We start from the raw sequence: 452,785 nt of genomic DNA, 5'->3' as shown, positions 1-452,785 counted from the left end.
GATGACTGTCAATCGAGCCGGGGCGGCGAGCACTGCAGCGGCCGCCCGCAGGTTGACCCGGGGGACGGCAAAAGCGGGGTTTGCGTTGTTCATCGGAAATCCTCAGTGGTCGTGGTCGTGTGCGACGGGCAGCGCGTGGTCGCTGGCGTCGGTCAGCACCGGCGCGGTCAGCAGTTCGTGGCGGTCGACGAGCTTCTCGAGCGTCGCGACCCAGTGGTCGTAGTACTCCCATTGCCCGCGTTCGGATTCCGGGGTGCTCTCCCACTCGCCGATCGTCGCGATCAGCGTCTCCTGGAATTCACTCCACGGGTAGTGGCGGAACTCGGACAGTGCGAGCGCCAAGCCGAACGCCCTGCGCTGCCATTCGTGATCGAACTGCGGGGCGGCCTGGTCGGTGGTGCAGGTCTCGTGCCAGCTTCATGACGTCTGCCCCGCCAGCGCCACGCCGATCATCGACTCTGTTGTCACCAGATCCATCAACATCTCGTCTGTGAAATCTTCGGTGCCCGAGGGTCTTTCGGGAATCACGAACCACCGCGAGTGTCCACTGGAGTCCCACACCTTGATCTCGGTGTCGGCGGGCAGGTCCACACCGACTTCGGCGAGCACCTTGCGCGGCTCGCGGGCCGCGCGCGACCGGAACGTCGGGTCCTTGTACCAGTACGGCGGCAGCCCGAGTACCGGCCAGGGGAAACACGAGCACAATGTGCAGATCACCAGGTTGTGCACACCGGCGGTGTTGGCCACCGCCTGCAGGTGCTCGCCTTCAGCGCCGGCCATGCCGTCGGGGAAATCCATTTCGGCGATCGCTGCGGGCGTGTCGGTGACGATCTTCTCCGCGAATTCCGGGTCGGTCCAGGCCTTTACGACGATCTTCTTGCCGTTGAGCGGTGTCATCTCGGTCTCGAAATATGCGAGCACCTTGTCGACGGTCTGTGGTGTGATGACACCCTTCTCGATCAGCAATGACTCCAACGCGGCTGCCTTCGCCGCGCTGGCTTCCTCGCGGTCTGGCGGGTAAGCGAACTGGCCGGTCATGACTCCTCCTCGATCGGTTCCAAATAGGCCTCGAAAAGCTCGGCGTAGAGCATCAGTGGGCCGTCCTCCGCGCGCGGACCCCAGATTTCTGACGGCTCGAATTCGACGATGTAGATCGGCATCGGGTCGCCGATGCCGTCGCCGGTGTGGCAGAAGTAGGCGTAGTCACCTTCGAAGACGCGTTCCACGGTGCCGGTGCGTCCGCGCAGATAGCCCGGCAACCGGCTGTGCGCGTCGGCAGGCACATTGGTGATGCGCACGGTTGACCCGACGGCAAACTTCGGATGAGCGACGTCGCGGCGTGGGCTGTCACCCTCACGCAGATAGGCGATCACCTGGTCGTCGACCGCGGCCTCCCCCGAAACGTCTGGTGCTGAAGGGAGTTCGGCGGCGCGCGCGGTGAGCTCCTCTTCGGTCACGTAGCCCTTGTCGATGAAGAACTGGGTGATGCCGCCCAGCCACTTCTCGTAGTAGCGGTACTTGAAGTAGTCGAACGGGTTCATCGCCTCGGCGCCGGTACGCAGGTCGGCCCATGTCCATTCGTCCTTGAAGGCCGTCGGCACCTCGTCGATCGGATAGGCAGGCAGTGCGGAGCCGAGATGGTTCGACAACCCCATCATCGCGACGTGGATGCCGAAGATGCGTTTCTCCCACTCTTCAACGAAGACACGCTTTTCCATCGTCAGCGGTTCGGGCAGGCCTTCCAGGCCGCCGAGATAGTGCTGCAGTTTCATCAGGCAGGACTTCCTTCCGTTGGCGCGGTCCCGGTTGGCCTAACGCGGTCATCGGCCGTTTTCTTCGTCATCGCGGTGGCCAAATACTCCTGAAGCAGTCCGAAGGACGCCCCGAGCACGCACGCGACGGCGGCGACGAGTCCGGGGTGGGAGATGGTGGTGACGGTGATGTCGTTGCGGGTGCCTGCCACCGTCGACACGGTGGAGGCGAATCCGACGACGACGGCAGGCGTGGTCGACAACAGCGGTACCCACGACGCCTGCACCATCACCGCACTGCCAACGCCCACCGCGATCGCGGTGACCAGCAGGCTGCCGCCCATCAGGTAGGCGGCGTAGAGGCTCGCCGACGCGATGACCACGCCGACGAGGTTCGACGACACGGAGCGAATCCAGCCGACGGTCCCGCCGCCGACGAAGAAGAACGACGCCCACGCCAAGAACACCACCCAGATGGGCACAGTGATGACTTCTGCGGTCAGTGCGACCGCCAGTCCGCCTAGGACGCCGATGCTCAGCGTCGAGGCTGTCCGAGAATCCATGAAAGGAGCTTCAGCTCAGCAGGTTTCGCCGGTGTTACGCTTGGAATTCTCAGACCGTCAGGACCGGACACGATTCGCGCAAATCCGGACGTGCGGTCGGCAACGTCGTCGTAACACATGGCCGTTAGCTTGTGTGCACCTTTAGATGGGGGTGTGACGGTGCCCGACGAGAACAGGCCGCAGCGGCCGGGGAAGGCACACAAGACTGTCGTCTTCGCGTTGTACGACAAGGTGACGCTGCAGGACGTGGCCGCGCCGTTGGAAATCTTCGCCCGTGCCAACGACTTTGGCGCGCGATACGACGTGATCTTGGCCTCGCTGACCGGTGAAGCCGTCCAGACGACGTCATACGTCACGCTGAATGTCGACACGTCTCTCGCAGAGGTGCCCGACCGGATCGACACGCTGATCGTGCCGGGCGGTGTGCCCGCCGACTTCAAATTCACGCCGGGTGAGCACGACATCCCAGAGGAGCAGACGCCCGACGTCGTCGAGTCGGCGTTGCAGATGGTGCGCGAACTGGCGCCGCGGGCGCGCAGGGTGGCGTCGGTGTGCACAGGCGCGTTTGTGCTTGCCGCGCTCGGTTTGCTCGACGGGCGCCGCGCGACCACGCATTGGGCGCATTGTCAGGAGTTGGCGCGCGCCTATCCGCACGTCTCGGTGGACCCTGATTCGCTGTTCGTTCAGGACGGCGCGTTCATCACCGGTGCGGGCATCAGCGCCGGCATCGACCTCGGCCTGGCGCTGGTGGAAAGCGACTACGGCCCGGACGTGGCCAGGCGGGTGGCGCGGTGGATGGTGGTGTTTCTGCAGCGCCCGGGCGGTCAGGCGCAGTTCAGTGTGTGGACCGAGGCGGCGTTGCCGGTTTCGAGGGGACTGCGCGAGATCCTGGACTCCGTTGTCGCCGATCCCAGCGCTGACCATTCCATCGCGACCATGGCCGATCGCGCGGCCGTGAGCGAGCGGCATCTCGTGCGCATGTTCCGGGTCCAGGTCGGGATGACGCCGGCCCGGTTTGTCGAGCGGGCGCGACTGGAGGCGGCCAAGGTGCTGCTCGCCACCGGAGACAACAGCCAGGAAGCGGTTGCGCGGCGGGCTGGCTTCGGTTCGGCGGACACGATGCGACGCACCTTCCGCCGCGCGCTCGGCGTCTCCCCCAGCATGTATCGGAGTCGCTTCCGGACGACAGGTGTGCGGTCGACCGCGCCCGTCGGCTCACGTTGAGTCTCGAAATCTAGGTCGCGAACGGGCGACAATGGCGGTGATGCTCCGCCGCGACACCAAGACAGATTCGCTCCAGTTGCCCGACTACCGGGCAGAGGCTGGGGTACTGCCGTGACGGCGTGTCCATATTGCGGTACAGCTGTTGACAGCAGCGGAGTCTGTGAAAAGTGCGGCGCCCCAGGCAAAGACGTCGCCCTGACCGGTTGGCGTCCCGACCCGACGGCACGGCATGAAGGCCGGTACTACATCGCCGGACGCCCCACCAGGCGGGTACGCAACGGCAGGGCCCAGTCCGACGACCCCGATGGTGGCGCCATGCTGCCCGACTACGTCGATGTGCCCGCGCGCGGCAGGACCAGTATCCGGTCAACCTGGCTGGGCACCGGCGCGGCGGCCGTCGTCATCGTCACGGCGGCCCTGGTGTTTTGGGCGCTGCACGTTCCCGAACGCCGTCATTCGCCGCCGCCGGAGGACGTCTACCTGTCCACGTTGCACGATGCCGGGCTGGCCGGCCAGTTCAACTCCGATGCCAACGCGGTTGCGCACGGCAAGCAGGTCTGCCGGCAACTCGACGACGGCGGGCCGCAGCAGGGTCAGACCGCCGACAAGATCGCCGTCGATATTTTCTGTCCGCGGTTCGCCACCGGCTTCCGTGTTCTCGAAAATGCCACTGTGACAGGGACATTCGTGCTGACCGGTGGTGGACCAGAGGCGGTTGTCAGTTCGATCGCAGCAGACAATGGGGCATGCCACGGAGTCAACGGCTACTCCGATATCACCCCCGCCACGCAGGTCGTCGTCCGTAACGGCAAAGGCGAGATCCTGACCTCAACATCACTAGGTGAGGGCAAGGGCGACGAAACGACCTGCACGTTCCTGTTCACCTTCCCCATCACGGAGGGCCAGGACCGATACGTCGTTTCCGTGAGCCACCGCGGGGACTTCATCTACACCTTCGACCAGCTCGCCAGTCACGGGATCCATATCCGCCTCGGCAACCCGTAGTCGCCACCCACCCCAGGTGTGCCGCAGACATAACCCCGGAATACTCAGTTTCGTTGCCGTCACGCGGCGCCTTTGTACCGCAGCCGATACCACGTGGGAGCGGCCTTCCGCAGTGGTCGCGGCATGCCCTCGGTCGATGCGACGTCCGTCTCGGTGACATCCCAACCGGGGAAGGACTTTTCGATGGTCGACCGGTTCGCGCCGCGAGGCAGCGGCCTGGGCAACCTGTCCGGCTGGAACGCCAGCAACAGCAATGTGGCACCCGGAGCGGCGAGCGCGGTGACACTACGCCCCATTGCGGTCCGCTGGTGCGGGCTGAGCCCGTGGTAGCAGCCGATGTCGAGGAAGAAGTCGTATCCGGCACCGACATCGTCCGCGCCGAGGTCAGTGACATCGGCCTGCATCGCCGAAGCGGGCAGCCGCTGTTCGGCGAGGCGGCGTTTGGCTCGGGTGACGGCCCGGGCATTCGAATCGACCCCGGTGACCGTCCATCCGCGGGCGGCCAACTCGAGGGTGTGCATGCCGGTGCCGCAGCCGAGGTCGAGCGCCTTGCCAGGCGCCGCGCGTTCGGCCTCTTCGCGGGCGAACAAGCGCTTCAACGTGGCTCGGTCGGCTTCACCGGCGGCCTCCCACGGCGTGAAACCGACCGCGTAGGCGACTGAGTAGAACAGGCTCATCGTTTCCTCAATTCATTCGAGTCATACTAGAATTAATTGTGAGTAGGATGCCCCACTGTGGCCGGAGATGTCAACACGCGACGGTATGACGCGACGCGTCGCCGCGCCGCCGCCACGGAGCGACGCGTTCGCATCGTGAAGACCGCGGCCGAGTTGTTCCTGTCCGGCGGTTATCTCCAGACGAGAATGGCCGAAATCGCCACGGCGTCAGGCGTTTCGAACGACCTCATTTTCCGGCTGTTCGGCAACAAGCGCGGTGTGCTCAAAGAGGTGATGGACTACGTCGTCGGCGGGGACGACGAGGACATCCCCTTTCTCGAGCGCGAGGGACCTCAGACCGTCCGGCAAAGCAGAGACCAACGAGAGCAGTTGCACCGCTTCGCCGTTGGTATCACCGCACAGTTACGCCGCGTCGGCCCCTACAACGCGCTGCTGCGTGACGCGGCCGCTGTCGAACCCGAAATCGCCTCGCTACGTGACGATCTGAACTTGCGGCAGCGGCGGGAGGCGATGACGACCGTCGCAGAATGGGTCGCGGCCAACGGTCCGTTGCGGGACTCGATGAGCGTCGAGGACGCGGCGGCCGTCCTGTGGACGCTCACGAGCAGCGAGGTGTACGCCATGTTCACCCAGCAGTGGCAGTGGAGCAGCGACCAGTATCAGGACTGGCTGCGGCATACCCTCCAGGCGACGCTGCTGAGGCAGGGCTAGGCATCCACTGCTGACCATCCCAATAGCGTTGTCCAGAAACGCCGCTCGGATCCGGATACCAACCAGCCTGCGGCGTGGCCGGCGTACCCGTTCGTGGTGAGAGTCGTTGAGGTGCAATGAGTCCCCCTCTAGCGTCGCGGTTCTCGACCGACGCCGCCAGCGCGCGAACGCCTAGGGCGGCCAACCCGTAGATGATGATGCTGTTAACGCCAAGAGCCAATGCTTCGGCAACACCGAAGTCCGGCAACGACGCTTCGAACAAGGAACCCAGCACGACGAGAACCATGAACACCAGCAGTGCGTAGTACAGCACCCGCAGAGCTTTGGCCGTTCGACGCCGCAGCGGGTACGCCAATAGCAGTCTTCTCGTCACCGACGCGTAGGTATCCGGCACGTCCGGCACCGGGGTGGCCGGCGCGATCAGAGAAGTGGCCTGTTGCAGCCACGCTTCGGCCGTCGCGCGTGCGTCTTGGTCGTCCGGGGAGCAACCGAGAGCCTGCTTGGCTTTCCACCATTCTGCTGCGAAATTCACCTGGCGCGTCGCGATATCCATCGCATACTTCTGGCGACCGATCTCCGAACGCCGGTCGTAGAGATCGCGTGTCACAATTCCAATAGCGCCTACAGCCGCGCCGACAACAGGGACCAGCAGCGGGAGATAATCCGGGTCAGCCACGATGGTCTTCCTTCCATCACTCGGGCCGCCGCTTACGGCCCCTCCGGCAACTCGAGAATGCCGCCAAGCTGAGCGGTGGGCGTGAGTAGTGCGGTACTCGTTCTTCGCCGGCGGGCTTGCGCGAGCGTGGTCCATGTCACAGCGCGTTTGGCGTTAGCTCCTACCCGCGTAATGGGTAGCCGCATGGGTGAGTGCGGAAAGCACAAGCAAACACACCACTTGAGGGGGCTTATCCACCATGTCTGCAACAGACACCGACACCAGGCTGCTCGCGCAGCTGCGCTCCATGCTTGATCTCACCCACACCGAGATCCAGGTCGCGGAAACACGCGTCGCGCAGGCCCGCACCGAGGCGGTGCGCAATGAGCTGTCACAGAATGCGAACAATGGCCGCATCCGCGCCGAGGCCATTCAGAAGGCGATCAGGGACCTGGGCGGTTTTCCCGACACGATCGGCCCGTTCCTCGGCCGCGCCGCGGCTGCGGTCAAGGCGCTGACCGAGCAGGCTCAGCCGTTCGACGAGGCGCTGCTCGGCGACCTCGCACTGGAGGACCAGCTGCTCGATCGTGCCCGTTACATCAAGGCGCTGGCGGTAGCCGGTAAGCACACCGACGTGCAAGAGCTCGCGGACCGGCTGATCACCGCGCATTCGGCCACGGTCAATTGGCTGACGACGGTGCTGGCCGAGGACGCGCTCGGTGGCCCCGCCGCGTTGCGGCGCACGCCGCTGCAGGCCACCGCAGGCACCGCGATCAAGCTGTTCAACCTGCCGGCGACGTGGTCGGCGCAGTCGGTCGACCGGGCGGTCGAAGTACTGCGTTCGACCGGGCCTGCGGTCGAGGAGCTGCGGCGCCGCGCCCAGCGGGCCAGTGAAGTGACGCTCAAGGCACTGGGTGCTTCGCGTGATGCGGCGCTCCAACGTGCCGAAGAGGTCGTCCGCGGCGAAGGCGCAGGCAAGGCCGCCGACGCGCTGCACTCCGCACGTGCGGCCGGCGGCGTGCTCGACGCCTCGGAGTTGCCGATTGCGGACTACGACGAACTGACGGTCGCCGACGCGGTCGCGGAGGTCAAGGAGCTCACCGATCCGAGCGACATCCGCGCGATCGTGGCCTACGAGGAGGCGCACAAGAATCGTGCGCGCGTCGTGTCGGCTGCCCAAACAAGGCTTGCTGATATCGCTCAAGAAGTGGTCGGTATCAGCACCTAACCGCCCGATGCCCGCCTGTGAGCGACTGTCGCTTGCAGGCGGGCATTTTCATGCCCATCCAACGGCGTCGCTGCTTCGAATCCCTCTAGATCATGGGTCCGAAGGGAGACGAGTTGGCCAACGCAACGAACATCGAGCCGAGAGCAATGGTGAGGTGGCGATGGATCGCTGCGGTGCTGGCGCTGAGCCAGTTGGCCGCGCCGTTCGTCGCCGAAGCGATCGCCGGTAATTTCCTCGAGTCGGGCGCCACGAACGAGGCGCTGATCACGCCAGCCGGGTACGCGTTCGGCCTGTGGGGTTTGATCACTGCGCTGAGTGCGGCGACGGCGGTGGCGATTCTGCGCTACGGCCTGGGCGCGTGGTGGGAGACGAGCCTGCTCATCGACACCTGCGTGGTGTTCGTCGGATTCAGCGTGTGGCTGGTGGTGGCCGCGCAGGACTGGCTGTGGGTCAGCGTGGTGGTCTTCGCGGTGATGGTGTCGGCGTTGATCCACATCATGCGGCTACTGGTGCGACGGCCACACGATATGACGTGTCCGCGGTGGCTGGCTGTGTTGGCGACGGTGACGTTCGGCGTGTATCTGGGGTGGAGCAGCATCGCGGTGTTCGCGAATGTTGCGGCGGCACTGATCAATTCGGGCGTATCGGCGTCGGCGCCGTGGTGGCAGTTCGCGGTGTTGGTGACTGCCGCGGTGTTCGCGTTGGGGATGACGACGATGTTGCGCGGGTCTCCCGGATACGTGGCTGGCGCGTTATGGGCGCTGGTGGCGATCGCAATCGGCGCTGCGGGGCGGGACAGCGTCGTGTTGTCGGTGACGGCAGCCGTGGCGGCGGTCGTCGTGCTGGGCTCGGCGGTTGTGCTTCGCCGCCGATGAATTCATCGCTCCGGCCGCAGCTGCGCTGGCTCGGGTTCTGGCGTGAGGTTCGCGAGCGTGTCGGCAATCGTGTCGAAGGCATTCGTTTCGGCGATGTCGGCGGCCAGCGTGCGAGCGGCGGCGCGATAGCGCTCGTTCGAGAGGATGTCGTCGACGGCCGCGGTGATGTGCGACGGCGAAAGTCGTTTGGCGTCAAGGGTTATGGCGGCTCCGGCAGCGTGCACGCGCGCAGCCACCTCGGGCTTGTCGGCGCCCTCCCCCGCGATGATCAGCGGGATGCCGTGAGAAAGCGCCTCATGCACCCCGCCGTAGCCGCCGTTGGTGATCATCATGTCGACGTGGGGCAGCAGTTCGTTGTAGGGCAGATAGTCGGTGATGTAGGCATTCGGCGGGATCCGGCCGGGCACTGTCGTGCGCCCCGGCCGGCCGGTCGTCACTACGAGCAGCAAGTCGCTGCGATGCCCGAGTGCGTCAAGCGTCGGCCGAATCAGGTCAGCGGGATCGTCGTTGTTCCAGGTGCCTTGTGTCACGTGCACCACCGTTGCGGCGGCGCGGGCATCGGTGAGCCAAGCGCGCGTGGACTCGGTCGTCTGTGCACGAGGAAGGACAGGCCCGGTGAAGACCACGGAGCGTGGCAAATCGCTGCGCGGGAATTCAAGCGCGGGAATGGTCAGCTGCAGCAGCCGATCGGCGAGCATCGGCCAGTCTGTGAGAAACACCGGCGAGGGTGACGGCCCGAGTTCGCTTACGCAGCGGTTGAACTCGGCTTGAATGTCGGCGAACAGTACGCGTTGCACGAACCAGTGCATCCCGCCGTAATCCGTGTTTGGGCGTGGCTGCCAAGCCATGCCGAACGGCGGGGTATCGGCACTGGACAAGGTCAGCGGCCCCACGCCGCACACGAGGACAGGCGGACGCCGCAGCTCGCTCAAGATCAACGGCACGGCACCGGTGAACGCGACGTCGCACAACACCGCATCGACGTCTGCTGCGTGCACTGCGCCGAGTAGCGCGTGGTATTGCGCTGCCATGGGTTCGATGAAAACCGAGCGCATTTCGGCGCGTCCGGCCAACAACCGGTTCATCAGCGAGGGCAGCCACGCCCTGCCAACACTCCTACCGCGCTGCGCAGACGGCTGCCCGGCGAGTGGCAGACCGATCGCGTGAACGCCAGAGGTGCTGATCGAATCGTGGTAGCGCGCACCGGTGAGCATGGTTACGTGGTGGCCGCGGTCGTGCAGATCCGCGGCGATGCGCAGCATCGGCATTACATGACCGGCCAAGGGGCTTGCGGCTAGGAGATATCGGGCCATGGCGCCTTTCGTCGAATGGCTATCAGCTGCGCTGATGCCAAGCGTAGCCATCGATGCATGACCGATGCACACGCTGACAAACGTGTGGTTTAGGCGACGGCCTTTCACGGGTACCCTTGCAAAACCATCTCGGTTGATCCAACAGCCTGAGCCCGTTGTGGCGTCGCAAAATTTCCGCTTCAGCTTTGTTGATCAAGCCGCGGATGACGAGGCGTCACTGTCCCGGCCTGCGCTGTCGGATTAAGGATTGTCATGACGCTCCTCGATACGGCCGACGTCGCGCCCAGCACACGAACCACCACGCCACGGCCTGCACCTGTATCCCGACGGCACGACGTCGGCGAATACGACGACGTAGTCGAAAAGTTTCGACGGTTGGCGACTCTGCCGCCGGGCTCAACTGCCTGGAAGCACCAGCGCGAGGCCATCGTGGTTCGATGCCTCCCGTTGGCCGAACACATCGCGCGACGGTTCAACAACCGCGGCATGGAGTCCGATGACCTGGTGCAGGTGGCCCGTATCGGCCTAGTGGCGGCCGTGGATCGCTTCGACGTCGAGAATGGCGCGCACTTCGCGTCTTTTGCGATACCCACCATCACGGGCGAGCTGCGTCGACATTTCCGCGACCGGGGCTGGGCGGTGCGGGTGCCACGCCGCCTCAAGGACATGAACGTCGCTATGTCGTCGACCATCTCAACGCTTACTCACCAACTCGGGCGGGCGCCCGTCGCAACTGAATTAGCCGCCGAACTCGGTGTCGACCGGGAGGAGGTAGTGCAGGCGCTGATCGCACGGGACTGCTACCGCCCCACGTCTTTGGACGCCCCGCTGACCACCCGTGAGGGTAGAACTGAAACGCTCGGCGCCTCGATCGGCGAAGCGGAGCCTGATTACGAGCTCGTACTGAACCGAGAAGTGGTGCGCGCGTTGATTGCTCGCCTTGATGACCGCCAGCGCGCTGTGCTGAGAATGCGATTCTTTGAGTCGATGACACAGAGCCAGATCGCCGAGCAGCTAGGGGTGTCGCAGATGCATGTGTCGCGCATTCTCGCGCGCACACTGGCCGAAATGCGCGACGCACTGGGGTGAGTCGACAAGTTTTCGACCACAAGCCCCGTATCTGAGAGGAGTCCCCTATGAGCACAACCATCGCGTCAGTGGACGTGGATCGCCCCATCGAAATGGTCTACAACCAGTGGACCCAGTTCGAGTCGTTTCCGGATTTCATGGAAGGTGTCGAGCGCATCGAGCAGCGCGATGACACCCATTTGCATTGGGTCGTCAAGGTGGGTCCCGTGACCCGCGAATTCGACGCCACAGTCACCGAGCAACATCCCGACGAGCGGGTGGCCTGGAGATCCGATAGCGGCCCTGACCACGCAGGAGTGGTGACCTTCCACCGACTCGACGCCAACAAGACCCGTGTCACCACGCAGATGGATGTTGATCCCGACGGTTTCGTCGAGAACGTCGCAGACAAGCTGGGCATCCTCAAGACTCGCGTCAATGGCGATCTGCAGCGGTTCAAAAAGTTCATCGAAGACCGGCCGACGGAAACTGGGGCGTGGCGCGGGGACGTCTCGCAGCCGGACGCCTGACGCCGATGAGTTTCGGCCGGCGCGGTGGTCGTATTGAAGCAACGGCAACCCGACGGAACGGAACTTCACATGGCGCGCACCAACCTCTCGATGTCGATCTCGGCCGACGGCTACGTCGCCGGGCCGGACCAGAGCGAAGACCATCCGCTAGGGGTGGGCGGACTTGCTGTGCACGACTGGCATATCGGCCCCAACAGGGATCACCCGGTCAACCAGCAGGTGATGTCCGACATGCTCGACGGTATGGGCGCAACGATCATGGGGCGCAACATGTTCGGACCTATCCGCGGCGAATGGGGTGACTCGGATTGGCGGGGCTGGTGGGGCGACACCCCGCCGTATCACTGCCCTGTCTTCGTGCTCACCCACTACGCGCACGACCCGATCGAGATGGAGGGCGGGACCACGTTCCATTTCGTCACCGACGGCATCGAATCCGCCTACGCCCAGGCCGAGGCGGCCGCCGGCGGAAAGGACATCTCGATCGCCGGTGGGGCATCGTGCGGTCGCCAAGCGATCAAGGCCGGCCTAGTCGACGAGATCGACCTGCAAGTGTCGTCGGTGATCCTCGGCTCCGGTGAGCGCTTGTTCGACGGCTTCGAGCCCGGCGTGCCGAAGATGGAGCTGGTTCGCGTGCTCGAGGCTCCCGGCGTCGCACACCTCCGCTACCGCGTCCTGCGCTGAGCTTTTTGGTGTCATTCGGGGGTCTAACGTCGCGGTACGCTTGCAAGGTCAAGGAGTTTGCTGGCGAGGGGATCTGCGTTGTCGAGTCCGAGAGACCCGTTGAAGGTCGATCCGACAGAGCTGCACTTGACAGCCGACCAGCTCGACGGGCACGCAAGCGATTTCCTGGCAGCTCATCAGACTGCGCATTCGCGGGCGAGCCAGGCGAAACTCGGGTCGGGCTTGTCGGCCGCCGCGTTGCCGCAGATGCTCACGGCCTGGGAGGCCGACAGCGCCCGTTTCGGCGAGCATTTTGCAACGAATGCCCAAGGGCACCGCGAAGCCGCGGCCCAGTATGTGAAGACGGATACCTCGAGCGCTGACGGCATCGACGACGCGAGTGCCGCCCTGTGAGCTGAGCCCGTGCCGCTGAACTTGAGGGAGCTGCGCGAGTGGCCGCCCGAGATCGCGGATCTGGCCGGGTCCACCCGTCAGGCTGCCGCGAACCACACGAACTCCGCTGACTTCTACCGGTCGTTGGCGAAAGCTTCCACCTGGGAGGGGGACGGTGGCGACGCGGCCCGGGTGGCGATGGTGTCGAGCGCCGGTCAACACGAAGCGGTGGCCGAGAACCTGGGCAAGGCCGCCACCGGCATGGAGCACGCCCAGCACGACGCCGAGGGTGTTGCTCAGAAGATCAAGAGCATCCTCGATTACGCAGCGCAGCAGCCCGCGGTGCAGGTCAACGAAGCCACCAACCAAGTCATCCCGCCGGACACCAGCTATCTGGATGACGAGGCAGCGGCGAAAGTCGCAGCCAAGGTCACCGACCTACAGGCGCAGATCGCCGCCGTTCTCGCAGACGGCGAACGCGTGGATGGCGAATTGGCGGGCGCGATCGGAACCGCCACGGGGACAACACCTCCCGTGAAGAAGACGGCGTCCTCGCTGGAAGACCTGCTGATGCCTGGTAGCGGGGAACGGAAACCACCGCCGCGGCCCGATGACGGCACGAAGCAGCCGGACAGTCTGGACAGTGCACTGGATCAGCTGGCCGGAAAGCCCGGTGATCGACCACCCACCCCGGGTGGCCAGGCAGGGGCCGACCCTGCGACGGGGTCGGTCCCGCTGGACCCTAAGAAGGTAGAGCAGTTCAAAGCGCTTGCACGACAGACGATGCTGAACGACGGAGTGCCGCCGGATCAGATTGAGCAGCGACTCAATGCGATGGTCGCGGCAGCGCAAAAACCACAACCCGCCTACACGCCGCCAAAACCAGACAAGATGCCACCGCCGAGTTTCAAGGATGGTTTCGCCGACGGCTGGTTCGGCACCGAAGAAGGCATCCGTGACCTGGTCGGGGCGAACGGCTGGGACGACTTGAAAAAGTCCTGGACCGATATGGCCAAGGGCGCCTGGGACCGGATCACCAACCCCGTCGAGTCCTGGACCGAGGAAGTCGAGCACGCGACGAAATACCCGGCGCACTATTTCGGTGAGAAAGCCGGGGAAACAGCCCTCACGGCGCCGGGCGCCATGTTCGGCGGCGAGGGAGCGCTGGCCGCACGTGCCGGAGCACTCGATGACCTCACGCGCGTCGGGGCCATCCCTCATGGGCTCATCGATAACCCAACTGCAGCAGGCACATTCGAGCATCACACGCCGACGCCGCTCGGCGACCTACCGAGCCACCATGGTGCACCGACACTCGTACCCGATGCGCCGCCGTTGCCGCCAGATCACCCGATGTTCGACGGCTACGATCCAATACCCCCAGGTCCGGAATTCACGCACCCCGACGGCGGGCTGATCTACCCCGACGCAAGCTTGCCCACTAAGCCGTACGCGATACCCGGCACCGTCATCGACAACGCCCAAATACCGCAAGGCACCGTCATCGACCGCTTTGGCAGCCCATTCGGGTCATGGTTGTCGCCGGACGGAACGCCATTTCCGGAACGTGCGCTCCCTCCGGATAGCGCCACTAAGTCTTACTATCAGTACGCGGTTGACGACCCCACCAAACTTCCAGCGGGATTTCGAATCGAGCAATCTCAAGTGGCACCCTGGTTCCACCAGCCGGGCGGAGGTATTCAATACCGTATCATTGGGCCGGACGGAAATGATGCGTCGGTGAATGACTTACTTGACTCAGGATATCTGAAGGATCTGCATGAGTGACTCAATTGACTTCTCGCGACTATCAGAGGCGTGGCAGTATTGGGCGCCGCTAGCGGGTTTGACGAATGCGCAGACCTCGGATGCTCATCCTGGGCACGAAATTCGCTTCAAATCTGATGACTACTCGTTTCATCTGACATACAACGACGGCTGGTGGGTGATTGACACGATCGATGATCGGGGTCAGCTCCACAGCGGTGCCGCCAAGTTCACTACGTACGACCTTGTCGAGAAATACCTAATCTGGCAATGGTCGTCAACCTCTCGGAACGTGCTACGACTTCCCAGAATTGGTGCCAACTTGTACTCACTGGGCCACAATTCCGATGTTCAGTTCATACCTATCAAAGAAGGGATCTACGAACTCCGCATCCCAGAAGGGCGCGCGGTATTGATGGAACCGTCAGCGACAATTTTCAGTCATCTAATGCTGAAATCCGTGAAAGAAATCCAGGAGTTGGTCAAGCCATAAAGGAGGCTATGTGGGCCTATTTAAAAAGCAGAAGCAGCCCGAATCGGACGTTGCCACTAATGCCAAGGTCTACTACTCCACCCCTTTTGGCGACACGACAGACGGAAAACAAAAGCTGTTCTTGCTCGAGCGCGCGGGCATCTTGTACATGCCGGTGTTTCGTAGCGTGGAGTCGATGAAAGAGTTCTACGAACGAATGAATCGAGCCGCCTACATGATCCTCGAAGGGGACGTAGCGGGCGTGATGGACACCAACCGCTCAATTGATCAGATGAAACGGGTGGGGGTTGTCATTGAGCCTTTGAGCGAACACCCAGTTGAGATTTTGCCTGACGCCTGACTGATGCGGAGCGCTGTCGAACGCGTCACCAGGCGTTCGCGTGCAAGTAGTTTTCCCGAGGCATGAGCGGCGGGATGCCGATGGTTTCTGACGTCGCAGCGGTCTCATCGATGCGCTCGCAGTTACTGTCTCGACCATGGAAGGCGACAATTACGAGTTCAAACTTGTCGAGTGGGCGCACGAGTACGACGGCTACGCGCGGCTGGCCCGCACTCCAGAAAACCTGTGGGAAGTAATTCGGCCGGCGCGCGAAGTCTTCGAGCGGACGGGTGAGATTCCCGACTGGGCCGGCGTCGACTTGCTACGTGGCTGGGCTTTCTATCTCGTACGGGCACACCGACACGGTGGTGCCTACGAGCCTCTGCAAGAGGAGTATCCAGAGATTAGGTCAATCACTGAAGCCCTCAATCGCCACCCCAATGCGCGCACCGAAGATCGACCTCCGAGGCGTTGATAGACATCAATATTGAGATCCACCGCGTCGATCGGCCGGAGGAGTCACCACCGGTGCGCGTTACGACTGTCGCGCTTCTCCCGAGTGAGTCACCTCAAGCCAGCACGGTCGCCCGGAAGAGATCGGACAACCGCGCTTCCCATCCGCGGGCGACCCGCCCGGTGCGGGCGTGCTCTGCGATATGCGCACCCACGACAGCGTCAATGAGCGTGGCGGCATCGACGTCGGCCCGGAACGAGCCGTCGGCCTTGCCGGCGTTGATCATTGACTCCAATTCGGCGCGCTGCTTGGCGAGGATGCGGCGGAAGAGTTTGGTGAAGTCGGGATCTTCGTCGGTGAGCATGGCCGCGACGCCGCCGTAGCCGATGCCGACTTCGACGATGTTGACCGCTTCTGTGATGAGCCACCGGAGCCGGTCCGACGCATCGGCCTGCGCGGCAAGCGGTTCGGGTGCCGTTACCCGCAACAAAGCGGCGGACAGCATGTCGCGTCGGTCGCTGTAGCGGCGGTAGATCGTGGTCTTGGCGATGCCGGAGCGTGCCGCGACCGCCTCGACCGTCACCGATCGCGGTCCCTTGGTGCGCAGCAGCGCGAGGGTCGCATCGGCGATGGCGTCGTCGACGTCTTGTCGCTGCACCATTCGCGCCTCCTCCGTCCGGGAATACCAGTCGCCCGAAAAACGCTACACTAAGCGTAGCGATACGCTACACGTAGCGTATCGAGACCGACTAAAGATCGTAGAGAGGTGATAGAGGTGTTGAGGGCAATGCGGAGGGTTTCGATGACGAATGTCGCGTATGTGCTGTTCTTGCTGGTGTTCGTCGCGTTGGGCATGTTCGTCTACGCGCTGGCGACCGGAGGCCCGCTGGTCGGAATTATCGGGATCGGGCTGGTCGCGTTGATGGTCGCGTCTGTCGTGGGGTTCCGCATCGGTGCCCGCAAGCGAGCGGAGTCCAACAACAGCGGCATCGAGATCCCAGGTGAGAACATCTGGGCTCGCCCGCTGCGCCGCGAGCAGATCGACCGGTATCTGCGGAGCTACCGCGGTGCGCAAGACGACCACGATCAGATGGTGCACGCGGCCGCCGAGCCGACGAGACTGATCGATCGGCGCGCGGCCTGACCGAAGCTATACGTAGATTGCTGCTGTTCTCTTGAGCAAGAGCCGCGCTCTCGAGTGGTTGTGGTTGAAGAAGTGTCATCAATTGATGACGCTTTCAGATGCGACAGTTGGCCAAGGGTATCTGTGTGGCGTTCAACTCGCCCGAGTACATCGTGAATGCCGCCGCGGCGCCTAAGTAGAACCAAGCCCCGATCGGGCGAGATTGCAGTGGCAGGATACTGCGCTCGTCGCACGCCAAGGCAGCCACGATTTGCACTGTGGAGCGAAACATCTGACCCTGTGGCCGTCGTTTCGCCAGGACATCGCGGAAGGGACGATGATGGGTGGGGCAAGCACATCGGTCGCAAGCGACTTGGCGGCCCTGCGCCGGATCCGGGGTCCGCGTGACTTGCAGGGATTGTCGCGCGATGAGTTGACAGGACTCGCAGATGCGATCAGAGCATTCCTCATCGAAAAGGTGTCGGCGTCAGGAGGGCACCTCGGCCCTAACCTTGGTGTGGTCGAGTTGACCATTGCACTTCATCGTGTATTCGAATCACCTTGCGATGCACTGATTTTCGACACCGGTCATCAGGCCTACCCGCATAAAATTCTGACGGGTCGCCAAGATGGATTCGACCAGTTGCGCGCATCCGGCGGCCTGTCAGGGTATCCCTCGCGCGCAGAAAGCGAGCACGACTGGGTCGAGTCTTCGCATGCGTCGGCGGCGCTTTCCTACGCGGACGGGTTGGCGAAGGCATTCGAATTGGCCGGCAGTACAGATCGCCACGTGGTCGCGATCGTTGGTGACGGCGCCCTCACCGGCGGAATGTGTTGGGAGGCGATGAACAACATCGCTGCCGGCAAGAGCCGTCGTGTCATTGTCGTGGTCAACGACAACGGCAGGTCTTATGCACCGACGATCGGTGGGCTTGCCGAGCGTCTGACCAGCCTGCGGACGCGTCGGAAGTATGAGCGGCCCCTGGCGGCGAGTCCGGCGACCCTATTCGGAGATCTCGACATCGAGTATCTCGGCCCGGTCGACGGACACGATATCTTCGCACTCGAGATGGCCCTACGGGCGGCAAAGGACGCGGGCGGTCCGGTCATCGTCCACACGGTCACCCGCAAGGGAATGGGATACCGCCCAGCGGAGGAAGATCCGGTTGATCGCATGCATGCTTGCGGACCGTTCAATCCTCGAACCGGCAAACCGAAGGCCGGCGCCGATGTCACCCAGTGGACGGATGTCTTTGCCAGTGAGCTGCTCCGATGGGGCAGCCGCCGCGACGACGTCGTCGCGATCACCGCCGCGATGCCGGGGCCGACCGGTCTGGCGGCGTTCGGAAAGCGGTTTCCCCACAGGATGTTCGATGTAGGAATCGCCGAACAACACGCTGTTACATCCGCTGCGGGGCTCGCCCTCGGCGGCATGCATCCCGTGGTCGCCATCTATTCCACGTTCCTCAATCGGGCCTTCGACCAGATAATGATGGATGTCGCACTGCTGAGACTACCGGTGACATTCGTTCTGGACAGGGCAGGCATTACCGGGCCTGATGGGGCCAGCCACAACGGCGTGTGGGACTTGTCACTGCTAGGCCTGGTGCCTGGCATGCGAGTCGCCGCCCCACGCGATGCTGCGTCGCTCCGTGAACAACTCGGCGAGGCGCTCGAAGTCGATGACGGCCCTACCGCGATCCGGTTCCCGAAGGGATCAGTTGGCACTGACATATGCGCCGTAGAACGAATCGAGGGCGTGGATATGCTCTGCGGCCCGCATGATCCGGATGTTCTGCTGGTCGCGGTCGGGCCGCTCGCGACCATCGCGTTGTCGGCGGCTGCGACACTCGGGGAGCGTGGCGTGGTGGTCGCGGTAGTGGATCCGCGGTGGGTGCTGCCGGTGCCCGAGCAAGTGGTGAAGTTTGCCGGCAAGGCACAGCTCGTGGTGACTCTGGAAGACTCGGGGCTACACGGCGGGATCGGGTCGGCTGTGGCGGCCCGGATGCGCGAGGCCCGGATCGACACACCGGTGCGCAGTGTCGGTGTGCCGCAACGATTTCTCGCTCATGCGACGCGCAGCGCGATTCACGCCGACCTCGGCCTCACAGCCGTGGACTTGGTCACCAACATCAGTTTGTGGGTTGAGCGGGTGGCTGACCACGCGGAGCGGGGCGAGGGCGGCGAGCTGGAATTGCGTTGCGAGGGCCCGCATGGCGTCGGCGTCGCGGGGTCGCAGCCGTTCCAGGGCGCAGAAGGCTAGATGATCGGCGATCATCATGCGACGTACTTGCAACTCGGGCAGTTCGCCGGTCAGCGGTTCTTCCGGCAGTCCTTCGACGATCGCAAAGGTAGCGCCGACGATGAGCGGGCCCACCGAGGACGGCATCGAGCGCGGATCCCCAACGGCAAGGATGTCGGCCACACCCGATCGAACAGCAGGGCCGGCCTTCAAGGAAGGGTGGGGCGCCGCATCCAACAGACGCTGGATCGCCCTCTCGACGGACCACTGCACTCGCTTCAGCATCGTGGTCCAGTGAACAGTTGAGACGGCGGCCAGCACTGCCGCGGCCGGCCGTACCGCTCGCCGGTAGGGAGCGGGCGCATCGACGGCCGCGCACAAGAACGCGGTCGTCGAAATGGTCATATAGGCCATCGCCACCCGGGCGCCGCGACTGTCGATGCACGGGCCGAGCCGGGCCAGCAGTGCGATGCTGCCTAGCGCGGGGACCAGCAGGCGTTGCACTACCGCCCGGGTCAGTTCCTCGCGGTCACGGGCGCCGTACAGCGCCAGTTCGCCGTCTCGCAAGTCGTTGGCCAACTGTGCAGTGACACCGAGGCATCCGGCCAGCTCGCTCAAATCGGCCTCGGCGCAGGCATTTTCGGCGACCAGTGAGCATACGTATAGCATCACCCGTCCGAGCACGCCCTCGCCGTAGACGGTCCGCGGCAGCGGGCATTCCAGGTTTCGGGCCATCACCTGCCCGACATCGGTCAACAATCGGCCGATCCGTTTGCGGCCTTCGTAGGGCAGTTCCGACAGCAGCTCCCGCACGTCGCGGATGCGCTCGGCCAGCACCAGGTCGACCGCTTCGGCGTCTCCGACGGCGATCGCCGGCAGTGGCGGCGGCGTGTCGGTGTCGCCGTTCAGGTAGTCCACGGTGGTGACGACGGCGCCGGCCGCCAGCGGGCGGGCGCTCAGGTCTTCGTAGGCGTGGAGCACCCGACAGGCCAGCAGGGCGGTGGTGGCCTCGGATTGTCGGTCCGCGGGAAGGAAACCGGCTGCGATGCCGAGGTTTCGAGCCGCTGGGACAAGCGCCAGCCGGGCCAACTCGCCCGGTGACCGGGCCGCCCGCATCGCAGCCAAGTCTGGCGTGCTGTGCAGGTGCCACAGCCCGTCGGCCAGGGCGCCGAGTCGTCCCCCGCTCATCGGGACACCACCCGCACCGAGAGTTCGCGTAACTGCTCACGCGCTGGGGAGGGCGGAAATGCATCGATCGCCCGGCAGGCGCTCTGGGCGGCGCGCATAGCGACGGCACGGGCAGCCCGGGTGGCCCCGCTGCGCATCAGGTCGGCCTGCAGGTCGGCACTGGAAGTCAGCCTGGAGAGCCACATTTGACGAGACCCGGGCCGGCTGGCCAGCCATTCGATCACGGGCCAGGTCGGCACTCGTCGGTCGAGGTCGCCGGCGGCCGCCTTGCCCAGCGAGGGGCCGCCCTCGACGTCGCGGACGTCATCCATGATCTGAAAGGCCAGCGCGAGTTGGTCTGCGTATCGCATCAGGGCGCACAGCTGATTGTGGTCGAGGCCGCCGGCCGTGCCGCCGTACGAGCAGGCCAGCCGGAACAGCGTGCCGGTCTTCGCCCGGGCCACGAGTTCGTAATGTCTATGCATGGCGGCGTCGTCTACGGCAGGTGGCACGGTCTCGATGAGCTGTCCGAAAGACAGGTCTGAAATGCTGTCGAGGCAGGTGACGCCGGGGGCCTGACCGAGCCGCGCGAAGGTCGCCGGATTGTCGTCCAGCACTCGTGCGAGTACCTGTAAAGCGTTGCCTACCAGATGAAATCCCGCCCGAGCGGCGTTGCGGATACCGAACGCTGCCGCTACTGACGGCGCATCGCGTCGCAAGAGCGATCCGTCACAGATGTCGTCGTGAACGAGCGATGCCTCGTGGATCATCTCGATCGCGCACGCCACATCGACGGCGTCGCGCAACGGCACCGCGGCAGTCGAGGGCAACAGACGGGCACAGGCCAGCACCATCGCAGCTCGGACCCGTTTACCGGGGACGGCAAGGATGTGACGGTAGATTGCATCGAAACCGCCACCGTTGAGCAGGATTTCGCGCAATCGATCGGCGACCAGTGGCAACTGATCGGATGGGCCGGTCAGCGGACGGTTGTCGACGCTGAGGCCGTCGGATGCGACCAATGTGCTTGCCTCGATCATCATCATTCCCCTAGCGATGTTTCACCAGATAAATCGTCGCTGCCGTGTGGTGCAGGGAGCGCAGTAGTGCGCCACTTCTATCTCGCCAGATTTTGGCGCGGTACTACTTAAGCCCGCGCTAGACCGCTCAACCATGCGACTCAGTAGTACTGCGCCGAGACGCGCATTCGATTGCAGTAGGGCGCTACTGAGAGCCACCCCTCGAATCCGAGCGACGATCTCTATTGCAGTGGTCCCTTGCGTCGGATCTTCAGACGGCGCAAACGAGCGGAGGAGGCAGCGATGCATGCACTTGCACCGAGTACGCCTCGGGTGATGCCCGGACGCACGATTGACACCCTGGACTTGGCGCCAAGCGGTGGCGTTTCTCGCGGGTTCATCCGCGTGGATCTGCACGACCCGGTGTTCTTCGACCATCCGCTCGATCACGTGCCGGGAATGCTGCTGGTGGTGGCCGGTCTTGAACTGGCTGAGCACGCAGCGATGCTGCGGCCGGCCAATGTGAGCTTCCGCCTCACCTTCGCCAAATTCTGCGAGCTCGACGCCGCAATCGAGGTGAGTGCGACACGCGAAACCGGTGGAAACCCGTTCGAATTCATCCAATCAGGCCGCTGCATAGCGACGGGACTGCTGAGTCGACGCGAGGCCGCGCTGCCTGCGGAACTTGCCCCGGTGCCGGCATTTGGGAACGGCTCGATTCCGTGTGAACTGGTGCACCGCGCCGACCCCGGAAATATTGCAATCGGCCCGCTCACAGTCGATACCGGACGCGTCTGGGTCCGCGTACACGAGCAGGCTGCCATCGGCGGAATACCGCCGCGAGCCAGCGCGGTCGCCTCCATCATCGAGGCCGCGCGTCAGTTCGTCATCGCGATTCTTCACTTGTGGGGTCAGCAACCAATGGGGACGAAGATGATATTCGTCGGGCTCACCGCAGACGTGCCCACTGCGATGCCGCACAGTCACATGACGCTGGCGTTGTCGTGGCAGCCCACTCCGCCAGAACAGACGCGCAAAGTCCACATCGACGTGCACGCAATAGGCGATCGAGCGATCAAAGTCGGCTCGATCGTCATCGCGACCCGGTGCGTCGACGAAGTCGAGTATGCGCAATTGCGCGCAGGCTAGAGGCTGACTCGATGGAGGCTGGTAATGACTGATCGGGTCGCCATGTACATCCTTCGTACTCTGTTGGCACTGACCGCCATCGGGCTCACCATTGCGGTCGCGGCGCACCTTCTCGGCGGGCGCCCCGCTGCAGCGGCTTTCGTCGCCGCTTATCTGGTGTGGTTGCTCTCCGAAGCACGAATCACCGTCCGGGCACCCACACAATCGGCCGCTGAGAATCGCACCCTCGTTCCATACGCGGTAGCGCGAATCGCGACGGCACTTACGGCTGCGTACTCAGCGCCCGCGGTGCCCGACAAGTTCGGCGTTGTGCTCGCCGGGGTCTTCGTTGCTGGTGTGACGTTACGCGCGTGGGCGATTCACGAACTCGGCGTCCAATATTCGCACCGAGTGGTACGGATCTCCGACGGTGGCCTCGTTTCATCCGGGCCGTACAGGGTGCTGCGCCATCCTGCTTATGCCGGGATGCTGCTCGCCAACGTCGGTTTCGCCGTTTACTTTTCGAGCCCTGCGAGTATCACGGCATTGACTCTCCTTGTCGCCGCCGTTCTCTGGCGCATCAGGATCGAAGAAGACGTCCTCACTGAATTACCGCAATATCGGGCTTTCGCCAACACACGATCCCGGATTGTGCCGGGGGTGTGGTGATGATCAAGATCATTGACGCACCTGCGGAACTGGCCGACGCTACCGTGGTTGGGCACAAGTTCGCGCGCCAGCAACGCTTACGCGATGCCGGAGTTCCCGTCCCGCCGTTCTTCTGCGTCGTCAGAGAAACTCCGTGGACAGCCATCGCCGATGTGGTTGGCCCCTTTCCCGGTGTCAGCGCCAGTGTCGCGAAATTGACTGCCTGGGCCGAGGAGAGTCGCAGCGCCACCGCACACTTGCGACTCATGCCGGAGACAGAAACCGAGATCCGCGACAAGTATGCGGCCCTCTGCTCACCCGACGTCGCAGTCCGAGCGTGCGTTGTCGGCCGCCACGCACAGCCGGGCGAAGATGACGCTGCCGACCCGTTCGCGGGTCTCACAGATAGCTACCTGTACGTCGGTGCCGACGCGCTCATCGATGCCGTTTCAGCCTGTACCGCATCGCTTTTCAGTGTCAGATCGGTACTCTACCGCGCCCGGCGAGGAATCGACCCCCGAGTCCTCAGCATCTGCGTCGGAGTTCAGCAGATGTTGGACGGCGAGCGGTCGTTTGTCGCGTTCACCCACGATCCTGCTAGCGGTGCCGAAGAAACTGTGGTCGCTGCGGTCTACGGCATCGGAGAAGGTGCGGTAGCCGAACGTGCCGACATCGACCACTTTTTCGTACGCGCGGACGGGATCGGGCGGCTGATCTCTCACAAGACAAGAATGCTCCGCCGGGCTCCGAGCGGTGGTGTTGTCGAATATCGGGTGCCGGATCGGCTCGCCGACCTACCGGTATTCTCCGACGCGCAGATCAGTCAGATCGCAGCACTGGCGGAGACCACCGAGCAGCTGTTGTCCGGACCCCAGGACATCGAGGGCGTCGTCACGGCGGACTCAGCGATTCACCTGGTGCAGGCGCGGCCCGCCACGTCGCCCCAAACGCCGGCGACGACGATCGAATGGACCAATCACAATCTGACTGAGAGCTTTCCGGGCGTCACCACCGCGATGACGTACTCACACGCACGAGTCTTCTACCGCATGAGTTTCCGCGACTTCTATCGCATCGTCGGAGTTTCTGAGAGGCAACTGCGGAGTCGGGAACACCAACTTCGTCGCATGATCGGATACCTCGACGGCCGGGCGTATTACCGCCTGGACGCGTGGTACGCGCTGCACAGCCAGCTCCCCGGGTGGGACGCTCTTCGTCCGATGTGGGAGCGGTCCTTGGGGCTCGCAGAACGGAAACCCGACCCGGGCCAAGTGCTCGAACAGCATTCCATCACAGGCATCATCGGGCGTTCACCGCGACTGATATGGGCGGCCGTGAGTTTTCCCCGCAAATTGCGGAGATTCTTGTCCTGGTGGGATTCCCAGCACATGGTGGGGGCAGGACTGTCGGAAAAGCCGGTCGAAGAAGTAATCGCCACGTATCGCCGAGTCTGGTCAGAAGCCGAATCACGCTGGGGCATACCCATTCTCGCTGGTTACCTCGCTCTGGCCGCCTATGTCGCAGGGAGCGTGCTGGTACAGCGGTGGACCGACTCCCTCGAGGTGGACCTCACTGTCCTGTTGCCCGGAGGACCGCCGAACCGAACCTTGCAGTCGGTGCACTCCACGGTGGCGCTCGCCGAGCAGACAAACGCCAACCCCGCGTTGGCCGCCAGAGTGCTGACTGCCGACGCACGCGATACCTGGGACCGCATCGCACGAGGCGCCTACGGCGGCAAACTTCAGTCCGATGCCCTCACGCACCTCAGGGAATTCGGCGATCGCGCCATGCACGACCTCAAGATCGAGGAGCCGACGCCACGCCAGAGACCTGAGATGATCGTCGACGCCCTGCGGCCGTTCGTTGCGGCGGGAGTGACGATGCAGCAGACGCGTCTTCAGGAATCGACCGCGGCGACAGTCGCACTCGATGAACTACACCGCATCTGCCCGTCACGATGGAAACGCGTTATTCTTCGCGTCGCGGTGCGGGTGGGTCGGTTCCTGGTGAAAGCCCGCGAGGACACTCGGTTCTGCCGCACCCAGTTATACGGATTCTCGCGGGAGGTCATGCGGCGACTCGGGTCTGACCTGGCCGCCGCAGGCTGTCTGGACTCGCCCGAGGACTATGTCCATCTGGAGGTCGAGGAATTACTGGGAGCCTTCGACGGCACCTCCACACACCCCGACCTTCGCGTCCTGGCACGGAGCCGAAAAGACGCCTATCTACAATCGTGCGATCGGCCCGCCCTCGCAGCCATTCTCACAACCGCCCCGCCGCCGATCGCCGCCGCCGACCTTCGTCGCAGGGCTGCCACATCGGCGACCGCAAGTTCCAACACCGAACTCACCGGTCTCCCCTCCAGCGCCGGGATCGCTCGTGGTCGCGCCAAATTGGTACTGCGGCCGGATCTTCCGCCGAGTGAATGCGCTGGGATGATCCTGGTCGCCCGCGAAACCGATCCGGGATGGCTACCACTGATGCTCAACGCAATTGGACTCGTTGTCGAGCGCGGCAGCATGGTCTCGCACACCGCGATAACAGGACGGATGCTCGGAATCCCGACTGTAGTAGCGGTTTCTGGCGCGACCTCGAAGATATCTGACGGCGACGAGATCGAGATCGACGGTAGGTCCGGCATCGTCCGCGTACTCCGCCCCCACTCGCAGAGACCGCGGTGACATCATGCAATTACCGCTGGAGAGCTGTCCGCGCGCTTCGCTCCCGCAGCATCATGTCGATCTTTTTCGCGACGAACCGACACTCGACATCACGTTGGCTGACGGCACGGCGGCGATTGCCGTGACTCGTCAGTGCGACGTACGAACCGTATTGAGTGACAACCACTTCAGTCGGGCACATTTTCACGTGCCTACCGTTGGTGCGGGCGCCGACCTGCCTCTGGCACTGGTCACCTCGGATCCGCCAACCCACACACGTCGGCGCCGGGCCGTCCAAGGATGGTTTACGAAGCGGCGGGCCGAGAAGGCCCGGCCGCTCATCGGCCGCATCGCCGATCAACTTCTCGACGACCTGCTCGCGGCGGGGCCACCAGCGGACATCTTCGCCCAGTTCTGCCAGCCTTTTCCGAACCTCGTGCACATGACCCTGCTCGGGCTGGACACCGCCGATCTGCCCTTTCTCGTGCCGCGAATGACGGTCGCATGGTCAGCTGGTCACTACCACCCTGACGAGGTCACGAAAGCAAACCGCGAGTTGCACGACTACTTCGATAGTCGAGTCAGTCGATCGGGTAGCCAGACGACAGCGGGCGGGCTGATCGATGCCCTGGTACACGAAGAATCCTCAAACAGACTGACCCACGAAGAGATCGTCATGCTCGCCATGGGGCTGCTCATGTCCGGCGCAGAGACGACCGCCAGTCACCTCGCACTGAGTCTCATCGAGGTACTTCAGCATCCCGGACTGGTGGATTCGCTTCGCCGATATCCCGGGCAGATTCCTTCCGCTGTCGAAGAGCTGCTGCGCTGGGTCTGGTTCGGCGGCACGATGGGTGGTACCGCGGGGCGCCCGCACCTCGCAACGGCTGACGTGAAGCTTCACGACCGTGTGATTTCAAAAGGTCAAATCGTCGTTCCCGTACTCGATGTCGCCAACCGCGATCGCGATGTGTTCCCCGCCGCTGACGAGTTCTGCCCTCAGCGGAGTCCGAATCCGCACCTCGGATTCGGCCACGGTCGGCACCAGTGCATCGGAATGGCTTTCGCACGTCTCGAACTGCAAGTCGGCCTGCACACCGTGCTGTCCCGACTGAGCGGACTAGCTCTTGTGACTGCGTCCGAGATCGAGTGGCGCACCCAGATGTTCACCCGCGGGGTATGGAGCCTGCCGGTGACGTGGCAAGGAGGGGGAAAATGACTGCTGCGGTCGGTATCTCGAATTTCATTCTCACCAGGTATCCGCCGGTTCTTGCGACCGTGTACGTCTTGGCGTTCGGCGTGGGAGGAATCGGTCTATTCGCCGCGCTCGCCGGCGAACGGATTCCAGCCAGCGCGATACCGATGTTGGGGGTAGTCACCGTAACCCTGTTCGCCGACCTGCTGATCATGCGTGTCCTCGATGATGTCCGTGACAGCGACTACGACCGCATTGCGAACCCACAGCGCCCCGTGGCGTCCGGCGCAGTTGCGCGGCGGGACCTTTCGGCTCTGTGTGCCCTGTGCCTGATGGTCATCGTCGTCGCGAATCTGTTCTTCCCCAGTGGACTGTTGGTCCTCGCTGTCCAGCTTCTCTACACCGGTGCGCTGATGGCTGTCGGGCAGCGATTCCCGGCCACCCGCGGTGACAACCTCGTCCTGAACGTGCTCGTGAGCTTCCCTGTTCAACTACTGCTGTATGTGTACCTGCTCGCGGCCTCGGCCAAGATCCACGCCGACGCGCCGACCGCAGTCGGTGGTGGGCTGGGAATTCTGATCCTGACACTGTGCGCCGGCCAAGTCGAGTTCGGAAAGAAGCTTGTCCGCCAGCCTGCGCCAGGCGAACGGAGCTACGTCAATTCGATTGGCTATTACGGGACTTCGCTGCTCACAATCGGCACTGGGCCGCTGGCCGTCGCGCTGTTCGCCATCGCTGCGCCTGTCTCGCCGCTCTCCAAGGCATTCGTCGCGTTGCCTTCGATCGGTGTTGCCGCATTCGGCATCAAGTACCTCAGCCACAAAGACAACCGATGGCCTGCAGCGGTATCAACCCTCGGTCTACTGGGCACGCTGGTCGCCTTCGCCATCGTCGGAATGGTCGGTTAGACGCAGAACCAATCCCCTGCCGGTTCGATTGCCGCGTTCGACTCCGCGTGCCAATACTCGTGGAAAACCGAGCAGCGTCCGTCCGATCCGAATCGCATTGTGAGGCAGCCGGATACGGTCCGTGGTTCGTGCGTCGCGGGATCATGAAGAATGCACCAGAATTCCACCGCGGCGCGGTCCCCGCACTCGATCGCACTGCCAAACCAGATTCGCGGGTCGACCTGTCTGGACAAGGTCTCGACCCAATGCGCGCGGATCGCGTCGCGTCCACGATGCGGTTCACCAAACGGGCCGCGAATGTAGTACGCATCGTCAGTGAAGAGGTCGGCAATCGAACTCGGATCCCTTTGTCGCCAACACGACTCGAGTGCGCCGATCCACTCGTCGGCGCTCACGGGTCCTTTCCTCACCGGAGTTGAAACTGCGGAAAGTAGGAGACCGTCTCGTCGATGAGCCGCGCTAGCTCGCGGACACACTGCGGATCACCTCCGAGCGACGCAAGCGTGTGGCGAGCGGCACGGACGATGTGCTGGATGGTTTCCGCGTAGCTGGAAACGATGTCTGGCGCCAACATCGCGCGCTTCAGTTCGGCCCGCGCCTCCGCCGAAGTGCGTGCTTGCCGGTGAAGGCCAATCAATTCCGCACGGCGGGCACTTGACGCAGTGCCCAGGAGATGGACGAGCAGATAGGTCGCAGTGCCGTTTCGCAGATCCTCGTCGCGCTCGGTGACCAAGTCGCGCTGGTCGTTGACCAGTTGACGAAGCACTCCGAGCACCCTGCCGAACGATCGCCAGGCATCGACCCGGTCGGCATCGCGCTCCGCGAGCTGCGCGGCGAGCGCGGCGGACATCCCGTAGGGCGCGCCCGTCTTGCACTCGTAGTTGCGCAGCACATCGTCGAGAGTTGCGTTCTCCGCGTCGAGAACCAGGTCGGTCAGCTGCCCACTCAGTGCGTTGATACATCCGTTGCTGTACTCGGTGAGCAAGCGAAACCGAACGGCGTCCGAGACAGCCAGCTCGCCAACTATGTTGAGCGGCAGATAATTACCCACCGCAATTGCGGTCATCACACCGCGGTTGAATTCCGCGGGATCCGACCGGGCGAGTTGCGGATTGTCGATCATGTCGTCCAGATACCGCGCCGCCGCCCACCACAGTGTGTGCATGAGCGCCACGGGTGTCGCACGCATCGGCGCCCCGGTTTCGGCACCGAATACGAGCACGGGCAGCATGACGATGCCGTTGATACTGGGCGCGGAGCCGTCCAGAGGAATCATGGCGAAAAACGTGTCGACGAACGTCCCCATCGCGTGATCGCCGGCTGAATTGCTGGTCGACAGCCGTTCGGTCATCGCTGAAGCGTGTGCTGCGACCTCTGCCAGCGCGCGCTGCTGTGTAGTCATCTCGAACGCATCGCGTCGTAGCGCGGGCATGTCAATTCGCTGCTAATTGCGCCGTCAATTGGCGCACGGTCAGTTGATGCCGACGACGGGCCCCACTCACGAGCAAATGTGCGGGAGGCCGTCGCCAATGAGGCGCCCACCAATTCGCGCGACCCATCAACCTCATCGCGGCGGGCATGAGTATCGCACGAATGAGTGTGACGTCGAACAGGATTGCCAGCGTCAAGCCGACGCCTAGTAACTTGACGAACGACACCTGAGAAGTGGCCATCGCGATGAACACGACCGACATGATCACTGCCGCCGCAGTGACGACGGGGCCAACGCGTTGCAGCCCGCACATCACCGCGCGGTTGGTGTCGCCGTGCGCGCGATACTCCTCAGTGATGCGCGACAACAGGAACACTTCGTAGTCCATGGACAGCCCGAACGCGAGACAAATGATGAGGATCGGGGTCGGTGTAGCCAGTGTCCCGGTGACCGAGAAATCTCCCACCAGCCACTTGAGGTGGCCCTCCTGAAAGATGAACACCATCGCACCGAGAGTCGCTGACAAGCTGACTACGTTGAGCAGCAACGCCTTTATCGGCAGTACTACGCTTCGGGTGAACACGAACAGCACGCTGAACATCGCCAGGGCGAGCAGTGCCGCGGCCAACGGAACTCGGTCAAACAAAGCATCTTTGGTATCGATGTTCTCTGCGGTGAGTCCACCGACATGCACGGTATCGGGAGCTGGGGTTTGGCGCACCTGATCCAGCAGCACGTGGGCTGCGTCGCTGTAGGGATCGACGTCTGGGAGCACCCGTAGATAGGCGCCATTCGCGTCGGGCAGCGGCATTTCGCCAATCCGTTGCCCGCCAGCATAGCTTGTCGTTCCCAGCTTGACTGCCACGACATGGGGCAACTGTGACAGCGCCCTGGCATACCCGTCCAGCTGATCCGCGCTCGCGGAGCCTTCGACGATCACATCCATCGCGGCGGTCGCTGTCGCCGGGAATTCGGAGCGGATAACGTCTCCGACACTTCGGCTTTCAATTGTCGCGGGCAGCGACCGGTCATCCGAAGAGGTCAAACGGATGGCACCGAAAGGTGCCGCAAGCACAACAGCCAGGAGCAGAACCGCGCCCCCCATCAGGACCGGCCTACGCATGACCAATCGTGAACTGCGGAACCAGAACCCGTCTTCCTCGGCACGCGATTCGGCCGGTTCGTGACGTCCAAATACCTGTGGAACCAGCCTGCGCACGTTCAGCGAGTCGATTCGGGAGCCCAGCAAGCGCAACATGGCGGGCATGACAACGAGCGCGCACACCGTCGCGAGCAGTATCACACCGACACACGCGTAGGCGATCGAACGCAGGAACATCATCGGGAAGACAAGTAGCGCTAGCACCGACAGCCCCACCGCAGTCGCAGAGAATACGACCGTGCGCCCCGCGGTTCGAACAGACTCGAGGATCGCATCATCGAGGGACTGGGCGCGCATTCGCTCCTCGCGGTACCTGGTCAGCACCAGCAGGCTGTAGTCGATCGCCAGAGCCAGACCGAGGATCGTCGTCACGTTGAGCGCATAGTTGGACACCGGGGTGAGGGCCGCCAACAACGCGAGAAGGCCTAGTGAACCAACGATCGAAAGCACACCGATCACGACTGGCAAGCCGGCTGCGACGAGACTGCCGAACACCACTGTTATCAGCAGCAGGATTACCGGCATCGCGATTGCTTCACTGATCCCGAGGTCGTGGTTGAGCTGATCGGTCACATCGTCGTAACTGACTGCCTCACCGCCGATTTGGAGTTTCAGCGGACCGTGCTCAGTGCCGCGGTAGGTCGCGATGAGACGTCTGGCCGCCGCCGCGAACTCGCGCTCATCGCCTTCGACGTGAGCCACGATCAGGGCCTTCGTCCCGTCCTTGCTGCGGAACAATTCAGACTGGCCTGGTCCCCAGTACGAGCTCACCGTCGTGATACCAGGCGTGGCGGCAAGTTGTTGAGTCAGCGCCTCGCCGGCGGCAACCGCAGCGGGATCGTCGACGGACCCGCCGCCGGTATCGGTCGCGAGAATCACCACGTTTGGTTTGCCGACGTGGAAGCGCTGCTCGAGCGCGTCAGCGGCGCGCTGCGATTCGGAAGAACCGTTATAGAAGCCGCCACCTGACAGGCGCTCATTGATCCCGGACCCATATGCAAGTGCGGCCACCATGACTACCAAGGTCGCGGCGAGAACCGTCTTCGGCCGGGCCACTGCTAGTCGTGCAAGCCGGTCTAGCATGATTGCCTTCTCCTGCGTCGACGTCCGCCATGAATCATCAGTCGCGTTCGATGCGACGAGTGCAGTAGCACCCCACTGCAATCTCGCCCGGTTTCAATCCGCCACTACGTAGTCCCGATCTCGGGGCGCGGTCATCTGACGCGGACAGCGCAGCACAAAGGCATTTCTGTGCATTTGCTGTGGATGCGGCACTTTCTAGTGCACATAGCCCCCTGAGAGCTTCGTTATTCTGTTTACAACGCAAATGAAAGTCACTCGCGGGGGTTGAACGGTGTCAGATCTGCAGGTCACGGCGTCAGAGTTGGTTGCGGTGTCAGCCGAGCTCAACTCGCTCACCGAAAGTCTTCGCTCAGGCCTGGGCTCGCTCGACAGCGACGTGTCCGGGTTGTTGGGTTCGGGCTGGACCGGTTCGGCGGCGTCGTCGTACTCCGGCGTCTGGCAGGAGTGGCATCAGGGAGCGGCGCAGGTCGTCGAGGGTCTGTCGCGGATGTCCGGGCTGCTGCAGGAGGCCGCCGCCCAGTACTCATCGACGGATGCTGCGACGGCCGACGGCATCTCCGGAGCAGGGCTCTGATGGCCGCGTTCAGCGTCGACCCGGCCGCCCTGCTGGCAGTGATCGACCGCATGACGGCGTTCGACTCCGAACTCGAAGCGCAGCTGGCCCAGGCCGCCAACTCGGTCGCCCGGCTGGGGACCGCCTGGTACGGGGACGGCGGCGAAGCCGAGCGAGCGGCACAAGCCCGGTGGGACGAAGGCGCCCGCGAGATGCGGGAGGCACTCGTTCGATTACGCCAGATCGCGGAGGGCGCGCACGAAAACTATTCCTCGGCGGTGCAGGCGAACATGCGCATGTGGGGTTGATGTGTGACCTCACCGATTGCGGTTGATCCGTCGGCTCTCGCGGCTGCCGGGACGAGCGTCAGCAATGAGGGTGACGCGGTGGCCACCGCGACCCAGACGTTGTCGTCGGCGTTGTCAGGCGCCGGCGCGTTGTTCGGGCACGACTCGGCCGGGATCGTATTCGGGCAGGGCTACACCCACTCCGGGCAGGCATTGCTCGATGCGGCAGAGTCCGCCGTAAATGCCTGCCGCCGAGTGGGTTTCGGTGTGCAGATGTCGGCCTCGAACTACGGCAAGGCCAACGCCGCATCCACAGTGGGCGGTGGCGAGTCGCCGGTGCCGGTCCCGACGGAACCGCCGTGCTTTGGTGGACTGACGATGCCGCCTCCCATGGGTGGCGGGGTCGCGGCTCCCCTCGGCTGGTCGTTGGTGGAGCAGTTCGTCGGCGAGGTCTGGCCCGACGGCAATCCCGCGCAGATGCACGCCGCCGCGGCAGCGTGGCGCGGGTTCGCGGCGGCCATCGGCGCGGCGGCGGGCCCGATGTCGGCATCAGGAACGGCGTTGGGCGGCATGCAGATTCCCGAGTCGGGGAAGATGGTGGAGGCGGCCGGCAAGGTCGCGTCCGGCTTGAGCGATATCGCCGCGCAGGCGCAGGCATTGGCTTCAAATGTCGACGCGTTCGCAGACAACGTGCAGGCGACGCAGGACGCGGTGCGCGATCTGTTGCACCAACTCAGTCCAGGCGGGGTGCTGGAAACCATCGGCGGCATCTTCACTGGCCACAATCCGATGGACAAGATCAAGCAGGTCGCCGGCGAGATCAAGACCGTGCTCAACAACATGAAGCGCCAGGCTGACGCGTCGAGTCAGCTCTTCAGTCAAGGCATCAACGCTCTTGACTCGGCGACGGATTCGCTTGAAAGCTGGGCGAAGAAGGAGTTCATCTCGGCGTTCGGGCAGGACGTCGGCAATGTGCTGTCGTCCGACTTCAACGCGTTGGTGGATCTTCCCGAGGGCGGGCTGAAGTTCGTTGCCCAGACTGCGCACGGCCTCGATCAACTGGACCCGACCCGTTTCGCCTACGACCCGCAAGGGGCGTTGGATACTTGGAAAGGGTTGGCGAATACCGCTGAAACGCTGACCAATCCGGTGCATCTCGCGAGTGAGATCATTTCCGATCCCCAAGGCAGCCTGAACACCGTCAAGGGCCTGGTGGATTGGGAAGACGTCGAAAAGGGTCACCCGTTCCGTGCTCTCGGCTACGACGCCGCCCAGGTCGGCAGCTTCTTTATCCCGGGCGCCGGGGAGGCCGCGCCCGCGATCGATGGAGCCAGCGCGGCCACCCGGGTAGCAGCCGACTCTGCGGGAGTGGAGACGCGCGCGGCCGGGGCGGCGACGCGAGATGCCGGGGCGACGGCCGCTACCCGCGCGGCCGGGGCGACCGAAGGCATCACGACCAAGGCTGGGGAAATCAGCAGCAAGCTGGACAGCGTCAGTGTCCCCGAGGGTGCCACGCCCGGCTCGGTGCCCGGCGGACGCGCGCCCGTCGAAGCCCCTGTGCCGCAAGAGACTCCGCGGGTCGAGCCGGCGCCGCGGGCGCCGGATGTTCCGCACAGCGAGCCGTCCGTGACTGCCGAACCGCACACTCCTGCTGAGCCGCAACTGGCACCGCCGCACAATGGCGCGCCAGTCGTGCCCGAAGCGCCGCGAGCGCCTGAACCGGTGCCTCACTCTGCAGAGGCACCCAGCGCGCACGCGACAGAGCCGGCTGCGCCAGCCGCCACAGCACCCAGTGTTCCGCACATGGAGGCGCCCGCTCCGCCAAGCGCTCCCGAAATTCCTTCCGCAAGCGAGGGATTCGGTTCAGCCCAGCCTGCGACCGTACCGTCACAAGAACTTGCCTCTGTCGGCGCGGAAACCCGTGGCGCGGAATCATCTGTCGCGGCAGGCGATCACGCGCCCGGAAGCGTTGAGCATGGCTCTGGCGCTGGAGAATCGGGATCCGGGCACGGCGGTTCTGGCGAGGGCCATCGCGACGGCGGCGGGTTCGATAAGGAGCCGCACAATGACCAGCCGCACCAACCTGACGACGATCCAACTCAAACAAGCGATCACGAACATCACGCTGATACGAATGGCGACGCATCGCCCCAAGACCATCACGGCGAATCTGATCACCCGGGGAACATCGACGATAGCCATTCAGACACCAATGGTGTGCCCATTAGCAAGGAGCAGTTCGACGAAATTATCGCAACTGAAAAGGGCGAACGACCTGAGCCCGGCACATACCTTCCGCCAGAATACATCGCCGAACATCTGAAATCCTTTGACGACGGCGCTTCGCGCATCGTCCTTCGTGACGCATATGAGGACTACGGCATCGGGAAGCCTGACCCCGGGCGCACTGAATACGTCCTTACATCGGACAGTGCCAGAGAAATGATAGTGGACGCGGCCGGCGATCCAGTTCGCCTCGCCGAGAGACTGGGGATCCCAGAGGATCAGCTTTCAGGCACCAGCCTCGTAATGATCGAGTTCCATCCAACAGATGCTTATCAACCTATAATGCCCTCGGGAAATGAATGGGGCACCAACACACAATGGCTACCCGGCGGCAGATTGCCCCACGGGGATCTGGAGGCGGTAGTCAACACCGAAGGCCTAGTCAAGGGTATTGACTATACGGTGATCGACATAATTACGGGAGAGGTGTTGTGATACAGCTGAGAAAAGTAGCGATGAACCCCTACGACTTTACGCTCTATTCAGCGGAAGACGGGTCTCGGGTTATGAAAGTTATGTTCAGCGAGGGTGAATACAAGGTCGATATCGGACGATATTTTCTGATCACCGAAGACGAAGATGCTACCGACAGTTCCATTGATCAGCTAAAACTATTAGCGGATAGAATTCGCAACACATATCCCGAGCCAGGATTCACCGAGATAACGAAAGGTGATATAGCAATCATAAATTAGGTGTCGGCGCACCACCTGTGACAAGAGATCCCGATGACCTGTAGTGAGACGTGATCGTGTTGCCGTTATATGAATCGGCGGGTGAGAAGTCGACGAAGCTCCGATCACCATTTACAAAGACCCGCTTTTGCGCGAATCGCGAAACGACCAAAGAGCTTGCCTGCGTAGTAGGCTCTCGCTCCGAGATCGCACGCCGCCCGATCGGTGGATGCGCGGTGCTTCGCGAGGGCAGGGATCCCACCGAAAAGTCAGCGTCGCTCGATGAGCGCCAAGTTCGAGCACTTGCCCTACACTCTTGCACCCTTATGGCGGTCGTTCTGAGCTGCGGAACGCTTGCCGGGCATACCGTTTCGCCGCGGCATCGGCTGCCGGATGGCCCTATCGGGGTGGAGTTCGTCCATCCACCCGCTGTAGCCCGTGCAATCGGATTGATCGGCGACCGACACATGGGTTGGACCGGCTTGGTCAAACCTGACGAGTTGACAGACATACGAGTAGTGGAGAGTCGACGTGCCTAAGCGACTCGTGTTCCAGAAGCTGCTTACCGCGCCCATCGCCGCGGCCATCGTGGAATCCGGCTATGACCAGGTCGGTGGTTACGTCGCAGAAGCCTCGGCAGCAGCCAGCCTGAGGACTCCGGCGGACCTGTTAGCGGCATACGGAGTCGACGGTTCTCCACAGTTCATAGATGTAGCGCGCTTCTCGCAACCCTGGTTGGCAACACTGAGCATGCCGGGTGATCGACAACGGCCGTGGCCGACTTTCCCCAATGGATTCTTGCTCGGCGACTCACTGGCACAGGTGTGGACGTTGGGCCGTACTCGATACTCGTATGGCGCTGAGTACTGGCGAATCCGTGCCGACGGTGAGCAGAAGTGCCTGTCGCGCTATGAAGGTGCGGCCCGCGGGTGGGTTGGCGCGAAGCGTTGGCGTGCGCCAAGTCCGATGGTCGGCACGCTGGCACGATGGCAGGGTCGCGAGTTCTTCGCCGACGTTTTACCGGAAAGCGTTCTGCTGACCGCGATAAGCGACGACGGCCCAACGGGTTTTGAGCAGGTTCACCCGCGCGCTTGGTCTGCGACAGCACCGATATCTGAGTGTGAGGTGTTCGAAAGGGTTTTCACAGCCGAGTTGGACGGTGTGCCGGTGCGTCTGTTGCGCAGCATGGGACGAACCGCGGAAGTCCTCTTACGCTCCGACGAGCCCTCGGGCGCTGAACGGGTGGGCGCGGGTCTTGTCGAGCCTGGCATCTATGAAGTCATTGTCGATGCGGGCCGCCTGACAAACGTACAGGGCGTGGAGAATCAGCTCGCACCGACCAACGAATAAGGACAGCCAGGCACACAGCATCATTTGGTGGTTATCCGGCACACTGTTTCATGAGGTACCGATGAACGACATCTGCCTTTCCGAGGCCCGCGCCCTCGCAGCAGAAGCGATAGAAAGACTTGCGCAGGAAGAGCACCTGGGCGACGTCATGATCATCGATGATGCAGTCGTCGAAACTGCATCCGCATGGTACTTCCCTTACGATTCAGTAGCTTTCATCCTCCATGGCGACATCTCTGCGGCACTGGCAGGCAACTTGCCAGCGAGAGTAGCGAAAGATGATGCCAGCGTGACTTTTGCGGTGCCGCAATAGTCAATTACGAACCGCGATCGAACATCACCCGGCCGGCCACCGGATGTAGTGCATCAGATCAGCGCCCTGCGGACCGTAGACACCGCGATCGTCACCTTGAAGCACCCAGTTGTGTTGCTGGTCGGCACGTGCGGCCAACTCATTCATCTGGCGTGCCATGATCGCGCGACGACGGGCGTCAGCCCTCACGACCGCGCGGATCACGTAGAACAGCCCGACGAGAACCGCGGCGCCGATGATCCACCAGATGAACTTGATGATCAGGCCGACGATGAACAACAGACCAATCGCGCTGGCGAATCCGCCGCCACCCCCTGACGTGTTTCGGCGTCTACTCATCGCCGCATCGACCTCCCCCTGCATTCGTCCCCGGTGTGCAGATTGTGCGCGTCGGGTCCGACAAATCCGTTCGCGTCGCTAGCGGCGGCGAAACACCTCCGCCGGCCGCCCGCGAGTTCCCGAAGTCGCGGCCCCTGTTGCGACGAGGTGCGGTTCCATCGTGCGCCGGAACGTGTCGCGCTGCAGTTCGCGTCCGGCGACCGCCTCATGCGCGAGTCGCAGTTCTCGCAGCGTGAACTCCTCGCCCAGGAGCCGATCGGGATCAGGTTTGTCGGCGTAGTTCGCGCGGATGTGCTCGACAGCGAGTCTGATGATGTCGGCATGGTCATACGGCAGGCGGCCAGGAGAGTGAACCGGAACCAGCCTGGTGGTCTCGGGCAACCGCGAGGACAGCTGATCTGGCCGCACGACGTCGATATGCGCGACCGACAGCACCCATCCGCGATTGTCGCGACGCGGGTCGTCGAACACATGCAACTGCCGCGGACGCAGTCCGCGCACGTTCGCCTTTTCCCGCAGTGACCGATCCACGGCATCAGCCAGAGTCTCGCCTTCGTGCAGAAACGTCCCGGGCAGCGCCCACCCTGGGCCGCTGGGACGTCGCACTTCCAGCACCACAAGTCCGAGTTGTGTGTCGAGAGTGAGCAGCGCCGTGTCCACGGCCACCGACGGCCGCGGATAGTCAGCCAGGGTGCGCCCGCTGCTGTCTCGATGATCGCGCTCGCTCATGTCGGAGCCTCAGCGTACAGTGAAGCACAATTAGCGCAGAATTGCGCAAAATGCTCTCGAGAGGAGCGGTGATGACTTCATACCAGGATCGCGTCGAGGGTGTCCTTCTAGCAACCGCGGCCGGCGATGCGCTCGGCGCGCCCTACGAATTCGGACCGCCGCGTGGTCCAGAACTCGAGGTGGCGATGGTCGGTGGCGGCCCGTGGGAGCGTGGCGAGTGGACGGATGACACCGCGATGACGATCGCTGTGGCGGAGGTCGCCGCCACGGGCGCCGACCTTCGCGAGATCTCCGCTCTGGACACCGTCGTCAAGCGATGGCACGGGTGGTCGCGCCAAGCGAAAGACGTTGGCATACAGACGCGGTCGGTGCTCAACTCGGCATCCCGCGAGGGCACCATCACCGCGACCAGTGCGCGCGCCGAGTCGAGAAGGCTGCATGAGCATACTGGCCGCACAGCCGGAAACGGATCGCTGATGCGCACGGCACCGGTGGCACTTGCCTATCTCGACGACGACGAGGAGGCCATGGTGCAAGCTGCCCGCACGGTCAGCGAGCTCACCCACTTTGACCCCGACGCCGGCGACGCCTGCGTGTTGTGGTGCAGCGCCATCCGGCACGCGGTGCTCACCGGGCAGCTGGATGTGCGAATCGGCCTGCGCCACATCGACACTAACCGTCGCGAGCTGTGGTCGCAGCGGCTCGACGCGGCTGAATCGGGACGGCCATCGTCCTTCGCGAACAACGGCTGGGTGGTCGCCGCGTTGCAGGCGGCATGGTCGGCGATTGCCACCACCCCTGTGCCGGCGGACGACCCCGACGCTGAAGTGTTCCGTGCAGATCATCTTCGCCTCGCGCTCGACGCCGCCGTCCGGGCCGGAAACGACACCGATACGGTCGCGGCGATCGCGGGTGGGCTACTGGGAGCCGCATATGGCGCATCGGCCGTACCCCTTGACTGGCGAAGGCTGCTGCACGGCTGGCCAGGGATAACCGCCCACGGCCTGGTGGCGCTCGCGACGGCGATCGAGCGCAAGGGAAAACCAGATGAGTTCGATTTCTCCTATCCAGGGTCCCCAATCGACGTCTTCGCGCGCCACCCGTACGACGACGGTGTGCTCCTCGGCGGCATCGGTGTCCTACGAAACCGTCCGGCGAACTTCGACGCGGTGGTTTCGCTGTGCCGGGTTGCAGACGACGATGCGCGCACCGACGTGCCTCATGTGGAGGTGCGGTTGATCGATCGTCCCGAACACGACGAGAACCCGAATCTCGACTTCGTGCTCGTCGACACCGTGCGCGCCATCGAGGAATTCCGGCGCGAAGGTCGGACCGTGCTGGTGCATTGCGTCGGGGCGTACAGCCGCACACCAACCGTTGCGGCGCTGTACGGTGCGCGCCTTCGCAACGTCGACACCGAGAAGGCGCTGCGCGACGTCACGGCCGTCCTCCCAGGCGCGCATCCCAATCGAGCGTTCCGAGAAGCGTTGCGGCGCTTGCAAACGGGCCACACCGGCTAATGTCACGACGAGCGGATCGGAAAGGGTTGTCGTGGACATACTGACCACGCTGGTTGCGCCGTTCACCCAGGTGATCTTCGTGCTCGGCAACGACGAAGTCAGCTGGGCTGAACTACTGGGCTTCGTCACGGGCGGCGCGTGCGTCTTCCTAACCGTGCGGGCATCGGTCGCGAACTTTCCGGTCGGGATCGCAAACTCCACCTTCTTCCTGCTTCTCTTTCTGTCGACACGGCTGTGGGCCGACGCCGGACTGCAGGTCCTGTACATCGCACTGGGGTTCGCGGGTTGGTGGCAGTGGCTTTACGGCGGCGCCCAGCATCGCCGATTGGAGGTACGCAGCGCCGGCGTAGGGACGGTCATCGGATGCGCCGTGTTCGTCGGAGCGGCGACGATGGTTCTGTATCCGCTGCTGCACAGCATCAATGACAGCGCGCCGTTCTTGGATGCATTGACCACCGCCCTGTCGCTGGCGGCGCAATGGTTGTTGAACGGCAAGCGAATTCAGAATTGGTACTTCTGGATTGCCGCCGACATCATCTACGTACCGCTGTACGCCGGCAAGGGGTTGATGTTGACCGCAGTGGTCTATGTTCTGTTCCTTGCGCTGTGTATCGCCGGTCTACGTGCATGGCGCAGGCAGTGCGACGTCACAGCGGTCGACGTCGCGGAGCAGAAGAGCACCTCGAGCAGATGAGCGCGTTTGACCACGGGCTGCTGATCGGCAAGTTCTACCCGCCGCGCCTTGGACACCACACAGGCATTCGCGCCGCTGCCGCACGATGCCGCCGATTCACCGTCCTGGTGATGTCCGCTGCAGTCGAGTCAATCCCGCTGGAGCAGAGGGTGTCGTGGCTGCGTGAGGAGCACCGCGACGACGCGAATATCCGAGTCTTGGGGGTCCGCTGCGACGCGCCTTTAGATGTCACGGACGAGCACGTGTGGACCGCGCAGGTCGCCGTGATGCAGGCAGCGCTCCGGTGCGGATGTGCGCCTGCCGTGGATGCAGTGTTTTGCGGTGACGACTATGGCGACGAGCTGGCCAGCAGGTTCGGCGCCACCGCGGTCCGCCTGGACCGCTACGGAAGTAGCACCGCAGTGCGACGCGACTTGGCGTCGCATTGGGGTGAGCTGGCACCGGCCACCCGGGCAGGCTTGACCGCGCGAGTCGTTGTGTTGGGCGCCGAATCAACGGGGACGACCACCGTTACGCGCGAGCTGGCTGTGCACTACCAGGCGCGGGGTGGAGTGTGGACAGACACGCGCTGTGTGCGGGAGTACGGCCGCGAGTACACCGAGATCAAACATCGCCACCAAGGCGGCCAACTACGCGACTTGGTCTGGGAATGCGACGATTTCGATGTCATCGCCGCGGAGCAGACACGCCAAGAGGAGGAAGCGGCACGCGTCGGCTCCCCGCTCTTGGTCTGCGACACTGATGCATTCGCAACCGCGGTGTGGGAGCGGCGCTATCTCGGAGCGGCCGCCCGTACGGGTCAGATGTGGACGCGAGTTCCGCCGCGAGCGGTGTACCTGGTCACTGATCACCAAGGCGTGCCGTGGGAGGACGATGGCTGGCGCGAGGGTGACCTTGAGTTGCGGGCGGCGATGACCCAGTGGTTCATCGACGCTTTGACCCTGGCGGGACATTCCTGGGTGCTGCTGACCGGTGATCTCAGTCAGCGTATGGATCTGGCCATCCGCACGGTGGATCCCCTGTTGAATCTGAGGGCTAAGTTCGGAGAACCCTTGCACGGCCCGGGTTTCGAACGAAACTAGTCGGCTGGCGGCGTCACCACTGGTATGCACACGCCGCACAGGTCCAAGGCTCTGGGTTGACGCAGCATCCACGAATATTGCGCCATGGCGGGAGATACTGGGTCGAGGGCTCACCGAACAATCCTCGTTGTGTGCGCTGCGCACCACAGCGGGGGCATCTGGGATGCTGCGAAAAGCGGAAGTCGAGCAGGCCGTTGTGTCCATCGTTCTGCATGCGGACAACGCACCGCTCGCACAGCACCCCGGGCCAATCGGCGGGAAGCGTTGGTAGCAGCCAACTCTTAGGCGAGTATGGCCCGTCGATGTAGCTGGCACGGCCGTTGGCCGCTTGGATGAGCACCTCCGGCCCCTCGCGTCGTGGCGCGTCGACAGTGCGAATGTGCACAACATCACGGGCGTCTTCGCCCGTCATATCGATGGGGTCATCGCATCCGGTACATGTCCCCTGCGAATGCAGCAAGATCCGGGCTGCGGCCACCGTCGAATGCCCGTACCGCATCGAGGGATCACCGCGGTACCTGCATTCGTCCAACGCCAGCTCCATCTGTACCGCGGCGTCTCCGTGTAATTGCCACACGTCGCGAGGGTCCTGATCGTGGCTGAAGTCCATGACCGCGGTCAGCGTCGTCAAGTCGACCAAGGTGGGCGCGTGATCGGACCATTCGACTACCGCGCGGTCCATGCGACCGTCGATGCCGACTCTTCCGAGGGTCGTCAAGATGGAGGCTGGGTCGGTGTCCAGGACAATGGCCACCGCGTCGCCCACCTGAGCGCCGAAGCCATGTCGCCATGGGCGGTACGGGCTGCGAGAATCCAACAGCGCGATCACCGCGTCTTTCCACGGGCTGCCTTCGACGATGTGCAGGCGTTCGATCTTTGTTTGCGTCACCTACTAATTATTCCCGAGGGGTATGACAATTCAGGCTGCACAGCGTTTGCTGACGAGTTCAGCCGACGTTCAGTCGGCGCGCCAGATCGACATCCCTGATGAAGTTCGGATCGCCGCACACGACGAGTTGGTCGCGGGCCCGCGACAGGCCCACGTAGAGCCGTTCGCGGGAGCGGTCGAAAGCCGACTCCTCGTTGACGACGAGCACGACCGCGCGGCGTTCGAGCTCCTTGAAGCCGAGGACGTGGCTGTAGAACACTTGCTCGGCATCCCAGAAGTTGTCCCAGTAGGCGGCGTTGCCGGGCGGCTTGGCGTTCCTTCTGCTCCGGATGCCGCGTGCCGGTGGTCAACAACGCGACATCCTCTGGGCGCCAGCCTTCTTCGAGGAGAAGCTCGACTTCGTCGTCGCCGACGTCCATCGCATCTTCACGGGCGCAAGGAACGAACTTCACCGCCGGCCCTCCCCGCCGAGGAAGCGCATCGGGTGATCCACGAGCGGCTGGAACGCATTGGCGATCTGGCGGGTGTTGCGCAGATTGTGGTCGAGGACCAGCGGGACGAGCGGCACCGGCGGTGACCTGTGCCGACCAAACACCCGCTGCCCTTCGTCGGTGAACACCTAGCGGCCGCCAGTTTCATCGTCCTTGAGCCGGTATCTGCAGAGCTACCGCGGCGTGCCGGATGAGCATTGCCGGACCGCTTCGGCCGAGCTAACGCCGAAGGGATTGATCGAGCGGCGCGTGGCGTGATGGACTCTCACTGTCGTCTGGTGTGCCGGCATCCGGGCAGCGCAGTCTCGCGTCGAACTCGCTGCATCGTCCTGAGCCACGTCGATGCCACGCATCGCGAAGGTGTCATGCCGGAGCCGTCCATAGCCATCGGCCCCGTGCCTTCGCCCCAACTCTGGGCGACCCCGCCTGACGACTCGCCCGAGATTCGTTGGGAGCCGAGCTCACAGCTTGGTTTGCTATGCACTTACCGTGCGATTCGGGCCAGCGAGGGATCTTAGTTACGCAGGTGCCTGGATCGTCGAGCGTTGCAAGTGGCTGGTGGCTACGCCTGCATTCGACAGTGTGATACTTGGCGTAATCCTGTTCAACGCACTTATTTTGGGCTCAGAGACCTACGGCGACCTGCGGGATAACCTTGAGATCCAGTTCGACTTCCTGAATAACCTAATTCTAGGAATCTACGTCGTCGAATTGTTGATCCGGCTCACCGCGTGCCAGTGGCGCCCGAGCTCGTTCGTGCAAGATAAGTGGAACATCTTCGACTTTCTCGTCGTCACGGCTTCGTTCGCACCAGGATTACACCAGTACGCGATGGCGCTACGGCTAGTACGGGTGCTGCGGATCGTACGAATCGTCCGATTCCTGCCTGAATTACGCGTTGTCCTTCATGCGATCGGCCGGAGCATACCCGGTGTCGCCTCTTTGGCCGCGGCAACAATTTTGCTCATTTACATTTACGGCATGGTCGGCTGGGCTCTGTTCAACACGCAAGACCCACAACACTTCGGCGACGTCGGTCAAGCAATGTTGACGATGTTCGTCATGCTGACGTTCGCAAACCTCGAGGACACAATGTCGATGGGGTTGCATGTGTCCAACTGGACAATCTTGTTTTTCATCAGCTACGTAGTGATTGTCGGCTTTCTTCTCTTCAACTTGTTCGTCGGGATCGTGCTTAATGCGATGGGTGAGGCGAGATCCGCCGACCGCGCGACGCGCAACGCTGACGATCTGTCGGCGCGGCTACAGGCGGCGCGCGGTGCGCTCGATGAGGCTGAACGAGAGCTGCGAAAGCGCGTCGCACCGACCGATCGGCTTCCTGAAAAACCTTCTAGTAACAACACTTAATGCTTCGTACTGGCCGGGTCGGCCACAGACTAACCCTCGACAGCTCGACATTCTGGGGTCCTAGTTGGACGGGCCGTGCCCAGACGCTGTACCTACGCGGGCCCCTCCTCCGCCGGCCTCGATGCGATGAAGGTCTGGCCATCTCGCCACACCACGCGTACACCGTGGTGGTGGAAGAGCTCGATGATGCCGCGGACCGGGCGCCGAGGCACGAGGATAGTGCGATTGGTCGGGTTGATTATTTTCGCGTAATCGAGTATCTGACCCAACGCAAGGCGCATGGTGCTGCGCTCGACCGACGACTTCACTTCGATAAGGTCGTCGATTGTCTCGTCGTAAAGGTCTGTGTACAACGTTTGATCGTCGACGCAAATTTCGTGGCGACATGTCTTGTGACGCAGCGCGTTATTGAGGTAACGCTCGTATCGCTTTTGGAGTTTCGCTTCTTTGCGTGTGCGGTCTTTGCGGCTAAGCGCCTTGTACTCAGCAGCGAAATCTTCCGTGAGTTGTTCTTCGACCGGGATCCTCCGAACTACCGGGCCAGCTCCGTCGCTTTCGGTGCCGCTGTCAAGCTGGAGGTTTGTGAGAAGTGTACGCGTCTCTGGCGAATCGCCGATGATACTAACAATCGTCTGAATTGCGCGTATGGCGAAGTCGGTCTCACCAATGATGAGTCCGAATACGTTTTGTGTAAGACCTCCTTCAAGATTGAGTTCACGAGTGTGCTTGTAGGTCAGGCCAGCAGTGTTTGGCAACGTTAGGTCCCACCACAGCGGCGTCTCTTTGAGCGCAAACCATGGATTGCGTGGGTCAGGTCGACTCGCGGACATCTGAAACGGCTTTAGGACTGCGGTGAGCTCGCTACTCACGTCTTGGAAGCTGAACCGCCGTCGACCCGTCGTTAACGCTTGCCCAATCGCCCAGAGCAATACCACGTACTTATAAGGGACGTTGCGGCCCTCGTGAACATCGACCCTAATGTCGCGCAGGGCGGCGAGTATCGTCGCGGGACTAGCCGCATCGTCATTGAGATCGTCACTTGAATGCCCGTTCATTACTGCGCGAGCGACGCGGACTTTTGCACGCTCAGGTACGAGGTGGAGTTTGAACACGATGATGTCGCGCTCAGTTCCGGTGCTATCGACTCCTCGACGGATCGTGAAAGGCTCGATGTCGTCGATCTCGAGGCGTCCGACGTAACGTTGGACTACTTCGTTGCTGCCAGGCACGTTACCTGCGGCCTCGAACAGCCGGATCGCCTTGCCAGTCTTCTTGTGGTCTCGAACGGCGGCGTTGCCTGCACTGTCGAACGTCTGATTACCTCTCACACCTTCTCCGCAGTAGTAGAAGGTCTGGCGATCACGGTCCCAATGGTCTTCGTATCCGAATTGTCGACCGGCTTTAAGGTCGGAGTAGAGGAACACGTTCGGTGTTTGCGCTGACGGCGCAATGCCGCTGAACTTGCTGCCGCCGAAGCGCCGGGTACGTTCTTCGCGACTCAACGTGTTGCCGGGGTTGAGATCCCACTCGAAAGAGGCCACGATTGGAGATTAGAGCTTCGCCCCCACGTTGATGGCTAGTTGACAGTAAGCTATTTCCGCTTGATCAATCGGTGCCCGCGAAGCTCCAATCCGCAGCGTTCGAGTTCCGAGGCCCAACCGTCCTCCAAGCCGATTACCGTGGGGTTCTGATACAAACCCGCTTTCACCTCTGCCGACGTAAGGCGACGGTACTTCGCGGCCGAAGGGTCTTCAGGGTCTAGGAATTCTTCCTTCCGGTGCAGAAGCGGGCGGTTTGACCGATCGCCGAATCGTTGAAAGGTTCCCTCGAGAGTCGACATATCAACCGCATACGTCCAATCCAAGGTCGGATGGGGGTTCGTGTCGAACTCGGGATAGGACGACCATGACACTCGCCTACCGCGGTGCTCGAGCTTGAGGATGTTCCATCCTTCTGGGCGCCCTGCGGCGACGAAACCGCAGTACTCGTAGAGGCGGAGCACGACAGCCACCTTCGATACAGCCCGACGGTGAACGTACAGCGCGCTCGCCGTCATCTTTCCAGGAGAATTGCGCATAGCCCCTCGGATATAGGTGTCATCACGAATCTTGGCTAGCAGCCGATCGGCGCGTGCGCACGCTTCGCGGTAGCTCTTGAAGCAATGTCTGATGTCCGCCTGGACGTTAAGGGGAAGGTCGTTAAGTGCCACACGGCCGTTAAAGATCGACGTGCCGAGATAGAGCAGGACGTCCAGTGTTGTGCGCTTGAATCCGGCCGCGACACGTTCCGGTGATGCGCCTTGATTGACGATGTCGAGTATTGTTCGCCGAGAAAGTCTTCCGAGTAACGGAAGAAGGTTCGGGGGAATCTCTTCGAACAGCGGAGGCCGTCCACGTTCTTCAGCGAACGACACTAGCTCGGCGACGGCCGACGCGTAGTCTTGGCTCGCTGTCCACTCGAAGTCGGCAATCGCGCCGCGAGCAAGGTAGGCGAATCGATCTTCATCGCTTCGGAATACGTATACCACCCCGGGCGAAGGCGACACGCAGCGCTGACCCGTAACGTCCTCTACAAGCTTCCGAATCTCGCTCGGGCTATAGAAATGCTGAAATGTGTTGCGGCGAGTAACAATTCCGTCACCGGATTCAATGGCATTAACTGAGCCAAGTTCCCACTTCAGGCGACATGACACTACCAACGCGTGGGATGCGAGCTCCCACGCACTGTTTAGCGTTTCCCGTCTCTCAGCGCTGTCTTCGATGACATTCAGCACGTAGTTCAACAAGACTACATCGTGGGCGACGCGGGGAACGTCTGGCGCAAAGAACGGATCCCAACCCCGAGCGTTGAAACCCATTGACTTAAGCCTCGCCACGTCTTGCCCGCGCCCACAGCCGTAGTCGAAGACAGACGTTGTGGGCTTGACGATCTCGTCCCGAAGACTTAGTCGCACCGGCATGGAGAGGTCGCCTCGTCCTATCGCGGTCCGCTGCCTTGCGATAGTCCATTCCGTCATAGTCAACCTGCTCCAAAGATCAGACGACGGTTCACTTTTACGGACGCACTCGACCACATCTCAAATCGCTATTCCTCGAACGCGCGCCGGCCGCCTAGCAGCCGCTGAAGGTGGTCGTCATGATAATCTGCGGCTCGCGCCAATGCAGCGAGGCCAGTCATGAGTTCATTCTCCTGAAGGTGGTCACCCAGCAGGTCGTATTCGACGACAACCGATCGTAGTTTGTTGTAGAAGACCCAACGACCGTACTGTGAGGCCTCGTTTAGCCGGTTAATCTCCTTGACTGCAAGCTTCTTCGGCGCCTTGACGTCAGACAGGACATTGCTGCTAATTTGGATAAGCGTTTGCGTTCCCCAACTGCCGATCTCGATGGAGACCCCAGCACTCGCGAAGCGAAGGTACATTCCCCCGGTTGGCGTATCAGTCCACGTGAGTGAGTTCGCCTCCAGGATTGCACAAATCTGCTTGCGCACCCGCTGTTGGCTCATTCGACCACACCCATCTCAGTTGTCGCGAGCGAAACAACCTCCGAATGCCGGAACATGTTGTGCGAGTACCGTTCCGGCAGAAACTCCAGCAACCAGCGCAAGATCGTCTGCCACGACTGCTCAGCCTGATCCCGGTCGCGCCCCGTCACCCGACTCAACAACTCGCGCATCTCGCCGAACCGCCTAGGCATGCTTAAGAAATCATCAATTTGAGCAATTAGGGGCTGACTTCGGAGACGATGTCCGACTAGCGCGTCAAACTGCTGTCGATTCAGCCCAGGGGGCAGCTGAAGTACTGATAAGTCGGCAGCAGCTGCATCGGCTGACCGGGATGCAAGCGATAAAGTGCCGTACTCGTAGGCTGCGAACAGATCCGACGGCATCCGAAGCTGAGGAATCCAGCACACGGAATCTGTCAGTGGGATTGAGAGCTCGGCAATCTTGACTCCGGCTGGCAATAGTTCTGCGATTGCGTCGACCTCCTCAGCGATCTCGTCGGTCGCGACAGTTCCGTTCTCGGTTAGTTCCCGCTCCATCAGATCAATGTCGTTGTCCGATGACGCAACAAGTAACTCTAGGTTCGGGCTATGCGTCCAACCGAGCGCCGTCGCAGTCAGGTTCGCTGACCCGATCAGCGCGGTGCTCTCGTTTCGGTAGAACTTGGCGTGAAGCCGGTCGTGGAGGTACACGATACCTCCGCTTTTGCGGACAACAGCGAGTACCTGCGTATCCGAAACGCCAGCAGCCACCTCATCCGGTCGCCAGCGGGTAAACAAGACAATTCGAACTCCAGCCGGAACTGCGGAGAGGACGTCTGATACCACAGCGGCTTTCGCGAACGGCGCGCATAAGACGAGCTCGCATCTCGAAGCTGCCGCCAGTTCCAATAGGCTCACCCCAGGAGCCTTCATGAGTTGCGATCTCTTAGCACCTCGATCGCTCGCCGTCCCCAAAGAAGACGTGCGTCTTCCGTGGCGCGCTTCGCCGACCCTCCAGGTAACCCGTCCTCATACAAAGCCCAAGCACTGATCAGTACTTCACACAGTCTCTTGAAATCTCCTCCGTCGCCCGCACTCTCGAACGGAAACGGCAACTCAGCGAACAGCTCGTGCGTTGAATTGAGCGTGAGCGTAATCGTGTTGCCTGCAGACCGGACAGAGAAGAAAGCGTCAGAATCTAGTGGCCGACGGTTGATCGCGACTGTGAGTCCACTCGACATGGTGAACGCACGCAGCTCCTTCGGCGTTGCCGCTGTCATCATGTTCGATCTCGAATCAGGAGCATCTGCGGGATTGTCCTGCGCCCCACGATGCTTCGCGTTCGCTACGGTCCACTTTTGGCCAGGCTGCCAAACGAACTGTTCCGGGTTCTGCCAGAGGATCGCGTCGCACTCGCGAACATCACCGCCTACACGTGCGACGATTTCGTCGACGGCAAGTGGCTCAGCAGCCTCTCTCAGAGCGTGGCTTATATCGTCCGGGGTGACCATAAACGCACCTAGGTACGGCTTCCGAGAAAGCCCTCGGCCATGCGTCCCCAGTCGTGCCGAATGTTCTGAGTCACCCGCCGCTGGTCGTTAGGCTGCTCATCCTCATAGCGCGCCCAGGCGAATAGCATCATTTCCAGCCCGGACTGCGCGCTCTGGAGCCTTTCCTTTAGCTTGTCCGGATCATCCGGCAAGTCCTTTGGATCACGCGCTCCGAGAAGCAGGTTGTATGCAGGATGCTCCGTGTTAAGGGTCACGAGTAGGACTCCGCCCCTCGGTTGCACGGAAAAGAAGGCTCCACCCTCGAGGGACGCAACGTCGATGCGATACTTCAATCCTTTATCTATCGTTTCGGCCGCCATCGATTCGGCAGACTCACGTGAATAACCTTGATGCTCAAGCTGTTCCGCTACATCCGCCTTGCGCTCCTCGGGGGGCTTCGCTTCGTCCTCATCACTTCTACCGCGATGCCCCTCTTCTTGGCGCTTGCGGACCGCTTCTGTTGCCTGGGCCTCGACGCTTGATTCCGCATGCCGGGCACGCCGTTGCCGGCCCTCGGCCTGCGCCTTGATGATGTTGCGCATCTGCCGGATATTGGTCTGCACTCTGTTAACAATCTCAAGTAGCGGCTCTAAAGGGTCCTCTTCTTCGCGCAGCGCTGTCCGCGCCCTCTGAAGGGAGCCACCGTGCTCCTTTATGATTGCACTGGCATCAATCTTGGCGGCTTCAGCTAGGTTTCGCGCCGATTGTTTGTTATTCGAGACTCCGAAGAGCTCATCAAGTCCGGGCTCGAACGACACTTCAACGCCCCACCAGCGCTCGCGCGGCTCATAGGTAGTTGCCCAGCCAGGATCGAGTTCGAGCTCCCGTCCCGCTCGCACAACTGAGACCCCCAGGTTCCGACCTGCGTGCTGGCCAAAGGGCAAACTGCCGGTCGATTGGCCCCCCGCGCTGTCGCGCGCCTCTTCGGAGGCGATAGAGAATTTCACGGTGACTACGTGGTCTTCGCCTCGGAAGCGGACAGTGATCGGAACCACGTTCTCGCCCTCGGCTGGGAACGGTTTGAACATAGGTGTGTTATTGAACGGCGCGGGACAGCTCGTCTTGGCCATGAGATAGAGCGGATCGTTCGGCTTCGCGCGGCGCTCTTGCAGAATCTGCTCAGGCGTGTCATACAAGAAGTTCTTGAGGATGATCGAAACTCGGCCGTCGTCAATCCAATAGCGGTACATCCGCCCGATCAATTCCTCGGAGTTATCTATTAGCGCTTTCGACGTTCGCCACAGCACACGGTCCACGTCACTCCACACCACCAACGTGCCGGACGTCCCGAACGAATGTTTGCCAGCCGCCGTGAGCCAAACCTGCGGTATTGACTTACGCTGCGGCTCCGGAAGATAACGCATCTTCCCTGTATTGATCGCGGGTAGATCGATGTAGCTGTGTAGTGCATTTTCGATGCCGTCTGTCCAGCTCCATACGTCAACACTCTGGCACTGAGAGATCGACGCGCTCGGCAGGCCCATACCGAACCGGCCCATGCCATCTTGTTGCTCGGCAGCGAGATGTGTGCCGTTGCCAAACTGTAACGCAATCTGTAAAGTGTCCGCGTCCATACCGCAGCCGTTGTCGAGAACTGCCACCTCGTGCAAACGCTTCCGAACCCGCTGCTCAACATGCGATTCACGGTCCGCGCACAGCAGCTGCACTGTCGTTGCACCCGCTTGGATGGAGTTGTCCATCAACTCGGCAATCGCGTATGCCGCGTTCTTATACCCGTTGTCTCGCATGGCCTTTACGGCCAACGAAGTTGGAACGATATCGAACTCTCTGACTACGTCGGTCACCAGACGTCCTCCCAGTTGTCGAAAGCATCAGCCATGTTGCAGAACCCCGGTAATCGCGTGTCTACGACGGTCGCAACCTCTGCGCGCTTATTGCCGCCGGCCCTAACACCCCGTGTCGCTCGCCCAACCATCTGACTAAACAACACAAGACTCTTTGTCGGCCTCGCGATCACCGCGGCACTAGTCTGCGGCGCATCAAAGCCGGTCGTCAGCACGCCGTAGTTGACGATTACCCGGGGTTCATCGCTGGCAGTCTTGAACGCCGCGATAATGCCGGCACGGTCTTTCGTGGGTGTTCCACCCGTGACCGCGTAAGCCCAGCAGCCGCGCGCCCTTAGCACGGTAGCGAGAACCAGAGCGTGATCCTTCGTTGCGGCGAAGACAATGATGCGGTTGTGCGTCCGGCACATTGCTTCAGTACGGCTGAGGATCAGCATATTTCGCTGTTCGTCGGCAGCGAGACCTCTGACGATGCTCTGTGGGATGTCCAGAGCTTCTGTGAGCTGTTGCATTTCACTCGGAGAAAGCTCACCTTCAGCTGTGTACTCGAGTCGTACGAATTCAGTGTCGGCGAGGTAGCCCTCGTCGATCAGGAACTGAACCGGGTTGTCGTACCCCTCGATCTCCAGAGAAACCTTGTGACCGTGAAAGAAGTCGGCAAGTCGTTGGTCTTCGTCAATGTCGTTCCACGTCCGACCTGGGGTAGCGGTCAAACCGAGAAGGGGTGTCGGTCGACCGGACTGCGTGAGCACGTCGAGAATAAGGCTGTAGGTCGGCGCTACGGCCTGATGCGCTTCGTCCATCACAACAAGCCCGACGTGACCAGCCATCGCGCCAATGTCGGCAAGCGATCTTTGAGCGGATGCGTACGCCTTGCTAAGTCCCGCAACGATTATGCCGTCTCTAACGATCGGTTGGTTCAAGGTGTGGGGACCCCACCAGCGCTGCACGCTTACGGCACGGTTGCCCAATGAAGTCCACGCGTTCTTAAACTCCTCAACCGCTTGCTCGCACAGTTCTTCGGAGTGCGCAAGCCAGACAATTAATCTCGGCTCCCTCTCGTTGAGGAGGTCGCATACCACGGACATCGCGGTGCGGGTCTTGCCCGACCCGGTGGGCATATGCAGCATGACTCGCGGTGGATCACCTAGAAGGCGACCTAGTACCTTCCTGGCCGCCAAGCGCTGGTGCGCAAACAGGGGGTGCTTGGGAGCAACCATTTCGTGCGCAGAAAGGACGGCGTCCTCTTCGTGGTCATCCCTGACATCGAAGAAATCCAGTAAATCAGTAGCCCTCGAAGAGCCTCGACGCACGCTCATCGCTGTCAGGCCCTCGTAGGGATCTCCTTCAATACCTAAGCGGTGAGCGAGCAGTTCGGCGCTTGATCGAGGTAGTAAGAGGAGGAGTTCACTGCGAACGGTTTTGTCGAGAAGCATATCCGCAGGAGAGAGCAAGCCTAGCGCGATTTCACTCAGCCGTTCGGGCCGCGCCAACGACGGATCGAGGCCAGCTAGAATTTTAACGACTTCTTGACCAACCAAACCTTGGAGCAGCTGGTCCGACGCACGGTTGAGCAGGTCGTCAAAGGTGATCATGCTACTTTCGACCCATCGTTGACCGAGCGCGGCAACTCGATCGATACACTTCGCGTGACGCTGTCACGCACAGTCCACCACTACCCATTAGGCCCCACGATAAGCCTTCCACACCAGCCAGTTCATGCGGATCGGCTAATTTTTCGAGGACGCCCCGAGCTGATGCGACGGGCGCCCCGACGCCGCGTGCAGCAAATCACCGACAAGCCTACTCACAGCGCGCACACAGAACACTGCATTGAGTCGTCCTCATCATCGAGCGCGTCACTTAGAACGTCCCAAACTGGACGGTTCTTCTTGCGCTTCTTCGCCTGCTGCTGCGCTTCTTCATGTCGCTGAAGAATCTCTTCTCGTCGAGCAATCAGATCTGGGAGTGACTCTCCGCCCGACCACGTGTACTGACGGCCCTTCATTGCGTACTCACCAAATGATGCATCTCCGTCGGCACCAGCGTCCTGACGCACTTTGGCTTCGATCGCGATCGCTCGCTGAAGAAGATCCGGGTGCTTGTCCGCTAGCCCGACCCACTCGGCTTTGCGTTGGTAGAAGCAGAAGTAGCACCCCGAGCGCGTACGCCACTCGTAGTACTTGGGTAAGCCAATGCCTGCTTCATCCAAGATGCGGAGCACGCCATCGTGATCTATACCGTCTTCGACGAAGGGCAGCACCGTGCGGATGTTTGGCTTCGTACTGACATAACCCTTCCTGCCAGCCTCGTCGGCGCGGATCGCGACGTAAGAGACTGCATGATCTTGGCCAATCCATTCCTCCAGTGGCTCGATCTTCATCTTCTTTGTGCACCACCGCATCTGCGGAGAGGGCAGGGTACCGCGATACACCTCGAACCAGTGATCAAAGCCCTTCCTGGCGTTAAGTCGCGCGATCGGCTTGCCGAGAGATGTCTCGAGGCGGTCAAGATACTCGTACGTCTCGGGCAACTCGGCCCCCGTGTCGCAAAAGAAGTACTCCATCTCTGAGACCCGGTCTCGCATGTATACCGCCAAAGCACTGGAATCTTTGCCACCGCTAATTCCACAAATGTGCCGAATAGTTTCAGGCATATCGATGGTCCTCCTCCCCCCATATTTGCGTCTCGACGCTTGGATCTACGACTTGGTGCTCCAAAGCCAACCTTGCCATGAGCATCCGACATGCTGTCGACCTTGAGACGCCCCCATCGGTCAACTCGCGGATCATCCGCTCGAACGGTCCGTCAACCGATTCTTTCTCGCTGGTCGTAAGCGACAGAAGTTCTATCGATTCGGTTCCATCCGGACGCGTCAATGTCATCCTGCTGGTCGAATAGCCTTGCTTGACTCTGTCAGCTAACCGCTCATGAAGCAGCGCTGACGTTCGACGCAGAGCGCCACCGAGCTCAGCGACCTTGAGCGGAAACCCGCTTGCGATGTCGTCAGTCCATACCCGAGGCGCCTGCCCATCGGACACAACCATGGCGACATTTTCAAGCCAAACCTGGTCATCCAGGGGCCTGACCAGTGCTCCGACGAACGCTTTCAGCCTCGGTTCAAGCACGTGGCCTGCCAAGCGGGTCGCGTCGGCTTCCAGCACCTGCTTCAAATCGCCAAGGCTTCCGCTGGCTGCCGTTGCCATCGCGAGGTGGTCCTGGACTGTCCTCAGAAGATTCGGATATTGCTCGCGAAGCTCGCGCAGAGTGTCCGCCAGTGCTTCCGCGTAGCGGTCTGATGCGTCCGCCCTTATCTTGCCGTTGCCAGTGAACGGCGCGAAGCCGAGAATCTGCGGCAGAGATTCAAAGATGAGGACGTCCGGCTCTGCGGCTTGGTGGAAAGCATCCCTTACAGCGATTGCCTGTGGAGTCAAGTTCCGTCTAGTCCGCTGCGAGTAGGGCGGGAGAAGCCGCAACTCACGGAAGAGTGCGGTTGCGACGTTGAGGAACGTCGGCGTCCCACGACCCTTCGGGTTCCGGATATCTAGCCTCTCAACGAGGCTGGCAATGACAGCCGCTCGCCTTCCGCTCTTAGTCATTGTGTTCTTGATGGCGAAGTGACCAAGATTCTTCGTCAGGCGTTCAGCGACTGCATCGTCGATTTCCAGCACTAGACTGCCGTGTTCGTAGAGGGCGATCTCGTCGCTTCGGCGAACCAGGCCCGCGACGAGGACAAGCGGAATGATCCCGTTCTTCACTCCTACCGGCGGTAGCGCCAACTTCGTAGCGATTTCGGCGAGGTTTACTCGCGTTTCGGATGCCTCGTCGAATTCTGAATTCATAAGCGCCCATAGAGGCTTCCAGCTCGCATCGGTGGGATTGTGTAGTGCCCACTCCCCGGAACTCGTACGTCGATGAATCCCGGTCTTGCGGAAGACCGCCTCGTAGATCGCGCGATCGGGGCCGTAACCATCGATCCCAAATGCGTCGAGGTCTGATTTCTCTAGCAGCGCATCTGTTAGGAACCGACGGGCTTTGGCGCCCTGGCTCGTTAGTTCACGACGGGCGATCATCTCGTTGGCGATGTGGGGCGTGTCGGAATATGCCAGGTCCGCGACTTCGGATAGGAGTGCTGACAGTCCTTGAGTGGGGTTTAGAGCGGTACCCTCGCCACCCGCAAGGACCCACTCCGCATTGACGTCCCACGCTGCGCTCACAACAGTATGAAGGTCCTGCTGCGCACTGACAAGCCGTTCTGACAGCTCACGCTGGGCTACCCAATCCGCGCCCTCAGACTGGGCGCTCTGCAGCGCAGAATTTAGCGCAGCGGCTTCAATCGCGGCGTCACGTACCACTGAAACATCTTCCGGGACAACATAGACAACTGGTCGTCCGTCGTTAGAGCCAACAAGTGAGGCTGGGTCACTGACTCGTTCAGTGAGGTATCTGACTACCCCATCCCAGGACGGATCAAGATCGTCCGTGTCCGAAGTGCCCGCCGCGAAGAACTGTCTTCCGAACACGCGCAGTACGCCGTTAGTCTGGCTGTGCCTGCCCGCGACGAGTGGATCAAGCGCGAACGAGTCGCTAAGTAGCCCAAGCAAATTGGCATCAGCGAGGCCATGGCGGGCATTCTCTATTACACGCCGTAAGTCGTAATCCGATCCCTGCCAGATGCGATACTCATCCGCAAACTCGCGAAAGGTGATTAGCCCCTTCTCAATCAGCGACTCAAGCACCGTGTCGATGTCTTCGACACATGCAGCGCCGGCAAGCGCCAGGTTCAGCAAGCCCTTGGAAGCCCTGATGCGCCCACCACTGGAGACTAGATTGATCACGCCAATTGTTTTGAGGGCCTTTAGCTGTGGGTTAGTGAGACCGAAGGAATCGCGGATGCGGGTTTCGACTTCCATCCATCGACTTGCACCATCCGAGACACCGATCATGCTGCTAGACGATTCGAGAAAGTAGTCGTAGAGCACATCGAGGCCCGCCATCGGAATCGGTGCCCCTGGTCGCCAACTGTTGGCACGAAGGAACCGCGGCAGTGCACCAGGTTCGGACCCGGTTAGGAATGAAAAGAGTGTCCGCTCATTCTGGCCATAGCGGCTGCACAGATCGGGTAACACCGCCAGCGCCAGCGGATGAAGAGGCATTGCAGTTGACGCGTCTTCCGCGATATCACGTAGACCATGCTCTTCGAGAATCGGACGGACATCGGAGATCCAGGCGTCTGCAGCTGCTCGAAACTTTGGCGCCTGGCGAATGGCGGAGGCGATGAGCCGTCGAGATTGTGCTGCAGTTTCTACATACGGAATATCTTGGAATCGGCCCTGAACTTTCGCCCACTCGCGTCGACGCGTGGTCGAATTACCTTGCACATACTCGTCGAATGACAAGTGCTGCAAGGTGATCACCACCAGAGGTAGCGCATCTTCACCTTGTGTTAGCTCGGCGAGCTCTTGCAACAAGAATGGGTCGCCATGAGATCCAGACGTAGCGAAGTACTCAAGATTCTTGCCGAATTCATCGATAACCAGCAGCACCGGGTGCGCCTTCGTCAAACGCTGAACGACCGTCTTGACAGCGCCCGCGTCTGGTGCGCTTGCGGGCGTACCGAATTCCGCCGGCACCAACTCTTGACTTGCTCCGAGTTGTCGCGTGGCGCCCGAGTAAAGGGCGCGCGCGATGCTTGTCGCGACAGGCTCATTCGCCGCCGTCGCGAACGCACGAATGAAACCCGATGCACCGGCCTTGACCGCCTTCATTCCGGAGCGCAACCGGTCATCGACAGATGAATCGACAGCCTTAAGAACTGAATGCGCAGCCTTGAATTCCGGCGCCGACGATGCGGCGAGGAGGCTGTCCAGAAACACCATAAGCGACGACTTGCCGCCACCGTGTGGTCCAGTAATCGAAAAGGTGCGTCCAGCAGACGAATCCGCAAGACCACTCGCCACGCGCGAGATGACATCGACTGCCCGCCCCGTCGGTATGTATCCGTCGATTGCGCTATCGCCGTGGTCGCGCTCAACATTTGCCGATCTGCTGAACCGGCTACTCGTCGCCACGTAATGGTCGAGCGAATTCATGCTGCATCCCCCTTCCGCCGCTTCCGCCGACCTTCGGCTCGTCGGACCAGTTGGCCTATGTCGGACTCGCCGAGATATGACGCCGTGGCTGCAACTCCGGTGAGTTCAAGATCAGCCGGACCGTTTGGCGAGCGGGTTCGCCGAGCCTCGCCCCGCGCGGCGAGGACTTCGTAGGCAACCTGCCCCGGAGGGGCGCTAATAGCGAGCTGCGTGGAACCCGCGGGGCGGGTGAGTGTTAGGTGATCCGCAATGCGCGCCGACTCTTCGATCGCTTCTGCAATATCTTGTTCTGTCAGCTTCAAAATCCGGCCGGGCGCTCCTGGATCCGTCGCAAGCCTTGTCAAAGTCACGGTGGTACTTCCGTCGGAACTCCGACTCATGTAGTCGAGGCACGCATACGCAACAGCAGCCGCAGGGAGACTGGGCTTGGTGCCGCGAACTATGCGGTAGGTATTTTTCTTCCCAGCCACCGGCGAGGGACGAATGAGGCCGAGTTCCCGAAACGGCGAGTCGAGCATATCGTCGAGGCCCTGACGTCCAGGCACATCACGACGTGAGTACATGCGCAACATGCAGTCCACGTCCTTCTGCACACTACTTTTCATCGGTTGATTCCAAGTGGTCGCGGCGATCTCGTCGAGGCAGAACTGCAACAACTCCTCGTCCGTAAACTCAAGAGCCCCAAAGTCATTGAACGTCAGCCGCCATACGGGAAGGAGAGACCTGTCTGATATCGCGTGCCAATGAAGGATCCATAACGTCGCAAGGTCCTCGATGTACGGATCAAAACCAAACCGGTCATCGAGAAGTGCTCGACCAAGACGCGTCGGGCTGTAAACCGAAGTACGAGGACGGTCCGGATGTGGGCTGCGAGCGATGACCTTCGTTGCAAGCGCCCAGAACCGAATCGCCTCGACCATGTTCTTGCCAACGCCTAGGTCGACTGGCGCCGACTTCTCATTGAAGATGTTCGGATCCCGCGAGGCCGCCTCATAGCCCTTCTTAATCCATCCGAACCGGGGATGAAAGGTCTGATGGTTGGCGAACGTTGGCGTCGTGGACTGCTCAAATGTCATCGTGCTCCCTAGTCGGATGTCAGCGCTCGCACGCGGGATACAGCGTCAACAATCGAGTCGGCGGCTTCTTGAATTTCAAGCTCCGTAGTAGGCCTACCGAGCGATATCCGCAAACACTCCGAAGCGGCCGTGCCTCCCAGGCCCATGGCGAGAAGCACATGTGAGGGACTGGGAACGGCGGATTGACAAGCACTTCCAGCAGAGACAAGGACGTTGGGCATGGAGGCCATCACGGCTTCGGCATCCGCACCGACGAACCTCAAGTTGAGAGTGTTGGACAGGCGATCCGTGTTGGCACCGTTCAGCTCAACTTCAGCCAGGCCGTCGGTCAGTCGGCGAAGCAGAGTTATTGCTAGCCCCTCAATTCGCGCAATGTCGGATACCTGCTCCTTCATCGCCAGTTCAGCGGCTAGACCGAAACCTACGAGCGATGGAGTGTTCTGTGTACCGCCGCGAATCCCTCTTTCCTGGCCACCTCCTGATGCGATCGGGACGATGGCCTTCTGAACACGTCGATCCGCGATGAGTGCGCCGGCCCCCTTAGGCCCGTACATCTTGTGACTGCTGCAGACGAGGATGTCGCCTGCAGCAGTCACGCCGCCGAAGGCCGCCTTTCCGAGAAGTTGAGTGGCATCGATAAAACTTAGTGCTCCGCGATCTCGAGCGAGAGAGCCTACCGCCTCGACGGGGCCGAGTACGCCCGTCTCGTTGTTGGCGGCCATCACGGCGATCACTGCGACGGAGTCGTCGATCAAGCTAGCCAAGTGATTAAGATCCACAACGCCGTCCGCACCGACACGCGCGGTGCGAACTTCGCCGCCGCTAATGCGCGCGCCAATTTCTGCCGCGGCGATCACTGCTTTGTGCTCGGTACTCGACACTACGATGTTCGGGCGACCTTGTGCAGCCAGCATCACACCGACGACGGCAAGCACCGAAGCCTCGGTCGCCCCACTGGTGAATACAACGTCCTGCGCGGGTCGGTCTACGAACGTAGCAACTCGACTCCGCGCCTCCTCGACTAGCTCGGCCGCCTGTTGACCGGCAGCATGATGCAGGCTGGATGGATTGCCGAAAGCCTCTTGAGCCTCGGCAATGGCTGGGAAAATCCGCTGGTCAACCGGAGTAGACGCGTTGTAGTCGAGGTAGACCATTGCTCCGATCCTATTCGTACTGTGGCGAATTGATGGGCGCCACGCTGTAACTTCAGGTTCGCACTTAGGTACGACATGTTCGGCCCCGCAATCCCAGCATGTCGTTCGGGCAGCGCAACGTCCCGGCGGCAGTATGGGTGGCGGGGCGCCGCGAGCGCCGGGTAGCGTGCATCGCGAGTCCACATCATCTCGATCGACCTCGATCGCGTAACGGGACACAATCACGGTGCGATTAGACCAATGAAAAGGCACAGCGTGGCATCGTCAATCGAAGCAGAAGACATCTTTGAAGCAAGTTCCAAGAGTCTGCGTCAACTCCTAAGCGAGAACGGGTTGGGATTTTACATCCCGCCGTATCAACGACCGTATTCATGGAGTAGCGACAATGTTGACAAACTCTTAGACGACACTGTCGCGGGGCTGGGTTCGCTTGTTAAAAACCCTGAATCATTCACCTTTCTCGGGACAATAATTGTCGTCCACGACACGCAGTATGCGACTGTCCAGCCGATAGTTAAGGCCGAGGTGCCGAGCAAGGTCCTTATCGTGATCGATGGACAACAGCGACTGTCCACCATGATGCTAGTCTCGATCGCGCTCCATAATCATCTCCGCCTTGCTTTGACGCAGGTCCTCACCGATAAAGAGCTTCAGGGCCAAGACGAGATCACTTGGTTCGAGAATGAGGCGAAAAAAGCAATTAGCCAACTGGCTAATATGATCTACGAGAACCAAAATTATGGCGAGTCGCCGGTGTACCCGCGCTTGATACGCGCGTACTCGGATCAATGGTCGACTAATCCGTCAACAGCCAAGTACGATTCACCTATATCACATATCATTAGATCGTACGTCGATTCGATTCCCGACCTGCAGCAGCCGACTGCGGGAAAGGTTATCGATTTCCGGCCGAAACCACGTCAAGGCGTTCTTGAGGGGGAGGCAGCAGTTACGGATCGATATGCGTCTATTCGGAGGACGGTGCTCGCCATTAGCAAGGGTTCGAGCGACGAACGATTCGATTTATTTCCGGAGATTGGCGAATTGATCGACAATAGAGACCTGCAAGAATCACTTTTCGCGCACCAAATTCCGGAGGGAGCAATAGCACTCCTCGAGACGCAGAGCGCCTCACTTCAGAGCCTTACACGACTCCTAATGCTAACGTCCTATTTCAAAGACCGTGTGGCGGTTACGCGCGTAAAGGGAAAGGATGAAAATTACGCATTTGCGATATTCGAGTCGTTGAATACGACCGGCGAGCCGCTGACTGCATTTGAGACTTTCAAACCCCGAGCTGTGTTGGCAGAGGGCCTGAACGAGTACGGTGATTCGCTAACCCGTACTTTTGTGGACCAGATCTCAGAATACCTCGATACTTTCCGATTGGGTAACCCAGTACAGGAAGCGACCAAAGAATTGATCGTATCTTTCGCTTCTGCAGAAACCGGCGCGAAACTTTCGAAGAGATTACCGGAACAGCGCGCATATCTCCGAGATGAGTTCGACCGCCACAGCTCCGACCCATCTACCCGCGTCGAATTTGTGCGCCACTTCAGCGAATCGGCCAATTTGATGCGAGGAGCCTGGTCCATCAGAGAACAGTCCCCGCAATTAATCGGCTTCGATCCTGATGAAACCACCGACTCGATCAAGCTATGTTTCGATTTCTTACGCCAACTCAAACATTCGGTTACCCTGGCACCCCTAACTCGCTTCTACGCTGACGGCCTACGCAGGCGTCAGCTCGGCGAAAACGATCCCACTGAGACTTTCGGCCGCGCAATTCGTGCAATCACAGCCTTTTCCGTCATTTGGCGTGCGGCTCATCGTGGCACGGCGAACATCGACCGGGAGTACCGCGAAATCATGGTCGGCTCCAGTACAACGCCTCAGCTTGCGCGAATCGTGCGCCGCGGAGCAGGCGATGTGCCCACGCCGACAGTTGATATCGACATCCTCCGCGGGGAGCTCGCGAATCGCCTTCAGAGGCGCGGAATTGGTGACGTAAATGCTTTCGTGGATGCAGCGTCGAGAATACCGCTGTACAAATATCCCGTAATTGCCCGTTTCTTGCTGATGAGCGCTCATGACGACGCAGTAGCCGAGGGTACGACAGGGCTCGTCGAGCTGGGTAAGACGAAGGTAGCTCAAGCACTAACGTTCGCCAAGTGGCGCGATGAGGACTTTCTTAGCCTGGAGCATGTTGCACCGCAGGGCGGCGGACAAAATTGGCCTTCATCGCTTTACGAGGACGCGGAGACGGTGGATCGTATAGGAAATCTTGTTCTTGTTCCTGCCAAGGCAAATAGTTCACTGAGCAATCGCGAATGGGCGCACAAGCGAGTTCTCTACGGCGCTTTGGGCGCTGCGACGACCGACGCCGCTAGACAACGGTTAGAAGCCGCGGCTGAAGCAGGCATCACATTTGCTGATTCTACTAGCGACCTTGTCGCTTTATCGACCCACACACCGCAGCTGACTGCTCTCGGGCAACGAGATGGCGACTGGGACATCGCCTTCATCGAACAGCGTGGTCGCCGACTGCTGCAACTCGCGTGGACTCGTATTAGCCCGTGGATTGGCCTCGAGAAAGATATGGACTGAACCTAGTCGATCCGAATTCGCTGCCGCACGGTCACGAACTTAGACGCAGCCACATAACTCGATTCACGGGGCGGGCCAAAGCACACCCGGGCGCAGCGACACACCGCGTGGTCAGGGCCTCTCGTATTCCTCCGGCGGATCGAACCACGCACTGTCCTCGAGGTGCCCTATGTACACGAAATGCTCATAGTCATTCGATGCCACAGGTGCGAAGAGCTCGCATCGTTCGTTGATGTAGAAGCGGCCACCGTCAGATCCCTTGATGGCTCTAACTCGGGCTGCCGTGGCGCTTGCTGCGCTCGCACCGACTTCGTCCGACAGGTAGATATCGGTGACCCGATTGCCACTCTTCCGTTGGTAGCGAATGTCGCCACCACCCGCTTTCAAGACATACCGCACGCCTGGGTGCGGCCCCGGCCACTTCTCGCCTGGCCGCAGACCAGCCGGCGCCTCTGGGGTCAAATACCCGTCACCGAACGTGAACTTGAGTGTCCTTTCGTAGCAACCTGCCCAGTGACAAGTGCCTGCCTCTAGGCCGGGTACGAGCACGTCGCCAAACTCATTGATGTAGAACACCCCACCGGGTACGCCGTTCAGCTGCAGCTTGATGGCATTGACCATCTCTACGAGTTCTGGATGCTTCGCCGTCGTCAGCAATTCCTTCTCACGCGCATTGACGCGATAGGTAAGCCGGACTTCGCCGTGGGCAGTCACGGTGTACTTCGCGTCTTTCGCCACATTCGATGGAGTATGACCCGTGTACAGCTCTAACCTCATGAGTCATCCCCCTTTCGATCGGGCCACGCGAACCCCTCTTCAACCAACCCGAGAAACTGGCGGCCTGTTGAACTCTCATACCAGGCATGGCCGAGCGAGTTCACGAAAAACCGTGAGAACGACCGCTGCAGGTTCTCCCACGCAGCAAGGATTTCGCGGGCGTTTGCCTCTTGCTCACTTTGACCGGTGCCCGCGACTTGAGCGATCTCTGCTCCTCCACGCACCCTGCGTTCGATTAACCCGCCGCCGCGTTGACTCACCTTGAATGTTCCCCCGGCCTTGTCGCCCGGACCGTTGTACCTCGCTCCGACCTCAAACCGCTCGGCAGCTGCGGTCGTCGCGTCGACTTCGGGGACGACGCAAAACGGCTCTTTCAATTGACCAACGACAAAAAAGGTCGGTTGGTCGGATGTGGGTTGCCACACGAGGACGAGCCCAAACTCAGGCGTCACGCGAAAACGCCCACCCCGACGTCCTCGTACCCGCGCAACCATTTGCGCGACCTGTTGGGGGTTCGCGATCTGAGCTCCAAACGCGTTATGCACTGATCCGTTCGTCTTGACTGTGTACTCCTGCCCGACCGGCATGCCCGGCCACGGAACTGGGTCGTCCGCTATGCGGCGACCAAGTAGATCCCACGCTTGTTCCTCCGTTGGCCGCGGTGTCCTCGGAGGCGTATCGACGGAGTCAGGCTCGTTTGCCTCGTACTTCCACCTCCAGTACCGGTTAGCAGCGGCTCCTGTGAGATCGGTCCAGTCAGCCTTTGAGTAAATGAGGTCGTCGACAGTGTCGGCCACGTACAAAAGGTGCATCGTCGACACCTTCGACTCTCCAGCTTCGGTGATAGCTCGTCGTAAGACACGTCCAAGGGCCTGGACGCGTTGACGAACGGCGGAGGTCGACGCGACTGACATCCCAGTGTCAGCCTGAGGCACGTCAATGCCCTCAATCAAGGACTTGACCGACACGAGAATCGGCGCTGCCCCGCTGGCAAATGCGGCGAGAGCTGCCGTACGGCGACGATCCGGAAGCTTCGAGTGCTCGAGTTCGACGCGAATATTGGGAAGTGTCTGACTCAACAGGTCGAAGAGAGCTTCGGCCTCGTGTACTCGTTCGTGGAAAAGTAGTACGCGTGGTCGAGAACCGTCGCGAAACAACTGGGCCGTTAGGAGCTGGGCCACACGCTGACGCTCTTGAGCCCGGTACAGAAGATCTTTGCGCTGAGCGGTGAGTTGCACCCACAACCTAGCGGCATCGCCTGCTTCGTCTTTACGCCCTGCAATAGACCGTGCTCGGACCGGCTCTACGCCATGCGCCCGAAGGCTGTCGGCCGCGTCATCGACGCGACGGCTGATGGTGTCGTACTCGCGTCGCTCATCCGGAGCCAGCGCAATACCGTGGTGATGCAAACTGAACTCGGGAAGCCAACCCGCTCGCCGTGCGTCCTTCAGCGTGAACCGGTAGACGACTCCACCGAGCGATTGCCCGACCGCCTGCTCGTCATACGAGAGTGGTTCACCGCTCTCGTCGAGCTCCTCGCGATCCGGGGTAGCCGACAGTCCGAGCCGGAAGGGCGCGCGTGTGCGCAGCACTTCTCGGTACTTGGGAGCGCCAGCTCGGTGGCATTCGTCGACGATCAACATAAGAGGCTGACCACTAGCAGCTAAGGGAGGCAGCTTGGTCGAGGCCGTGTTTATCACTGCAACTATCGCTCGGCGATCCGTGAAAGTCGCCTTGCCGCCTGCACCAAGCAGACCCACTTCCTCCGGCTTCAAAGTCGTATGCAGAAGAAGGTTCTGCCGCCATTGCCGCGCAAGGGCTTCCGTCGGAACAACTATTGCGAGATGAAGGTCCTCAGCCTGCTCTGCAACCCGCGCGGCGCAAGCGAGCGCAATGAGTGTCTTTCCTCCACCAGTGACGATCTCCAGCGTGCCAGTGAACGGATGCGACTCGTAACCCTGCACCCACGCGTCGACGGCATCCTGTTGCCAGGGATGAAGCTCAAAGTCTCTCGTCCTGATAGTCATCCATCATCTCGCTGGCGCAAGAGTTCTTCCCGGACGGTCATTTGAATTTCACGCGCAAGCCAGTCACGCAGGGGCTGTTCAATCGCACGCATGACCTGATCTGTCAAACGGCCGACGAGATCGTCATCGCCCTGTCGCCTCGCATCCGATGAGGACGACTGGGGCCCGAGCCTCAACGCGTCCGTGTTGGCCGTAGCTCGACCGCCTGTATCGCGCCCTCCACCGTCATCAAGCTCGATCTGCTCCGCACGCGCGAGCAGCTCGGACGGCGTCATGTCGAGAGCGTCAGCAAGCGACTGGATCGCTCGTTGCGACGGATATTTGCCACCGTTCTCGATCTCCGAGATATAGGGATAACTCAGCCCAGATCGGTCCTTGAGCTGCATTCGCTTGAGGCCGCGCTCCGACCTTGCCGCGGCAAGCGCTCTACCAAAGAACTCGGCAGCTGCATCTCCGGCCACAAAAACCTTTCGCGAACCTCTTGACGGGTAGCAGAATTATGCATAATATTTCTGCTACCCGCGGAGAACCACGGCCCACAGCAGCAGATCGCTTCTCCTAGAAGGAATAGTACCCTATGAGCAGGCAGAACAGCACCGCGATGCGTAGTCATGTTGAACGCCGCCCCGTGGGCTCGCGTCCCCATGGACGACGTCACCTCAGTCGTTGCCCCGTCTCCAAGAAGGTCCGATTCCGAGACAAGCGCGAAGCGCTCGAGGCTGTGCACGCAGCCGGCACTAATCGCCGATTCGCCGAAGCCGACGGATTGAGCACGTCCCGACAGGAGCGCCGCACATACTTATGCCCAAGTTGCCGTGGTTGGCACCTCACGAGTCAGGAGTCTGGAGGAGGCGTGTCGCCTACCCAGTCACACATCACGCAACCCGCTCCGCGTACTCGGATCGATAAGGCGTCCGGGCCACGTCGAGTCTTCCTCGCGAGCCGCAGGACGGAGTTGGCAGACCACGCTACGAAGCACTTGGAGTCAGCCTTCACGGAGCCTCCGAGGCTCGAGTGCACTTGGCCATTGAGTTCCGCCATCCCGCAGAGTCCATTCGGGCGGAGCACAAGGATCACGCGATGAGAACAGACAACCACGCATATTGGGATGGCGCCGCCAATGCAGTTGTCGTCGAGCATCTGACGGTGTGCGACAAGGACGTAACTCGCGAAGCGAGCCGCTGGACCACCGGCGAACGAGGCCCCGTCGTCGAACACGAGATGCTAGTCGGCGCCGATCTTTCGGAGTTCGTCACCGAGGCCATAAAGATAGGCGCACATGCGTTGTCCGCCACTGGGCAGTCGCAAGACGCGCATGCCCTCGAGAGGATGTTAAAAGAGGTGGGAGAGAAGGCCTCCCACTCGACCAATAAGGCGGCCGAACACACTGAACGAGCAGTCAGGGATGCTACGGAGACCGTCGTCAAGGCCGCAGCCGACGCGAAAAGAGCGATCGTGGAGGCCGACGAGGCGAGTCGCAAAGAGTTCACCAAATCGGTAGCCGCGGCGAAGGCCGATCTGAACGAGGCGATCCGGTCGACGTTCGGCGGTGAGCACCCTGAACTGCTCGACCGCTTACAACCGCTTCTCGACGGGTTTAGCACCACGCTGGACGCCCGGAGCAAGTCCAGCATCGCCGAGGTAATGGAGAAAGCAGTCAAACAGTTCGATCCGAGCGACCCGACGTCGCCGATGGCTAAGCACACTGCCGGATTCGAGGCTCGTCAACAGCAGCTGGTTCAGCAGATCGACAAGAACCACGATGTCGTATTGCAGAAGATCGATGACCTCTCAACGGCCCTGAAAGTGCAAGAAGCGCGAACCACGCTCAGCAAGGTGACGCCGATCAAAGGGGACACCTACGAGAACGAGGTGAACAACGTACTGTCGTCGATCGCCGCGGGGCTCGGCGACGAATATATCGACACGCGCGCGATCGTCGGTGCGGTACCGCGGTCGAAGAAGGGCGACGGTCTCCTCACCATCGACGGCGGATCCGCGCGCGTCGTCGTCGAAATGACGGACTCGGCTCGCGTGGGGTGGGCCGAGTATCTCGAGGAAGCGGAGCGCAATCGCCACGCCGGCGCGGCACTCGGCCTCGTCCGCACCGTAGAGCAAAACGGAGGGTTTTCGATCCGGACGCTCGGAGCGCGTCGAATCGTCCTGGCCTACGATCCGACGTCCGATGATCCCGACCTGGTTCGGACGGTGGTGATGCTGCTACGCGCTGCCGCCCTGTCGTCCAACTCACGCCGCGGCGGCGAGCAGATCGTCACAGCCGAGGAGAAGATTTCAGAGGCTGTCGCGCAGCTCGATAAGATCGACGACATTAAGAAGGCCGCCGGGTCGATTCACAAGAATGCTGACAAGGTGGAAAGCGCCTGTACGGCAATCCATTCTGGCATCGAGCGGCTTCTTGCGGACGCACTGGCAGCGTTGACCCACGCAAGGGGCGGCGTCGCTGCGGATACTGCGGCGAATGCGGTCGCCTAACATGACCGACGATCGTGCGTCCGATTCTCTCCTCGCCGCGTTGGCGAGGACCCGTATTCCAGCCGAGAATCATGAGTTCATAAGGCGATTCACCACCGCGGTAGGCATCGTGAAGTACACCGCCGTAGTCAGATCCGGCAAGCCGTATGTAAAGGCCGTGAGGCGGGATGGGCGGCCGGATCTCCACATCTACTTTGGGTACACGACCGGATTCACCTCCGAGGAAGAGATTGTCCGTGTCGCCGGGGTCGGAGCCGGACGGGCGCCCAGTTCGCGCAAGGGAACTTGGTATGTAGAGCACCCGATCAATCGCGTCCGCCCCGGTGGTGAGCGCTCTCGCAGTGTCCGGCGCGGAGCAGATTACTGCTGCGTTTGCGGCATGCAGCTGCCGCTGACTGGTAAGTGCGGCTACTGCGACTAGAAGGCCATTGCACGTCGAACGTATTGGGAGACGAAGAGTAAATGAAGAATACAGCCGCCGACCGTGCGGGTCGCACCGACGACGAGTGGGATGAATTGGCTACCGCGGCGGCCGAGATATTGCTAGAACAGGGGCGACGTCCTGATCCCAGGATTACGTACTCGGACCTCAATCAGTCTCTAGGTGAGCGGACGGGCTTGACTCCGTTCCGACTCGATACTGAACAAGGACGGTGGGCAATTGGAGCGTTGCTCGCGGAGGTCAACGAGCGGACCCTCCCCGAGATCGAAGGGTTGTTGGGACGCAAAGCGCTGCTGAGTGCGCTCGTCTGGCTGAAGGGTGGGGGCGACCTTGGTGGCGGCTTTTACGACTACGCGTGGCAGAAAGGCATGCTCAAGTCCCGCACCTCTGACGCCAAGCTGGTGTTTGTTAGTCAGCAAATTCACCTCATCACTAATTACTGCAACCGTATGGGCTGAGTGTGCGCTATTCGTACCGACCGGCTGGTCGAACGCGTTGACACCCGGCGTCGCCGCTACCAAGGAACCAACTAGGCTTTCGCGGCGGATAACCGATCACTCAGAGCAATGCCGGTAGCGACGAAAGATGCAGAGCTAGGCATCACAAGCACACCTTTCACAGCGATAACAACCGCCGGGCAAATCGCGAAGCCCCCTGCCCACAACACTATTCGCTTTCGGCTGGCAAGTGCCTACCTGATGAAGATCCGCGCCGACACGACCGTTCTCGCGCCCAAGTTGTCGGCGTCGTGCCTTATGTTGAAGCCCCGGCACGGACGCATTGAATAGAGGAACGCAGGTGCACGATGACAACGCGGGGCTTTCGGCTACCGACCTGCTCGAGCTCAACCGCGACCTGCAGGGCTCCCGCGCAATACGCCTCCTCGCCACGACCAACCTCAGCCTCTACGCCACACTCATGGAGCGCCACCTCGCTGACGGCGCCGTCCCCGAGACCGAGCTCGTCGTCCGCCTTGAACGCGACCTGCAAGACCTCGACGACCCCCAGTCCGGCCTCGCGCTCATCAAGTCCTGGGCCGCCCAGGGCTGGCTGCACCGCATCGTCGACGAACGCCACGACACCAACGTCTGTTACTTGACCCAGGACGCCCGCCGCGCGCTCGATTTCCTAAGAACCATGCGTCGCCAGGACACCATCGCCACCGGCGGCTCCATCACCGGCATCGCCTCGCGCCTCAAGCAAGTCGCCGTCAAAGTCGACAACGACCCCGCCCGCATCCGCAAGCACATCGAAGCCGAAATCGCTTCTCTCCATGAGGAACTCGACCAACTCGACACCGGCCAACGCCCCCAACCCGACGTCACCGACTGCTACGACGAGGCCCGCGCCATCGCCCTGCAGATGGAACGCCTCATCACCGACATCGGCCAATACGGCACCATGATCGAGCAGGCCACCGCCGCGCTCGACGAGCCCATCGACACCAACACCGAGTACCGCGACCGCCAGCGCCAGATGTACACCGACTACCAGGCCGCCTGGGACTCCCAGGGCCGCGACTCCCACCGCGCCTTCCTGCGCATGATCAACGACCCCGACCAACGCGCCGAGTTCGAAGCCGACGTCGCCGCCGTCGCCGAAGCGCTGCCCGCCCTCGACCCTGCCCTACGCAAGGTCATGGCCGGCTTCTTCGAACTCGTCGGCCACCAGATCGACGAAGTCGAACGCATCCAGCAGCGCTGCGCCCAGCGCGTCAAACGCTTCACCGCCTTCGGCACCATGGAACAGAGCCGCGGCGTCGCCCGCCAACTCAACGACGCCATCGGCGCCGCCCGCGCCCTCCTCAAATCGAGCTTCACCGACTCCCGCCTCGACATCGACGTCCCGCTCGCCCGCCACGCCATCAGTTCCATTGGCGCCCTTGGCTTTAGGATCGGCGACCTGTCCAACCCCAAGCCCGCCAAGCCCGGCGACACCGAAGTCGACCTCACCAGCTTCGCCGCGCTGACCACCCAGGTCGACGCCCCCGCCATGTCCGACATGCTCAACCACGCCATCACCTCCGGGCCCGTGAGTCTGCCCGACGCCGTCGCGATGCTCGATACCGCCTATCTCGGCCACGTCATCGTGCTGTGGTCCTGGGCCCTGAAGCAGCCAAACGCCGACGCCGCCGAGGAAACCACTGTCCGCTTCCGCTCCCTCGACGGCCGCGACCGCGAAATCGCCGTTCCCCGTTTGACATTCACCGAACCCATCACCACCCTCGCCGGAGCAGCGACGTAACCCGGTCAGGTCCCGCGATCGATCGAGTCGAAAACCGTCAGCGACTGCTCGAACGGTTCGGACGTCACACCCAACTGGTTGCCGAACGGATGGTCGAGCCAGAACACGACGAAAAGCAGCAATCCGAGCAGTACCGCGACCGCGCTCAGCAGCCCCAGATGCGCCCGCGTGCTGCCCAGCCGCATGAAACCGCCGAGCCCCAGCAGCACGACACCGCCGAAGAGCAGCCCCGTCCACAGCAGCCCAGGTATTCGAGGTTTGGCGTCCAGGATTCGCTGATTGCGCTGCGACGCCAAGGTGCCCAGCTGGTCTAGAAACTTCTGGCTGATCGGGCTGCTCGCGACACTGGACTTCTCGCTGCCGAGCAGTCGGTACATGTCGTTGAGTGCGTCTCGCGCGCTTTCGGTTCCGGTGCGGGCGCGTATTGCGCTGGCCCATTCGGGCCCAGAGACCGCGTCTGCGTACTTGCGCAGCAGCACCCGCATCTGGGTCTGCTCCGGGACCGGCATGCCGACGGTCTGGCGGTACATCGTGATCAACGTCGACGCCTCGTTGGACACATTGGTCTCCGCGGACGAGAACTGCTCCCACGCCACCACGATGACGAATCCCAACAGTGCGCCATACACCAGGCCGACACACGTCAGGAACGGTGACAACGCTCCGTTGTGTCCCTCGCTCACCGGGTCTGGGAGCGTGCGGTTCGCCAGCCATACGGCCGCGGCCGCGACCGCCACCGCCGCGATAAGCGACAAGGCCAGCAGCACCCACAGACCCGCGATCCCGAAGTCGCCCACGGCTTACCCCCACATGTCAGAAGCATCTGGATACCCCCAGTACACGCTCGTTAGTCGCTCCGAGGCTGGCGAATCGGCCGTCTGCCCACGTAGCCGGTGGTAGGGAAGATGGATGGATCTTGCGAGTTGGAGCGTGGGCCTTGCGCTCATCGTGCTCACCATCGCGATCCATACCACCGCGGTGGTGGTGATGGCCTTCGGTCTGGAAGCCAGAATTCGGGTCCGTGCCGACAAGCCCACGGCCGAGCGGCTGCGCGCGGTCCCGACGATGATCGGCCACATAGGCGCTGTCGCGCTGATCTTGGCCGCACTGCACGGGGTCGAGGGTTTCCTGTGGGCCCTGGCGTATTGGGGCCTCGGCGCCCTGGACTCGGTGACGGATGCGTCCGTCTACGCGCTGGCCACCATGACGACGTTCGATGTACCGGGATTGGCGGTGCCCACCCGATTCCAGATGCTGAGTGCGCTCCAAGCGGTGAACGGTGTGCTGCTGTTCGGCATCAGCACGGCGTTCCTGTTCGCGGTGCTACAGGTCCAATGGCGGCTGCTGTCCCACCGCTACGAAATAGTGGCCAACCGCCAACCCAAACACTGAGCTGCTGGCAACATAGGCATCAGATTTCACAGCGGCACCACCAGCCGCCGAATGATCGCAATGCCTTGGGAGCGCGGACATTCCGCTGACGTCGGCAAACGCTGAGACCTCGAATTTCTGCGCCGACACGACCCCGTCCCGCGCCGGAGATGTCGGCGCCGTGGCCTATGTTGGGGCGTCCGACCAATTACAAAGCGAGGAACGCAGGTGACCACGACCGAGCAGGACGCCGACTTCGCTGCTTTCTCCGATCTTCCCCAGGTCGACCAGCACGCGCGCCCGCCGGTCCAGCGCCGCCCGCGCTTCGACGGCGACGTCTCCGAACTACCCGACCGCGCGTGCTGGGCCCTGCAGCATCTGCTCACCCGCCGCTACATCAGCGCCGAGGCCGACGCCGACGTCTACAGCTGGGTCCTCGAGTACCGCAAAGAGCTGTCCGTCCGGCTGTCCGAGCTCGACCTGCTGCTGCGCATCGTCGACGGCACCGACGTCGCGTTCGTCGAACAGGCCCGCTACGAATCCGCAAGGGGCATCAAGCTTTTGCGCCGCGAGCCGCTCGGCACCTACGACTCGATCCTCGCCCTGCACCTGGCCCAGATGATGCGCGCCAACGCCGGGCAGGCCGTCGTCATCAGCCGCGACGAGATGCACGGCCTGTTCTCCGGCGTGCTCAACGACACCGATCGCGATGCCGTCACTTTCGCCGCCCGCATCGACGGCGCCATCGCCCGCCTCACCGGCCTGGAGATCCTCCGCAAGACCCGCGACGACGAGGACAGCTACACCATCTCCCCCGTCATCACCGCCGTCATGACGGCCTCGGTCATCACCGAACTCCAGCAGCAGTTCGAACAACTCCTCAACGGCGGCGCGCCGGCAGAAGAAGAGGTCGAGGACCCGGACGACTGAGCCCCTGTGACAGCCTGGCAGCTGACTGACGAAAAGCTGTGAGAGAGGGCATGTTTCCGCTGTTCAAAATCCGGTACCGCCGGTACGCATAACTGGCATCAAACCCGGGTAGCCGACGGACACCGACACCGCCGTCACATCCGGGGAGAGTTCATGCCAGAAGTCCAGTTGCACCACGACGGGCATCCAATGTATCGCCGCATGGTCCGCTTCGACTGGTCGCAGACACCGCTGCACTGGGTGCCCGACGACCCGTTCACCACGCACATGATCAACGTCCTGCACCTCCTGCTTCCCGAGGGCGAACGCCACTTCATCAAAGCCGTTCTGGAGGCGTCGTCACTGGTCGAGGACCCAGAGCTGGAAGCGGCCATCAAACCGTTCGTCCAGCAGGAGTCCTGGCACGCCTGGGCGCACCAGGTCGTGCTGGACCATCTCGCCGAGCAGGGCATCGACACCAAGGCCTACACCGACCGCCTCGGACGCCACCTGTCGGCCATGCTCGGCGACCCGCCGAAGTTCTTCCCGCCACCGCTACGCCGGTGGTGGCTCTATCGCCGGCTGGCCGACGTGGCCGCCCTCGAGCACTTCACCGCGATGCTGGGGCAGTGGGTGCTGAAAAACCGCGCCCTTGAGGAGGCCGGTGCCGACCCGATGATGCTCGACCTGTTGCGCTGGCACGGCGCCGAGGAAGTCGAACACCGCTCGCTGGTCTACGACGTCTATCAACACGTCAGCGGCAACTACTTCATCCGCGCCTTCTCGATGCTGATGACCACGCCACTGTTCGTCGGCTGGTGGATTGCCGGGGCGCGCTACTTGATGGCCGCCGATACAAGCATCGACCAGAAGTGGCGCTGGCGTGACTGGACGCGGGCCGCGCGCAAGGGTCTGCTGCCCGGATGGTGGACGCTGCTGCTGTCCGCGCCGCTGCGCTACCTGCGGCCCGGCCACCATCCCAACCAGGAAGGCGACACCCAGATGGCCATCGACTACCTCGAGTACTCGCCGGCCGCCAAAGCGGCACGCGAACGCGCCAGCGCTCGGCAACGACCTCAGGGCGCGGAGATGACCAGCGGCCAGCAGATCGCCGATACGAAAGAGGTTGCAGCTCAATGAAAGTAGCAGTCGACCTTGATACCTGTGACGGCAACGGCGTCTGCATGAGCATCTGCCACGAAGTGTTCGATGTCCGCGAAGACGGCCTGCATGTGCTCGACGACCATCCGAGCGATGACCTGCGCCAACAGATCATCGGTGCGCAAGTGTCGTGTCCCACCCAGGCCATCACGGTGGAGGACTAGCCGTATGCCTACCGACCTTCGCGACATCGTCGTTGTCGGGGCGGGGATCGCGGGGATGCGCGCCGCGGAAACGCTGCGGAAGGAAGGCTACGACGATGCGCTGACCATCGTCGGCGACGAATGGCACGCCCCCTATCACCGTCCGCCACTGTCCAAGAAACTGCTCAGCGGGCAGATCCAACGGGCAGGCATTGACCTGGCTCCCCAGTTCGATCTCGACGCTCGCGTCCTGCGCGGTGCGTCGGCACGCAGACTGGATCCGTCGTCGCGCACCCTAGAACTCGACGACGCCGGCACGCCACTGTCGCTGCAGTACGACGGCCTCGTCATCGCCACGGGCGCCACCCCGCGCGCCTGGCCTGGTGGCGAGGTGCCCGACGGGGTGATGTTGTTACGCACCGTCGACGACTGCCTCGCCATCCGCGAGCGGCTCGCCGGCCGTGCCCGCGTGGCGGTGGTCGGCGGCGGGTTCATCGGCGCCGAGGTCGCCGCGACGTGCCGGATGCTCGGGCTCGACGTCGCACTGATCGAACGCAGCGACGGTCTTCTGTTCTCGGCGCTTGGCCCCGAAATGGCTTCGTGCTGGGCGCAATTGCACAAGATGCACGGCGTCGACGTGAGGATCGGCGCACACGTCGACACGTTCGCGGGTAACGGACGCGTCGAAGGCGTGCGACTCAAGGACGGTTCACAAATCGCGGCCGATCTCGTCATCGTCGGCTTGGGCGTCACCCCGGCGACCGAGTGGCTCGACGGGTCCGGACTGCCTATCGACGACGGCCTCGTCTGCGACGCGACTGGAATCGTCGAGGGTGGCAGCGGCGTCGTCGCCGCAGGTGACGTCGCGCGCTGGTGGCACCCGCGCTACGAGCGCCACCTGCGGGTCGAGCACTGGGACCACGCCGGGCGCCAAGGCGAGGCCGCGGCAAGAACCCTGCTTGCCGGTCCCGACAGCGCCGACACCTACGACGAGCTTCCGTATTTCTGGTCCGACCAATATGACGTCAAGCTCCAGATGCTCGGTGTGCCAACGGATTACGATTCGTTCACCGTAGTCGACGGACAGCCAGACGAGTGGAGGTTCACTGCCGCCTACGGCCGCGATGGCCGCACCATCGCGGTGCTGTCCACGATTCCAGGACGCGTGCTGGCCTATCGCAAGGCGATCAGTGACGGTGCAGCCTTTCCCCCTCGGGCAAACGGCGAAAGCCCAACTGAGACTGACGAAGACGACAACTGACCGTCTCAAAGATTCCTGCTTTGAAGCCAGGCGCGGATTGCCTGAACAAGCTCCGCCTTCCGTTCCAGTGGCAGCCAGTGTCCCGCGGGAAGACTCACCATGGTGAGGTCTGTGCAGGACGCGCGCATCGGATCACCTTGGCGATTGCCGGTGATGCTGCAGATGACATCCCATTCACCGTTGACGAACAGGACCGGGTGCGACAGGAGTCCGCCGTTGGGAGCGGTGGCCGCGTAGGCGACGTTGGCTTCGTCGTTCGTGTACCACGCGCAGGGTGGGCCAAAGCCATGAGTCTCATAAGCCTGCACCAGCGCGTCGAAGTCCGCTGGAGGCCACAGCGCTGGGTGGGGTTCAGTCGGCGGAGCGCGGTGCGCGGAACCGAAACGGCCTCCGTTGCGCGTGACCACCGCGGTGGGCGACGGAGTTCCGATGGCATCCGGGTCGCCCGGCCGATAGATCGAGGCAAGAGTTGCTGCGCGATCGGCGTCGAGGTCAGCGACAGCCGCGCCGAAATTCGTTGTGTAGTAACGGTAGTAGTCCCACTGGCCATCTGGATACTGGTCTGTCGGGTATATCGTTCGGTCGACTAGTGACACGAGCGTGGCCAGACTGTTCGCCCTTGGGAAGTATGCCCACGAAGTCAAGACGATGCCGCGGCAACGCTCGGGTTCGTGGGCGGCCATCGCGCCTACGACGATGCTGCCCCAGTCGTGGCCAACCCAGATCGCAGCCTCGCCGCCAAGGTGGTCATGGAGCTCTGCCATGTCGGTTACCGCTGACTCGATGGTGTAGGCAGAGTTGAGTGTTGGGACAGACGAGTCGCCGTAGCCGCGGAGATCGGGAGCGATGCAGCGCCATCCATCGGCCGCGAACGCATTCATCTGTGCGCGCCACGTCAAGCCGATTCCCGGCCAGCCGTGGAGGAAGATCATCAGCGGTCCGTCTGCCGGCCCGGACTCGAGGTAGTGGGTCGTGTGCCGAGGCGTTCCGAAATGGCGCGAAACCAATGTCGAGACAGCGTCCGGCCCACTGTCAGTTCCGCGCCGCGCTTGCACGGCGCCTGCAACCATCGCAACGACAACGAGAGTGACTTCCAACGCCCCGTATGTGACCGCTGTTGACTTCAGCCCGAATCGCCCTACCGCGAACCCGGCAGCGAGCGCCGGCACACTGAATGCGAGGTAGCTGACGATGTATGTCGTCGCAAAAACCTGCCCGCGCTGGGCGATCGGCGCTGCCTCGCCGAGCGCGTTGATGGCGTATTGGAATGCCGCGCCGAAGCCCAGCCCCGCGATGACCGATCCGACCACGTAGAGCGGCAGTGAGCTCATCAACATCGCTGCGACAGTGAGCAGGACACCCAGCATGAGACTTACGTAGCCGAACCACTGGCGCCGTTGCGTGGCAAGGACTGTCGAGACTGCGGCGCCCACTGTTCCCGCGGCGAAGAGAGCTCCTATCACGATGCCGACGACGAAATGGCTGCGCAGGTGAAAGACAGTGCCAAGTACGGACGAACCGAGCGACAGATACAGTCCCGCGAGCGCCCACGTCGCGGCGATTGACGGCACAAGGGCTAAGAAGAGCGGTCGCGTGCTGCGCGGAAGGGCGATGCTCGGCCGAAGTGATCGCCAGATCGACTCCCGCGATGTCGACTCAGGGCGAGACCGTTCGGGCATCAACCACACGAGCGCGGCGAGTAACAGATAGGCAATGGCGAGCACCCAGAACACGAGTTCGGTTGGCAACGGGGCGAATTCAACCAGAGCGCCGGAGAGGACCGCCCCGATCACGATTCCTAGCGAAGGGACCGCACTGCTGACGATCGAGCCCGCCCGCGGGTTTACTGCCGAATCGATGATCATGGCCGTGGTGGTCGCGGTCGCAGCGCCGACGGCGAAGCCCTGCACGATGCGCGCAACGATCAGGTCGACGGGACCGCCTGCGTTCGCGAACAGCAGCATTCCCAGCGTGAGAAGCACCAGGCTGCCCGAGGCGACAGGACGACGCCCAACCCGGTCGGACAGCGAGCCGACGGTAAGCAGCGCAGCGAGCAATGCGAAGACATAGACGGCGAAGATCAGCGTCAGCGTGAACGCGGAGAAGCCCCACATCTGCTGATAGACGGGGTAGAGCGGGGACGGCGCTGCGGCGGCGGTGAGTGTGGCGGCACCGGCGGTGCCGGCAACCAGAAACGACATTCGACGGCTGAGCACAACACTCCCCTAAAGAGAACTTCTTTGCTTTTAGCACAGTAGGGCGTCGGCCTTGCTTAAAGCAAATATTTTTGCTTATGATCTGTCGTGTCGCAGAGGTCAGCCGCGAGTCGTCCAGGAGGGCGCAGCAGTCGGGTGCTGACCGCGATCTACACGGCGGTCGGCGAGCTCGTCGGCGAAGGTGCCGACAAGATCAGCTTTCCCCTCATTGCGGAACGGGCCGGTGTCAATCCGACGACGTTGTACCGGCGTTGGGACGACGTCAACGCACTGCTCGAGGAGGTTGCGGTCGCTGCCCTGACGCGAAGCTCCGAGTCACCGCCCGACACCGGCTCTTTGAAAAGAGACTTGACGGAGTGGGCAGAGATCATCGCTCGCGACATCACCCGCCCGGAGCGCACCCGCTATCTGCGAGCGACGGTGTCGGCGCGCGTCGAGGTCGTGTCGCGTTGCCCCGTCATGGAGACGCGTCGTGAGCAGGCGTTGGAGATGGTGCAGCGCGCCCGCGAACGAGGCGAGAGCACCCCGACCGTCCCCCAGATCCTCGACCACGTCATTGCCCCGCTCTACCACCGCGTCGCGTTCGCGCTTGAAGTCGAACCCGGATACCCGCGGCAACTGGTCCGCGACGTGCTCGCCATGGCCCGTTGAGTCGGTTCCGACGATCCTCCTGAGCCTCATCAGCCTCGTGTTTCGCACTAGTTCAATCAGCTTACAGCGTCGCGCCAACAAGGCCCCGACACTCCCCCGTCGCACCCAAGATCTGTCGTCCCCGTGCCCTATGTTGGAGCGTCGATGAGAACCGAGGAAGCCTTTGATGACGACTGAGCAGTTTCACCTGTCCCGACTGCAGGTCATCAACTGGGGCGTCTTCGACGGCTACCACTCCATCCCGTTCAGCAGCGGCGGCGCCCTGATCGCCGGCGCCTCCGGCAGCGGCAAATCTTCACTGCTGGATGCCATTTCGCTCGGCTTCCTGCCGTTCAACCGCCGCAACTTCAACGCCTCCGGCGACAACACCGCCGCCGGGTCGAGCGCGGGCCGCCGCACCGTCGACAAGTACGTTCGCGGCGCCTGGGGCCAGCGGTCAGATGGCGGCACCAGCCGGGTGATGTATCTGCGCGGCGACGGCACCGCCTGGTCGGCGGTCGCGGTCACCTACGCCAGCGACTCCGGACGCACCGTCACCGGCCTGGTGCTCAAGTGGCTGACCGGTGAGTCTCGCAACGACTCCTCGAGCCGATTCGTGCTCGGCGACGGCGACCTCGACATCGAGGACGTCTGCAACCGCTGGGCCGCGGGCCGCTTCGACGCGGCCGTCTTCAAAGAGGACTGGCGGTTTTCCACGAAGGTCGAGTCGCAGTACCTCGCGCAGCTGTACGCCACCATCGGCATCCGCGCCTCCGACGCCGCCCAGCAGCTGCTCGGCAAAGCCAAGTCACTGAAAAGCGTTGGCGGACTTGAGCAATTCGTCCGCGAGTTCATGCTCGACGAACCCGACAGCCTGGCCCGGCTGCCCGAGGCACTCAAGCAGATCGACCCGCTGGTCGAGGCCCGCGAACTGCTGGCCGTCGCGCAGAAGAAGCGCAAGATCCTCGGCGACATCGAGACCATCCAGCAGCGCTACGCCTCCGAGTCGTCGGACCTCGGCATCATCGACCTCGTCGACGCGCCGATGGTGCGCGCGTATACCGATCACGTCCGGCTGGCGCAGTGCCCCGCCCAGATCGCGACGCTCGACGGCACCATCGACCAGCTCGAGAACGAGTACGAGGACGTCACGCGGTCACTGAATCTCGCTAAGGCAGAAGCGGATTCGCTCAACGCGCAGATCAGCGGCTCCAGCGCGAACATTGCTCCGCTGCAGTCCCAGGTGACGGCCGCCGAGACCGAGGCCGAGCAGGTCGAGCGCCGTCGCGCCGCCTACGAAGACCTGCTCAACGCGCATGACATCGAGGTCCCGGACACCGCCGACGAGTTCTGGAACCTGCGTGAGGACCTGCTCGCCCAGGCCACCGAGATGCTGGCCAAGGTCGAACGCAACCGCGAGGCGTCCACCGACGCGGAGTATGCGCAGAAGTCCGCCCGCATCGCCCGCGACGACGCTGCCAAGGAACTCAAGCGTGTCGAGCACGTCGGCTCCGCGCTGCCGGAGTTCGCGCTCGCGATGCGCGACCACATCTGCGCTGAGGTCGGTGCCGACGCCAGCGAGTTGCCCTACATCGCGGAACTGCTGGACCTCAAGTCCGACCAGACCCGCTGGCGCACAGCCGTCGAGAAGGTGTTGCGCGGCGCGGGCCTGCGCCTGCTCGTGCCCGACCAGCACTGGGAGAAGGTGCTGCGGTTCGTCAACGAGACCGACATGCGCGGGCGACTGCAGCTGCACCACGTGCGGGCGAAGCTCCTTGGCGCCGAGCCCGTCGAGCCCGAGCCGAATACGTTGGCGGGCAAGCTGTTTGCCGTCGATCCTTCGCATCCCTGCGCGGCCGAGGCCGTCGACGTCATCACCAACGCCGGTGACCACGTCTGCGTCGACACGCCCGATGTGTTCGACCGGTTCCGTCGCGCCGTGACCGACACCGGGCTGTACAAGGACTCCGACCGGCTGGCCATCAAGGACGACCGGCGCCCGGTCAAGCAGTCCGAATATCTGTACCAGGGCGATGTCACCGCGAAGATCAACGCGCTGACCGTCGAGCTGGCTGCCGCCGAGGAGGCCTACCAAAAGGCCCGACGGGTCGCCGACGACATCGCCGCGCAGCGCCAGCAGTGGCGCGACCGCGCGGCGGCGTGCAAGGCGATCTGCGAGCAGTACCCGCAGTGGAGCCAGATCGACACCGAGACCGCCGACGGGCACGCCGAGCGGCTGCGCGAGCAGTACGAGCTGCTGATGGCCGAGAACCCCGACCTCGACGCGCTCAACGCCCGCGCCGACGAATGTTGGTCGCAGATACAGAAATTCATGACGCGTCGCGGTGCGATCCAGACCCGACGTGACGCACTCGATGAGCGCCGCACCCGGCTGATGGAACTGGCCGAGCGGCTGTCACCGGCGTTCGTGTCCGAGCCGCTGACCGAGCTGCTGAACCGCTACGCCGCTGCGCTTCCCGTCTCGCTGGAGTTGCTCGATCCCGAACCGCACCGCGACGCGTTGTTCACCGCGATCAAGAAGGAACGCGAGCAACTGCGTGAGAGCCGGCGGCGCTCTTACGACGAACTGGCGCGCATTCTCAACACGTTTGACACGTCATTCCCCGACGCGATCCCGAACGACAGCGATGATTTCGATGAGCGCGTGCACGACTACGTCGCGCTGTGCAAGCACATCGATGAGCGCGAACTGCCCGAGGCCTACGAGCGGATGATGCGATTGGTCACCGAGCAGGCGCCCGACGCGATCCTGACGCTGCATCGCGTCGCCGAGCAGGAGGCGCGGCGGATCAGCGACCAGATCGACCGCGTGAACACGGGTTTGGGTGCGGTGGAGTTCAACCGGGGCACTCGGTTGACGTTGCGGGCGACGCCGCGGCATCTCCCGGCCGTGGCCGAGTTGACCGAGATTGTGCGGTCGATCTCGCGCCGCATCGCGGAGGTCGGGTTGGGCGACAAGCAGGCGATCCTCGACCAGTACGCCGACATTCTGCGGCTGCGCAACAGGCTGGCGTCGACGGCGCCGGAGGACAAGGCGTGGACGCGGGACGCGCTGGATGTGCGCAATCGGTTCACGTTCGACTGCGCGGAGTGGGACGTGGCCAACGACGAGTTGATCCGCACGCACAGCAATGCGGGCGACAACTCCGGTGGCGAACAGGAGAAGTTGATGGCGTTCTGCCTCGCGGGCGCGCTGAGCTTCAACCTGGCGAGTCCCGAAAGTACCGACAACAAACCAGTTTTCGCGCAGTTGATGCTCGATGAGGCGTTCAGCAAGTCGGATCCGCAGTTCGCGCAGCAGGCGCTGCAGGCGTTCCGCAAGTTCGGCTTCCAGCTGGTGATCGTCGCGACGGTGCAGAACGCCACGACGATTCAGCCCTACATCGACAGTGTGGTGATGGTGTCGAAGACCGAACCGACGGGCCGTAACGCTAGGCCGGTGGCGTCGGTGGCGACGAGGACGATCTCGGAGTTCACCTCGCTACGACAAGAGATGCGGGCGAAGGATCGGGTGCCTGCCGGGGTGTGACGCTCTGATCGTGGGTTCTAGTTCGAGTCTTGCACATAGGCTTCCAATTGCTTGAGCTTCTCCGGGTCGAGATAGAGAAACTCCCATTGGATGCCGTCGGGATCGGCGAAGTCGAACATGGAGCCCATACCCTGAGCGGTCCGGATTTCCGACCGTTTGACCTTCTGAAGGTCGAGCCAACGCGTCCACCGTTGAAGATCCTCCGACGACTGAGCAACTAGCGCGAGATGGTCTAAGCCGGTGGAGGTTGGGTCGAATTGGGCACCCCCGTTGCCGCTGTGCTCATAGAGATCGATTATCAGCGAACCGATTACCACGACAGCCATGCGGCCGGAAAACGCGGGACTGTCTCCGTCGTACGGGGTGCGCGCCAGTATTGCTCCGAGGACATCACAGTAGAAACTGATGCTGCGCTCGAGATTCGCCACTGACAGTCCAAGATGGCTCAGGCCCACTTGGTCCGGACGGTCGAGTGTGCTCTCCATGGAGTAGATGCTGCCACTCGGGCTACGGCGATCGAAGTTTTTGCAATGGGAATCGAGCTTGTCCTCTGTTGACTCATTGCTCTACCCAGCACTGCGACAAGCCGGATAGTAAACGTAGCGACGAAGTGGGGGGACCGGAGATGGCGCAACCCTCGGCATCTGAACTCAGCGTCCTGATCGTCGGTGGATCGGGCCTGGCCGGCGGGCGGGTCGCCTCCGCGCTGCTGGACAGCCCAGGCGTCTCCGTCGTGTTGGGCGCCCGCAGTGCAGCCCCGCTCCAGCGAGCCGCTGCGGAACTGGCATCCAAACACAACGCTGACCGCGTCTCCACGACCGTCGTCGATGCCACGGACCCGGCTAGCTTGGCGCGTGCCATCGACGGTTCACAAATCGTCGTAATAGCCGCCCACGTCAAGGAATTCGGTGCCATCGTCGCACGGGCAGCCATCACCGCCGGAGCCGACGTGGTATCCATCAACGCTTCGCGGACGCCTCATCCCATGGAACCGCTTCGGGCTGACGCCGAGAGGTCAGGACGCTGCCTCGTCACCGACGCCGGCATGTCACCAGGCCTGCCGGCATTCTTGATGCGCCTCGCCGGTGGTCGACTCGATCGAATGGAGACCGTCTTCGTCGGTGGCGCTGTGAGCAATCCAAACGGCTGGCCCCCTGACACGACAACAGAGATCGTCGAAGAACTCCCCCACCTCGAACCGCTCCTGTGGCGCGACGGTTCGTGGCAACGACGGCCCGTCGGCGGCGCCCTCGACGGACGATCCTTTGACCTCGGGCCGGCTTGGGGCCGCCGCCGCTGTTCCCTACTTTTCGCCGAAGAGCTGCGCGGCGTCCCGCCGCGTTTCCCGTCACTGCGTGAAGCCGCCAACTTCGGCTCAGTGAACGGCTTCGTTGATTTCGTTGCGTTGCCAACGGCGTTGATGACCATGAAGGTCGCGCCTAATAGGGTGCGTGACCCCGCGAGCCGGCTGCTCAGATGGGGCATGCGGCGTTTCGCCCGCCCACCGTTCGGCGCGATCTTGGTTGTCGAGGCCACCGGTGAGGTCGACGGCGCACCCGGCCGAATTCGTGTGAGCGTCAGCCACGGAGACGAGTACACGGCTACGGGGCTCGTAGTCGCCGCCTACATTTCGCAGTGGGCGGACCCACAGTGTCCTTCGGCGCGTACACCAGGCCTGCATCCAATGGGCCTGATTGTTGAGCCCGAATCATTCCTGCAACAACTTGCGAACCGGGGCTTTGGTATCGCCTAGAGGCTCGCCTGTTTCGAAACAGCCGTCAGTGCGGCTATGGCCTGATCTATCTGATCGCAGGCCGTGTCCGGTGTGGCAGGCAATCGATTGAGTTGCAAGTTGCTCGAAACTCGTTTAAACGGGACTATCGCCTTCAGCGCACCGCTTAACATTTCGGGGGCAATCTTGATCGGGGGGCCGATGCTCGAAATCGTCGACAGAGGGTCTTGCACTGACGCTCATCCGACGCCGCTGCTGTTTGTCCACGGTGCATGTCATGCAGCCTGGTGCTGGGACGAGCACTTCCTCGGCTTTTTCGCCGACAAGGGCTATCGTTCGGTCGCCCTGAGCCTGCGTGGCCACGGCGGAAGCTCTAACTCGAAACCGCTGCGCAACTGTTCAATTGCCGACTTTCTCAACGATCTGGTTTGTGTGGCCGACAGCCTTCCAGCGACACCCGTGGTGGTCGGTCATTCGCAGGGTGGCTTCGTGGTGCAGAAGTATTTGGAGTCACACCGTGCGCCTGCCGCCGTATTGCTCGCGTCCACCCCACCTCAGGGTGCAGCTGCAGGGCTCGCCCGATCTGTTGGAAGCCAGTTGCGCATGATGGCACAGCAGCCGTGGCCCAGTGCAAAAGCCGTAATGACCGGTAGAACGCCGCCTGCCGTGGAAGTCACCGATGCGCGGGTTCGCGATGTGTTCTTTTCGCCGGGAACGCCCGGCGCTCTCGTCACCCAATATATGGAGCGCCTCCAAGCGGAGATAAGCGCACGAGCACTTCTCGACATGATGTTTCTGAATCTGCCGAAGCCACAACGGGTAACGACGCCCATCCTTGTGCTCGGTGCACAACGCGATGGCAGCGTTACCGAACGTGAACTGCACGCCACCGCGCGCGCCTACGGCACACGGGCAGAAGTCTTCCCCGACATGGGGCACGACATGATGCTCGAGCCCGGATGGCAGTCAGTCGCCGAAAGAATCGACAGTTGGCTTGGCGGCCAAGGACTCTAGCGGCCGCGAAGTTTCGGCATGATGGCCGCCGGGCATATGAGGCGCATGGACAAGCTCGACCGACTTCGGCGTGCACAACGGCGGATCGTCAAAGTTCAGCGGCGCGTGTGGCTTGCGCAGGCGCTGATCTGGCCCACAGTCATTGCCGCTGTTTCCGCGGCCGGGGCTCTGCTCTACCTGCTGTGGCGGCGCCGGTCGCCTGATGGACGGCACGTGCTGCCGCAGACACCGGGGGATCACGAGACGGGCACGCTGCGCGTTGAGCCCGACGGCCGACTTTCGGCGGCTGAGGCATGAGACCACCGGCGGATGCCTAGCCGGAGAGCGACGACATCGGTTCGGCGGGCATCCCGCTCTCCCCAAAAGCACACCTCAGAGGCCTAGGCTGTTGTCAATGGCCGCAGCTTTTGATCTGCGTCGTTTGAATGTGCCGGTCGTTCAGGCCGGCATGGGTACCGTCGCGGGCCACGAGCTCGCGGCAGCAGTTTCGGAGGCGGGCGGTCTCGGAACGATCGCTGGCGCCCGCGCGGACATTGCAAAGGAAATTGCGGCCGCGCGCAGGCTCACCGGACGGCCGATCGCAGTGAACCTACTGCTGCCCTTCGTGCGGCCCGGTGATATTGAGGTCGCCGCTGGCGCCGACGTCATCGTGACTTTCTGGGGCGTTCCTCGCAGGCTGGACGCCACGACGTGGATCCATCAGTGCGGGTCCGTCGAAGAGGCCAAGGCGGCCGCCGCCGCGGGCGCGGACGCCGTGATCGCACAAGGCGTCGAAGCCGGTGGCCATGTCCGCGGGACCGTTCCGGCGCTTGCGCTACTCGAACAGATACGGGCCGCGGTGACGATACCTGTTCTGATGGCGGGCGGAATCGTAGATGCCGACGGTGTCGGAGAAGCGCTCGACGCCGGTGCCGTTGCCGCGGTAGTCGGTACTCGTTTCCTGTTGAGCGAAGAGTGTCACGCGCATCCTGAGTACAAGAAGCGGTGCATCGAAGCCAACGAAACGGTGCTGACCGAACTCTTCGGACTGGGCTGGCCCGACGCGCCGCACCGAGTGATCCCCAACGCTGCGACCCGCCGCTGGTTGGGGACCGACACACGAGGTCCGCGTTGGATTCGAACCGCGAATCGAGTCACCACGCGGCTGGCCAACCTAGTGCCGGAATCAGCCCAAAACCGTGTTGTCAGAGCGCAATTGCCCGGGCTTCCTTTTCTAATGGCGCAGCCGCCAACCGATGACGGTCCCGCCGCTCTTGTCGAGAACCGTCCGCTGTATGCCGGGACGAACGTCGGCCGCATCACCGATGTCCGCCCAGCCGCGGAACTCGTGCGCCTGCTCACTCCGTGACGCCACGCGATGGACTCGCGTAAGGCGGTGGCGCGTTCCGCCCGTGACCTACGATTGTCGGCGGCGAACTTGACCCGGGGGGCTGGCGATGCTCGAAGTGATTGACAAGGGATCCGCCACCGATTCACACCCGGTACCACTGCTTTTCGTTCATGGTGCGTGCATCGCGGCTTGGTGCTGGGATGAGCATTTTCTGGACTTCTTCGCCGCCAGGGGTTACCGGGCCGCGGCACTGAGTCTTCGCGGCCACGGTGCTAGCACTTTGTCCAAGCCACTCAATTCTTGCTCTGTCGCCGACTACGTGGACGATGTACGCGCCGTTGCTGCCACATTGGACGCCCCGCCAGTGCTCATCGGCCATTCCCTGGGCTGTTGGGTCGTACTGAAATACCTCACAACGCATGGCGCCGCCGCAGGAGTCCTCATGGCACCCGGCACACCGCAGGGACTACGACGATGGGCATTCCGCTCGATTCGCCGTCACCCGTGGAAGTTTCTGCGCGCCAATACTTTTGGCAGCGCGGTCGACCTATTCAACACGCCGGCCTTGGCGCGCGAATTCTGTTTCTCCCCACACACCCCCGACTCCGTTGTCACATCCTGTGCCGCGCGCCTGGAACTGGAGAGCTCAGGCGCCACCCGCGAGCTGATGAACCCACTTCCCGATCCCGACCTGGTGACAGCGCCGATGCTTGTACTCGGAGCAAAAGAAGACGGGTCGCGGATCGACGGTGACGCGCTCGCCGTGGCGCAGACGTACCAAGCAGACGTCGAGATCTTTCCCGACATGGGCCACGTCATGATGCTCGAACCCGGGTGGCGAGCGGTCGCGGAGAGAATCGACGGTTGGCTCCAGAACCAAGCCCTCTAGCTGACTCTCGGCGCGACGGCTACTGCCCGCGGCCCGTTTCCTTCTGCAGGCGATCGATCGCTTCGGAGGCCTCCGCTTTGGTCAGGCCGTCGGGCACCTCTTGCTTGGCCTCCTGCGCGAGCGTCTGAAGATAGCTGCGCTGTGGGCCGGTCATCGGCTCATCGCCAGTCACCCAGTCCGAGGTGTCTTTTTCGGGGTTCTGCAACTGCGCATCGTTACTCATGCGCGAGGAGTATCCATCGCACGCCTGTTCGAAACCCAGCACCCATGGCCCGCTTTGACCAGCGCTTTCCGGCCTGCCGAAAAATTTCGAAAAAACTTCTGGAAAAAAATGAGGAGACGGCTGGGCGTGGCTGCTCCTACCTGTGAACGCGGCACACGAGCCGCGACCAACCAACAGGAGAAACCAATGAACACCATCACCACCGTCCGCAACCGCATCACCGCCGCAGCCACCGTCGCCGTCGGCGCCGGCGCCGTCGCGATCGGCGCGCTGGCCCTCAGCGCTCCGGCCTCCGCGGTCACCAGCATCCAGCCGACCTGCGTGGAGCACCCCAACCTCTACGCCGACGGCGCCACCCTCGGTGTGTACAGCACGCAGAAGCACGGCTTCGACCGTGACCAGATCTGCAAGCTCTACGACCCCAGCTCCAAGCTGCTCGGTGTGTACACCACCACGGACTACGGCTACTACAAGATGGCCACCCCGGTCACCCCGCCGCCAGTCCTGTCTGCCCGCTGATACGCCGACTGAGCCGGCCGGACATCGTCCGGTCGGCCTCAAGTCGTTGCATGATCTTGTACAACCAGCAAAGATGACCTGCACGGGTCCGGCTTCCGGATCGCAGGGGGAGACATCATGACGGCTTCCACGTCCGTCCCGCCGTCGGAGTACGACGACGCCGACCTCGCTCGCGCAGCGGCAACAGGCGACCGCACCGCCCTGGGCGCGATATACGACCGCTACGCCGACCGACTACATGACTTCTGTGTGGGCATGCTGCGTGATCGTGAAGCAGCGGCGGACTGCGTCCAAGACGTGTTCGTCACCGCCGCAACGAAACTCGCTCAACTTCGGGAGGCCGACCGGCTTCGACCTTGGTTGTATGCGATCGCCCGCTCGGAGTGCCTCGCAAAAATCCGGGACCGCAAACGCGAACAACCGACCGAGGACATACCCGAAATGCACAGCCTCGATGAAAGCCCCGACACCATCGTCGCCCGCGCGGACCTCGTCGAGCTCATCCGCGACGTCAGCTGCGGACTCAGCGACCGCGACCGCGTCGTACTGGAACTCTCTTACCGACAAGGATTGACCGGGCCAGAGCTCGCCGACGCCCTGGGCGTCACCGGCAGAAACGCCTACAACCTTGTCGAGAGGCTCCGCGACACCGTAGGACGTTCCCTTGGCGCGCTGCTCATGTGCCGACGCGCGAAGGGCAACCCCGCAGCGTGCCCCGAATTGGCCGACATGCTCGCCGACTGGGATGGCGAGTTCACGGTGCTGACCCGCAAACGCGTCGCCCGCCACATCGACGACTGCGTCACGTGCGAGGGCCAGCGCGGCCAGATGGTCAACCCGGCCGCGCTGCTGGCCACGACACCGGTCGTTGCCCCAGCACCCGCATGGCTGCGTGAGCGCACGCTCGACCAAGCCATTCAGGCACTTCCTCCGACCACTCCCACTATCGGCCAGTCATGGTGGCCGCCAAGTGATTTCGATTTCAAAGACGTCGCCGAGCCGCCGGCTGACAAACCACGAGCCGACGGTCGCCGCGGGCGGGCCAGTCTTGGTGCGGTCCTGCTGCTGCTCGCCGGGGGCGGCGCGATTCTGCTCGCCGCACCGCCGCGCGACGTCGCCCCTGTCGATATGCCCACCAGTGATGTGTCGGACAGTTCGACGCTCACCACGGGATCGCCGACGACGGGCATTGCCAGTCGAACCGCGCCGAGCACCCCCACGCCGCTACCGCCGGCCGTCACGTCGAGGACGATCGATCCGACGTCGACGCCCGCCGGGGCTCCGCGCATTCAAAGCGACCCGCCCACCACTCGCCCGCAGCCGCCCGAGAGTCCGCCCGAAACCTCAACCAAAGTCACCAAACCCAGCGTCACTCACACCACGCCGCCGAAACCCTCACGCGTGGTGACCCAGCCATCCAACACTGCGCCGACGAACACTGCGACGAAGGTGAAGCCTTCGGTGCCGAAGGTTCAGCCGCCTGCCAAGTCGCCGACCGGCGGCGGTACCGGTGGCTCCGGACAAATCGGGTGACCGGCTTATTCAGCGGACTCCAGGATCGGCACCACGATCTCGTTCCGACGGCGAAACGGCAGGGTCCACGGCGGGTCGTATAACCACGTCGCCGGCTGCCCCGCCGCCTCGAAGCCGTAGGCCTGCAGTTCCTCCCGCAATTCGGCGGTGCGCTCAGCGACCGCGGCCGCGCTCGCAACGCCGTTGAACCGCAGCGCCGCAACCGATTCCGCGGGCACAGGAACCAGCCGGACCCGATCGTCGTCGGGCACCGGCAGCGACTCCATCGTGAAGTCCGCAGGCATATAGAACCGGATGACCCAGCCCGATGACGACGACGTACTGCTCACCGGTGCCGTCATCGCGATCTGTTGACCGACCGGAGCCGTCATGTCGATGTGAATACGGTCCCGGTTGCGTCCGAAGATGTAACCGGCCAGCCGGCGGAAGCCTTCGCTGCGCGCCGATACCTCGTCACCGCCCACGACCGTTTCTGCGGCGATCCGCGGACCGTACCGGCGGATCTGCACCTGCTTGGTCAACTGCTCTGAGCTGTGCGCCGGCTCCTCGACGGTACGGATGCCCACTACTGACACCGCCGACTCAGCCGCCTGAACAAGCGGTTTCGTCAATCTGTCTATCATCATTGATCCTTTCCGATCTGGCAGGCGTGCGCCACGCGACCCACACCGCAGCGCCACCGGCGGCTATCGCAAGCACGACGGCGGCGCTGTGCGTTGCGGTCAGAAACGCCTCGAGCGCCGCCTCCTGAATCCGTACACCGTTGGCTCCCAAGGCGTCCGCAATCTGCAGCGCCCCGCCTGGTGATTCGGTAACCGTCGCCCGCAGCGGCTCCGGAAGCAACGGCAGCCGCGATGTGACGACGTGCGTGTAGCGCTCCGCAAGCACCGAACCGGCGACGGCGATACCGATCGCGGCACCGATCTCGCGGGCCGCGTCGTTGACCGCGGATCCCAGCCCCTGCCGCTCGTCCCGCACCGCGCCCATGATCGCCGCGGTGGCCGACGCCGTGCACAACCCGATGCCCGACCCGATGACCAACACCGTCAACGCCAGCCGCAGGTACGGTGAATTTGTTTGGAGCAGCGTCATACTCGCGAAGCCAGCCGCAATCAGACCGAGGCCTGCGGCCAGTACCGACCGCAGGCCCAGGCGTGGCGCAAAGCGGAATGACAGCGCCGATAGTGCCACTACCGGCAGCGCGAACGGGGCAAACGCCAGCGCCGCCGTCAGCGCCGAATATCCCAACGACAATTGGGCGTACTGCATCGCCAGGTAGAAGAACGCGAACGTCGACGCGAACAGCGCCATCACCGTGGCCACCGCGGCGGAGAACCGTGCATCAGCGAATAATGCAATGTCCAGCAACGGCATAGCGCGCCTTCGCTCGACGATGACGAACAGCCAGCCCAATCCGAGGCCGGCCGCCAACCCTGCGATTGTCAGCGGATGATCCCAGCCGCGGTGCGGGGCGTCGAGAAGCGCCATCACCACCACCGCGATCGCAGCGGCGATCAGCGCAGAACCCGGCCAGTCGACCGGCGGCGCGTCGGGGTCACGCGACCGCGGCACCGAGCGCGCCATCACCGCGACCACGGCCGCCGCCACCCCGAGCGCCCAGCAGATGACACGCCAGTCCGAAAACTGCAGCAGCACAGCCGAACCCACCATGCCGACCACTCCTGCACACCCCGCGACGCCGGCCCACAGGCCGACGACCTTGGCGCGCTGGCGCGGCAATGCCTGCCCCATCAGCGCCAGCGTCGCAGGCATCACGAACGCCGCGCCCGCGCCGGCCACTACGCGCCACGCCACGATCGCCGCCGGACTGTCGACATACGCCGGAGCCACGGATGCGAGAGCGAAAACGGTGAGGCCGCCAAGCAGCGCGGCGCGCCGGCCGTAGCGGTCGCCGATCGCACCGGCAGGCAACAGCAGGCACGCCAGCGCTACCGTGTAGCCGTCCACGATCCACGTCAGCTGTGTCTGGGTGGCCGAGGTGGCGCGGGCGATGTCACCGAGTGCGGTGTTGAACGCCACCATCGAGCCGACCACAAGGGCCACGCCGGCGCAACCGGCCAGCAGCGTGGCCGCGGACTCGCGTCTCATTTCTTGTCGGCGGCAGCGTGTTTCGGTGTGCGCTTGGGTGTGGTCGGCTTGCTGTCAGTCGTGGAGCTGTCGGTGTCCGCCGTCTCCTTGGCGGTCGATTGGGGAGCCACCTTGTTGCCAGTCGTCGTCGTGGTCGGCGACTTGGCGTAGTGCAGCCCGATGTTGAATGCTCCGATGGTGTAGTCACCGGTGTTGAAGAAGCCGATGTTCCCGGTGCCAGTGTTTCCGATGCCGACGTTGAGCTTGCCGGAGTTGGCGATGCCGAAGTTGCGCACTCCGTCGTTCAGCGCGCCGACGTTGAAGTCGCCGCGGTTGCGGATGCCGATGTTGAAGTCGCCCTCGTTGGCCAAGCCGATGTTGAAGTCGCCGGTGTTGCGGACGCCGATGTTGAAGTTGCCCACATTGGATGCCCCCGTGTTGGCGACGCCCTGATTCGACAACCCGGTGTTGAAGACGCCGGTGTTGTTCGCACCGAGGTTGGGCGAGCCCGTCAGCAGACTCAGTTGAATGCCCGTATCCGCGGGCGCTGCGGCGACCGGCTGCGGGGCGGCGACCTTGTAATCCGTCACCGGCGCAGACACGGGGACTGCCGACACCACTGCCGGTGCCGTAGCGGCGGCCGGGGCGACGGCGGCTTGCACGTGCTGGGGCGCGTGCGGTGCTGCCGGCCCGGCTGCAATGACGGCTGCTCCCGCGACCGATAAGCCGGCCAGTAGATAGGTGCGCACACTGACGCGGGCGGGCAAGGCGTGGGCTTTAGGCGTGTTCATCTGCGGATTCCTCCTGGTGTGTGGTGGTGACCGGGGTGTACCCAGCTGAGAGTGATTCGATGCAGAATCGATGCAGGATGGGTCAGAAATTTTCACTTTCGTGAAAATGAGGACCTGCTCGGTACGCTAGGTGGCGAGGTTGAGTTGCCAGCCTTCTCTTACGGATCTCCGCGGAGCTGACGATTTTCGCTCCTCATCCGATTCCCGCACGGGAGAAGGTCGGTTTTTGTGTCGTTAACGCCCACTGGCAGCCACGCTCCTCTGCAGGTCAGCGCCGTTCGCACCCGTGAACAACTGGCCGAAGCGGTCACCGTCGACTTGAGCGGCTCGCTCAACGTCCGCCGCACCGCACTGAAGCTGATCGACTTGATCCAACCCGGGTTCGCCGACTGGGCGATGGTGGTCGTGCCCGACAGCACCTCCGGTGAACTCGTCATGGTGGGCGACGCCGAGCCCGGTGGGGTCGTCGTCACCCGCGCCCGCCTGGATGGGCTGCCACTGAGTCGCATCCTTGCCACCGGCCAGACCGAACAGATCGAGGGAAGTGAACTCTCGGGACTGGTCCCCGTCGATCCGTTCCTTCGATCAGCCATGGCGCTGGCGCCCGCTGAGGCCCTGGGTTTCGGGCTGACCGCGCGTGGCGCCACGTTCGGTGTGCTGGTGCTGCTGCGCCGGGCGAACTTCGGCTTCAACGCAGACGACATCGCCTTCGCCCAACGCATCGCCGCTCGGGCGTCGTTCGCGCTGGATTCCGCACGCCTCTACGAAGAACGAGCCGGTGTCGCGTCGACCCTGCAGCGCCATCTGCGACCGCCGGCACTGCCCGACATCGCAGGTGTCCGGCTGGCGGCCCGATACCGTCCGGCCGCCGAACATTTCGACATCGGTGGCGACTTCTATGACGTCACCGGCCGTGACGACGACTGGCTCGTCGCGCTCGGTGACGTCTGCGGTAAGGGTATCGAGGCAGCGGCAGTAACCGGCCAAGCCCGCCAAAGTATCTGCACTGCAGCATATTTCGACCACAATCCAGCCGCCGTGCTGAGCGCTTTGAACACCGTGCTGTATCGGTCGAGTTCGCCACAGTTCGTGACGGTGCTGTGCGCCCGGCTGCGTCCGCACCCCGACGGCACCCACGTCGACGTCGACCTCGCCACCGCCGGGCATCCCGCGCCGCTGGTGCTGCGCGCGAACGGCCGCGTGGAGCAGGTCGACGTCTACGGGATGGCTGTCGGCTTGGTGGCCGAAATGCGTTACGGCACCGCGACTCTGCGCCTTGACCGCGGCGACACCATGCTGATGTTCACCGACGGGATCGACGAAGCACGCGGCGCCACCGGCCAGTACGGCATGGACAGACTGCATTCACTGTTGCCCGCGTACGCGGGTGCCGCACCCGAGGCGGTATGCGAGGCGGTGGAACGCGACGTGATGGAATACCTCGACGGCCGCGCTCACGACGACATGGCGCTTCTCGCGGTCACATGCTCGAGCTAGCCGGTGTGCTGCAACGCTATGAGCAGGCGGTCGCTGACGGTGATCGGCAGGCCGTCGTCGCGCTGACCGAGGAACTGCTCGACAGCCAGTGCGAACCGCTCGACATCCTGATCGGAGTCGTCGCCGCGGCCCAACGCGCTATCGGCGAGCGATGGCAGCGGGGCGAATGGACAGTGGCGCAGGAGCATGCCGCCACCGCAATGGCAACGGCCGCAACGGAAATCGTCGCGGCCCGGATCGCCGAGACGCCTGTCACCCGCGGGCAGATCATCGTCACCTGCGCCGAGCGCGAATGGCATTGGCTGCCAGCCGCGATCATCGACTGTGCGCTGCGCGCCGACGGCTGGCAGACGACGGCGCTCGGACCCGCGACCTCGCCGCTGCGCCTCAGCCAGTACATCCACGACATCGGTCCCGATGCGGTAGCCGTGAGCTGTTCGGTGCTCGGCGCATTGCCGACGACGCGACGGTTCATCGAAGCCAGCGCCTCGGCCGGTGTCCCAACCGTCGTCGGCGGAGCGGCATTCGGAGTCGACGCCCTGCGCGCGCAAGCCCTGGGTGCCACAGCATGGGCGCCCGACGCTCGCAGCGCCGTCGAAGCCGCCGCCACTCTGCCCGTCGTGGTATCTGCGGTGGCTCCCCTGCCCGCGGATGTGGCCGGCGAACAGGCGGCACTGGAACTAGACCATCTGCGCCTGACCGATCAGGTTGCCCGCCAATGGATTGTGGGAGCGGAACCAGCGCTGCGTGCCGTCGCGCGCGATGCGGTGCCACACACGCTGCACGCCGTGTCGGCGGCCCTGCTCACCAACGATCCGCGCACCATCTCGGAGACGGCGGCATGGCTGGGCGCCCTGCTGGCCAACCGCGGCGTCGAATCACCTGTTGCCGTCGAGGACCTGAGCCGCGTGCTTCTCACCGCGCTGATCGACTTTCCGCTCAGCGTCGAGCTGGTTCGAAACCATTTCGCGCTGAACTAGTTTCGGGCGTCACCAAGCGGCCGTTGCTGCCTTCGGGCACGACGAACACCGGCTTGTCGGTGTGTGCGATCACCGCAGACGCCACGCTACCCTGCAGGTGCCCCAGCACCCCGCTGCGCCGGTGCGGCCCGAGCACGATCACGCTCGCGTCGAGGTCGTCGGCGGCAGCCACGATGCCCTTCCATGTCGGCGCCGCTTCCACCGCCATGCTCTGTGCCTCGAAGCCGGCGCGCTCTGCCAACGACGCCCCGTGGGCGGCCGTCCTCTCGGCGGCCTGCCGCACCTGCGTGGCCTTGTCGGCGTCGAAACGCGTCGAGTCGGTCGGGGTGAAGCCGACGTCGGCGGTCTGCCAGACACAGACGACGACCGCGCATCGGCCCGGTGCGAATTGATCCGCCGCGTGCTCGATGGCCCGCTGCGCGAGATCGGTTCCGTCGTAGGCGAATACCACCGGACCGGTAGACGTCGGCTGCAGCGCGGGCGGCGGTGCAACGCGACCAACCGGTACGGCTGCCGACGGCAGACCCCTGATTCGCGCCAGCAGCGGCGGCGAATACCAGGCAGGCGAATCGCCGTCGAGGAACTCGTCGAGGTCCGGTGTCTGAGGCCGTGCACCACTGAGCAGATAGATCATCACGCCGAACACCGCTCCACCGATCGCCAACCCGAAACCGATCCATAGCGTGACGCGCGTGCCCGCATTCAAGTCTCCCGGCAGCGCGTCGGCGATGTGGGCCAGGATCGGTGCCACCATGAATGCGGCCACCGCCCTGAGCAATTCGATGATCGCGAACACCCTCTGCAGGCTCGCCGACTGCAGCGAGAAGCCCGCAACGAACAGCGCAGGCGCCACCGTCGCCCCCAACGCCAGACCGGTCAAGCCCGAACCCAGCAGTGCGAGCGGCACATTCGCGGGAAGCGCGAACCAGAACACCACGATGCCCGCCGCCAGCAGCACCATGCCCACCAGCGGCAGATAGTGCATCGCGCGGCGGGTGATGACGAAGCCGAACACCACGGCCATCACGACGGCACCGCCGAGTTCGGGCAGATACAGCAGACCGACCTCGACCGGGCTGAAGCTCTGCAACAACACGTTGGCCGTCAGCGCAGTCGCGGCAATCGACGCCGCGGCCGCGAACAACGCCACCCCGACACCGGCGACAGGGATGGCACTCGTCACCATCGTGCGGATCGTCAGCAGCGGCCGCTGTGCCTTGAACTGGTAGACGATCAACACCACGATCAGCGCCAGACCACCGAGCATGGGCGCCGTCGCGGCGATGTCGTGTAGACCGTGTGTGGTGAGCTGTGCGGCGCCGACGAACGCCGCCGTACATCCGACCGTCGCCAACGCGATGGCCGTCAAGTCCGTCGGCGCATCGCGATCGGCGGGCGGCGCGTCCTCGAACGTCAACGCCGCCATGACCAACGCCAACAACGCGATCGCGGCGACGATCCAGAACAGCGGCCGCCACGCATGCGCTTCGGCCTGCGCACCCCCGATGAACGGACCGATCGCGACGGCCCCGAACACGCACATGTTCATGATCACCGCGGTGTTGCGCAGCTTGTCCCTCGGAAAGCCGATGGTCAGGGGCGGCGCAGCGGCGATCAGCAGCATGCTCGTCGCCAGTCCCTGCAGCACGTGACCGCCGATGAACATGCCGGCGCTCTGCGCAGACGCGGTCAACACCGATCCGATTACGAGCACCACCGCGTAGCCGAGCAGCATCCGTCGCTGCGGCAGGTGCTGGGCGAACTGGACCGCGAGCACCGTGCCCACTGCATACGTCGCGTTCCCCAACCCCGAGCTCAGGCTCATGGTCTGCGCCGTCATGTGCAGGTCCCTGCAGATGATCTGGACAAGCGGGTCGATCGCCGCCGACAGCGCCAGGTAAGGAATCAAGGCGAGCGTGACCATGGCGGCCACGGCGGGATATCGCCCCGCTAGCGGTCCCTGCCGCATCAGCGCTGCCCGAGGACGGCTGACGACAAGGACGCGGGGTTCGCTACTGGTCTGGGCACGTGCTCCGGAAACCCAGATGCGCGAGTTTCTATTCCCCGTCCAGCAGATTCACAGGAACGAATTACGGCGAGAGCGGGATCGTCGTCACCGGCGCCGAGCCGGAACCTCCACTGCCGCTTGATGATCCGCCACCGCTCGACGGCGCCTCGATCACCGGAGCAGGCGCCGGCTTCTCAATGACCGGAGCCGGTGCCGGTGCCGGCGCGGGTTCCGGTGCCACGGCCGGCGGAACGTACGCGGGCGCTGCCGGCGGGACGTATGCGGGCGCCTGCGACACCGGCGACTCGGGCTGCGGCGCAACCGTCACCGGTGGCGCGGTCTTCTCGATGACCGGAGGCGGCGCCTCCGACGACGTGGTGGTTGTCGTCGTCTGTGTGGTCGTGGTCGTCGGGGTCGTGGTGGTCGTCGTCGGTGTGGTCGTCGTTGTCGTCGGCGTCGTCGTGGTGGTCGTCGGCGTCGACGTCACCGTCGTCGTGAACGTCGGCGGCGGGAACGGGTTGAACGGCGGGAACGGGATCACCGGCGGAATCGGGACCACCGGCACCTCCGGCGCAGGACCCTCCGCGGGAGGCAGCGGTGGCTGCGGGGCCGGAGCCTCCGGCGCGACGCTGTTGGGGCCGCGGTTAATCCCCACGCTCGGCGCAGGGGCCGCAGGCGCAGGCGCAGGCGACACCACCGCGACCGGCAGCGCCACCGGATCCGGTTCGTGCGGCACCTGCGGCAGGAAGCGCCCCGGCACGGTCTCCGGCTGAATGGCCTGCACCGGCTGTGCCTGCACGTCTGCCGCAGGCCGGATCGTCACCGCGACCGAAACCGCCAGCGTCGCGAACGCCACCACCACGAACGCCAGGGCACTGCCCATCAGCACTGTTCTCGGCGGCGGAGGCGCGATCATCGCCGTATACGCCTCTTCGTCCTCCAGCTCCGGGACGAACTCCTCGAGCTGTTCAAAGGGCAGCTCGTACTCGCCGGGCTCCTCCTGTGAGTACGCCAGCTGCGGCCCAACCGCCGCGGAATCCGCCGACGGCGCCATCTGCGTAGCCTCCGCGGCCGCGGGCGCCATCAACGTCGCATCGCTGACCGCCGACGCCATCAACGTCGCCTCCGCGGCTGCCGGCGCCATCATCGTCGCGGCCCCCGCCGGATAGCCGGACTCCTGCGCCGTGTCCGCCGCACCCCGCGCGATCGCATAGCTCGCATCCGGCGGCACCTCCACCGGCGCCGTCGAACTCAGTTCTGCTGCAATGGAATTCAAGTCCAGCCGCTGACCGACCAGCATGATCCGGGTGACCTCGGGGCCAGGCACGCTCTGCAACACCGCCGCACATGCGACCGCGGCCCCCGCCGCGCCGATCGGCACCGACGCCAACACCGACGTCGACTCCTCGTCCTCGCCGACCGCGGTCAGCGACACGGTGTCGTCGTCAGCCAGCAACAACGCGGCGTCCGCGCCCATCTGCCGGGCCAGCGCCGCGGCCGCCTCGGCCTCGCCGACAGCTTCGACGTTCGGCACTCCCGCGCTCACGACGGTCTGTCGCAGCGTCTCGGCCGCCGCCGGGTCGGGCAGGCACAGTCGCGTCGCAGCCACCCGGTTCCCCGAGTCGGCCACCTCGCGATAGGTGCCGACGATGGTCTCGGCCAGGTCGGTCATCGCATCGTCGGGCAGGTCCAGCGCGTACTGGTCGAACACCTGACCACCTGCGCCGACCATCGCCAGGCGCGCCACCCGTCCGGTGACCGCTACCCCGACGACTACATCCACGACTCCACCCTTTCACAACGTTGCTTGTGCCCGAGAGCAAAAATGAGCACCCTAAGTGGCGACCCCTCGCGCCACTCAGAGAGGAAATCGCCACGTGAGCGACTCGCGTTACGACGCGCCGGCCACCGTCGCGGTGCCAACCACCGCCGCGCCCGCCGTCGCCCGGTCGCCCCGCGTCGGCTATGTGCCCGCCCGCACCAACATCATGCGCGACGGCATCGCGGTCGGCCTGCTCGTCCTGGCGCTGCTCCTGCCGTGGAGCCTCGTGTTCGGCCTCGGCGTCCCCGGCAGCGATGGCCTGCTCTTCGGCCTCGTCGTCGTGGTCACGCTGCTGGCACTGGCCGCTGCGCTGGCGCCACACTTCGGGCCGCTGCGGCTGAACGGCCCGCAGCCCGACGTTCGACGCACCAGCCTCATCCGGTTGCTGCTGAGCCTGCCCTACGCGATAGTCGCCATCTGCTTTGTGGGCTACCACCTTGTGCAGACGGTTCGCGACGGCGGAACCGGCTTGGTGCCGCCGGGTGTGGGGCCTGGTTTGATGGTCGGTATCGGCGGCGCGATGCTGGCCGCGCAGCCGCCGGTCACCAGTATCACTATCGAGGACAACCGTTTTCGGCGTTGGTACGCGGTCGCCCGGCTGCTGGGTGCGGTGTCGATCGCGCTCGCGACTCTCGCGGTTGCCTTCAACGTCTATTGGCGACTGCGCTACCTGTTCGTGACGGATGTCGACTTGGGCGGTCAGGATGCCGCCGTCATCATCACGACGCTGCTCTACGGCGCGGAGGCGATGATCGCGTTGGTCATCGCGTCACGCTGGCTCATCGAGAAATCCGCCGCCGCACGACTGTCCACAACCGCGCTTGGCGCTTCGGCTGCGTTCGCCGCAACTCTGGTGTGGATCCTGCCCGTTGGCCGCGATATCGACGCCTTCCACGGCATCGCGCAGAACACGTCGACGGCCGCCGTCGGCTACGAGGGCTGCCTGTTCTGGGCCGCGGCCGCGGCGATCGTCGCCCCGACGACGCTGTACGCCGTCTTCCTGATCAAGCCGCCGACCCTGGGCGCATACCGCTCTGCTGCGCAAAAATGTCTGACCCTCATCGCGTTCTGGGCATTCGCCGCGGCCGCATTGCGGGTCGTCGACTACCTGATCGCGTTATCGCTGGATCTGCCGCGCGCCCTGTTCGACAGCGCTGCGATGACCGCGTTCAACCTTGTCGCCGGCGTGATTGCGACGTGGCTGCATCGCCAACTCGGCAAGGGCGACCCGGCGCCGACCGTGATCGCGGCCTTCAGCGGGGTCTTGTTCGTTTTCACGGTCGCGAATCTGGCCATCGGTCTCGCGCTCGCCCCGCGTTACGCCGCGTCGGCGCCCGACGCGATCTACGGCAACAACCTGGCCCAGCAGATCACCAGCACGTTCGACGTGGTGATCTGTGCGCTGAGCCTGACCGTGCTGATCGCCATGCTGTTCACCGGTCCGCTGGCCGCGTATCTGGGGCGTCGACGCGAGACACCGGTCGCACCCGCACCGCTGCCTACACCTGAGCCGCCCACCGCTGAGCCGACCGCGCCGCCCACGATCGCGCGGCACCCACAAGCGTCGAGCATGCCGAGAATCGCTCGGATCAAAGAAGATTCGACGACCGTGCTCGAGGCGCCCGCGACGGAGCAGATCTCTCCTGCGACCGCCACGCTGCGGATCAAGCGCCGCGAACCGGAGAACTAGTCACTGCATTCGCAGTCGCACAGGCGCTCGACGAAGGTCGCTGGCCGCGACCTCAGCGTGAACCGGGAAGACGCCTTCTGCGACGCAGCGCGTTGGCGACTTACTACATTTGCGAGAAGCGCTCGATCTGCAAAGTCAGGACTCAACCGTGCCCACAGCTGCTGAACAACTTCGGAACGACCCCCACATCGAGACGATCAAGCGGTACTACCGTGCCTGCACCGCGGGCGACGTAGACGGTGTGGTCGCGTGCTGCACTGCTGATGTCACCCAGTACATGCTCGAGCCGGGAGCAGCCCCGGTGCATGGTGCCGAGCACCTTGGGCGGTTCTGGCGAAAGACCGTGCGCATCATCAGTGCCGAATGGAATGTCGAACACGCAATTGCCTGCGACGACGAGGCCGTCATCGAGTGGAGCATGCGCTGGACCTCGACCCAGGACGGCCAACGCTACATCGTGCACGGCGCGGAGTGGTACGTGTTCAAAGGTGGGTTGATCTCCGAGATTCGCGCTTACTACCGGCACCGTTCGCCCGAAGACACCGGGCTCGACGGCTTCCCATACGCCGAGCGAGGCTACAGCGTGATCAATCGAACTAGCTAACACGCGCTGCCCTCATCGAATCAGCCAAAAAGTCGCCTTCGCAGTCCGCGGCGTTCGGGCTATCCTTCGCCGCCGAGTTCGGATTCGTCCCGCTCGTTCTCGGCGGTGTCCTGAGCCACCGGGGCGTCATCAAGCCAGTCTCGGACGTCGACGCCGAGGCGGTCGGCTGACAGTTGGGCGAAGTCGACGGCCAGTACCGCCATCGCAGCCAAGACTTTCAAAGCCCTTCCGCTGCGGTGGATCTCGGACATCACCGCACTGAGTGCCTGATTGTCATCGGCCGATAGTGCCCTGAGGTATCGGCGAGCGTCGGCAAATTCACGGTCGACGTGGGCCGCTTTCCTGCGGAAGTCGTCCGGTGACGGCAGATCCTGGGGCGTCTCGGTCATGGTTGTTCTCTTCCGCCTAGCCGTTGGGGCAGGGCGCGGGAATCCACATCGCCCAGCACATGCCCGGAGGCGGAGGCAGCCCGGGAGGCGCGGGGGCCGGAGGAGCTTGAGGGGGCGGAGGATTGGGACCCTCATAGATGCCTTGGCCTTGGTTGGCGTCCTCGGGGGCGACATGCCAGTAGGTGTGGCACACGTTCATGTCCCAGGTCACCGGGTTGTAAATGTGATTCTGGGTCAAGTGGAAAAGGGAATCCCCTGGGCACCAGTGATTTGGGCCGTAGCACATGCCATTGACCCGCGTGGGCGGCGAACAATCGTCGTCTGCGTTGGCGATTCCCGCTCCAAGACCGACCAGCCCACCCGACACCAACAAAGCGGTTGCAAGCCCCACAGTTAGTCGCTTCATCGTTCTCCCTTTCACGATGCCGGCCGTCGCCGGTCACGCGGAGCCTGCGACTGACGCCTTGGCGAATTCTTGGTGCGCAGTTCAACCCCTATCCGGTAGCGCCGGGTGCGCGAACAACCATGTGCACACCGGGGAAATAGCCCGCCATCTCCGACCGCGCCTTGCGCAGCGCCGCAGTACCGTAACCGTGCTGTCGGTGCTCCGGATGAATCCACACCCGAACGTTCACCTCGCCGTCGACCAGCTCGCCGAACACCATTCCGACTGTCTGCGTTCCGTTTTCGGCGACCAGCCACACCGCGTCCTCGGCGTCGATCCGCCCCAGCGCCGAGCGGATCTCGTCATCGAGACTTCCGGCAGGGCTGCCGGAGCCGTCGCCCGCGGCACCGATATCGGTCGTCCGCGCCCCGAAGAGGTCGCGGTCCGTCTTGCTGGAGAACGGCCGCAGTATAAGGTGCTGGCCGGAGCTCTCCGGCCGCTCGATCAGCGTGAAGGTGAGCTGGCTGTTGAGGTCGTCGAGTTCGGCGGCGATCCGTTGACGCGAGTCCTTGGTCAGTCGATGCAGCGGCATACCCACCACCGCCTCGGCGCCCAACGGCGTGATGCCGAGCAACGTGGCAACCGCTTCCACGGCCGCGGCCCGGTTCTCGGCGTCCACGATCGCGTCGAGCACCTCATGGCGACGGTCAAGCGCGGCGATCAGGGCATCGGTGATCTCGCGGCGCGAGGCGGCGCGGTCGTGGTCGGCCATGGCGTCAAGCGTAGACCGGAGCGGTAAACCCCGTTGTGCTCGCGACATTTCCGGTCAGCTTGCAAACCTACGGACACGCCTGCGAAATGTCGGGTGGTAACAGGTGTTCGGGCCTTGTTGTTCCTGCGCGCCGATCCCGAGCAGGTTGCCGACCATCGACGTGTCATTGGGTGCGGCCGCGGTCATCATCGCCTCGTGGGCAAGATCGGAGTCGGTATACGGCGGTACCACCAGCAGAACAATCCTGCCACCGGTGAGGCCGAGTACTTCGATCGTGTTTGTCGGCTGCCGAAGGTATCCATCGAGCCGTACCAGTCGCCCGCCCGTGTCCAACTTCGGGGCGGAATCCGACCACTCATTGAGGTTGTAGAGCACGCGGTCAATGCGCCCGAGCCGAACCGACAGCACCGCCAGCAGATCTGGGAGCTCCGCGGCGAGATCGCCGCTGCGGGGCCACCATGCCCCGTCGACATGCCCACTGTGGGGCGCCTTGGGCTTCAGGCGCAGTCGTGGCGTGTGATCGGGCGGTGCGGATCGTTGTTCGGTCTCGGTGCGAACTTGTCTCAGCGTCATTGTGACGCTCCTGTCTTGACCGCGAACCGGCCAGATCCTTCAAATCGACGACGACACAACCTTGAACGGTCGCATGACGAAGTACCGGCGATCTGTCTTCAGTCTACCTTGGCTGTCCAGCTCTGCGCCGTAACAATCTAGATCGTTGGGACACAGCCGATTTCATCGACCGCCCGGTCCGTCGGCGCTGTTGACGACAAAGACCTCAATCGAGCGTGTACTGGGGGCCTACCAGCAGATATGAGACCTTGAATGCTTGTCATCCACATTGCCGACCGGGCGACGCGGTGAAGTCCCTCGTATCGCGGCTACTGCGAACGGATCTGTGGCCCGCCGCGAGTCGCGCGGCCGATGCCCGCCGGGCTGTCGCCCGTCATCTCCGCAAGCTGGCGTTCATCGATCGAGATCACGACACCAGGCTCGAACATCAGGCGCGAGCCGACTCGTCGGATCAATCTTAAGGACGAGCATGCTCAGCAACACAATCGTTTTGATACTTGTCACCGCATTGGCGGTGTTGGCACTCGCGGGCGTGCTCGTCTGGGTCACTTATAAGACGCGCCCGCCTGTAACGCCGACCGTAGACCTCTTATCGGTAAAACCGACCGACTAGCCGGCCTGGCGCCGGTGGCGAACTTGCGTTCCGACGCAGTTTCCGGTGCGTCGTCAGATGTAGCCCGCAGAAACTCGTCGGGCAGCGCGAGTTTGTGGATGGTTCGCAGCGTCAAAAGGTATTGGCGCGCAAGCGAACCGGTGGTGTAAGGCAGATCGTACTTGTCGCAAAGCGCCCGCACCCGCGCAGCGATCTCGGCGTAGCGGTTGCTCGGAAGGTCTGGGTACAGGTGGTGCTCGATCTGGTAGCACAAGTTGCCGCTCGAGAACGCCAGCAGCGGGCCGGCTTTGAAGTTCGCGGCACCGAGCATCTGCCGCAGGTACCACTCGGCTCGGCTTTCATTTTCGAGTACATCGGGAGTGAATTTCTCTGCGCCATCCGGGAAATGCCCGCAGAAGATCACCACGTACGCCCAGAGGTTCCGCAGAAGGTTGGCTGACGCGTTCGCGGCGAGGGTTCTGCGCCAGCGAGAACGGCTCAGCGCCGGGATCAGCACGTAGTCCTTGACCGCTTGGCGGGTGATCTTTCCCATCAGCGCCGCCCTCGCACTGGCCACCTTCTGGGCATCTTCGGCCGCCCGATCGCGCTCCGAATGGACACCGTGAAGCGCGATGCCCCACTCGAAAACAATTGCCAACAAAAGATTTCGAAGCGGCTGTATCAAGTGAGAAGCTTGCCACGGCTCGTCACGGGTCACGCGTATCACGCCGAAGCCGAGGTCATCGTCCACACCGACCACATTGCTGAACACGTGGTGGCGATAGTTGTGCGAATACCTCCACTGCGACGAGACCGCGACCATGTCCCACTCCCACGTACTCGAGTGAATCTCCGGGTCGTTCATCCAATCCCATTGGCCGTGGCTGACATTGTGGCCGATTTCCATGTTCTCGACGCTTTTGGCGAATGCCAGCGACGCGGTCCCCAGCAGCCAGCCAGCGCGTGTCTTGCTGCAGCCGATCAGCAGGCGCGCCGCGACGTCGAGGGTCCTTTGGAACCTGATGGTTCGCCGGATATAGGCCGCATCCCTTTCACCGAGTGACTCCTCGATGTCGCGGCGGATGGTATCCAGTTCGTACCCGAGGGCCGTAACATCCGCCTCACTTAGATGCGTGTACGCAGCGATGTCCGCAATTGCCAAGAGTGTCCGTCCGATGGTGATGGGTGGGCTCGTGTGAGAACCCGCGGATTGCGGACCACCGGCCGAGATCGAGACGACGGCAGCGCGTCGGCGTGTCTTTAGTGTACGTGCTGTCGACGCGGTAAACCAACGTTGTGCGCCAACATCAAATGGCAACCGAGTAACGTCAGGGTTATCGGGACCAACCAGGCCCCATGATCAAGGGGTCAGCGATGTCTGATAAATCTCCCCGACATGCCGAGAGCAAGAAGTCCGGAAAATCGTTGAAAGAGAAGAGAGCCGCCAAGCACGCCAAGCTGCTGGCTCGGACCTCGGCGACCGAGGCATTGCTTCATGCCAAGAAGCGCTGAGGCGCAATCGCTTTCGGTAGGCGTGTTAGCTCGTTCGCGTAAGCCGGACGAGCGGAGACTGCCGATTCACCCGGCTCATTTCGTCAGGATCGACGAGCAGGTTCGGCAGCAGATCTTCCTCGAGCACGGCTATGGCGCGGAGTTCGGCGCCACGGATGACGCGCTGGCCGGACTGGTCGGCGGCATCAGGACGCGGGAACAACTCATCGCCGACTGCGACGTCATTCTGTTGCCCAAGGTCCAGGCCGAGGACTTGGCAGAACTCAATGTGGGACAAATCGTCTGGGGCTGGCCGCACTGCGTGCAGGACACCGCCCTGACCCAGATTGCGATCGACCGACGGCTGACGCTCATCGCCTTCGAGGCTATGAATCACTGGCAGGCCGACGGCGGATTCGGGCTGCACGTCTTTCACAAGAACAACGAGCTCGCCGGGTACTGCTCCGTACTGCACGCCATGCAACTAGCCGGGATCACCGGCAGCTACGGCCGGCGTCTGCGGGCATCGGTCATCGGGTTCGGGGCTACGGCCAGAGGCGCGGTCACCGCGTTGAACGCCCACGGCGTGGACGATGTGCGCGTGCTGACCAACCGCGAGGTGGCCGCCGTCGGTTCGCCAATCCCGTCCACCCAGATTGTCCAGATGGGGCAGGACGAGGACGCGCCCGGCCGGACCTGGGCGGATACCCCGGATGACGGCGTGATGCCGGTGGCCCGATTTCTCGCCGACAACGACATCGTCGTCAATTGCGTATTGCAGGATCCCGCGGCGCCCCTGATCTTCGTCACCGAGGATGAGTTGGACCCTTTCGCTCCGGGGAGTCTGATCGTCGACGTCTCCTGCGACGTGGGTATGGGCTTCAGCTGGGCGCACCCGACCTCGTTCACCCACCCGGTCGTCGAGGTGGCCAATGGTGTGCATTACTACGCCGTCGACCACAGCCCGTCATACCTGTGGAACTCGGCCACCTGGGAGATCAGCGAGGCGTTGTTGCCGCACCTCGAGACGATCCTTGCCGGTCCGGCGATGTGGAAGTCCAGCTCGACGATTTCCCGGGCCATCGAGATCCGCGACGGTGTCGTTCTCAATCCCACCATCCTGAAGTTTCAGCACCGAGGCGATGCCTACCCGCACGCTGTCGTTGCGCAGGGAACCGAGTACGCGCAATAACGCGACGACTCCGTTATTGTGCGCCGCCTTCAGAATCCCAGATCGACTGTGCTGCAAGCATTTCCCGCCAGCACCGCTATGTGCCCGCAGTGGCGGGCGGCTGGCCGAACGCCGATTCCGTCGCACGCCGCAGCCGGCGGTTGTTCATCGGTTCGCGCGCCGACTTCTGGTGTTCGAGTTGTCGAATCAGCTCGCGCTTGGCGTCATTGAGGGCGCGGGTGATGTCTGGGTTCTCGGCAACGGCTATCAGCTGCGGAAGGCCCGGCAGCGTGGTGCGCAGTGTGACGCGCTGCTCCTTGCCGCCGCGGTCCTGCAGGGTGACTTCTACGTCCACATCGCGCGAATCCCACCTTCCCAGATGGGACGTGAGTGTGGACAACGCCTCCACCACGTGCGGACGTTCCTTTGCCACGAACCCGGCCCCGACGTGAATCACGTTTTCGCGAGGGGTGATTCGTTGTTTGGCGTTCAGCGCATCTTCTCGGGGATTGAGTTCAGCGCGTGCAGGACGTGCACAGCGAGTTCGCCTGCCGCCTTGTCCCCAAGTTTCGAATGAGCGGTGATGGTGTCCCTTACCAGTTCGACACGTAGGTCGTAAGGCGTCCGGAACGAAATTGGCGAAGTCATCGAATTTCCTTTACAAGCAGGCATGTTCGCTCACGATTGAGCTGCCCGATAACTACGACCTTACGCCCTTTTCCGTAGCGGTGTACTCCTTCGACGAGTCCGCGTCAAGCGCCGCCAGCAAGTCGCTCAGCGGCACGGTCGCGACTCCGATTGCGGCGTCGCCGATGCCGTATGGCAGCACCAGTGTTCCGGCATGCACGAGCGCACCGCACGAGTAGACGACATTGGGGACGTAGCCGTCCTGCTCGTCGGCAGCTGGACTCAACAGCGGGTCGCGGAGCTGACCGACGATCCGCGTCGGATCCTCGAGATCGAGCAGCATCGCCCCGATTCGATAGGTGCGCATCGGGCCGACGCCGTGCGTGAGCACCAGCCACCCGGCCTCGGTTTCGACGGGCGGGCCGCAGTTTCCCAGTTGCAGCGCCTCCCACGCTCGCGTGGGCTGCTGGCATGGAACGGACTCGGCCCACTCGAACGGATGATCCGAGAACGCAATCGAATTCGACTCGCGGTCTGATCGGGACATCGCGGCGAATCGACCGTTGATGCGGCGTGGAAACAGAGCCAGACCCTTGTTGGCCGCGGCATGGCCGACCATCGGCGTGGACGTGAAGGTGCGGAAGTCCGAGGTCTCCAGCAGTTGCTGGCTGATGTGGGTTCCGCTGTAGGCGGTGTAGCTGGCATAGAACGTGACAGAGCCGTCGTCGTCGACAAACCGGACGAATCGGGCGTCCTCCATGCCGGTGGCTTCTGCGTTCATCGCAGGCCACAGGATGCGCTCTGGCAGCGGGATGTCAGCGGCGAATTCGACGCCGTAGGTCCGTTCTGCGATGGCCCGTATCAGCGAAATCGTCTCGGCAGCATGGCGACGCGTGCGCCGGTGGGTTTGAAGATTGTCGAGTTGCTCGTCGAGGTCGGATCTTGTGAACCGATCGCCGAGCGCATCGAGCACGTAATCGGCGGCCTCACCGGCCCCACGCAACCGACGCAGCTCACTTCGCATCACCGCACCGTCCAACAACGTTGGCACCACGACTCCGGCGCTGGCGAGCGGACCCGGGTCGTCGATTGTCACGTCACCTGTCTCGTCGACAACGCCTGTGCGGAATCCGATTGACGAACGATGACCCTCGCCAATGCCCCGCACGCTCATCACGAATCGCAGACTGCCCGAGGCGACCCCGGTCTGGTCGGGGTGAGCGACCATGCTGGGGTTGCACAAAGCCGCACCCTCGATCGCATACTCACTCGTGAATACCGCACCCAGCAACAACATTCGTGCGTCGGAAAGGTCAACGGAAGGGTCCAGTCGATCGGCCACTTCACGGGCGTGCCTGCGGCAGGTGCCTGCCAGATCGCGATGACGCCCGTCAAAGCGGATGACCACTTCGTTCAGCGACGCACGCACCTCGTCCTCGTCGAGAGCCAAGATGCGTGCCAGTACTGCGCCCGTTCGCGAGTCCTGGTGCTCGAAACCCTCCTGTCCTGGTACGAACAGTCGGGTGATCACTCTGGACCGGTCAGCGGAAAGCCGATGCGGGCTACGCGTGACCAAGCCGGCATCTACGGAAGTCATTGCAGCACAGTCGATAAACGTTGCGCCTGCTGTAAAGTCGAGATCACCGCCAGGGTCGACTCCGCGCCCTGATTGGTGTTCACCCGGTCGGCGTGCAGTCCGTCGTATCCACCACCGGTGTGCGGGTCCCACATCGGCTCGGCGATGTCGTTGTCGCCCATGAACCAGGCCGCCGCGGCAATGACCCCGTCGCCCCAGATCTGGCTGGTGTCAACGGCAGCGGCACGCGTGCATGCATCGGCAAGCGTGGACACCTCGATGGGCTGTTGGTCGAAGCCGGGCTTGGCGTCCCCTGGGCCTCTGCCCGCGACGGGCGTCGGCGACAGATGGCCGTCTGACGTTTCGATGCTGAGCAGCCAGGCCAGCAGATCCAGGCCCCGCTGGCACAGCGCCGAGTCATCGAGCGCGGCACCCGCGGCGATCATCGCCTCGGGGATGACACCGTTCGCGTATGTGAGCCGTGGCTCGGGCCAGGGCCACGCCGCGTCGTCGTTCGCATCGGGCACCGTGGCGGCATAGTCGGCGATCAGCGAGCGAGCAGCTTGGTGCTCGGGATCGAAGGCGAGGACTTCGGCTGCGCCCAACACTGCGAACGCCATCGCCCGTGGCCATACCGACCTCGCCTGCGCGGCGCGCTCGAACTGCATGATGGCCGTCTGGCGGGCCCAGGCGACATTGCTGTGCGCGGCCGCGGTGCCCAGACCCCAGACACAGCGCCCCCAGGCATCTTCCAGTGCGGGCTCGTCGAGCCACTTGCCCGCGCTGTCCAATCGGTTGCGGCAGGCACCAGTGAGCGCCTGTGCGTCGTTCAGGAATCGCAGCGCTACTCCGGCCAGACCGTTCAGTGCGCGGTCGGTCCCGTGGTCTCGGGTCGCAACGACAAGGACGCGCGCCACGTCGTCGGTGCAGTAGCCGTGCTCACGCAGCGGCTCGGCGAGCCGGGCGTGCTCAAATGTGCCTCGCTCGTCCGTCAGCCGCAGCAGGTGGCTGAATACCGGCTCAGGGTATGTCGTCGCAGTCATACTCTTGCCCGCCGTTGCGCGAGGAGCTGTTGCGCCACCGTCACATAGGCATTCGCGACGACCGGCCAGGCCATCTCGGGTGCCAGTCGGCGAGCCTCGGCCGCCATGTCGCCGGCCAGCCGCGGCTGGGTCAGCACCCGGCGCAGGGCGGAGGCCAGCGCATCCGGATCGTCGTGCGGGACGACGATGCCTGCCCCACTGGCAAGCAGTTCCACGGCGTGCGGGAACGCGGTGGCCACGACGGGCCTGCCGCTGGCAATGGCGTCGACCAGAACACCGGAGGTGACCTGATCGGTCGAGTCGTAGGGCAGGACGACGACTGCCGCAGTCTGGATGAGTGCGCTCAGCGTCGCTACGTTCCGGTATCCGGTATCGAAGTGCACCGAATCCGCGACGCCGCTTCTGCGCGCCTGTTCCATCCGCGCGTCGCGGTATGCCTCGCCATCGGCGGCCAGCACCTTCGGATGCGTTCGGCCCGCGACCAAGTACCGTGGCCGGCCCGGCAGATCACTGAGCGACCCCATCGCCTCGATCACCCGCTCGACGCCCTTGCCGGGACCCATCAGACCCCACGTCAACAGCATTGGTCGACCGCCCCTGATGCCTGAGGCATTCGCCGGGACGGTCGCACCATGCGGGATGGTGGTGACTTTGCGGTGGTCGATGTCAAAGCCACTACGTAACCGCTCGTTGGCCGCGTCGGACATCACGACGATCTGATCCGCCCGGGCGGCAACTGCTTCGAGGACCGAACGCTGGTGTCGCGTAGGGTCTTTCAGGACAGTGTGGGCGATCACGATGGATGGGACGCGTAGCCCGTCGATGACGTCCACCACTTCGTCTCCGTCGGCACCTCCATAGATGCCGTACTCATGCTGGATGACCGCAACGTCGGTCTGGTTCAGCAACTCGGAGCATGCCGCCACCGATCTTGGTGACCCGTTGACCATTTCTCCGATGACGCGGGCGCTCTCCGAGCGCGGTCCGTCGGAGAGTCGCACGACGCTGACCTCGGCGCCGTTGGCACTCAATCCCCTTGCCAGCGCGGCGGAGAATGTCGCGAGCCCGCACGGTGTCGGCGGGTATGTACTCAAGATTCCGAAACTCGGCGTGCCCGGAAAGCCTTGATAACCAACGGAAAACGTCGACAAAGAAGGAGTAAAAAGGGTGGTCAAGGTGATCCCAACTGGTGGTTGTCACCGGCATATCCGGCGTGAGCGATTGCTCCTTGCGGTCAGCGGCAACGCGGCTGACTCATCCCGGACTGGCTGGGTTCCCAACTACTTCGACGATACACCCACGGTCATTGGCCTGATCCCGACGCCTTGGCAGCCGAAGCTTTTTCGGCGTCGCTGTCGGAAAAGACAGGAGCTTGAACAGGTTCCGAATCGTGCTCAGCCTTGGACGCGGCCTCGGGCACGTATGGATGCGAAAACAGGTCAGTGGATTGCATAAAGTTTGTCCTCAAATTGGTTGTGTGCAAAGGTTTGTCAGCGACGTTCATCATCCCCAGAAACGCTTCTTTGACCTCTTCTGAGTTCCTTCGACGTCGGTCCAATCCCCTTGCGCGTAGCTGTGTGGATGCTTAGCGCCGGTGCGAACGACGTCGAGCGTGCCGTCGTGATTCTTGACGTAGGCATCACCGGACCGCATGTACTCGTCGGTTCCGCCGTCGGGCAGCGTCACTATGACTGTCATGGTCGAAGCCTCCGTACCCGCCGGCGAAATGTCGAACGGTGATAGTCGTCAGCAGCTTCGCCTCCGCTATGCGCGCCGATGGCGAGCAAGTCGCCCACGGCGGTCACATCGCTCGGCGCCGCCGCGGTCATCATCGCCTCGTGGGCGATGTCCGCATCGGTGTGCGGAGGTACCACCAGCAGCAAGATCTTCTCGCGGCCGAGCCCCATCACCTGAAGGGTGTTCGCCGGTTGCAGCCGGTAGCCGTCCAGTCGCACCGCTCGCCCGCCGGTTGTCAGTCGCTTCGGCATCTGTGCCCATTCGGCCAGGTTGTAGAGCACCCGATCGATGGTGCCCAGCCGAACCGAAAGCACCGCCAGCAGATCCGGCAGCTCAGCGGCGAGGTCGTCGGTCTGGGGCCACCACGCGCCGTCGACATGCCCGGATACCGGCGCCTTCGGCTTCAACCGCAACCGCGGGGTCTGCTCTGGTCCTGGGTGTTGGCCGTCCGAATCGGACCGGCCTTCGTGTCGTGTCATACGACACTCCCGTCTTGACCGCGAAACGGCCAATTCACTCGACTCGGCGACGACGCGATCTCAAACGGTCGCGCACGACATACCACCGAATCTATGCATCACGTCAAGAACGGACGTCGATGCCGACTCCCAATAAGAGTCTTGGTGAGTCAATGTTTCTGACTGTGTAGCACGTCAGTTATCGGCGATGAATGCAGCCGATATACCCCTACGGTACGCCTATCCCGCCTGATGTGGATAGGAAACTCCCCCAAACGCATTGTGGGCTGGCGGAAAACGACCCACCAGCCCACATTGATTAGACGTTGTTAGACGGCTGTCACTCCGACTGCCTGCGGGCCCCTGGCCCCCTGCTCGATATTGAACTCGACTCGCTGGTTCTCCTCGAGCGATTTGAACCCGCTGCCCTGGATCTCCGAGTAGTGGACGAACACATCGTTGGCGCCGCCGTCAGGAGCGATGAAGCCGAAGCCCTTATCGCCGTTAAACCACTTCACAGTTCCCTGTGTCATACTTTTTCAACTTCTCTCATTCTGAACGAATGCCGACAGGCATCCACCCTCAGCGTAGCACGGATAGCTGGATAAACCTCTTCGATTGTGCTGCAACGGTTTTCGCGCTGCTATGAGTTGGAAGCCGGATACAGCGTCGGAACACCATGGGTGTAGCCTGAGTCCAACTGAAGGAAGCTGCCGTGGATCACATCGTCTTGTACATCAAATTTCGTGCGCGCCAGGCAGTCTCGGCGTGACCAGCGTCCTAGACGGACGGCGCTTGCGCAGCCCGGTCCGGTTCACGCTGACATCGATGCTCGGCAGCGGCCTGGACGGCGCGTGGTGGCCTCATACCGTGTCGCTCGCGCGCGAGCTGTCGGACTTGACTGACGCTCTGCGCGAACCGCTTGGCGACGTCGTCGATATCGGCGTCAACTGGTCGCCGCTGCAAGGTGTCGCCGATCTCGACTTGCTCAATCGCCGCGGCGTCCCGGCAATGCCCGGCGAGGACAGTCGTCATCTGCGCGTCATGACCATCACCGGTAGTCGCGCCAAGGCACAACTGCTCGTCGTGCCATGCGGAACGAGTATGGCTCTGGCGGTCATGGTGCTGCGCCAAGCCGCCGATCTGCCCGTCATGGATGCGCACCAGCACACCACGGCGTTCCAAACGGCCGACGCGATTGTTCAGGCCGCCCGTGCTCAGCAACGATGTGAACCCGCCAACGCAGGCTAGGCTTGTCGTATCTGCACCAGTCAAATGAAACCGCCGATGGCAGCGGGTTTTTCAGTTGAGACGACGCGGTGAGGCCTCGTCGCGAGTCAGCGCCTGGCGGATCGCGGCGCTGACACTGGCCGGTGCAGTTCTCGTGCAATGCGGCTCAGCGCCGGCGCCAGCGCCATCGCCGCCGTCGCCAACGGCGCACGGACCGTCCGCCACCACGCCACCGCCGGCCGCTGCTCCCATTCGGCCCGTCACCGCCGCCGAACTCGGCCCCAGCTTGCGGCCCGGCTGCCCGATCGATCCGGACCAGCTGCGCCGCGTCGAAGTCGACTACCTCGGCTTCGACGGACAAGCGCACCGGGGTGCCCTGATCGTCAACGAAGACCTCGCGGCCGACGTGGTCGCGATATTCGGGCAGCTGCTGGCATTGCACTATCCGATCGACAAGATCCGCACCGTCGACAACTACCCCGACGCCGACGACGAACTGTCGATGGAGGACAACAACACCTCGGCCTTCAACTGCCGCGACATTCCCGGTACCGGCCACTGGTCCCAGCACGCATTCGGCCGTGCCATCGACCTCAACCCGTTACTCAACCCCGAGATCGATCGAACGGGTGCGATTCAACCCAAGACCGCCGCGCCGTACGTCGACCGCAACCGCGCCGACCCCGGGATCCTGCACGCAGGAGACCCCGTCGTTCGTGTCTTCACCGATCGCGGCTGGCGCTGGGGCGGTGACTGGACAACTCCCGTCGACTATCAGCACTTCGAGCGCTGATCTCCCAGCAAACAAACCATAGGGAAACACCCGATACGTCCGCATGGGTCTGGCTCTACCGTTGTTGACAGGGCGACAGTCCGCTCACTGATCAACAACAATCTTGCAAGGCTCTCCCATGGTCTATCCGCACTATCCCGATCCGCACCAAGAGGCCGTCCCCTGGCCCAGCGGCTACGACGATCAAGATCACTTACGTCCCAAGCGAAGTCCGCTGCTTGTCGGATCGATCGTAGGAGTCGTCACCGTTCTCGTGCTGGCCGTCGGGATACTCCTTGGTCTTCAGTTCAGCCGGGCCCCTCAACAACAACCGCTTACTTCCAGCCCATCACCTTCTGCCGGCGCCAGCGCGAACGGTGGAATGACTCCGACGCAGTCTGAGCCGACCGAGCAACGGCGCCCGGAAGACACCGCTCGCCTGGACCGGTCGACGTATGCTTCGCTCAGCGCACGCGAGTTCGCGCTGATGGCCAAGGACCCCGACTCGTGGATCGGTCGCAAGGTCGTCGTCTACGGTGTTGTGACGCAGTTCGACGCTGCGACCGGCCCGACAACGTTTCGCGCGGCCACCGGACCCGCCCCCGCGGACAGTCGCAGTGACTACGACCAGAACACCCTTGTCACCGCGCACGACGCCGGCATGGTTGCCAACATCGTCGAAAACGACGTCGTGACCATGTACGGCGTGGTTTCCGGAGCCGTGACATACGACACGCAAATCGGCGGAAAGACCACTGTGCCATCGCTTTTGGTCAACATCATCGAACCGACGGCACTCACCGCGCAGACACCTACCGAACAGCCACTCCCGGCGCCGGCCGACCAGTCCGCAGGCCAATTGCGCTCCATCGCGGCGAGCGATCAGCCCTACGTACTCAGCGTGCTTGCCGATCGCTGGGTGCCGCAGTTGAGTTCCAAACGCGTCGGTCTCGTCGCAGAGGGACAGACGTGGACCAACGCGTCGATCCTGGCCGAGCACCAACAGCTTCGCCAGACCTACTCCAACGTTCGACTGCTGTGGTCGGCCGACTGGTCAACGTTCTCGGGTTCAGAATTCTGGGTGACAATCGTGGGTTCGGGGTTTGCGACCGCCGATGAGGCGTTGGCGTGGTGCAGGAGCAACGGATTCGACCGCGACCATTGCTTCGCCAAGCTGATCAGCACGACTCATCCCGTCGAAGGCAGCACGGCGTACAGCTAGTAACCACGCGTTTCGGCACTGTCATCATTTGTTGACACGTCGCGAAAGCATGTCGCTCCCGGACACCCGAGGGGTTCGCAGGCATGCAATCGTCAGGTGCCGTACAGATGCAGCGCCTTGGCCGTCGCCGTCGCCACTTCGCCGCGCAGATTCTGGATCGGTGCACTGCCTCGCACCTGAATCGAATTCGAGAGCAGCACGACGTAGGTGTCCGAGCCCGGATCCAGCCACACCGTGGTTCCGGTGAAGCCGGTGTGCCCGAAGCTACCGATCGGGAAGATCAGACCCCGCGGCGCGGAAAGGCGGGTGTCGATATCCCAGCCGAAGCCGCGCAGGTTTTGTCCTGCGATCGCCGGATACGTCGGAGCGAGTAGCGGATTGGCTTTGTTCGGCCTCGTTGCGATGGCTTCTCGGGTTGCGGCGTTCGCCTTGTCGATTTGTTGTGCCGTGTGTCCAGGCTGCTGCGGAGTCGTCATCAACTCCAAAGTCGCTTGCTGCAACGGGAATCCGCTGGGCCTACCCGCGAGCCGGTCAAGCAGGGCCTGCGCGTAGATGCCGATGTCGTGCGCCGTCGAGAACAGGCCCGCGTGCCCGGCCACTCCACCCATGCGTCGCGCCGTCGTGTCATGCACCCTGCCGCGCAGCAGATTACCGAAGTCGGGGTTCTTGCTCGGGTCGCCTGCGTTTTCCTCGTCACGCGCTGTCGGTGCGATCCGCGGCAATAGACTGCTATCGGGCAGGTAACCCGTGTCTGCCATGCCAAGCGGTGCGAACACGTTCTGCTGTACGTAGACGTCTTCGGTTTCGCCAGTGAGGCTTTCGACCAACGCGCCAAGCAGAATGAAGTTGATGTCGGAATAGCGGAAGGCCTCGCCTGGGCTTGACTCCAGCGGTGTGGTGAGCGCACGCCGAATGCCTTCAGCTTTGTCGGGGCGGTCGAGCCCCCACGGATCCTTGAGGTCGACGTCGCCTGTTTCACCCGAAAAGTGCGTCAGCAACATCCGGACGGTCACCTTTGCGCGCTGCGGATCGTTGGCCGGATTGAAGCCGGGCAGATACTGCTGCACGGGATCGTCGAAGGCCACCTTGCCTTGTTCGTAGAGCTGCATGATGGCGGTCGCGGTGGCAAGGGGTTTCGTCAGCGACGCCATGTCGAAGATCGTGTCCTCGGTCATCGGCTCTGCGGGCGCGGGCGATGCGTCCAGGCCCGGCTCGCCTGCGAGCTTGCGGTCCCCGTAAGCCTGCTGGAAGACGACCGTGCCACCGTGGCCGACGAGCAGCACTGCGCCCGGAAGCTCATGCGCCGCGATCGCGTCGTTGATCAGCTTCGAGACCGGTGCGAAGTCATATGTGGGTGCGGGGTTAGGCGGCGGGACCGGGGCGGGAGCCTGCGCGGCCGGGGGAGCCGCTGTAGGCGGGGGCTTTGCGCTTTCGCTGACCGGTGCCTGCACTGCCGCCCCGCTTGAACACCCCGTCGCGAGTGCAAGCACGACGGCGCCAACAGCAATGGCCTTGGTCAGCGGAACGCCGCTCCCTGCTCGCGGTCGAGGTACGTCTCAGACTTGTTCTTCAGGAAGAAGACGTAGACGACAAGTGAGACCGCGATGCAGACCGTCACGTAGCCGATGAACAACGGCACCTGATCGCGCGCCTTGAGCGCCTGGTAGATCAGCGGGGCGGTGCCGCCGAAGATCGAGTTCGCCAGCGCGTAGCCGACCCCGACACCGAGCGCCCGAACGTGGGCGGGGAACAGTTCGGATTTCACCAGCGCGTTGATCGACGTGTACCCGGTCAGGATCACGTACCCGACGGCTACCAGCAGGAAAGACATTATCGGGGAACGAGTTTCAGGCAGATAGGTGATCAGCACATAGGTGTAGATCAGCCCGCCGAAACCGAACCACAGCAACAGCGGTTTGCGGCCGACCTTGTCGCTGATGATCCCGCCAACGGGCTGCAGCAGCATCAAGAAGATCAGGCCGATCAGGTTGATCCAGGTCGCGGTCATCGCCTGCGATTTGTAGGCCGTCTTGACGATGGTGGGTGCGTTGACGCTGTAGGTGTAGAACGCGACGGTGCCGCCCATCGTGATCAGGAAGCACAGCAGAAGCGGTCGCCAGTAGCGCGTCAGCAGTTCTCGCATCGAGCCGGCACCAGGGTCCTTGCCCTCCCTGACGGCTGCGAGGGTTTCCTCGCTGAGCGACTCGTCCATCGTGCGACGCAGCCAGAACACCACGACCGCGGCCACGCCGCCGATGGCGAACCCGATCCGCCAGCCGAACTCGTGAACCTGCTTGTCGTCGAAGGCGGTCAACACGATCAGCAAGGTGAACTGAGCGAGCACGTGACCGCCAACCAGCGTCACGTACTGGAACGAGGAGAAGAAGCCGCGGCGCTCCCGCGTCGCCGCCTCGGACATGTACGTCGCCGACGTGCCGTACTCGCCGCCAGTGGCGAACCCCTGGAGCAACCGGGCGAGGATCAGGATGATCGGCGCCGCGATGCCGATGCTCGAGCGCGCGGGAACCAGCGCGACCACCATCGAACAGGCGGCCATCAGCGACACGCTGACCGTGAGGGCGGCCCGGCGACCGCGGCGGTCGGCGAACCGCCCGAAGAACCACGACCCGATGGGCCGCATCACGAACGTGATCGCGAAGATCGCGTAGATGTAAACCGTCGAGTTCTCGTCGGTCTCGGCGAAGAACTGCTTCTCGAAATACGAGGCGAACACGGTGTAGACGTAGACGTCGTACCACTCGACGAGGTTGCCCAACGATCCGCGGATCGTGTTCCAGATCGCCCGGCGGGTCGCGGCGGCCGACGGCGGCGGCACTTGTGCAGTCGATGCGGTCATGTCTGTCGATTCAAGCATTGACCGGCGCTACCACGTCGCATAAGTCGGCTAGTTGTTGCAGAGAAGTGTCCGGGCTTGGTCGGCCTGATCGTATGCATACGTCGCCATCGCCGAAAGCGTCATCGCCGCGCCCACGGCGGCGAGCGATTCGTACGCGTCGTCGCCGAGAACGCCGCGCAGGTGCATGACGGCGTCGTCGATCTCGGGAACGGCAAACGAGATCAAGGGGTCGACGGTGAAGCCGGAAATCGTCGCGGCCGGTTCGTAGTGCCCCAATCGGTCCAATACCGCTGCCAGACAGGCCAACGGCATCCGAATCTGTGCGGTGTTGCCCGAGTCGTAATAGTGGCGAATGCCCAGAGTGACGTAGTCGAGCGCCGCGATCGGGTCACCATGTTCGACCTCGAGCCGACCAAGACTCATCGCGGCGAACGACTCGTTGGCACGAACACCGTTGTCGTGCGCGATCGCCCTACTGCGGCGCAGCGCGTCCAATGCGACGAGCGGCGCCACGTCGCGATGCGCGAAGCCATAAGCCAGCAGGGTGAACGTGATCGCGTGCGGATTGTGGGTCGCCTCGCCGACCTCGATCAGGCCGTTCGCGGCTGCCAACGCCTCGTCGGCCACACTGGCGATCATCTGGCACAGCACGAACGCGGCGCGAAGAAGTCCGCGCACGTCATGCCCGGCTGCGAGGCGGGGCCGACACCAGTTCGCCCAGCCCTCGCCGTCCCGCGTCAACAGATACAACCGACCGAGTAGACACTCGAAACCGAACAGCACCTCAGCGCCGCGGGTCATCTCAGCCATCGCCGCATCTCGGTATCGAACCGCGTCAGCGATCCGGCCTTTCAGGCCGCACATGGACGACAACACGTACAGCGTCGCCAGCCGCGGATGATCGCTGGCTAGGGCAGCATCCAGAAGTTCTTCCGCCCATGTGATCGGCTCGAGGTTCTCGACGATGTAGCCGAGGATGCCCGCATAGGTCGCAATGGCGGCGGCGTCGTCGAGGTTGCGATCGGCCGCCCACCGAAACGCCACGCGCAGATTGGCCAATTCGGCGCCGAACCAGGCGTAGGCGTCGCGCTGCTGCGGGCTGTCCCACAACATCATGATCTCCGACTCCCGCTCGGCGAAGTGGTGTGCGTGTGCGTCTCGAACCTTGTCAGCCGCACCGCTTTTCACCAGTTGCTCGCCTGCGAAATGACGAATGGTCTCGAGCATCGAGTACCTCGTGTGCCCCGCTGTCTGGTTCACGACGACCAGCGACTTCCGCACCAACGCATCGAGCAGATCCAGCACGAGGTACTCGTCGGCGAATCCACCTATCGCACAGGCACTTTGCAGATCGAACCCGCCCGCAAACACCGAACACCGTTCCAACAGCGCCTTTTCGGCATCCCGCAGCAGATCGTAGGACCAGTGCACGGCATGGCGCAGACTTTGATGATGCGGAACGTCACGACGTGAGCCGACCAGCAGATGGAACCGGTGATCCAGCCGATCACGCACCTCGTTGGCGGTCATCGACGCCATCCGTGAGGCAGCGAGTTCGATGGCCAACGGAAGGCCGTCGAGGTGGCGGCAGACGTCTATCACCGCATCGGGTTCGGTCAATGCGAACTGCGGCCACACGCTGCGGGCGCGTTCGACGAAGAGTGCCACGGCTTCGGAGTCGATGCCGTCACCGACTTCCAGCGAGTACACCGGCCACAGTTGCTCATCGCCCAGACCCAATCGCTCGCGACTGGTCGCCAACGCCTTCACGGTTTCCGATTGGTCGAGGATGGCTTCGATCAGGTCGGCAGCGGCGTCCAGGACGTGTTCGCAATTGTCGAACACCAGTAGACGGGTTCTGCCGTGCTGTGCCGCGGCAATCGAATCCTGCAGGCTCTTGCCCGGCTGCTGCGTGATATTCAGCACCGCGGCGACCGCATCAGGGACCGCCGAAGCATCGTTCACCGCGGCAAGTTCGAAAAGCCATACACCGTCGGCGAATTCGTTTACCAACGCAGCGGCGGTCTCGGTGGCCAGCCGGGTCTTACCAACCCCGCCAGGACCGGTCAGCGTCACCAACCGGTGTCCGCGAACGGCGCCCTTCAGTTCGACGAGATCCAGCTCCCGTCCGACGAAGCTGGTAACCCCCGGCCGCAGATTCCCTGGCGTCGCGTCGAGCACCTTTATCGGCGGGAACTCCGAGCGCAAACCCGGTGCTTGAAGCTGAAATATTCTGACGGCTGTCGGCACGTCACGCAGCCGCCGCAGCCCGAGGTCGAGCAGGTCCAACCCGCTCAGTTGGTTGGCAGTCGAGTCGGCCAGCAGAATCTGACCACCGTGGCCGGCCGACATCACCCGCGCGGCCCGATTCAGTACGACACCGAAGTAGTCCCCGTCGCGAAGCTCGGCCGCCCCGGTCGCCAGGCCCATCCGTACCGGCAACTGCAGCGCTCGCTGCGCCGCGACGGCTGCGTCCACGGCCGACTTCGGCGAGGCAAACGCGGCGACCACGCCATCGCCCGTACGGCTGAACAGGAAACCGTCGTGCGCGTCAATGGCGTGACTCACGACGTCGTCGTGTGCGGACAGTGCGGCCCGCATGCCTTCGGCATCGGCTTCCCACCGACGAGTCGAGCCCTCGATGTCGGTGAACAAGAACGTGACGACCCCAGACGGCGGTCCCCCCGCGGCCACGGCCACAGGATGTCACAGCTAACCAGCTTGCATCTCGAACATCGCCAATTACGCGGCCGTGAATACCACTGGCAACGCCGCGGGCGAGCGGAATGCCACGCCGTTGATCACCGGCTTGGGCGCCGTCGGCTCGAGATGCAGGTCCGGCAGTCGGTCGAGCAAAGCGTTGATCGCCACCGTCGTCTCCATCCGCGCCAGCGGCATGCCCAGGCAAACATGCGGGCCCGCGCCAAACGTCAGGTGCGCGAGGATCTTTCGCGTCGGATCGAACCGGTCAGGATCCGGATAGTGCGCCGGGTCGCGGTTGGCCGCCGCAACGCTGACACTGACGTTCGTCCCCCTGGTGATCTTGATGCCGCCCAGCTCACAGTCCTTCTTGGCCACGCGCACGACCGTGCTGATCGGCGGTTCCCACCGCAGCGCCTCTTCGATCGCACCCCGCAGCAGCGTGCGGTCGTCCCGCACCGCCTGCAGCAGCGCCGGCTCCGTCAGCATCGCCACCAACAGATTCCCCGACGCCCGATACGTCGTCTCCACTCCCGCAGGCAAGATCAACAACAGGAATGCGAAGATCTCCTCGTCGGACAGTCGCTCGCCATCGATCTCCGACTCGGCCAGCGTGCTGATCAGGTCGTCCTGCGGATCCCTTCGCCGCTGCGCCAAGATTTCCCCGAAGTACTCCTTGAGCGTCGCCGACGCCGCCATTCCGACGTCCCAGTTGTAGACCACGCTCAACAGCTCGATCGACAACTGCTGAAACCGCACATAGTCCTCACGCGGCAGGCCCATCAATCGTGCAATCACCTGCACCGGGAACGCAAACGTGAACTCGCGCACCAGATCTGCGTGGCCTCGCGGTGCGAACCGGTCGATCAGCTCGTGCACCACCACCTCGACCAGTCCGGCGCGCCACCGCTCCAACAGCTTCGCCCGAAACAGCGGCGACACCAGCGCTCGGCTGGCCCGGTGCTCGTCGCCCTCCTGCTCCAGCAGCGTCTTGCCCATCACCGGGCCCATGATGTTCTGGTAGATCGACGACGAGAACCGCTCCGAATCCGTCAGCACCGTCTGACACTCGTCGTAGCCGAGCACCGTCACGCCTGCCATGTCGAGGTTCTGCGCCGGCGTCTCGACGATCGGGTTGCCGACCATCACGCGATGCTTTTCCCGTGCCACCCTTAACTTCTCGTGCACATTCTCGACCGCCATCAGCAGCCCGTCCTGCAGCTTGGCGGGATCGAACTCCGTCACGACGCAGTCACCGTCTCCGTGTCACGGCCTGATCGCAGTACCGTGCCCGGCAGCGCGCCGGTTGCGACGCCGTCGCGGCAGACTTCTGTACCAGCGACCCATACCGATGTGATGCCTTTGGCATCGGCGACCAAACGCGGTGCGCCGGCAGGTAAGTCGTAGCGCGTGAGCTCCGGCCCGTGGTCGACGGTCGCGGGGTCGAACATCACCAGGTCCGCATGCCACCCTTCGACGATGCGGCCGCGTTCCTTCAGCCCGTACAGTCGCGCCGGTACATCGGTGATCAGCCTGACGGCTTCCTCCAACGTGACCACCTGGTGCTCCCGCACACCGTGGCCGAGCAACGACGTCGTGTAGATCGCGCCGCACATCATGTCGAGATGCGCGCCTGCATCCGAACCGCCGATCACCGCGTCCCTATTGCGCCACACCTGCGCGCGCGCCTTCCAGTCCGCTTCATCGTCCCCGAAGGGCCGCGGCGACAAGCCTGTCCGCAGTTCGTCTGCGATCACGATGTCCAGCAGCACATCGAACGGTTCTCCCCCGCGCGCCGCCGCGACTTCACCGACCGTGCGGCCTGTCGCGTCGTCGTTCTGGGCCGCGAACGTCTCGACGATGATCAGGCGCTCCCAATTAGCCAGGCCGCGAAGGATTCCCGCCTCTTCAGAATGGGCACCCTCGTCGAGGCGCCTGCGCACCTCGGGATCGGCGAGGGCCTTGAGTCGCTCGGGCACCGGCAGGTGCATCGTCTCGCGCCAGCCCGGCAGCCCGTCCAGCACGAAGCCGGTCAAGAACGACAGCCGGATCTTCGTCGAATGCGGCAGCGTCAGCGCGACGATGCGGCCGCCACGCTCGGCGGCGACTTTCGATGCGCGCAACTGCTTTTCGTGGCCTTCGGGGTTGGCGGCCGAGACGCCGAGCACGTTCCAGTTCAGCGGCCGGTCGGCGGCCCGCGACATATCGGTCAGCAGCGCGATGTCGTCGTCGGTGAAGCCGGACAGGCAGCCGGGGATGATCGCCTCTATCTGTGTGCCCGAATGTTGACGCAGGACGGCCGCCAACGCCACCAACTCGTCGCGGGACGCGCTGCGCGACGGCACCGGTTGCCCCGACCCGTCGTTGTGGGTGTTCGACTGCGACGTCGACAACCCCAGCGCACCGTCCGACAGCGCAGCACCGAGCAGAGTGGCCATCTTTTCGATCTGCGCCAGAGACGCCTCACCACCGACCGCGTCGTCACCCATCGCGGCCAGCCGAATCGCCGAGTGGCCCACCAGGAATCCGGCATTTACGGCCGTGCGTCCGTCGAGCCGGGCCAGCCAGTCGCCGAACGACGACCACTGCCAGTCCAGCCCGGCGCGCAGCGCTTCCAACGGCATGCCCTCGACGCGGGCCAGCATCCGAGTGAGGTAATCCTGTTGTTCGGGCCCGGCGGGAGCCAGCGTAAAGCCGCAGTTGCCGCCGAACACCGTCGTGACGCCGTGTTGCACCGACGGGCTCGCGGTCGGATCCCAGAACAACTGGGCGTCGTAGTGCGTGTGCAGGTCGACAAACCCAGGTGTGAGCGTCTGGCCCTGCGCATCAACGATTTTCGATGCCTGCTCGTCGATGTCACCGACCGCGACAATCCGGCCGTCGCGCACCCCCACATCACCGTGCCGGGCGGGCGCGCCGGTGCCGTCGACGATCGAGGCGTCTTTGATCAGGAGGTCGAGCATGCCAGCCATCCTTCGTCGGGCAGTGGGTGGCGGAACAACTCGGCGGCGTTGCGGTGGGTGATGCGGGCCGCGTCGTCGGCTGACAGGTTCGCGACATTGCGCGCGACGACGTGCTGGGTGTCGGGCCACGTCGAGTCGGCATGCGGGTAGTCGCTCTCGATGAGGATGCGTTCGGCGCCGATTGCGTCAAGCGTGCCGAACGCCGTCGGGTCGTCGATCGAGCAGAACCAGAAGTTGCGTCGCAGCACTTCGCTGGGCAGCAGGTCGCTTTTCCACGCGCCGCCCTCGGCGCCCGACGCGGAGTGGGCAAGCACGAAGTCGGCGCGGTCGGCGAGCATCGCCACCCAGCCGAGGCCGCCCTCGTCGAGCGTGATGTTCAGCTTCGGGAAGCGCACCGGGATGCCTGACCACAGCCAATCCGCCGTCGCGACAAGGGCATTCACGGGGAACAGTGTGGTGATGGTCTCGAACGGGGTATCGGGCGCGGGAATCGGCGCCCACTGCGCGGAGCCGGTGTGCAGGCAGATGACGGTGTCGGTCTCCTCGCACGCGGCCAAGAACGGATCCCATGCGCCAGTGTGCAGGCTGGGTAGGCCGCACTGCGCGGGTAGCTCGGGGAAGCTGACGGCCTTGAAGCCGCGTTCGGCGTTGCGGCGCAGCTCCTCGGCGGCTAACAGCGGGTCGGCCAGCCAGGGCAGCTGCAGCGGGATGATGCGGTCGGGGTAGGAGCCGGCCCACACCTCGTGGTGCCAGTCGTTCCACGCACGCAATACGGCGAGGCCGAGTTCGGGGTCGTCGCTCTTCCAGAACACCGTTCCCGCGAAGCCGGCGATCAGCGACGGGAAGTTCAACGATGCCCAGATGCCGGCCAGGTCCATGTCGGCGATCCTCGCGTCGATATCCCAACAGCCGCGGCGCATTTCGTCGAACCGGGCGGCCTCCATGCTCCACTCTTCTTTAGGCCGACCGATCACAGCGTTCAGACCGATGTTCGGATAGGTGCGGCCTTCGTAATTCCAGACCTGAGTGCCGTCGTCGGACTCGACGATCTTGGGCGCCCGGTCGGCCAGCGCCTTCGGCAAGCGGCCTTCGAACATGTCGGGTGGCTCGATGACGTGGTCGTCGACCGAGATGAGGATGTGCTGTCGCTCCCGGGGCGTCGGGTCAGGCAGCAGCGCCATATGACGACTATGGTCGCTTTGCCGATCCTGTCGATGCTATTTGTGCAAAAACAGCGTAATTCCCGGCGGCTCGCTGAGACCTGGCTGTGAGGACGCCAAACATCTCGTGGCAATTTCGTTATCGAGGTTTATCTCATTCGTCACTTTGGCAACACTGGTATCAGTGCGGCACAGCCGGCACGTCCCGTCAACGAAAGAGTGGAATGGAAGACCTGCATGAACACAGTTCTGTACTTCAGCCCCAGCGGCGTCGCTTATGAGACCCAGGCCTACACCACCGCCGATATCGCCGAGCTTGTCAGCGACTATGGCCTGGAAAGCCTGACGAGCACCGACCGGCGATTCGACTTCTGGTTCACGAAGTCAACGCAGCGGTGCCAACGCCGAGCCAACCGTGCCGCGACCCGACTGTTGTTGGCTACCACCAACTTCACTGCGAAAACGGTTCCGCTGCTGCGAGGGTGCGTGGTTATCGCGACCCACGACTCGGACGGTGATCTCGACGGCCTGAGCTGGGAGCAGCTGGACCTCTTGGCGCAGCGAAACCGCGCGCTGACGAAACGCGAAGAACGAGTGCTCGACCGGCGGATCGCGCAGGACTTGCGCCGGCAACGGCGCCTACGCCGCGGGGTTGACGTCGGGAGCGTCGGCCACGACGTCGATCTTGTCCGCGGCCGCGGGAACGCAGAACGCACATAGCTTTGGGCTCAGCGTGGGGTAGCCGCACGCCGGACAGATCGCCAACGATCCGCCCTCGATAGAGATAGTGCTCGCCACCCCAGTCCCCTTCCGCCCGGTGGAGGGTATATACCCCGGCTGGCGGACTTCAACCGACCCGTGGCGCATCCCAGTCCACGACAAATCGGTGTGACGGGTCGGCCGGGTCGACGGCGCAGGTCAACGGCAGGCCTACGGCGAGACCTGGCACATGGGCAACGGGCACCGGCTGGACGGCCCGGCCCGTGATCGGGGCCAGATTCGGGAAATGCAGCTCGACCTCGAGCATGTAGTGCGGAGCGTCGATGAGTTCCGGCCGACTCGGCGTCCTACCGAGGCTGCGCGGCGTGGTGCCGGTGGGCGCGAAAGACTTCAACGCTGCCTGCACACGCTGGCCCGTCGCGAGTAGCGCGGCCGCCGAAAGCACCTGGCCCGCACCGCCGGTCTGCCTGTACGCCTCGGCCTGCTGTCCGACGTTGCCCTGAAAGGCGCCTTCCACTGCCGCCTTGATCTGGTCGGCCAGGTCGCCCGGTGGTGGCGAACCCGTCCATCCCGTTTGCGGCGACCAACTCGACTGGTTGAACGTCACTTTCGGAGGCGCGTTGAAAACCGTTCGTGCCGGGCCCGATCCGACTTGCGGCGGGATGGGTTGACTCAGATCGATGCGGACGTTCTGCGGATTGGAATCTTCGACCTGCACCGGCACGGTCTTCCCCGGCACCACGGCGATGCCGAGCACGTAAGGCTCGAAATTCTGCCGAATGGTCACCTCATACGGTTCACGGCCGAGGACCTCGACCCTGAGTCCGATCCTGCACGCGGAGCGCTGATTCGGCGGGCTCCCGACGGCCCAGCCAATCTTTCGCACCGACAACACCTGTGCCGTTCCAGGTGTCGACGGACCGCGCACCTTCGTCTCCCTGGTCCTGATAACCACGTACACGATCAGCGCGGCTACGCAGATCGGCACGCCGAACGTCAGCCCGTTTGACAACAGTGCATCGACGGCACTGCTCGACGACCCGAAAGCGAGGTTGGCCAGCACCATTGGCGCACGTTAGCAAGGCGCCCAGCGTTGCCAGCGATCGTTTGCAATATCTTCAGCCGATTCCCAGTTCCGGCCAACACCATTATTGACATGAACGCTAATTACGGGTAGGCCTATTAGCTGGCAAACACATTGCTCCCGGGCCGCCCGGGCGGCCAGGCTCGTCATCCAGCGAAGGGTAACGCCATGGCTGATGTGGACTATTGCGTAGTGGGCGCGGGATTCGCCGGATTGACCGCGGCATTGCGCCTGAAACAGGCGGGCCACTCGGTGGCGTTGCTGGAGGCGCGCGATCGCGTCGGCGGTCGCACCTTCACCGAAACCCGCGACGATGGGCTGTGGATCGATCGCGGCGGCGCGTGGATCGGACCGGGCCAGGACGCCATCTACGCGCTGATGAACGAGTTCCACATTCCCAGCTACAAGCAGTATGTCGACGGCGACGCCATGATGTACGTCGACGGCAAGAAGTACCGATACAAGGGCACCATTCCGCTTTCGATGAGCCCCTGGGCAGTCGCCAACATCGGCACGGTCTTCCTCGAGCTCACCCAGATGTGCAAGTCGATTCCGGTCGAAGCACCGTGGGAAGCACCCAAGGCAGCGAAGTGGGATCGGCTCAGTTGGGGGGCTTGGCTGGACAGGAATACCCTGTCGAAGCCCGCCCATCAGCTGCTCGATTCTTCCGTCGCTGGCCTGTATACCTCTGCGGCGTCAGAGGTTTCGCTGCTGTTCGTCCTTTACCAGATGGCGTCGGCCGGCGGGCCGAGCTTCGTGCTCGGCGTCAAGGACGCGGCCGAGGACGCCAGGCCCGTCGGCGGCATGGGTGCCATCCACCGGGCCATCGCCGCCGAACTCGGCGATGCCATCCACCTGTCGCAGCCGGTGCGCAGCATCGTCCAAGACGCCGACATGGTCACGGTCCGCTCCGACGACATGGTGGTGCGCGCACGCCGCGCGGTCGTGGCCGTACCGATTGCGATCGCAAGCCAGATCCATTACGAGCCAATGCTTCCGATGGACAGGTCGTTCCTGCACCAGCGGATGCCGCTCGGCGCGGTCTTCAAGATCGCCTTGGTTTACGACGAGCCGTTCTGGCGAGCCGACGGCCTGTCGGGTCAGTCTTTCGCGCCTGGTTCGATGGCCAACCTCACGATCGACTCTTGCACCGGCACCGGTCGACCCGGCGTGCTGACGGTCATCACGGAAGGACCCGTCGCGCGCCAGATGACGAAGCTTCCCTACGACGAGCGCAGGAAGGCCGTACTCGCCGCGGTCACCGAACGTTTCGGCGACAAAGCACAGTCACCGGTCGACTACGTCGAGCAGAACTGGAGCACCGAGCGCTACTCCGGCGGCGGGATGATCTCCCACACTCCACCCGGGGTACTCACCGAGTTCGGCCCCGCCCTGCGTGAACCTTGTGGGCGCATCCACTGGGCCGGCACCGAAACGTCGGCAGTCATGTATGGATTCATCGACGGAGCCGTCCGCTCCGGTGAGCGCGCCGCGGCCGAGGTGATGGAACGTGAAGCGATGACGGTGGCCTGAGCCCTATCCGACCGGAAGTTCTTGCGCCGGAGGCGATTCGGATTCCGGTCGCGGCGCTGGCGGCCCGATCGTAATCGGCACCGGCCCCGGCAGCCCTGGGCCTTCCATATGCTCTACCGGTCCCAGTCCCTCCGCGCCGTCGATATGAGGGACGGGCTGCGCGACATCAGTGGAATCGTCCGTAGTCTCGTCGGATTGGTCGGCTTCGTCGGTTTGGCTGTTCACGCGCACCGGCACCTCTTCGGTCGGTGACGGTTCGACGGGTTCAGTTGTCGGGACGGCGACTTCGATGGTCGGCCACTGCACCGGGTTCGGCAGCGGTCCAGCGGGTTGCCCATCGATGCGCACCCCGTTTTTCGCGCTACGCAGTAATCTCGCCCAACCTCCGTCAGGGGTCGGTGAGCCGAGGAGGCACGCGACCCGACGGCTTCCCGCCGCCCAGCCCGCCGCGTCGATCGGCTGATAGCGAATGGACAGGCCCGTGGCGTCCAGCGTCACCGGCGAGAGATACGCCGCCGTCGCCACGCCACAGGCGTCCCGCACCACGGCATCCTGAGCCGCCGTCGACGGCGCCGCTTGACCGAATACGGTGGAAAGGTCTGCGGTGCCAGTGATTTCGAGCGCGTGCGGCAAACCGCAGTCCACCGCGATGTCGGTCGTCTTGCCCTCCCGGATGCCCAGGCACGTGCCGGTCGCCCAAACGCGAGACTGATCCTGGCTCTCTACCTTGCCCTTGAATCCGAACGAAGCGATGCCGTCGCTTGGCAACTGCAGACCGCACACCAGCCGGCCGCCGGTCTGCACAGCGCCCACGACGAATCGGCCGCCCGGATCATAGTGCGTCCCAAGGTAATAGCCGACCGCTCGCGCGCAGGTCTGTTGACCGTCGGCTCCGGCAGGGGGTATCGGTTCGGAATCAGCGACCTCGAACAGGTGCTCCCCGCCGCAGTCGACCTTCGTCGCACGCTCTGGTTCGCCCGGCGGCCAGGTGAGGCAGTCGCCGCGACGCGCGTCGGCGGTCGGTGCGTGGGCATTCGAGCGATGCGTCATCTGCCAGACGACCGCAACCGATGCGGCGACGACAGCAACGGCGACAGCGACGAAGAACAACCTCATCGACCACAGCGGAAAGCGCACCCGTCGTGGCCGGGGGCGCGCATGCGAATGGTGCACCGGCAGCTTGTCGGTGGACACCTCGTCGGACCTGTGCTTCACCGACACGCAATGATGGGACCACAGCTAATGTTCTGCTGCAATGGCAAGCAAAGCACTTTCACCAAATAGTTAGCGGAAAGCGCACAGATAGCAACAGCTGACCAGATTGCTGTGCGATAACGGGCCGGGGCACGAATTACATCGATGTATAGCGACACGGTCACGGATCCATACCCATCTGTGCATCACTAGGCACATAAGCCTCATCAATCACTAACGTCACAGCAGTCGACTTCTGACGTCAAAGCGACGTCATGTCCCCTTGAAAGGTGTGTCATGTCGCCGCGTCTGCGAATCGCCTCTGCATCGGTGGCGTCGGCGGCTGCGATCAGCTTGTGCGTCGCCATCGGCGTCACACCGCTCGCCGGAGCCGAACCGTGCACCGATGCCGCCGCGGCGGCCCAGCCTGACGTTCCCGCGGCCCCAGCCATGCCAGTGACCGGGGGCCTGCCACGGGGACACCGGCCTCCCAATGTGAATACGAGCGCGCCGTTACCGCGGCTGGGCCAGGTGTCGCGAGCCCTTCTCAACGCGTTCACTCCCCAAGCCGGGCAGGTGCAGAAGCAGGCGGGCGTTGCGCCTGCGCCAACACCACCGAACGCTGCCAATCAGCAGACCCCGGCCACTGCGCAGCCTGTCCCCGAAGCGGCCCCCGCCCCGCCGCCCGCACCGCCGACCGCCGACCCGCCTGGCACCTCACTCGTCGGTTGGGTGACCGGGCCCAACAGCCCGAACAACACGCTGTCACGTTTCGCCATCTCGGGTACCGACCTTGGGATCATGTGGGACAACGGTTCTCGCGAAGTCCTGATGGCGTTCGGCGACACCTCTGGCTACTGCAGCGCGCCCGGTCACCAATGGCGATACAACGTGCTGATGCGCAGCCAGGACGGCGCCCTGTCGAACACCGTCAGCTTGGCCAACTCGCCGATGTGGGCCCGCGGCATCTCCAAACAGATCATCAACACCACCAAGTGGGCGCCCGACGAGACTGGAATCATCCCGACCGCTGGCATCTCGGTCGGCGGAAAGCAGTACCTCAACTACATGTCCATCAAGAGCTGGGATGCCAACGGCGCCTGGACAACCAACTATTCGGCGATCGCTGTGTCACCCGACAACGGCGACCGCTGGGGCGTCTACCCGGGATCTGTCCGCACGCCACGACCCGACGCCATCCCGGGCGCGCGGCACGTCGACGGAAATCAGAACTTCCAGCAGGGGGCGTTCCTCAAACCCGGGCCCGGCGACCCGTACATCTATTCGTTCGGGACGCCGGCAGGCCGCGGCGGTTCGGCATACATCGCGCGCGTCGCCCCGGAGAACATACCGGACGTCACCAAGTACGAATACTGGAGCTCAGACCAAAACGCTTGGGTCCCAGGCAATCCCGGCGCGGCAACGGTGGTCATCCCCGGGCCGGTTGGCGAGATGTCAGCCCAATTCAACACATACCTGCATCAGTATCTGGCGATGTACTGCAACGGCGCGAACGACGTCGTGTTCCGGACTGCGCCTGCACCACAAGGCCCGTGGAGCCCGGAGCAGATGGTGGTGCCGTCGATGCAGTTCCCCGGCGGGATCTACGCCCCGTTCCTGCACCCCTGGTCGACGGGCAAAACGTTGTACTACAACCTGTCTGAATGGAATGACTACAACGTCATGTTGATGAAAACGGTTCTGCCGTAGTCAGAGCGACTCGATCATCTTGGTCGCGGTGGCCAAGTCGACGCCACTCTCCTCCTTGTACGCCTTGATCGCGGCTATCTTGTTGCCGGACGCGAGCAGTTGCCGCACGCGGTCGGAGACTTGGGTGAGCGTCTGCAGATCTGGGATCGGGATCCCTGTCTTCTCGTAGAGGTGCCGAACCAGCTGCTCGAGCACACCGAGCCGTTCGTAAACGTCGCGTGAGGATGTCATCGCGTCAGTGTCTCAGCTGGACTCGCTCGCGCGAAAATCGCGCGACTCGACCGCTTGCTAGCTAACATCGCGAAGGCGGTATCAACCATTGGGGGGCAGTACCGATGAACCACGGGCCATTTGGACTGTCGCCGATGGCGTTCGGCGTCGGGGTCATGGTCGTTTGGCTGGGCGGCGGCGTGCTGGTGAGCGTTCTGATGAGCCGCCGCAAATCGTACAGACGCATGATTACGGCCACGGCGGCAAGCTACACGGCGCAACAGCAGCCGGGAGCGCACCCTTGGGCAGATCTCATGGGAGTGTGGCACTTCAAGTCGGCGGCCAGGTTGGTCGGCGTTATCTGTGGTGTCGTCCTGGGTTTCGGAGCGATCAGCATTCCGATTTCCATGCTCACTCAACCGGCTCTCTTTGAGAGCGGAGACCGGTCAGAGGCGATTCTGTCCGCCCTAGTGTCGGGGGGCGTCGGGCTGTCGTTGGTCACTTACTCCCTTTGGCGTCCGACACGCGCGGCCCAGCGGTGCACTGTCGATCGCAACCTCTTCATCACCTTGGGCCGTGGCGGTCGCGAGATCCCCTTGGACTTCCGCCACTATCGCTACGCCCGGATGCATGTCAGCCAGTCCCGATTCGGCTTTACGCGTCCGAGCATGCTGGTTTTCGATCGCGATTCGCTGCCCGGCATGGGCACGCTTTTGAGCAGCATGCTGCTACCGCGGTTCGACGAGGGGCGAATCGTGCTGTTTCTGATGAGCTGGACGACGGCCGCGGGTGCGCGCATCGCGTACAACCGGGTCGACGATTTCTTCATCGACACGTGCAGACGCGCCGGGTACGAGCCGCACTTCAGAAGGACGTGGTTCACGTTTGGCCGCCCCGGTTGGGATGTTCGGGCAGGGTAAGCGCTCCGAACGATATGTCGCCTGCGGGCTGTCATCAAATGACGACAGCCGCGAAAAGAGAGGTGTGGTGAGCAGCAGCGAGTTCATCTCATAGGCGCAGGCCGCTCGGATACGGCGTCTCCTCACGGTCCGGTGCGATCGGGATGGCCGCAAGTCCCACGAGGAACGCCGTGAGATGCCCAGCCTCGCTGAACGTCGGCCGTACCGCGAAGTTGGCGAGAAGCACCGTCACGGTGGCCACCTGGCATCGAGCTCGCCACGGCGGCGGTACGTAGCCGGAAAGCGTGCCCGCTGTGCCGAATACGAAATAGCTGACTCCGACGTCGCGTGCGGCGACCAAACGCCAGGGCGCCTTGCCTATCCGGATCATGAGCCGCAGATAACCCTGGCCGACATACGTACCGATCACATGCGCCGCGACACCGATGAAAAGCCAACGCCACCAACGCAATCGGCGCTCAGCGGGGCCGACTATGCCGACGAATACCGGAACATACGGCCACCACTTACGATCATCGAGCCAAAACAAGCTGGTCGCGAGGACGCGATACGGCTCAGTGCGCAGGCGACGCAGGTTGGTCGAATTCGTGCGTTGTATTCGACGCGATCCCCACCGCCCGGCCGACCGCTGAATCCGGGTGGTGACAAACAACACCAGCAGCCACGCGAAGGTGAGGGGCGCACGCCTCATAGCGCCAACTTAGCCAACGTAGGGATACCCGGGCTTTGATGCGCCGCGAGCGCACCCCCAGCTTCGACGCAACAGGGTCTGAGAATTCGCCCAGCACTGCTACGGTGATGCGCGGATGTTTTTGGTACATCCGCATTGAATGAAAGAGTAAGTAAATGGCACAGGGAACTGTGAAGTGGTTCAACGGCGACAAGGGCTTCGGCTTCATTACGCCTGACGACGGCGCGAAGGATGTCTTCGTGCACTTCTCCGAGATCCAGGGCAGCGGCTTCCGCAGCCTCGAGGAGAACCAGCGCGTCCAATTCGAGGTCGAGCAGGGAGCCAAGGGCCCCCAGGCGGTACGAGTCTCCGCCATCTGAGTAACCCAGACCTGACGATGGGCTGGTGCGGATAGCTCCGTACCAGCCCATTGGCGTTTCTAGAGCAGCGCGGCAGGGTCCTCGGTAGTTGCCGTGTCACGCATTCGACCGGTCCACGATGCGCTCTCGAGTTGAGCGGCGCGCAGGACGCAATCAGCGATCTCGAACAGTTGAGTGTCGCGTTCCGCGCCCGAGAACGACTTCGCCGCCGCGCATCGCATGACCATCACGCCGAGCGCCTGCGACGTCATGTGCGGCACGACAAGCAGATTTGCACAACCATGCTGCCCCTCGACCACCATCAGGCGCTGCCGCCCCGGGTGGCCACCCTGCATCGATCGGCCGCCGGCAATGGTCTCGTACAGCTCACGCGGTCCCTGCGTGGCCGACCAGTTGATGCAGATGTCGATGATTTCGCCGAGCGTCGTGTGCAGGGCCCCGATGAGCTGCGGAAGTTCATCCGCAACAGACGCGGTGTAGGGCCACCACGCGCCGTCGATGTCTGCGCCCAACTGTCGCGCGAGTGCGAGCCTGACGGGACGGGCCAAGCGCCGCGCCCCCGTCATGCCGTTCATGAGGTCGGCGGCGTATCAGCAGTCGAGTCTTTTCGGGGGCGGTCGGAGAACACAGGAGCCTGCACCGGCTCCGAAGACTCGCGGTTCGGCACGGCTTCGGGCTGATAGGGATGTGAGAACAAGTCGGACGATTCCATGGCGCGGTCCTTAACCATGTCGGTTCAGCCCGGGGGTAGATCGTCGGGCGAAAGTGGTCGATTCGCAGGCTGATCGTCTTCACGTATAGGTGCACTGTTGGCAAGGCAAATACGAAACGGCCTATCCCCAATCTACACCCGGGGACCTCGGCCGCCACATCGCATTCACAATCGGCGCGTCAGAAAAGCGGCGAGCCGGATGATCCCGAACTTCCCGCCGGAACTGGCGCGCACTCGAGAGTTGTTGGGGCACGGGTCATTTGCCCCAATATCGGCTATCGGACCGCGCCGTTGATGGCGGGTTTGTCGATCATGCCCTTCTCGACACCCCACATCGTCGCGATCGTCTTGTATTCACCGGTCTGCATCAGATGCTCCAGCGCACGCCGCAGTGGCTCCCCAAGGCCTGAATCCTTGGCCACCGGCCAGCCGTAGGGCGCCGTATTGAAGATCTCCCCCGCCGGCTCCAGCTTCCCGCCCGACATCTTGATCGCGAACCCGGTCGCCGGCGAATCGGTCGTCATCGCATCGACTTCCCCGGCGATCAACGCGGCGTTCAAGTCGTCCTGGCTGACGTAGACGACCTTCTCAATCGCAGGGTTGCCCGCGTCCGTGCACGCCTGACTCTTCGCCGGAAGCTCCACGGTTTCCTGGATCGTCGCGTACTGCACACCAACACGAAGGCCGCAGGCGTTGTTCGGATCCACTCCGGCTCCGACCCTTTGGGCCCACAAGGTCCCCGCCTGAAAGTACGTCACGAAGTCGACGGAGCTCTCGCGGTCCTTCGTGTCGGTGAACGACGACATCCCGGCATTGAAGTCGCCGGCGCGGATTGACGGAATGATCGCCTCGAAGCCGGTCTCGCGGTAATCCGGCGTCAGCCCAAGCGTCTTCGCCACCGCATTCATCAGATCCACGTCGAAGCCGACGATCTCACCCGAGGCATTCTTGAATTCGTTTGGCGCATAAGGCAAATTGACGCCGATCACCAGCCGGCCCGTCTTCTTGATGTCGTCGGGTACGGTCGCGGCAATCTCGGGAACCGCGCCTGCCACCGGCGCCGGGGTTGCCGAACTCTCCGCAACGCCTGCCGGTTTCGTGTCCCGATCGCCCGACCGGCCCACCAGCTGCCACACCCCGAATGTGCCAAGGGCCGCAACCAACACCACCGCGGACGCAATCGCCAACGCCCGTCGCGACACTCCTGGAGACCGCTGCCGTGAATGCCTGCCCGATCGACCAGTCGTCCGAACCGGCGTCTCGAGTGCGCGCCTGGCCGCGGCCGCCAACTCGCCCGCCGTCTGATACCGCTTGACCGGCTTTTTCGCCATGCCCTTGGCGATGACGTCGTCGAACGCCGACAGCTTCGGGTCAACGGCCGACGGCCGCGGTGGCGGCGAGACCATGTGCCCCTTGATCTGCTGCTCGTAGCTCTCCGCCGGGTAGGGCCGCTGCCCAGTGATGCACTCGTAGAGCACGCACGTCAGCGCGTAGATGTCCGCGCGCGGATCGATCTGTGCGCCGTCGAACCGCTCCGGCGCCATGTAGGCCAGCGTGCCCAGCGTGTTCCCTGCCGTCGTCAGGCCCTTCTCGCCGGCCGTTCGCGCCAAACCGAAGTCGATCAGATACACGAATTCGCGATCGGTGATCAGGATGTTCGACGGCTTGACGTCGCGATGGATCAGCCCTGCTTCGTGTGCGGCGTCCAGCGCCGTCGCCACCTGCTCGACCACATTGACCGCGAACGACGCCCCGAGTGGCTCGCCGTCGGCGTCCTCGAGCATCGTGCCGAGGTTTTTTCCCTCGATCAGCCGCATATCCAGGTAGAGCCGGCCATCGATTTCGCCGTAGCCGTGAATCGGCACCACGTGCGGGTCGTTCAGCCCGGCGGCCGCCTGCGATTCGCGCCGAAACCGCTGCTGGAACGTGGCGTCCTCGGCCAGATGATGCGGCAGGACCTTGAGCGCGACGACGCGGTCGGTCTTGGTGTCGTAGGCCCGGTAGACCTCTCCCATACCGCCCCGGCCGATCAGCTTTTGCAGCTGATAGTGCCCGAATGGTGTCGAATCCACCTCTAACTCCTCGACAGCGGCTGTCCCCGCTGCGGTATGAAGCTACATCACGTTTGCCGGCTGTGCCGCTACTGCAAGTGCCTGATCCGCCGGCCTGCCCGCTTCGCCTCATACATCGCCCGGTCTGCGTTGCGCAGGATCTCCTCTGGGTCTCGCCGATCGCCACGCACCACCTCGACGAGCCCGACGCTCGCGCGGATGGTCGTGCTGGTGTCGGCGATAGCGACCGGCTCGGCCAATGCGGCCCGCAATCGATCGACCAGGGCGTTGAGCTCTTCGCGCGTCGCCGCTCCGAAGATGAGAGCGACGAACTCGTCTCCGCCGTGTCGTCCGACCACGTCCGCGGGCCCGACAGCCTCGCGCAGTCGCGCCGCGGCAGCGCGCAGGAGAGCATCGCCCGCTTCATGACCCAACGTGTCGTTGGTGGCCTTCAGATCATCGAGGTCGATGAACAGGACCGCGCGCAACGAAGCGCCATCGGCAGCCTCGAGGGCCGTCCGTATTCGGCGCAGTACGTATCCGCGATTCGGCAACCCCGTCAGGGGGTCGTGGTTGGCCTGGTACACCAGCCGCTCCACCGATTCATGCTGTTCAGTGACGTCGGAGAATGACACCAGCAGGTCCGGTTTTTCGGCATCGTCGAGGCTCACCAGGCGCCCACTGAGCAACAGCCATCGCCGTTGGCCGTTGGGCAGGTCCATCGCATACACCTGCTTCGAGAACGAGACGCCTGTGCGAAGCGCACGAGCCACTGGTCGCTGCTCGGTGGGCACGGGAACGCCCTCGACGTCATACATGGGTAACCATGCCGCCCAGGTGGCGAAGTCGGAAGCGAGGTGTTCGAGTTTGAGATCAAGGATGCGGCGAGTTGCAGCATTGAAGAACTTGACCGACCCGTCGCTTCGCATCAATACGATGCCTTCGTCCAGATTCTCCAGGATGGTCTCGAAGCGCCGAGATGGCCGACGCGGTCCGTCCCTTGCGCTGACGTCGCGCAGGATGAGCTGATACGCGGGCTCGCCATCCCACAACGTCAGTACGCCCACCACCTCGACTCGCAGTGCCAGGCCGTCGACCGGCACGATGTGCACCTCCAACGGCTCGGTGGCGCTCCCAACGTCGGTCAATTTCGCGATGCACGCACATACGGCCAAGATCGCGTCGGGGTCGACGAACTCGGTGAGGTCGTGGCGCAGCAACTGCTCGCGCGTCTCCACCCCCACCCAGCGCAGGGCAGTCGCATTGACATATTTCAGCCGGCCGTCCTGGACCACACAGATCGCGTCAGGGCTGTGCGCCACGAGTCGCTGAAATCGATCTTCAGTCAAACCGCGGTTGGTGCAGCGCTTCTCCGGCCTTGCCACCAGCGGCCATCCTTTCGTGCGGTGGCCTTTGCTCATACCATTCCAGCACATCAAACTGATTGATTCATAAAACAAGACCGGCTGCGGCGCGCCCGCCGCCATAGCGGCTAACTTCATCGAGGTTTGCTAGTCTGCTTGCAAAGCTGTGGCAGAAGCAGTGCCGAACCCACCACGAAGGGTCGACGCCGCCCTGGTTGGCAAAACTTGAAGATGAGCAAAATGCGACATGTTTGCGAGATCCGCGCTTTTCCGCCAAGTTCCGTTACCCTCAGCTGCGAACCCACCCCTGCGTCGGCGATCGAGGCCAGCGTGACAACACTCCATCGGGCGGCACGCTCGTGACAGTTCAACCGCGTCTCGTTCCGCCGCTCGACAAAGCGCCGCGTCCCTCAATGCCCGACTCCCGACCGCGGGGCGTCGTGACTCAGTTGGGGTTTCGGTCGGACCAGGGCATCGACGCCGCATCGGCCGGCGTCGGCCTGATGCCGGTATTTCAACCCGTGGTCTCGCTTCCCGACGAACGGGTCGTCGGCTTCGAGGCCCTCGCACGGTGGCCGATGTTCGCCACCATGACAGCCTCCAACGTGTTCTCGTTTGCGAACGCTTCCCGCCAGGCAGACATTCTCGATCAGCAGTGCATCGATGCGGCAGTCCGTGCCGCGCTGCACTCTGCGCTGCCGCGGGGCAGCCTGCTGTTGATCAACACAGAGCCTGCCGTCGCACACATCCCCCGGGCCACTCATCCATCCCTCAACGAAGCATGCGAACGATTCCAGGTGGCCTTCGAACTCACCGAACGCCATCTGCTCACACACCCGAAGGCGTTGCTGGAAAAGGTGGCCGCCATTCGCAGCGACGGCATCGCCATCGCAGTGGATGACGTTGGCGCACATCCTGATTCACTCGCGATCCTCGACATCGTCGACCCCAACATCGTCAAGCTCGACGTGTCGGTGATCCAGAAAAGTGAGCGGCTCGACAAAGCCAAGATTCTGACCGGTGTACTGGCTCACCACGAGCGAAGCGGCGCGCTGATCATTGCCGAAGGCGTTGAGACAGACGAGGACCTCGAGCAGGCGCTCGCCATGGGCGCGGGCCTCGCGCAGGGATATCGGTTCGGCCGAGCCCGACCGCTCGGCCGGCAGCGCCACACGACGGGGCCCCCGCCGACGATGCGAGCCGTGCGGCGCGATGGGCATTCCGCGCACGCGGCGGCCGACGATGACCGGATGCCGCTTCGGGTGGCACGAAAGCACGTTGTCGCCGCGTTCGCCCGCCATATCGAGGAGCAGGCGCGACACTCCATCGACCACCCGATCGTGCTGGCCGCCGTGCAGCGCGCGGAGGACTTGGCCGCCGCCTCGCGACAGCTTTACCAGGAACTGGCGGCGACGTCGCCGCTCGTCGTCGTGCTCGGCCGCGACGTACCCGTCGACCTCGGTGGCGGCGTTCGCGGCATCGAACTGCACCCAGAGGACCCGCTGTGCGAGGAGTGGGTGGTCGTGACCCTCGGCGCAGACACATGCAGGGCACTGGTCGCACGCGAGTTACGCAGTTCCGCGACGCACGACGGCGAGCGACGATTCGAATTCCTCATCACCAGCGATCGTGCGATGGTCACGAGGGCCGCGCGCGGCCTGTTGGCTCGCGTCGTGTGAGTTGCCCGCCACACGTCGGCGACTCGTCGTGGCGCATCTCATAGCACATCCGACGACAAAGAGCGCGCTCAGCAAGTTAGCCAGCGATAGGATCAACGCGTCCACGTCTCACAGCGGCGGCGCGGTCGGGTTTCTAGTTTCCCAGACTGGTCTATCCACACCTCGGTGCGCGACTGACCGAGGAGGACATCATGCAGGGGTTCACGGCGGCGTGGTGGCGTTGGCGACTGGCCCAGGCCCGCGGGCGCAATCCCCTGGTTCGAACGAGCGACCGCGTCGAGGTCGCCGTCATGGCCCTCGCTGTCCTGATCTCGCTGACCGTCATGCCCTTCGCGGGCGCTATCGGCACCGCGATCCACGACGAACACGCCAAGACCTACGCCGCGCAACAGCACGACCGTCATCAGGTCGCCGCGCCCGCGGTCAACGCCGCAGCCCCGACCGGGCCCGCCGCGGTTCTCCAGGCCCGTTGGCGAGCAGGTGATGTCGAGAACGCCGGCGCCCTTGACTGGACCAACCCGACGAAAGACGCTGCGGGAGCTGACATTTGGGTCGACAAGAACGGTCGTGAGGTCGGCCCGCCCGCCGCTTCATGGCAGGCGGGCGCCGACGCGATCGTTGCCGCGGCCGGCGTGTGGCTGGCGGCGACTGTCCTTGCCGGTTTGACCGTCGCGCTCGTCCGACGGGGCCTGAGGCGCGCACGGTCAAACGCGTGGAACCGCGAAATCGCGATCCTGGTGCACGATGACGGAGGCCGCACCGGTCGGCACCGGTGAATTCGGACCCAGCGGCGCCTCGGTAGTCCTACCGTGAGCACATGGCCGAACAGTCACCCGCTGTCTTCGTATCGCATCCGCCGGAAGGGCTTCTCCGCGTCGTCAACCCGGCCCTGAAATTCCTGCTCGGCACACCGCTGGCAGGTTCAGCAGGCAAGCAATTGATGGTGCTGAACTTCAAGGGCCGCAAGTCGGGCAATCCGTACTCAATTCCGGTGAGCGCACACTTCATTGGCGACCAGCTGTACGCACTGGCCGGCGCGGGCTGGACCAAGAACTTCCGCGGCGGCGCCGACGCCGAGGTCCTGCACGACCGCAAGAAGAAACCGATGCGAGGCGAGGTCATCGCAGACCCCGCGGTCGTCGCGGAGCTTCAACACCGGGTCGCCGAGTCCTACGGTGTCAAGCGCGCACAGCGCTCGATGGGCCTGGGCTTCCGCGAGCAGCGCATCCCCACCGTCGACGAGTTCAAGGAAGCGTGCGAGCGGGAAGGCATCGTCGCCATTAAGTTCACGCCGCGCACCTGATGCCCGAAACCAACGTGGTCGGCGGACCGCTGGAGCCATGCGGCACCGAACCGCTTACCGGCTTCTACCGCGACGGCTGCTGCGCGACGGGGCCAGAGGACCTTGGTAGACACACCATTTGCGCGGTCGTCACCGCGGAGTTTCTCGAGCATCAGCGGTCGATCGGCAACGACCTCTCGACGCCGCGGCCCGAGTTCCGGTTCCCCGGCCTGTCGCCCGGCGACCGATGGTGCGTGACCGCCGCGAACTGGTTCCGGGCCTATCAGGACAACTGCGCCGCGCCGGTCGTGCTCGCATCCACCCATGCGCGCACATTGGACGTCGTGCCGTTGGCAGCGCTCAAGGAGCATGCGGTCGACGTCCCTGACGACCTGGCGGACTTGTAGCTATCCCACGATGTCGAGTAGCTGCTCCAGCGTCGAGAGCTGCTCGGCGTAGTCGCCCTCCAGCTTGGCCAGCAACGTGGTGATGCCTGCGGCCTTGTACTTGTCCACCCGCTCGGCGATAACCTCTTGTGTCCCAACGAGATTCGTCAGGCGGCCGAGGTCGAGCGGCACGGCCGCGCGGGCTTCGTCCCGGTTGCCGCCCTGCCACAGTTCGGCGACCTTGGCGATCTCGTCGCCGTAGCCCAGCCGGGTGAACGCATCGTTGTAGAAGTTGCGCCCGCCGGCTCCCATGGCGCCGATGGTGAACGCATATCCGTCGGCGTGCCTGCGTGCCGCCGCGTCGGCGGACGCGTCGTCGTCGTGGAACTCGACCGCGACCGGCGCCACCAGATCGAGATCGGTCAGCGGGCGTCCGGCGCGCTCGGCCCCTTCACGCAGCGGACCGAGGAACACGTCGGCGGCCTCGGGAATGAACGCATTGCCGAGCCAGCCGTCGGCGGCCTCACCGGTGAGCCGCAGGTTGCGCGGCCCCATCGCCGCGACGTAGACCGGCACCGGCCGCGGCCGCACCATCGGTTTCAGCGCCGCGCCAACGCTGTCGGGCAGCGGAAGCGGGTAGATCTCGCCGGGATGCTCTAGCCGGTCGCCGCGGCTGACGATCCGGACGATCTCGATGGTTTCCCTGGTCGTCTCGACGGGCTTGCGGAACCGGACCCCATGCCAGCCCTCCATCACGCGCGGGCCCGACGTTCCGATGCCCAACAGGAAGCGGCCGTCGGAGAGCTCCTGCAGGCTGAGCGCCGACGTCGCCAACATGGCCGGACTGCGCGAACCCAGTTGCACCACAAAGGTTCCCAGCTTGATCGTCGACGTCTTGGCGGCGACGAACGCGAGTCCGGTCAGCGCGTCGTAACCCCAGATTTCCGGCGTCCACAACGAATCGACACCGAGTCGCTCGGCCGCCGCGGCGAACTCCACTGCGCCCGGCAATCGGGGCTCGATCATGGTTCCGACCTTCACGCCTGACCCCTTTTCCGCCGTGGCATGCTGCAAAAATGCGTTACCGCGATCAGCCCACCATAGAAGTGACGCAACGCGTGCACTGCGATGTCGAGACCGCATGGAAATACGTCACCGACATCAACCTGCCCGCGCGCTGCTCGAGCGAGTTGCAGTCCGTGGAATGGCTCGACGGTGCAGACGGCGTGACCCTCGGCGCCCGATTCCGCGGCCGCAGCCGCCACGATGCGTTCGGCGACTGGCAGACGGTGTGCGAAGTCGTCGAGGTCGAGGATCAGCGCCGCTGGGTGTGGAACGTCAGCGGCCCCGACGGAGTGGGCGCCACCTGGGGGTTCGAGGTGGAGCCTGCCAGCGATGGGGTACTGATCCGGCAGTGGGGCCGGATGGGACCGGCCTCGTCGGGACTGACGCCCGCGATTCTCGCGCAGCCGGACAAAGAAGCCAGGATCGTTTCGCGTCGGCTGTCGGAATGGCAGCAGAACATGGCGACCAATCTCGACTGGATCCGCTCGCAGGTCGAGGGTTAACCCTGGTCGGCCGCTTGCGGGACGTGGCGCGCGACTGTCTCGTCCATCATCTGACGTAGTGCCGGGACCTCGTCGAGCAGGCGATTGAGGTCGTTGCGCGCGATGTGCAGCACTTCGGCCCTGCCGGTCGTCGTCACCGTCGCATTGCGGAGTTTGCCGCTGCGCAGCGCGGATTCACCGATCACCTCGCCCGGGCCCACCACGGCGATGCGCTCCTGGCCGATGTACACGCCTGCCTCGCCGCTGAGCAGGATGTAGCAGGCGTCGGACGGAGTCTGCTCCCGGATCAGCGGCCACGGCCCGGATGTCGAGGTTCGATGGGTCGCCTGAGCGATGCGCGCCAGGTCGCTGTCGGAGAACTTCGCGAACGCCGGGAAATCCTTCAGCCGGCGGGCGTCCTCTGCATACTGCTGCTCGCGGGCTTGTTTCGCCTCAGTGGTCTCACGCCTGTTCATATGACTCCCCCGATCACGACGACACTGTCGTCTCCGACCCTAGCGAGCGGGGCCTAGGCCGCGACGGTTTTCGCCGCTGCCGAGTCTGTCGAGATGTCCGCCGCGTTCGCCGTCGGCAACGACAGCGTCATGCCCGATACGTTCAGCGCGCCCGCTGTCGTGATCGTCTCGTACGGGAACGCCGACGCCACCAACTGCAGCGTCACCGTCTCACCCGGCTCGAGCGTCTGCGCCACCATCTCCATCGGCACCGACACCGTATGCGTCTTTCCGTCCAGCGTGACCGGTACCGGTGTGACGAGGTTGCCCAACACCAGACCGGTCGTATCGTCGACCAGCTGCGCGTAGACGTGACGGCTGGTGCCGGTGCCCGAGTACGTCATCGTCAACCGCGGCGCCCCCACGATGTAGGTCGTGTCTTTCACCGCCGGAATCGTGAGGTTCAACGCGTTGATCGCCCGCGAACCGGACGGGATACCGAGCAGGGTGCCGAGCGGGAACGCGGTCAGGATCCGAGGTTCGGGCCCCGACCCACCGAGGAACGGAATGAGCGGCAGCACACCACCTTTGGAGGTCGACGCGACAATCGGCGTGCCCTGGTGCACCGGATAGGTGTCCGACGAGAACCGCTGGCCGTGCTGGTCGACCCACTCGAACTGCGGGCCGGTGTCCACGCTCAAATCGCCCTTCACGTACCTGTCCAGCCACGCCATGGTCGCCTCCTTGACCATCACACCGTCATTGGTGGACGTCAGGCACGCGCCGTGGCCGCCGCAGAACCACACCACCTTGGTCGGAACGCCCGCCGCCACAAGCGCTTTCGCGTTCGCGTCAGCCTCGGCCAAGGTGAACAGCGTGTCGACTGTGCCCTGCACCAGCAACGTGGGCGCCGTGATGTTCTTGACGAGGTCACCGGGACCGCGTTCGGCGATCAGATCCTGATCGGCTTCCGTGATGGTGCCGGTGATGTCGCCGTAGATCAGGCCCGGGTAGATACGCGGGTTGACGCGGGCATTCGTGCCGATGAGCGCGGCGACCAGGATTGTGCCCCAGCTGCTCTTGAACGCCTGATCCTTGTACAGCGACGTGGTCAGGCTGTGCCAGGCGATGGTCGGCACGATCGCGTCGATGCGATGGTCGTTGACGGCGGTCGCCAACTGGATACCGCCGCCATAGGAGGCGCCGACCATGCCGATACGCGGATCCAACGTCTTGGCATCGTCGAGCTTGACCTCGGGCTGCGTAGCCAGCCAGCTGATGATCGCCGAGACGTCCTTACCCTCGAAGTCCGGATGGTCGACCTGCATGGTGCCGCCCGAACTCCATTCCCCGCGCGGGTCCCAGGTGACGACGTTGTATCCGGCATGCCGCAGTGTGCCCACACCGATCACGTCGTTCGGCAGGAATTCGTCGTTCATCGCGTCGGGGTTCGTCGCACCCGGTAGCGCCAGGCCGGGGCCGTCGAGGATCGTCGGCGCCTTCTGCCCCGCCCGCAGCCCGGCCGCGGGCATGAAGTGCACGTAGATCGGGGTGCCGTCGAAGGAGATCACCTTCACGTCGCGCGGCACCGGCGTGCCCGGCGCGAGGCCGAACTGCACCGGATAGCCGACGAAGCGGTGCAGGACGTCGCCGATCAGCGGGATCTGGTGGATGAACGCGACCACCGGCGTGACGAACATCGGCCCGACGACAGGCAGATGCTGCAGGCCCTCCAGCGGCGCGGGCGCCGCGATCGCGACCGGCGGCTGGGCAGCGGGGGTGGAGTCCGACGTCGTGACGGTCGACGCCGCGACGGTGCTGGCCTTCGCCAGCGTCTTCGACCTGTTGGATTCCTGTCGCGCGGCGGCCACCATCATCAACGGCAGCGCCGGCTCCGCCGGCGGGTTCGGCTTCTGCGCCGCCGCCACGGCGGTCTCGACGGTCTCGACGACCTTCGGGTCCGAAGCAACCGTCACGCTGGTGGTCTTCTTCTTCTTTTTCTTCGGCGTCGACTCTGCGGCCGGCTTGGTCTCGGTGGATTCCTTTGCGGTATCAGTCTTTTCGTCCTGCGCGGGCTTGGCGTCCGTCGCTGACGTCTGCGAACCTGCCGCACTCGTCGGCTCGGCCGACGCGACTCCCTGCCCGACAAAAAGGGCGGCCCCGATTCCCAGAGCCACCGCCAGTCCACCGATCCGCCCCACGTACACCCCAGATTCCATGACTATGCAAATACCGTGCGACGGGCGTCGCGTCCTCGTTTTCGGCGAGATGACACCATCCGTTGGTGACCAACCTCGCCGACGTCACGCAGAACCAACTCGACCGATGGCGGCTCCGCCGTGACGGCGAACCGGTCCGGGGGGCCTGCTCGGTGGTGCTGCCGGTGCGGACGTCCGAAGGAATGCAGGCAGTCCTGAAGATCACCGATGACGTCGAGTCCGAACACGAGCACCTCGTGCTGCGCCGCTGGGGCGGCGACGGCGCGGTCCGCCTGCTCAGCGCCGACCCCCCGCACCACGCGGTCCTGCTGGAGCGACTGCGTGAACACAGCCTGGACACGCTGCGAGACGTCGACGCCTGCGAGGTGGTAGCCGCGCTATACCGGCGGCTTCACGTCCCCGCCCTACCCCAATTACACACGCTCACTTCATATCTCGAAGGGTGGACCGTCGAATTCGAGGAACTCCCGCGGAGCGCGCCCATCCCACACCGGCTGGTTGAGCAAGCGACGGCGTTGAGCCGCGAACTGGCAGATCAACCGGCAGACAACGTGGTTCACGGCAACCTCCACTACCGCAACGTGCTCGCCGGCGACCGTGAACCCTGGCTCGCCATCGCGCCGCGGCCGGCGAACGGCGATCCACATTACGAAATCGCACCGATGCTGTGGCATCGCTGGGACGAACTCGTCGGCAACGTCCGCGACGGCGTGCGACGGCGTTTTTACGCGCTCGTCGACGCGGCAGGCTTCGACGAAGACCGCGCCCGCGCCTGGGTCATCGTCCGGGTGGTGCGGCAAGCCGTCCACGACTCCGCCAACCTGACCAGGTACGTTGCCTTGGCCAAGGCGGTGCAGGACTGATTGGTTGCCCACCAACAGTATTGGGTGCTCGCATCGACAAGGGTAATGTCAGGATCGGTGTTAAAGAAGCTGACACATATCAACTGCCCGTATTCGACTGTCAGCGAGGATGCATAGTGTCAGGTAGCGCAGGAACAACTCCGGTCGCCCAGTCCAAGTGGCTGTCCAAGTCCGCCGGCCAGACGCGCGGCTCGGACAAGAAGGAAGTCCAGTTCCACTACGACATCTCCAACGACTTCTTCAAGCTGTGGCAGGACCCCACTCAGACCTACAGCTGCGCCTACTTCGAGCGCGACGATATGACGCTCGAACAGGCGCAGATGGCCAAGGTCGATCTTTCGCTCGGCAAGCTGGGGCTGCAACCGGGGATGACCCTGCTCGACATCGGTTGTGGGTGGGGGTCCACGATCATGCGGGCCGTCGAGAAGTACGACGTCAATGTCATCGGGTTGACGCTTTCGGAGAACCAGAAGCAGCACATCGAGGACCACTGGTTCGCCAACTCGACGAGCAAGCGTCACATGGAGGTTCGCCTGCAGCCGTGGGAGGAGTTCGAAGGGCGGGTCGACCGGATCGTGTCGATCGGCGCGTTCGAGCACTTCGGGTTCGGCAAGTACGACGACTACTTCAAGAAGACCTTCAACTGGCTGCCGGACGACGGGGTCATGCTGCTACACACGATCATCATTCCCGAAGACGAGGAGATCAAAGCCAAGAAGTTGCCGCTGACCATGTCGAACGTCCGCTTCATCAAGTTCATCATGGATGAGATCTACCCGGGCGGTCGGCTGCCGCTGGCGTCGATGGTCAGGGACCACGCCGTCGAGGCCGGCTACCACGTCACGCGTGAGCAACACCTCCAGCCGCACTATGTTCGGACGCTGGATACCTGGGCGGCAAATCTCGAGTCACAGAAGGACGAGGCCATCGCCATCACCTCGACAGAGATCTACGAGCGGTTCATGAAGTACCTCACGGGGTGTGCCGACCTGTTTCGCAACGGATACACAGATGTTTGCCAGTTCACTTGCGAGAAAGGCTGATTCGCCCACCTAACGAAACTTGAGGTAGAAACAAGGGGGGTCAGGTCCGTCGAGATCGCGAGTGCGATCCGTGGAGGAGGTCGATAGAGGTGGCTGAGGGCAACGCCGGGACGGTGAAGATGCGGCCGTTTTTCGAGGAGATCCAGGCCCACTACGACCTCTCCGACGAATTCTTCGGGACGTTTCAAGACCCATCCCGCACCTACAGTTGTGCGTTTTTCACCAGCGACACCATGTCTCTTGAAGACGCGCAGATGGCGAAGATCGATCTCGCGCTCGACAAGCTCGAATTGCGCCCCGGAATGACGCTTCTCGACGTCGGTTGCGGGTGGGGCTCGGTACTGAAGCGTGCGGTCCAGAACTACGACGTCAACGTCGTCGGGCTGACGCTGAGCAAGAATCAGGCGGCTTACTGCCAGCACTTGCTCGAGGAGATCGATTCCGATCGCTCGCGGCGAGTGTTCCTGCGCGGCTGGGAAGAATTCGACGAGCCCGTCGACCGCATCATCAGCATCGAGGCGTTCGAAGCGTTTCCGAAAGACCGCTACGCGGCCTTCTTCGAAACCTGCTATCGAATCCTGCCTGCGGGCGGCCGGATGGTGCTGCAGACGATCCTCGGCCATCCGCTCAAGCGGTGGCCCGAGATGGGCATCCCGATCACCATGACGGACCTGAAGTTCATGCGGTTCATTGCCAAGGAGATCTTCCCTGGCGGCGCCATCCCCTGTGACGAAGACATTGCCGAATACTCCGGTGCGGCAGGGTTTTCGCTGGAACAGACGCAGTACCTCAACGAGCATTATGTGCGGACGCTGGATGCGTGGGCGGCCAACTTGCAAGCTGCGCACGACGAAGCGGTGGCCGCGACGTCCCAAGAGGTTTTCGACCGCTACATGCGCTACCTGACCGGATGCTCCGACTTCTTCCGCCGCGGGATCAGCGAACTGGGACAGTTCACGTTGACGAAGGCGTGACGCTCAAGCGGCGCCGAACACGACCGCGACGTTGTGGCCGCCGATGCCAAACGAATTGGTGACCGCATAGCGGTAGTCGCCGTTGCGAGGAATGCCGCTGACGACGTCGAGGTCGATTTCGGGGTCGAGGTTCGTCAGGTTCAGCGTCGCAGGCACGACTCCGTCGCGCAGCGCCTGAACCGTCAACACCGCCTCCACGGCGCCTGCCGCGCCCAACGAATGACCTAGTGCGGCTTTGGGAGCGAAAACCGCCGGCTTGTGATTGCCGAATGCGAGCGCGATCGCGTTGGCCTCGGCGAGGTCGCCGTGCTTGGTACCGCTGGCATGTGCATTCACATGGTCGATGTCGGTAGGCGTCAGGCCCGCCAAGTCGATGGCGCGCACGATCGCGTGGCTGGCATCCTGCCCGCTTGGGTTCGGCTCGACCACGTCGTAGCCGTCGGAGGTCATCGCCGCCCCCATGACCCGCGCCAGGATCGAGGCACCGCGCGCCTTGGCGTGTTCCTCGGTCTCGATGAGCAGTAGCGCACCGCCTTCGCCGAGCACCATGCCGTCGCGGTCCTTGTCGAACGGGCGGCAGGCTGCCTGCGGGTCATCGTTGTTGGCTGACAACAGCCCCGCCTGCCAGAACGATGCGACGGGCACCGCCTCGATGTGCGTCTCCACCCCGCCGCAGATCGCGATGTCAGCCTCGCCGAGCACGATCTGTCGCCACGCCTCGGCGATTGCTGCGGCGCCCGACGCGTCGCCCATGATCGGCGACATGATCCCGGCCTTGGCCTGGCGATCGAGCCCGAGCGCTGCGGCAGGCGAATTCGGCATGTACATCTGCACCGCGAGAGGCGACACCGCGCGCAGCCCCTTCTCCTTCCAGGAGTCGTACTGCGAGGGGATCTCCTCGGTGCTGCCGAGGGCGAGGCCCATTGCGATCATCAGTCGCCTGGTATCGACGTCCGGCGTTCCGGCGTTCTCCCACAACCGCCGTCCCAACACGAGCGACATCTTCTGCATGTACGCCAGCCGCCGGAGCTCCACGCGGCTGAGGTGTTCGTCGAAATTCTCTTGCAGCGGCCCGCCGATGCGCACCGGTGAATCGAACTCGCCGACGAAGGCTTTATCCAGTTCGCGAATGCCGCTTTGCCCGTCGAGCAGCGCCCGCCAAGTCTTTTCCGCATCGGGGCCAAGCGAAGTGGTCGATGCGACTGCGGTGACGACGACGTCGGGGAAACCGTCGCCCGTTCTCAACGACGCCATGCCTGCCGAATTCCTTCACTCGCGAGATTGTGTTGAGCGGTCTGACACCAGATTACGAGCCTCTGCAAGGCGACTCACAGGTCGTCTTGTCGATGTTCGTTCGATGGCTTCCCCGTTCGTTTGCCGAGGCATTAATCCAAGTACTGCATCATTCGGCCGTATATCGGTCTTGGACAAGCATGGATATGCCTCCTACCGTTGCTGATAGACAGCGACGACCAGCGACGGCCGAGGACACCATGACAACGACCATGCCCGACACCTCACGCCTGACCGGACAGATGCTCATCGCCGGCTCACCCGTGCGCGGCGCAGGCACACCGATTCGCGGGTTCAACCCGAGCACCGGCCAGCAACTCGAGCCTGCCTACCCCTACGGCGATCGGTCTCACGTCGAGACCGCGTGCTCCGCGGCTGCGGCGGCTTTCGCCGACTACCGGTCGAGGCCCGCCGAGCAGCGCGCCAAGTTCCTGGAGAAGATCGCGGCCAACATCGAAGCCATCCGCGACGGTGTCATCGCCCGCGCCGTCGCGGAATCAGGACTGCCAGAGGCCCGCATCACCGGCGAGGTCGCGCGCACCACCGGTCAGTTGCGGATGTTCGCCGACGTGCTGCGCGAGGGCAGCTGGAACGGCGCCCGCATCGATCCCGCCCTGCCCGACCGGGAGCCGTTGCCACGGCCCGACATTCGTCAGCGCTCCATTCCGCTGGGGCCGGTCGCGGTGTTCGGCGCAAGCAACTTTCCGCTGGCGTTCTCGGTCGCAGGTGGCGATACCGCGTCGGCACTGGCCGCCGGGTGCCCGGTCGTCGTCAAAGCCCACGACGCCCACCCCGGGACCTCCGAATTGATCGGCCGCGCCATCACCGAGGCTGTCGCAGACACCGGACTGCCTGCAGGCACCTTCTCGCTGCTGTTCGGATCGGGGCCCGAGCTTGGCGTCGCGCTCGTCACCGATCCGCGGATCAAGGCGGTCGGCTTCACCGGATCACGCACTGCGGGAACGGCTCTCGTCGCTGCCGCGGCGAGCCGTCCCGAACCGATCCCGGTGTACGCCGAGATGAGCTCGATCAACCCGGTGTTCCTGCTCGACGGCGCCCTGGCCTCACGCGGTGCAGCCCTCGGCGCCGCGTTCGTCGCGTCGCTGACAATGGGCTCCGGACAGTTCTGCACCAATCCGGGTTTGGTGATCGCCATAGACGGGCCGGGCTTTGACACCTTCCTCGGCGCGGCACGGGATGCCGTCGCGAAGGCAGCTGCCACCCCGATGCTCACGCCCGGCATCGCGTCGAACTACGCCGCCGGTGTCGACACGTTGAGCGGAGAAGCCGACCTGATAGTCCGTGGCGAGGCTTCCGAGAGCGAAACATATTGCCGAGCTGCACTATTCGCGACCGATGCGTCGAGTTTCCTGGGCACGGAGCGGCTGCAGGCCGAGGTATTCGGCGCGTCGAGCCTGATCGTGCGCTGCGCCGACGCAGCCGAGATGCGCGCCGTCGCCGAGGGCCTCGAGGGCCAGCTGACTGCCACCGTGCACGCCGACGAGTCCGACTACGACGATGCTCGCCAGCTGGTGCCCCTGCTCGAGCTCAAGGCAGGCCGGATCCTCTTCGACGGCTGGCCTACCGGCGTCGAGGTCGGGCACGCGATGGTGCACGGTGGCCCATACCCGGCCACGTCCGACTCGCGGAGCACATCGGTTGGCTCACGTGCGATCGAGCGCTTCCTTCGCCCGGTCGCCTACCAGAACGTACCGAAGTCGCTGCTGCCCAGTGCAATTGCCGACGAGAATCCAGACCACCTGTGGCGGCGCATCGATGGCCGACTGACCCGTGACTGACCCCGAAACACCGATCAAGGAGTCCCAACCGATGCACCCCACGTTTAGTGGAGTTCTGTTCTTCCCTGTCACCCCGATGACCGAGGCAGGCGAGGTCGACCTCGACCTGCTGGCCCGCCACGTCGGCAGCGGTGTCGACGCCGGTCCCGGCGGCGTGTTCATCGCCTGCGGCACAGGTGAATTCCACGCCATGGAGGCCGAGGAGTTCGGCCGCGTCGTGCGAACTGCCGTCGAGGTGGTGGCGGGACGCGTACCGGTCTACGCGGGCGCAGGCGGCTCCGTCACCCAGGCCAAGGTATTCGCCGCGACCGCCAAGGACGCCGGCGCCGACGGCATCCTGTTGCTGCCGCCGTATCTCGTCGAGATGCCGCAGGCTGGGCTGATCGCCTACACCCGAGAGGTCGCGGCTGTCACCGACCTTCCGCTCATCGTCTACAACCGCAACAATGCCCGCTATACCGAGGCATCCGCCATCGAGGTCGCTAAAATCCCGAATGTGATCGGATTCAAGGACGGCACAGGCGATCTCGACCAGGTCGCGCGCATTGTCCGCGCGGTCAGCGATGCGTTGAAAGATGCAGGAAAGGACTTCCTGTTCTTCAACGGCATGCCGACCGCGGAGACCACGCAGCAGGCCTACCGCGCGATCGGGGTGCCGCTGTACTCGTCGGCGACGTTCGCGTTCGCCCCCGACCTGGCGCTGGCGTTCTTCAACGCGCTCGAAGCCGGAAATGACGCGCTGGCGAACGGCCTGCTGCGGGAGTTCTTCCACCCGCTCGTGCGACTGCGCGACACAGTGCCCGGATATGCGGTATCGCTCGTCAAGGCGGGCGTCGCATTGGAGGGCACGCCCGCGGGCCCGGTCCGCCCACCGCTGGTGATGCCGACCGCCGACGACGTGATCGAACTGCAGGCCATCATCGCCGCTGGTCGGTCGGTGCTGGCCGAGGCGCTCACCGAGGCTGTATAGCTATGGCGCCCAGCCGAATTCGCATCACGGGCGCCCGCATCACGCCGGTCGCGTTCGTCGACCCGCCACTGCTCAACACCGTTGGCCTGCACCAGCCGTACGCGCTGCGTGCGATCATCCAGCTGGACACCGACGCAGGCCTCGTCGGCCTCGGCGAGACGTACGCCGACCAGGCGCACCTCGCGCGGTTGGAATCGGCGGCTTACGCAATCACCGGCCTGGACGTGTTCGCGTTGAATTCGATACGCGCGGCGATCGCTTCGCGACTCAAGGGCGACTCCCGTGCGGTCGGGACGGCCGGCATGATCGCGTCGGCCAGCGCGGTCGACCAGGTGCTGTCGCCGTTCGAGGTCGCGTGCCTTGACGTGCAGGGGCACGCCACCGGCCGTCCGGTGTCGGACCTGCTCGGCGGCGCGGTCCGCGATGCCGTTCCGTTCAGCGCATACCTGTTCTACAAGTGGGCGGCGCATCCCGGCTTCGAGCCGGACGCATTCGGCGAGGCGCTCGACCCGGACGGCATCGTCGCGCAGGCGCGGCGCATCGTCGGCGAATACGGTTTCAGCGCAATCAAACTCAAGGGCGGCGTGTTCGCGCCCGAGGAGGAGATGGCGGCCATCGAAGCGCTGCGGTCGGCGTTCCCTTCGCATCCGTTGCGGCTGGATCCGAACGCGGCATGGACGCCACAGACGTCGGTGAAGGTGGCCTCCGGCCTGGCGGGTGTCCTGGAATACCTCGAAGACCCGACGCCGGGGCTGGACGGAATGGCCGAGGTGGCGCGGCAGGCGCCGATGCCGCTTGCGACGAACATGTGCGTCGTCGCCTTCGATCACCTGGCGCCCGCAGTCGCGAAACAGTCGGTGCGCGTGGTGCTCTCGGATCATCACTATTGGGGCGGACTGCAGCGGTCGCGGCTGCTGGCCGGCATTTGCGAGACTTTCGGGCTCGGGCTGTCGATGCACTCGAATTCGCATCTGGGCATCAGCCTGGCGGCGATGGTGCATTTGGCCGGCGCGACACCCAACCTGACCTACGCGTGCGATACGCATTGGCCGTGGAAGACCGAGGAGATCGTCAAGCCAGGAGCGCTGTCGTTCGTGGACGGATCGGTGGCGGTGCCGACGACGCCTGGACTCGGGGTCGAGATCGACGAGGATGCGCTCGCGGCGTTGCATGAGCAGTACATGCGGTGCGGGATCCGTGACCGCGACGACACCGGATACATGAAGAGCATCGATCCGGGTTTCGACCCGACCGGTCCGCGCTGGTAGCCCTTACCCCGCCGAACGTGGGTTACCCGCACGCTATTGGCGCCTGAAGCGTGCGTTAAGCCCACACTCGGCGATCGGGGGCACCTAAACTGATGCCCAACCTGCGCGTAAACGGTGCGCAGTGATGCGAGGAGTGCATCGGTGTTTTCGCTCGCCCGGTTGTCCTGTTTCGTCGCCGTCGCGGAAGAACTGCACTTCGGGAGGGCCGCTGAGCGGCTGCACATGACTCAGCCCCCGCTGAGCAGGCAGATCCAGCAGCTGGAGAACGAGCTTGGCGTGCAGCTCATCGACCGCACCACCAGGACGGTGACGCTGACTCCTGCCGGCGTCGCGTTCCTGCCCGATGCCCGGCGCATCCTGCAGCTGGCCGAGGGTGCTGCACAAACCGTGAAACGGATCCCGGAAGGCGACCTGGGCACCGTCGTCGTCGGGTTCACCGCGGCCTCCGCTCACGTGGTGCTACCGCGGCTGCTCGGGGCGGCGCGAGAGAAGCTGCCCGATGTGAAGCTGGAGCTGCGGGAAATGGTGACGGCGGTGCAGCTCGAGGGGCTGATGACGGGTGAGCTCGACCTGGGCATGGCGCGCCCGCCGGTGAAGCGGCCGGGCCTGGTGTCGCGACCGCTGCTGCACGAGCAGCTGATCGCCGCGGTGCCGGAGGGGCATCCGATCGCCTCGCTGGGACGGCAGCTGACGCTGAACGACCTCGACGGCCAGGACGTGATCATGTACTCGCCGGTGCAGGCCAGGTATTTCAACGAGTTGCTCATCAGCACGTTCACGATCGCCGGGGCGACGCCGCGCTACGTGCAGTACGTGACGCAGGTGCACACGATGTTGGTGTTGGTGCGCTCAGGCATCGGCATCGCGCTGGTGCCTGCGTCGGCGGCGACACTGCACCCCGACGGCGTGGTGTTCCGGTCGATCGGGGCGTTTCGGGAGCGGCCGGTGGAGTTGGATGCGGTGTGGCGGGGCGACAGCTCCAATCCCGCCCTGCTGCGGCTGTTGAGAGACGTTCTGCCGCAGCGCGAATGGACCACCGATGATCTGGTCGAAGACGCGGTGCGTCTAAGAAGTCTCTGAGAGACGTGTTCTCTTTCAACGAAAATCGACGACGGACGCGCTGGTCTGCGGCGTGCTAGCGTGAATGCATGATCTTGAGGACGAAAGTGGTTGTTGCCGCGACCGGCATGGCACTGTCGCTCGGCCTCAGCAGCGGGATCGCTTCCGCAACTCCCGATGTAGGTGCGGTCGTCAACACGACATGCAGCTACGACCAGGTGATCGCAGCGCTGAATGCCCAGTCGCCCGAGAACGCCGCCGAGTTCACCGGAAGTCCGGTGGCGGTGGGATGGCTGCACCAATTCCTCGGCGCGCCGGTACCTCAGCGTCAGCAGATGCTCCAGCAGGTGCAGAGCATTCCGGCGGCTGCGCCATACACCGGCCTTGTCGTCCAGGTCGCCAACAGCTGCAACAACTACTAAGACGTTCTCAAGCGTGTCATCATTTGATGACACGCCCCAGTAGGGTCGGGTCTGCCGGAGTGAACTCGAGTGAGCGAACGTCGACAAACCGCAGTCGTATGTGGCGCAAGCATGGCCGGACTGCTCGCCGCCGCAGTCCTTTCCGACTTCTATGAATCCGTCACGCTCATCGAGCGTGATGTGTTGCCCGACGAGGTAACTCACCGGCGTGGCGCATCGCAGAGCCACCATCTGCACGCGTTGATGAGTCGCGGCTCGCGCGCGTTGGGTCAATTGCTCCCCGAACTGCCGGACGACCTCGTCACGGCAGGCGCCGGATTCGTCGACGGCACCGACCCGGCCGTCGCCTATATCCGCTTCGGCGATCACGTGTTGTCCCGCGCCGGCCGATTCACCAACCCCCACGGGATCTCCACTCATCTCGCCAGCCGCCCACTGTTGGAGACGCTTGTGCGGCGTCGAGTGCGGGCGATCGAGAACGTGACGATCCTCGACGGACACGAGGCCATCGAACCGACCGTCGACCTCGCGGGCGATGTCACCGGGATTCGCGTGGCCAACCGCGCCTCGGGCGAAGAGCATCGGCTGGACGCCGACTTGGTCATCGCCGCGACCGGCCGCTCGGCGCGCACGCCGGCATTCCTCGAAGCGCACGGCTACGGCCGACCCGCCGAACAGCGCTACACCGTCAACCTGAACTACACGAGCCAGTTCTTCAAGGTCCCGATCGGCCTGATCAGCGAGAAGACCGTCCTGATTGCACCGACGATCGAAAGGTCAACCGGCGCAGGTCTATTGGTCTACGAAAACGATGTCGTGGTCCTCACCCTCATCGGCGTCGCAGGCCAGAAGCTACCGACTGACTTTGCCGGGCTCATGACGTCCACTGCCGAACTGTTGCCGCCCCACATCATCACCGCGCTGCGCGCCGGCGAACCACTGGGCCCGGTGCGCGCGCAGAACTACCCCGCGAGCGTGTGGCGCCGTTACGACAAGATCAGTCGATTCCCGAAGGGACTGCTTGTCATCGGCGACGCCGTCTGCAGCTTCAATCCGGTCTATGGCCAAGGCATGACTTCCGCAGCGCTGCAAGCTATTGCGTTGCGTGACGCGTTGCGCAAGGGCACCGATGACGTGGCTCAGCGCTACTTCCGCGCCACCACCAAGAAGTTGCGGCCCGTCTGGCGGGGCAACCGGTTGAACGACTTCGCCGTCTTCCCCGCCGACGATTGGCGCTCGGTACCGAAACGGTTAATCAACTGGTACATGGACAGATTCATGGCTGCCGCGGCCAAAGACATCGTTCTGACCGAGACATTCGTTCGCATTCTGCATCTCGTCGAGCCCGCGAGCCGACTGATGCACCCGGCCATGTTGATGAGGGTGATCAGGAGTCAGCGCCGACCCGCGCCGGCATCGGCACCGGCGTGACGAGCTGACCGGTCTTCAAGAAGCTGTCGAGGTTGCGCAGCGTCAGGTCCTCCATCGCCGCGCGGGTTTCCACCGTGCCGCTGGCGACATGCGGCAGCACGACGACGTTGTCCATGGTCAACAGCGCGCCAGGCACATTGGGCTCGTCCTCGAACACGTCGAGCCCGGCACCCGCCAACCGGCCTTCCTCCAGCGCGTCGACCAACGCCTTCTCGTCGACGACACTGCCGCGCGCGATGTTCACCAGATAACCGTCGGGACCCAACGCCTCGATCACCTCGCGGCTGACCAGGCCCTGTGTGCCCGCACCGCCTGCCGCGGCGACGATCAGCACATCCGCCCCGCGCGCCAGGTCCGCCGGTGTCTCCACATACTCATACGGTGATCCCTCGACCACATGTCTGTTGTGATAGGAGATCACGCAGCCAAAGGCGCTGAGCCGCTGCGCGATTGCACGGCCGATGCGGCCGAGCCCGATGATCCCGATTCGCTTGTTGCTCACCTGACGGGTCAGCGGATAGTTCCCGTCAACCGGCCACCGGCCCGCGCGCACATAGCGGTCTGCAGCCGAGAACTGCCGCATCACGTCGATCACCAAACCCACCGCCGTGTCGGCCACGCAGTCCGTCAGCACATCGGGCGTGTTGCTGACCACGACGCCGCGCGCTGCGGCCGCATCCACGTCGGTGGTGTCATAGCCGACCCCGAAGTTCACGACCGCCCCAAGGTTGGGCAGCGCAGCCATCAACTCGGCATCAACGCCGGTCCGGCCCGACGTCACCACCGCCTTGATCTCGCTGCCGTGCTCGGCCAGGAATTCGGCGGGCTCGTCGGGCAGCACGTAGGCCGCGTAGTCGTCCCGCAGGGTCTGCGCCAACGACGGCTTCAACGGTCCGACCTGCAACACCGAACTACTCATGACCCCCACGGTACGGCGACCTGCGAATACCCGTCCAACCCCGAAATAGCATGGACTTATACCCAACCCGCATGACAGCGCTATCGACAGTCCAGGCAGGGTATGGGCGGTCGAAAAACCAAGTGTGAGCTGGCATTTCGCAGGAGAGGTTGGCCAATACAAACTCCCATTCGGCCACTTGGCCCGGGTTGACGCTGTTCCGAAGCCGTCCCTAACGTGTGTCTGCGATCACACGGTTTATCTACATACGTGGACGTCACCAACCGCAGCCCGGGAGGATCCATGAGACGCCAAGCACTTGCCGTCGCGCTTGCGGCAGTCACCGTGGTCGCCAGCGGCTGCACCGTCGCCAACTCGCGGCACGGTGGCTACGACCTCAACACCCTGCGGATCGTGCTGCCCGAGGAGCCGCCGACCCTCGAGCCGTGCGAGAGCTCGCTGACGTCGACGGGTGTCGTCGTCAGGTCCAACATCACCGAACCGCTCATCGAGCGCGACCCGGCCTCCGGTGACCTGCAGCCGCTGCTGTCCACCGGCTGGCGGCAAACCTCGCCGACCGAGTGGACCTTCGACATCCGCAAGGACGTCACCTTCTCCAACGGTGCTCGGTTCACCGCAACCGACGCCGCGTTCTCCATCGACCGGGCCGTCAACTCCGATCTGAATTGCAACGTCGACGGCTACGTGTTCGGCGACGAGAAGCTCAAGCTCAACGCCGTCAACGACACCACGCTGACAGTGACCACCGAAACCCCCGATCCCATTCTGCCGCTGCGTATCTCGTTCGTGGAGATCGTCCCGCGCACCACCAGCACCACCGCGAAGGTGCGCGAACCGATCGGCACCGGCCCCTACGTCGTCGACGATTGGGAGTACGGCCAGAAGTTGCGGCTGGCGCGCAACGCCACCTACTGGGGCAAGCAGCCCGCGTTCGCCCGCGCCGAATACCAGTGGCGCAGCGAGGGCAGCGTGCGCGCCGCGATGATCACCAACGACGAGACCGACATCGCGACGGGCCTTGGCCCCGAGGACGGCGCGGGCAACCTCGGTGTGGCGTTTCCCAACAACGAAACCACCGCACTGCGCATCACGTGTATCCAAGCGCCGCTGAACGACATCCGCGTCCGCCAAGCCATCAACTACTCGGTCAACCGCACCGGAATCGTCAAGGCGCTGTTCCGCGGCATGGGCGAGCCGGCCGCCCAGTTGATCCCCGACGGCGTCGTCGGCCACAACCCAGATCTGGCGCTGTGGCCGCACGATCCGGGCAAGGCCAAGCAGTTGGTGGCCGAGGCGAAGGCGGCCGGAGTCCCTGTCGGCACACAGATCAGGTTGATCGGCCGCACCGCGCAGTTCCCGAAGATCACCGAGACCATGGAAGTCATCCAAAGTGAGCTGGCCGAAATCGGCCTGAACGCCAAGATCGAGATGATGGACACCGCGGGTCAGCTGCAGTATCAGCTACGCCCGTTCCCTGACAACGCAGGACCGTTCGTCGCGCTGATCATGCACGGCAACCAGGCCGGGGATGCAGCGTTCAGCGTCGACCAGTACATGCGCACCGACGGAGCGCAAAACGGCTGCGGTACACCTGCTTTCGACCAGAAGATCGATGCGGCCGGACAGCTCATCGGCCAGCAGCGTCAGGACGCGTACGCCAAGCTGTTCGCGGCCGAGCCGACCGAGGTCGGCCAGTTCGCCTACATCGCGCACATGAACGGGGTGCTCGGAAAGTCACCGCGCGTCGACTATCGGCCGAACTCCGCAACCGGAGACGAGATGCGGCTAGCCCAGATGACGTTCGCCAGCACAAACCGGGAGGCCTAGCCCATGTTCTCCTTCGTCCGGCGACGGATGTACACCAGCGCACTGCCGTTGATCATCGTGCTGCTCGGCGTGTTCCTCCTCGCCCGGCTCACCGGCGACCCCACGAACCTGTACCTGCCCGAGTCAGCCACCCCGGAGCAGCGTGCCGACTTCGCCGCGAAGAACGGGTTCGACCAGCCACTGTTGACCCAACTCGGCGACTATTTCAAGGGCGTCCTGCACCTGGACTTCGGCACCTCGCTTCGCACCGGTGAATCCGCGTCCGAAATGGCGCTGCGGGCCTTTCCTGCCACGCTCCAATTAGCGTTCACCACAATGCTTCTGGCGATCGTCCTGGCGGTGATCATCGGCTGCTGGGCCGCCTACCGTCCCAACTCGCTGGCCGACCGGTTCTCCAGCCTGTTGTCGATGACCGCCGCCAGCATCCCGGACTTCTGGTTCGCGATCACCGGCGTCTGGCTCTTCGCCGTCCTGCTCGGCTGGCTGCCCACCTCCGGTGTCGACAGCGGCCTGTCCTGGATACTGCCGATCGCGACGCTGATGATCCGGCCGCTCGGTGTGCTCACCCAAGTCGTTCGCGGCGCAATGGTTTCCGCGCTGTCCGCCCCTTACGTGCGGCTGGCCCGCAGTAAGGGAGCCAGCGACCTGCGTGTCGTCACCCACCACGCGCTGCGCAACGCCGCCGCCCCGGCGCTGACCGTCGCGGGCGACCTGGCCGTCGGCCTGGTCAACGGCGCGGTCGTGGTCGAAGCGATCTTCGGCTGGCCCGGCATCGGCAAGCTGATGATCGACGCGATCCTGCAACGCGACTTCGCCGTGCTGCAGGCAGCGGTGCTGCTGACCGCGGTGAGCATCTTCGCTCTGAACATCCTGATCGACGCCTGCTACGCACTGCTCGACGCCCGCGTCCGGGAACCGGCGAGAGTCTAGGAGAGACATGAGCACCCAACTCGATCTCGTCCCGGTCAAGCCGACCACCGCGATCGTCGGCGAGCCCGAAACCCGCAAGCGCTCGAAATGGTTCCGGTTGCTGGTCAACGACCGCGTCGCCGCCGCAGCAGCGGTCGTGCTCGGCCTGGTCTTTTTCACCGGGATCGTCGGACCGATGTTCGTCGGCAACCTCGCCACTCATATCGACCTGGACAACTCCAACCAGGCGCCGTTCACGCTCGCCCACGGGTGGGCCAACATCCTCGGTACCGATCCGCTCGGCCGCAGCATGCTGGCCCGGCTGATCGTCGCCTGCCGCACCACGTTGTCGGTCGCAGTCCCCGCCGTGGTCATTTCCGCCGTCGTGGGTTCCGCGATCGGCATGTGGGCCGGCTACTACCGCGGCTGGCGCGAAACGATTGCGATGCGGGTCGCCGATGTGATCATGAGCTTCCCGTCGCTGCTGCTCGCCGTCGTCGTGCTGTACGTGTTCTCGCCAAGCGCGGCGAACATCGTTCTGGTGCTGGCGATCACGCGCGTCCCTGTCTACCTGCGCACGGCTCGCGCCGAGTCCGCCGAACTGCAGAGCAGGCTGTTCGTCGACGCGGCCCGCACGTTCGGCGCCAGCGCCCAAGCGATCATCTGGCGCCACGTCGCGCCCGTCGTCCTGCCCACCTTGCTGACCGTCGCGACGCTCGACTTCTGCTACGTGATGCTGGCGGAGAGCTCGTTGAGCTTCCTGGGCATCGGCATCCAGCCGCCCGACGTCAGCTGGGGCCTGATGGTCTCGCAGGGCCGCACCTACCTGCACACCGCGTGGTGGCTGTCGTTCTTCCCCGGCCTTGCCATTGTCATCACCACCGTGTCGGCGACCATCCTCGCCGCATGGGCCCGGATCGCCACCGACCCGGGACAACGGTGGCGCCTGACCGTTCCGCAGAAACGCCTCTCTCGCTTCACCAAAACCACGAAGCGCCTCTCTTGAAAGGCACAAGCATGACCGCTGTCGCAGAACGCCTGCCCGATCTCGACGAAACCGTGTTGGAGGTCGACGGGCTGACCGTCGACATACGCACGATCAGCGGCACCGTCCGCGCGGTCAACGACGTCAGCTTCACGGCGCGCCGCGGCGAAACGCTGGCGCTGCTCGGCGAATCCGGCTGCGGCAAGTCGATGACGGCCACCGCCCTCGTCGGCCTGCTCGAGCCCGTCGCCGACGTGGTCGGTGGGACAGCGCAACTCAGCGGCTTTGACCTGTTCCGCGTCGGCAGGGCCAAGCGCCGTGAGATCGCGGGCACCGAACTCGCGATCGTCTTTCAGGATGCACTCACCGCGCTGAACCCGCTCTACACCGTGGGAACCCAACTGGCCGAACCATTCCGGATCCACCACGGCATGAGCGCCAAGCAGGCCAAGGCCAAAGCGGTCGAGCTGATGGCCCGCGTCGGCATCCCGCAACCCGAGACCCGGCTGAACTCCTACCCACACCAGTTCTCAGGCGGCATGCGGCAGCGACTGCTGATCGCGATGGCCGTCGCGCTCAACCCCAGCGTGCTGATCGCCGACGAGCCGACCACCGCGCTCGACGTGACCGTGCAGGCTCAGATCATGGCGCTGTTGCGCGATCTGCGTGCCGAATACAAGATGGCCGTCGTGCTGATCACGCACGACCTGGCGCTGGTCGCAGAGGAGGCAGATCGCGTCGCGGTGATGTACGCGGGCAATATCGTCGAAACCGGCCCGGTAGCAGAGGTTTTCGCCAACCCGCGGCACCCGTACACCAAGGGGCTGCTGAACTCGGTTCCCGTCCACGCCCGCCGCGGTGATCAACTCAAATCGATCGGCGGCACGCCCCCGGACCTGCACGCCATCCCTGCGGGTTGCGTGTATCAGGCGCGCTGCCCGTTGGCGCGCGACATCTGCGCGACGACGCGACCCGCCCTTGATGGTGGCGACCGCAAGGCCGCCTGCCACTTCCCCGAAGAGGTGAAAAGTGTCTGAGAAGCTGCTCGAAGTCCGCGATCTGCACAAGTCGTTCAGCGTTCCCAACGCAGGCAAGAAGAAGCTCTGCGCGCTGGACGGCATCACGCTCGACCTGTCCCGCGGCGAGACCCTCGGCCTTGTGGGCGAATCCGGATGCGGAAAGTCGACGCTGGCAAGGACATTGCTGATGCTGGAACGACCGGACTCGGGCACCGTGCGCTTCGACGGCATCGATCCGTTCGGCCTGCGCGGCAAGGAGCTGCTGGCGTTCCGCCGTCGGGTCCAGATGGTCTTCCAGGATCCCTACGCGTCGCTGAATGCGCGGATGACGGCCGGCGAGCTCATCGCCGAGCCGTGGCGCAGCCACAAGGGTGTGTACAAGGGCCGTCGTGACCGTGAGATGCGCGTGCGCGGCCTGCTGGACCTTGTCGGTCTCGGCGCGAAGTCCTTCGACAAGTATCCGCAGGAGTTCTCCGGCGGCCAGCGCCAACGCATCGGGATCGCCCGCGCGCTGGCGCTCGACCCAGATGTGATCATTTGCGACGAGCCGGTGTCCGCGCTCGACCTGTCGGTGCAGGCGCAGGTACTCAACTTGCTCAACGACCTGCAGAGCCAGCTGGGCATCTCGTACATCTTCATCTCGCACGACTTGTCCGTCGTCCGCCACGTCGCAGACCGCGTCGCGGTGATGTATCTCGGCAGAATCATCGAATCCGGCCCTACCGAAGCGGTTTTCGACCGGCCAAACCACCCATACACCGCCGCGCTGATGTCTGCGGCGCCCAAGCTGAACGGCGAGCAGCGCCCCGAACGGATCTTGCTCAAGGGCGAGGTGCCTTCCCCGCTGAACCCACCGTCAGGCTGCCGGTTCCGGACGCGCTGCTGGAAGGCCACCAACGTCTGCGCGACGACAACGCCGCCGAGTGCGGTGGACCCCGAAGTATCTGGACACGCCGCCGAGTGCCACCATCCGCTGTTGCAGGAGGGGACGCTGGCCTCGGTATGAGTGTCCTCGGATTCTGCACTGTCGCCGGGGCGGTGATGCTGGCGTCCTGTCTGCAGGCGTCGATCGGCTTCGGCATCGGCATGCTGGCCGCGCCGGTGATCGCGCTCGTCGACCCGCGGCTCATTCCGGGCACCCTGATCATGGTCGCGACGCTGGTGACGTTGATCGTGGCCGTGCGGGAGCGCGAAGACATCGACTTGCACGGCACGGGCTGGGCTCTGGTAGGCCGGGTGCCCGGAACCATTGCGGGCGCATTGCTTTTGGCGATGCTGCCAGAGCGGGCACTGACGGTGATGCTGGCCGGCGTGGTGCTCGCAGGTGTCGCCCTTACCAGCTTCGGTTGGATTCCTGCACCGCGGCGGCGCAACGTGGTGCTGGCGGGCGCGACGTCGGGTGTGCTGGGCACCGCAACGTCGATCGGTGGTCCGCCGATGGCGCTGGTGTGGCAACGCAACAGCGGTGCGCGCCTGCGTGGGACGATGAGCGGCTTCTTTCTGGTCGGCTCGATGATGTCGATTGCCGCGCTCGCGGTGACCGGGGCCATCGACGGCCGAACCGTGTCGGCGTTCGCTGCGTTGATCCCTGCGGCGGTCGCCGGATACGCGCTTTCACGCCGCGTCAACCGCTTTCTTGATCCAACCCGACTGCGCTGGTTGGCAATCGGCGCCTCGACACTGGGCGCCGTGGTATTGATCGGCCGCGAACTGCTGCCGAGCTGAGGAGGACCGTGACTGACGAGCCCGACATCGCCGTACGCAAGGTGAAATCCGCCGTGCGGACCGTGGAGCTGCTCGAGTACCTGGCCGCCCGGCCCGACCACCCTGCGCGCCTCCGCGAGATCAGTGACGCACTCGACATGCCCCGCAGCAGCGCGCACGCCCTGCTGCGCACGCTCGTCGCGCAGGGCTGGGTGCGGTGCGATCCGTCAGGAACGTTGTACGGCATCGGCATTCGCGCACTGCTCGTCGGCACGAGCTACCTGGACAGCGACCCGTACCTGCCGCTGATCGCCCCGTTCCTCGACGACCTGCGCCAGGACCTCGACGAGACATTTCACCTCGGCCGCCTCGACGGCACCGACGTCGTATACCTGGCCACCCGCGAGTCCAAGCAGTACACCCGCGCGGCGAATCGGGTCGGCAGGCGGCTGCCGGCATACTCCACCGCGCTGGGTAAGTCGCTGCTGGCCGAGCGGTTCGGCACCGACCGCGACGAGCACATCCCGGGCGCGCTTCGGGCGCTCACCGCCAACACGGTGGTCGACCGCGCCGCGCTCGACGAGGTGCTCGACGACGTGAGGGTGCGGGGATTTGCCGCAGACCACGAGGAGAACACCACGGGACTGCGGTGTTTCGCCGTCGCGCTGCGCTACTGCACACCCGCGCAGGACGCCATCAGCTGCTCAGTGCCGGTGGGCCGGCTGACGAAGGAGCGTGAGCGCGAGATCGTCGACGCGCTTTGCACGATGGGCGACAAGGTGTCCCGCGTCGTGCGCCCACTGGCCAACGGCGACAAATGGTTCGCGTCGTAAGGAGATGGCATGAACACACCCGTCGTTAGCGACATCACGGTGATCCCGGTCGCGGGCCACGACAGCATGCTGCTGAACCTCAGCGGCGCGCACGGGCCGTACTTCACCCGAAACCTGGTGATCCTCACCGACTCCGAGGGCAACACCGGCGTCGGTGAAGTTCCTGGCGGTGAACCGATCCGTCGCACACTCGAGGAGGCAGGTGCTCTGGTCACCGGCCGCAGCATCGGCGACTACCACGCTGTGCTCAACGACATGCGGCGCGTGTTCGGCGACCGTGACGCCGCGGGGCGAGGCGCGCAGACGTTCGACCTGCGCGTCGCCGTGCATGCGGTGACCGCCGTCGAGTCGGCGATGCTCGACCTTCTCGGCAAGCATCTCGAGGTGCCGGTGGCGGCGCTGTTGGGCGAAGGGCAGCAGCGGGATCGTGTGCAAGCGCTGGGGTATCTGTTCTTCGTCGGCGACCGCACCAAGACGGACCTCGCGTACCGATCGGCGCCCGACGAGACCGACGACTGGCTGCGACTGCGCCACGAGGAAGCGCTGACGCCGGACGCCGTCGTGAGTCTCGCGGAAGCGGCGCGGGCGCGGTACGGGTTCCGCGACTTCAAGCTGAAGGGCGGCGTGCTGCCGGCGGCCGACGAGGCCAAGGCCGTGATCGCACTGGCGGAGCGATTCCCCGACGCTCGAATCACGTTGGACCCCAACGGCGGTTGGCTACTGGTGGACGCGGTGAGGACGTGTCGCGAGCTGACGGATGTGTTGGCCTACGCCGAGGATCCCGTCGGTCCCGAGGGCGGGTTCTCCGGTCGCGAGGTGATGGCGGAATTCAAACGGGCGACCGGTCTGCCGACGGCGACGAACATGATCGGCACCGACTGGCGCGAACTCGGTCACGCGATCCGCGCGAACGCGGTAGACATCCCGTTGGCCGATCCGCACTTCTGGACGATGGCCGGGTCGGTGCGCGTCGCGCAGCTGTGCGATGCATGGGGGTTGACCTGGGGGTCGCACTCCAACAACCACTTCGACGTTTCGCTGGCGATGTTCACCCATGTCGCTGCCGCGGCACCTGGCACGATCACCGCGATCGACACCCACTGGATATGGCAGGACGGCCAACGGATCACGGGCGAGCCGTACCAGATCGTCGACGGCTACCTCACGGTGCCAAACAAACCGGGGCTTGGGGTCGAACTCGACATGGCGGCCGTCAGCGCGGCACACGAGTTGTATCAACGCGAAGGGCTCGGCAGCCGCGACGACGCCGTCGCGATGCAATACCTGATCCCCGGCTGGACGTTCGACCCGAAACGCCCTGCGCTGCAACGATGAAGATCGTCGTCGCGGATAGGAACCTGCTGCCGCACCGCGAGCGGTTCGAAGCGGCGATGCCGCCGGGCGCCGAAGTGAGTTGGGGCGGCGACGGGTTGTGGGACGCCGATGTTTATGTCGGGAGCAGGTTCACCGCGGACATGGCGGGCGTGGCGCAGAAGCTGCGGTTGATTCACGTCGCCGGTGCGGGAACCGACAAGGTGGACTTCTCGTCGCTGGGTCCGGATGTTCTGGTGGCCAATACGTTTCACCATGAGCGGTCGATTGCCGAGTATGCGGTCGCGGCCGCGGTGATGCTGCGCCGCGAGTTTCTGGCGCAGGACCGTCAGTTGCGGCGCGGCGTGTGGGCGACGTCGGTGTACGACGGCGCGATAGCTCAGCTCGACACCTTGGGCAGCGCACACATCGGGTTCGTCGGGTTCGGGCACATCGGCCGGTGCGCATGGAACTTGTTCCGCGCCTTCGGTTGTAGCGGGTCGGCGGTGACGGGCTCGGGGCGGGTTTCCGCGTGTGGCCTGGAGTGGTCCGGGCCGACGACAGAGCTGGATCGACTGCTGACAGAGTGCGACGTCGCGGTGGTGTCGGCGCCGCTGAATGAGCACACCGAGGGAATGATCGGCCCTGGGCAGCTGCGCGCACTGGGACATGACGGCGTGTTGATCAATGTCGGGCGAGGTCCGCTGGTGCAGGAGCAGGCGTTGTACGACGCGTTGGCGGCCGGGGTGATCCGCGCTGCGGCGATCGATGTCTGGTATCGCTACCCGTCGGACCAGGGCGCTGCTCCGCCGAGTGACCTGCCGTTCGCGGAGCTGTCGAACGTGTTGATGACGCCGCACTCGTCGGGCGTCACGCGGGACACCTTCGCGGGACGGGCGGACGACATCGCTGCGAACATCGGGCGCCTGCAACGGGGTGAGCCACTGGAGAACGTCGTCTTCGGCGGCAAGTGACGGCGTCCAAGCCAGAGGCTGACTGCACTCCTCCCGGGGCTGTCATCAATTGTTGACAGTCTCTAGAAGAGAACACCGACCGAGCAGCGCAATCAAACCGGCTGTCGACCGCCACGCTTTTACGGTCCGGCGGAGTACTCCAACGCCGGCTCGTCCGAATCCACATGCCCGTTGCTGCGGATGGTCAGATGATCGGGCCGCACCTCATAGCTCGCGCCGTCGGCCGGGTTGCTGACATCAAACCCGCCGCCATTGGGCACGGCGTTGCTGAGCCGTACGTTGGCGCCGTCGCGCAACCGTTCACCGTGGTAGTAGTAGCTGCCCGCACTCGTCTGGCATATCACCGCGAGTGACTGCGCCGTCCTGATCGCGGCCACCGCCGTGTTCCCCGCGTCGCACCGCGCCGCGTGCCCGACGAACCCCTGGGCATCCGTGCCAGACACTCCCGGCAACGGTGTCCCAGTTGTCGTCGGCGTCGTCGAGGTCGTTGTCGACGGCGTGGTCGTCGTCGTGGTCGATGGCGAAACCGTCTCCGTGGTCGTGCTCACCGACGGCGGCGGCGCGGTGACCGTGGTCGACGGCGGTGCCGCCGTGTCGTCGCCGCCGGAGAACAGCTGCATCGCCAACACCACCGCCACGCCGAACAGCACGACCGTCGCGATCACGAGCGCCACCTGGCTGCCGCCGAACCTCGACTTCTGCGGCGACGGCACCGGCTCAGGCGCAGGAATCGGCTGCGGCGGATACGGCGTATAGCCCGTGCCCGCCGGATTCGGATACACGGCCGAGAACTGCCGCGTCGAAGCCGGCGGTGGGCTGCTCACCGCAGGGACCGCAGGCGCAGGCGGCACGGGCCCGCCCGAAACCGCGGCCGTCGCCGCTCTGGCCAACTCACCCGCCGAGGCGAACCGCTCCCCTGGCTTCTTCGCCATGCCCTTCGCGATGACGTCGTCGAACGCCCTCGGAATGCCTCGCCGCATGATGCTCGGCCGTGGCGGCGGCGAGAACATGTGCGCCGTCATCAGTTGACGCAGATCCCCCGTCTCAAAGGGTGGCCGACCCGTCAGGCTCTCGTAGAGCAGGCAGGTCAGCGAGTACACATCGGCGGCAGGCCCCACCTGCCCGCCGCTGAACCGCTCCGCCGACATGTAGGCGCAAGATCCGATGATCAACCCCGTCGAGGTCACACTCGCGTCGCCGCCGCCGTGCGCGATCCCGAAGTCCACCAGGTACGCGAAGTCGTCGGAGGTCAGCAGCACATTCTCCGGTTTGATGTCGCGATGTACCAGGCCGTCGGCGTGCGCGGCGTCCAGCGCCGCAGCCACCTGCGCGATGATCGACGCGGCCCGGGCCGGCGCAAGCGGCCCGTTCGCCCGCAGTTCGTCCTTGAGGCTGCCGCCCTCGACCAGGCGCATGTCGATATACAGCACCCCGTCGATGTCCCCGAAGTCGTGCACGGGAATGACGTGCGGCTCCTGCAGCCGGGCCGCCACCCGCGACTCCCGCCTGAAACGCTCCTGATAGGTCGGGTCCGCGGCCATCTCAGCCCGTAGCACCTTGACCGCCACCGTCCTGTCCTTCACGGTGTCGTAGGCGCGATATACCTCACCCATACCGCCGACCCCGATCAGCGAGTTCAGCTCGTAGGGCCCGAAGCGGGTGCCAAGGCGTGAACCTTGAGGCAGGGTCATGCCAATCCTTCCCAGTCCTAACCGACCTAACCGTCCGCACCCCGACGCGCAGCGATACATCGTGTTCCCACATTGGACGCGTGCTTAACGCGCTCCGAAGTTGATGCGCAGCAAAGCAACTGGTTTCGACGACGACACGCACTTACCACCGTACGTCGAGCAGGCGACTCCCGCATGTAGCGAGGTATTGAACAACTACCGCATGAATTTCGTTGAAGGGACAGGGCACCGATCGGAGGACAACCGCTGCTGCACCGCATCGCCGAATTGGCCATCGCCGCACCGCGACGTGTTATCGCTTCCGCGGTGCTGCTCACTGTCGCCCTCGGAATATTCGGCGTCCCCGTCGCGAAAAGCCTTTCTGCCAGTGGATTTCAGGACCCGACATCGGAATCGGCCAGGGCAACCGAGATCTTGACCGACAAGTTCCACCAGGGCGACGTGCAGTTGCTGATCGTCATCTCAACCCCCGACGGCGCCGACAGCGCCGCTGCTCGGGCCGCAGGCAACGAAATCGTTGACCAACTCCGTAGTTCGCCACACGTCGCGCATGTCACGTCGGCATGGACCGCGTCACCGCCCGCCGCCGCTGATCTGATCAGCCGCGACGGCTCCTCGGGGCTCGTCGTCGCGGGCATCACCGGCGACGAGAACCAGCAGCAGCGCTACGCCAAGGAGTTATCCGAGGCGGTGGCAGGCGACCATGACGGCGTCACCGTCCGGTCTGGCGGGGCCGCGATGGTCAACGTCCAGATCACCGAGCAGTCGCTGCGCAACCTGCTGGTGATGGAGTCGCTGGCCATCCCGCTGAGCTTCCTCGTGCTGGTCTGGGCATTCGGCGGGCTGGTGGCCGCCGCGCTGCCAGTGGCCGTCGGCATGATGGCGATCCTCGGAGCGCTGTCGGTGCTGCGGCTGATCTCCTTTGCCACCGACGTGTCGATCTTCGCGCTCAACCTCACCACCGCGATGGGCCTGGCGCTGGCCATCGACTACACCCTGCTGATGATCAGCCGGTTCCGCGACGAGCTTGCCGAGGGCGCCGGCCGCGAGGAAGCACTGGTGCGCACGATGACGACCGCGGGCCGCACCGTCGCGTTCTCCGCCACGACCGTCGCGCTGTCGATGGCGGTCCTCGTGCTCTTCCCGATGCATTTCCTCAGATCGTTTGCCTACGCCGGCGTCGCGACGGTGGCGTTCGCCGCGGTCGCCGCGATCGTCGTCGCACCCGCTGCACTGGTGCTGCTCGGCGATCGACTGAACTCACTCGACGTGCGCCGACTGATCCGCCGCGTGTTCGGTCGCGCCGAACCGCAACCCGTGCCCGTCGAGCGGCGGTTCTGGTACCGGTCCGCGAGTTGTGTTATGCACAAAGCGATTCCGCTCGGACTGGCCGGCGTCGCGCTGCTGTTGCTCCTCGGCGCGCCGTTCCTGAGCGTGCGCTGGGGCTTCCCTGACGACCGCGTGCTGCCCCACTCTGCGTCGTCTCATCAGGTCGGCGACCAGTTGCGCCGCGACTTCGTCCACAACTCCGACGCCGCGGTGACCATCGTCATCCCAGACACCACCGGCGTCACTGGAGCCGACATCGGCAGGTATGCAGCCGACCTGTCCCGCGTGCCCGATGTGTCCGCGGTATCTGCGCCCACCGGGACGTTCGTCGACGGCAACTGGGTCGGCCCGGTGTCCGCACCCGCAGGCCTGGTTGCCGACAGCGCTTTTCTCACCGTCGACAGTTCGGCCCCGATGTTCTCCGATCGCTCGGAAAAGCAGCTCGACCGCTTACACGCCGTACCCGGCCCGGCCGGCAAGCAGGTGGACATGACCGGCGCGGCGCAGACCAATCGCGACAGCGTCGACGCGATCACCTCACGGCTGCCGCTGGTGCTCGGGCTGATCGCCGTCATCATGTTCGTGTTGCTGTTCCTGCTGACCGGCAGCGTCGTCATGCCGCTGAAAGCGTTGGTGCTCAACGTGCTTTCTCTGACAGCCGCGTTCGGTGCGATGGTGTGGATCTTCCAGGACGGCCATCTCGGCGCACTCGGCACCACACCCACCGGGACGCTGGTGGCCAACATCCCCGTGCTGTTGTTCTGCATCGCGTTCGGCCTGTCGATGGATTACGAAGTGTTCCTGGTTTCACGGATCCGGGAATTCTGGCTGGCCTCAGGTAAGACCCGAGCCGACAACGAGGAGAGCGTGGCCCGCGGCATCGCCTATACCGGGCGGATCATCACCGCCGCCGCGCTGATCATGTCGATCTCCTTCGCAGCGTTGATGGCCGCCGAGGTAGCCGTGATGAAACTGTTCGGCCTCGGTCTGACGTTGGCGATCCTGGTCGACGCGACGCTGGTGCGGATGGTGCTGGTGCCTGCGTTCATGCACGTTATGGGCCAATGGAATTGGTGGTCACCGCAGTGGATGGTCGGTGTGCACCGACGGCTCGGTTTCAGCGACGGTCAAGCACATGCGCAGGAACCGCACAGTGGCGAGATCGAACCGACCGGCTCCGGGCCACGTGTCTAGTACGTGAGCGTTATTGCAGGTGTACACGGAGCAGTTCCCCCGCATCGATACAGCCAGGATGAGATCACCGACGCATTCGTCGCTGCTCCCGCCTTCGCCGGATACGAGAAGGCCGTGCGCAGTCTGCACGCCAGCGCGAAGGTCGACGGCAGGAATCTCATCCTCCCGATCGACGAATACCCGATGCTCGGTGACTTCGGCCAAACCAACGACCTCTTCATCGAACACGCCGTCCAACTCGGCTGCGAGGCCTTGTCGGGCGCGCTCGAGGACGCCGGCCTGCAGCCCAGTGACATCGACCTGATCGTCACCACGACCGTCACCGGCATCGCGGTGCCGTCGCTGGATGCCCGCATCGCAGGCCGCTTGGGTCTGCGGCCCGATGTCCGTCGCGTCCCGATCTTCGGTCTCGGCTGTGTAGCAGGCGCGGCAGGTATCGCGCGGCTGCACGACTACCTGCGCGGGGCACCCGACGATGTCGCCGTGCTGGTGTCCGTCGAATTGTGCTCGCTGATGTACGCGGCCGCCGAGCCGACCATGGCCACTCTGGTCGGCAGCGCATTGTTCGCAGACGGTGCCGCCGCCGTCGTCGCCGTCGGTGACCGCCGTGGCCTGCGCGACGGCGTGGCCGGACCCGATGTGCTCGCGACACGCAGCCGGATGTATCCCGACTCGCTGAACATAATGGGTTGGGACGTCGGCGCTTCGGGCTTCCAACTCGTCCTGTCCCCCGATCTGCCAGACCTCATCGAGAAGTACTTCGCCGACGACGTAACCGGCTTTCTCGCCGAGCATGATCTGACGGTCGACGACATCGGCTCATGGGTGTCACATCCCGGTGGGCCAAGGGTTTTGGAGGCGATCAACAGCGCCCTCGACCTCGACGACAACGCACTGGAATTGTCCTGGCGGTCGTTGGCCGAGATCGGCAACATCTCGTCGGCGTCGGTGCTGCACATTCTGCGCGACGCGCGCGCCAAGCCACCACCGGCAGGCACGCCGGGCCTGTTGATGGCGATGGGCCCAGGGTTCTGCGCGGAACTGGTGTTGTTGCGCTGGCACTGAACATGGTCGCCTATGTGCTGTTGATCGCCGCAGTGGCGGTCGAACGGATCGCGGAACTCGTTGTTTCGCAACGTAACCTGGCATGGAGCCGCACCCGCGGTGGCGTCGAGTTCGGTGCGCGGCACTATCCGGCAATGGTCGCGTTGCACACCGGTCTGCTGGTGGGCTGTCTGATAGAGGCCATGTATCGCCCGTTCCTGCCTGCCCTTGGCTGGCCGATGTTAGCGGTCGTGCTGGCCGCACAGGCGCTGCGGTGGTGGTGCATCACGACACTTGGCCACCAATGGAACACGCGTGTGGTCGTGATCCCCGACGCGGAGCGAGTGACCGGCGGTCCGTACCGGTTCTTCTCGCACCCGAACTATGTCGCGGTCGTCGTCGAAGGTATCGCGCTGCCGTTGGTGCACACGGCGTGGATCACCGCGGCGGCGTTCACGGTGCTCAACTTCTTTGTGCTACGGACCCGTATCGGTGTCGAGAACACCGCGTTGGCGAGACTGCGATGATCGACCTGCTCGTGGCAGGCGGCGGACCGGCCGGGCTGGCCACCGCGATCTTCGGTGCGCGTGCCGGGCTGGAAGTCGTGGTGGTCGAGCGACGGGACGGCCCCGTCGACAAGGCGTGCGGTGAGGGACTGATGCCGCATGCGCTGGCGCTGCTGGACAGCCTGGGCGTGGATCCCCCGGGTAAACCGTTTCACGGCATCGCCTACGTCGACGGCACGCACCGCGTGACGGGGCGGTTCCGCGGCGGCGCCGGCCGCGGCGTGCGAAGAACCGCGCTGCACGCAGGGTTGTTGAAGGCGGCCGCCGATGCCGGAGTGCGCATCGAGAACGGCGATATCGGGCCAGTAAGTCAGAGCGCAACGTCGGTGTACTGCAGCGGTTTTCAGGCGCGATATCTGGCCGCGGCCGACGGGCTGCATTCGCCCCTTCGCGCCGCGCTTGGACTGGCCAGGCCGTCTCGTGGGCCGCGCCGGTGGGGCATCCGCCGTCATCATGTGATGACACCGTGGAGCGATTGCGTCGAGGTGTATTGGGCTGACGCAGCCGAGGCGTACGTCACGCCGGTCGGAGACGACTGCGTCGGCGTTGCGATACTGACGTCGCACAAGGGCGGCTTCGATGCGCACCTGGCTGCGTTTCCCGCACTGCGCGAACGGGTTCGCGGTGCGGCGCACGGTCCGGACCGGGCGGCGGGACCGTTGCACCAGCGGGTGCGTGGTCGGACGGCCGGTCGGGTGTTGTTGGTGGGTGATGCCGCGGGCTACATCGATGCGCTGACCGGGGAGGGTCTCGGCATTGCTTTCGGCGCGGCGAAGCTCGCCGTCGAGTGCGTGGCGGCGGATCAGCCGCAGGACTATGACCGGCGCTGGCTGCGGATGTCGCGGCGGTACCGAATGCTGACTGCGGCGGTGCTACGGGGAACCGCGTCTCCGCTGCGCCCGCTGATTGTTCCTGCGGCAGCACAGTTTCCGCGGGTATTCGGGGGCGTCGTCAACCTGCTGGCTGAGTAACCACCGGCGCCGTGCGCCGCGCCCGCACGCGAATTCGTCCGCCCTCGCGCGGGACGAAGATCACGTGCTTGACCCTCTGCGTTTCGCCGGGGGCCGTCGTCGTGGCCAGCTCGACCCTTCGCAGGATCTCGCGGAGCACGATCCGCATCTCGACCATCGCGAACGTCGCGCCCAGGCAACGCCGGTTGCCGCCACCGAACGGGAACCAGGTCGTCGGGCTCAACGTCGCGCCTACCATCCGGTCCGGATCGAATCGCTCCGCATCGGGATACAGCTCGGAGTCGCTGTGCACCAGGCCGATTGCAGGCACGACCATCACACCTTCAGGCAATTGGTAACCGGCCAGCTCCACCGGTTGCTTCAGCACCCGGCCCACGTCGGGCACGACCGGCCGGATCCGCAGGGTCTCCTTGGCCACCGCGTCAAGATATTCGTCGTCTCCGGTGTCGGCGGCATGCACCGCTTTCGCCAGTATCGCCGGGTGGCGCGTCAACCTTTCGAGGGCCCATGACAGCGCGGTCGCGGTCGTATCATGGCCTGCGACAAGCAAAGTCATCAACTGGTCGCGCAGTTCGCGGTCGCTGAGCGTGCGTCCGTCTTCGTCGGTGGAGCGCACCAGCATGGCCAACGCGTCGGTGCGCTCGTCGAGGTGCGGGTCGGCGCGGCGCTCGGCGATCTCGGCGTACAGCAGGCGGTCGGCCTCTCGGATGCGTTCCGCTAGTGTCCGCCACGGGCGGAGTTGTTGCAGGCGGGGCCAGGCAAGCGCGACGGACGTCCACTGGGTGACGTTCAACAGCTTTGGCATGACTGCGCGCAACGCCGCAAGTCGCGCCGGGTCGCTCGCGCCGATGACCGTCCGCAGGATCACCTCGAGGGTGATCTCGGATGCCTTCGGCGCGACTGCGAACGGCCGTCCCACCGGCCATCCGTCGATGTTCGCCGCCGCGATCTCCGTCAACTGCTCGACTTGTTTGGCGACGGCGTCGCGGTGAAACGGCGGCAGCATCAGCCGGCGCCGTTCGCGATGCACGTCGTCGTCGATCACCAGCACCGAGGTGTCGCCGAGCAGACCGCCGAGGATCGCGTTGGCCTCGCCTGCGTGGAAAACACTCGGGTCACCGGCGAACACCTTCTTGATCTCGGCCGGCTCGGTCAGGTACACCATCGGCGGGGTCATCGCCGCGCGAATCGTGAACACCTTGCCGTAGCGACGCCTGCATGCGGCGACGAACCGCGGCCAATAGCGCAGGAACACAATCATCTGGAGCCACTTGGGCAGTGGAGGGCCCGGCGGCAGCGCTGACGCCGTTATTCGACTCATGCCTAACAGGCTACTCGGCCGGTGCCGTGTTGAAAACTGTTCGCTGGGGTGCATCGCAGCGGCAGACGGGCCACGGCGCAGCAAAGGACCTGCCCGACGCGCGGTGGTCGTTCCGTTGCGATATCAAAGACGCATCACCGTATTGAGGAAACGCCTTCTGCGCGCGTCCATACGTGGTGCAATTGTTTGCTAGGGGCACATAACGGGGTGTGCACAACAACCGGGGGGGTTGTGATGACGGGGAAGCTCATTGTCCTAGCCGCGGCTGCCGGGGCAGCAGCCGCGATGTTCGGGGCGGGCGTGGCCAACGCAGAGCCTGACCTGACGGGCATGACGTACTCGGACGCGAAGACGACCATCCAAAACATGGGCGCGACCCCCCAGGTGTCGGCGAGGGTTGGCGACCGGTTATCCGAAAACGACTGCCTGGTCACCGGGCACACCAGATCGGCGAAGCCACCGCACGGATTCCCAGGAGCCGGGTCGAACATCGTGCTCGTAGCGCTGGATTGCAACGGCAACGTCGCATCGGCCACCAACCCTGGCTACTCGGCGGCGAGCCCGGAGGGCCGTGCTGTCGTCAAGGAGCAGCAGAAGAAGGAGTGGCTGGCGACCGACGATGGCCAGGCCTATTGCGTGAAGGCCGAGAAGCAGCATCCCGAGTGGGGCAGCATCCCGGGCTGCCACCCCGAGGGCTGACCTACTTCGCCGACGGCAGTTGGCGAGGACTGTCTCCTGCGCTCAGTTCTGAGTACATGTCGCGCTCTGTCATCGTTTGTTGACGATCCGCAGCCGACACGGCCGCCCCGTGCTCCTCCGACTCGACGCTGACCTTGTGCGTGCGCCGCAGTGAGAAGTGGATCTCCTCCGTCTCTTCGAAGACCTGGCGTGCACTGCGCAGCGGCTTGGTTGTGGTGTCGATCGCGGTCGCGATGATCGGCGGCACGAACGGACGCAGCCATCGTGCCGCGGCCTTGGTGACGTCCGGGATCGTCGGAATCAATGACGTACCCGGCTTCGGCTCGTCTTCGACCACCGCAGGCAGATTGTCCGATGCTTCTGCCGCTGGCAACTCGGGCGTCGGTTCAGCGACCCGTTCTGACTGCGTGTGTCGTGGCGTCGCGTCGAGCGCTTCCATGACGCGGCGGCGCTGCTGTTCGCGGTCGATCTCGGTCTGCGCCTCGACGGCAAGCCGAGCGCTGGCCAATTGCTGTTCAGCCCAGAGCGTTTCGACGGCGGTGCGCACCTCGGCACGCTTGACCGCGATCGCGGTGTCGGCCGCCAGTTCGGCGCGCTCGACCTCCGCGCGCGCCGCCCCGCCCCGATCCTCGCTCGTCCGGCCGCGCCACAGCCGAAGGAGCAGGGGTAGGAGCAACAGCAGCGAGAAGAACGCGATCGTCGCAAGCCGCAGCAACATTGCTCCGGGGTTGGCGAGGGTGTGGTCGTTCATCGCGACCCAACGCGCACCAAGACCGTGGTCCGCGTCCTTCATCGCCGAGGCGCGAGCCCGCTCCAATGCCTGGTCGCGCGCGACGATCTCGGCGTCGAGCCCGGGCGCCAAGCGGTCACGGTTGGCCACCGCGGTGTCCAGCTGCCGCTGGCTGTCCGCGAGAAAGTCTGTGGCCGTACGTGTTTCGGGTCCGGACCCTGGCACGCCGGTGATGTGGGTCTGCGGGCAGGCCGGCGACGGGTGGAACTCGCAACGCGCGACGACGAGCGCCGCGTCGCGCTGGCGCCCGGCATCGTCGACCGCGGTATCGAGCGCGCTGCGGGTAGCGCGGGCGCGGTCGCGCTCGGCGGCAGCCTGTGCGACGACGGGCGTCGCGTCGGCGGTGCGTGCGGCGCGCTCGTCGAGAGCGCGATCGATCGGACCGGAGAAGATCACGACTGCGGCGAGTTCACCGACGACGGCACCCACGCCGACCGCGACGGCGCCGCGGCCGAGGACGCTTGGCCAACCCGGCGCCGGGCCACCGGCGACGGCCCAGCTCACGGCGCCGACCAAGAGGCCGAAAACCAGCGTCAACGGCACAATGACGAGTGTCGAAACGTGCGTCGCCGCGGTCATGACGAGGATGGCGACGAGCCAGGCCGCCGCAGCGGTGATAAGCGTCAACAGGTGACCAATTCTGTTGGCAGACATGGAAACTCCAAACACTGTTACTCCCCCATGGCGCGCCATCACGTCGGCGCGGATCCCCGGAATTCTCTCATAGTGTCGATATGCGCGCTCCGCGCGGTGGTGTCCGCCTAGGATCGGGCGGATAATCCTGAGCAGCCTACGAAGTGCCATTGAAGGAGGTGGTGGATGACAGAGAACCGCAGCGGCCCCGGCCATGACTACGAGTACGACGAAGCACACGATGCGCTGGCCCAACCCATAGCCACGACGCCGGTGCCGCATCGCGTCGACGCCCCGACATTGCCCCTCGATCCCGGCGGGGACTACGGATACGACGAGGCTCACGATTTCTGAGGCTGACGACATAGAAGCGATGCTCGTCAGCGTCCCCCCCGAGGACCTGGCGAGAGTCCTGATGCCGGCGTTCCTCGAAGGCACGGACCTCAGCGAGGCGAAGCTCGTGCGGTGGCTGCATCGCAAGTACCCCGACGCCGCAGACGGCGATACCGTGTGGCTGGAGCGGCCGGTACGCGAGGCCCTGCAAGTGCTCGAGCATGCCGAACTCATCTACCTCAGCCGGTGGTCGGACTCCCCGCCGCAGTGGCGCGTGACCCGATTGGGCGTGCTGTGTCTGAACGAGGGCGAGGATTCCGTCCGTCAGTGCATCGAGGATCGGATCGCACCACCGCGGCAACCCGCCGCCGATGCCGACCAGGTCGTCGACGAGCTATAGCGTCATCGCGTCCCGCGCGGCATGCACATTTCGCGCAATCTCGTCGAGATGCGTGTCCCACGTGCCGCAGCAGCCACCCCACATGTCGATGTGCGGGTACTGCTCGGCCAGCCCACCCATCAACTCGCCGAGCTGCGCGGGGTCGCCCGACTCGAGATGGCCGAGCGTGCAGAGTGAGATCTTGTCCATCATCGCGGCATTGGGTCGAAGCACGCGGACGCGCTCGAACCAGCTACCCGGCTCGATCGCCGGCATGAACTCGAGTGGGTGTGAGCAGTTGATGCCGTAGAACGTCGGCCTGTCATCACCGGCCTGCGCATCGACCGCCTCGACCGCTTCTTTGAGAGTGGGCCCCGACACGAGTCGCTGCGTGCTGTTGTCAAGCGTGAACGAAACCGAAAGCGGCAGGCCCACCCTCGCTGCGGCACGGGACAATCCGACCACTTCGTCGACACCGTTGAACGTCATCGCTTCGACCACGTCGACGCCTGCCAGCGCCAGCGTCGCGAGTTGGACGCTGTGGTAGTCCTCGGCCTCGGCGGCGGTGATGGTCCGGTTCAACTCATAGGCGTCGCCGCGCGGGCCGACAATGCCTGCGTACAGGAGTGCCGGAAGCTGCCCTTGATACGGCTTGGCCACCTCGCGAAGGAAATCGATTGCGCGCAACTGCATCTCGGCCAGCGTGGAACCGGGGTATCCGAGTAATGACGCCCAGTCCGGGCTCGCCCGGTAGTCAAGGCCGCCCATGACCACACCGAAGCCGTGGCGCGCAGCGGTGTCGAGGTATCGGCCGTACATCGCGCGCAGCTCCGCCATCGCGCGCGGGTTGTCGAGCAGCGGCAGCATCGCGAAGTGCGGCAGCTCGTAGCCGTACTTGTACATGATCTCGGTCTCCTGACCGCCCTCGGTCAGGTAGTTCAATCCTGGTTGCTGCGACGGGAATTGTTTTGACATGACGCCCCCTTGCCGGGAGCGTAACCGTTAGCCCGATTGAGGCAGGTCGTTTCGCAGCACCTTGCCAGCCGGATTACGAGGAATGCGCTCGACGATCTGAATGTCGCGCGGTTGTTCGAAGCGAGAAACTTTGTTTTTCAAGTACTCTCGCAGCTCGGCTTCGTCGATGGTGGTCTGTGGCACCACGTACGCGGCAAGCCGCTCCCCGTAGTCCGGGTCGGCCACCCCGATCACCGCGTTGTCGGCGACGTCGGGATGCTCGGCGAGCGCATTCTCGACAGCGCGCGGGTAGACGTTCTCGCCGCCGGAAACGATCATGTCGTCTTCACGACCGACGATGAACAGCCGCCCGGCTTCGTCGAGGTAGCCCATGTCGCCGGTGTCCATCATGTCGCCGACGACGCCCTTCGTTCCGCCGCCGGTATAGGAGTCGAAAGTGAGGTCGCCGCCGACGAAGATGCGACCCGTGACACCGGGCCCCACGCGCCTGTCGTCGTCATCGAGAATCGCCACCGGGCAGCCCGCAACGGGCCTGCCCACAGTTTCCGGGGCCTGGCGCAAATCGGCGGGCGTAGCGAGTGCGCCGATCCCGACCTCCGACGAACCGTAGCCGTCGTAGATGACATCGCCGTACGCATCGGTAAAGCGTTTAGCCAGACTGGGATCCAGTCGCGCCCCGCTCGAGATCACCACACGCAGCGACGGCAACGGATTTCGCGTTCGCACCTCCTCGGGAAGATCAAGAATGCGCGCAAGCATGACGGGCACTGCGGTCAGCGCGTCGGCACGCCATTGGGACGCCTGGGCCAGGGTCGCTTCGGCGTCGAACCGACGCAACACCAGGGCGGTCCCACCCAAACCAATGGTGAGGATCAACATTCCGAACCCCAGACCGTGAAACATCGGCACCGCCACGGCGATTCGCGCGCCGATACGGAGTCCGGTGCGATCCAGAATCGTGGCGCCCACACCAAGCGCAGAGACGATCTTCGGTTTGCGCGGCACACCTTTCGGCGTCCCTGTCGTACCGGATGTCAAAAGAACGATACGTCCGCCCGCAGCCACCTTCGGCCGCGAACCGGTCTGGTGCGCTTCGGCTCCCGCCGGATCGATGACGGTATGCGCGCCTGCCGCCCTGGCATTCTCGGTGAACTCACCGTCGCAGACGACCGTCGTGACGTGATGCGTCTGCAGCGCAGAGGCAAGGGCTTCGGTACGAAAATCGGTGTTGAGCAACACCACGTCGGCGCCGACCAATGCCGCAGCGAAGACAGCCACCACAAAGCCACGTCCATTGCGGCACAAGATGCCCACCGCCTGCCCGGCCTCTGCGCCACGGGCGCGCAGTTCGACGGCCAATGACTCAGCACGCCACTGCAATTCGCGATAGCTGATCGGTCCGTCCTCGTCGACCAAAGCCGCACGCGAAGGCCATCGCGACGCCGAGACGGCCAGCAGAGTGAACGGATTCGTCCCACCGCGAGCAGCCTCGCGTACCACGCCGAGCAGCCCACTTGGCCCCGGCGGCGAAAGCAATCGAGAACGCAGCAGCGCCCGAGCAGCCGTCGTCAACACGTGGTCGGTCATTGTTCGTCCGATTCTCGGGTGCGCCGGTACCAGACTTGGGTGGCCCGCTCCACGGGCGCGCGAAGAAACACCGTCGTCAACTCCGCCGGCCACACCCACCACGGCGCAATGGTCCTGGGCCGCTTGATGATCGCCCTCGCCACGATGTCGGCGGCCTGATCGGGAGACAGGCCCGGCACGTTTCGCAGGCTCTTCGTCGGCTCCACCATCCGGGTGTGGATCAATGCCATGTAGATCGACGTGACGTCCACGCCGTCGGCGTGCAGCTCAGGAGCAACGCTGCGCAGCCACATGTCGAATGCACCCTTCGAGGCCTGGTATGCGCCCCAGCGCGGTCCGGGTGGCACGCGCACGCCGACACTGGAGATGTTCACGATGTGTCCGCTCCCGCGCTCGCGCATCGCGGGAAGCAGCCCGAGCAGCAAGTGAATTGGGCCCAGGTAGTTGACACCGATGGTCCGATCGAAGTCATGAAGTCGGCCGTACTGTTGGTCCAGTGGTCGCCGGATCGACTTGCCCGCATTGCTGACCACGATGTCCGGCGGGCCATGGGCCTGAAGTATTCGATCAGCCAATGCGGAAACATCGCCGTCGCTGGTGAGGTCTGCAGGCAGCGCGATCACCCGCTCGCCGCGAGCGGTGGCGGAGACTGCCAGGGCATTGAGTTCATCCGCCGACCGCGCGACGGCCAGCACCGTCGCGCCTGCCGCGGCGAGTTTGATCGCGGTGGCGTTACCCAACCCGTGCGAGGCACCGGTCACCACCACCGTCCTGCCGCGAACGGCGGTGCGCAGACGGTCCGGGTCCGACGTTCGCGGTGGATTAACGAGCCTGTCGATGGCTTTGGTCGCCACGTTCATCGACCCTTGGATACCGCCGAGCAGCGAAGGCTAAACGAGTCAAAGGAGGAGCTCGGTCAGAAGTTGGCGAACTCGGCGCTCGATCTCATCGCGGACGGGCCGTACTTCGTCGACCGGCCTGCCTGCCGGGTCGGGCAGCACCCAATCTTCGTATCGGCGGCCCGGGATGACGGGGCAGGCGTCACCGCAGCCCATCGATACGACGACGTCCGCCTGCTCGACCATCTCCTGCGTCCATCGCTTGGGCTGCTGACCGGTGATGTCGATGCCGACCTCCGCCATCGCTTCGACCGCCGCCGGGTTGACCTGATCCGCGGGTTCGGATCCGCCGGAGTAGGCGACCGCTCTGTCACCCGCCAGCCGGGTGAAATAGCCGAGGGCCATCTGCGAACGACCGGCATTGTGGGTGCACAGAAACAGCACAGTCGGCTTCGTCATCGTCTCTCCGAATCCTCGGTGGGCGTTGAAGGTCCGTGCGGCACAACGACTTCGTCGGCACTCTGCTGAACATCGGGATACAGCACAACCACCAGGGCAAGTCCGACGACCGCACCGACTATCTGAGCCGCGATGAACCCCGGCGCCGAAGAAGGTGCTATCCCGGCGAACGTGTCGGAGAAGATGCGACCGATCGTGACGGCCGGGTTGGCGAATGATGTGGAGCTGGTAAACCAATATGCGGCACCGATATACGCGCCGACGGCTGCCGCGGACAGACCTGCCCGGCCCGTGCGCGCGAGAGCGAAGATCACCGCGACGAGGCCAGCGGTTGCGACAACCTCGCCGACGAGATGACCCACCGTGACACGGTCTTTCGTCGAGATCTCCAATACTCGACGGTCGAACATCAGGTTGGCCAACAGCGCGCCGAGGACACCACCGGATACCTGAGCAAGGCTGTAGGCCAACACGTTTCCACCGGTCATGCCTGTCCCGGCGCGCCGACCCAAGAGCCAGTCGGCGGCCGAGACGACAGGGTTGAAGTGAGCACCGGAGACCGGTCCGAACAACAGGATCAGCACGGCGAGCCCGAACGCGGTGGCGATCGAATTCTCGAGCAACTGCAGCCCCACATCGTCAGGCGACAGTTGAGCCGCCGCGATGCCCGAACCAACTACCACGGTCACGAGAAGCCCGGTGCCGACAAACTCGGCCAGCAGCCGTCGGCCAACGGGGTGGTCCGCGCCGGTCCTGTTGTTCACCGGCGTCAGCAGCAGGATGCCGGGGTCTGCGAACCGAACGTCTCCGAGTCCGCCAAGACGGTGTAGACCTCCCACTTCTCGCCCGCGGGCCCGGTGACCCAGACCTTGTCTTGCTTGGCGAAGCAACAGGTGGTGCCCATTTCCTCCTCGGTGAACAGGCCCTCATCCGCCAGGCGAGAAATCTCGGCATGCACCTCGTCGCTGGACTCCACCTCGACACCGAGGTGGTTGATGGTGCCGCCCTGACCGGGGTTCTGCAGCAGCACGAGCTTCAGCGGCGGCTCGGCGATGGCGAAGTTGGCGTAGCCGTCCTTGCGCTTCGCGGGTTCGGTGTTGAACAGCTTTGAGTAGAACGTGATCGCTTCGTCGAGGTCGTCCACGTTGAGTGCGAGCTGAACACGGGACATGATGACACCCTTCCTGGGTTGTGAGACATATATCGAAATGGCGCCGCCCTCATCATGCAAACCTTTTTGATATATGTCAACAAGCCTGGCACCATGGGTTCATGCCCAAGACGTTGCCGACGGTCGACATGTCCGCCCCGGTCTGCTGCGCGCCCGTCGCCGCCGGACCCATGAGCGACGATGCCGCCCTGGAGGTGGCGTTGCGCCTCAAGGCGCTGGCCGACCCGATGCGGGTCAAAATCATGTCGTGCCTGTTCGGTTCCTCGGCAGGCGAAGAGACGAGTGGGGATCTGGCGGCGGTGCTGCTATTGAGCGAGTCGACGGTGAGCCATCACCTCGGTCAGCTGCGCCGGGCCGGCCTCGTTGAATCCGAACGTCGGGGCATGAACGTCTTTCACCGTGCTCGCCCCGACGCGCTGACCGCGCTGTGCACGGTGCTCGATCCCAACTGCTGCACGTAATCTTCTGCGACACTCGGGCAATGACCCGCGACGGTCTGAGCAGTCTCGTCGGCGTGAGCGCCGGGTTGCTCGCGTTCGCGGTGTCGCTGTCTGCGCCTGCCGGTGCCGACGCTGCGTCCTGGAACGGCGAGTACGCGATCACGTTCATCGTCGGCCCGAAGGCGGGAACGAGCGTCGCCGCCGGACAGCCTGAGAGCCAGTACACCGATACCTACACGTTCAGTTCGAGCTGTGCGGGTGGAAAGTGCACCGCCACGATCGTCGGCGGCCCTGCACCGAGGAATCCCACGGTGCCGCAGCCGGTCCAATTCACCTGGGACGGGTCATCGTGGACACAATCCAGTGAGTTCCAATGGGATTGCATGATGCCCGACACGACGATCGAGTGGGACCCCGCCCGAGCTGACGTTCGCTACACGCCCCAAGCCGACGGAACGCTTGCCGGCACGATGCACACCGAAATCCTGAGTGGCACTTGCCAAGGCACGCTCGAGATGAACATGACGGCCGAGCGCGTCTGACGCGAGCGCGGGCCCACCGGCCCGCCTCGCGCGACCCCGGCTTAGCCGCCCGACGGGTTGAAGACGCGGCCGCCCGACGGGTTGAGAACAGAGCCGCCCGACGGGTTGATCACCGAAGTGCCAGCCGACTGAACAGAGCCGCCCGACGGGTTGATGACCGACGTACCCGAAGCGCGGATCACCGAGGTACCCGAGCTGATGGTCTGCTTGTCCGTGCCGGCAGCGGTGGATACGCTGGCGCCGCCGCCGTGGGCGATGCGCAGCTCGCTGTCGGTGAGGGTGCGGATGCTCTGCCGGCGCAGCGCCAGCTTCTTGCGGTTGGTGTTCATGATCTCTCCTGTTTGTGGTCGCGGCCCCTGGTCGGCCGCGTCAGAAGAGAGCATCAGTTGTCGCGCTTGGAACTTTCTTGGCGCGGCACCCGGGCGAGACGGCTGGCGTAATCGCGGTCAAGAAAGCTCAGCAGGACGAGTTCGTGTGTGCGCGCGGCGGAGCGCAGCAGCCGAATGGCGTTCAGGTGACTGAAACTGCGCAACAGGTTAGGGAAATCCTGGGTCAAAAGACCGCGTCGGCCACGGTCTGCGAGCTCAGCCAGCAGCGGGACGAGCTGTTCGGAGCGTTGCCGGAAGACCTGGCGCGCCGACTCGTACGGATGGTCTGCGGTGTCGTCGAGCAGCGCTGCGAGACCTGCGCGCTCGGTGCGCCAGCGAGCCCCGATGCCGGAGTCCAGAGTCGGTGCGTTCGGATACTCGATCCGGTAACCGGCAGCGCCGTCCTTGGACCACTGCCGGCGCTGTTGGATGTCGAGGCCGGCGTCGGCCAGCAGGCGGTCTGTGGCATACAGGCACAGCTGCCAGCGTGCATCGGCCAGCTCTTCGTCGTCGAGCATGCTGAGCACGGCCAGCACCGCATCGCTGTCCGCCGCGTGGATCTGCTCGGCGAGCGCGATGCCGTCGTCGCCGCCATACCGCTCTATCTCGCGGTGGTAGGTGTCCAACGCCAGCTTCGACACCATGCCGTCGGCGAGGTGTGGGGTCACTGCGTCGGTGAGGGCCGAAAGCGCTTGCTCGCGAAGCGCGGACGGGTCGCCGTGAAGCCGCAGCCGCAAATGGTGCTCGGGATCGCGATACCGCAGAAAAAACCACTGATCGATGACGCCGTCCTGCCGCAATCCGTTGATCACCGGTCCGATGGTTTCGGTGAGGATGCGGTCAGCGGTTGCGGTCCCGGTGTAGATCTTCAGGTAGAGCCACTCGCTGCCCGGCGCGAAAGTGCGTTGCACCCGAGGTGGATGCCACGGCTCTGGGCTGGGCGCCGGCTCGGCGCGCCGGATGAACGGCACGATGAGTTCCTGGGCGAAGCGCCCCTGCGGGCCAGTGGCGACATCGTCGCGCAGCACCTCTTCCACCACCGCGCCGGTTCGACCGCGCAACACTTTGGCGGCGGCGGCACTCAGCGCGGGGCTGGTGGTGTCGACATACAACCGGTTGTCGCCGTCGGCGATGAGCAGCTCGGACGGGAGGCCACGCTGCCGGCTGAGGGTCGACCAACCGTCGGCCGCCTCTGCTCCCGTGACCAGGCTGAGCTCGGCGTGCGAAAGCCGCCAGCGGGCTCGGGCCAACACGAGCCGGCCTGCGGTGACGCGCGGCAGGGTCGGCGCGTTAGCCACCGCACCCCAGTCCCATGCCAGCCCAGATGCGACCCCGGCCCGTTGAAGTGCCGCGAGGAACCGGTACACGCCGAATCCACGCCAGGCCGGGTTGTGAGCAGTGGTCAGGCGCGGCCGGACCTCGACGTCCAGCCGTGGGCTGTAGAGGACGAGACGCTGCCCGTCCATGCGCAGAGTCAGCTCGTCGACATGTAGTTGACGGTCGGCCGGAACCCCCGAACGTCCAAGCAGGACCAGCTCGTAGTCGCGTAACACCGGCCGGGCCAAGATGTTGCCGATCCTGCCCTCCGGCAGGTGGACGAGTTCGGCGAACACGACGCCGGGCGCATGGTCCTCTTCGGCACGCAGGTGGTCTCGAACGGCATCGTGGAGTCGCGCGTCGCCGTGACAGAACCGGCCGAGCAGCTCGGCCCCCGAAGGGCCGGTGGCGCTGTGGATTTCGATGCCGTCCTCGAGCATGCACGCGAATACGGCCAACGTGTCCGGCAGCGGCAACGGTGTGCCGGTCGCAAGGCGTGCGACGGTTTGCGCGTCCAGTTCCAGCCTGTCGGCACCGCTGTCGCGGGCGCGGATGACCATGTCGAGAAGTGCGGCGTCGCGCACGGTGAACTCCGATGAGCCGGCTACGCCTCCGAGATCGAGGCCTGCCAACAGCGGCGACTCGTCGGCGGCGGGATGTGTCGACCGGTCGTACCCGATGCCCATCTCCTCGTCGAGAGCCTCCATCAGCGGGACCTCGCGATCCTCGTAGCGCTCGGCGAACTCGGCCTTGAACCGTGACAGCGCTGGATCCTCGCGACCCGAAGACAACCGATGAAGCAGGTCCACCGCCTCGGTGAGCAACGCGACGTCGCCGCGCCCAAGGGTCAAACCCGTTCCCGCACGGTGCAAATCGACCTGGACCAGTCGGGCATCGTCGCCTCCGCCCGCGAGGTCGAGCAAGGTTTCCGTGACGGCGGCGTAGCGCTCGGGCGGGTTGCCGACACCGGCGGCATCCATCCGCGCGAGTTCCTCGGCGACCAGTTCCAGCGCGTGGACCGACTCCCCGAGGTCGTGCTCGCGCAGCGACGTCAGAACGTGGGTCAACGGTTCAGGGCCCGTCACTGCCGGCTCTGCCACCGGGGTCAGCACCTTCGCCTCGACGAGCGCATCCACGTATTCACGTGCCTCGTCATGGTCGACACCTGTATGCGCCTGGACGGCGGCAGCGATCTTGTTCACCAGGCAGCCACCCGCGGCCGCATCCAACGCGACCCGCAGTGGCTCGTCGTCCTCGATCACGACGAGGTGGTGGGTGCGACGGCCTTGCCGCAGCCGGCTTTCGATGATCCGCATCGCACCGGCCGCGCGGTATCGGCTCGAGTTGGGTTCGACAACCATCGCCGACCGCGTCGACGGCTCTGCAATGAGCCGGTCAACGAGCGATGCCAGCACCTCGGTGTCCGGCCGGCTGTGCCGACTGGTCCCTTCCGGCCCGTCGACGCACAAGGCGGTCGTGTCGCCGATCGCTCCCACCGAGCATCCCGCAAATAGTCCGAATGGTGTTGCGCGCGTGCACATTCGGACGAGGTAGGCGGTCACTGCAGCGGCCACCCGGTCATCGGCGTTCCCGTCGGTCAAGCGGCGCACCAACCCCGGCGATGCGAGATAGAGCGCTTCGCGAACGTCCGGCCGATCGGCCAGGGTGCGCCAGTACTCGGGGTCGGCGCGCAGCCGGTCCAATTCCTCCATCGGCAACAGCGGGGCGCGCATCACGAAGAACCCGCTTGACGTCAGCGGGGTTCCGCTTCGCTTGCCCACGTGACTGCCCTTCTCTAGTGCGGAGTTTCGCCGACGAGCTGACCGGACACCAGTTGCGCATAGTGACCGCCGGCCGCAAGCAGATCGCGGTGACGGCCGACCTCGACGACCCGGCCGGCATCCATCACCACGATGTGGTCGGCGTCGATGACGGTGGCGAGGCGGTGCGCGATCACGATGACGGTGCATTGCAGTCGCGCGATGTTCGCGTGCACATGCGCTTCGGTGACGGTGTCGAGATTGCTTGTCGCCTCGTCGAGCAACAGGATCCGGGGCGACGGCGCGAGCGCCCTGGCAAGGGCCAGCCGCTGGCGTTGCCCACCCGACAATGAGGCGCCCGCGTCGACCAGCGGGGTATCCCAGCCCATGGGCATGGCGCGGATGTCGTCAGCGACACCTGCGATCTCGGCGGCGGCCTCGAGTCGGTCCAGTGGTAGATCCGGGTGTCCCAGCACGAGGTTGTCTCTGATCGACAGTCCGAAGATGTAGGGGTCTTGGGTGACGACCCCGATCTGGGAGCGCACGCTGCGCGGGTACAGGGTGGCCAGGTCGATTTCGTCGAGCAGGACGCGACCCTGCGACGGGGGGTAAAGCCCCAGCAGCAATCGGCCCAAGGTGGACTTGCCGGAACCCGAGCGGCCGACGATCGCCACCAATTGCCCTGGGCGCACGTCGATATCGGCAGCATCGACGGCCGGCACACCGTGCGCGTGATAGCGGAAGGTGAGCCCTTCGGCGCGCACCGCACCGGTCAATGGCGGAGCAGGCCGCAATTCGCGGCCATCGGTCTCGGTCGGTGTGTTGATGACGTCTTCGATGCGGGCGAGGTAGCTGCCCAGCAGCTGGATCTGCAGGGCGGTGCCGACCAGGACGGCAAGCGGTTCCAGGAATGCGCCACCGAGCGCGGCCAGCGCGAGCATCGTGCCGAGCGAGAGCTGACCGCTGCCCACGAGGTGAGCGCCCACCAATAGCACCGCGATCGGCGACAGTAGCGCCAGGCCGTGAATCGCGGTTTCCACCGCGGCGGAGAGCCGACCGCGCCGCAGCGAGACGTTCATCTCTGCGATGAACAAGTTGGTCCAATGCGTCACGGCGCGCCGTTCTGCGCCTGCGGCTTTGAGCGTTTCCACCGCCGAGAACATCTCGTAGGCGTACGACTGTGATTTGGCTTCGGTGGCCAGCGCCTCGCCCATCAACTGTTGGTTGCGCCGCCTCGCGGCCAACAACACCGCGACCTGCGCTGCGCCCAATGCGACGACGAGGACACCGAGCAGGGGAGACAGTGCCAGTATCGCCACCAAATAGAACGTGGCCAGTGTGCCGTCGAGCAGGGCGGCGATGGTGCCGGTGGTGAGGATTTCGCGGACAGTCGCGTTGCTGCGCAACCGCATCATCAGGTCGCCGGATGATCGCTTCAAGAAGAACGCATACGGCAGATCCACCAGGTGTTCGAGAAAATCCAGCGTCATGTCGACATCCAGGCGGCTGCGCAGCCGAAGCAACAGATGCGCCCGCAGGAAGTTCGCGATCACTGAATAGCCGACAAGCGCGACCATCACCGCCGCAATGACTTTCAGCAGATGCTCGTCGTTGGCGGGCGCGATCCGGTCTACGACCACCCCCGTCAGCACCGGCACCGCAAGTGCCATCAGCCGTACCACCACCGAGGTGGCCAGCACCTTGCCGAGGCCACTCGATCGTCTCAACAGTCGGAGGGCGTGCTGCCACGCACCGTTGGTTGCCCGGCCACCCGCAGTGAATTCTGCGGAGGGTTCCAGCAGGATCGCGACGCCGCTGTACAAGTCGTCGACGGCCTGCCAGCTGACCCGGTAGCGGCCTGCGGCGGGATCGACCACCGTCACCCCGCGGCGCGACGTCGACTCCAGGACCACGAAATGTGCTTGACCCCAATGCAATACGCTGCCGCGGGGCAACACCCCCAGGTCGTCGAGTTCGGTTGCCACCCCGCGGGCGCGCAGACCGTAGGTAGTGGCGGCTTCGGCAATCCGCAGCGCGTCGGTGCCGTCACGACCGGTGCCGGTGGCGGTATGCAATTCCGACAGCGGAACATGCCTGCCGTGATAGGCCAGGGCCATCGCGAGCGCCGCTGCGCCGCAATCCGCCATCTCGGCCTGCGCGACGTAAGGGATCGCGCGCCGGCGCCACCTCACCACAGTCTCGGCAGCAGCACTGTGATCAACCGTTGCCGCCCCGTCGGTACCAGCAGTTGGCCTGTCGATTCCGGGCCGGGCTGCTTCAGCTGGGCCACCACCTCGGTCGCACCGACGTCAACTACGACTGCGTCATACGTTGCGCCGGACGGGGTACGGAATTGGACCGCACTGCCCTGGGCGGGCGCGGGTCCGCGGTTCACTGCTGGGAGTACCGCAATCACCGAATTGCCTTGCACTGCAGCGGGCAACGACTCGCTGCGCGCGACGGTGACCGTGCCCGCCACCACCGCACCGGCGACCAACAGCACGCCAAGAGCGGCCAGCCCGGCATCAATCCAGCCCGGCTGCTTGATCAACTCCCCCGGACGGGCACCTCCTGACTGACGGTCGCGCCACCGCTCACGAAATACCGATTCGTAACGAACTTCGCCGTCGTCGGTCATGCTGACCTCGCTCACTCTGCTCACCTGCGGCTTCGCCACCGTCATTGTGGCCGCTGGCGGTGAGAGACGCGGCAAGTTCGCCGCGACCGTCGCCCTATCCCGGCGGATAGGAAACCCTTCCCTCAAAGGTGGGGAATCTGGCTTTCCGGCGATTACCGAGTGCCGCGTTGATGACGACTATTGAACTATTCCGCAACGAGCCTTGAGGAGTCCGACATGTCTGACCTTGCGCTTCACCGCCCGGAGACAGACGCCGTCGATTGGCGCGCGCTGGCGGACCAAGTCTTCCCCGCAGATGCACTGCGGTCAGTGCCGGCAGTCAACCCGTTCGTTTTGTCCAGGAAGTGACCGCACGAGCACGTGCCATCACCGATTACGCGTTCTGCTGGGCTTCCAGCGCGGCCGCCGGATCCGGCAGACTCTGCACGTCGCCGTCCACGCTGGAGGTGACGAATCCGGTCAACGACTGCTGAAACGCGCTGATGGTGGCATCGGCCTTCAGGTAGCCGGTGTGCGTTCCCGTGACGGTGACGTCGGCGAGGTAGTGCACCGTCGTTTGGCTGCCGTTGTAGTCGGCAGATTCGGTGCCGTTCAAGATCATTCCGTCTTCGTTGACGTAGTTGGTGTAGGTGACCGTGCGGATCGTGCGCGTCGCATTCGCCGGATCCGGCGCCTCGCTGACCACCGCGGTGCCGCCTCCGACGCCCGCATACGTTCCGGTGGCCGGCAACGGCGTCGTCGTCGCGACGTACGTGGCAAGGCTCGGGGCCCACGAATCCGAACTCGGAGTTGACCTGTCCACAGCCACCGGCCCGACGCTGGTCGTGTACTTCAGGTTCGCAATGACAAGCCGTGAAACGGTCGGGTCGGTGATGCTTGACTCCCAGAAGGTGACCGCGGTGCCGTCGGGATTCCAGCTGGGCATGCTTCGTGCGGCGTATCCGTCGCCGGTGTCGAACAGCGGAATTCCGTTCTCGCGGTTGAGCTCATCGCCCAGAGCCACCGCCCACTCCTGGTTGGAGACGTTGACCGGTTTCGAATAGAACCCGTATACGGGCGCGCCGATGTAGACCGGCAGGAAGTTCTGCCGAATGATTCGCGTCATCGGCGTCAGTGCGTCGAGCCCGCGCGTGCTTCCGATCGCGATCCACTGCTCGTTGGGTGAGAAGTCCATGTCCTCGTCGTAGTCGAGGCTGGCGGTCACCCGGTGCACCGCGCCGGTGGCCAGGTCGACCTCGATGTCGTCGACGTTGCCCGCGTCGAACTGCCCGCCGAGGATCACCACACCCTTGCCGTCAGGCGTCCACTGCTTGCCCTCGCCGGTCGGGTAGACCACCCGCGGGTCGGTGACCTCGTATCCGGTGGCGGTGCGGTTCAGCGTGCCGACGATCGGCAAGGCTTGCAGAAGGTTGTTGGGGCCCAGCACGATTCGGGTGAACAGCACCTTCGTACCGTCTGGCGAGACCCTCATCTCGCGTTGCCTGTCGAGGATGATCCCCCCGCCGGCCGGCGTGCTGATGGGCACCAGCTGCGGGCCGCTGACGCCGTCTTCCAGCATCGAATAGCGGGGTGGTTGACCCGCCACGTTGACCAGCACGAGCACTCGGCCCGAATCGTCTTCGACCGGAACCGGTTTGGCCAGGTTGCCGGTTTCGCTCAAGGTGACGCCACAGGTCACGCAGTGAGCGTTGGTGCCGTCGACGTTGACCTGATAGATCTCGGAGCGGCCGCCGGCCGTCGGTTGACCGGCAAAGTAGATGGACTTTCCGTCTGCCGAGTAGCGCGGATTCGCCGGGCTACTGATCCCGTTGGGCAGGTCGAGGATCACGCGCGAGACAGTGGGATTGAGAACGGACAGGCCGATCGTCGCCTGATCGCTGTGCGGACTGAACAACCCAAGCAGGTTGAACTTTCCGTCCGCGACGGACACTGTGAACGAGTCTGTCTGTGCCGCAGTGTAATTGATGTCGTCCGGCGTGTAGGTGAATTTGCCGGTCGCCTGGTCGATGGTCACCGTGCCGTGCTGCGGCGCCTGGGTGACCTTGTAGGTCAACGCGTCGCCCTCGGGATCGGTGGCGCCGATGTTGCCGGTGACAGTTTGGCCGGTCTGCACCGTCGTGGTCGGGTTGTAGTCGATGGTCGGCGATTGGTTGAAGAGGTTGCGCCGTACCCACGCCAGCACTGCCCACACGACCGGGGTGACAGGTTCCGGAGTGGACGGAGCAGGCGCCACGAACGGTTTGAGCAGGCTGGTGACGACGGTGTTGAGGAATCCCACGACACCGGTGACGGGAGTAGCGAGTTGCGGCGTCGGCGCTGGTGTGACGGGAGCGACGGCCGAAGTGGTGAGCGTTGCGCTTACGGCCGATGGCTCAAGCGTTTTCGCGACAGGCGTCACCGTCGACTCGGAGACGGTCGCGGAAGTTTTAGCCGTCCCTATCGAGGTTGCCTGCGTCGACGAAGCGGTGCTCAGCGACGTGGTTGCGGCACTGACGGTCGCGGTGTGTTTGGAGTTCGATTCGGTCTTCGCCGGAGTGGTTTTCGGCGGCGCGGGCTCGCTCGACTTCGGTTCCGTGCCAACACCACTGGTGCGCGCTCCGCCGCTGCTGCTCACGGTGACACCGGAGCCGACCTCGGTGCTAGACGACGTCGTGCCTGAGGTGTTCGGGGTGCCGGTCGGCGTCGTAGCGGTATCGGTGGACGTCGGTCCGCTGGTCGCGGTGGAGGCGCCTGCGGTGGTGGTTCCCGTGGACGGCGTGGCCGTGGATCCCGTCGACCCACTGGTCGAAGTCGTGGACGCCGAACTCGTCGACGACTCCGAGGACGTGCCAGTTGTGTCGGCGGCGGCCACCCCATATCCGGTCGCCACGGCGGCGACCAGCCATGCCGTCACTGCCATGCCGCCGTATCCGCCGAGCCTCGCAGCGCTGTGGGCCGCTCTCGCAGCCGGCGCGGGTGCCGCGAACAGGGGGTTGACGGGACGGTTATCGGTCATGGGCTCGACTCCGATGGCGTAGCGACCAATTCTGATCGATCGATCAAATGATAAGGTGGCGCATGTTTAGCACGCGCCGATATCTGGGGTCAACCCCCTCGCGGCTGGGAGCGTGAATGCCGACGCCGCGTAAAGCGAAAGACGACGGCGGCACCCGACGCCGGCTGATCGAGGCGACCGCGCAGATCATGCACGACGAGGGCTATGCGGCTGCCACGTCACGCCGGGTGGCCGCGAGGGCCGGCGTCAGACAGCCTCTCGTCCACTATTACTTCCCGACGATGGACGATTTATTTCTTGCGGTGCTGCGTGAAGGTGCCGACGCCGCACTAGATGAGATGCGCGCCGCGCTCACCAACGACGATCCGCTTGGCACGCTTTGGGCCATCAACAGCGACTCTCGTCGAACCGTACTCAACGCCGAATTCATGGCATTGGCCAACCATCGCAAGGCAATTGGCGTTGAGCTCGCTGCGTACGCTGAACGGGTTCGCGATATCGAGACCGCCGCCGTCACAGTCGCGCTGCGCGCCAGCGGCGTCGACTTGGGCACGTACCCGCCGATCGTGGTCTCGATGCTGATCGCGCAGATCGCGCGCAGCCTCTGCAACGAAGCCGCCGTGGGCGTCACCCTCGGTCACGACGAGGCGCGCCGCTTCGTCAAGCAACAGATCGACGCGCTGACCAAACCCTCCACCGGCTCGCACGGTTAGTCTCGCTCGCCCCGCCGATACGGTCCGCAGGCTCGTCCATTGACCGTGATGCGGCGCGGCTCTGCGTGTTGACAGCCCACGCCCCATCGTGTCAACTTTCTGATCGATCGATCAATAAGCGACGCGAGGGGTATCAGTGGGCATTCGGCTCGGCCGGAGGATCGGTGCGATCGTCACCGTGGCAGTGGCAATGGGTGTGATCGGCAGTGTGGAGCCGACGACTTCGGCATTCGCCTCGAACTTCGGCGTCGAGCTCAACGGCACCTATCGGGTGATCTCGAACGGTGATTGGGCGAAGAGCAACGAGGTCTTTCTGGATGAGAAGACCGTGGTGCAGACGTGGACGGTGACGTCGAGCTGCACAAGTCCGATCATGTGCACCGGCACGGTGACCAGCGACCAGGGCTGGAGCGCCCCGATGAGGACGACCGGCGATTACTGGAGCGTCGACCGCATCGTGGAGAACTGGATGCCCTGCCCGGACGGTACCGCTGCCCCTGGCGCGCAGAACTTCAAGTTCTGGGGCTGGGATCCGGTGAACAGCTACCGGAATCTGAAGATCGTCGACCTGCTGGCAGGCAAGAACAGAACGGTTGCCGCCAGCGGCGCGTGTGGGGTGAACAGGCCGCTGGTGATCGAGCTTCCGATGCGCCTGGAGAAAGTGTCGTGACCCGGGTTAGGCGTTATCCATGTGCACCAGAAGTGCCGTCATTGCTTGCAGTCGATCCCGATCCAGCGCCCCCGGCGCCGCCTAATCCTCCCTCAGCACCAGGGCCGTCAGCGCCCCCGGCGCCGCCGTTGCCGCCAGTGCCGGTGCCGGTGGTCGCGGTGGCATTACCGCCGTCGCCGCCGCTGCCGGCGTGATACCCGTTGGCCCAACTGGTGCCACCGCCGCTGCCGCCGTCACCGCCTAGCGCGGCGCCGATGCCGGTGGTGGCGCTCCCACCACTTCCGCCGTCACCGCCGTCTTGCATCAGGCCGCTGCCGCCGCCCGAACCGCCTGCCCCGCCGATAGCGTCACCCGTCCCGACGGTCGCAGTGCCGCCCGATCCGCCGTCGCCGCCCTGACCATCGATGCCCCCGAGGCCGCCATCTCCACCTGCCCCGCCGGCCGCGGTACCTGAGGCGGCCGACGCGCTGCCCCCGCCGCCGCCGTCTCCTGCCGTGCCGTTGTAGATGTCGCTGCCGCCGGCTCCACCCGCTCCACCAGTGGCGACACCCGTGTCCGTGGTGGCATCACCCCCGGTGCCGCCGTCGCCGCTGGCGCCCTCGATACCAAGGCCTCCACCGTCGCCGCCGGTCCCGCCGCTGGCATCGCCGGTTCTGCTTGTCGCGTCGCCGCCCACGCCACCATCGCCTGCCCATCCGAACAGCAATCCGGTGTTGCCGCCGGCACCACCGTCGCCGCCGGTGGCCGTGCCCGTGCGGGTGATGGCATCGCCGCCGACGCCGCCTTCGCCGCCCGTACCGATCCACATGTTGCTTCCGCCATCGCCGCCGGGCCCGCCCTGTGCGTCGCCGATCAGGCTGGTGGCGTCGCCTCCTGCACCGCCGGCACCGGCATTGCCGAAGATCAGGCCGGAGTTCCCACCGTCGCCGCCGTTTCCGCCCGTCGAGTCTCCGCTGTCACTCGAGATGCTGGCGCCGACTCCGCCCGCCCCGCCGTTGCCCCACAACCCGGCACTGCCCCCGTCGCCGCCGTCGCCGTTGTTGACGCCCCCGATCCCCGCGCCACCGTCGCCGCCGCTGCCGAACAACAGGCCGCCGCGTCCGCCGTCCTGGCCTGGACCACCATCGGCGCCATTGCCGATCAGCAGGCCACCGTTCTCGCCCGGCTCGTCACCGTTGCTGATGAAAATCCCGACGAACCTCACGGCGTCATATGTGAAGACGCCGATCGCCTCAAACGCAGGATTCCGGATGGACCCGAATAGTGGTGCCGCAGAAGAAGACCCGGCCCCGAGCGCCGCACTCGATCGCGGGTTGTTGCCTGCCGAGGACCCGAGCGTGTACGGAGTTACCGTCGATGGCGCGAACGCCTGGATCACCGGCTCGGTACTGAGCACGGGACCGGGGCCGAACACCCGTAGCCCTGGCTCGGCGTCGGAGAGAGGGTCTGCGCCGCCGGCGCTGACCCCGCCGTTCGGACCCGAAGCCGCGATTGCGTGCGTCGCTGAGAGCAGCGGGGTCGGTGCGGGATCCGAACCAATGGCGGCGGCCAACATCGATGTCCGCGTGCTCACGGGTTGTGGATAGGACTGCAAGCCGTAACCGTCGTGTGGGCTGCCCACCGCGGCAGCCAACGCGCCTCCGGCAACGGCGGCTCCCATGACCAGCGTCCTACCGGACGGTCTCGCCGTAGTGGTCCGCTTTCGATGCTTGGCCGTCATCATTGCCCTCCCTACATCGGCAAGTGACTCCGCCCCCGTGCTAGCGCCACTGGCTCCTATCTACCCTCGCGTCAATATTTTGTAACGCGATTGTGCAAATTTTCTTCACTACTCGAGCCACTAATCCGGGGGTCGATCGATGATGCTCAGCAACACTCGGTGTAAATCAGGTCGGCGTCATCACCGGCGCCGTGGACATCGGCCGCTAATTCGATCTTGAATGGACCCGCCTGGGCCGCCGTTGCCTGGAAGTGCTTGTGCCCCATATGACTTCATGCGCCGAGCGACGGCGATGTTGCCCTTTTTGCAACAGGACGCAATGAGTATGTGGATAACGCGGTTCGCGGGCACCCCGGCCCGCCAAGCAAATAGTCCAACTAAATTGCTGATTGCGTTGTCGTGGTGCACGTTCAGGGCCACGGTTCGACGAATGCAGAAGCTCCGCAACCTACGGTTGCTGTACGCGGCGGCATCGATTCCACGCGTCGCGATTCGTAGCGGATTGCCAGAACTTATTCAGCGATCGTCCAGTTGAACGGGGAACTCTCAAGAGATCCGCACGCAATGCAAAGGCGCGCCACAGAGACCAGGAGGGACATCATGCAGCAGTCGACGAAGTTGCGGGCGATACTGGTTGCCGGAGCGACACTCGTGGCCGCGGGCGCTTTCGCAACGGCGCTCGGCGAGGAGACCGTCAACGGCGTCTCCGCGCCGATCGTGTCCAGCGGCGAAATGACACTCGGTAGCACCGCCACCACGACCACTCCTCCGACAGCGGTTCCCATCGCTTCTCCCACCGAGAAGGCGACTGTGCCTTGCGGATTCACCACAGGCTGCTGACCAGTAGCAGCTAAGGCGTCAAAAGCCTTGCGCGGCATCACGCTTGGTGGTGACAACGCGCAGTACGTAGCGCTGCGGCGTGACCGTTTCGCCGGTGGCACGGACGGGTGCCACTAGCCCGATGCGTTTAGTGGACGGCGCCGGCACTGACTGGCGCCGTCCCGGGCTCATCGTCGGCGTTGCCGCACCTACCCCGGCGCGGTACGTCTGACTCGCACGTACGGTCATCGGCCGAAACGACCGCTGACCATGGTGGCAGGTGCAGGATTCGAACCTGCGTAGGCGTTAGCCGACGGATTTACAGTCCGCTCCCATTGGCCGCTCGGGCAACCTGCCTGGGTGCTGCACCGCGGTGTGACCCGGTTTGGTGCGACTAGCAGGGTACAACGAGGATGGGCTTAAGACGAAAACGCACCCGACCACCGAGGAGGACAGGGTCCAATGGCGGATTCATCGTTCGATGTCGTCAGCAAGGTTGACCGCCAGGAGGTCGACAACGCGCTGAACCAGGCCGCCAAGGAGCTGGCCACCCGCTTCGACTTCCGCGGCACCGACACGACCATCGCCTGGAAGGGCGAAGAGGTCATCGAGATCGTCAGCTCCACCGAAGAGCGGGTGAAGGCCGCCGTCGACGTGTTCAAGGAGAAGCTGATCCGCCGCGACATTTCGATGAAGGCCTTCGACGCAGGCGATCCTCAGGCCAGCGGTAAGACCTACAAGGTCAGCGGCACCATCAAACAGGGCATCAGCAGCGAGAACGCCAAGAAGATCACGAAGCTGATCCGCGACGAGGGCCCCAAGGGCGTCAAGGCGCAGATTCAGGGCGAGGAGATCCGCGTTTCCTCCAAGAAGCGCGACGACCTTCAGGCCGTCATCGCGTTGCTCAAGGGCGCCGATCTCGACGTCGCGCTGCAGTTCGTCAACTACCGGTGAAACAGCAGGTGTCGGCCCTACGCTGATCGGCATGGCACCTGCTCAGCGCGAACCCAACGTAGTCGTCCTCGGGGGAGGATCCTGGGGCACCACCGTGGCGTCCATCTGCGCCAGGCGCGGACCGACCCTGCAGTGGGTGCGCTCCGAGGAGACCGCCGAGGACATCAACAAGAATCACCGCAACTCGAAATACCTCGGCGACGACACGGAGCTCCCAGAGAACCTCAAGGCCACCAACGACTTTTCCGAGGCGGCGCGCGCGGCCGATGTCATCGTGATGGGCGTGCCGTCGCACGGCTTCCGCGCTGTTCTGACCGAGCTCGCGAAGGAACTGCGGCCCTGGGTGCCGGTGGTGTCGTTGGTGAAGGGTCTCGAGCAGGGCACCAATTACCGGATGAGCCAGATCGTCGATGAGGTGCTGCCGGGTCATCCGGCCGGCATCCTCGCCGGCCCGAACATCGCGCGCGAGGTTGCCGACGGGTACGCCGCTGCGGCCGTATTGGCCATGCCCGACCAGCACCTGGCCGCTCGGCTGGCAGAGTTGTTCCGCACCAAGCGTTTTCGGACGTACACCACCGACGACGTCATCGGCGTCGAGATGGCGGGCGCATTGAAGAACGTGTACGCGATCGCGGTCGGCATGGGCTATTCGCTTGGCATCGGCGAGAACACCCGCGCAATGGTGATCACCCGCGCGGTGCGGGAAATGTCGAAGCTCGGCGAGGCGGTCGGGGGGCACCGCGACACGTTCGCCGGCCTGGCGGGCACGGGCGATCTGATCGTCACCTGCACCAGCCAGCGCAGCCGCAACCGCCACGTCGGTGAACAACTGGGCTCAGGCAAGCCCATCGACGAGATCATCGCGTCGATGAATCAGGTCGCCGAAGGCGTCAAAGCCTCGAGCGTGATCATGGAATTCGCCGACAAGTACGGGATCAACATGCCGATCGCGCGCGAGGTCGACGGCGTCATCAACCACGGCAGCACCGTCGAAGACGCCTACCGCGGGCTAGTCGCCGAGAAGCCGGGCCACGAGGTGCACGGCTCCGGCTTCTAGCTGACTTCTAACTCGACTTCTTGTGGCTGTTTTTGCCGCCCTTTTTCGAGGCGTTGGGCGTGTTCGCGATCTTCGCTGCCCGCTCCTTGCTCATGCCCTTCTTACGCAGGCCCTCGTACTGCTTGTCGTTCTTGACGCTCGGGCCATGATCCTTCGCCATAGTGCCTCCTTGTACTCGTTCGATTCGAGTACCCGGTTTGCAGGCACGAACACTCAGTTGGAGAACGGGCCCTTGTTATCCGGGCGGTATAGCAGTGGGGATTCCGGATTGAGGATGAAGCTGCCCGCGGGGCTCAGCACGAAGCCCGACTGGCTGCGGTTGTCGACGCACGTCGTCGTCGTGCCGTCGTTGCCGCAGCTGACGGTCTGATAGCTGATCCGCGAACCTGGGGGCAGTGGCTTGGCCGCACCGGCCGCGGCGAAGACGTTGCCCGGCGCAATCGAGAAGCCGGCCACTCCGCCGTAAGCGCTGCTGACCAGATTCGCGCCCTCGGGGGCAGCGGGAATCGGACCGCTGCAGCCGTAGCCGTTGCCCTTCTGCAGCGCGCAGATCACGCCGTCGGGCGTGGTGAATGCGAACCAATTGCCGTCCATCACCGCATAATCGGACAGCTTGACCGGCGCCAACGCATTGACGTTGGGTGGTGGCGGTGGCTGCGGAGGCGGATCCGGCGGCGGCTCAGCCGACGCGAAACCCGGCGCGCCGACGACTGCTGCGGCACCCAGAAGGCCCATCAAGACTCTGCTCAGCACTGCCATAGCCTATGTGTCGCCGGATCGACCAGCAGTGTTTCATTGCGCAAGCTCAGTACTGGCCTGGTCCGCGGCCTGCCATCGTCTCCAGCCTGCGGATCCGGTCCTCGATCGGCGGGTGCGTCGAGAACAGCTTGCCGATCTTCTCGCCCGAGCGGAACGGGTTGGCGATCATCAGGTGCGCCTGGTCGGCTAGCTGCGGCTCCGGCGGCAGCGGCGCCTGCTGCACGCCCGCGCTGATCTTGCGCAGTGCGCTCGCCAACGACAGCGGATCACCAGTCAGCTCGGCACCCGACTGGTCGGCTTGATACTCGCGCGACCGCGATACCGCCAGCCGGATCACCGTCGCCGCGATTGGGCCCAGTAGCGAAACGAGCAGCAGCGCAAAGGGATTGGAGCCACCATCGCGATTGCCGCCGAACACGCCCGCGAACAACGCAATGTTGGCCAGCGCGGTGATCACCGCCGCCATCGCGCCTGCCACACACGAGATCAGGATGTCGCGGTTGTAGACGTGCGAGAGTTCATGGCCCAATACCGCGCGCAGTTCCCGCTCGTTGAGGATCTGCAGGATGCCGGTCGTGCAGCAGACCGCAGCATTGCGCGGGTTGCGGCCCGTGGCGAACGCATTGGGCGCCGAGGTGTCGCTGATGTACAGGCGAGGCATCGGCTGGCGCGCTGTGGTGGCCAGCTCACGCACGATCCGGTACATCACCGGCGCCTGCATCTCGTTCACCGGCTGGGCATGCATCGCCCGCAGCGCCAGCTTGTCGCTGTTGAAGTAGACGTAGACGTTCATGCCGACGGCGAACAGCACCGCCAGGAACATGATGTTTCGGCCGAACAGGGCTCCGACGAACACGATCAGCGCAGAGAACCCCGCCAGCAGCAGAAAAGTCTTGGCGGTGTTGACGTGCGGATGCCAGGTCATCGGGGCGTCCTCCCTACTAAAACCGGCAGAGTCTTCGCTGGGTCAACGTCCGGCCGGCCCCTGCGGGTTCCGCTGCGTCAGCCGTGCCGGTTCACGGTGTAGTCCACCAGCGTCGCCAACGCCTGGCGACCCGGGCCCTCCGGCAGGTAGGCCAGCTCATCGCGGGCCTGGGCGGCATACCGCGACACCGTCTGCTTGGCCTCCGCCATGCCAGGCGATTTGCGCAGCAGCCGCAGCGCCTCGGCCAGGTCATCGTCGTTTTCCACCGGGCCCTTGAGCAGCTGACGCAGCCGGTCGCCGTCCGGGCCGGTGTCGCGTAGCGCGTAGAGGACGGGCAGCGTGTGCACGCCTTCGCGCAGGTCGGTCCCGGGCACCTTGCCCGATTCATCGGGATCGCTGTCGATGTCGATGATGTCGTCGGAGATCTGGAACGCCGTTCCGACGATGCCGCCAAGCCGGCTCAGCCGCTCGATCTGCTCCTCGTCGGCGCCCGAGAACGTCGCACCGAACCGGCCCGAGGCCGCGATGAGGCAGGCCGTCTTCTCGTACACCACCTTCAGGTAGTGCTCGACCTCGTCGACACCCTCGACGACTCCGCGGGTCTCGCGCATCTGGCCGGTCACCAGCTGGGCGAAGGTATCGGCGATGATGCGGACCGCCTCCGGGCCCAGCCTGCTGACGAGGCGTGACGCGGTTGCGAAGAGGTAGTCACCCGCGAGGATCGCGATGTTGTTGCTCCAGCGGGCGTTGGCACTCGGGGCGCCGCGGCGCACCTGCGCCTCGTCCATCACGTCGTCGTGGTACAGCGTCGCCAGGTGGACCAGTTCGATGACGGCCCCCGCGACAGTGACCTGCCACGCGTCGGGCTCCGGTCCCAGCCGGGCGGACAGCACGGTGAACAGCGGACGGAACCGTTTGCCGCCTGCCTGGAACAGGTGCTGCACGGCCTCCGACATCAGCTCATCGGCTTTGCCCAGCTCAGTGGCCATCAGGTCTTCGATGCGGGCCACGCCGTCGCGCACTTCCTGCGCGAAATTGGGGTCGCCGAAATCCACCCCCGCCACCACGCTCGCTGGTGTCCTCACCCTGCCAACATACTGGGAGGCGTGGATACACGCGCCGACGTGGTGGTCGTCGGAGCCGGGCCTGCGGGCTCGGCGGCTGCGGCCTGGGCCTGTCGCGCCGGTCGCGACGTGCTCGTCGTCGACTCGGCGCAGTTTCCCCGCGACAAAGCGTGCGGCGACGGGCTGACCCCGCGCGCGGTGCTGGAGTTGCAGCGGCTCGGCCTCGGGCCGTGGCTCGAGGGGCGCGTGCAGCACCGCGGGCTGCGGCTGATCGGGTTCGGCGGCGACGTCGAAGTCGAGTGGCCCGGTCCGTCGTTCCCTGCGGTCAGCAGCGCGGTGCCGCGCGTCGAGCTCGACGACCGCATCCGGATGGTGGCCGCCGATGACGGCGCCAAAATGCTGCTCGGCACGAAAGCCGTTGATGTGCGCCATGATTCGAGTGGACGGGTGTCGTCGCTGGTGTTGGACTCCGGCGCCGAGATCGGGTGCACGTCGTTGATCGTGGCCGACGGGGCCCGCTCGCCGTTGGGCCGCGTGCTGGGCAGGCAGTGGCATCAGGAGACGGTGTACGGCGTCGCGGTCCGCGGCTACATCGCCACACCACGGGCCGACGAGCCGTGGATCACGTCGCATCTGGAGCTACGGTCACCGGAGGGCCGCGTGCTGCCCGGATACGGTTGGATCTTCCCGCTCGGCAATGGCGAGGTGAACATCGGCGTCGGCGCATTGGCGACCGCGAAGCGACCGGCCGCTGCGGCCTTGCGGCCGTTGATGTCGTACTACACGTCACTGAGACGTAAGGAATGGGACTTCGTCGGCGAACCTCGCCTGGCGTTGTCGGCGTTGTTGCCGATGGGCGGCGCGGTCTCCGGGGTGGCCGGGCCGAACTGGATGCTGATCGGCGACGCCGCGGCGTGCGTCAACCCGCTCAACGGAGAGGGCATCGACTACGGACTCGAGACGGGCAGGCTGGCTGCAGAGATGCTCGGCACAGGCGACCTGTCGGCCGCGTGGCCTGCCGTGCTTTCGGCACACTACGCGCGGTCGTTCTCGGTCGCCCGGCGGCTCGGACTCCTGTTGACGCTGCCGCGGTTCCTGCCGTCGACGGGGCCGCTGGCGATGCGCTCGGCGTTCCTGATGAACCTCGCGGTGCGGGTGATGGGAAATCTGGTGACCGACGAGGATGCCGACTGGATCGCGCGGGTGTGGCGCTCGGCGGGCTTGGCGTCACGACGCATCGACCGGCGGGCGCCGTTTCACTGACCGGTTAGAGTGCCACGCTGTGTCGATACTGACCCGACAACCGGTGGCCGATCTGGCGGCGCGGTTGTTCGCCGCCGTCGTCAACCCCACCCCCAAACCCGGAGTCCGGTTTCCTGAGGTCGCCGGAAGCACCACCGAGATCAGCATCGAGACGCGCCACGGCCCAGTCGCGGCGACGATCTATCACCCGCTGTCGCAGGCGGAAAGACCCGCCGTGTACGTCAACGTGCACGGCGGCGGCTTTGTGGTGGGTCATCGCGAACAAGACGACCCGTGGTGCCGCTACCTCGCCGCCCACGCCAATGTTGTTGTCGTCAACTGTGATTACGTGTTGGCCCCGCACAAGCGCTTCCCCGTACCCGTCGAACAGGTCTACGACGTACTCCAATGGGCCTCCGCGCCCGAACGCGACTGGGACGGCCACCGCCTCTGTGTTGGAGGGCAAAGCGCCGGAGGCAACCTGTCCGCCGCGGTATCGCGGATGGCGCTGGAGAACGGCGGCCCCACGATCGCGTTGCAGATGCTGCATTACCCGCCATTGGATTTGGTGACCTCGGCCGCGGACAAATCCACACCGCTTGGCTCGAAGGCCGTACTGCAGCCGTGGATGAGCGCAGTGTTCGACACCGCGTACATTCCCGACCGCGGGCAACGCCGCCACCGGCTGGCGTCTCCTGCGTGGGGCTCAAACGCCGACGACATCACCGGTATCGCACCGGCATTGGTCGTCACCGCGGAATACGACCGCCTCTGCGGCGAAGGCAAGCTGTACGCGGACAAGCTGAAAGCCGCAGGCGCGCTTGTCGAATACGTTGAAGTGCGCGGGGTGGATCACGGCTACAACATCATGAGTGACGCAAAGGAGATAACCCGACAGATGTACGACTTGATCGTTGCTCACGTCAGGCAGGCGGCCAGTTGAGCGGCGGGATGATCACTCGACGCGACTTCGCGCGCGGCGTCGGATTCGCGGTCGCCGCGAGTTCTGTTGCCAGTTCTGCGATTGCCTCGGCTACGCCGACACACACGTCCTTCGCCCCGCTCAAACAGATTGACGCAGGGCTGCTCAACGTCGGGTACGCGGAGGACGGTCCTCTCGACGGCCCGCCCGTCATCCTGCTCCACGGCTGGCCTTACGACATCTACAGCTACGTCGACGTCGCACCGATCCTGGCCGCGCGGGGATACCGCGTCCTCATCCCCTACTTGCGCGGTTACGGCAGCACGCAATTCCTGTCAGCGGACACCGTCCGCAACGGGCAGCAGGCCGCGCTGGCACAGGACATCGTCGCGTTCATGGACGCGTTGAACATCGACCGCGCGGTGCTGGCCGGGTATGACTGGGGCGCGCGAACCGCCGACATCCTCGCCGCGATCTGGCCGGAGCGCGTCAAGGCGTTGGTGTCGGTCAGCGGTTATCTGATCGTGAATCTCGTTGCCAATCAACAGCCGTTGTCTCCGAAGGCCGAACATGGTTGGTGGTATCAGTACTACTTCGCGACCGACCGTGGCGTGCGTGGGTATCGACAGAACACCCACGACTTCAACAAGCTCATCTGGCAGGAAGCGTCGCCGACATGGAAGTTCGATGACGCCACCTACGACCGCAGCGCCGCGGCGTTCGCCAACCCCGATCACGTCGACATCGTGATCCACAACTACCGCTGGCGGCTGGAACTGGCGCCAGGCGAACCGCAGTACGACGACCTCGACGCGAAACTGGCCGCGACCCCGCCGATCACCGTTCCGACCATCACCATCGGCAGCGACTTCGACGGGCCCAACAAGGACGGCGCCGCCTACCGCAAGATGTTCACCGGCCCGTACGCCCACCGCGTTCTGGACGGCATCGGGCACAACGTGCCGCAGGAGGCACCGCAGGCGTTCGCCGATGCGGTGATCGCGGCCGACAAGCTGTAGCTAGTCGCTGGATGACGACGAACCGGAGTCACTCGACGACGAACCCGAGTCACTCGACGACGAGTAGTCACTCGACGACGAGTAGTCGGAGGACGACGAGTAGTCGGAGGACGAGGAGTAGTCGGAGGACGAGGAGTAGTCGCTCGACGACGAACCGGAGTCCGTCGAAAAGCTGAAGGCGCTCGACGAGAACGGGTCGTAGGTGCTGGACGGACTGTCACTGGTGTTGCCGCCGTGGGACTGCATGCGCTTGGCGACGGCGATCGCAAGACGGGTATCGGCAGGCGGTTTATTCGGATCGCTGGCGCTGGTGACGGCCAACGCGATGAGCACGTCGGCGGCGGTGATGAAAAGTCCGGCCCAATACGCCCACTTCATCGACGGATCTGGTTGCGTCGCAAAGTAAATTGTCAGGAAGATCGGCCCGACGATGCCGAAGACGAACACCATCAGCTGAATCTTGACGTAACGCCAGAACGTGGCCACGGCGGCAGCATATCGCGCAGGATGATTGACATGCCCGAGGTCTTTCGCGCACCGATGCGGTCACGCAGCGACGACGTGGATCTGCGGGCGACGATCGAGCGCGCCCGCCGCCTGGGCCTGTGCGGCTTCGGCCAACGCGTCCGCGATCGCGGCGAGAAGGAGCGGCTCGCCCGCCGCGTCGCCAGATTCGCCGAGATCGAGGACGGAGCGTTCGCGTGGACACGCGACGCCGAGGGCTTCTACTGGCTGGGCCGTATCGAGGGGCCGTACTTCTACGACGACGACGCGGACGCGACCGCCGTCGACCTTGTGCATGTGCGTCGGTGTCGCTGGCTGCCGGAGCCGGTGCTCGAATCCGATGCTCCGCCAGCCGTTGTCGCGACCTTCGGCCGCGGCGGACGCAATTTTCAACAAACGCACGACCCCGACGTCGGTCCGCAGACCGCTCGGCTGTGGGAGGAACGAACCGGCGGATGACCACGGTGATGACGATCGGGTATCAGGACAGGACGGTCGATGACGTCGTCGCAATCCTCCGATCTGTGGAGGTGAAAGTCCTTGTAGACGTGCGGCTTACACCGCTATCACGCAAGGCGGGCCTTTCGAAGAACAGACTTGCCGCGCGACTGCGTGACGCCGGCATCGACTATGTGCACCTGCCGCAGCTCGGCAATCCCCGGGACAACCGCGACGCGTTTCGACGCCACGAAAAGGCGGCTGTGGCGAGGTACCGAGAAGAACTGCGAACACCGGAAGGCCAAGCGGCGCTTGGCGAGTTATTTCGACTGGCTACCCAGATTCGGGTTGCGCTGATGTGTTTTGAGGCCGACGCAGCCGAGTGCCATCGGTCGATGGTCGCCGATGCCTTGGGCGAGATTGGGCCCGTGCGCACTATCCACCTTTGAACAACAACTGCGTACGCTGAAATGCACCAGGTCGTCAGGAGGATCCGCGATGACCAAACGGAAATTGATAGTTCCGGCGCTTGCCGCAATCGCAAGTGCGACAACGCTTTGTCTGCCCGCTGCGGCGCACGCCGTTCCCGTTGGCCCCTGCGCCGAGGTTCCGTACGTCGGCGTCTGCGTCCCGCCCAGCGAGCAGCCCACGCCGCCCCAACAGAGCCTCGGCGAGACGGGGTTCGTCCCCGATACCAGTGGCGGCATCCGCGTCGTCAATTAAGACAGCGGGGCGAGGCCTGATCGAACGAGGTCCAAAGCGGCTGCGGTGATTTCACCGAGATCCCGGGTGCAGCCATTGCGGCCCCAGTGTTCGACGGCCACCACCAGTGCGGCGGCAATCGTGGCACCGGCCACCTCGGCGACCAGGTCGATGTCGGGCGTATCCGAATAACGCGTCCTGATGAAGTCGGTGATGACGCCGGCGAACGACGACTGCACCACCCGCAGGTGCCCGGCGATGCGCTCGGCGGTGATCAACTCGGCCCGAGCACTCGCGGCCTGCCGGACGACCTCCAGGTCGTGGGGGAAGCTCGCGATGCTCGCCAGGACGGCGTCGATGAGCGCCTCGGATGGTGGCCGCTGCGCCAGCGCCTCGGCGAGCCACTCCACCTGCGTCTCGTAGTCCTGAAAAAGGACGGCTTCCTTGGTGGGGAAATGCCGAAAGAACGTGCGCTCGGTGACCCCGGCCTCGCGGGCCAGCTCGGTCACGGTCACATTCGCAAAGCCCTTTCTGGCGAAACTCGCCAGCGCAGCGCGCCTGAGCGCCTCGCGTGTCGATCGTCTGCGCTGCTCGTGCAGGTTCGGCGTCGCGGTCATAACACGGCGATCGTATCCGACCCTTGCCAAATTATGTCAGTACTGACATATTTTTGAGCATGAGTGATTACGACGCGATCGTCGTCGGTGCCGGCCACAACGGGCTGACCGCGGCGGCGGTGCTGCAGCAGGCAGGACTGCGCACCGTGTGCCTCGAGGCCAACACCTACACCGGCGGCATGGCAGCGACAGTGGAACTCATCGACGGATTTCGTTACGAGATCGCGGGTTCGGTGCAGTTCCCCATGCCGAGCCAGATCGCGAAGGAGCTAGGGCTGGACACGCTGCCGACCGTCGATGCCGAGGTGATGTCGGTCAATCTCGGCGACGAAGGCGAAGAACCGATGATCTTCTACCGGGATCCCATGCAATTCATGACCCACCTCGCCGACAAGCACGGCACCGACGCCGTCGTCGGCATGGCCGAGCTGATCGGCTGGAGTCAGGGACCGGCAAAGGCGTTGGGCCGCTTCGATGTTCGCACCCCACCGAAGACACTCGACGAGATGTACGCATGCGCGGCGAACGAAGCCGAGCGCACCGCGATCCACGACGTCATCTTCGGCTCGGCGATGGACGCCATCGACCGCTACCTGCCCGACAAGCACAAACACGCCGTACTGCGCAGCATGCTCGCATTCCTGGCCATCAACTCGACGTATCGCGGGCCCTACACTCCCGGCAGCGCAACATGTTTGGCGTTCGCCCTGGCAGTTCCCGACGACACGACCGCGATGATGACCAAACTCGAAGGCGGTATCGGTGCGCTGTGCAACCACTTGCACGAGCTCTTCATAGCCAGCGGCGGTGAGGTCAAGTACCGCGCCAAGGTGGACAAGATACTCGTCGACGGCGGCCGCCTCACAGGCGTGCGTCTGCGCGACGGATCCGAAATCACCGCGCCGGTGGTCATTTCGAATCTGTCGCCGGACACCACATTGATCGATATGGTCGGCGCCGAGTACCTGCCTGCTGACCTCGTCACGCGGTTGACCGGACGCGATCACCGGGCGTCGTTCGTTCAGATCCACTTCGCGCTCGACGGCCTACCCGAATTCGCCGCACCCTACGACTTCCTCAACGAGCCAGGCATGCAGGGCTCGATAGGGATCTTCAACTCCCCCGAAGAACAACAGCGCCAATGGGACGAGTGCCGACGGGGCATCGTCCCTGACAATCCGTCGATGGGCATGCAGATCCCCTCGGTGCACGACCCAGCGATGGCGCCGCCCGGCAAGCACGCGGCAAGCGCCTTCGCATATGCGCTGCCGGTGGAGAACAGTGCGGACACCCGCCAGCTCAAGAATGTGATGGCGGAGAAGGTGATTGACAAGATCACCCGGTTCGCACCCAACTTCCGCGACATCCAGATCCGGCACATCACGTTCGCGCCGTATCACATGCAGACGATGTTCGCCGCGCCGTCGGGTGACTTCTGCCATGGTCTGCTGCATCCAGACCTGATGGGGCCCAACCGTCCTGGCCCCAAAGGCTTCCTCGACATGCCCATCCCGATCGACGGGCTGTACCTGGGCGGTGCGGGATGCCACGGCGGCCCGGGCATCACCTTCATTCCCGGCTACAACGCCGGCCATCAGGTGCTGGAGGACGCGGGCGTCAGCCCAGTGACTTCGCGAACCCGCTGAGCGCGAGCACCTTGACGTCCCGTCAGCTGATGGGTTTCGTCGCCGCGTGCAGCGCGACGATGCCGCCGGTCAGGTTGCGCCACCGCACCGCTGACCATCCGGCGTCGGCAATACGACGCGCCAAGTGCGCCTGGTCCGGCCACGCTCGAATCGACTCGGCCAGATAGACGTAGGCGTCCGGATTCGACGACACCGCGGTCGCGAGCCGCGGCAACGCCTGCATCAAGTATTCCTTGTACGCGGTCGCGAAGACGCGGTTCGTCGGGGTGGAGAATTCGCACACCACCAACCGGCCGCCCGGTCGCGTCACCCGCGCCATCTCGCGAAGGCCCGCGCTGTGGTCGACGACGTTACGCAGCCCGAAGCTGATCGTGACCGCGTCGAACACCCCGTCGGCGAACGGCAGCCGTGTCGCGTCGGCGCCCACCTTCGGCACGTCGCGCTGGGCTCCGGCGGCCAGCATGCCGACCGAGAAGTCCGCAGCCACACACCACGCCCCCGACGCCTGGAGTTCGACCGTTGAGACTGCGGTGCCCGCCGCGAGGTCGAGCACCTTGTCCCCGGGCCCGATCCGCAGCGCCGATCGGGTGGCCCGCCGCCAGAACCGGTCCTGGCCCAGCGACAGCACGGTGTTGGTCAGGTCATAGCGGCGCGCGACGGCATCGAACATCGACGCCACTTCATGCGGGTCTTTGTCCAGCGTCGCGCGGTTCACGGAGCCGACGGTACCTGTGAACATGCTTGATCCGGGAATGAGGACGGCCGCAACGGGCATTACCCCTCCCATGAGCAACAAGGTTTGGTTCATCACAGGGACATCTCGCGGGTTCGGCAGGGAATGGGCGATCGCGGCGCTGGAGCGCGGCGACAAGGTCGCGGCCACCGCGCGCGACACCGCCTCGCTGGACGACCTGGTGCAGAAGTACGGCGACGCGCTGCTGCCGCTGCAGCTCGACGTGACCGACCGCGACGCCGACTTCGCCGCGGTCAAACAGGCGCACGACCACTTCGGACGTCTCGACATCGTCGTCAACAACGCCGGCTACGGCCACTTCGGCTTCATCGAGGAGCTGACCGAGGCCGAGGCGCGCGGCCAGATCGAAACCAACGTCTTCGGCGCGCTGTGGGTGACGCAGGCCGCGCTGCCGTACCTGCGTGCGCAGCGCAGCGGACACATCATCCAGGTTTCGTCGATCGGTGGCATCACCGCTTTCCAGAACGTCGGCATCTACCACGCGTCGAAGTGGGCTTTGGAAGGTTTCTCGCAGGCGCTGGCGCAGGAGGTCGCGCCGTTCGGCATTCACGTGACGCTGATCGAGCCGGGTGGGTTTGCGACGGATTGGGCCGGGTCGTCGTCGAAGCGCTCGGCGCCGCTGCCCGACTACAAAGAGGTGCACGAGGCCGCGGACAAGGCCCGCAGCCAGCGCGTGTCCAAGCCGGGAGATCCGCAGGCTTCGGCGCGCGCCTTGCTCAAGGTCGTCGACGCCGCCGAGCCGCCGCTGCGGGTGTTCTTCGGTGAGCTGCCGCTGCAGTTGGCCAAGGCCGACTACGAAAGTCGACTCAAGACATGGGAGGAGTGGCAGCCCGTCGCCGTCGAAGCCCAGGGCTGAGTTCAAGCGCGAGCGACCGCAAAATGCCACTCTTCACGGGCGTGTCGCCGTACAAACACGGTCGCTCGCGAGAAGGGGGGTCAGGCGGGAGGGGAGTTAGGCGGCTTTGGCGCGGCGCTTGCCGATGACGTCCTCGTAGTGGCCGAGAAGTTCGTCGCAGATCGCGGGCCAGGTGCGGCCCAACACGCTGCGACGAGCGGCCACCGAGTACCGCGTGCGCTCGGCGATCAGATGGTCGACGGATTCGGTCAGCTTGGCTTCGAACTCGTCGACGTCGAGCAACAGCCCGGTGCGATAGGGACTGACAAGGTCGCGGGGGCCTCCCGCGTTCGGGGCGATGACCGGCAGACCCGATGCCATCGCTTCCTGCACAGCCTGGCAGAACGTCTCGTGCTCGCCGGGGTGAACGAAGACGTCCATGCTGGCGTACGCGGCGGCCAGCTCGGCGCCGTACAGCGCCCCGGTGAAAACAGCTGACGGCAAAAGGCTTTCGAGCTTGCCTCGGTCGACGCCGTCACCGACGACCACGAGTTGCAGGTCGCCGCGCGCGCTCAGCGACGCCAGCCGCTCGACGTGCTTCTCCGGTGCGAGTCGGCCGACGAACCCGACGATCGGCTTACCGTCCGGTGACCAAACCTGTCGCAGGGCTTCGTCGCGTGCCGACGGCGCGAAGCCGGTGATGTCGACGCCGCGGGCCCATTTGTGCACGCGCGGAATGCGGTGCGCGGTAAGGTTTTCCATCGCGGCGGTCGACGGCGCCAGCGTGCGGTCGGCACGGCTGTGCAGGTGTCGGGTCCAGGCCCACGCGGCGCGGGCCGTGAAGCCGATGCCGTAGCTCTCCGCGAAACCCGCTACGTCCGTTTGGAATACGGCGACTGTCGGCACCCCGAGGTAGCGTGCGGCGTGCAGCCCGCCGTAACCAATCAGCGCCGGTGACGCCAAATGCACCACGTCGGGATCGAATCCGCGCAGCACCTTGACCATCCTCGGCCGGGGCACACCGAGCGGCAGCGAGGTGATCTTCGGAAACATCCGCGACGGCACCCGATGCACACGGATACCGTCGTGAATCTTGTCGGCCGGCGGTTGGCCGCGCGGGGTGTCTGGGGCGATGACGAGAGCCTCGTGGCCGCTGCGGCGGAGATGCTCGATCACTCGAAGCACCGAGTTGGTGACACCGTTGACATTCGGAAGGAACGACTCTGCGACGATTGCAACGCGCACACCAAGAGCGTGCCATCGGTGCCTGTCGCCGAGGTTGCGTCGGGGCATACGACACGCAAATTGCTCGTGCAAATGATCGGCCGGTCCGCCGAGCCGATTTCGAGTAGGGTGCGCACAACGAAGGGCGGTTGACATGCGGATTTCCCGTGCCACGGTGGTGCTCGCGGCGGCCCTGCTGTTGCTGGTCGCCGGCTGCACCAAACAGGTCGCGGGCGCAGCGGAGTCCGATCCGAACAAGGCACCGCTGTCGATCAGCAAGGACGGCTACGGCATCGTCGCAGGCTTCAGCGATGCGCCCAAGAAGATCGAGATCTACACCGAACCGCAGTGCAATCACTGCGCAGACCTTCAACACGACTTCGGTGACCAACTCGCCTACTACATCGCGGTTGGCGAACTCGAGGTCACCTACCGCCCGATGACGTTCCTTGACGACAAGACCGGCGGCTACTCGGGCCAGGTCAGCAACGCACTGTTCCTGGCCGCCGAGAAGGCCGGTTCACCCGCGGTCACCGCGACCGGCACCGAGTTTCAGCGGTTCGTCGAAAACGTGTGGGCACACCAGCGTCCGGGCGGCACCCCGCCCACCGCCGACGAATTGCAGGACTACGCCAAGAAGGCGGGCATCCCCGACCCCGTCGCGCAGAACATCAAGGGCGGCGGATCCGCGGTCAACACCAAGGACATGGACGACGCTAACTTCGAGTTTCTCTACCAGATCGACTCGACCGCAATGGGCACGCCAACCGTCTACGACTTGGACAAGGGCGAGAAGCTCGACATCTTCGACAACGACTGGCTGAACAAGCTCATTCAATCCTGAACTGCGGCAGTCGTTTTGGATCTCCGCCGTTCCAGCAGCGTGACGCCGGTGAGCGCGGCGCCCGCGGTCAACCAGCCCACCACGGCGATCGAGCCCGCCGGAATGATCGCCAGTGATGCGTTACGGTGCTGCACCCGAACAAGATCCGGATTGTTCTTGTCGTACTCGACATAGATCCGCATACCCTCATCGAGTTCGGACGGGTACAGCACACCGAGTTCCGGTCGATAGGTGACGCGGTCGGGCGTGACGAATTCGATCGTCGAACGTCGCGGGCCGGCGCTGAGCACGTTCGCTTCGGCCACGCCCATGTGCCGCTCGATCTGCCGGTCGTTTCGCCACGCGCCGAACACCAGCAGCACCGACTGCAGCGTCACCAAGCACGCGGCCAGGATGATGCCGATGCGGATGCGCCGAAAAACCCGCTGCGCTCGAGTTTCGTCGGGATCACGTTGCAGCCGGGGAATCAGGAAGCGCCACAACGTAATCAGCTTGCTCATAGGGCAGCCTTGATCGACGCATGCAACGCGCGCAGCGACGATCGGTCGGCCTTCACCTCCAGCACCCGCATTCCCTCGTAAGGCTCGTTGAGTGCGTCGACCAGGCCGTCGGCCTCGATCTGCCTGCTCTCGACGTGATACGCGCGGCACAGCGCGCCGACGTCGACATCGTGCGGCGTGCCGAAGATCCGCGACGACACATCGGAGAACCGCGGGTCACCCTGCTCCAGCAGTTCGAAGATGCCGCCACCGTTGTCATTCGACACCACGATGGTCAGGTTGTGTGGCGTCGGCTCCGTGGGCCCGATCAGCAGTCCCGAGCTGTCGTGCACGAAGGTCAGGTCGCCGATCAACGCGATGGTTCTGCCCGGCTTGCCCACGCCCGCCTCCCTCTCGTGGGCCAGCGCCGCGCCGATGGCCGTCGACACCGTGCCGTCGATGCCTGCCACACCGCGGTTGGACCGAACCTTGATGTCGTGGGCGTTGAGGCCGACCAGCGCCGCGTCGCGCACTGGGTTCGACGCGCCCAGCACCAGCTGGTCCCCCGGCCTGACAGCAGCGGCGACGGCCGCCGCGACGTGCAGCCCGGTGGTCAGCGGATGAGCCTCGAGTTGGCTGCGGACCGCCTCGACCGCGTGCCGGTTCACCTCGGCGCAGCGGTGCAGCCACGCGGGGTTTGGCTCACCGGTTGTGACCGCTCGGGTGCCCGTGGCCTGCGAATTACCCGAGACGTCCGGCCAACGTGGCCCGGTGGTCAGCGCGTAGACCGGCACCGAAGGATCGGCCAGCAGCGCCGACACCGGGCGGTGCAGCGTCGGGCGGCCCAGCATGATGACCTGCTGCGGATGGACCAGTCGCAGCGCGAACGGGTGCAGCGGGTTCTCGGCGGGCGGCGCGGTCGGCTCGGCGACCGTCGGCAGCGCGGCGAGATTGGGGTGCACGCCCGCGCCATGCCCGGCGATCACGACCGTGTCCGGGGTGAGGTCGATGTCCAGCGGCTGGTCGAACGTCACCGGCGGCGTGTAGGTCCACGGCTTGCCGCCCGGCCGGCCCTCAGGTACGTAGCCGCCCGACGCCGGGTCTTCGTTGACGTCGGGCACCAAGGGCTCGCGCAGCGGGATGTCGAACTGTACCGGCCCGGCATTCGCGGTGCGAGATCCGGTGGCGGCCACCAGAACTCGGCACGTCGCTGAGCGCCACTGCGCGTTCAGTGCGTCCATTTTCTCGGGGGCGTCTTCGGCAAGGCCGAGGCTGATGTTGGCCCGCACCTGCGTGCCGAAGTAGCCCATCTGCTCGAAAGTCTGGTTGGCTCCGGTGCCCAGCAGTTCGTAGGGCCGGTTGGCGCTCAGCACGATCAGCGGCACCCGCGCGTAGTTGGCCTCAACCACCGCGGGCCCGAGGTTGGCGACCGCGGTGCCCGACGTCATCGCGACGCACACTGGCGCGCGCTCGGCGACCGCAAGCCCGATCGCCAAGTAGCCTGCCGTGCGCTCGTCGATGCGGACATGCAGCCGGATACGCCCGGCGCGGTCGGCGTCATGCAGCGCGAACGCCAGCGGCGCGTTGCGCGAACCCGGGCAGAGCACCACGTCGCGCACGCCGCCGCGAATCAATTCGTCGACGACAACGCGCGCCTGCGCAGTCGATGGATTCACCACTACAGCGTGTCACATGCTGCTTTGGTGCCCCTCGGGCCGCTGGCCGGGGTCACCCGGTGGCGTCGCCGAGGTGTTCCTCGGGACGCAGGTGTGCCTGGGCCAGCCGCTCCAGTTCGGCCGCCTCGGCCTGCGCGATCTTGGTCTCAGCCGCGACGTCGACCGACTTGGCCAGCACCCAGTACAGGATTCCGGCCACCGGCAGGCCGACGAACATCGAGATGTCGGCCCCGCCCAACGCGGACGCGACGAAGCCGGTGTACTTGCTGGTGCTCAGGAAGGGCAGCATCGCCGCGAACCCGACAAGGTACGACACGATGCCCCGCCAGCCCCACCGGCCGTACATGCCGCGAGGGTTGAAGATCTCGGCGATGGCGTAGTGCCCGCGGCGCACCACGTAGTAGTCGACGAGGTTGACCGCCGTCCACGGCACGAACAGGTAGAGCACCAGCAGCAGGAAGTCCTCGAAGTTGGTGAGGAAGTTCTCGCCGATGAGCAGGGCCGGGATGAGGGACAGCACCGCGGTGAAGGTGATGGTCGCGATGCGCAGGGTGCTCGTCGGCTTGATCTTCTTGAACGAGTCGATCGCGCTGATCAACGTGAGCGAACCGCCGTACATGTTCAGCGCCGTCACCGAGATGAGGCCAAGCGTCGAGAAGACGAGCGCGATCGCGCCGAAGCCGGAGAACACCTCATTGCCTGCGGCTTCGATCGACGCGATGGTGTCGAATTTGTCGCCTGCCCATGCGGCCAGTGCGGCGCCAAGGCACATCAACCAGATCGCACCGAGCGCCGAGCCCCAGTACGTCCACAGGAATGTCTTGCGCACGGTGACCGACGAGGGAAGGTAACGCGAGTAGTCGGAAACGTAGATGGCCCAGCTGATCTGGTAACCGGCGACCGCTCCGAACTGGATGAGGAAGGGGGTCCATTTGAAGTCGCCGAGATCGAAGGAGCCCGCCGGAAAGTTCAGCGTGCAGATCCCGATGGTGAGCAGTCCGAAAATGACGAGGAACCCCGCCGTCAGCCAGCGCTCCACTCCGTGGATGAGGTCGTAGCCAATCAAAGCCACCACCGCGGCGACAACCGTCGCGACGACGATCCACATCTTGCTGGGACCGTGGATCGTCGAGTGCAGGGCGTCGCCGGCCAGGATGGTGTTGAAGATGTTGAAGCCTGCGTACTGCAGATAGGCGAAGGCCCAGACAAGCAGCGCCCCGACGTATCCGAATTGCGGTCTTGACTGGATCATCTGAGGCAGCCCCAACTGCGGGCCTTGCGCCGAGTGGAACGCCATGAAGAAGGTGCCGAAAAGAACTCCCCCGATGATCGCGAGGAACGACCAGATCAGGTTGCCGCCACCGGTGACCGAGAACGTGCCGACCGCCAGAGTCGCGATCTGCGCATTGCTCATGAACCAGAGCGGCCCCTGACTCCAGACCTTGCCGTGGCGTTCGTTCAGTGGCACGTAGTCGATCGAGCGGACCTCGACCCCGGCGATGCGTTTCGAAGCGACGGGCGGCGTTTCACCAGACATGCGGACAGCTATACCCCCGTCGCCCCCCGATAGTTGGGGAACGGTCGAACGAGACGCACAGTCGTTATGCGGCGGCGAAGAATTGCAGGGCCGCGGCGTTGACCACCTGCGGCCTTTCGATGAATCCGAGGTGGCCGGTATGTGGTATCTCCAGGTAACGGCCGTTGGGGATCGCATCGGCGACCTCCTTGCCCAGGTGTGGGGGCAGCACGACGTCGTCCTCGAAGCCGATGACGAGCACCGGGGTCGCAATGCTGCGGTACGCGGCCAGCCGGTTGCCTTCGGGCGCGATCGCCAGCTGCGTTTTCAGGCCCGCCGTTGGCTTAGTCGGCCACATGGTGAACATCTCGATCCAGTCGCGCACCGCGACGTCGTCGTTCAGTGTTTTCGGCGAAAAGCTTTCCAGCAGACGCACTTTCGCGTCATAGGTGGCGGGCAGCTCGACGCCGGAGCTCACCAGGTCGAGTTCGGCGCTGCGGAAGAAGTCGCGGGTCCGGTCGTGGCGGCCACGGGTGGCCATCAGCACCGCGGACCTGACGAGTTCGGGCCTGGCCAGCATCAGCTCCTGTGCAATGAACGCCCCCATCGACACTGCCACGATGCGCACCGGTGCCACGTCGAGCTTCTCGATCAGCGCGGCCGTGTCCGCGACCATCGTGTCGGTCGTGAAACCGTCGGCATTCTCGCTCGCACCGACCCCGCGGTTGTCGAACGTGATGCAGCGATGGCCGGCCCGGATGAACTCGGGCACTTGATGCAGATGCCAGGTGCGGCCCGCTCCGCCGCGCCCCGCGATGAATAGCACGGGCTCGCCCCTGCCGCGGTCGTCGTAGGCCAGATTCACGCCGACGACGCTACTTGAGCGCGATTTCGGCGCGCGAATCCACGCTGAGCGACGGTTAGCGCGCCGAAACCGCAAGGGAACCGTCGGCAGAGCGACCGCGTCCATCACAAGGTGTTGGATGACTATCTGCGGAGCCAGGACGGTGTCCTCACGCTCGCACAGGCGCGAAGCGCGGGGCTCAGCCACGAAGCCGTTCGGCGCCGACTGCGGTCTGGTCATTGGATTCGATGCAGCCGCGGCGTCTACTTCGTCGACGACCGACCGTTCACCGACGCGGCGCGCATCCGAGCCGCTGTATGGGGCTACGGCGAGCACGCAGCGGCCAGCGGTCTCACGGCGGCGTGGTGGCACGAACTCACGAAATTCGCGCCCGACATCGTCGAGGTCACGGTGCCCCGAAACAGCCACGGTCGCAACCGCGATGGTTGCCGGTTGCGGCGTCGAGACTTGAACACGGCAGACATAGTCGTGCATCGACGAATACGTGTGACCGCGTTGCCGCTCACCGTGATCGAAGCTGCCGTGAAGCAACGCGGCGGTGCCAAGCTGATGGATGCGGCCCTGCAGCGCCGACTTGATTTGCACGAACTGTGGCGCGCGCATCTTCGGAACAAAGGCCGATACGGGTCTCCGCGAGCGCGGCGACTATTGCAGGCCGCATCCGACGGAGCCCGTTCAGAGGCCGAGCGCTTGCTCGTCAGGCTCCTGGGCGAAGCGGGAATTACAGGTTGGCAGACCGATTACCCGATCGGTGCGTACAAGGTCGACGTCGCATTCCCAGTGCCGAAGGTCGTCATCGAGGTCGACGGTTGGGCGTTCCACAGTGATCAGGAAGTTTTTCAATACGACCGAAAGCGCCAGAACTACCTCACGCTGATGGGTTGGCAGGTACTGCGGTTCACGTGGCTGGACCTAGTCGAGTACCGGCGTCGGGTCATCGCCGAAATCCGCTCAGCGATTTCGGCGCGCGAATCCACGCTGAGCGACGGTTAGCGCGCCGAAACCACTTCACGCGCGCGCTGAATTGCCGCGTCCCACAGCAGCCGCACCGACTGGCTCACCTGGTGCTGCTTGAAGGTTTCCTTGCTGAGCTGCGCGGTGGCGGTGGCCCTGGTGGCGGCCGACGCCTTCGACACGTGACCAGAGTCGAACGGCGGCTGCGGGTCGTATTCGATGGCCAGCTGCACCGCCTTGGCCTTGGCCTCACCACAGATCTCACCGAACAGCCACATCGCAAGGTCGATGCCTGCCGAGACGCCCGCAGCGGTGACGATCTTGCCCTCGTGCACGATCCGCTCGTCGCCAACTGCCTCGACGCCGAACGGTTTCAGCATCGGCAGCACCAGCCAATGCGACGTCGCGCGATGGCCCTTGAGCACGCCGGCGGCGGCGAGGATGACCGAGCCAGAGCACACCGACGTCGTCCAGGTCGACGTCTGATCGGCACGGCGCACCCAGTCGAGCAGCTTCTCGTCGCGGGCGTGCTCGAAGGTGGTCATGCCGCCGGGGACCAGAAGGATGTCGGGCGAGGGCGTCTCGTCGAACGAATGCGTGGCCCCGACGAGCAGCGAACCGGAGTCGGCGGCGATCGGCCCCGGCTGGTGCCACAGGAACCGCACCTCGGCATCGGGCAGGTTGCGCAGCACCTCATAAGGCCCAATGAAGTCCAGCGCCGTAAAGCCGGGGTATACCACTATCGCGATCTGCGTCATTGCCATCTCCTTTGGCTAGGCGAATGTCTTGCGGTATTGATCCGGCGAAATACCGAGCCGCCGAACAAAATTGCGCCTCAAGGTTTCCGCCGAACCGAAGCCGCAGCGGGCTGCGATCACCGTGACGGTGTCATCGGTCTCCTCGAGCTGGCGGCGGGCGGCCTCAGTGCGGATGCGCTCGACGTAGGCGCCTGGCGCCTCGCCGACCTCGTCGGTGAACAACCGGGTGAAGTGCCTGGGGCTCATTGCGGCGCGCCGGGCCAACTCCGGAATACTATGCGCGCCACCGGGTTCGGACTCGATGGCCTCTTGCACCTCACGGATCGGCGCCCGCTTGGCGCGCGGCATCCAGACCGGCGCCGCGAACTGCGTCTGCCCACCCGGCCGTCGCAGATACAGCACCAGCCAGCGCGCGACGGTCTGCGCGGCTTCGGTGCCGTAGTCGTCTTCCACCAGTGACAGCGCCAGATCGATTCCTGCGGTGACGCCGGCCGCAGTCCAGATCTTCTCCGAGCTGCGGACGAAGATCGGCTCGGGATCGACTGTGACAGAGGGAAACTCGTTGGCCATCTGTGCCGCAAAGGCCCAGTGCGTGGTGGCGATGCAGCCATCGATCAATCCCGCCTGCGCGGCGAGGAATGCGCCCGTGCAGACGCTGACCACGCGACGGGCGTTTTCGGCCGCCATTTGTATCCACCCGGTGGTGTCCGCGTTGCGCCGCGCATCGTCGACTCCGACGCCGCCGGGCAGAACCAGGGTGTCGATCGGGTCGCGTGGATCTGGCAACGGCTCTGCGAACAGAGCGAGACCGGTGAGCGTGGTGACCGGTTCGCCGCCGCTCGACACGACGCTGACACGGTAGCCCTCGTCAGTGCGACCCCGGCCGGCCAGATAGATGGTGGCCCCGGTGAACACCTCGAACGGGCCGACCAGGTCGAGTGCCTGGACGCCCGGGTAGCCCAACACCACCACCGATCGCATGAACCCAGTGTTGGCGACCGCAGTCATGGCGTCTATGCCCTGGGCCCCACAGATTAGGACAAGAGCTGGTCAGAGTCTTTTGATCCGGCTGACGGCCTGTGCGAACGCCACCGCAGAGGCGAGTCCTTTGCGAAGGTGACGCTGCATCGGCCCGATATTCGCCAGCACGACGTAGCGCACACCGTTGTCACGCCATTCGGCCACGCGCTCGGCGATCTCGGCAGGCGTCCCGGTCAGCAACCCGTTGCGGACCACCTCCGTTGGAATCTTCTTGACGTATGACAAGGCTTCCTGCTCGCTCATCTCTTGGGGCGTCAGATCCTGCGCGCCGGCGAAGCCCACGCCCAGCGGATGCTGGGCACCGTACTTGGCGAAGAATTCATCGGAGGCGGCCAACCCGAATGCCTTGATGACCTCGCATTCCAGAGCCTCATCGACGTCCTCTGCCGTGCGTCCCGCGACAGTCATCATCCATATCGCAGGCATGATCTTCATCGGGTCGCGCCCCGCGTCGGACGCTGCGGAGCGCACCGCCTCGAGGCGTTGCGCGTACTCCTGAGGACAGTGCGGGAAGGCTGGAAAGAATCCGTCGCCGTACCGCCCGACCGCACGCAACATGCGCGGACCGTGGCCTGCGATCCAGATCTGCGGCCACGTGCCCTTGAATTGCGGGAGGTCGAACACGGCGTTGCGGAGCGGAAAGAACGGCGAATCACGGGTGACGAGTTCGCCTTTGGAGTCCCACAGCGCCCGGATGGTGGCCATTGCCTCCTCGAACCGGCTGACCGGTTTGGTCCAGTCGACGCCGTAGGGTTCGTTGCCCTCGCGCTCGCCAGGTCCGATGCCAAGGATGGCGCGTCCGCGGGTGAGCAGATGGAGGGTGGCCGCGGCCTGCGCGGTGACGGCGGGGTTGCGCCTGCCGGCGTCGGTAACGCCGATTCCGAGGCTCATCCGCCGAAACCGGTTGCGCGCCGCGATGTGGCCGAGCATGGTCCACGGTTCGAGAACGGCGTCGGCCGTCGGCACGATCCGCGCGGCATCGGAATACTTCGGGCTCCACAGGGACCGCGGGAACAATGCGTTGAGGTGGTCGGGCACCCAGAACGAATCGACACGGGCCGCCCGGGCACCCAAATAACTGACGCGAGTGAAGGTTTCGGCGGCCGGCCGGGCGGCGATAAGCGGATCCATGATGCCGATGCGAAGGCTGCTCATGCTGCTCAGCATGCCGGGGCTCGGCGAGGCCGGCTAGAGTATTCGCCTACTCGACTATCTCTCGATAGCTAGCAGTGATCCGGTCCTGCCACCAGCGCCTGCGATCCGGCTGAGCCGCAAGGGAATCGAGTCGATGCGGATCCGGCGTCGCCCGTTCGACCGGCAGATAGCCGTCTACCGGTAGGGCAGGTTCCGCGACGTCGTCGACGAACAGCCCGCCGGTGCCCAGCCCGCAGGCGTGCTGCAGGTCCGGCAATGCCGCCGCGGCGAGCAGGCCCTGCCCGATGCCGACGGCCGAATCGAGCGCGCTGGAAACCACGATCGGAATGTCGATCTGCTCTGCGATCTTCAGCAGCTTACGCACGCCACCCAGCGGCGCGACCTTGAGAACTGCGATGTCGGCCGCGCCTTGGCGGACGACGTGCAGCGGATCATCGGCCTTGCGGATGCTCTCGTCGGCGGCGATCGGCACGTCGACACGGCGCCGCAGCACGGCGAGTTCAGGCACCGTCTTGCAGGGCTGCTCCATGTACTCGAGCGGGCCGTCGGCCGTCAAAGCCGTTGCGGCCGCGACGGCTTCGTCGACGCTCCAGCCACCGTTGGCATCGACCCGCACCGTCGGCACCACGGCCCGAACGGTGTTGACCCGAGCCACATCGTCGGCCAGCGACTGCCCGGGCTCGGCCACTTTCACCTTGGCGGTGCGCGCACCGGGGAAACGGCCCAGCACGTCGGGCACTTCGTCGGGGGCGACGGCGGGCACCGTGGCGTTGATCGGGATGCGGTCGCGCCGAACATCGGGCGGCGACTCGTAGGCGGCCTCGATGGCGGCCGCCAGCCAGTGCGCGGCCTCGGGCGGCTCGTACTCGAGGAACGCGCCGAACTCACCCCAGCCGGCGGGCCCGTCAATCAATGCGACCTCACGAACCATGATGCCGCGGAAGCGAATTCGCATCGGCAGCGCGACGACGTGCAGGCGGTCCAGCAAGTCGTCCAGCGGCGGTAGCACGAACCCAGGCTAGACCGTCGCGCGGTCGCGGCCCTCCCAGTACGGCTTGCGCAGATCCTTTTTCAGGATCTTTCCGGTCGGATTGCGGGGCAGCTCGTCCTTGATGTCCACCGTCTTCGGGCACTTGTATGCGGCCAGGTGCTCGCGGCAGTACGCGATCAGATCCTGCTCCGACGCCTCACCCTCAAGCTGGACAACGGCTTTCACGACCTCGCCCCACTTGTCGTCCGGCACGCCGATGACCGCGACGTCGACCACCGCGGGGTGTTCGGCCAGCACCCGCTCGACCTCGATCGAGTAGATGTTCTCCCCGCCGGAGATGATCATGTCCTTCAGCCGGTCCTCGACGAAGATGTAGCCGCCGTCGTCGACACGACCGATGTCGCCGGTGCGGAACCAGCCGTCCTCGGTGATCGCCTCAGCCGTCGCCTCCGCCTTGTTGTGATAACCCTTCATCAATTGCGGTGAGCGGAACCACAATTCGCCCTGCTGGCCCTCAGGTACGTCCTCCAACGTATCCGGGTTGACGACCCGAACCTCGGCATTGGGCACCAGCGTCCCGGCGCTCGAGAGGCGCTCCTCCTTGCCTGGGTCGCGGTGCGCCTCGGGCAGCAGATGGCTGATCACACCGCACAACTCGGTCAACCCGTAGGCCTGGATGAAGTCGGTGTTCGGCCACGCCTCGAGCGCAGCCCGCAGCAGCGGCAACGGCATCGGCGACGCCCCGTATGCATAGGTTTTCAGCGCACCGAACAGCTTGACGGCGTCCTCGCCCGACTCCAGCACCTTGGCCAGCACGGCCGGAACAAGGAATGTTCTGTTGGCGCCCTTGAGAATTGCGCCCGCCAAGGTCATGCCGTCGACGTCGCGCGTCATCACGCTGGGGAAGCCGTCGTGAATCCCGAACTGCACGTAGGACGAACCGCCGACGTGAAACAGCGGCATCGACACCATGTTCTTGTCGCCCTCGTCGAACTCGAAGCCCTCATGGGCGTTGACGGTGTGCGCAATGATGTTCTTCTGCGTCAGCTCGACACCTTTGGGGCGGCCCGTGGTGCCCGACGAGTACATGATGATGCACACGTCCTCGGGATCGACGTCGTCGCCGCGACCGACCGCCCTCGCACCGGACAGCAGCGCTTCGTATTCGTCGCCGTCGCCGCCCTCGGGCGTGACCGTGATGACGTGCTCGACATTGGTGAGTTGATCGCGGATCTTGTCGACGCCGTCCTTGAGCTCCGCGCCGACGACCAGGATCTTGGCGCCGGAGTCGTTGAGCACGTAGTCGAGTTCCTCAGCGGCCAGCCGGAAGTTGATGATCGCGTTGGCCGCGCCCAGCGACGCGGCGGCGATCGTCAGTTCGACGCATGCCGGATGGTTCTTGTCCAGGAACGCGACGACGTCACCCCGCTTGACGCCGCGTTCCTGCAGCGCGCCCGCCAGCCGGCGCACGCGGTCGTTCCACTGTGACCAGGTCCAGGTCCGGTCGAGATAGGTAAACGCCTCGTCGTCGGGCTTGGCCTCGGCCCAGTGGGCGGTTCGTTCGTCGAGGAAACGCGGCTCAGGCAGGTCGGACATGATCAGAGCGTGCCATAAACCTGCCTGCCTGCCAGGAAAGTTCCGCGAACCTCCAGATCCGCGATCTGCTCCGGCGGCACGGCACGCGGATCGGCCGACAGCACCACCATGTCGGCGTACTTGCCGACCTGCAACGAGCCCACCACATCGTCGGCGAACAACTGCCACGCCGCGTCGATCGTCTGCGCGCGAATCGCCTGCTCGACGGTCAGTCGTTCGTCCGGCGCGAGCACCCGACCGCTCGGCGCTTTCCGGGTGACGGCCACGCTGATGTTGCGCAGCGGCTCCTCCGGCGTCACCGGAGGATCGTTGTGCAGCGAGATGCGCATGCCGGTCTTGACCGCGGTGCCGCACGGCATCCACCGCTCGCCGTGCTCGGGGCCGAACAGGCCGTCGACGATCACGTCGCCCCAATAGTGGATCTGGTCGACGAACAGGCTGCACGTGACGCCGAGATCGTGAGCGCGTTGCAGTTGTTCCGGTCTGATGGCACCGACATGTTCGAGGCGCAGCCGATGGTCGTCGCGCGGCCAGCGCCGCAGCGCGTCTTCGTAGACATCGAGGATGGTGTCGACGCCTTTGTCGCCCTGCACGTGGCAGGCCATCGGCCAGCCCTTCGGGAAGTAGGCGCCGACGATCTCGGTGAGCTGCTCGCGGGTGTAGTTCGCGTGGCCGCACGAACCGGGAGTGACGCCGATGGTGCGCGTGGCGTCGGTGTCGAGATACGGGAAGGACAGGTCGATGTTGCCGACCCATGGCGAGCCGTCGACCCAGATCTTGATGCCGACCTGACGGAACATGTCGTCGCCGTTGGCCGGCGTCACGTCGGTGGTCATTGCGGGGGTGGAGATCTCGTATGCGCGCAACCGGACCGTGAGGTCGTCGCGCATCTTCTCCACTGCCGGCCGCAGCGACGGGTCGAACGCCATCTCCGAGCATGTGGTCAGCCCGGCCCGGTTCAGCCGTTCGCATTCCGCGCGGAGTTCGCCGGGAAAGTCGCTCGGATTGACGGCGCCTGCCACGACCGCGAACAGTGCCGCGGTTTCCTCTGCGGTGCCGTCGAGGTCGCCGTTCGCGTCGCGACCGAACTTGGCGCCCTTCGGGTCCGGGGTGTCGCGGGTCAGCCCGGCCTGCGCGGCCGCCGCGGAGTTGAAGTACGCCTTGTGCCCGGAGTTGTGGACGATCACCAGCGGGGCATCGGGTGCAGTCGCGTTCAGCCAGTCGAGTGTCGGCTCGGGTAGTCCCTGCTGCAGCAATGGATCCCAACCGATCAGGTAGGCACCCTCGGCGCCACGGGTAGCCACCTCGTCACGGATCGCGGCTACGACGTCGGCGGCGTCGCGCATGGTGACGGGCCGGATGTCGACCATCCGGTCGGACAACACGATCGCCTCCATCAGGGGATGGCCGTGCGCCTCGACGAAGCCGGGCATCACGCAACCCGCTACGTCGAGGGTCTGCGTGGTGGAGCCGATCCAGCCCTCGACCGCGGAGCGCCCGCCGACCGCGACGATGCGGCCATCGGAGACCGCGAGCGCCTCGGCCGTGGGCTGCGCTTCGTCGACGGTGAGGATGGCTCCGAAAATCACCAGGTCAGCGGCCGGCATCAGCCCATCCTTGCAGCGGGCGAAAAATTCTTTGAAGAATTTCGCAAGCCTTGTCGATTCGGGGCGGTTGCCGTTCGACGTGATTGCGAGGGGCCACTTGAACAATAATGGACGGGCCCTTCCCAACTAGAAGGAGACACACAATGTCGCGCTACATGCTGATCATGCGGGTCACCCCGGAGGGCGCTGCGGCCTTCCAGGACGCCGACATCGATTTCAACGAGGTCATCGAGTCGATGGGCCGCTACAACGAGGAGCTCATCAAGGCAGGCGTGATGCTGGCAGGCGAGGGCCTGACCGGACCCGACGAAGGCTTCGTCGTCGACTTCGACTCGGATCCGCCGGTGGTCACCGACGGGCCGTACACCGAAGCCAAGGAACTGTTCAACGGGTTTTGGATCATCGACGTGTCGTCGAAGGAAGAGGCCAAGCAGTGGGCGCAGAAATGCCCGCTCGGCCCCGGCGTCCGGCTCGAGGTGCGTCGGGTGTCCGAGTCCGAGGAGTTCCCGCAGGACAACCCGTGGATCAAGAAAGAGATCCAGTGGCGGGCCGACCTTGCCGAGAAGATCGCGGCCGGCTACCGGGCCGAGGCGGACAAGGCCGCGGGGCGCTGAGCACGGCGCCGAAACGGTATTCCGGCAGGAAAAGTTCGAGTAAGCGCCTGCTGGAATACCGTTTCGGCGGAATTCCGGGGCCACGCCCACCAAATCTGTAACACGTTCTAGTCTGGACGTCATGACGGACGAGCTGCTGCGCCATCCCCTGCACTCCGGCCATCTCACGGTCGGTGCTCTCAAACGCAACAAGGACAAGCCCGTGCTGTTCCTCGGCGAGACCACGCTGACCGGCGGACAGCTCGCCGACCGCATCAGCCAGTACATTCAGGCTTTCGAGGCATTGGGTGCGGGTACCGGGGCGGCCGTCGGGCTGTTGTCGCTGAACCGGCCCGAGGTGCTGATGATCATCGGCGCCGGGCAGACGCAGGGCTACCGCCGCACCGCACTACACCCTCTCGGCTCGCTGGACGATCACGCCTATGTGTTGTCCGATGCGGGGGTCACGTCGCTGATCATCGATCCGAATCCGATGTTCGTCGAGCGGGCGCTCGGACTGCTGGAGAAGGTGCCTTCGTTGAAGCAGGTGCTGACGATCGGCCCGGTTCCCGAGGCGTTGGCAGGCAGCAATGCCAAAGCCGTCGACCTGAACGCCGAGGCGGCCAAGTATTCGCCGCAGCCGCTGGTGGCCGCCGACTTGGCGCCCGACCACATCGGCGGGCTGACCTACACCGGCGGCACCACCGGTAAGCCGAAGGGAGTCATCGGCACGACGCAGTCGATCACGACGATGACGACGGTTCAGCTCGCCGAGTGGGAGTGGCCCGAGCATCCGAAGTTCCTGATGTGCACGCCGCTGTCGCATGCGGGCGCGGCGTTCTTCACCCCGACGATCGTCAAGGGCGGCGAGCTCGTGGTGTTGACAAAGTTCGACCCGGCCGAGGTGCTGCGGGTGATCGAGGAGCAGAAGATCACCGCGACCATGCTGGTCCCGTCGATGATCTACGCGCTGATGGACCATCCGGATTCGCACACCCGCGACCTGTCGTCGCTGGAGACCGTGTACTACGGCGCTTCGGCGATGAACCCCGTGCGGCTGGCCGAGGCGATTCGCCGGTTCGGCCCGATCTTCGCGCAGTACTACGGGCAGTCCGAGGCGCCGATGGTGATCACGTACTTGGCCAAGGGCGATCACGACGAGAAGCGGTTGACGTCGTGCGGGCGGCCGACGCTGTTCTGCCGCGTGGCGCTGCTCGGCGACGACGGAAACCCGGTGCCGCAAGGCGAAGTCGGCGAGATCTGTGTGTCCGGCCCGCTGTTGTCCGGCGGCTATTGGAATCTGCCCGACGCGACGGCCGACACGTTCCGCGACGGTTGGATGCACACCGGTGATCTGGCCCGCGAGGACGAGGACGGCTTCTACTACATCGTCGACCGGACCAAGGACATGATTGTCACCGGCGGCTTCAACGTGTTCCCACGCGAAGTGGAAGACGTTGTGGCAGAGCATCCTTCGGTCGCGCAGGTGTGCGTGATCGGCACCCCCGACGAGAAGTGGGGTGAGGCCGTGACGGCTGTGGTGGTGTTGCGGCCGGACGCGCCGTCCGACGACGAGGCGGTGGAACGGATGACCGAGGAGATCCAGGCCGCGGTCAAGGAACGCAAGGGCTCGGTGCAGGCGCCCAAGCAGGTGATCGTCGTCGACTCGGTGCCGGTGACCGCACTGGGCAAGCCGGACAAGAAGGCCGTGCGCGCGCAGTTCTGGGAGGGCGCGGGCCGCGCAGTCGGCTAGGGCCGTGAGCGAAGTCGAGCTGAGCAAGCAAGATCTTCGCGAGGTCACCGCGTTTGCCGCCGCATGCGCGGAGGCGGTGCTGTCGATTTTCGAGGACGAGCGGCCGGACGACTCACGGCCTCGAGACGCGATTGGTTCCGCATGGGAATTCGCCCGGGGCGGCGAGCGCGGGAAGTCGCTGCGCGTCAACGCGTGGGCGGCACTTGACGCAGCCAAGTGTGTCGACACAGCGGCCGCGCGCGAGGCGGCGTGGGCGGCGATGTCCGCGGCTGGCGCCGCCTACCTACATCCGTTGGCCAACGCCAGCCAGGTCAAACACATTCTCGGGGCAGGGGCTTACGCAGCCCGAGCGGCCGAGCTTGCGGCCGGCGACGATCCGCGCGTCGGCTCCGAACACGTTGAGCGAGTGGCGGATCGGGCCACAGCGGGTGTCGTTGATGTGCTGAAGCGATTTCCGGTAGCGCCGGCCGGCGGCGGACGGGTCGGTGAGTTGATTCGCATGCTCGACACGCTTCTTCGGCATTAACCGCTCCGAGGGCATATGTCGAAGTTTCCGGCTCTGGGCGACAAAGTCGTCGCCAGCGACAATGTCGCTTCAAGCCGGGCAATTTGAGAGGTGAGCCCCCAGCGCTCGGGCTAATCGAGTAGCGCGTCGATCTCTGCGCGTAGTCGCTCGATGCGCTCGGCTTCGGGCGGGATGCATCGGCTCTCCTCCGCGGCCCGTTGCCAGCCGAGACGCCACATGCGAGCGACGGCACGGTCGCCCATCCCCGCGTACGGGTTGAGAAGCGTATGCCCGAACGCCTTTCGCCCTTCGCGGTATGCAGTGACAAGCCGGTGCGCCATAACACCAACTTTCCGCCTCGATGGTTGCTACCGCCCGCATTGCCTCGGCGTGTCATGCACCCATTTGATAACAGAGCAAGCGCTCTGTTACTTTGGCTCTCATGCCCCGACCGCAGGTGTACGACCGCGACGCGATGCTCGACGCGGCCGAACAACTCGCCGTCGAGGGCGGCGTCACGGCCGTCACCATCCGCGCGGTGTCCGAGCGGGCAGGCATCTCTAACGGTGCGATCTATCACGCGTTCGGATCCCGCGGCGGCCTCGTCGGCCGGGCCTGGGTGCGCGCCGCCCGACGGTTCCTGACACTGCAGAAGCAGGCCGTCGACGCCGAGGCCGACCCTGTGCGCGCCGTCATCGTCGCGGCCGACACACCAGCAGTGTTCAGCGAGCAGTGCCCGCAGTCGGCAAGGCTGTGGCTGAGCATTCCCCGCGACGAGTTGATCGGCGACGCACCCGCCGACGTACAGGCCGAGCTCCGTGCGCTGGAAGCCGAGCTTCGCGAGATGCTGATCCGCTTGTCGATCGCGATGTTCGACCGCAGGGACGCCGCCGCCGTCGCCGTGATCGAGGACTGCATCGTCGGCCTGCCCACCGGTCTGATGCTGCGCAGGCCGATGCCCCCAACCAACGACACGCGCCGCCGCCTTGCGGCCGCCGTCGAGGCCATCCTGTCGGTCAAGTTAGGAGAAAGAAATGCCCGCTCATCTCGAAATCACCGATGAAATTGCCGTTTTGAATCTCGGCGACGACGAAAACCGGTTCTCGCCGGAGTGGTTGCAGACCGTCAACGGATTCCTCGACCGCGTCGAGGCCGGCGAGGCCAAGGCGCTCGTCACCACCGGCGACGGGAAGTTCTACTCGAACGGACTGGACCTGGATTGGCTTGGCGCCCATAGTGATCAAGGTGACTGGTACGTCGGCCAGGTTCAGCAGCTGCTCGCGCGTGTGCTCGTCGCACCGGTACCCACCGTTGCCGCCGTCAACGGCCACGCGTTCGGCGCGGGCTCAATGTTGGCGACAGCGCACGACTTTCGCGTCATGCGGGTCGACCGTGGCTACTTCTGCTTCCCCGAGGTCGACATCCACATCCCCTTCACTGAAGGCATGGCCGCACTGATCCAGTCGAAGCTCACCCCCGCTGCCGCGGTCGAGGCGATGACCACAGGGCGCCGCTACGGCGGCGCCGACGCCGAGGCCATCGGTCTGATCACCGCCACCGCTCCCGAAGGCAAGGTGGTCTCGACGGCCGTCGACCTCGTCGCGCCACTGAAGGGCAAGGATCCGGGCACGCTGCAGGCGATCAAGTCGACGATGTTCGCGACCACAACCGCTGCGCTGCGCGGACAGGCGTAAGCCGCTCGGCACAATGGGCACGTGCCGGAGCTACAGCAGACAGTCGACGCGGTCTGGCGGATGGAGGCCGCCAAGATCGTCGCGACCCTGACCCGCGCGGTCGGCGACGTGGGCCTCGCCGAGGACCTGGCGCAGGAAGCCCTCGTCGACGCGCTGACGCAGTGGCCCACCTCGGGCGTGCCGCGCAACGCCGGAGCCTGGCTGACCACCGTCGCCAAGCGCAAGGCAATCGACTATTGGCGCCGGCAGGAGAACCTCGACGCCAAGTACGCGGTGTTGGCCCACGAGCTCGAAACCACCGTTGACGAGGCATGGGATCCCGACCGCATCGACGACGACGTGCTGCGGCTGATCTTCATCTCGTCGCACCCCGTGCTGTCGCGAGAAGGCCAGATCGCGCTGACGCTGCGCGTGGTCGGCGGCCTGACCACCGACGAGATCGCCCGCGCGTTCCTGACGTCGACGGCGACGGTCGCCGCGCGCATCACCCGGGCGAAGAAGACGCTGGCCGCCGCGAACGTACCTTTCGAGGTGCCGGATCGGTCGGAGTATCCGCGGCGACTGTCTGCAGTGCTCGCCGTCATCTACCTCATCTACAACGAGGGCTATTCGGCGTCGTTCGGGCAGCGCTGGATCCGCGACGAGCTGTGTAGCGAAGCGCTGCGACTGGGCAGGGTGCTGGCGGCGCTGGTTCCCGACGAGGCCGAGGTGCACGGGCTGGTGTCGCTGATGGAATTTCAGTCGTCACGGCTCGCGGCGCGCACCGACACCGACGGACGGCCCATCCTGCTCGAGGACCAAAACCGCGCCAAATGGGATCGCGCGCAGATCCAGCGCGGTGTCGCGGCGTTGGAACGCGCCGCAAATGCTCTGCAGCGCAAAGGTGTTGGATGGGGCCCGTACGCATTGCAGGCGGCGCTCGCCGAGTGTCACGCCGTCGCGCCGACCGCTGCCGACACTGACTGGGCGCGCATCGTGCTGCTGTATGACGGGCTGCGCCAGATCGCACCGTCGCCGGTGGTGGAACTCAACCGCGCGGTGGCCGTCGCGATGGCTGATGGCCCGGCCCCCGCGCTGGAGATCGTCGACGGCATCGACGGCCTTGCGGATTCGTATCTGTTGCCCAGCGTGCGCGGTGAGTTGCTGGCACGACTTGGGCGGGATGCCGAGGCCGCCGACGAGTTCGACCGCGCGGCAAAAATGACCGACAACGAGCGTGAACGAGAAGTGTTAGCGGACAAGGCCGCTCGGGCCCGTGGCTAGCATGGGACGAATGACTGTCCGCGCTGTGCTGTTCGACTATTCCGGCACGCTGTTTCGCCTCGAAGAGGACGAGAGCTGGTTCGAGGGCATCACGGTGGACGAGCGCGAGGTCGACGGGCACGTGCAGGCCGAGCTGATGCGCCGGCTCACGTCGCCCGTCGGACAGCACGTCGACATGACGCCCGAGGCCTACCACGCGTGGGTCAACCGCGACCTCGCTCCCCACCTGCATCGCGAGGCGTACCTGCACGTGCTGCGCGAATCCGGGCTCGCCGAGCACCACGCTGAGACGCTCTACGGCAGGGCGATCGATCCGTCCTCCTGGACGCCGTATCCCGACACCGCCACAGTGCTCGAGGGTTTGCATCGGCAGGGCATCAGAACCGCGGTCGTGTCGAATATCGCGTTCGACGTCCGCCCGGCGTTCGAGACGCTCGGCGTCGCGGACTACGTCGACGAGTTCGTGCTGTCCTATGAGGTCGGCGTCATCAAGCCGGACGCAGCGATCTTCGAGACCGCGCTGTCACGGCTCGGTGTCGAGGCCGCCGACGCCGTAATGGTCGGTGACAGCGACGAGGCAGACGGCGGCGCCCGCGCGATCGGCTGCGGATTCAGCCTCGTCGACCCGCTGCCGACCGTCGAACGGCCCGAGGGCCTGCGCAAAGCGCTGGCCGACCACGGTGTGACGGCTTGAGTAGCGTTACGGGCATGTCCAACGGTGAGCGCATCCGACCGCCCTGGTGGTCGAAGTACGTGAACAAGGTGCTGATCGGGGTGCAGCCGCTGCTGCGGGAGTTTCCGATCAAGGTGCCGACGGGCGTCGGCTTCATCAAGAACGCGGGTCTGGTGACCGGACCCAATCCCGACGAGTTCGAGGCGTTGGCGGGCCGTTGCCCGCTGTTCCGGCTGGATCCGGTGAACGCATGAGCGACAACCCTTTTGACGCGTCGCTGTGGCAGCCCGTCGAGGGTTTCGAACTGACGGACATCACGTATCACCGGCATGTGCTCGACGGGAAGCCGCAGCCGACGGTGCGCGTCGCTTTCGACAGGCCGGAGGTGCGCAACGCGTTTCGGCCACACACCGTCGACGAGTTGTACCGTGTGCTCGACCACGCCCGGATGTGGCCCGAGGTCGGCGTCATCCTGTTGACCGGCAACGGGCCCGCACCCAAAGACGGCGGCTGGGCGTTCTGCTCCGGAGGCGATCAGCGCATCCGTGGCCGCAGCGGATACCAGTACGCCTCAGGTGAGACGGCCGAGACGGTCGACCCCGCACGTGCCGGCCGACTCCACATCCTCGAGGTGCAGCGGTTGATCCGGTTCATGCCGAAGGTGGTGATCTGCCTTGTCAACGGCTGGGCGGCCGGCGGCGGGCACAGCCTGCACGTGACGTGCGACCTGACCCTGGCCAGTCGCGAGCACGCCCGGTTCAAGCAGACCGACGCCGACGTCGGCAGCTTCGACGGCGGTTACGGCAGTGCATACTTGGCGAAACAGGTGGGCCAGAAATTCGCGCGCGAGATCTTCTTCCTCGGCAGGCCTTACACCGCCGAGCAGATGCATGCGATGGGCGCGGTCAACGAGGTCGTCGACCACGCCGATCTGGAGAAGGTCGGCCTACAGTGGGCGGCCGCGATCAACGGCAAGTCGCCGCAGGCGATCCGGATGCTCAAGTACGCGTTCAATCTGAGCGACGACGGGCTGGTCGGCCAGCAGCTGTTCGCCGGTGAGGCAACAAGGTTGGCGTACATGACCGACGAGGCAGTCGAGGGCCGCGACGCATTCCTGCAGAAGCGCGACCCGGATTGGACGCCGTTCCCGCGCTACTTCTAGCGATTTGTGTGCGTTCAGGAGCGCTGAGCGCGCCTAGACGCACACAAATCACTCGGAAAAAAGTGTCACCAGTGGCGCGTCCCGCTGCACATACCTGTGAGCCGAGGCCAAAGGACTCGGACGAGACCAGGAGAAGCAGACATGACCGCTGCCCTCAACCCCAGGACGACCGCGAAGGTCGGCGCCGGACTGGCCATCGTTGCCAGCGCGTTGGTATTCGCCTCGGCCAACCTCGGCGCGCCGCCTGCGCCTTCGGGCCATTCGATCGTGGTGCCCGCTCCTCAGCAACCGACGGTGCTGGGGCGGGGCACGCTGCCGGCCCGGCATCTGCCGAACGTGCTGGCGGGCTGACCATCACCGCGCGCGCCGAAGGCAATTACAACGATGTTTGCCGGATCAATTTCAATCATTTCCTCACCGAACTATCCTCACAACCACGGGGATTTGGCGTCGTAGGCAGGGGGATGCCATGACCGCAGCGGTGCCCGGTCGGCACGTCGTCACCGATGCTGAGCTGGTCCACGCCGCAGCCGCAGGCGACCGCGCAGCCTTTGCGGCCATCTACGACCGTTATGCCGATCCGCTGCACGACTTCTGCATCGGCATGCTGCGCAATCGGGAAGCGGCAGCAGACTGCGTGCACGACGCATTCTGTATTGCCGCCAACAGCCTTTCGAAGCTGCGCGAACCGGCCAAGCTGCGGCCCTGGCTGTATTCGATCGCCCGTTACGAAGCCCTGCGCTGCCTGCGTGGACGCAAACGGGAACAGGCCGTTGACGAACTCCCCGAGGAGTTGGACACCGGGCCCGGCCCGGCCACGCTCACGCGGCGCAACGAGTTGGCCGAACTGATCGCCGCCGCGGCGGGCGGCTTGTCCGAACGTGACCGCGCGGTCTATGAGCTGGCCTACCGCAAGGGCCTGGAAGGCGCCGATCTCGCGGAAGCTCTGGGCGTCAGCGCATCGAACGCCAAGAAGATGGCTCAGCGGCTGCGCGAGACCATCGAACGCTCGCTGGGGGCGCTGCTGGTGTCGCGGGCGGCCCGCAACAACGTCAACGCGTGCCCCGGGCTCGCCGAGATTCTCGACGGCTGGGACGGCAAGTTCACGGTGCTTATGCGCAAGCGCATCTCCCGCCACATCGAGTCCTGTCCGACTTGTGATGACCTGCGGCGCCGAATGGTCAATCCCACCGCGTTACTCGGCTCGGCCCCGCTGCTGATCTCGGCGCCCGCCGCGTTGCGTCACCGCACGTTGGACAGCATCAGACTGGTTTCTTCGTCCGGTCCGGCCCCCACGCCACAGCACACCGGCGCCGAAGCCACGGTCGTCATGCGCACGATCGCCAGCGAGCCCACTGTCGTCATGCACACGCTCGCCACCCGAAGCGCCTCCGGTGACGGTGAGAGCAGAGGCAGTCGGTTCACCCGGCGGGCTGTGGCGGGCGCCGGGCTGATAGCCGGGCTGATCGCAGTTCCCGCGGTGGCCATCGCGGTGCAGCACAACCATGAGACATCCGTGAATCCCGCGAACGTGATCCAGTCGTCGGTGTCGCCGAGCACGATCGCTCGGCGGGTGACCCCGCCGACGACTCTTCCTGCCGTGTCGATCGCGGCTCCCCCGACGGAATCCAGCCCCCCTCCGGCCCGAGTCGTCGAGCATGACCCGACGATCACGTACGAGGCCCCGGCCACCGTGACGGCGCCGCCGCAGCCGACGGGCGCCGGTGCCTCGCCAACCGTCGCTCCGACCACGCGGACAAGCAAGGTCTTTACTCCTCCGCCGGTGAATACCCAGACCCCACAAGAGATTCCGACGCTCACACCCACTGCGCCCACCGAGGCGATTCAGCCGAATCCGCCAAGCGGCGGCAGCACGATCACACCGTCACCGGGCGGGAGGAACATTCGTACGCCTCCCACGAGTCTGGAACCTCTACAGCCGGACTTCGGCGGCAGCGGCGACGGCCCCGTCGGCTGAGCCGGCGCCGAATACCACCCCAAAAACTGGTCACCAAATCGACCGTTCGCCACTCATACCTGTGCGGCCCCACTGGGTCGCACCAACGGCATGAATGGCCGGGCGGCTCACGGCCGCCTCAGAACACAGGAGCGGTGATGATGACATCGACATTCTGGTACCGGATGCCCGCAAGCGCGCGCATCACGGCGACCGGGGTTTTCGGCCTCGCGGCAGGCATAGCGCTTTCTTCGCTGTACTACAGCGTCGCGGGCAAGATCTCGGTCTTCGGGATCGCCATGGCGGGTTATGTGACCGTGGTGATGCTGATTTCGGCGATCGTGGGCGAGCGCCTAGCGCGCCGAAACTTCGGCTCGATAGAGCAGTACCTCGTCTACGCGGGGGCGTTGCGTTCGGGTGAATTGCCGACGCGCGTCGACCTCGATACGTGGCGCGGTTGGCTCGCACGTAGCCGCAGACTCAACCGACAAGCACCGGTAATGGTCCCGCTGCTGGGTGTCTTCGGGGTGGCACGCGCCTTGCACCATCCGTCGCTGGATCACGCAATCGTCGCTGGATTTCTCGGGCTGGGCGCGGCAGTCATCGTTGTCAACTGGTTTCTGCTTCGCGGGCGAATCTCCCGGCTTGCCGAAGCCGTTGAGCGCAGGGCAAACGAACTGCCGACAGACTGACCAGAACCCTTCGTGCGCAGACTTTTTCACGAAGTCAGACCCATGACACGCCTCTGCCTGGGGCGTGTCATCGGTGTTTGGACAGTGGGCGATTCTCCTTTTTCGAAATCGCTTGACAGAAAAGTGTCACCGCGCGGGCCTGCCGTTGCTCCAAGTCTGTGAATGACGCTCAACGGGAGCGTCGACACACCTCAAGGAGTCAACATGACCGTCGTCCTCGAGCGCCCGAAACAGCAGGCGCCCGTCGTACAACCACTGCCCCTAGTAGCCGCCCGAACGGCACGGCCCCGGCGGGCGCTGCGGGTGACCACCTGGATCACTCTGGGTATCAGCTCGGTGGCCTGGCTGGCCGGGATGCTCATGATGGGAATGTCGGCAACTGCAGCAGGGTTGGCGCTGTCACTCGGTCTGGCGATTGTGCCTGTCCCCGTCGTCCTGGCGGCGTTCCGGTGGATCGACCGCGCCGAACCCGAACCCGCCCGACTGCTACTGGTCGCGTTCATCTGGGGTGCCACCACCGCCGCCATCGTCAGCGTGCTGGTCGAGACGTTCGTGGGCGGCCCGCTCTGGTTGAGCGCAGGAACCGTCGAAGAAGTCGCCAAGGGATTCATCCTGGTGGCCCTCGTGTGGTTCGCGCGTTCAGAATTCGACGGGGTCATCGACGGCATCGTCTACGGCGGCTTTGTCGCCACCGGCTTCGCCTTCACCGAAAACATCGGCTACTACGTCAAGGCCTACACAGTCGGTCTGCTCGCCGACCCCACTGCCGAGATCGTGCCCGGCCAGTACCACACCGGCGATGTGCTGCTGAATTTCGTGATGCGCGGCGTGATTCTGCCGTTCTCGCATCCGCTGTTCACCGTCATGTTCGGCATCGGGCTCGGAATCGCAGTCGCCAGCGCCAAGCGTGCGGTGCGGATCATCGCTCCTGTCGTCGGGCTGGCCGTCGCGATGGCCTTGCACTCGGTGTGGGACTACGTGCTGTTCTCGAACCCCTCACCGGAGGGGCTCCTCTTGTTCCTCGGGGTTTCGGCGGCGGTCTTCATCGCGATGATCGTCATCGTCAGCCGGATCCGTCGACGCGAGCTCCGCAGCATCGGAGCGCACCTGCAGGGCTATGCCAACCGTGGATGGTTCGCGCACACCGAACTGCCCGCCCTGACGACGTTCAAGGGTCGCCGGGCAGCCCGGCGCTGGGCCGCGTCCATCAGTGGCAAGCAAGGTAAACGCGCGATGGTCGACGTACAGCACTCCGCCGCCAAGTTGGGGCTGCTGCACCGCAAGTTGGCCGCAGGCCGCCCCGTTCCGGACTTCGCTATTCGCCAGCGCGATCTGCTGGTGAAGCTGGCAGGCGCCCGGACGGTACTCGCGCTGGGTCAGTCGTTCTGACCTCCGGCAGACGAGTCGCGCCGGCCCGGGCCGGCGGGGATCACCACCAGGCGTCCCCGCCGGCCCGTCCGCCGTGGCCCAGAAAAGTGTCCCCATCACGCCGCGCTGATGCACCTACCTGAGAAGCCCGACACACTGCGACCCTGACAAAGGACGACTCATGGCCCACGAACACCTGCTAGCCGACAACTCCCGCGAGTTCTTTCAGACCTCGAAGTTGATCGAGCTGATCATTTCGCATCCGCTGCTCGCGCTGATCGGCATGCTCGGGATCTTGGCCGCATACGGCTGTTCGGAGATCGCGATGAGAAAGAACCGCAACGACCGACTGTGGGCAACTCTTGGCCTGCTTTTCAGCGTCGTCCCCCTCATCGCGCTGCTGGCACTCCCGTCAATCGAGCAGACGCCCCGCATCGGAGACCGCGCCAGGGCGTGACTATCCAGTGGGTCGGAACCGGGTCTGGCCGTGCGGCGACTTCGCGAATGCCAGCACCTTGGCCGGAAGCACCCGGAACACATGGGCGATGTGGCGCTCACCGCTGCTGTCGGTGTGCCCGAAGCCGTCGTCGTCGGGCGTGTAATCCCAATCACCGCTGTACTTTTCGCGAATCGCGTCGGCCAACGGCGACAAGATATCGAGGCCGGTCAACCGTTCCGCGTTGCCCTCGACGACGACGTCCAGCCCGTCGTTCCACGTGTTCACCCCTGTGGTGACCGTGACGGCGGTACCGTGCGCCAAATTGCGGGCTTTCTGTTCCTCGGGCCCTGTGCAGAACACGAACCCCGGCCCGTGTTGGTTATCCACCCACGCGCCCACCAACGGCGTGGTGTGCGGGCGGCCGTCCGCGCGGACAGTGGTCAGCCAGTACAACTCGGCGCCGGCCAGCGTGCCGCTGACCTGCTGCCAGTCAACCGGCTCTGTCGCCTCACTGAACCTGGTGTCGAGCTTGCCGTTGATCGTCATACCCAATACGACCGCGTCGGCTCGGAAAACTCATCAAAAACTAGACCACCTAAACTCATGAGCTGTGAGCAAGAGCCCGCTGCGCAGGCTGTCCGAGACCCTGCTGCTGACCAGCATGCGGCCTGCGCTGACCGAACAGGCGCTGCGCCGCCGCCGCGACCCCGTTGACCTGGAAGGCAAGCGCGTGCTGCTGACCGGGGCATCGTCGGGCATCGGCGAAGCCGCGGCCGAGAAGTTCGCCCGCCGCGGAGCGCGGGTCGTCGTCGCCGCGCGCAGGCAGGAACTGCTCGACGCCCTCGTAGAGCGCATCACGCAGGCAGGCGGCGATGCGAAGGCGTACGCGGTGGACCTATCCGATCTCGACGCCGTCGACGAACTGGTCGCCAAGGTCGAGCAGGACCTCGGCGGCGTGGACATCCTGATCAACAACGCAGGCCGGTCGATCCGCAGGCCGCTCGCCGAGTCACTGGACCGGTGGCACGACGTCGAGCGGACGATGACGCTGAACTACTACTCGCCGCTGCGGCTGATCCGAGGCATCGCGCCCGGCATGATCGAGCGCAGCGACGGGCACATCATCAACGTTTCGACGTGGGGCGTGTTGAGCGAGTCGTCGCCGTTGTTCGGCGTCTACAACGCCTCGAAGGCGGCACTGTCGGCCGTCAGCCGAGTCATCGAAACCGAATGGGCGGACAAGGGCGTGCATTCGACGCTGCTGTACTACCCGTTGGTGAAGACGCCGATGATCGAGCCCACCCGGGCTTACGACGGACTGCCGGGGCTGACCGCCGCAGAGGCCGCCGACTGGATGATCACCGCCGCCCGCACGCGCCCGGTGCGCATCGCCCCTCGGATGGCTGTCACCGCACACGCCGTGAACAGCTTCGCGCCCAACGCCGTTGACGCGATCATGAAGCGTCAGCGGGTTCAGCCCAAAGACTGACCATGCCGCACCCCGACATCGTCACGATCGCCGACATCGTGCGGGTGCACACGGCCGACCGGCCCGACGCGATCGCGCTCGTGGTCGGCGATCAGGCGATCACGTTCGCCGAGCTCGACGCCCGCTCCAGCCAAGCGGCACAGGCGTTTTCAACTGCCGGCGTGGGGTTTGGCGACCGGGTTGCGTTCATCGAGAAGAACGGCGTGGAATTCTTCGAAGTCGTCTGCGGCCTTGCCAAACTCGGAGCCGTCGGTGTCCCGGTGAACTGGCGGCTGACCGCGCAGGAGATGTTGCACATCGTCGCCGACGCACAGGCGAAGGTGGTGGTCGTCGGCTCGGAGTTCTTCGATCGGGTCGAAGCGATCGAAGACCTGCTCACGGCTTCCATCGTGGCCATCGGCGATCACGCCCGCTGGCCGGGCTTCGCCGACTGGGTGACCGCCCAACCCGCCGAAGACCCCGGCGTCACAACGAAATCCGATGACCTCGCGTTTCTGATGTACACCTCGGGCACCACCGGCCCGCCCAAGGGCGTGATGCTGACCAACAACAACTACTTCAGCAAGGCCACCGGCATCGCGGAGAAGTGGCGGTTCGACGCCGACAGTGTGAGCCTTGCCGTGATGCCAATGTTCCACATGGCGGGCTCGGGTTGGGCGTTGGTCGGGCTCGCCGAGGGCTGCACCACTGTGGTGCTGCGCGACGTCGACCCGCCCGCGATCCTCGATGCCGTTGGGCGGCACCGGATTACCAACATGCTGCTGGTACCCGCGGTGATCCAGATGCTGCTCACAACACCCAGCGACGCCGACTTCTCCAGCGTGCGGGCCATTGTCTACGGCGCCTCGCCGATCACCGACGACGTTCTGGTCAAGGGACTCAAGCGGTTTGGCTGCGAGTTCCTGCAAGTGTACGGATTGACCGAGACCACCGGCTCCATCACCCAACTCGACGAGCATGATCCCGTGCGGCGGCCCGGCCTGCTGCGCTCGTGCGGCAAGCCGTACGCGTGGGTGGATGTTCGTATTGTCGACAAGCAGGGCGTCGACGTTCCGAACGGCGCAGTTGGGGAGCTGTGGACACGCTCGCCCCAGAACATGCTTGGCTACTGGAACAATCCCGACGCGACAGCGGCGACCGTCACCCCCGACGGCTGGCTGAAGACCGGTGACGCCGGCTACCGCGATGACGACGGCTACATCTATCTGCAGGACCGGGTGAAGGACATGATCGTCTCCGGCGGCGAAAACGTATCGCCCGCCGAAGTGGAGAACGTGCTGATGACGCACGCCGCAGTTGCTGACGTAGCGGTCATCGGCGTCCCCGACGAGAAATGGGGCGAGGCGGTCAAGGCGATCGTCGTGCCCACTGCAGGTTGCCTGCCGAGCGAGGCCGAGCTGATCGCCTATGCCCGCCAGCGGCTCGCGGGGTTCAAACTGCCCAAATCGGTGGACTTCGCCGACGTGCTGCCCCGCACCCCGAGTGGCAAGCTGCTCAAGCGCACACTGCGCGAACCCTATTGGAAGGGTGTCGAGCGCCGGATCGGCTGACCGGGCGTGATAGACACGGACCCATGGAGATCCTGGCCAGCCGGATGCTCATTCGGCCGGCCGACTATGAGCGGTCGTTACGGTTCTACCGTGACGAGCTCGGCCTGGCGATCTTTCGCGACTACGGCGCGGGCACGGTGTTCTTCGCCGGCCAATCGCTGATCGAGCTCGCCGCCCACGGCGCCCCGAGCGCGGGCGGCACCATGTGGCTTCAAGTGCGCGACGTATACGCCGCCGAGCAGCAGCTGCGGGATCGCGGCGTCGAGATCACCCGCGAGGCAAAGCAAGAACCGTGGGGACTGCACGAAATGCACGTCGTCGATCCTGACGGGACGCTGCTGATCTTCGTCCAGGTGCCCGCAACGCACCCGCTGCGCCGCGACACCAGAGGCTGAACCCCGAGGTTCAGCTGGCAGACGCCGCCAGTGGCCACCCGACGGAAGCCAGCCGAGCAGCGACCTGGTGGATCTCCGCCGGATTGGGTTCCTTCTCGATCACCGCGTGCACCGCATCGCGGATCTGGTCTTCGGTCACCGTCTCGGAATCGGTTGTCTTGAGGATGGATTGGGCCGCCTTGACGACCTCTTCCTCCGTCAGCGACCGCTTCAGCAGCGCCAGCAGCGGGAAGTAGTCCTTCTGCGGAACACCTTCGGGGTAGCCCTCGTGCAGCCACCCGAGCACGTTGTCAAGAACAGTGCGGTTCTCGGTCATGTGCTTTCAGCCCTTCTTGACGCCGGGGAACGGATCAATGCCGAAGTGGTGGATGATCGTGCCCCTGGTGATCCACAGCAGCGCGGCGACGACCACCAATCCGACGAGCAGAAACAGCAGCAGCCCGAGATACTTCAACACCGGGTTCGGGGCTGAGACGGTGCCGTCTGGATGTTCGCCCCCGGCACCCGCCGAGAACGCGACCATGCCCGACGCGAAAACCGCTGGCAGTCCGGCGCCGAGGATCAGACCCACCACGAGAACCTTCAAGATCGCTTCTATGTAATGCATCAACGCTTCCCTATTTCGTCGTGGCTGTTCGCTAGACCGCGGCCGTGTCTTTGGTCGCCTTGGTTGCCTCGCGGACCTCGGCGGGGACGACAGAGTTGGTCGAGTCGTCCCAATCGGCGTTGACGTTGTTGCTGTCGACCTTCTGCTGCTGGGCGCGCCAGTACATGTAGCCCGACAGCGCCACCAAGATGAGGAAGATCACGCCGTCGCCGGCGAGGTCGGAACCGGTGACCGCCTCGATTCCCTCCGAGATCCAGTACGACACCGCGCCGACGAGTGCGGCGGCGGGCAGCGTGATCAGCCAGGCCACCACCATGCGGCCCGCCACGGCCCAGCGCACCTCTGCGCCCGGCTTGCCGACGCCGCTGCCGAGGATCGAACCCGTCGCGACGTGAGTGGTGGACAGCGCCATGCCCGCGGCGCTGGAGCTGAGGATGATCGCGGCCGACGACGCCTCGGCCGCGAGGCCCTGCGGGGACTCGATCTCGACGAGACCCTTTCCGAGCGTGCGGATTACGCGCCAGCCACCGATGTAGGTGCCGAGACCGATGGCGAGCGCGCAACTGAAGATGATCCAGAACGGCAGGCCGTCCTTCTTCACGTCGCCGGTCAGGTGGCCGGTGGTGATCAACGCGAGCGCGATGACGCCCATCGTCTTCTGGGCGTCGTTGGTGCCGTGGCTCAGCGCGACGAGCGACGCGGTCGCGATCTGGCCCCAGCGGAAGCCATCTTCGCGGCGCTTCGCCAGGACCTTGCGAGTGATCCGGTACACGAGCCAGGTGCCGCACGCGGCGACGAGGCAGGCGATCACCGGTGCGGCGACCGCCGGGATCAGCACCTTCGAGGTGATGCCGCTCCAGTTCACGCCCGCGGTTCCCAGTGCCGCCAGTCCGGCGCCGATCAGACCACCGAACAGCGCATGAGACGAGCTCGAGGGAATGCCGAACAACCAGGTGAGCAAGTTCCACAGGATGCCGCCGATCAAGCCGGCGAAGATGATCGTCAAACCCATGGACGGAGTGATGTTCGGGAGAAGGTGCCCGCTCTTGCTGTCTTGCACCTTGAGCACAGACGTGGTGACGGTGACCGCGACCTCGACGGAGAGGAAGGCGCCGACGAGGTTCAACACGCCGGCAAGCAACACGGCGGTTTTCGGCTTGAGGGCACCGGTGGCAATCGACGTCGCCATGGCGTTGCCGGTGTCGTGGAATCCGTTGGTGAAGTCGAATGCCAGTGCCGTTGCGATCAAAAGCACCAGGATGATCGTCTCTGCGGTCATGACGCTCATTCTGGGGTGCGAGCGGCGAAATCACCTAGTACCGAAGGACCCTAGTTGAACGTGTCGACCTGCGACTTTGCCGAGCCGGGTGAGGTGTTCATCCATTCTTCACCTGATAGCCCAGACTTGTTGGCCTGCGCCGGCGGCCGGGCTGGGCACTACGATCGTTTCAACATGGAGCCGAGGCCGCCGGGTCCTCCGTGGGGAGCTGAGCTGACACTGTGACCAAGTTTCTCGCCAAGATCGTCGCGTGGATCACCGCCGGCTATCCAGAAGGGGTGCCGGGCCCGGACCGCGTCCCGCTGTTCGCACTGCTGAAACCGCGGCTCACCGACGACGAGGTGAAGACCGTCGTGCAGGAACTGCTGGACCGCGGCGAGTTCGACGACATCGACATCGGAGTGCTGATCACCCAGCTCACCGACGGATTGCCCGCTCCTGAAGATATCGACCGAGTGCGAAATCGACTGGCCGCCAAGGGTTGGCCGCTGGACGATCCGCGTGAACCCGGGGAGTCCGAATAACCGTCCTGCGCGCCGTCACTGTCTCACCCGGCAGATCAGCGCTGTCGCTGCTGCCGGTAGTGGAGGAGGCGCTTGGCGGTCGTGCGGCGGTGCTTCCGGTACCGGCCGACGACGACCGTCAAACCTCGCTGCTGACAACGTCTTTGCGCGCCGACCAGCCGATCGACGACGACGTCGCTGTCGTGGTTTCGACCTCCGGGACGACGGGCGTGCCCAAAGGGGCGATGCTGACCGCATCGGCGTTGACGGCCAGCGCCGACGCCACACACCGCAGACTGGGCGGTCCCGGCGCGTGGCTGCTGGCGCTGCCGGCGTATCACGTCGCGGGTCTGCAGGTGCTGGTGCGGAGCGTCGTCGCGGGTACGCCACCGGTCGCGGTGTCCGCCGGTTTTGATGCCGCCGAATTGGCCTCCGCTGTGGCGACATTGGGACCGGGTCGCAAGTATGCGTCGTTGGTGGCTGCGCAGTTGGACAAGGCGCTGCGTGACAGTGGCGCAGCTGCGGCGCTTGCGGCGCTGGACGCGGTGCTGATCGGCGGCGGTCCGATGCCGCACGGCATTGCCGAAAAAGCAGCGGCGGCAGGTGTTTCGGTGGTGCGGACCTACGGGATGAGTGAGACGGCCGGCGGTTGCGTGTACGACGGTGTTCCGCTCGACGGGGTTCGGGTTCGCATCGATGAGGGCAGAGTCGTGCTGGGCGGGGCGACGCTGGCGAAGGGTTACCGCAATCCGGTAGACCCCGACCCGTTCGCCGAGCCCGGCTGGTTTCGTACCGATGACATTGGCGCACTTGATGATTCGGGCGTGTTGCGGGTGCTGGGGCGGGTCGACGACGCGATCAGCACCGGTGGGTTGACTGTACTTCCGCAGTTGGTGGAAGCGGCGTTGGCCACGCATCCCGCGGTGGCGGAGTCCGCGGTGTTCGGGGTCGCCGACGAGCGGTTGGGTCAGCGCGTGGTGGCGGCCGTGGTCGTCGCACCGGATTCCGCGGCACCAACGTTGGTTGAGCTGCGCACGCACGTCGCGGCGACGTTGCCGTCGACGGCGGCGCCACGCGAGATCCACGTCGTCGACGAACTCCCCCGCCGCGGCATCGGGAAGGTCGACCGGCGCGAACTGGCCGCACGTTTCGGCTGACGCGGCGGCAAACCTCCACCCAGTTCGTCGACGTGACGTGCCCGTCACACGACTGAGCTAGCATCCGGGCGTGATCCGCGCATTCGCTACTGCCGCATGTACCGTCGCGCTGTTCGGAGCATCGCCCGTAGCTGTGGCGGACCCAGCCGAGCAGGGCGACGTCGTTTTCGCGATCGGCAAATGCTACGACCCGAGTCAGCCTCTTTTGCAACGGCCGAACTCATTCGCCTACAACTGCGACACCACCGGCGTCATGCAGAACATGACCTGGAGTGCGTGGGGACCCGACGGCGCACGCGGAACCGGTACCGACAGCTCCGTCGAGTGCAAGCCCAACTGCGCGCAAGGCACCCGCCTGTTCAACCCGATCGTCGTGCACGCGTGGAACGCCTCAGCGTCAACGAGTCCCGCGTGCCCGCCGAACGTCCAGTTCTACTCCGACCTGACGATCACCTATCCCCACGGCGTTCCGCCGTGGATCCATCCGGGCATAACCTGGTCTCCCGGAACGGATTTCGTCACCGTCGACGGCATGCCCGCGGTGCACTTCTCCGGCTTGACGCCCACGTGTGCGCCGCTATGACGTAGGCCGCGAAACGGTCACCGGCAAGACGTTCCAGATGTCATCGCAGTACTCCGCGATGGCCCGGTCCGACGAGAACTTGCCGCTGCGGGCGGTGTTGAGGATCGACATCCGCACCCACGCGGCAGGGTCGCGCCACGCCGCACTCACCCGGCCCTGGCTCTCCACGTACGACGCGTAGTCGGCGAGCACGAGGAACGGATCGGCGTAGCGCAGATTGTCGACGAGCGGACGGAACACCTCGGTGTCGCCGTGCGAGAAGGTGCCGCCTGCGATCAGGTCGAGCACGGCGGCCAGCTCGGCGTTTCCGTGGACATAGTCCGACGGCCGGTAGTCGTCGCGCTTGATCCGCTCGACCTCGTCGACGGTCAGCCCGAACAGGAAAAAGTTCTCGGCGCCGGCCTCTTCACGAATCTCGACGTTGGCGCCGTCGAGCGTGCCGATGGTGAGCGCACCGTTGAGCATGAACTTCATGTTGCCCGTGCCGGACGCCTCCTTGCCCGCAGTCGAAATCTGCTCGGACAGATCGGCAGCCGGGTAGATCAGGTGTGCGTTCTGAACGTTGAAGTTCGGCACGAAGGCGACCTTGAGGAACCGGTTGACATCCGGATCATTGTTCACCGTCTCACCAACGGCGTTGATCAGCTTGATGATTCGCTTGGCCAGGAAGTAGCCGGGCGCGGCTTTACCACCGAAGATGAATGCACGCGGCGGCATCTCCAGGCGCGGGTTCTCCTTGAGCCGGTGGTACTGAGTGACGATGTTGAGCACGTTGAGGTGCTGGCGCTTGTATTCGTGGATCCGCTTCACCTGAATGTCGAAGAGCCACTCGGGATTCAGTTCCACGCCTGTGGTCGCCTTCACGAAGTCGGCCAGCCGCGACTTGTTGGCCCGCTTGACCGCGCGCCACCGGTCGCCGAACGCGGCGTCGTCCGCGAGCGCCTCCAGCCCGCGCAGCTTCGTCAGGTCCGTGAGCCAGCCGTCGCCGATCGTGTCGTCGAGCAGCGCCCGCAAGCCGGGGTTGGACAGCGCGAGGAAGCGGCGTGGCGTGACACCGTTTGTCTTGTTGGAGAACCGCTCTGGCCACAGTTCGTAGAAGTCTTTGAGCACGCTCTCTTTGAGAAGCTCGGAATGCAGCGCGGCGACGCCGTTGATCGCGTGGCTGCCGACGGTGGCCAAGTGCGCCATCCTCACGCTCTTGCCGTTGTCCTCGCCGATCAGCGACATCCGCCGCAACCGCGCGTCATCGCCGGGGAACTTCGCGCGCACCTCGTCGAGGAATCGTCGGTTGATCTCGTAGATGATCTCGAGGTGCCGCGGCAGCGCGTCGGCGAACATTGCCAGTGGCCACGTCTCCAAGGCCTCGGGAAGCAGGGTGTGGTTGGTGTAACCGAACGTCGCGACGGTGATCTCCCATGCCTCGTCCCAGTCGATATGCCGCTCGTCGACCAGTAGCCGCATCAGCTCGGCAACGCCGATCGAGGGGTGAGTGTCGTTGAGCTGCAATGCAAATCGCTCAGGGAGGTCGTTCAGCGAGGCGTCGGCTAAATCATCCATGATGTGCAGCACGTGCTGCAGCGAGCACGACACGAAGAAGTACTGCTGCAGCAGCCGCAGGTGCTTGCCCGCCTCGACCTCATCGTTGGGGTAGAGCACCTTGGTGACTGTCTCGGAGGTGACCTCGTCCTCGACGGCCTTGTAGTAGTCGCCGGTGTTGAACGCCTCCAGCGCAAACGACTTCACCGCACGCGCGCTCCACAGCGTCAGCACGTTGCAGGTGTTCACGCCGTAACCCTGGATCGGGGTGTCATAGGCGACGCCCTTCAGGACGCGACCCGGCACCCACCGAACGCGATCGTGGCCGGCGTCGTCGGCATAGTGCTCGGCGTAGCCGCCCCACTTCACGAGGTAGTTCACGTCGGGCTTGGCGATCTCCCATGGGTTTCCGTTGTCCAGCCAGTTGTCGGTCTTCTCGACCTGCCAGCCGTCGTGGATCTCCTGGTCGAAGATGCCGAACTCATAGCGGATGCCGTAGCCGATGGCAGGTCGTTCGAGTGTGGCGAGCGAGTCGAGATAGCACGCGGCCAGTCGGCCGAGGCCACCGTTACCGAGGCCCGGTTCCTCCTCGCAGCCCAGCACCTCGTCGAGGTCCTGGCCGAGCGTCGACAATGCCTCGCGGGCCGCGCCTTCGATGCCGAGGTTGATCAGGTTGCTGCCCAGTTGCGGCCCCATCAGGAATTCGGCCGACAGGTAGCAGGCGACCTTCCTGCCGAGGTCGAGTGACGTTTGCGTCGAGGCGACCCGGTTGTCCTGCATCCGGTCGCGCACGGCCAGCGCGAGGGCGCGGCAGTAGTGCTCGGGCTTCAGCGCGGCCGCGGGACGGCCGACCGAGTAGCGCAGGTGGTCGACCACGCCGCGGCGCAACGCGTCCGCGGAGAGTCCGGTACGGCTGTGCTCGTAGGTGGTCTGCGGGGTCTGCGCGACGTCGGTCATCGGCGGAGTGTGACGAACGTGACCGACCGCAAAGTGAACGCAAGGAGGATGATGAGGCAATGCGCCGGGAAGTGAAGACAGTCGAGGAGCTGCGGGCAATCGTCGGCGAGCCCGACAAATACGTCGCGAACAAGGTGAAGGATCGGCTGTCGCCGATCCACCAAGATTGGCTCGCGCACTCGCCGCTGGGATTCGTGGCGACGACCGATGCGCAGGGCCGCGTCGACGTGTCCCCGAAGGGCGATCCACCCGGCTTCGTCCACGTCATCGACGACACGACGATCGCGATTCCCGAGCGGCCGGGCAACAAGCGTGCGGACGGGTATCTGAACCTGTTGCAGCAGCCGCGGGTGGGCACACTGTTTCTGATCCCCGGCCGGGGCGACACGTTGCGGATCAACGGCACAGCGCGGATCCTTGCCGACGCCGACTATTTCGACGCAATGATCGTCAAGAACAGGCGGCCGATCCTCGCGCTCGAGATCGACGTCGAAGAAGTGTTCTTCCACTGCGCCAAGGCATTTCTGCGTTCCGACACCTGGGATCCGTCGACGTGGAACCCGACCGCCGTGCCCAGCGTCGCGCAGTTGGCCAAGGCGATCCGGTACGACTGGAGCCTGGAAGAACTCGAGGCCCGCTACAGCGAAGAGGCAGTCCGCAAGGTCCTGTACTGATTCCCGCGAAACTGTATTCCAGCAGAGGAAGTACGAGTAGAGACCTGCTGGAATACAGTTTCGGCGGTTCGGTTCTTTAGATCTGGTTGATGCCGCCGTCGACGGGGATGTCGGCGCCGGTGGTGAAGCTGCTCAGGTCCGACGCGAGAAACACCACTGCGTTGGCGACCTCCTCGGGAGTGCCGTAGCGCCCCATCGGGACGATACTGCGCTGGAGGTTCTCGAACTCCTCCTCGGCGTTGGGGCCGGGGAACACCACGCGGGCGACGGTGTCGATGCCAGGCGTATCGGTGGCGCCCGGGCTGACGGCGTTGACCCGAATGTTGCGGTCACGCAATTCGCTTGCCCACGTACGGGCGAACGATCGAATCGCTGCCTTGATCGCGGCGTACACACCGAGGCCGTCTACACCCCGTGCGGCGACGTTCGACGCGTTGAGGATTACCGAACCACCGTCATTGAGCAGCGGAAGCGACTTTTGCACCGTGAAGACCACGCCTTTGAAGTCGACACCGAGCTGGTAGTCGAGCTGCTCGTCGGTGATCTCACCGATGCGCGCGGCCTCGAGGATCGCGGCGTTGGCGAACACCACGTCGAGACGGCGACCGCTTTCGGCCACCGCGGAGTAGAGGCGGTCGAGATCCTCGGGCTTGCTCACATCGCCCTGCACACCGGTGGCATAGTCTCCGAGTTCCTTGACGGCCGCCTCGAGTTCGGCTTGCCTGCGGCCGGTGAGGAAGACGTATGCGCCCTCCTCGACGAACCGCTTGGCGGTGGCCAGTCCGATGCCCGTGGTGCCCCCGGTGATTACCGCTGTCTTGCCTTTGAGAAGTGCCATCGCGATGCCTTTCGCTAGTTCTGGACCATTCGGTCAAGAACTATGACACGCCCGCCGTGAGTTCTATTCCGCCAGGCGTTGTGCTGCCCCACCGCGAGCGACCGCTTTTGTACGCGCTGTCCCGGCGTGTCGGCGGGCAGACACGGTCGCTCGCGGCAGGGAGGGGTTATTTCGGCAGCAGCGCGATCATCTGCTCGGCCGATGCCTTGAGCTGGGCCGGCTTCACCCCACCCTTGTGCAGTGCTTCCTGCCCTCGCATGAACGCCAGCACGGTCATTGCGAGCGCCTGCGGGTCTTGCTTCTTGTCGATGGCCCCGTCGCGCTGCGCTTCTGCGATGCAGTCGGCGAGCTCGGCCGCCCATGTCGCGTAGGCGTTTTCGACCGCCCGCTCCACAGTGTCGTCGGTGGCGCTCAGCTCTGCGGCGCTCTTGGCCATCATGCAGCCGCGGCGCACCTTGTCCGCGGCGATCGCTTTGGCCTGTGCCCGGATGTGGCGCACCAGCCGGTCGTAAGCGCTGTGTGTGGGATCGCGGAGCTGGCCGCGCACGCTGTCGAGCGAGGTTCCGATGTAGTCGTCGAGCGCACGCAGATACAGCCCGTGCTTGTCGCCGAACGCCCCGTAGAGGCTGCCTTTGCCTAGGCCCGTTGCCGACGTGAGGTCGTCGATCGACGTCGCGGCATATCCGCGCGACCAGAACTCGTCACGGGCGGCGGCGATCACATCACTCTCATCAAACGTGCGGGGGCGAGGCATGCGTCCAGGTTACGCCATTATGGACCGACCGGTACGGATCAGTCCTTGACGAGGATCGCCCGCGTGTAGAGCAGGTGAAAACCGCGGCGCTGCACGTTCTGCTGCGATTTCGATCCCGGCGCAGTGGTGACGACGGCAATGTCACAACCCGCACGTGCGGCCTCAGTCAGCCGCGCCGCCAGCAGCGCGGTCTGCACCCCGCGGCGGCGATGCGCCGGTGCAGTCGCCGCACCGGTGAGCTGTGCCACGCCCTGGGACATTCGCATACTGCCGCCGCCCGCGACTGCTCCGTCGCGGAACGCGAGATACGAAGTCACGCCTGCCTTTTCCATGTCCGCCATGGCCCTTCTGATGACCTCTCGCGGGAAGTCCTCGTGCGAGGGCACGCCCTGCTCGTCGGGATGCGCAAAGCCGTCGACCACGACGTTCATATACGCGGCGACGTCATCACTCAATCGCACCTCGACACCCTGCGGCTGCGCAGCTTGCGCGCCGTCCAACGATCGGCCGAGCACGTTCTCGAACGAGACCAGTTGATAGCCACGGCTCGTCAACGCCGCGCCGATCGCGGGATCTGCCAGGTTCGACAGCTCGACCTGCGTCGGGGTCGAGCGCGCCGCGTACGCCTGCTCGATCTGCTCGAGCGCCTCACCGCTGGGCACGCCGCCGAAGCCGAGCCCGACGATCTTGTTCAGCGGCGAGCCGTCCTCGACGTAGCACGCCGCGCCGCCGGCGACGGGCATGACGAATGCCGAGGCGCCGACGCGCTGTCGTGCGCCCTCGGTCGCGCTGGTGATCAGTTGGGTTTCGGCCCCTTCGATGCGCGCCGCCAACTCGACGCTGCAGAACAACGTATTCACGTGCTCATCGAATCAGGGCGGGCACCCAGCGCGTCACCGAGAGTCCAAATTGCCACACCGATGAGCACCAGGTCCTTGAGCAGGAATTGGCCAGGCTGCGCTCCGAGGACCGGGACGCCGTCATAGTGCGCGACCACCAAGCCCGGCGTGGTGAACAGAAAGCTCACGGTCCCGAGGAAGAGCACCACCGCCAGCGCGCTGCCGACGGCCGAGGCGCGCGGCCACACCGGGCGAAGCGCGATGAGCACCGCGGCGACGATCTCGGCCGTTCCCAACGAGACAGCAACCGCGCGAACGCTGAGAAGGTCGTAGATCCACGACATCAGCGGGCTGTGCTCGATGAGCACCCGGGCCTCCATTTTCGCGTACTTGCCGAAGCCGATCCACGCCAGCACGATCACGAGCCCGTACCGACTCACGAGCTGGCCCGCAGTGGTCAGCCACGTCGCTGCGTTGGTGCGGGTTAGCGGTTGGTGCATCGGGCGTTTCCTTTCGTCGGGTCCCGTAGCGGTGCAACGCGCGTCTGGCGTCACGCCGTCGCACCGCGCTCGTGACGTCACCGATTCGTCAGATGGGTCAGAGCGGCCGCGCAATAGGCTGGCGGCGTGCGGATCGGACGCAGGGAGGCGGTGGCGGTCGCCGTCGGCGTCGTCCTTGTCGTCGCCGCTTTCGTGGTGCCGCACCTGCATCTGGGGCTTGTCACCCCGCTGATCAACGCATCTGCCGCACGGCTCTACAGCTTCGCCGACACCGCGCCGATCTTCGGCTGGTGGAACGCGCACGTCGGCTGGGGCACCGGGCCTGCGATCGTGATCGGCATCGCCGCGGTGCTGCGGGGACAACCAATTGCGCAGCGGCTGCCGTGGCGGGCGCTGCCCTGGGCCACCTGGGCGACGTCCTGCGCATGGGCGTTTTCGCTGGCCATGATCGACGGTTGGTACCGGGGCTTCGCGCACCGCCTCGCCGCGCAACACGAGTATCTGCGCCAGGTGCCCACCGTCACCGACATTCCGAACGCGGTGCGGACGTTCGCGAGCAGAATCCCTGATTTCCAACCTAATTCGTGGATCACGCATGTTTCGGGTCATCCACCGGGGGCACTGCTGACGTTCGTGTGGCTCGACCGGATCGGGTTGGCCGGCGGGGCGTGGGCCGGACTGCTGTGCCTGCTCGTCGGCTCCAGCGCGGCGGCCGCGATCGTGGTGGCGATCCGCGCGTTGACGGATGAGGGGACGGCGCGATTGGCGGCGCCGTTCGTCGCGGTTGCGCCGACCGCCATCTGGATCGCCGTTTCCGCCGACGGTTACTTCGCAGGCGTGGCCGCCTGGGGCATCGCGCTGTTGGCGCTGGCCGCCCGGCGCACCGTGCGCTGGCCGGCGCTGGCCGGCGCGGGCGCCGGGCTGCTGCTCGGCTGGGGCATCTTCCTGAACTACGGCCTGGCGCTGATGGCGCTGCCCGCGGTGGCCGTGCTGCTCGCGGCCGTGAATTGGCGGGCGGCGCTTGGCGCGCTGGCTCCTGCTGTGCTGGCCGCGCTCGCGGTCGTTGTCGTGTTCGTGGTCGCAGGGTTTTGGTGGTTCGACGGTTACACGCTGGTGCAGGATCGCTACTGGCAGGGCATCGCGAACGACCGGCCGTTCCAGTACTGGTCGTGGGCGAACTTCGCATCGGTGGTGTGTGCGATCGGACTCGGCAGCGTCGCCGGAATCGGCAGGGTGTTCGACATCACCGCGATCAAGCGGCGGTCCGGATTGCATCTCGTCGTACTCAGCGCGCTGCTGGCCATCGTGGCAGCAGACCTTTCGATGCTGAGTAAGGCTGAGACAGAACGTATTTGGCTGCCGTTCACGGTGTGGCTCGTCGCGGCCGGGGCATTGCTGCCGCCGCGGTCACAACGCTGGTGGCTGGCGCTCAACGTCGCCGGCGCGCTGCTGCTCAACCACTTCATCCTGACGAACTGGTAGTCAGCCTCGTCGCGCGCTCAACGTGCGACAGCTTCTCGGGATTACGCACGATGTAAAGCCCGGTGATCCGGCCGTCGTCGAAACGCGCGGCCACCACGCTGTCGATCTCGTCGTCGATCCTGATGATCAACGCCGGGCCGCCGTTTATCTGCGCCGGTTCCACCGAGACCTGGCCCTCGAGCCTGGGTAGCCCCAGCCCCAGCAGACGAGCCACCCGATGGGCACCCGAGATCGGCCGCAGCAGCGCTTGCTTCACCCCGCCGCCGTCACTCAGCATCACGACATCGGGCGCCAGCACATCGACGAGGCTCTGTAGATCGCCGGTTTCGATCGCCCGCTGAAACGCGCCGAGCGCATCCTTTGTCTCCGCGGCCGAGACGACACCGCGCGGCCGGCGAGCGGTGACGTGCGACCGCGCCCGGTGGGCGATCTGACGCACCGCGGCCGGGCTCTTGTCGACGGCCTCGGCGATCTCGTCGTACTCCAGCTCGAACACCTCGCGCAGCAGGAACACCGCCCGCTCGGTGGGCGTGAGTGTCTCCAGCACGAGCAGCATCGCCATCGAAACGCTGTCGGCCAGCGCGACGTTTTCGGCAACGTCGGGCGTGGTCAGCAGCGGCTCGGGCAGCCACGGCCCGACGTAGGACTCCTTGCGACGGCCGAGCGTGCGCAGCCGGCCGAGCGCCTGGCGGGTGGCGATCCGCACCAGGTAGGCGCGCTGATCGCGGACCGTGTCGAGATCGACGTCCACCCAGCGCAGCCACGTCTCCTGCAAAACGTCCTCTGCGTCCGCGACTGAGCCCAGCAGTTCGTAGGCAGCGGTGAAGAGCAGGTTGCGGTGGGTCAGAAACGCCTCGGTGGCAGCGTCGGACATGCGACTCCTTTTGTCGGTCACCCACCAGACACCGGACAAGGCCATTCTGTGACATCCGACCGGCTGTGGCCCACGTCACGTCATCGCGCTGTCACAGCGGTCGGTCCGTCGGCATCTCATGTTCGTCCCATGCAACACCGTGACCGAGGAGGAAGTAATGGACGCCCGATTCGACATCATGGGCAACGCGCTCGCCGTCAGGTTCAGCAAGCGGTTCGCCGGCGCGGCCCTGGTGCTCGCCGAGTCATCGCTGCCGAAGGCCACCCAGGAGTTAGTCAGTCTGCGGGTCAGTCAGATCAACGGCTGTGCACCCTGTATTGACATGCACACCAAAGAGGCCGCGGCCGCAGGTGAGTCCGCGGTGCGGCTCAACTTGGTTGTGGCGTGGCGCGAGGCGATCGTGTTCAGCGAGGCCGAGCGAGCGGCGCTGGCACTCGCCGAGGAGGGCACCCGACTCGCAGACGCCCACGACGGGGTTTCCGACGAGACCTGGGCGCAGGTCCGCAAGCACTATGACGACGACGAGATCGTTGCGCTGATCGGTCTGATTGCGCTGACGAATGCGGCCAACCGGCTCAACGTGATCGTGCGGAATCCGGCCGGTTCGTATCAGGCCGGGATGTTCGCCAGTATGTCCAACTGAGGCCCATGGTGGTTTTCGACATCAGGGCTGTGGGTACAACCGCTGCGGCGCCGACCAACGACCCTGGTGTCGAAACCGGCCCTAGGACCGTGAACGGGTCCTCAACCCGCGGAGACGCGCAGCCACGTAATACAACGGCACGCAGGCCCACACCACGCCAAGCGAAATCCAGAGGCCGACAGGGTAATTGCGGTCGAGCACAGTCATGTTGTCCGGCCGCATACCCGGCCTGCCGTATACCGGGATCGCAAGGAACACCAGCACGACGCTGCAGAGCGCGGCCACCGCGATCGGCGGCCACCACTTACCCGGGATCAGCCTGCGGGCCGCGAACCCCAACGCCACACACAGCGGCGCGAAAACCAAGTCGTGCAGCACAATACCGACAAGCGCCCACACCAGGATTCGCATGATTATCACCGGTGGGTTCTCCCACAGCAGCACCGCGCCATATGCGCCGATCAGCACACCGAGGGCCACCAACATCACCCTCATGGCACAACCTCGATACGGGACAGCCACTTCGTTTGCAGCACACCGGGTCTCGTCGGCGCGATCAGCCGGCACGGATAGCCGTGGTCCAGATCGAGTGGCTGGCCGTTGAGCTTCAACGCGATCAATGTCCTGTCGTCGCGGGCATGCCGCGAGGGCAGTACCGTCCGCGAGTAGGGTCCCGGCGGTTCCAGCGAGATCATCCGCACGTCGGAATCACGCGAGCCACCGACCGCGGCGACCAGATCGGCCAGCACCACACCAGCCCACTCGGCGTCGACACTCCAGCCCTCGACGCACGCGATCGGCAGTCGGTGCGTGGCCTGTTTCATCGCCTGCAGGTCGGCAAGGCTGAACGCTCGCGTCGTCGAACCGTTCGTCACCGTCAAGCGGTAATCCGGTGACCGTGCGCTGCGCAGCACGCCCGCCGCGATCGCTGACCTGTTGATCGGAACACCTTGCGGCCCTTGGCCTGAGCGTGGCGCGAGTACCGAAACCTTGCGAAGCAGCGGGACCGTTTGGCCCGCCGTGACGACGGTGGCAAGCGCGACGGCAAGCCATGTCCCGCGCAGCACCGTGCGCCGGGTCGGGCCGTCCGCAACGGGCACTTCATCGATTGGCTCGCCAAGCGCGCGGCGAATCACCGGCAGCTTCACACCGATGTGCACGAGCACCGCCCCTGCCGCGACGTAGGCCATCGCGTAGTGACTGGTGGTGAAGAAGAATTTGAACGCATACCACTGCGCGATGTTCATCAGCCCGGTCGACAGCTGAAACAGCATGGACCCCACCAGCACCAGGATCGACAATCGCTCGATCTGCCGGACCAACCCGCCAATGATGGGACGCTCGAACAGTTTTGGCCACACCGACCACAGCTTGACGATGATCAGCGGAATGGCCGCGATGCCCGAGATGACATGTAGGCCCTGGGTCACCCGGTACAGCCAGACAGGACGGGTTGGCCAGAAGAACCACGGCTGCGGGTGCTGAATGAAATGACTGATCAGCCCGGTGATGAAGCACACCGAGACCGCGACGCCCAATGCGAGGCCGACGCGAGCGGTGACGGCTGTGCCCCGCAGGCTCTCGGTCTTCATTTCGCCGCCAGGCTGGCCACCACGCGGCGGCCGATCGGGTGGACGCCCACCACCGCGAGGCCGACGTCGTCGGCCAACCGCGCCGCGCAATCGACGCCGACCGAGGCCCACCGGAACCACGGCCCGATCGTGCGTCGCGATTCGAGCCGAACCCATCCGGTGTGGATTCCGTCGATGGCCGAGTCGAATTCGGCAAGACAGCGGCCCCGTGGGCGCAGCAGTTCGCCTGCCCGGCGCAGGATTCGCCACGGGTCGCCGCCGAGGCCGACGTTGCCGTCGGCCAACAGCACGTTGTGCCACCGACCGGTCCCCGGTAGCGGGTCGAACACGTCGCGGCGCAGGGCAGGCGCACCGCTGCGGTGCGCCAGTGCGACGGCGGTGGCGGATTGGTCGACGCCGAGCGCCGGTACCCCACGCTGGATCAAGTGAGCCACCAATCGTCCAGGGCCACAACCCAAGTCGATGGTCGGCCCCTCGCACAGCCCGACCACCTCGTGATCGAACCGTTTGTCGGCCTTGCGGCCGCCCAGCCAGCTCCGGATGGGCAGCCGGTCGAGCCTGCCGTCGTCGTGGCGAAGCCAGCACCGCTCGCCGTCAAGCGCGCGGTCGTAGAGGTTACCGAGCATGCGACACGCCCTGCGTCGCGTGCGCGAATCGACTGTCGGACGCGCAATCCCGCCGAACGCGCTCGACGTCGTCGACGGTGTCCACGTCGGCCAGCGTGGGAACCAGGCTCACATTGGTTGCAGTGCCCGAAAGTGCGGCCAGCGTTACAGCGCCGGTGTCGGCGCGCGACATCGGAATGGTGCGCAGGCAGTCGGCCATCGCGGGCCTGGTCACACCCAGCACCCACCAGCCGCCGTCGCGGGCGAGCCCGAGCACGGCGTCGGCTGCGAGCAGTTCGCGCGCACATTCCCCGATCAGCTCGCCGGTCACCTGCGGGGTGTCCATGCCGATCTGCAGCACCGGCAGCCCGCTGGTGGCCGAGGCGGCGTCGACGTGGGCATTCGCCAGCCGCTCGGCGAAGGTCACGCCGCGCTGCGGGACCACGGTGAAATCGGCCAGCCGCGACCGGATCTGCGTGCCCGCGCAGGCGTCCTCAAGGTTTCCCGTCAACGCGACCACCCGCTCGGCGACCGGCGCATCGGCGACCGCATCCAAGGTGTCCAGCAGCGCCGCAGCTGCGATGTCGGCAGCGGCACGTTCCCCGATGCCGGCTGCCAGCCGGGTCTTGGCCTGGCCTGGCACCGGCGCCTTGGCGACCACCAGCACTGCGACGGGAATCATCAGATCGCCCTCCAGAAGTCCAGCGCCGCAACGAAACTCCCACGGATCGAACCGCTCACTTTCGACTTGCCGCCAGTGCGCGGGCCGTATGCGACGTCACGTTCGACCACGCGCCAGCCCGCTTGCGCCGCGCGCACCAGTAGTTCCAGCGGATAGCCGAATCGGCGGTCCGTCACACCCAGCGCCAGCAGCGCCTCGCGCCGCACCACCCGCATCGGCGCGATGTCGTGCACCGGCAACCCGTACCGGGTGCGCAGTCGCCAGCACACCGCGGCGGTGCCCAGCCGCGCGTGCCACGGCCACCGCAGCCCGTTGACCGCGCGGCGACGACCTATGGCCATGTCGGCGCCACGATCGAGTTCGTCGACCAACGCGGGCAGCTCGCGTGGATCGAGTGAGCCGTCGGCATCGATGACCGCGACGATGTCCGTCGTCGCCGCGACGACCCCGGCGTGCACGGCCGAGCCGTAGCCGGGACGCTGTTCGGCGACCAGGTCGGCGCCGTGGGCACGCGCGACGTCCGCGGTGTCGTCGGTGCTGTTGTTGTCGACCACCAGCGCCCGATACCCGTCGGGGAGCGCTGCCAGCACGCCCGGTAGCGACGCCGCCTCGTTGAGGCAGGGCAGCACGACCGTCACGTCAGGCATATCTGCTGACGGTAGGCCGTCCACAACGCAGGCGGCAACGAATGAACAGTGACGGAACAATGACATAGGCGCTGGTAGTAGCGCCGCGACGATAAGGTCGAAAACATGACGCGAGTGCTGATCGCCGATGACGACATCGTGGTGCGCGATGTCGTGCGCCGATATCTGGAGCGCGACGGCCTCGACGTCTCGATCGCCCACGACGGCACGGAGGCCCTGCGGCTGCTCGGCTCGGAGCGCATCGACGTCGCGGTGCTCGACGTGATGATGCCGGGTCCGGACGGCTTGACGCTGTGCCGAACCCTGCGACAGCGCGGCGGCTACAGCATGCCCGTCATCCTGCTGACGGCGCTGGGCGAGGAGGACGATCGCATCGCCGGGCTCGAGGCCGGCGCGGACGACTACCTGACCAAGCCGTTCAGCCCGCGAGAGCTGGCGCTGCGCGTGCGTTCGGTATTGCGGCGGTCGCCGTCGCCGTCGAGCGTGCTGCCGATGGACATGACCGTCGGCGACATGACCGTGTCCACCGCCGCCCGTTCGGTGACCGTCGACGGCGAGCCGGTCAGCCTGACCAACCGTGAGTTCGACCTGCTGATGTTCTTCCTCACCCACACCGACACCGTGTTCTCTCGCGAAGAGTTGTTGAAGCAGGTGTGGCGCTGGGACTTTGGTGACCTGTCGACAGTCACCGTGCACGTCAAACGATTGCGGTCCAAGCTCGGCGAGCATCATCGAGTGCAGACGGTGTGGGGCCGCGGGTATCTGTGGAGTGGCAATAGTGCCGACTGATCTGTGGGAGATCGCCGCGTTGGCGCTGGCCTGTTCTGTGCCCGTCGTGCTGGCCGGCGCGATCATCATCCGGCTGGCGCGGTCGTGGTCGCTGGCGGTCAGCATGGTGGCGCTGGTCTTGATCCCGGTGTTGGCGACGTTCTCAGGCGTGCTCGGCGCAAGCGGGTTCATGATCACCGAGACGTTCGAGCGCACGGCCATTGTGCTGGTGATCGTGTCGGTGGTTACGATTCCGGCCGCGGTGATGCTGGCGCGGTACCAGGCCCGAAGAACGGTGTGGGAGCAGGACATCCGCGATTCCGAGCGCGCTGCCGAACATTCGCGGCGCCGGCTGGTGGCGTTCGTCAGCCACGACCTGCGCACGCCGCTGGCCGGGATACGGGCCGTGTCGGAGGCCATCGCCGACGGCGTCGTCCCCGATTCAGAGGTCCGCGTGCACGCGAAAACCATTGAGCAGGAGTCGATTCGGCTCTCCGAGATGGTGGATGACCTGTTCGAGATGTCGAAGATCAACGCGGGCGCGGTCGAGCCCGTTTTCGACAAGGTAGCCCTGGACGAGGTCGTCGACGACGTGCTGGCCGCGCACCGGATCGCGGCCGAGCGTGCCGGCGTGGTGTTGAGAGCTGATCTGCCGAACAAGCCGGTGCAGGTGCTCGGCAGCGACCGCGCGTTGGTGCGGGTGCTGTCCAATCTCGTGGCCAACGCGATCGCCCACACACCGTCGGGCGGCAGGGTGTCGCTGGCGCTGGGGTCCGACGAGAACGGCGCATGGGCCCGCGTCGACGACACCGGGGTGGGAATCGACGAGGCGGATCTACCGCGGGTGTTCGACGTGGCCTACCGCGGCTCCAACGATCGGGTGCCGAGAGCGGACTCGTCGCTGCCCAGCGGGTCGGGACTGGGGTTGGCGATCGCCGCGGGCCTGGTGCAGGCGCATCGCGGCACCTTGTCGGCCCACAACCTGGCGACGGGCGCCCGGTTCGAGGTGCGGTTGCCGCTGGCGGACTAGGCGATATCGCTCAAAGGCTTGTAGTTGAGTGATCGTTCTATTATCGTCGTTCACTATGGCAAACAAGGCGCTGCGCAAGTTCAAGTTCGAGCGACGGATGGGCCGCGCTGTGGTCAATCCGCTCGTCGCGGCGATGGATCGCATCGGCATCCGCTCATCGCTCGTCGTGGAACTCGAAACCACTGGCGCCAAGAGCGGTCAGCCGCGCCGTGTCCCTCTCACCGGCCGCGCCGACGAGCGCGGGGTGTGGGTGATCTCGCAGCATGGCCGGCGCGCGGGTTGGGCGCACAACATCGCAGCCAATCCGAAGGTCCGCGTGCGAGTCAACAACCAATGGCATAGCGGCACAGCCACTTTCGAGCCCGACGACGACGTACGTGCCCGGGCCCGCAGTATCGGCGGCGATGGCAAGCTCAGCCAATCGGCCGCCGCGCTGGCGATGCGGGCGATGGAAAGCGACCCGATCTCGGTGCGCATCGACTTCGACGACTGAAAAAGGGCCCCGCGTTTCGACCCCTCCGCTGCGGGTAACCCGGACGGAGCGACAAGGAGGGGTTCATGAAATCGGGTGCAAGGACAGGGATCGCGCTGTTCGGCGGCGCGGCTGCGATGGTTCTGGCTGTCGGATGCGGCGGCGGTGACAAGGGCGAATCGACGAGCACTACGAGTACGACGACTACCACGACCTCGGCGACCACGACCGCGCCTGCGACGACCACCGGAACAGCGGTTCCCGGCGGCCCGACGGGTAGCGGCGGTCCAGGTGGCGGCGGCGGCGCAGTTCCAGGGGGCCCGACCGGCAGCGGCGGCCCCGGTGGCGGCGGCGGTGCCGTTCCCGGTGGTCCGACCGGCGGCGGTGGTCCAGGCGGTGGCGGCGGCAGCGTTCCCGGTGGTCCGACCGGCGGCGGAGGCCCCGGCGGAGGCGGCGGCTGCGTGCCCGGCGTTGGCTGCGTCAGCGTGCCGTAGGTCGCCTAGTCAGGCAGCGAGTTGCTGAGCCGCTCCGTTGCGGCGAGGTAGTCCTCGATGAACTCGCGCACCACTTCGCGGGCGGGCTTGACCTTGTTCATCAGGCCCACGCCCTGCCCGACGAAGTAGGTGGCCAGCGCCTGCGCGCCCGGATGCCCTTGTGAGGCCAGCGCGTCGACCCGCCGAATGATCGGCTCGCTCAACATCGACTGCAGCGGAAGCGGCAACGGCTTGCGGCCGCCCTCGTTCGGCTGCCACGCATCCGTCCACTCCGACTTCAGTTGGCGCGCAGGCTTTCCGGTGCGCCCGGCCGATCGGATGGTGTCGCGCGACGTCGCCTCCAGCATCTTCTGGACGGTGTGCGGCGCCGTCTCGGCCTCCTCCGTCGTGAGCCAGACCGATCCGGTCCATGCGCCGTCGGCGCCCATCGCGACGGTGGCGGCCATCTGCCTGCCCGTCACGATCCCGCCCGCCGCGAGCACCGGCACCGCGCCCTCGATGGCCTCTATGACTTCGGGGATCAGAACCAGTGTCGTGATTTCGCCGCAATGCCCACCGGCCTCGGTGCCCTGCGCGACGATCAAGTCAACCCCGGCCTGCACCTGCTTGGCGGCGTGCTCCTTGGCGCCGACCAGTGCGGCGACGGGCACACCCCGCTCCTTGCCCGCGTCGATCATGTAATCCGGCGGCACGCCAAGCGCATTGGCGATCAGCTTGATCGGATGGCTGAATGCGACCTCCAGCAGGTCCTTGCCGGTGTCACCGGACAGGAACGACGGACCGGTGCGCGGTGACTCCTCGGGCTCGATGTCATGGGCCGCAAGCAATTCCGCGATGAATCCGCGGTAGTCGTCAGGGATCCGGGACGCCAGCTCACCGGGTGCGAGCTTCTCGCCCTTGCCCTCGAACTTGGCAGGCACGATGAGGTCGACGCCGTACGGCCTGCCGTCCACATGCTCGTCGATCCACGACAGCTCCTTGTCCAGCCAGTCCGGCGTGAACGCCGTCGCACCGAGCACGCCGAACCCGCCTGCGTTGGTGACCGCAGCCACGACGTCTCTGCAGTGGCTGAACGCGAAGAGCGGGAAATCGATGCCGAACTGTTCACAGATGGCTGGCTTCATGCCACCAGTATTACTAAGTCATACCTGTTGTCGACAGGCGGTCCGACACCCGCGGGCCAATCAGATCACGCGCAGCTGCCGGACGATCTCCAGAGCCACCGCATCTCCGTCGGAGTGGACGCCCAGCTCGTCCCAGGTGCCGCGCTGAGTCACCCACCGCACGAACGCTTGCGAGTCGGACTCGACGTGGGCAACCACGTCGCCCCTGCCGACGCGCAGCGTGCGTGCACACATGCCGCCAAGGCGTATCTCCACCGCCGAGTGCATGCGGTCGAGCAGCTCCGAATTCTGTTGGGGCAGCGCTACTTCGATCCAGTCGAGCGTCGGCGCCATGCGCAGCTCATCGGTCTGGGGCAGATCGCCCTTCAACGGCCCGTCCGGGGCGAACAGATCGAACCGAATGTGGATGTATTCCTCAAAGGCCAACGCCATCGGAATGACTGAGGCGGGATAGGTTCCGACATCCCCCAGCGGTACCTCGAAGTCTTGACCCTCCAGCCCGGCGAGGACTTCCAGCCCCTGCAGGCTCACCGACTCGTAGTCGGCCACCAGCTCCTCGGGAGTCATCGACCGGCGGGACTCGACATACAAGTCCGCGGCGCGCTCGGCGGGCAGTCCCCCGGGATCGGGCAATCTCGAGGGGTCGACGGCCAACCAGAAACTGCACGCCATGTGGGACAACAGGTCCTGCACCGACCAGCCCGGACACCCACTGTTCTTCGTCCAGACGGAGTCGTCCATCTGCCGACACAGTTCCAGGAGCACCTTCCGGTCTTCCTCAATGGCCTTGATCGCAGAGCTCATGCCGCACTCCCATTCGCAGATACATACCGTATGTATGAGCGTACATACGGTATGTATGGTGCGCAACGGTCTACTCCGCAAGCCGCCCGGCACATGTGCTAACCGCGCAGCGGGGCGTACGCGAACTCACGTAACCCGGCGCGGGGGTCGACGGCCGCCCGGAAACCCAACTGCTCGGCTGCCCGGGTCGGATCGGCGACGATGTGGCGCACGTCGCCGCTGCGGTACTGGCCGGTGACGAGCGGCAGCACATCGCCGCGCATCTCGCACAGCTCGGTGGCCATCTCCAGGATCGAGATCGGCTGCCCTGAGCAGACGTTGTACGCCGAGAAGCCAACGCGATTCGCGTTCATGGCGGCGATGTTGGCTGCGGCGACATCGTCGACGTGGACGAAGTCGCGCATCTGCCCGCCGTCCTCGAAAACCCTTGGCACGTCACCGGCTTCGAGCTGTGAACGGAAGATGGCCGCGACGCCGGAATAGGGTGTGTCGCGCGGCATTCCCGGGCCGTAGACATTGTGGTAGCGCAGCGCGGCAACCGAACCACCGGTCGACTCTGCCCATGCCAGCGCGTAGTGCTCCTGCGCGGTCTTGCTCGCCGCGTACAAGCTGCGCGGCCGAAGAGGAGCGTCCTCGTCGACCAGTCGCCACTGCACCGGCTCTGCGCAAGTCGGGCAACGGTGTTCGAAGATTCCTGCGTCGAGGTCGGCCCGTGCGCGTGGCAGCGGGTCGACGAGCCCGTGCTCCCCGCACTCGTACCTGCCTTGCCCGTACACCACCATCGACGAGGCCAACACCAACCGTTGACAGCCCGCGGCGAACATCTCGGCGAGCAGCACCGCGGTGGCGAAGTCGTTGTGGCTGCCATAGGAGGGCGCATCGGCAGCGTCCACCCCGGCGCCGACGACTGCCGCCTGATGACAGACGAGATCGACCCCCTTGAGTAGCGGGGCCAGCGCCGCGGCGTCTCGTACATCGACCCGTTGAACATCAAGCGGGAGTTCGGCATTGGCGCCATGCGCCGCCGCGAGCATCGCATCTACCGCCACCACGTCGTGGCCCGCGACGCTCAGCGCCGCGGCAACCCGAGTCCCGATGAAGCCGGCCGCGCCGGTGAGCAGCACCCTCACGGCAGATCGAAGGGCAGCTCGACGCCGTCGTGCGGCAGGCAGTGGGTACACGTGCGTTCGGTGTCGACGTTGTCGATCGCTTCGTGCACCAGCTTCTTGAACGGCACCAGGTTGCGTTCGAATTCGGCGAACACGTCAACGGCCCGCACACCCGCGCCAGTTTCGATGCCAGCGTCGAGATCGGTGACCAAAGCGATGGCGGCGTAACATATTTCGAGTTCGCGGGCGAGCACCGCTTCCGGATAGCCGGTCATGTTCACCAACGTGAAGCCCTGCCGTGCGAACCACTGGCTCTCGGCGCGGGTGGAGAACCTGGGGCCTTGAACCACCACCATGGTGCCGCCGTCGACGACGCCAGGTAGCTCCGCGGCCGCCGCGCGCAGCGTCGGGCAGTACGGATCGGCGAAGCCGACGTGGATGCCGCCGGAATCGAAGTAGGTGTCGTCGCGTCCTGTTGTGCGGTCCACCAACTGATCGGGCACGACCATCGCGCCTGGACCCAGGTCCGGCGTGAGACTGCCGACCGCGCAGGGCCCGAAGATGCGCCGCACCCCCAGCGCTCGCAGCGCCCACATGTTCGCGCGATAAGGCACTGTGTGCGGCGAGAACTCGTGCTTGACGCCGTGGCGGGGCAGGAACGCGACCTCGTGATCGCCGACCGTGCCGACCGTGATCGGCGCGCTCGGTGCGCCGTAGGGAGTGTCCAGGCTGATGGTGCGGGCGTCGGCTCCGAAGAATGTGTAGAAACCGCTGCCGCCGATGACGCCGAGCAAGTCGCGCTACTCGTCCTCGGCCTCGTCGGCGGAGGGCTGCGAAGCGCGCCGGGAAGCGTCGCGGATCTCGAACATGTCGGTGGCGAAACCACCGATGGCGTTCGCGACGTCCTTCACGGCGGTGGTGATGATCGACGCCACCTCACCCACGGTTGATGCGCCTGACTCGACGATTTCCTGCATAGCGTCCTTGCGGATCTCTGTCTTGCTGAGTCGGTCGTCCATGCGCTCAGTCTGCCACGCCATGCGCCCGTGCAAGACTGGCGATCGTGGCCAGCTTCGCGCAGTGGGTCGAGGGCGCCCGCCCACGGACGCTGCCCAACGCAATCGCGCCGGTGATCGCAGGCACCGGCGGCGCCGCGTGGCTGCACGCCGCGTGCTGGTGGAAGGCGCTCTTGGCGTTGCTGGTGGCGGTCGCGATGATCGTCGGCGTCAACTACGCCAACGACTACTCCGACGGGATCCGCGGGACCGATGACGTTCGGGCCGGGCCGTTGCGGCTGGTCGGCTCGAGGCTGGCGGCGCCGCGCAGCGTGTTGACGGCCGCCGTGGTGAGCCTCGCCGTGGCAGCGGTGGCCGGCGTGGTGCTGGCCTGGTTCAGCGCGCCGTGGCTGATCGCGGTCGGCGCGGCGTGTATCGCCGGGGCATGGTTGTACACCGGCGGCAAGAAGCCGTACGGGTACCTCGGACTCGGCGAGGTCGCTGTATTCGTGTTCTTCGGTCTGGTCGCTGTGCTGGGTACGCAGTACACCCAGGCGCTGCGCGTCGACTGGGTCGGGTTGGCGCTGGCCGTGGCGATGGGTTCGTTGTCGTCGGCTGTGCTGGTCGCCAACAATCTGCGCGACATCCCCACCGACAAGGAGTCAGGGAAGATCACGCTGGCGGTGCGACTCGGTGACACCCGCACCCGGGTGCTGTATCAGAGCTTGCTTCTGATCGCGTTGGCGCTGACGTTGGCGCTGATGCTCGCGACACCGTGGGGTGCGGCGGGGCTGATAGCGGCGCCGCTTGCCTTTCGTGCATGGGGTCCGATCCGAAAAGGCCTGGGCGGCAAGGACCTTATCCCCGTGTTGCGCGACACCGGCCTGACGATGCTCGTCTGGGCCGTCGCAGTAGCGGTGGCGTTGACGTTTGGCTAGGCGGCCTCGTCGAGCAGCCCGATGACCGCTGTGCGCAACCGTGCGGGATCAACGTGCTCGCTGATCAAGCCGAGTGTGAACTTGTCACCGCCGCGAAGAACCCCCAGCACGATGTGCTCACAGTTGATCCCATTGTCCTTGTGCGCCAGTGCTTCTCGTAGCGCAAGTTCCAGGACCTTCTTGGCGGATCTGGTGAACGGCAAGTGGCCGCGGCGGCGTGGACGGCGACCGGACTTTCGCAGCGAATCGTCATAGGTGCCCGGGCCGAACGTCCGGTCCACGGCGTCACGCACCGCATGCAAATCGATTCCGATCGAGCGCAAAGCGTCGGCGTCTGCTTCGAAGGACTCATCGTCTGACCGATCTGCGGAGGCGAGTCGGTCGCGCACGACGTCCGGCCGCAAACCGAAGTCTGACAGCACAGCCGAAAGATCGCGCCCTGCGCTTTGCAGAACGCCGACCAACACGTGCTCCGGCCGGATCTCCTGCGCGCGCAGTTCGCGGGCCTCTTCCTGAGCCAGCACGACGGAGACCCGTGCACTGCGGCTGAATCGCTCGAACATCGTCAACTCCTTCGGTTGTACTTCTGGTGCACGGCCTGCCGGCTCACCCCGAGCGCCTCGGCGATCGCCTGCCAACTCCAGCCCTGATCACGGGCGTTCGCGACATGAATGGCCTCGAGCCGCTCCTGCAGCTGACGCAGGGCCCTGACCGAATGCAGTCCCACGGCCGGATCGGCACTGGTCAACGCCTCGGTGTCAGTCATGTGTCAACTTTACTTGACGTCATTCGATCATGACAACCGTGTGTGTATACCGTGGCCGGGGGGGTACTCAACGCACTTCGTCTCGATCCTTCGAAAGGCATCCATGACCGCAGCACGCGCGCAGTCCGACGTCGCCGAGACCCAGCGCGTTGTCGGCGCGATCGCCGAGGCGTTCTCGGCGAAGGTGGTCGGGCAAGAGAACTTGCGCGAATCGCTGCTCATCGGACTGCTCGCCGGCGGGCACATTCTCATCGAGAGCGTTCCCGGGCTGGCCAAGACAACCGCAGCCCGAGTGATCGCCGAAGCCGTCCACGGCGGGTTTCAACGCATCCAATGCACACCGGACCTGCTGCCCAGCGACATCATCGGCACTCAGGTCTACGAAGCGCAGACCCACTCATTCGTCACCCAATTGGGTCCGGTGCACAGCAACATCGTGCTGCTCGACGAGATCAACCGCTCCAGCGCCAAGACGCAGAGCGCGATGCTCGAAGCGATGGAGGAGCGTCAGACCACGATTGCCGGCAAGGTGTACCCGATTCCGGAGCCCTTCTTGGTGATCGCGACCCAGAACCCCGTCGACCAGGAAGGCACCTATCCACTTTCCGAGGCGCAAACCGACCGATTCATGCTCAAAGATGTGCTGCGCTATCCCTCTTCAGAGCAAGAGGTCGAGGTGATGGCGCGGTTGGACGCCGGGGTGTACGACAAGGACCGCGGTACCCGGCCCGTTGCCAGCCTCGATGACATTCGCCGCCTGCAACAGGTCGTCCGCAATGTCCACATGGACCGGGCGTTGATGCTCTACGCCAGCCGCCTTGTCAACGTCACGCGCGCTCCCGACCAGTACTTGCCGAGAAACCTTGGCCGCGTTATCGAATACGGTGCAAGTCCGCGCGCCACCATCGCCTTCTGTCAGGCGGCACGTGCGCTCGCGGTGCTTTCGGGACGCACCCACGTCATCCCCGACGACATCGCCAAACTTGCCCATCGGGTGCTGAGGCACCGGCTGATTCTCGGCTTCGAGGCGGCGAGCGCGAACATCACGCCGGAAGTGGTCATCGACGCCGTGCTGCAAGCGGTGCGGGTGCCGTAGAGGTCGCGGTGGGCAAGCATCTCCACAGAGCCAAGGCACATTTCGGCACGGACACCCGCGGCATGCTGGAAGGCGGCCGCTATGCCCTGCTGCACACCCGCAGCATGGAATTCGACGAGCTGCGACCCTACGTACCGGGCGACGACGTCCGTGACATCGATTGGAAGGCGTCAGCCCGGTCGGGCACCGTGTTGATCAAGCGCTTCGTCTCCGAGAAGCACCACAAGATCCTCCTTGTCGCCGACACCGGTCGCAACATGTCGGCGCTGACCCCCAGCGCCGAGACCAAACGCGATGTCGCCACGAACATTCTGGGTGCGATCGGATTGATCACCATCGGGCGCGCCGACCAGATCGGCCTGGTGTACGGAGACGCTCGCGGCTGCATCAACATTCCCGCGCGCCGCGGCGAGACTCACATCGAGAGCATGCTGCACCGGTTTGCGACCCACACCCGCGAACAGCAGGGAACCAGCGACATCAGTTGCCAACTCGATTACGTGGCAACGCATTATCGTCATCCGCTGCTGGTGGTCGTCGTCTCTGACGAGCCCGAGGTTTCCGACCGTCTCGAGGACGCCGTCACCCGACTGCGGGCCCGGCACGATGTGCTGTGGGCGATGGTCGCCGACATGCCCGCGGTCGCAGGAGCCGACGACGAGCGGGGTGGCTATGACGTGGCGACGGGGCGGTTCGTGATGAGCGGGGCTGCGCTGGGTCCACGCATCGTCGCCGCGTATCGGCGCGCCGAGAGCGAAAGAGTCAGCCGGCTAGCGGAATTCATGACCGCGCACGCGATTCCGCACACCACCATCACCGGCAGCGCGGAAATCCGAAACCGACTGGTCGAGCTGACGCAGGTGTTCGCCCGTGCCGGATGATCTGCTCCGGTTCGTCAGTGGTACTCCGCCATACTCGCAGTGGTGGCTGTGGTTGGCGCTGGCACTCATATTGCTCGTGATCGCCTGGTATGCAGGCGTAATCGTCTGGACATTGCCGTCGCGACAATTGCGCCGCCTGCCGGTGATCCGATCCTTGCACGGTTTTGTGTTACGCAGGCGGTTCACCCGCAGCATCGGTGCGGCTGTCGCCGGGCATCGCTGCGGGAGCCTGACCGCCGCGGCCGCCGGCACCCGGATCAGCCAGACGTTGCGAAGTTTCCTGCACCAGGCCACGGGCACACCGGTCCAGTACATGCACGTCGAGGCGATCGTGGCCAGTGAGCTGGCTGCCGCCGGGCCGGTGTTCGCGGCACTCAACGATGTCCAATTCAATTCCGACTCACACGAAGACATGGCCGACCTCGCGAACAAGGCCGAGGAGTTGATTCGGACATGGAGCTGAGTTGGTGGCCCGTCGCCGTCGTCGGATTCTGCTGTCTGACAGGGGCGGTCGCGTTGGCGGTGTTGTCGGCGCGAAGCGAAGTCCGTCGAGGATTGCGTCCGCTGGCCAACACCGCGCGGTTGACCCGGCTGCCGGGCTATGCCCGGTTGGCGCGAATGCGTTTCCTCGCGATGCTCGTCGCCTTGGTGCTGTTACTGACGGTGTTCTGCGCTGCCGTGGTAGCGAGCGCACGCCCCACCGGATGGTCGTGGAGTCCCGATGACGATGTGCCGCAGGACATCATGCTCTGCGTTGGTCAGCCGGTCGCCGACCCGGCCACCTCGAAATTCCTCACCTACTTCGCCGCCAAGGCGAAAACATTCGGCACCCAGAGCATCGGGCTTACCTCACCGACACGCCGCGTGGTTCCGATGACCCGCGATTACCAATACGCCGCCGGCCAGTTCGGAACATACGCCGAACTTGCTCAACACCAGGCCGATCCGGTTGTGCGCGCGACGGCTGCTGGCTTTGCACCTCCGGTTTCGTATGTCGACTACGCACCGAGTATCGATGACGTTCTCGCGCTGTGCATGACCGGCTTTCCGTCGTTCGAAGACAAGAGCACCCACCGTCGCACGCTGATCTATTTGGGCCCCAGTTCGATCCGTGCACCCGGCGAGACACGGCCGGCTTTGTTCGTCAGCCAACGCGTTACCGATATGGCGGAGCAGGCCGGCGTCCAGATCAACGCCATCACCACCTCACCCCGCGGCAGAGAAGCCGGGCTGCGGTCCATCGTCGAAGCCAGCGGGGGACAGTTCTTCTTCTACGACGCCGCGGATGCTGCGCTCGGCGCCGATCTGGACTCCATCGGCGAGCGGCCACCAGCGGCAGCCCTTTCCGGTGACGCAACGATACTGGGGTGGCGCTCGGATTCACCCGTCGTTCCGCTCGCCACCGGCGTGATTGCCGCCGCCCTGTTGTGTGTATCCCTCGCGGTGCTGCGCCGATGAACTTCGATCCCGTTTTGCCGCCGGCCCTGCTTCTGGTGATCGCGCTGGTTCTCCTCGTGATTCGGCTGATCACGATGTACCAGCTGCACACCACGGCGGGAGCGCGGTGGTCGACCGTGTGGCGCTGGTGCGGACTGACTCTGGCGGTCACCCTGGTGATGATTGCGGCATTGCGGCCGTGGCTGGCGGCTGGCGGGCAACCGGCTACGGCTTCGGCGCCGGCCGGTGAGAACGTCAACGTGTTCTTGGTCGTGGACCGGTCCCCGGATTCTGCCGTCGCCGACTACGGGGACGCCTCACGCATGGACGGCATCCGCGCCGACATCGCCGGATTGATCGACCGGTATCCAGGTGCGCGTTTTGCGGTGATCGATTTCGCGTCGCGGGCCTCATTGGATTGGCCGCTATCCGAAGATGTCTGGAGCCTACGGCCCGTGACCGCGCGGTTGGCGCCGTACGACGAGCCGGACGGAGGGGCGGCGGCAGATGCGGCTGCAGCGGCGAACGTGCTGCGCTACCAACTCATCGGCGCCGGACAGCAGTACCGCGATTCGGCGAACCTGGTGTTCTACTTCGGATCAGGCGCACCCGGCTCCGGCGCGCCGCAGGGTGAGTTCGAGCCGCTAGCAGGCACAGTCGACGGTGGAGCCGTGCTCGGTTACGGCGCAGCATCCCGGTTCGACCAGACGCGTCTCGAGGCCATCGCCGGGCAACTCGGCGTTCGATACGTCCATCGCACCCCCGGTGAGCCGCTTCCCGCGAGCGCCCTGCAGCCGAATTCGACTGCGCGGCAGCCGAATACCGTGACCGGTGCGACTGCCCGCACCGAGCTGTACTGGGTGTTCACGCTACCGGCGTCCGTACTGCTGCTGTTCGAGCTCTTCTTGACTGTCCGCGAGATTCGTAGGACAAGGACGGCGAGTCGAGAGGCGGCCCCGTGAAACAGGTTCCCTCGCGCCTGCGGCTGCGCCGACGTCTGCTGCTGTTCTCGACCCCAGTCATGATCGTCGCGCTGCTGACGGCGGCCAAGCTGATCTCTGCGGTGACTGCGGCAAGTTCAGCGGGCGCACATTTCAGCGAGGGCCAGGTCTCCGCGCTTCGCACCGACGTGGCGACGATGAACACCGTCAACCTGATTGAACCGGCGAAGGCACCGTTCGCCGCGGGCACCCTGGCAGTGCTGGAGGGTCGCCTCGATGAGGCAGACGACCACTTCTCCGAGGCGTTGACGCGGGCCGACGCGGGACTGGCGTGTCCGGTTCGGGTGAACCTCGAACTGGTGCGTGAGCGGCAGGGTGACCTCGCCGCCTGGGAGGGGCAACTCGACAAAGCACGCACCATCTACACCGGTGCGCTGACCGTCATCCACGAGGCGCGCGACGGATGCTTTGCGGCCAATACGGATCCCGACGCTGAGCGCCGGGCGATCCGCAACGATGCAACGGCGCGGCTGAACACCAAGATGGCCAATCTCGGGAAGACGGCACCGGCGCCGCCACCACCGCCTCCACCCGCTTCGCCGCCGCCCGCTCCGCCGGCCGGGCAGACCTCACAACAGGTCGACGAGCCGACCGGACCGCTGCGGTTGAACCCGGGGGCGGGCGACCCGATCGAGCGGCTGCGCCAACTGCTGAAGGACGGGGCCGGCTAGCCGGTCGACGTGCCCGTCCAGTACTCGACGAAGCGGCCGTCGTTGAACCGCAGGATGTCGTTGCCGGTGAACCGCGCCGGACCGTCCTTCGTCGCACCGGTACCGACCCAGCGGGCAGCGACCAGATCGCGCTCGACGAACGGCTCGATCTCGACGACGAACATCAAGTCGGACAGCATCTGATGCGTTTCGTCGACCATCGCCTGCAGTTCGTCGGGTCCGTGTACATCATGAGTCGGCCAGTGACCGACGAAGTCGTCGGAGACCAGTTCGGCCGCGGCGACTTTACCGGTCCACAGCTCCGTTATCCATCGCTGATAGAGCGCCTTTGCTGTCGTCATAGCCGACGCCTACCCCACCGTGCCGCAAACTATGCGATGCCGAACAACGCGGTGAAGTCCACCGCTGCAATGGGACTACGGCTGCCAAGACCAACGGCGACCGTGAACACGAGCGCGAATGCGCCGACCGCCTCGGCGACGTATTTGTCCAGAACTCGCGGCGTTTCAGCGAGCGCGCGCGGAGCGTGGAGGTCAACGCTGACCGCCATCCAACATTCCTGCTAACCCGAGGATCGAATACCTGCTAGCGGTAAACCTGCTGCCCCGACTGTGAATTCCATGCAAGATTGGTGGGTCTGCCCCTTTCCCGGCGTTGGAAGGATCCACATGTCTGCAGTGCAGGTCGTCGTCGCCGACGACGACGTGTTGCTGCGCGAGGGGCTCGCCAGCCTGCTCGAGCGCTCAGGCTTCGAGGTGGTTGGCCAAGCCGCCGATGCAACCGAGTTGCTCACCGTCGTTCGCGACCGCAAACCGCAACTCGTCGTGGTCGACATACGCATGCCACCGACACACACCACCGAGGGTCTCGACGCGGCGCGCGTGATCCGGACGGAACTGCCCGACACCGGAATCCTGGTGCTGTCTGCACACGTCGAGGTCGAGCACGCAACCGAACTGCTGGCCAGCGGGCACGCCATCGGTTACCTGCTCAAGACCCGCGTCACCGACGTCGCCGATTTCGTCGACACCCTGGAACGCGTCTCCAAGGGTGCGTCCGTCGTCGACCCCGCACTGGTGCAGGAGCTGGTCTCCGCGCGGCGCCGCGACGACCCGCTGGCGGCGCTGAGCGCACGTGAGAAAGAGGTGCTGATGCTGATGGCCGAGGGGCGATCGAACGCCGGCATCGCCCGGCGGCTCTGGGTCACCGAAGGCACCGTCGAAAAGCATGTCCGCAGCATCTTGACCAAGCTCAATCTGCCCGAAACCGGCGACGACCACCGCCGCGTGCGGGCGGTGATCACTTACCTTGAGGCCCGCTGACGTTGACCAGATTCCGGATGGCGTCAGGCGACAGCGAGAGCTTCTGCAAAAACCCGACCGCCGGGCTGGCGTTGATCATCTCTTCGAGATCCGATTCGGCGTAGGTGGACACGAGAATCACCGCCAAGTGGCTTGCGGCGCCCGCACGGTCGAGTTTCTCGGCGAGCTCGAAGCCGTCCTCACCGCCGAGGTCGATATCCACCAGCGCGACGTCTGGATGAAAGTCTTCGTAAAACCTAAGGGCCTCAGCGCTATTGGACGCCTTACCGACTACGCTGATGCCCGCCCGCTCGAGCATCGCGCTTGCGGCGTCGCGAAACTCGGCGCTGTCGTCAACGATCAAGCAGCGCACGTCGACTCCCGCGGCAAACATGGTTCTGAGCTTCGCAGATGTTCACCATGATCGCATTCCCGCTAGCCGGAACTCCTACCATCCTCACAGGCAATAATCGATGAGCCGTGCTGTGTTGAAGAGGCCAGATGAATCAGAACTCCGCGTCGCTACCCGCGCCTGAACCGCGGCCGCTGACCACGCGACTGCTGGCGCTTGTGGTGCGGCCGACCTCACCACCGGTGTGGCTCGGCGTCGTCGTCGCCGCCGCGTTCATCTGCGCCGAAACGCTCCTGGTGCACCAACTGCAGCGCATCGCGCCCGAGAACGCGTTCGGCGTGCTCTTCCTCGTCGGCGTGTTGGTCGTCTCGGCTGGGTGGGGTTTCCGGCTGGCCGTGGCCACGACGCTCGCCAGTGCGGCGGTCTACGTGCAATTCCACATGGACACCGGCACGGGATTTCTGCCGACGCATCCACAGGATGCGCTGGCCATCCTGATCTTCCTGCCGGTGGCGCTGCTGGCGAACCTGCTCGCCGGACAGGCCCGGTTGCGGGCCGCTGAAGCCGAGCAGCGCAGGCGCGAGGCAGAAGCAAGCCGCGCCAAGGCGAGCGCACTCGCTGACCAACAGACCGCGCTGCGACGCGTCGCGACGATGGTGGCGCGTGGAGTCGACCCGGCACAGGTTTACCCCGCAGCCGTTGCCGAACTGTCCCACGGCCTCGGCATCGACAATGTTGCATTGATTCGCTACGAGTCGGGCGAGGCGCTGGTACTGCTCGCAGGCCGCGACGATGAGGGACCCACGAAAATGGCTATCGGAGAGCGGATTCCGCTCGACGGCGACAATGTTGCCGCTTTGATCCTCGAGACCGGCGAACCGGCTCGAATGGATACTTACGACGGTGCCACCGGCGCCACGGCTGATCGGGTCCGTCGCCTCGGCCTGCGCTCGGCGGTGGGGGCTCCGATCATCGTCGACGGCGCCACGTGGGGCGCGCTGGTGATCGGGACGGCGCAGAGCGAGCCGCTGCCTCCCGGAACAGAGGACCGCATATGCGATTTCGCCGACCTCGTCGCGACGGCGATCTCCAACGCCGAAACCCGCGCGGAGCTCACCGCGTCACGCGCGCGCATCGTCGCCGCGAGCGATCAGGCCCGGCGCCGCTTCGAGCGCGACCTTCACGACGGTGCGCAGCAGCGCATCGTCTCGCTCGGTCTGCAGCTGCGCGCGGCCGAGGCGGCGATCACGGAAGAACACCCAGAGCTGCGGGAACACCTTTCGAATGTCGTCGACGGTTTGGTCGGCGTCTCGACGGAATTGCAGGAGATCTCCCGCGGGATGCATCCCGCGATCCTGTCGAAGGGCGGGCTGGGCCCGGCCATCAAGACGCTGGCACGGCGCTCAGCCGTGCCCGTCGAACTCGATCTGAACGTCGATCGCCGGCTGTCGGAATCGGTTGAGGTCGCCGCCTATTACGTGGTCGCCGAGGCATTGACCAATGCGGCCAAACACGCGCAGGCATCTGTCGTGACGGTGAGCGCGGTCGCCGACGACGACGAGCTACACCTGAAAATCCATGACGACGGGGTTGGCGGCGCCGCGGCGGGCGGAGGGTCGGGGTTGATCGGACTCAAGGACCGGGTCGAGGCGTTGTCTGGCCGGCTTGGCATCAGCAGCCCGGCCGGGAGTGGGACGACCTTGACGGTGGTCATCCCACTCCGGAGCGAATAGCCGGTGCCTAGAATGGGTTTCAGCGCCCGCCGTGGTGGAACAGCAGCACGTCGCCGAAGAACGGGTACTGCGCTTGGTAGTCGACTGGCGGCGGGGTGGCGATGATTTGAGCGTTCCCTTCGGACTCGCAAACGCTGGCCGTGCCGGTCGACGTACAGCTGGGCGCGGCTGCGGCCAGCGGTGCGACCGCAATCGCGACGGCACTCGCGCCGGCAACCAACAGCGGCGGAATCAGACCCCGGATTTTCATTTTCGCGTTACTCCTTTGTTGGCCTTTTTGTAGGCACTCTCAGGATCGCGCGGCCAGTAGCCGAAGTCGTCAACGCTGCCACCCATCTGTGGCTAGCAGTTATCCCCCACCAGATACGCTCCCGGTTCCAGCTCCCGGGTTCGGCGGGTGTACGTCGCCCACCGCCATGGCCACTGATTCGGGCTGTGCCCGTTTTCGTCGAGATACCAATTGCCGCAGCCACTCCACACCGTGTCGGGAAGAGCCTGCCTGACCTCGTTGTGGAAATCGTCGGCGATCTGACGACGGACTTCGATCTTGCGGGTGCCGGTTCGCTTCAGTTCGGCGAGCGCCGCGAGCACATGCGTCATTCCCGCCTCGACGATGAACACCACCGATCCGGTTCCGCCGTTGGTGTTCGGGCCGTAGAGCAGGAACATATTCGGAAACGCCGGAACACTGAGCCCTAGATAGGCTTTCGGCGTCTCGGCCCACTCGTCGGCGAGTCTGCGGCCGCCGACACCGCGGATTTCCATCGGTGCGACGAAGTCGTGGGACTTGAACCCCGTCGCGAGCACGAGCACATCGGCCTGGCGTTCAACGCCATCGCCGCCGACCACGCCGTGCGGCGTGATCCGCTGCACCCCACCGGTGATCACCTGCACATTGGGTTTGGCCAGCGCGGGATACCAGGCGTCAGTCACCATCACGCGCTTGCAACCGAACTCGTCTTTTGGGGTCAACGCTTCCTGCAGCGCCGGATCCGCGATCGCGTCGCGTATCCGCTTGCGGCCAAGCGCCTTCAACGGCGTCAGCAGCCACTTGCGTCGCGTCATCCCGATGGCGCCGAACTCCATGAACGCCTGAACCGACCGGCGGTCGAGACGTTGCAGCGCCGGAAAACGCCGGAAGAGCCGCTTGGCACGTTCGGAGTATTCGTAGTCCATCCGCGGCATCGTCCACCCCGGCGACCGCTGGTAGACGTCGACCGTCGCCACCTGCGGCTGGATGGCGGGCACGACCTGTGCGGCGCTGCAACCGGTGCCGATGACGGCGACCCGTTTGCCGGTCAGATCGACGTCGTGACGCCAGGTCGCGGTGTGGAAGGCCGGCCCCTCGAACTCATCGAGACCCTCGATGTCGGGATACTTCGGCGTGGACAACTGCCCGCACGCAGTGATGAGAACATCCGCGACATGCTCGCCGGTGGCGGTGTCGAGCACCCAATGTCCGCGGTCGTCCCAAATCGCCGAGCGCACTTCGGAGTTGAACCGGAACATCGGCTCGACACCCTGCTCGCGCACGACCCGTTCCAGATAGGCCTTGATCTCCGGCTGCGGCGCGTACCTGCGCGACCAGTCGGGGTTCATCGCAAACGAGAACTCGTAGAAATGCGACGGAACGTCGCACGCCGCACCGGGATAGGTGTTGGCGTGCCATACCCCGCCGAGACCGGGGTTCTTCTCGAACACGGTGACGTTTTCGTAGCCGGCGCGTTTGAGCATCGTCGCGGCGGCGATTCCGCCGATGCCTCCGCCCACCACGGCAACAGAAAATGTGGAGGTCATTTGTCCTCCCTTCCCGCGGTGAGTCTAGGCCGCGCCGAGGCGAAAAAAGGCGCTATCGGAGCGCGTCGAGCAGGCGATCCAGATCGTCCTCGGTGTTGTAGAGATGGAAGCCGACGCGGACGGCGCCCGCGCGCACCGACGCGCGAATACCGGCCGCGCGCAGCTTGTCGGCCGCATCGGCAATAGGGATCGACACGATGGCCGAATCCTGCTGGGGCAGATCGAGTTCCATGCGCGCGCGGTTGGCCAATCCGACGGTGTGCGCCTCGATCGCGGCGCCGTCCAGCGATGCGAGCCACGGCAGCGTGAGGCCTGCGCCCAGCGCGCTGAACCAGCCGGGCGAGGCGTCGAAGCGGCGCGCACTGTCGGCCAACCGCAGCGGCAAACCGTAGATCGACTGCCACGGGTCTTCCCCCGCATACCAGTTCGCCGCATGCGGCGTCATGATGTGAGCGATCCTGTCGCTCAACGACATCCACGCGGTGCCGCGCGGCGCCAGCAGCCACTTGTACACCCCGGCCGCCGTCACATCCGCCCAGCCGACATCGACCTGTTTCCAGCCAAGCGCCTGGGTGATGTCGAGGACGGTCAGTGTGTCAGTGCCCGCCACCGTCCGCCGCAACGCGTCGGCGTCGAGCACCGCGCCGTCAGCCGACTGCACCAGGCTGGCCGCCACCACATCGAAGTCGGCCGCGTCCGAAACCAACTGTTCGGGTGTCAACTCGGTGACCGTCACGCCCCTGCCCGCTTGTGCGGCGAACGGGAACGTGGTGCTGGTGAATTCGCCGGCCACGGTGGCCACCCGGCTGCCGTCGGGAATGGCCGCTGCCACCAGACCCAGCACGGCGGAAACGTTGCCGCCCATGGCCACCGAATCGACTGGAACACCGGTCAAAGCGGCATAGGCGGCGCGGCCCGCGCGAACCGGTTCGTCGAACGACGACGCCTCCATTGTCCCGGCCTGCCAGGCCGCGATGCAGTCCTGCAATGCGTCGATGAGGAAGCCCGGCGGCAGGCCATAGGTCGGCGAGTTGAGAAACCCGTCGGCGCCTGCGAATTCGGCACCGAACGCTGCGCGCGCCGTCATTCGGCTGGCGGCCGGTCGTCGCTTGCGGACTCCTCGCCGCGCAGCCTGGCCTGCAATTGCTCGCGATCTTTGCGGCGCTGTTCGTCGAAAACGGCGATGCTTGCGGTGGCGCGACGCCGCAGCGGGGAGAAGATCCAGATGCCGAGCGGAAGCGCGATCACCAACGCGAACAGCAGCGCGACGACAAGCGGGAAATCACGCACGCCGAGCAGATGTCCGGCACCGAAGATCACCGCGGTCAAGACGACGACGAGCAGCAGCCGGGCCAGGACGTAGAGCAGCACGTCCACCACGAGGCCGGATCGGGACGGTCGGTCAGACACGGCCCGAGCCTACCGACGGCGCGTATATTCACACCAAGGAGGTTTTTGTGGCGTATTTGCTCCTGATACTCGTCTTGGCCGGTTTGATCTACGCCGGCTGGCGGCTGACGCGGATGACAGCGGCGGCTCGCCCGAAGACGCGCGTGATCGGCCCGGACGACGATCCGGATTTCCTGCGGCGGCTCGGCCACGGGGACAACAACCCGCGCTGACCTAGCCCGACTGGGCGTCTTGGCGATTCGCACCCGAAAAACCGTTGGCGACGACGGCCGCCAATTCGATCAACGCCTCCCGCGTCTGCGGCTTGAGCCGGTCGAGGCTGATCTCCGCGCCCTCCTCCAGGTGCGGATCGAACGGGACCTGAAGCACAGCACGGCAACGCCGCGAGAAGTGGTCGACCACCTTCTTCAAGTCGACCTTGCCCGAGCGCGGCCGCACCGCGTTGATGACCGCGATCGAGTTGCGCACCATGTCCTGATGACCGTGGGCGTCCAGCCAGTCCAGCGTGGCCGAGGCGCTGCGGGCGCCATCGACCGAACCTGAGCTGATGACGACGAGCACGTCGGCCTTGTCCAACACGGCCGACATCGCCGAGTGCAGCATTCCGGTGCCGCAGTCGGTGAGCACCAGGCTGTAGAACCGCTCGAGCACCTCGAGTGTGCGGGTGTAGTCGTCGGAGCTGAATGCCTCGGACACCGCGGGGTCCTGTTCGGACGCGAGCACCTCCAGCCGGCTGGGGCCCTGCGAGGTGTAGGCGCGGACGTCGCTGTAGGCCTCGATGCCCTCGGCGTCGCGCAGCAGGTGCCGCACGGTGGCAGGCGTCTCCAGCGGGACCTTCTGGCTCAGCGTGCCGCGGTCGGGGTTGGCGTCGACGGCGACGACGCGGTCACCGCGGATGGACGCAAGCGTCGCGCCCAGCGTCGCGGTGATGGTGGTCTTGCCGACGCCGCCCTTCAACGACAGCAGCGCGATCCGGTAGCAGCCACGCAATGGTCGCCGCACCTCGGCCACCAGGCCGTTGCGCCGGTTGACCTTCGGGCTTTCCCCGACGTTGACCAGCTTGAAAGTGCCGTAGTACAGCCACTTGCGCCAGCCCTCGGACGGGGCGCGCTTGGGCTGGCCCAGCAGGGCGACGGTCGAAAGGTCGAAGTAAGGCGTCGGGTCGTCCTGCTGTGACTGCAGCGGGCGCGACGCATATCCCAGCGGCAGCCCGTTCGGTGGGGTCGGCGCGGTCCATTCGGCAGGCACCGCCTCCGCCGGATCGCTGAACCGCTGCTGGTCGCGAAAACCCGCCTGCTGGTCAGACAACGCGTGCGCCCCCTTCTGGAATCAGCCGACCCCAGCGTACGAATGCAAGCCGACGGTCACCAGGTTGATGAAGAACAGGTTGAACACCATCGCGACGAAGCCGACGACGTTGATCCAGGCCGCCTTCTTGTCGCGCCACCCCGCCGTCGAGCGGGCGTGCAGGTAGGCCGCGTAGACCACCCACGCGATGAACGACACCGTCTCCTTGGGGTCCCAGCCCCAGTAGCGACCCCAGGCCTCCTCAGCCCAGATGGCGCCGAAGATGCCGCCGAAGCCGAACACCGGGAACGCGAAAATGGTTGTGCGGTAAGCGATCCGGTCGAGCGTCTGCGCGTCGGGCAGCCGTTGCACAAACGCGTTGTCGGGGAGGCACATCTTGAGCAGGAACAGGATGCTGGCCACCCCGGCGACCAGAAACACGCCCGAGCCGAGGCTGACCACCGACACGTGGATCGGCAGCCAGTAGGACTGGAGCGCGGGCATCACCGGTGCGGCGTTGGTGTAGAGCCAGCGGCCCGACACGGTCAACAGGATCAGCACCGGCACGAGCACGAACACCCACAGTGCGCGGTACTGCGGCTTGCGCAGCACGATCGCGCCTGCGACGAGCCCCGAGAAGCACGTCAGGTTGATGAACTCGTACATGTTGCCCCACGGCACCCGAGCCGTGGCCAGGCCGCGCAGCGCTATACACAGCAGCAGCAGCCCGATGCCGACATAGACCAGGGCCAGGCCGGACTTGCCTGCGCGTTCGTCGAGCGGACGCTTCGGTGCTTCGGCGACGACGCCTGGGGTGGCGCTGTCCGCGCCAACGGTTGCTCCGACCAACTCGCGGGCTTCCACCTTGCGGCCGCGGCTGTAGGCCAGCTCGACGGCGAGTAGCACCATCGCGCCCACCAGGACCACCACCGACGAGGTGAACGCCCAGTCGGAGTAGCGGGCCAACCCGATGTCGACATGCTCGGTATTCATACGGTCTCCTTCGACGGCTGGACGTCGGCGTCCAGCAGACGCTGCGTCAACCGCTCGAACTCGTCGCCCCAGCCGGAGTTATCGGTGCGCGCCAAGCCGCCCAGCTCGACGCTTACCGTACCTGCACCTGCGGGCGTCAGCCGAACCCAGACCCGCCTGCGCCGCACCACGAGCGACACCAGCAGACCGGCCATCATCGTCAGGGCGAAAACCAGCACCCAGATCTGTGCAGGGTCGTGGGAGACCTGCACGTTGATGAACGGCACCGCGCCGTCGAACCGGACGATGGTGCCGTCGTCCAGCCGAGTGTCCTGACCGGCTTTCAGGTTCACCCGCGCCTTCTTGGTGAGCCGCTTCTGCTCGACGAGCGCCGGGTCCAACGAGAACAACGATTGCGGCTTGCCGGTGTCCAAGCCGGTGTCGCCCTTGTAGATGTCGATGGCGACGGCCGGGTCGTTCAAGGCCGGGAAGCTCGAGGACAGCAGGGCCCCGTCGAGCTGTTCGGTCGGCGCGAACAGGCCCTGGATCGCGATCTGGCTTTTCCGTCGTTGGTCGGCATTGGGATAGCTGCCGCCGGGCGGATCGAAGCGCATGGCCCCCGACGACAGCATGGTGATCTGGCTTTCCGGCCGGAACTGCAGTGTCTGCGTGCGGGTCTGCCCGTCGGGGAACGTGACGGTGAACGTCGGCGCGTAGCCGTGGCCCTGCAGGTAAACCCGATCACCGCCGACCCGCAGCGGCTCGTTGACCTTCAGGTGATAGGGCCGCCAGGTGTCTGAATTCAGGTCGGCGCCTGCCTGGTAGTCGATGTTGGCTGCGAAGCTCACCGCCTGACCGCTCGGCATATAGTGCGCCTGAAAGTCGTTGACGCGCAAGCAGATCGGATACAGCGAGGTGCCGTCGACGGTGTTGCCCGCACGGAAGGAGTCGAACGCCGCGGGCGAGGCCGAGCAGAAGCCGGGACCTCGGTCGGCGATGACGATGACGTTGCCCTCGTAACCGAACAGCTTTCCAGCCGCCACTGCGACGAGCAGGCCGAGCAGCGAGAAGTGGAAGACGATATTGCCGAACTCGCGCAGATAGCCCTTCTCCGCGCTGATCTCCACGCTGTCGCCGTCCTTGCGAACGGTGCGGCGCCAGCCCTTGAGACGGGCCGAGATCGTGTCGGTCAGCTGCTGCGGCTCCCCGGAAACCTCAGCGGTGTGGTGCTTGGGCAGCCGGCTCAGGTTGCGGGGGGCGGCGACCGGGGTGGCGCGCAGGCTGCGGACATGCTCGATCATTCGCGGGGTCAGACAGCCAACCAGCGAAATGAACAGCAGCACATAGATCGCGGTGAACCAGAAGCTGGAGAACACGCTGAAGGCCTGCAGCCGGTCCAGCCAGGGGCCGATGGTCGGGTGCTCGGCGATGTACTGCTCGACCTTGAACTCGTTGAGGCTGCGCTGCGGCAGCAGGGCGCCGGGAATGGCGCCGAGCGCGAGCAGGAACAGCAGCACTAGAGCGGTGCCCATCGACGTCAGGGTCCGCCAGGTGTTGCGCATCAGCGCGAGCGGGGAAACCGTTCTCATATCGGCAACGTCACATCGCTGACGAACGCGTCGCGCACCCAGGACACGAAGTCGTTCCACAGGCCGGTTACCAGCGCGGTGCCGACGAGGATCAGCAGCACTCCGCCGAAGATCTGGATGGCGCGGGTGTGCCGGCGCAGCCAGCCAAGGCCCTGCACGGCGCGTGCGGAGCCAAAGGCCAACAACACGAACGGGATTCCCAGTCCGAGGCAGTAGGCGATGACCAGTGCCACACCGCGCGCGACGCTTGCGCCGTCGGTCGCCGAGGCCACCGCGATCACTCCGGTTAGGGTCGGCCCGAGGCACGGCGTCCAGCCCAGCCCGAACACCGCACCAAGCAGCGGTGCGCCGCCGAGCGTCGAGATCTGTTTCGGCGTGAACCGGGCGTCGCGCTGCAGCAGCGGGACGAACCCGACGAACACCAGACCCATCACGATCGTGAGCACCCCGCCGATGCGTTGCAGCAGAAGCTGATTGGTGATCAGCGTGGTGGTCATCCCGAGCACGGCCACGGTACCGAGCAGAAACACGGCGGTGAAGCCGGCGACGAACAACAGCGCCGCACCGGTTACCCGCAAGCGTGCGGTGCGCACGGCCACGCCCCCAGGCTGTTCTTCCACCCCGACCACGGCGGCCAAATAGGACAGATAGCCCGGCACCAGGGGCACCACGCACGGTGAGGCGAACGAGACAAACCCCGCGAGGATGCTGACCCCGAGCGCGAGCAGCAGGGGCCCGGCCGCAGCGATCTCAGTGAACCCGGTCATGTCTTCGGTTCCGGTTCGGCCGCAAGCCTTTCCACGACCGGCTGCAGATCCTCGGCGAGAAGTTCGCGCAGAAACACCGCGGCCACCCGGTGCCGACGGTCGAGCACGACGGTCGACGGGATCACCGTGGCGGGGAATTTACCGCCGAATGCGATCATCGTGCGCATCGGCGGGTCGTAGATCGATGGAAACGTGACCTTGCGGTCGACGATGAAATCCTTTGCGGCATCGCGGTTGTTGTCGCGGACGTCGATGCCGAGAAACGCCACACCCTCGGCACGGGTGGCGTCATACACCTTCTGCAGCTGGGTGATCTCGGTGCGGCAGGGCCCACACCATTGGCCCCATACATTGACCACGACGACCTTGCCTGCAAAGTCGTCGAGCGAAATCGTCTTGGCAGAGTCCATCAGCTCGGGGCCGGCCAACTTGCCTGGGCGACCCCGGCTTTCGGGTGGATCGTAAAAGATGTCGGTCTTACCGCCCGGCGCAACGAACTCGAACGTGCCACCCTGGGCGACAGCGTCGTCACCGGTGGAGCAGCCAGCGAGCGCGACGATCGCCGCGCTTGCCAGGACCGCCAGCCACTTCACTGCCCGGCCAGCTCCGCGTATCCCCAGCCGACGTAGGTATCGCCGCGGAAATAGAAGGACGTCACCGACGCCAGGTTGCACATCCGCCGGGTCGGGAAGTGGTGCAGCGTCTGGCCGGTCATGGCCCTGCGCAGCGTCTCCACCGGCAACTGATGGCTGACGCAAACCGCTTCATGTCCCGCCGCCTTGATCCGCGCCCGGTGCACCGCCGCGGTCATTCGAGTCGCGATCTCGCTGTACGGCTCGCCCCAGGACGGCGTCCGCGGATTGCGCAGATACCACCAGTTGCGGGGGTCGCGCAGGGCACCGTCACCGGGTGAGACACGTTGACCCTGAAAGATATTCGTCGACTCGATCAGCTCGTCGTCGGTGTCGATCGGCAGGCCGAGTTTGGTAGCCAGCGGCTGCGCCGTCTCCTGCGCCCGCTCCAGCGGCGACGCGACGACATAGACGACGTCGCGCAGTGCCAGCCAGTCGGCAACGGCCTGTGCTTGGGCCCGGCCACGCTCGGAGAGGTGGTAGTTGGGCAGCCGGCCGTACAGGATCTTGTCGGGGTTGTAGACCTCGCCGTGCCGCATCACGTGCACAACTGTCTTCTCGCTCATTGAGGCTTCGTCGCTTCCGCAGCGGCGCGAGCGGCACGTGGCAGCGCGTCGGCGATGCGCTCGAACGCCTCGTCGTCCAGAGCGGTTGAGACGAACCACGTTTCGAATGCGCTTGGCGGCGGGTAGACACCTGCGTCAAGGAGGGCATGGAAGAAGGCCGGGAACCGCCAGGTTTCGGTGGCGCGGGCGGCCGCGAAGTCGTGGACGGGCTCGTCGGTGAAGAAGACGCTGAGCATGTTTCCTGCGCGCTGAACCTGGTGCGCTACACCGGCTTCTGTCAACGCTTTGCCCATCAGCACGGCCAGCCGGTCGGCATTGGCGTCCAGCGCGGTATAGGCGGCGTCGTCGGCCGCGCGCAGAGTGGCGAGGCCGGCGGCCATCGCGACGGGGTTACCCGACAGCGTGCCTGCCTGATAGACGGGGCCCAGCGGCGCGAGCCGCTCCATCACCTCGGCGCGGCCACCGAACGCGGCGGCGGGCAGACCACCGCTCATCACCTTGCCGAAGGTGAACAGGTCGGCGTCGACGGGATCCACGCGGTACCAGCCGGATCGGCTGACCCGGAAGCCCGTCATCACCTCGTCGGAGATCAGCAGCGCACCGTGGTCGGCGGTGATGCGGCGCAGCGCCGCGTTGAAACCCGGCAACGGCGCCACCGTGCCCATGTTGCCGGGGCTAGCCTCGGTGATGATGCAGGCGATCTCGTCACCGAACTGTCCGAACACCTCTTCCACCGCGGGAATGTTGTTGTACGGCAACACAATCGTGTCGGCGGTGGCGGCGCCGGTGACTCCCGGCGAGGACGGCAGGCCGAGCGTCGCGACACCGGATCCCGCGTCGGCGAGCAGCGCGTCGCTATGGCCGTGATAGCAGCCGGAGAACTTGATGATCTTGGCGCGGCCGGTGAAGCCGCGGGCCAGCCGGATCGCGCTCATGGTGGCCTCGGTGCCGGAGTTGACCATCCGGAGCCGCTCCACAGGGGCGACGCGACCGATGATCTCGGAGGCGAGTTCGGTCTCCGAGGGCGTCGGCGCGCCGAAGGACAGGCCGTCGGCGGCGACGCGCTGGACCGCTTCGACCACGGCGGGGTGGGCGTGGCCGAGGATCATCGGCCCCCACGAGCACACCAGGTCGACGTAGCGGTTGCCGTCGGCATCGGTCAGCCAGTAGCCGGAGGCAGAGGTGATGAACCGCGGGGTGCCGCCGACCGAGGAAAAGGCCCTGACCGGTGAGTTCACCCCGCCGGGGATGACTGCGCACGCGTCGGCGAACAGCGCAGCGGAGGCTGCCGTCGACAACGGGGTGCTGTGCATGACCACCAGTGTTCCAGCCCGGCGGATCGGGTCAACTACAGGGTGTAGTGGCTCAGCCCTTGGGTGTGACGACGAACACCGGGTGATCGGCCTCGCGCGGCAACCGCTTGAAGTAGCCCACCACGGCATGGCCGGCCTTCTGCCGGTAGGCGGCCAGAACCGGCTGGCGGTCCTGCTCGGGAATCTCGCGTGCGACGTAGGCCGTCGAACCGATCGTCACGTTCGGGTCGGCGCGGACGTTCTTCACCCACTCGGATTCGCCGCGGGTGGAGACCAGATACTTGGCGCCGCCCACGTCGACGGTGATCACTGGAACTTCTTGGGCTTGCTTGCTGCGGCGCCGGGTCACAGTCAGCTTTTCGGTGTTGCTCATCCCCGTGGCGACGGCGATCTTGTTGAACACCGCGCGGGTGAACCATCCAGGCTTGAGGTAGGCCATGAGCTACGAGTTTGATGGTCGTCATGCAATTACCGCAATGGCTGGCACGGTTCAATCGGTACGTCACCAACCCGATCCAGCGGATGTGGGCGGGGTGGGCGCCGACGATGGGCATTCTCGAGCACGTCGGCCGGAAGTCGGGCAAGCCCTACCGGACGCCGTTGACGGTGTTCCCGACCGACGACGGGGTGGCCATCGTCCTCACATACGGCCCGAATCGGGACTGGCTGAAGAACGTCGTGGCCGCCGGGGGTGGCCGAATCAAGCGCTATGGCAAGACATTTCAGCTGAGTGACCCACGAGTGATGCCGAAGACGCAGGCGGCGCCTGCAGTGACAGGTTGGATGCGGCCGCTGTTCGGCCTGCTGCCGTTCGAGCAGGCGGTGCTGCTGAAGCGCGTCTAGCTTCGCGGACGCACCTCGGCCCAAATGGGTCCGTCGGCGACGGTGGTGAACGGCACCTCACACCGGAATTCCTTGTCGGTGGACCGGATTTCCAAGGCCCTGACGATGGTTGCCAGCGCAAGCGTGGTTTCCAGCCTCGCGAAGTGCTCGCCGATACACGGCCGTCCCCCGCCGAGAAACGGGAGGAACTCCCACCGATTGCGCGCCTTCGTCTTCTCGGGGCTGAACCGGTCGGGATCGAAGGTCATCGGGTCTGGCCAGATCGCCGGATCATGGTGCAGGCCATAGATTCCCACCGCGATGAGACTGCCCGCCTCCACCCGGTAGCCGTCCACCGCGATGTCCCGCGTCGCCAACCGCCCGACCCCCGCTGCGGGCGGACACAACCGCAACGACTCGTGCAGCACCTGCACGGTGTACCCAAGCCGGGGGACGTCGTCGGGCGTCAGCTCCCGATCGCCGATCGCGGCGGCCTCTGCTGCGACGCGCGCCTGGATGTCAGGGTGGTGCCCGAGAATCCACAGCGAGTAGGTCAACGCCGTAGCAGTGGTGTCGTGTCCCGCCAGCATGAAGATCAGCAGGTCGTTGGAGATGTCGTCGTCGGAGAGGTGCTGCCCGGTTTCCGGATCGGTAGCCGCGATCAACGCCTGCACCAGCGGAGCGTCACGCGTGGGATCCTCGCGGCAGGCGTGCACCATCTCGTCGGTGATTTTGCGCATCGCCCTGACGGCCGTCCGGGCCTTGCGGCGCGCGGGCGTCGGCAGCCACCGCGGTGCGTGCACGGGGCGCAACGCGCGGTCCGCCGTGTAGGACGACGCGACATGCATGCACCGGGCAATGGTCTCTGCTCGTTCGTTGAGATCGATGCCGAGAACCGAACGCCCCAGCGACTGCATCGCGACCTTGCGACATTCGACGTCGAGGTCCACCTCACCACCGTCCGGCCAGCGGTCCACGAATTGCTGTGCAGCCCTGGACATGTGGCCGCCGAAGTTTCGGACGTTGTGCTTGGTGAATACGGGTTGTAACGCACGCTTGCGCGGACGCCACTGCAGGTTGGGCAGGACGAACAGGCTGTCGCCTGCCATGTTCTGCACTTCCTCGTGAATGATGCACCGCTCGGAGGACGCGTCGCTGCGGCTCAATACGTCGCGCATCGCGTTCGGCGACATCACCGCCACGATCGGCGGAAAGAGCCACTTCGGTCCGAACGAGATCCGGGTGATGGGCCCACCGGCGTCGCGAATCACTTCCTGCCCGGTGTCGAGCCTGCGCACCAGCTTGACCAGCTTGCGCAGCGGCAGCGGATTCCTCGGCGTCAAAGGCAACGAACTGACGTCGGTCGCTTCGCTGGTTGTCAGATTCACTTCGCAGTCCAGGTGAGGGTTTCGCCTTCACCGTTAATCATCGCCGTGCCTGGCATCACCCGCAGGCGATATGGGCTCAATCGCAGGGCGGCGAACTGATCCGATGTCGGTCCGTCCGCCCACATCGGGATGATGCGCGGGTCGTAGCCGACGGGCGCGGGGCCGTTCGCGAATTTGTTCCAGACGGCGGTACGGGTCTCGTCGTCGTGATACCACTCCACCAGGCACTCGGCGCTGCACGTGTCGTGGTTGGTGGTCCAGTAGCTGACCGCCATTTCCGGATGAACGGCGAGATGCGCCTTCTTCACCGGGCTGGGCACCGTGGCGATCCAGCCGAACAGGTCGGTGCCGTCCCACTCCCAATACGGATGGAGGATGCGCGTGCGGGGCCGACTGTTTTCGTCGACCGTGGCGACGGAGGCCCACACGATCGAGTGGGCCATCTCGATGAAAGCCGGGGCGATTACCTCAAGCGATGTCACGCCTTGCAACCCTAGGCATCAGCACACGCGCCCGGGCTGGAAGGTTCAGGACTCCTGGAGCTTGCGGAATTCCTCGGTGTTGCGGTATTCCACGTTGCCCTCTTCGGCGGTGGTTTCGACCTTGCCCTTGTCCTCGTCGTCGACCCACTCGGTGACGGCGGTTCCGGAGACCGTGCCGCCGCTGCCGGGCAGGGTGGTGGTCTGGAGGTCGTCGTTGTAGGCCTGGGCTTGCCTCTTGGCCTCTTCCTTGTGCTCGTCAGTGACCTCGGGCTTCTCGGTCATTTTCGGTTCTTCGGAGTTTTCGGTTGACTCAGCCTGTCGCCGTTGTTCGCGGACATCAGGCTGCCCACCCTGTTGCTGCTGTTCTGACTCGCCGGTGCGTTGCTCTTGTTCGGTACCCATGGCTACGGGCTGCCCGAAGGTCCGCGTTACGAAACGCAGGGCAGCTAACCAGCCGGTACTGCCCGCAGCGCAGCAGGGAGGCTCGGCAGGAAGTGCTGCGTGGCGAAGGCGCGGATGTCGTCTGCGGTTTCCAGCGGTTGCGCGCTCGGCAGCAGCAACACCATCGCCGCGTATCGCAGGATGGTGTCGGCCAGCTCGAGCACCGCCTGCTCTCCGATCCGCTCGGCGAAGCCGGCCGGGAAGATCACCCGCAACGCTTCGGCCATGCGCTCGATCGCCGCGCCGTAGTGCTGGCCGGCCATCTCGAGGAGCAGGCCCGGCTCATCGGTCATCATGCGGTCGAGCACCCGGTGCCTGCGAAACTTCAGTATCGACAATGTAAATGCTTCGACGTAGTAATTCGACTGCGGCGCAGACTGTTTCAGTTCGGCAGCGATGTCGGCGAACAGCCGGACGTTCTCACGTTCGATCACTGCCGCGACGAGTTCGTCTTTGTTGGCGAACCGCCGGTAGATGGTGGTGCGGCTGACCCGCGCCCGGCGTGCGACGTCGTCGAGGGCGACCCTGCGAAAGCCATGCTGTTCGAACTCGACGACGGCTGCGTCGAGGATGGCCTCCAGCGTGGAATCAACCCCTGGCATAGCCCTTTAGCGCATAACCGTTGTAGCGCAGCCGCATTGGCAGATGATCCCACACCCAATTAACGGGCTTCGAGCGCCATAAGGCGGCGAAGCGCTGATAGCGACGCTCCTGGCTCTCACTCCAGGGCAGGCCGAGCAGATCGCGGGCGCGTGGCGGCAGCCCGCCAGTCGTCAGGAAGGCGGCGACCGGATCGAATACGACCGCGACGAGGCGCCACACGACCGGCGACATTCCCTTCGGGCAGGGGAAACCCTTCGTCACGTAGCCGACGCCGTACTTGGCGGTCGGATGCGCAACCATGACCTCGTTCATCATCCGATCCCAATACTGTTCGAAATCAGCGTAATTCGCTGGCATCGGTCGATCGCTGACGCCGTAGCGGCGATACCACGTCTTGGATTCGAGGTAGATCTGCTCCTTCTCGTCCTGCGTCAGCCGCTTGACGAACGTGTCGGCGAAGTAGAGCACCTGCTCGACGAAGGTGGCGTGCGCCCAAAAGTAGGTGTCGGGATCGAGTGCGTGGTAGCGGCCGCCATCCGGCATGTCGCCCTTCACATGGTGGTGGAAGTCGCGGACCTGCGTGCCTGCATTGGCGTCCTCGGAGCCGTAGACGGTGTTGAAGATCGGCGGGATGGTCCGCTTGAGCCGCTCGGCGGTGTCTGCGAAGAACGTGGAGTGGTCGAGCACGCCCTGGCCGAGTTCGGCGAGCATGTTCTGCAGCACCGCGGGACGCGGGCCGATCAGGTACATGCGGTTGTCGCCGAAGTAGCGCCAGACCAGCGAATCCGGGCCGAGCGGTAGGGCGTCTGTCGCTGTGGGGTGCTCCGCAAGCTCCGTCATGTGCAACAGTGTTACAGATTTCGAACTTTGTACCAATCGGATGTGGCGAGGCCCACAGTTGGCGCGGAACGGCGCGACCGACCCCTTTTGCACGTCGATGTACGGCGTGTCGGTGTACAAACACGGCCGCTCGCGAAGATGGGTGAGGTCAGCGGCGGCGCAGCGCGGCGATGCCGAGTACGGCCAGCACCCCTGCGACCGTCGCCAGCAGCAACGACAATCCCAGCAGCGGCGGGCTGTAGACCACCGACGTCGTCTGGGGTTCGCCCTCCAGCACCGGCGCCACCACGACCGTCGAACTGGCGGCCAACCAGCTCAGCACGCATCCGATCGCCGCGGCGACCGCCAGCAGCAGCTCGATCCGGGCCCTCATGACGCCCGTTCGGGCGGGATGCGCTCTTCAACGAGACGGGTCAGCGCCGACCGCAGCATCTGGTGCTTACGCGCCCATGCCTGGGCGGTTCGATCGTTCGTGAGCCGCAGGCCGATGCCCGTGCGCCCGCGCGGCACACCGGTGAGCTCGCCCAGTGCGCGCGCCGACATCCATTTCTGCTCGTCCGGTCCGGTCGGCTCCGGATAAATCCGCACGATGTCGTCGATACGGAGGCGTTCGGTGCCTTGGCGCAGGTAGTCGGGCGTCAACTCCACCGAGGTGTGGATACGCGCGGCCTTCACCTGAATCCAGAGAAATCCGGACACCAGCGCGAAGAAGATGCCAGGCACCAACAACTGGATGCCGTAGCCGGCCGACAGTTGGATCAGCGCCATGGCGATACCGGCGCCAGGGCCTGCCGACAACCACCACCAGCTCGCGCCCTGCTCGTAGAACAGCACCTCGGGTTCCGCGCCGGTGTCCGTCATTGCGGCTCCTGCTCGGGCGCCGTTGCGCTCGGCCGGGTGATCAGCACGGTCCCGGCGACCAGAGGGAACACCGCCAGCAGCGTGATGCCGTTCGTCAGACGGAAGAGCGCCGCGACAGCGACCAGCACGACGATGGTCAGCGCCAACGCCAACGCGGCCCGCCGATAACGGGTGTCGCCGCCCCGGCTGCGTCCCGCCAGAAACGCCAGCGCGGCGCCCGCGAGCGCAAAAATGACACCCGCTCCTCGAAAGGCCACGGGCATGTGCAGCGAAGCGGCGATCAGACCACCGAGGAGGAGAAGAAAAGACGCTGCTACCCAGCACCAGAATGCGGCGGTGACGACACGCGGTCGCGACTGTGGGGCTGTCATGTCCCGGTCAGCCTAACGGTCTCATCTGGTGAAGAAGGCGTGGGCATCCTTGCGGTGTAGCAGGAACACACCGCCGACGATCAGCACAGACCCGACGATCGCGGTGACCGCGAAGCCGACGGCCGCCGCGGTGGGGCGGGCCACGGAGAACAGGTTGCTGGCTGTGTAGACCACCGACGCGACGCCGCCACCCGTCAAGAACGTGCGCGCCCACCGGTATCCGTGCCTCATCAAGATCAGGAACGTCAGGACAACCGCGGCCAACACGACGACGAATACGACCGAGATCGCCGACACGATCGTCGGCTGATGACTGTCGGTGACCACCAGGTCGATGACGTAACCGATGACCATCAGCGGCAGCGCCGCCACCCACAGCCAGAATCCGGTGTCGACGTCCAGCGGCCTGGCCCGCTCGGTCGTCTTCTGGGGCTGGGTCATATGTCGCCGGCCCTGCGGCTCTGCGTCACGCCAGCCAGCCGGCCACGTCTGCGGCCCAGTACGTCAGCACGATGTCGGCGCCCGCGCGTCGAATGCCCGTCAACGTCTCCAGTGCCACCGTCTGCAGATCGATCCAGCCGTTCGCAGCCGCGGCGCTGATCATCGAGTACTCGCCCGAGACCTGATACGCCGCAACCGGCACCGGCGAGACCTCGGCGGCGGCGCGCACCACGTCGAGGTAGCTCATCGCAGGCTTGACCATGATGATGTCGGCACCTTCGGCGATGTCCAACTCGATCTCGCGTACCGCCTCGCGAGCGTTGGCCGCGTCCTGCTGATAGGTCCGACGGTCACCGCTCAGGCTGGACGCCACGGCCTCACGGAACGGGCCGTAGAACCCCGATACGAACTTGGCCGCGTAAGCCAGGATCACGGTATCCGGGTGACCCGCGGCGTCAAGGCCGTCGCGGATCGCCGCGACCTGGCCGTCCATCATCCCGCTCGGGCCGACGACGTGCGCGCCCGATTCTGCTTGTGCGACAGCCAATTCCACGTATTTGGCGTTGGTGGCGTCGTTGTCGACCCGACCCGCGGCGTCCAGTACTCCGCAGTGGCCGTGATCGGTGAATTCGTCGAGGCAGGTGTCGGCCATCAGCACGGTGTCCTCGCCCAGATCCTTGGCCAGATCGCGCAGCGCGACGTTGAGGATGCCGTCCTCGGCAATCCCTGCCGAACCGACGGCGTCCTTGTCCTCGTCGCGCGGGATGCCGAACAGCATCAGCCCGCCGACACCTGCAGCCACCGCATCGGCGGCCGCGCGGCGCAGGGAGTCCCGCGTGTGCTGGACAACGCCCGGCATCGAGGCGATGGCGCGCGGCTCGTCGACGCCGTCGGCGACAAACATCGGTAGCACCAAATGCCTTGGCTCAAGCGAGGTTTCCGCTACGAGCCGGCGCAGCGCAGGAGTCGTCCGGAGCCTGCGGGGACGGTGGCGTGGGAACACTGGGCCCCTTTCGGTTTACCGCCGGCGGCTCTTCTTGCGCGGCGGCGGCAGCGCACCCTCGGCGCGCAGCCGCGCGGCGTGCTCGGCCAGCGCATCGACCAGCGGACCGACCGCGGCGACTTCGGGCTGCACATCGACGCGCAGGCCGAATTCCGCTGCTGTCTCAGCGGTTTTCGGACCGATGCAGGCGACGATGGTGCGCGCATGCGGCTTGCCTGCGATACCGACCAGGTTTCGCACCGTCGAACTCGACGTGAAGCAGACCGCGTCGAAACCACCGGTCTTGATCATTTCGCGGGTCGACGCGGGCGGCGGCGCCGCGCGCACAGTGCGATAGGCCGTGACGTCCTCGATCTCCCAGCCACGTTCACGCAGCCCCTCGGCCAGCGTCTCGGTTGCGATGTCCGCCCGCGGCAACAGCACCCGGTTCACGGGATCGAAAACGTCGTCGTAGGGCGGGAACTCATCAAGTAAGCCCAGCGACGACTGCTCGCCCGAGGGCACCAGCTCCGGGTTGATGCCGAAGGCGCGCACCCGGTCGGCCGTGGCCTGTCCGACGCACGCGATCTTCACCCCCGAGAACGCACGCGCGTCAAGGCCGAACTCGTTGAACTTCTCCCACACCGCACGCACCGCGTTGGTGGAGGTGAACACCACCCACTGGAACCGGCCGTCGACCAGACCCTTGACCGCGCGCTCCATCTGCGCGGGGCTGCGCGGCGGCTCGACCGCGATGGTCGGCACCTCGACAGGCAATGCACCGTGCCCGACCAGCTTTTCGCTCATCTCGCCCGCCTGGTCCTTGGTGCGCGGCACCAGCACGGTCCAGCCGTACAGGGCGCGACTCTCCCACCAGTTGAGCTTCGCGCGGTTGGCGACGGTTTTACCGATGGTCGCCACCAGCGGGCCGGCCAACGGACCGGCAAGCTCGCTGCCCGCAGGCCTGTCCAGCACTGCCTTGTCGAGCAGGCCCGCGAGAGTTGTCTCGACCGAACGCTGTTGGCACGTCGTGCCATTGGCGGTCACGACGGTCGGCGTGGTGTCGACCAGCCCGTGCTCGATAAGCGTGCGCGCCGCATCAGGAAGGTGAGATGCGGTGGCGTGCAAGATAAGTGGGCCCGGCGCGGCGGCCAGCGCCGCCCAGTCCACGTCACCACGGACATCGGCGACGGTGTGCGCCGACCCAAGCGGCAGCCCCGCATACGTCGGCACCGCGGTGGTGTCGGGCAGTCCCGGAACGATTTCGAAGTCCAGGTGCGTCTTGGCCAGCGCGGTCACCTCGGTGATCACCGCGTCTACCGACAGCGGGTCACCCGCGACCAGACGGACCACGTCCACGCCGGTGCGGGCTTCGGTGGCCAGTGTCTTGGCGACCTCGGCAGGGTCACCCAGCGCGGGCCGGATGTCGGGGCCGCCGGGGATCGCAGGCGTATCAGCCGGCGCGTCGGCATCGGTATCGGCCGCTTTCGGCGCTTGGGCCGGCTCGGGTCCCGACGGCGGCGGCAGCTCAGAACCCGCAATGGCGAGCACAGCTTCTGGCACGTCAGGATCGGTGAAGACCAGCGCAGCGTTGGCGAGCACTGTTCGCGCCCGTGTCGTCAGCAGCCCGGGATCGCCCGGCCCGGAGCCGACGAAGGTGATGCGGCCGGGCTTTGTCTTACGCCCTCGGCCCGAGTGCCCAGTCATTTCTCTCTCCCAGCCTCGGCCAACAGATCGCGCGCCCCCAGCTCGAACAATTCCGCGGCCACCGAGAGCCCCAGCTCTCGTGCCCGATCGGGTGTCCCGATGCCGGACGCACGGATCACGTCGGATCCGTCCAGCGTCGCCACGCAGCCGCGCAGCGACAGCTCTTCGAAGACGCGACCGTCCTCATCGATGGACTCGACCACCTCGGCGATCGCCCCCACCGGTGCGGAACAACCCGCCTCCAGTTCGGCGAGCAGGACTCGTTCAGCGGTGACCGCGGCGCGCGTGTCGGCGTCGTCCAACTCCGCCAGCAGCGCGGCGAGCTCGGTGTCGTCTGCGCGGCACTCGACCGCGAGCGCACCTTGAGCCGGCGCTGGCAACATCTGCACCGGCTCGAGAGTCTCGGTGACATCTGCCAGCCGCCCGATGCGGGCCAGTCCCGCCCGTGCGACCACGATGCCGTCGAGATCACCATTGCTTACCCTGTTCAACCTGGTATCAAGGTTGCCTCGTAGGGGGCGGATTTCCAAACCGAGACCCAATGCTCTAAGCTGCGCGGCCCGGCGCGGGCTCGACGTGCCGATCACGGAGCCGACGGGCAACTCTCCGAGCACCATCCCGTCACGGGCCACCAGGGCGTCCCTGGCGTCCTCGCGTGGGGGTATCGCGGCGATCACGAACCGGGGGTCGGGCGCCGTCGGCAAATCCTTGTAGGAGTGCACGGCCATGTCGACCTGACGCTCGTCGATGGCCTCGCGCAGTGCCGCGGTGAACACGCCGATGCCGATGTCGACGATCGGACCGGTGGACCGGTCGCCTTCGGTGGAGATGATGACCAGCTCGGCGGCATGCCCTTTGGCGGCCAGCGCGTCTTTGATGGCACCGGCCTGGGTCTTGGCCAACAGGCTGCCCCGGGTGCCTATCCGGATTACTTCGTGCCTAGTGCTCAAGCGCTACTCGGTCTTGTCGAGATCTCTTGTGACCAAAGGTAATTCGGGCCCGGCGACGGCATCGACTGCCTGCTGGTCGAGTTCGAACAGCTCGCGCAGCGCCTCGGCGTAGCTGTCGCCGCCAGGCGCGCTGGCCAACTGCTTGACCCGCACGGTCGGCGCGTGCAGCAGCTTGTCGACGACGCGGCGCACGGTTTTGGCGACCTCGTCACGGTGCGCGGCGTCGAGCCCTGGCAGCCGGTTGTCCAGCCGCAGCAACTCGGCCTCGACCACGTCGGCCGCACGCTGCCGAAGAGCCGTCACGGTAGGGGTGACCTCGGCCATCCGCTGTCCGGCCAGGTAGCTGGCAACCTCGGCGGCGACGATTGCGCGGGCCGCGTCGGCGTCCGAAGCCGCGGCGCGGGCCGACGGATCGCGCTGGATGCGGTCCATGTCGACGACGAAGACGCCGGGCAGGCCCGCGACGGCGGGATCGACGTTGCGCGGCATGCCGAGATCGCAGATCACCAGTTGCTTGGGCTCCTGCCCGTGCGCCAGGCCCCGGTGCACGTCGGCGAGTGAAACCACCGGGCGCACGGCGCCGGTGCAGCTGACGACCACGTCGGCATCGGTGAGCACAGGGGTCAGGTGGTCGAACGGGAATGCGTCGGCGCTGATGTCGAGCTCGCGGAGCTTGTCGGCCAGCCGCTTGGCGCGGGGCAGCGTCCTGTTGACGATGTGGATGCGTTCGACGCCCGCGCGGGCCAATTGCTTGGCGGCCAGCGCGCCCATCGCGCCGGCGCCGACGACGACCGCCGAGCGGCCCGCCAAGCCGTCCAGCTTGCTATCCGCCAACCCAAGGGCCACCGACACCACGGAGGCGCCTGCCGCGTCGATGCCGGTCTCCGAATGCACCCGCTTGCCGACGGAAAGCGCGCGCTGGGCCAGCTCGTGCAGTGTGCGGCCGACGGTGTGGTTGGCCTCGGCGGCGGTATAGGCGCGGCGCACCTGCCCCAGCACCTGCGCTTCGCCGATCACCGCGGAGTCAAGACCGCTGGTCACGGCGAACAGATGCTCGACGGCCGCTTCCGCGTACCGGACGTAGGCGTATTTGGTCAGGTCGTTGAGCGACATTCCGGAGTGCTCGGAGAGCACCGAACCGATCACCGAGAGGCCACCGTGGAACGCCTCGACGACGGCGTACACCTCGACGCGGTTGCAGGTGGACAGCACCATGGCTTCGGTCACGAGCGAGGATTGCAGCACCTGCTCGACGATCTTGGCCTGATCGGCTTCATCAGTGCTGAGTTGCTCGAGCACCGACACCGGCGCGCTGCGGTGCGAAACCCCGAAAAGCAACACGCTCACGGCTTGTCCACCACGTCATCCAAGGTAATGGCTGAGCAGCTGGCCTACCAAATTTGCTCAGGTCTCATCGGCTCGCCAGATCAGCCCTCAGCCGGGGTTCGTCGACCTCCCAGTAACTGTGCTCGGCGCCGTCCAGCAGCACCACGGGCAGCCGGTCGCCGAATTCGGCACGCAGCGCGGAATCCCCTGCCGCCGCAGCCACGTCGACGTCGGTGATGCGCAATTCGAAGCCCAACTCGTCGGCCAGTTGCCGCAACCGCGTGGCCGCCGCGGTACAGATCGTGCAGCCATCCCGTGTGAGCAATTCCACGCGCCCGTTCACCCCGCAAGTATGACTACCCGCTGCCTTACTGTTGATCCGTGTCCGAAAGCGGGGGAACCGACGTCGAGGCCAGCCTGGAGGCCAAGGAACAGCAGGTGGCCGGTGAGGCGAGCGCCGAGGCGGCCGTCACCGATCTCGCGGTCGAAGCTGCCACCACGCCTCCCCCGCCGCCGCCCGACCTGACCGCGGCGGCGTTCTTCGACGTCGACAACACCTTGGTGCATGGCTCCTCGCTGGTGCACTTTGCCCGCGGGCTGGCCGCCCGCAAGTACTTCACCTACGGCGATATGGGCCGATTCATCTACGCGCAGGCCAAGTTTCAGCTTCTCGGCCGGGAGAACAGCGACGACGTGGCCGCCGGCAAGACCAAGGCGCTTTCGTTCATCGAGGGCCGCTCGACCGCCGAGTTGGTTGCTCTCGGCGAGGAGATCTACGACGAGATCATCGCCGACAAGATCTGGCCGGGCACCCGCGCGTTGGCACAGATGCACCTTGATGCGGGCCAGCAGGTGTGGCTGGTCACCGCAACGCCCTACGAGTTGGCCGACACGATCGCAAGGCGGTTGGGCCTGACCGGCGCGCTCGGCACCGTCGCCGAATCGATCGACGGGGTGTTCACCGGTCGGCTGGTCGGCGACATCCTGCACGGCAGCGGCAAGGCGCACGCCGTGCGGTCGCTGGCCATCCGCGAGGGTCTCAACCTCAAACGCTGCACGGCCTACTCCGACAGCTTCAACGACGTGCCGATGCTGTCTCTGGTCGGCACGGCCGTCGCGATCAACCCCGACGCCGACCTGCGCGATCTGGCGCGCGAGCGGGGCTGGGAGATCCGCGATTTCCGCACTGCGCGCAAGGCTGCCAGGATCGGAGTGCCTTCAGCACTGGCGCTCGGTGCGGTCGGCGGCGCGTTGGCAGCGATCGTTTCCCGTCGCCAGGACGGTGCCTAGCACGCTGCCGGAGGCGGCGATCCGGCGCTGATAGGCTCGCGCCGCTAACACTTAGAACGGAAGACGAAGCCAGCATGGGCATCGCTGACAACATCATCGGAACCCACTTCCGCTACCCCGACTACTTCGAGGTGGACCGGGAGAAGATCCGCGAGTTCGCGCGCGCCGTCAAGGACGACCATCCCGCGCACTACAGCGAGGAGGCCGCCAAAGAGTGCGGCTACGACGCCCTGATCGCGTCGCTGACGTTCCTGGCCGTCGCCGGCCGCAGGGTGCAGCTGGAGCTCTTCAATCAGTTCGACGTGCCGATCAACATGGAGCGGGTGCTGCACCGCGACCAGAAGATCGTCTTTCACCGACCGATCCTGGCGGGAGACAAGCTGTTCTTCGACTCCTACCTCGATTCGGTGACCGAGTCGCACGGCGCGGTGCTCACCGAGATCCGCGGCGAGGTGACCGACGAAAACGGTGACCCGGTTCTGACGAGCGTCGTCACCGTGATGGGTGAGGCGCAGTCTGACACCGAGGCCGACGAAGTCAGCGCGAAGATCGCAGCTGCCCGCGACGCCGCGATCGCGAAAATGGTTGCTGGGCAAAGCTCTAAACAGAGCTGAACCGAACGAGAACCCCTCAGCCGAGGAACATGTTGCGGCGGTTTGCCAGCAGTTGGTACAGCGTCTGCTGAATGGTCTCGCGGACCTGGTCGGTCAGCTCGAACGTGACCATCGGATCCTCGGCCGCAGACTCGTCGTAGTCGGCGGTCTCGATCGGCTCGCCGAACTGGATGTGCCACTTCGAAGGCAGCGGCACCATGCCGACCGGCCCCGCAAGCGGGAACAGCGGCGTGACCGGGAAATACGGCAAACCGAACAGCCGGGCCAGCAGCTTCACGTCGGCGATCATCGGGTAGATCTCCTCGGACCCGACGATCGAGCACGGCACGATCGGCGCCTTGGTCCGAAGCGCCGCCCCGACGAAGCCACCCCTGCCGAACCGCTGCAGCTTGTAGCGATCCTTGAAGTGCTTGCCAAGACCTTTGTACCCCTCGGGGAAGACGGCGGTCAGCTCGCCCGCCGCCAGCAGTCGGTGCGCGTCTTGCGTGCACGCCATGGTGTGGCCCGCCTTGCGCGCGGCCTGACCGAGCATCGGCATGTCGAACACCATGTCGGCGGCGAGCAGGCGCAGGTCGCGGTGGGTGGGGTGCTTGTCGTGCACGGCCACCGCGGTCATCAATCCGTCGAACGGCAACACGCCTGCGTGGTTGGCGACGACGAGGGCCGCACCCGTGCGCGGCAGGTTTTCAATCCCGCTGACTTCAACGCGGAACCACGAGTTGAAGAGCACGCGCAGCAAAGGCAAAAAGATTGCGTCGTTGAGGTGTGGGTCGAAGCCGAACTCGTCGACGGTGTAGTCGCCCATCATCCGCTTGCGAACGAACTCGGCGATCGAGGCGATCCGCTTGGCGAGTTCGGACGGCGTCTCTTCGACGGGCGCGCTGCCCGAGACGGTGCCGCGCCGCTGGTCGATTTCGCGGACGACCGCGGCGATCTGCTCGGCCGAAGCGCGCCCACCGGAGTCTGTGAGCAGTGAGGGATGTCGGCGCGACCCTTCAGCGCGCGCGGCAGCAGCGCGGCGCCCAGCCGACGATCGGCTCGAATTAGAATGCAGCGGAATGACTTTGGCTTTGGGCTCGCCCGCCACGTTGTTACCTTCTCCCCACCCGATTTGAAACTGTTTCTCTAGCGTCCCCAGCGTTGCGCCGCCGACACGGCGCGACTCTCCATTGAGCGTACCCATCGCGGATCGATGATCGGCGTCAATCCGCGGCCCCGGACGTAATCGTCAAAGGCTTCCGCGGTTGTCCACTTCGGGCTGTAGCCTAGGTCATTTCGCATGCGCGTCGTGTCCATCACCCGGCCGTAGCTGAGGTAGTCAAGCTGCTCTCGATCGAGTTCAGTGTAGCGAGTTGCGCGCCTCAGCGAATCCACCGCCCACAGCGCAGAACGCGGAACGGGCAGCGGAATGCGGCCCGAGCGGCGGATGGCCTGACTCATCATGATGATGCCGGATGCGCCGACGTTGAACGTGCCCGACTTGCCCGCCATCGTCGCGCGCTCCAGCGCACCGAGCGCGTCCTGCTCGTGCAGCAGTTGCAGTCGTGCGTCGTGGCCGATCACCGTTGGCACCACCGGACCGGCCAGATACCGCGACAGCGCTGTGTCCATCGCGGGCCCGATCATGTTGGCCAGCCGCAGGATGCTCACGGAGATGTCGGGACGACGACGGCCGAGGCCGCGGGCGTAGCCCTCGATGTCGATGCTGTCGCGGGCGAAACCCTCGCCCGGCGGTCTGCGCCTGCTGCTGCTCTCGGTGAACAGCACCGGGTCGCGCGAACTCGAGCCGTACACCTCCGACGTCGACTTGAGCACGACGCGGCGAACGGAAGGGGCCTTCTGGCAGGCCGCGAACAGCTGGATCGCGCCCATCACGTTGAGTTCCTTGAGCGTCGCCCGTCCGCCCGAGCGGGGCGAGTAGGACGCCGCCGCGGCATGCACGACGGTGTCGACGTCGCCGTTGCGGATCACCTTGGCGATGAACGGGTTACGGATGTCGGCCCTGACGAACTCCGCGCGGCCCATTCGGCGCAGCAGGTCCTTGCTCGGCGCGATCGCGTCCACCGCGATGACGTGGTTGACCAACGGGTTCTGCGCGAGTCGAGCGGTCAGGTACCCGCCGAGGAACCGGCACGCACCCGTGACCAGGACGACCTTCGGATAGCCAACGGTGTCCCGCGAATCCGCGCCGTTTGATCCGCCCCCAGAATCCATTCGGTCAGCCTAGCGGCCGAGCGTGAAAGCTACTTGCCGAGTTTTCTGCGCTGCACCCGGGTGCGACGAAGCAGCTTGCGGTGCTTCTTTTTCGACATGCGCTTGCGCCGCTTCTTGATGACTGAACCCATGAACTCAGAAGTCTCCGTACCTATGCTCTCAAAGCCTCTTGACCCGCATACCTTACCGAAGATGCATAGGTAAACGAAAAACAGCGCCTGCGCGCGGGACAATCAGCCCGCGTCGAAGTACGAGCTCTCCAACATGTCGTGGACAGCCTTGGCGTGCACCCGGAACGAACGCCCGACGCGGACGGCAGGCAATTCGCCGTTGTGCACCAACCGATACACCGTCATCTTGCTGACTCGCATCAGGCTCGCCACCTCGGCGACAGTGAGAAATTGAGCACGTGGCGGCTGACCGTCGGTGGGGCCGGCGTCACGCGGCGCCTTCCCACTAGCCGAATCCCGCGCCGATGGCCCGTTCATAGACGTCATCGCAACCCAATCCATCAGGCACGGGCAGTCCAGCGGCTTCCCCACCGCTGGCACCAACCCGTGCTTACCACTGGGAGAATAGCGTGGCGGATGGGGTTACTGCGACGGGTGTGGGCTAATCGGTTGGAAATTGATTAATTACTCAGATGTAATTCCGAGCTGCTCAGAGCGCCTTTTTGCGGCTTCGACGGCCTCGCCGACCGCCGCCCGCAAACCGCCCCGCTCGAGTTCGCGCAGACCAGCGGCGGTGGTGCCCCCCGGCGAGGTAACGGTGGCGCGCAATTGGGCGGGCGTGGTGTCGATGGCGGTGCCCATGGCGGCATCGCCTGCGGGCTGAGCCTCGTCGAGGCGCTCCAGCAACATCGCGGCCGAGCCTGCCATCGTTTGCACGACCAGATCGGTCGCCACCGACCGCGTCAGGCCCACCGCGACGCCCGCGTCCACGAGCGCCTCGACCATCAGGAAGAAGTACGCAGGCCCCGAACCCGAGACCGCGGTGACCGCGTCGAGCTGCGATTCGGGCACCGTGAGCACACCGCCTACCGCATCGAAGATCGACGACACCTCCTTGAGGTGGTCTGCCGTCGCGAACCGGCCGCGAGCCAGCGCGCTGACTCCCCCGCCGACGACGACGGGCGCATTGGGCATCACCCGGATGACCGGCGATCCGGCGGGCAGCTTGTTCTCGTAGAACTCGGTCGTCACACCGGCGACGACCGACACGAAAACCTGTTCGGCGGTGTCACTTTCGGCCTTGGCCGCGGCGTCGGCGATCTCACTGACGACGGCGCCCACATCGGCGGGCTTGACCGCGACGACGACATAGGTGGCGGTGTCGACCGCGTCGGCGACCGTCGTCACCAACACCGAATACGTGTCGGACAGATATTTCGCGCGCTCGGGAAATTTCTCGGCGACAACCAGGTCCTTGACCTGTCGTCCGGAGCGCAGCAGCCCGGATAGCAGTGCCTCGCCAATACTTCCGCCGCCGACGATCGCGATTCTGGCCATGCGCGCAAGCATTGCAGACGCGTAGGAGCACTAGGGCGTGGGCACCATCGCCAGCTGTCGGGTCTGCACCACGATGTGGCCTTCGCAGTCGACGACGATGTGGTCCTCGTCGAACCAGTCTTGGCCGATCTGCACCGTGGTGCACAACACCCGCAGCCAGCCGTCGGCGGGCAGCGCCCGCAGATAAGCGGTGAGCTGAACCGTCGGCGCCCAGCCCGTCCGGTTCACTCCGAATGTCACCGGCGCTGACACATCGCCACACAGCAGTGCGAAAAGCACATCGGGCGCAACGCCTTTCGGGCGCACCCAGTACTCGATGATCGGCGGGCCGCCGTCAGTGCGCGGGGTGAACGTGGTCAGCGACGGCCGGATGTCGCAGCCGTGCGCCAGATGCACGACGTCTTCCATCGGGTGACCCGGCCCGATCGGCTCCAGGCCAGGCGGCGGCTCCGGTTGCATCAGCGGAATGACGGGGTTGACCGACAACAGCGGCGGCACATGGTGTTCCGGGTCGCCGAGGGTGACGGCCGCGCGCACGGCCGTGCGGTCGCCCTGATTCAGCTCGACGTCGATCAGGCTGACCCGACGCCCGCGCTTGCGCACGGTCGTGACGACCCGCATCGGGCCGGGATCAGGGGCCCACAGAAAGTTGCCCGAGATCGCGATCGGCTGCACGTCGCCGCCATGTTCCGCGCGAGCCGCGTTCGCGCACAGCGCCAGCATCGCCCCGCCGTGCACCTTCGGACCGATGGTCCAGTGCTCGTTGAGCTCGCCGTCGTAGCGGCCGTCCCCGAGCGGGGCCAGCGCCATGGCGTCGGTGAACAGGGTCGATCCCGGCATGTGGTTCCTTTGATGCGTCAGCGAAGCAGGTGCTTGCGGGCGAACTCCAGCGATTCGCGCAGCAGCGCTTCGCGTTCGGTGGCGGTGCGTGCGCCCGATGTGGTCACCTCGAGGATCACATGCCCGGCAAAGTCGCTGTCGGCCAGCATCTGGCAGACCTCCGCCGTCGGCTGGGTACCGCGTCCGGGCACCAGGTGCTCGTCGGTGGACGCGCCGCTGCCGTCGCACAGGTGCAGATGCACCAGCCCCTCGCCCATCCGGCGGGCCATGTCGAGCGCGTCGGTGCCTGCGGTGGCGGTGTGGGACAGGTCCAGCGTGTAGTGGGCGTGGTTGCCGTCCAGCGGGTCATAGGAGGGCGCGAAGGCCGAGATGCCCGGCCCCGGCCTGCCGCCCCGCTTACGCATCCGCTCGATCGACGTCTGGCCCGCCCCGAAGAACCGGTCGGCCCGGAACGGAAACATGTTCTCGACGGCCACCAACACGTCGCTTGACGCCTCGAGCTCTGCGACCTGCTCGGAGAAGCCCTCGGCATAGCGGCGCTGCCAGCGGAACGGCGGGTGCACGACGACGGTCTGCGCGCCGAGCTGTTCGGCCGCTCGCACGCTGCGCTCGAGCTTCGGGATGGGGTTGGCCCCCCACACCCGCTGCGAGATCAGCAGGCACGGCGCATGCACCGACAGCACCGGCATGTCGTAGCGCTTCGACATCGCCTCTATGGCGTCGACGTCTTGGCTGACCGTTTCCGCCCACACCATCAGCTCGACGCCGTCGTAGCCGAGCTTTGCGGCGTACTCGAAAGCCGCCTCAGTCCTCAGCGGATAAACCGAGGCCGTCGATAGACCGACCTTGATGGCGGGGCGCACGGTATCTGTCGGCGCCTCAGCCGGACTGAAGCAGAGCCAGCGGTCCCAGTGTCACCAGAGCGCCCACCGCCACCGCGATCAACGTGCTTCCGATGTCCTCGGTCTTGCGAACCACGCGGACCCCCACCACGAGGCCGAGGATCACCAGCACCGAAAGCACGAGGGCGACGATGTTGTTCCACTTCCACAGTTGGTCGAACGCGATGAACAGACCGGCGCCGAAGGCGACCGCGATGATGCACTGGCCGACGACCCACGCAGTGCGCAGGACCGACGACATCCCGCTTGAGGACGCAGCCTCGCCGCCTTCGAGGTCCTCGTCGTCCTCGAGATCGATGTCCTCGGGGCGCGGGCGCGACCCGCGGGCCAGGTCGTCGGCGACCGTCTGACCGCCGAACAGCGTGCCCGACGTGGCCCGCAGATACGACGGAAGCTCGTCCTTGGCGTCGACTTCCTCGGCGAGTGCGGCTTCGGTGTCCTCGTCCTCGATCTCCGGTTCGTCGGTCAGGACCAGGTCTTCCTCGTCCTCGTCGACCGGATCCGGGCTCATCTGCTCGGCGCCGACAACGCCGAAGCGGCGCTGACCGGGCGCGTACTGCGGGCGGCGCGGCGGCGGCGCGAAGAAATCCACCAGGTCTTCGTCGGTGTCGCGCCGTTCGATGTGGGTCGAGTATTCGGCGACGGCGTCGGCATAGTCGTCCGCGGCGTCGTCGTCGTACTCGTCCTGCGCGGGTTCGGCCTCTGCCTCCGGTTCTTCGAGCTCGACCTCGTCGACGTGGCTGTCGACGCCGTTCGTCGAAATCGGCTCGTCTTTCACGGCCGGGAGGGTCCGCGTCGTCTCGTTCTCGTCGACGTCATGCCCCGAAACGATCGGGATTTCACCCGTCAGCTCCGCGACTGTGACCGAATCGCTGTTGCCACGACGGCGCCGGCGCCTGCCGCCGACGGGCGGGGCACCGATCGTGCCGTTCTTGGCCAGCAACTCCGCAACCGAGATCGGTCGCGTGTTGCTGTAGCTGTCTTCTGGTCCTGTCATCGTGTGTTGCCTTTGGGCCTAGCTAGTGTTTCATGTCGGCGCCGGTGCACCTTCATTCCTCATGTCGGCGCCGGTGCGCCTCCGTCCGCTCGTTCAGCGTTCCCGCACAGACGTCTCCACCAAGGCAGTTCCATCGGCTTCGCTGTCGAGTTTCCGCAGAATCAGCCCTTCCCGCAACGCCCAGGGGCAGATATCTACGCTTTCGATATCGAGAGCCTTCATGCTCGCCTCAGCTACCAAAGCTCCGGCCACGATCTGTGGCGCCCGCTCGGCGCTCACTCCTTCCAACTCAGCACGGTCAGCCGCGGTCATCCTAGAGATGAAAGCTATGAGCTGTCTGAGGCCGCTGGCCGTGAGCGTTCGTTTCACGCGCGGACCGGCGCCCGACGGTGCCGCGCCGGTGAGTCTGGCCAGCGAGCGGAAGGTTTTCGACGTGGCGACTGCGAGGTCGGGGTTTCCGGCCTTGAGCACTTCGGCGGCGGAGTCGGCGACCTCGGTGGCCAGCCAGTCCCGCAGCATTGCGACGCGACGGCGGCCCGGCGGATCGTCGGGCAGCCACTCTCGGGTCAGCCTGCCCGCGCCCAGCGGCAGCGACAGTGCCACCTCGGGCTCCTCGTCGACCCCGTTGGACAGCTCCAGGGAACCGCCGCCGATGTCGATATTGATGATGCGCCCGGCGCTCCAGCCGTACCAGCGGCGGACGGCAAGGAACGTCAGCCTGGATTCGTCTCGCCCGCTGAGCACCTGCAGCGCCACGCCGGTCTCGCCAAGCACCCGCGCAAGCACGTCCTCAGAGTTCTTCGCGTCGCGCACCGCGGACGTGGCGAACGCCATCAGTTCGGCGCATCCGGAGCTCGCAGCGATCTTGGCGAACTCGTCGATGGTGCTGATCAGTTTGTCCGCGCCCTTGCGGGTCAGCTTGCCCGAACCGTCGATCGCCTCCGCGAGCCGAAGCGACGCCTTGGTGGAACTCATCGGCGTCGGATGCCCGCCGCGGCGCGCGTCCACCACCAACAGATGAACGGTGTTGCTGCCGACATCCAGCACGCCTAATCGCACCCATCCAACCTAATGGAGCTACCGTTTACTTTTGTGAGCGCATCGCATCCAGGTGAGGTGGAATTGGACTTCGCCCGTGAGTGGGTGGAGTTCTATGACCCAGACAACCCCGAACATCTGATCGCCGCCGACATGACGTGGCTGCTGTCGCGGTGGACATGCGTGTTCGGCACACCGGCGTGTAAGGGCACCGTCGAGGGCAGACCGGACGACGGCTGCTGCTCGCACGGCGCATTCCTTTCCGACAAGGACGACCGCGCGCGACTGGACGATGCCGTCAAGCAGCTGACCGACGAGGATTGGCAGTTCCGCGACAAGGGGCTCGGCAAGAAGGGCTACCTGGAGTGGGACGAATACGACGACAAACCCAATCTCCGCACGCGAAAGTACAAGGGCGCCTGCATCTTTCTGAACCGGCCTGGTTTCCCGGCGGGCATCGGCTGCGCGCTGCACAGCAAGGCTTTGAAGCTCGGTGTCGAACCACTGACCATGAAGCCCGATGTGTGCTGGCAGTTGCCGATCCGGCGCACGCAGGAGTGGGTCGAGCGGCCCGACGGCTCCGAGGTGCTCAAGACCTGGATCAGTGAATACGACCGCCGCGGCTGGGGTGAGGGTGGCGAAGACCTGCACTGGTACTGCACCGGCGACCCGAATGCGCACGTCGGCGCCAAGCAGGTGTGGGAGTCCTACGCCCCCGAACTGACCGAACTGCTCGGCGAGAAGGCGTACGCCGAGCTGGCCGCAATGTGCAAGCGGCGCAACGGGTTAGGGCTGATCGCCGTGCACCCCGCGACCCGCTTGGCCGAATGACGCTTTTCCTGTTCCGGCTCATCCCGCCTCGCGCCGACTTCGCGCAGACGATGACGGCCGAGGAGCAGAAGGCGATGGCCGAGCACATGTCGTACTGGGAACAACTGATGGCCGACGACAAGGTCCTCGTCTACGGTCCGGTCGCCGATCCCGAAGGCGTGTGGGGCATGGGCGTGCTGCGCGTCGCCGATCGCGCCGAGGTACTCGAGATCGGCGAGCGCGATCCGTCAGTGTCGGCCGGCGTCAACACCTTCGAGGTGTTCGAGATCATGGGCGGACGCACGGCGTAGAGCCAGACCGCTGACCCGATCAAGGTCACGAAAAACACCAAAACGTAAGTGCCAGGCAGTAGTTCAGACCACAAACCCCCGGGATGCAGTGACAGCAGGCCAGCCTGCGGCGTGTCTCCGGCGCTGAACACGATCCATCCGCCGAGCAACGCGCACAGCACCCACATGGACACCGCCGCTGCCTTGCTGCCTGCCACGTAGCCGCGATACCCGAGATGAACGACCAACGGCGCGAACCACACCCAGTGGTGGCTCCAGCTGAACGGCGAGGCGGCGGCAGCGGCCAACCCGACGATCGCGAGCGCCAACACCGAATGGCCCCTTCGGTAGGTCATCGCGGCGATCACCACGGCAAGAGCCGCCACGGCGACGGAGGCAACCGTGGCCATTGCAGACGAGACGTGCAGCCGCAGCAGCAACCCACTCAGGCTCGTATTCGCGAACGGGTCGTGCGAGATCCGGTTGACGTCGTCGAAGCGGCCCCGCAGCCAATACGTCACCGAATCGGTTGGCGCAACGGCGAACCCGAGGACAACCGTCGCGGCGAACGTCGCGCTCGCCAGCAACGCCGCCCGGAACCGTCGGATCGCCAGCAGATACAGAATGAACAGCGCCGGGGTCAGCTTGAGGCCAGCGGCCAACCCGATCCCGATGCCCGTCCACTTGCCCCGCCCCAACAGATCAACCACCACCAGGACGAGCAGGACGACGTTGATCTGACCCAACTCGGCGGTCAGGCGCAGCGGCTCCAGCCATGCGATCATGCCAACGAGCAGCGCGGTGAGGCTGGCCAGCGCGCCGCCGGTCCGCAGGCCCATCGATGTCAGCATCCGCACGACCGCATACGTCAGCGCGGCCACCGTGCCAAGGAGCCAGAGCCACTGCACAGTGGTGCTGTCGAGCAGGGCCAGCGGCGCCGCGCAGATCGCGGCGAAGGGCGGGTAGATGAACAGCAACTCGGTGTGATTGCCGGTCAGCCCGGTCGAATAGAGGTCGAGGCCCGCCAACAGCCGCTCCGCGGCGAAGCGGTACACCATCAGGTCGACCTGCATCCGCAGCGCCGGCCAGTGCGCGTAGGCCGCGACATATGCGACCAGTGCGAGCGCCGCGACCGTGGGGCCACCGCGCCGGACCCACGGATTGATGATGTTGTTGTTCGTGTTGTCTTGTGTGGTCTCAGTGGTCATTACTCGTCGTCCGCTGTGTCGGCCCTTGATTACGAGGGGCCCAGACTAGACGAGTTACTTGTGAGTGGCTCTCAGGTTTCTTGTCCGGGCGCGATCAGCCCTCGAGCTTGTAGCCCAGACCGCGCACCGTCACCAGGTGCACCGGGTTCGCTGGGTCGGCCTCGATCTTGGACCGCAACCGCTTGACGTGGACGTCGAGCGTCTTGGTGTCGCCGACGTAGTCGGCACCCCAGACTCGATCGATCAACTGGCCGCGGGTGAGCACCCGGCCACTGTTGCGCATCAGGTACTCGAGCAGATCAAACTCCTTGAGCGGCAACGTAATCTGCTCGCCGTTGACCGAAACCACGTGGCGCTCGACGTCCATCCGCACCGGGCCGGCCTCCAGGATGCCGTCGCCGATGCCGGAGTCGTCGCTGTCGCTGCCGCGCCGCAGCACCGCCCGGATCCGCGCAATCAACTCGCGCGCGGAGTACGGCTTGGTGACGTAGTCGTCGGCACCGAGCTCGAGGCCGACGACCTTGTCGATCTCGCTATCGCGTGCCGTCACCATGATGACGGGAACGCTTGAGCGCGAACGCAATTGCTTGCACACATCGGTTCCGCTCATGCCGGGCAGCATCAGGTCCAGCAGCACGATGTCTGCTCCGGCCCGCTCGAATTCCGCCAAAGCCGATGGCCCGTCGGCCACCACGGTGGCCTCAAAGCCCTCCTTGCGCAGGAGAAAGGCCAGGGGATCGGCCAAGGACTCCTCGTCCTCCACGATCAGCACGCTGGTCATTGGTCTGGCTAGTCCTCTCGCTCGTCTTGCATTTCCAGGTCATCATCACCATGGGGGTAGGCCGGGATCGACAAGGTGAACGTCGATCCCGTCCCCGGCTGACTCCACAGCCGGATGGATCCGTTGTGATTGGCGGCGACGTGCTTGACGATCGCCAAACCCAATCCGGTGCCGCCGGTGGCTCGTGAGCGCGCCTTGTCGACACGGAAGAATCGCTCGAACACCCGCTCCTGGTCCTCACGCGCAATGCCGATGCCACGGTCGGTGACCGCGATCTCGATGTTGTGCCCGCGTCGGCGCCTGCTGATGGAAACTGGAGAACCGTTGGGCGAGTAGGCGATTGCGTTCGACACCAAGTTGGCGATCGCCGTTACCAGCAGTGGTTGGTCGCCGTAGACGCGGTAGCCGGTCGGGGCGTCGGTGGTTATCGCGATGTCAGCGTTGTCGGCGGCCACCTTGTACCGCGACAGCGCCTCGGCCACCACATGGTCGACGTCGACCGCCTCCAGATCCGGCAGTCGTTCACCGCCCTGCAACCGGGACAGGTCGATCAGCTCGCCGACCATGTTGGCCAAGCGGTTGGATTCGGTGAGCATCTTCTCGGCGAATCGACGCACGGTCTCGGGGTCGTCGGCCGAGGCCAGCAGCGCCTCGGCAAGCACACCCATCGCGCCGACCGGCGTCTTGAGCTCGTGGCTGACGTTGGCAACGAAATCCCGACGAGTCGCCTCCATGCGGGCGTGCTCCGACTGATCGTCGACGTAGACGACCGCGAACCGCCGATCCTCCTCGGTCAGCAGCTGTACGTGCCCACGCACCGACAGCCCGGAGCGTCCGGGGTTGACGCGTTTGCGCGGCGACAGGTCGACCTCGCCGGGCTCACCGGTCGCAAGAGTGCGCTCGGCGGCCAGCCAGGCCCGCTCGTCGAGCAGTCGGTCGCGGACCAGTCCCAGCTCGCGGGCCCGGTTGTTGGTGTAGACCACGTCACGGTAGGTGTCGACCACGACGATCCCCACCGGCGAACCCGAGACGATGTGCTCGAGCATCTGCGAGACGGTGATCCCGGACTGCTCGGCCGCGCGGCGACGTCGGTTTTCCAGGATGCGCGGGGTGAGGCCTGCCCCCAACCCTGCACCGATCGCCAGAGCGAGCAGCGCCACGGCCCCCACAAGTAGGAGCGCCGATACCACACTCACGCGAAAATCGTACGCATCCGGTGAACGTCATCCCAGCAGCGTGCGGCCAAAACGGGACATGTCACATGCCCAAACGCAGGTGTTCGGTAGCCGTTTACCCAGAGTTTGCCCAGCGGCACGGGCATCAGCCCCATTCGGCGCCGGCGCCGGCGCTCTACTTCGCGCCCTGGGCGGCGACCGCCGCCGCACCGGCCGCCGCGGCCTCGGGGTCCAGGTACTGGCCGCCGATGACCTTCGGCTTCAGCCCGCCGTCGAGGTCGTAGCGGAGCGGGATCCCGGTCGGGATGTTCAGCCCGACGACGTCCTCGTCAGACATGCCGTCGAGGTATTTCACCAGCGCCCGCAGCGAGTTGCCGTGCGCGGCGATCAGCACCGTCTTGCCGGCCCGCAGGTCAGGGACGATCGTGCTCTCGTAATACGGCACGAAGCGCTCGACGACGTCCTTGAGGCATTCGGTCAGCGGGCCGCCGTTGATGTCCGCGTACCGCGGATCGGTGTCCTGGCTGTACTTGCTGCCTGCCTCGATCGGCGGCGGCGGGGTGTCGTAGCTGCGCCGCCACGCCATGAACTGCTCTTCGCCGTATTTCTCTTTGGTCTCCGCCTTGTTCAGGCCCTGCAGTGCACCGTAGTGGCGCTCGTTGAGCCGCCAGTCGCGGTGCACCGGGATCCAATGCCGATCGGCGGCGTCCAGCGCGAGGTTGGCGGTGTTGATCGCGCGGCGCAGCAGCGAGGTGTACAGCACGTCGGGCTGACGGTCCAGGTCCTTGATCAGCTCACCGGCGCGGACCGCTTCGGCCCTGCCCTTCTCGGTGAGGTCGACGTCGACCCACCCGGTGAACAGGTTCTTCTGGTTCCAGTCGCTCTCGCCGTGGCGGAGCAGGATCAACGTCGCGTCACCCATGGCGCGATCCTCTCATGAGTCGTCCTCGTCGATCAGATGGGCGAACGCCTGCAGGTTCTTCAGCGACTCGCCGCGCGAAACCCGCCACTCCCACTCTTTCTGGATCGACGACCGAAAACCCAACTCCAGCAACGTGTTGAAGTCCGAGTCGACAGCCTCCAGCACCTGGCCGAGGATGCGATCGATCTCGTCGGCGGTGACCGATGCCAGTGACATCCGGCCGACCAGGTAGATGTCGCCGACGTTGTCGAGGGTGTAGGCCACGCCGTACAGCCTGCGATTGCGCTTGAGCAGGAACCGGTACACGCCCTCGTGGTTCTCGTCGGGCTTGCGGCAGACGAAGGCCTCGACGCGCACAGAGTGCTCGCCGATGGACAGGATGGTGTTGGTCTTCAGCCGGCGCTCGCCCGGCAACTCGACGATGATGCCCGGCAGGCCGCCGTGCGCGCCCTTGTGCGGGGTGCAGACGAGGCCGTGCTCCTTGCAGGTGTCCTCGATGACTTGCTGGACGTCCGCCGTCACGCGCGGACCCCGCGCCTGATCGAGAACCGGCGACCGTTGCGCCGCGCCGTCAGGTCGGGCATCCGATGCCGGGCGCGGTAGTCGGTGATGGCGCGGCCGTAGCTGGCCAGCAGCGCGTCGACGGTGTGCGCCCACGAGAACGTGGCGGCATGGTCGACGGCGGCGCGGCTCATGCTCTCGGGGCCGCGCTTGAAAAGGGCATCGATCGTGTGGGCCCAGTCGTCGACGTCGTGGCCGTCGACCAGCGAGCCGGTGACCCCGTCGCGCACGGCGACCGGCAGCCCGCCGACGGATGCAGCCACCACCGGCGTGCCGCACGCTTGGGCCTCGATGGCGACAAGTCCGAAGGACTCCGAATAGCTCGGCACGCCGACCAGGTCGGCAGCCCGGAACACCTCGACTAGTTGATCGCGCGATTGCGGCGGCAGGAATGTCACCCGGTCGGCGATACCCAGTTCGTCGGCCAGCCGAACCAGCCCGTCCGGTGCAGCCAGCCCGCTGCCCGACGGTCCACCCGCCACGAGCACCCGCACGCCGGGCAGTTTGGCCGCCGCGCGCAGTAGCACGTCGGGCGCCTTGAGGGGTTGGATGCGGCCGACGAACGCGAGCACCTGTTCGTCGGGGTCGATGCCGAGCGTGGCGCGCGCGGCACGTTTGTCGCCGGGGGTGAACATTTCCAGGTCGACGCCGGGATGCACCACATCGATGCGCGACGGGTCGGCGTGGTGTAGCGAAACCAGTTGTGCCGCTTCATGTTCGGTGTTCACGATCAACCGGTCGGCCTCGTCGACCACCTGCTGCTCACCGACGGCCCGCAGCGGCGGTTCCGGCGAGTCACCGTCGGCCAGCGCGGCGTTCTTCACCGCTGCCAGGGTGTGCGCGGTGTGTACCAGCGGCACGGCCCAGCGGTCGCGGGCCAGCCAGCCGACCTGTCCCGACAGCCAGTAGTGCGAATGCACGATGTCGTAGTAACCCGGCTCGTGGGTGGCTTCTGCGCGCAGCACGCCGGCGGTGAACGCGCACAGCTGAGTGGGCAGGTCGTACTTGTCGAGCCCCTCGAACGGGCCGGCGACGACATTGCGCACCAACACACCGGGCGCCACCTTGACGACGGGCTGATCGGCCGAGGACGTGGCGCGGGTGAAGATCTCCACCTCGACGCCGCGGCGGGCCATCTGCAGCGCGCTCTGCAGCACGTAGACGTTCATGCCGCCGGCATCGCCAGTGCCGGGCTGAGCCAACGGGGACGTGTGCACCGAGAGCACAGCGACACGGCGGGGAGCATCTGTTGCTATGCGCACACAGACATGTCTACACCGACGTTTAGCGGGCTGATTACTCACGCCTGACGTAGGCGATCAACCCGCTAAGCGGTCGCCTCCGGGCGACGGCTCTGGACGCGACGCATCGCCCCGATCGGGTCGGCATACAGCCCGCCGAGCGAGACCACACCCGCGCCTGCCTCTTGCACCCGGTTCCCGAACGCGGTGACCCGGATGTCGCGGGCAGGCAGCACGGATCGTTCGGCGTAGGCCGCCTCGACGAGGTTCATGCCCTCGGGGTACTCGGTGAACGCCTGGCCGCCGACCACCAGATCGTCGGGGTTGAGCATGTCGCGCAGCAGCGCGACGGCCTCGCCGAGCACGCGGGCCCGCTCGGCGAGCAGCGTCTGAGCCTGCTGGTTGCCCTGCCTGGCCGCCTTCGTCACGGCCGTCACCGTCGACGCGGGGCCCTCGGCCGGGACGATGCGCGCCTTGCGGGCGGCAATCAGCACCGCCTCGTCGCTCACCGTCGACTCCAGTTGGCCGCTGCCGCCGAGCAGTTCCGACTGAACCGGCAGCGCGGCAATGGTGCCCGGGCCGCTGGTCGGCGAGTGCACCCGCCCGCCGATCGACAGCGCATAGCCGACGGTTTCACGGGCGTAGACGTACAGGCTGGTGGTCGACGGAGTCGGCTGGCGACGCACGCCGAGCAGCAGTTCGGCGCCTGCCATCGCGTCAACATGCGAGGCCACCGACACCGGAAGGCCGAGCGTCTCGGCGAGCACCGGCCCGACCGGCGCATCGGACCAGCCCAGCCGCGGGTGGTCGAGATGGCCGGTCGCGCTGTTGACGACACCACCGGCGGCCACGCCGACCCACAGCGGACGCCTGCGGTGCCAGCGGCTCAGGTAGCGGCGGGCACTGCCTGCCAGCGATGCCAGCGCAGCGGCCTGCGCCCCACGCGGAGTCGGCGTCTCGACGGCGTCCAGCGTGCGGCCGAACAGGTCGGTGGCCACGATGCTGGTGGTCCGCGCACCGATGTGGATGCCGAGCGTCAGGAATGGCTCATGGTTGACCTCGACGGGCACGCGGGGCCTGCCGATGGCGCCGGAGACCGCGAGGTCGGCGCGCTCGCGCAGGATGCCCGCATCCAGCAGCGCGGTCACCTGCCGGTTCACCGTCGCGATCGACAGCGAAGTGACTTGGGCGATCACGTCGCGGGCGATCGGGCCGCGCAGCCGCGCCGCGCTGAACACAGAAGCCGCCGCCGCATCGGCCACCTTCAGCGAGGGCGCGACGACGCGGTGACGCGCCTGGGGGTAACTCGCGGGAGCCAGCGTTCGCTTACTGCGGACACCCCTGTTGGAGGTCGCCGGCTGAGGGAGGGCGGTGGTGGAGGAAGTGCGCACGGGTCTGTCCTTTGTTGAAGTCGGCTGGTGGGTCCTGGCCACACCTGCGACTCAACTCAGACAGTTATCCGGGGTCGGTCAGGCGCGGCGATTCACGCGGCGACAACAACAGCTCCGGAACACACAGCGAACTTAGCACGCCAACTAAAGTTGGGCAGATGACGACACCTTCAGCCTCCGAGCGGGTCGCGGTGGTCACCGGGGCCAGCGCAGGTATCGGCGAAGCGACCGCGAAAACGCTTGCAGCCCTTGGCTTTCACGTCGTTTGCGTGGCCCGTCGCGAGGGCCCGATCAAGGCACTTGCCGACCAGATCGGCGGCACCGCGATTGTGGCGGACGTCACAAGCGATGCGGACGTGTCGGCGCTGGCCGACGCCCTGGACCGGGTCGATGTGCTGGTCAACAACGCAGGCGGCGCCCGCGGGCTGGAACCGGTGCTCGAGGCGGATCTCGACAACTGGCGCTGGATGTGGGAGGCCAACGTGCTCGGCACGCTGCGCGTCACGCGCGCGCTGCTGCCCAAGCTGATCGACTCCGGCGACGGCCTGATCGTCACGGTCACCTCGATCGCCGCGATCGAGACCTACGACAACGGCTCCGGCTACACCTCGGCCAAGCATGCCCAGGGCGCGCTGCACCGCACACTGCGCGGCGAGTTGTTGGGAAAACCGGTGCGGCTCACCGAGATTGCGCCCGGAATGGTCAAGACCGACTTCTCACTGCGCCGCTTCGGCGGCGACGAGGACCGCGCCGCGAAAGTCTACGAGGGCGTCGTACCGCTGGTCGCCGAGGACGTCGCCGAGGTCATCGGGTTCGTGGCGTCTCGGCCGTCGCACGTCAACCTGGACACCATCGTGATCCGGCCGCGCGACCAGGCCAGCGCTTCGCGGTTTAACCGCCGGGCCGCCCGTTGACCGGCTGAGGCGCGTCCGACGGCGTCGCAGGCGCGGTGCTCGGAATCTGCGACGGTGAGCCCTGCGGCGACAGCGCTGACATCGCCACCCAATCGTCCCACGACACCGCCCAGTCCCAGATGTCGCCGTCGGAGTACGACAACTCGATCGACGTGCCGGTGACCTCGACCGGGTCGCCGTACATCGCGCTGTTGAAGTACTGCTGGGAGTTTTCCAGATTCAGGTTGATGCAGCCGTTGGTGACGTTGGTATTGCCTTGGGCGCCAATGCTGTTCGGGTTGCAGTGAATGAACTCGCCGTTGTTGGAGATCCGCACGGCGAACCGCTCGTGCACATTGCTGTAACCGGCAGCGGGATTGGACATGTAGAAGTCTTCATACTTCTCGGTCACGACGTGGACGCCGCTGCGAGTGATGTTGCGCGGCAGGTCACCCTCGCCGTAGCTGCACGGGAAGTCCATGATGACCGCGCCGGTTCCGTCGAGCACCTGGATGCGGTGCGAGGACGCCTCGGCCTTGACCACCTGGCGGCGGCCGATCTCGAAGTTCAGCGTGATGTCCTGCGCGCCGAACGCGCCGTCGCCGAACGGAACGCCATAAAGCCGCGCCTCGACGTTGACCTTGGTGCCTGCCGGGTAGTACTCCTTGCTCCGGTAGTGCACCCGCGAGCCGCCCACCTCGTCGGGCAACCACGCCCAGCTGCCCTCGACCGGTGGCTCCGTCGTGACCTTCAGCGCCTTCTCGACTGCGGCCTTGTCGGAGATCGACGCGTCGAACTGGATGATGACCGGTGCCGCGACACCGACAGTCTGGCCGTCGGCGAGTTGGAACGCGCCATTGACCTGCTTGGTCGGGTTGATCGTGGTGAAGTTGCCCTGCACAGGGACGGCCTTGCCGTCGTGGCCGACCACCGAGCCTGCCCAGGTGTAGGACGCGCCGTAGCCGAGCGGTTCGGTGGTGGCGAAGCTGGTGCGCTCGCGGTTGAGGACACCCGCGACGACCTTGCCGTCGGCGTTGGTGAGCGTGACGCGCTGAAACCAGCCGTCTTTGACGTCGACGCGCACCGGTGCGACGGGCGCGACGTCGCTGGCGTTGTCGGCGGGTTGATAGCTGATCGACGGCGCAGGCGGCGCGGACGGCGCCTCTGCGGTTGGTTTGCCGACCCTGCTGCCGCAGGCCGCGAGTGCGCCCGGCGCGACGACCCCGACCGCGAGTGCGGTCAGGGCCTTCCGCCGACTGAACGACGGAGACGGATTGGCTGGGCTCACGTGGACCCAGGGTACCTAGAGAGAGGCCCCAATCAGAATCGGCTCGGGTGTGAGATCGATCCCGAAGGCCGCCCGAACACCGTCGCGCACCGCTCTGGCCAGCGCAATTACGTCGGCAGTCGTGGCGGTGCCCCGATTCGTCACAGCGAGCGCATGCTTGGTCGACAGCCGCGCGGGGGCGTGCTCGTTCGGGTATCCCTTGCCGAAGCCCGCGCGTTCCACCAGCCAGCCCGCGGCCAGCTTCACTCCGTCCGGCGCGGGGTAGTTCGGCACCGGCCCGTCGACGCTGTTCTGCAAGCGCTCGTATTCCGCGGCCGACACGACGGGGTTGGTGAAGAACGATCCGACGCTCCAGGTGTCGTGGTCTGCCTCGTCGAGCACCATGCCCTTGCCTGCACGCAGCGACAGCACCGCCTCCCGCACCCGCGCGGGGTCGGCGGTCGATCCGGGTTCGGCCCCGAGCGCAGCGGCCAGTTCGCCGTAGCGGATCGGGGCGCTGCGCCCGTCGCGATCCAACGCGAATTCGACCTCCAGCACGACCGCGGCGGCTGAATGCTTGAGAATGCTTGTGCGGTAACCGAATTGGAGAACATTAGGCGTCACCCAGCGATCTTCGCCGGTGCGGCGGTCGAGCAACCGGACGCGGTGGATGGTGTCGGCGACTTCGGCGCCGTATGCGCCGACGTTCTGCACCGGCGTCGCGCCTGCCGAGCCGGGGATGCCCGAAAGGCATTCCAGGCCGCCGAGCCCGTGTGCCAGCGACGTGACCACAACGTCGTCCCACACCGCGCCGGCTTCCGCGCGCACAACATTGTCCTCGACGGTGATCTCGGTGTTGGCGAGCAGCACGACGGTCAGGTCGGCCAGGTCGTCGGCCAGCACCACATTCGACCCGCCCGCGAGCACCAGGGCGTCCGGCAGTGCGCTCAGCGCGGCCACGATCTGCTCAGTGGTCGTGCACGTGATCAACCGGCGCGCAACACCTCCGATGCGCAGCGTGGTCAGCGGCGCCAGCGCTACGTCGTCGGCGACGGCGGCACCCCCCAGTTCCAGACCGGTCACGGGCGGTAACGGTAGCGTGGCCAGCTATGCCGCGTTCATTCGACATGGCGACGGAATACGGTGCCAGCGTTGAACAGGTCCACCAGGCATTCAGCGATGAACAGTATTGGCTGTCGCGATTGGCCGATTCGGGCGCCGACGACTACTCGTTGGATTCGTTGACCGTCGACGGAAATGGCATTGACGTGGTCACCACTCAACGGCTGCGCGCCGACCGGTTGCCCGCAGTGGTGACGCAGTTCCACCGCGGCGATCTCGCCCTTGTCCGCGAGGAGTCATGGTCGCCGGTCAGCGACAGGCGGGCGACCGCGACCATTCAGCTCGCGATCACCGGTGCACCTGCGACGCTGAGCGGTGCCGCGGTACTCGCGCCGGCAAAATCCGGCGAAGGCTCACGGCTGGACTTCAAGGCCACGGTCACGGTGAATGTTCCGCTCGTCGGCGGCAAGATCGAGAATTTCATCGGCAGTCAGCTGATGGACCTTCTCATCCAGGAACAGCGCTTCACCACGGTGTGGATCACCGAAAACGCGTAACCCATAAGTAAAATTATGTTCCATGTCGCGTCGCATGGATTACACCATCGAGTTCGGCGCACCGGCGGAGAAGATCTACCAGGACTTCACCAGCCGGGAATACTGGCAAACCCTGATGGACGCGTACCGCTTCCTGACGCCGCAGTCGGAGATCAAGACCTTCTCGACCACCGAGCGCGGCACGGACATCGTCTTCGTGCAGAACCTGCCCCGCATGTACCTGCCGCCCATCGCGCGCAACGTCGTGCCGTTCGACATGATCATCACCCGCAAACAGCATTTCGATCGCTACGACCACGAGAAGAATCGGGCCAAGGGCACGTACGCGGCATCGATTCCGCACGGCCCCGGCAGCTTTGGCGGTCAGTACTTCCTCACCGAGACCCAGGCAGGCAGCAGGTTGCGGCTTTCCAGCGTCTGCAAGGTCCACATCCCGTTCATAGGCGGCGCGCTGGAGGACCTGATCCTGCATCACATCAAACAACTCTTCGACGCCGAGGAGGCGTTCACCGCTGACTGGATTGCCAAGCACCACTAGGCCGGTCGGTGCCATCACGCGTGGCACCACCGGTCATAACCGGTTGCGCCGCAGCGACCGGTGGCTGGTGCACTCGCGCCGGGTGCGCGCCGCACTGCAGGCGGCGGCCGACCCGCTGGTGATCGACCTCGGCTACGGCGCGCTGCCGGTGACGACGCTGGAACTCGCCGCCCGGCTGCGGGTGGTGCGTGCCGACGTCCGCGTGGTCGGCCTCGAGATCCATCCCGAACGTATTGCGCCCTCTCGCGACGGCGTGGAATTCGGCCTCGGCGGCTTCGAATTAGCCGGTCGCACACCGGTTTTGGTGCGAGCGTTCAACGTACTGCGCCAGTACCCGGTGGACGCGGTGCCAGGGGCGTGGGCCACGATGCAGGCACGGCTGGCGCCCGGCGGACTCATCGTCGACGGCACCTGCGACGAGTTGGGCCGTCGCTGCTGCTGGGTACTGCTCGACGCCGACGGGCCGATCAGCCTGACGTTGGCGTGCGATCCGTTCGCGATCGACCGACCGTCGGATCTGGCCGAACGCCTTCCCAAGGTGCTGATCCACCACAACCTCGAAGGCCAGCCGATTCATGCGTTGCTGACGGCGGCGGACCGGGCGTGGGCCAGCGTCGCGGGGCACGGGGTGTTCGGGCCGCGGGTGCGCTGGCGCGCGATGCTCGACCTGCTGCGCGACGAGGGCCTGCCCGTCGAGCCGCCACGGCGGCGGATGCGCGACGGCGTTCTCTCGGTGCCGTGGGCCGCCGTCGCGCCCGTAGGCTGAAACCCATGCGGATTGCCCTCGCGCAGATCCAGAGCGGCGCAGAACCCACGGCCAACCTCGGCCTCGTCGAGGACTACACCCGACGCGCCGCCGACGCGGGCGCCCGCCTCGTGCTGTTCCCCGAGGCGACGATGTGCCGCTTCGGGGTGCCACTCGCCCCGATCGCCGAACCACTTGACGGATCGTGGGCGTCGGCGGTCCGGGCGATCGCCGAGCGCGCGGGCATCGTCGTCGTGGCAGGCATGTTCGCGCCCGCCGAAGAAGACAGGGCCGGCAGGGTGACCAACACGCTGCTCGCGACGGGTCCAGGGGTCGACACGCACTACGACAAGATCCATCTCTACGACGCGTATGGCTTCGCCGAATCCGACACCGTCGCGCCGGGGCATGAACCCGTGATGATCACCGTCGACGACGTGAACGTCGGGCTGACCCTGTGCTATGACGTCCGCTTCCCCGAGCTGTACGTCGAATTGGCTTCGCGGGGAGCACAACTCATCACGGTGCACGCATCGTGGGGCACCGGCGCAGGCAAGCTCGAGCAGTGGCAGTTGCTGGCCCGCGCCCGCGCGATCGATACGACGGGCCTCGTCGCCGCCGTTGATCAGGCCTACCCCGGCGATGAACTCGCCGCAGCGGGTCCGGTTGGTGTCGGCGGCAGCCTGGTCTCGTCGGCGATCGGAGAGGTGCTGGCATCGGCCGGGGCGGACCCCCAGTTGCTCGTGACCGATCTCGACCTCGACGCTGCGCACAAGGCCCGCGAGACGATCGCGGTATTGCGCAACCGGACAGACTTCACCCGTCTGGGTAAGGCAGAATCGCTCAGGTGACCGATCCCTGGGCTCGGCCGGCCAACCAGGTCCCGCCCGTCGAACCGCCGCCACAGTTCCCACAGGGCGCGCCAGCCGGCCAGCCGGCACCGGCGCAGGCCCCGCCCCCTGAGCAGGACTCGTCGCTGCTGAACAAGGTCAAGGACCTGTTCCGCGACCCGTTGTCGATCGTCCTCGCCGTCGTCATCGTCATCGCGCTGGTGGCGGCCGGCCTGCTCGCAGGCGAGCTGTACGCGCGCAGCCGCGCCGACGACGTGGTCGCAGCCGCGGCGCAATGCGTGGTGCAGGACAGCGCATCGGTGTCGTTCGACGCACTGCCGCCGTTCCTCTGGCAGCACATGACCGGTCACTACACGAACATCCACTTCGAGACCGCGGGCAATCAGGTCCGTCAGGCCAAGGGCATGAAGGTCAACGTGGCCATCAAGGACGTCCGGCTCGGGGACACCGCGAACTCCGGCGGGACGATCGGCTCGCTGGTCGCCAACGTGACCTGGTCGACGCAGGGCATCAAGGACACGATCCAGAATGCGATCCCTCTGGTCGGCTCGTTCGTCACCGGCGTGACCACCAACCCGTCGGCAGGCACCATCGAGTTGCAGGGCGCGCTGGGCAGCATCACCACGAAGCCGACCGTCGCCGACAACGGAATCTCGTTGCCGGTAACGGAATTGACCGGCCTGGGCTTCACGCTCCCGCGCGAGACGGTGCAGCCGGCGCTCGACGCGTTCACCGACCAGTTCACCAAGGGCTACCCGCTCGGTATCCACGCAACCGGGGTGCAGGTCACCGATACCGGTGTGGTGGCACAGTTTTCGACGCAGAACGCCTCGATGCCGAAGGGCAACCAGGACCCCTGCTTCGCGGGCCTCTAGCCCAGTCCGTCGAGCACCGCGCGCGTGCCGGATAGCCCGAGCCGGGTCGCACCCGCGTTCAGCATTGCGACGGCATCGTCGGCTGTGCGGATACCGCCGCTGGCCTTGACGCCCAGCCGATCTCCGACGGTGTTCGCCATCAACTCGACCGCCCGCACGGAGGCACCGCCACTCGGGTGAAATCCTGTGGAGGTCTTCACGAAATCGGCGCCTGCCTCCTCGGCGATGCGGCACACGTCGATCAGGCGCCGCTCGCCGGCCAATGCGATCAGCGCAGCCGACTCCACGATCACCTTCAAGACCGCGTCCGAAGGTATCGCGTCGAAAACTGTTGCGATATCTGAACGCAACGCATCGAAATCGCCTTCGAGAGCAGATCCGACATCGATCACCATGTCGATCTCACCGGCGCCCGCCGCAACGGCCAGCCTGGCTTCCTCGGCCTTGATCGCCGGAAGGTGTTTGCCTGACGGGAATCCCACCACCGACGCGATCTCATATGCGCCTGTTCGGAACGACTTGGCCGTCGCCACCATGGTCGGTGACACGCACACCGCGACCACGTCGAGCTCTTCGGCCTCCTTCAGCAGCGCGATCACGTCGGCCTCGGTCGCCTCGGGCTTCAACAACGTGTGGTCGACCAGCGCTGCCACCTGCTCCCGGCTGTAGCTGTGCGGCACTAGAACGGTTCTTCAGTGCCGCCGGGATTGCAGTGCGCGTCGACCATCGCCTGGTCGGAGACCTCGTTTCGCCACGGTTCGAGGTTCCAGCTGACCTTGCCCGGCTGGGCTAGTTCGGCGAACTCCCAATGACATTGAAACTGGTGCTGCATGGAGGGTGTATTGGCGTCAGGCGAAAGCGTGAGTACCTCGGCCCACGCTTCGTCGAAGGCCGAGGTGGTGGCCACCAGCGACGCCTGCCTCCCCGACTCCGTGGGGTACACCCGCAGGCTGGACAGGTCGCCCCACTTCGCCCACTGGACGTGGTCGATGTACGGCGGGGCCGGCACGTCGGCCGACGCGATCGGCGCCAGCGCGAAGGGCATGGTGATGGCCGCCAATGCGACGGCGAGGCGGAGGCGCACGCGGCTAACGGGACTTGCCCTGAATCTCGAGAATCTTGGGCCGCACGTCGACGAGATAGACACCTGCGGCCACAGCGGCGATCGCCACGCCGGTGATGCCGAGGACGAGTGCCAGGAGCACGCCGACGCCGAGGATCACCAGCCAGACGGGTTTCGTCAGCTTGTCGGCGGCGGTGTAGGCGTCGGGCCGCTGCAGGGCGGCGTGCACGAACGCGTAAACCGCCGTCACCACCACCGCGATCTGCAAAACAGCGAGGACGTAACCCACTAGGCCTTGAAGCTCCACATAGCTAGCCTAAGCGGGTTACGTCCCCGGGTCGACTCTTCGTCGCCGCTACCGGCGACACGAGCCCTTATTTACTTCTGGGTGACCTTCTTGGCCGCGGCCTTCTTCGCAGGCGCCTTCTTGGCAGGAGCCTTCTTGGCCGGGGCCTTGGCCGCGGCCTTCTTGGCGGGCGCCTTCTTCGCGGGCAGCTCGACACCGACCAGCTTGGCGGCACGCTCGCCGACGGCGCGGGTCTGCGATGCCACGTTGCCCAGGGCCTCCTGGGTCAGCTCGACGGCCTGGTCGCTGTAGCGCTCGACGCGCTCGCGGCCCTCTTCCAGCGCCGGCGTGTTGCGGATCCGCTCCAGGGCGGCCTCGCCACGCTCGACCAGGGTGTTGTAGCGGGTCTGAGCCGCCTCCGCGTAGCTCTCGGCCACCTTGCGCAGCTCCTCCGAGCTCAGCCGGCCACGCAGCTCCTCGAACTGGGTCGGCAGGTCCTCCTGCAGCTTGGTCAGCCGAGCGCGGCTCTCCTCGACGCGTGCCTGGGTGTCGGTGCGGGCCTCGCCGGCACGCTCACGCAGGGTGGCGACGATCTCGTTGACCCGCTCGAGAGCGAGGTCGGCGGCGCCGACCGCGGCGAGCAGCGGGGCCTTCAGGTCGTCAACGGTGGGCTGGTTCTTGGCGGTCTTCACAGGCTTCTTCGTAGCCATGTTGTGGTTCCTTTCACTGACTTTCATTACGTTGCGAGATTTCTAGAACGGGGGGATGGTCTGGGATCGCTTCAGTCGTCGGCTCCTCACTGACGGCTTCGTTTTGTTGGCAAAACGACGTGTATATGTCGAGCAGCACCTGCTTTTGCCGCTCGGTGATCGCCGTGTCGGTGACGATGGCGTCGCGGACTTCACTCGTCTCGCTGGGCTCGAGGATCCCGGCCCGCACATAGAGCACTTCCGCAGACACCCGTAGTGCCTTGGCGATCTGTTGCAGCACGTCGGCCGAGGGTTTCCGCAATCCGCGCTCGATCTGGCTGAGGTAGGGATTGCTGACGCCGGCCTTCTCGGCCAACTGCCGCACGGACACCTGCGCTGCTTCGCGCTGCGTTCGGATGAAGCTGCCGATGTCCTGGGCCGCGTTCTGTGCGGCGCTGGACACGACGGCGGCAAGATTTTCATCCTGCGGCATGGCGCTTAGCCCCCTCGGTTGCATCGGGTGTTCCGGTTGGATTGCTCCAGTGCGATGCCACTAACCGTACGACGGGGTGCTAACTTTTGCAAGCACTAGTTAGCGCAGGTCAGAAGAGTAGCTGGGCTACCGAATAGATGATCAGGCCGGCCAGCGACCCCACCACCGTGCCATTGATCCGGATGAATTGCAGGTCACGGCCCACGTGCAGCTCGATACGCCTGCTGGCCTCGTCGGCGTCCCAGCGCTCGATGGTTTCGGTGATGATCGCTGTGATCTCCACCCCATATCCGGAAACCAGGTGTTGAGCTGCGCGGATGATCCAGTTGTCGACCTTGTCACGCAGGTCGGCGTCGTCTCGGAGCGATTCGCCGATGTGAACGACGGACTCGGCGATGCGCGTTCGCAAGGCGGATGACGGGTCGTCCACCGACTCGAGAATGATCCGCTTGGCCGCGGCCCACGCCGTCTCTGCGGCCCTGGCCACCTCGTCCCGGGCCATCAACTGATCCTTGACGTTCTCGGCGCGCTGAATCGTCGCCTCGTCGTGCTGCAGATCGTCGGCGAATTCGAACAGGAACCGCGTGGCCGACCTTCGCAGCTCGTGGTCGGGGTTGCGGCGCACCTTGTCGGTGAAGTCCATCAACTCCCGATGGATGCGGTCGCCGACCAGGTGGTCCACCCAACGCGGCGACCACGTCGGCGAATCGCGTTCGACCACCCGCTCGATGATGTCGCCGGCGTTCAGCGACCACTGGAACGCCCGGTCGGCGAGCAGCTGCAGCAGGGCCTCCTGCCGGCGCTCTGCCAACAGCGTGGCCAGCACGCGACCGATGGGCGGACCCCACTGCGGTTCGGCGATGCGCTTGACGATCATCCGGTCCAGCACGTGCTGCACGTCCTCGTCGCGCAGCATCTCTACCAAAACCCTTAGCGCCGTTGATGTTTCGGCTGCGACACGCTTGGCGTGCGCTGGCTCGGAGAGCCACTTGCCCAGTCGGCCCGCGACCTGCGCGTCGCGCAGCTTGGTCGCAACGACCTCCGGCGACATGAAGTTCTCCCGAACGAAGGCACCCAGACCCTCGCCGAGTTGGTCCTTCTTGCGCTTGATGATCGCGGTGTGCGGGATCGGGATGCCAAGCGGATGTTTGAACAGGGCCGTGACCGCGAACCAGTCGGCGAGTGCGCCGACCATGCCGGCCTCGGCGGCGGCCCGCACATATCCGACCCAGGCGGCCGCGCCGTTCGACTGAGCCCACGTGCAGAGCAGGAAGACGACGGTGGCGCCGAGCAGGAAACTCAGCGCGACGAGCTTCATCCGCCGCAGCCCGCGGCGGCGTTCGGCGTCGGCGACGCTGTCGGCCCCCGCTAACGACTCGGCGAAACTGGTCGGAGCCGGTCGGCCGGCGTCCGGTCTGTGTGCCACTCCTCCATCATCCGCTAAGTCCGCGTCGGGCCCGTCCCACCAGCCCCCAGAACAAGATCGGCCGTACTATCAAGGGGACTAACGGAATGGATCACGGCAACAGTGGCACAGCAGACCTCCCCGGTGGCGATCAAGACTGATGGACGCAAACGGCGCTGGCACAAGCACAAGGTGGAGCGCCGCAACGAGCTAGTAGACGGCACGCTGGAGGCCATCCGGCGACGCGGCAGCAACGTCAGCATGGACGAAATCGCGGCCGAGATCGGCGTCTCCAAGACGGTGCTGTACCGCTATTTCGTCGACAAGAACGATCTGACGACCGCGGTGATGATGCGGTTCGCGCAGACCACGCTTATCCCGAACATGACCGCCGCGCTTACGTCGAATCTCGACGGCTTCGATCTGACCCGCGAAATCATTCGCGTCTACGTCGAGACGGTGGCAGCAGAGCCCGAGCCGTACCAGTTCGTGATGGCCAACAACTCGGCCTCAAAGAGCAAGGCCGTCGCGGCTTCGGAGGCGATCATCGCCCGCATGCTCGCGGTGATGCTGCGCCGCCGCATGGTGGAGGTGGGGATGGACACCAGCGGTGTGGAGCCGTGGGCCTATCACACCGTCGGCGGGGTTCAGCTGGCCACGCACTCGTGGATGAACGACCGGCGGATGACCGCCGACGAGTTGATCGACTACTTGACGATGTTGTCGTGGAACGCGCTGTGCGGAATCGTCGAGGTCGGGGGTTCGTTGCAGAAGTTCCGCGAACAACCCCACCCGTCGCCGGGATTGCCGCCACAATTACTGGCTCATGAGTAACGACGACGCACTCCCCTCCATCTGGTCGCATGACCCGCGGCAGCACCTCGCGTTTTCCCGAGGGGACAAGGTCGCCGACATCAAGACCAACAGCTCTCCGGGTTTCGACGGGTCCAAGAAGGACGCCAAGGTGTTGCAAGAGGAGCGCAACATCCGCTACGCCGAGCTACAGGAGATGTTGTACGCGAACAGCAGGTCCGAGGCCGGCGACACCCGATCCGTGTTGCTCATACTCCAGGGCATGGACACCGCGGGTAAGGGTGGAATCGTCAAACACGTTGTGGGAGCCGGAAATCCGCAAGGAATTCGGTACGCCAGCTTCGGCAAACCAACCGAGGAAGAGCTGGCCCATGACTATTTGTGGCGGATTCGCAAGGCCTTACCACCTGCCGGGCACATCGGGGTGTTCGACCGCTCGCATTACGAAGACGTTCTCATCGTGCGCGTCCACAACCTGGTGCCGCGCGAGGTGTGGAGGAAACGGTATGACGAGATCAACGCGTTCGAGCGCGAACTCGTCGACGGCGGAACGACTCTCATCAAAGTTGCCATGTTCGTCTCGCTCAGCGAGCAGAAGAAGCGGTTGTCCCAACGGCTAGACCGCCCCGACAAGTATTGGAAATACAATCCGGCTGACATCGATGAACGCAAGCTGTGGCCCAAGTACGAGCGGGCCTTCCAAGCGATGCTGGATAAAACCTCTACCGAGTACGCGCCGTGGTACGTCGTGCCGTGCGACAAGAAGTGGTACGCCAGGTTGGCCGTCACCGAGTTGCTCATCGACGCCCTCAAGGGGCTCAATATGTCTTGGCCGTCACCCGATTTCGACGTCGAGGCGGAGAAGAAGCGGCTAGCCGACGCCTAGCGGGGAGCTACGGCTTCTTCGAGCGCACGGTTGTTTGCAGGCCTACTCGACGTTTGCGTACAACAACCGTGCGCTCGGTCGGTGAAATTATCCACAGCCGAACCAATTGCTGTGGTCGGCAGTTTCGACTGTGCCCCACGATTATCTGGTGCGACCCGATCTCATAGTGGCGACAGAAGCGATTGCCACAGGTGAACTCAGCAGGCGAGACCTCAAGCGCTACTACAGCAAGATTCATCGAAATGTCTACTCGCGGAAAGGCATGCCCCTTACCGCCGTCGACCGCGCGCACGCCGCGTGGCTGTGGTCAGGACGCAACGCCACTCTCGTTGGTCACTCGGCTGCGGCCCTACTGGGAAGCAAGTGGATTCCTTCCGATGCTCCGGTGGAGCTGGCGCGAGTGCGACGGCCAGCGGCCAGAGGCATCCATGTGTACAGCGGCGTTCTCGCGGAGGATGAGATCTGCTTGAGACAGCGCATTGAATGCACGACGGCGTCGCGCACCGCTTACGACCTCGCTCGGCGTTTGCCGCTGGAGACAGGTGTCATTCGTGTGGACGCATTGCTCCATGCGACAAGAACGCCTGTGGCCCAGGTGAACTCAATCGCGGCCCGCTACCCCGGCGCACGCGGCCTTCGGCAGCTCCGCGAGACGCTCGATTTGGCCGACGGCGGCAGTGAATCTCCCCAGGAAACTCGATTGCGTCTATTCCTCGTCCAGTCCGGACTCCCGCGTCCGGTGACTCAGATCGTCGTACTAAACGACAGGGGCCCCGATAGGCGCATCGATATGGGGTGGCCCGAATGGAAGGTCGGCGTCGAATACGACGGCGAACAGCATTGGACGAACCCCGACAGCTACGCCGAGGACATTGAGCGCCTGGAATTCCTTGCCACACAAGGTTGGATCATCATTCGCGTCAGCTCACGACAGCTGCGTTACCGCCGACAAGAAATTCTGACACGCGTCCGGAGAGCGCTCGCTCAGTACTTGTAGAAGCCCTGGCCCGACTTCTTGCCGAGCTGGCCCGCCTCCACCATCCGCAGCAGCAGCGGCGGCGGCGCGTAATGCGGATCCTTGAGCTCGGTGTACATCGAGTCGGCGATCAGCTTCATCGTGTCAAGACCGATCAGATCCGAAAGTCGCAGCGGCCCCATCGGATGCGACAGCCCGGCGACGATGGCCTTGTCGATATCTTCGACAGTCGCCACACCCGACTCGACCATCCGAATTGCCGACAGCAGGTAAGGCACGAGCAGTGCGTTGACGACGAAGCCCGACCGGTCGCTGCAGCGCACCACCTGCTTACCCAGCACGTCACTTGCGAACTTCTCCGTGCGCGCGATCGCGGCATCCGAGGTGACGAGGGTGTTGATCAGCTCGACGAGCGGCAGCACCGGCACCGGGTTGAAGAAGTGCAAGCCTAGCACGCGGCCCGGATTCTTCGTCGCCGCAGCGATTTTCATGATCGGGATGCTCGACGTGTTCGACGCAAGCACCGCGTCGGGGTCGGTGATGATCTCGTCGAGCTCGGCGAAGATCTTGCCCTTGACCGTCTCGTCCTCGATCACCGCCTCGATGACGAGCTGACGATCCGCCAGGTCCTTGAGCTCGGTCGTGAACTTCAGATTCGCCAACGCCTGATCACGTTCGCGCTCGGTGATCTTGCCCGTGCTGACGCCGCGCTCGAGCGACTTGGTGATGCGCGCCTTGCCCGCCGTCGTCAGCTCCTCGGTGGGCTCGTACACCACCACGTCGACACCGGCCCGCGCCGACACCTCGGCGATGCCGCCGCCCATCTGGCCGGCACCGATGACGCCTACTCGTTCGATTGCGTTGCTCATGGAAACTCCCCTTACACAGCATCAGGCCCCGCCCAAACATGGACGGGGCCTGACGCTATCAACTCAGTGGAACTGGCCCTCTTCGGTCGAACCCGCGAGCGCGGTGGTCGACGAGTTCGGATCAACCGTGGTGGCGATCCGGTCGAAGTAGCCGGCGCCGACCTCGCGCTGGTGCTTGGTCGCGGTGTAACCCCGCTCCTCGGCGTCGAATTCGCGCTCCTGCAGCTCGACGTAAGCACTCATCTGGTTGCGGGCGTAGCCGTAGGCCAGATCGAACATCGAGTAGTTCAGGGCGTGGAAGCCGGCCAGCGTGATGAACTGGAACTTGAAGCCCATCGCGCCGAGCTCCTTCTGGAACTTCGCGATCGTCGCGTCGTCTAGGTGCTTGCGCCAGTTGAACGACGGCGAGCAGTTGTAGGCCAGCATCTGGTCCGGGAACTCGCTCTTGACGCCCTCGGCGAACTTCGCGGCCAGCTCGAGGTCCGGCGTGCCGGTCTCCATCCAGATCAGGTCGGAGTACGGCGCGTAGGCCTTGGCCCGCGCGATGCAGGGCTCGAGGCCGTTCTTGACGCGGTAGAAGCCCTCGGAGGTGCGCTCACCGGTGATGAACGGACGGTCGCGCTCGTCGACATCGGAGGTGATGAGCGTGGCGGCCTCGGCATCGGTGCGGGCGATGACGACCGTCGGCACGTCGGCGACGTCGGCCGCGAGACGAGCCGAGGTCAGCGTGCGGATGTGCTGCTGAGTCGGGATCAGCACCTTGCCACCGAGGTGGCCGCACTTCTTCTCCGATGCCAGCTGATCCTCCCAGTGCGACCCCGCGACGCCCGCGGCGATCATGGCCTTCTGCAGCTCGTAGACGTTCAGCGCGCCACCGAAGCCGGCCTCGCCGTCGGCGACGATCGGCGCCAGCCAGTTCTCCACCGAGGTGTCGCCCTCAACCTTGGCGATCTCGTCGGCACGCAGCAGCGCGTTGTTGATACGACGCACCACCTGCGGCACCGAGTTGGCCGGGTACAGGCTCTGGTCGGGGTAGGTGTGGCCGGACAGGTTCGCGTCACCGGCGACCTGCCAACCCGACAGGTAGATGGCCTTCAGGCCGGCGCGGACCTGCTGCACGGCCATGTTGCCGGTCAGCGCGCCGAGCGCGTTGACGAACTCCATGTCGTGCAACTGCGCCCAGAGCACCTCGGCGCCGCGGCGGGCCAGCGTGGCCTCCTCGACGACGGAACCCTGCAGCGCCACGACATCGGCTGGGGTGTAGGTGCGCTCGATGCCCTTCCACCGCGGATTGGTGTCCCAGTCCTTCTGGATCTCTTCCGGCGTCTTCGGCTGGCCAACGGTCGACATTGGTGCTCCTTTTCTTGCAAGTCGCTGGATCCGCTTCACGCCACATGCTTGTTAACGGCCCAACACGTTCACTTGAGTGCTAAGTCGAGGATGCCCCAAGCCATACCCGCAGGTCCAGCCGTTTCACTTGCCAAGTTTCGCCAACGCTCGGCATTAACTTGCTAAGTTTGCGAATGCGGCTACCGGCTTGACCGGTTCAGTAGCTACTGGCCGGTAACACAATTTTCGCTGGTCAGTACGCTCGTACTGTTAAACCCGCCGGGGTCAGAGGGCGAAGATCGCGGCCACTGCTTTCGTCTCGTCGCCGACGGCATATGTGAGCGTTCTAACAGTGCGGTCCGCGAGCTCGGGGCCGAATTGCTCGGTCGATCCGGCGGGGTGCACGTGCGAAATGATCTCCAACTTGTCGCCGAGCGCCACGGCGGCGTCGTGCTCGATGGTCACCCGGATCGGCTTGTGCAGCAGTTCCGGCGTGCTGAACAAGTAGTCCTCGATCACGCTCCAGTACACGGAGTTGTTCATGTGGTCGAAGATGTCGATGTCGCTGACGCGCACCGGGTAGTCGCGGATTTGCGCCGCGTCCTCGCGACTGCCGGGCTTCAGGTACGCCTTCCACCGCAACCGGTCAACCGAGGTCGTGCGCTGCAGGCCTTCGATGAAGTCGTCGGAGATACGCGCCGGGCCCTGGGTCTCGCGGTTGATGTTGATCCAGAACGCCTCCGATTCCATCAACCCGCCCTTGCGGCCGTCGATGCGGACCCGCATCTCGCACCACCGGTTCGACGTCCCCGAACACCACCGCCGCATCCGCAGCATGTCCTGGAACTCGATCGGCTTGATCAGGTCGATCATCGTGCGCCGGACGATCCACAGCGGATGTGTCTCCTCGAACCCCATCTCGCGCAGTTGGTCTGAGCCGATGTCCTGAATGTGGCGGGTGGCGGCGTCGAACTTCAGCCTGCCCTCGCGGTCGATGTCGGCGACCCGCAGCGGCCACTCCCTGTCGAACACGTCAGGGTGTGGATCGGGCACAGGCATCATCACCTTCGCCAAACCGGTGCTACCTGCGATACCCGCCATCGTGTGTTCTCCCCTGTCACTCCAACGGGGCCGATCCTGCCACAGCATCCAATCTGCCAACAATGCGAAGCATGCCTTCGCAGCGTTGTTAGGGTGGTTGACGTGGCGAAAACGTTTGTCGGCTCGAGGGTGCGACAACTGCGCAGCGAACGCGGGTTCAGCCAGGCCGCGCTGGCGCAGATGCTGGACATCTCGCCGAGCTACCTCAATCAGATCGAGCATGACGTGCGCCCGCTGACGGTGGCCGTCCTACTGCGCATCACCGAGGTGTTCGGCGTCGACGCGACGTTCTTCGCATCCCAGGACGACACCCGGCTCGTCGCGGAACTGCGCGAGGTCACCATGGACCGCGACCTCGACATCGACGTCGACCTCGCAGAAGTCGCCGACATGGTGGGGTCGCATCCGACGCTGGCCCGCGCGATGGTCAATCTGCACCGCCGCTATCGGCTGACCACCACGCAGCTGGCCGCCGCGACCGAGGACCGATACTCCGACGGCACCGGCTCCAGCTCTGGTTCGGGCGCGATCACCATGCCGCACGAGGAAGTGCGCGACTACTTCTATCAACGGCAGAACTATCTGCACGAACTGGATACCGCCGCCGAGGATCTCACCATCCGCATGCGGATGCACCGCGCAGAGTTGGCCCGCGAGCTGTCCGACCGGCTGACCATGGTGCACGGCGTGCACATCATGCGCCGCATCGACCTCGGCGACACAGTGCTGCATCGCTTCGACCCGGCCACCAAGACGCTGGAGATCAGCGGCCACCTCTCGTCGGGCCAGACGGTGTTCAAGATGGCCGCCGAGCTGGCCTACCTGGAGTTCGGCGACCTGATCGACAAGTTGGTGGAAGAGGGCAAGTTCACCAGCGAGGAGTCGACGACGCTGGCCCGGCTGGGACTGGCCAACTATTTCGCCGCCGCGACGGTGCTGCCGTACGGCCAGTTCCACGACGTCGCCGAGAATTTCCGCTACGACATCGAGCGGCTCTCTGCCTTCTACTCAGTGTCCTACGAGACCATCGCCCACCGGCTGTCCACGCTCCAGCGCCCGTCGATGCGCGGGGTGCCGCTGTCGTTCATCCGCGTCGACCGCGCAGGCAACATGTCGAAGCGACAGTCCGCCACCGGTTTTCACTTCTCGTCCTCCGGCGGCACCTGTCCGCTGTGGAATGTCTACGAGACGTTCGCCAACCCCGGCAAGATCTTGGTGCAGATCGCGCAGATGCCCGACGGTCGCAATTACATGTGGGTGGCGCGCACGGTGGAGCGCCGCGCCTCGCGCTATGGTCAGCCAGGTAAGACGTTCGCGATCGGCCTGGGCTGCGAACTTCGGCACGCACACCGGCTGGTCTATTCGGAGGGACTGGACTTGTCCGCTGACAACGCGACTCCGATCGGCGCCGGCTGCCGCGTCTGCGAGCGCGACAACTGCCCGCAGCGAGCGTTCCCCGCGCTGGGCCGCGCACTCGACCTGAACGAACACCGCAGCACGGTGTCGCCGTATTTGGTGCAGCAGTCGTGAACGCCCCCGCACGTATTCCGCCGGGCGGGTTCAAGGAACTCGGGCCCGTCAACTGGGCGATCGCCAAGCTCGGCGCCCGCGGCATCCGCGCTCCGAAGTTCCATCTGTTCAATGTGCTTGGTCAGCACAAGCTGCTGTTCCTGGCGTGGCTGCCGTTCTCGGGCTACCTGCTGTACGCCGGCAAGCTGTCCCGCAAGGACGCCGAACTGGTGATCCTGCGTGTGGGGTACCTGCGCGACTGCGAGTACGAGCTGCAGCAGCATCGCCGGCTGGCCAAAAGCCGCGGCGTCGGCACGGAGTTGCAGGCCAGGATCTTCGAGGGGCCCGACGCCGATGGCCTCACCGACCGCGAGCGAGTGCTGATCACCGCGACCGACGAGTTCGTCATCACCCGCTCGATGTCGCCGGAGACCTGGTCGGCACTGTCGAGCATCCTCAGCCGTCCGCAGCTGATCGAATTCTGCACCCTGGCAGGGCAATACGACGCGCTCGCGGCCACCATGGCGACGCTGAAAATTCCGCTCGACTTTCCCGACTGAGTTAGGGAACAATCCGCTTCCTGACTGCGTTTGGCGGTTTACAGACTTGATCAGGAAGGGGCATGTCGCATGGCCACCGACTACGACGCTCCCCGCGTCACCACCGAACCCGAACCCGACGAATCGCTCGAGGCGCTGACCAGCCGTCGCAAGAACGACGCGTCGACGGCGGTCATCGACGTCGATGACGGCGACGCGATCGATTCGTTCGATCTACCCGACGCCGACCTCACCAACGAGGAACTCACCGTCCGCGTCGTCCCCAAGCAGGCCGACGAGTTCGTCTGCTCCAGCTGCTTCTTGGTGCATCACCACAGCCAGTTGGCGTTGCGTAAGGACGGCCAGCAGTTCTGCAATGACTGCGTGTGATCTAAACCCGAACGCTAAGTGCCCGGCGCCGGAGGAATGGCTGCCGCAGGCGACGCGTCGAATGCGGGAGGCGCGTCAGCAGGCACAGGTTCGACCGGTGGCGGTGCGAGGTCCGGCTGACATGCCAGCACCGGCTGCGGCGTCATGGAGAGCATGAACGGATCGCAGTTGTCGTCGGCGCCGGCCTGGGCAGCCAAACCCAGCGCGCATCCTGCCATCACTGCACCGACGAACGAGGCGTTCATCACTGCGCTGATCAGTTTCGCGCGTCGTGGTTGAGTCATCGGTGCATCCTTCTGTGTCGGTCGATCCGGTCAGCGTAGTGGCACCGGAAGCTGTCAGCGACCGCAAACAGCGAGAATCGCTGTCTTCGAAGATATTTCGACTGAACCTGTTCAACTCTGGCGTGCGGGCACACGGCTCGCCACGAATGCGCCGACGTGTGCGGCCACCAGCACGAAGTGCACGACGGTCGCGGCGATGCCCATCGGCACCATGCCGAAGACCACGAAGCTGTCCCAGAACACCAGATTCGCCGTGCCAAGCAGTGTGTGCACGGCCGCGGCCGCGACGTGCCAGAACCGGCGTAGGTCGCGGGCGGCGACGGTCAGCAGCAGCACCCCGACGATGAACGCCAGGCCGTGCGCTTCGACCCAACCGAGCGCATACGGCGACTCTTCGAAGAGGTATCCGTACGGTCCGGCGCCCGTGTAGTAGGCGAGCAGTTCGAAGACCACTTGAATCCCGCCGACCACCACGAGGAAGACCCCGTTGGCCATGAGCAGTCGTCGTCGCGCAGCGATCATGGCCTGACTATAGGTAGGTAACCCCGAGCACGGTCAGCGACAGCAACACCGGGGCGACGGGTAGCGCCCACAGAAACGCCGCCCAGATTTCTGACTTCTGCTTGTACGACCGCCAACCGAAATACGCTGCGACGCCGCCGACGACGAACGACACCGCTGCCACGACAAGCACCCAGGTGCTGATGGACTGCGTCGCGATCGCGACGGAAATCCCGGCCAGCCACAGGATGTGGCCGACCACCAATCCGCCGATCGCGGCGACCCAGATCGCTCTCGCTGCGCCGGCCGTCTGAGCCACGTTCAGAAATTGATCATGTGGCCGACGAGACCGTGGAAGCACTCCTGTAGCGCTTCGGACATCGTCGGGTGGGTGTGGACGTTGCGGGCCAGCTCGGTGGCGGTCAGGTCCCACTTCTGGGCCAGCGTCAGCTCAGGCAGCAGCTCGGACACGTCGTGCCCGATCAGATGCCCGCCGATCAGCTCGCCGTATTTGCCGTCAGCGATCAGCTTGACGAAGCCGCTCGGGTCGCCGACGCCGTGCGCCTTGGCGTTCGCGGTGAACGGGAACTTGGCGACCTTCACGTCATAGCCCTCGGCACGCGCCTGCTCCTCGGTCAGCCCGAAGCTGGCCACCTGCGGCTGACAGAACGTCGCGCGCGGCAGCATCCGGTAGTCGCCGAGCGGCAAAGTCTCTGCGCCGCCGATGGTTTCGGCGGCGACCACGCCTTGCGCCTCGGCGACATGCGCCAGCTGCAGCAGCCCGGTGACATCGCCGATGGCGTAGATGTGCGGGACATTGGTGCGCATGTAGTCGTCGATGCCGATGGCCTTGCGATCGGTGATGGCCACACCGGCTGCGTCAAGCCCGTAGCCCTCGATGTTGGGGGCGAAGCCGATGGCCTGCAGCACCTTCTCGGCCTTGATCTCGTCGGTCTTGCCGTCCTTGCTGACGGTGACCACAACCTCGCCACCGTCATCCTTGATCGACTCGACCTTGGTGCCCGTCAGCACCTTCACGCCGAGCTTCTTGAACTGCTTCTCGATCTCCTTGGAGACCTCGGCGTCTTCGTTCGGCAGGGCGCGCGGCAGGAACTCGACGATCGTCACGTCGACGCCGTAGTTCTTGAGCACGTAGCCGAACTCCATGCCGATCGCGCCCGCGCCCGCGATGACTATGGACTTCGGCAGATCGCGCGTCAGGATCAGCTCTTCGTAGGTGACCACGTTGTCCGACAGCGACGTGCCGGGCACCAGCCGGGTGCTGCTTCCGGTGGCGATGATGATGTTGTCGAACGTCACCGTCTCGGTTCCGCCCTCATTGAGCTTGACCGACAACGTGTTTGGGTCGGTGAACGTGCCGTACCCGTGGATCTCGGTGATTTTGTTCTTCTTCATCAAGAAGTGGACACCGGCGACGCGGCCGTCGGCCACCTTGCGGCTGCGGTCGAACGCCACCCCGTAGTCGAACGTCGCCTCACCGCTGATGCCGAACTGCTTGGCCTCCTTGGTGAAGATGTGGGCCAGCTCGGCGTTGCGCAGCAGCGCCTTGGACGGGATGCAGCCGACGTTGAGGCATACCCCGCCCCAATACTTGGGTTCGACGACTGCGGTGTTCAGCCCGAGCTGTGCGGCGCGAATGGCCGCGACGTATCCGCCGGGGCCTGCTCCAAGAACGACGACGTCATAGTGAGTCACCCGGCCAACCTTAGTAGGGAATCAACCCCACCAAACATCGGCTCACGTGTTGACAGAAATAGGTGCCGTGCAGCACCGCCGCGGCACCCAGCGCAGCCAGCGGCGCCGACATCAATGCGATCGCCAGCGCCGAGACCAGCGGTTTGTCGGTCACCATGGCCGCCAGCAGGCCGCCGACCGTGCACCCGATGACGAACAGCAGCACCACGAAGACCGGTGCTGTCTTGTTGAGCGATTGGAACCACCAGTCGTAGAGGCCCAGCCCGCAGGCCGCCGCGGCGATCCACACTCCCGCCACGACGAGGACGAACGTCCAGCGCTTGAGGTAGTGGTAGGTGCCGACCACGACCTCGGGATGAACCACTACGGGCATGGGTCCCGTCGCCGCCTCCGTACCGTTCGCGGGGTCGCGTTCGGCCGCCAACGGTTGCATCGGGTCGGGTGACGCGGGAAATTCGCCGGTGAAGATCGGCGAGTAGGGCTGCGTCGGGTCGCCGGGCAGCGTTTCTTGTTCGGTCGAACTAGGCACCGTTGACCACCTGAATCACGACGAGCACTCCGAACCATCCCGGCGCGATGGCCAGGATGAACGCGCCGAGCGCGGTAAGCCATCGTCGCCCAGAGAACAAGATCAGCAGCATGCCGATCACGCTGGGCACAGCGATCACGAGCGCGATCACGACGTCGGGTCTAAGGGGGGCCTTGACCAGCAGCGTCGCTGCGATTCCCGCGATCTGACCGACCGCGACTCCCAGCAGCATTGCGCTGGCCAACAGCCATGCGCGCGGTAGGGCAATCACGCTTGGAACGATAAGGCCGCTTATAGCGGCCACCGCATTCCGCCACGCGAGGTCACGGCCGAAGATACGCAGCTGTGATCAAGCCCTGACCTACGCTCGCGGAGTGAGTGTTTCCACGCCGAGTGCCGGGTCGCCGACGGAACTGGCGCAGGCGCTCGAGGCAACCGGATACCTCGCCGACGAAGGCGTCGCGACAGCCGCGTACCTGGCGCTGCGCATGGGCCGCCCGTTGTTCTGCGAGGGCGAGCCAGGAACCGGAAAGACCTCACTTGCCGCCGCGCTGGCGCAGGCGTTGAGTCTGCCGCTGATCCGGTTGCAGTGTCACGAGGGCATCGACGCCGCGCAGGCGCTCTACGACTGGGATTTCCCGCGACAACTGTTGCATCTGCGAACGCTCGAAGCGGCGGGACACCTCGAGGCGGAGTCGGCGGAACGATCGCTGTACACCGAGCGGTTCCTGCTCGCGCGGCCGCTGCTGCGGGCGCTGACAGAAGCGCCGTGTGTACTGCTCGTCGACGAAATCGACCGTGCCGACGACGAATTCGAGGCATTCCTGCTCGAGGTGCTCGACGAGAACGCCGTCACCATCCCCGAACTCGGCGAGGTGCGCGCCGCGACGCCACCGCTGGTGGTGCTCACCTCCAACCGGACCCGGGACGTGCACGACGCCCTCAAGCGGCGCTGCCTTTACCACTGGCTCGAACATCCCGACCTGGCTCGCGAAATCGCGATCCTTCGCAGTCGCATCCCCGGCATCGCGGAGGCCCTCGCCGACCAGGTGGCCCGCGCCGTGCACGCCTTGCGCGCGATGGAACTGGTCAAGCCCCCTGGGGTGGCCGAATCGCTGGACTGGGCAAGGGCCCTACGCGAACTCGATCGCGACGTGCTCGACGCGCAGACGGCTGCCGCGACGCTCGGCGCCGTCGTCAAGTACCACGAGGACCTGGAGCGGGTGACCAGGGCCGGGCTGGACAGACTGCTGGCCGGGTGACATGCCTGAGCTGGCCGGGGTGGCAGGTTTCGCGCACGCTCTCGCCGTGGCGGGGCTGCCTGTGGTGTCCGACGCCGTCGACACCTACACCAGGGCACTGCGCGAAGTAGATCTCGCCGATCCGCGCCAGGTGTACTGGGCGGGCCGCGCTACGCTGTGCCGCGGCCCCGACGACATTCCCCGCTACGACCTGGTGTTCGAGAACTGGTTCGGCGGCACGGTGCCCGTCGGCGTTGCGCAGCGGGGGCAGGAACCGCGTCGTCCCCGCATCGCCGCGTTGGACGCCACCGGCGCCACGGACGCCGGCACAGAGGCACCGCAGTTACGTGTCGCCGCGGCCGAAACCGAAATTCTGCGGCATCGCGACATCGCGGAGCTGTCCGCGGCCGAACGCCTACACCTCGCCGAACTTCTGGCCGCACTGAATCCACGCCCGGCGAACCGGCCTGCCTTGAGGATGCGGCCCTCCCGAAGGGGGGCCATCGATGCGCGACGGACGCTGCGCGGCATGCTCGCCGCCGGCGGCGAGCCGGTACGCCCACGACATCACCGCAAGGCCACCCGGCCGCGCCGCATCGTGCTGCTGCTCGACGTATCCGGATCGATGAGCCCGTACGCGGACGCGCTGTTGCGCTTCGCGCATGTAGTCGCGCGCAAAAGCCCTGCCACCGAAGTGTTTTCGCTGGGCACCCGGATGACAAGGCTGTCGCGGGCATTGCGCGTCCGCGATCCGGAGGTGGCACTGGCCGCCGCGGGCCGCGCGGTGCCCGACTGGGCCGGCGGCACCCGGCTCGGCGAGACGATGCGCGCGTTCCTCGCCCGCTGGGGCCGACGCGGCCTGGCCCGCGGTGCGGTCGTGGTGATCTTCTCTGACGGCTGGGAGCGGGGCGACCCGGATCTGCTTGCCGAACAGATGGCGGCGCTGCGGCGACTGGCCCACGCGGTGCTGTGGGTCAACCCCCACGCGGGTGCCGACAGCTACCTGCCGGTGCAGTCAGGGATCGCGGCGGCGTTGCCGTTCGTCGACAAGTTGCTGGCCGGCCACAGCCTGGCGACACTGCAGGAGTTGCTCGACGAGATCCACACCGCTTGACTCAGCCTGGCGCGTAACCGGTTTCGTCATTTCGGGCGCTGAGGACGGTCAGCCAGAGCAGAGTAGGCCTATGCGCATCTCTGTCACCGTCGATGGAACGACATATACCGACGACGTGGAGCCCCGGCTTCTGCTCGTGCATTACCTGCGCGAGCGACTCGGCAAGGTTGGCACCGTGATCGGCTGCGACACCAGCAACTGCGGGGCGTGCACCGTTCACCTCAACGGGTACAGCGTCAAGTCGTGTTCGGTACTCGCTGTGCAGGCCGACGGGGGCGACGTCACCACCATCGAGGGGCTGTCCCGAGACGGCACCCTGCACCCGGTGCAGGCAGCGTTCCGCGACAACCATGCGTTGCAATGCGGCTTCTGCACCCCCGGCATGATCATGCAGTCCATCGACCTGCTGGCCGAGGACCCACACCCGGACGAGCACACGGTGAGACACGGCCTGGAAGGAAACCTGTGCCGCTGTACCGGCTATCAGAACATCGTCAGCGCGGTCCTCGACGCCGCACAGCGCCTCGAAGCGAAACAGGCTGCAACACAACCTGATTCGGCGGAGGCCGTGCGATGACCGCCACCGCCGAGCCCGAAGTCGGCAAGGCTCGGGTCCGTAAGGAGGACGAGCATCTGATCACCGGCAGGACGCGGTGGACCGACAACATCGTGTTGCCCGGCATGCAGCATCTGGCCATCCTGCGCAGCCCCTTCGCACACGCGCGCATCACCGGTATCGACGTCAGCGCCGCGCGCAGTATGCCCGGCGTCGTCGCTGTCTTCACCGGAGCCGACCTCGCTGCCGAACAGGGCAGCCTGCCGAACGCGTGGCAGATCACCGAGGACATGAAAGCGCCTGCGGCGCCGTCGCTCGCCGTGGACACAGTGAACTTCGCCGGCGAAGCGGTGGCCGTCGTCGCCGCCCGCACCGCCTACGAAGCCCAGGACGCGCTGGAACACATCGACGTCGACTACGACGACCTGCCCGTGGTGCTCGACCTGGCCGCCGCCGCCGCGGACGAGGAGGTGGTGTATCCCGAGCTCGGTACCAACGTCAGCGCTGTGTGGACGTTCGACTCGGCCGAGGCGGGTACGGGTGGCGACGTCGAGGCGGCGATCCGCGACGCCGAGGTTCTGCTGCAGCGCACCTTCCGCCAGCAGCGGCTCATTCCTGCGTTCATGGAGCCACGGTCGGTGGTGGTCGACCCGACCGGCCCGCAACTGACGGTGTGGTCGGCCACGCAGATCCCGCACATCCTTCGCCTCATGTTGGCGATGACGCTGGAGATTCCGGAGCACAAGGTCCGCGTGATCGCGCCCGATGTCGGAGGCGGGTTCGGCGGCAAGCTGCAGGTGACGCCAGAGGAAGTCATCGCATTGCTGGTCGCGCGACGGCTCGGCAAGCCCGTCAAGTACACCGAATCGCGCAGTGAATCGATGGTGGCCGCGCACCACGGTCGCGACCAGATCCAGAAGCTGACGCTCGCCGCCCGCCGCGACGGCACCGTCACCGGCATGAAGGTGGAACTGCTCGCCGACATGGGCGCCTATCTGCGGCTGGTCACCTCAGGCATCCCGATACTCGGCGCCTTCATGTTCAACGGCATCTACAAGTTCGGTGCGTATCACTTCACGTGTACCAACGTCTTCACCAACAAGGTGCCCACCGACGCCTACCGCGGCGCAGGCCGCCCCGAAGCGACGTTCGCGATCGAACGGATGATGGACGAACTCGCCGCCGAGCTGTCGCGTGACCCGCTCGAGTTGCGCGCCCAGAACTGGATCACCCACGACGAGTTTCCGTTCGACACCGTCGCGGGCCTGACATACGACTCGGGCAACTACGAAGCCGCGACCGAGAAGGCCCGAGAGTTGTTCGACTACGCGGGATTACGCCGCGAGCAGGCCGAGCGCCGCGAGCGCAACGACTCGGTGCAACTCGGCATCGGCGTGTCGACGTTCACCGAGATGTGCGGGCTGGCGCCGTCGCGGGTGCTCGGTTCGCTGTCGTATGGCGCGGGGGGCTGGGAGCACGCGGCGATCCGCATGCTGCCCACCGGCAAGGTCGAGGTCGTCACCGGTTCCTCACCGCACGGCCAGGGACATGAGACGGCCTGGAGCCAGATCGTCGCCGACCAACTCGGCGTGCCGTTCGACGATGTCGAGGTCATCCACGGCGACACGCAAAGCTCGCCGCGCGGCCTCGACACCTACGGCTCACGATCCCTTGCGGTCGGCGCGGTCGCGGTGGTCAAGGCCGCGGAGAAGGTGATCGCCAAGGCCAAACCGTTCGCCGCCCACATGATGGAGTGCGCCGAGGACGACCTCGAATTCACCGACGGCCGGTTCCGCGTCACGGGTACCGAGAAGGCGGTCACACTCGCCGAGGTCGCGCTGGCGGTGTTCGCCGCGCACGACCTGCCCGACGGTCTGGAGCCGAACCTGGATTCCGAGGCCACCTACGACCCGGAGAACTTCTCGTTCCCGCACGGCACCCATCTATGTGCGACGGAAGTCGACACCGAAACCGGTCAGGTGCATATTCGCTCGTACGTCTGCGTCGACGACATCGGACATGTGGTCAACCCACTGATCGTCGACGGGCAGGTGCACGGCGGACTGGCGCAGGGCATCGCGCAGGCGCTGTACGAGGAAGCGGTGCACGACGAGTCGGGCACGTTGATCAACGCCTCGTTCTCGGAGTACCTGCTGCCGTCGGCGGTCGATCTGCCCAAGTTCGTCACCGGACGCACCGAAACGCCTGCGACCACGAACCCGCTCGGTGTCAAGGGTGTCGGCGAAGCGGGCACCATCGCATCCACCCCGGCGGTGGTCAACGCGGTGATCGACGCGGTGCGACACCTGGGTGTCAAAGACATCGAAATGCCTTGCAGCCCAATGAGAGTGTGGCAGGCGATCCACGGAGCCGGAAGGCCGGCGACATCTGACCAGGGAGTTAACCGGTGATCCCCTCGAACTTCGAGTACGTCGCACCGAGCACGGTGGACGAGGCTGTGGCCGCGCTGGCGGACGGCGGTGAGGACGCCAAGGTGATCGCGGGCGGGCAGAGCCTGATGCCGGTCCTTCGGCTGCGGCTCGCGGCACCGACCGTGCTCGTCGACCTCAACCGGATCGACGAGCTGCGCGGCGTGCGCGATGACGGCGACGCCCTGGTCATCGGCGCGATGACCACCTACTACGGCCTGCTCGGTAATCCGCTGATCAGCAAGCATGCGCTGCTGCTCGCCGACGCCACGCAGACCGTTGCGGATCCGCAGATTCGGCATCGCGGCACGCTTGGCGGAAATCTGGCGCATGCCGATCCGGCCGGCGACCTTGCCGCACCGACGCTGGCGCTCGATGCGACTCTGACCGTCGCAGGGCCGTCGGGCCGGCGCAGCATCCCCGTCGCGGATTTCTTCGTCGACTACTTCACCACCGCGCTGGAACCCGACGAAATCCTCACGGAGATAAGGGTTCCCAAGCACACCGACTGGGCCGCGCACTACGAGAAACTGCACCGGGTGGCGCAAGCCTGGTCGATTGTGGCGGTGGCCGCGACCGTCGAGGTGGACGGCGGAGTCATCCGGCAGGCGCGCATCGCGCTGACCAACATGATGTCGGTGCCGGTGCGTGCCCGCGGTGTCGAGGACGCGCTGGTCGGCCAGGCGGCCACCGAGGAGTTGATCCGAGCGGCGGCCGAGCACGCCGCCGACGGCATCGATCCCCTGTCCGACGGCAACGCCGATGCCGACTATCGCAGCCACCTCGCGAAGGTGCTGACGCGGCGGGCCGTCACGACGGCGATCGGTGCCTGACGATGCAGCTGGAACATCAACTGTCCGTGCCTGCGCCCATCGACGTGGTGTGGCCCGCCATTCTGGATCCGGAGCGGGTTGCACCGTGTGTGCCCGGCGCGACGCTGACTGGGATCGACGGTGAGTCGTTCACCGGAACGGTGAAGGTCAAGGTTGGCCCGATCACCTTGCTGTACAAGGGCACCGGGACATTCGCCGAGACCGACGAACAGGCGCGCCGCGCCGTGCTCAAGGCGTCGGCGAAGGACACCCGGGGCAATGGCACCGTTTCGGCGACCGTCACCCTCACGCTGACCGCCGACGGCGACCACACCTCCGGCGTCGTGGCCACCGATCTGTCCATCACCGGCAAGCCAGCCCAGTTCGGCCGCGGCATGATCGCCGACGTCGGGGGCAAGATCATCGAGCAGTTCGCCGCGTGCCTGTCGGAGAAGCTCGCCGTCGCCTCGCCCGAGCCCGCGGCCGCGCGGGTCGAGCCTGCCGCCGCGCAACCTGTCGAGGAGTCTGAGCCGCTCGACCTAGTGCATTACGCGAGGAGCTCGGCATTGAAGCGGGTAGGACCGCTGGTCGGGGTGGCGATGCTGGTGCTGATCGTCGGCGCCTGGGTGCGACGCGTACGGTCGCGGTCGCGGTCCTGAGCCCGACCGGCAGGATAGTGGGCGTGACAACTGACGACCCGTATCTGTGGCTCGAGGACATCACCGGCGACGACCAGTTGGACTGGGTGCGCAGGCACAACGAGCCAACGCTCACCGAGTTGGGGGGCGACCGGTTCGAGCAGATGCGCACCGAGGCACTCGAGATTCTCGACACCGACGCGCGCATCCCGTACGTGCGGCGCCGCGGCGAGTATCTGTACAACTTCTGGCGCGACGCGCAGAACCCGCGCGGGCTGTGGCGGCGCACCACGCTGGAGAGCTACCGGACCGACGAGCCGGAGTGGGACGTCATCCTCGACATCGACTCGCTGGCTGAGGCCGACGACGAAAACTGGGTCTGGGCAGGCGCCGACGTCATCGAACCCGACTACACGCTGGCGCTGATCGAGCTGTCGCGCGGCGGCGCCGACGCCACCGTCGTGCGCGAGTTCGACATGGAGAAGCGCGAATTCGTCACCGACGGCTTCCAGTTGCCCGAGGCCAAGTCCGCGCTGTCGTGGGAGGACCACGACACCGTGTTGGTCGGCACCGACTTCGGCCCGGGTTCGCTGACCGAGTCCGGCTACCCGCGCATCGTCAAGCGGTGGCGGCGCGGTGAGCCACTCGAGGCGGCGCAGACCCTGTTCTCGGGTGACCCTTCGGACGTCAGCGCCGGCGGCGGATGGGACAGGACACCGGGATACGAGCGGCTCTGGATCACCCGGCACATCGATTTCTTCAACTTCGAGCGCTACGAGCTACGCGGTGACGAGCTGATCCGCATAGACGTGCCCACCGACTCGAACATCTCGTTGCACCGCGAGTGGCTGCTGATCCGGCCCCGCTCCGACTGGGCGGTAGGCACCACGGTCTATCCCGCAGGATGCCTGCTCGCTACGAATTACAACGAATTCCTCGCTGGCACAGCCGAATTGACCGTCGTATACGAGCCAGATGATCACTCCACGCTGGAGAGCTTCGCCTGGACGAAGGATCACCTCGTGCTGGTCAGTCTCGTCGACGTGGCCAGCCGGGTTGAGCTGGTGACCACTGGTTCGTGGCAGCGGGTCCCGATCGAAGGCATTCCGCCGAATACTCACACCGTGGTCGTCGACGTGGACGAGTACGGGGACGAGATGTTCCTGGACTCCAGCGGTTTCACCATGCCGTCCCGACTCCTGTGGGGCCGCGCGGGCGATACGGTGACCGAGATCAAGAGTGCACCGGCGTTCTTCGACGCATCCGACATCGAGGTGACCCAGAACTTCGTCGCATCCGCCGACGGCACGATGATCCCGTACTTCGTGGTCGGGCATCGCAGTTCGACCGGGCCGACCAAGACCCTGTTGGGCGGTTACGGTGGGTTCGAGAGCTCGAGCGTGCCTGGATATGTGGGAGTGCTTGGCCGACTGTGGCTTTCGCGGGGCGGAACGTATGTGATGGCCAACATCCGGGGCGGTGGCGAGTACGGTCCGCGCTGGCACACGCAGGCGATGCGGGAGGGCCGGCACCTGGTCGACGAGGACTTCGCCGCAGTGGCGAAAGACCTGGTTCAGCGTGGCATCACCACGGTCGAGCAACTGGGCGCGCAGGGTGGCAGCAACGGCGGTCTGCTGATGGGAATCATGCTGACCAAGTACCCAGAGTTGTTCGGCGCGTTGGTGTGCAGCGTGCCGCTGCTCGACATGCGACGGTTTCATCTGCTGTTGGCCGGAGCCTCATGGATTGCGGAGTACGGTGACCCGGACAACCCCGACGATTGGGAGTTCATCTCCAAATATTCGCCGTACCAGAATGTTTCGGCCGACCGTCGCTACCCTCCGGTGTTGATCACCACGTCGACGCGTGACGACAGGGTGCATCCCGGCCATGCCCGCAAGATGACCGCAGCGCTGGAGGCCGCGGGCCAACCGGTGCAGTACTACGAGAACATCGAGGGCGGTCACGCAGGGGCGGCCGACAACGCGCAGACCGCGTTTCGGGCCGCGCTGATATACGAGTTCCTGCTTCGCAGGCTCGGCGACTAGCTGCGCGGCGGGTAACGGCCAGTTCCCTCGACCGCCTCTGCCAAACTTCAGCCATGCCAACGACGTCATCCCAGTTCGAGACCCTGCTCTACAAGACCGACGGCCCAGTCGCGACGATCACGCTGAACAGGCCCGACCACCTCAACACCATCGTTCCGCCGATGCCAGACGAGATCGAGGAGGCCATCGGCCTGGCCGAACGCGACCCCGCTGTCAAAGTCATCGTGTTGCGCGGGGCAGGCCGCGCCTTCTCCGGCGGTTACGACTTCGGCGGCGGCTTCCACCATTGGGCCGATGCGATGAACACCGACGGCCGCTGGGACCCCGGTAAGGATTTCGCGATGGTCAGCGCCCGCGAGACGGGGCCGACGCAGAAATTCATGGCGATCTGGCGCGCGTCCAAACCAGTCATCGCCCAGGTACACGGCTGGTGTGTCGGCGGCGCCAGTGACTATGCGCTGTGCGCCGACATCGTCATCGCCAGCGACGACGCCGTCATCGGAACGCCCTATGCCCGGATGTGGGGCGCCTACCTGACCGGCATGTGGCTCTATCGACTGTCCTTGGCGAAGGTGAAATGGCATTCGCTGACCGGTGAGCCGTTGACCGGAAAGGAAGCTGCCGCAATAGAACTCATCAACGAGTCGGTACCGTTCGAGCGCCTCGAGACTCGTGTCGCCGAAGTCGCCGCCAAGCTCGCGAGCATCCCGTTGTCCCAATTGCAGGCGCAGAAGCTCATCGTCAATCAGGCCTACGAGAACATGGGCCTGGCGTCGACCCAGACGCTCGGCGGCATCCTCGACGGGCTGATGCGCAACACCCCTGAGGCGCTGCGGTTCATCGACACCGCAGCCAATCAGGGTGTGCGCGCTGCGATCGAGCGCCGCGACGGGCCGTGGGGTGACTACAGCCAGGCCCCGCCGGATCGCAGGCCCGACCCGTCACACGTCATCGAGCCCTGAGGCTCACGAGCGCATCGAGATCGGCAAGCGCGCGCAAGGTGTCGTTCAGATGCGTGCACGTACTGGTCCCGACGAACTCGCCGCGGATGCGAGCACGCAACTCGGCCAAAGTCATTCCCGCCACTCGCGCTGCGCTTGCGATGGCACCTGGGCATTCCTGCCACGGCAGCACCTGCACATTCGCATCGACGGACGTGATCGTTCGCGTCGACGTGTCCAGCGAGCCGACGACGGTGTACTCGTGCACGATCGTCTCGACACCGTCGCCGTCGACATGGCTGTCGCGGAAGTGCGCGGTGAATCCGTCGTCAGGATTCAGGTCGAGGCGCCGCAGCCGCCGCATCCCGTGGGCTCGCAGCGGTTCGACGGCGTGCATCTCCAAGCCGTCGAGCGACGGCGCGAGCGGCCCGTGCACAGACGGAATGGTGCCGTTGCGCTTGGCGTACGGGACCAACGAGGCGTCGGACGCGAAGCCCGCGCAGATGCCCGCCATATGGTCCGCGACGCCGGGGCCGATCTTCTCCTCGATGCCGAGATTGATCGCCGCATGCTGCACGGCGTACCCGGAGACCAGCGCTGCGCCGACCCAGTCGTCGAGCAGCAGGTGCAGCAGGCTGGCCCGCCGCACCTCCTCGGGAAACAGCTTGCCGACCGTCGAGCGGAATCCGGGGCCGACGCGGTTGCCGACCAGCGCTTGCAGGCCGTCGTCGATGGCATCGATCACGCGATCGGTCAGGTGTGCGCGCACCCGAACCTCGCCGAGCACGTCCGCCGAGATGTCGCGGGCCCGCAGGTCGACGCTGGATTTGCCAGTTCCGGCCGGGTGGGTGTCGATGGTGCTGGTGCGCCGCAACGCACCAGGTAAAAGCGCCGGCCATGACCGGACTGGCCGCTGTGGGCCGACGATGTCCGTCACGAATGGCATGAACTGACGGTACTAGTCCTGCCTGCGGAGCCCACCGAGCATCGACACCAGCACACCGAACACCACCAGCGCACCACCCGCGGCCAGCGTCAGGTTCAGCCAGAGATGCATGCTGGCCTCGGCATGGTTGACCATCGCGTCGGCGACCTGACGAATGTCACCCTCCGTGCGGTTCAACGCGTGATCGACCCACCGGCGCGCCACCTCGAGGCCGGCCCAGCCGGCCGCGCCCACCAGCAGAGCCGAAACCCCCAGCGCTGCAAGCGCTTTCCCGCGCGACCGGGCTGCTGCCAACGTGAGCAGTGCGGCCACGCCCGTCAACACCGACGCACCGATGCTGACCCACGGACCCCACGTCGAGAACTGACGCAACTGCCCCGGGCGCATACCTGAGGTGTCGGACACCGTGATCGGAACGGTCAGCGTGGCAGGCACGTCGAGGTTGAGATTGCCCAGCGTCGCCTTCAGCGACGGATCAGACAGCATCGGCGCAACGTCGATCAGCCAGCGATCGTCCGTGCCTTCCTGGCGCCGGATCTCGTCGGTGAACATCCAGGTGTGCACAATGCGGTTCGCCTGCGCGAATTGCCCTGGGAAGCCTGCGTTCTGGGTGTAGGACGTCGTCACCCCGCGTACCAGATCGGGATTGAGGTCATAGCCCTCGTTGCGACCCAGTCGCACGATCTGCGTGGTGAGTTCGGAGGCCATCGCCTGCTGCAGTTTCGGATCCTTGGCCGCCGACGACGCAAACGCCGCGTAGCCGTCAGCGTCGACGACATTCTTCTGCGCCCACATGGCGGGCAATGCAGCGGTCAACGCGATCGTCGTGACGAGCCACAGGAACACGGTCGCCACGAACCGCACGCGTCCTCCTTCCAGGCGCGACGCGCAGTCTCAGTCGGCGAGGGCGCGTCCCACGATGAGGGGATCCGGCCTGCCGACCACCTCATGGTCCTTGTTGTCGTAGTCGAACTTACTCAACACGAAGCGCATCGCATTGACGCGTGCGCGCTTCTTGTCGTTGCTCTTGACCACCATCCACGGCGCGACCTCGGTGTCCGTCCACGCGAACATGTCTTCCTTGGCCGCGGTGTAGGAGTCCCACTTGTCCAGCGACGCCAGGTCCGTCGGCGACAGCTTCCACTGCCGCACCGGGTCGACCTGGCGGATCGTGAAGCGGGTGCGCTGCTCGGACGGCGACACCGAGAACCACAGTTTTGTCAGGCTGATGCCGTCGTTGACCAGCATCTGCTCGAACAGCGGGACCTGCCGGATGAACTCGGCGTGCTGCTTGGGTGTGCAGAACCCCATCACCCGCTCGACTCCGGCCCGGTTGTACCAGGACCGGTCGAACAACACGATTTCGCCGTGGGCGGGGAGATGGTGCACGTAGCGCTGGAAGTACCACTGGGTGCGTTCGCGTTCGGTCGGCTTCTCCAGCGCGACGACGCGAGCGCCGCGCGGGTTGAGATGCTCCATGAACCGTTTGATCGTGCCGCCCTTGCCTGCGGCGTCGCGGCCCTCGAACACGATCACGTGCCGGTGGCCGTTGGCCTGGCTCCACTTCTGCAGCTTCAGCAGTTCGATCTGCAGCAGCCGCTTCTGCTCCTCGTACTCGTCGCGCGACATGCGCTCGTCATACGGGAAGTTCTCGCGCCAGGTGTCGACTGGAATGCCGTTGCCGTCGAGCAGGATCGGGTCGTCATCGTCGTCGTCGTGCACGCGGTAGTTGTGTGCGTCCAGGGTCACCGGCCGAAAATATCGACGCAGGCAGACGCTGGGGTAACGCGCAGGTGAACGCGGGGTGCTACTTGGCGGCGCGGCGAGGGGTGATCAGCGCCAGCTTCGTCATGAGCTTGTTCATCCGCCGCAGCGCCTTCTGCGAGTTGTTGTAGTAGTTGCCGCCCGCGCCGACGTTCGTGCGCGGCGCCACCACCGCCTCCTGACGGCAGAACTTGCGCAGCCCCTCGGCGCCGCCGAAGCGCGCCCCGATACCCGACGTCTTCCAGCCGCCCATCGGCGCCGTGGTGCACATCAGGTTGGAGATCACGTCGTTTACGTTCACGGCACCGCAATCAAGTTGCACCGCAACCGCTTTGGCGCGGTCGATGTCCTTCGAGAACACTGATGCGCTCAGCCCGTAGGGGCTGTCGTTCGCCAGCCGGATCGCCTCGTCGACACTGGACACCTTCATGATCGGCAGCGTCGGGCCGAAGGTCTCTTCGGTCATGCACTCCATCGAATGGTCGACGTCGACCAGCACCGTCGGCGGGTAGAAGCTACCGGGACCGACCGGGCGCTTGCCACCGGTGAGCGCCCTGGCTCCCGCGGCAAGCGCGGCGCTGACATGGCGGTCGGTCACCGCCACCTGGCTGTCGTCGATCTGTGCGCCGAAGTGATGACCCTCGCCTGCGCCCATCTTCAGGTTCTTCACGTCGCGCACCACCGCGTCGACGAACTTGTCGTAGACCGACTCCAGCACGTAGACCCGTTCCACCGACACACACGTCTGCCCCGCGTTGAAGAACGCGCCCCACACCGCGGCGTGCGCGGCCAGGTCGACGTCGGCATCGTCGAGCACGATCATCGGGTCCTTGCCGCCGAGCTCGAGGCTGACGGGAGTGAGCCGGCGCGCCGCCCGCTCCATGACCTTCGCACCGGTTGCGCTCGAGCCGGTGAATTGGATGTAGTCGGAGTTGTCGACGACCGCCTCGACCGCCTCGCGCGCGCCTTGCACGATCGCCATGACCTCAGGGGCGCCCGAGTCCAGCCACCCGCGCAGCAGCAGTTCGGCGGTGAGTGGCGTGCGCTCCGACGGCTTGAGGAGGACGGCGCAACCGGCCGCCAGCGCCGCGATGCCGTCCATCAGCAGGTTGGCGACCGGGTAGTTCCACGGCGCGATGATGCCGACCACCGGGCGCGGCCGGTAGTGCACCTCGACCTTCTTGATCGTCAGGAACGGCAACGACGCAGGCCGCTTCTCCGGCGCGAGCGCCTTCTCCATCGTCTTGACGTAGTAGGCGGCGATCATGATCAGCAGCGGCACCTCTTGGGCGGCGTCGGTGGCCGACTTGCCGGTCTCCTTGATCAGCAGCGCCTCGATTTCGTCGCGGTGTTCACCCAGCCACACCGCGTAGCGGGCCAGCACCTTGGCGCGTCCCTTCGCGCCGCGCGCCTCCCACTGCTTCTGCGCTTCGCGCAGGCCCGCGGCGATGCGTGGCACGTCGGCGGGATCGGTCCAGCGCACCTTGCCGGCCACCGCGCCGGTCGCAGGATTGCGGATGGTGCCGGTGTCGGGCAGATCAACTTCCGGAGTCGCCGTCATGGCCTCATGGTAGCCACTGGCTGTGACGCAGATCGCAGTGGGGTTGACACGTGTCAAGTCCGGTGGGGTGCGTGTCCTGATATGAGGGCTGCCACACAGACGATCGACGTGCCCAGCAGCAGTCCGCCGACGGTGTCGGTGAAGTAGTGAAACGACACCCCTACGCCCAGCATGCCGAGCAGGCAGTACGCAACCGCGGTCAGCACTACCCATAGCGCAGCGCCTGCTGCCAAGACGACCATCCCCATCACGACGACGAGCGTCGCGGTGTGGCCGCTCGGGTAGGCAAAGGCCGGTCCGCGTTCACGGCCGAAGAGCGGCTTCAGCACACGGGCGAGCGCCATTGCGAGCAGCGGACACACGGCCGACGCGATCGCGAGTCGATGCCGTCGCTGGTACAACGCGACGCCGACGGTCGCGACCACCACGGAGGCGAGGACCCACGGGCTGACGAGAAGCGTCAGGTAACGGGCGTCGCGTCCGTGTCGATGGAACCAGTCGTCCATCGGGGTGGAGCCGTGCCCCACCGTCACGCCGAGTGCCACCATCGCGACAACCCCGATGGGTGGCCACAACCGGATCAGGCGATGCCCCGCACGTACGCTGCCTGGCCAAGATGCTGGGCAGAGTCATCGATGATGCTGACCAGGCGCACGCTGGCCGTCACGGGCGGATTCCAGTTCGGGTCGACGACGCGACTCAACTCCTCGGCGGTCACGGAAGCAATGTATTCCAGCGTCGCCTTGTGCACAGCGTGGTAATAGCCGGCCAGCAGGTCGGCCGACGCGCGCACCTTGCCGACCTCCTCGGGGCTGTGGCCGTAGCCGTGCGCATCGCGAGGTAGATCGAGGCCGAACCGGTCGACCCAGCCGTCGCGCGTCCACACCTGTTCGATGTCTGCGATGTGGCAGAGCTGGGAGTCGTGCTGTCGGGCGCTGTGCCAGATCAGCCAGGCGATGCTGTTGGCGGTGCCGGTCGGGCGAAAGAAGGCGACCTCGTCGGTCAGGCCGTCGGTGAGGTCCTCGACGTGCTCGATGAGCCGGGTGAACGAGTCGCGCAGCAGCTCCCGCACTGCTGCCAGATCGGAGTCAGCCATGCCATGACGCTAGCCTGTCCGCCAGTTCTGTCGCGTGGCCTCTTGCGCCAGTTGCACCCGCGAACTGACACCCAGCTTGTTGTAAACATGGGTGAGATGGCTTTGCACGGTGCGCGGCGAGACGAAAAGCCGTGTCGCGATCTCCTTGTTGGCCAGTCCTTCGCTGACCAGACGCACTACGTCGCGTTCAGCGGGCGTCAACGCACCCCAACCACTTGCCGGGCGCCTGCGTTCGCCATGTCCGCGACGGACGTACGCGATCGATTCACACGCGGACATTGCCGAGCCTTCGGCCCATGCGGTTTGAAAGTCGTTGTCGCCCAATGCTTCACGGACCGCGTCGACGCCCCTTGCGTATCCGTCGTCGTAGCTCTTGAACCTGACCGCACCAGTTACTTTGCGGACCGCGTCGGCCGCACCATAGAGCCGTGCCGCTTCACGGTGAACGCCAGAGTCACTGGAAAGTCCCGCAAGGCATTCCAGGGCGTCCGCGGTGATCAGGTGCGCATCCGTTGCCGCGGCCACGGCCAGCGCGTCACGGGCATCGCGCTCCGCCAGTTCGCGCTCACCCTCGGCGGCGGCAACCCGAGCACGGGACGACAGCGCCACAGCCGTATGGCAGCCGACCGACACGGACACGGCATCGTCGGCCCACCGGCGCGCCGCGACGATATCCCCGTTCGCCAGCGCCACATCGACTATCGGGTTGATTGCAACCATCCTCAGCCCACCAACTGCGCGGAATTGCTCGGCGGCGCTGGTGCCGGCCGTCACCGCGGCCGCGACATCACCGGCCGCCAGGTGTGCGGTCGCCAACGGCGCATTGCAGAGGGCTTCCCACAGACCGCCGAGTTCGGACGTGGCAGTCAATGCGGCGTGCGCCGCCGCTTGCGCGGCTTCCGATTCCCCCATCCACGCCAAAGTGTGGGCGCGGTGGGCATGGCAAGCGGCCAGCATTGTCACGCTGTGGTTCGCGTCGCCCTCTGCTAGTAGTTCATTGAAGAGGGCGATCGCCACCGCCAGTTCGCCGCGCATGAACCGTGCCGTGGCCAACCCCCAGTAGCGACACATCCACGAGACCAGCCGATCGCCGATCTCGTCGGCCAGGTCGCGTCCCTCTTCCCCGAACCTGATCGCGGCGCGCAGATCTCCGTCGTGTATCGCGACATAGGCCTGCCACCAAAGGATCTGGCTCAATTGCCATTTGTCGTCACATTCGCGGGCCAGTCCCTCCGCCTCGTCGAGGTAGGGGTGAGCCACCTCGGCTTGAAAAGCGCCAGTGCTTCCGCACGCGATGAGTGATCGAATCAACAGACCGACGTCACCGACCTCACGGGCGATCGCCAGCGCCCGCTCCGGGAACTCCATAGCCATTGGGGTGCCGACCGCGGCGGTGACGACCGCCTGGTCGGCAAGCGCCCGGGCGTACATCGCAGGTGTCACGTCCGCGGGCGGCTGTGAAGGGTCAGATAGCACGGCGCTGATCCAGGACAGGGCTTCCTGTACGCGTCCGCTGCTCATCCACAGCCGCTGCAGACTGCACGCCAGGTGCAACGCCCCCTCGCTGTCGCCGAGGCCGCAGTTCCACGTGAATACGGCTCGCAGATTGTCGATTTCGATATCCGCCTGCTCGACGTGCCGTTGGCGCTCCGAGGTCGGCTGGTCGACGAGGTCTGCCAGCTGTGTGTAGTGGTCTCGGTGCCGCACGCGCACCGCATCGGATTCGCCGCTGTCACCGAGCTTTTCCAATGCGTACTGGCGAACGGTCTCCAGCAACCGGTATCGCGTTGCACCGCTGGCGTTTTCGGCGATCACCAACGACTTGTCCACGAGTAACGTCAGCTCGTCGAGCACTTGGTGGGCGTGCACGTAATCGCCATCGGCAGCAACGGCCTCGGCGGCGTCGAGATGAAAGCCCCCGCGAAAGACGGCCAACCGGCGGAAGATAACCCGTTCGACGTCGGTCAGCAGCGCATGCGACCAGTCCACCGAGGCGCGCAGTGTCTGTTGACGTCGCACCGCACCCCGCACGCCCCCGGTCAGAATTCGGAACCGGTCATGCAGGCCGGCGAGGATGTCGGGGATCGACAGTGCCCGTACCCGCGCCGCGGCCAGCTCTATCGCCAGCGGCATGCCGTCAAGGCGGCGACAGATTTCCGTCACGGTGGCGGCGTTGTCGTTGGTGATTGCGAATTCCGGCCTCACCAGACGCGCACGGTCGGTGAACAGCTCAACCGCCTCGTCGGTGATCGACAACGACGACACCCGCCAGATCGCTTCTCCTGCCATGCCGATCGGCTCACGGCTGGTCGCCAGCACCGTTACGGCGGGGCAGGCTGCGAGCATGGCCGCGACGAGTTCGGCAGTCGCATCCAGGAGGTGCTCGCAGTTGTCCAGGATCAGCAGCATCGGCCGGTCGGCGATGAAACGCAGCAGAGAGTCGGTCGCGGAGCGCCCTGGCACATCGGGCAGGCCGAGTGCGCGCGCGGCGGTCGTCGGCAAGAGGTCGGGTTCGGTGATCGGTGCCAGGTCGACATAGTGCGCACCGTCATGGAATTCCGTGGCTATGGCGGCTGCGACCTGTACCGCAAGGCGGGTCTTGCCCGAACCGCCTGCGCCGGTCAACGTGACAAGCCGGTTCTTGGCGACGATGCGCGACAACTCCGCTATTTGAGCAGTGCGACCAACGAAGCTCGTCAACTGCGGTGGCAGCCCGTGGGAGACCGCGGCGGGCAACCGCAACGGTGGGAATTGGTTGTTCAGGTCAGGGTGACACAGCTGGATGATCCGGTCGGGGCGGCGAAGATCCCGCAGTTGGTGCGTACCGAGCGGAAGCAGCCACGCGCCAGGTGGCAGATAGTCGGCGACGATCTCCTCGGTCGCGCCGGACAGCACCGTCTGGCCGCCGTGTGCCACGTCGCGCAGGCGTGCGGTCCTGTTGATCGTCGGCCCGAAGTAGTTCCCTTCGTCGCGAAGCTGGACCTCGCCGGTGTGCAGGCCGATCCGCAATTTGATCGGCGCCAGCGGCGCCATCTGTAGGTCAAGCGCGCATGCCACCGCGTCACTGCCGCGATCGAACGCGATGACCAGGCTGTCGCCTTCGCCCTGCTCGACCGGTCGCACGCCACGATGCGCAGCAACGATCTCGGTGAGTAAGCGATCGAGTCGTGCGACAGCCTTGTTCATTTCCTGGGGCTGCGCTTCCCACAGTTGGGTGGAGCCCTCGATATCAGCGAGCAGGAGCGTAACCGTGCCAGTCGGTAGCTCGCTCACGCCCAAATCGCTCTCGTTCACCGGTGGCGTGCCCGCCCCTCGGTCGATCTCGCTCATGTTAGCCAGCATCGCCGGTCGTCACGTCCACAACATCAGCGAAACCGCGCACATTGCGTTTGCCGTCGCCCCGGGTCTCCGACCCTGCCCCGATTTTTTTGCGCCTTCTGGCCGATGGTGGTGAACCGCCGGCACCTCATCATCGAATCGAGGCACAACGAGAGAGGCTGAGCCATGAAGATCCCGTCGATGACACCGCCGGTCGGCTTGATCAGTGCGGTGCAGCGCAGCCGCCACCATCTGTTGCGGCTTCACTCCGCGCTTGTCCCCGCACAGGTCGCGATGACAGAGCTCATCATCGGGGCCAGTGTGGCCCAGGCCATGTCCGTGGCCGCCGAACTGCGCATCGCCGACGCACTTGCCGACGGGCCACTCGGGCTGGACGAGTTGGCGCAGAGGGTCGGCGCCGACCCGGACGCGTTGGGCCGGTTGCTTCGGTTGCTGATCAGCCGGGGCGTCTTCCGCCACCGCGACGGCCGCTACGAACTGACGGCGCTGGCGCGCACCCTGCGGTGGGATGCTCCGCACTCAATGGCCGCGTTCGCCCGCTTCGAAGGTTCGCTTCAACACCGGGAGCATTGGAGCCACTGCATCGATGCGGTCCGTACCGGTGAGGCAGTCGTTCCCAAGCTGCGTGGCATGGAAGCCTTCGATTGGATCGAGACCGACAGCGAAATCAGTGACGTGTTCAACGCGGCAATGACGAACATCTCCGAGTTGGCCGCCGAAGCGGTGACCGGGGCTTACGACTTCGCCGGCTATCGCACCATCGTCGATGTCGCCGGCGGGCATGGGCGGCTGCTGGCCGGCATTCTGTTAGCGACCCCCACCGCGACAGGCGTTCTCTTCGACCTGCCGCATGTGGCCGCAGGCGCCGGCCCACTGTTGCGCAAACACGGCGTGGCCGAACGCGTGCGAATCGCCGAAGGTTCGTTCTTTGACGGAGTTCCCCATGGCGGGGACCTCTATGTGCTGAAGAACATCATCCACGACTGGCCCGACGACAAGGCACGCCAGATTCTCAAGACGCTGCGCGCGGCGACGGACACGGGAACGACCGTCGCTCTGATCGAGTGCGTGATACCGCCGCACGATCGCGACTTTCTCGCCAAGACGATGGACCTGGAGATGCTGATCTACAACGCGGGCCGGGAACGCACCGCTGCGCAGTATCAGAACCTCTTGCAGCAGGCGGGTTTTCGGATGACTCGTGTCGTGCCGACGGCGTCGCCGCTCAGCATCGTGGAGGCGACCGCCGCCTAAGCTTTCGGCGGGGCGCCGTGGAAGACGGCTTCGACGTTGTTGCCGTCCGGGTCGCGGACGAACGCGCCGAAGTAGCCCGGGTGGTACTCCGGCCACAGTCGCGGCTCATGCAGTGATTCGGCGCCGGTCTCGAGCGCCGCGTCGTAGAACGCCCTGACCGCGTCGGCGTCGTTGGCCTGGAATGCGACATGGTTCTCGCGGTTCGGGCCCGACGCGTCGCCTGCGCTCATATCGGCGATCCAGAAATCCGGCTTGCCGTCCTTGCCGTAACCGATCGCGACCTGGAAGTCCATCTGCCTGCTGTAGCCCAGCACGCCGAGGACCTTGTCGTAGAACGCCTTCGATTTGTTCCAGTCCGCACAGTTGATCCCAAGGTGGTCAATCACGGGCTCATCCTGGCATCTGGCACCGACACAGTCGTACATTCAGCTAATGGCGTACGAGTTGATCATCCGCAACGGCACCATCGTCGACGGCCTCGGCGGACAGCCATATGTCGGAGACGTCGCGATTTCCGACGGCGTGATCGCCGCGGTCGGCGAGGTGGACGGGTCAGGGACGCGGGAGATCGATGCGACGGGGCTGCTCGTCACCCCGGGCTTCATCGATCTGCACACGCACTACGACGGACAGGCCATCTGGTCGGACCGGATGACGCCGTCGTCGGCACACGGCGTCACGACCGCGGTGATGGGCAATTGCGGCGTCGGCTTCGCGCCGTGCCGGACCGAGGACCACGAGGTGCTCGTGGACGTGATGGCGGGCGTGGAGGACATCCCAGGCGTCGTGATGGTTGACGGCCTGCCGTGGGATTGGGAGACGTTCCCGCAGTATTTGGATGCGCTGGACGCCCGGCAGCGGGACATCGACGTCGCGGCGTATCTGCCGCACTCACCGCTGCGGGTATACGTGATGGGTCGGCGCGGCGCCGACCGCGAGCCAGCAACCGATGACGATCTGAAGCGGATGCGGGAGCTGGCGCGCGAAGCCATCGAGGTCGGCGCGCTGGGGTTCGCGTCGTCGCGGTTCTCGTTTCACAAGACCGCCAGTGGCGAGTTGATCCCGACATACGACGCCGCGCAGGCCGAGATCGACGCGATCGCATCCGGTGTCGCCGAGGGTGGCGGCGGCCTGATCCAATTCGTCCCCGACATCGCCGCGGGCGGTTATGCCAATGTGCTGCAACAGGTTTTCGAGGCTGCGCAGGACAATGGGCTGCCGGTCACGTTCACGCTCGCGACCGGCAATGCAGGCGACCCGATCTGGCCCGACGCGATCACGCTGATCGAGAAGTACAACTCCATCGGCAATCCGGACACCACGATCACCGCGCAAATGTTCCCGCGCCCAATCGGTTTGGTGATCGGACTGGAGCTGACCGGCAATCCGTTCGTGTTCTATCCCTCCTATCAGGAGATCGCCGATCTACCGCTGGCCGAGCGCGTCGCCGAGATGCGCAAACCAGAAGTGCGGGCTCGCATTCTGGCCGACAAGCCAGCCGAGGGCGGCCATCCGCTGCTGTATCTGGCGCAGGCGTGGAACTGGATCTTCCCGCTGACCGAGAACCCCGACTACGAGCCGGATCCGTCGACGTCCATTGCGGCGCGAGCGGCGGCGCGCGGCGTCAGCCCGATGGAGGAGGCCTACGATCGGCTGCTCGACGACGACGGACACGCCATGCTGCTCGTCGCGATGGCCAACTTCGAGAACAACTCACTGGATACGGTTGGCGAGTTGATCCGACGCGACGACGTCGTGCTCGGTCTCGGCGACGGCGGCGCCCACTACGGAATGATCTGCGACGCAAGCTATCCCACGTTCCTGTTGGCACACTGGGCGCGTGACCGGGCCAAGGGCCGGCTGAATGTGCCGGATGCGGTTCGCATGATGACGTCAGTGCCTGCGCGGGTCGCCGGCTTGGCCGATCGGGGCCGAATCGCGGTGGGCTACAAGGCCGATCTGAACGTCATCGATCACGCGGCGCTGCGTCTGCACAAGCCGATCATCACCCACGACTTACCCGCCGGCGGGCGCCGTCTGGACCAGACCGCCGACGGTTACGTCGCGACGATCGTGTCCGGCAAGGTGATTGCGGAGAACGGGGTGCCGACGGCCGCCCGGCCCGGCCGACTGGTGCGTGGCCGCCAACAGGCGCCGACGGGCTAATCCCAGATGTCGGCGATCGCAGGCGCGTTCGCGGCAAGGCCTGTCTTGGTCAGCCCGTACATCTCCTCGACGGTCGACAACACGTTGTAGTGGCTGATCGGCTCGCCGTATGCGCCCGGCCGGACGTGGGCGCCGTAGATCATGGTCGGAATCTGGTTGCTCGGGCCGTTGTCGTCCTCGTCCCATGTGACGATCAGTAGGCTGTTGTTGGCAACCGCCCAATTCGCGTATCGCGCAAGGTTTGTCGCCAGCCAAGTGTCGGCCTGGGCGATGGTGCCGTCGTGCATGTCGTTGTCGAGATTGGGAATCACGAAGGAAACAGTCGGGAGGCTCTGGTAGTCGGTGCGGCCGTTGAAGGCGCTGAACGGTAGCGACGCTTCGGCAGGCACGCTGGTGAAGTTTGCCCACGGCACGTGTTTTCGTGCGTACTTGCCAGCCGAACACACCGGCGAACCGACCGCGGGCAGGTCTTCGGAGAAACCCGCGAATGTATAGCGGGCAGCGAGCAGTGCCGCCGCGAGATTCGGCGCGGTGCCGGCGTTCACCGGACAGGCGTCAGACGTCAACCCGAAGGTGCTGCCGGAGAACATCGCCAGATAGTTGGGCTCGCTGGGATGCGTCTCGGCATACGACTGCGTCATCAGCGCGCCCGCGTTGGCCAGTTGGTTCATGAACGGCGCTGACTTGTTGCCCAGCACGTTGGCGCTCGAGTGGTTTTCCTCGACCACGATCACGATGTGTGCCGGCGTCGGGATGGCTTGCGCCGCGGCCGCGGGTGCATGGCCGACGGTGGCAATGACCACTGCCGCCAGATAAGGCCAACGCCTCATGGCCGCAGTGTAGCCGGGCCTATCCTCGATACATGAGTGTGAAAGTCGATGTCGACCAGCTCGGTGACGCCCTTGCCGACTTCACGTTCGCGTATCTGATCACCGTTGGCGATGACTACCGCGCACACACCGTCGCAGTGCAGCCAGAACTGCGCGCCGGTGTGCTCGCCGTCGGAGCCATCGGCAACACCACACGTCGCAACGTCGGACGGCATTGCGACGTCACGCTCGTGTGGCCGCCCAGCCAGCCCGGTGGTTACACGCTGATCGTCGACGGTCTTGGCACGGCGGGTGAAACCCTGACCGTCAAGCCAACGCGCGCGGTGCTGCACCGCCCGGCGACACCGGAAACTCCCGCCACGAACCCGGGCTGCCTGCACGATTGCGTGCCACTCGAAGGCTGAATACCCCGCCGAGTGTGGGCTTGTGTCACGCTCTGCGGCCAAAAGGTGTGCGGGTAACCCACGTTCGGCACCCGCGGGTGATTACGCTCAGAGCGTAGAACGTAATTCTTGTTTAATTAGTTGATTTTCTTGTCTGCTGGGTTCATGCTGACAAGCATGGTCGACACTCAGTACTCAACGGGCGTATCGCGGCAAGGCATCGAGCGTGCGCTCCTCGCGGCAGGTCTGGACCTTCGACATCTTCAGCCCGCCGACCTCGCGCCGCTCGAGGACTTCCACACCATGGGTCGCATCGCCACCCATCAGCTGGTGGATCTGCTGAACCTGACCCGCGACCACCATGTGCTCGACGCGGGCAGCGGCGTCGGCGGCACCGCTCGCTTCGTCGCCGACGGCCGCGGGTCTCGCGTCACCGCCGTCGACTTGACCGACGAGTACTGCGAAACGGCGCGTTGGCTCAACCGGCTCGTCGGATTGGATGACCGCATCTCGGTGCGGCAGGCAGATGTCACCGCACTACCGTTCGCCGCCAACACCTTCGACGTCGTCTTCAGCCAACACGTTCAGATGAATGTGTCCGACAAGCCACGACTCTACGCCGAAGCGCGCCGGGTATTGGTCAAAGGCGGGCGACTTGCGTTGTGGGACATCGCTTCTGGCGATGGACGCGAACTCGGATACCCACTGCCGTGGGCCGACCACCCCGCGCACAGCCACCTCGCCTCCGCCGACCAGTTGCGTGCCGCTATCGAAGACGCCGGGTTCGCCATCGACCATTGGGCCGATCTCACCGAGGACGCCGTCGCGTTGATGCAGGCGCTGTTGGCATTGCCGCCCAATCCGCTTGGCCTGCATGCGTTCGTCCCCGACTTCGAGACCAAGGCCAAGAACCTGGTCGCGGCGTTGGCCGACGGTCGGCTTCGGACCATCCAAGCCATCGCGCGTGCGACCTAGGCTCAACGGTCAGAGAGGTCGAACGCGCGCCGGAACAGCTCGAGATTTTCCGCGATGCCTTGCCGTTGGATGGCCTGCAGCATCTGCTCGCGCAGCGACTCAGGGCACCGCGTCAGAGCGGCGTTCAGGGTTCGGTCGAATTCAGAGGTGGTGAATAGTCGAGCGGCGCCGAGCAATTCGGCGTCAGCGCCGGTTTCGACCGCCGCCAGCAACACGTCGATCGGATATTCCCGCAGAAGCCATTTGGGAACTTCCTCGTGATCGTAATACCCGGTCCACGGTCCGGGGTCCGAACCGAACCACGCGTAGAGCGCCCGCACCCGAGCGACGGGATCGGGCATCGCTTCTTCTAAAAGCAGGCGAGCGGCGTCGAGGTCTGGATCCTGCCCGCGTCCGTCGCCCAGCCGTTCCGGCCACAGTGGACGCAGACACGGCGGCATGGCCCGTACCCAGTTCAGCACATGTCGCTGCCGTTCGGCCATCGACTGCTCGCGTTCCTCACATCTGTCTTGCGCATCTGGAATGCCGTAAGCCAGTAGCCAATCCGCGAAGCGCCGCGGATCGGCGAGCGTCGCGTCACCCTTCCATACCGAAGACCATCGGATCGTGTCCCAGTCGATGACTTCCAACGTGTGCACGTGTTGTTCGCCGGTCCACAGTTCCAAGTGGTGGTCACCGATACTCATGACGTGCCCGTATTCTTCGGACTCCATGATTCGAAGCGCCGGTCCCAACTCGGCGAGGCTCGCGGCGTCCGTGATGTCCAAACGCACCACATCGAACACCATTTCGTTCGCCGCATACTGTTCACCGTCGTACTCCACAGTGGTGGGTTCGAATCGGCGACCGATGAGCCGAACTCGGGTGACTCCTTTGAACGCTTCGTCAAGCGAGGCCTGCGTCGGGTCAGGGTCGGTTGAAGCCAGGTACTCGGCGGTGAGCTCGTCCATGACGCCGGTTACGCGCCCGTCCTCGTCGACGAATGGGACGAGGGGCGACTGCTCATTCTCAGCCATGTCGCACTGTATCGCTCGATTGCCGAGTGTGGGCTTGTGTCACGCGCTGGCGTGAAACAGCGTGCGGGTAACCCACGTTCGCGCCGGGGAAGGCACGAAAAAGCCCGGGGTGCCGAAGCACACCCGGGCCTTCTCGTAAAGGGACTTAGAAGTCCATGCCGCCCATGCCACCGGTCGGGTCGGCCGCACCAGCCGGAGCCTTCTCCGGCTTGTCGGCGACGACCGCCTCGGTGGTCAGGAACAGCGCCGCGATGGACGCCGCGTTCTGCAGCGCCGAACGCGTCACCTTGACCGGGTCGGCGACGCCTGCCTTGAGCAGGTCCTCGTACTCACCGGTGGCGGCGTTCAAGCCGGTACCGGCAGCAGAGTTGCGGACCTTCTCGGCCACGACACCGGGCTCCAGGCCGCCGTTGAAGGCGATCTGCTTGAGCGGGGCCTCCAGCGCAACGCGAACGATGTTCGCGCCGGTGGCCTCGTCACCAGTGAGGTTCAGCTCCTCCAGCGCAGGCGCGGCCTGCAGCAGGGCCACGCCACCGCCGGCGACGATGCCCTCCTCGACGGCCGCCTTCGCGTTGCGAACAGCGTCCTCGATGCGGTGCTTGCGCTCCTTGAGCTCCACCTCGGTGGCAGCACCGGCCTTGATGACCGCAACACCGCCGGCCAGCTTGGCCAGGCGCTCCTGCAGCTTCTCGCGGTCGTAGTCGGAATCGCTGTTCTCGATCTCCGAGCGGATCTGCGCGACGCGGCCGGCGATGGCCTCGCTGTCGCCCGCACCCTCGACGATGGTGGTCTCGTCCTTGGTGATGACGACCTTGCGGGCCTGGCCCAGCAGTGAGACGTCGGCGTTCTCGAGCGACAGGCCGACCTCTTCGCTGATGACCTGACCACCGGTGAGGATGGCCATGTCCTGCAGCATCGCCTTGCGGCGGTCACCGAAGCCCGGGGCCTTGACGGCGACGGACTTGAAGGTGCCGCGGATCTTGTTGACGACGAGCGTGGACAGCGCCTCGCCCTCGACGTCCTCGGCGATGATCAGCAGCGGCTTACCGGACTGGATGACCTTCTCCAGCAACGGAAGCAGATCCTTGACCGTCGAGATCTTCGACGAAACGAGCAGGATGTACGGATCCTCGAGGACCGCTTCCTGACGCTCGGCGTCGGTCACGAAGTAACCCGAGATGTAACCCTTGTCGAAGCGCATGCCCTCGGTCAGCTCGAGCTGCAGGCCGAAGGTGTTGGACTCCTCGACCGTGATGACGCCCTCGTTGCCGACCTTGTCCATGGCCTCGGCGATGAGCTCGCCGATCTGGGTGTCGCCTGCCGAGATTGCGGCGGTGGCAGAGATCTGCTCCTTGGTCTCGACCTCCTTGGCCGACTTCAGCAGCGTCTCGGTGATCTTCTCGACGGCCTTCTCGATGCCGCGCTTCAGGCCGAGCGGGTTGGCGCCGGCCGCGACGTTGCGCAGACCCTCGCGAACGAGCGCCTGGGCCAGCACGGTGGCGGTGGTGGTGCCGTCGCCTGCGACGTCGTCGGTCTTCTTGGCAACTTCCTTGACCAGCTCAGCGCCGATCTTCTCGTAGGGATCCTCCAGCTCGATCTCCTTGGCGATGGAAACACCATCGTTGGTGATCGTGGGGGCGCCCCACTTCTTCTCCAGGACGACGTTGCGACCCTTGGGGCCCAACGTCACCTTTACCGCGTCGGCGAGGCTGTTCAGGCCCCGCTCGAGACCGCGACGGGCCTCTTCGTCATACGCAATTGTCTTAGCCATTGCGAAGTGTTCCTCCGGATTGGGGATGCACGTCTTATTGGTCGGGCGCAGTGCCCGCGACGGACGGCTGGGGATGTGCTCCGCGCGGGTCCCCGGCCTCACCGTCCCGACCTAGCACTCACCGGTCGCGAGTGCCAACTGCATTCTTAGCACTCGACCAGGGCGAGTGCAAGGTCACCTAGGCGGTGTTCACCCTGCGCGCAACCCATCGAGCACCACCTCGATGAGCCGATCGGCCGCCTCGGCGTTATAGGTCTGAATGGCCTGCGCCCCGACCATGAGCGCCTTCACGTCGCGCACATCGAGATCGCGCCGCACCGTGCCCGCCTTTTGGCCTGCTCGCAGCAGGTTCCCCAGCAGTTCGAGGAACGCGTCCTCCGCCTCGGGCACCGCGGCCTTGACGTCGACGCCCAGCCCAGCGAGCGCCTCGGCCAGGCCTCGATCCGTCGCACCCCACTGCAGCACCATCGACCGCAGGAACTCAAACAGCGCGTCACCCGGATCCGCCGAGGCCAGCAGACGGCGGCCGTCATCGACAATGTGGTTGATGCGGGCCTCGATCACCGCCCGGTACAGGTCCTCCTTGGTGGGGAAATGCCGATACACCGTTCCCGCGCCGACCCCTGCCCGGCGGGCGATCTCGTCGATCGGCACGCCAAGGCCCTCTTCGGCGAACGTCTCGTAGGCGACCTCCAGCACCCGCGCACGGTTACGCGCTGCGTCGGCACGCATCGGCCGGGCCGTTTCGGTCATCGGTCACCTCGGGAATAGATAAGCGGGGCGTGCGTTCCGTATAGTCGTCATCAAACGGAGCCTCCGCCCCGTTTAACCGATTGTAGGAGATCCCTCATGGGCAAGTGGACAACTGCCGATATTCCCGACCAGACCGGCCGCACGGCCGTCGTCACCGGCGCCAATACCGGCCTCGGCTACGAGACGGCGACCGCGCTCGCGGCGAAGGGCGCACACGTAGTGCTTGCCGTCCGCAATCTCGAGAAAGGCAAGGCGGCGGCCGACCTCATCGCCCGCGCGCACCCCGGCGCAAGTGTCGCCATTCAAGAGTTGGACCTTTCGTCGCTGGCCTCCGTCCGCGCCGCTGCCGATCAGCTTCGCGCCGACTACCCGTCGATCGATCTGCTGATCAACAACGCCGGGGTGATGATGCCGCCACAGGGCGTCACGAAGGACGGCTTCGAATTGCAGTTCGGCACAAACCATCTCGGCCATTTCGCACTGACCAGTCTGCTGCTCGACCGGGTTCTCGCTGCGCCGGGTTCGCGCATCGTCTCGGTCAGCAGCCAGGGCCACCGCTTCGTCAACGGTATCCGCTTCGACGATCTGCAGTGGGAGCGCGACTACAGCCGGGTCCGCGCTTACGGACAGTCGAAGCTGGCCAACCTGATGTTCACCTACGAACTCCAGCGGCGCCTGCGCGGCACCGACACCATCGCCGTAGCCGCCCATCCCGGTGGCTCGCGAACCGAACTGACTCGCAACCTGCCGCCGCTGGTCGCCATCACGACGCGGGTGCTCGAACCGGTGATGCAAGGCGCCGACATGGGGGCGCTGCCGTCGCTGCGCGCCGCGACCGATCCCGGAGCCATCGGCGGGCAGTACTACGGGCCCGACGGATTCGCTGAACAACGCGGCTACCCGAAGGTCGTCGCGTCGAGCGCGGCGTCGCATGACGTCGACGCACAACGCAGGCTGTGGGCGGTGTCAGAAGAGCTGACATCGGTGGTGTCGCCGGTCGGCTGAGCTGAGCTGAACTGGGACACAGGGGATTCCCAGCGGCAGCGGCCACAGTGAGGCGGTGACGGTTCCTGGATTGGGTCTGTTGTCGCTGTCTGGGTTCGACGACCCGGCGTGGCTGATCCTGCTTGTCGCTCCCGCGGCGCTCCTGGGTGTCTACGCGGCCGCCCAGGGGCGGCGCGGGCAGCGGATACGACGGTTCGCCGGCGGGGGCGGCGCGCGGCCGTCGCGGTGGCGGCATCTGCCGATGGCCTTGCTGCTTGTCGCGCTCGTGCCGCTGAGCATCGCGCTGGCGCAACCCACCCGGGACGTCCGGGTGCCACGCAACCGCGCCGTCATCACGCTCGTCATCGACGTGTCGCAGTCGATGATGGCAACGGATGTGTCCCCCAACCGACTGACCGCCGCCGAACACGCCGCGCAGGATTTCGCCAAGCAGGTGACGCCCGGTGTGAACCTCGGACTCATCGCGTTCGCAGGCACTCCCAACGTCCTGGTCGCCCCCAGCCCCGACCACCAACTCACCGTCGCTGCTCTCGACAAGTTGCGGCCCGACGACAAGACCGCCACCGGGCAAGCGATTTTCTCTGCGCTGCAATCGATTCAGACCGTCAACGCGGTGCTGAAAGGCCCGGACGACAAACCGGCGCCCGCGACGATCGTGCTGCTGTCCGACGGCAAGGAAACCGTGCCCGACAACCCGAACGCACCCGACGGCGCCTACACCGCAGCACGGGCCGCCAGACAAGCAGGCGTGACGATCTCGACCGTCTCGTTGGGAACAGCTACCGGCAACGTCGAACTCAAGGACCAAACCATTCCCGTACCGGTCGACGACGAGACGATGAAGGCCATCGCGAACCTGTCCGGTGGCCAAACATCCTCCGCCGCAACCGTTGACGAGCTCGGCCGCAACTTCCACGCCGCCGAGGATCAACTGGGCTACCGGATCGAGCGCGGCCCGGCCAGCGCCGGATGGCTGCGACTGGCCGTCATCCTGGCCGCCGTCGGGGCGGTGCTCGGGCTGCTGATCAACCGCCGACTGCCCACCTAATCCGGCAGGCTCCTGTTGAATACCGCTGCCGCCGCCAAGGCGGCGATCAAGACCAACGCCCCCAACCGAATCCATGGCGCGCTGGCGTCGCCGGGAATCGTCTCGAAGCCGATGTTGCGCTGCAGCGTCGAATACACGCTGTTGAGTGTGTCCAGGCTGTCCGCGTGGAATGCCTGTCCGCCCGAAATCTCGCTGATCCTCTGCAATGTCGAGTCGTCGACGGGCACTGGAATTTCTTGGTCGTCGAGCGTGACGGTGCCGTCGGGGGTGCCGAACGAGATCGTCGAGATTCCCACGCCCTGTTCCTTCGCGGCGTGCGCAGCAGTGAAGGCACCGCGCGGCCCATCGGGGTCGCCGGGAACGGTTTCCTTACCGTCGGATTCCAGAACGATGCGCGCGGGCGGCGGACCCTGACCACCGCCGAGTACGGCCGTGGTTGCGGCGATCGCCTGCAGCGCCGTGAAGATTCCCTCGCCGGTTGCGGTCCGCTCGGCGGCCTTGAGCGTGTCGATCGCGGCCTTGACGGCGTCTCGATCGACCGTCGGCGCCATCAATAGTGTTGCGGTACCGGCGAATTCGACCAGGCCAAGGTTGATTCCCGGCGTCAGCTCGTCGACGAATCGCTTGCCGGCTTCCTTGGCGGCCGCCAACCGGTTCGGCGCGACGTCGGTCGCCACCATCGACTCTGACACGTCGATGACGAGCATCACGACCGCGCGGTTGCGCGGCACCCGCAGGTCATGTGTCGGGCCCGCCATCGCGGTGGTCAACAACGCCAGCGACGCGACGAGCAGCGCCGCGGGCAGATGGCGCCACCGCCGACGACGCGGTCTCGCCACCGCTTGCAGCAAGTCGAAATTGGCGAATCGCATCACCCGTCGCCGCCGCGCGCGTTGCGCCACCACGTAGCCCGCCAGCAGCGCCGCGATCGCGACGAAGAACAGCAGAAACCACGCGTTGGCGAACCCGGACACCGAAAGGTCCATGGCACGCACTATGCGGGCGAGACCTGTACGAGCCCTGTGCCCATGGTGCGCACTTCCGGGCAGCGCCTCGCTAGGCTGGCATGCGATGTCTCTGATCGTGCCGCCCTATCCCCCGCCTCGGTACACCAAGGACCAACCTGAGGTCAGCGCCTGGTTGAAGCGTGGAGACGAGGCGCCGGATTACGACTCGTTCGGCCTCGTCAAGTACCACTATCTGGCCAACCAACAGGCCACCGACGGCGACTACGGGCTGTATCGGGTGGAGATCGCCCCGCAGGGCGGCGGACCGGGGCCGCACTTTCACCGTGCGATGTCCGAGGCGTTCTTCGTGTTGTCGGGCACCGTCAAGCTCTACGACGGCACCGACTGGATCGACGGGCATCCCAACGACTTCTTGTACGTGCCGCCCGGTGGCATCCACGGTTTTCGCAATGAGGCCGACGAGCCGACGTCTATCTTGATGCTGTTCGCGCCCGGCGCGCCGCGTGAGCACTACTTCGAGGGCATGGCCAAGCTGGGTGAGATGTCCGACGACGAGCGCCGTGAGTGGTTCGTCAAGAACGACAACTTCTTCATCGAATAGCCGACGCCGCCAGCCGCTTCGCCAAGTAGGGCGCCGTGCGGCTCCGTTTCGCACGTGCCACCTTCGCCGGTGGTCCTGCGACCACGACCCGACCGCCGTCATTGCCCGCGCCAGGGCCCAGATCGATCACCCAGTCGGCACCCGCGACCATCCGCATGTCATGTTCGGCCACCACGACCGTATTGCCCGCGTCGACGAGTCGGTGCAGCTGACGATCGAGCAGATCCACATCGGCGGGGTGCAGACCGGTGGTCGGTTCGTCGAGGACGTAGAGGGTATGACCGCGCCGCGGCCGTTGCAGTTCGGACGCCAGCTTGATGCGCTGGGCCTCGCCGCCGGACAACTCCGTCGCGGGCTGTCCAAGACGCAGATATCCCAGCCCTACCTCTTGAAGTGTGGTCAGACTCCGAGCAGCAGGCGCAACGTCGGCGAGGAACTCCGCCGCCTCGTCGACCGTCATCGCGAGCACGTCGGCGATGGTTCGATCCCGATACCGCACTTCCAGCGTCTGCTCGGAGTAGCGCGCGCCCTGACACGTCGGACACGTGGCATATGTGCCAGGCAGAAACAGCAGCTCCACCGAGACGAACCCCTCCCCTTGACAGGTCGGGCACCGCCCCTCGGCGACGTTGAACGAGAACCTGCCCGCGGTCCAACCGCGTCGACGCGCCTTCGGGGTCGCGGCGAATTCGCGACGTACGGCGTCGAACAGGCCGGTGTAGGTTGCCAGCGTCGACCGCGGGGTACGTCCGATCGGGCGCTGATCAACCGAAACCAATCGGTTGATCTCCTCGACTCCGTGGGCCGTCACGCCGATGCTCGCGTCATGGTCGAGATCGATTATCCCAGTGCCGGATTCGTCATCGTCGGATTCGGCTGGCTCGGTTGAACGACCCGCTCCGAGGTGGTTGTTCACGACGTCGCCGAGAACCTTGACGACGAGCGTCGACTTGCCTGAACCCGACACACCGGTGACCGCGGTGTAGACCCCGAGTGGCAGGTCCACGTCCAGGTCTTCCAGATTGTGAAAGTTGATGCCGCGCAACCGCAGCTGCCCGGTCTGCGTGCGAGGGTCACGGGTGGGCGGCTCAGCCCCGTCGAACAGATACCTGCGCGTGACCGAAGCCTCGATGTCCGCGAGCCCAGACACCGGCCCGCTGTAGAGTACGTCGCCGCCGAGCTCTCCGGCCCCGGGGCCAACATCGACGATCCAATCGGCACGGCGTACGACGTCCATGTCGTGCTCGACCACGAACAGCGAATTGCCCGCTCGCCGAAGACGATCGAGCACGACAAGCAGCGGTTCGGCATCGGCCGGGTGCAGACCGGCCGACGGCTCGTCGAGGACGTAAAGCACTCCGAAAAGGCCGGCTCGCAATTGAGTGGCCAGCCGCAACCGCTGCAGTTCGCCTGGTGACACCGTCGGTGTGCGGCGACTGAGCGTCAGGTAGCCGAGACCGAGATCGATGAGTATCTGCAGGCGTGCAACGAGGTCAGCGGCGATCATGGTCGCCACTTCGGTCAGCTCACCGGATTCGGTGGACTCGTAGGCAGCGGCGCCGTCGGTGCGAGAAGCTGTGGGCTGCAATGTATTTGCGAGTTCCGTCAACGGCATCGCCGCGAATTCTGCGATCGTGCGTCCGGCGAATGTCACCTTCAGCGCCTCCGGCCGCAAGCCGGAACCGTCGCACACCGGGCAGTCGACGCTGTCGACGAACTGCAGCACACGCCGACGCATCATCGCGCTGTGCGAGTTCGCCAACGTGTGACGGACGTGGCGCTCGGCGCTGGAAAACGTGCCGTTGTAGTAATAGTCGGCCTGCACGGGATGCTGGCCCGGATCGATCTCGACAGTTGGCTGATCCTCGGTGAACAGGATCCAATTCCGTTGCCGCTTAGGAAGATTCCGCCATGGCTTGTCGATGTCATAGCCGAGGGTGACGAGGATGTCGCGCAGATTCTGACCTTGCCAGGCGCCCGGCCATGCTGCTACCGCCCCCTCTCGGATGGTCAGCGACGGGTCCGGTACCAGCGTCTCTTCGGTCACCCGGTGAATGCGTCCGAGTCCGTGGCATTCGGGGCACGCCCCGACCGCGGTATTCGGGGAGAAGGCGTCGGAGTCCAGTCGTTCCGTGGCGCCCCGCGGGTAGGTGCCAGCGCGGGAGAACAACATCCTCAGCAGGTTCGACAGGGTGGTGACGGTGCCGACCGTCGACCGTGACGTAGCCGAACCCCGGCGCTGCTGCAATGCGACGGCGGGCGGTAGCCCGGTGATGTCATCTACCTTCGGCGCGCCGGACGGCAGCAGCAGGCGACGGGCATACGGAGCGACCGATTCGAAGTAGCGGCGCTGCGCCTCGGCGTAAATGGTGCCGAAGGCCAGCGAAGACTTCCCGGAACCCGAGATGCCGGTGAACACCACCAGCGCGTCACGTGGTGCGACGACGTCGACGCCCCGTAGATTGTGTACGCGCGTCCCGTACACGCGTACACAAGGGTCGATGTCGTCGGTGCCGCGATCGGTCATTGCTGTCATCGTGGCCAAGTGGGTACCCACCCTGACGCAGCGCAAGCCCCGTGTTTGCTGTTCGACGAGTGGCGTGGACAGCTCGGTTACGTCCTCCCTTGTCCGGAAGTGGGCTCGCGATGCTGCCTGTCACGACAATCGGTCTAGCGAGTTGCCGACCTGCGACACGTTCTCCAGTAGAGATGCGCGCGCGTAATCCCCTGCGCTAGGCTGCTGTCCGATCAGTGAGGAGCTTTGGGTGCCGGCTTTTGCAGCGCCCGACACCCAGGCTTTGCGGGGCTGGCAGCGTCGGGCATTGGTGCGGTATCTGGGTGCCAAACCCCGCGACTTCCTCGCCGTCGCGACGCCGGGGGCAGGTAAGACCGCGTTTGCCCTGCGCATCGCTGGAGAGCTGCTGGCAGACAACACCGTCGAGCGAATCACGGTCGTCGTGCCGACCGAACATCTCAAGACGCAGTGGGCGCAGGCGGCCGCAAGGGTCGGCATCGCGCTGGACCCGAAGTTCAGCAACTCGTCGGCGCAGACGTCGTCGGAGTACCACGGTGTCGTCGTCACCTATGCGCAGGTGGCCAGCCACCCGACGCGGCATCGGGTGCGCACCGAGAACTACCGCACGCTTGTCATCTTCGACGAGATCCACCACGGCGGTGACGCGAAGAGTTGGGGCGACGCGATCCGCGAGGCCTACAACGACGCGACCCGACGGCTTGCGCTGACGGGTACTCCGTTCCGCAGTGACGACAGCCCGATCCCGTTCGTCACCTACGAACCCGACGGCGACGGGCTGATGCGGTCGCTGGCCGACCACACCTACGGCTATGCCGAGGCGTTGGCCGACGGTGTGGTCCGGCCCGTCGTCTTCCTGGCCTACTCGGGCGAGGCGCGGTGGCGCGACAGTGCGGGCGAAGAACATGCCGCCCGCCTCGGTGAGCCGCTGACCGCTGAGCAGACCGCCCGCGCGTGGCGCACCGCGCTGAATCCGGCAGGCGAGTGGATGCCGGCGGTTCTCGCCGCCGCCGACAAACGCCTGCAACAGAAGCGTCAGCACGTTCCCGACGCGGGTGGCATGGTCATCGCCTCCGACCAGACCGCTGCCCGCGCCTACGCCGAGTTGCTCACCAAGATCACCGGCGAGGCGCCGACGGTGGTGCTGTCCGACGATCCCGGTTCCTCGGACCGCATCAGCCAGTTCTCGGCAGGAAGCAGTCGCTGGCTGGTCGCGGTGCGGATGGTGTCCGAGGGCGTCGACGTGCCGAGGCTCGCCGTCGGCGTGTACGCGACCAGCGCGTCGACGCCGCTGTTCTTCGCCCAGGCGATCGGGCGGTTCGTCCGTACTCGCCAACCCGGTGAGACGGCGAGCATCTTCCTGCCATCCGTGCCCAACCTGCTGTTGCTGGCCAGCGAGATGGAAGCCCAGCGCAATCACGTGCTCGGCAAGCCGCACCGCGAGGCTGAAGGCGACGAGGAGTACGTCGAGCGACGCAAGTCCGAGCCCGGTGACATGGACAACGGCTTCGAATCGCTTGGCGCCGACGCAGAGTTGGATCAAGTCATCTTCGACGGCTCCTCGTTCGGGACGGCGACGCCTGCGGGCAGCGAGGAGGAAGCCGACTACCTGGGTATCCCCGGCCTGCTCGACGCCGAGCAGATGCGAGACCTGTTGCGGCGCAGGCAGGATGAACAGCTGTCGAAGCGCACTGCGACGGGCGAGGTGCCGCGGCCGTCGACGCATGGACAGCTGCGCGAGTTGCGTCGTGAGCTCAACGCGTTGGTGTCGGTGGCCCACCACCGAACTGGCAAGCCGCACGGTTGGATCCACAACGAGCTGCGTCGGCTCTGCGGCGGGCCGCCGATCGCCGCCGCGACGACGGATCAGCTCAAGGCGCGCATCGAAGCGGTGCGCACGCTACAGGCTTAAGCCAACTCCGCCAGATGCTTCAGCGAGTTGTCCAGATGCTGCCGGTCGAACGGCGGGAACCCGATGTGTTCGCGGGTTTCCGATGGGACACCGGACCAGTCGTAGGTCAAAGTGACTTCGGTTTCCGCCGGGCCGACTGACGTCAGGTCATAGCGCCAGAGCCACCCACCGAACTCGAGATTGGCGTCGTCAGCACCTTGTCCGGGTAGCCATGCGATGGCTCGCGGCGGCTCGAAGACCTCGACTCTGTTGGCCATTTCGTAGAACTTGTCCGGGTGGTTCTCGTGAAACATCGTCATCCGGAAAACCTGACCGACGCCGGCCAGCGGCTTGTCATCCAGCGGCTCACGCACCCATCCGGTGCCGTCAATGGCCTGGTGCGTCGACGGGTCGGCCAGCACGTTGAAGACGTCCTGAACCGGCGCCTGAATTGTCAGCGTGGCAGTCATGCGTTCTTCGGTCATGTGAATAGAGACTCCGCGCATCCCGATAAGTAATCGCGCAAACCGACAATCCCGCATACGTTTTCCTCATGCCCGCCGACGCGCCGACAATCCTCGCGACTAGCGGAGGCCTGCGGGAAGGGCGGCGGACCCGATGGGAGTTCAGCGAGCTGACGGAATACGCGATCGAGTTGGCCGGCGTCACGGGACGCGCGCCGCGGATCTGTTTCGTCGCCACCGCGCTCGGTGACAATCCGACCGTCCTGCACTGGCTCACTGACGCCGCGCACGTGCGGGGGCTCGCCGCGTCGCACCTGACGCTGTTCCCGATGCCCAACGTCGACGACATCACCGCGCACCTGCTCGACCAGGATGTGGTGTGGGTGTTCGGCGGAAGCGTGGCGGGTCTGCTGGCGATGTGGCGGCTGCACGGTGTGGACGCGGCGATGCGAACCGCATGGCAGGCAGGCGTGGTGCTCACCGGCGTCTCCGCGGGATCGATCTGCTGGCACGTCGGAGGCACGACGGATTCGTTCGGACCGGATCTTCGGCCAGTCACCGACGGGCTCGCCCTCGTGCCGTATTCGAACGGCGTTCATTACGACTCCGAACCGCAGCGCCGCCCGTTGTTCCAACGCCTCGTCGGTGACGGCACCTTGCCGGCCGGATACGCCACCGATGACGGCGCGGGTGTGCTGTATCGCGGCACCGACTTTGTCGAAGCGTTCAGCGAACGTGATGGCGCCGCAGCGTATTTCGTCGATGCGGCCGACGAGACTCGACTCGACACCCGGCGGCTCTAGGGCGCTGCCCCGGTCGGGGTTAGTTGTTGGTTGGTGGTGGTTGGTAGGGGTCATACCACCACCAGTCGGCGCGCTCGCCCAGCGGCCCGCTCCAGGGTGGAACATCGGGTGGGGGTTTCGTGGGTGGACGCGCCAGTGATCTGGTGTCGAGTGGTTCGCCGGTGTTGTCGGTGACGGTGAGGTGGTGGGCGGGTCCGGTGAGGGTGATGACGCCGCGGTGGTGCAGCCGGTGGTGGTACGGACACAGCAGCACGAGGTTGTCCAGGTCGGTGGGGCCGCCGTTTTCCCAGTGCACGAGGTGATGGGCGTGCAGTCCGCGGCTGGCCCCACACCCGGGTACCGCACACGTGGGGTGGCGATGTTCCAGCGCGCGGCGCAGCCGCCGATTGACCGTGCGGGTGGTGCGTCCGGCGCCGATCGGTTGGCCGTGGCGTTGGAACCAGACTTCGCAGGTGGCATCACAGGTCAGATATTGGCGATCGGCATCCGAGAGCAGCGGCCTCAGATGCAGGGCGGCCATGCGCTGCTCCACGTCGAGGTGGGCGACGACGGTGGTGTGTTGTGCGTGCGGGCGGCGCGCGGCCTCGGCGTCCCAGCCGGCCTCCACCAGCCGCATGAACGCCTCACCCGTGGTCGGCGCCGGGGGCCGCTGCGCTGAATCGTCGCCGCTTCCGTGGTCGAGCTTGTACTCGGTGTAGAGGGCGTCGTGATGCGACGCCAGTGCGGCGTCGAGCTTGGCCGACTCGATATGCGGCAGTCGGATGCGCCACGTGGTGAAGTGCTCATCAGTGGTCTTGGTGACCGAAACCTTCGGCTCCGATTGCGGTTCGGGGTCGGGTCGGGGTTCGAGTTTGACCGCGGTGCGCAACTGGTTGACCGTCGCCACGGCCGCCAACTGCGCGTAATGCTCATCAGAGCCCACGCCCGCCGCGCCGGCGATGACGCCGACCTGATCCAGCGACAACCGGCCCTCGCGCATCGCTTCTGCGCAGCGCGGAAACTCGTCCAACCGGCCCGCGACCGTCGTAATGGTCTTCGCGGTGGTCGAGGACAACCCCAGTCGCCAGGCCACCAACCCCGCCACCGAGCGTGCCCCGGTGGCACCCCACAACCCGTCGCGGTCGATCTCGGCGACGATCTCCACCACGCGCCCATCAATGGCGTTGCGCTGCCCCGCCCACTCCGCGAGCTCCTCAAAGAGCACCTCAAGACGCTCTTTCGGAATCATCGCGGTCGCCGCCAAGAACATAACCCCATCATCACAAGGGGTCCGACAAATTTCGGGCCGCAGCGTTAGAGCCCGAGGAGTTCCGGCAGACCGGCTACCGAGTCGATGACATGATTGGGCTGCATCGCGAATTCGTCTGCGGCCCAACGGTCCAGCGTGTCCTGGCGGAACTTGCCGGTGCGCACCAGCACCCCGGTCATCCCCACCACCTGCGCGGCCAGCACGTCGTTGTTGAGGTCGTCGCCGATCATGTACATCTCGTCTGCGTCGACGCCCAGCCTGCTCGCGGCGGCCAGAAAACCTTCGGGCGCAGGCTTGCCGACAGCGGTGGCCTTACGGCCGGAAGTCTCTTCCATTCCGATCAGGTACATGCCGGTGTCGACCCGCAAGCCGTCGGTGGTGGTCCACGCGGTGCTGCGATGCATTGCGACCACCGGCACTCCCTGCGCCATCCAGTCGTACACCCACGACAACGTCAGATGGCTGTACTCCGGGCCCGCCCCGCCCAGCAGCACCACATCGGGCGTCTCGGGTGCCTTCGGGCCGGCGAATTCGCTCGAATACGCGATGTCGATGCCAGGCATGTCCTCGGCGATCTGCCCGCTGTTGACCAAGAAGCACCGCGCATCGGGATAGCGGCTGCGGACATACTCCGCGGTGAGCACCGCAGCGGTGATGACCTCGTCGGCGCGCACCGCCATCCCGGCCTCGGTGAGGAGTTCGGCGATCTGCACCCGGGTCCGCGTCGTGGTGTTGGTCAGGTACGAGCACGCAATCTGGTTGTCAGACAAAGTCCGCAATGTTTTCGATGCGCCCGCGATCGGCTTCCACGACGTCACCAGGACGCCGTCGATGTCGAACAGCACACCACCGATTGCCATGGCCCGACACTAAACGGCAAACGAATCAGCGCAACTCGGGGGCTACCCGAACTGCGCGAAGTACGGCCGCTCCTGCTTACCCTTCTCGACCAGGATGAAGACGACACCCCACGGGCCGGCGAACCACGTGGTGCGCACTCCTGCGATGTCGGCGATTCCATCGACGAGGAAGCGAACTCCCTTGTCCTCCAGCGTCTTCCGAGTTGCGGCGACGTCGTCGCAGATCAGCCCGATGTGCGACAGCCCTGGGTCGGCCAGACCTGTCCGGGCCGTGTCGCCGCCGTCGGCACGCAGATACTCGATGACTTCGAGCACCCGGTCACCGTCGTCGCCGAAGCCTACGATCGCGGCTTTCATCGCAGGATCGGCCAACAATTCACCCATGTCGGCGCGGATGGCGTCGCCGTCCATCACGTACGGCGGCGAAAGCACCGTGAATCCCAGCACGTCGCGGTAATAAGCCACGGCCGCCTCACAGTCGGGAACGCAGACGCCGCTATGTGCCAGGCCCGTGATCATGTCCTCGATTCTGGCAGTTCAAGCCTTGGCCCATGCGTTGTCGGCGACCCACGGCGATGCGGCCGCTGCGATCGTCCATGCCAGCTCGGCGGGAACGTCGATCACCCGGTAACGCTTCACTCCCGCTGCGGTCGCGGCGATCAACGTCGCGACGCCCGCACGGCGCTGCAGCAGCGTCTGGCGCACGGTCCATCCGATGATGCCCGCCGCCGCAATGCAGTCGCGGCGCCGATCCAGACTGCCCGACCGTGCCACCAGCCACTCCGGATCCACCCGATGCCCGAGCGCCCGCGACCGGTCGACCGCCAACAGCACACAGCAGACCGTCAGCACCACCCACACCGGCCACCCCCAGATCGGTGTCGGCACCACGACCATCACGATCAGCAGCACCGCGGGCAGCGCCAACGCCCGCGTCCAGCGCCTGCGCGTCGCCGCGGCGCCGTGTGCCTGCAGCGGGCCGCTCACCGCGTCCGGGTTGGCGATCAACCCCGACAACACCGACTCAGCAGTCACGCGCGGGCATGGCGGCAGCAGCAACGACGCCTCGCCGGCCCCACCGACACCCGTCATCACCGCGTCCAGTCGGGCGCCCCCGAACAATCGCACCAACAGCGGCTCACGCAACGTGCCGCCGCGTAACCGCCGCATGTCGAAGGTGTGCTCGCGCAGCCGCAGCAGTCCATGCTCGAGGTGCAGCAGCTCCGCATCTCGGCGCAACACGAGATTTCCATACGTCACCAGCGACCGCAGCACCGACAACACCACCGAGGCGACGAGCACCACGACCGCGGCCACGCTCAGGCTTGCCGCGACTCCGAAGCGCTCCGCGGCCTCAACGCCAGACCGGGCCAGTCGCGAATCCTGCAGTGCCGCAATGGCACCCGCCTGATACAACAGGCCAACTGCCGCCGCGATCATCGCCAGTCCGGTGAAACTCAGCGGACTGTAACGCAACCAGGAAGGCTGCCAACGCGCCAACTCCCGGCCCGACGTGTCCTGTTCGATCACAAGCGAATCCGCCAGCAGAATGGCGCGCAGCCGCGGCACTTCTCCGGCCTCGACCGCGTCGAGTGCGAACGCCGCGTCGCGCGTGGCTTCCTGGCCTGTGCCGAGCCGCAACACAGTCAGCCCGAGCAGTCGGTGCAACAGCCGAGCATCGGTCGAAACAGAGCGAATCCTGTTTCGCGGCACCGAAAGAACCTTGCGCTGAAGCACGCCTTTACGCAGCCGCACTTCTTCGGCGTCGATCCGGTACGCGGTGGTGAACCACCGCGCCACGCCATAGCCGACGACGAGCGCGAGGCCGAACAGCGTCCACAGCGGATTGCCCGTCGCCGATCCGAGCACCACCGAGCCGATCAGCAGCGGTATCTGGCGGAGCACCTCGTGGACGGGATGCACCAACAGCATGCGTGGGCTGAGTCGTTGCCACACCTCGCCGGTCACGTCGCGTCCTCCGCGCCGAGGGCCGCGATATCGGTCAGCTGTGCGACAACCCGTTCTGCCACATCGAAATCCAGCGCCACGATGCGCACTGCACCCGCCGACGACGCCGTCGTCACCGTCACATTGGCCAGCCCGAACAGCTGGTCCAGCGGGCCACGTTCGGTGTCGACGGTCTGCACCCGCGAGATCGGCGCGATCCGGTGCTCCTGCACCAGCCAGCCTGTCCGCGTATACACCGCCTTGGGGTCGATGTCCCAGCGGTGCACGCGGTATCGCCACACCGGGACCACCCCTACGAACATCACGATGCCCAACGCCGTGGCCACGGCCGCAGTCGCGTGTAACCACGGCAACCCGGGGCTGACGACGAACCAGACCAGCTGGCCCACCGCCAGCATCAGCCACGGGATCGCCGCGCCGATCGCCCAGACCAGCGGGGCCTTGCGACTCGGCCGGTTGGCCGGTTCGATCAGCTGCATCCCCACGACAACGAAACTAACCGTTAGGCCCTGAGTATGTTGAGGCCATGAGCAGCAAGTGGACCGCGGCCGACGTGCCGGATCAGACGGGCCGAGTCGCAATCGTGACAGGTGCGAATTCGGGCCTGGGCTTCGACACCGCGGCGGTATTGGCGGGCAAGGGTGCCCACGTCGTGCTCGCCGTGCGCAATCTCGCCAAAGGCAACGAGGCCGCAGATCGGATCAGGTCGAAGAATCCCAACGCAGAAGTCAGCCTCCAGGAGTTGGACCTGACGTCGCTGGACAGTATTCGCAAGGCCGCCGATCAGTTGCGCGCCGACTATCCGCTCATCGACCTGCTGATCAACAACGCGGGCGTGATGTACGTGCCGACGCGCGAAACCACCAAAGACGGTTTCGAGATGCAATTCGGCACCAATCATCTCGGCGCCTTCGCGTTGACCGGTCAGCTGCTCGACAACCTGTTGCCGGTCGAGGGGTCGCGGGTCATCGCGGTCAGTAGCGTCGGCCACCGCATCCTGGCCCGGATCCATTTCGACGACTTGCAGTTGGAACGCAGATACAACCGCGTCGAGGCCTACGGCCAGTCCAAGCTCGCGAATCTGCTGTTCACCTATGAATTGCAGCGGCGGCTCGCCGCCAAGGGGACGCCCACAATCGCCGCGGTCGCCCATCCAGGTCTGTCGGACACCGAGTTGATGCGGCATCTGCCCAGCTTCATCCCTCCCTTCCTATGGCGTTCGTTCATGCAGCCCGCAGCGATGGGTGCGTTGCCGATCCTGCGCGTGGCCACCGACCCCGACGTGCAGGGCGGCCAGTATTACGGGCCCGACGGCATCGGCGAAACCAGAGGCCATCCGAAACTCGTTGAGTCCAGCGGTCAGTCGCATGACGAGGATCTTCAGCGGCGACTGTGGACGGTGTCGGAAGAACTCACCGGCGTGACGTTCCCCGTCTGATGCGCACCGTCGATGAACACCGGCGCGTCGTCGCCGGACTGATCACCGCCAAGCCTGCGGTCATGCTGCCGCTCACCGAGACGCTCGGCCTCGTATTGGCCGACGATGTGGTGGCGCCGCTCTCGCTGCCGGGGTTCGACAACTCGGCCATGGACGGGTACGCCGTGGTGGCCGACGACGTCGCTGCCGCGACACCCGAACAGCCCGTGCTGCTGCCCGTCGCCGAGGACATTCCGGCAGGCCGCACCGACCCGCTCACACTGAAACCCGGTACGGCACACCGCATCATGACCGGCGCGCCCCTGCCGACAGGGGCGACCGCGGTGGTGCCGGTCGAGGCGACCGACGGTGCGACCGACACGGTGGCCATCCGCACCAGCGCGAAACAAGGTCAGCATGTCCGCCGCGCCGGCGAGGACGTCACGGCGGGTACTACGGTGTTGCACGCGGGCCAGGTACTCACGCCCGCGGCGCTCGGCCTGGCCGCTGCGCTGGGCTTGGGCGAGCTGAAAGTCGTTCCCCCGCAACGGGTCTTGGTGATGTCGACCGGCACCGAGCTGGTGGCTCCCGGCACCCCGTTGCAGCCGGGACAGATCTACGAGTCCAACGCCGTGATGCTGGCCGCTGCCGTGCGTGACGCAGGCGCGGTCGTTGTCGCCTCGCCGATGGTCGGCGACGACGTGGACGCGTTCCGCAACGCGCTCGATGCACATGTCGGTGACGCCGACCTGATCATCACGACGGGTGGTGTGAGCGCGGGCGCCTACGAGGTGGTCAAGGATTCGCTCGGGGGCGAGGTCGACTTCGTCAAGGTGGCGATGCAGCCGGGCATGCCGCAGGGTGCGGGATCGGTGAACGGCGTGCCGATCATCACGCTGCCCGGCAACCCGGTCAGCGCGCTGGTGTCGTTCGAGGTGTTCATACGCGAACCGCTGCGCGCCGCGATGGGACTGCCGAATCCGGAGCGGCCGCGGCGAACGGCGGAACTGGCCGAGGACCTCACCTCCCCCCGCGGCAAGCGGCAGTTCCGCCGCGGAGTGCTCGACCGCGACGCCGGAACGGTCACCAGCTACGGACCGCCGGCATCACACCATCTTCGCTGGCTGGCCTCGGCCAACTGCCTGCTGGAGATCGACGAGGACGTCGCCGAGGTGGCCGCCGGGTCGACCGTGCACGTGTGGGACTTGGCCTAAGCCCTCTCGGCGAAAGGGGCCGCCCGTAGAATCGCTGCACGATGGCCAGACGCCCCGACCTCAAATCCGGCCCCGAGCGGCTCGCGGCGCTGGTGCGCACCACCATTCCGCCGATGCACGCTGCAGGGCTGCCCTTCGTTGGCGCCAGCCTGGCGCTCGCCGCGCTGGGACGCAAGCGCCCATGGCTGCGCAGAGCCGGTCTCGCCTCGGCGGCCGCGAATGCAGCGTTCTTCCGGCATCCGCCGCGGGTGCCACCCACCCGGCCGGGACTCATCGTCGCGCCCGCGGACGGGCTGATCTGTCTGATCGAGGAGGCGCTGCCGCCTGCCGAACTCGGCCTGCCCGCAACGCCGTTGCCGCGCATCAGCATCTTCCTGTCGATCTTCGACGCCCACGTGCAGCGGGCGCCGATCAGCGGCGAGGTGGTCTCGGTCGTGCACCGGCCGGGGGCGTTCGGTTCGGCTGAACTCGAGGCAGCCAGCGAGGACAACGAGCGCAACAGCGTGCTGATCCGCACGGCCGAAGGCGCCGAAGTGATCGCCGTGCAGATCGCGGGCCTGGTGGCGCGGCGCATCGTGTGTGAGGCGAAGGTCGGCGACAAGCTGACCATCGGCGACACCTACGGCCTGATCCGCTACGGGTCCCGGCTGGACACCTACCTGCCCGCAGGCTCCAACATCCTGGTGTCTACCGGGCAGCGGGCGCTGGCCGGCGAAACCGTATTGGCCGAGCTGCCGTGAGACCGCGCATCAAGGCGCCCGTCGTAAGCCTGCGCATTCTGCCAAGCGCAATGACGGTGGCAGCCATCTGCCTTGGCTTGACGTCGGTGAAGATGGCACTGGACAACCGGCCCACCGAGGCGATGGCGTTTCTGGCGGTGGCCGCGATCCTCGACGCGCTCGACGGGCGCATCGCCAGGATCCTGAAGGTCACGTCGCGGATGGGCGAGGAGATCGACTCGCTGGCCGATGCGGTGAATTTCGGTGTGGCACCGGCGTTTATCGTCTACGGCACCTTGCTCTCGCACTCGCGGGTCGGCTGGATCGTGGTGCTGGTCTACTCCGTGTGCATCGTGTTGCGGCTGGCGCGCTTCAACGCGATGCTCGACGTCGACAAGCCTGCCTACGAGAAGGAGTACTTCGTCGGCATGCCTGCCCCGGCAGGAGCGATCGGCGCAATCGGGCCGCTGGCCGCCAAGATGCAGTTCGGCGAGGGCTGGTGGACCTCGGAGGCGGCGGTCATCATCTGGATGATCGGCGTCTCGCTGCTGGTCGTCAGCACCCTGCCCATGCGCAAGATCCACACGTTCTCGGTGTCGCCCAACATGGTTCCGCTGCTGCTGCTCGGGGTGGCCGTCCTGGTGGCGGCGTCAATCTTCTACGGCTATCTGACAATCCTGGCGATCATCGCGGCCTACGTCATCCACATCCCGTTCGCGATCCGGACTCGACGCTTCCTTGCCGAACATCCGGAGGTATGGGACGACAAACCCCGGCAGCAACGCGCTGCGCGCCGGGCGATCCGACGTGCGTCGCAGCCCCAGCGCCGCCGGTCCAATCTGCGACTTGGACTGCGCAGGCCCGGTCGCTGACATGACGCAGATCGAAGCCGCGGAGGATCCTCCGCTGAGCCATCTGCGTCTCACCGCGCGACTGAACACGTCGGCGCTCGACGCACGCAGAGGCGTCGTTCGGTTGCACCCGGAAGCCATTGCAGCCCTTGGCATTCGCGAGTGGGATGCGGTATCCCTGACGGGTTCGCGAACCACCGCCGCGGTCGCAGGGCTGGCGCCGGGCGGGACGCCTGCCGGCACTGCGCTGCTGGACGATGTGACGCTGTCCAACGCCGGTCTGCGCGAGGACACCACGGTGATCGTCTCGGCGGTCACCGTCTACGGCGCACGATCGGTGACGGTGGCCGGCTCCAAACTTGCCACCCAGTCGATTTCGTCGGCGACGCTGCGTCAGGCTCTACTTGGCAAGGTGATGACTGTCGGCGACACGGTGTCGCTGTTGCCGCGCGATCTCGGCCCCGACATTCCGACGTCGGCCGCCACCGCGGCGCTGGCATCGTCGGTAGGCATCACCTGGACGTCGGAGTTGTTGACGGTCACCGGTGTCGATCCGGCTGGACCCGTTAGCGTGCAACCGAACTCGGTGGTGAGTTGGGGTGACGGGGTTGCGCCGGTTGCGCCCGCAACGGCAGGCCAGCACACGGTGTCCACCCCGAAGAAGGCGGCGACGGTCAACATCGACGACCTGAAGGGTTCGCACGCCCAGGCTTCGCGGCTCACCGAATGGCTCAAGCTTGCGCTCGACCAGCCCGAGCTGCTCGAAACTCTGGGCGCCACATCGAATCTCGGCGTGCTGGTGTCCGGGCCGGCCGGCGTCGGCAAGGCCGCCTTGGTGCGGGCGGTGTGCGCCGATCGGCGACTGGTCGAGCTCGACGGCCCCGAGGTGGGCTCGCTGCGTGCTGAAGACCGACTGCAGAGCGTGTCGTCCGCCGTGGCCACTGTGCGCGACGGTGGTGGCGTGCTGCTCATCACGGACATCGACGCGCTGCTGCCGGCTACTGCGGAACCCGTTGCAACGCTGATCCTTACCGAACTCCGCAATGCGGTGGCCACCCGGGGCGTCGCGTTCATCGCAACAACGCAGCGGCCCGACGGAATCGATCCGCGGTTGCGGGCGCCCGACCTGTGCGACCGTGAACTCGGGCTCAGCCTGCCCGACGGCGCGGTCCGCAAGCAGCTGCTCGAGGTGCTGTTGCGCGACGTGCCTGCCGCCGACCTCAGTCTCGACGAAATTGCCGATCGCACACCGGGTTTCGTCGTCGCTGACCTCTCAGCGCTGGTGCGGGAGGCCGCGCTGCGGGCCGCGTCGCGAGCCAGCGCCGACGGTAAGCCGCCAGTGTTGACGCAGGACGATCTCATCGGCGCGACGACCGTCATCCGACCGCTGTCACGTTCGGCGACCGAAGAGGTTTCGGTCGGATCGGTGACGCTCGACGACGTCGGCGATATGGCAGAGACCAAGCAGGCGTTGACTGAGACGGTGTTGTGGCCTCTGCAACATCCGGACACCTTCCAGCGCCTCGGCGTTGCACCGCCGCGGGGAGTTCTGCTCTACGGCCCACCCGGCTGCGGCAAGACGTTCGTGGTGCGTGCGCTGGCCAGTTCGGGGCGGCTGTCGGTACACGCGGTCAAGGGTGCCGAACTGATGGACAAGTGGGTCGGCTCGTCGGAAAAGGCGGTGCGCGAACTGTTTCAGCGTGCCCGCGATTCGGCGCCATCGCTGATTTTTCTCGACGAGATCGACGCGCTCGTGCCGCGGCGCGGGCAGAGCTTCGACTCCGGGGTCACGGACCGCGTAGTCGCAGCGCTGTTGACCGAACTCGACGGCATCGAGCCGCTGCGCGATGTGGTGGTGCTCGGCGCGACGAACCGCCCGGAGCTGATCGACCCCGCGCTGCTGCGGCCGGGCCGGCTGGAGAAGCTGGTGTTCGTCGAGCCGCCCGATGCAGCTGGCCGTCGCGAAATCCTGCGCACCGCAGGCAAATCCATCCCGCTGTCAGCTGACGTCGACCTGAACGCGCTGGCCGGTGAGCTGGACGGCTACAGCGCAGCGGACTGCGTGGCTCTGTTGCGTGAGGCGGCGCTGACAGCGATGCGGCGCTCGATCGACGCGGCCGACGTAACAGCCGCCGACGTCGCGAAGGCTCGCGAAAACGTCCGGCCGTCGCTGGACCCCGCGCAAGTGGAGTCGCTGCGGGCATTCTCGGCGGCACGCTGAGTTGAGGCCGCCATGCCACTTACGTGTTCCATCGCCGAGTTCGACACCAGGGCTGTGGTTTATGGCGTAGCGGCGACATTCAACAGCCCTGCTGCAGAAATCGCGCGTAGCACCGTGGCGCGACTCCTAGGCTGAGTGAGTGGCTCGCTGAACCGGTCGAGCACGTGGGTTCGACCGCAGTGCCGGGTCTGGCGTCCAAACCGATCGTCGACATCCTTGCTCCGATCACCTCGCTGATGGATGCGCAGGCGGCGGTGCCACTGCTCGAAGAGGATGGGTGGCGTCACTGGCCCTCCGATCCGAACGGGTCGTGGCGATCTTGGTTCCTACGACCGCAACCCGAGGCTCGCACCCATCACCTTTATCTCATCCAGCACGACCATCCGCGCGTGGCAGAACTTCGTGCGTTTCGCGATGCACTGCGCGCCGACGGCTCGCTTCGCGACCGTTACGAGGCGTTGAAACGCAACTTGGCGAACGAGTTTCGCGACGATCGCGAGGCATACACCAATGCCAAGGCTGGCTTTGTCGCGGATGTGCTACGCGCGTTCCGCTAGCGCGGCGAGTCGCTCGATCGATGCCAGCAGTTTGTCTGCGGTGGTGTCACGCGCGCGCGGCAGTCGCTTCTCGTCGGTCAGCGCCGACCAGTCGTAGGTGTGGGTGACCCGCGTGCGTGAGTCGTCGACGGGTTCGAGCTCCCATCGCCACAAGTGACCCGGCGGCAGCTTGCCCGGTTCCGAGGGCCGCCATGCGATGAGCCGGCCCTCCTCGAATTCGACGACGTGATTCGTCCGATCGCTGCCCATCGTCAGCGTCATCGTGAACACGTCGCCCACTGTCCGCACACGTTGACCGACGGGCGCTTCGGCGAGGTTGTCATTGCCATCCCATCGCGGCTGCTGCGATGGATCGGCGATCAGTTCGAAGATCTTGTCCGCTGGGGCCGCGATCACCCGGCTCGCGCTGACGACCTTGGTAGTCACGATCCGATTCAACAACATCTTGACAGTGACTAGTTGCAAGCGCATAGTCAAACCCAGAACTTGTCACTGCCAAGATCGGAGGTCCCCATGACCGCACCGGCCCTCACGCCCGTTCGAGCCGGCGACCGCGACCGTGAGCGCACCGCCACCCAGCTCGGCCAGGCACTGTCACAGGGCTACCTCGTCTTCGACGAATACGAAAGCCGGCTGCAGGCCACCTTCGCCGCCCAAACCACCGGCGAGCTGCGCCAACTCGTCGCCGACCTGCCTCTGGCTCAACTTCGTCGCAACGACCCGCAGCGCCTCGCGGCCCGCCGCCGCGCAGCATGGCTCGGGGTCCGCATCCACCTCGGTGCATACCTCGCGATGGCCGCCATCGTGCTGACGGTGTGGCTGGCGGTCGGCCTCACCGCCGACGAGTGGTACTTCTGGCCGATCTGGCCGATCGTCGGAGCAGGCATCGGCCTGGCCTCCCACACCATCCCCGTTCGACTCGCAACGCCACGGCGAGTTCGCCGGCATCCGGTAGCTGTATCCGCCCACGTAGACTGGCGTTGAACCAAAGCCATTAACCCGGCTGACACCCCGACCCCAAAACGATCGGAGTGCCCTGCTCGCCGTCCTGCTTGCCCACGCCGTCGCAACGGCTCTGGCTCCCCTGCTCGTCGCGCGCTGGGGCCGGATGGCGTTCTATCCCCTGTCCCTGGTGCCGCTGGGCTCGCTGGCCTGGGTCGCGACGAACTGGCCGGGCCATCGAGGGCCGACGACAGTCGACATCGAATGGCTGCCCGAGCTGTCGATGAACATCACACTCCGATTCGATGCGCTCTCGGCCATCATGAGCGTGCTTGTCCTCGGCATCGGCGCGTTGGTCCTCTTCTACTGCACCGACTATTTCCATCACCACGACGGCCACACCGAGAAGCGGCTGCCAAGTTTCGCCGCCGAGTTGGTCGCGTTCTCCGGCGCGATGTTCGGTTTGGTCTGTAGCGACAACATGCTGTTGCTCTACGTGTTCTGGGAGCTCACCACGGTGCTGTCGTTCCTGCTCGTCGGCCATTACGCCGAACGGGCCACCAGCCGTCGAGCCGCCACGCAGGCGTTGTTGGTGACGACGTTCGGCGGGCTGGCCATGCTGGTCGGCATCGTCGTGCTCGGCAATGCATCCGGCACCTACCTATTGTCCGAATTGATCGCCTCGCCGCCGACGGGCCTGGCGGCCTCGATCGGGATCGTGCTGGTGCTCGTCGGTGCGCTGTCCAAATCGGCGATCGTGCCGATGCACTTCTGGCTGCCTGGTGCGATGGCCGCCCCCACGCCGGTCAGCGCGTACCTGCACGCCGCTGCGATGGTCAAGGCCGGCGTGTATCTCGTCGCGCGGATGAGCCCGGGCTTCGCCGACTCGCCGCCGTGGCGGCCGACGGTGGTGATCCTCGGCGTACTCACCATGCTGCTGGCCGGCTGGCGCGCGGTACGCGAACACGACCTGAAGCTGATCCTCGCGTTCGGCACCGTCAGCCAGCTCGGGTTCATCACCATGATGGTCGGCGCGGGCGGTAGCGACCTGATGCTGGCCGGTCTGGCGATGCTGTGCGCGCATGCGATGTTCAAGGCGTCGTTGTTCATGGTCGTCGGCGTCATCGACCACGCCACCGGCACCCGCGACATCCGCAGGCTCGCGTGGCTCGGGCAGCGCAGCCGGCCCCTGCTGGTCATCGCCGTCGGCGCGACCGCGAGCATGGCCGCGCTACCGCCGTTCCTCGGCTTCGTCGCCAAGGAGGCCGACTTCGAAACCGTCGCGCACGCACCGACACTCGGCGCCGCCGCGCCGTACGTGCTCGCAGGCATCGTGCTCGGTTCCGTGTTCACCACCATCTACAGTCTGCGGTTCCTGTGGGGAGCGTTCAGCCGCAAGGGATTGCCTGAACCGAGCCGACGGGTAGCCGAAATGCACCGCCCGCCAACCACTTTCCTGCTCGCACCCGGCATCCTGGCTGTCGCGGGGCTGGTGTTCGGGGTGTGGCCTGCCGGCTTGGACGACGCGATCGACGGCTACGCCGAGACGGTGCCCGGCGGGCACGAATACCACCTGGCGCTGTGGCATGGCTTCGGTTTGCCGCTGCTGTTGTCGGCGTTGGTCTTGGCTATCGGCACAGCCGCCTACTTCGGTCGGGCGCGATTGCGGCGGTGGCGCACCGTCCGCGAACCGCTCGGCAACGCCGACCGCATCTATGACGCTGCTCTGCGCGGTCTCGACCTGATGTCCGTGCGCCTCACCGGATTCACGCAACGCGGGTCGATCCCGGCCACGCAGTCGGTGATCCTGTCAACGCTGGTGCTGGTGCCCGTTATTGTTCTGGCGCTCGGCGCCCGCGACCGGCCGTCCTTCGCGCTGTGGGACTCGCCGCTACAGGTGGTGGTCGGAGTGCTGATGCTGGCCGCTGCACTCGGCGCCACGGTGATGCGAAACCGACTCGCGGCCGTCCTGCTGGTCGGTGTCACCGGTTACGGCTGCGGCGCGATCTTCGCGTTCTACGGCGCACCGGACCTGGCGCTGACCCAATTCCTGGTCGAGACACTGACTTTGGTGATCTTCGTGCTTGTGCTGCGCACACTGCCCGCCGAGGCCGACCGCGAGAACATCAAGCGATTTCGGCTACCGCGCGCCGTCCTCGCACTCGCCGTCGGCGCGACCGTCACGACGTTGGCGGTGTACGCAATGGCCGCGCGCACCGGCACCCCGATCGCTGCATTGCTGCCCGACGCGGCGTATCTCCGAGGGCACGGCGCCAACACCGTCAACGTGCTCCTGGTCGACATCCGGGCCTGGGACACACTCGGTGAGATCTCAGTGCTGCTTGTCGCTGCGACGGGCGTGGCATCACTAGTATTCCGGCACAGGCGTTTTGGTGCCGCACCTCGCGTCGCCGACGCCGGCGAGACCGACATCAGCAGGCTTTCCGACGTCGCGATCAGCCCCGCCGCGGGTGACGTCACCTGGCTGCGCGGCAGCGAATTGCGCGATCCGCGGCACCGGTCGCTGGTGCTCGAGGTCGCAACCCGAATGATCTTCCCGCTCATCATGGTGTTGTCGGCGTACTTCTTCTTCGCAGGGCACAACACGCCAGGCGGTGGCTTCGCAGGCGGACTGACCGCCGGGCTGGCGCTCGTGTTGCGGTATTTGGCAGGCGGCCGTTACGAACTCGGCGAGACGCTGCCGTTGGACGCGGGAAAGATCCTGGGCGTCGGCCTCGGTTTGTCGGCAGGCACTGCGGTGGCCTCCCTACTGGTCGGCGCGCCCGTGCTGTCGTCGGCGCTGATCCAGGTCGACGTGCCGGTGCTCGGCACGGTCAAGTTCGTCACTGCGTTGTTCTTCGACCTCGGCGTGTACCTGATCGTCGTCGGCCTGGTGCTCGATGTGCTGCGTAGCCTCGGCGCACGAGTCGACGTGGAACTCGGTGAACAACGACAGAAGGTGGTCGCATGACCACTTTGCTGGTTCCGCTTTTGCTCATCGGTGGGCTCATCTCCGCAGGGGTGTACCTGCTGCTGGAGCGCAATCTGACCCGAATGTTGCTGGGGCTGTTGCTGATCGGCAATGCGATCAATCTGCTGATCCTGACCGTCGGCAGCCCGTCGGGCAATCCGCCGATCCGCGGCCGCACCAGCAACGGCGACGCCACCACCGCAGATCCGTTGGCGCAGGGCATGATCCTGACTGCGATCGTCATCAGCATGGGCATCGCGGCGTTCGTACTGGCGCTGACGTATCGATCGTATCGATTGAACACCGCCGAAGAAGTCAGCAACGATCCCGAGGACACCAGGGTCTCCCAGCTCGCCGAACGTGACGGTGTCCCACTGGAAGACGACCGCCCCGAGCCCGACAAGGCGAAAGACACCGACGCGCCGGACGAACTCGACGCACTGCCGGGGTTGGAGGGCTCGCGATGAGCATGGCGATGGTGCTGACGCCGCTGCCGGTGCTGATCCCGATGGTCGGCGCCGCGCTGACGTTGTTCGCAGGCCGCAGACCAAGGCTGCAGCGAGTCATCACGCTCGCCGCGCTGTGCGTGGTGGTCGCGGTGTGCGCTGCGCTGCTCTACTTCACCGACCGCGACGGGACGCTGGCTTTGCATGTCGGCGGGTGGGGGCCGACCTCGGCAGGCGTCGGCCCGCTCGGCATCACCTTGGTAGTCGATCGGCTGTCGGCACTGACGCTCGTCGTGTCGTCAATTGTGTTGCTGTGCGTGGTGTTCTACGCGATCGGGCAGGGCATCCGCGACGGCGACGAACGGCAACCGGTTTCGATATTCCTGCCCACCTATCTGGTGTTGTCAGCGGGCGTGTGCACGGCATTCCTGGCCGGTGACCTGTTCAATCTCTTTGTCGGGTTCGAGGTGCTGCTCTCCGCGAGCTTCGTGCTGTTGACGATCGGCGCCAGCAAGGATCGCGTCCGCGCGGGCATCGCCTACGTCATGGTCTCGATGGTGTCGTCGCTGGTGTTTCTGTTCGGCATCGCATTGGTCTATGCCGCCACCGGGACGTTGAACATGGCCGAGGTGGCCGTGCGGCTCGACAGCGTGTCAGCGGGCACCCGCACCGCGTTGTTCGCGGTGCTGCTGGTCGCCTTCGGCATCAAGGCTGCGGTGTTTCCGCTGTCGACCTGGTTGCCGGACTCGTATCCCACCGCGCCCGCACCGGTCACCGCGGTGTTCGCCGGGCTGTTGACCAAAGTCGGTGTGTACGCGATCATCCGGGCGCACTCGCTGCTGTTCCCAACTGGCGGGCTGGATCCGCTGTTGTTGGTGGCGGCGCTGCTGACCATGTTGATCGGCATCCTGGGCGCGATCGCACAGAGCGACATCAAACGTCTGCTGTCGTTCACACTGGTGAGCCACATCGGCTACATGGTGTTCGGCATCGCGCTGTCGAGCCAGCTCGGCATGTCGGGCGCGATCTACTACGTCGCGCATCACATCGTGGTGCAGACGACTCTGTTTCTCGTCGTCGGATTGATCGAGCGGCAAGCGGGTGCGTCGACGCTGCAGCGGCTTGGTGGTCTGGCCGCCGTCAGCCCGCTGCTTGCGTTCCTGTTTGTCGTGCCCGCCCTCAATCTCGGTGGTATTCCCCCGTTTTCCGGATTCATCGGCAAGGTGGCATTGCTCGAGGCCGGCGCGCAGAGCGGTTCTGTGCTGGCGTGGCTGCTCGTCGGCGGCGGGGTGCTCACCAGCCTGCTGACGCTGTATGTGGTGACGCGGGTGTGGACCAAGGCGTTCTGGCGTTCGCGTGAGGATGCGCCCGAAGGCCACCTGTCGGCCGCAGCGCCTTCGGTTCTGCTCGACGAACCCGAGGACATTCAGTTCGTCGACCGCGACCACGTGGGCCGCATTCCGGTCGGAATGCTGCTGCCCACCGGCGCGCTGATCACTGTTGGCCTGACGCTGACGGTGCTCGCAGGCCCGATCTTCTCGTACAGCGGTCGTGCCGCGGACGAAGTCCTCGACCGCCAGCAGTACATCAGCGCCGTGCTGGGAGGCCCACGTTGAGGCGGGTCGCGCTGCGGGCATGGGTGCTGGTCTGGCTGATCCTGGTGTGGATTCTGTTGTGGGGTACCACTTCTGCAGCCAACGTTCTGTCCGGCCTCGCGATCGCGCTGATCATCACGTTGCTGCTGCCGCTGCCGACCGTGCCGATCGAGGGACGGGTGCACCCGATCTCGCTGCTGGGCCTGATCGGCTTGGTGGGTTGGTATCTGTTGCAGTCGTCGTGGCAGTTGGCGATGCTCGCGGTCAAGCCGGGCCCACCGCCGCTGTCCGCGGTACTGCGCGCACACATGGCCATCAAGTCGGATCTGGTCCTGGCGCTGGCGGTCAACATCATCAACCTGACACCGGGCACCATCGTGCTCGAGATCGACCAGGTTCGCCGGATGCTCTACATCCACGTCATCGACGTCGGATCCGAACGTGCGGTCAACAGGTTCTACCGGCAGATCAGACAGATCGAGCGGCGGCTGGTGGCTTCCTTTGAGCGCGAAAAGCATTGGCGGCCATCGGCGGAGAGGGAGCCTACATGACAGTCGTTTGGATCATCGCGACGGTCATGCTCACGGCCGCCGCCATCCTCACCATGTTCCGGTTGCTCGCCGGTCCGAGCACACTGGACCGACTGGTCGCACTTGACGCCCTTGTCGCGGTCACGATGTGCGCGATCGGCACGTGGGCCGCGTTCAGCCTCGACACCACGGTGACCTACGGCCTCACCGCACTGGCGTTGATCAGCTTCGTCGGCTCCGTCAGCGTCGCACGATTCCGCGTGCCCGACATCGACAAACCGCGCTCCGCACGGAGGTCGCGATGAGAATGTTCGACGTTGCCGCGGGCGTGCTTGTGCTCGGCGGTTCGACGCTCGCGCTGACCGCGGCGATCGGCGTGGTCCGTTTCCCCGACACACTGACCCGGATGCACGCGGCCACCAAGCCGCAGGTGCTCGGGCTGTTGCTGGTGCTGGCCGGCGCGGCGATCCGGCTGCGCGGCCACGCGGACGTCGGCATGGTCATCCTCACCGGACTGTTCACGTTGATCACCGCTCCCGTGGTCGCGAACCGCGTCGGCCAGCTGGCATACCGCGAACAGAACATTCGCGATGACTTGTTGACGAGGGACGAAATGCATGAGTTCGTCGAAAACAGGGAATCCGGCGGCAATGGTGAGAACTGACGATGACAGCTGGGATGTCACCGAGGGTGTGGGGCAGACCGCGCTCGGGGTGGCGATGGCACGCGCCGATGAGTCGGCGACCGGTTGTCCATTGTTCAGCGACCCGTTCGCGCAGTTGTTTCTCGACGCCGCCACCGAACGGGGGTGGCAGCAACCGCCGCCGTACATGGTGGAGCGGATACGGTCCATCAGCAGCTACGCGGCGTCGCGCACCAAGTGGTTCGACGAGTTCTTCATCGCCGCAGGCGCCAACGGGATCGACCAGGCCGTCATCCTCGCCGCCGGCCTCGACGCACGCGGCTGGCGGCTGCCGTGGGTCGACGGCACCGAGCTCTACGAGATCGACCAACCCAAGGTGCTCGAGTTCAAGGCGGAAACACTTGCCCGCCACGACGCCAAACCGAGTGTGTCCCGCTACATCGCGGTCCCGGTCGACCTGAGACAGGATTGGCCGAAAGCGTTGCGCGACGCTGGATTCGATACGACCCGGCCGACGGCGTGGGCGGCAGAAGGGCTGCTGCCGTATCTGCCCGCCGCCGCACAGGACCTGCTCTTCGAGCGGATCGAGGAACTCAGCGCCGCCGGCAGTCGTGTCGCGGTCGAATCGTTCGGCAAGGGTTTCTTCGACAAGGACTACCTGGCCAGTCGTCGCGAGCAGATCCGTCGCCTGCGTGAAAAGGCCGGAGAGGATCCCGACGCGAACGCCCCTGACACCGAGGACTTGTGGTATCTCGAGGACCGCACCGACGTGGCCGACTGGCTGACCGGCCACGGCTGGCAGGTATCCGCGATCGAGGCCCGCGAACTGATGACCCGATACAACCGATGCGGCCCAGACCGAGACGAGGCGACCATCCCTCGCTCCGTGTTCATCGAGGGCCACCGGTTCTGCTAGGGCCGACCGTTCTCACTCCGACAGCTGGAATTCGACCATCGCGGTGACGGTCTCGACGGCGTCGCGAAGCGCCGTGACCCGGTCTGCGACAGTAGGCGCCGACAGCACCGCGTAGCGGTCGGCCTGCCCCATCGGGAGGCGGGAGGCCAACGCGTACAACCACATTGCCGCATCACCGGAGTCGTCCGCGCCGGCCACGATGTCCCTCGGATCCACCTCGGCACCGCGGGCCTTGGCGATGCGCTCGAACAACGCGATCATCCGATCCTCGATGTCGCGAATCGCGTCGGCGTCGACCGCCGCGCCGGGCTGGTCGGGCCACATCTCGACGGCCGCCCTCGGGTAGGGGTCGTCGGGACGCCATTCGAGCACTCGGATGCGCTCGGCCATCACGCAACGCAGCCGGTAGCGTCCGTCACCGAAGTCGGCGCACTCGGTGATGTGGGCCATCGCTCCGACGTCGCTGCGGGCATCGCCGCCGCCGACCTCGCGGCCTGCCGAGATCAGCACCACGCCGAACGCCGGATCCTCGGCGGCCAGGCAGTCGGAAACCATTGCGGTGTAACGGGGTTCGAAGATGCGCAGCGGCAGTTCCTCGCCGGGCAGCATAGCCACCTCGAGCGGGAACATCGGCGTGACGAGCACTCCTAGATGTCCAGCTCCGCAACCAGCGAGTCGACCACCGCGCGCAGATCGCCGTCGTGCTCCTCGGCGACCCTGCGCTGGCGTTGGTAGGAACCGCCCGACCGATAGATGTCGGACACCGCGGCCAGTTCGTCGGCACAGTTCAGCGATTTTGCAACGGGCTCGAGCTTGTTCAGCAACTCGTCGAGGTCCTCGGTCACCAGCCGCTCATTGCTCTCGGCGTCCTGGATGATGACGGCGTCGAGGCCATAGCGTGCCGCCCGCCACTTGTTCTCCTGCACATGCCAGGGCGGCATGGTCGGTAGTCGCTCACCGGCATCCAGGCGGTGGTCGAGGTCGACGATGAGGCAATGAGTCAGCGCGACAAGCGCGCTCAGCTCGCGAATGTTGGAAACCCCGTCGAAGATCCGCACCTCGACCGTCCCCTTATGCGGCGAAGGCCGGATGTCCCACCGGATTTCGTTCATGTGGTCGATGATGCCGGTCTTCTTCTGGTCGTACACGAAGCCTTCCCACTCCGCCCAGGTCTGGAAGTGGAACGGCAGCCCGGCCGTCGGCAGCTGCTGGAACATCATCGCGCGGTTGGACGCGTAGCCCGTGTCCTCACTATCCCAGTAGGGCGACGACGCCGAAAGCGCCAACAGATGTGGATAGTGGTTGAGCAACGACGTATTGATCGCCATCACCTTGTGCGCCGACGAGATTCCCACGTGCACATGCACACCCCAGATCAACATCTGGCGTCCCCACCATTGCGTGCGCTTGATCAGCTCGGCGTACCGCGGCGCGTCGGTGAGGCTGCCAGGTGACCACTTCGCGAACGGATGCGTACCTGCGCAGAACAGTTCCATGCCGCGGGCTCGGACGATCTTGCGGGCAGCCGTCAGCGTCGACCGCAGATCGTCCATCGCCTCCGGTACGGAATCACAAATGCCGGTGACGATCTCGACGGTGTTGCGCAGCAGTTCCTTGTGGACGTGCGGGTTGTTCTCGCCGAGTTCGACGATCACCTCCGCGGCCTCGTTGCTGACGTCGCGGGTGTCTGCGTCGACGAGCGCGAACTCCCACTCGACGCCGAGCGTCGGCCGGGGTGAGCCGGCGAAATCTATGTGGCCGGGGTGGCTAACCGGTGCCGATGACACCGCACGCCACGCGCTTTCCGGCGTCGCCGGTTGCCATGGTGGTCTCGTCCGGCGGGGGCGCGCCGTTCACCTGCTGGTAGCGCTCAGGCGGGATGTTGGCGAAGTTGTCCGCCTTCTCGTGAATGATGATCGCGGTCTTGGCGCCGCCGAGCAGATCTTCTGCGGTGAACGCATCCGTCGTCGTCACCAGCTTCGCGGTGCCGTCCTGCCGAACCTGAAGCGACGCGAGATCTCCGCTCGCGGGATGGCCGGTGTGGCCCGCCTTCTGGAAATGCCCACCGGCGGAATTGAAGTCGCCGGGCGCGCCGCCGGTCGGTGCGACGGAGCTGGCCTCGCACTTGCCCACGGAGTGGATGTGCAGGCCGTGGAATCCCGGCGTCAGCTTGCCTGGTGTCGTCGTCTCGACCGTGACGGTGGCGAAGCCGCCTGCGAATTCGATGTCGGCAGTGGCGACCGTGGCGCCGTCGGGGGACTTCAGCTGGGCCGTGAGTTTCTCACCGCTGGGAGCGGGGCTTTCGCCGGTTGAACCGTGGGTCTCACTGGCCGACGCCGACGGTGCCGGCGAGCCGGTCCAGACCGACGGCGTGGTGCCGGGTGAGGTCGCCGGCTGCTCGGGCGCGCTGCACGCGCTCAAGGCGACGACGGGAACGGCGAAGAAGGCAGCAGCAGCGACGGTCTTCAGCATGCGCAAGAGCCTAGCCGGTGACCGCTACGACCACGCCCGGCGGTTGCTCTGTGAGCTCGGGGAGTCGCGCCTGCACCGGCGCCTGCAGCAGCTTGCCCACCTCGTCGGCGGCTTCGTGCTCGCCGGGCGCGTCGCTGAAGAACACCGTCGTCGCCGAGACATCCGGCAGGGTCAGGTTGCCGGTTTCAGTGACATTCCAGCCGGCTTCCCTCAGCTTGTTGGCGGTGGTCTCGGCCGCGCCCTCGGTCGACGAGATGTTGTACACCCGCACGTCGGCCTTCGCAGGGGCGGGCGTCGCAGACGACGTTGCCGAGGACGGCGTGCTGACGGTGCTGGTCGCGATCGAGGACGACTGGTCGCCCTCCGAGTCGCCAGAACCCATCGCCTGGAATCCAACCAGCAGGAACACCACGCCCAGGAACAGCAACACCATGACCATGGCGCGCAGAGGCAGCCCGGAGGAATTTCGCTGATTCATTACCGCCCACTCTATCGAGAGGGCCCTTGAGGCCCGAAAGCTCAGGTGACGTCGAAGCCCAGCCGACGCGCCGCGCGGGCCTTCTGCCGGCTGGCCCGTAGCCGTCGCAGCCGCTTGACCAGCATCGGGTCGGCTGCCAGTGCCTCGGGGCGGTCCACGAGCGCGTTCAGCACCTGGTAGTACCGGGTGGCCGACATCGAGAAGAGCTCCTTGATGGCGTCTTCCTTGGACCCCGCGTATTTCCACCACTGGCGCTCGAACGCCAAGATGTCATGCTCGCGCCGAGTCAGCCCATCGGTGAGATCAGAGTCGTCCCCGGATTGCTCAGTCCGCGCGATCGCGCCGTCCATATTGCCCCTGGACCCTTCCCCACACTCGAAATAACAACGTTGCTGTTTCGGCGATCATTCAACCACGGGTTTGGAAGCCGAAGCGTTACCGAACCCCGCGAGTCGGGTGAGAAGGATTGCCGACTTAAGCTTCCCCCGTGGCTGTCAGACCCATCGTCATAGTCGGAGATCCCGTCTTACACACTGCGACCGAACCGGTGACCGTCAATGGCGACGGTTCGCTGCCCGATGATGTGGTGGCGTTGATCGCCGATCTGTACGAGACGATGGACGCCGCCAACGGTGTGGGATTGGCCGCGAATCAGATCGGTGTGCCCAAGCGGGTGTTCGTCTACGACTGCGCCGACGAGCGGGGTAAGACGGCGCGGCGGCGGGGAGTTGTCGTCAACCCCGTACTCGAGACGTCCGAGGTGCCCGAGACGATGCCCGACCCGGACAACGACGACGAGGGTTGCCTTTCGGTGCCCGGCGAATCGTTCCCGACGGGCAGGGCCGACTGGGCCCGCGTCAGCGGCCTGGACGCCGAAGGCAATCCGATCACGATCGAGGGCACTGACCTGTTCGCGCGGATGCTGCAGCACGAGACAGGCCATCTGGACGGCTTCCTCTACCTGGATCGGCTGGTCGGCAGGCATGCGCGCAGCGCGAAGCGGTCGGTGAAGTCACACGGCTGGGGAGTGCCGGGCCTGAGCTGGATGCCGGGTGAGGACCCGGACCCGTTCGGTCACTAACTCGTGGTTGATGTCGGCGCACGTGTCGTGGTGCGATACCGGTTGCCCGCCGGATCGGTGCCGCCGCTGACCGACGTCATCGGACACCTCGAGGCTGTTGGCCCTACCCTGAGCGTGCGCACCAAACGTGGTGAGCTCGTTGATATTTCCACCGATGACGTCGTCACGATCAAGACGCTTGGTGCCGCCCCGGTTCGGACCGGCGACATTCGCAACCTCGAACACGCGGCCGCCTTGGCGTGGCCGGGCGTCGAGCACGCTGCGGTCGGCGGCTGGCTGTTGCGCTTCGGCCACGGCGTCACCCGGAGGGCGAATTCTGCTGTCCCGCTTGATGTTTATGGCGGCATTGATGTGGTCGTCGATTGGTATGCGGCGCGCGGTGTGACGCCGTTGGTGGCCGCGCCGGACCGGCTGCTGCGGATGCCGCCCGGTGTGCCGACTGACGCCGAAACCGTGATCATGACAGGGGAATTGGAGCCGGGTGGATCTGGCGCGGTCGACATCACGGACGCGCCGGACGACAACTGGCTGCGGCTGTATCGGCGTGAGGTCCCGGTCGATGTGTTGACGGCCGTCGTCGACGGCGAGGTGGCGTTCGGTCTGCTCGGCGGCGCCGCGGTGGGCCGGGCTGCCGTCACCCAGGCACCCGACGGCACGCGATGGGTGGGGTTGTCGGCAGTGCACGTCATCGAGGAGGCCCGGCGGCGCGGCCTGGCGCGTGACCTGTGTTCGGCGCTGCTGGCCTGGGGCGGTGAGCGGGGCGCGACGCGTGCCTACGTGCAGGTTCTCGCGGATAACGCTGCGGCATCACGGCTTTACGAGTCGATGGGCTTTTCTGTGCACCATCGCTCGCGGTACGTCGACGCACGTAACCTGTAAGCCATGCGGTTGGCGACGTGGAACGTGAACTCGATCCGGGCTCGCGTCGACCGCGTCGTCGATTGGCTCGAGCGGGCCGACATCGACGTCCTCGCCATGCAGGAGACTAAGTGCTCCGTCGACCAGTTTCCTCTCATGCCGTTTCTGGCCGCCGGATACGAGGTCGAGCACTGCGGTTTCAACCAATGGAACGGGGTGGCGATCGCGTCGCGCGTCGGCCTCGACGACGTCCAGGTGGGCTTCGAAGGCCAACCCACCTGGAGCGACAAACCCGATGTCGAAGCCGCGGCGGAGGCGCGAGCACTCGGTGCCACCTGCAACGGCGTGCGAGTGTGGAGCCTGTACGTGCCCAACGGGCGCTTCGTCGGCTCACCTCACTACGAGTACAAGCTGGAATGGCTTGCCGCCCTTCGCAACACGGCTCAGGGCTGCCTGACCGACGATCCGTCGGCACAGATCGCGCTCGTCGGCGACTGGAACATCGCCCCCACCGACGAGGACGTCTGGAGCCCCGAGTTCTACGCGCACAGCACGCATGTCACCCCGCCGGAGCGTGCCGCGTTCAACGCGATTGTCGACGCCAAATACACCGACATCGTGCGCCCGTTCACGCCGGGCCCCGCGGTCTACACGTACTGGGACTACACCCAGCTGCGGTTCCCCAAGAACCGCGGCATGCGCATCGACTTCATCCTCGGCTCGCCGGCCCTGGCCGCCAGGGTCGCGCATGCCGAGATCGTCCGCGAGGAGCGCAAGGGCAAGGCGCCCAGCGACCACGCTCCGGTACTGGTGGAGTTGACATAACACGTTGAGCCTGCGGCCAGGGCGCAGAAGTGCGAGAAACCAACACCCTCACCGCAGAGTCAGCGCAGGTCTAACCGAACAGCGGAAGCGCCCGCTTGCGCGCCAGTGCGTCCATCCCACGCTGGATGCTGTCCTGGACCTCCCAGTACTTCTGTTCGAGGTACTCATCGTCATCGGCGCGAGCGGGGTCGTGCTCCAGCTCGACGGCGGGCATCAGCCGCGTCCGAATCTTTGCGGGCAGGGGGAACTGTGGCAGCGCAGCGGGCGCAATCCCCCACGGTAACGACATGGCGATCGGAAACACCTTGAGCCGCAACAGCTTATCGAGTCGCAACCGGCGAGACAGCTGATCGCCGCGGATCAACACCGGCATCGCATCCGCTCCACCGACGGTCGCGATCGGCACGATCGGTACGCCTGCGCGGATCGCCATCTTCACAAAACCCTTGCGCCCGGCAAGGTTTGCGCGGTCGCGCTCGGTCCACGGCCGCAACGAGTCGACCTCGCCGCCCGGCCACACCGCGACGTCTCGCCCCTCGGCCAACGCCGTCGCCATCGAGTCCGGAGCGGCAGGCAGCACACCCATCGCCCGGAAGTACCTGCCGATGAGCGGCATGGCCATCAGCACGTCGTGCGCGGTGCCGTGCAGCGGCCTGTCCTGGCCGAATCGGCGCCACCACTGCACGCCGACGGTCCACGCGTCCCATACGAACGGCGCACCCGAGTGAATGCCGACCAGCAGTACGGGCGGATCAGGCAGGTTCTCCCAGCCGTCGAACTCCATCCGGAACCAGTGGTCGACCAGGAAGTTCCACAAGTACTTCTGACGCTGCATCGTGGCCTCGTCGGGTCCGCTCAGCTCCCACTCGCCGGCACGCTCGTTCAGCCAGCCGACCAGGCCTTCATCGCGCTGACGACGCACCTCGGCCATGCGGTCGCGGGCCTTACCGGCTTGCTCATGCGCCTGCTGTCGCACCTCGGGAGGCCGCTGATCTGTCGTAGTCATGGGCCATGGGTACCCACGACCGGCGATCCGTCACGCCTCGTTGTCGGCGCGCTCCTCGGTGCCGTAGCGGCCCGCGTTGAACAGCGACGCCACCGCGCCGATCAGCATCATCACCGCGGCCGCGCTGAACACCACCACCAGGCCCGAATGGAACGGCCCGGTGATCAGGTGCGGGAAGAACGTCTGACCGGTCACCACGTCGGCGTTGACGCCCGGCTGGTGCAACGCACCCGACGGCGCTAACAGCTCGGCCATCGGGTTGTACCCCAGGAACGCCGCGAACAGGCTTCCGACCGGAGGCAGATTCGCCACCTCGTGCGCGACCGTCGCGGATACCCCCTGTTCCTGCAGCCCCGAGCTCATCGCCGACGGCAGGGTGTGTGCGAGCCCAATGATCATGAGCGAGAAGAAGATTCCGATCGACAGCGACGATCCGGCGTTGAAGAACGTCGCACGCACACCGGAGGCCGCACCGCGCTGCGCAGCGGGCACGCTCGACATGATCGCCGCCGTGTTGGGCGCCGTGAAGATGCCGCCGCCAAGGCCGTTCAGGAAGACCAGGATTGCGAACACCCAGTAGTTGAAGTTCACCGGAATCATCACCAGCGCGATGAACGCACCCGCCATCAGCAGCATGCCGCCGACCGTGAAGACCCGAGCACCGAAGCGGTCTGCCAGTGATCCGGCCATCGGAGCAGCGATCAAAAACCCGAAAGTCGCAGGCAGCAGATAGATCCCCGCCCACAGCGGCGTCGACTCAAAGCTGTAGCCGTGCAACGGCAGCCAGATGCCCTGCAGCCAGATGATCAGCATGAACTGCAGGCCGCCGCGGCCGACCGATGACATCAACCCTGCGAGGTTGCCCATCCCGAACGATGCCGACTTGAACAGCCGGATGTCGACCATCGGCTGGGGCACCCGCAACTCGATGACGCAGAATGCGACGATCAGCAGCACGCCGGCGAGAATCGAGCCGAGCACCCACGGGTTCGTCCACCCGGTCGTCGAATCCCCGTACGGCTGAATGCCATACGTGATCCCGGTGAGCAAGATCGTCAGGCCGATCCCGAACGTGAGCGTGCCTGCCCAGTCCAGCCGCCCTGGTGTCCGCACGCCGAGTTCCTTGAGCGAGCGGTAGCTCCAGACCGTGCCGAGCACTCCGATCGGCACGCCGACCCAGAAGATCGCCTGCCAGTGGATCTCGGAGAGCACGCCGCCGATCAACAAGCCAAGGAACGAGCCCGCGACCGCGGCCACCATGTTCACCCCGAGCGCCATGCCACGCTGGTTGGCCGGGAACGCGTCGGTGAGGATCGCCGCGGATGACGCCATCAGCATGGCCCCTCCGATGCCCTGGATCACCCGCCAACCGATCAGCCACAGCGCACCTGGGCCGAAGTGGAACGGATCGAAGGACAGCGCGATGGCCGCAACGGTGAAGACCGCGAACCCGAGGTTGTAGATGCGCACGCGGCCGAACATGTCGCCAAGCCGGCCGAAGAACACCACGAGCACCGCGGTCACGACGAGGTAGCCCATCAGCATCCACAGCAGATAGCTGACGTTGGCCGGCGCCAGTGGGTTCAGCCCGATGCCCCGGAAAATCGCGGGCAGTGAGATGAGCACAATCGAGGCGTTGATCGACGCCAGCAGCATGCCCAGCGTGGTGTTGGACAGCACGATCCACTTGTAGAACGGGTGATCGTGGTCCATTCGCCGCCGACGATCGGCCGTCTCGGCCATCGCCGTGTCGATATCTGCCACTACCGGCGTCTTTGTCTTCTCTATCTCAGTCGTCATCTATTCGCTTACGTATCCATGGGGCAGCAATCGGCGCAAAACACATATATTAGCTATACAAAGCAACCGCGAGCAATTCCTTATTCCCACTGGGCACACCCGCCACGGCTGCGCTAGCCTGCATACTGTCCACACACGGGAGCGCACACCGAGTGCGCTGAGAGGACGGGTAGGCCCGTCGACCGTACGAACCTGACCGGGTAATGCCGGCGTAGGGAGTTGCAATGTCGAATGTTGTTGTCGATCCGTCTGTCACCACCGGCCCGATCCAGGGCAGCACAAAGATCTACGTCGACGGCGTGCCGTTCCGACGGGTGAACCTGACCAACGGCGAGCACCTCGATCTGTACGACACGTCCGGTCCGTACACCGATCCGCATGCCGAGATCGATCTACACAACGGTCTACCGCCGCGCGACGGCGTGGTGCGCGACAGAGGCACGCAGTTGCAGCGCGCCCGCAACGGTGAGATCACCGCAGAGATGGCGTTCATCGCCGCCCGCGAAGGCATGCCCGCCGAGTTGGTGCGCGACGAGGTTGCCGCGGGCCGGGCGGTGATCCCGGCCAACCACAACCACCCCGAGAGTGAGCCGATGATCATCGGCAAGGCGTTCGCGGTGAAAATCAATGCCAACATTGGCAATTCGGCCGTCACGAGCTCCATCGCGGAGGAGGTCGACAAGATGGTGTGGGCCACCCGCTGGGGCGCCGACACCATCATGGATCTGTCGACCGGCCGCAACATCCACGAGACACGCGAGTGGATTCTGCGTAATTCGCCGGTCCCCGTCGGCACCGTGCCGATCTATCAGGCGTTGGAGAAGGTCAACGGTGATCCCACCCAGCTCAGCTGGGAGGTCTACCGCGACACCGTGATTGAGCAGTGCGAGCAGGGCGTCGACTACATGACTGTGCATGCCGGCGTGCTGCTGCGTTACATCCCCCTCACCGTCAAGCGTGTCACTGGCATCGTCAGCCGCGGCGGCTCGATCATGGCGGCGTGGATGCTCGCCCATCACACCGAGTCGTTCCTCTACACCAACTTCGCCGACCTGTGCGAGATCCTCGCCCGTTACGATGTCACGTTCTCCTTGGGCGACGGGTTGCGTCCTGGTTCGATCGCCGACGCCAACGACGAGGCGCAGTTCGCGGAACTGAGAACGCTCGGTGAGCTCACCAAGATCGCGAAAGCCCATGGTGTGCAGGTGATGATCGAGGGCCCGGGCCACATCCCGATGCACAAGATCGTGGAGAACGTCCGCCTCGAAGAGGAACTCTGCGAAGAAGCACCGTTCTACACCCTCGGCCCGCTCGCTACCGACATCGCTCCGGGCTACGACCACATCACCAGCGCCATCGGGGCATCGATCATCGCTCAGGCCGGCACCGCAATGCTGTGTTACGTCACGCCCAAGGAACACCTCGGCTTGCCGGACCGCAGGGACGTCAAGATAGGCGTGATCACGTACAAGATCGCAGCGCACGCGGCCGACCTGGCCAAGGGGCACCCCCGCGCGCAGGAACGGGACGACGCTTTGTCGAAGGCCCGCTTCGAGTTTCGCTGGCACGATCAGTTCGCGTTGTCGCTCGATCCCGACACCGCGCGCGAGTTCCACGACGAGACCCTGCCCGCCGAGCCCGCCAAGACCGCGCACTTCTGCTCGATGTGCGGGCCGAAGTTCTGCTCGATGCGCATCACGCAGGACATTCGCGACGCGATGGCGGAGAAGTCCAGGGAATTCGCCGACCACGGGAACCAGATCTACCTACCCTTGGCCACATGAGCTTCTTGCCACTGACGCCGCCGGGCGAGACGCCGATCCGGGTGATGACCATCGCCGGATCCGACTCGGGCGGCGGGGCCGGCATCCAGGCAGACCTGCGTACCTTCGCGCTGCTCGGCGTGCACGGCCTCGTCGCCGTCACGGCTGTGACAGTGCAGAACTCGGTCGGCGTCAAGGGTTTTCACGAGATTCCGCTCGACGTGATCGCAGGTCAGATCGAGGCGGTGGCCTCCGACATCGGCCTGCAGGCCGCCAAGACCGGCATGCTGGCGTCGTCGGCGATCATCGACGTCATTGCCGGGACGTGGCGTGAACAGGGTTTGGCACGAACGGTGCCGCTGGTGGTCGACCCGGTCTGTGCGTCGATGCACGGCGACCCGTTGCTGCATCCCAGCGCGCTGGACTCCCTTAAAGGCCAACTCTTTCCGCTCGCCACCCTGGTCACGCCCAACCTCGACGAAGTCCGCCTGCTCGTGGATGTCGATGTCGTCGACGACGAATCGCAACGCGAAGCGGCCAGAAAGCTGCACGCGCTCGGTCCGCAGTGGGCGCTGGTCAAGGGCGGCCACCTGCGCGCGTCGTCGCACAGCCCGGACCTGTTGTTCGACGGCACGGACTTCCACGAGTTCGATACCACTCGCATCGATACCAGCAACGACCACGGCGCAGGCGACACTCTTGCCGCAGCGGTCGCCAGCGCGCTCGCTCACGGCTACACCGTGCCCGACGCAGTTGCGTTCGGTAAGCGGTGGGTCACCGAATGTCTGCGCGCCGCATATCCATTGGGCCATGGCCACGGACCGGTATCGGCACTCTTCAGGCTCGACTCGTGACCGTCGACGATATCGCAGGCGTCGCGCACGAACCGCGAGGCAAAGCAAAGGGCGTCGTGGTGCTGACCCACGGCGCGGGCGGGAGCCGCGAGTCCCCGCTGCTGGCAAGGGTTTGCGACGAGTGGGCCAGCCGCGGCTGGCTCGCAGTCCGCTACAACCTGCCGTACCGGCGGCGGCGGCCCAAGGGCCCGCCGTCGGGCTCTGCCGCCGCCGACCAGGCCGGCGTCGTCGAGGCCGTCGAATTGGCCCGCACGCTGACCAAGGGGCCGGTCATCGCGGGCGGCCACTCCTACGGCGGCCGGATGACGTCGATGGTGGTCGCCGACGAGGCAGCCGCCGTCGACGTCCTCACGTTGTTCTCGTATCCGCTGCACCCGCCGGGCAAGCCCGAACGCGCGCGCACCGAGCACCTGCCACGCATCACGGCGCCGACGGTGTTCACCCACGGCACGGCCGACCCATTCGGCACCATCGACGAACTCCGCCCCGCCGCACGGCTGATCCCCGCGGCCACCGAGATCGTCGAAATCACCGGAGCCCGTCATGACTTGGGCTCCAAAACGCTCGATGTCCCGGTGTTGGCGGTCGACGCGGCGCTACGGTTGCTCGCGTGACCGCCCCGCCCGACCCTCTGCGGCCGGGCGGGACGAACGGCTGGGCCGTTGCCGCGTTCATCCTCGGCATCCTCGGCGGCACCATCCTCAGCGTGATCTTCGCGGTCGTGGCGTTGGTCCAGATGCGGGGACGGCATCAGCGCGGCCGCGGCTTGGCGATCGCGGCCCTCGTCATCTCGGTGGTGTGGATCGCGGCGATCACGTCCGTCATCGCGTATGGGGTTTCGACACAAGGGAAGTCGGTGCGCGCCGCCGACCTGAAGACCGGGGACTGCGTCAAAGATGCCTACGACGACCAGTTGCCCACCTGGGTGAAGCGGGTGCGGTGCGACCGCCCACACCACGGCGAGGTGTTCGCGGTCCTCACTGCGCCCGGCGCAACCGCCGCCGACTGCGGATCCCAATTCTTCGATTACGCACCGAACTCACCGGAGGGCCCGGTGTTTCGTGTCGCGTGGGCAAACGGCGAGGGGTCCATGGTTTGCGTCGCAATGGCGAAGCATGAACGGTGGTCATCGCTTCGCGATTGAGGTTAGGGTCAGCGCGTGAGCACACCGCCGAGCAATCCCCCGCCATACGGCGAACCGCCGCAGGGACCGTATGGCCAGCCGGCCCAAAATCCCTATCCGCCGCAACCGGGCGGATATCCGCCGCCGCCTCCCGGCTCGTATCCGCCGCCCCCGCCGGGCGCCTATCCGCCGCCCCCGCCGCTGCCGTACGGCGAGGCTCCCTCGTTCGGTCACTACGGTCCACCACCGAAGAAGAAGACCCGATGGGGATTGATCATCGGCCTGGCGGTCGGCGTCCTCGCGCTGTTGGCCATCGCCGCCATCGTGTTCGTCGTGATCATCGGCAAGGGCACGGTCACCGCCACGGATGTGAAAGTCGGCGACTGCCTCAAGGAGATACCGGGCAACACCCGCGTGCTGACCGTCGACACCATCGGCTGCGACAAGCCGCACGCAGGAGAGGTTTTCGCGGTACTGCTGATGCCCGAAGGCGACTTCCCGGGGCAGTCCGCGATCGAGGCCTACCAGAACAAGTGCGAACCCGAGCTCGCCACGTACGCACCCGGCGCGGTCACCGACAACTCGGTGCAGCTGTACGTGCTGTATCCGACAGCCGAGACGTGGTCGCAAGGTGATCGGGCGGTGACCTGCGTTGCCACCCTGGATCCGCCACGATCGGGGTCGCTAAAAGGCTGAGCCGCAATATTCTGGCCGGCGTGACCCATCCCGTGCACCCGTACCCGCCAGCGCCTGCCAAGACCAACGTGTGGGCGATCTTGTCACTCGTCTTCGGCGTCGTCGGCATCGTCGGGCTACCCGTCAGCTTGGTATGCGGCATCGTCGGGCTCAACAAGGCCAAGCAGGGCCAGGGCGGGCGCGGGTTGGCCATTGCCGGGCTGGCACTTTCCGGCGTATGGGTCTTGGTGGCCGCAGGAGTTTCGGTCTTCTTGCTCGTCAACGACGACAACCTGTTCAAGCCGCAGCGGCCGGGCGCCCCGACGGACCGGCGGTCCGCGGCGTCGTACTTCAAGACCGGTGACTGCTTCAAGGAGCTGCCGACGACTGGCGCGAATGTGACCGTCGTCCCGTGCAGCGAACAGCATGCCGCGGAGGTGGTCGCGGTGTTGATGCTGCCCGAAGGCGACTTCCCGGGGACGGCGACGGTCGACGAATACGTGGGCAGGTGCAAGCAAGAGCTGTTGGATTACGCGCCCGACGCCGTGCCCGAACACGTCGGACTGCTCAAGCGCTTCCCTGACGAGCAGTCGTGGAAGCTGGGCGACCGGTCGGTGACCTGCATCGCGACCGTCGATCCGCCGCGCACGGGCTCGCTGAAGGCCTGAGCCGGTCGGCTGAGTTTCCGGTACCTGAGGTACCGTCTGGGGCATGACTTCGCAGCTCTACGACGCGGTCATTGTGGGAGCCGGCTTCGGCGGGATAGGCGCTGGCATCCAACTCAAGCGGATGGGCTACCACAATTTCGTGATCCTGGATCGCGAGGACGACCTCGGCGGAACCTGGCACGTCAACCGCTACCCCGGCCTGGCCGTCGACGTCCCCACCACGACGTACTCATACTTCTTCGAGCCCAACCCGAACTGGTCGCGGCTGTTCTCCACCGGTGCGGAAATCAAGCAGTACGCCGACGACATCGCAGACAAGTACGACATCCGCAGGCATATGCGCTTTCGCACCGTCGTGGAAGGCGCCCGCTGGGACGAGGAAGCCAGCGTCTGGAAGGTCACTCTCGCCGACGGCGACGTGCTCTCCGCGCGATTCCTGATCACCGCGACCGGCTTCCTGTCGCAGCCGAAGGTCCCCGACATCCCTGGCGTGACGGACTTCGCAGGCAAGGTCATCCACACCACCGCCTGGGACGACGAGTATCCGCTCGAAGGCCGCAAGGTCGCCGTCATCGGCACCGGTGCCACCGCCGTTCAGCTCATTCCCGAACTGACCAAACGGGTCGCCGACCTCACCGTCTACCAGCGCACCCCGATCTGGGTGGTGCCGAAGATCGACATCCGCTTCGGCGAACGCGCCAAGCAGCTGTTCGCTCGAATTCCGTTGACACAGCGCGCGATTCGCTGGCTGACCGATTCGATCTACGAGGTGATGATCAACACCGCGATCATCCACCACCGGCACTTCCGCAGGCTCAACATCGCCGCGGCCGACCTGTCGAAAATGCACCGCTTCGCCTCGATCCGCGACAAGGAGTTGCGCCGCAGGCTGACTCCGGATTACGACTTCGGATGCAAGCGGCCGACATTCTCGAACGGCTACTATCGCGCGTTCACGAAGCCGAACGTGCATCTGCAGACCGACGGCATCACCCGCATCGAGGCAGACGGCATCGTCAACGCCGACGGTTCGAAGACCGTCATCGACACCTTGATTCTGGCCACCGGCTTCGATTTATGGGAAGCCAACTTCCCCGCCATCGAGGTCATCGGCCGCGAGGGCCGCAATCTCGGAAAGTGGTGGCGCGAAACAAGATTCCAGGCCTACCAGGGTGTGACCATGCCGTACTTCCCGAACTATCTCAGCCTGGCCAGTCCGTTCGCATTCCTCGGGTTGAACTTCTTCAACACGATGGAGTACCAGATGCGGCACATGGACCGGTTGTTCGGCGCACTCAAGAAGCGCGGTGCCACCACCTTCGAGGTCACCGAGGAAGCCAACACCCGTTACCGCGATCGGATGACCGAACTGCTCGGCGACTCGTTGTGGACGATCGGCAACTGTGCGACGTCGCGGTCCTACTATTTCAACCCGCAGGGCGAGCCGACGCTGCTGCGGCCGATGTCGACGGACAAAGCGATCAAAGAAGCATCAGGCTTTCCGCTGAGCGACTACCAGATTGCCTGAGCAGAGAGGGTAAACGGCTGTGCCGAAAACCGATTCGCGTGTCGCGAAGTTCGCCGGGTTGATGGTTGCCGGCATCGGGCTGTCCCATTTCACCAGCCCACAACTGTTCGAGGGCATCACGAAGACCGCGTTTCCGCGTAACACCCGCCAGCGTGTCTACATCCACGGCGGCGTCGAGACCGCGCTCGGCCTTGGACTCAGTTCGGCCAAGACACGCCCACTGGCGGCCGTCGGCACGATCGGTTACCTGGCCTACTTGGCGGGCAACGCAGCACGCAACCGGTAGCGGCCGAGCAGCGTCAGGTCCACCAGTCGTTCGACGACCGCCCGGGCCGGCGCCGAGTTGTCGTACCGCATCAGCCGGCCAAGGTCGATCACCAGCGACATCGAGGCATGCACGGCGAAGCGCGCCTGTCCCGGGGTCCAGTCAGGCCGTACGGACACCACCAGCTCCACCCACGATTCGACGTTGGCGCGCTGCAGGTTTCGCAGAATCTTCTGGTCACCGGGTGTCATGTTGAGTCGCTCGGTGTAATACACGTAGTCCAGTTCGGGACGGTCGAACGACCGCAGCACGTACGCGTCGATGACCGACGTCAGCGCCTCTTCGCGATCGGGCGTGGTGGCCACGATCTCAAGCATCTCTTCGGACAACCGGTCGGCAGCGCGCCGGAACGCCGCCGCGAGGATGTCACTCTTTCCCGAGAAGTAGCGGTAGATGCCCGACGCAGGCATCCCGACGGCAGCCGCGATGTCTTCCATGCTGGTGTCGCGGTAGCCCTTGAGGTTGAACAAGCGCATCGATTCATTGAGCAGCGCTTCGTATTTCGGTGTTTCCGCCACACTGGTCACAGCGCTCCGCGCCTCGGCCGCAGTGTCACTGGCATCGGGCAATTCGGCGGCCAGCACAGCCTCGGCGAGGTCGGCGAGCAACGCCCGCACCTGGATGGCGGGCAGCTTGGCACGGTGATCGACGATGCTGCCGATCACCGACAGTGCGGCGGTCGACAACGTCCACCGCTGCCGCGACGTCAGCTGCGGCCGAATTGCCATGAGCGGCTGCTGAATCCGATGGTGAACGCTGCGCATCTGCGCGTTCAGCGTGGCCTGGTCGTCGCCACGGAGAAAGCGGCCTTCCCAGCGGTACAGCCCGCCGGACTCGCGGTTGACCATCGCGGTGTCGATGAGCGCGGCGACGAGCCGGCGCAGCGTCAGCTCTGCATCACCGTCCGCCTCGTCGGCGAACTCCGTGCAGTCCACCAATTGCTGGCCGAGGTTGAGCACAGCGTCGCGGAACAGCTCGTACTTGCTCGAGTAATGGCGGTACAGCGCGGCCGCGGAAATCCCAACCCGCTTGGCGATGGTCTCCATGCTGACGCCGTAATAGCCGAGCTCGCTGAACCCCTCGGCCGACGCGCGCGCAATCTGCGCCTTGCGGTCTTTCGGCCGGCGCCGAACACCCTCGGCGCGGGTGGGCCTGGTGCGCGCCATGACCAACACCCTAACGGACGCCGGGCATACATAAACGCCCACTTCGGTTGGAAAATCACAAGAAAATAGTCGCCCACGTAAAGAATGGCCATTAACATAGCGATGTGCTCGACGCGCTGCGACGGCTGTTGGGATTCCAGGTGACGATAGGCGAACTGATCGTCGTCGCGATAGTGGTTGGCACTCCGTACCTGATCGTCGGGGTGATTTGGTCGGGCATGCACACAGCGCACCTGCAGGATATGGCGGGCGCCGACCTGGTTGTCTCGTACCTCGGGTCGATCGTGTGCTGGCCGGTACTGCTCTTCGCCGACGTCTGCATGACTTGAACGGGGGATCCTTGCATCACTACCACCACCGCGCGTTCTACATCGGCACCACTGCGTTCGTCCTCGTCGCCGTCGGACTGTTGGCACTGAATTTTCCGGTCTTCCTGGACGCTTTCGACCAATACGGATTTCAGATCAAGTGCGGAACGGGATACGTCGCAGACCTGAGCCAGGCGGCATCAGCCGTCGGCCACGACAACTACGTGGATCAATGCCAGAGTGCGCTGCTGACCCGCAGGCTGTGGACCATCCCGCTGGTGGTGGTCGGGTCGATCGTCACCGTCGGTGTGGTTGCCGTGGCGGCCACTGTTTGGGGTCGCGAATCGGCGTTCGGCAAGGACCCGGTTTCCTGACGTAGCATTCGCAGGCGTGAGCACGCCGCACGGCCCTGCGCTGCAGCGGCGACTCGGCACCTTCGACGCCGTCGTGATCGGCCTTGGCTCGATGGTCGGCGCAGGCATCTTTGTCGCACTCGGCCCCGCCGCGGCCGCCGCAGGCTCGGGCCTTCTGATCGGGTTGGCCGTCGCTGCCGTCGTCGCCTATTGCAACGCGACGTCGTCGGCGCGACTGGCCGCGCTGTATCCGCAGTCCGGCGGAACGTACGTCTACGGCCGCGAACGTCTCGGCGGATTCTGGGGCTACACCGCCGGATGGAGCTTCATCGTCGGCAAGACTGCGTCGTGTGCGGCGATGGCATTGACCGTCGGGTTCTACGTCTGGCCAGGGCAGGCGCACGCGGTCGCGGTGGCCGCGGTGGTGGCGCTGACAGTGGTGAACTATCGCGGCATCCAGAAGTCGGCGCTGCTGACCCGGGTGATCGTCGCGCTTGTGCTGGCCGTCCTTGCCGCCGTCGTCGTCGCCATTTTCGGGTTCGGCGACGTGGACGGATCACGGTTGGCGCTTGGCGACGACGCCGGCGTCCGCGGCGTGTTGCAGGCCGCGGGGCTGTTGTTTTTCGCGTTCGCCGGATACGCCAGGATCGCGACGCTCGGTGAAGAGGTGCGCGACCCGGCCCGCACCATTCCGCGGGCCATTCCTATTGCGCTCGGCATCGCGCTGGCGGTCTACGCGGTGGTGGCCGTCGCCGTGCTGAGCGAATTGGGCAGCGCCGCACTGGCTTCGGCGAGCGCTCCGCTGGCCGACGCGGTCCGCGCTGCTGGCCTGCCCTGGATGGAACCGGCGGTGCGGGTCGGTGCCGCAGTGGCGGCCGTCGGTTCGCTGCTGGCACTGGTCCTCGGCGTCTCCAGGACCACGTTGGCAATGGCACGCGACGGACATCTGCCGCGCGCGTTGGCCGTGGTCCATCCGCGGTTCAACAGCCCGCATCGCGCCGAGATCGTCGTCGGAGTCATGGTCGCGGTGGCCGCGGCGACAGTGGACCTCCGAGGGGCGATCGGCTTCTCGTCGTTCGCGGTGCTGCTGTATTACGCGATCGCCAACGCGTCGGCATTCACGCTGGGGCGCCGGGTGATTCCCGTGATCGGTTTGGCCGGTTGCCTGCTGCTGGCGTTCCTGCTGCCGGTCTCGTCGGTACTTGTGGGTGCGGCGGTCGTGGCCGTCGGGGCCGCGGCCTACGTCGCCACCAGATCGGCTCCCCCTGCCAACGGCTCATAGACGAAGAACTTCGTCATGAAATCGAGCACCACGAACACCACACCGTCGAATGGAGTGCCCTGGACCCGCTGAGTCGATGCGAAGGGAAGCACGACCGCAGTCGCCGTCCCCGCCGTGGTGTCGATCTGAATGCTCTGTTGCGGCGCACCGTAGATGCCGTCATGGGTGCCCGCGAACATGTCGTTGACCCATCCAACGGCGAGTGTCTTGACCGCCTCGACGTTCTGTGGTTGTGAGAAGCCCGCGATGAGATACTGGCTGAGTTGCATGATGGGGTTTCCGCCTTGGAGCGCGTCGATGTGGCGGCCGCCAACAAGCATGACACCGGTGAATTGGCCGGGGCGGGCAGCCTGCAACAAGTCGCCCACTTTGCCGTACATGTTCCATACATAGCGCTCGGACGAGATGTCGTATACCGGACGGTAATTCACGCCAATGAGCTTCTGCAGAGCAGAAGGGACGCTGTTGTTGACGTCGACCGAGTCGAGCAGAAGCACGCCCGCCAGGTCGTCGATCGCGCCGTTGTCGATCATGTCGGCCGCAGCGCCCATCACGAGGCTGCCGCCTAGCGAGTGTCCGGCGAGCGCGAAATGCGTTGGCAATTCCACCTCGTGTCCTGCTGCTGCACTTGCGCTTTCAGTGAGCTCGGCACGTTCTCCGACGAACAGGTCGGCTACCGCCTGTTGCATGGGTGCTCCGCCCAGCCACGCGCCGTCGATGTCGAAGAAGTTCGATGTCAACGACGGAGCGATGACGATGCTGTTGGTCTGCTCGGCCAGGGTCGCCGCGGTGTAGCTGTACATCGGTCCTGATGCGCCCAGCCCATGTTGGAAGTAAATGAGCCGGGTCGGCGTCTCACCGTCATCGGGGAAGTACCAGTCCGCCTGCACGGTGCGTCCACCCGCGACAGGAATCCTCAGCGTCGACGTGCGCACCGTGACCGTGCTGCCCGCAGGCAGGACCGGGGCGCCGTCAAACGTGTGGATCAGGCCCATGACGACGTTCATGGCGATGGATCCGACGAAGTTGAGCAGCGTCGGCTTGCGCGGGGCGGCGGCCTGCTCGGTGACCGCGAGGGTGGTCGACTCCGAGACTTCGGTCGGCCTCACCGCCTCAACAGCTGCCGGAGCTTTCGCGGTTCGGGCGCCGGATTTAATTGCCGTGGTGGCGGTTTCGTGCGGCGCAGCCGCCGGCTTGACTGTCTTCGCGGCAGGCTCGGCGTCGGACGCGTCCGCCTTTTCGGTATGCGGCTTGTTGCTTTTGGCGGTGGGATTTCTGGTCTTGCGCTTCTTCGGCTGCTCCGCCGGCTTCACCGGTTTCTCGGATTCAGTCCGGGAAGTCGACTCCTGCGTCGACTCGGATGTCTTGGTGCCGTCACCGGCGTCTGATCCCGTGTCTGCTGCTGCGCTCGCTGCACCGGCGAGCAATCCCGCCGCGATCGCCACCAGGACTACCGCAATACCCAACAGCCCCATCAACCGATTGACCACGGCGAGGACGCTAACGCGATAAATTAAACAAATCAAGGGAAATGTCATTTATTGCTGCGGCAGGTACCGTCTGCATGTGCCAGCAACGCCGGAACGCCGTGGTCGCGGCCGTCCACTCGGCGGCGGCATCCCGGCCGAACAATCGCAGGACGCCTTCCTCGATGCGGCGGAGCGGCTGTTCGCGACCGTCGGCTATCGGACGTCGACGATGGAGGCGATCGCGCGCGAGGCCGGGTACTCCCGCGGAAGCATCTACCGCCAGTTTCCGACCCGAGACGCCCTGGTGGATGCATTGGTGCAGCGAACGACACAGCGGCATATGGCTGGCATCCTCGACCGGCTGCCCCCCGACGCCGGTCCGCTCGACATGTTGATCGAGAGCATGGTGATCGTCGCGACCGAATTGATTCACGACCCGCTGCTTCGAACCATCTCCGACGAGAGTGAAAAGGGCACCGTCGGCAGGATGCTCGCGAACAATGCCGCTCTTGTGCAGATGGTGGAGCCCGTGATGGCCGAGCTGCTGTCGTCTGCCCGCAATCCGTTCCGACCGGGTCTTCGCCCAAAAGACTTGGCTCAGTTCTTCATTTCGACGTCAATCAGCATGCTGCTCGGCGTCATACCGGGCACCGAAGATCCAGAGACCGTTCGTCGCTACATCGAAGTCTTCGTGCTGCCGGCGATCGTTGCGCGTCCGCCCAAGCCACGTCCCGTGTTCGGCGACTAATGCAAAGGCGGGATGACGTTCAGCTGCTGCAGCAACGCGAGCACGTCTTTGTCAGACCACTTCTCGACTAGTCGGCCGTTCGCAATGCGGTGAATCACCGTGGCCGTCATACACATTTCGTTACCCGTCGCCGGGATGCCGGCCAGGTCGCCGCTGTGTGTTCCACGCGCCGTCAGCCTGGTCACCACCTTGTCACCCTCGGCGATCTGATCCTCGACCTCATGGGTGCCCGGCGTGGCGTCCCAGAACATCCGGAACGCCTGTTTGAGCCCTTCACGCCCCGGAGCGTCGCAGCCGGGAAACGGCGGCGGTGAATGGTCCAGATAATCCTCGGCCACCAACTCGTCCAGCGCGTCGATGTTGCCGGCATCTATCTCCCGGTAGAAACGCCGGACCAGATCCTTGTTGTCCTCGATCGACATGGTCACCTCCCCCGAGATATGCCGACGATACGCCGATCGGCGTGCGGCGCGGCGGCACATCGTGTGTAGTCAGACATCGTGATCCCGCTGACTTGGAAACACGTCGAGGCACAAGCCGACCCGGACTTCGTCGTCGCACCCGATGAGCGGCTGAGCTGGGCCCGCACCATCGGCCTCGGTGCCCAGCACGTGGTGGCGATGTTCGGCGCCACGTTCCTGGTTCCGGTGCTGACAGGCTTCCCGCCCGCCACCACTCTGCTGTTCTCCGGCGTCGGCACGGTGTTGTTCCTGGTGATCACGGGCAACCGCCTGCCGAGTTATCTGGGTTCGAGCTTCTCGGTGATTGCGCCGGTGACGGCTGCCGTCGCCTCACATGGCACCGGCAGCGCGCTCGGCGGCCTCGTCGCCGTCGGTGTCGTGCTGATGATCATCGGTGGGGTCGTGCATCTGGCAGGCACTCACTGGATCGACCTCACGCTGCCGCCGGTGGTGACGGGCGCGATCGTCGCACTGATCGGTTTCAATCTGGCGCCCGCGGCGAAGACGAACTTCGAGAAGGGTCCGGTCGTCGGGCTCGTCACGCTGGTGCTGCTCGTCGCGACGCTGGCGTTCTTTCGCGGCATCATCGGCAGGCTGGCGATCTTCCTGGCCGTCGTCGCGGGTTACGTGCTGGCGCTGATCCTCGGTGAGGTCGACACGTCGGCGATCAAGGCGGCGTCATGGGTGGGCTTGCCCGAATTCCACACGCCCACATTCACGGTCGCCGTGCTGCCGATGTTCCTGCCCGCGGTGATCGCTCTGGTGGCCGAGAACATCGGTCACGTGAAATCGGTAGGGCAGATGACGAATACCGACGTCGATCCGGTCATGGGCCGCGCGCTGGCCGCCGACGGGTTGGCGACGACGTTGGCGGGTTTCGGCGGCGGGTCGGCGACCACCACGTATGCCGAGAACATCGGGGTGATGGCGGCGACGCGGGTGTACTCGACGGCGGCATATTGGGTTGCGGCCGCGGTGGCGATCGCATTGTCCTTGTGCCCCAAGGTCGGTGCGGCTATCTCGGCGATTCCGCCCGGCGTGCTCGGCGGGGCGACGGTCGTGCTGTACGGGTTGGTAGGCGTCCTCGGCGTGCGCATCTGGCTGACCAACGAGGTCGACTTCTCCAAGCCGCTGAACCAGATGACCGCAGCAATCCCGTTGATCATCGGGATCGCCGACTTCACTTGGCAGGCAGGCAATCTGACGTTCACCGGCATCGCACTGGGCTCGATCGCGGCGCTGCTCGTGTATCACGGCATGCGCCTGCTGGGCTTCAGGACGGGTCGAGCAACGCGGCCGGACCACGAGCCATCAGTTGACGCGCCACGATGATTCGCTGGATCTCGCTGGCGCCCTCCCATATCCGCTCCACCCGCAGCTCACGAAACATGCGCTCGGCGACGTTCTCGCGCATGTAGCCGCGGCCGCCGAATATCTGCACCGCCCGGTCTGCCACCCGCCCGGCCATCTCCGAGCAGTACAGCTTCGCCATCGACGCCTGGCCATGTAGCGTCTTGCGGTCATAGCCCGCGTCGATCGACCTGGCCACTTCGTAGAGCATGGTTCTGGCGGCGAACAGTTCGGTTGCGCAGTCAGCCAGCATGCCGGCCACCAACTGGTGCTCGCCCAGCGGTCGGCCGTCGACGACGCGAGTCTGCGCGAATGCGGTGGCCTCGTCGACCAAACGCTGCGCAGCCCCAACGCATCTCGCGGCCACCATCATTCGCTCGAACCGAAACCAATCCTGTGTGAATGTCATCGGCCCGCCCTCGGTGCCGACCAGATTGACGGCAGGTACGCGAACGTCAGTGAACGCCACGATCGGATGCTCGTCTGCAATGTGGTGCGAATACTGCGGTGTCCGAACCACTTCCACGCCCGGCCACGGCAGGTCGACCGCCAACAGCACGTGGTCGCCAGTCTCAACAACGGCTTCTACGAAGACATAGTCGGCCAGGTTGAACGATGTGACATGCCACTTGACACCGTTGATCACGTACTCGTCACCGTCGCGCCGCGCGGTGGTTTGCAGCGCGGACACGTCGGACCCGGCGAATTCCTCGGTGATCGCATACGCCTCGTGCTTGTCTCCCCGCACCGACGGAAGCAGCCACCGCTGTCGCTGGTAGTCGGTCGCGACGTCGACCCACCACTGCGGCGGGGTGGCCATCACCCAACCCAGCCCATTGGTCACGCGTCCGCACTGCTCCTGCACCAACACCTGCTGCAACGCGGAACAACCCGGTCCGCCCACCGAGCCAGGCATATTCGTTGCGTACAGGCCCAATTCGATTGCCCGGGCGCGATGCTCGGCCGTCACTTCTTTGGACAGGATGCCGCCCGCGAGCTCGGCCTCCACCTCATGCGGCATCAGCGTCTCGACGAACGCACGCGCCGTGTCCCTGATCCGCAGGTCGTCCTCGGTCAGCCCGTACATCCGCGCCTCCACCCTCTTGACTGAGCGTTCAGTCTATGCCAGCGTTCGGGGGTATGACCAGCTCCCACAGCGCCGATGTCGTGGTGGTGGGTGGCGGAACGGTCGGTGCATGGACGGCCGTGCTACTCGCCGAAAGTGGCGTGCCGAATGTCGCGCTCATCGAGGCGCGGACCCTCGGTGACGGCGCCAGCAGCCGGGCCGCGGGCATGGTCCGCGCACAGGGCGGCACCGAGACCGCAATCAAGCTCGGCGTGTGGACCCAGAACTTCTACGCGGCCAGCGGCGAGCGTTTTCCGCTGGACTGCGGCTTTGTGGCACAGGGCTATCTGATGCCGTGCTTCACCGAAGCAGAGGTGCAGCAGGCCCACGAGCGGATCGCGCTGCAACGCACGCTCGGCCTGCAGGTCGAATGGTTGTCCAGTGCGGACATCGACACTAGACAGACAGGCTTGGAGCCTGGCGTGACGCTCGGCGCGTCCTACGCGCCCGGCGACGGCTACATCGACGCACCGCGCAATGTACTCGCGTACACGGCGGCGCTGACCGCCTCTGGCGTCGACGTTCGCGAACGATGTTCCTTCACCGGTTTACGCACCGCCGGTGGCCGCGTCGTCGGCGTCGACACCTCTGAAGGTCCGATCGACACCGAGCACGTGGTGCTGACGGGCGGCCCGCAGCTCGCCGAAGTCGGCCTGACGGCCGGTGGCAGGGTCCCCGCGGGCGGCACCCGGCATCAGGTGGTGGTCACCGCGCCGCTGCCGGTCGACGTACGCAAGCTGCCGATGGTGTTCGACGTGACCTCCGGAATTTATTGGCGCCCAGGTGAATCCGGTGGCCTGCTGTGGGGCATGAGCAATCCCGACGAGCCGCCGGGTGTGGCCACCGACTTTGACACGGTGTACTACCGCAAGGCGCGAGACCGCATCGAGGAACTTCTGCCCGCGGTCCGTGGGCTCGGCCTACGACGGGCGTGGGCGGCGACCATCGACTACACGCCCGACCATCTGCCGATCCTCGGCCCGCTGCTCACTGACGACGGTCCGGTCGACGGCACCGTGGTGGCCAGCCCCGCCGGCCACGGCATGATGTGGGGACCGGCCGTCGCGCAGGTCGCGGCCGACCTGACAACCGCGGGCCGCTGCGATTGGCTCGACCTGACCGACCTCGGCCTCGACCGGTTCGACGCCGACGGCAACAGTCGCGTTGCCCCCGAACCGATTTCGCTGCCGTTCCCGGAGAAGGCTCCAGGACCTGGCCAACCTGGCCCGTGGCGGGCTTGACAAGGTTTGATACGCTCGCGTCGGCTGTGAGGTGAATGACCTCGCGGCCTTTTTGGTGCCCTCGGCCAGAACTGGCCGGGGGCTTTCTTCGTGTCTGGAGGAAGCATGACCGAACTCATCTCAGGCGAAGGGCAGACGTGGGCGGTTCCAGCGATTGCCGATGCGCTGTCCGACATGTTCAAGAATGACCCCAACTGGTCGGTGTTTCAGGACGGCGGCCTCAAGCGGTTCAGCGACGAGCAAGACGACGACCGGGTGTGCCCTCAATGCGGCGAATTGTGGGATTTCCTCTGGACGTATATGTGGGTGAACCGCACGCTCAACCTGTGGGCCAACATCGACACGTGTTATTGCCCGAACATTCATCACTGGACCTTGGTGTGCGTTCCGCCCGTTGACATCGACCAATCAGGTCTCTCGGGAGTTGGTTGGGCCACAGCTTGATCGACGGGCCGTCCCTCTCCGCGCGAGCAGACGCAAAAGTGCGCGCCGTCGCGGCGTGTCGCACCACTTTGCGTCTGCTCGCCGGTGAAGTCTGCGTGTCGGGGCACTCAAACGTCAGCGCGCACCCATCAGGTGCTCGAGCGCCAATTGGTTGAGCCGGACGAAGCCGAAACCCTTGGCGCCGAAGTAGGAATCGGCGTCGAACTCCTCGTAGGCCGACCTGTCGGCCAGCAGGTCTCGGTACGTCTCGCCGGCGTCAAGCGTGGGCTTGCGCAACTCGTTGACACGGGCGGCTTCCAGCGCGTCGGCAACTTCTGGATCGGCGCGGAACGCCGCAGCACGCTGCTTCAGTAGTAGATACATCCGCATATTCGCCGCGGCCGAGGCCCAAACTCCGCTGCTGTCCTCGGTGCGACTGGGCTTGTAGTCGAAATGCCGGGGGCCCGTGTAGCTCGGCCCGCCATCCACGCCACCGTTCTCCAGAAGATCGACGAGCGCGAACGCATTGGCGAGATCCCCGTGGCCGAACACCAGATCCTGGTCGAACTTGATTCCACGCTGGCCATTGAGGTCGATGTGAAACAGCTTGTCGGAGTACAGCGCCTGGCTGATCCCGTGCATGAAGTTCAGCCCGGCCATCTGCTCATGGCCGGTTTCGGGGTTCACTCCGACCATCTCGGAGTGGGCGAGTGTGTCGATGAATGCCAGCGCATGCCCGACGGTAGGAAGCAGAATGTCACCGCGGGGTTCGTTGGGCTTGGGCTCGATCGCGAACCGCAGCGGGTACTTCTGGTCAAGAACGTACTCGCACAAGAGGTTCAGCGCTTCACGGTAGCGTTCGAGCGCCGCGCGGACATCCTTGGCGCTGTCGTACTCGCTGCCCTCTCGACCACCCCACATGACGAATGTTTCGGCGCCGAGCTCAGCTGCCAGGTCAATGTTGCGCAGCGCCTTGCGCAATGCGAACCGTCGAACACCTCGATCATTACTCGTGAACGCACCATCCTTGAACACCGGATGGGTGAACAGATTGGTGGTCACCATGGGCACGACCAGGCCGGTGGCGTGCAACGCGGACGTCAGCCTGTCGATGGCACGACGGCGTTCGCCGTCACTGCTTCCGAATGGAAACAGGTCGTCGTCATGGAAAGTCAGGCCATACGCGCCGAGCGCGGCCAGCCGCTCCACCGCCTCCACCGCGTCCAGGGCGGGCCGGGTCGCCGCGCCGAACGGGTCGTTGGCGGTCCAGCCTATGGTCCAAAGGCCAAACGAAAACTTGTCGGACGGCTTGGGAACGAGGTCACCGGCCGCTGCGATCGTGGATTCGAGGACAGACATGACGCGACTCCTGGCACTGGATTTGTTCTGCGTCCGAACATAAGATGTGCCCTGGGTCACTGTCAAGGGAGGTTGGGTGAGGATCGGCACCAACACCGATGATGTCCGGCGCCGCAACCTGTCCGCAGTGCTGACCCTGGTTCATCGCGGCCGTGCGGTGACCCGATCGGAGCTGACGCGCAAGACAGGCCTGGCCCGTTCGACGGTGAAGGACCTGGTTGAGGAACTGGTCGACGGCGGCTTGGTGGAGGAAACGCAGGCCGGTCCGGCCAGCCAAGTCGGAAGACCGAGCCCCATCGTGCGGCCGCGGACCGACATGCTCGCAATTGCGGTGAATCCCGAAACCGACGCCATCACAATCGGTTTGGTCGCGTTGGGTGGCACGGTGCTCAATATCGAGAGATATCCGACCGACCATATCCCCAGCGCAGGCGAAACCGTGGCCATCACCGCCAAGGCCGTCGACCAGATCCGGCGCAAGCTGGATCCCAATCGCCGAGTCACCGCAATCGGGGTGGCCGTTCCCGGTCTTGTGCACGCCCCAGGATCCGTGGTGCGGCTGGCACCACACCTCGATTGGCATGACGAGGCGTTGGGGCAGATGCTCAGCGCGGCAGTGGGATTACCCGTGTTCGCGGCGAACGACGCCAATCTCGGCGCTATCGCCGAACACGTATTCGGAGGACATCCGGACGCACACCACATGATCTACGTCAACGGCGGCGCCAGCGGAATCGGCGCCGGATTCGTCGTGGCTGGCGAGCTTCTCGAAGGCGCCGAGGGCTACGCGGGGGAGCTCGGCCACACCTATGTCGGCGGCGCGGCGCCGTGCCATTGTGGGCGCATCGGGTGTCTCGAGACCGAAGTCAGTCAAACCACCGCGAAAACCATTGCACACCAAGCACAGTATCTCGGCATCGCACTCGGCAACGCCATCAACCTGCTGAACCCCAAGCTCGTCGTCCTCGGCGGATTCCTCCGGATCTTCCCGGAACAGGCTGCTGCAGCACTTGATACCGCAGTGGCCCGCCACTCCATGCGGGTGCCCCACGAGGACGTGCGCATCGTGGCGGCCAGCCTCGGATCCCAGACACTGATGATCGGTGCCGCCGAGACGGCGTTCGCTCCGTTACTCGCCGATCCCGCCCCGCACTACTTCAGCGCCGTCGGCTGAAGTACTTCTGGTAGGCCTCGGCCGATGCGCGCAATTCGGGGTCGGCCTCGAACTTCTGCTCGAACTTCGCCCACGCCGCTTCACGTTTGGCGGGAAGGTACTCCGTCGGCCAGTACGGATGCTCCTGCGGCCGATAGTCACGAAGCACGCGGCGCGCGACGGTGGCCTTGTGCACCTCGTCGGCCCCGTCGGCCAGCCCCATCGTCGGCGCGCTCGCATACATCGCCTGCAACGGGGTCAGGTCGGTGGTACCAAGTGAACCTAGGATGTGCAGCGCGTTGAAGGACACGTCCCGCAGCACCTTGGCCATTGTGAATTTCACGGTCGCGATGTCGGTCCTGGCCTCTTTGGTGCTGGAATTGTCGATCTTCCAAGCGGTTTCGAGCACCAACAGCCGAAGCATACGGATGGCGGCATACGAATCCGCGATCTTCTCCTGCACCATCTGATGCTCGGCGATCACCTTGCCGTGCGATTCACGCGACAGCGCCCGCTCGCACATCATGTCGAAAGCGAGCTTGCACTGGGCGATCGTCCGCATCGCATGGTGAATGCGTCCGCCACCGAGTCGTCGCTGGGCCAGGGTCTTGGCGCCGTCCTCGGGGCCGAGCAGGTGATCGAGTGGCACCCGGACGTCGCGATAGATGATGTGGTTGTGGTTGCGGGGCTCCGGTTGGATCTCCACGCCGGGAGTTGTGCGGGGCACGATGAACATCCCGTTGGTACACATCACAAACAGAATGTCGGCGACGCGGCCCGCCGAGGTGAACCACTTCTCGCCGTTGATCACCCACTCGTCGCCGTCGCGCACCGCGGTGGTCTTGAACAGATTGGGGTCCGACCCGCCTTGAGGCTCGGTCATCGAGTACGCGGAAAACATGTCCTGGCTCAGCAGCGGCTCGAGCCACCGCTTCTTCTGGTCGTCGGTGCCGAAGGCCGCGAGCATCTCCATGTTGCCGGTGTCCGGCGCGGCGGCGCCGAACATCTGCGGAGCGCCGGGGTAGCGGCCGATGACTTCATTGAGTAGCGCCAACTTGAGCTGACCGAAGCCCGGGCCGCCGAGATCCTTGTCGAGAAAGAGCGCCCACAGTCCCTGGTCCTTGATCTGCTGCTGCAGGCTGCGGACGTAGGCCTTGACGTGCGGATCCGGCGAGCGAACGGCATACGGGAACACGTACTCCAGCGGCTCGACCTCTTCTCTGCAGAACTCCTCTACCCAGTCGAGCTTCTTCTGGAATTCCGGTTCGGTCGAGAAGTCCCACGCCATCTCTAGGATTCTGCCCGACGCATCTGGATCAGGGCATCGACTGCGACAACACCGTCCGCAGTCGCGATCACCGGGTTGGCTTCGACGGCTTCCACGATGTCGCCGAGTTCGAGAGCCATCCTGGAGAACGCGACGATCACGTCGGCCAGCGCATCGATGTCGACCGGCGGTGAGCCGCGCCAGCCCGCCAGCAGCGCACGAATCCGCAACTGGTCGAGCAGTGCCAGTGCGCCCGCATGTGAGACCGGCGGACACGCCACCGCTCTGTCGGCGAGCAGTTCCACCGTCGTGCCCCCAGCCGCGACCACAAGGAGGGGACCGAACGCGTCGTCGCGGACGAACCCGACCGACACCTCGACGCCGTCGGCGACCATCGGCTGCACGGTCACCACCGGCCCAAGGGACCGCGTCATCACCGCGTACGCGGCTGTCAACTCTTCATCGTCGGCGATGTTGAGGGCCACACCGCCGACATCGCTCTTGTGCAGGGCGCTAACGGTTTTCAACACCACCGGATAACCGATGGCCTCAGCTGCCGCGATCGCGACACTCATCGAATGGGCGGTGCGCGTCTCGACAATCGGAATCCCGTAGGCGGCGAGCAGCCGGAACGCGGGGACGTCGTCGGGGAGATGCCTGCTTGTCATCGAGGCCCGCACCCGGTCGACCGGCAGGGGCCAGCGCGCCAGGTTGCCCAGTGCCACCAGTCCGCTGCGGGCGCCTTCGAGGACCGGAATTCCGTTGTCCCGCAGCCGTTGCGCAGTGGGCGCGTCGATGGCCGACGGCACCGAGGCCAGCACTGCCAGCGGTGCGTCCGTACCGGCGGCGACGTCCAGCACCGCGTCGGCATACGCGGTGTCACCGTCGTACTCGGTGACCAGGTCGACGGCGAGCGCGGTGACGCCAACGTTCCCGTCCTCGGCGATCGCGCGCAGGCAGGTGCCGAACAAGTTGCGGGTCTCGGCGCCGGTACCCCAGAGGTCAAGCGGGTTGGTCGGAGTGAGGCCGTCGTCCAGCATGCGGCCGATGGTCGCCAGCGTGTCGTCGGCCAGATCGGCGAACGGCAGGCCCAGTTCGTGCGCGAGGTCGGCCACCAGAGCGCGTTCTGCACCCGAGTCGTGCACCGTCGCAAGTCCGCCGCCGCGCGATCGTCTGCCTGCCGAGAACAGCTCCAGCGTGTCGGTGAACTCGGCCATGTCGCGCACGTGTACCGCGCCTGTCGCGGCGCAGAAGGCCTGCCACGCCGCATGTTCGCCGGCCAGCGCACCCGAGTGCGCGGCGACCATCGCGCGCCCGCGCGGCGAACCACCGACCGTGAGAATCACTACCGGAACATCCTGATCGGCGGCCCGCAGCAGCGATTGCCGCAGCCGGGGAACCGAGCGTGGTGTCTCCATCAGCAGGGCGATGATCCGCGTTTCGGGGTCGTCGAGTGCGTAGTCCACGTAGTCGGCGGTGTCGGTAACGAGTTCCTGCCCCGACGACACCGCGAGCCGGAATCCGAAGCCACGGCGCGCCCGCAACAGTGTCGAGAAGGCCGAACCGGAGTGCGTCACCAGAGTAATTCCGCCGGACGGCAACGGATCTGGCTCCAGGTAGCCGAGTGCCCGCACGCCGAGAGCGTTGTTGACGAACCCCATGCAGCCCGCCCCGCAGAGCGCCATGCCCGCCTCGGTGGCCGTCTCCACGACCTTCTGGCGCACCCCGTGCGCGGCGCCGAACAGCACCGCTGACCGCGCGCCCACCGCCGCCGCGAGTTCCATCTGTTCGACCAGGGTCGCGTCGGGCACACCCAGCAGCACGACGTCGACGGCTTCGTCGAGGTTGGCGAGGGTGGGCGCACACGGATACTCGCCGATCCGCTGATACCTCGGGTTCACCAAATGCACACGGGCGGAACCACGTTGGGACTCGATGACCATCCGCTCACCGAAACTGCCTGGGCGAGCGCTGGCACCCACCACCGCCATCGACGTGGCACCCAGCATGGCCGCGACGGCCTCGCGGCGCGCATTCATCTGCGCCGCCAACGCTTCTTGTCGGCGAGCGCTGCCCGGGCGGCCTGCCACCCGGGGATGCCGCACACGCCGCCACCCGCGTGCGTTCCCGAACCTCCGTTGTACAGACCGGAAATCGGAGTGCGGTAGTCGGCGTAGCCAGGAGCGGGGCGCATATGGAACAGCTGCTCCAGTGACAGCTCACCGTGGAAGATGTTCCCGCCGATCAAGCCGTATTCCTGCTCCATCTCGTGCGGTCCGACGATGTCGCGGTGCGTGATCGAGGATTTGAATCCGGGAGCGACCTGATCGTAGAGGTCGATCAGGCGGTCGGCATAGGCGTCCAGGTCCTCGGTGTGCGGCGCCTGGCTCCAGTCGGCGGGCACCCACTGCGTGAACAACGACATGATGTGTGTGCCATCGGGATTCAGAGTCTTGTCCAACGTCGTCGGAATCACGCCATCGGAGAACGGCATCCCGGCGGGCCGCCCCGCCCTGGCGTCCTGGAAGGCCGCCTCGATGTACTCCATCGTCGGCGCCATCTCCACCGAACCGGTGTGGTGCTCGGCGAGCCCACTGCTCGGGTCGGCAGTGAAGTTCGGGAGCTCCCCGAGCGCCAGGTTGATCTTGACCACCCCGCTGCGCGTCTTCCAGTGCTCGATGTCTGCGACGAAGTCGTCGGGCAGCTCCGTTCGCGGAATATGTTCGAGGAAGGCGATTTTCGGGTGAAGGGTGGTGACCACCAACGGTGCGCGGATCTCGTCGCCGTTATCGAGCACCGCTCCCTGCACACGGCCGCCGCTGACCAGCAGGCGAGCCACGCGGGCATCGGTACGGATCTCGGCGCCGAAGCCTCGGGCGGACTGTGCGATAGCGGCCGAGACGGCACCCATGCCGCCCTCGGGGTAACCCCAGCTGCCGAGTTGGCCGTCGCCGACGTCGCCGATCGAGTGGTGGGCCATCACGTACGCGGTGCCCGGCTCGTACGGACCCGCCCACGTTCCGATCACGCCGTTGACCGCGAGCGCGCCCTTGATCTGCGGTGACTCGAACCAGTCGTCGAGCAGGTCGGCGATGCTCATCGTCAGCAGTCGCGTGACGTCCGCGGTGGTGCGCACGGTGATCCCGCGCTGGCTCCATGCCAGCTTCGCGAGGTCGAGCAGGTCCGACGGTCGGTGCGAGCCGATGTTCGGCGGCACCTGGGTCAGCAGCGGACCCATCACGTCGGCGATGCCTTCGAGCCACGCGTTCCACTTCGGCCACGTCTCGGCGTCCTTCTTGGACCACTTGGCGAGCTGCTCGTACGTGCGCGCCGGGTCGTCCTCGTAGATCGTCAGGGAGCCGCCGTCGGGAAATGCTTGGTAGTACGGACCCATCGGATGGACGCGGTAGCCGTGCCGGTCCAACTCGAGTTCGCGCACGATGGTCGGCGGCATCAGGCTCATCACATAGGACAACCGGGTGACGCGCAGATGCGGGGCGTCCTCCCACGGCGACTCGGTGGTGGCCGCTCCCCCGAGTGAGCCACGCCCCTCGAGCACCAGTGTCCTGGCGCCTGAGCGCGCCAGGTATGCAGCCGAAACCAGGCCGTTGTGGCCGCCGCCGATCACGAGGGCGTCGTACGTGTTCGACATCGGTGTCCCACTTCCGTCCTGACTGACTGTTCAATCTAATCAAGTGTTACGCTACAGACAAGAGCTGCGCTGCACAGGGAGGGAACAACACGCCATGGCCGAACCAGCGCCCGCGACTGAGCAGAACGAAGCCCGTCGCATCGAAATGCTCCGTGCCGCAGCCGAGCTGATCTGCGAGCGGGGTTTTGGAGATACCCGCATCGCCGATGTCGCCAAGCGGGCGGGTGTCAGCTCGGCACTGGTCATCTATTACTTCGGCACCCGCGACCGCCTGCTTGTCGACGCGCTGCGGCACTCGGAGGAGTCGTTCTACGAAGCAGCCGAACAGATGTTGGCCGAGGTCCCTTCGTTGCGCGAACGGCTCTCACTGCTGATCCAATGGACATGCGTGCCTGAAGGCGCCGGCGAGATCCCCGGCGCGTGGGGCCTGTGGTTCGACCTGTGGGCGCAGGCCTTCCGCCACGACGAGATCAAGGCGGGCCGGGCCGAACTCGACGCCAGGTGGCGCAAGATGATCATCGACGCCCTCGACACATCCGATTTGAGCGCGAAGGACAAGCGGATGTTCGCGCTGGAATTCGCGGCGTTGCTCGACGGATTGTCCATTCAGGTCGCTCTCGAGGACCCGGACGTCGACTCCGATCTGGCCTACGACATCGCGATGCGCTTCGCGGAGCGCGAACTGAACCTGCCGCCTGCCAAGAAGCGGGTGAACGGCAAGGCGAAGACCGCTAAGAGGTGAGCGCGCCGACCTCGTCGGCGACAGGGTCGGCGATCGGCGCCGCGTCGCTGCGATGCAGCACCCGCACCGCGTCCTGCGTGCACACGCAACACACGCGGGCCCCTGGTTCATGGGTCACCGAGCGCGGGCCCGCATGGTTGGCCACCTCGACGATCAGTGGCGTTGGTGCTCCGACATCGACGTGCACCTGGGTCGTGCTGCCGAGATAGACAACCTGCGCGACCACACCGCCAATGACGTTGCGGTCGTGGCTGATTGGCGCGCCGGGTTCCTGCAGCACGATGCGCTCCGGCCGGATGACGATCGCCGCCGCACCGGGGACGGCCGAGCCGTCGACCGCAGCGCCCAGCCGGGTGTCAAGGGCCGCACACACCGCCGTTCTACCGCCGGCTTCGAGCACTTCGGCGTCGAAAATGTTTGCCGCGCCCATGAATCCGGCGACGAAGGTGGTTGCCGGAGCGGAGTAGATGTCCTGCGGTGGACCGACCTGTTCGACACGGCCCTCGGCAAGGACGGCGATCTGGTCGCTCATCGTGAGCGCTTCCTCTTGGTCGTGAGTCACGTAGACGAACGTGATCCCGACCTCGCGCTGCACTGCGCGCAATTCCAGCTGCAACTGTTTGCGCAGCTTCGCGTCGAGCGCGCCGAGCGGTTCGTCGAGCAGAAGCACGCGGGGTCGCAACACCAGGGCGCGCGCCAGCGCGACTCGCTGCTGCTGGCCGCCGGACAGCTGGGCGGGGCGGCGGGCGGAAAAGTCGCTCATCCGAACGAGTTCCAGCGCTTCGCCGACGCGACGCTTGGCTTCGTCGCGCGAGACTTTCTGGTATTTCAGGCCGAACGCGACGTTGTCCCACACCGTCATGAACGGGAACAGCGCGTAGGTCTGGAAGACCGTGTTGACCGGGCGCTTGTGGGGCGGATCGCTTGCGACATCACGGCCGTCGAGTTCGATGCGGCCCGAGTCTGGCTTCTCGAAACCGGCGATCATCCGCAGCGTCGTGGTCTTACCGCAACCGGACGGTCCGAGCAACGAATAGAACTGGCCGGCTGGAATGTCGAGGTCGATGCCCGTCACGGCGGGCACCCCGTCGAACGACTTGGCAAGCTGCTGCAGCCGGATCGCGCCGCCCGTCACCGTGCCCCGCTCAGGGTGTCACCGCGTTGGCGAACCTGCCGAAGTTCGCGACGAACCGGTCGACGTCGTCCACGCCGTGCTGAACCGAAAGCAGCCATTGCTCCACCTTCCCCCATGGCGGGAGAAACACACCGCCATTGTGCTGCATGAGCCAGTGCAGGTGGCCCAATCTGGCGTCGATCTCGAGGAAATCGCGGAACTCACGGACCCGTTCGCGACGAAATGTCACGCAGCCCTTGGCGCCGACCGTCACCACATGCCATTCGAAACCGTGTCGGGCGATCACGTCTTCCAGGGCCGTGCGCAGGCGGTCGGCCAGCGCATCGAGATGGGCGTAGGCCGATTCCGTCAGCACGTCGGTGAGGGTGGCGCGGGTGGCCGCCATCGCCAACGGATTGCCGTTGAAGGTGCCGACCTGCTCGTAGCGGCCGTCGGCGATCGCCGACATCACGGTGGTGGTGCCGCCGAGCGCCGCGACGGCGATGCCTCCGCCGAGCGCCTTGGCGAGGCAGACAATGTCGGGCACGACGCCCGTCGACGCGGTGACGCCGCCAGGACCCGTCGTGAAACCCGTCTTCACCTCATCGAAGATCAGCAGCGCACCCTCAGCGTGCACGAGGTCGCGGATGGTCGCGAGATAACCGTCGTCGGGCGGGATGATGCCTGCGTTCATCATCACCGGTTCGAGGATCATGGCGGCCACCTGGCCGCGGTGCTCCGCGAGCGCCCTTGCGACGGCCCCGGGGTCGTTGAAGGGTACGACGATCACGAGATCCCTTATCGCCGAGGCGATTCCGGAATTGCCCGGCACACCTATCGGGTGCTCCCTTGGACCGATCTGATCCGCGTCAGGCAGCACTGACACCTGCACCGAGTCGTGGTGACCGTGGTAGCAGCCCTCCACCTTGATGAGCAGATCGCGTCCGGTCAACGCGCGCGCGAGGTGTACCGCGTCCATGGTGGCCTCGGTACCGGAGTTCGCGAAGCGCCACAGCGGAAGATCGAATCTCCTGGACAATTCGCCGGCGATCCAGATCGCGTCTTCGGTCGGTTGGGCGAAATGCGTTCCGCGGCGCACGCGATCGCTGACCGCTGCCACGATCGCCGGATGTGCATGCCCGGCAATGGAAGCGCCGTAGCCGCCGTGCATGTCGACGTACTCGGTGCCATCCACGTCGTAGACCTTGGAACCCTCGCCATGACTCATCCAGACGGCCTGTGGCTCGGCGATCTGCCAATTGGAGGTCGCGCCACCGGCGAGGTGTTCGCGAGCCTGCGCGATGAGTTCGGTGCTGCGCGGTTGGCGGCGCAGAAACACCTGCTCCTCGTCGGCGATCAGCCGGCTGAGCTTGTTCGAGGTGTGGGTTTCCTGGCTTTGCACCGCCGGCGAAGACACGGTCAAACCTCCATTCCGGGGCGGTTGACTGAGCATTCAGTCTATGCTTGAGTCCTACCAGCGACAAGGCGTGAAAGCAACGGGGAGGCCGTAGATGCCACAGCCCACCAGCCGACGACAATTCCTGGCGCGCGCTGCAATTCTCGCCGCAACCGCCCCCACCCTCGGCGCCTTCCTGCAGGCGTGTTCGAAGAACGCACCGTCGTCGTCGCAGCCGAGCATGACGCTGGCGGCGCCCACCAACCCGGTCAAATGGCCTATCCCGGACGACAACAAACCCATTGCCGACGGGCTATCGCCGGAGAAAGGCGCGACGCTCAAGATCTACAACTACGCGGACTACCTCAGCCCGCAGGCCGTCAAGGCGTTCGAAGACCAGTACCAGACCAAGATCGAGATCTCGACGTTCAACGACGGTGACGAGGCGATCACCAAACTCCGCAGTGGCGTCGACTTCGACATCTACAACGCCAACTACACCGAGATCAGCCGACTGGTGAACGGCGGACTGCTGCGACCCCTGAACCACTCCTACATTCCCAACATCAAGAACGTGTGGGAGGGTTTCACCAACCCCTGGTACGACCAGGAGTGGCGCTACACCGTCCCGTACACCATCTACACCACCGGCATCGGCTGGCGCACCGACCAGGTGCCCGCCGACATCGGTGCGCTCAAGGACCCCTACGACGCGTTCTGGGATGCGCAGTACAAGGGCAAGACCGCCATCCTCGACGACTGGCACACCGCGATGGCGATGGTGCTTCTGCGCCAAGGGATTACAGACATCAACACGTCCTCTGACGCCGACCTGAAGATGGTCGGGGAGCAACTTCAGGCGCTGGCCAAGGCCACCTCACCGAAGGTGACAATCACCGCATACAACGAACTGCCCGCCGGACAGCTCGGGCTCGCACAGATGTGGTCGGGTGACATCATCAATGCGCAGTCCTACCTCCCAGAGGGCACGGGACCCGAGATTCTTCGGTACTGGTTCCCGTCGGACGGCAAGGGCATGGTCGACAACGACATGTTCGTGACGCTCAAGGGCGGCAAGAACCCGGTGCTCGCCCACCTGTTCATCAACCACATGCTCGTGCCCGAGGTGGCGAAGGAGAACTTCTCGGCCATCGGCTACCAGCCGCCGCAGAATACGATCACCCCGGATTCGCTTGTCAAAGAGGCGTTCATCCCCGAGAACCTGCGCACCGCGATCGTGAAGCCCGAATACTTCGACAGCGGCTACCGGCTGCTGGAACTCGACCCGGCCAACGACGCCGCCTGGCACAACGTTTGGCAGGCCTTCAAGGCCGGCGGGTCGTAGCACCCGTGGCGGTACCGGTCATCGCGGCGCCACCGCACAACACCCCGCCACGCCGCGAACGTGTCACTGGGCTGTGGCCGGCTCTGGCCGCCCCCGGAATCGTCTGGCTGCTCTTGTGTTTCGTCTTTCCGCTCTATGTCGTGCTGTGCATCGTATTCGGCCAGGTCGATCCGTTGTTCCGCACGCCGATCCCGGTCTGGAATCCGCTGCAGTGGGATCCGTCGCAGTTCTCCTACGTGCTCACGCACATCGTCGGCGCCGACGGCATCTTCGGCCCGGCACTGCTGCGCACCGCGGTGTACGTGTTGGCGGCCAGTTCGCTGTGTCTGCTCATCGCGTTTCCGGTGTCCTATTACGTCGCCAGACTGTCGGGTAGACGCAAGGGACTGTTGCTGGCGCTACTGATCGCGCCGTTCTGGATCAGCTACATGATGCGGATGTTCGCGTGGGTCAACCTGTTGCAAAACGACGGCATCGTGAACAGGGTGCTGTCCTTCGGCGGGCTGCTGACTGTGAATGTGGATTGGCTGACCGGCCAGCCGGCTGTCGTGATCCTCGGTTTGGTTTACGGCTATGTGCCGTACATGATCCTACCGCTGTACGCAGGTCTCGATCGGCTGCCGCAACCGGTGCTCGAGGCGTCACGTGACCTTGGCGCAGACCGGTTTTCGTCGTTCTGGCGAGTGACGCTGCCGCTGTGCAGGCCGACCATTCTGGCCGCTGTTCTGCTGACGTGTCTGCCGATGCTCGGGGACTACTTCACCAGCGACATGCTGTCGGCGTCACCGAAGACCGCGATGGTCGGGAACCTGATCAACGACAGTGTGCATGCGCCGGGGCGGACCGGTCAGGCGGGCGCGTTCGTGATGCTGGTGTTTCTGGTGGCGTTGTTGCCGATGCTCTACTACATCCGGGTGACGTCGCGGCGCGACGAGGTGGCGTCATGAGAGGCCCCGTGACGTGGTGGAACGATCCGTGGCGGCCGCCGCGCTTTTTGGTCGGCATCACGATCGGCTATCTCGCGTGGTCGCTGCTTCCGGTCGCGATCGCCGTGCTGTATTCGTTCAACAACGGGCGCTCTCGCACGACGTGGCAAGGCTTTTCGTTGCGCTGGTACTGGGGCGACAAGACCCTGTCGGTGTGGCACAACGATGCGCTGCACACGGCGCTGCTGCAGACTTTGAAGTTGGGTGTGGTGACGACGGCGATTACCGTGCCGCTCGGGGTGCTCTTCGCGATTGGTATCGACCGGTGGCGGGGCAGGCTGCCTGCGGGTGCGAACTTTCTGATGCTGATCTCATTCGTGTTGCCGGAAGTACTGCTCGCCGTCGCGCTGCTTTTCGTGATCACCACGATCGCGCTGCCTATCTCGCTCGGCACGGCGGCGCAGGTGATCGGGCTGATCACGTTCCAGGTGTCGTATCCGGCGGTACTGGTGCGGGCGCGGCTGGCGACGATCGGGCCGCAATATGAGGAAGCCGCAATGGATCTCGGCGCGTCACGGCTCGGTGCGCTGCGACGGATCATCCTGCCGATGCTTATGCCGGCGATCTTCGCCAGCACGGTGTTGGTGTTCGCGGACGTCATCGACGATTTCGTGCTGGTGCGTTACCTGTCCGGTGACGCGGCGACTGAGCCGGTGTCGGTGAAGATCTACAACACGGCGCGCGGTGCGCCGACACCTGCGCTGAACGCGCTGGCCACCCTGCTGTTGTTGGCGGCGCTGACTGCGGTGGTGGTGGGCTTTCTCATCTACCGCTACATGACGCGAGGCGAAAGCGCGGACCGTGGAATCGGAGCATTCGCCGGAGAGATTTAGCACCAGCCACCGAACTTTCGGTGCAACTGTTGTCGGGACACACCGAGGCGTCGACCGATCTCGGCCCATGTGAGTCCGGCTTCTCGGGCCGCAAAGACTGCGTTCCGGTAGCGGCTGCGAAGCGCTTCTGACTCGTCGCGGATCGCCGACAGTTCGCGGCCGATAGCGCCGCTGTAGAACTCGGCGAGGACGGGGTCGGGTTCGTCAGTGACGGGCAGCTCGTCCGCATTCTCGATCTCGGCTAGAGCGCGTTCCGTCAGCGCGGCTATCTCCGGGTCGTCCTTCCACCAGGGCCTGCCCTCTGCCATAGGTGTTTCCCTTCTGCACCTGTCATCAAATGATGACAACTCCCGGCATCGTGCCCCGGGACACTGACACGAAGAGGGAGGGTGCCCCCAGGCTGCCCGGGGCACCGAGAGAAGGGGAAGGTTACTTTTTCCAGAGCTGTCATCAATTGATGACAGTTTCGGAGAGAGAGAAGTGCTACACAGGTCCGGAGCGTGCCGAAGAGTAGACCTGCACCCCACGCCCGGCTAGGCTGACTGTATGTTCAAACAGGGAACTCCGGCTCCGGTTCCCGCCGATGACCTGGCCGCCGCGCTGGCACCCTTCGGCCAGTCGCGCATGCTGCCCCGCGAGGCCTACGTCGACCCGGCGGTGTTCGAGTGGGAGCAACACAACATCTTCTCCGGGTGGACGTGCGCGGGCCACGCTTCCGACCTCGCCGCCATCGGCACCCAAAAGGCCGTCGGCACGGGACCCAACGCCATGCTGTTGGTCCGCGGCGAAGACGACGCCATCCGCGCGTTCGCCAACACCTGCAGGCACCGCGGGCACGAACTGCTGGCGTGCAACGCGACCACCAAGGGCCGCGCGATCGTCTGTCCATACCACTCGTGGTCCTACCGACTCGATGGCCGACTGCGCAATGCACCCGGCTTCCGCGACGCGCAGGACTTCGACGCCGACCAGTTCGGTCTCGCCGAACTGCGTTTGGTCAACTGGCACGGCTGGTTGTTCGTCGACCCCAGCGGTAACGACGTCGAATTCGAAAACCACGTCGCGGGTTGGGATGCCGTCGTCAAGCCCTACCGCCCAGAGGACCTCACCGTCGTCGCCCGCCATTCCTACGAGCTGGCCACCAATTGGAAAGTCATCGCCGAGAACTACCAGGAGTGCTACCACTGCTCCACCATCCATCCGGAACTGTCCCGCATCAGCCCACCGACCAGCGGCGAGAACCTCGACCTGCCCGGCTCATGGATGGGCGGCTGGATGTCGATAGTCGAAGGCGCAGAGACCATGTCGTTGACGGGCCGCAGCGGCGGCGTCGCGATTCAGGGCCTCTCCGAACACGAACTGCGCACCGTCATGTATCTCGTCGGCTACCCCAACCTGTTGGTGAGCCTGCACCCGGACTACGTGATGACTCATCTGATGACCCCGCTCGCCGTGGACCGCACTCACGTCGAATGCGCATGGGCGTTCCCGAAAGACATTGCCGCAAAGCCGGATTTCGACCCGTCCTACGCTGTCGACTTCTGGGACCTGACCAATCGCCAGGACTGGGCGGCATGCGAGTCCGTACAGCGCGGCCTTTCGTCACCACACGCGCGACCCGGCCCGCTGGCCCCCGACGAGGACGGCGTCTACCAGTTCGTCACGCGAGTGGCTAGGGCTTATTCCGGTGCCGCTGGTCCCTCGGCGGAACGCCGTTGACCCCATCGACTGCCTGCGCGTAGGTCCCGATCGCGAACGCGAGCGCCTGGCCCATGACCGACAGTGCCTTGCGGTCGACGTTGTCGATGTTGTCCTGCGGCGAGTGGTAGTTCGGATCGAACGCGACGCCCGCCTGTCCACCCCAAAGCCGAGCCTGCACTTCGGTTTTCCGCTGTGACGTGCCGGCGGTGAGTCCGCCGATCGGGACGTCCGCAGCCAGAAACGCGGCGTAGTCCGCGGCTCTGCTCAGCGGCATGTCGGCCGGACGTACGCCACCGAGATTGAGGTAGCCCGCCAGTGTGCGCTCGACGCCCGCCGATCCCGCCGGCACAGTCTGCGGCGGGATATCCGCATTAGGCTGACCGGACTGGTCGCCGTCATACGTGAAGTAGCCTGCGTTCGGCGAGCCGATCGCATCGGCGCCGAGGTACACCGCGATGTCGTCGACTTGGTCTCGGGAAAGGCCACCAAGGTATTTCGTCGGCCCCTCCGGCACCGAACCCCAGAAGACGAACCGGACCGCGTTGGTTGACTTCGGCTGCGCCCCCAGAGCCGATGCGGCCTCGAGCAACGCGGCCACTCCCGACCCGTCATCGTTGATGCCGGGGCTGTGCGGTGAGCTGCCCAGGCGCGCACCGGCCAGCACGACGTTCTTCGCATCACCGGATTTGGTCTGCGCCACCACGTTTCGTGCCTTGACCATGACGGGCTTGCTGTCGAGCACCAGCTTCACCGGGGCGCCGGTGCGCCGCAGCGCCGCATCGACATTCCTGTCGACGACCCCGACCGGGATCGTGAGCTGCTGGTAGTAACCGGGAGGGAACAAGCCGGCGGGCCCGGTAGTGGCAGGCGCGCTGACGACAAGCAAACCGACCGCACCCTTGGCCACGGCCGCGTTCTGCTTGGCGCCCACCGAACAACCGGTGTCGTCGACGACGGCGATCGCACCCTTTATCGCCACCGTGCCGTAGTCGGCGGCACTACAGCCTGCGGCCTGCTGTGGCCGCAGCGTGATCGCGTTCAGCCCGCCCGGCGCGGTGCCAACGAGCAACGACGCCTGGTCGACGTGATATCCGCGGCCGGCGACCGTCAGCGTCGGATTGCCGCCTTCGGTGCGGTCAAGGCGATCGAACTCCGGGGTTTGGACGTCGAAACCTTTGTCCTTCAACACCTTCACGACGTAGTCCACGGTGGCGTCGAAGCCAGCCGTACCCTCGGCCCGACTGCCTTTGTTGGCGTCGGCGATCTCCTGCATCTTGCGCAGGTGGGTGGTCATCCCGTCGGCGGTGACCTTGCCCGCGATATCGCGACCCAAGTCGGGGCTGGGTGCGGGTTCGGTGGCCGAACACGAGGCCAACGCGGTCACCGCGATGGCAAGGACCGCGGCGGCGACCCTCATGATTCGAGGACGTGTCGCGTGCGGTCGTCTCGGATCGGCACGCCGTTGCGGCCGCTTTGGTCTTGCGCATACAGCCCCACCGCGTATGCCACCCCGCCTCCGTTGATCTCGAGTGCCGTCCTGTCGATGTGGTCCAACGTGTCAGTTGCCTTGTGATAGTTCGGGTCGAACGGCGCATCCGCCTGTCCGCCCCAGCGCTGCGCCTGCTCGACTGTCTTCTTTTCTTCGGCCCCCGAAAAGATGCCGCCGGCCGGCACACCCGCCCTGGTGAAGCCGTCGTAGTCGGACCGACCGTCGAATGAGTAGTCTTCTGGCGGCTTTCCGGCACCCTTCAGGTATGCGACAAGCATGCGCTCGATGCCCGCCGAACCCTCGGGCACCCGGGGTACACCGTCACCGTCGTTGAGCTTGATGGACTGGTCGCCGTCGTAGGTGAAGTAACCCGGGTTCGGCGAGCCGAGCATGTCGAAGTTGAGGAACAGCGCAATGTCTTTTAGCGCATCCTGATTCAGCGACTGCACGTAGTTGTTGGACCCCAGCAGGCCCTCCTCCTCGGCGCCGAAGAACCCGAACCGTACCGCATTGGCCACCTGCGGTGAATTGCCAAGCTGCACAGCAGTTTCCAGAACGGCGGCCACCCCTGAACCGTTGTCGTTGATGCCTGGCCCGTCACGAACGCTGTCGAGGTGTGCCCCGACCATCACGACGTTGGCCGTGGAGCCAGTCTTGGTCTGGGCGATGACGTTGCGTGTGTGCTCGACGCGCACTCCGGCGTTGAGCTTGATGGTGGTGGGCCCTGGCGCACCGCGCAGACGCTCACCGGTGGCTTTGGTGACACTGATGACAGGGATCTTCACGTCGGTTCCCTCGCCGAGGGTGCCGCCCATTTGATCGCCGTCCTCGTTGTTGGCGACGATCAACGCCACTGCACCGCGTTCCGCCGCGACGGCCTGCTTGACACCGAACTGACACTTGCCCCGGTCGACCAGTACCACGGCGCCGGCGACCGGAAGGCCGTCGTAGTCGGAGGCAGTGCAACCAGGGGTGTCGTCCACGCGTGCGGGGACCAACGGGCCGGATACGCCATCAGCCGGGGTGCCCTTGGTGTATTCCAGCGGCTTGGCGGCGACCTTGTCGCCGCTGACCGTCACCACCGGCTCGTCGGCAAACGGAAGCCGCACCTCGAACTCGGGGGTCTGTACGTCAAAACCCTTGTCCCGCAACGTGTTGACGACGAAATCGACGCTGGCATCGTAGCCGGACGTGCCGAGCGCGCGGTTGCCGTGGTTGGCGTCGGCGATCTCCTGCAACTTCTTCAGATGCGCCAGCATCGCGTCGGCGGTCACCCGCTTCTGCAATGTCGCGGCGAATTCCGTGGCCGGGGTGACCGGGGTCGCCTGGGTGCTGGTCGGCTGTGCTTGCTGCGGGCGCGCCTCGCGGTTGCAACCACCCAGCGTCACGACCGCGAGGACCACCGTCAGCGCCGCCAGGCATTTCCGAACCATCGCCACCACGTTAGCGGCATGCACGGCGCCCGCGGACCGAGGCCGCGATAATTCGATTGCGGACGCGCTGGTCCGGTGGGATTCTTTTCCATCGGATCCCTCGGGGGCAGCAGGTGAAGCGGGGTACCGCGACATTTCTGCGCGTCGCCCCATGGGTCCGCGGTGGCACAGGTCGCATAAACCTGAGGTTCGACTCCTCGCAACTACGGATACCGCCTCCGGGGCTCCGTCGTCGACGGCCCTGCGGCGTTCGCCCGCTCGGACAGGGGCGCAACGCCCCGCCAACGACTACGCCCGGCGGCGGTATCCCCTGTGCGCCAACTGAACACACAAACGATCGAAAGGAGGAACCGCGATGAGCCTGACCAACCGTGTGACCGTCCAGGCGGGCTGGTGCGCACTGGTGTACCGCAGGGGCACGCTGTCGCGGGTCCTCGACCCCGGCACGCACCGCCTGTACGGCGCGGTGTCGGCCGTGCAGGTCGACTTGCGCGAGCGCCTGGTCACCTTGGCGCCGCAGGAGGTGCTGACCTCAGACGCCGTATCGCTACGCATCACCGTCGCGCTGCGCATTGCGGTCGCCGACGCGGTCGCCTTCGTCGAGAAGGCCGACGACCCCATCGCGGCCGTGTACCTGGCCGCCCAGATCGCGCTGCGCGAGAATGCCGCCGGTCTGGCCGCCGAAGACGTGATGCGCCGCAGCGCCCGCGTCGACGCCGAGGCCATCCGTGAAGCGGCGCGGCAAGCCGGTGCCCGGACCGGGGTCGAGGTGCTGGACGCCTACGTGAAGGATGTCATCGTCCGGGCCGAGATCCGCACGGCGGCAATGCAACTGGTGACGGCCAAGTCGCACGGTGCCGCGCAGCTGGAGGCCGCGCGCGCCGAGACGGCAGCGCTGCGGGCGCTGGCCAACGCAGGCAAGCTGCTCGACGCCCATCCTGCGCTGGCGCAGCTGCGGCTGGTCCAGCAGATTCCGTACGGCTCGCGAGTGGTGCTGGCGCTCGGCGGCGCCGATCCCGACGCGGCGCCTGACCCGGACTAACCCCTGGTCAGGCGTCGCGGCGGTGCACCACGACAATCGCGGCGGCATACACCGCCGCGACGACGACCGTGAAGTACACCAGGGAGCCGAACTCACCCCACGGCATGTCATAGACCGGGTAGAGCCACTGCACCCTGATGAACTGAAACACGTTTGCGAACGGCAGGTACGGCCCGGCTTCGGAGCCGATCCTTGGCAGGTTGCCCAGGATCGGCTCGACCACCAGCGGCCACAGCAACAGCACCGCGACCGCGCCTGCCGAATGCCGTAGCAGCGCCGCGACCCCGACCCCGAGCACTGCGGTCAGCGCCGCATACAGGGTGATCGCCCCGATCAGGCGCCACGTGCCGGGATCGACGAGCGATAGCTGCGTGCCGACGAGCGGATGGGCCATCAGCTGTGCCACGACGACCGCAGCAATCGTCATCGCCGCGGCGTACATCGCGGAAAACAACAGTGCGACAGCCGCTTTCGCGATGATAACCAGGGTCCGATCGGGGGTCGCCATGAAGGTGGTCCGGATCATGCCGCTGCGGTACTCGCCCGTCACCGTCATCGCCGCGAGCACCATCAACACCGGTACACCGAAGACCGCGACCCCTGTCGTCGCCCGCTCGGGCCCCAACGCCGCCGCACCGTATGCCGTCGAGCCCTGCAATGCGGCCAGGCCGATGCTGAGCACCGCTACCGAGGCCGCCGTCCACAGCACCGATCGGGTGGTGGCCAGCTTGATCCGCTCGGCGTCGAGCGCTGCGACCACGCTCACTGCGTGACGGCCCGGTATTCGGTCACCTCGTCGGTGAGTTCCAGGTAGGCCTCCTCGAGCGAGCCCCGTTGCTCGCTCAGTTCATGCAGCGTGATCGCGTTGCGCGCGGCGAGCTCCCCGATGACTTCGATGGCGGCCCCACGCACCACCAACGCCGCGCCGTGATCGGCTTCGGCCGTCAGCCCGGCGTCGGTGAGGACCCTGCGCAGCGTGTCCAGCTCGGGGCTGCGCACCCGTACCGTGTCCGCACCGGAGCGTCCGACGAACTCGGCCACCGTCGTCGACGTGATCAGCTTGCCCTTTCCGATAACGACAAGGCGGTCAGCGGTGTTGGCCATCTCGGCGAGCAGGTGGCTGGACACGAACACGGTTCGACCCTGGCCTGCGAGCGTGCGCATCAGCGTGCGCACCCAGCGGATGCCTTCCGGGTCAAGGCCATTGACCGGTTCATCGAAGAGCAGCACCGGCGGGTCGCCCAGCAGTGCGGCAGCGATACCGAGCCGTTGGCTCATGCCCAGCGACAGCGTGCCCGCCTTCTTGTCCGCCACGGCCGACAGCCCGACCATGTCGAGCACCTCGTCGACCCGGCTGATCGGAATGCGGTTGCTGGCCGCTATCCAGCGCAGGTGGTTTCGCGCCGATCGGTTGGGGTGCGCTTGCCTGGCGTCCAGCAGCGCTCCGACCGTGCGCAGCGGGTCTCTCAGGTCGCGGTAGGTCTTGCCGCCGATGGTGGCCGTGCCTGCCGTCGGATGGTCCAGCCCGAGGATCAGCCGCATCGTCGTCGTCTTACCCGCGCCGTTGGGTCCGAGGAAGCCGGTGACCACGCCGGGTTCGACCGAGCAGGTCAGATCGTCGACAGCGCGGGTTCGGCCGAACGTCTTCGTCAGGCCCGTCAACTCGATCATCGAGCCCATGATTTCAGGTTGCTTGGGCGACAACCAGGTCCGCGACCGCGCGCATGCCCGCCTCGTTGGGGTGTAACGGTGCCGGCCTACCCGGCAATGGCAAACCTGGTTTGGTCGCCCACGGCCGGGCTGACCAGGCGTGGTGTTCGCGGCTGGCATCGGCGGCCCTGACCCATCCGCAACCCGTAGCCGCGGCCGCCTCGCCGGTGAGGCGTTCCAGCGTGTCGGCGATCCGACGGCCCACCGCGACATCGGTATCGGCCAGTGGGGGCGCAGCTCCCGTCGGCGGCAACAGCGTCAGATAGTCGACGAACAGGACCCTCGCCCGCGGCGCTCGCTGGCGCAGCGTGCGACCGACTTCCTTCAACGATTCGGCAACCTCGGCCAGGGCCCGGTCGCGGGCCGCCGGATCCAGCATGTCGCGCACCACGCCGCCGAGCAGCGGGATGGACCGGACGATTCGCGGTAGTCCGGCCGCCATCAGCAGCGGGACGTAACCGACGTCGTTGCCTCCGATGGTCACGGTCACCAAATCCTCTGAGCCGTCGAGCGCGTCGGCCTGCGGCGGTGCCCCGTGCTGCGAGTCGGTGAGGATGTTGGCGGCGGTTGCGCCGGAATACGTCACGTCGACGAGGTCGAGGCCCAGCTTCGCAGCGACGAGGTGCGCGTAGTTGCGTGCCGACCGCCCGGCCCGAAACGGCGCACCCGCCGCCGACGGCCGGATGCCTGGACCTGCTGCCATCGAGCTGCCCAGCGCGACATAGCGTTTCATAACGAAGGGCTGGACGCCTGTGCCCAGAATCGCTTCGGAATCCGGCCCGCCTGCCGCGCAAGGTATCCGGCAGTCACTGCCGCGGCCATCGCCGCCGCCATGGTCGGTGGGTCGGCCGCGCGCGTCACCGCAGTGGCCAAAAGCACCGCGTCGCAACCCAACTCCATCGCCAGCGCCGCATCGCTGGCCGTGCCGATGCCCGCATCGAGTATCACCGGCACCCCGGCCGCCTCGACGATCATCTCGATGTTGTGCGGGTTGGCGATGCCCAGTCCGGTGCCGATCGGCGATCCGAGGGGCATCACCGCCACACAGCCGGTGTCCTCCAGCCGGCGCGCCAGCACCGGGTCGTCGTTGGTGTAGGGCAGCACGCTGAAGCCATCGTCGACCAATTGCTCGGCGGCCCTGACCAATTCGATGGCATCCGGTAGCAACGTGCGCTCGTCGGCGATGACCTCGAGCTTGACCCAGTCGGTGCCAAGCGCCTCGCGCGCAAGCTGCGCCGTGAGCACCGCCTCGGCAGCCCCGCGACAGCCGGCGGTGTTGGGCAGCGGACTGATGCCGAGTCGGTTCAGCAGGTCCAGCACACCCGTTCCGCTCTCGGCGTCGACGCGTCGCATCGCCACGGTGGTCAGCTCGGTGCCCGAGGCAACCAAAGCCTCCTCGAGGACAGCGAGATTCGACGCGCCTCCGGTGCCCATGATCAGCCGCGAACCGAACTCGCGACCGGCAATCGTCAACTTGGAATCAGCCACCTTGCACCGCCGTCACCACTTCCACCCGCGCGCCGTCGGTCAGCGCGGTTTCCCATTCCGATCGCGGCAGCACCGCCCAGTCGACCGCGACCGCGATGCCCTTCTCCGGAAAGCCAAGGCGTTCCACAAGTGCCGCCACCGTCGTCTGGTCCTCGATCTCGACGGCTTCGTCGTTGACCGTCACTTTCATCGGCTTGCTCCCACTGTGACATTCAGTTCGGCGGCGATCCGCTCGGCCGTCCACGGCGCTAGCAGGAATCCGTTGCGGCCATGCCCAGCAGCGACCAGGACCCGCTCATCGAGTCGCTCGACGATCGGCAGCCCGTCGGGCGTCATCGGCCTGAGACCGGCGGCACATTCGGCGAGCTCGTATTCGCCAAGCGCCGGAATCACCGCGCACGCGTCGTCGAGCAACTCCCGCACACCTGTGACGGCGGGCGCGGTGTCGCGGCCGTGCTCGTATTGCGTGGCACCGACGACCATCCCGTCGGCGCGCGGCACCAGGTACACCTGGCGGCCGTGCACCCGTGCGCGGATCACGCGCTGCGGCACCGGCATACAGCCGTGACGCCATCGCAGGCGCAGCACTTCACCCTTCACCGGCCGGATCGGCAAGCCGGGCCAAAGTGTCGGTGCGTCGATGCCGTTTGCGATCACCACGGCGTCGGCATCGGTCGGCAACACGTCGACCGGCGGCGCCCACTGCACACCCAGCCGCTCGCAATGCGCAGCCAACGCCTCGACGACGGCCCGATTGTCTACGGCCAGTTCCGTTTCGGCGACGAAACCATGTCGAATGCCTTGTGCCAGAAGCGGTTCCAGATCACGAGCCGTCGATGTCGGCCGGACCGGATACCCCTGGGCCGCCAACCATTCTCCGACTGTCTTCAGATCGGCGGCGTCAGCGCGGTCAACGGCGACCACCAGCGATTCGCGTGCGGTGACTACGTCGGCGGGCAGGCCCTCGAGATAGGAGTCGGGTCCCCCTTGATTCCACAGCGCCAGCGAGGCCAGACCGATCTGCAGCAGCCGCTCCTCACCGGGCCAGCCCTCGCTGTGCGGGGCGAGCATGCCGCCTGCCACCCATGAGGCACCGCGTTGGTCGGTGCGGTGCGCGCGGACAGCCCAACCGTCCAGCGCAGCGCGTCGCGCGACGGACAGCCCGATGACGCCGCCGCCGATGACGGCCAGTGAACGCACCTTTCCTCCTCCCTTCGCCGGCATGATCCGGATCAGGTGTGACGGTAAGGGCAGGCGTGCCCACTCTCAGTCCTCGGCCCAGGGGACTCCCGTGTCGGCTATCAACAGTACTCGAACATGCCCGACGTCATGTCGGAGTAAGTGCCTGCTCCGCAGCGCGCTGCTGACGCCGCCGCGGGCGGGCCGCACGGAGCAGCATCCTCGGATGCAGCAGCGTCGCGGGCGGATCGAGCAGGCCTGTCACACGGAAGAACTGTTGGGCAACGGCGCTGTCGGTCTCCGCGACGGTTTGCAGGCGACTGACGTACCTGTTGGAAAGCTGTGCGAGCCATGGTCTGGGGCCTTCCACTTCCGGAAGGCTCAGATCGGCCCCGACGGCGAACTGCCAGGCGACGCTGATGGGCTTGGCAGCCTCGCGGAAGTAGCGTCTCGCCAGGTCGTCCGCGCCTCGACGCAAGCACGCGCCGAGCGCCAGCGCTTGCAAGGCGGCCACCGTCATTCCCTGGCCGTAGACAGGATTGAAACTGCAGATCGCATCGCCGAGAACCACTAGACCGGCAGGGAAGCGGCGCATTTTGTCGTATCGCCGCCACCGGGTCTCCGGGTAGCGGTACCGGCACACATCTGCCAGCGGCTCCCCGTTGCTGATCGCACCGAGCACATGCGCAGGCGCAAAGCCTTCGGCGTAGGAAAGCATGTCGGCCAGCTGGCAGGGCGGTTCAACACCGGCCATGCCAAACACCGTGAACATCCACGTGTCGTTTTCGTATCCGAGGAAGGCCATCCCGCTGGGCCGGCCGGGAACGGCCCCGATCAGGACGAGCTTCTCCTCGAGTGTGCCCGGTGGGAGCCGCAGCAGTTGGCTCGAGTAAGCCAATCGCACCTGCAGACTGTCTTCCTTAGGCCTGCCGTAGCCCATCCCCTCGAGGAATACCGGCGTTCGCGAACCCCTGCCCGTCGCGTCCGCGACAAGATCGGCGGCAAGCAGCTGCTCATCGTCACCGCTATGACGACGGATCCGCACACCGGTTACGCGGTCGCTTTCCGGGGTCGACGCCAGATCGACGACGTCATAACCGTCGAACAACGCGACGTTTTCAATCGCGCGCAACCGTTGCCCGACAAGGGTTTCCAGCAACGGCCTGCTCGGAAGGAATATCGATGGGACATTCAAGGCTCCAGTGCGCGACATTTCGTGACCTGCGAACGAGAAATACGCCTCGGCCATGTCCTGATAGTCGAACGCGGGCGCCCCGGCGCCGACGAGCTCATCGGTGAACGCCGGGAACAACTCGTCCAGCACCGCAGACCCGCGTCCCAGCAGGGCGTGGACGTGCCGGCCTTGTGGGACTCCTCGGCGGTTGGCAGCGTCGGGCGGCAGCACGTCGCGCTCCACCACGGTGACGTGGTCGTAGAAATCGGACAGTACGCGCGCGGCCACCAAGCCGCCCATGCTCGCCCCCAGTACGACTGCGTGTTCCCCCAGTTTTGCCATGCTTTCACCATGTCGCTGCCGCTAAGGGCCGCCTAGCGTAAGCGAGTACTCGATTCCGGCCGCTAGGGTCGCCGTGTGCAAACACCCGGTGAGCGGCTGGCCTCGTCGTCGCTGTATCTCTGCACCGACGCCCGGCGTGAGCGCGGTGACTTGGCCGAATTCGTCGAGGCCGCGCTGGCAGGCGGCGTCGACATCATTCAGCTGCGCGACAAGGGCTCGGCAGGCGAGCAACAATTCGGCCCGCTCGAAGCGCGCCATGAGCTGGCGGCCCTCGAGGTGCTCGCCGACGCGGCGCGCCGCCACGACGCGCTGCTGGCGGTCAACGACCGCGCCGACATCGCGCTGGCCTCGGGCGCCGACGTGCTGCACCTCGGCCAGGACGACCTACCGCTGCCGATCGCGCGCGGCATCATCGGCCCGCGCCCCGTCATCGGGCGCTCCACGCACGACCGCGAGCAGGCGCGGGCGGCCGTCAACGAAGATGTGGACTACTTCTGCGTCGGACCGTGCTGGCCAACCCCGACGAAACCTGGTCGCCCATCGCCGGGCCTCGACCTTGTTCGGGCGACCGCCGAATTGGCAACGCACAAGCCATGGTTCGCGATCGGCGGAATCGACGAGCAGCGGCTGTCCGAGGTGCTCGAGGCGGGCGCAACGCGCGTCGTCGTCGTGCGGGCGATCACCGGAGCCGAGGACCCGAAGGCCGCGGCGCATCGGTTCAAAGCTCGGCTGGCAACAGCGGGATAGTCGCCGCGACTTGGCGTAGCTTTTCCCAGCTGGCAGCGAATCCGGGATGCAACGGCAGTTGCGCGACCTCGTCCACCGAGACCCAACGCAGTTCGGAACTCTCGCGGTTGGGCACCGTCTCGAGCTGCTCGGCGGCGTCGGCGATCACGGTGGTGTAGGTCCAACGGCTGCCGGTCGCCCCCGAAATCTCAGCGGTGACGACGGTCGTGCGCACGGTCAGCAGGTCGGCCGGCAGGCCTGCTTCTTCATGGGCCTCGCGTACTGCGGCCTGCTCCGGCGTTTCGTGGCTGTCGCGCGCGCCGCCCGGCAGGCCCCAGGTGCCGCCCTGATGACTCCACGGCGCCCGGTGTTGCAACAGCACCGCAGGCGAGCCGTCGGCGCCTGGCGCTCGCAGCAGCAGACCGGCCGCACCGTGCTTGCCCCAGAACGCCGCGCCGGTGTCGGACACGACCCAGCCGTCACCGTCGCCACGCACTCGTTCAGCTTAGGGAACACAGAAGAAAGACGTGCCCCTCGAATGCCCACACGTCACCACAACAACTCTTAGAATTCTTTTATAGTGTGGTGAAACGGTCGGGACGATAGCCGGAGAGCAGCGAAAAGATGAGGTCCGCGCGCACGTGACTGTGGAGTTGGCGCACCCTTCGACCGAACCACTCGCGTCGCGGTCGCCGACCACCCCCGCGCATCCGCGTTGGTGGTTCCTGTGGACCACACCGGGTCGCATCCTGACCATCGGCGTCGTCCTCTCGGCTCTCGTCATCGCCAGCGCGTTTGCCACGTCGACCACGATCAACGACCGCCAACAGGCGCTCACCACCGTCCTCAATCACACCGAGCCGCTGTCCTTCGCGGCCGGCCAGCTCTACACCACGCTGTCGGTGGCCGACGCCGCAGCGGCGACCGCGTTCATCGCCGGCTCTGAGCCGCGCGACGTCCGCCAGCGCTACGAGCAGGCCATCACCGATGCTTCGGTGGCGGTGGCGCGGGCCTCCAGCGGGCTGACCGACGAGCCGATGGTGCAACTGCTCGGCCGCGTCAACGCCCAACTGTCGGTGTACACCGGGCTGGTCGAAACCGCGCGGACCAACAACCGCGCCGGCAACCCGGTCGGTTCGTCGTATCTGTCCGAGGCGTCGTCGTTGATGCAGACCCAGATGCTTCCCGACGCGCAACGCCTGTACGAAGAGACCTCAGCGCGGGTGGATGCCGAAACGACCGCGTCGACAAAGATTCCCGGGCCGGTCATTCTCGTGGTGCTCGCGACGCTGCTGTTCGGCGCATTCTCGAATCGGTGGCTCGCCCGAAGAACGCGTCGGCGGGTGAACATCGGATTCGTCGCTGGCGGGCTTGCCGTGCTGATCATGCTGATATGGGTTGGCACCGCGCTCGTCATCTCGACCTCGGACAGCCGCAGCGCGAAAGATACTGCGGCGGAGTCCCTGAAGACCGTCACCAGCCTCGCGATCACTGCGCAGCAGGCGCGGGCCGACGAGACGCTGTCGTTGATCCGCCGCGGGGACGAAGACGTGCGCAAGCAGTCCTACTACCAACGGATCGACTCGATGCAGCAAGAGCTGTCGGACTATCTGTCCCGCGACGACGCCATCGACAAGACCGATCTCGCCGACGCCGAACAACTGCTCAAGCGGTGGCGGGCCGCCGACGACAGGATCAACGCCTACATCGCCGTGGGCAATTACCAGGCCGCCACACAGGTGGCGCTCGGCACCGGCGAGGACGACTCGACGCCGGCGTTCGACAAGCTCGACACCGCGCTCACCAAGGGCATCGAGGAAAGCCGCAACCAGTTGCGCAATGACATTCTCAATGCCCGCAGGGTGCTCTCGGGTGCGACGGTCGGCGCGGCAGCGCTGTCGGTCGCCGCCGCGTTGGCGGTGGCGCTGGGGTTGTGGCCGAGGCTAAGCGAGTATCGGTGATGAAGAGACTTTGGGTCCTCGCGGCCGTGGCGGTGCTCAGCGGTTGCGCACAGGGGGCCGCGGTGATGCCGGCGCCAGGCGTCACGCTCGCACCGCCGACGCCGGCCGGCCTGCAGGAACTGCCGCCGGTCGCGGCGAAGGCACCATCCGCGCAAGGTGACTGCAACCGCACAGCCAGCCTGCGCCCGTTCAACACCAAAGCCGAGGCCGACGCCGCCGTCGCCAACATCCGCAACCGCGGCAGACTCATCGTCGGCCTCGACATCGGCAGCAACCTGTTCTCCTTCCGCGATCCGATCACGGGTGAGATCACGGGTTTCGACGTCGACATCGCCGGCGAGATCGCGCGCGACATCTTCGGCAGCCCCTCGCAAGTCGAGTACCGCATCCTGTCGTCGGCCGACCGCATCGCCGCGCTGCAGAACAATCAGGTCGACGTGGTCGTCAAGACGATGACCATCACGTGTGAGCGCAAGAAGCAGGTCGGTTTCTCGACGGTGTATTTGAATGCCAACCAACGGATTCTGGCCGCGCGGGATTCGTCGATTTCGCAACCGTCGGACCTGTCGGGCAAGCGGGTGTGCGTCGCGAAGGGCACCACGTCCTTGGACCGCATACAACAGATCAGCCCGCCGCCGATCATCGTCGGCGTGGTGACGTGGGCCGACTGCCTGGTGGCGCTGCAGCAGCGGCAGGTCGACGCCGTCAGCACCGACGACTCGATCCTGGCCGGCCTGGTGTCCCAGGATCCATACCTGCACATCGTCGGCCCGAGCCTGAACGAACAGCCCTACGGCATCGGCGTGAACCTGCAGAACCCCGGGCTGGTGCGGTTCGTCAACGGCACGCTGGAGCGGATCCGCCGCGACGGCACCTGGTACACGTTGTACCGCAAGTGGTTAACGGTCCTCGGTCCCGCACCGGCGCCGCCAGTCGCGAGGTATTCGGACTGATGGCCGAGGCGAAGGATTACGAAGAACGTCCGGGCACACCGTCGAACGAGCCGACAGTCGGGACCCAGCCGGCCACGTTCGACGACCTCGGGATGGATTCCGGGTCGACGATTCGCCCGATGGCGACCCAGGCCATCTTCCGTCCGCACCTCGACGACGACCTCGACAGCACGTCGGTCGGCACGGAGGACACCGAACCGCACGATCACCTGACGATGATGACGCGTGCGTTGTCACCGACGCGCCGCCTCGGCGGCGGCCTGGTGGAGATCCCGCGCGTACCCGCCAAGGATCCGCTCCAAGCACTGATGACGAATCCCGTTGTCGCCGAGTCGAAACGGTTCTGCTGGAACTGTGGCCGCCCGGTTGGCCGGTCGACGCCCGACGGCCACGCGCTGTCGGAGGGCTGGTGCCCCCACTGCGGCAGCGCGTATTCGTTCCTGCCTCAACTGAGCCCGGGCGACGAGGTGGCCGATCAGTATGTGATCAAGGGCTGCATTGCGCACGGTGGACTGGGCTGGGTGTATCTCGCCTACGACAAGAACGTCAACGATCGACCCGTCGTGCTCAAGGGCCTGGTGCACGCCGGTGACGCCGAGGCGCAGACCATCGCGATGGCCGAGCGCCAATTCCTCGCCGAGGTAACGCATCCCGGCATCGTGAAGATCTACAACTTCGTCGAGCACAACGACAAGCACGGCAACCCGGTCGGCTACATCGTGATGGAGTATGTCGGCGGGACATCGCTCAAGCAGGCCAAAGGCGACCGGCTGCCGGTGGCCGAAGCCATCGGCTTCATGATGGAAATCCTTCCCGCGCTTGGTTATCTGCATTCCATCGGGCTGGTCTACAACGACCTCAAGCCGGAAAACATCATGGTGACCGAGGATCAGCTGAAGCTGATCGACCTCGGCGCGGTGTCGACCATCAACTCGTTCGGGTACCTGTACGGCACACCGGGTTTCCAGGCACCGGAGATCGTGCGGACGGGCCCTACCGTGCAGACCGACATCTACACCGTTGGCCGCACGCTGGCAGCCCTGACGCTGAACCTGCGTACTCGCAAGGGCCGCTACGTCGACGGCCTGCCGGAGGACGACCCGGTGCTGCGCGAGTACGACTCGTTCGGCCGGCTGCTGCACCGCGCCATCGACCCTGACCCGCGCCGCAGATTCGCCAGCGCCGAGGAGATGTCCGGACAGTTGCTCGGTGTGCTGCGCGAAGTGGTGGCACAAGACACCGGGGTACCGCGGCCGGGCCTGTCTACGGTGTTCTCACCGACGAGGTCGACATTCGGGGTCGATCTGCTGGTGTCGCACACCGACGTGTACCTCGACGGGCAGGTGCACTCCGAGAAGCTGACCGCGCAGGAGATCGTGAAAGCGTTTCCCGTGCCGTTGGTCGATCCGGCCGACGTGGGCGCGCCCGTGCTGTCGGCCAGTGTGTTGAGCCAGCCGGTGCAGACGCTGGACCAACTGCGGGCGGCGAGGCATGGGTCGCTCGACTCTGAGGGCATCGACCTGTCCGAGTCGGTGGAGCTGCCCCTGATGGAGGTCCGTGCACTGCTCGACCTCGGCGACGTGGCAAAGGCCACCCGCAAGCTCGACGACCTCGCGGGCCGGGTCGGCTGGCGGTGGCGGCTCGTCTGGTTCCGCGCGGTGGCCGAGATGCTGTCGGCCGATTATGAGTCGGCGACGAAGCATTTCACCGAGGTGCTGGACACCCTGCCCGGGGAGCTGGCGCCAAAGCTGGCGCTGGCCGCGACGGCCGAGCTGGCGGGTAACGCCGATGAGCGCAAGTTCTACAACACCGTGTGGAGCACCGACAACGGTGTGATCTCGGCGGGCTTCGGTCTGGCCCGTGCTCAGTCCGCGGAAGGCGATCGGGACGCGGCTGTGCGGACTCTGGACGAAGTACCCGCTACCTCAAGGCATTTCACGACGGCGCGGTTGACCAGTGCGGTGACGCTGCTGTCGGGCAGGTCGATGAATGAGGTGACAGAACAACACATCCGGGACGCGGCGCGCCGCGTGGAAGCGCTGCCCGACACCGAGCCTCGGGTGTTGCAGATCCGCGCGCTGGTCCTGGGCACCGCGATGGACTGGCTGGCCGACAACACCGCAAGCACCAACCACATACTTGGCTTCCCGTTCACTGAACACGGCCTGCAGCTGGGCGTGGAGGCCTCGCTGCGCAGCCTGGCCCGGGTCGCACCGACGCAGGCGCACCGCTACGCACTGGTGGATCTGGCAAATAGTGTGCGGCCGACCAGCACTTTCTAGAAATATCAATGATCAGGCTGCGGATTTCGTAGTAGGCTCTGTACAGGTTGAGTTAACAGCCCACTGGTGGCGTCATAGGCACGTAGGGCTGAATCCCAAGTGCAACGGCTTTGAGACGTAGGGCCCAATTCCTGACGGCACCCCAGTACGAATATCGATTTTCGACTGAGGGAGGCCTCCTTTGCCTGCAATAGGTACCTGTCGTGTACTCCGCCCAGACCCGCAGTCCGTCGACCGCCCTGAAGAGCACCACCGAGCGACCTTCTCCGCGTCGCGACAGCCCGACAAGACGGTCGTCGTGACGGTCAGCGGCGAAGTCGACGCGGCCAACAGCCGTGCCCTTTCCGACTACGTCGAGCGCCAAATCGCGGGCTGCCCGCAGTTGGTGCTTGACCTGTCGGGGGTCGGCTTCTTCGGCACCGCCGGGTTCGCCACGCTGCACCACGTCAACGTGATCTGCGCCCAGTACCGCGCCTCGTGGGTGTTGGTCGTGGCACCAGAACTGCGACGTTTCCTCAAGATCTGCGACCCCGACGACATCCTGCCGCTCGCGGATTCAGTCCCGCACTAGCCGCAACGACCGTGGGAAGGGCGTTTCGCCCTAGCCCTGGTCGATCACCTGCACGCACGCCCGGGCGATCGCGAGCTCCTCGTTGGTGGGGATAACGAGGACCGCGGTGCGCGAGCTGTCGGCCGAGATGAGGCGGGCAGACTTCGACGGGCTGGCATTGAGATCGTCATCCAGCTCGATGCCCAGCCCCGCCATTCCCGAAAGCGCATCGCGCCGCACCGCCACGTCATTCTCGCCCACCCCCGCGGTGAACGCGATGGCGTGGGTGGTGCCGAGCAGCGCCAGATAAGCGCCGACGTACTTGCGCAGCCGATGGATATAGACGTCGTACGCCAATTGCGCTGCGCTGTCCCCGGATTCGATGCGCTGATGCAGCACCCGGAAGTCGATTTCGCCGCCGAGGCCACGCACTCCTGACTGCTTGTTGAGCATCGTCTCGATGTCGTCGACGCTCATGCCCGCAGCGCGCCACAGGTACATGATCACGCCGGGGTCGATGTCGCCGGACCTGGTGCCCATCACCAACCCCTCCATCGGCGTGAGGCCCATCGAGGTGTCCACGGGCCGGCCGCCGACGATCGCCGATGCTGACGCGCCGTTGCCCAGGTGCAGCACGATCTGGTTCATCTCTGCCAGTGGCACCTGGAGAAACGCCGCCGTTTGTTCGCTCACGTACTGGTGCGAAGTGCCGTGAAACCCGTAGCGCCGGATGTGCCACCGCTCGGCGATGTCCCGATCGATGGCATACGTCGCCGCCGCAGGCGGCAGGTCGTGGAAGAACGCCGTATCGAATACGGCGACGTGCGGCAGGTCCGGTAGCGCCTTGCGAGCCACCTGAATGCCAAGAACCGCGGGCGGGTTGTGCAGCGGCGCAAGCGAAGACAGCTTTTCCAGCTTGCCGATCAACTCATCGTCGACGACCGTCGGCCGGTACAGGTCCTGGCCGCCGTGCACCACCCGATGCCCCACCGCGACCAGTCCGTCCAAATGGTGGGCCAGCTCGTCGAACACGATCCGCATCGCCGCCGAGTGGTCGGCAACGTCCGAATCACCGATGCGCTCGACGATCCCTTCGGCGATCTCGGCGGCCGAATCCGCGTCGACCACCGCATATTTCAGTGACGATGAGCCCGAGTTGAGCACCAGGACGGTTCCCGACATCACGTGCCCTGCGCCTGGATCGCGGTGATCGCGACGGTGTTGACGATGTCCTCGACCAGCGCGCCGCGGGACAGGTCGTTGACGGGTTTGTTCAGCCCCTGCAACACCGGGCCGATCGCGATCGCGCCCGCGCTGCGCTGCACCGCCTTGTAGGTGTTGTTGCCGGTGTTGAGGTCCGGGAAGATCAGCACGGTCGCCCGGCCCGCCACCTTCGAGTCGGGCATCTTTGTCTTGGCCACCGAGGGTTCCACCGCGGCGTCGTACTGGATCGGCCCCTCGACAAGCAGATCGGGGTCCCGTTTGCGCACCAGTTCCGTTGCGGTTCTTACCTTGTCGACGTCGGCGCCGGTTCCGCTGGTGCCTGTCGAATACGACAGCATCGCCACCCGAGGGTCGATGCCGAACTGCGCGGCGGTGCGTGCCGAGGAGATCGCAATGTCGGCCAGTTGCTCAGACGTCGGGTCGGGCACGATCGCACAGTCACCGTAGGCCAGCACCCGGTCGGCCAGACACATCAGGAAGATGCTCGACACCGTCGACACGTCGGGCAGCGTCTTGATGATCTCGAACGCGGGCCGCACGGTGTGCGCCGTGGTGTGGGTGGCGCCCGACACCATGCCGTCGACCATGTCGTTGTGCACCAGCATGGTGCCGAAATACGAGACGTCGTGGATGATTTCGCGGGCCTGCTCGACGGTGACGCCCTTGTGCTTGCGGAGCTCGGCATACTGCTCGGCGAATTTGTCGCAGAGTTCGCTGGTGCGCGGATTGAGCACCGCCGCCGGTGACAGGTCAACACCGAGTTCGGCGGCACGAGCGCGGATCTGCTGCTCCTCGCCGAGGATCGTCAGGTCGGCAACGCCACGCTGAAGCAGTCGCCCCGCTGCCTTGAGGATGCGATCGTCCTCACCTTCGGGCAGCACTATTCGTTTGCGGTCCGACCGCGCGCGGTCTTGCAGCTGATAGGTGAACATCTGCGGCGTGACCACCGAAGGAATCGGGATCGACAACTGCGCCAACAACTCCGCGGTGTCGACGTGGGCGTCCATCAACGCGATCGCGGTGTCGATCTTGCGTTGCGAGCCGACGGTCACCCGCCCCCGCGCAGACGCCACCCGGCTGGCCGTTTCGAACGTGCCGAACCGTGTCGTGATGATCGGCAGCCGCAGCCCGAGACCCGACACCAGCGACGCGATCGAAGGGTGCAACTCGAGTCCACCGTTGAGGATCACACACGACAACGACGGAAATCCTTCGGCCGCATGGGCACTGGCGACCGCGAGGACAACGTCGGAACGGTCCCCGGGCGTTATGACCGCGACGCCCTCGGTCAGTCGCTCCACCACGTGCTCGGCGGTCATGCCCGCTACCAAGACGTCCATCACTTCCCGCGTGAGCAGAGCCGGGTCACCACGTAGCAGCGAGCCCTCGACAGCTTCGCCGAGTTCGGCCACCGACGGAGCAACCAGGAGCGGCTCCTCGGGCAGCACATAGGTCTTGGGTCCGAAGCGTTTCAGCGCGTCGGCGATCGCGGACAGCTGAGACGGGTCACAACGGTTGGCCACCACGGCCGCGGTGTGCGCATGCTGTGCGGTGATCTCGTCGAGGCAGACATCCACGACCTCTGCGACCTGCGCTGGTGTTCGGCCGCTGGCTTTCACCGCCAATACGACCGGTGCACCGAGGTTGGCCGCGATACGCGCGTTCATCGACAGCTCGCTGGGGGTGGCGACATCGGTGTAGTCGCTGCCGACGATCAGAACCGCGTCACACCGGTCCGCGACGTGGTGGTAGCGGTCGACGATGTCGGCGAGCGCCGCATCGGGATCCTCGTGCAGCCGTTGGTAGCTGACCCCGACGCACTCGTCGTAGGACAGTCCCGCGGTGGTGTGCGCCAATAGCAGATCCAGGATGTAGTCGCGGTCTTCGCCAAGACGCGTGATGGGACGGAACACGCCGACCTTCGCGACCGTGGCCGCCAACCGGTGCAGGATGCCGAGCGCGATCGTCGACTTGCCGGTATCCCCCTCTGGCGAGGCGACATAAATCGCGGTGGTTGGCACGGCTGAAACGTATCAGCCGAGTCGGCGCAGCCGCGGCTCCAAATCCTTCTGGAAGAGCTCGAGGAAGCGGCGCTGATCGTGGCCCGGCGCGTGGAACACCAGGTGGTTCAGGCCCCAGTCGACGTAATCCTTGACCTTGGCGACGGCCTCGTCGGGATCGGACGCGACGATCCAGCGCTTGGCGACCTGCTCGATGGGCAGCGCGTCGGCAGCCTTCTCCATCTCGATCGGGTCGTCGATGGAGTGCTTCTGCTCCGCGGTCAGCGACAGCGGCGCCCAGAACCGGGTGTTCTCCAGCGCCAGTTCAGGATCGGTGTCATAGGAGATCTTGATCTCGATCATCCGGTCGACGTCGTCGGGGTCCTTGCCCGCCGCCTCGGCGCCCTCGCGCATGGCGGGGATCAGCTTGTCCTTGTACAGCTCCTCGCCCTTGCCCGACGTGCAGATGAACCCGTCGCCCGCACGGCCGGCGTACTTGGCCACCTGCGGGCCACCGGCGGCGATGTAGATCGGGATGCCGCCCTCGGGCACGTCGTAGATCGAGGCGCCCTTGGTCTTGTAATACTCGCCGTCGAAGTCGACGCGGTCGCCCAACCACAGTTCGCGCATCAGCCGAACCGACTCGCGCAGCCGCGCGTAGCGCTCCTTGAACTCGGGCCACTCGCCCTCGTATCCGGTGGCGATCTCGTTGAGCGCCTCACCGGTGCCCACGCCAAGGAAGATCCGGTCCGGGTACAGGCAGCCCATGGTGGCGAATGCCTGCGCGATCACCGCCGGGTTGTAGCGGAAGGTCGGCGTCAGCACCGACGTGCCGAGCACCAGCCGCTTGGTTCGCTCGCCGACGGCCGTCATCCAGGCCAGCGAGAACGGCGCGTGCCCGCCCTCGTGGCGCCACGGCTGGAAGTGATCGCTGACGGTCGCGCTGTCCATGCCATGCTCTTCGGCCGCAACGGCCAGCTCGACGAGTTCTCGCGGGGCGAACTGCTCCGCCGACGCCTTGTATCCGAGTTTCAGTTCAGCCACGGGTCCATTTCTACTCTCCTGCCTAGACTCGCGACATGGCAGCAGCTCTGACGGCCGTCACCGATCACGTGCACTTCGCCGAGACGGACCTGGTCAATTGGACGCTGGTGGCCGACGAGAACGGCGTCATGCTGATCGACGCCGGGTTTCCCGGCCACCGCAACGATGTGCTCGATTCCCTGCGACAACTCGGCTTCGGCGTCGAGGACCTGCGCGCGATCCTGCTGACACACGCGCACATCGACCACTTCGGCACCGCCATTTGGTTCGCGAAAACGCATGGCACACCGGTGTTCTGCCACGCAACCGAGGTCGGACACTCCAAGCGGGAGTACCTCGAACAGGCCGGGCCCGCCGATATCGTCCCGCACCTGTGGCAACCGCGTTTCCTGAAGTGGACGCTGGCGATTTCGCGCAAGGGTGGCATGGTGCGCGACGGGATTCCGAGCACTCAGGCGTTGACGGAGGACGTCGCGGCGGGGCTGCCGGGTAAGCCGATGGCCATTCCGACCCCCGGACACACGGGCGGGCATTGCTCGTTTGTGGTCGACGGTGTGCTTGTCGCCGGGGACGCGTTGGTCACCGGCCATCCGCTGCTGACGGGCGTCGGGCCGCAACTGCTGCCGAGAATGTTCAACCATGACCAGGACGGTTGCGTGCGCAGCCTCGGCGCGCTCGGCATGCTCGACACCGACGTGCTGCTGCCGGGGCACGGCCCGGTATGGCGAGGTTCGATCCTCGACGCAGTCGAGAAAGCAGCTCCGCAGACCCGTTAGGATTCGGCGGATTCCGCCCTATTTGCGCAGGTAAGTCGGTATTGTTCGGAGTGGCAATACGTCGAAGATCGTAAACCTGGGGGGGTTAATGCCCGACGCATCCGATGACCAACCGCCACGCCCCGACAGCGTCCCTGAGTTCTTTGAACGAGAAGCGCGCGAGGCGCTTCAGTGGGCCAACTCGAAATGGCATACCGACCGCGACGCGACAGGTGACCGGCACCCAGAAGTCGCGCCCGAAGTGGCCGAGACCGAGCCCCAACACCCCGAGATCGCACCCGAAATCAGCGAGACCCAACCACAACACCCCGAGATCGCACCCGAAATCAGCGAGACCCAACCACAACACCCCGAGATCGCACCCGAAATCAGCGAGACCCAACCACAACACCCCGAGAT

At 65.3% G+C, this 452,785-nt stretch carries 462 protein-coding genes, 1 tRNA gene, 6 pseudogenes and 2 riboswitches (1 of these 471 only partly in view); of the genes and pseudogenes, 226 read left to right on the top strand and 243 right to left on the bottom strand.

The features are described from left to right. The 5 genes and pseudogenes from J3E61_RS14470 to J3E61_RS14450 form a co-directional block, all read right to left on the bottom strand. Positions 1-93 carry the 5' end (the start) of a CbtB-domain containing protein gene (locus J3E61_RS14470; protein WP_210084027.1) on the bottom strand. It extends 132 nt beyond the left edge of the window, so only the first 93 of its 225 coding nucleotides appear in the window; its start codon is at positions 91-93; the stop codon falls past the left edge of the window. 9 nt (positions 94-102) lie between these two features. Continuing rightward, a pseudogene (locus J3E61_RS14465) lies at positions 103-411 on the bottom strand (nitrile hydratase accessory protein); the annotation flags it as partial. 6 nt (positions 412-417) lie between these two features. Beyond that, positions 418-1,038: a nitrile hydratase subunit alpha gene (gene nthA, locus J3E61_RS14460; RefSeq protein WP_210084026.1), complete on the bottom strand. Its 621-nt coding sequence runs from the start codon at positions 1,036-1,038 to the stop codon at positions 418-420. After that, complete coding sequence (gene nthB, locus J3E61_RS14455) at positions 1,035-1,772, bottom strand: nitrile hydratase subunit beta (protein ID WP_192722270.1); 738 nt, start codon at positions 1,770-1,772, stop codon at positions 1,035-1,037. The genes nthA and nthB overlap by 4 nt, the downstream gene beginning before the upstream one ends. Further along, positions 1,772-2,314, bottom strand: coding sequence for a DUF1097 domain-containing protein (locus J3E61_RS14450; RefSeq protein ID WP_210084025.1), 543 nt, complete (start codon positions 2,312-2,314; stop codon positions 1,772-1,774). Before J3E61_RS14450 ends, nthB begins: the two co-directional genes overlap by 1 nt. 153 nt (positions 2,315-2,467) lie before the next feature. Here J3E61_RS14450 and J3E61_RS14445 point away from each other — a divergent pair, with 153 nt between their 5' ends. Together J3E61_RS14445 and J3E61_RS14440 are read left to right on the top strand one after the other, a co-directional pair. After that, a complete protein-coding gene (locus J3E61_RS14445) occupies positions 2,468-3,538 on the top strand; it encodes a GlxA family transcriptional regulator (RefSeq protein ID WP_210084024.1) in 1,071 nt (356 codons plus the stop codon). A 111-nt stretch (positions 3,539-3,649) separates the two neighbouring features. Next, positions 3,650-4,543, top strand: a complete 894-nt coding sequence (locus J3E61_RS14440; protein WP_210084023.1) for a DUF732 domain-containing protein — start codon at positions 3,650-3,652, stop codon at positions 4,541-4,543. 59 nt (positions 4,544-4,602) lie between these two features. Here J3E61_RS14440 and J3E61_RS14435 read toward each other — a convergent pair whose 3' ends face one another. Further along, a complete protein-coding gene (locus J3E61_RS14435; protein WP_210084022.1) occupies positions 4,603-5,220 on the bottom strand; it encodes a class I SAM-dependent methyltransferase in 618 nt (205 codons plus the stop codon). A gap of 57 nt (positions 5,221-5,277) precedes the next feature. Between J3E61_RS14435 and J3E61_RS14430 the strand changes: the two genes are divergently transcribed. After that, positions 5,278-5,931, top strand: a complete 654-nt coding sequence (locus J3E61_RS14430; protein WP_210084021.1) for a TetR/AcrR family transcriptional regulator — start codon at positions 5,278-5,280, stop codon at positions 5,929-5,931. On the opposite strand, the gene J3E61_RS14425 is transcribed toward J3E61_RS14430, so the two are convergent. After that, the gene (locus J3E61_RS14425) at positions 5,846-6,217 is read right to left on the bottom strand and encodes a DUF2510 domain-containing protein (protein ID WP_210085562.1); all 372 of its coding nucleotides are present in this window, start codon (positions 6,215-6,217) and stop codon (positions 5,846-5,848) included. The two genes, J3E61_RS14430 and J3E61_RS14425, sit on opposite strands and share 86 nt — an antisense overlap. Positions 6,218-6,845: 628 nt before the next feature. On the opposite strand from J3E61_RS14425, the gene J3E61_RS14420 reads away from it, so the two are divergent. Then, positions 6,846-7,814 carry a ferritin-like domain-containing protein gene (locus J3E61_RS14420; RefSeq protein ID WP_210084020.1) on the top strand — a complete coding sequence of 323 codons (969 nt, stop codon included), beginning with the start codon at positions 6,846-6,848 and terminating at the stop codon, positions 7,812-7,814. 146 nt (positions 7,815-7,960) lie between these two features. Then, positions 7,961-8,689 carry a hypothetical protein gene (locus J3E61_RS14415; protein WP_210085561.1) on the top strand — a complete coding sequence of 243 codons (729 nt, stop codon included), beginning with the start codon at positions 7,961-7,963 and terminating at the stop codon, positions 8,687-8,689. 2 nt (positions 8,690-8,691) lie between these two features. On the opposite strand, the gene J3E61_RS14410 is transcribed toward J3E61_RS14415, so the two are convergent. Beyond that, entirely contained in the window at positions 8,692-10,002 is a 1,311-nt protein-coding gene (locus tag J3E61_RS14410) for a glycosyltransferase family 1 protein (RefSeq protein WP_210084019.1), read from the bottom strand. 252 nt (positions 10,003-10,254) lie between these two features. Here J3E61_RS14410 and J3E61_RS14405 point away from each other — a divergent pair, with 252 nt between their 5' ends. The 8 genes from J3E61_RS14405 (at position 10,255) to J3E61_RS14370 (ending at position 15,710) form a co-directional block, all read left to right on the top strand. Continuing rightward, positions 10,255-11,091, top strand: a complete 837-nt coding sequence (locus tag J3E61_RS14405; RefSeq protein WP_210084018.1) for a SigB/SigF/SigG family RNA polymerase sigma factor — start codon at positions 10,255-10,257, stop codon at positions 11,089-11,091. 47 nt (positions 11,092-11,138) lie between these two features. Continuing rightward, the gene (locus J3E61_RS14400) at positions 11,139-11,600 is read left to right on the top strand and encodes an SRPBCC family protein (protein WP_210084017.1); all 462 of its coding nucleotides are present in this window, start codon (positions 11,139-11,141) and stop codon (positions 11,598-11,600) included. Positions 11,601-11,669: 69 nt separating this feature from the next. Continuing rightward, positions 11,670-12,284, top strand: a complete 615-nt coding sequence (locus tag J3E61_RS14395) for a dihydrofolate reductase family protein (RefSeq protein WP_210084016.1) — start codon at positions 11,670-11,672, stop codon at positions 12,282-12,284. A 78-nt stretch (positions 12,285-12,362) separates the two neighbouring features. Next, the gene (locus J3E61_RS14390) at positions 12,363-12,677 is read left to right on the top strand and encodes an ESX-1 secretion-associated protein (RefSeq protein WP_192722279.1); all 315 of its coding nucleotides are present in this window, start codon (positions 12,363-12,365) and stop codon (positions 12,675-12,677) included. Between the two features lie 177 nt (positions 12,678-12,854). Further along, positions 12,855-14,444 carry a TNT domain-containing protein gene (locus J3E61_RS14385; RefSeq protein WP_210085560.1) on the top strand — a complete coding sequence of 530 codons (1,590 nt, stop codon included), beginning with the start codon at positions 12,855-12,857 and terminating at the stop codon, positions 14,442-14,444. After that, a complete protein-coding gene (locus J3E61_RS14380; protein WP_210084015.1) occupies positions 14,437-14,916 on the top strand; it encodes a hypothetical protein in 480 nt (159 codons plus the stop codon). Before J3E61_RS14385 ends, J3E61_RS14380 begins: the two co-directional genes overlap by 8 nt. Before the next feature lie 10 nt (positions 14,917-14,926). Next, complete coding sequence (locus J3E61_RS14375; RefSeq protein WP_210084014.1) at positions 14,927-15,256, top strand: hypothetical protein; 330 nt, start codon at positions 14,927-14,929, stop codon at positions 15,254-15,256. Between the two features lie 136 nt (positions 15,257-15,392). Continuing rightward, positions 15,393-15,710 (top strand): hypothetical protein, encoded by a 318-nt coding sequence (locus tag J3E61_RS14370; protein WP_210084013.1) that lies wholly within the window; start codon positions 15,393-15,395, stop codon positions 15,708-15,710. A gap of 94 nt (positions 15,711-15,804) precedes the next feature. Here J3E61_RS14370 and J3E61_RS14365 read toward each other — a convergent pair whose 3' ends face one another. Next, the gene (locus J3E61_RS14365) at positions 15,805-16,350 is read right to left on the bottom strand and encodes a TetR/AcrR family transcriptional regulator (protein WP_210084012.1); all 546 of its coding nucleotides are present in this window, start codon (positions 16,348-16,350) and stop codon (positions 15,805-15,807) included. A 141-nt stretch (positions 16,351-16,491) separates the two neighbouring features. On the opposite strand from J3E61_RS14365, the gene J3E61_RS14360 reads away from it, so the two are divergent. Continuing rightward, positions 16,492-16,833, top strand: coding sequence for a hypothetical protein (locus J3E61_RS14360; RefSeq protein WP_210084011.1), 342 nt, complete (start codon positions 16,492-16,494; stop codon positions 16,831-16,833). Between the two features lie 352 nt (positions 16,834-17,185). Then, a complete protein-coding gene (locus J3E61_RS14355; protein ID WP_210085559.1) occupies positions 17,186-19,075 on the top strand; it encodes a 1-deoxy-D-xylulose-5-phosphate synthase in 1,890 nt (629 codons plus the stop codon). Here J3E61_RS14355 and J3E61_RS14350 read toward each other — a convergent pair. Further along, positions 18,992-20,242, bottom strand: a pseudogene (locus J3E61_RS14350) (hypothetical protein); the annotation flags it as partial. The gene J3E61_RS14355 and the pseudogene J3E61_RS14350 sit on opposite strands and share 84 nt — an antisense overlap. Further along, entirely contained in the window at positions 20,239-21,261 is a 1,023-nt protein-coding gene (locus J3E61_RS14345; RefSeq protein WP_210084010.1) for a polyprenyl synthetase family protein, read from the bottom strand. The gene J3E61_RS14345 and the pseudogene J3E61_RS14350, both read right to left, overlap by 4 nt. A gap of 282 nt (positions 21,262-21,543) precedes the next feature. Between J3E61_RS14345 and J3E61_RS14340 the strand changes: the two genes are divergently transcribed. The 5 genes from J3E61_RS14340 to J3E61_RS14320 all read left to right on the top strand — a co-directional run bounded on the left by J3E61_RS14340 (position 21,544) and on the right by J3E61_RS14320 (position 27,779). Further along, complete coding sequence (locus J3E61_RS14340; RefSeq protein WP_210084009.1) at positions 21,544-22,389, top strand: hypothetical protein; 846 nt, start codon at positions 21,544-21,546, stop codon at positions 22,387-22,389. A 24-nt stretch (positions 22,390-22,413) separates the two neighbouring features. Beyond that, positions 22,414-23,037, top strand: coding sequence for a hypothetical protein (locus J3E61_RS14335; protein WP_210084008.1), 624 nt, complete (start codon positions 22,414-22,416; stop codon positions 23,035-23,037). Continuing rightward, the gene (locus J3E61_RS14330) at positions 23,037-25,697 is read left to right on the top strand and encodes a hypothetical protein (protein ID WP_210084007.1); all 2,661 of its coding nucleotides are present in this window, start codon (positions 23,037-23,039) and stop codon (positions 25,695-25,697) included. The genes J3E61_RS14335 and J3E61_RS14330 overlap by 1 nt, the downstream gene beginning before the upstream one ends. Before the next feature lie 187 nt (positions 25,698-25,884). Next, positions 25,885-26,895, top strand: coding sequence for a cytochrome P450 (locus J3E61_RS14325; RefSeq protein ID WP_210084006.1), 1,011 nt, complete (start codon positions 25,885-25,887; stop codon positions 26,893-26,895). Further along, entirely contained in the window at positions 26,892-27,779 is an 888-nt protein-coding gene (locus tag J3E61_RS14320) for a hypothetical protein (protein ID WP_210084005.1), read from the top strand. The genes J3E61_RS14325 and J3E61_RS14320 overlap by 4 nt, the downstream gene beginning before the upstream one ends. Here J3E61_RS14320 and J3E61_RS14315 read toward each other — a convergent pair. From J3E61_RS14315 to J3E61_RS14305, 3 genes are read right to left on the bottom strand one after another with little or no spacing between them, the layout of a single operon-like run. After that, a complete protein-coding gene (locus J3E61_RS14315) occupies positions 27,776-28,174 on the bottom strand; it encodes a nuclear transport factor 2 family protein (protein WP_210084004.1) in 399 nt (132 codons plus the stop codon). The two genes, J3E61_RS14320 and J3E61_RS14315, sit on opposite strands and share 4 nt — an antisense overlap. Before the next feature lie 11 nt (positions 28,175-28,185). After that, positions 28,186-29,211, bottom strand: a complete 1,026-nt coding sequence (locus J3E61_RS14310; RefSeq protein WP_210084003.1) for a polyprenyl synthetase family protein — start codon at positions 29,209-29,211, stop codon at positions 28,186-28,188. Between the two features lies 1 nt (position 29,212). Then, positions 29,213-31,456 carry an MMPL family transporter gene (locus J3E61_RS14305; RefSeq protein WP_210084002.1) on the bottom strand — a complete coding sequence of 748 codons (2,244 nt, stop codon included), beginning with the start codon at positions 31,454-31,456 and terminating at the stop codon, positions 29,213-29,215. A gap of 271 nt (positions 31,457-31,727) precedes the next feature. Here J3E61_RS14305 and J3E61_RS14300 point away from each other — a divergent pair, with 271 nt between their 5' ends. The 5 genes from J3E61_RS14300 to J3E61_RS14280 all read left to right on the top strand — a co-directional run bounded on the left by J3E61_RS14300 (position 31,728) and on the right by J3E61_RS14280 (position 36,919). After that, positions 31,728-32,030: a WXG100 family type VII secretion target gene (locus J3E61_RS14300; RefSeq protein ID WP_210084001.1), complete on the top strand. Its 303-nt coding sequence runs from the start codon at positions 31,728-31,730 to the stop codon at positions 32,028-32,030. Further along, the gene (locus tag J3E61_RS14295; protein ID WP_210084000.1) at positions 32,030-32,317 is read left to right on the top strand and encodes a WXG100 family type VII secretion target; all 288 of its coding nucleotides are present in this window, start codon (positions 32,030-32,032) and stop codon (positions 32,315-32,317) included. The genes J3E61_RS14300 and J3E61_RS14295 overlap by 1 nt, the downstream gene beginning before the upstream one ends. A 192-nt stretch (positions 32,318-32,509) precedes the next feature. Next, positions 32,510-35,017, top strand: a complete 2,508-nt coding sequence (locus J3E61_RS14290) for a hypothetical protein (protein WP_210083999.1) — start codon at positions 32,510-32,512, stop codon at positions 35,015-35,017. Between the two features lie 770 nt (positions 35,018-35,787). Then, positions 35,788-36,606 (top strand): hypothetical protein, encoded by an 819-nt coding sequence (locus tag J3E61_RS14285; RefSeq protein WP_210083998.1) that lies wholly within the window; start codon positions 35,788-35,790, stop codon positions 36,604-36,606. Positions 36,607-36,667: 61 nt separating this feature from the next. Next, entirely contained in the window at positions 36,668-36,919 is a 252-nt protein-coding gene (locus tag J3E61_RS14280; protein WP_210083997.1) for a hypothetical protein, read from the top strand. Positions 36,920-36,943: 24 nt separating this feature from the next. Here the strand turns inward: J3E61_RS14280 and J3E61_RS14275 are convergent, their stop codons facing one another. Together J3E61_RS14275 and J3E61_RS14270 are read right to left on the bottom strand one after the other, a co-directional pair. Further along, positions 36,944-37,282, bottom strand: a complete 339-nt coding sequence (locus J3E61_RS14275; RefSeq protein ID WP_210083996.1) for a hypothetical protein — start codon at positions 37,280-37,282, stop codon at positions 36,944-36,946. Positions 37,283-37,336: 54 nt separating this feature from the next. Then, positions 37,337-37,987, bottom strand: coding sequence for an NUDIX hydrolase (locus J3E61_RS14270; RefSeq protein ID WP_210083995.1), 651 nt, complete (start codon positions 37,985-37,987; stop codon positions 37,337-37,339). Between the two features lie 71 nt (positions 37,988-38,058). Between J3E61_RS14270 and J3E61_RS14265 the strand changes: the two genes are divergently transcribed. The 3 genes from J3E61_RS14265 to J3E61_RS14255 are packed head-to-tail and all read left to right on the top strand — an operon-like array spanning position 38,059 to position 41,283. Further along, positions 38,059-39,507 carry an ADP-ribosylglycohydrolase family protein gene (locus tag J3E61_RS14265; protein WP_210083994.1) on the top strand — a complete coding sequence of 483 codons (1,449 nt, stop codon included), beginning with the start codon at positions 38,059-38,061 and terminating at the stop codon, positions 39,505-39,507. 49 nt (positions 39,508-39,556) lie between these two features. Next, positions 39,557-40,201, top strand: a complete 645-nt coding sequence (locus tag J3E61_RS14260) for a nicotinamide mononucleotide transporter (protein WP_210085558.1) — start codon at positions 39,557-39,559, stop codon at positions 40,199-40,201. Continuing rightward, the gene (locus tag J3E61_RS14255; RefSeq protein WP_210083993.1) at positions 40,198-41,283 is read left to right on the top strand and encodes an AAA family ATPase; all 1,086 of its coding nucleotides are present in this window, start codon (positions 40,198-40,200) and stop codon (positions 41,281-41,283) included. The genes J3E61_RS14260 and J3E61_RS14255 overlap by 4 nt, the downstream gene beginning before the upstream one ends. Positions 41,284-41,296: 13 nt before the next feature. Here J3E61_RS14255 and J3E61_RS14250 read toward each other — a convergent pair whose 3' ends face one another. Both J3E61_RS14250 and J3E61_RS14245 read right to left on the bottom strand, forming a co-directional pair. Continuing rightward, positions 41,297-42,172, bottom strand: a complete 876-nt coding sequence (locus J3E61_RS14250; protein ID WP_210083992.1) for a hypothetical protein — start codon at positions 42,170-42,172, stop codon at positions 41,297-41,299. 58 nt (positions 42,173-42,230) lie between these two features. Continuing rightward, positions 42,231-42,821: pseudogene (locus tag J3E61_RS14245) on the bottom strand (ATP-binding domain-containing protein); the annotation flags it as partial. A gap of 331 nt (positions 42,822-43,152) precedes the next feature. Between J3E61_RS14245 and J3E61_RS14240 the strand changes: the two are divergent. Next, a complete protein-coding gene (locus J3E61_RS14240) occupies positions 43,153-44,031 on the top strand; it encodes an ion transporter (protein ID WP_210083991.1) in 879 nt (292 codons plus the stop codon). Between the two features lie 92 nt (positions 44,032-44,123). On the opposite strand, the gene J3E61_RS14235 is transcribed toward J3E61_RS14240, so the two are convergent. The 11 genes from J3E61_RS14235 to J3E61_RS14185 all read right to left on the bottom strand — a co-directional run bounded on the left by J3E61_RS14235 (position 44,124) and on the right by J3E61_RS14185 (position 59,190). Next, a complete protein-coding gene (locus J3E61_RS14235; protein ID WP_210085557.1) occupies positions 44,124-44,804 on the bottom strand; it encodes a hypothetical protein in 681 nt (226 codons plus the stop codon). A gap of 818 nt (positions 44,805-45,622) precedes the next feature. Then, positions 45,623-47,053 carry a DNA phosphorothioation-associated putative methyltransferase gene (locus J3E61_RS14230; RefSeq protein WP_210083990.1) on the bottom strand — a complete coding sequence of 477 codons (1,431 nt, stop codon included), beginning with the start codon at positions 47,051-47,053 and terminating at the stop codon, positions 45,623-45,625. A 62-nt stretch (positions 47,054-47,115) separates the two neighbouring features. Continuing rightward, entirely contained in the window at positions 47,116-47,535 is a 420-nt protein-coding gene (locus J3E61_RS14225; RefSeq protein ID WP_210083989.1) for a hypothetical protein, read from the bottom strand. Next, complete coding sequence (locus J3E61_RS14220) at positions 47,532-48,431, bottom strand: hypothetical protein (RefSeq protein ID WP_210083988.1); 900 nt, start codon at positions 48,429-48,431, stop codon at positions 47,532-47,534. Before J3E61_RS14220 ends, J3E61_RS14225 begins: the two co-directional genes overlap by 4 nt. Before the next feature lie 11 nt (positions 48,432-48,442). Continuing rightward, positions 48,443-49,024 carry a hypothetical protein gene (locus J3E61_RS14215; protein WP_210083987.1) on the bottom strand — a complete coding sequence of 194 codons (582 nt, stop codon included), beginning with the start codon at positions 49,022-49,024 and terminating at the stop codon, positions 48,443-48,445. An 8-nt stretch (positions 49,025-49,032) separates the two neighbouring features. Then, on the bottom strand, positions 49,033-50,871 hold the full coding sequence (locus J3E61_RS14210; protein ID WP_210085556.1) for an ATP-binding protein: 1,839 nt from the start codon (positions 50,869-50,871) through the stop codon (positions 49,033-49,035). After that, the gene (locus tag J3E61_RS14205; protein WP_210085555.1) at positions 50,865-52,460 is read right to left on the bottom strand and encodes a DEAD/DEAH box helicase; all 1,596 of its coding nucleotides are present in this window, start codon (positions 52,458-52,460) and stop codon (positions 50,865-50,867) included. The genes J3E61_RS14210 and J3E61_RS14205 overlap by 7 nt, the downstream gene beginning before the upstream one ends. Positions 52,461-52,675: 215 nt before the next feature. Beyond that, complete coding sequence (locus tag J3E61_RS14200; protein ID WP_210083986.1) at positions 52,676-53,524, bottom strand: phosphoadenosine phosphosulfate reductase family protein; 849 nt, start codon at positions 53,522-53,524, stop codon at positions 52,676-52,678. After that, complete coding sequence (locus J3E61_RS14195; RefSeq protein ID WP_210085554.1) at positions 53,517-56,432, bottom strand: hypothetical protein; 2,916 nt, start codon at positions 56,430-56,432, stop codon at positions 53,517-53,519. Before J3E61_RS14195 ends, J3E61_RS14200 begins: the two co-directional genes overlap by 8 nt. A 524-nt stretch (positions 56,433-56,956) precedes the next feature. Next, on the bottom strand, positions 56,957-58,036 hold the full coding sequence (locus tag J3E61_RS14190; RefSeq protein ID WP_210083985.1) for a DUF4007 family protein: 1,080 nt from the start codon (positions 58,034-58,036) through the stop codon (positions 56,957-56,959). An 8-nt stretch (positions 58,037-58,044) separates the two neighbouring features. After that, positions 58,045-59,190, bottom strand: a complete 1,146-nt coding sequence (locus J3E61_RS14185; RefSeq protein WP_210083984.1) for a cysteine desulfurase — start codon at positions 59,188-59,190, stop codon at positions 58,045-58,047. Between the two features lie 240 nt (positions 59,191-59,430). Here J3E61_RS14185 and J3E61_RS14180 point away from each other — a divergent pair, with 240 nt between their 5' ends. After that, complete coding sequence (locus J3E61_RS14180; protein WP_210083983.1) at positions 59,431-61,797, top strand: DUF262 domain-containing protein; 2,367 nt, start codon at positions 59,431-59,433, stop codon at positions 61,795-61,797. Positions 61,798-61,908: 111 nt separating this feature from the next. Here J3E61_RS14180 and J3E61_RS14175 read toward each other — a convergent pair whose 3' ends face one another. The 3 genes from J3E61_RS14175 to J3E61_RS14165 are packed head-to-tail and all read right to left on the bottom strand — an operon-like array spanning position 61,909 to position 65,062. Beyond that, complete coding sequence (locus J3E61_RS14175) at positions 61,909-62,535, bottom strand: hypothetical protein (RefSeq protein WP_210083982.1); 627 nt, start codon at positions 62,533-62,535, stop codon at positions 61,909-61,911. 35 nt (positions 62,536-62,570) lie between these two features. Further along, the gene (locus tag J3E61_RS14170) at positions 62,571-64,601 is read right to left on the bottom strand and encodes a DEAD/DEAH box helicase (protein WP_210083981.1); all 2,031 of its coding nucleotides are present in this window, start codon (positions 64,599-64,601) and stop codon (positions 62,571-62,573) included. Continuing rightward, on the bottom strand, positions 64,598-65,062 hold the full coding sequence (locus J3E61_RS14165) for a helix-turn-helix transcriptional regulator (protein WP_210083980.1): 465 nt from the start codon (positions 65,060-65,062) through the stop codon (positions 64,598-64,600). The genes J3E61_RS14170 and J3E61_RS14165 overlap by 4 nt, the downstream gene beginning before the upstream one ends. Before the next feature lie 619 nt (positions 65,063-65,681). On the opposite strand from J3E61_RS14165, the gene J3E61_RS14160 reads away from it, so the two are divergent. The 3 genes from J3E61_RS14160 (at position 65,682) to J3E61_RS14150 (ending at position 69,780) form a co-directional block, all read left to right on the top strand. Then, complete coding sequence (locus J3E61_RS14160) at positions 65,682-67,094, top strand: Fis family transcriptional regulator (RefSeq protein ID WP_210085553.1); 1,413 nt, start codon at positions 65,682-65,684, stop codon at positions 67,092-67,094. 462 nt (positions 67,095-67,556) lie between these two features. Next, positions 67,557-67,994 carry a hypothetical protein gene (locus J3E61_RS14155; RefSeq protein WP_210083979.1) on the top strand — a complete coding sequence of 146 codons (438 nt, stop codon included), beginning with the start codon at positions 67,557-67,559 and terminating at the stop codon, positions 67,992-67,994. Between the two features lie 340 nt (positions 67,995-68,334). Continuing rightward, entirely contained in the window at positions 68,335-69,780 is a 1,446-nt protein-coding gene (locus J3E61_RS14150; protein WP_210083978.1) for a DUF3375 domain-containing protein, read from the top strand. 5 nt (positions 69,781-69,785) lie between these two features. Here J3E61_RS14150 and J3E61_RS14145 read toward each other — a convergent pair whose 3' ends face one another. Then, on the bottom strand, positions 69,786-70,577 hold the full coding sequence (locus tag J3E61_RS14145) for a DUF4239 domain-containing protein (RefSeq protein WP_210083977.1): 792 nt from the start codon (positions 70,575-70,577) through the stop codon (positions 69,786-69,788). 112 nt (positions 70,578-70,689) lie between these two features. On the opposite strand from J3E61_RS14145, the gene J3E61_RS14140 reads away from it, so the two are divergent. The 5 genes from J3E61_RS14140 (at position 70,690) to J3E61_RS14120 (ending at position 74,625) form a co-directional block, all read left to right on the top strand. Then, on the top strand, positions 70,690-71,172 hold the full coding sequence (locus tag J3E61_RS14140) for a hypothetical protein (RefSeq protein WP_210083976.1): 483 nt from the start codon (positions 70,690-70,692) through the stop codon (positions 71,170-71,172). A gap of 207 nt (positions 71,173-71,379) precedes the next feature. After that, positions 71,380-72,081, top strand: a complete 702-nt coding sequence (locus J3E61_RS14135; RefSeq protein ID WP_210083975.1) for a DUF4194 domain-containing protein — start codon at positions 71,380-71,382, stop codon at positions 72,079-72,081. Positions 72,082-72,234: 153 nt separating this feature from the next. Next, positions 72,235-73,200, top strand: coding sequence for a metal-dependent hydrolase (locus tag J3E61_RS14130; RefSeq protein WP_210083974.1), 966 nt, complete (start codon positions 72,235-72,237; stop codon positions 73,198-73,200). Next, positions 73,197-73,385: a ferredoxin gene (locus J3E61_RS14125; RefSeq protein ID WP_192725290.1), complete on the top strand. Its 189-nt coding sequence runs from the start codon at positions 73,197-73,199 to the stop codon at positions 73,383-73,385. The genes J3E61_RS14130 and J3E61_RS14125 overlap by 4 nt, the downstream gene beginning before the upstream one ends. A 4-nt stretch (positions 73,386-73,389) precedes the next feature. After that, positions 73,390-74,625: an FAD-dependent oxidoreductase gene (locus J3E61_RS14120; protein WP_210083973.1), complete on the top strand. Its 1,236-nt coding sequence runs from the start codon at positions 73,390-73,392 to the stop codon at positions 74,623-74,625. Between the two features lie 5 nt (positions 74,626-74,630). On the opposite strand, the gene J3E61_RS14115 is transcribed toward J3E61_RS14120, so the two are convergent. Beyond that, the gene (locus tag J3E61_RS14115) at positions 74,631-76,841 is read right to left on the bottom strand and encodes an MFS transporter (RefSeq protein ID WP_210083972.1); all 2,211 of its coding nucleotides are present in this window, start codon (positions 76,839-76,841) and stop codon (positions 74,631-74,633) included. Positions 76,842-76,976: 135 nt separating this feature from the next. On the opposite strand from J3E61_RS14115, the gene J3E61_RS14110 reads away from it, so the two are divergent. After that, positions 76,977-77,492 carry a TetR/AcrR family transcriptional regulator gene (locus tag J3E61_RS14110; RefSeq protein WP_210085552.1) on the top strand — a complete coding sequence of 172 codons (516 nt, stop codon included), beginning with the start codon at positions 76,977-76,979 and terminating at the stop codon, positions 77,490-77,492. Between the two features lie 166 nt (positions 77,493-77,658). Then, positions 77,659-81,021, top strand: a complete 3,363-nt coding sequence (locus tag J3E61_RS14105) for an AAA family ATPase (RefSeq protein ID WP_210083971.1) — start codon at positions 77,659-77,661, stop codon at positions 81,019-81,021. Positions 81,022-81,038: 17 nt separating this feature from the next. Here J3E61_RS14105 and J3E61_RS14100 read toward each other — a convergent pair whose 3' ends face one another. Then, a complete protein-coding gene (locus J3E61_RS14100) occupies positions 81,039-81,506 on the bottom strand; it encodes a VOC family protein (protein ID WP_210083970.1) in 468 nt (155 codons plus the stop codon). 140 nt (positions 81,507-81,646) lie between these two features. Between J3E61_RS14100 and J3E61_RS14095 the strand changes: the two genes are divergently transcribed. From J3E61_RS14095 to J3E61_RS14075, 5 genes are all read left to right on the top strand, one after another. Next, the gene (locus tag J3E61_RS14095) at positions 81,647-82,774 is read left to right on the top strand and encodes a saccharopine dehydrogenase NADP-binding domain-containing protein (protein ID WP_210083969.1); all 1,128 of its coding nucleotides are present in this window, start codon (positions 81,647-81,649) and stop codon (positions 82,772-82,774) included. A 180-nt stretch (positions 82,775-82,954) separates the two neighbouring features. After that, positions 82,955-83,767: an alpha/beta hydrolase gene (locus J3E61_RS14090; protein WP_210083968.1), complete on the top strand. Its 813-nt coding sequence runs from the start codon at positions 82,955-82,957 to the stop codon at positions 83,765-83,767. Between the two features lie 45 nt (positions 83,768-83,812). Then, the gene (locus tag J3E61_RS14085) at positions 83,813-84,064 is read left to right on the top strand and encodes a hypothetical protein (protein ID WP_210083967.1); all 252 of its coding nucleotides are present in this window, start codon (positions 83,813-83,815) and stop codon (positions 84,062-84,064) included. A 97-nt stretch (positions 84,065-84,161) separates the two neighbouring features. Next, positions 84,162-85,115 (top strand): nitronate monooxygenase, encoded by a 954-nt coding sequence (locus J3E61_RS14080; protein ID WP_210083966.1) that lies wholly within the window; start codon positions 84,162-84,164, stop codon positions 85,113-85,115. Positions 85,116-85,203: 88 nt separating this feature from the next. Then, positions 85,204-85,986, top strand: coding sequence for an alpha/beta hydrolase (locus J3E61_RS14075; protein ID WP_210083965.1), 783 nt, complete (start codon positions 85,204-85,206; stop codon positions 85,984-85,986). A 19-nt stretch (positions 85,987-86,005) separates the two neighbouring features. On the opposite strand, the gene J3E61_RS14070 is transcribed toward J3E61_RS14075, so the two are convergent. Next, entirely contained in the window at positions 86,006-86,209 is a 204-nt protein-coding gene (locus J3E61_RS14070; RefSeq protein ID WP_210083964.1) for a DUF3072 domain-containing protein, read from the bottom strand. A 186-nt stretch (positions 86,210-86,395) separates the two neighbouring features. On the opposite strand from J3E61_RS14070, the gene J3E61_RS14065 reads away from it, so the two are divergent. Both J3E61_RS14065 and J3E61_RS14060 read left to right on the top strand, forming a co-directional pair. Further along, entirely contained in the window at positions 86,396-86,728 is a 333-nt protein-coding gene (locus tag J3E61_RS14065; RefSeq protein WP_210083963.1) for a hypothetical protein, read from the top strand. A 117-nt stretch (positions 86,729-86,845) separates the two neighbouring features. Then, on the top strand, positions 86,846-88,261 hold the full coding sequence (locus J3E61_RS14060) for a sigma-70 family RNA polymerase sigma factor (protein WP_210083962.1): 1,416 nt from the start codon (positions 86,846-86,848) through the stop codon (positions 88,259-88,261). Between the two features lie 5 nt (positions 88,262-88,266). Here the strand turns inward: J3E61_RS14060 and J3E61_RS14055 are convergent, their stop codons facing one another. The 3 genes from J3E61_RS14055 to J3E61_RS14045 are packed head-to-tail and all read right to left on the bottom strand — an operon-like array spanning position 88,267 to position 91,140. After that, positions 88,267-88,884 carry a heme-binding protein gene (locus J3E61_RS14055; protein WP_192725303.1) on the bottom strand — a complete coding sequence of 206 codons (618 nt, stop codon included), beginning with the start codon at positions 88,882-88,884 and terminating at the stop codon, positions 88,267-88,269. Beyond that, positions 88,844-90,370: an MFS transporter gene (locus tag J3E61_RS14050; protein WP_210083961.1), complete on the bottom strand. Its 1,527-nt coding sequence runs from the start codon at positions 90,368-90,370 to the stop codon at positions 88,844-88,846. The genes J3E61_RS14055 and J3E61_RS14050 overlap by 41 nt, the downstream gene beginning before the upstream one ends. After that, entirely contained in the window at positions 90,367-91,140 is a 774-nt protein-coding gene (locus J3E61_RS14045; protein WP_210083960.1) for a hypothetical protein, read from the bottom strand. Before J3E61_RS14045 ends, J3E61_RS14050 begins: the two co-directional genes overlap by 4 nt. Before the next feature lie 261 nt (positions 91,141-91,401). Here J3E61_RS14045 and J3E61_RS14040 point away from each other — a divergent pair, with 261 nt between their 5' ends. Both J3E61_RS14040 and J3E61_RS14035 read left to right on the top strand, forming a co-directional pair. Further along, positions 91,402-92,637: a SpoIIE family protein phosphatase gene (locus J3E61_RS14040; protein WP_210085551.1), complete on the top strand. Its 1,236-nt coding sequence runs from the start codon at positions 91,402-91,404 to the stop codon at positions 92,635-92,637. Then, complete coding sequence (locus tag J3E61_RS14035) at positions 92,625-93,617, top strand: B12-binding domain-containing protein (RefSeq protein ID WP_210083959.1); 993 nt, start codon at positions 92,625-92,627, stop codon at positions 93,615-93,617. Before J3E61_RS14040 ends, J3E61_RS14035 begins: the two co-directional genes overlap by 13 nt. Here the strand turns inward: J3E61_RS14035 and J3E61_RS14030 are convergent. Both J3E61_RS14030 and J3E61_RS14025 read right to left on the bottom strand, forming a co-directional pair. Beyond that, entirely contained in the window at positions 93,577-95,586 is a 2,010-nt protein-coding gene (locus J3E61_RS14030; protein WP_210083958.1) for an MFS transporter, read from the bottom strand. The two genes, J3E61_RS14035 and J3E61_RS14030, sit on opposite strands and share 41 nt — an antisense overlap. Before the next feature lie 121 nt (positions 95,587-95,707). Next, complete coding sequence (locus J3E61_RS14025; RefSeq protein ID WP_210085550.1) at positions 95,708-97,357, bottom strand: hypothetical protein; 1,650 nt, start codon at positions 97,355-97,357, stop codon at positions 95,708-95,710. Positions 97,358-97,502: 145 nt separating this feature from the next. On the opposite strand from J3E61_RS14025, the gene J3E61_RS14020 reads away from it, so the two are divergent. Together J3E61_RS14020 and J3E61_RS14015 are read left to right on the top strand one after the other, a co-directional pair. Further along, positions 97,503-99,137 carry a hypothetical protein gene (locus tag J3E61_RS14020; RefSeq protein WP_210083957.1) on the top strand — a complete coding sequence of 545 codons (1,635 nt, stop codon included), beginning with the start codon at positions 97,503-97,505 and terminating at the stop codon, positions 99,135-99,137. Positions 99,138-99,285: 148 nt separating this feature from the next. After that, positions 99,286-99,741: a nuclear transport factor 2 family protein gene (locus J3E61_RS14015; protein ID WP_210083956.1), complete on the top strand. Its 456-nt coding sequence runs from the start codon at positions 99,286-99,288 to the stop codon at positions 99,739-99,741. Positions 99,742-99,800: 59 nt separating this feature from the next. On the opposite strand, the gene J3E61_RS14010 is transcribed toward J3E61_RS14015, so the two are convergent. From J3E61_RS14010 to J3E61_RS13990, 5 genes are all read right to left on the bottom strand, one after another. Continuing rightward, entirely contained in the window at positions 99,801-100,130 is a 330-nt protein-coding gene (locus J3E61_RS14010) for a hypothetical protein (protein WP_192725309.1), read from the bottom strand. A 16-nt stretch (positions 100,131-100,146) separates the two neighbouring features. Next, complete coding sequence (locus J3E61_RS14005; protein ID WP_210083955.1) at positions 100,147-100,368, bottom strand: hypothetical protein; 222 nt, start codon at positions 100,366-100,368, stop codon at positions 100,147-100,149. A gap of 256 nt (positions 100,369-100,624) precedes the next feature. Next, the gene (locus tag J3E61_RS14000) at positions 100,625-101,287 is read right to left on the bottom strand and encodes a GNAT family N-acetyltransferase (RefSeq protein ID WP_210083954.1); all 663 of its coding nucleotides are present in this window, start codon (positions 101,285-101,287) and stop codon (positions 100,625-100,627) included. 54 nt (positions 101,288-101,341) lie between these two features. After that, a complete protein-coding gene (locus J3E61_RS13995; RefSeq protein WP_192725311.1) occupies positions 101,342-101,860 on the bottom strand; it encodes a hypothetical protein in 519 nt (172 codons plus the stop codon). A gap of 545 nt (positions 101,861-102,405) precedes the next feature. Continuing rightward, entirely contained in the window at positions 102,406-103,614 is a 1,209-nt protein-coding gene (locus tag J3E61_RS13990) for a fatty acid desaturase (RefSeq protein WP_210085549.1), read from the bottom strand. Positions 103,615-103,826: 212 nt separating this feature from the next. On the opposite strand from J3E61_RS13990, the gene J3E61_RS13985 reads away from it, so the two are divergent. After that, positions 103,827-103,964 (top strand): hypothetical protein, encoded by a 138-nt coding sequence (locus tag J3E61_RS13985; RefSeq protein ID WP_192725313.1) that lies wholly within the window; start codon positions 103,827-103,829, stop codon positions 103,962-103,964. Further along, positions 103,948-105,135, top strand: a complete 1,188-nt coding sequence (locus tag J3E61_RS13980; protein ID WP_210083953.1) for a N(5)-(carboxyethyl)ornithine synthase — start codon at positions 103,948-103,950, stop codon at positions 105,133-105,135. Before J3E61_RS13985 ends, J3E61_RS13980 begins: the two co-directional genes overlap by 17 nt. 76 nt (positions 105,136-105,211) lie before the next feature. Here the strand turns inward: J3E61_RS13980 and J3E61_RS13975 are convergent, their stop codons facing one another. The 8 genes from J3E61_RS13975 to J3E61_RS13940 form a co-directional block, all read right to left on the bottom strand. Next, positions 105,212-105,469 carry an HPF/RaiA family ribosome-associated protein gene (locus J3E61_RS13975; RefSeq protein WP_192725918.1) on the bottom strand — a complete coding sequence of 86 codons (258 nt, stop codon included), beginning with the start codon at positions 105,467-105,469 and terminating at the stop codon, positions 105,212-105,214. Between the two features lie 134 nt (positions 105,470-105,603). Beyond that, complete coding sequence (locus J3E61_RS13970) at positions 105,604-105,762, bottom strand: hypothetical protein (RefSeq protein ID WP_192725315.1); 159 nt, start codon at positions 105,760-105,762, stop codon at positions 105,604-105,606. Positions 105,763-105,814: 52 nt separating this feature from the next. After that, positions 105,815-107,338 carry a glycoside hydrolase family 130 protein gene (locus J3E61_RS13965; RefSeq protein WP_210083952.1) on the bottom strand — a complete coding sequence of 508 codons (1,524 nt, stop codon included), beginning with the start codon at positions 107,336-107,338 and terminating at the stop codon, positions 105,815-105,817. Beyond that, entirely contained in the window at positions 107,335-108,360 is a 1,026-nt protein-coding gene (locus J3E61_RS13960; RefSeq protein WP_210083951.1) for a glycosyltransferase, read from the bottom strand. Before J3E61_RS13960 ends, J3E61_RS13965 begins: the two co-directional genes overlap by 4 nt. Then, the gene (locus J3E61_RS13955; protein WP_210083950.1) at positions 108,357-109,535 is read right to left on the bottom strand and encodes a glycosyltransferase; all 1,179 of its coding nucleotides are present in this window, start codon (positions 109,533-109,535) and stop codon (positions 108,357-108,359) included. The genes J3E61_RS13960 and J3E61_RS13955 overlap by 4 nt, the downstream gene beginning before the upstream one ends. 328 nt (positions 109,536-109,863) lie before the next feature. Continuing rightward, on the bottom strand, positions 109,864-110,058 hold the full coding sequence (locus J3E61_RS13950; protein WP_192725319.1) for a hypothetical protein: 195 nt from the start codon (positions 110,056-110,058) through the stop codon (positions 109,864-109,866). Continuing rightward, complete coding sequence (locus J3E61_RS13945; protein WP_210083949.1) at positions 110,055-110,576, bottom strand: hypothetical protein; 522 nt, start codon at positions 110,574-110,576, stop codon at positions 110,055-110,057. The genes J3E61_RS13950 and J3E61_RS13945 overlap by 4 nt, the downstream gene beginning before the upstream one ends. Positions 110,577-110,884: 308 nt before the next feature. Then, positions 110,885-111,088 (bottom strand): cold shock domain-containing protein, encoded by a 204-nt coding sequence (locus J3E61_RS13940; RefSeq protein ID WP_192725321.1) that lies wholly within the window; start codon positions 111,086-111,088, stop codon positions 110,885-110,887. Positions 111,089-111,383: 295 nt separating this feature from the next. On the opposite strand from J3E61_RS13940, the gene J3E61_RS13935 reads away from it, so the two are divergent. The 3 genes from J3E61_RS13935 (at position 111,384) to J3E61_RS13925 (ending at position 113,779) form a co-directional block, all read left to right on the top strand. Further along, a complete protein-coding gene (locus J3E61_RS13935; protein ID WP_210085548.1) occupies positions 111,384-111,806 on the top strand; it encodes a hypothetical protein in 423 nt (140 codons plus the stop codon). A gap of 133 nt (positions 111,807-111,939) precedes the next feature. After that, positions 111,940-112,578 carry a M15 family metallopeptidase gene (locus J3E61_RS13930; RefSeq protein ID WP_210085547.1) on the top strand — a complete coding sequence of 213 codons (639 nt, stop codon included), beginning with the start codon at positions 111,940-111,942 and terminating at the stop codon, positions 112,576-112,578. A gap of 118 nt (positions 112,579-112,696) precedes the next feature. After that, the gene (locus J3E61_RS13925; RefSeq protein ID WP_210083948.1) at positions 112,697-113,779 is read left to right on the top strand and encodes a hypothetical protein; all 1,083 of its coding nucleotides are present in this window, start codon (positions 112,697-112,699) and stop codon (positions 113,777-113,779) included. A gap of 92 nt (positions 113,780-113,871) precedes the next feature. Here J3E61_RS13925 and J3E61_RS13920 read toward each other — a convergent pair whose 3' ends face one another. Genes J3E61_RS13920 through J3E61_RS13895 form a run of 6 tightly spaced genes read right to left on the bottom strand, consistent with a single transcriptional unit; the run spans position 113,872 to position 123,480 of the window. After that, on the bottom strand, positions 113,872-115,299 hold the full coding sequence (locus J3E61_RS13920; protein WP_210085546.1) for a beta-lactamase family protein: 1,428 nt from the start codon (positions 115,297-115,299) through the stop codon (positions 113,872-113,874). Beyond that, positions 115,296-116,636, bottom strand: a complete 1,341-nt coding sequence (locus tag J3E61_RS13915) for an MFS transporter (RefSeq protein ID WP_192725323.1) — start codon at positions 116,634-116,636, stop codon at positions 115,296-115,298. Before J3E61_RS13915 ends, J3E61_RS13920 begins: the two co-directional genes overlap by 4 nt. Positions 116,637-116,684: 48 nt before the next feature. After that, entirely contained in the window at positions 116,685-119,336 is a 2,652-nt protein-coding gene (locus J3E61_RS13910; RefSeq protein ID WP_210083947.1) for an adenylate/guanylate cyclase domain-containing protein, read from the bottom strand. Positions 119,337-119,378: 42 nt separating this feature from the next. Next, positions 119,379-120,539, bottom strand: a complete 1,161-nt coding sequence (locus tag J3E61_RS13905; protein WP_210085545.1) for a cytochrome P450 — start codon at positions 120,537-120,539, stop codon at positions 119,379-119,381. Between the two features lie 38 nt (positions 120,540-120,577). Then, positions 120,578-122,299 (bottom strand): amidohydrolase family protein, encoded by a 1,722-nt coding sequence (locus J3E61_RS13900; RefSeq protein ID WP_210083946.1) that lies wholly within the window; start codon positions 122,297-122,299, stop codon positions 120,578-120,580. Next, a complete protein-coding gene (locus J3E61_RS13895; RefSeq protein ID WP_210083945.1) occupies positions 122,284-123,480 on the bottom strand; it encodes an amidohydrolase in 1,197 nt (398 codons plus the stop codon). Before J3E61_RS13895 ends, J3E61_RS13900 begins: the two co-directional genes overlap by 16 nt. 216 nt (positions 123,481-123,696) lie before the next feature. Between J3E61_RS13895 and J3E61_RS13890 the strand changes: the two genes are divergently transcribed. Continuing rightward, positions 123,697-124,179 (top strand): hypothetical protein, encoded by a 483-nt coding sequence (locus tag J3E61_RS13890; RefSeq protein ID WP_192725327.1) that lies wholly within the window; start codon positions 123,697-123,699, stop codon positions 124,177-124,179. Positions 124,180-124,306: 127 nt separating this feature from the next. On the opposite strand, the gene J3E61_RS13885 is transcribed toward J3E61_RS13890, so the two are convergent. Further along, positions 124,307-125,245 carry a hypothetical protein gene (locus J3E61_RS13885; RefSeq protein WP_192725328.1) on the bottom strand — a complete coding sequence of 313 codons (939 nt, stop codon included), beginning with the start codon at positions 125,243-125,245 and terminating at the stop codon, positions 124,307-124,309. A gap of 186 nt (positions 125,246-125,431) precedes the next feature. Here J3E61_RS13885 and J3E61_RS13880 point away from each other — a divergent pair, with 186 nt between their 5' ends. Then, positions 125,432-126,796 (top strand): FAD-dependent oxidoreductase, encoded by a 1,365-nt coding sequence (locus J3E61_RS13880; RefSeq protein ID WP_210083944.1) that lies wholly within the window; start codon positions 125,432-125,434, stop codon positions 126,794-126,796. A 3-nt stretch (positions 126,797-126,799) separates the two neighbouring features. On the opposite strand, the gene J3E61_RS13875 is transcribed toward J3E61_RS13880, so the two are convergent. After that, positions 126,800-128,011 (bottom strand): septum formation family protein, encoded by a 1,212-nt coding sequence (locus J3E61_RS13875; RefSeq protein ID WP_210083943.1) that lies wholly within the window; start codon positions 128,009-128,011, stop codon positions 126,800-126,802. 276 nt (positions 128,012-128,287) lie between these two features. On the opposite strand from J3E61_RS13875, the gene J3E61_RS13870 reads away from it, so the two are divergent. After that, positions 128,288-129,700 carry a DUF4185 domain-containing protein gene (locus J3E61_RS13870; RefSeq protein ID WP_210083942.1) on the top strand — a complete coding sequence of 471 codons (1,413 nt, stop codon included), beginning with the start codon at positions 128,288-128,290 and terminating at the stop codon, positions 129,698-129,700. Here the strand turns inward: J3E61_RS13870 and J3E61_RS13865 are convergent, their stop codons facing one another. After that, positions 129,701-129,931 carry a hypothetical protein gene (locus J3E61_RS13865; RefSeq protein ID WP_192725332.1) on the bottom strand — a complete coding sequence of 77 codons (231 nt, stop codon included), beginning with the start codon at positions 129,929-129,931 and terminating at the stop codon, positions 129,701-129,703. Between the two features lie 134 nt (positions 129,932-130,065). On the opposite strand from J3E61_RS13865, the gene J3E61_RS13860 reads away from it, so the two are divergent. Continuing rightward, entirely contained in the window at positions 130,066-130,830 is a 765-nt protein-coding gene (locus J3E61_RS13860; RefSeq protein ID WP_210083941.1) for a hypothetical protein, read from the top strand. Positions 130,831-130,918: 88 nt separating this feature from the next. On the opposite strand, the gene J3E61_RS13855 is transcribed toward J3E61_RS13860, so the two are convergent. Continuing rightward, on the bottom strand, positions 130,919-131,521 hold the full coding sequence (locus J3E61_RS13855; protein ID WP_192725334.1) for a hypothetical protein: 603 nt from the start codon (positions 131,519-131,521) through the stop codon (positions 130,919-130,921). A gap of 155 nt (positions 131,522-131,676) precedes the next feature. Between J3E61_RS13855 and J3E61_RS13850 the strand changes: the two genes are divergently transcribed. Further along, on the top strand, positions 131,677-131,880 hold the full coding sequence (locus tag J3E61_RS13850; RefSeq protein WP_192725335.1) for a cold shock domain-containing protein: 204 nt from the start codon (positions 131,677-131,679) through the stop codon (positions 131,878-131,880). Positions 131,881-131,939: 59 nt separating this feature from the next. On the opposite strand, the gene J3E61_RS13845 is transcribed toward J3E61_RS13850, so the two are convergent. The 3 genes from J3E61_RS13845 to J3E61_RS13835 all read right to left on the bottom strand — a co-directional run bounded on the left by J3E61_RS13845 (position 131,940) and on the right by J3E61_RS13835 (position 136,028). Then, a complete protein-coding gene (locus tag J3E61_RS13845) occupies positions 131,940-132,455 on the bottom strand; it encodes a hypothetical protein (RefSeq protein WP_192725336.1) in 516 nt (171 codons plus the stop codon). A gap of 412 nt (positions 132,456-132,867) precedes the next feature. Continuing rightward, positions 132,868-134,664 (bottom strand): transporter substrate-binding domain-containing protein, encoded by a 1,797-nt coding sequence (locus J3E61_RS13840; protein ID WP_210083940.1) that lies wholly within the window; start codon positions 134,662-134,664, stop codon positions 132,868-132,870. A 68-nt stretch (positions 134,665-134,732) separates the two neighbouring features. Continuing rightward, positions 134,733-136,028, bottom strand: a complete 1,296-nt coding sequence (locus J3E61_RS13835; protein ID WP_210083939.1) for a diguanylate cyclase — start codon at positions 136,026-136,028, stop codon at positions 134,733-134,735. A 392-nt stretch (positions 136,029-136,420) separates the two neighbouring features. On the opposite strand from J3E61_RS13835, the gene J3E61_RS13830 reads away from it, so the two are divergent. From J3E61_RS13830 to J3E61_RS13815, 4 genes are all read left to right on the top strand, one after another. Continuing rightward, the gene (locus J3E61_RS13830) at positions 136,421-137,686 is read left to right on the top strand and encodes an EAL domain-containing protein (RefSeq protein WP_210083938.1); all 1,266 of its coding nucleotides are present in this window, start codon (positions 136,421-136,423) and stop codon (positions 137,684-137,686) included. 191 nt (positions 137,687-137,877) lie between these two features. Next, the gene (locus tag J3E61_RS13825) at positions 137,878-138,462 is read left to right on the top strand and encodes a hypothetical protein (RefSeq protein WP_210083937.1); all 585 of its coding nucleotides are present in this window, start codon (positions 137,878-137,880) and stop codon (positions 138,460-138,462) included. A gap of 41 nt (positions 138,463-138,503) precedes the next feature. Further along, positions 138,504-138,989: a hypothetical protein gene (locus J3E61_RS13820; protein WP_192725342.1), complete on the top strand. Its 486-nt coding sequence runs from the start codon at positions 138,504-138,506 to the stop codon at positions 138,987-138,989. Then, positions 138,989-139,375 carry a DUF2237 domain-containing protein gene (locus J3E61_RS13815; protein ID WP_210083936.1) on the top strand — a complete coding sequence of 129 codons (387 nt, stop codon included), beginning with the start codon at positions 138,989-138,991 and terminating at the stop codon, positions 139,373-139,375. Before J3E61_RS13820 ends, J3E61_RS13815 begins: the two co-directional genes overlap by 1 nt. On the opposite strand, the gene J3E61_RS13810 is transcribed toward J3E61_RS13815, so the two are convergent. Then, positions 139,376-140,380: an LLM class flavin-dependent oxidoreductase gene (locus J3E61_RS13810; protein ID WP_210085544.1), complete on the bottom strand. Its 1,005-nt coding sequence runs from the start codon at positions 140,378-140,380 to the stop codon at positions 139,376-139,378. A 50-nt stretch (positions 140,381-140,430) separates the two neighbouring features. On the opposite strand from J3E61_RS13810, the gene J3E61_RS13805 reads away from it, so the two are divergent. After that, on the top strand, positions 140,431-140,922 hold the full coding sequence (locus J3E61_RS13805) for an SRPBCC family protein (RefSeq protein WP_210083935.1): 492 nt from the start codon (positions 140,431-140,433) through the stop codon (positions 140,920-140,922). On the opposite strand, the gene J3E61_RS13800 is transcribed toward J3E61_RS13805, so the two are convergent. Further along, entirely contained in the window at positions 140,919-141,377 is a 459-nt protein-coding gene (locus tag J3E61_RS13800) for a cyclic nucleotide-binding domain-containing protein (protein WP_192725345.1), read from the bottom strand. The genes J3E61_RS13805 and J3E61_RS13800 overlap by 4 nt on opposite strands. A gap of 53 nt (positions 141,378-141,430) precedes the next feature. Next, positions 141,431-143,575: a hypothetical protein gene (locus J3E61_RS13795; protein WP_210083934.1), complete on the bottom strand. Its 2,145-nt coding sequence runs from the start codon at positions 143,573-143,575 to the stop codon at positions 141,431-141,433. 65 nt (positions 143,576-143,640) lie between these two features. Here J3E61_RS13795 and J3E61_RS13790 point away from each other — a divergent pair, with 65 nt between their 5' ends. From J3E61_RS13790 to J3E61_RS13780, 3 genes are all read left to right on the top strand, one after another. Continuing rightward, positions 143,641-144,438, top strand: coding sequence for an aminoglycoside resistance protein (locus tag J3E61_RS13790; protein WP_210083933.1), 798 nt, complete (start codon positions 143,641-143,643; stop codon positions 144,436-144,438). A 161-nt stretch (positions 144,439-144,599) separates the two neighbouring features. Beyond that, a complete protein-coding gene (locus J3E61_RS13785; RefSeq protein ID WP_210085543.1) occupies positions 144,600-145,481 on the top strand; it encodes a class I SAM-dependent methyltransferase in 882 nt (293 codons plus the stop codon). A gap of 119 nt (positions 145,482-145,600) precedes the next feature. Further along, positions 145,601-146,455 carry a class I SAM-dependent methyltransferase gene (locus tag J3E61_RS13780; protein WP_210085542.1) on the top strand — a complete coding sequence of 285 codons (855 nt, stop codon included), beginning with the start codon at positions 145,601-145,603 and terminating at the stop codon, positions 146,453-146,455. 3 nt (positions 146,456-146,458) lie between these two features. Here the strand turns inward: J3E61_RS13780 and J3E61_RS13775 are convergent, their stop codons facing one another. Beyond that, positions 146,459-147,709: a beta-ketoacyl-ACP synthase gene (locus J3E61_RS13775; protein ID WP_210083932.1), complete on the bottom strand. Its 1,251-nt coding sequence runs from the start codon at positions 147,707-147,709 to the stop codon at positions 146,459-146,461. A gap of 239 nt (positions 147,710-147,948) precedes the next feature. On the opposite strand from J3E61_RS13775, the gene J3E61_RS13770 reads away from it, so the two are divergent. From J3E61_RS13770 to J3E61_RS13745, 6 genes are all read left to right on the top strand, one after another. After that, positions 147,949-149,547 carry an aldehyde dehydrogenase (NADP(+)) gene (locus J3E61_RS13770; protein ID WP_210083931.1) on the top strand — a complete coding sequence of 533 codons (1,599 nt, stop codon included), beginning with the start codon at positions 147,949-147,951 and terminating at the stop codon, positions 149,545-149,547. Positions 149,548-149,578: 31 nt separating this feature from the next. Further along, the gene (locus J3E61_RS13765) at positions 149,579-150,517 is read left to right on the top strand and encodes a 5-dehydro-4-deoxyglucarate dehydratase (RefSeq protein WP_210083930.1); all 939 of its coding nucleotides are present in this window, start codon (positions 149,579-149,581) and stop codon (positions 150,515-150,517) included. Positions 150,518-150,519: 2 nt separating this feature from the next. Beyond that, positions 150,520-151,785 (top strand): glucarate dehydratase, encoded by a 1,266-nt coding sequence (locus tag J3E61_RS13760; protein WP_210083929.1) that lies wholly within the window; start codon positions 150,520-150,522, stop codon positions 151,783-151,785. A gap of 141 nt (positions 151,786-151,926) precedes the next feature. After that, positions 151,927-152,865, top strand: a complete 939-nt coding sequence (locus tag J3E61_RS13755; protein ID WP_210083928.1) for a LysR family transcriptional regulator — start codon at positions 151,927-151,929, stop codon at positions 152,863-152,865. Between the two features lie 68 nt (positions 152,866-152,933). Further along, positions 152,934-153,266, top strand: a complete 333-nt coding sequence (locus J3E61_RS13750; RefSeq protein WP_192725354.1) for a hemophore-related protein — start codon at positions 152,934-152,936, stop codon at positions 153,264-153,266. 111 nt (positions 153,267-153,377) lie between these two features. After that, a complete protein-coding gene (locus tag J3E61_RS13745; protein ID WP_210083927.1) occupies positions 153,378-154,697 on the top strand; it encodes an FAD-binding protein in 1,320 nt (439 codons plus the stop codon). Here the strand turns inward: J3E61_RS13745 and J3E61_RS13740 are convergent. Next, a complete protein-coding gene (locus J3E61_RS13740; RefSeq protein ID WP_210083926.1) occupies positions 154,654-155,616 on the bottom strand; it encodes a 2-hydroxyacid dehydrogenase in 963 nt (320 codons plus the stop codon). The genes J3E61_RS13745 and J3E61_RS13740 overlap by 44 nt on opposite strands. A gap of 282 nt (positions 155,617-155,898) precedes the next feature. On the opposite strand from J3E61_RS13740, the gene J3E61_RS13735 reads away from it, so the two are divergent. The 9 genes from J3E61_RS13735 to J3E61_RS13695 are packed head-to-tail and all read left to right on the top strand — an operon-like array spanning position 155,899 to position 165,178. Continuing rightward, on the top strand, positions 155,899-157,443 hold the full coding sequence (locus J3E61_RS13735; protein ID WP_210083925.1) for a peptide ABC transporter substrate-binding protein: 1,545 nt from the start codon (positions 155,899-155,901) through the stop codon (positions 157,441-157,443). A gap of 3 nt (positions 157,444-157,446) precedes the next feature. Beyond that, on the top strand, positions 157,447-158,373 hold the full coding sequence (locus J3E61_RS13730) for an ABC transporter permease (RefSeq protein ID WP_210083924.1): 927 nt from the start codon (positions 157,447-157,449) through the stop codon (positions 158,371-158,373). A 7-nt stretch (positions 158,374-158,380) separates the two neighbouring features. Beyond that, positions 158,381-159,358, top strand: coding sequence for an ABC transporter permease subunit (locus tag J3E61_RS13725; RefSeq protein ID WP_192725359.1), 978 nt, complete (start codon positions 158,381-158,383; stop codon positions 159,356-159,358). Positions 159,359-159,369: 11 nt separating this feature from the next. After that, positions 159,370-160,374, top strand: coding sequence for an ABC transporter ATP-binding protein (locus tag J3E61_RS13720; RefSeq protein ID WP_210083923.1), 1,005 nt, complete (start codon positions 159,370-159,372; stop codon positions 160,372-160,374). After that, positions 160,367-161,362, top strand: a complete 996-nt coding sequence (locus J3E61_RS13715; RefSeq protein ID WP_210083922.1) for an ATP-binding cassette domain-containing protein — start codon at positions 160,367-160,369, stop codon at positions 161,360-161,362. The genes J3E61_RS13720 and J3E61_RS13715 overlap by 8 nt, the downstream gene beginning before the upstream one ends. Beyond that, on the top strand, positions 161,359-162,081 hold the full coding sequence (locus tag J3E61_RS13710; protein ID WP_192725361.1) for a TSUP family transporter: 723 nt from the start codon (positions 161,359-161,361) through the stop codon (positions 162,079-162,081). Before J3E61_RS13715 ends, J3E61_RS13710 begins: the two co-directional genes overlap by 4 nt. 8 nt (positions 162,082-162,089) lie before the next feature. After that, positions 162,090-162,893 carry an IclR family transcriptional regulator gene (locus tag J3E61_RS13705; RefSeq protein ID WP_210083921.1) on the top strand — a complete coding sequence of 268 codons (804 nt, stop codon included), beginning with the start codon at positions 162,090-162,092 and terminating at the stop codon, positions 162,891-162,893. 9 nt (positions 162,894-162,902) lie between these two features. Continuing rightward, positions 162,903-164,228, top strand: coding sequence for a glucarate dehydratase (gudD, locus tag J3E61_RS13700; protein WP_210083920.1), 1,326 nt, complete (start codon positions 162,903-162,905; stop codon positions 164,226-164,228). Further along, positions 164,225-165,178 (top strand): hydroxyacid dehydrogenase, encoded by a 954-nt coding sequence (locus J3E61_RS13695; protein ID WP_210083919.1) that lies wholly within the window; start codon positions 164,225-164,227, stop codon positions 165,176-165,178. The genes gudD and J3E61_RS13695 overlap by 4 nt, the downstream gene beginning before the upstream one ends. Positions 165,179-165,297: 119 nt before the next feature. Here the strand turns inward: J3E61_RS13695 and J3E61_RS13690 are convergent, their stop codons facing one another. Continuing rightward, entirely contained in the window at positions 165,298-166,869 is a 1,572-nt protein-coding gene (locus tag J3E61_RS13690) for a serine/threonine protein kinase (RefSeq protein ID WP_210083918.1), read from the bottom strand. A gap of 246 nt (positions 166,870-167,115) precedes the next feature. Here J3E61_RS13690 and J3E61_RS13685 point away from each other — a divergent pair, with 246 nt between their 5' ends. The 4 genes from J3E61_RS13685 to J3E61_RS13670 are packed head-to-tail and all read left to right on the top strand — an operon-like array spanning position 167,116 to position 171,973. Further along, positions 167,116-169,392 (top strand): MMPL family transporter, encoded by a 2,277-nt coding sequence (locus J3E61_RS13685; RefSeq protein WP_210085541.1) that lies wholly within the window; start codon positions 167,116-167,118, stop codon positions 169,390-169,392. Between the two features lie 3 nt (positions 169,393-169,395). Next, positions 169,396-170,457 carry a type III polyketide synthase gene (locus J3E61_RS13680; protein WP_192725366.1) on the top strand — a complete coding sequence of 354 codons (1,062 nt, stop codon included), beginning with the start codon at positions 169,396-169,398 and terminating at the stop codon, positions 170,455-170,457. A gap of 2 nt (positions 170,458-170,459) precedes the next feature. Continuing rightward, positions 170,460-170,963 carry a hypothetical protein gene (locus J3E61_RS13675; protein WP_210083917.1) on the top strand — a complete coding sequence of 168 codons (504 nt, stop codon included), beginning with the start codon at positions 170,460-170,462 and terminating at the stop codon, positions 170,961-170,963. Next, positions 170,960-171,973: an NAD(P)/FAD-dependent oxidoreductase gene (locus J3E61_RS13670; RefSeq protein ID WP_210083916.1), complete on the top strand. Its 1,014-nt coding sequence runs from the start codon at positions 170,960-170,962 to the stop codon at positions 171,971-171,973. The genes J3E61_RS13675 and J3E61_RS13670 overlap by 4 nt, the downstream gene beginning before the upstream one ends. Here J3E61_RS13670 and J3E61_RS13665 read toward each other — a convergent pair. Continuing rightward, a complete protein-coding gene (locus J3E61_RS13665; RefSeq protein WP_210083915.1) occupies positions 171,954-173,294 on the bottom strand; it encodes a cytochrome P450 in 1,341 nt (446 codons plus the stop codon). The genes J3E61_RS13670 and J3E61_RS13665 overlap by 20 nt on opposite strands. Positions 173,295-173,528: 234 nt before the next feature. On the opposite strand from J3E61_RS13665, the gene J3E61_RS13660 reads away from it, so the two are divergent. Then, on the top strand, positions 173,529-173,993 hold the full coding sequence (locus J3E61_RS13660; protein ID WP_192725370.1) for a hypothetical protein: 465 nt from the start codon (positions 173,529-173,531) through the stop codon (positions 173,991-173,993). Position 173,994: 1 nt separating this feature from the next. On the opposite strand, the gene J3E61_RS13655 is transcribed toward J3E61_RS13660, so the two are convergent. Continuing rightward, entirely contained in the window at positions 173,995-175,437 is a 1,443-nt protein-coding gene (locus J3E61_RS13655) for a DUF4407 domain-containing protein (RefSeq protein ID WP_210083914.1), read from the bottom strand. Between the two features lie 165 nt (positions 175,438-175,602). Here J3E61_RS13655 and J3E61_RS13650 point away from each other — a divergent pair, with 165 nt between their 5' ends. Together J3E61_RS13650 and J3E61_RS13645 are read left to right on the top strand one after the other, a co-directional pair. Beyond that, complete coding sequence (locus tag J3E61_RS13650) at positions 175,603-175,770, top strand: hypothetical protein (protein ID WP_192725372.1); 168 nt, start codon at positions 175,603-175,605, stop codon at positions 175,768-175,770. Between the two features lie 19 nt (positions 175,771-175,789). After that, positions 175,790-176,149 (top strand): hypothetical protein, encoded by a 360-nt coding sequence (locus tag J3E61_RS13645; protein WP_210083913.1) that lies wholly within the window; start codon positions 175,790-175,792, stop codon positions 176,147-176,149. Here the strand turns inward: J3E61_RS13645 and J3E61_RS13640 are convergent. The 6 genes from J3E61_RS13640 to J3E61_RS13615 are packed head-to-tail and all read right to left on the bottom strand — an operon-like array spanning position 176,144 to position 181,159. Further along, positions 176,144-177,103, bottom strand: coding sequence for a homocysteine S-methyltransferase family protein (locus J3E61_RS13640; RefSeq protein WP_192725374.1), 960 nt, complete (start codon positions 177,101-177,103; stop codon positions 176,144-176,146). The genes J3E61_RS13645 and J3E61_RS13640 overlap by 6 nt on opposite strands. A 27-nt stretch (positions 177,104-177,130) precedes the next feature. Beyond that, complete coding sequence (locus J3E61_RS13635; protein WP_210083912.1) at positions 177,131-178,690, bottom strand: AMP-binding protein; 1,560 nt, start codon at positions 178,688-178,690, stop codon at positions 177,131-177,133. Beyond that, positions 178,687-179,550: an SDR family NAD(P)-dependent oxidoreductase gene (locus J3E61_RS13630; protein WP_210083911.1), complete on the bottom strand. Its 864-nt coding sequence runs from the start codon at positions 179,548-179,550 to the stop codon at positions 178,687-178,689. Before J3E61_RS13630 ends, J3E61_RS13635 begins: the two co-directional genes overlap by 4 nt. Positions 179,551-179,589: 39 nt before the next feature. Beyond that, positions 179,590-179,988 (bottom strand): arsenate reductase ArsC, encoded by a 399-nt coding sequence (locus J3E61_RS13625; RefSeq protein WP_210083910.1) that lies wholly within the window; start codon positions 179,986-179,988, stop codon positions 179,590-179,592. After that, positions 179,985-180,752: an aquaporin family protein gene (locus tag J3E61_RS13620; protein ID WP_210083909.1), complete on the bottom strand. Its 768-nt coding sequence runs from the start codon at positions 180,750-180,752 to the stop codon at positions 179,985-179,987. The genes J3E61_RS13625 and J3E61_RS13620 overlap by 4 nt, the downstream gene beginning before the upstream one ends. A gap of 5 nt (positions 180,753-180,757) precedes the next feature. Further along, positions 180,758-181,159, bottom strand: a complete 402-nt coding sequence (locus tag J3E61_RS13615; RefSeq protein ID WP_210083908.1) for a VOC family protein — start codon at positions 181,157-181,159, stop codon at positions 180,758-180,760. Between the two features lie 101 nt (positions 181,160-181,260). Here J3E61_RS13615 and J3E61_RS13610 point away from each other — a divergent pair, with 101 nt between their 5' ends. Beyond that, positions 181,261-181,620: a metalloregulator ArsR/SmtB family transcription factor gene (locus J3E61_RS13610; RefSeq protein WP_192725380.1), complete on the top strand. Its 360-nt coding sequence runs from the start codon at positions 181,261-181,263 to the stop codon at positions 181,618-181,620. A 20-nt stretch (positions 181,621-181,640) separates the two neighbouring features. Beyond that, positions 181,641-182,141: a hypothetical protein gene (locus J3E61_RS13605; protein ID WP_210083907.1), complete on the top strand. Its 501-nt coding sequence runs from the start codon at positions 181,641-181,643 to the stop codon at positions 182,139-182,141. Between the two features lie 41 nt (positions 182,142-182,182). On the opposite strand, the gene J3E61_RS13600 is transcribed toward J3E61_RS13605, so the two are convergent. From J3E61_RS13600 to J3E61_RS13580, 5 genes are all read right to left on the bottom strand, one after another. Further along, positions 182,183-182,470, bottom strand: a complete 288-nt coding sequence (locus tag J3E61_RS13600; protein WP_192725382.1) for a hypothetical protein — start codon at positions 182,468-182,470, stop codon at positions 182,183-182,185. 53 nt (positions 182,471-182,523) lie between these two features. Next, entirely contained in the window at positions 182,524-185,607 is a 3,084-nt protein-coding gene (locus tag J3E61_RS13595) for a lantibiotic dehydratase (RefSeq protein ID WP_210083906.1), read from the bottom strand. A gap of 14 nt (positions 185,608-185,621) precedes the next feature. Continuing rightward, on the bottom strand, positions 185,622-187,778 hold the full coding sequence (locus J3E61_RS13590; RefSeq protein ID WP_210083905.1) for a peptidase domain-containing ABC transporter: 2,157 nt from the start codon (positions 187,776-187,778) through the stop codon (positions 185,622-185,624). Further along, a complete protein-coding gene (locus J3E61_RS13585; RefSeq protein ID WP_210083904.1) occupies positions 187,775-188,239 on the bottom strand; it encodes a hypothetical protein in 465 nt (154 codons plus the stop codon). Before J3E61_RS13585 ends, J3E61_RS13590 begins: the two co-directional genes overlap by 4 nt. Positions 188,240-188,597: 358 nt before the next feature. Continuing rightward, positions 188,598-190,502, bottom strand: coding sequence for a PD40 domain-containing protein (locus tag J3E61_RS13580; RefSeq protein ID WP_210083903.1), 1,905 nt, complete (start codon positions 190,500-190,502; stop codon positions 188,598-188,600). Between the two features lie 7 nt (positions 190,503-190,509). On the opposite strand from J3E61_RS13580, the gene J3E61_RS13575 reads away from it, so the two are divergent. The 3 genes from J3E61_RS13575 (at position 190,510) to J3E61_RS13565 (ending at position 192,602) form a co-directional block, all read left to right on the top strand. Further along, positions 190,510-191,241 carry a hypothetical protein gene (locus J3E61_RS13575; RefSeq protein WP_210083902.1) on the top strand — a complete coding sequence of 244 codons (732 nt, stop codon included), beginning with the start codon at positions 190,510-190,512 and terminating at the stop codon, positions 191,239-191,241. A 94-nt stretch (positions 191,242-191,335) separates the two neighbouring features. After that, a complete protein-coding gene (locus J3E61_RS13570) occupies positions 191,336-191,932 on the top strand; it encodes a TetR/AcrR family transcriptional regulator (protein WP_210083901.1) in 597 nt (198 codons plus the stop codon). 190 nt (positions 191,933-192,122) lie between these two features. Then, positions 192,123-192,602, top strand: a complete 480-nt coding sequence (locus J3E61_RS13565) for a hypothetical protein (protein WP_210085540.1) — start codon at positions 192,123-192,125, stop codon at positions 192,600-192,602. Between the two features lie 13 nt (positions 192,603-192,615). Here J3E61_RS13565 and J3E61_RS13560 read toward each other — a convergent pair whose 3' ends face one another. Continuing rightward, on the bottom strand, positions 192,616-194,262 hold the full coding sequence (locus tag J3E61_RS13560; protein WP_210083900.1) for a hypothetical protein: 1,647 nt from the start codon (positions 194,260-194,262) through the stop codon (positions 192,616-192,618). 660 nt (positions 194,263-194,922) lie between these two features. On the opposite strand from J3E61_RS13560, the gene J3E61_RS13555 reads away from it, so the two are divergent. Next, entirely contained in the window at positions 194,923-195,162 is a 240-nt protein-coding gene (locus J3E61_RS13555; RefSeq protein WP_192725388.1) for a hypothetical protein, read from the top strand. Positions 195,163-195,180: 18 nt separating this feature from the next. On the opposite strand, the gene J3E61_RS13550 is transcribed toward J3E61_RS13555, so the two are convergent. Together J3E61_RS13550 and J3E61_RS13545 are read right to left on the bottom strand one after the other, a co-directional pair. Then, the gene (locus tag J3E61_RS13550) at positions 195,181-195,390 is read right to left on the bottom strand and encodes a hypothetical protein (protein ID WP_210083899.1); all 210 of its coding nucleotides are present in this window, start codon (positions 195,388-195,390) and stop codon (positions 195,181-195,183) included. A gap of 22 nt (positions 195,391-195,412) precedes the next feature. Continuing rightward, positions 195,413-195,498 (bottom strand) — tRNA-Tyr (locus J3E61_RS13545). Positions 195,499-195,603: 105 nt separating this feature from the next. Here J3E61_RS13545 and J3E61_RS13540 point away from each other — a divergent pair. After that, a complete protein-coding gene (locus tag J3E61_RS13540) occupies positions 195,604-196,095 on the top strand; it encodes a YajQ family cyclic di-GMP-binding protein (protein WP_192725389.1) in 492 nt (163 codons plus the stop codon). Between the two features lie 31 nt (positions 196,096-196,126). Continuing rightward, entirely contained in the window at positions 196,127-197,152 is a 1,026-nt protein-coding gene (locus J3E61_RS13535) for an NAD(P)H-dependent glycerol-3-phosphate dehydrogenase (protein ID WP_210083898.1), read from the top strand. Positions 197,153-197,159: 7 nt separating this feature from the next. Here J3E61_RS13535 and J3E61_RS13530 read toward each other — a convergent pair whose 3' ends face one another. The 4 genes from J3E61_RS13530 to J3E61_RS13515 form a co-directional block, all read right to left on the bottom strand. After that, entirely contained in the window at positions 197,160-197,312 is a 153-nt protein-coding gene (locus tag J3E61_RS13530; RefSeq protein WP_210083897.1) for a hypothetical protein, read from the bottom strand. 53 nt (positions 197,313-197,365) lie between these two features. Then, positions 197,366-197,911: a hypothetical protein gene (locus tag J3E61_RS13525; protein ID WP_210083896.1), complete on the bottom strand. Its 546-nt coding sequence runs from the start codon at positions 197,909-197,911 to the stop codon at positions 197,366-197,368. A gap of 46 nt (positions 197,912-197,957) precedes the next feature. Then, positions 197,958-198,836, bottom strand: a complete 879-nt coding sequence (htpX, locus tag J3E61_RS13520) for a zinc metalloprotease HtpX (RefSeq protein WP_210083895.1) — start codon at positions 198,834-198,836, stop codon at positions 197,958-197,960. A gap of 77 nt (positions 198,837-198,913) precedes the next feature. After that, positions 198,914-199,921, bottom strand: a complete 1,008-nt coding sequence (locus tag J3E61_RS13515) for a polyprenyl synthetase family protein (RefSeq protein WP_210083894.1) — start codon at positions 199,919-199,921, stop codon at positions 198,914-198,916. 21 nt (positions 199,922-199,942) lie between these two features. Between J3E61_RS13515 and J3E61_RS13510 the strand changes: the two genes are divergently transcribed. The 3 genes from J3E61_RS13510 to J3E61_RS13500 are packed head-to-tail and all read left to right on the top strand — an operon-like array spanning position 199,943 to position 203,083. After that, a complete protein-coding gene (locus J3E61_RS13510) occupies positions 199,943-201,163 on the top strand; it encodes a geranylgeranyl reductase family protein (protein ID WP_210083893.1) in 1,221 nt (406 codons plus the stop codon). A 19-nt stretch (positions 201,164-201,182) separates the two neighbouring features. Next, complete coding sequence (locus J3E61_RS13505; protein ID WP_210083892.1) at positions 201,183-202,085, top strand: alpha/beta hydrolase; 903 nt, start codon at positions 201,183-201,185, stop codon at positions 202,083-202,085. Between the two features lie 8 nt (positions 202,086-202,093). Continuing rightward, positions 202,094-203,083, top strand: a complete 990-nt coding sequence (locus J3E61_RS13500; RefSeq protein ID WP_210083891.1) for an alpha/beta hydrolase — start codon at positions 202,094-202,096, stop codon at positions 203,081-203,083. A 297-nt stretch (positions 203,084-203,380) separates the two neighbouring features. On the opposite strand, the pseudogene J3E61_RS13495 reads toward J3E61_RS13500, so the two are convergent. Then, a pseudogene (locus J3E61_RS13495) lies at positions 203,381-203,569 on the bottom strand (hypothetical protein); the annotation flags it as partial. A gap of 30 nt (positions 203,570-203,599) precedes the next feature. On the opposite strand from J3E61_RS13495, the gene J3E61_RS13490 reads away from it, so the two are divergent. The 3 genes from J3E61_RS13490 to J3E61_RS13480 are packed head-to-tail and all read left to right on the top strand — an operon-like array spanning position 203,600 to position 204,748. Beyond that, entirely contained in the window at positions 203,600-204,046 is a 447-nt protein-coding gene (locus J3E61_RS13490; RefSeq protein WP_210083890.1) for a GAF domain-containing protein, read from the top strand. Further along, positions 204,043-204,474, top strand: coding sequence for a DUF488 domain-containing protein (locus J3E61_RS13485; protein WP_210083889.1), 432 nt, complete (start codon positions 204,043-204,045; stop codon positions 204,472-204,474). Before J3E61_RS13490 ends, J3E61_RS13485 begins: the two co-directional genes overlap by 4 nt. Before the next feature lie 49 nt (positions 204,475-204,523). After that, positions 204,524-204,748: a hypothetical protein gene (locus J3E61_RS13480; protein ID WP_210083888.1), complete on the top strand. Its 225-nt coding sequence runs from the start codon at positions 204,524-204,526 to the stop codon at positions 204,746-204,748. Here J3E61_RS13480 and J3E61_RS13475 read toward each other — a convergent pair. After that, complete coding sequence (locus tag J3E61_RS13475; protein WP_210083887.1) at positions 204,745-205,344, bottom strand: TetR family transcriptional regulator; 600 nt, start codon at positions 205,342-205,344, stop codon at positions 204,745-204,747. The two genes, J3E61_RS13480 and J3E61_RS13475, sit on opposite strands and share 4 nt — an antisense overlap. A 59-nt stretch (positions 205,345-205,403) precedes the next feature. On the opposite strand from J3E61_RS13475, the gene J3E61_RS13470 reads away from it, so the two are divergent. Beyond that, entirely contained in the window at positions 205,404-206,990 is a 1,587-nt protein-coding gene (locus tag J3E61_RS13470; RefSeq protein ID WP_210083886.1) for an NAD(P)/FAD-dependent oxidoreductase, read from the top strand. 22 nt (positions 206,991-207,012) lie between these two features. Here J3E61_RS13470 and J3E61_RS13465 read toward each other — a convergent pair whose 3' ends face one another. Beyond that, on the bottom strand, positions 207,013-207,705 hold the full coding sequence (locus J3E61_RS13465) for a demethylmenaquinone methyltransferase (protein WP_210083885.1): 693 nt from the start codon (positions 207,703-207,705) through the stop codon (positions 207,013-207,015). 70 nt (positions 207,706-207,775) lie between these two features. On the opposite strand from J3E61_RS13465, the gene J3E61_RS13460 reads away from it, so the two are divergent. Then, complete coding sequence (locus tag J3E61_RS13460) at positions 207,776-208,600, top strand: SDR family oxidoreductase (protein ID WP_210083884.1); 825 nt, start codon at positions 207,776-207,778, stop codon at positions 208,598-208,600. Positions 208,601-208,696: 96 nt separating this feature from the next. Here J3E61_RS13460 and J3E61_RS13455 read toward each other — a convergent pair whose 3' ends face one another. Next, positions 208,697-209,824 (bottom strand): glycosyltransferase family 1 protein, encoded by a 1,128-nt coding sequence (locus J3E61_RS13455; RefSeq protein WP_210083883.1) that lies wholly within the window; start codon positions 209,822-209,824, stop codon positions 208,697-208,699. Between the two features lie 133 nt (positions 209,825-209,957). Here J3E61_RS13455 and J3E61_RS13450 point away from each other — a divergent pair, with 133 nt between their 5' ends. Further along, entirely contained in the window at positions 209,958-210,647 is a 690-nt protein-coding gene (locus J3E61_RS13450) for a thioredoxin domain-containing protein (RefSeq protein ID WP_210083882.1), read from the top strand. On the opposite strand, the gene J3E61_RS13445 is transcribed toward J3E61_RS13450, so the two are convergent. The 4 genes from J3E61_RS13445 to J3E61_RS13430 all read right to left on the bottom strand — a co-directional run bounded on the left by J3E61_RS13445 (position 210,638) and on the right by J3E61_RS13430 (position 215,183). Continuing rightward, on the bottom strand, positions 210,638-211,147 hold the full coding sequence (locus tag J3E61_RS13445) for a DUF3592 domain-containing protein (protein ID WP_210083881.1): 510 nt from the start codon (positions 211,145-211,147) through the stop codon (positions 210,638-210,640). The two genes, J3E61_RS13450 and J3E61_RS13445, sit on opposite strands and share 10 nt — an antisense overlap. Next, positions 211,144-212,802, bottom strand: a complete 1,659-nt coding sequence (locus J3E61_RS13440; protein WP_210083880.1) for a 2-succinyl-5-enolpyruvyl-6-hydroxy-3-cyclohexene-1-carboxylic-acid synthase — start codon at positions 212,800-212,802, stop codon at positions 211,144-211,146. The genes J3E61_RS13445 and J3E61_RS13440 overlap by 4 nt, the downstream gene beginning before the upstream one ends. 52 nt (positions 212,803-212,854) lie before the next feature. Continuing rightward, entirely contained in the window at positions 212,855-214,339 is a 1,485-nt protein-coding gene (locus tag J3E61_RS13435; RefSeq protein WP_210083879.1) for a cytosine permease, read from the bottom strand. Positions 214,340-214,403: 64 nt separating this feature from the next. Then, positions 214,404-215,183 carry an alpha/beta hydrolase gene (locus tag J3E61_RS13430; RefSeq protein ID WP_210083878.1) on the bottom strand — a complete coding sequence of 260 codons (780 nt, stop codon included), beginning with the start codon at positions 215,181-215,183 and terminating at the stop codon, positions 214,404-214,406. Between the two features lie 111 nt (positions 215,184-215,294). Between J3E61_RS13430 and J3E61_RS13425 the strand changes: the two genes are divergently transcribed. Further along, the gene (locus J3E61_RS13425; RefSeq protein WP_210083877.1) at positions 215,295-216,176 is read left to right on the top strand and encodes a DUF559 domain-containing protein; all 882 of its coding nucleotides are present in this window, start codon (positions 215,295-215,297) and stop codon (positions 216,174-216,176) included. Here the strand turns inward: J3E61_RS13425 and J3E61_RS13420 are convergent. The 6 genes from J3E61_RS13420 to J3E61_RS13395 are packed head-to-tail and all read right to left on the bottom strand — an operon-like array spanning position 216,173 to position 223,285. Next, complete coding sequence (locus tag J3E61_RS13420; RefSeq protein ID WP_192725410.1) at positions 216,173-216,895, bottom strand: DJ-1/PfpI family protein; 723 nt, start codon at positions 216,893-216,895, stop codon at positions 216,173-216,175. The genes J3E61_RS13425 and J3E61_RS13420 overlap by 4 nt on opposite strands. A gap of 15 nt (positions 216,896-216,910) precedes the next feature. Next, positions 216,911-217,903: a GlxA family transcriptional regulator gene (locus tag J3E61_RS13415; RefSeq protein WP_210083876.1), complete on the bottom strand. Its 993-nt coding sequence runs from the start codon at positions 217,901-217,903 to the stop codon at positions 216,911-216,913. Between the two features lie 42 nt (positions 217,904-217,945). Next, positions 217,946-219,091 carry an LLM class flavin-dependent oxidoreductase gene (locus J3E61_RS13410; protein ID WP_210083875.1) on the bottom strand — a complete coding sequence of 382 codons (1,146 nt, stop codon included), beginning with the start codon at positions 219,089-219,091 and terminating at the stop codon, positions 217,946-217,948. 46 nt (positions 219,092-219,137) lie between these two features. Further along, on the bottom strand, positions 219,138-220,100 hold the full coding sequence (locus J3E61_RS13405) for an o-succinylbenzoate synthase (protein WP_210083874.1): 963 nt from the start codon (positions 220,098-220,100) through the stop codon (positions 219,138-219,140). A gap of 9 nt (positions 220,101-220,109) precedes the next feature. Further along, complete coding sequence (locus J3E61_RS13400; RefSeq protein ID WP_210083873.1) at positions 220,110-221,678, bottom strand: long-chain-fatty-acid--CoA ligase; 1,569 nt, start codon at positions 221,676-221,678, stop codon at positions 220,110-220,112. 2 nt (positions 221,679-221,680) lie between these two features. After that, the gene (locus J3E61_RS13395; protein ID WP_210083872.1) at positions 221,681-223,285 is read right to left on the bottom strand and encodes an amidohydrolase; all 1,605 of its coding nucleotides are present in this window, start codon (positions 223,283-223,285) and stop codon (positions 221,681-221,683) included. 143 nt (positions 223,286-223,428) lie between these two features. Between J3E61_RS13395 and J3E61_RS13390 the strand changes: the two genes are divergently transcribed. From J3E61_RS13390 to J3E61_RS13380, 3 genes are all read left to right on the top strand, one after another. Further along, positions 223,429-223,899, top strand: coding sequence for a YciI family protein (locus J3E61_RS13390; RefSeq protein ID WP_210083871.1), 471 nt, complete (start codon positions 223,429-223,431; stop codon positions 223,897-223,899). 121 nt (positions 223,900-224,020) lie between these two features. Further along, complete coding sequence (fadD8, locus tag J3E61_RS13385) at positions 224,021-225,631, top strand: fatty-acid--CoA ligase FadD8 (RefSeq protein WP_210083870.1); 1,611 nt, start codon at positions 224,021-224,023, stop codon at positions 225,629-225,631. A gap of 4 nt (positions 225,632-225,635) precedes the next feature. Continuing rightward, positions 225,636-226,157 (top strand): exonuclease SbcC, encoded by a 522-nt coding sequence (locus tag J3E61_RS13380; RefSeq protein WP_210083869.1) that lies wholly within the window; start codon positions 225,636-225,638, stop codon positions 226,155-226,157. Positions 226,158-226,267: 110 nt separating this feature from the next. Here the strand turns inward: J3E61_RS13380 and J3E61_RS13375 are convergent, their stop codons facing one another. Then, positions 226,268-226,477, bottom strand: coding sequence for a hypothetical protein (locus J3E61_RS13375; RefSeq protein WP_192725419.1), 210 nt, complete (start codon positions 226,475-226,477; stop codon positions 226,268-226,270). A 101-nt stretch (positions 226,478-226,578) separates the two neighbouring features. On the opposite strand from J3E61_RS13375, the gene J3E61_RS13370 reads away from it, so the two are divergent. From J3E61_RS13370 to J3E61_RS13320, 11 genes and pseudogenes are all read left to right on the top strand, one after another. Further along, positions 226,579-227,199 (top strand): TetR/AcrR family transcriptional regulator, encoded by a 621-nt coding sequence (locus J3E61_RS13370; protein ID WP_210083868.1) that lies wholly within the window; start codon positions 226,579-226,581, stop codon positions 227,197-227,199. Continuing rightward, on the top strand, positions 227,171-227,830 hold the full coding sequence (locus tag J3E61_RS13365) for an enoyl-CoA hydratase/isomerase family protein (RefSeq protein WP_210083867.1): 660 nt from the start codon (positions 227,171-227,173) through the stop codon (positions 227,828-227,830). Before J3E61_RS13370 ends, J3E61_RS13365 begins: the two co-directional genes overlap by 29 nt. 60 nt (positions 227,831-227,890) lie before the next feature. Next, the gene (locus tag J3E61_RS13360) at positions 227,891-229,093 is read left to right on the top strand and encodes an RNA polymerase sigma factor (protein WP_210085539.1); all 1,203 of its coding nucleotides are present in this window, start codon (positions 227,891-227,893) and stop codon (positions 229,091-229,093) included. A gap of 1 nt (position 229,094) precedes the next feature. Then, a complete protein-coding gene (locus J3E61_RS13355) occupies positions 229,095-229,787 on the top strand; it encodes an HAD-IA family hydrolase (protein WP_210083866.1) in 693 nt (230 codons plus the stop codon). A gap of 14 nt (positions 229,788-229,801) precedes the next feature. Continuing rightward, positions 229,802-230,020: a hypothetical protein gene (locus J3E61_RS13350; protein WP_210083865.1), complete on the top strand. Its 219-nt coding sequence runs from the start codon at positions 229,802-229,804 to the stop codon at positions 230,018-230,020. Beyond that, positions 230,017-230,928: a 1,4-dihydroxy-2-naphthoyl-CoA synthase gene (locus J3E61_RS13345; protein ID WP_210083864.1), complete on the top strand. Its 912-nt coding sequence runs from the start codon at positions 230,017-230,019 to the stop codon at positions 230,926-230,928. The genes J3E61_RS13350 and J3E61_RS13345 overlap by 4 nt, the downstream gene beginning before the upstream one ends. A gap of 141 nt (positions 230,929-231,069) precedes the next feature. Further along, positions 231,070-231,279 carry a hypothetical protein gene (locus tag J3E61_RS13340; RefSeq protein ID WP_210083863.1) on the top strand — a complete coding sequence of 70 codons (210 nt, stop codon included), beginning with the start codon at positions 231,070-231,072 and terminating at the stop codon, positions 231,277-231,279. A gap of 118 nt (positions 231,280-231,397) precedes the next feature. Further along, positions 231,398-232,144 (top strand): annotated as a pseudogene (locus tag J3E61_RS13335) (sigma-70 family RNA polymerase sigma factor); the annotation flags it as partial. An 899-nt stretch (positions 232,145-233,043) separates the two neighbouring features. Further along, complete coding sequence (locus tag J3E61_RS13330; RefSeq protein WP_210083862.1) at positions 233,044-233,577, top strand: hypothetical protein; 534 nt, start codon at positions 233,044-233,046, stop codon at positions 233,575-233,577. A 204-nt stretch (positions 233,578-233,781) separates the two neighbouring features. Further along, a complete protein-coding gene (locus J3E61_RS13325) occupies positions 233,782-234,966 on the top strand; it encodes a PrsW family intramembrane metalloprotease (RefSeq protein WP_210083861.1) in 1,185 nt (394 codons plus the stop codon). A gap of 160 nt (positions 234,967-235,126) precedes the next feature. Then, positions 235,127-235,402, top strand: coding sequence for a hypothetical protein (locus J3E61_RS13320; protein ID WP_192725429.1), 276 nt, complete (start codon positions 235,127-235,129; stop codon positions 235,400-235,402). Here J3E61_RS13320 and J3E61_RS13315 read toward each other — a convergent pair whose 3' ends face one another. Further along, positions 235,403-235,930, bottom strand: a complete 528-nt coding sequence (locus tag J3E61_RS13315) for a pyridoxamine 5'-phosphate oxidase family protein (protein ID WP_210083860.1) — start codon at positions 235,928-235,930, stop codon at positions 235,403-235,405. It abuts the gene before it with no gap. Positions 235,931-235,994: 64 nt separating this feature from the next. Here J3E61_RS13315 and J3E61_RS13310 point away from each other — a divergent pair, with 64 nt between their 5' ends. Genes J3E61_RS13310 through J3E61_RS13300 form a run of 3 tightly spaced genes read left to right on the top strand, consistent with a single transcriptional unit; the run spans position 235,995 to position 238,818 of the window. Further along, the gene (locus tag J3E61_RS13310) at positions 235,995-236,873 is read left to right on the top strand and encodes an SDR family oxidoreductase (RefSeq protein WP_210083859.1); all 879 of its coding nucleotides are present in this window, start codon (positions 235,995-235,997) and stop codon (positions 236,871-236,873) included. Positions 236,874-236,875: 2 nt separating this feature from the next. After that, a complete protein-coding gene (locus J3E61_RS13305; protein WP_210083858.1) occupies positions 236,876-238,423 on the top strand; it encodes a long-chain-fatty-acid--CoA ligase in 1,548 nt (515 codons plus the stop codon). Between the two features lie 23 nt (positions 238,424-238,446). Further along, positions 238,447-238,818, top strand: a complete 372-nt coding sequence (locus J3E61_RS13300; RefSeq protein ID WP_210083857.1) for a VOC family protein — start codon at positions 238,447-238,449, stop codon at positions 238,816-238,818. Positions 238,819-238,828: 10 nt separating this feature from the next. On the opposite strand, the gene J3E61_RS13295 is transcribed toward J3E61_RS13300, so the two are convergent. Genes J3E61_RS13295 through J3E61_RS13285 form a run of 3 tightly spaced genes read right to left on the bottom strand, consistent with a single transcriptional unit; the run spans position 238,829 to position 240,704 of the window. Next, on the bottom strand, positions 238,829-239,134 hold the full coding sequence (locus J3E61_RS13295; RefSeq protein ID WP_210083856.1) for a DUF3349 domain-containing protein: 306 nt from the start codon (positions 239,132-239,134) through the stop codon (positions 238,829-238,831). 6 nt (positions 239,135-239,140) lie between these two features. Then, positions 239,141-239,425 carry a hypothetical protein gene (locus J3E61_RS13290; RefSeq protein WP_210083855.1) on the bottom strand — a complete coding sequence of 95 codons (285 nt, stop codon included), beginning with the start codon at positions 239,423-239,425 and terminating at the stop codon, positions 239,141-239,143. Positions 239,426-239,456: 31 nt separating this feature from the next. Beyond that, complete coding sequence (locus J3E61_RS13285) at positions 239,457-240,704, bottom strand: inorganic phosphate transporter (RefSeq protein WP_210083854.1); 1,248 nt, start codon at positions 240,702-240,704, stop codon at positions 239,457-239,459. Positions 240,705-240,925: 221 nt separating this feature from the next. On the opposite strand from J3E61_RS13285, the gene J3E61_RS13280 reads away from it, so the two are divergent. The 3 genes from J3E61_RS13280 to J3E61_RS13270 all read left to right on the top strand — a co-directional run bounded on the left by J3E61_RS13280 (position 240,926) and on the right by J3E61_RS13270 (position 242,947). Further along, positions 240,926-241,228 (top strand): DUF3349 domain-containing protein, encoded by a 303-nt coding sequence (locus J3E61_RS13280; RefSeq protein WP_192725437.1) that lies wholly within the window; start codon positions 240,926-240,928, stop codon positions 241,226-241,228. Positions 241,229-241,275: 47 nt separating this feature from the next. Then, positions 241,276-242,364 (top strand): o-succinylbenzoate--CoA ligase, encoded by a 1,089-nt coding sequence (menE, locus tag J3E61_RS13275; protein ID WP_210085538.1) that lies wholly within the window; start codon positions 241,276-241,278, stop codon positions 242,362-242,364. A 70-nt stretch (positions 242,365-242,434) separates the two neighbouring features. Continuing rightward, positions 242,435-242,947: a hypothetical protein gene (locus J3E61_RS13270; RefSeq protein WP_210083853.1), complete on the top strand. Its 513-nt coding sequence runs from the start codon at positions 242,435-242,437 to the stop codon at positions 242,945-242,947. On the opposite strand, the gene J3E61_RS13265 is transcribed toward J3E61_RS13270, so the two are convergent. Next, positions 242,942-245,440: a glycogen/starch/alpha-glucan phosphorylase gene (locus J3E61_RS13265; protein ID WP_210083852.1), complete on the bottom strand. Its 2,499-nt coding sequence runs from the start codon at positions 245,438-245,440 to the stop codon at positions 242,942-242,944. The genes J3E61_RS13270 and J3E61_RS13265 overlap by 6 nt on opposite strands. A gap of 59 nt (positions 245,441-245,499) precedes the next feature. On the opposite strand from J3E61_RS13265, the gene J3E61_RS13260 reads away from it, so the two are divergent. Then, a complete protein-coding gene (locus J3E61_RS13260; RefSeq protein WP_210083851.1) occupies positions 245,500-246,114 on the top strand; it encodes a pyridoxamine 5'-phosphate oxidase family protein in 615 nt (204 codons plus the stop codon). A 76-nt stretch (positions 246,115-246,190) separates the two neighbouring features. Here J3E61_RS13260 and J3E61_RS13255 read toward each other — a convergent pair whose 3' ends face one another. The 4 genes from J3E61_RS13255 to J3E61_RS13240 all read right to left on the bottom strand — a co-directional run bounded on the left by J3E61_RS13255 (position 246,191) and on the right by J3E61_RS13240 (position 249,045). Further along, entirely contained in the window at positions 246,191-246,952 is a 762-nt protein-coding gene (locus J3E61_RS13255) for an SDR family oxidoreductase (RefSeq protein WP_210083850.1), read from the bottom strand. Positions 246,953-247,118: 166 nt separating this feature from the next. Then, a complete protein-coding gene (locus tag J3E61_RS13250) occupies positions 247,119-247,706 on the bottom strand; it encodes a TetR/AcrR family transcriptional regulator (protein WP_210083849.1) in 588 nt (195 codons plus the stop codon). Between the two features lie 38 nt (positions 247,707-247,744). Beyond that, complete coding sequence (locus tag J3E61_RS13245) at positions 247,745-248,557, bottom strand: GNAT family N-acetyltransferase (protein ID WP_210085537.1); 813 nt, start codon at positions 248,555-248,557, stop codon at positions 247,745-247,747. Between the two features lie 5 nt (positions 248,558-248,562). Then, a complete protein-coding gene (locus J3E61_RS13240) occupies positions 248,563-249,045 on the bottom strand; it encodes a DUF417 family protein (protein ID WP_210083848.1) in 483 nt (160 codons plus the stop codon). A gap of 126 nt (positions 249,046-249,171) precedes the next feature. Here J3E61_RS13240 and J3E61_RS13235 point away from each other — a divergent pair, with 126 nt between their 5' ends. Beyond that, positions 249,172-250,527, top strand: coding sequence for a hypothetical protein (locus J3E61_RS13235; RefSeq protein WP_210083847.1), 1,356 nt, complete (start codon positions 249,172-249,174; stop codon positions 250,525-250,527). Here J3E61_RS13235 and J3E61_RS13230 read toward each other — a convergent pair. Next, positions 250,508-251,401: an RNA polymerase sigma-70 factor gene (locus J3E61_RS13230; protein WP_210083846.1), complete on the bottom strand. Its 894-nt coding sequence runs from the start codon at positions 251,399-251,401 to the stop codon at positions 250,508-250,510. The two genes, J3E61_RS13235 and J3E61_RS13230, sit on opposite strands and share 20 nt — an antisense overlap. 157 nt (positions 251,402-251,558) lie before the next feature. Here J3E61_RS13230 and J3E61_RS13225 point away from each other — a divergent pair, with 157 nt between their 5' ends. Beyond that, positions 251,559-252,044, top strand: a complete 486-nt coding sequence (locus J3E61_RS13225) for a carboxymuconolactone decarboxylase family protein (protein ID WP_210083845.1) — start codon at positions 251,559-251,561, stop codon at positions 252,042-252,044. A gap of 81 nt (positions 252,045-252,125) precedes the next feature. Here the strand turns inward: J3E61_RS13225 and J3E61_RS13220 are convergent, their stop codons facing one another. From J3E61_RS13220 to J3E61_RS13200, 5 genes are read right to left on the bottom strand one after another with little or no spacing between them, the layout of a single operon-like run. Then, positions 252,126-252,539: a hypothetical protein gene (locus J3E61_RS13220; RefSeq protein WP_210083844.1), complete on the bottom strand. Its 414-nt coding sequence runs from the start codon at positions 252,537-252,539 to the stop codon at positions 252,126-252,128. Next, positions 252,536-253,636 (bottom strand): molybdopterin-dependent oxidoreductase, encoded by a 1,101-nt coding sequence (locus tag J3E61_RS13215; RefSeq protein ID WP_192725448.1) that lies wholly within the window; start codon positions 253,634-253,636, stop codon positions 252,536-252,538. The genes J3E61_RS13220 and J3E61_RS13215 overlap by 4 nt, the downstream gene beginning before the upstream one ends. Further along, positions 253,633-254,262 (bottom strand): SAM-dependent methyltransferase, encoded by a 630-nt coding sequence (locus tag J3E61_RS13210; protein ID WP_210083843.1) that lies wholly within the window; start codon positions 254,260-254,262, stop codon positions 253,633-253,635. Before J3E61_RS13210 ends, J3E61_RS13215 begins: the two co-directional genes overlap by 4 nt. Then, the gene (locus tag J3E61_RS13205) at positions 254,252-254,923 is read right to left on the bottom strand and encodes a DUF2064 domain-containing protein (RefSeq protein ID WP_210083842.1); all 672 of its coding nucleotides are present in this window, start codon (positions 254,921-254,923) and stop codon (positions 254,252-254,254) included. Before J3E61_RS13205 ends, J3E61_RS13210 begins: the two co-directional genes overlap by 11 nt. After that, entirely contained in the window at positions 254,923-255,570 is a 648-nt protein-coding gene (locus J3E61_RS13200; protein WP_210083841.1) for a glycosyltransferase family 2 protein, read from the bottom strand. Before J3E61_RS13200 ends, J3E61_RS13205 begins: the two co-directional genes overlap by 1 nt. A 105-nt stretch (positions 255,571-255,675) precedes the next feature. Between J3E61_RS13200 and J3E61_RS13195 the strand changes: the two genes are divergently transcribed. The 4 genes from J3E61_RS13195 (at position 255,676) to J3E61_RS13180 (ending at position 258,334) form a co-directional block, all read left to right on the top strand. Beyond that, on the top strand, positions 255,676-256,359 hold the full coding sequence (locus tag J3E61_RS13195; RefSeq protein WP_192725452.1) for a response regulator: 684 nt from the start codon (positions 255,676-255,678) through the stop codon (positions 256,357-256,359). Beyond that, positions 256,346-257,368, top strand: a complete 1,023-nt coding sequence (locus J3E61_RS13190) for a HAMP domain-containing histidine kinase (protein WP_210085536.1) — start codon at positions 256,346-256,348, stop codon at positions 257,366-257,368. Before J3E61_RS13195 ends, J3E61_RS13190 begins: the two co-directional genes overlap by 14 nt. A 55-nt stretch (positions 257,369-257,423) precedes the next feature. Further along, positions 257,424-257,861 carry a nitroreductase family deazaflavin-dependent oxidoreductase gene (locus J3E61_RS13185; RefSeq protein ID WP_192725454.1) on the top strand — a complete coding sequence of 146 codons (438 nt, stop codon included), beginning with the start codon at positions 257,424-257,426 and terminating at the stop codon, positions 257,859-257,861. A 65-nt stretch (positions 257,862-257,926) separates the two neighbouring features. Continuing rightward, a complete protein-coding gene (locus J3E61_RS13180) occupies positions 257,927-258,334 on the top strand; it encodes a hypothetical protein (RefSeq protein ID WP_192725455.1) in 408 nt (135 codons plus the stop codon). 5 nt (positions 258,335-258,339) lie between these two features. Here the strand turns inward: J3E61_RS13180 and J3E61_RS13175 are convergent, their stop codons facing one another. From J3E61_RS13175 to J3E61_RS13155, 5 genes are all read right to left on the bottom strand, one after another. After that, on the bottom strand, positions 258,340-259,458 hold the full coding sequence (locus tag J3E61_RS13175) for a nitronate monooxygenase (protein WP_192725456.1): 1,119 nt from the start codon (positions 259,456-259,458) through the stop codon (positions 258,340-258,342). A gap of 60 nt (positions 259,459-259,518) precedes the next feature. Further along, positions 259,519-260,262 carry a maleylpyruvate isomerase family mycothiol-dependent enzyme gene (locus J3E61_RS13170; RefSeq protein ID WP_210083840.1) on the bottom strand — a complete coding sequence of 248 codons (744 nt, stop codon included), beginning with the start codon at positions 260,260-260,262 and terminating at the stop codon, positions 259,519-259,521. A 98-nt stretch (positions 260,263-260,360) separates the two neighbouring features. Further along, the gene (locus J3E61_RS13165; protein WP_210083839.1) at positions 260,361-261,392 is read right to left on the bottom strand and encodes an NAD-dependent epimerase/dehydratase family protein; all 1,032 of its coding nucleotides are present in this window, start codon (positions 261,390-261,392) and stop codon (positions 260,361-260,363) included. Further along, positions 261,389-262,165 (bottom strand): S-methyl-5'-thioadenosine phosphorylase, encoded by a 777-nt coding sequence (locus J3E61_RS13160; protein WP_192725459.1) that lies wholly within the window; start codon positions 262,163-262,165, stop codon positions 261,389-261,391. Before J3E61_RS13160 ends, J3E61_RS13165 begins: the two co-directional genes overlap by 4 nt. A 6-nt stretch (positions 262,166-262,171) precedes the next feature. Continuing rightward, on the bottom strand, positions 262,172-262,390 hold the full coding sequence (locus tag J3E61_RS13155; protein ID WP_192725460.1) for a hypothetical protein: 219 nt from the start codon (positions 262,388-262,390) through the stop codon (positions 262,172-262,174). Positions 262,391-262,434: 44 nt separating this feature from the next. On the opposite strand from J3E61_RS13155, the gene J3E61_RS13150 reads away from it, so the two are divergent. After that, on the top strand, positions 262,435-263,304 hold the full coding sequence (locus J3E61_RS13150) for a 1,4-dihydroxy-2-naphthoate polyprenyltransferase (protein WP_210083838.1): 870 nt from the start codon (positions 262,435-262,437) through the stop codon (positions 263,302-263,304). Here the strand turns inward: J3E61_RS13150 and J3E61_RS13145 are convergent. Continuing rightward, entirely contained in the window at positions 263,301-263,867 is a 567-nt protein-coding gene (locus J3E61_RS13145; protein WP_210083837.1) for a Clp protease, read from the bottom strand. The genes J3E61_RS13150 and J3E61_RS13145 overlap by 4 nt on opposite strands. Positions 263,868-263,869: 2 nt before the next feature. Next, complete coding sequence (locus tag J3E61_RS13140) at positions 263,870-264,070, bottom strand: helix-turn-helix domain-containing protein (protein WP_192725463.1); 201 nt, start codon at positions 264,068-264,070, stop codon at positions 263,870-263,872. 103 nt (positions 264,071-264,173) lie between these two features. Between J3E61_RS13140 and J3E61_RS13135 the strand changes: the two genes are divergently transcribed. From J3E61_RS13135 to J3E61_RS13110, 6 genes are read left to right on the top strand one after another with little or no spacing between them, the layout of a single operon-like run. Then, the gene (locus J3E61_RS13135) at positions 264,174-265,166 is read left to right on the top strand and encodes a MoxR family ATPase (protein ID WP_210083836.1); all 993 of its coding nucleotides are present in this window, start codon (positions 264,174-264,176) and stop codon (positions 265,164-265,166) included. A gap of 8 nt (positions 265,167-265,174) precedes the next feature. Beyond that, the gene (locus tag J3E61_RS13130) at positions 265,175-266,047 is read left to right on the top strand and encodes a DUF58 domain-containing protein (RefSeq protein ID WP_210083835.1); all 873 of its coding nucleotides are present in this window, start codon (positions 265,175-265,177) and stop codon (positions 266,045-266,047) included. Then, positions 266,037-266,510, top strand: a complete 474-nt coding sequence (locus J3E61_RS13125) for a hypothetical protein (RefSeq protein WP_210083834.1) — start codon at positions 266,037-266,039, stop codon at positions 266,508-266,510. Before J3E61_RS13130 ends, J3E61_RS13125 begins: the two co-directional genes overlap by 11 nt. Continuing rightward, positions 266,501-267,505 (top strand): hypothetical protein, encoded by a 1,005-nt coding sequence (locus J3E61_RS13120; RefSeq protein ID WP_210083833.1) that lies wholly within the window; start codon positions 266,501-266,503, stop codon positions 267,503-267,505. Before J3E61_RS13125 ends, J3E61_RS13120 begins: the two co-directional genes overlap by 10 nt. Next, positions 267,502-268,446, top strand: a complete 945-nt coding sequence (locus J3E61_RS13115; protein WP_210083832.1) for a VWA domain-containing protein — start codon at positions 267,502-267,504, stop codon at positions 268,444-268,446. The genes J3E61_RS13120 and J3E61_RS13115 overlap by 4 nt, the downstream gene beginning before the upstream one ends. After that, positions 268,443-269,156, top strand: a complete 714-nt coding sequence (locus J3E61_RS13110) for a hypothetical protein (RefSeq protein ID WP_210083831.1) — start codon at positions 268,443-268,445, stop codon at positions 269,154-269,156. The genes J3E61_RS13115 and J3E61_RS13110 overlap by 4 nt, the downstream gene beginning before the upstream one ends. Here the strand turns inward: J3E61_RS13110 and J3E61_RS13105 are convergent. Together J3E61_RS13105 and J3E61_RS13100 are read right to left on the bottom strand one after the other, a co-directional pair. Beyond that, on the bottom strand, positions 269,153-269,497 hold the full coding sequence (locus tag J3E61_RS13105; protein WP_192725470.1) for a nuclear transport factor 2 family protein: 345 nt from the start codon (positions 269,495-269,497) through the stop codon (positions 269,153-269,155). The genes J3E61_RS13110 and J3E61_RS13105 overlap by 4 nt on opposite strands. Before the next feature lie 29 nt (positions 269,498-269,526). Then, a complete protein-coding gene (locus J3E61_RS13100; protein ID WP_210083830.1) occupies positions 269,527-269,706 on the bottom strand; it encodes a hypothetical protein in 180 nt (59 codons plus the stop codon). Between the two features lie 118 nt (positions 269,707-269,824). Here J3E61_RS13100 and J3E61_RS13095 point away from each other — a divergent pair, with 118 nt between their 5' ends. Continuing rightward, positions 269,825-270,478 (top strand): response regulator, encoded by a 654-nt coding sequence (locus J3E61_RS13095; RefSeq protein WP_192725472.1) that lies wholly within the window; start codon positions 269,825-269,827, stop codon positions 270,476-270,478. Here J3E61_RS13095 and J3E61_RS13090 read toward each other — a convergent pair. Beyond that, the gene (locus J3E61_RS13090; RefSeq protein ID WP_192725933.1) at positions 270,456-270,830 is read right to left on the bottom strand and encodes a response regulator; all 375 of its coding nucleotides are present in this window, start codon (positions 270,828-270,830) and stop codon (positions 270,456-270,458) included. The two genes, J3E61_RS13095 and J3E61_RS13090, sit on opposite strands and share 23 nt — an antisense overlap. 128 nt (positions 270,831-270,958) lie before the next feature. Between J3E61_RS13090 and J3E61_RS13085 the strand changes: the two genes are divergently transcribed. After that, complete coding sequence (locus J3E61_RS13085) at positions 270,959-272,542, top strand: DUF4118 domain-containing protein (protein WP_210083829.1); 1,584 nt, start codon at positions 270,959-270,961, stop codon at positions 272,540-272,542. Between the two features lie 19 nt (positions 272,543-272,561). Here the strand turns inward: J3E61_RS13085 and J3E61_RS13080 are convergent, their stop codons facing one another. From J3E61_RS13080 to J3E61_RS13065, 4 genes are all read right to left on the bottom strand, one after another. Next, positions 272,562-272,792 carry a hypothetical protein gene (locus tag J3E61_RS13080; RefSeq protein ID WP_192725474.1) on the bottom strand — a complete coding sequence of 77 codons (231 nt, stop codon included), beginning with the start codon at positions 272,790-272,792 and terminating at the stop codon, positions 272,562-272,564. A gap of 92 nt (positions 272,793-272,884) precedes the next feature. After that, the gene (locus J3E61_RS13075) at positions 272,885-274,339 is read right to left on the bottom strand and encodes an NAD(P)/FAD-dependent oxidoreductase (protein WP_210083828.1); all 1,455 of its coding nucleotides are present in this window, start codon (positions 274,337-274,339) and stop codon (positions 272,885-272,887) included. A gap of 52 nt (positions 274,340-274,391) precedes the next feature. Next, positions 274,392-275,426 carry an aminotransferase class V-fold PLP-dependent enzyme gene (locus tag J3E61_RS13070; protein ID WP_210083827.1) on the bottom strand — a complete coding sequence of 345 codons (1,035 nt, stop codon included), beginning with the start codon at positions 275,424-275,426 and terminating at the stop codon, positions 274,392-274,394. Then, positions 275,423-275,749, bottom strand: a complete 327-nt coding sequence (locus tag J3E61_RS13065) for a DUF4229 domain-containing protein (RefSeq protein WP_210083826.1) — start codon at positions 275,747-275,749, stop codon at positions 275,423-275,425. The genes J3E61_RS13070 and J3E61_RS13065 overlap by 4 nt, the downstream gene beginning before the upstream one ends. 47 nt (positions 275,750-275,796) lie before the next feature. Here J3E61_RS13065 and J3E61_RS13060 point away from each other — a divergent pair, with 47 nt between their 5' ends. Continuing rightward, positions 275,797-275,961: a hypothetical protein gene (locus J3E61_RS13060; protein WP_192725478.1), complete on the top strand. Its 165-nt coding sequence runs from the start codon at positions 275,797-275,799 to the stop codon at positions 275,959-275,961. 1 nt (position 275,962) lies between these two features. On the opposite strand, the gene J3E61_RS13055 is transcribed toward J3E61_RS13060, so the two are convergent. From J3E61_RS13055 to J3E61_RS13020, 8 genes are read right to left on the bottom strand one after another with little or no spacing between them, the layout of a single operon-like run. Next, complete coding sequence (locus J3E61_RS13055; RefSeq protein ID WP_210083825.1) at positions 275,963-277,057, bottom strand: MinD/ParA family protein; 1,095 nt, start codon at positions 277,055-277,057, stop codon at positions 275,963-275,965. Positions 277,058-277,078: 21 nt separating this feature from the next. Beyond that, positions 277,079-278,029: a c-type cytochrome biogenesis protein CcsB gene (ccsB, locus tag J3E61_RS13050; protein WP_210083824.1), complete on the bottom strand. Its 951-nt coding sequence runs from the start codon at positions 278,027-278,029 to the stop codon at positions 277,079-277,081. Then, positions 278,026-279,570, bottom strand: a complete 1,545-nt coding sequence (locus J3E61_RS13045; RefSeq protein ID WP_210085535.1) for a cytochrome c biogenesis protein ResB — start codon at positions 279,568-279,570, stop codon at positions 278,026-278,028. Before J3E61_RS13045 ends, ccsB begins: the two co-directional genes overlap by 4 nt. 23 nt (positions 279,571-279,593) lie before the next feature. After that, on the bottom strand, positions 279,594-280,364 hold the full coding sequence (locus tag J3E61_RS13040; protein WP_210083823.1) for a cytochrome c biogenesis protein CcdA: 771 nt from the start codon (positions 280,362-280,364) through the stop codon (positions 279,594-279,596). After that, on the bottom strand, positions 280,361-280,957 hold the full coding sequence (locus tag J3E61_RS13035) for a TlpA family protein disulfide reductase (protein WP_210083822.1): 597 nt from the start codon (positions 280,955-280,957) through the stop codon (positions 280,361-280,363). Before J3E61_RS13035 ends, J3E61_RS13040 begins: the two co-directional genes overlap by 4 nt. After that, positions 280,954-281,562 carry a histidine phosphatase family protein gene (locus tag J3E61_RS13030; RefSeq protein WP_210083821.1) on the bottom strand — a complete coding sequence of 203 codons (609 nt, stop codon included), beginning with the start codon at positions 281,560-281,562 and terminating at the stop codon, positions 280,954-280,956. Before J3E61_RS13030 ends, J3E61_RS13035 begins: the two co-directional genes overlap by 4 nt. Further along, positions 281,559-282,875: a glutamate-1-semialdehyde 2,1-aminomutase gene (gene hemL, locus J3E61_RS13025; RefSeq protein ID WP_210083820.1), complete on the bottom strand. Its 1,317-nt coding sequence runs from the start codon at positions 282,873-282,875 to the stop codon at positions 281,559-281,561. Before hemL ends, J3E61_RS13030 begins: the two co-directional genes overlap by 4 nt. 52 nt (positions 282,876-282,927) lie before the next feature. Further along, complete coding sequence (locus J3E61_RS13020) at positions 282,928-283,314, bottom strand: nitroreductase family deazaflavin-dependent oxidoreductase (protein WP_210083819.1); 387 nt, start codon at positions 283,312-283,314, stop codon at positions 282,928-282,930. Positions 283,315-283,337: 23 nt separating this feature from the next. On the opposite strand from J3E61_RS13020, the gene J3E61_RS13015 reads away from it, so the two are divergent. Next, positions 283,338-283,718, top strand: coding sequence for a nitroreductase family deazaflavin-dependent oxidoreductase (locus tag J3E61_RS13015; RefSeq protein ID WP_192725486.1), 381 nt, complete (start codon positions 283,338-283,340; stop codon positions 283,716-283,718). On the opposite strand, the gene J3E61_RS13010 is transcribed toward J3E61_RS13015, so the two are convergent. From J3E61_RS13010 to J3E61_RS12945, 14 genes are all read right to left on the bottom strand, one after another. Then, positions 283,715-285,085 (bottom strand): cytochrome P450, encoded by a 1,371-nt coding sequence (locus J3E61_RS13010; RefSeq protein ID WP_192725487.1) that lies wholly within the window; start codon positions 285,083-285,085, stop codon positions 283,715-283,717. The genes J3E61_RS13015 and J3E61_RS13010 overlap by 4 nt on opposite strands. Beyond that, positions 285,082-285,567, bottom strand: coding sequence for a pyridoxamine 5'-phosphate oxidase family protein (locus J3E61_RS13005; protein WP_192725488.1), 486 nt, complete (start codon positions 285,565-285,567; stop codon positions 285,082-285,084). The genes J3E61_RS13010 and J3E61_RS13005 overlap by 4 nt, the downstream gene beginning before the upstream one ends. A 45-nt stretch (positions 285,568-285,612) precedes the next feature. Next, positions 285,613-285,969 (bottom strand): hypothetical protein, encoded by a 357-nt coding sequence (locus J3E61_RS13000; protein ID WP_192725489.1) that lies wholly within the window; start codon positions 285,967-285,969, stop codon positions 285,613-285,615. A 44-nt stretch (positions 285,970-286,013) separates the two neighbouring features. After that, positions 286,014-286,610, bottom strand: coding sequence for a TetR/AcrR family transcriptional regulator (locus J3E61_RS12995; protein WP_210083818.1), 597 nt, complete (start codon positions 286,608-286,610; stop codon positions 286,014-286,016). After that, entirely contained in the window at positions 286,597-287,451 is an 855-nt protein-coding gene (locus tag J3E61_RS12990; protein WP_210083817.1) for a DUF2236 domain-containing protein, read from the bottom strand. Before J3E61_RS12990 ends, J3E61_RS12995 begins: the two co-directional genes overlap by 14 nt. A 148-nt stretch (positions 287,452-287,599) precedes the next feature. After that, positions 287,600-287,824 carry a hypothetical protein gene (locus J3E61_RS12985; protein ID WP_210083816.1) on the bottom strand — a complete coding sequence of 75 codons (225 nt, stop codon included), beginning with the start codon at positions 287,822-287,824 and terminating at the stop codon, positions 287,600-287,602. Beyond that, a complete protein-coding gene (locus J3E61_RS12980; protein WP_210083815.1) occupies positions 287,821-288,312 on the bottom strand; it encodes a DUF3093 domain-containing protein in 492 nt (163 codons plus the stop codon). The genes J3E61_RS12985 and J3E61_RS12980 overlap by 4 nt, the downstream gene beginning before the upstream one ends. Then, positions 288,309-288,683, bottom strand: coding sequence for a hypothetical protein (locus tag J3E61_RS12975; RefSeq protein ID WP_192725494.1), 375 nt, complete (start codon positions 288,681-288,683; stop codon positions 288,309-288,311). Before J3E61_RS12975 ends, J3E61_RS12980 begins: the two co-directional genes overlap by 4 nt. 21 nt (positions 288,684-288,704) lie before the next feature. Next, the gene (locus tag J3E61_RS12970) at positions 288,705-289,124 is read right to left on the bottom strand and encodes a hypothetical protein (RefSeq protein ID WP_210083814.1); all 420 of its coding nucleotides are present in this window, start codon (positions 289,122-289,124) and stop codon (positions 288,705-288,707) included. A gap of 25 nt (positions 289,125-289,149) precedes the next feature. Continuing rightward, positions 289,150-290,127, bottom strand: a complete 978-nt coding sequence (gene hemB, locus J3E61_RS12965) for a porphobilinogen synthase (protein ID WP_192725496.1) — start codon at positions 290,125-290,127, stop codon at positions 289,150-289,152. 15 nt (positions 290,128-290,142) lie between these two features. Beyond that, positions 290,143-291,813, bottom strand: a complete 1,671-nt coding sequence (locus J3E61_RS12960; protein ID WP_210083813.1) for a bifunctional uroporphyrinogen-III C-methyltransferase/uroporphyrinogen-III synthase — start codon at positions 291,811-291,813, stop codon at positions 290,143-290,145. Continuing rightward, positions 291,810-292,763, bottom strand: coding sequence for a hydroxymethylbilane synthase (gene hemC, locus J3E61_RS12955; RefSeq protein WP_210083812.1), 954 nt, complete (start codon positions 292,761-292,763; stop codon positions 291,810-291,812). Before hemC ends, J3E61_RS12960 begins: the two co-directional genes overlap by 4 nt. 3 nt (positions 292,764-292,766) lie before the next feature. Continuing rightward, positions 292,767-294,110, bottom strand: coding sequence for a glutamyl-tRNA reductase (locus J3E61_RS12950; RefSeq protein WP_192725499.1), 1,344 nt, complete (start codon positions 294,108-294,110; stop codon positions 292,767-292,769). Positions 294,111-294,174: 64 nt separating this feature from the next. Further along, on the bottom strand, positions 294,175-294,432 hold the full coding sequence (locus J3E61_RS12945; protein ID WP_210083811.1) for a glutaredoxin family protein: 258 nt from the start codon (positions 294,430-294,432) through the stop codon (positions 294,175-294,177). Positions 294,433-294,470: 38 nt separating this feature from the next. On the opposite strand from J3E61_RS12945, the gene J3E61_RS12940 reads away from it, so the two are divergent. Next, positions 294,471-295,379, top strand: coding sequence for an HAD-IB family hydrolase (locus J3E61_RS12940; RefSeq protein WP_192725501.1), 909 nt, complete (start codon positions 294,471-294,473; stop codon positions 295,377-295,379). Positions 295,380-295,453: 74 nt separating this feature from the next. After that, complete coding sequence (locus J3E61_RS12935) at positions 295,454-295,993, top strand: MaoC family dehydratase N-terminal domain-containing protein (protein WP_192725502.1); 540 nt, start codon at positions 295,454-295,456, stop codon at positions 295,991-295,993. 16 nt (positions 295,994-296,009) lie between these two features. Here the strand turns inward: J3E61_RS12935 and J3E61_RS12930 are convergent, their stop codons facing one another. The 9 genes from J3E61_RS12930 to J3E61_RS12890 form a co-directional block, all read right to left on the bottom strand. Next, positions 296,010-297,104, bottom strand: coding sequence for an acyltransferase family protein (locus tag J3E61_RS12930; protein WP_210085534.1), 1,095 nt, complete (start codon positions 297,102-297,104; stop codon positions 296,010-296,012). 14 nt (positions 297,105-297,118) lie between these two features. Then, on the bottom strand, positions 297,119-298,207 hold the full coding sequence (locus J3E61_RS12925; RefSeq protein ID WP_210083810.1) for an SDR family oxidoreductase: 1,089 nt from the start codon (positions 298,205-298,207) through the stop codon (positions 297,119-297,121). A gap of 29 nt (positions 298,208-298,236) precedes the next feature. Beyond that, a complete protein-coding gene (locus J3E61_RS12920; RefSeq protein ID WP_003402602.1) occupies positions 298,237-298,338 on the bottom strand; it encodes an AURKAIP1/COX24 domain-containing protein in 102 nt (33 codons plus the stop codon). A 102-nt stretch (positions 298,339-298,440) separates the two neighbouring features. After that, complete coding sequence (locus J3E61_RS12915) at positions 298,441-298,704, bottom strand: excisionase family DNA-binding protein (protein ID WP_192725936.1); 264 nt, start codon at positions 298,702-298,704, stop codon at positions 298,441-298,443. A gap of 138 nt (positions 298,705-298,842) precedes the next feature. Continuing rightward, entirely contained in the window at positions 298,843-299,715 is an 873-nt protein-coding gene (locus J3E61_RS12910) for a pyrroline-5-carboxylate reductase (protein ID WP_192725504.1), read from the bottom strand. A gap of 30 nt (positions 299,716-299,745) precedes the next feature. Continuing rightward, positions 299,746-300,555 carry a thioesterase family protein gene (locus J3E61_RS12905; RefSeq protein ID WP_210083809.1) on the bottom strand — a complete coding sequence of 270 codons (810 nt, stop codon included), beginning with the start codon at positions 300,553-300,555 and terminating at the stop codon, positions 299,746-299,748. Positions 300,556-300,572: 17 nt separating this feature from the next. Beyond that, complete coding sequence (locus tag J3E61_RS12900) at positions 300,573-301,418, bottom strand: TIM barrel protein (RefSeq protein WP_192725506.1); 846 nt, start codon at positions 301,416-301,418, stop codon at positions 300,573-300,575. Between the two features lie 16 nt (positions 301,419-301,434). Beyond that, a complete protein-coding gene (locus tag J3E61_RS12895) occupies positions 301,435-302,454 on the bottom strand; it encodes a hypothetical protein (RefSeq protein ID WP_210083808.1) in 1,020 nt (339 codons plus the stop codon). 93 nt (positions 302,455-302,547) lie between these two features. Continuing rightward, complete coding sequence (locus J3E61_RS12890; RefSeq protein ID WP_192725508.1) at positions 302,548-303,513, bottom strand: Ppx/GppA family phosphatase; 966 nt, start codon at positions 303,511-303,513, stop codon at positions 302,548-302,550. 12 nt (positions 303,514-303,525) lie between these two features. On the opposite strand from J3E61_RS12890, the gene J3E61_RS12885 reads away from it, so the two are divergent. Continuing rightward, positions 303,526-304,323, top strand: coding sequence for a hypothetical protein (locus tag J3E61_RS12885; protein WP_192725509.1), 798 nt, complete (start codon positions 303,526-303,528; stop codon positions 304,321-304,323). After that, the gene (locus tag J3E61_RS12880; RefSeq protein WP_192725510.1) at positions 304,320-304,613 is read left to right on the top strand and encodes a hypothetical protein; all 294 of its coding nucleotides are present in this window, start codon (positions 304,320-304,322) and stop codon (positions 304,611-304,613) included. The genes J3E61_RS12885 and J3E61_RS12880 overlap by 4 nt, the downstream gene beginning before the upstream one ends. Before the next feature lie 1,281 nt (positions 304,614-305,894). Here J3E61_RS12880 and regX read toward each other — a convergent pair. The 6 genes from regX to J3E61_RS12850 form a co-directional block, all read right to left on the bottom strand. Further along, the gene (gene regX, locus J3E61_RS12875; RefSeq protein ID WP_192725511.1) at positions 305,895-306,581 is read right to left on the bottom strand and encodes a two-component sensory transduction protein RegX; all 687 of its coding nucleotides are present in this window, start codon (positions 306,579-306,581) and stop codon (positions 305,895-305,897) included. An 8-nt stretch (positions 306,582-306,589) separates the two neighbouring features. Beyond that, positions 306,590-307,777 carry a sensor histidine kinase gene (locus J3E61_RS12870; RefSeq protein WP_192725512.1) on the bottom strand — a complete coding sequence of 396 codons (1,188 nt, stop codon included), beginning with the start codon at positions 307,775-307,777 and terminating at the stop codon, positions 306,590-306,592. A 154-nt stretch (positions 307,778-307,931) separates the two neighbouring features. Then, positions 307,932-308,678, bottom strand: coding sequence for a phosphoglyceromutase (locus tag J3E61_RS12865; protein ID WP_210083807.1), 747 nt, complete (start codon positions 308,676-308,678; stop codon positions 307,932-307,934). A 12-nt stretch (positions 308,679-308,690) separates the two neighbouring features. Then, complete coding sequence (locus tag J3E61_RS12860) at positions 308,691-309,200, bottom strand: YbjN domain-containing protein (RefSeq protein ID WP_192725514.1); 510 nt, start codon at positions 309,198-309,200, stop codon at positions 308,691-308,693. After that, complete coding sequence (gene mshA / locus J3E61_RS12855; RefSeq protein ID WP_210083806.1) at positions 309,197-310,501, bottom strand: D-inositol-3-phosphate glycosyltransferase; 1,305 nt, start codon at positions 310,499-310,501, stop codon at positions 309,197-309,199. The genes J3E61_RS12860 and mshA overlap by 4 nt, the downstream gene beginning before the upstream one ends. 65 nt (positions 310,502-310,566) lie before the next feature. Beyond that, the gene (locus J3E61_RS12850; RefSeq protein ID WP_210083805.1) at positions 310,567-311,871 is read right to left on the bottom strand and encodes an ROK family protein; all 1,305 of its coding nucleotides are present in this window, start codon (positions 311,869-311,871) and stop codon (positions 310,567-310,569) included. Positions 311,872-312,029: 158 nt separating this feature from the next. On the opposite strand from J3E61_RS12850, the gene J3E61_RS12845 reads away from it, so the two are divergent. Then, positions 312,030-312,785: an SDR family oxidoreductase gene (locus tag J3E61_RS12845; protein WP_210083804.1), complete on the top strand. Its 756-nt coding sequence runs from the start codon at positions 312,030-312,032 to the stop codon at positions 312,783-312,785. Here the strand turns inward: J3E61_RS12845 and J3E61_RS12840 are convergent. Beyond that, the gene (locus J3E61_RS12840; protein WP_192725518.1) at positions 312,763-314,052 is read right to left on the bottom strand and encodes a L,D-transpeptidase family protein; all 1,290 of its coding nucleotides are present in this window, start codon (positions 314,050-314,052) and stop codon (positions 312,763-312,765) included. The two genes, J3E61_RS12845 and J3E61_RS12840, sit on opposite strands and share 23 nt — an antisense overlap. A gap of 15 nt (positions 314,053-314,067) precedes the next feature. Further along, positions 314,068-315,114 (bottom strand): UDP-N-acetylmuramate dehydrogenase, encoded by a 1,047-nt coding sequence (locus tag J3E61_RS12835; protein WP_210083803.1) that lies wholly within the window; start codon positions 315,112-315,114, stop codon positions 314,068-314,070. Positions 315,115-315,140: 26 nt separating this feature from the next. On the opposite strand from J3E61_RS12835, the gene J3E61_RS12830 reads away from it, so the two are divergent. From J3E61_RS12830 to J3E61_RS12810, 5 genes are read left to right on the top strand one after another with little or no spacing between them, the layout of a single operon-like run. Then, a complete protein-coding gene (locus J3E61_RS12830; protein WP_192725520.1) occupies positions 315,141-315,650 on the top strand; it encodes a DUF2505 family protein in 510 nt (169 codons plus the stop codon). A gap of 22 nt (positions 315,651-315,672) precedes the next feature. Then, entirely contained in the window at positions 315,673-316,188 is a 516-nt protein-coding gene (locus J3E61_RS12825; RefSeq protein ID WP_210083802.1) for a DUF2505 domain-containing protein, read from the top strand. After that, positions 316,163-316,954: a class I SAM-dependent methyltransferase gene (locus J3E61_RS12820; RefSeq protein ID WP_210085533.1), complete on the top strand. Its 792-nt coding sequence runs from the start codon at positions 316,163-316,165 to the stop codon at positions 316,952-316,954. Before J3E61_RS12825 ends, J3E61_RS12820 begins: the two co-directional genes overlap by 26 nt. Positions 316,955-316,959: 5 nt before the next feature. Continuing rightward, positions 316,960-317,784: a carbon-nitrogen hydrolase family protein gene (locus J3E61_RS12815; protein ID WP_192725522.1), complete on the top strand. Its 825-nt coding sequence runs from the start codon at positions 316,960-316,962 to the stop codon at positions 317,782-317,784. After that, entirely contained in the window at positions 317,781-318,659 is an 879-nt protein-coding gene (locus J3E61_RS12810; RefSeq protein WP_210083801.1) for a DUF2993 domain-containing protein, read from the top strand. Before J3E61_RS12815 ends, J3E61_RS12810 begins: the two co-directional genes overlap by 4 nt. On the opposite strand, the gene J3E61_RS12805 is transcribed toward J3E61_RS12810, so the two are convergent. The 6 genes from J3E61_RS12805 to J3E61_RS12780 form a co-directional block, all read right to left on the bottom strand. Further along, a complete protein-coding gene (locus J3E61_RS12805; protein WP_210083800.1) occupies positions 318,656-319,339 on the bottom strand; it encodes a deoxyribose-phosphate aldolase in 684 nt (227 codons plus the stop codon). The two genes, J3E61_RS12810 and J3E61_RS12805, sit on opposite strands and share 4 nt — an antisense overlap. Further along, on the bottom strand, positions 319,339-319,704 hold the full coding sequence (locus J3E61_RS12800) for a DUF2599 domain-containing protein (protein WP_210085532.1): 366 nt from the start codon (positions 319,702-319,704) through the stop codon (positions 319,339-319,341). The genes J3E61_RS12805 and J3E61_RS12800 overlap by 1 nt, the downstream gene beginning before the upstream one ends. Before the next feature lie 43 nt (positions 319,705-319,747). Next, the gene (locus J3E61_RS12795) at positions 319,748-320,029 is read right to left on the bottom strand and encodes a DUF2516 family protein (RefSeq protein WP_192725526.1); all 282 of its coding nucleotides are present in this window, start codon (positions 320,027-320,029) and stop codon (positions 319,748-319,750) included. Between the two features lie 71 nt (positions 320,030-320,100). Beyond that, complete coding sequence (locus tag J3E61_RS12790) at positions 320,101-320,718, bottom strand: heparin-binding hemagglutinin (protein WP_210083799.1); 618 nt, start codon at positions 320,716-320,718, stop codon at positions 320,101-320,103. A 13-nt stretch (positions 320,719-320,731) separates the two neighbouring features. Beyond that, positions 320,732-321,190: a helix-turn-helix transcriptional regulator gene (locus J3E61_RS12785; protein WP_210083798.1), complete on the bottom strand. Its 459-nt coding sequence runs from the start codon at positions 321,188-321,190 to the stop codon at positions 320,732-320,734. A gap of 109 nt (positions 321,191-321,299) precedes the next feature. Beyond that, the gene (locus tag J3E61_RS12780) at positions 321,300-322,616 is read right to left on the bottom strand and encodes a DUF445 domain-containing protein (RefSeq protein ID WP_210083797.1); all 1,317 of its coding nucleotides are present in this window, start codon (positions 322,614-322,616) and stop codon (positions 321,300-321,302) included. Positions 322,617-322,718: 102 nt separating this feature from the next. On the opposite strand from J3E61_RS12780, the gene J3E61_RS12775 reads away from it, so the two are divergent. The 3 genes from J3E61_RS12775 to J3E61_RS12765 all read left to right on the top strand — a co-directional run bounded on the left by J3E61_RS12775 (position 322,719) and on the right by J3E61_RS12765 (position 325,291). Then, entirely contained in the window at positions 322,719-323,429 is a 711-nt protein-coding gene (locus J3E61_RS12775; protein WP_192725530.1) for a TetR family transcriptional regulator, read from the top strand. Further along, on the top strand, positions 323,422-324,294 hold the full coding sequence (locus tag J3E61_RS12770) for a polyphosphate kinase 2 family protein (RefSeq protein WP_210083796.1): 873 nt from the start codon (positions 323,422-323,424) through the stop codon (positions 324,292-324,294). Before J3E61_RS12775 ends, J3E61_RS12770 begins: the two co-directional genes overlap by 8 nt. 148 nt (positions 324,295-324,442) lie before the next feature. Continuing rightward, positions 324,443-325,291 carry a DUF559 domain-containing protein gene (locus J3E61_RS12765; RefSeq protein ID WP_210083795.1) on the top strand — a complete coding sequence of 283 codons (849 nt, stop codon included), beginning with the start codon at positions 324,443-324,445 and terminating at the stop codon, positions 325,289-325,291. Here the strand turns inward: J3E61_RS12765 and J3E61_RS12760 are convergent. The 3 genes from J3E61_RS12760 to J3E61_RS12750 all read right to left on the bottom strand — a co-directional run bounded on the left by J3E61_RS12760 (position 325,279) and on the right by J3E61_RS12750 (position 328,569). Further along, positions 325,279-326,139: a 3-hydroxybutyryl-CoA dehydrogenase gene (locus J3E61_RS12760; RefSeq protein ID WP_192725533.1), complete on the bottom strand. Its 861-nt coding sequence runs from the start codon at positions 326,137-326,139 to the stop codon at positions 325,279-325,281. The two genes, J3E61_RS12765 and J3E61_RS12760, sit on opposite strands and share 13 nt — an antisense overlap. Positions 326,140-326,202: 63 nt before the next feature. After that, the gene (gene aceA / locus J3E61_RS12755; RefSeq protein ID WP_192725534.1) at positions 326,203-327,489 is read right to left on the bottom strand and encodes an isocitrate lyase; all 1,287 of its coding nucleotides are present in this window, start codon (positions 327,487-327,489) and stop codon (positions 326,203-326,205) included. Positions 327,490-327,753: 264 nt separating this feature from the next. Continuing rightward, positions 327,754-328,569 (bottom strand): acyl-[acyl-carrier-protein] thioesterase, encoded by an 816-nt coding sequence (locus J3E61_RS12750; protein ID WP_192725535.1) that lies wholly within the window; start codon positions 328,567-328,569, stop codon positions 327,754-327,756. A 102-nt stretch (positions 328,570-328,671) separates the two neighbouring features. Here J3E61_RS12750 and ramB point away from each other — a divergent pair, with 102 nt between their 5' ends. From ramB to J3E61_RS12735, 3 genes are all read left to right on the top strand, one after another. Beyond that, on the top strand, positions 328,672-330,099 hold the full coding sequence (ramB, locus tag J3E61_RS12745) for an acetate metabolism transcriptional regulator RamB (protein ID WP_192725536.1): 1,428 nt from the start codon (positions 328,672-328,674) through the stop codon (positions 330,097-330,099). Beyond that, entirely contained in the window at positions 330,096-330,638 is a 543-nt protein-coding gene (locus tag J3E61_RS12740) for a carboxymuconolactone decarboxylase family protein (RefSeq protein WP_192725537.1), read from the top strand. Before ramB ends, J3E61_RS12740 begins: the two co-directional genes overlap by 4 nt. A 69-nt stretch (positions 330,639-330,707) precedes the next feature. Continuing rightward, a complete protein-coding gene (locus J3E61_RS12735) occupies positions 330,708-331,007 on the top strand; it encodes a DUF4193 family protein (RefSeq protein ID WP_192725538.1) in 300 nt (99 codons plus the stop codon). A gap of 14 nt (positions 331,008-331,021) precedes the next feature. Here J3E61_RS12735 and J3E61_RS12730 read toward each other — a convergent pair whose 3' ends face one another. The 6 genes from J3E61_RS12730 to J3E61_RS12705 all read right to left on the bottom strand — a co-directional run bounded on the left by J3E61_RS12730 (position 331,022) and on the right by J3E61_RS12705 (position 334,308). Further along, positions 331,022-331,291, bottom strand: coding sequence for a hypothetical protein (locus J3E61_RS12730; protein ID WP_210083794.1), 270 nt, complete (start codon positions 331,289-331,291; stop codon positions 331,022-331,024). Between the two features lie 111 nt (positions 331,292-331,402). Beyond that, positions 331,403-331,813: a hypothetical protein gene (locus tag J3E61_RS12725; RefSeq protein ID WP_210083793.1), complete on the bottom strand. Its 411-nt coding sequence runs from the start codon at positions 331,811-331,813 to the stop codon at positions 331,403-331,405. A 7-nt stretch (positions 331,814-331,820) separates the two neighbouring features. Next, positions 331,821-332,111, bottom strand: a complete 291-nt coding sequence (locus tag J3E61_RS12720; protein ID WP_192725541.1) for a hypothetical protein — start codon at positions 332,109-332,111, stop codon at positions 331,821-331,823. A 2-nt stretch (positions 332,112-332,113) separates the two neighbouring features. After that, the gene (gene lpdA, locus J3E61_RS12715; RefSeq protein ID WP_210083792.1) at positions 332,114-333,508 is read right to left on the bottom strand and encodes a dihydrolipoyl dehydrogenase; all 1,395 of its coding nucleotides are present in this window, start codon (positions 333,506-333,508) and stop codon (positions 332,114-332,116) included. A 10-nt stretch (positions 333,509-333,518) separates the two neighbouring features. Beyond that, positions 333,519-334,037 (bottom strand): hypothetical protein, encoded by a 519-nt coding sequence (locus J3E61_RS12710; RefSeq protein WP_210083791.1) that lies wholly within the window; start codon positions 334,035-334,037, stop codon positions 333,519-333,521. After that, positions 334,030-334,308 (bottom strand): putative holin, encoded by a 279-nt coding sequence (locus J3E61_RS12705; RefSeq protein ID WP_192725544.1) that lies wholly within the window; start codon positions 334,306-334,308, stop codon positions 334,030-334,032. Before J3E61_RS12705 ends, J3E61_RS12710 begins: the two co-directional genes overlap by 8 nt. Positions 334,309-334,411: 103 nt before the next feature. Between J3E61_RS12705 and J3E61_RS12700 the strand changes: the two genes are divergently transcribed. The 8 genes from J3E61_RS12700 to J3E61_RS12665 all read left to right on the top strand — a co-directional run bounded on the left by J3E61_RS12700 (position 334,412) and on the right by J3E61_RS12665 (position 343,837). Then, positions 334,412-335,299, top strand: a complete 888-nt coding sequence (locus tag J3E61_RS12700) for an AAA family ATPase (protein ID WP_192725545.1) — start codon at positions 334,412-334,414, stop codon at positions 335,297-335,299. 1 nt (position 335,300) lies between these two features. Beyond that, on the top strand, positions 335,301-336,392 hold the full coding sequence (locus J3E61_RS12695; protein WP_210083790.1) for a VWA domain-containing protein: 1,092 nt from the start codon (positions 335,301-335,303) through the stop codon (positions 336,390-336,392). A gap of 70 nt (positions 336,393-336,462) precedes the next feature. After that, positions 336,463-336,969 carry a 2Fe-2S iron-sulfur cluster binding domain-containing protein gene (locus J3E61_RS12690; RefSeq protein WP_192725547.1) on the top strand — a complete coding sequence of 169 codons (507 nt, stop codon included), beginning with the start codon at positions 336,463-336,465 and terminating at the stop codon, positions 336,967-336,969. After that, positions 336,966-339,359, top strand: coding sequence for a xanthine dehydrogenase family protein molybdopterin-binding subunit (locus J3E61_RS12685; protein WP_210083789.1), 2,394 nt, complete (start codon positions 336,966-336,968; stop codon positions 339,357-339,359). Before J3E61_RS12690 ends, J3E61_RS12685 begins: the two co-directional genes overlap by 4 nt. Further along, the gene (locus J3E61_RS12680; protein ID WP_210083788.1) at positions 339,356-340,210 is read left to right on the top strand and encodes a xanthine dehydrogenase family protein subunit M; all 855 of its coding nucleotides are present in this window, start codon (positions 339,356-339,358) and stop codon (positions 340,208-340,210) included. Before J3E61_RS12685 ends, J3E61_RS12680 begins: the two co-directional genes overlap by 4 nt. A 2-nt stretch (positions 340,211-340,212) precedes the next feature. After that, positions 340,213-340,848, top strand: a complete 636-nt coding sequence (locus J3E61_RS12675) for an SRPBCC family protein (RefSeq protein ID WP_210083787.1) — start codon at positions 340,213-340,215, stop codon at positions 340,846-340,848. A gap of 23 nt (positions 340,849-340,871) precedes the next feature. Beyond that, positions 340,872-342,875 carry a S9 family peptidase gene (locus tag J3E61_RS12670; RefSeq protein WP_210083786.1) on the top strand — a complete coding sequence of 668 codons (2,004 nt, stop codon included), beginning with the start codon at positions 340,872-340,874 and terminating at the stop codon, positions 342,873-342,875. 53 nt (positions 342,876-342,928) lie between these two features. Then, on the top strand, positions 342,929-343,837 hold the full coding sequence (locus J3E61_RS12665) for a crotonase/enoyl-CoA hydratase family protein (protein WP_210083785.1): 909 nt from the start codon (positions 342,929-342,931) through the stop codon (positions 343,835-343,837). Here the strand turns inward: J3E61_RS12665 and J3E61_RS12660 are convergent. Genes J3E61_RS12660 through J3E61_RS12630 form a run of 7 tightly spaced genes read right to left on the bottom strand, consistent with a single transcriptional unit; the run spans position 343,824 to position 352,525 of the window. Continuing rightward, the gene (locus tag J3E61_RS12660) at positions 343,824-344,762 is read right to left on the bottom strand and encodes a DUF2889 domain-containing protein (RefSeq protein WP_210083784.1); all 939 of its coding nucleotides are present in this window, start codon (positions 344,760-344,762) and stop codon (positions 343,824-343,826) included. The genes J3E61_RS12665 and J3E61_RS12660 overlap by 14 nt on opposite strands. 12 nt (positions 344,763-344,774) lie before the next feature. Next, positions 344,775-345,626, bottom strand: a complete 852-nt coding sequence (locus J3E61_RS12655) for a hypothetical protein (RefSeq protein ID WP_192725554.1) — start codon at positions 345,624-345,626, stop codon at positions 344,775-344,777. A gap of 30 nt (positions 345,627-345,656) precedes the next feature. Next, entirely contained in the window at positions 345,657-346,511 is an 855-nt protein-coding gene (gene ppk2 / locus J3E61_RS12650; RefSeq protein WP_210083783.1) for a polyphosphate kinase 2, read from the bottom strand. A gap of 58 nt (positions 346,512-346,569) precedes the next feature. After that, entirely contained in the window at positions 346,570-348,087 is a 1,518-nt protein-coding gene (locus tag J3E61_RS12645) for an aldehyde dehydrogenase family protein (RefSeq protein WP_192725556.1), read from the bottom strand. A 53-nt stretch (positions 348,088-348,140) separates the two neighbouring features. Next, positions 348,141-348,635: a phosphatase PAP2 family protein gene (locus J3E61_RS12640; protein ID WP_192725557.1), complete on the bottom strand. Its 495-nt coding sequence runs from the start codon at positions 348,633-348,635 to the stop codon at positions 348,141-348,143. A gap of 32 nt (positions 348,636-348,667) precedes the next feature. Then, a complete protein-coding gene (locus tag J3E61_RS12635) occupies positions 348,668-349,183 on the bottom strand; it encodes a mycothiol transferase (protein WP_192725558.1) in 516 nt (171 codons plus the stop codon). Positions 349,184-349,192: 9 nt separating this feature from the next. Further along, positions 349,193-352,525 (bottom strand): LuxR family transcriptional regulator, encoded by a 3,333-nt coding sequence (locus J3E61_RS12630; protein ID WP_210083782.1) that lies wholly within the window; start codon positions 352,523-352,525, stop codon positions 349,193-349,195. A 162-nt stretch (positions 352,526-352,687) separates the two neighbouring features. Between J3E61_RS12630 and J3E61_RS12625 the strand changes: the two genes are divergently transcribed. Continuing rightward, positions 352,688-353,776 carry a hydroxyneurosporene methyltransferase gene (locus J3E61_RS12625; RefSeq protein WP_210083781.1) on the top strand — a complete coding sequence of 363 codons (1,089 nt, stop codon included), beginning with the start codon at positions 352,688-352,690 and terminating at the stop codon, positions 353,774-353,776. Here the strand turns inward: J3E61_RS12625 and J3E61_RS12620 are convergent. Further along, positions 353,773-354,162 (bottom strand): VOC family protein, encoded by a 390-nt coding sequence (locus tag J3E61_RS12620; RefSeq protein ID WP_210083780.1) that lies wholly within the window; start codon positions 354,160-354,162, stop codon positions 353,773-353,775. The two genes, J3E61_RS12625 and J3E61_RS12620, sit on opposite strands and share 4 nt — an antisense overlap. Before the next feature lie 46 nt (positions 354,163-354,208). On the opposite strand from J3E61_RS12620, the gene J3E61_RS12615 reads away from it, so the two are divergent. Continuing rightward, positions 354,209-355,942, top strand: a complete 1,734-nt coding sequence (locus J3E61_RS12615) for an amidohydrolase family protein (RefSeq protein ID WP_210083779.1) — start codon at positions 354,209-354,211, stop codon at positions 355,940-355,942. Here J3E61_RS12615 and J3E61_RS12610 read toward each other — a convergent pair. Then, a complete protein-coding gene (locus J3E61_RS12610) occupies positions 355,939-356,772 on the bottom strand; it encodes an acid phosphatase (RefSeq protein ID WP_210083778.1) in 834 nt (277 codons plus the stop codon). The genes J3E61_RS12615 and J3E61_RS12610 overlap by 4 nt on opposite strands. A gap of 32 nt (positions 356,773-356,804) precedes the next feature. Here J3E61_RS12610 and J3E61_RS12605 point away from each other — a divergent pair, with 32 nt between their 5' ends. Together J3E61_RS12605 and J3E61_RS12600 are read left to right on the top strand one after the other, a co-directional pair. After that, complete coding sequence (locus J3E61_RS12605) at positions 356,805-357,176, top strand: pyridoxamine 5'-phosphate oxidase family protein (RefSeq protein WP_192725564.1); 372 nt, start codon at positions 356,805-356,807, stop codon at positions 357,174-357,176. 144 nt (positions 357,177-357,320) lie between these two features. Beyond that, positions 357,321-358,130, top strand: a complete 810-nt coding sequence (locus J3E61_RS12600; RefSeq protein WP_210083777.1) for a class I SAM-dependent methyltransferase — start codon at positions 357,321-357,323, stop codon at positions 358,128-358,130. Positions 358,131-358,132: 2 nt separating this feature from the next. On the opposite strand, the gene J3E61_RS12595 is transcribed toward J3E61_RS12600, so the two are convergent. The 3 genes from J3E61_RS12595 to J3E61_RS12585 form a co-directional block, all read right to left on the bottom strand. Further along, a complete protein-coding gene (locus J3E61_RS12595) occupies positions 358,133-359,146 on the bottom strand; it encodes a hypothetical protein (RefSeq protein WP_210083776.1) in 1,014 nt (337 codons plus the stop codon). Between the two features lie 145 nt (positions 359,147-359,291). Next, positions 359,292-360,917 (bottom strand): chaperonin GroEL, encoded by a 1,626-nt coding sequence (groL, locus tag J3E61_RS12590; protein ID WP_192725567.1) that lies wholly within the window; start codon positions 360,915-360,917, stop codon positions 359,292-359,294. Positions 360,918-361,106: 189 nt separating this feature from the next. Beyond that, positions 361,107-361,670 carry a TetR/AcrR family transcriptional regulator gene (locus tag J3E61_RS12585; protein ID WP_210083775.1) on the bottom strand — a complete coding sequence of 188 codons (564 nt, stop codon included), beginning with the start codon at positions 361,668-361,670 and terminating at the stop codon, positions 361,107-361,109. A gap of 96 nt (positions 361,671-361,766) precedes the next feature. On the opposite strand from J3E61_RS12585, the gene J3E61_RS12580 reads away from it, so the two are divergent. Together J3E61_RS12580 and J3E61_RS12575 are read left to right on the top strand one after the other, a co-directional pair. After that, a complete protein-coding gene (locus J3E61_RS12580; protein ID WP_210083774.1) occupies positions 361,767-362,675 on the top strand; it encodes an SDR family NAD(P)-dependent oxidoreductase in 909 nt (302 codons plus the stop codon). A gap of 55 nt (positions 362,676-362,730) precedes the next feature. Then, complete coding sequence (locus J3E61_RS12575) at positions 362,731-363,723, top strand: VWA domain-containing protein (protein ID WP_210083773.1); 993 nt, start codon at positions 362,731-362,733, stop codon at positions 363,721-363,723. Here J3E61_RS12575 and J3E61_RS12570 read toward each other — a convergent pair. Then, complete coding sequence (locus J3E61_RS12570) at positions 363,720-364,709, bottom strand: VWA domain-containing protein (RefSeq protein WP_210083772.1); 990 nt, start codon at positions 364,707-364,709, stop codon at positions 363,720-363,722. The genes J3E61_RS12575 and J3E61_RS12570 overlap by 4 nt on opposite strands. An 85-nt stretch (positions 364,710-364,794) precedes the next feature. On the opposite strand from J3E61_RS12570, the gene J3E61_RS12565 reads away from it, so the two are divergent. Further along, on the top strand, positions 364,795-365,292 hold the full coding sequence (locus tag J3E61_RS12565; RefSeq protein WP_210083771.1) for a cupin domain-containing protein: 498 nt from the start codon (positions 364,795-364,797) through the stop codon (positions 365,290-365,292). Here J3E61_RS12565 and J3E61_RS12560 read toward each other — a convergent pair. Then, entirely contained in the window at positions 365,282-367,828 is a 2,547-nt protein-coding gene (locus J3E61_RS12560) for an excinuclease ABC subunit UvrA (RefSeq protein ID WP_210083770.1), read from the bottom strand. The two genes, J3E61_RS12565 and J3E61_RS12560, sit on opposite strands and share 11 nt — an antisense overlap. A gap of 229 nt (positions 367,829-368,057) precedes the next feature. Here J3E61_RS12560 and J3E61_RS12555 point away from each other — a divergent pair, with 229 nt between their 5' ends. Then, positions 368,058-369,737: a DEAD/DEAH box helicase gene (locus J3E61_RS12555; protein ID WP_210083769.1), complete on the top strand. Its 1,680-nt coding sequence runs from the start codon at positions 368,058-368,060 to the stop codon at positions 369,735-369,737. Here J3E61_RS12555 and J3E61_RS12550 read toward each other — a convergent pair. Then, entirely contained in the window at positions 369,734-370,201 is a 468-nt protein-coding gene (locus J3E61_RS12550; RefSeq protein WP_210083768.1) for a polyketide cyclase, read from the bottom strand. The genes J3E61_RS12555 and J3E61_RS12550 overlap by 4 nt on opposite strands. Before the next feature lie 68 nt (positions 370,202-370,269). Between J3E61_RS12550 and J3E61_RS12545 the strand changes: the two genes are divergently transcribed. After that, a complete protein-coding gene (locus J3E61_RS12545) occupies positions 370,270-370,983 on the top strand; it encodes a Type 1 glutamine amidotransferase-like domain-containing protein (RefSeq protein WP_192725576.1) in 714 nt (237 codons plus the stop codon). 19 nt (positions 370,984-371,002) lie between these two features. Here J3E61_RS12545 and J3E61_RS12540 read toward each other — a convergent pair whose 3' ends face one another. From J3E61_RS12540 to J3E61_RS12520, 5 genes are read right to left on the bottom strand one after another with little or no spacing between them, the layout of a single operon-like run. Beyond that, complete coding sequence (locus J3E61_RS12540) at positions 371,003-372,232, bottom strand: HNH endonuclease (protein WP_210083767.1); 1,230 nt, start codon at positions 372,230-372,232, stop codon at positions 371,003-371,005. Positions 372,233-372,276: 44 nt separating this feature from the next. After that, on the bottom strand, positions 372,277-373,092 hold the full coding sequence (locus J3E61_RS12535; RefSeq protein ID WP_210083766.1) for an HAD-IIA family hydrolase: 816 nt from the start codon (positions 373,090-373,092) through the stop codon (positions 372,277-372,279). A gap of 42 nt (positions 373,093-373,134) precedes the next feature. Then, entirely contained in the window at positions 373,135-373,611 is a 477-nt protein-coding gene (locus J3E61_RS12530) for a VOC family protein (RefSeq protein WP_210083765.1), read from the bottom strand. 18 nt (positions 373,612-373,629) lie between these two features. Further along, positions 373,630-375,024: a PH domain-containing protein gene (locus J3E61_RS12525; protein WP_210085531.1), complete on the bottom strand. Its 1,395-nt coding sequence runs from the start codon at positions 375,022-375,024 to the stop codon at positions 373,630-373,632. A 32-nt stretch (positions 375,025-375,056) separates the two neighbouring features. Further along, positions 375,057-375,539, bottom strand: a complete 483-nt coding sequence (locus J3E61_RS12520; protein ID WP_210085530.1) for a PH domain-containing protein — start codon at positions 375,537-375,539, stop codon at positions 375,057-375,059. 47 nt (positions 375,540-375,586) lie between these two features. On the opposite strand from J3E61_RS12520, the gene J3E61_RS12515 reads away from it, so the two are divergent. The 6 genes from J3E61_RS12515 (at position 375,587) to J3E61_RS12490 (ending at position 382,039) form a co-directional block, all read left to right on the top strand. Next, positions 375,587-376,498: an SDR family NAD(P)-dependent oxidoreductase gene (locus J3E61_RS12515; protein ID WP_210083764.1), complete on the top strand. Its 912-nt coding sequence runs from the start codon at positions 375,587-375,589 to the stop codon at positions 376,496-376,498. Continuing rightward, positions 376,498-377,691: a molybdopterin molybdotransferase MoeA gene (locus tag J3E61_RS12510; RefSeq protein ID WP_210083763.1), complete on the top strand. Its 1,194-nt coding sequence runs from the start codon at positions 376,498-376,500 to the stop codon at positions 377,689-377,691. The genes J3E61_RS12515 and J3E61_RS12510 overlap by 1 nt, the downstream gene beginning before the upstream one ends. A 41-nt stretch (positions 377,692-377,732) precedes the next feature. Then, complete coding sequence (locus J3E61_RS12505) at positions 377,733-378,431, top strand: phosphatidylserine decarboxylase (RefSeq protein ID WP_192725581.1); 699 nt, start codon at positions 377,733-377,735, stop codon at positions 378,429-378,431. Beyond that, positions 378,428-379,282 carry a CDP-diacylglycerol--serine O-phosphatidyltransferase gene (gene pssA / locus J3E61_RS12500; protein WP_192725582.1) on the top strand — a complete coding sequence of 285 codons (855 nt, stop codon included), beginning with the start codon at positions 378,428-378,430 and terminating at the stop codon, positions 379,280-379,282. Before J3E61_RS12505 ends, pssA begins: the two co-directional genes overlap by 4 nt. A gap of 1 nt (position 379,283) precedes the next feature. Continuing rightward, positions 379,284-381,482 carry an AAA family ATPase gene (locus J3E61_RS12495; RefSeq protein WP_210083762.1) on the top strand — a complete coding sequence of 733 codons (2,199 nt, stop codon included), beginning with the start codon at positions 379,284-379,286 and terminating at the stop codon, positions 381,480-381,482. A 131-nt stretch (positions 381,483-381,613) separates the two neighbouring features. Continuing rightward, on the top strand, positions 381,614-382,039 hold the full coding sequence (locus J3E61_RS12490; protein WP_210085529.1) for a GrpB family protein: 426 nt from the start codon (positions 381,614-381,616) through the stop codon (positions 382,037-382,039). Here the strand turns inward: J3E61_RS12490 and J3E61_RS12485 are convergent. Then, the gene (locus J3E61_RS12485; protein WP_210083761.1) at positions 382,022-382,510 is read right to left on the bottom strand and encodes an SRPBCC family protein; all 489 of its coding nucleotides are present in this window, start codon (positions 382,508-382,510) and stop codon (positions 382,022-382,024) included. The genes J3E61_RS12490 and J3E61_RS12485 overlap by 18 nt on opposite strands. A 42-nt stretch (positions 382,511-382,552) precedes the next feature. Between J3E61_RS12485 and J3E61_RS12480 the strand changes: the two genes are divergently transcribed. The 8 genes from J3E61_RS12480 to J3E61_RS12445 are packed head-to-tail and all read left to right on the top strand — an operon-like array spanning position 382,553 to position 390,082. Further along, entirely contained in the window at positions 382,553-383,023 is a 471-nt protein-coding gene (locus J3E61_RS12480) for a DUF1707 domain-containing protein (RefSeq protein WP_210083760.1), read from the top strand. A gap of 52 nt (positions 383,024-383,075) precedes the next feature. Beyond that, positions 383,076-385,952 (top strand): Na+/H+ antiporter subunit A, encoded by a 2,877-nt coding sequence (locus tag J3E61_RS12475; RefSeq protein ID WP_210085528.1) that lies wholly within the window; start codon positions 383,076-383,078, stop codon positions 385,950-385,952. Then, complete coding sequence (locus J3E61_RS12470) at positions 385,949-386,419, top strand: Na(+)/H(+) antiporter subunit C (protein WP_210083759.1); 471 nt, start codon at positions 385,949-385,951, stop codon at positions 386,417-386,419. Before J3E61_RS12475 ends, J3E61_RS12470 begins: the two co-directional genes overlap by 4 nt. Then, a complete protein-coding gene (locus J3E61_RS12465; RefSeq protein WP_210083758.1) occupies positions 386,416-388,014 on the top strand; it encodes a Na+/H+ antiporter subunit D in 1,599 nt (532 codons plus the stop codon). The genes J3E61_RS12470 and J3E61_RS12465 overlap by 4 nt, the downstream gene beginning before the upstream one ends. Next, positions 388,011-388,544, top strand: coding sequence for a Na+/H+ antiporter subunit E (locus tag J3E61_RS12460; protein WP_210083757.1), 534 nt, complete (start codon positions 388,011-388,013; stop codon positions 388,542-388,544). The genes J3E61_RS12465 and J3E61_RS12460 overlap by 4 nt, the downstream gene beginning before the upstream one ends. Further along, entirely contained in the window at positions 388,541-388,828 is a 288-nt protein-coding gene (locus J3E61_RS12455) for a cation:proton antiporter (protein ID WP_210083756.1), read from the top strand. The genes J3E61_RS12460 and J3E61_RS12455 overlap by 4 nt, the downstream gene beginning before the upstream one ends. Then, the gene (locus tag J3E61_RS12450) at positions 388,825-389,187 is read left to right on the top strand and encodes a monovalent cation/H(+) antiporter subunit G (RefSeq protein ID WP_210083755.1); all 363 of its coding nucleotides are present in this window, start codon (positions 388,825-388,827) and stop codon (positions 389,185-389,187) included. Before J3E61_RS12455 ends, J3E61_RS12450 begins: the two co-directional genes overlap by 4 nt. Continuing rightward, a complete protein-coding gene (locus J3E61_RS12445; protein ID WP_210083754.1) occupies positions 389,174-390,082 on the top strand; it encodes an SAM-dependent methyltransferase in 909 nt (302 codons plus the stop codon). Before J3E61_RS12450 ends, J3E61_RS12445 begins: the two co-directional genes overlap by 14 nt. A 12-nt stretch (positions 390,083-390,094) precedes the next feature. Here J3E61_RS12445 and J3E61_RS12440 read toward each other — a convergent pair whose 3' ends face one another. Genes J3E61_RS12440 through J3E61_RS12420 form a run of 5 tightly spaced genes read right to left on the bottom strand, consistent with a single transcriptional unit; the run spans position 390,095 to position 393,382 of the window. Further along, entirely contained in the window at positions 390,095-390,727 is a 633-nt protein-coding gene (locus J3E61_RS12440; protein ID WP_210083753.1) for an LON peptidase substrate-binding domain-containing protein, read from the bottom strand. 2 nt (positions 390,728-390,729) lie between these two features. Continuing rightward, on the bottom strand, positions 390,730-391,836 hold the full coding sequence (locus J3E61_RS12435; RefSeq protein WP_210085527.1) for a glutamate--cysteine ligase: 1,107 nt from the start codon (positions 391,834-391,836) through the stop codon (positions 390,730-390,732). A gap of 13 nt (positions 391,837-391,849) precedes the next feature. Then, positions 391,850-392,554: a superoxide dismutase family protein gene (locus J3E61_RS12430; RefSeq protein WP_210083752.1), complete on the bottom strand. Its 705-nt coding sequence runs from the start codon at positions 392,552-392,554 to the stop codon at positions 391,850-391,852. 10 nt (positions 392,555-392,564) lie between these two features. Beyond that, the gene (locus J3E61_RS12425; protein WP_192725594.1) at positions 392,565-393,032 is read right to left on the bottom strand and encodes a LytR C-terminal domain-containing protein; all 468 of its coding nucleotides are present in this window, start codon (positions 393,030-393,032) and stop codon (positions 392,565-392,567) included. A gap of 41 nt (positions 393,033-393,073) precedes the next feature. Continuing rightward, positions 393,074-393,382 carry a DUF3263 domain-containing protein gene (locus J3E61_RS12420; protein ID WP_015304500.1) on the bottom strand — a complete coding sequence of 103 codons (309 nt, stop codon included), beginning with the start codon at positions 393,380-393,382 and terminating at the stop codon, positions 393,074-393,076. 137 nt (positions 393,383-393,519) lie between these two features. Between J3E61_RS12420 and J3E61_RS12415 the strand changes: the two genes are divergently transcribed. Genes J3E61_RS12415 through xth form a run of 3 tightly spaced genes read left to right on the top strand, consistent with a single transcriptional unit; the run spans position 393,520 to position 395,796 of the window. Continuing rightward, positions 393,520-394,113: a peptide deformylase gene (locus J3E61_RS12415; protein WP_210083751.1), complete on the top strand. Its 594-nt coding sequence runs from the start codon at positions 393,520-393,522 to the stop codon at positions 394,111-394,113. 3 nt (positions 394,114-394,116) lie between these two features. Further along, positions 394,117-394,992 (top strand): GNAT family N-acetyltransferase, encoded by an 876-nt coding sequence (locus J3E61_RS12410; protein ID WP_210083750.1) that lies wholly within the window; start codon positions 394,117-394,119, stop codon positions 394,990-394,992. 3 nt (positions 394,993-394,995) lie between these two features. After that, a complete protein-coding gene (gene xth / locus J3E61_RS12405) occupies positions 394,996-395,796 on the top strand; it encodes an exodeoxyribonuclease III (RefSeq protein WP_210083749.1) in 801 nt (266 codons plus the stop codon). Positions 395,797-395,866: 70 nt separating this feature from the next. Here the strand turns inward: xth and J3E61_RS12400 are convergent, their stop codons facing one another. Together J3E61_RS12400 and J3E61_RS12395 are read right to left on the bottom strand one after the other, a co-directional pair. Next, on the bottom strand, positions 395,867-396,802 hold the full coding sequence (locus J3E61_RS12400) for an acyltransferase family protein (RefSeq protein WP_210083748.1): 936 nt from the start codon (positions 396,800-396,802) through the stop codon (positions 395,867-395,869). Positions 396,803-396,832: 30 nt separating this feature from the next. Next, positions 396,833-398,602, bottom strand: a complete 1,770-nt coding sequence (locus tag J3E61_RS12395) for an MFS transporter (RefSeq protein WP_210083747.1) — start codon at positions 398,600-398,602, stop codon at positions 396,833-396,835. A 125-nt stretch (positions 398,603-398,727) separates the two neighbouring features. Beyond that, positions 398,728-398,836: riboswitch (TPP riboswitch) on the top strand. Between J3E61_RS12395 and thiC the strand changes: the two genes are divergently transcribed. The 8 genes from thiC to J3E61_RS12355 all read left to right on the top strand — a co-directional run bounded on the left by thiC (position 398,827) and on the right by J3E61_RS12355 (position 405,499). After that, a complete protein-coding gene (gene thiC, locus J3E61_RS12390) occupies positions 398,827-400,386 on the top strand; it encodes a phosphomethylpyrimidine synthase ThiC (RefSeq protein WP_210083746.1) in 1,560 nt (519 codons plus the stop codon). Its footprint overlaps the riboswitch before it by 10 nt. After that, entirely contained in the window at positions 400,383-401,219 is an 837-nt protein-coding gene (gene thiD / locus J3E61_RS12385; RefSeq protein WP_210083745.1) for a bifunctional hydroxymethylpyrimidine kinase/phosphomethylpyrimidine kinase, read from the top strand. The genes thiC and thiD overlap by 4 nt, the downstream gene beginning before the upstream one ends. After that, entirely contained in the window at positions 401,216-401,833 is a 618-nt protein-coding gene (locus J3E61_RS12380; protein ID WP_210083744.1) for a dienelactone hydrolase family protein, read from the top strand. Before thiD ends, J3E61_RS12380 begins: the two co-directional genes overlap by 4 nt. Next, positions 401,830-402,363, top strand: a complete 534-nt coding sequence (locus J3E61_RS12375; RefSeq protein ID WP_210083743.1) for a DUF4190 domain-containing protein — start codon at positions 401,830-401,832, stop codon at positions 402,361-402,363. Before J3E61_RS12380 ends, J3E61_RS12375 begins: the two co-directional genes overlap by 4 nt. Before the next feature lie 15 nt (positions 402,364-402,378). After that, a complete protein-coding gene (locus J3E61_RS12370; RefSeq protein ID WP_210083742.1) occupies positions 402,379-403,038 on the top strand; it encodes a septum formation family protein in 660 nt (219 codons plus the stop codon). Positions 403,039-403,118: 80 nt separating this feature from the next. Beyond that, on the top strand, positions 403,119-403,685 hold the full coding sequence (locus tag J3E61_RS12365) for a septum formation family protein (protein ID WP_192725944.1): 567 nt from the start codon (positions 403,119-403,121) through the stop codon (positions 403,683-403,685). Positions 403,686-403,728: 43 nt separating this feature from the next. Next, positions 403,729-405,213 carry an NAD(P)/FAD-dependent oxidoreductase gene (locus J3E61_RS12360; RefSeq protein WP_210083741.1) on the top strand — a complete coding sequence of 495 codons (1,485 nt, stop codon included), beginning with the start codon at positions 403,729-403,731 and terminating at the stop codon, positions 405,211-405,213. A gap of 19 nt (positions 405,214-405,232) precedes the next feature. Beyond that, the gene (locus tag J3E61_RS12355) at positions 405,233-405,499 is read left to right on the top strand and encodes a hypothetical protein (RefSeq protein ID WP_210083740.1); all 267 of its coding nucleotides are present in this window, start codon (positions 405,233-405,235) and stop codon (positions 405,497-405,499) included. On the opposite strand, the gene J3E61_RS12350 is transcribed toward J3E61_RS12355, so the two are convergent. Then, complete coding sequence (locus J3E61_RS12350; protein WP_210083739.1) at positions 405,466-406,704, bottom strand: TetR/AcrR family transcriptional regulator; 1,239 nt, start codon at positions 406,702-406,704, stop codon at positions 405,466-405,468. The genes J3E61_RS12355 and J3E61_RS12350 overlap by 34 nt on opposite strands. A 104-nt stretch (positions 406,705-406,808) precedes the next feature. Here J3E61_RS12350 and J3E61_RS12345 point away from each other — a divergent pair, with 104 nt between their 5' ends. Genes J3E61_RS12345 through J3E61_RS12335 form a run of 3 tightly spaced genes read left to right on the top strand, consistent with a single transcriptional unit; the run spans position 406,809 to position 408,647 of the window. Continuing rightward, on the top strand, positions 406,809-407,033 hold the full coding sequence (locus J3E61_RS12345; protein WP_192725608.1) for a hypothetical protein: 225 nt from the start codon (positions 406,809-406,811) through the stop codon (positions 407,031-407,033). Positions 407,034-407,044: 11 nt separating this feature from the next. Continuing rightward, on the top strand, positions 407,045-407,386 hold the full coding sequence (locus tag J3E61_RS12340; RefSeq protein WP_210083738.1) for a hypothetical protein: 342 nt from the start codon (positions 407,045-407,047) through the stop codon (positions 407,384-407,386). A 16-nt stretch (positions 407,387-407,402) separates the two neighbouring features. Beyond that, entirely contained in the window at positions 407,403-408,647 is a 1,245-nt protein-coding gene (locus J3E61_RS12335) for an amino acid permease (protein WP_210083737.1), read from the top strand. On the opposite strand, the gene J3E61_RS12330 is transcribed toward J3E61_RS12335, so the two are convergent. Next, positions 408,605-410,137: an alpha/beta hydrolase gene (locus tag J3E61_RS12330; protein WP_210083736.1), complete on the bottom strand. Its 1,533-nt coding sequence runs from the start codon at positions 410,135-410,137 to the stop codon at positions 408,605-408,607. The two genes, J3E61_RS12335 and J3E61_RS12330, sit on opposite strands and share 43 nt — an antisense overlap. Positions 410,138-410,213: 76 nt before the next feature. On the opposite strand from J3E61_RS12330, the gene J3E61_RS12325 reads away from it, so the two are divergent. Next, positions 410,214-410,864, top strand: a complete 651-nt coding sequence (locus tag J3E61_RS12325) for a TetR/AcrR family transcriptional regulator (protein WP_210083735.1) — start codon at positions 410,214-410,216, stop codon at positions 410,862-410,864. Here the strand turns inward: J3E61_RS12325 and J3E61_RS12320 are convergent. Beyond that, positions 410,861-411,286 carry an ester cyclase gene (locus J3E61_RS12320; protein WP_192725613.1) on the bottom strand — a complete coding sequence of 142 codons (426 nt, stop codon included), beginning with the start codon at positions 411,284-411,286 and terminating at the stop codon, positions 410,861-410,863. The genes J3E61_RS12325 and J3E61_RS12320 overlap by 4 nt on opposite strands. A 78-nt stretch (positions 411,287-411,364) precedes the next feature. On the opposite strand from J3E61_RS12320, the gene J3E61_RS12315 reads away from it, so the two are divergent. Then, positions 411,365-412,657 carry a nitrate reductase gene (locus J3E61_RS12315; protein WP_210083734.1) on the top strand — a complete coding sequence of 431 codons (1,293 nt, stop codon included), beginning with the start codon at positions 411,365-411,367 and terminating at the stop codon, positions 412,655-412,657. Here the strand turns inward: J3E61_RS12315 and J3E61_RS12310 are convergent. After that, complete coding sequence (locus J3E61_RS12310; protein ID WP_210083733.1) at positions 412,599-413,762, bottom strand: acyl-CoA dehydrogenase family protein; 1,164 nt, start codon at positions 413,760-413,762, stop codon at positions 412,599-412,601. The genes J3E61_RS12315 and J3E61_RS12310 overlap by 59 nt on opposite strands. A gap of 53 nt (positions 413,763-413,815) precedes the next feature. Between J3E61_RS12310 and J3E61_RS12305 the strand changes: the two genes are divergently transcribed. After that, the gene (locus J3E61_RS12305) at positions 413,816-415,042 is read left to right on the top strand and encodes an FAD-binding oxidoreductase (RefSeq protein WP_210083732.1); all 1,227 of its coding nucleotides are present in this window, start codon (positions 413,816-413,818) and stop codon (positions 415,040-415,042) included. A 105-nt stretch (positions 415,043-415,147) separates the two neighbouring features. After that, the gene (locus tag J3E61_RS12300) at positions 415,148-415,486 is read left to right on the top strand and encodes a hypothetical protein (RefSeq protein WP_192725617.1); all 339 of its coding nucleotides are present in this window, start codon (positions 415,148-415,150) and stop codon (positions 415,484-415,486) included. 114 nt (positions 415,487-415,600) lie between these two features. Here J3E61_RS12300 and xylA read toward each other — a convergent pair whose 3' ends face one another. After that, positions 415,601-416,824, bottom strand: coding sequence for a xylose isomerase (gene xylA, locus J3E61_RS12295; protein WP_210083731.1), 1,224 nt, complete (start codon positions 416,822-416,824; stop codon positions 415,601-415,603). Positions 416,825-416,951: 127 nt separating this feature from the next. Here xylA and J3E61_RS12290 point away from each other — a divergent pair, with 127 nt between their 5' ends. Beyond that, entirely contained in the window at positions 416,952-417,998 is a 1,047-nt protein-coding gene (locus J3E61_RS12290) for an ROK family transcriptional regulator (protein WP_210085526.1), read from the top strand. On the opposite strand, the gene J3E61_RS12285 is transcribed toward J3E61_RS12290, so the two are convergent. From J3E61_RS12285 to J3E61_RS12275, 3 genes are read right to left on the bottom strand one after another with little or no spacing between them, the layout of a single operon-like run. Beyond that, positions 417,982-419,265, bottom strand: a complete 1,284-nt coding sequence (locus tag J3E61_RS12285) for an acyl-CoA dehydrogenase family protein (RefSeq protein ID WP_210083730.1) — start codon at positions 419,263-419,265, stop codon at positions 417,982-417,984. The two genes, J3E61_RS12290 and J3E61_RS12285, sit on opposite strands and share 17 nt — an antisense overlap. 2 nt (positions 419,266-419,267) lie before the next feature. Next, complete coding sequence (locus tag J3E61_RS12280; RefSeq protein ID WP_210085525.1) at positions 419,268-421,283, bottom strand: acetate--CoA ligase family protein; 2,016 nt, start codon at positions 421,281-421,283, stop codon at positions 419,268-419,270. Continuing rightward, positions 421,280-422,896 carry an NAD(P)/FAD-dependent oxidoreductase gene (locus tag J3E61_RS12275; protein ID WP_210083729.1) on the bottom strand — a complete coding sequence of 539 codons (1,617 nt, stop codon included), beginning with the start codon at positions 422,894-422,896 and terminating at the stop codon, positions 421,280-421,282. Before J3E61_RS12275 ends, J3E61_RS12280 begins: the two co-directional genes overlap by 4 nt. Positions 422,897-422,990: 94 nt before the next feature. Between J3E61_RS12275 and J3E61_RS12270 the strand changes: the two genes are divergently transcribed. Beyond that, on the top strand, positions 422,991-423,638 hold the full coding sequence (locus tag J3E61_RS12270; RefSeq protein WP_210083728.1) for a TetR family transcriptional regulator C-terminal domain-containing protein: 648 nt from the start codon (positions 422,991-422,993) through the stop codon (positions 423,636-423,638). Here J3E61_RS12270 and J3E61_RS12265 read toward each other — a convergent pair. Together J3E61_RS12265 and J3E61_RS12260 are read right to left on the bottom strand one after the other, a co-directional pair. Beyond that, complete coding sequence (locus J3E61_RS12265) at positions 423,628-424,773, bottom strand: ABC transporter ATP-binding protein (protein WP_210083727.1); 1,146 nt, start codon at positions 424,771-424,773, stop codon at positions 423,628-423,630. The two genes, J3E61_RS12270 and J3E61_RS12265, sit on opposite strands and share 11 nt — an antisense overlap. A gap of 10 nt (positions 424,774-424,783) precedes the next feature. Continuing rightward, on the bottom strand, positions 424,784-426,205 hold the full coding sequence (locus tag J3E61_RS12260; RefSeq protein ID WP_210083726.1) for an aspartate aminotransferase family protein: 1,422 nt from the start codon (positions 426,203-426,205) through the stop codon (positions 424,784-424,786). Between the two features lie 58 nt (positions 426,206-426,263). Between J3E61_RS12260 and J3E61_RS12255 the strand changes: the two genes are divergently transcribed. From J3E61_RS12255 to J3E61_RS12245, 3 genes are read left to right on the top strand one after another with little or no spacing between them, the layout of a single operon-like run. Then, complete coding sequence (locus tag J3E61_RS12255) at positions 426,264-427,493, top strand: spermidine/putrescine ABC transporter substrate-binding protein (RefSeq protein WP_210083725.1); 1,230 nt, start codon at positions 426,264-426,266, stop codon at positions 427,491-427,493. A gap of 5 nt (positions 427,494-427,498) precedes the next feature. Further along, positions 427,499-428,440 carry an ABC transporter permease subunit gene (locus J3E61_RS12250; RefSeq protein WP_192725626.1) on the top strand — a complete coding sequence of 314 codons (942 nt, stop codon included), beginning with the start codon at positions 427,499-427,501 and terminating at the stop codon, positions 428,438-428,440. Further along, positions 428,437-429,312, top strand: a complete 876-nt coding sequence (locus J3E61_RS12245; protein WP_210083724.1) for an ABC transporter permease — start codon at positions 428,437-428,439, stop codon at positions 429,310-429,312. The genes J3E61_RS12250 and J3E61_RS12245 overlap by 4 nt, the downstream gene beginning before the upstream one ends. On the opposite strand, the gene J3E61_RS12240 is transcribed toward J3E61_RS12245, so the two are convergent. Continuing rightward, positions 429,309-429,620: a hypothetical protein gene (locus tag J3E61_RS12240; RefSeq protein WP_210083723.1), complete on the bottom strand. Its 312-nt coding sequence runs from the start codon at positions 429,618-429,620 to the stop codon at positions 429,309-429,311. The two genes, J3E61_RS12245 and J3E61_RS12240, sit on opposite strands and share 4 nt — an antisense overlap. Positions 429,621-429,858: 238 nt before the next feature. Between J3E61_RS12240 and J3E61_RS12235 the strand changes: the two genes are divergently transcribed. Beyond that, entirely contained in the window at positions 429,859-431,031 is a 1,173-nt protein-coding gene (locus tag J3E61_RS12235; RefSeq protein ID WP_210083722.1) for an aromatic ring-hydroxylating dioxygenase subunit alpha, read from the top strand. Here J3E61_RS12235 and J3E61_RS12230 read toward each other — a convergent pair. Together J3E61_RS12230 and J3E61_RS12225 are read right to left on the bottom strand one after the other, a co-directional pair. Next, on the bottom strand, positions 430,985-432,430 hold the full coding sequence (locus J3E61_RS12230) for a M28 family peptidase (RefSeq protein ID WP_210083721.1): 1,446 nt from the start codon (positions 432,428-432,430) through the stop codon (positions 430,985-430,987). The two genes, J3E61_RS12235 and J3E61_RS12230, sit on opposite strands and share 47 nt — an antisense overlap. Beyond that, entirely contained in the window at positions 432,427-433,935 is a 1,509-nt protein-coding gene (locus J3E61_RS12225) for a M28 family peptidase (RefSeq protein ID WP_192725631.1), read from the bottom strand. The genes J3E61_RS12230 and J3E61_RS12225 overlap by 4 nt, the downstream gene beginning before the upstream one ends. Positions 433,936-434,290: 355 nt before the next feature. Between J3E61_RS12225 and J3E61_RS12220 the strand changes: the two genes are divergently transcribed. Next, positions 434,291-434,977, top strand: coding sequence for a slipin family protein (locus J3E61_RS12220; protein ID WP_210083720.1), 687 nt, complete (start codon positions 434,291-434,293; stop codon positions 434,975-434,977). A gap of 7 nt (positions 434,978-434,984) precedes the next feature. Here the strand turns inward: J3E61_RS12220 and J3E61_RS12215 are convergent, their stop codons facing one another. From J3E61_RS12215 to J3E61_RS12185, 7 genes are all read right to left on the bottom strand, one after another. Next, the gene (locus J3E61_RS12215; RefSeq protein WP_210083719.1) at positions 434,985-435,743 is read right to left on the bottom strand and encodes an ABC transporter permease; all 759 of its coding nucleotides are present in this window, start codon (positions 435,741-435,743) and stop codon (positions 434,985-434,987) included. Next, on the bottom strand, positions 435,740-436,648 hold the full coding sequence (locus tag J3E61_RS12210; RefSeq protein WP_192725946.1) for an ATP-binding cassette domain-containing protein: 909 nt from the start codon (positions 436,646-436,648) through the stop codon (positions 435,740-435,742). The genes J3E61_RS12215 and J3E61_RS12210 overlap by 4 nt, the downstream gene beginning before the upstream one ends. A 13-nt stretch (positions 436,649-436,661) precedes the next feature. After that, on the bottom strand, positions 436,662-437,420 hold the full coding sequence (locus J3E61_RS12205) for an SGNH/GDSL hydrolase family protein (RefSeq protein WP_210083718.1): 759 nt from the start codon (positions 437,418-437,420) through the stop codon (positions 436,662-436,664). Further along, entirely contained in the window at positions 437,417-438,175 is a 759-nt protein-coding gene (locus J3E61_RS12200; RefSeq protein ID WP_192725635.1) for a thiazole synthase, read from the bottom strand. Before J3E61_RS12200 ends, J3E61_RS12205 begins: the two co-directional genes overlap by 4 nt. Further along, the gene (gene thiS, locus J3E61_RS12195; RefSeq protein WP_192725636.1) at positions 438,168-438,365 is read right to left on the bottom strand and encodes a sulfur carrier protein ThiS; all 198 of its coding nucleotides are present in this window, start codon (positions 438,363-438,365) and stop codon (positions 438,168-438,170) included. The genes J3E61_RS12200 and thiS overlap by 8 nt, the downstream gene beginning before the upstream one ends. Beyond that, positions 438,362-439,399, bottom strand: coding sequence for a glycine oxidase ThiO (gene thiO / locus J3E61_RS12190; RefSeq protein ID WP_210083717.1), 1,038 nt, complete (start codon positions 439,397-439,399; stop codon positions 438,362-438,364). The genes thiS and thiO overlap by 4 nt, the downstream gene beginning before the upstream one ends. Next, positions 439,368-439,478, bottom strand: a riboswitch (TPP riboswitch). It overlaps the preceding gene by 32 nt. A 24-nt stretch (positions 439,479-439,502) precedes the next feature. After that, a complete protein-coding gene (locus J3E61_RS12185; RefSeq protein ID WP_210083716.1) occupies positions 439,503-440,870 on the bottom strand; it encodes a 2-polyprenyl-6-methoxyphenol hydroxylase-like oxidoreductase in 1,368 nt (455 codons plus the stop codon). Positions 440,871-440,945: 75 nt separating this feature from the next. Between J3E61_RS12185 and J3E61_RS12180 the strand changes: the two genes are divergently transcribed. Next, positions 440,946-441,617, top strand: a complete 672-nt coding sequence (locus tag J3E61_RS12180; RefSeq protein WP_210083715.1) for a thiamine phosphate synthase — start codon at positions 440,946-440,948, stop codon at positions 441,615-441,617. Here the strand turns inward: J3E61_RS12180 and J3E61_RS12175 are convergent. Next, the gene (locus tag J3E61_RS12175) at positions 441,589-442,092 is read right to left on the bottom strand and encodes an NUDIX hydrolase (protein ID WP_210083714.1); all 504 of its coding nucleotides are present in this window, start codon (positions 442,090-442,092) and stop codon (positions 441,589-441,591) included. The two genes, J3E61_RS12180 and J3E61_RS12175, sit on opposite strands and share 29 nt — an antisense overlap. 145 nt (positions 442,093-442,237) lie before the next feature. Between J3E61_RS12175 and J3E61_RS12170 the strand changes: the two genes are divergently transcribed. The 4 genes from J3E61_RS12170 (at position 442,238) to J3E61_RS12155 (ending at position 447,363) form a co-directional block, all read left to right on the top strand. Next, the gene (locus tag J3E61_RS12170) at positions 442,238-443,557 is read left to right on the top strand and encodes a hypothetical protein (RefSeq protein ID WP_192725641.1); all 1,320 of its coding nucleotides are present in this window, start codon (positions 442,238-442,240) and stop codon (positions 443,555-443,557) included. Then, positions 443,557-444,510 carry a glutamate ABC transporter substrate-binding protein gene (locus tag J3E61_RS12165; RefSeq protein WP_210083713.1) on the top strand — a complete coding sequence of 318 codons (954 nt, stop codon included), beginning with the start codon at positions 443,557-443,559 and terminating at the stop codon, positions 444,508-444,510. Before J3E61_RS12170 ends, J3E61_RS12165 begins: the two co-directional genes overlap by 1 nt. After that, entirely contained in the window at positions 444,510-446,792 is a 2,283-nt protein-coding gene (locus tag J3E61_RS12160) for a protein kinase (protein WP_210083712.1), read from the top strand. Before J3E61_RS12165 ends, J3E61_RS12160 begins: the two co-directional genes overlap by 1 nt. A 181-nt stretch (positions 446,793-446,973) precedes the next feature. After that, positions 446,974-447,363: an STAS domain-containing protein gene (locus J3E61_RS12155; protein WP_210083711.1), complete on the top strand. Its 390-nt coding sequence runs from the start codon at positions 446,974-446,976 to the stop codon at positions 447,361-447,363. A 30-nt stretch (positions 447,364-447,393) separates the two neighbouring features. Here the strand turns inward: J3E61_RS12155 and J3E61_RS12150 are convergent, their stop codons facing one another. From J3E61_RS12150 to fgd, 3 genes are read right to left on the bottom strand one after another with little or no spacing between them, the layout of a single operon-like run. Next, positions 447,394-448,524: an acetate kinase gene (locus tag J3E61_RS12150; RefSeq protein WP_210083710.1), complete on the bottom strand. Its 1,131-nt coding sequence runs from the start codon at positions 448,522-448,524 to the stop codon at positions 447,394-447,396. Next, complete coding sequence (gene pta, locus J3E61_RS12145) at positions 448,524-450,587, bottom strand: phosphate acetyltransferase (RefSeq protein WP_210083709.1); 2,064 nt, start codon at positions 450,585-450,587, stop codon at positions 448,524-448,526. The genes J3E61_RS12150 and pta overlap by 1 nt, the downstream gene beginning before the upstream one ends. Positions 450,588-450,599: 12 nt before the next feature. Further along, positions 450,600-451,610 carry a glucose-6-phosphate dehydrogenase (coenzyme-F420) gene (gene fgd / locus J3E61_RS12140; protein WP_192725646.1) on the bottom strand — a complete coding sequence of 337 codons (1,011 nt, stop codon included), beginning with the start codon at positions 451,608-451,610 and terminating at the stop codon, positions 450,600-450,602. 35 nt (positions 451,611-451,645) lie between these two features. Between fgd and J3E61_RS12135 the strand changes: the two genes are divergently transcribed. Both J3E61_RS12135 and J3E61_RS12130 read left to right on the top strand, forming a co-directional pair. Further along, a complete protein-coding gene (locus J3E61_RS12135; RefSeq protein ID WP_210083708.1) occupies positions 451,646-452,386 on the top strand; it encodes an MBL fold metallo-hydrolase in 741 nt (246 codons plus the stop codon). A gap of 88 nt (positions 452,387-452,474) precedes the next feature. Beyond that, a pseudogene (locus J3E61_RS12130) lies at positions 452,475-452,785 on the top strand (hypothetical protein); the annotation flags it as partial.

This window comes from Mycobacterium sp. OAE908, from assembly GCF_017872775.1.
Classification (GTDB): Bacteria; Actinomycetota; Actinomycetes; order Mycobacteriales; family Mycobacteriaceae; genus Mycobacterium.
The sequence above is the reverse complement of the archived record's forward strand: the minus strand, read 5'-3'. Positions and strand labels throughout refer to the sequence as shown.

Excerpts from the sequence above, each read along its gene's own strand:
- nthA (WP_210084026.1), bottom strand. The coding sequence starts at position 1,038 with ATGACCGGCCAGTTCGCTTACCCGCCAGACCGCGAGGAAGCCAGCGCG.
- nthB (WP_192722270.1), bottom strand. The coding sequence starts at position 1,772 with ATGAAACTGCAGCACTATCTCGGCGGCCTGGAAGGCCTGCCCGAACCG.
- J3E61_RS14450 (WP_210084025.1), bottom strand. The coding sequence starts at position 2,314 with ATGGATTCTCGGACAGCCTCGACGCTGAGCATCGGCGTCCTAGGCGGA.
- J3E61_RS14435 (WP_210084022.1), bottom strand. The coding sequence starts at position 5,220 with ATGAGCCTGTTCTACTCAGTCGCCTACGCGGTCGGTTTCACGCCGTGG.
- J3E61_RS14425 (WP_210085562.1), bottom strand. The coding sequence starts at position 6,217 with ATGGTTCTCGTCGTGCTGGGTTCCTTGTTCGAAGCGTCGTTGCCGGAC.
- J3E61_RS14420 (WP_210084020.1), top strand. The coding sequence starts at position 6,846 with ATGTCTGCAACAGACACCGACACCAGGCTGCTCGCGCAGCTGCGCTCC.
- J3E61_RS14415 (WP_210085561.1), top strand. The coding sequence starts at position 7,961 with ATGGTGAGGTGGCGATGGATCGCTGCGGTGCTGGCGCTGAGCCAGTTG.
- J3E61_RS14410 (WP_210084019.1), bottom strand. The coding sequence starts at position 10,002 with ATGGCCCGATATCTCCTAGCCGCAAGCCCCTTGGCCGGTCATGTAATG.
- J3E61_RS14405 (WP_210084018.1), top strand. The coding sequence starts at position 10,255 with ATGACGCTCCTCGATACGGCCGACGTCGCGCCCAGCACACGAACCACC.
- J3E61_RS14400 (WP_210084017.1), top strand. The coding sequence starts at position 11,139 with ATGAGCACAACCATCGCGTCAGTGGACGTGGATCGCCCCATCGAAATG.
- J3E61_RS14395 (WP_210084016.1), top strand. The coding sequence starts at position 11,670 with ATGGCGCGCACCAACCTCTCGATGTCGATCTCGGCCGACGGCTACGTC.
- J3E61_RS14385 (WP_210085560.1), top strand. The coding sequence starts at position 12,855 with ATGGTGTCGAGCGCCGGTCAACACGAAGCGGTGGCCGAGAACCTGGGC.
- J3E61_RS14380 (WP_210084015.1), top strand. The coding sequence starts at position 14,437 with ATGAGTGACTCAATTGACTTCTCGCGACTATCAGAGGCGTGGCAGTAT.
- J3E61_RS14370 (WP_210084013.1), top strand. The coding sequence starts at position 15,393 with ATGGAAGGCGACAATTACGAGTTCAAACTTGTCGAGTGGGCGCACGAG.
- J3E61_RS14365 (WP_210084012.1), bottom strand. The coding sequence starts at position 16,350 with ATGGTGCAGCGACAAGACGTCGACGACGCCATCGCCGATGCGACCCTC.
- J3E61_RS14360 (WP_210084011.1), top strand. The coding sequence starts at position 16,492 with ATGACGAATGTCGCGTATGTGCTGTTCTTGCTGGTGTTCGTCGCGTTG.
- J3E61_RS14345 (WP_210084010.1), bottom strand. The coding sequence starts at position 21,261 with ATGATCGAGGCAAGCACATTGGTCGCATCCGACGGCCTCAGCGTCGAC.
- J3E61_RS14340 (WP_210084009.1), top strand. The coding sequence starts at position 21,544 with ATGCATGCACTTGCACCGAGTACGCCTCGGGTGATGCCCGGACGCACG.
- J3E61_RS14335 (WP_210084008.1), top strand. The coding sequence starts at position 22,414 with ATGACTGATCGGGTCGCCATGTACATCCTTCGTACTCTGTTGGCACTG.
- J3E61_RS14330 (WP_210084007.1), top strand. The coding sequence starts at position 23,037 with ATGATCAAGATCATTGACGCACCTGCGGAACTGGCCGACGCTACCGTG.
- J3E61_RS14320 (WP_210084005.1), top strand. The coding sequence starts at position 26,892 with ATGACTGCTGCGGTCGGTATCTCGAATTTCATTCTCACCAGGTATCCG.
- J3E61_RS14310 (WP_210084003.1), bottom strand. The coding sequence starts at position 29,211 with ATGCCCGCGCTACGACGCGATGCGTTCGAGATGACTACACAGCAGCGC.
- J3E61_RS14305 (WP_210084002.1), bottom strand. The coding sequence starts at position 31,456 with ATGCTAGACCGGCTTGCACGACTAGCAGTGGCCCGGCCGAAGACGGTT.
- J3E61_RS14295 (WP_210084000.1), top strand. The coding sequence starts at position 32,030 with ATGGCCGCGTTCAGCGTCGACCCGGCCGCCCTGCTGGCAGTGATCGAC.
- J3E61_RS14280 (WP_210083997.1), top strand. The coding sequence starts at position 36,668 with ATGAACGACATCTGCCTTTCCGAGGCCCGCGCCCTCGCAGCAGAAGCG.
- J3E61_RS14275 (WP_210083996.1), bottom strand. The coding sequence starts at position 37,282 with ATGCAGGGGGAGGTCGATGCGGCGATGAGTAGACGCCGAAACACGTCA.
- J3E61_RS14270 (WP_210083995.1), bottom strand. The coding sequence starts at position 37,987 with ATGAGCGAGCGCGATCATCGAGACAGCAGCGGGCGCACCCTGGCTGAC.
- J3E61_RS14265 (WP_210083994.1), top strand. The coding sequence starts at position 38,059 with ATGACTTCATACCAGGATCGCGTCGAGGGTGTCCTTCTAGCAACCGCG.
- J3E61_RS14255 (WP_210083993.1), top strand. The coding sequence starts at position 40,198 with ATGAGCGCGTTTGACCACGGGCTGCTGATCGGCAAGTTCTACCCGCCG.
- J3E61_RS14225 (WP_210083989.1), bottom strand. The coding sequence starts at position 47,535 with ATGAGCCAACAGCGGGTGCGCAAGCAGATTTGTGCAATCCTGGAGGCG.
- J3E61_RS14215 (WP_210083987.1), bottom strand. The coding sequence starts at position 49,024 with ATGGTCACCCCGGACGATATAAGCCACGCTCTGAGAGAGGCTGCTGAG.
- J3E61_RS14200 (WP_210083986.1), bottom strand. The coding sequence starts at position 53,524 with ATGCCTGAAACTATTCGGCACATTTGTGGAATTAGCGGTGGCAAAGAT.
- J3E61_RS14190 (WP_210083985.1), bottom strand. The coding sequence starts at position 58,036 with ATGACATTTGAGCAGTCCACGACGCCAACGTTCGCCAACCATCAGACC.
- J3E61_RS14185 (WP_210083984.1), bottom strand. The coding sequence starts at position 59,190 with ATGGTCTACCTCGACTACAACGCGTCTACTCCGGTTGACCAGCGGATT.
- J3E61_RS14180 (WP_210083983.1), top strand. The coding sequence starts at position 59,431 with ATGAAAAGGCACAGCGTGGCATCGTCAATCGAAGCAGAAGACATCTTT.
- J3E61_RS14170 (WP_210083981.1), bottom strand. The coding sequence starts at position 64,601 with ATGACTATCAGGACGAGAGACTTTGAGCTTCATCCCTGGCAACAGGAT.
- J3E61_RS14160 (WP_210085553.1), top strand. The coding sequence starts at position 65,682 with ATGAGAACAGACAACCACGCATATTGGGATGGCGCCGCCAATGCAGTT.
- J3E61_RS14155 (WP_210083979.1), top strand. The coding sequence starts at position 67,557 with ATGAAGAATACAGCCGCCGACCGTGCGGGTCGCACCGACGACGAGTGG.
- J3E61_RS14140 (WP_210083976.1), top strand. The coding sequence starts at position 70,690 with ATGGATCTTGCGAGTTGGAGCGTGGGCCTTGCGCTCATCGTGCTCACC.
- J3E61_RS14130 (WP_210083974.1), top strand. The coding sequence starts at position 72,235 with ATGCCAGAAGTCCAGTTGCACCACGACGGGCATCCAATGTATCGCCGC.
- J3E61_RS14125 (WP_192725290.1), top strand. The coding sequence starts at position 73,197 with ATGAAAGTAGCAGTCGACCTTGATACCTGTGACGGCAACGGCGTCTGC.
- J3E61_RS14120 (WP_210083973.1), top strand. The coding sequence starts at position 73,390 with ATGCCTACCGACCTTCGCGACATCGTCGTTGTCGGGGCGGGGATCGCG.
- J3E61_RS14105 (WP_210083971.1), top strand. The coding sequence starts at position 77,659 with ATGACGACTGAGCAGTTTCACCTGTCCCGACTGCAGGTCATCAACTGG.
- J3E61_RS14100 (WP_210083970.1), bottom strand. The coding sequence starts at position 81,506 with ATGGAGAGCACACTCGACCGTCCGGACCAAGTGGGCCTGAGCCATCTT.
- J3E61_RS14095 (WP_210083969.1), top strand. The coding sequence starts at position 81,647 with ATGGCGCAACCCTCGGCATCTGAACTCAGCGTCCTGATCGTCGGTGGA.
- J3E61_RS14090 (WP_210083968.1), top strand. The coding sequence starts at position 82,955 with ATGCTCGAAATCGTCGACAGAGGGTCTTGCACTGACGCTCATCCGACG.
- J3E61_RS14085 (WP_210083967.1), top strand. The coding sequence starts at position 83,813 with ATGGACAAGCTCGACCGACTTCGGCGTGCACAACGGCGGATCGTCAAA.
- J3E61_RS14080 (WP_210083966.1), top strand. The coding sequence starts at position 84,162 with ATGGCCGCAGCTTTTGATCTGCGTCGTTTGAATGTGCCGGTCGTTCAG.
- J3E61_RS14075 (WP_210083965.1), top strand. The coding sequence starts at position 85,204 with ATGCTCGAAGTGATTGACAAGGGATCCGCCACCGATTCACACCCGGTA.
- J3E61_RS14070 (WP_210083964.1), bottom strand. The coding sequence starts at position 86,209 with ATGAGTAACGATGCGCAGTTGCAGAACCCCGAAAAAGACACCTCGGAC.
- J3E61_RS14065 (WP_210083963.1), top strand. The coding sequence starts at position 86,396 with ATGAACACCATCACCACCGTCCGCAACCGCATCACCGCCGCAGCCACC.
- J3E61_RS14060 (WP_210083962.1), top strand. The coding sequence starts at position 86,846 with ATGACGGCTTCCACGTCCGTCCCGCCGTCGGAGTACGACGACGCCGAC.
- J3E61_RS14055 (WP_192725303.1), bottom strand. The coding sequence starts at position 88,884 with ATGATAGACAGATTGACGAAACCGCTTGTTCAGGCGGCTGAGTCGGCG.
- J3E61_RS14050 (WP_210083961.1), bottom strand. The coding sequence starts at position 90,370 with ATGAGACGCGAGTCCGCGGCCACGCTGCTGGCCGGTTGCGCCGGCGTG.
- J3E61_RS14045 (WP_210083960.1), bottom strand. The coding sequence starts at position 91,140 with ATGAACACGCCTAAAGCCCACGCCTTGCCCGCCCGCGTCAGTGTGCGC.
- J3E61_RS14035 (WP_210083959.1), top strand. The coding sequence starts at position 92,625 with ATGCTCGAGCTAGCCGGTGTGCTGCAACGCTATGAGCAGGCGGTCGCT.
- J3E61_RS14030 (WP_210083958.1), bottom strand. The coding sequence starts at position 95,586 with ATGCGGCAGGGACCGCTAGCGGGGCGATATCCCGCCGTGGCCGCCATG.
- J3E61_RS14025 (WP_210085550.1), bottom strand. The coding sequence starts at position 97,357 with ATGGTCGGCGCAGGTGGTCAGGTGTTCGACCAGTACGCGCTGGACCTG.
- J3E61_RS14010 (WP_192725309.1), bottom strand. The coding sequence starts at position 100,130 with ATGACCGAGACGCCCCAGGATCTGCCGTCACCGGACGACTTCCGCAGG.
- J3E61_RS14000 (WP_210083954.1), bottom strand. The coding sequence starts at position 101,287 with ATGGCCGACCACGACCGCGCCGCCTCGCGCCGCGAGATCACCGATGCC.
- J3E61_RS13995 (WP_192725311.1), bottom strand. The coding sequence starts at position 101,860 with ATGACGCTGAGACAAGTTCGCACCGAGACCGAACAACGATCCGCACCG.
- J3E61_RS13985 (WP_192725313.1), top strand. The coding sequence starts at position 103,827 with ATGTCTGATAAATCTCCCCGACATGCCGAGAGCAAGAAGTCCGGAAAA.
- J3E61_RS13980 (WP_210083953.1), top strand. The coding sequence starts at position 103,948 with ATGCCAAGAAGCGCTGAGGCGCAATCGCTTTCGGTAGGCGTGTTAGCT.
- J3E61_RS13970 (WP_192725315.1), bottom strand. The coding sequence starts at position 105,762 with ATGACTTCGCCAATTTCGTTCCGGACGCCTTACGACCTACGTGTCGAA.
- J3E61_RS13965 (WP_210083952.1), bottom strand. The coding sequence starts at position 107,338 with ATGACTTCCGTAGATGCCGGCTTGGTCACGCGTAGCCCGCATCGGCTT.
- J3E61_RS13960 (WP_210083951.1), bottom strand. The coding sequence starts at position 108,360 with ATGACTGCGACGACATACCCTGAGCCGGTATTCAGCCACCTGCTGCGG.
- J3E61_RS13950 (WP_192725319.1), bottom strand. The coding sequence starts at position 110,058 with ATGACAGTCATAGTGACGCTGCCCGACGGCGGAACCGACGAGTACATG.
- J3E61_RS13945 (WP_210083949.1), bottom strand. The coding sequence starts at position 110,576 with ATGACACGACACGAAGGCCGGTCCGATTCGGACGGCCAACACCCAGGA.
- J3E61_RS13940 (WP_192725321.1), bottom strand. The coding sequence starts at position 111,088 with ATGACACAGGGAACTGTGAAGTGGTTTAACGGCGATAAGGGCTTCGGC.
- J3E61_RS13935 (WP_210085548.1), top strand. The coding sequence starts at position 111,384 with ATGCTCGGCAGCGGCCTGGACGGCGCGTGGTGGCCTCATACCGTGTCG.
- J3E61_RS13925 (WP_210083948.1), top strand. The coding sequence starts at position 112,697 with ATGGTCTATCCGCACTATCCCGATCCGCACCAAGAGGCCGTCCCCTGG.
- J3E61_RS13915 (WP_192725323.1), bottom strand. The coding sequence starts at position 116,636 with ATGACCGCATCGACTGCACAAGTGCCGCCGCCGTCGGCCGCCGCGACC.
- J3E61_RS13905 (WP_210085545.1), bottom strand. The coding sequence starts at position 120,539 with ATGGCGGTCGAGAATGTGCACGAGAAGTTAAGGGTGGCACGGGAAAAG.
- J3E61_RS13900 (WP_210083946.1), bottom strand. The coding sequence starts at position 122,299 with ATGCTCGACCTCCTGATCAAAGACGCCTCGATCGTCGACGGCACCGGC.
- J3E61_RS13895 (WP_210083945.1), bottom strand. The coding sequence starts at position 123,480 with ATGGCGCTGCTGCCTGACCCGACGCCCCGGGAGCGACAGCACATCCTC.
- J3E61_RS13890 (WP_192725327.1), top strand. The coding sequence starts at position 123,697 with ATGAACACAGTTCTGTACTTCAGCCCCAGCGGCGTCGCTTATGAGACC.
- J3E61_RS13885 (WP_192725328.1), bottom strand. The coding sequence starts at position 125,245 with ATGGTGCTGGCCAACCTCGCTTTCGGGTCGTCGAGCAGTGCCGTCGAT.
- J3E61_RS13880 (WP_210083944.1), top strand. The coding sequence starts at position 125,432 with ATGGCTGATGTGGACTATTGCGTAGTGGGCGCGGGATTCGCCGGATTG.
- J3E61_RS13870 (WP_210083942.1), top strand. The coding sequence starts at position 128,288 with ATGTCGCCGCGTCTGCGAATCGCCTCTGCATCGGTGGCGTCGGCGGCT.
- J3E61_RS13865 (WP_192725332.1), bottom strand. The coding sequence starts at position 129,931 with ATGACATCCTCACGCGACGTTTACGAACGGCTCGGTGTGCTCGAGCAG.
- J3E61_RS13860 (WP_210083941.1), top strand. The coding sequence starts at position 130,066 with ATGGCGTTCGGCGTCGGGGTCATGGTCGTTTGGCTGGGCGGCGGCGTG.
- J3E61_RS13855 (WP_192725334.1), bottom strand. The coding sequence starts at position 131,521 with ATGAGGCGTGCGCCCCTCACCTTCGCGTGGCTGCTGGTGTTGTTTGTC.
- J3E61_RS13850 (WP_192725335.1), top strand. The coding sequence starts at position 131,677 with ATGGCACAGGGAACTGTGAAGTGGTTCAACGGCGACAAGGGCTTCGGC.
- J3E61_RS13845 (WP_192725336.1), bottom strand. The coding sequence starts at position 132,455 with ATGAACGGCATGACGGGGGCGCGGCGCTTGGCCCGTCCCGTCAGGCTC.
- J3E61_RS13830 (WP_210083938.1), top strand. The coding sequence starts at position 136,421 with ATGCCCGACTCCCGACCGCGGGGCGTCGTGACTCAGTTGGGGTTTCGG.
- J3E61_RS13825 (WP_210083937.1), top strand. The coding sequence starts at position 137,878 with ATGCAGGGGTTCACGGCGGCGTGGTGGCGTTGGCGACTGGCCCAGGCC.
- J3E61_RS13820 (WP_192725342.1), top strand. The coding sequence starts at position 138,504 with ATGGCCGAACAGTCACCCGCTGTCTTCGTATCGCATCCGCCGGAAGGG.
- J3E61_RS13815 (WP_210083936.1), top strand. The coding sequence starts at position 138,989 with ATGCCCGAAACCAACGTGGTCGGCGGACCGCTGGAGCCATGCGGCACC.
- J3E61_RS13810 (WP_210085544.1), bottom strand. The coding sequence starts at position 140,380 with ATGATCGAGCCCCGATTGCCGGGCGCAGTGGAGTTCGCCGCGGCGGCC.
- J3E61_RS13805 (WP_210083935.1), top strand. The coding sequence starts at position 140,431 with ATGCGTTACCGCGATCAGCCCACCATAGAAGTGACGCAACGCGTGCAC.
- J3E61_RS13800 (WP_192725345.1), bottom strand. The coding sequence starts at position 141,377 with ATGAACAGGCGTGAGACCACTGAGGCGAAACAAGCCCGCGAGCAGCAG.
- J3E61_RS13795 (WP_210083934.1), bottom strand. The coding sequence starts at position 143,575 with ATGGAATCTGGGGTGTACGTGGGGCGGATCGGTGGACTGGCGGTGGCT.
- J3E61_RS13780 (WP_210085542.1), top strand. The coding sequence starts at position 145,601 with ATGCGGCCGTTTTTCGAGGAGATCCAGGCCCACTACGACCTCTCCGAC.
- J3E61_RS13775 (WP_210083932.1), bottom strand. The coding sequence starts at position 147,709 with ATGGCGTCGTTGAGAACGGGCGACGGTTTCCCCGACGTCGTCGTCACC.
- J3E61_RS13770 (WP_210083931.1), top strand. The coding sequence starts at position 147,949 with ATGACAACGACCATGCCCGACACCTCACGCCTGACCGGACAGATGCTC.
- J3E61_RS13765 (WP_210083930.1), top strand. The coding sequence starts at position 149,579 with ATGCACCCCACGTTTAGTGGAGTTCTGTTCTTCCCTGTCACCCCGATG.
- J3E61_RS13760 (WP_210083929.1), top strand. The coding sequence starts at position 150,520 with ATGGCGCCCAGCCGAATTCGCATCACGGGCGCCCGCATCACGCCGGTC.
- J3E61_RS13750 (WP_192725354.1), top strand. The coding sequence starts at position 152,934 with ATGATCTTGAGGACGAAAGTGGTTGTTGCCGCGACCGGCATGGCACTG.
- J3E61_RS13745 (WP_210083927.1), top strand. The coding sequence starts at position 153,378 with ATGGCCGGACTGCTCGCCGCCGCAGTCCTTTCCGACTTCTATGAATCC.
- J3E61_RS13740 (WP_210083926.1), bottom strand. The coding sequence starts at position 155,616 with ATGAGTAGTTCGGTGTTGCAGGTCGGACCGTTGAAGCCGTCGTTGGCG.
- J3E61_RS13735 (WP_210083925.1), top strand. The coding sequence starts at position 155,899 with ATGAGACGCCAAGCACTTGCCGTCGCGCTTGCGGCAGTCACCGTGGTC.
- J3E61_RS13730 (WP_210083924.1), top strand. The coding sequence starts at position 157,447 with ATGTTCTCCTTCGTCCGGCGACGGATGTACACCAGCGCACTGCCGTTG.
- J3E61_RS13725 (WP_192725359.1), top strand. The coding sequence starts at position 158,381 with ATGAGCACCCAACTCGATCTCGTCCCGGTCAAGCCGACCACCGCGATC.
- J3E61_RS13720 (WP_210083923.1), top strand. The coding sequence starts at position 159,370 with ATGACCGCTGTCGCAGAACGCCTGCCCGATCTCGACGAAACCGTGTTG.
- J3E61_RS13710 (WP_192725361.1), top strand. The coding sequence starts at position 161,359 with ATGAGTGTCCTCGGATTCTGCACTGTCGCCGGGGCGGTGATGCTGGCG.
- gudD (WP_210083920.1), top strand. The coding sequence starts at position 162,903 with ATGAACACACCCGTCGTTAGCGACATCACGGTGATCCCGGTCGCGGGC.
- J3E61_RS13695 (WP_210083919.1), top strand. The coding sequence starts at position 164,225 with ATGAAGATCGTCGTCGCGGATAGGAACCTGCTGCCGCACCGCGAGCGG.
- J3E61_RS13690 (WP_210083918.1), bottom strand. The coding sequence starts at position 166,869 with ATGACCCTGCCTCAAGGTTCACGCCTTGGCACCCGCTTCGGGCCCTAC.
- J3E61_RS13675 (WP_210083917.1), top strand. The coding sequence starts at position 170,460 with ATGGTCGCCTATGTGCTGTTGATCGCCGCAGTGGCGGTCGAACGGATC.
- J3E61_RS13670 (WP_210083916.1), top strand. The coding sequence starts at position 170,960 with ATGATCGACCTGCTCGTGGCAGGCGGCGGACCGGCCGGGCTGGCCACC.
- J3E61_RS13665 (WP_210083915.1), bottom strand. The coding sequence starts at position 173,294 with ATGAGTCGAATAACGGCGTCAGCGCTGCCGCCGGGCCCTCCACTGCCC.
- J3E61_RS13660 (WP_192725370.1), top strand. The coding sequence starts at position 173,529 with ATGACGGGGAAGCTCATTGTCCTAGCCGCGGCTGCCGGGGCAGCAGCC.
- J3E61_RS13655 (WP_210083914.1), bottom strand. The coding sequence starts at position 175,437 with ATGTCTGCCAACAGAATTGGTCACCTGTTGACGCTTATCACCGCTGCG.
- J3E61_RS13650 (WP_192725372.1), top strand. The coding sequence starts at position 175,603 with ATGACAGAGAACCGCAGCGGCCCCGGCCATGACTACGAGTACGACGAA.
- J3E61_RS13645 (WP_210083913.1), top strand. The coding sequence starts at position 175,790 with ATGCTCGTCAGCGTCCCCCCCGAGGACCTGGCGAGAGTCCTGATGCCG.
- J3E61_RS13640 (WP_192725374.1), bottom strand. The coding sequence starts at position 177,103 with ATGTCAAAACAATTCCCGTCGCAGCAACCAGGATTGAACTACCTGACC.
- J3E61_RS13635 (WP_210083912.1), bottom strand. The coding sequence starts at position 178,690 with ATGACCGACCACGTGTTGACGACGGCTGCTCGGGCGCTGCTGCGTTCT.
- J3E61_RS13630 (WP_210083911.1), bottom strand. The coding sequence starts at position 179,550 with ATGAACGTGGCGACCAAAGCCATCGACAGGCTCGTTAATCCACCGCGA.
- J3E61_RS13625 (WP_210083910.1), bottom strand. The coding sequence starts at position 179,988 with ATGACGAAGCCGACTGTGCTGTTTCTGTGCACCCACAATGCCGGTCGT.
- J3E61_RS13615 (WP_210083908.1), bottom strand. The coding sequence starts at position 181,159 with ATGTCCCGTGTTCAGCTCGCACTCAACGTGGACGACCTCGACGAAGCG.
- J3E61_RS13610 (WP_192725380.1), top strand. The coding sequence starts at position 181,261 with ATGCCCAAGACGTTGCCGACGGTCGACATGTCCGCCCCGGTCTGCTGC.
- J3E61_RS13605 (WP_210083907.1), top strand. The coding sequence starts at position 181,641 with ATGACCCGCGACGGTCTGAGCAGTCTCGTCGGCGTGAGCGCCGGGTTG.
- J3E61_RS13600 (WP_192725382.1), bottom strand. The coding sequence starts at position 182,470 with ATGAACACCAACCGCAAGAAGCTGGCGCTGCGCCGGCAGAGCATCCGC.
- J3E61_RS13570 (WP_210083901.1), top strand. The coding sequence starts at position 191,336 with ATGCCGACGCCGCGTAAAGCGAAAGACGACGGCGGCACCCGACGCCGG.
- J3E61_RS13565 (WP_210085540.1), top strand. The coding sequence starts at position 192,123 with ATGGGTGTGATCGGCAGTGTGGAGCCGACGACTTCGGCATTCGCCTCG.
- J3E61_RS13560 (WP_210083900.1), bottom strand. The coding sequence starts at position 194,262 with ATGGGAGCCGCCGTTGCCGGAGGCGCGTTGGCTGCCGCGGTGGGCAGC.
- J3E61_RS13555 (WP_192725388.1), top strand. The coding sequence starts at position 194,923 with ATGCAGCAGTCGACGAAGTTGCGGGCGATACTGGTTGCCGGAGCGACA.
- J3E61_RS13550 (WP_210083899.1), bottom strand. The coding sequence starts at position 195,390 with ATGACCGTACGTGCGAGTCAGACGTACCGCGCCGGGGTAGGTGCGGCA.
- J3E61_RS13540 (WP_192725389.1), top strand. The coding sequence starts at position 195,604 with ATGGCGGATTCATCGTTCGATGTCGTCAGCAAGGTTGACCGCCAGGAG.
- J3E61_RS13535 (WP_210083898.1), top strand. The coding sequence starts at position 196,127 with ATGGCACCTGCTCAGCGCGAACCCAACGTAGTCGTCCTCGGGGGAGGA.
- J3E61_RS13530 (WP_210083897.1), bottom strand. The coding sequence starts at position 197,312 with ATGGCGAAGGATCATGGCCCGAGCGTCAAGAACGACAAGCAGTACGAG.
- J3E61_RS13525 (WP_210083896.1), bottom strand. The coding sequence starts at position 197,911 with ATGGCAGTGCTGAGCAGAGTCTTGATGGGCCTTCTGGGTGCCGCAGCA.
- htpX (WP_210083895.1), bottom strand. The coding sequence starts at position 198,836 with ATGACCTGGCATCCGCACGTCAACACCGCCAAGACTTTTCTGCTGCTG.
- J3E61_RS13500 (WP_210083891.1), top strand. The coding sequence starts at position 202,094 with ATGATCACTCGACGCGACTTCGCGCGCGGCGTCGGATTCGCGGTCGCC.
- J3E61_RS13490 (WP_210083890.1), top strand. The coding sequence starts at position 203,600 with ATGCCCGAGGTCTTTCGCGCACCGATGCGGTCACGCAGCGACGACGTG.
- J3E61_RS13485 (WP_210083889.1), top strand. The coding sequence starts at position 204,043 with ATGACCACGGTGATGACGATCGGGTATCAGGACAGGACGGTCGATGAC.
- J3E61_RS13480 (WP_210083888.1), top strand. The coding sequence starts at position 204,524 with ATGACCAAACGGAAATTGATAGTTCCGGCGCTTGCCGCAATCGCAAGT.
- J3E61_RS13475 (WP_210083887.1), bottom strand. The coding sequence starts at position 205,344 with ATGACCGCGACGCCGAACCTGCACGAGCAGCGCAGACGATCGACACGC.
- J3E61_RS13470 (WP_210083886.1), top strand. The coding sequence starts at position 205,404 with ATGAGTGATTACGACGCGATCGTCGTCGGTGCCGGCCACAACGGGCTG.
- J3E61_RS13460 (WP_210083884.1), top strand. The coding sequence starts at position 207,776 with ATGAGCAACAAGGTTTGGTTCATCACAGGGACATCTCGCGGGTTCGGC.
- J3E61_RS13450 (WP_210083882.1), top strand. The coding sequence starts at position 209,958 with ATGCGGATTTCCCGTGCCACGGTGGTGCTCGCGGCGGCCCTGCTGTTG.
- J3E61_RS13445 (WP_210083881.1), bottom strand. The coding sequence starts at position 211,147 with ATGAGCAAGCTGATTACGTTGTGGCGCTTCCTGATTCCCCGGCTGCAA.
- J3E61_RS13435 (WP_210083879.1), bottom strand. The coding sequence starts at position 214,339 with ATGTCTGGTGAAACGCCGCCCGTCGCTTCGAAACGCATCGCCGGGGTC.
- J3E61_RS13420 (WP_192725410.1), bottom strand. The coding sequence starts at position 216,895 with ATGACGCAGATCGCGATAGTGGTATACCCCGGCTTTACGGCGCTGGAC.
- J3E61_RS13415 (WP_210083876.1), bottom strand. The coding sequence starts at position 217,903 with ATGACTGCGGTCGCCAACACTGGGTTCATGCGATCGGTGGTGGTGTTG.
- J3E61_RS13410 (WP_210083875.1), bottom strand. The coding sequence starts at position 219,091 with ATGAGCAGCCTTCGCATCGGCATCATGGATCCGCTTATCGCCGCCCGG.
- J3E61_RS13400 (WP_210083873.1), bottom strand. The coding sequence starts at position 221,678 with ATGTCCGACCTGCCTGAGCCGCGTTTCCTCGACGAACGAACCGCCCAC.
- J3E61_RS13395 (WP_210083872.1), bottom strand. The coding sequence starts at position 223,285 with ATGCCGGCCGCTGACCTGGTGATTTTCGGAGCCATCCTCACCGTCGAC.
- J3E61_RS13390 (WP_210083871.1), top strand. The coding sequence starts at position 223,429 with ATGTCGCGCTACATGCTGATCATGCGGGTCACCCCGGAGGGCGCTGCG.
- fadD8 (WP_210083870.1), top strand. The coding sequence starts at position 224,021 with ATGACGGACGAGCTGCTGCGCCATCCCCTGCACTCCGGCCATCTCACG.
- J3E61_RS13375 (WP_192725419.1), bottom strand. The coding sequence starts at position 226,477 with ATGGCGCACCGGCTTGTCACTGCATACCGCGAAGGGCGAAAGGCGTTC.
- J3E61_RS13370 (WP_210083868.1), top strand. The coding sequence starts at position 226,579 with ATGCCCCGACCGCAGGTGTACGACCGCGACGCGATGCTCGACGCGGCC.
- J3E61_RS13365 (WP_210083867.1), top strand. The coding sequence starts at position 227,171 with ATGCCCGCTCATCTCGAAATCACCGATGAAATTGCCGTTTTGAATCTC.
- J3E61_RS13360 (WP_210085539.1), top strand. The coding sequence starts at position 227,891 with ATGGAGGCCGCCAAGATCGTCGCGACCCTGACCCGCGCGGTCGGCGAC.
- J3E61_RS13355 (WP_210083866.1), top strand. The coding sequence starts at position 229,095 with ATGGGACGAATGACTGTCCGCGCTGTGCTGTTCGACTATTCCGGCACG.
- J3E61_RS13350 (WP_210083865.1), top strand. The coding sequence starts at position 229,802 with ATGTCCAACGGTGAGCGCATCCGACCGCCCTGGTGGTCGAAGTACGTG.
- J3E61_RS13345 (WP_210083864.1), top strand. The coding sequence starts at position 230,017 with ATGAGCGACAACCCTTTTGACGCGTCGCTGTGGCAGCCCGTCGAGGGT.
- J3E61_RS13340 (WP_210083863.1), top strand. The coding sequence starts at position 231,070 with ATGACCGCTGCCCTCAACCCCAGGACGACCGCGAAGGTCGGCGCCGGA.
- J3E61_RS13330 (WP_210083862.1), top strand. The coding sequence starts at position 233,044 with ATGATGACATCGACATTCTGGTACCGGATGCCCGCAAGCGCGCGCATC.
- J3E61_RS13325 (WP_210083861.1), top strand. The coding sequence starts at position 233,782 with ATGACCGTCGTCCTCGAGCGCCCGAAACAGCAGGCGCCCGTCGTACAA.
- J3E61_RS13320 (WP_192725429.1), top strand. The coding sequence starts at position 235,127 with ATGGCCCACGAACACCTGCTAGCCGACAACTCCCGCGAGTTCTTTCAG.
- J3E61_RS13315 (WP_210083860.1), bottom strand. The coding sequence starts at position 235,930 with ATGACGATCAACGGCAAGCTCGACACCAGGTTCAGTGAGGCGACAGAG.
- J3E61_RS13305 (WP_210083858.1), top strand. The coding sequence starts at position 236,876 with ATGCCGCACCCCGACATCGTCACGATCGCCGACATCGTGCGGGTGCAC.
- J3E61_RS13300 (WP_210083857.1), top strand. The coding sequence starts at position 238,447 with ATGGAGATCCTGGCCAGCCGGATGCTCATTCGGCCGGCCGACTATGAG.
- J3E61_RS13295 (WP_210083856.1), bottom strand. The coding sequence starts at position 239,134 with ATGACCGAGAACCGCACTGTTCTTGACAACGTGCTCGGGTGGCTGCAC.
- J3E61_RS13290 (WP_210083855.1), bottom strand. The coding sequence starts at position 239,425 with ATGCATTACATAGAAGCGATCTTGAAGGTTCTCGTGGTGGGTCTGATC.
- J3E61_RS13285 (WP_210083854.1), bottom strand. The coding sequence starts at position 240,704 with ATGACCGCAGAGACGATCATCCTGGTGCTTTTGATCGCAACGGCACTG.
- J3E61_RS13265 (WP_210083852.1), bottom strand. The coding sequence starts at position 245,440 with ATGACCGACGTCGCGCAGACCCCGCAGACCACCTACGAGCACAGCCGT.
- J3E61_RS13260 (WP_210083851.1), top strand. The coding sequence starts at position 245,500 with ATGCGCCGGGAAGTGAAGACAGTCGAGGAGCTGCGGGCAATCGTCGGC.
- J3E61_RS13255 (WP_210083850.1), bottom strand. The coding sequence starts at position 246,952 with ATGGCACTTCTCAAAGGCAAGACAGCGGTAATCACCGGGGGCACCACG.
- J3E61_RS13250 (WP_210083849.1), bottom strand. The coding sequence starts at position 247,706 with ATGCCTCGCCCCCGCACGTTTGATGAGAGTGATGTGATCGCCGCCGCC.
- J3E61_RS13240 (WP_210083848.1), bottom strand. The coding sequence starts at position 249,045 with ATGCACCAACCGCTAACCCGCACCAACGCAGCGACGTGGCTGACCACT.
- J3E61_RS13230 (WP_210083846.1), bottom strand. The coding sequence starts at position 251,401 with ATGTCCGACGCTGCCACCGAGGCGTTTCTGACCCACCGCAACCTGCTC.
- J3E61_RS13225 (WP_210083845.1), top strand. The coding sequence starts at position 251,559 with ATGGACGCCCGATTCGACATCATGGGCAACGCGCTCGCCGTCAGGTTC.
- J3E61_RS13220 (WP_210083844.1), bottom strand. The coding sequence starts at position 252,539 with ATGAGGGTGATGTTGGTGGCCCTCGGTGTGCTGATCGGCGCATATGGC.
- J3E61_RS13215 (WP_192725448.1), bottom strand. The coding sequence starts at position 253,636 with ATGAAGACCGAGAGCCTGCGGGGCACAGCCGTCACCGCTCGCGTCGGC.
- J3E61_RS13210 (WP_210083843.1), bottom strand. The coding sequence starts at position 254,262 with ATGCTCGGTAACCTCTACGACCGCGCGCTTGACGGCGAGCGGTGCTGG.
- J3E61_RS13205 (WP_210083842.1), bottom strand. The coding sequence starts at position 254,923 with ATGATTCCCGTCGCAGTGCTGGTGGTCGCCAAGGCGCCGGTGCCAGGC.
- J3E61_RS13200 (WP_210083841.1), bottom strand. The coding sequence starts at position 255,570 with ATGCCTGACGTGACGGTCGTGCTGCCCTGCCTCAACGAGGCGGCGTCG.
- J3E61_RS13195 (WP_192725452.1), top strand. The coding sequence starts at position 255,676 with ATGACGCGAGTGCTGATCGCCGATGACGACATCGTGGTGCGCGATGTC.
- J3E61_RS13185 (WP_192725454.1), top strand. The coding sequence starts at position 257,424 with ATGGCAAACAAGGCGCTGCGCAAGTTCAAGTTCGAGCGACGGATGGGC.
- J3E61_RS13180 (WP_192725455.1), top strand. The coding sequence starts at position 257,927 with ATGAAATCGGGTGCAAGGACAGGGATCGCGCTGTTCGGCGGCGCGGCT.
- J3E61_RS13175 (WP_192725456.1), bottom strand. The coding sequence starts at position 259,458 with ATGAAGCCAGCCATCTGTGAACAGTTCGGCATCGATTTCCCGCTCTTC.
- J3E61_RS13170 (WP_210083840.1), bottom strand. The coding sequence starts at position 260,262 with ATGAGCTCTGCGATCAAGGCCATTGAGGAAGACCGGAAGGTGCTCCTG.
- J3E61_RS13155 (WP_192725460.1), bottom strand. The coding sequence starts at position 262,390 with ATGGACGACCGACTCAGCAAGACAGAGATCCGCAAGGACGCTATGCAG.
- J3E61_RS13145 (WP_210083837.1), bottom strand. The coding sequence starts at position 263,867 with ATGTTCGAGCGATTCAGCCGCAGTGCACGGGTCTCCGTCGTGCTGGCT.
- J3E61_RS13140 (WP_192725463.1), bottom strand. The coding sequence starts at position 264,070 with ATGACTGACACCGAGGCGTTGACCAGTGCCGATCCGGCCGTGGGACTG.
- J3E61_RS13135 (WP_210083836.1), top strand. The coding sequence starts at position 264,174 with ATGACCGCAGCACGCGCGCAGTCCGACGTCGCCGAGACCCAGCGCGTT.
- J3E61_RS13120 (WP_210083833.1), top strand. The coding sequence starts at position 266,501 with ATGGAGCTGAGTTGGTGGCCCGTCGCCGTCGTCGGATTCTGCTGTCTG.
- J3E61_RS13115 (WP_210083832.1), top strand. The coding sequence starts at position 267,502 with ATGAACTTCGATCCCGTTTTGCCGCCGGCCCTGCTTCTGGTGATCGCG.
- J3E61_RS13105 (WP_192725470.1), bottom strand. The coding sequence starts at position 269,497 with ATGACGACAGCAAAGGCGCTCTATCAGCGATGGATAACGGAGCTGTGG.
- J3E61_RS13100 (WP_210083830.1), bottom strand. The coding sequence starts at position 269,706 with ATGGCGGTCAGCGTTGACCTCCACGCTCCGCGCGCGCTCGCTGAAACG.
- J3E61_RS13095 (WP_192725472.1), top strand. The coding sequence starts at position 269,825 with ATGTCTGCAGTGCAGGTCGTCGTCGCCGACGACGACGTGTTGCTGCGC.
- J3E61_RS13085 (WP_210083829.1), top strand. The coding sequence starts at position 270,959 with ATGAATCAGAACTCCGCGTCGCTACCCGCGCCTGAACCGCGGCCGCTG.
- J3E61_RS13080 (WP_192725474.1), bottom strand. The coding sequence starts at position 272,792 with ATGAAAATCCGGGGTCTGATTCCGCCGCTGTTGGTTGCCGGCGCGAGT.
- J3E61_RS13075 (WP_210083828.1), bottom strand. The coding sequence starts at position 274,339 with ATGACCTCCACATTTTCTGTTGCCGTGGTGGGCGGAGGCATCGGCGGA.
- J3E61_RS13070 (WP_210083827.1), bottom strand. The coding sequence starts at position 275,426 with ATGACGGCGCGCGCAGCGTTCGGTGCCGAATTCGCAGGCGCCGACGGG.
- ccsB (WP_210083824.1), bottom strand. The coding sequence starts at position 278,029 with ATGAATACCGAGCATGTCGACATCGGGTTGGCCCGCTACTCCGACTGG.
- J3E61_RS13045 (WP_210085535.1), bottom strand. The coding sequence starts at position 279,570 with ATGCGCAACACCTGGCGGACCCTGACGTCGATGGGCACCGCTCTAGTG.
- J3E61_RS13040 (WP_210083823.1), bottom strand. The coding sequence starts at position 280,364 with ATGACCGGGTTCACTGAGATCGCTGCGGCCGGGCCCCTGCTGCTCGCG.
- J3E61_RS13030 (WP_210083821.1), bottom strand. The coding sequence starts at position 281,562 with ATGAGCGAGAAGACAGTTGTGCACGTGATGCGGCACGGCGAGGTCTAC.
- hemL (WP_210083820.1), bottom strand. The coding sequence starts at position 282,875 with ATGCACAGCACCCCGTTGTCGACGGCAGCCTCCGCTGCGCTGTTCGCC.
- J3E61_RS13020 (WP_210083819.1), bottom strand. The coding sequence starts at position 283,314 with ATGGCCTACCTCAAGCCTGGATGGTTCACCCGCGCGGTGTTCAACAAG.
- J3E61_RS13015 (WP_192725486.1), top strand. The coding sequence starts at position 283,338 with ATGCAATTACCGCAATGGCTGGCACGGTTCAATCGGTACGTCACCAAC.
- J3E61_RS13000 (WP_192725489.1), bottom strand. The coding sequence starts at position 285,969 with ATGGGTACCGAACAAGAGCAACGCACCGGCGAGTCAGAACAGCAGCAA.
- J3E61_RS12995 (WP_210083818.1), bottom strand. The coding sequence starts at position 286,610 with ATGCCAGGGGTTGATTCCACGCTGGAGGCCATCCTCGACGCAGCCGTC.
- J3E61_RS12990 (WP_210083817.1), bottom strand. The coding sequence starts at position 287,451 with ATGACGGAGCTTGCGGAGCACCCCACAGCGACAGACGCCCTACCGCTC.
- J3E61_RS12985 (WP_210083816.1), bottom strand. The coding sequence starts at position 287,824 with ATGAGGGCCCGGATCGAGCTGCTGCTGGCGGTCGCCGCGGCGATCGGA.
- J3E61_RS12980 (WP_210083815.1), bottom strand. The coding sequence starts at position 288,312 with ATGACGGACACCGGCGCGGAACCCGAGGTGCTGTTCTACGAGCAGGGC.
- J3E61_RS12975 (WP_192725494.1), bottom strand. The coding sequence starts at position 288,683 with ATGACAGCCCCACAGTCGCGACCGCGTGTCGTCACCGCCGCATTCTGG.
- J3E61_RS12970 (WP_210083814.1), bottom strand. The coding sequence starts at position 289,124 with ATGACCCAGCCCCAGAAGACGACCGAGCGGGCCAGGCCGCTGGACGTC.
- J3E61_RS12960 (WP_210083813.1), bottom strand. The coding sequence starts at position 291,813 with ATGACTGGGCACTCGGGCCGAGGGCGTAAGACAAAGCCCGGCCGCATC.
- J3E61_RS12935 (WP_192725502.1), top strand. The coding sequence starts at position 295,454 with ATGGGCATCGCTGACAACATCATCGGAACCCACTTCCGCTACCCCGAC.
- J3E61_RS12925 (WP_210083810.1), bottom strand. The coding sequence starts at position 298,207 with ATGGATTCTGGGGGCGGATCAAACGGCGCGGATTCGCGGGACACCGTT.
- J3E61_RS12920 (WP_003402602.1), bottom strand. The coding sequence starts at position 298,338 with ATGGGTTCAGTCATCAAGAAGCGGCGCAAGCGCATGTCGAAAAAGAAG.
- J3E61_RS12915 (WP_192725936.1), bottom strand. The coding sequence starts at position 298,704 with ATGACGTCTATGAACGGGCCATCGGCGCGGGATTCGGCTAGTGGGAAG.
- J3E61_RS12910 (WP_192725504.1), bottom strand. The coding sequence starts at position 299,715 with ATGGCCAGAATCGCGATCGTCGGCGGCGGAAGTATTGGCGAGGCACTG.
- J3E61_RS12905 (WP_210083809.1), bottom strand. The coding sequence starts at position 300,555 with ATGCCGGGATCGACCCTGTTCACCGACGCCATGGCGCTGGCCCCGCTC.
- J3E61_RS12895 (WP_210083808.1), bottom strand. The coding sequence starts at position 302,454 with ATGACAGGACCAGAAGACAGCTACAGCAACACGCGACCGATCTCGGTT.
- J3E61_RS12885 (WP_192725509.1), top strand. The coding sequence starts at position 303,526 with ATGGAGCTACCGTTTACTTTTGTGAGCGCATCGCATCCAGGTGAGGTG.
- J3E61_RS12880 (WP_192725510.1), top strand. The coding sequence starts at position 304,320 with ATGACGCTTTTCCTGTTCCGGCTCATCCCGCCTCGCGCCGACTTCGCG.
- regX (WP_192725511.1), bottom strand. The coding sequence starts at position 306,581 with ATGACCAGCGTGCTGATCGTGGAGGACGAGGAGTCCTTGGCCGATCCC.
- J3E61_RS12865 (WP_210083807.1), bottom strand. The coding sequence starts at position 308,678 with ATGGGTGACGCGACGTTGATCCTGCTCCGCCACGGCGAGAGCGACTGG.
- J3E61_RS12845 (WP_210083804.1), top strand. The coding sequence starts at position 312,030 with ATGACGACACCTTCAGCCTCCGAGCGGGTCGCGGTGGTCACCGGGGCC.
- J3E61_RS12830 (WP_192725520.1), top strand. The coding sequence starts at position 315,141 with ATGCCGCGTTCATTCGACATGGCGACGGAATACGGTGCCAGCGTTGAA.
- J3E61_RS12825 (WP_210083802.1), top strand. The coding sequence starts at position 315,673 with ATGTCGCGTCGCATGGATTACACCATCGAGTTCGGCGCACCGGCGGAG.
- J3E61_RS12815 (WP_192725522.1), top strand. The coding sequence starts at position 316,960 with ATGCGGATTGCCCTCGCGCAGATCCAGAGCGGCGCAGAACCCACGGCC.
- J3E61_RS12800 (WP_210085532.1), bottom strand. The coding sequence starts at position 319,704 with ATGCCCTTCGCGCTGGCGCCGATCGCGTCGGCCGACGTGCCGGCCCCG.
- J3E61_RS12790 (WP_210083799.1), bottom strand. The coding sequence starts at position 320,718 with ATGGCTACGAAGAAGCCTGTGAAGACCGCCAAGAACCAGCCCACCGTT.
- J3E61_RS12785 (WP_210083798.1), bottom strand. The coding sequence starts at position 321,190 with ATGCCGCAGGATGAAAATCTTGCCGCCGTCGTGTCCAGCGCCGCACAG.
- J3E61_RS12770 (WP_210083796.1), top strand. The coding sequence starts at position 323,422 with ATGAGTAACGACGACGCACTCCCCTCCATCTGGTCGCATGACCCGCGG.
- J3E61_RS12760 (WP_192725533.1), bottom strand. The coding sequence starts at position 326,139 with ATGAGCAACGCAATCGAACGAGTAGGCGTCATCGGTGCCGGCCAGATG.
- aceA (WP_192725534.1), bottom strand. The coding sequence starts at position 327,489 with ATGTCGACCGTTGGCCAGCCGAAGACGCCGGAAGAGATCCAGAAGGAC.
- J3E61_RS12750 (WP_192725535.1), bottom strand. The coding sequence starts at position 328,569 with ATGGCGGGTATCGCAGGTAGCACCGGTTTGGCGAAGGTGATGATGCCT.
- J3E61_RS12735 (WP_192725538.1), top strand. The coding sequence starts at position 330,708 with ATGGCCACCGACTACGACGCTCCCCGCGTCACCACCGAACCCGAACCC.
- J3E61_RS12730 (WP_210083794.1), bottom strand. The coding sequence starts at position 331,291 with ATGACTCAACCACGACGCGCGAAACTGATCAGCGCAGTGATGAACGCC.
- J3E61_RS12725 (WP_210083793.1), bottom strand. The coding sequence starts at position 331,813 with ATGATCGCTGCGCGACGACGACTGCTCATGGCCAACGGGGTCTTCCTC.
- J3E61_RS12695 (WP_210083790.1), top strand. The coding sequence starts at position 335,301 with ATGCCTGAGCTGGCCGGGGTGGCAGGTTTCGCGCACGCTCTCGCCGTG.
- J3E61_RS12690 (WP_192725547.1), top strand. The coding sequence starts at position 336,463 with ATGCGCATCTCTGTCACCGTCGATGGAACGACATATACCGACGACGTG.
- J3E61_RS12685 (WP_210083789.1), top strand. The coding sequence starts at position 336,966 with ATGACCGCCACCGCCGAGCCCGAAGTCGGCAAGGCTCGGGTCCGTAAG.
- J3E61_RS12675 (WP_210083787.1), top strand. The coding sequence starts at position 340,213 with ATGCAGCTGGAACATCAACTGTCCGTGCCTGCGCCCATCGACGTGGTG.
- J3E61_RS12665 (WP_210083785.1), top strand. The coding sequence starts at position 342,929 with ATGCCAACGACGTCATCCCAGTTCGAGACCCTGCTCTACAAGACCGAC.
- J3E61_RS12660 (WP_210083784.1), bottom strand. The coding sequence starts at position 344,762 with ATGCCATTCGTGACGGACATCGTCGGCCCACAGCGGCCAGTCCGGTCA.
- J3E61_RS12645 (WP_192725556.1), bottom strand. The coding sequence starts at position 348,087 with ATGACGGCGACTCCGGAAGTTGATCTGCCCGACACCGGCACCATCCGC.
- J3E61_RS12640 (WP_192725557.1), bottom strand. The coding sequence starts at position 348,635 with ATGGTGGCACTCGGCGTGACGGTGGGGCACGGCTCCACCCCGATGGAC.
- J3E61_RS12635 (WP_192725558.1), bottom strand. The coding sequence starts at position 349,183 with ATGGCTGACTCCGATCTGGCAGCAGTGCGGGAGCTGCTGCGCGACTCG.
- J3E61_RS12630 (WP_210083782.1), bottom strand. The coding sequence starts at position 352,525 with ATGCTGGCTAACATGAGCGAGATCGACCGAGGGGCGGGCACGCCACCG.
- J3E61_RS12625 (WP_210083781.1), top strand. The coding sequence starts at position 352,688 with ATGAAGATCCCGTCGATGACACCGCCGGTCGGCTTGATCAGTGCGGTG.
- J3E61_RS12615 (WP_210083779.1), top strand. The coding sequence starts at position 354,209 with ATGGCGTACGAGTTGATCATCCGCAACGGCACCATCGTCGACGGCCTC.
- J3E61_RS12610 (WP_210083778.1), bottom strand. The coding sequence starts at position 356,772 with ATGAGGCGTTGGCCTTATCTGGCGGCAGTGGTCATTGCCACCGTCGGC.
- J3E61_RS12605 (WP_192725564.1), top strand. The coding sequence starts at position 356,805 with ATGAGTGTGAAAGTCGATGTCGACCAGCTCGGTGACGCCCTTGCCGAC.
- J3E61_RS12600 (WP_210083777.1), top strand. The coding sequence starts at position 357,321 with ATGCTGACAAGCATGGTCGACACTCAGTACTCAACGGGCGTATCGCGG.
- J3E61_RS12595 (WP_210083776.1), bottom strand. The coding sequence starts at position 359,146 with ATGGCTGAGAATGAGCAGTCGCCCCTCGTCCCATTCGTCGACGAGGAC.
- groL (WP_192725567.1), bottom strand. The coding sequence starts at position 360,917 with ATGGCTAAGACAATTGCGTATGACGAAGAGGCCCGTCGCGGTCTCGAG.
- J3E61_RS12585 (WP_210083775.1), bottom strand. The coding sequence starts at position 361,670 with ATGACCGAAACGGCCCGGCCGATGCGTGCCGACGCAGCGCGTAACCGT.
- J3E61_RS12580 (WP_210083774.1), top strand. The coding sequence starts at position 361,767 with ATGGGCAAGTGGACAACTGCCGATATTCCCGACCAGACCGGCCGCACG.
- J3E61_RS12570 (WP_210083772.1), bottom strand. The coding sequence starts at position 364,709 with ATGGACCTTTCGGTGTCCGGGTTCGCCAACGCGTGGTTTCTGCTGTTC.
- J3E61_RS12565 (WP_210083771.1), top strand. The coding sequence starts at position 364,795 with ATGTCTCTGATCGTGCCGCCCTATCCCCCGCCTCGGTACACCAAGGAC.
- J3E61_RS12560 (WP_210083770.1), bottom strand. The coding sequence starts at position 367,828 with ATGACAGCAATGACCGATCGCGGCACCGACGACATCGACCCTTGTGTA.
- J3E61_RS12550 (WP_210083768.1), bottom strand. The coding sequence starts at position 370,201 with ATGACCGAAGAACGCATGACTGCCACGCTGACAATTCAGGCGCCGGTT.
- J3E61_RS12545 (WP_192725576.1), top strand. The coding sequence starts at position 370,270 with ATGCCCGCCGACGCGCCGACAATCCTCGCGACTAGCGGAGGCCTGCGG.
- J3E61_RS12540 (WP_210083767.1), bottom strand. The coding sequence starts at position 372,232 with ATGTTCTTGGCGGCGACCGCGATGATTCCGAAAGAGCGTCTTGAGGTG.
- J3E61_RS12535 (WP_210083766.1), bottom strand. The coding sequence starts at position 373,092 with ATGGCAATCGGTGGTGTGCTGTTCGACATCGACGGCGTCCTGGTGACG.
- J3E61_RS12530 (WP_210083765.1), bottom strand. The coding sequence starts at position 373,611 with ATGATCACGGGCCTGGCACATAGCGGCGTCTGCGTTCCCGACTGTGAG.
- J3E61_RS12525 (WP_210085531.1), bottom strand. The coding sequence starts at position 375,024 with ATGCTGTTGGTGCATCCCGTCCACGAGGTGCTCCGCCAGATACCGCTG.
- J3E61_RS12520 (WP_210085530.1), bottom strand. The coding sequence starts at position 375,539 with ATGCAGCTGATCGAACCGGCCAACCGGCCGAGTCGCAAGGCCCCGCTG.
- J3E61_RS12515 (WP_210083764.1), top strand. The coding sequence starts at position 375,587 with ATGAGCAGCAAGTGGACCGCGGCCGACGTGCCGGATCAGACGGGCCGA.
- J3E61_RS12510 (WP_210083763.1), top strand. The coding sequence starts at position 376,498 with ATGCGCACCGTCGATGAACACCGGCGCGTCGTCGCCGGACTGATCACC.
- J3E61_RS12505 (WP_192725581.1), top strand. The coding sequence starts at position 377,733 with ATGGCCAGACGCCCCGACCTCAAATCCGGCCCCGAGCGGCTCGCGGCG.
- J3E61_RS12495 (WP_210083762.1), top strand. The coding sequence starts at position 379,284 with ATGACGCAGATCGAAGCCGCGGAGGATCCTCCGCTGAGCCATCTGCGT.
- J3E61_RS12485 (WP_210083761.1), bottom strand. The coding sequence starts at position 382,510 with ATGCGCTTGCAACTAGTCACTGTCAAGATGTTGTTGAATCGGATCGTG.
- J3E61_RS12480 (WP_210083760.1), top strand. The coding sequence starts at position 382,553 with ATGACCGCACCGGCCCTCACGCCCGTTCGAGCCGGCGACCGCGACCGT.
- J3E61_RS12470 (WP_210083759.1), top strand. The coding sequence starts at position 385,949 with ATGACCACTTTGCTGGTTCCGCTTTTGCTCATCGGTGGGCTCATCTCC.
- J3E61_RS12465 (WP_210083758.1), top strand. The coding sequence starts at position 386,416 with ATGAGCATGGCGATGGTGCTGACGCCGCTGCCGGTGCTGATCCCGATG.
- J3E61_RS12455 (WP_210083756.1), top strand. The coding sequence starts at position 388,541 with ATGACAGTCGTTTGGATCATCGCGACGGTCATGCTCACGGCCGCCGCC.
- J3E61_RS12450 (WP_210083755.1), top strand. The coding sequence starts at position 388,825 with ATGAGAATGTTCGACGTTGCCGCGGGCGTGCTTGTGCTCGGCGGTTCG.
- J3E61_RS12445 (WP_210083754.1), top strand. The coding sequence starts at position 389,174 with ATGGTGAGAACTGACGATGACAGCTGGGATGTCACCGAGGGTGTGGGG.
- J3E61_RS12430 (WP_210083752.1), bottom strand. The coding sequence starts at position 392,554 with ATGCTGAAGACCGTCGCTGCTGCTGCCTTCTTCGCCGTTCCCGTCGTC.
- J3E61_RS12425 (WP_192725594.1), bottom strand. The coding sequence starts at position 393,032 with ATGAATCAGCGAAATTCCTCCGGGCTGCCTCTGCGCGCCATGGTCATG.
- J3E61_RS12420 (WP_015304500.1), bottom strand. The coding sequence starts at position 393,382 with ATGGACGGCGCGATCGCGCGGACTGAGCAATCCGGGGACGACTCTGAT.
- xth (WP_210083749.1), top strand. The coding sequence starts at position 394,996 with ATGCGGTTGGCGACGTGGAACGTGAACTCGATCCGGGCTCGCGTCGAC.
- J3E61_RS12400 (WP_210083748.1), bottom strand. The coding sequence starts at position 396,802 with ATGACTACGACAGATCAGCGGCCTCCCGAGGTGCGACAGCAGGCGCAT.
- J3E61_RS12395 (WP_210083747.1), bottom strand. The coding sequence starts at position 398,602 with ATGACGACTGAGATAGAGAAGACAAAGACGCCGGTAGTGGCAGATATC.
- thiC (WP_210083746.1), top strand. The coding sequence starts at position 398,827 with ATGTCGAATGTTGTTGTCGATCCGTCTGTCACCACCGGCCCGATCCAG.
- thiD (WP_210083745.1), top strand. The coding sequence starts at position 400,383 with ATGAGCTTCTTGCCACTGACGCCGCCGGGCGAGACGCCGATCCGGGTG.
- J3E61_RS12360 (WP_210083741.1), top strand. The coding sequence starts at position 403,729 with ATGACTTCGCAGCTCTACGACGCGGTCATTGTGGGAGCCGGCTTCGGC.
- J3E61_RS12350 (WP_210083739.1), bottom strand. The coding sequence starts at position 406,704 with ATGGCGCGCACCAGGCCCACCCGCGCCGAGGGTGTTCGGCGCCGGCCG.
- J3E61_RS12320 (WP_192725613.1), bottom strand. The coding sequence starts at position 411,286 with ATGTCGATCGAGGACAACAAGGATCTGGTCCGGCGTTTCTACCGGGAG.
- J3E61_RS12310 (WP_210083733.1), bottom strand. The coding sequence starts at position 413,762 with ATGTACGGGCTGACCGAGGACGACCTGCGGATCAGGGACACGGCGCGT.
- J3E61_RS12305 (WP_210083732.1), top strand. The coding sequence starts at position 413,816 with ATGACCAGCTCCCACAGCGCCGATGTCGTGGTGGTGGGTGGCGGAACG.
- J3E61_RS12300 (WP_192725617.1), top strand. The coding sequence starts at position 415,148 with ATGACCGAACTCATCTCAGGCGAAGGGCAGACGTGGGCGGTTCCAGCG.
- xylA (WP_210083731.1), bottom strand. The coding sequence starts at position 416,824 with ATGTCTGTCCTCGAATCCACGATCGCAGCGGCCGGTGACCTCGTTCCC.
- J3E61_RS12285 (WP_210083730.1), bottom strand. The coding sequence starts at position 419,265 with ATGGCGTGGGACTTCTCGACCGAACCGGAATTCCAGAAGAAGCTCGAC.
- J3E61_RS12280 (WP_210085525.1), bottom strand. The coding sequence starts at position 421,283 with ATGAATGCGCGCCGCGAGGCCGTCGCGGCCATGCTGGGTGCCACGTCG.
- J3E61_RS12275 (WP_210083729.1), bottom strand. The coding sequence starts at position 422,896 with ATGTCGAACACGTACGACGCCCTCGTGATCGGCGGCGGCCACAACGGC.
- J3E61_RS12270 (WP_210083728.1), top strand. The coding sequence starts at position 422,991 with ATGGCCGAACCAGCGCCCGCGACTGAGCAGAACGAAGCCCGTCGCATC.
- J3E61_RS12260 (WP_210083726.1), bottom strand. The coding sequence starts at position 426,205 with ATGCTCAGTCAACCGCCCCGGAATGGAGGTTTGACCGTGTCTTCGCCG.
- J3E61_RS12255 (WP_210083725.1), top strand. The coding sequence starts at position 426,264 with ATGCCACAGCCCACCAGCCGACGACAATTCCTGGCGCGCGCTGCAATT.
- J3E61_RS12245 (WP_210083724.1), top strand. The coding sequence starts at position 428,437 with ATGAGAGGCCCCGTGACGTGGTGGAACGATCCGTGGCGGCCGCCGCGC.
- J3E61_RS12240 (WP_210083723.1), bottom strand. The coding sequence starts at position 429,620 with ATGGCAGAGGGCAGGCCCTGGTGGAAGGACGACCCGGAGATAGCCGCG.
- J3E61_RS12235 (WP_210083722.1), top strand. The coding sequence starts at position 429,859 with ATGTTCAAACAGGGAACTCCGGCTCCGGTTCCCGCCGATGACCTGGCC.
- J3E61_RS12230 (WP_210083721.1), bottom strand. The coding sequence starts at position 432,430 with ATGAGGGTCGCCGCCGCGGTCCTTGCCATCGCGGTGACCGCGTTGGCC.
- J3E61_RS12225 (WP_192725631.1), bottom strand. The coding sequence starts at position 433,935 with ATGGTTCGGAAATGCCTGGCGGCGCTGACGGTGGTCCTCGCGGTCGTG.
- J3E61_RS12220 (WP_210083720.1), top strand. The coding sequence starts at position 434,291 with ATGAGCCTGACCAACCGTGTGACCGTCCAGGCGGGCTGGTGCGCACTG.
- J3E61_RS12210 (WP_192725946.1), bottom strand. The coding sequence starts at position 436,648 with ATGATCGAGTTGACGGGCCTGACGAAGACGTTCGGCCGAACCCGCGCT.
- J3E61_RS12205 (WP_210083718.1), bottom strand. The coding sequence starts at position 437,420 with ATGAAACGCTATGTCGCGCTGGGCAGCTCGATGGCAGCAGGTCCAGGC.
- thiS (WP_192725636.1), bottom strand. The coding sequence starts at position 438,365 with ATGAAAGTGACGGTCAACGACGAAGCCGTCGAGATCGAGGACCAGACG.
- thiO (WP_210083717.1), bottom strand. The coding sequence starts at position 439,399 with ATGCCGGCGAAGGGAGGAGGAAAGGTGCGTTCACTGGCCGTCATCGGC.
- J3E61_RS12185 (WP_210083716.1), bottom strand. The coding sequence starts at position 440,870 with ATGGCAAAACTGGGGGAACACGCAGTCGTACTGGGGGCGAGCATGGGC.
- J3E61_RS12165 (WP_210083713.1), top strand. The coding sequence starts at position 443,557 with ATGAAGAGACTTTGGGTCCTCGCGGCCGTGGCGGTGCTCAGCGGTTGC.
- J3E61_RS12160 (WP_210083712.1), top strand. The coding sequence starts at position 444,510 with ATGGCCGAGGCGAAGGATTACGAAGAACGTCCGGGCACACCGTCGAAC.
- J3E61_RS12150 (WP_210083710.1), bottom strand. The coding sequence starts at position 448,524 with ATGTCGGGAACCGTCCTGGTGCTCAACTCGGGCTCATCGTCACTGAAA.
- J3E61_RS12135 (WP_210083708.1), top strand. The coding sequence starts at position 451,646 with ATGGCAGCAGCTCTGACGGCCGTCACCGATCACGTGCACTTCGCCGAG.